At 72.6% G+C, this 461373-nt stretch carries 385 protein-coding genes, 5 tRNA genes, 2 pseudogenes and 1 riboswitch (2 of these 393 cut by a window edge); of the genes and pseudogenes, 130 read left to right on the top strand and 262 right to left on the bottom strand.

Annotated elements, in window-relative coordinates; genetic code table 11:
* A protein-coding gene (locus ABD208_RS03080) for a CpaE/TadZ family protein (RefSeq protein ID WP_344099377.1) crosses the window boundary here: on the bottom strand, positions 1 to 1111 show its 5' portion. 326 nt of this gene lie to the left of the window's left edge; 1111 of the gene's 1437 nt are visible here — the first part of the coding sequence; it begins with the start codon at positions 1109 to 1111; its stop codon lies off the left edge, out of view.
* Positions 1108 to 1794 carry a CpaB family protein gene (locus tag ABD208_RS03075; RefSeq protein ID WP_344099375.1) on the bottom strand — a complete coding sequence of 229 codons (687 nt, stop codon included), beginning with the start codon at positions 1792 to 1794 and terminating at the stop codon, positions 1108 to 1110. The genes ABD208_RS03080 and ABD208_RS03075 overlap by 4 nt, the downstream gene beginning before the upstream one ends.
* A 144-nt stretch (positions 1795 to 1938) precedes the next feature.
* Here ABD208_RS03075 and ABD208_RS03070 point away from each other — a divergent pair, with 144 nt between their 5' ends.
* Positions 1939 to 2148, top strand: coding sequence for a helix-turn-helix transcriptional regulator (locus ABD208_RS03070; protein WP_344099373.1), 210 nt, complete (start codon positions 1939 to 1941; stop codon positions 2146 to 2148).
* A 79-nt stretch (positions 2149 to 2227) separates the two neighbouring features.
* Here ABD208_RS03070 and ABD208_RS03065 read toward each other — a convergent pair whose 3' ends face one another.
* Complete coding sequence (locus ABD208_RS03065) at positions 2228 to 2782, bottom strand: hypothetical protein (RefSeq protein ID WP_344099371.1); 555 nt, start codon at positions 2780 to 2782, stop codon at positions 2228 to 2230.
* 142 nt (positions 2783 to 2924) lie between these two features.
* Here ABD208_RS03065 and ABD208_RS03060 point away from each other — a divergent pair, with 142 nt between their 5' ends.
* Both ABD208_RS03060 and ABD208_RS03055 read left to right on the top strand, forming a co-directional pair.
* Complete coding sequence (locus ABD208_RS03060) at positions 2925 to 3734, top strand: LysM peptidoglycan-binding domain-containing protein (RefSeq protein WP_344099369.1); 810 nt, start codon at positions 2925 to 2927, stop codon at positions 3732 to 3734.
* Entirely contained in the window at positions 3731 to 4267 is a 537-nt protein-coding gene (locus ABD208_RS03055) for an Rv3235 family protein (protein WP_344099367.1), read from the top strand. The genes ABD208_RS03060 and ABD208_RS03055 overlap by 4 nt, the downstream gene beginning before the upstream one ends.
* Before the next feature lie 64 nt (positions 4268 to 4331).
* Here ABD208_RS03055 and ABD208_RS03050 read toward each other — a convergent pair whose 3' ends face one another.
* Positions 4332 to 6038, bottom strand: coding sequence for a nucleoside/nucleotide kinase family protein (locus tag ABD208_RS03050; RefSeq protein WP_344099365.1), 1707 nt, complete (start codon positions 6036 to 6038; stop codon positions 4332 to 4334).
* 124 nt (positions 6039 to 6162) lie between these two features.
* Between ABD208_RS03050 and ABD208_RS03045 the strand changes: the two genes are divergently transcribed.
* Together ABD208_RS03045 and ABD208_RS03040 are read left to right on the top strand one after the other, a co-directional pair.
* On the top strand, positions 6163 to 6606 hold the full coding sequence (locus tag ABD208_RS03045) for a hypothetical protein (protein ID WP_344099363.1): 444 nt from the start codon (positions 6163 to 6165) through the stop codon (positions 6604 to 6606).
* A 420-nt stretch (positions 6607 to 7026) separates the two neighbouring features.
* Entirely contained in the window at positions 7027 to 9072 is a 2046-nt protein-coding gene (locus tag ABD208_RS03040) for a chorismate-binding protein (protein WP_344099361.1), read from the top strand.
* Between the two features lie 123 nt (positions 9073 to 9195).
* Here ABD208_RS03040 and ABD208_RS03035 read toward each other — a convergent pair whose 3' ends face one another.
* The 3 genes from ABD208_RS03035 to ABD208_RS03025 all read right to left on the bottom strand — a co-directional run bounded on the left by ABD208_RS03035 (position 9196) and on the right by ABD208_RS03025 (position 13944).
* A complete protein-coding gene (locus ABD208_RS03035; RefSeq protein ID WP_344099359.1) occupies positions 9196 to 10758 on the bottom strand; it encodes a vWA domain-containing protein in 1563 nt (520 codons plus the stop codon).
* Between the two features lie 151 nt (positions 10759 to 10909).
* Complete coding sequence (locus ABD208_RS03030) at positions 10910 to 11500, bottom strand: hypothetical protein (RefSeq protein ID WP_344099357.1); 591 nt, start codon at positions 11498 to 11500, stop codon at positions 10910 to 10912.
* Between the two features lie 317 nt (positions 11501 to 11817).
* A complete protein-coding gene (locus ABD208_RS03025) occupies positions 11818 to 13944 on the bottom strand; it encodes a HelD family protein (protein WP_344099356.1) in 2127 nt (708 codons plus the stop codon).
* A gap of 452 nt (positions 13945 to 14396) precedes the next feature.
* Between ABD208_RS03025 and ABD208_RS03020 the strand changes: the two genes are divergently transcribed.
* Positions 14397 to 16583 (top strand): acyltransferase family protein, encoded by a 2187-nt coding sequence (locus tag ABD208_RS03020; RefSeq protein WP_344099355.1) that lies wholly within the window; start codon positions 14397 to 14399, stop codon positions 16581 to 16583.
* A gap of 78 nt (positions 16584 to 16661) precedes the next feature.
* Here the strand turns inward: ABD208_RS03020 and ABD208_RS03015 are convergent, their stop codons facing one another.
* Positions 16662 to 17330, bottom strand: coding sequence for a DUF305 domain-containing protein (locus ABD208_RS03015; protein WP_344099353.1), 669 nt, complete (start codon positions 17328 to 17330; stop codon positions 16662 to 16664).
* Positions 17331 to 17645: 315 nt separating this feature from the next.
* On the opposite strand from ABD208_RS03015, the gene ABD208_RS03010 reads away from it, so the two are divergent.
* On the top strand, positions 17646 to 19004 hold the full coding sequence (locus tag ABD208_RS03010) for an LVIVD repeat-containing protein (RefSeq protein WP_344099351.1): 1359 nt from the start codon (positions 17646 to 17648) through the stop codon (positions 19002 to 19004).
* Positions 19005 to 20067: 1063 nt separating this feature from the next.
* Positions 20068 to 20489 (top strand): annotated as a pseudogene (locus tag ABD208_RS03005) (transposase).
* Between the two features lie 35 nt (positions 20490 to 20524).
* Here ABD208_RS03005 and ABD208_RS03000 read toward each other — a convergent pair.
* Positions 20525 to 21175: a hypothetical protein gene (locus ABD208_RS03000; protein ID WP_344099349.1), complete on the bottom strand. Its 651-nt coding sequence runs from the start codon at positions 21173 to 21175 to the stop codon at positions 20525 to 20527.
* Between the two features lie 40 nt (positions 21176 to 21215).
* Between ABD208_RS03000 and ABD208_RS02995 the strand changes: the two genes are divergently transcribed.
* On the top strand, positions 21216 to 21533 hold the full coding sequence (locus tag ABD208_RS02995) for a helix-turn-helix domain-containing protein (protein ID WP_344099347.1): 318 nt from the start codon (positions 21216 to 21218) through the stop codon (positions 21531 to 21533).
* Positions 21534 to 21668: 135 nt separating this feature from the next.
* Here the strand turns inward: ABD208_RS02995 and ABD208_RS02990 are convergent, their stop codons facing one another.
* Both ABD208_RS02990 and eda read right to left on the bottom strand, forming a co-directional pair.
* Positions 21669 to 22775 (bottom strand): sugar kinase, encoded by a 1107-nt coding sequence (locus tag ABD208_RS02990; protein WP_344099345.1) that lies wholly within the window; start codon positions 22773 to 22775, stop codon positions 21669 to 21671.
* Between the two features lie 3 nt (positions 22776 to 22778).
* On the bottom strand, positions 22779 to 23459 hold the full coding sequence (gene eda / locus ABD208_RS02985) for a bifunctional 4-hydroxy-2-oxoglutarate aldolase/2-dehydro-3-deoxy-phosphogluconate aldolase (protein WP_344099343.1): 681 nt from the start codon (positions 23457 to 23459) through the stop codon (positions 22779 to 22781).
* Between the two features lie 333 nt (positions 23460 to 23792).
* On the opposite strand from eda, the gene ABD208_RS02980 reads away from it, so the two are divergent.
* Complete coding sequence (locus ABD208_RS02980; protein ID WP_344099341.1) at positions 23793 to 24176, top strand: universal stress protein; 384 nt, start codon at positions 23793 to 23795, stop codon at positions 24174 to 24176.
* A gap of 80 nt (positions 24177 to 24256) precedes the next feature.
* Positions 24257 to 25360, top strand: coding sequence for a GTP 3',8-cyclase MoaA (gene moaA, locus ABD208_RS02975; RefSeq protein ID WP_344099339.1), 1104 nt, complete (start codon positions 24257 to 24259; stop codon positions 25358 to 25360).
* 194 nt (positions 25361 to 25554) lie between these two features.
* Here moaA and ABD208_RS02970 read toward each other — a convergent pair whose 3' ends face one another.
* The 12 genes from ABD208_RS02970 to ABD208_RS02915 all read right to left on the bottom strand — a co-directional run bounded on the left by ABD208_RS02970 (position 25555) and on the right by ABD208_RS02915 (position 38422).
* Positions 25555 to 26514: a GGDEF domain-containing protein gene (locus ABD208_RS02970; RefSeq protein ID WP_344099337.1), complete on the bottom strand. Its 960-nt coding sequence runs from the start codon at positions 26512 to 26514 to the stop codon at positions 25555 to 25557.
* Positions 26515 to 26649: 135 nt separating this feature from the next.
* Positions 26650 to 27069, bottom strand: a complete 420-nt coding sequence (locus ABD208_RS02965; protein WP_344099335.1) for a molybdenum cofactor biosynthesis protein MoaE — start codon at positions 27067 to 27069, stop codon at positions 26650 to 26652.
* 73 nt (positions 27070 to 27142) lie between these two features.
* On the bottom strand, positions 27143 to 28780 hold the full coding sequence (locus tag ABD208_RS02960; RefSeq protein WP_344099333.1) for a glycosyltransferase: 1638 nt from the start codon (positions 28778 to 28780) through the stop codon (positions 27143 to 27145).
* A gap of 307 nt (positions 28781 to 29087) precedes the next feature.
* Positions 29088 to 30728, bottom strand: coding sequence for a molybdopterin molybdotransferase MoeA (locus tag ABD208_RS02955; RefSeq protein WP_344099330.1), 1641 nt, complete (start codon positions 30726 to 30728; stop codon positions 29088 to 29090).
* 166 nt (positions 30729 to 30894) lie between these two features.
* Entirely contained in the window at positions 30895 to 32172 is a 1278-nt protein-coding gene (locus tag ABD208_RS02950) for a serine hydrolase domain-containing protein (protein WP_344099328.1), read from the bottom strand.
* 53 nt (positions 32173 to 32225) lie between these two features.
* The gene (locus ABD208_RS02945) at positions 32226 to 32972 is read right to left on the bottom strand and encodes an ABC transporter permease (protein WP_344099326.1); all 747 of its coding nucleotides are present in this window, start codon (positions 32970 to 32972) and stop codon (positions 32226 to 32228) included.
* Positions 32972 to 33754: an ABC transporter ATP-binding protein gene (locus ABD208_RS02940; protein ID WP_344099324.1), complete on the bottom strand. Its 783-nt coding sequence runs from the start codon at positions 33752 to 33754 to the stop codon at positions 32972 to 32974. The genes ABD208_RS02945 and ABD208_RS02940 overlap by 1 nt, the downstream gene beginning before the upstream one ends.
* Before the next feature lie 210 nt (positions 33755 to 33964).
* Positions 33965 to 34819, bottom strand: a complete 855-nt coding sequence (locus ABD208_RS02935) for a DUF4097 family beta strand repeat-containing protein (protein WP_344099322.1) — start codon at positions 34817 to 34819, stop codon at positions 33965 to 33967.
* A gap of 93 nt (positions 34820 to 34912) precedes the next feature.
* Positions 34913 to 35467 carry a toxin-antitoxin system HicB family antitoxin gene (locus tag ABD208_RS02930; protein WP_344099320.1) on the bottom strand — a complete coding sequence of 185 codons (555 nt, stop codon included), beginning with the start codon at positions 35465 to 35467 and terminating at the stop codon, positions 34913 to 34915.
* Positions 35468 to 35549: 82 nt separating this feature from the next.
* Complete coding sequence (locus ABD208_RS02925; RefSeq protein WP_344099317.1) at positions 35550 to 36032, bottom strand: dsRBD fold-containing protein; 483 nt, start codon at positions 36030 to 36032, stop codon at positions 35550 to 35552.
* A 144-nt stretch (positions 36033 to 36176) separates the two neighbouring features.
* A complete protein-coding gene (locus ABD208_RS02920) occupies positions 36177 to 37367 on the bottom strand; it encodes a glycosyltransferase (RefSeq protein WP_344100011.1) in 1191 nt (396 codons plus the stop codon).
* A 107-nt stretch (positions 37368 to 37474) separates the two neighbouring features.
* Positions 37475 to 38422, bottom strand: a complete 948-nt coding sequence (locus ABD208_RS02915) for a DMT family protein (protein ID WP_344099315.1) — start codon at positions 38420 to 38422, stop codon at positions 37475 to 37477.
* A gap of 148 nt (positions 38423 to 38570) precedes the next feature.
* Between ABD208_RS02915 and ABD208_RS02910 the strand changes: the two genes are divergently transcribed.
* Positions 38571 to 39518 (top strand): alpha/beta fold hydrolase, encoded by a 948-nt coding sequence (locus tag ABD208_RS02910; RefSeq protein WP_344099314.1) that lies wholly within the window; start codon positions 38571 to 38573, stop codon positions 39516 to 39518.
* Here ABD208_RS02910 and ABD208_RS02905 read toward each other — a convergent pair.
* Genes ABD208_RS02905 through ABD208_RS02895 form a run of 3 tightly spaced genes read right to left on the bottom strand, consistent with a single transcriptional unit; the run spans position 39502 to position 43228 of the window.
* The gene (locus ABD208_RS02905) at positions 39502 to 40941 is read right to left on the bottom strand and encodes a dihydrolipoamide acetyltransferase family protein (RefSeq protein ID WP_344099312.1); all 1440 of its coding nucleotides are present in this window, start codon (positions 40939 to 40941) and stop codon (positions 39502 to 39504) included. The genes ABD208_RS02910 and ABD208_RS02905 overlap by 17 nt on opposite strands.
* The gene (locus ABD208_RS02900; RefSeq protein WP_344099310.1) at positions 40938 to 41912 is read right to left on the bottom strand and encodes an alpha-ketoacid dehydrogenase subunit beta; all 975 of its coding nucleotides are present in this window, start codon (positions 41910 to 41912) and stop codon (positions 40938 to 40940) included. The genes ABD208_RS02905 and ABD208_RS02900 overlap by 4 nt, the downstream gene beginning before the upstream one ends.
* Positions 41913 to 41920: 8 nt before the next feature.
* Complete coding sequence (locus tag ABD208_RS02895) at positions 41921 to 43228, bottom strand: thiamine pyrophosphate-dependent dehydrogenase E1 component subunit alpha (RefSeq protein ID WP_425561055.1); 1308 nt, start codon at positions 43226 to 43228, stop codon at positions 41921 to 41923.
* 132 nt (positions 43229 to 43360) lie between these two features.
* Between ABD208_RS02895 and ABD208_RS02890 the strand changes: the two genes are divergently transcribed.
* Together ABD208_RS02890 and ABD208_RS02885 are read left to right on the top strand one after the other, a co-directional pair.
* Complete coding sequence (locus ABD208_RS02890; RefSeq protein ID WP_344099308.1) at positions 43361 to 43822, top strand: Lrp/AsnC family transcriptional regulator; 462 nt, start codon at positions 43361 to 43363, stop codon at positions 43820 to 43822.
* 247 nt (positions 43823 to 44069) lie between these two features.
* On the top strand, positions 44070 to 45161 hold the full coding sequence (locus ABD208_RS02885; protein WP_344099306.1) for a polysaccharide deacetylase family protein: 1092 nt from the start codon (positions 44070 to 44072) through the stop codon (positions 45159 to 45161).
* Positions 45162 to 45315: 154 nt separating this feature from the next.
* Here ABD208_RS02885 and ABD208_RS02880 read toward each other — a convergent pair whose 3' ends face one another.
* The 11 genes from ABD208_RS02880 to ABD208_RS02830 form a co-directional block, all read right to left on the bottom strand.
* The gene (locus ABD208_RS02880; protein ID WP_344099304.1) at positions 45316 to 48966 is read right to left on the bottom strand and encodes a peptidoglycan-binding LysM; all 3651 of its coding nucleotides are present in this window, start codon (positions 48964 to 48966) and stop codon (positions 45316 to 45318) included.
* 108 nt (positions 48967 to 49074) lie between these two features.
* Positions 49075 to 49518 (bottom strand): TadE/TadG family type IV pilus assembly protein, encoded by a 444-nt coding sequence (locus ABD208_RS02875; RefSeq protein ID WP_344099302.1) that lies wholly within the window; start codon positions 49516 to 49518, stop codon positions 49075 to 49077.
* Complete coding sequence (locus tag ABD208_RS02870) at positions 49515 to 50006, bottom strand: pilus assembly protein TadG-related protein (protein ID WP_344099300.1); 492 nt, start codon at positions 50004 to 50006, stop codon at positions 49515 to 49517. The genes ABD208_RS02875 and ABD208_RS02870 overlap by 4 nt, the downstream gene beginning before the upstream one ends.
* A 73-nt stretch (positions 50007 to 50079) precedes the next feature.
* Positions 50080 to 50448: a TadE/TadG family type IV pilus assembly protein gene (locus tag ABD208_RS02865; RefSeq protein ID WP_344099298.1), complete on the bottom strand. Its 369-nt coding sequence runs from the start codon at positions 50446 to 50448 to the stop codon at positions 50080 to 50082.
* 13 nt (positions 50449 to 50461) lie between these two features.
* On the bottom strand, positions 50462 to 50674 hold the full coding sequence (locus ABD208_RS02860) for a hypothetical protein (protein WP_344099296.1): 213 nt from the start codon (positions 50672 to 50674) through the stop codon (positions 50462 to 50464).
* A gap of 71 nt (positions 50675 to 50745) precedes the next feature.
* The gene (locus ABD208_RS02855) at positions 50746 to 51657 is read right to left on the bottom strand and encodes a hypothetical protein (protein ID WP_344099294.1); all 912 of its coding nucleotides are present in this window, start codon (positions 51655 to 51657) and stop codon (positions 50746 to 50748) included.
* Positions 51654 to 52523 (bottom strand): type II secretion system F family protein, encoded by an 870-nt coding sequence (locus ABD208_RS02850; RefSeq protein WP_344099292.1) that lies wholly within the window; start codon positions 52521 to 52523, stop codon positions 51654 to 51656. Before ABD208_RS02850 ends, ABD208_RS02855 begins: the two co-directional genes overlap by 4 nt.
* Positions 52523 to 55078, bottom strand: a complete 2556-nt coding sequence (locus ABD208_RS02845; protein WP_344099290.1) for an ATPase, T2SS/T4P/T4SS family — start codon at positions 55076 to 55078, stop codon at positions 52523 to 52525. The genes ABD208_RS02850 and ABD208_RS02845 overlap by 1 nt, the downstream gene beginning before the upstream one ends.
* The gene (locus tag ABD208_RS02840; protein WP_344099288.1) at positions 55075 to 55866 is read right to left on the bottom strand and encodes a CpaE/TadZ family protein; all 792 of its coding nucleotides are present in this window, start codon (positions 55864 to 55866) and stop codon (positions 55075 to 55077) included. The genes ABD208_RS02845 and ABD208_RS02840 overlap by 4 nt, the downstream gene beginning before the upstream one ends.
* Before the next feature lie 4 nt (positions 55867 to 55870).
* A complete protein-coding gene (locus ABD208_RS02835) occupies positions 55871 to 56674 on the bottom strand; it encodes an SAF domain-containing protein (protein ID WP_344099286.1) in 804 nt (267 codons plus the stop codon).
* Between the two features lie 258 nt (positions 56675 to 56932).
* On the bottom strand, positions 56933 to 57316 hold the full coding sequence (locus tag ABD208_RS02830; protein WP_344099284.1) for a hypothetical protein: 384 nt from the start codon (positions 57314 to 57316) through the stop codon (positions 56933 to 56935).
* 254 nt (positions 57317 to 57570) lie between these two features.
* On the opposite strand from ABD208_RS02830, the gene ABD208_RS02825 reads away from it, so the two are divergent.
* Positions 57571 to 58965, top strand: a complete 1395-nt coding sequence (locus ABD208_RS02825) for a hypothetical protein (protein ID WP_344099282.1) — start codon at positions 57571 to 57573, stop codon at positions 58963 to 58965.
* Positions 58966 to 58973: 8 nt separating this feature from the next.
* On the opposite strand, the gene ABD208_RS02820 is transcribed toward ABD208_RS02825, so the two are convergent.
* The 4 genes from ABD208_RS02820 to ABD208_RS02805 all read right to left on the bottom strand — a co-directional run bounded on the left by ABD208_RS02820 (position 58974) and on the right by ABD208_RS02805 (position 62092).
* Positions 58974 to 60347, bottom strand: a complete 1374-nt coding sequence (locus ABD208_RS02820; RefSeq protein WP_344099280.1) for an MATE family efflux transporter — start codon at positions 60345 to 60347, stop codon at positions 58974 to 58976.
* Between the two features lie 242 nt (positions 60348 to 60589).
* Entirely contained in the window at positions 60590 to 60919 is a 330-nt protein-coding gene (locus tag ABD208_RS02815; RefSeq protein WP_344099278.1) for a cupin domain-containing protein, read from the bottom strand.
* A gap of 67 nt (positions 60920 to 60986) precedes the next feature.
* A complete protein-coding gene (locus ABD208_RS02810; RefSeq protein WP_344099275.1) occupies positions 60987 to 61874 on the bottom strand; it encodes a CPBP family intramembrane glutamic endopeptidase in 888 nt (295 codons plus the stop codon).
* Between the two features lie 144 nt (positions 61875 to 62018).
* Positions 62019 to 62092 (bottom strand) — tRNA-Met (locus tag ABD208_RS02805).
* 108 nt (positions 62093 to 62200) lie between these two features.
* Here ABD208_RS02805 and ABD208_RS02800 point away from each other — a divergent pair.
* Positions 62201 to 63145: a nicotianamine synthase family protein gene (locus ABD208_RS02800; protein WP_344099273.1), complete on the top strand. Its 945-nt coding sequence runs from the start codon at positions 62201 to 62203 to the stop codon at positions 63143 to 63145.
* Positions 63146 to 63163: 18 nt separating this feature from the next.
* Here the strand turns inward: ABD208_RS02800 and ABD208_RS02795 are convergent, their stop codons facing one another.
* A complete protein-coding gene (locus ABD208_RS02795) occupies positions 63164 to 66175 on the bottom strand; it encodes a UPF0182 family membrane protein (RefSeq protein ID WP_344099271.1) in 3012 nt (1003 codons plus the stop codon).
* A gap of 109 nt (positions 66176 to 66284) precedes the next feature.
* Positions 66285 to 67505 carry a YlbL family protein gene (locus ABD208_RS02790; RefSeq protein ID WP_344099269.1) on the bottom strand — a complete coding sequence of 407 codons (1221 nt, stop codon included), beginning with the start codon at positions 67503 to 67505 and terminating at the stop codon, positions 66285 to 66287.
* Between the two features lie 177 nt (positions 67506 to 67682).
* Here ABD208_RS02790 and ABD208_RS02785 point away from each other — a divergent pair, with 177 nt between their 5' ends.
* Entirely contained in the window at positions 67683 to 69062 is a 1380-nt protein-coding gene (locus ABD208_RS02785; RefSeq protein ID WP_344099267.1) for a zinc-dependent metalloprotease, read from the top strand.
* 18 nt (positions 69063 to 69080) lie between these two features.
* On the opposite strand, the gene ABD208_RS02780 is transcribed toward ABD208_RS02785, so the two are convergent.
* Positions 69081 to 69620: a YgjP-like metallopeptidase domain-containing protein gene (locus tag ABD208_RS02780; RefSeq protein WP_344099265.1), complete on the bottom strand. Its 540-nt coding sequence runs from the start codon at positions 69618 to 69620 to the stop codon at positions 69081 to 69083.
* A 190-nt stretch (positions 69621 to 69810) separates the two neighbouring features.
* On the opposite strand from ABD208_RS02780, the gene ABD208_RS02775 reads away from it, so the two are divergent.
* Entirely contained in the window at positions 69811 to 70830 is a 1020-nt protein-coding gene (locus ABD208_RS02775; RefSeq protein WP_344099263.1) for a ThiF family adenylyltransferase, read from the top strand.
* 6 nt (positions 70831 to 70836) lie between these two features.
* Here the strand turns inward: ABD208_RS02775 and ABD208_RS02770 are convergent, their stop codons facing one another.
* The 3 genes from ABD208_RS02770 to ABD208_RS02760 all read right to left on the bottom strand — a co-directional run bounded on the left by ABD208_RS02770 (position 70837) and on the right by ABD208_RS02760 (position 73839).
* Positions 70837 to 71235, bottom strand: a complete 399-nt coding sequence (locus ABD208_RS02770) for a WhiB family transcriptional regulator (RefSeq protein WP_344099261.1) — start codon at positions 71233 to 71235, stop codon at positions 70837 to 70839.
* A gap of 172 nt (positions 71236 to 71407) precedes the next feature.
* Positions 71408 to 71599, bottom strand: coding sequence for a hypothetical protein (locus ABD208_RS02765; RefSeq protein ID WP_344099259.1), 192 nt, complete (start codon positions 71597 to 71599; stop codon positions 71408 to 71410).
* A 188-nt stretch (positions 71600 to 71787) separates the two neighbouring features.
* Positions 71788 to 73839, bottom strand: a complete 2052-nt coding sequence (locus ABD208_RS02760; RefSeq protein ID WP_344099257.1) for an ATP-dependent helicase — start codon at positions 73837 to 73839, stop codon at positions 71788 to 71790.
* An 83-nt stretch (positions 73840 to 73922) separates the two neighbouring features.
* Here ABD208_RS02760 and ABD208_RS02755 point away from each other — a divergent pair, with 83 nt between their 5' ends.
* Positions 73923 to 74204, top strand: coding sequence for a mycoredoxin (locus ABD208_RS02755; RefSeq protein ID WP_344099255.1), 282 nt, complete (start codon positions 73923 to 73925; stop codon positions 74202 to 74204).
* Between the two features lie 131 nt (positions 74205 to 74335).
* Here the strand turns inward: ABD208_RS02755 and nudC are convergent, their stop codons facing one another.
* Positions 74336 to 75382: an NAD(+) diphosphatase gene (gene nudC / locus ABD208_RS02750; protein WP_344099253.1), complete on the bottom strand. Its 1047-nt coding sequence runs from the start codon at positions 75380 to 75382 to the stop codon at positions 74336 to 74338.
* Positions 75383 to 75543: 161 nt separating this feature from the next.
* On the opposite strand from nudC, the gene ABD208_RS02745 reads away from it, so the two are divergent.
* Positions 75544 to 76461, top strand: coding sequence for a phosphotransferase (locus ABD208_RS02745; protein WP_344099251.1), 918 nt, complete (start codon positions 75544 to 75546; stop codon positions 76459 to 76461).
* A 149-nt stretch (positions 76462 to 76610) separates the two neighbouring features.
* A complete protein-coding gene (locus ABD208_RS02740; protein WP_344099249.1) occupies positions 76611 to 76871 on the top strand; it encodes a hypothetical protein in 261 nt (86 codons plus the stop codon).
* Between the two features lie 164 nt (positions 76872 to 77035).
* Here the strand turns inward: ABD208_RS02740 and ABD208_RS02735 are convergent, their stop codons facing one another.
* From ABD208_RS02735 to ABD208_RS02725, 3 genes are all read right to left on the bottom strand, one after another.
* Positions 77036 to 80743 (bottom strand): ATP-dependent helicase, encoded by a 3708-nt coding sequence (locus tag ABD208_RS02735; RefSeq protein WP_344099246.1) that lies wholly within the window; start codon positions 80741 to 80743, stop codon positions 77036 to 77038.
* Positions 80740 to 84225 carry an ATP-dependent helicase gene (locus tag ABD208_RS02730; protein WP_344100008.1) on the bottom strand — a complete coding sequence of 1162 codons (3486 nt, stop codon included), beginning with the start codon at positions 84223 to 84225 and terminating at the stop codon, positions 80740 to 80742. The genes ABD208_RS02735 and ABD208_RS02730 overlap by 4 nt, the downstream gene beginning before the upstream one ends.
* Before the next feature lie 214 nt (positions 84226 to 84439).
* Positions 84440 to 85336, bottom strand: a complete 897-nt coding sequence (locus ABD208_RS02725; protein ID WP_344099244.1) for a DUF3152 domain-containing protein — start codon at positions 85334 to 85336, stop codon at positions 84440 to 84442.
* 184 nt (positions 85337 to 85520) lie between these two features.
* Here ABD208_RS02725 and ABD208_RS02720 point away from each other — a divergent pair, with 184 nt between their 5' ends.
* Both ABD208_RS02720 and ABD208_RS02715 read left to right on the top strand, forming a co-directional pair.
* Entirely contained in the window at positions 85521 to 85742 is a 222-nt protein-coding gene (locus ABD208_RS02720; protein ID WP_344099242.1) for a DUF3107 domain-containing protein, read from the top strand.
* Positions 85743 to 86115: 373 nt separating this feature from the next.
* A complete protein-coding gene (locus ABD208_RS02715) occupies positions 86116 to 87783 on the top strand; it encodes a DEAD/DEAH box helicase (RefSeq protein ID WP_425561054.1) in 1668 nt (555 codons plus the stop codon).
* 69 nt (positions 87784 to 87852) lie between these two features.
* Here ABD208_RS02715 and ABD208_RS02710 read toward each other — a convergent pair whose 3' ends face one another.
* Complete coding sequence (locus ABD208_RS02710) at positions 87853 to 89472, bottom strand: aminopeptidase P family protein (protein ID WP_344099238.1); 1620 nt, start codon at positions 89470 to 89472, stop codon at positions 87853 to 87855.
* 117 nt (positions 89473 to 89589) lie between these two features.
* On the opposite strand from ABD208_RS02710, the gene ABD208_RS02705 reads away from it, so the two are divergent.
* Positions 89590 to 90450 carry a PHP domain-containing protein gene (locus ABD208_RS02705; RefSeq protein ID WP_344099236.1) on the top strand — a complete coding sequence of 287 codons (861 nt, stop codon included), beginning with the start codon at positions 89590 to 89592 and terminating at the stop codon, positions 90448 to 90450.
* Positions 90447 to 91073: a MarC family protein gene (locus ABD208_RS02700; RefSeq protein ID WP_344099233.1), complete on the top strand. Its 627-nt coding sequence runs from the start codon at positions 90447 to 90449 to the stop codon at positions 91071 to 91073. The genes ABD208_RS02705 and ABD208_RS02700 overlap by 4 nt, the downstream gene beginning before the upstream one ends.
* Positions 91074 to 91100: 27 nt before the next feature.
* Here ABD208_RS02700 and ABD208_RS02695 read toward each other — a convergent pair whose 3' ends face one another.
* Entirely contained in the window at positions 91101 to 91919 is an 819-nt protein-coding gene (locus ABD208_RS02695) for a YflT domain-containing protein (protein ID WP_344099231.1), read from the bottom strand.
* A 67-nt stretch (positions 91920 to 91986) separates the two neighbouring features.
* Here ABD208_RS02695 and ABD208_RS02690 point away from each other — a divergent pair, with 67 nt between their 5' ends.
* From ABD208_RS02690 to ABD208_RS02670, 5 genes are all read left to right on the top strand, one after another.
* Positions 91987 to 93411, top strand: coding sequence for a magnesium transporter MgtE N-terminal domain-containing protein (locus ABD208_RS02690; RefSeq protein ID WP_344099229.1), 1425 nt, complete (start codon positions 91987 to 91989; stop codon positions 93409 to 93411).
* The gene (locus ABD208_RS02685; protein ID WP_344099227.1) at positions 93404 to 93895 is read left to right on the top strand and encodes a DUF1003 domain-containing protein; all 492 of its coding nucleotides are present in this window, start codon (positions 93404 to 93406) and stop codon (positions 93893 to 93895) included. Before ABD208_RS02690 ends, ABD208_RS02685 begins: the two co-directional genes overlap by 8 nt.
* Positions 93896 to 93928: 33 nt before the next feature.
* Positions 93929 to 94363 (top strand): hypothetical protein, encoded by a 435-nt coding sequence (locus ABD208_RS02680; protein ID WP_344099225.1) that lies wholly within the window; start codon positions 93929 to 93931, stop codon positions 94361 to 94363.
* A gap of 43 nt (positions 94364 to 94406) precedes the next feature.
* Complete coding sequence (locus tag ABD208_RS02675; RefSeq protein ID WP_344099223.1) at positions 94407 to 94703, top strand: DUF1905 domain-containing protein; 297 nt, start codon at positions 94407 to 94409, stop codon at positions 94701 to 94703.
* Between the two features lie 128 nt (positions 94704 to 94831).
* The gene (locus ABD208_RS02670; RefSeq protein WP_344099221.1) at positions 94832 to 96004 is read left to right on the top strand and encodes a DUF418 domain-containing protein; all 1173 of its coding nucleotides are present in this window, start codon (positions 94832 to 94834) and stop codon (positions 96002 to 96004) included.
* Positions 96005 to 96087: 83 nt separating this feature from the next.
* Here the strand turns inward: ABD208_RS02670 and ABD208_RS02665 are convergent, their stop codons facing one another.
* Genes ABD208_RS02665 through ABD208_RS02655 form a run of 3 tightly spaced genes read right to left on the bottom strand, consistent with a single transcriptional unit; the run spans position 96088 to position 98911 of the window.
* Positions 96088 to 96858 carry a response regulator gene (locus ABD208_RS02665; protein WP_344099218.1) on the bottom strand — a complete coding sequence of 257 codons (771 nt, stop codon included), beginning with the start codon at positions 96856 to 96858 and terminating at the stop codon, positions 96088 to 96090.
* Positions 96855 to 98150, bottom strand: coding sequence for a sensor histidine kinase (locus ABD208_RS02660; protein ID WP_344099216.1), 1296 nt, complete (start codon positions 98148 to 98150; stop codon positions 96855 to 96857). The genes ABD208_RS02665 and ABD208_RS02660 overlap by 4 nt, the downstream gene beginning before the upstream one ends.
* Positions 98147 to 98911, bottom strand: coding sequence for a GAP family protein (locus tag ABD208_RS02655; protein ID WP_344099214.1), 765 nt, complete (start codon positions 98909 to 98911; stop codon positions 98147 to 98149). The genes ABD208_RS02660 and ABD208_RS02655 overlap by 4 nt, the downstream gene beginning before the upstream one ends.
* 187 nt (positions 98912 to 99098) lie before the next feature.
* Here ABD208_RS02655 and ABD208_RS02650 point away from each other — a divergent pair, with 187 nt between their 5' ends.
* On the top strand, positions 99099 to 99896 hold the full coding sequence (locus tag ABD208_RS02650) for an ABC transporter ATP-binding protein (protein WP_344099212.1): 798 nt from the start codon (positions 99099 to 99101) through the stop codon (positions 99894 to 99896).
* A complete protein-coding gene (locus tag ABD208_RS02645) occupies positions 99893 to 100642 on the top strand; it encodes an ABC transporter permease (RefSeq protein ID WP_344099210.1) in 750 nt (249 codons plus the stop codon). Before ABD208_RS02650 ends, ABD208_RS02645 begins: the two co-directional genes overlap by 4 nt.
* A gap of 8 nt (positions 100643 to 100650) precedes the next feature.
* Here ABD208_RS02645 and ABD208_RS02640 read toward each other — a convergent pair whose 3' ends face one another.
* Entirely contained in the window at positions 100651 to 102723 is a 2073-nt protein-coding gene (locus ABD208_RS02640) for a hypothetical protein (RefSeq protein ID WP_344099208.1), read from the bottom strand.
* A gap of 169 nt (positions 102724 to 102892) precedes the next feature.
* On the opposite strand from ABD208_RS02640, the gene ABD208_RS02635 reads away from it, so the two are divergent.
* Both ABD208_RS02635 and ABD208_RS02630 read left to right on the top strand, forming a co-directional pair.
* Complete coding sequence (locus ABD208_RS02635) at positions 102893 to 104047, top strand: Mrp/NBP35 family ATP-binding protein (protein ID WP_344099206.1); 1155 nt, start codon at positions 102893 to 102895, stop codon at positions 104045 to 104047.
* A gap of 136 nt (positions 104048 to 104183) precedes the next feature.
* On the top strand, positions 104184 to 104693 hold the full coding sequence (locus ABD208_RS02630) for a VOC family protein (RefSeq protein ID WP_344099204.1): 510 nt from the start codon (positions 104184 to 104186) through the stop codon (positions 104691 to 104693).
* Between the two features lie 10 nt (positions 104694 to 104703).
* Here the strand turns inward: ABD208_RS02630 and ABD208_RS02625 are convergent, their stop codons facing one another.
* Positions 104704 to 107748, bottom strand: a complete 3045-nt coding sequence (locus ABD208_RS02625; RefSeq protein ID WP_425561068.1) for a helix-turn-helix transcriptional regulator — start codon at positions 107746 to 107748, stop codon at positions 104704 to 104706.
* Between the two features lie 93 nt (positions 107749 to 107841).
* On the opposite strand from ABD208_RS02625, the gene ABD208_RS02620 reads away from it, so the two are divergent.
* Positions 107842 to 108660, top strand: a complete 819-nt coding sequence (locus tag ABD208_RS02620) for an exodeoxyribonuclease III (RefSeq protein WP_344099200.1) — start codon at positions 107842 to 107844, stop codon at positions 108658 to 108660.
* Between the two features lie 39 nt (positions 108661 to 108699).
* Here the strand turns inward: ABD208_RS02620 and ABD208_RS02615 are convergent, their stop codons facing one another.
* Together ABD208_RS02615 and galK are read right to left on the bottom strand one after the other, a co-directional pair.
* Positions 108700 to 109167 (bottom strand): hypothetical protein, encoded by a 468-nt coding sequence (locus tag ABD208_RS02615; RefSeq protein WP_344099199.1) that lies wholly within the window; start codon positions 109165 to 109167, stop codon positions 108700 to 108702.
* Between the two features lie 113 nt (positions 109168 to 109280).
* On the bottom strand, positions 109281 to 110516 hold the full coding sequence (galK, locus tag ABD208_RS02610; protein WP_344099197.1) for a galactokinase: 1236 nt from the start codon (positions 110514 to 110516) through the stop codon (positions 109281 to 109283).
* A 74-nt stretch (positions 110517 to 110590) separates the two neighbouring features.
* A riboswitch (ZMP/ZTP riboswitch) is annotated at positions 110591 to 110713 on the top strand.
* A gap of 105 nt (positions 110714 to 110818) precedes the next feature.
* On the opposite strand from galK, the gene glyA reads away from it, so the two are divergent.
* Together glyA and ABD208_RS02600 are read left to right on the top strand one after the other, a co-directional pair.
* Complete coding sequence (gene glyA, locus ABD208_RS02605) at positions 110819 to 112111, top strand: serine hydroxymethyltransferase (protein WP_344099195.1); 1293 nt, start codon at positions 110819 to 110821, stop codon at positions 112109 to 112111.
* Positions 112112 to 112192: 81 nt separating this feature from the next.
* The gene (locus tag ABD208_RS02600) at positions 112193 to 113077 is read left to right on the top strand and encodes a bifunctional methylenetetrahydrofolate dehydrogenase/methenyltetrahydrofolate cyclohydrolase (RefSeq protein ID WP_344099193.1); all 885 of its coding nucleotides are present in this window, start codon (positions 112193 to 112195) and stop codon (positions 113075 to 113077) included.
* A 199-nt stretch (positions 113078 to 113276) separates the two neighbouring features.
* Here the strand turns inward: ABD208_RS02600 and ABD208_RS02595 are convergent, their stop codons facing one another.
* The 6 genes from ABD208_RS02595 to ABD208_RS02570 all read right to left on the bottom strand — a co-directional run bounded on the left by ABD208_RS02595 (position 113277) and on the right by ABD208_RS02570 (position 120312).
* A complete protein-coding gene (locus ABD208_RS02595) occupies positions 113277 to 114002 on the bottom strand; it encodes a ferredoxin-NADPH reductase (protein WP_344099191.1) in 726 nt (241 codons plus the stop codon).
* A gap of 5 nt (positions 114003 to 114007) precedes the next feature.
* On the bottom strand, positions 114008 to 114847 hold the full coding sequence (locus ABD208_RS02590) for a carbohydrate ABC transporter permease (protein ID WP_344099189.1): 840 nt from the start codon (positions 114845 to 114847) through the stop codon (positions 114008 to 114010).
* Positions 114847 to 115803, bottom strand: coding sequence for a carbohydrate ABC transporter permease (locus ABD208_RS02585; protein WP_344099187.1), 957 nt, complete (start codon positions 115801 to 115803; stop codon positions 114847 to 114849). Before ABD208_RS02585 ends, ABD208_RS02590 begins: the two co-directional genes overlap by 1 nt.
* A 29-nt stretch (positions 115804 to 115832) precedes the next feature.
* Entirely contained in the window at positions 115833 to 117128 is a 1296-nt protein-coding gene (locus ABD208_RS02580; RefSeq protein WP_344099185.1) for an ABC transporter substrate-binding protein, read from the bottom strand.
* Positions 117129 to 117196: 68 nt separating this feature from the next.
* Positions 117197 to 119308 carry a DUF2264 domain-containing protein gene (locus ABD208_RS02575; RefSeq protein ID WP_344099183.1) on the bottom strand — a complete coding sequence of 704 codons (2112 nt, stop codon included), beginning with the start codon at positions 119306 to 119308 and terminating at the stop codon, positions 117197 to 117199.
* Positions 119305 to 120312, bottom strand: coding sequence for a hydroxyacid dehydrogenase (locus ABD208_RS02570; RefSeq protein WP_344099181.1), 1008 nt, complete (start codon positions 120310 to 120312; stop codon positions 119305 to 119307). Before ABD208_RS02570 ends, ABD208_RS02575 begins: the two co-directional genes overlap by 4 nt.
* A gap of 200 nt (positions 120313 to 120512) precedes the next feature.
* On the opposite strand from ABD208_RS02570, the gene ABD208_RS02565 reads away from it, so the two are divergent.
* Positions 120513 to 121700, top strand: coding sequence for a substrate-binding domain-containing protein (locus ABD208_RS02565; RefSeq protein WP_344099179.1), 1188 nt, complete (start codon positions 120513 to 120515; stop codon positions 121698 to 121700).
* Between the two features lie 268 nt (positions 121701 to 121968).
* Here the strand turns inward: ABD208_RS02565 and ABD208_RS02560 are convergent, their stop codons facing one another.
* On the bottom strand, positions 121969 to 123381 hold the full coding sequence (locus tag ABD208_RS02560) for an RICIN domain-containing protein (protein ID WP_344099177.1): 1413 nt from the start codon (positions 123379 to 123381) through the stop codon (positions 121969 to 121971).
* A 239-nt stretch (positions 123382 to 123620) separates the two neighbouring features.
* Between ABD208_RS02560 and ABD208_RS02555 the strand changes: the two genes are divergently transcribed.
* Entirely contained in the window at positions 123621 to 124193 is a 573-nt protein-coding gene (locus ABD208_RS02555) for a Uma2 family endonuclease (protein WP_344099175.1), read from the top strand.
* A gap of 121 nt (positions 124194 to 124314) precedes the next feature.
* Here the strand turns inward: ABD208_RS02555 and ABD208_RS02550 are convergent, their stop codons facing one another.
* From ABD208_RS02550 to ABD208_RS02535, 4 genes are all read right to left on the bottom strand, one after another.
* Positions 124315 to 126156 (bottom strand): glycoside hydrolase family 35 protein, encoded by a 1842-nt coding sequence (locus tag ABD208_RS02550; RefSeq protein ID WP_344099172.1) that lies wholly within the window; start codon positions 126154 to 126156, stop codon positions 124315 to 124317.
* Positions 126153 to 127499, bottom strand: coding sequence for an ABC transporter substrate-binding protein (locus ABD208_RS02545; RefSeq protein ID WP_344099170.1), 1347 nt, complete (start codon positions 127497 to 127499; stop codon positions 126153 to 126155). The genes ABD208_RS02550 and ABD208_RS02545 overlap by 4 nt, the downstream gene beginning before the upstream one ends.
* A gap of 118 nt (positions 127500 to 127617) precedes the next feature.
* Positions 127618 to 128481: a carbohydrate ABC transporter permease gene (locus ABD208_RS02540; protein WP_344099168.1), complete on the bottom strand. Its 864-nt coding sequence runs from the start codon at positions 128479 to 128481 to the stop codon at positions 127618 to 127620.
* Positions 128481 to 129395: a carbohydrate ABC transporter permease gene (locus ABD208_RS02535; RefSeq protein WP_344099165.1), complete on the bottom strand. Its 915-nt coding sequence runs from the start codon at positions 129393 to 129395 to the stop codon at positions 128481 to 128483. Before ABD208_RS02535 ends, ABD208_RS02540 begins: the two co-directional genes overlap by 1 nt.
* Before the next feature lie 118 nt (positions 129396 to 129513).
* Here ABD208_RS02535 and ABD208_RS02530 point away from each other — a divergent pair, with 118 nt between their 5' ends.
* Complete coding sequence (locus ABD208_RS02530; protein ID WP_344099163.1) at positions 129514 to 130566, top strand: LacI family DNA-binding transcriptional regulator; 1053 nt, start codon at positions 129514 to 129516, stop codon at positions 130564 to 130566.
* A 4-nt stretch (positions 130567 to 130570) separates the two neighbouring features.
* Here the strand turns inward: ABD208_RS02530 and mmsB are convergent, their stop codons facing one another.
* The 3 genes from mmsB to chvE all read right to left on the bottom strand — a co-directional run bounded on the left by mmsB (position 130571) and on the right by chvE (position 134537).
* Entirely contained in the window at positions 130571 to 131737 is a 1167-nt protein-coding gene (mmsB, locus tag ABD208_RS02525; RefSeq protein WP_344099161.1) for a multiple monosaccharide ABC transporter permease, read from the bottom strand.
* Positions 131734 to 133284: a multiple monosaccharide ABC transporter ATP-binding protein gene (gene mmsA / locus ABD208_RS02520; protein ID WP_344099159.1), complete on the bottom strand. Its 1551-nt coding sequence runs from the start codon at positions 133282 to 133284 to the stop codon at positions 131734 to 131736. The genes mmsB and mmsA overlap by 4 nt, the downstream gene beginning before the upstream one ends.
* A gap of 128 nt (positions 133285 to 133412) precedes the next feature.
* Entirely contained in the window at positions 133413 to 134537 is a 1125-nt protein-coding gene (chvE, locus tag ABD208_RS02515) for a multiple monosaccharide ABC transporter substrate-binding protein (protein ID WP_344099157.1), read from the bottom strand.
* Positions 134538 to 134699: 162 nt separating this feature from the next.
* On the opposite strand from chvE, the gene ABD208_RS02510 reads away from it, so the two are divergent.
* Entirely contained in the window at positions 134700 to 135884 is a 1185-nt protein-coding gene (locus ABD208_RS02510) for an ROK family transcriptional regulator (RefSeq protein WP_344099155.1), read from the top strand.
* Positions 135881 to 136633, top strand: coding sequence for an ATP-binding cassette domain-containing protein (locus tag ABD208_RS02505; protein WP_344099153.1), 753 nt, complete (start codon positions 135881 to 135883; stop codon positions 136631 to 136633). The genes ABD208_RS02510 and ABD208_RS02505 overlap by 4 nt, the downstream gene beginning before the upstream one ends.
* Positions 136634 to 136654: 21 nt before the next feature.
* Here the strand turns inward: ABD208_RS02505 and ABD208_RS02500 are convergent, their stop codons facing one another.
* Positions 136655 to 137164, bottom strand: a complete 510-nt coding sequence (locus tag ABD208_RS02500; RefSeq protein WP_344099150.1) for a GNAT family N-acetyltransferase — start codon at positions 137162 to 137164, stop codon at positions 136655 to 136657.
* Between the two features lie 147 nt (positions 137165 to 137311).
* Here ABD208_RS02500 and purU point away from each other — a divergent pair, with 147 nt between their 5' ends.
* On the top strand, positions 137312 to 138184 hold the full coding sequence (gene purU / locus ABD208_RS02495; protein ID WP_344099148.1) for a formyltetrahydrofolate deformylase: 873 nt from the start codon (positions 137312 to 137314) through the stop codon (positions 138182 to 138184).
* 13 nt (positions 138185 to 138197) lie between these two features.
* Here the strand turns inward: purU and ABD208_RS02490 are convergent, their stop codons facing one another.
* The 3 genes from ABD208_RS02490 to pulA all read right to left on the bottom strand — a co-directional run bounded on the left by ABD208_RS02490 (position 138198) and on the right by pulA (position 144975).
* Positions 138198 to 138623, bottom strand: a complete 426-nt coding sequence (locus ABD208_RS02490; protein WP_344099146.1) for a DUF4190 domain-containing protein — start codon at positions 138621 to 138623, stop codon at positions 138198 to 138200.
* Between the two features lie 187 nt (positions 138624 to 138810).
* Positions 138811 to 139155 (bottom strand): hypothetical protein, encoded by a 345-nt coding sequence (locus ABD208_RS02485; RefSeq protein WP_344099144.1) that lies wholly within the window; start codon positions 139153 to 139155, stop codon positions 138811 to 138813.
* Between the two features lie 165 nt (positions 139156 to 139320).
* Positions 139321 to 144975: a pullulanase-type alpha-1,6-glucosidase gene (gene pulA, locus ABD208_RS02480; RefSeq protein WP_344099142.1), complete on the bottom strand. Its 5655-nt coding sequence runs from the start codon at positions 144973 to 144975 to the stop codon at positions 139321 to 139323.
* 180 nt (positions 144976 to 145155) lie between these two features.
* Here pulA and ABD208_RS02475 point away from each other — a divergent pair, with 180 nt between their 5' ends.
* On the top strand, positions 145156 to 147966 hold the full coding sequence (locus tag ABD208_RS02475; protein ID WP_344099140.1) for an AfsR/SARP family transcriptional regulator: 2811 nt from the start codon (positions 145156 to 145158) through the stop codon (positions 147964 to 147966).
* Here ABD208_RS02475 and ABD208_RS02470 read toward each other — a convergent pair.
* The 7 genes from ABD208_RS02470 to ABD208_RS02440 all read right to left on the bottom strand — a co-directional run bounded on the left by ABD208_RS02470 (position 147961) and on the right by ABD208_RS02440 (position 159646).
* Positions 147961 to 148941 (bottom strand): ArsR/SmtB family transcription factor, encoded by a 981-nt coding sequence (locus ABD208_RS02470; RefSeq protein ID WP_344099138.1) that lies wholly within the window; start codon positions 148939 to 148941, stop codon positions 147961 to 147963. The genes ABD208_RS02475 and ABD208_RS02470 overlap by 6 nt on opposite strands.
* Before the next feature lie 164 nt (positions 148942 to 149105).
* A complete protein-coding gene (locus ABD208_RS02465; RefSeq protein ID WP_344099136.1) occupies positions 149106 to 149711 on the bottom strand; it encodes a dihydrofolate reductase family protein in 606 nt (201 codons plus the stop codon).
* 181 nt (positions 149712 to 149892) lie between these two features.
* Positions 149893 to 151767 carry a P-loop NTPase fold protein gene (locus ABD208_RS02460; RefSeq protein WP_344099134.1) on the bottom strand — a complete coding sequence of 625 codons (1875 nt, stop codon included), beginning with the start codon at positions 151765 to 151767 and terminating at the stop codon, positions 149893 to 149895.
* 85 nt (positions 151768 to 151852) lie between these two features.
* Entirely contained in the window at positions 151853 to 152305 is a 453-nt protein-coding gene (locus ABD208_RS02455; RefSeq protein ID WP_344099132.1) for a GNAT family N-acetyltransferase, read from the bottom strand.
* A 101-nt stretch (positions 152306 to 152406) separates the two neighbouring features.
* Positions 152407 to 156081: an ATP-binding cassette domain-containing protein gene (locus tag ABD208_RS02450; RefSeq protein WP_344099130.1), complete on the bottom strand. Its 3675-nt coding sequence runs from the start codon at positions 156079 to 156081 to the stop codon at positions 152407 to 152409.
* 164 nt (positions 156082 to 156245) lie between these two features.
* Entirely contained in the window at positions 156246 to 158465 is a 2220-nt protein-coding gene (locus tag ABD208_RS02445) for an NADP-dependent isocitrate dehydrogenase (RefSeq protein ID WP_344099128.1), read from the bottom strand.
* 194 nt (positions 158466 to 158659) lie between these two features.
* Positions 158660 to 159646 (bottom strand): malate dehydrogenase, encoded by a 987-nt coding sequence (locus ABD208_RS02440; RefSeq protein WP_344099126.1) that lies wholly within the window; start codon positions 159644 to 159646, stop codon positions 158660 to 158662.
* Between the two features lie 183 nt (positions 159647 to 159829).
* Between ABD208_RS02440 and ABD208_RS02435 the strand changes: the two genes are divergently transcribed.
* Positions 159830 to 160816: an aquaporin gene (locus ABD208_RS02435; protein WP_344099124.1), complete on the top strand. Its 987-nt coding sequence runs from the start codon at positions 159830 to 159832 to the stop codon at positions 160814 to 160816.
* An 82-nt stretch (positions 160817 to 160898) separates the two neighbouring features.
* On the opposite strand, the gene ABD208_RS02430 is transcribed toward ABD208_RS02435, so the two are convergent.
* Positions 160899 to 162251 carry an NAD(P)/FAD-dependent oxidoreductase gene (locus ABD208_RS02430; protein ID WP_344099122.1) on the bottom strand — a complete coding sequence of 451 codons (1353 nt, stop codon included), beginning with the start codon at positions 162249 to 162251 and terminating at the stop codon, positions 160899 to 160901.
* 82 nt (positions 162252 to 162333) lie between these two features.
* On the opposite strand from ABD208_RS02430, the gene ABD208_RS02425 reads away from it, so the two are divergent.
* Entirely contained in the window at positions 162334 to 162792 is a 459-nt protein-coding gene (locus tag ABD208_RS02425; RefSeq protein WP_344099120.1) for a DUF3017 domain-containing protein, read from the top strand.
* Between the two features lie 195 nt (positions 162793 to 162987).
* Here the strand turns inward: ABD208_RS02425 and ABD208_RS02420 are convergent, their stop codons facing one another.
* Both ABD208_RS02420 and purH read right to left on the bottom strand, forming a co-directional pair.
* Entirely contained in the window at positions 162988 to 163968 is a 981-nt protein-coding gene (locus ABD208_RS02420) for a septum formation family protein (RefSeq protein WP_344099118.1), read from the bottom strand.
* Positions 163969 to 164173: 205 nt separating this feature from the next.
* Complete coding sequence (purH, locus tag ABD208_RS02415) at positions 164174 to 165796, bottom strand: bifunctional phosphoribosylaminoimidazolecarboxamide formyltransferase/IMP cyclohydrolase (protein WP_344099116.1); 1623 nt, start codon at positions 165794 to 165796, stop codon at positions 164174 to 164176.
* A gap of 356 nt (positions 165797 to 166152) precedes the next feature.
* Between purH and ABD208_RS02410 the strand changes: the two genes are divergently transcribed.
* The 4 genes from ABD208_RS02410 to ABD208_RS02395 are packed head-to-tail and all read left to right on the top strand — an operon-like array spanning position 166153 to position 170946.
* Complete coding sequence (locus ABD208_RS02410) at positions 166153 to 167163, top strand: substrate-binding periplasmic protein (RefSeq protein ID WP_344099114.1); 1011 nt, start codon at positions 166153 to 166155, stop codon at positions 167161 to 167163.
* Positions 167160 to 168578 (top strand): hypothetical protein, encoded by a 1419-nt coding sequence (locus ABD208_RS02405; protein WP_344099112.1) that lies wholly within the window; start codon positions 167160 to 167162, stop codon positions 168576 to 168578. The genes ABD208_RS02410 and ABD208_RS02405 overlap by 4 nt, the downstream gene beginning before the upstream one ends.
* Positions 168575 to 169780, top strand: a complete 1206-nt coding sequence (locus ABD208_RS02400; RefSeq protein WP_344099110.1) for an MFS transporter — start codon at positions 168575 to 168577, stop codon at positions 169778 to 169780. Before ABD208_RS02405 ends, ABD208_RS02400 begins: the two co-directional genes overlap by 4 nt.
* A gap of 32 nt (positions 169781 to 169812) precedes the next feature.
* Positions 169813 to 170946: a Fic family protein gene (locus ABD208_RS02395; protein WP_344099108.1), complete on the top strand. Its 1134-nt coding sequence runs from the start codon at positions 169813 to 169815 to the stop codon at positions 170944 to 170946.
* Between the two features lie 93 nt (positions 170947 to 171039).
* Here ABD208_RS02395 and purN read toward each other — a convergent pair whose 3' ends face one another.
* From purN to ABD208_RS02370, 5 genes are all read right to left on the bottom strand, one after another.
* Entirely contained in the window at positions 171040 to 171684 is a 645-nt protein-coding gene (gene purN, locus ABD208_RS02390; RefSeq protein ID WP_344099106.1) for a phosphoribosylglycinamide formyltransferase, read from the bottom strand.
* Between the two features lie 9 nt (positions 171685 to 171693).
* Complete coding sequence (locus ABD208_RS02385; protein ID WP_344099104.1) at positions 171694 to 173061, bottom strand: cell division protein PerM; 1368 nt, start codon at positions 173059 to 173061, stop codon at positions 171694 to 171696.
* A gap of 100 nt (positions 173062 to 173161) precedes the next feature.
* Positions 173162 to 174067, bottom strand: a complete 906-nt coding sequence (gene sucD, locus ABD208_RS02380; protein WP_344099102.1) for a succinate--CoA ligase subunit alpha — start codon at positions 174065 to 174067, stop codon at positions 173162 to 173164.
* 37 nt (positions 174068 to 174104) lie between these two features.
* Positions 174105 to 175274, bottom strand: a complete 1170-nt coding sequence (sucC, locus tag ABD208_RS02375) for an ADP-forming succinate--CoA ligase subunit beta (protein WP_344099100.1) — start codon at positions 175272 to 175274, stop codon at positions 174105 to 174107.
* Between the two features lie 226 nt (positions 175275 to 175500).
* Positions 175501 to 176847, bottom strand: coding sequence for an AGE family epimerase/isomerase (locus ABD208_RS02370; RefSeq protein ID WP_344099098.1), 1347 nt, complete (start codon positions 176845 to 176847; stop codon positions 175501 to 175503).
* A gap of 147 nt (positions 176848 to 176994) precedes the next feature.
* Here ABD208_RS02370 and ABD208_RS02365 point away from each other — a divergent pair, with 147 nt between their 5' ends.
* The 3 genes from ABD208_RS02365 to ABD208_RS02355 all read left to right on the top strand — a co-directional run bounded on the left by ABD208_RS02365 (position 176995) and on the right by ABD208_RS02355 (position 181746).
* Positions 176995 to 179205, top strand: a complete 2211-nt coding sequence (locus ABD208_RS02365; RefSeq protein WP_344099096.1) for an alpha-galactosidase — start codon at positions 176995 to 176997, stop codon at positions 179203 to 179205.
* Between the two features lie 97 nt (positions 179206 to 179302).
* Positions 179303 to 181273 carry an acyltransferase family protein gene (locus tag ABD208_RS02360; RefSeq protein ID WP_344099094.1) on the top strand — a complete coding sequence of 657 codons (1971 nt, stop codon included), beginning with the start codon at positions 179303 to 179305 and terminating at the stop codon, positions 181271 to 181273.
* Between the two features lie 32 nt (positions 181274 to 181305).
* Entirely contained in the window at positions 181306 to 181746 is a 441-nt protein-coding gene (locus ABD208_RS02355; protein WP_344099092.1) for an NUDIX hydrolase, read from the top strand.
* An 81-nt stretch (positions 181747 to 181827) separates the two neighbouring features.
* On the opposite strand, the gene pcrA is transcribed toward ABD208_RS02355, so the two are convergent.
* Positions 181828 to 184572, bottom strand: coding sequence for a DNA helicase PcrA (gene pcrA / locus ABD208_RS02350; RefSeq protein ID WP_344099090.1), 2745 nt, complete (start codon positions 184570 to 184572; stop codon positions 181828 to 181830).
* Positions 184573 to 184724: 152 nt separating this feature from the next.
* Between pcrA and ABD208_RS02345 the strand changes: the two genes are divergently transcribed.
* The gene (locus tag ABD208_RS02345; RefSeq protein ID WP_344099088.1) at positions 184725 to 184889 is read left to right on the top strand and encodes a hypothetical protein; all 165 of its coding nucleotides are present in this window, start codon (positions 184725 to 184727) and stop codon (positions 184887 to 184889) included.
* Between the two features lies 1 nt (position 184890).
* Here ABD208_RS02345 and ABD208_RS02340 read toward each other — a convergent pair whose 3' ends face one another.
* Entirely contained in the window at positions 184891 to 187305 is a 2415-nt protein-coding gene (locus ABD208_RS02340; RefSeq protein WP_344099086.1) for an acyltransferase family protein, read from the bottom strand.
* Positions 187306 to 187560: 255 nt separating this feature from the next.
* Here ABD208_RS02340 and ABD208_RS02335 point away from each other — a divergent pair, with 255 nt between their 5' ends.
* Positions 187561 to 188145: a SigE family RNA polymerase sigma factor gene (locus ABD208_RS02335; protein WP_344099084.1), complete on the top strand. Its 585-nt coding sequence runs from the start codon at positions 187561 to 187563 to the stop codon at positions 188143 to 188145.
* Positions 188142 to 188951 carry a hypothetical protein gene (locus tag ABD208_RS02330; protein ID WP_344099082.1) on the top strand — a complete coding sequence of 270 codons (810 nt, stop codon included), beginning with the start codon at positions 188142 to 188144 and terminating at the stop codon, positions 188949 to 188951. The genes ABD208_RS02335 and ABD208_RS02330 overlap by 4 nt, the downstream gene beginning before the upstream one ends.
* A 64-nt stretch (positions 188952 to 189015) precedes the next feature.
* On the opposite strand, the gene ABD208_RS02325 is transcribed toward ABD208_RS02330, so the two are convergent.
* From ABD208_RS02325 to ABD208_RS02305, 5 genes are all read right to left on the bottom strand, one after another.
* On the bottom strand, positions 189016 to 190368 hold the full coding sequence (locus ABD208_RS02325; protein ID WP_344099080.1) for a hypothetical protein: 1353 nt from the start codon (positions 190366 to 190368) through the stop codon (positions 189016 to 189018).
* Positions 190365 to 191372: a glycosyltransferase gene (locus ABD208_RS02320; RefSeq protein ID WP_344099078.1), complete on the bottom strand. Its 1008-nt coding sequence runs from the start codon at positions 191370 to 191372 to the stop codon at positions 190365 to 190367. The genes ABD208_RS02325 and ABD208_RS02320 overlap by 4 nt, the downstream gene beginning before the upstream one ends.
* A gap of 32 nt (positions 191373 to 191404) precedes the next feature.
* A complete protein-coding gene (locus tag ABD208_RS02315) occupies positions 191405 to 192343 on the bottom strand; it encodes a glycosyltransferase family 2 protein (RefSeq protein WP_344099076.1) in 939 nt (312 codons plus the stop codon).
* 128 nt (positions 192344 to 192471) lie between these two features.
* Positions 192472 to 194217, bottom strand: a complete 1746-nt coding sequence (locus ABD208_RS02310) for an NHL repeat-containing protein (protein WP_344099074.1) — start codon at positions 194215 to 194217, stop codon at positions 192472 to 192474.
* Positions 194214 to 194951 (bottom strand): hypothetical protein, encoded by a 738-nt coding sequence (locus ABD208_RS02305; RefSeq protein WP_344099072.1) that lies wholly within the window; start codon positions 194949 to 194951, stop codon positions 194214 to 194216. The genes ABD208_RS02310 and ABD208_RS02305 overlap by 4 nt, the downstream gene beginning before the upstream one ends.
* Before the next feature lie 199 nt (positions 194952 to 195150).
* On the opposite strand from ABD208_RS02305, the gene ABD208_RS02300 reads away from it, so the two are divergent.
* From ABD208_RS02300 to ABD208_RS02285, 4 genes are read left to right on the top strand one after another with little or no spacing between them, the layout of a single operon-like run.
* Complete coding sequence (locus ABD208_RS02300; RefSeq protein ID WP_344099070.1) at positions 195151 to 196128, top strand: glycosyltransferase family 2 protein; 978 nt, start codon at positions 195151 to 195153, stop codon at positions 196126 to 196128.
* Positions 196115 to 197494, top strand: a complete 1380-nt coding sequence (locus tag ABD208_RS02295; RefSeq protein WP_344099068.1) for a tyrosine-protein kinase domain-containing protein — start codon at positions 196115 to 196117, stop codon at positions 197492 to 197494. The genes ABD208_RS02300 and ABD208_RS02295 overlap by 14 nt, the downstream gene beginning before the upstream one ends.
* Positions 197491 to 198954 carry a lipopolysaccharide biosynthesis protein gene (locus ABD208_RS02290; protein WP_344099066.1) on the top strand — a complete coding sequence of 488 codons (1464 nt, stop codon included), beginning with the start codon at positions 197491 to 197493 and terminating at the stop codon, positions 198952 to 198954. The genes ABD208_RS02295 and ABD208_RS02290 overlap by 4 nt, the downstream gene beginning before the upstream one ends.
* Positions 198951 to 199874 (top strand): phosphotransferase, encoded by a 924-nt coding sequence (locus ABD208_RS02285; RefSeq protein WP_344099064.1) that lies wholly within the window; start codon positions 198951 to 198953, stop codon positions 199872 to 199874. The genes ABD208_RS02290 and ABD208_RS02285 overlap by 4 nt, the downstream gene beginning before the upstream one ends.
* A 37-nt stretch (positions 199875 to 199911) precedes the next feature.
* Here the strand turns inward: ABD208_RS02285 and ABD208_RS02280 are convergent, their stop codons facing one another.
* Together ABD208_RS02280 and ABD208_RS02275 are read right to left on the bottom strand one after the other, a co-directional pair.
* On the bottom strand, positions 199912 to 200793 hold the full coding sequence (locus tag ABD208_RS02280; RefSeq protein ID WP_344099062.1) for a sulfotransferase domain-containing protein: 882 nt from the start codon (positions 200791 to 200793) through the stop codon (positions 199912 to 199914).
* Entirely contained in the window at positions 200790 to 201965 is a 1176-nt protein-coding gene (locus ABD208_RS02275; RefSeq protein WP_344100005.1) for a DUF1972 domain-containing protein, read from the bottom strand. Before ABD208_RS02275 ends, ABD208_RS02280 begins: the two co-directional genes overlap by 4 nt.
* A 179-nt stretch (positions 201966 to 202144) precedes the next feature.
* Between ABD208_RS02275 and ABD208_RS02270 the strand changes: the two genes are divergently transcribed.
* Together ABD208_RS02270 and ABD208_RS02265 are read left to right on the top strand one after the other, a co-directional pair.
* On the top strand, positions 202145 to 202639 hold the full coding sequence (locus ABD208_RS02270; protein ID WP_344099060.1) for a DUF456 domain-containing protein: 495 nt from the start codon (positions 202145 to 202147) through the stop codon (positions 202637 to 202639).
* 47 nt (positions 202640 to 202686) lie between these two features.
* Positions 202687 to 203178: a GNAT family N-acetyltransferase gene (locus tag ABD208_RS02265; protein ID WP_344099058.1), complete on the top strand. Its 492-nt coding sequence runs from the start codon at positions 202687 to 202689 to the stop codon at positions 203176 to 203178.
* 13 nt (positions 203179 to 203191) lie between these two features.
* Here the strand turns inward: ABD208_RS02265 and ABD208_RS02260 are convergent, their stop codons facing one another.
* Entirely contained in the window at positions 203192 to 204784 is a 1593-nt protein-coding gene (locus tag ABD208_RS02260) for a sugar transferase (protein ID WP_344099056.1), read from the bottom strand.
* Between the two features lie 319 nt (positions 204785 to 205103).
* On the opposite strand from ABD208_RS02260, the gene ABD208_RS02255 reads away from it, so the two are divergent.
* The gene (locus tag ABD208_RS02255; RefSeq protein ID WP_344099054.1) at positions 205104 to 206240 is read left to right on the top strand and encodes a glycosyltransferase family 4 protein; all 1137 of its coding nucleotides are present in this window, start codon (positions 205104 to 205106) and stop codon (positions 206238 to 206240) included.
* A 70-nt stretch (positions 206241 to 206310) separates the two neighbouring features.
* Here the strand turns inward: ABD208_RS02255 and ABD208_RS02250 are convergent, their stop codons facing one another.
* Positions 206311 to 206670, bottom strand: coding sequence for a hypothetical protein (locus ABD208_RS02250; RefSeq protein ID WP_344099052.1), 360 nt, complete (start codon positions 206668 to 206670; stop codon positions 206311 to 206313).
* 331 nt (positions 206671 to 207001) lie between these two features.
* Here ABD208_RS02250 and ABD208_RS02245 point away from each other — a divergent pair, with 331 nt between their 5' ends.
* Genes ABD208_RS02245 through cobA form a run of 3 tightly spaced genes read left to right on the top strand, consistent with a single transcriptional unit; the run spans position 207002 to position 211180 of the window.
* Positions 207002 to 208750 (top strand): nitrite/sulfite reductase, encoded by a 1749-nt coding sequence (locus ABD208_RS02245; RefSeq protein WP_344099050.1) that lies wholly within the window; start codon positions 207002 to 207004, stop codon positions 208748 to 208750.
* Complete coding sequence (locus ABD208_RS02240; RefSeq protein ID WP_344099048.1) at positions 208747 to 209751, top strand: phosphoadenylyl-sulfate reductase; 1005 nt, start codon at positions 208747 to 208749, stop codon at positions 209749 to 209751. Before ABD208_RS02245 ends, ABD208_RS02240 begins: the two co-directional genes overlap by 4 nt.
* A complete protein-coding gene (cobA, locus tag ABD208_RS02235; RefSeq protein WP_344099046.1) occupies positions 209744 to 211180 on the top strand; it encodes a uroporphyrinogen-III C-methyltransferase in 1437 nt (478 codons plus the stop codon). Before ABD208_RS02240 ends, cobA begins: the two co-directional genes overlap by 8 nt.
* A 205-nt stretch (positions 211181 to 211385) precedes the next feature.
* On the opposite strand, the gene ABD208_RS02230 is transcribed toward cobA, so the two are convergent.
* Both ABD208_RS02230 and ABD208_RS02225 read right to left on the bottom strand, forming a co-directional pair.
* A complete protein-coding gene (locus ABD208_RS02230; protein ID WP_344099044.1) occupies positions 211386 to 212078 on the bottom strand; it encodes a LuxR C-terminal-related transcriptional regulator in 693 nt (230 codons plus the stop codon).
* Between the two features lie 108 nt (positions 212079 to 212186).
* Positions 212187 to 213674: an ATP-binding protein gene (locus ABD208_RS02225; RefSeq protein ID WP_344099042.1), complete on the bottom strand. Its 1488-nt coding sequence runs from the start codon at positions 213672 to 213674 to the stop codon at positions 212187 to 212189.
* Positions 213675 to 213809: 135 nt separating this feature from the next.
* Here ABD208_RS02225 and ABD208_RS02220 point away from each other — a divergent pair, with 135 nt between their 5' ends.
* Positions 213810 to 215453 (top strand): PspC domain-containing protein, encoded by a 1644-nt coding sequence (locus tag ABD208_RS02220; RefSeq protein ID WP_344099040.1) that lies wholly within the window; start codon positions 213810 to 213812, stop codon positions 215451 to 215453.
* Positions 215450 to 215944, top strand: coding sequence for a hypothetical protein (locus ABD208_RS02215; RefSeq protein WP_344099038.1), 495 nt, complete (start codon positions 215450 to 215452; stop codon positions 215942 to 215944). Before ABD208_RS02220 ends, ABD208_RS02215 begins: the two co-directional genes overlap by 4 nt.
* 112 nt (positions 215945 to 216056) lie before the next feature.
* Here the strand turns inward: ABD208_RS02215 and ABD208_RS02210 are convergent, their stop codons facing one another.
* The 3 genes from ABD208_RS02210 to ABD208_RS02200 all read right to left on the bottom strand — a co-directional run bounded on the left by ABD208_RS02210 (position 216057) and on the right by ABD208_RS02200 (position 219511).
* Entirely contained in the window at positions 216057 to 216683 is a 627-nt protein-coding gene (locus tag ABD208_RS02210; protein WP_344099036.1) for a prepilin peptidase, read from the bottom strand.
* Between the two features lie 119 nt (positions 216684 to 216802).
* Positions 216803 to 218407, bottom strand: a complete 1605-nt coding sequence (gene guaA, locus ABD208_RS02205) for a glutamine-hydrolyzing GMP synthase (protein ID WP_344099034.1) — start codon at positions 218405 to 218407, stop codon at positions 216803 to 216805.
* A gap of 9 nt (positions 218408 to 218416) precedes the next feature.
* Positions 218417 to 219511 (bottom strand): DMT family transporter, encoded by a 1095-nt coding sequence (locus ABD208_RS02200; RefSeq protein ID WP_344099032.1) that lies wholly within the window; start codon positions 219509 to 219511, stop codon positions 218417 to 218419.
* Between the two features lie 80 nt (positions 219512 to 219591).
* On the opposite strand from ABD208_RS02200, the gene pdxR reads away from it, so the two are divergent.
* The 5 genes from pdxR (at position 219592) to ABD208_RS02175 (ending at position 224792) form a co-directional block, all read left to right on the top strand.
* Positions 219592 to 221121, top strand: coding sequence for a MocR-like pyridoxine biosynthesis transcription factor PdxR (gene pdxR, locus ABD208_RS02195; protein WP_344099030.1), 1530 nt, complete (start codon positions 219592 to 219594; stop codon positions 221119 to 221121).
* Positions 221122 to 221130: 9 nt separating this feature from the next.
* Positions 221131 to 221538, top strand: coding sequence for a DUF3817 domain-containing protein (locus ABD208_RS02190; protein ID WP_344099028.1), 408 nt, complete (start codon positions 221131 to 221133; stop codon positions 221536 to 221538).
* Positions 221539 to 221717: 179 nt separating this feature from the next.
* Complete coding sequence (locus ABD208_RS02185) at positions 221718 to 222833, top strand: hypothetical protein (RefSeq protein WP_344099026.1); 1116 nt, start codon at positions 221718 to 221720, stop codon at positions 222831 to 222833.
* Positions 222791 to 223528 (top strand): YceI family protein, encoded by a 738-nt coding sequence (locus ABD208_RS02180; protein WP_344099024.1) that lies wholly within the window; start codon positions 222791 to 222793, stop codon positions 223526 to 223528. The genes ABD208_RS02185 and ABD208_RS02180 overlap by 43 nt, the downstream gene beginning before the upstream one ends.
* An 82-nt stretch (positions 223529 to 223610) precedes the next feature.
* Entirely contained in the window at positions 223611 to 224792 is a 1182-nt protein-coding gene (locus ABD208_RS02175) for a MalY/PatB family protein (RefSeq protein WP_344099022.1), read from the top strand.
* A 93-nt stretch (positions 224793 to 224885) separates the two neighbouring features.
* Here the strand turns inward: ABD208_RS02175 and ABD208_RS02170 are convergent, their stop codons facing one another.
* The 3 genes from ABD208_RS02170 to ABD208_RS02160 form a co-directional block, all read right to left on the bottom strand.
* A complete protein-coding gene (locus tag ABD208_RS02170) occupies positions 224886 to 225785 on the bottom strand; it encodes a hypothetical protein (RefSeq protein ID WP_344099020.1) in 900 nt (299 codons plus the stop codon).
* Positions 225773 to 226837 carry a DUF8213 domain-containing protein gene (locus ABD208_RS02165; protein WP_344099018.1) on the bottom strand — a complete coding sequence of 355 codons (1065 nt, stop codon included), beginning with the start codon at positions 226835 to 226837 and terminating at the stop codon, positions 225773 to 225775. The genes ABD208_RS02170 and ABD208_RS02165 overlap by 13 nt, the downstream gene beginning before the upstream one ends.
* Before the next feature lie 219 nt (positions 226838 to 227056).
* Positions 227057 to 227902 carry an SURF1 family protein gene (locus ABD208_RS02160; RefSeq protein WP_344099016.1) on the bottom strand — a complete coding sequence of 282 codons (846 nt, stop codon included), beginning with the start codon at positions 227900 to 227902 and terminating at the stop codon, positions 227057 to 227059.
* A gap of 116 nt (positions 227903 to 228018) precedes the next feature.
* On the opposite strand from ABD208_RS02160, the gene ABD208_RS02155 reads away from it, so the two are divergent.
* Positions 228019 to 230502: a phosphoketolase family protein gene (locus ABD208_RS02155; protein WP_344099015.1), complete on the top strand. Its 2484-nt coding sequence runs from the start codon at positions 228019 to 228021 to the stop codon at positions 230500 to 230502.
* Between the two features lie 36 nt (positions 230503 to 230538).
* On the opposite strand, the gene ABD208_RS02150 is transcribed toward ABD208_RS02155, so the two are convergent.
* The 4 genes from ABD208_RS02150 to pta form a co-directional block, all read right to left on the bottom strand.
* The gene (locus ABD208_RS02150; protein WP_344099014.1) at positions 230539 to 231033 is read right to left on the bottom strand and encodes a putative toxin-antitoxin system toxin component, PIN family; all 495 of its coding nucleotides are present in this window, start codon (positions 231031 to 231033) and stop codon (positions 230539 to 230541) included.
* Positions 231030 to 231278 carry a ribbon-helix-helix domain-containing protein gene (locus ABD208_RS02145; RefSeq protein WP_344099013.1) on the bottom strand — a complete coding sequence of 83 codons (249 nt, stop codon included), beginning with the start codon at positions 231276 to 231278 and terminating at the stop codon, positions 231030 to 231032. Before ABD208_RS02145 ends, ABD208_RS02150 begins: the two co-directional genes overlap by 4 nt.
* A 108-nt stretch (positions 231279 to 231386) precedes the next feature.
* Positions 231387 to 232613, bottom strand: a complete 1227-nt coding sequence (locus ABD208_RS02140) for an acetate/propionate family kinase (protein WP_344099012.1) — start codon at positions 232611 to 232613, stop codon at positions 231387 to 231389.
* On the bottom strand, positions 232610 to 234802 hold the full coding sequence (gene pta, locus ABD208_RS02135) for a phosphate acetyltransferase (RefSeq protein WP_344099011.1): 2193 nt from the start codon (positions 234800 to 234802) through the stop codon (positions 232610 to 232612). Before pta ends, ABD208_RS02140 begins: the two co-directional genes overlap by 4 nt.
* A 134-nt stretch (positions 234803 to 234936) precedes the next feature.
* On the opposite strand from pta, the gene ABD208_RS02130 reads away from it, so the two are divergent.
* Positions 234937 to 235920: a DUF4031 domain-containing protein gene (locus ABD208_RS02130; protein WP_344099010.1), complete on the top strand. Its 984-nt coding sequence runs from the start codon at positions 234937 to 234939 to the stop codon at positions 235918 to 235920.
* Positions 235921 to 235995: 75 nt separating this feature from the next.
* The gene (locus ABD208_RS02125; protein ID WP_344099009.1) at positions 235996 to 236640 is read left to right on the top strand and encodes a SanA/YdcF family protein; all 645 of its coding nucleotides are present in this window, start codon (positions 235996 to 235998) and stop codon (positions 236638 to 236640) included.
* Between the two features lie 25 nt (positions 236641 to 236665).
* On the opposite strand, the gene ABD208_RS02120 is transcribed toward ABD208_RS02125, so the two are convergent.
* The 5 genes from ABD208_RS02120 to ABD208_RS02100 all read right to left on the bottom strand — a co-directional run bounded on the left by ABD208_RS02120 (position 236666) and on the right by ABD208_RS02100 (position 242896).
* Positions 236666 to 237304, bottom strand: a complete 639-nt coding sequence (locus tag ABD208_RS02120; RefSeq protein WP_344099008.1) for a response regulator transcription factor — start codon at positions 237302 to 237304, stop codon at positions 236666 to 236668.
* On the bottom strand, positions 237297 to 238685 hold the full coding sequence (locus tag ABD208_RS02115; protein WP_344099007.1) for a sensor histidine kinase: 1389 nt from the start codon (positions 238683 to 238685) through the stop codon (positions 237297 to 237299). The genes ABD208_RS02120 and ABD208_RS02115 overlap by 8 nt, the downstream gene beginning before the upstream one ends.
* Positions 238686 to 238696: 11 nt before the next feature.
* A complete protein-coding gene (locus tag ABD208_RS02110) occupies positions 238697 to 239920 on the bottom strand; it encodes a hypothetical protein (RefSeq protein ID WP_344099006.1) in 1224 nt (407 codons plus the stop codon).
* A gap of 105 nt (positions 239921 to 240025) precedes the next feature.
* Positions 240026 to 241648: a succinic semialdehyde dehydrogenase gene (locus ABD208_RS02105; protein WP_344099005.1), complete on the bottom strand. Its 1623-nt coding sequence runs from the start codon at positions 241646 to 241648 to the stop codon at positions 240026 to 240028.
* A 123-nt stretch (positions 241649 to 241771) separates the two neighbouring features.
* Positions 241772 to 242896 (bottom strand): GuaB3 family IMP dehydrogenase-related protein, encoded by a 1125-nt coding sequence (locus tag ABD208_RS02100; RefSeq protein WP_344099004.1) that lies wholly within the window; start codon positions 242894 to 242896, stop codon positions 241772 to 241774.
* Positions 242897 to 243070: 174 nt separating this feature from the next.
* Here ABD208_RS02100 and ABD208_RS02095 point away from each other — a divergent pair, with 174 nt between their 5' ends.
* Positions 243071 to 243805, top strand: a complete 735-nt coding sequence (locus ABD208_RS02095; protein WP_344099003.1) for an exonuclease domain-containing protein — start codon at positions 243071 to 243073, stop codon at positions 243803 to 243805.
* Between the two features lie 34 nt (positions 243806 to 243839).
* On the opposite strand, the gene guaB is transcribed toward ABD208_RS02095, so the two are convergent.
* On the bottom strand, positions 243840 to 245354 hold the full coding sequence (guaB, locus tag ABD208_RS02090) for an IMP dehydrogenase (protein ID WP_344099002.1): 1515 nt from the start codon (positions 245352 to 245354) through the stop codon (positions 243840 to 243842).
* Between the two features lie 106 nt (positions 245355 to 245460).
* Positions 245461 to 246633, bottom strand: coding sequence for a MerR family transcriptional regulator (locus tag ABD208_RS02085; protein WP_344099001.1), 1173 nt, complete (start codon positions 246631 to 246633; stop codon positions 245461 to 245463).
* A gap of 191 nt (positions 246634 to 246824) precedes the next feature.
* On the opposite strand from ABD208_RS02085, the gene ABD208_RS02080 reads away from it, so the two are divergent.
* Positions 246825 to 247121, top strand: a complete 297-nt coding sequence (locus ABD208_RS02080; RefSeq protein WP_344099000.1) for a WhiB family transcriptional regulator — start codon at positions 246825 to 246827, stop codon at positions 247119 to 247121.
* A 119-nt stretch (positions 247122 to 247240) separates the two neighbouring features.
* Here ABD208_RS02080 and groES read toward each other — a convergent pair whose 3' ends face one another.
* Positions 247241 to 247537 carry a co-chaperone GroES gene (gene groES / locus ABD208_RS02075; protein WP_344098999.1) on the bottom strand — a complete coding sequence of 99 codons (297 nt, stop codon included), beginning with the start codon at positions 247535 to 247537 and terminating at the stop codon, positions 247241 to 247243.
* Positions 247538 to 247827: 290 nt separating this feature from the next.
* On the opposite strand from groES, the gene ABD208_RS02070 reads away from it, so the two are divergent.
* The 6 genes from ABD208_RS02070 to ABD208_RS20440 all read left to right on the top strand — a co-directional run bounded on the left by ABD208_RS02070 (position 247828) and on the right by ABD208_RS20440 (position 254273).
* Positions 247828 to 249111 carry a class I SAM-dependent methyltransferase gene (locus ABD208_RS02070; RefSeq protein WP_344098998.1) on the top strand — a complete coding sequence of 428 codons (1284 nt, stop codon included), beginning with the start codon at positions 247828 to 247830 and terminating at the stop codon, positions 249109 to 249111.
* The gene (locus ABD208_RS02065; protein WP_344098997.1) at positions 249108 to 250262 is read left to right on the top strand and encodes a glutamate--cysteine ligase; all 1155 of its coding nucleotides are present in this window, start codon (positions 249108 to 249110) and stop codon (positions 250260 to 250262) included. Before ABD208_RS02070 ends, ABD208_RS02065 begins: the two co-directional genes overlap by 4 nt.
* Before the next feature lie 64 nt (positions 250263 to 250326).
* A complete protein-coding gene (gene tsaD, locus ABD208_RS02060; protein ID WP_344098995.1) occupies positions 250327 to 251370 on the top strand; it encodes a tRNA (adenosine(37)-N6)-threonylcarbamoyltransferase complex transferase subunit TsaD in 1044 nt (347 codons plus the stop codon).
* Between the two features lie 160 nt (positions 251371 to 251530).
* A complete protein-coding gene (gene tsaB, locus ABD208_RS02055) occupies positions 251531 to 252253 on the top strand; it encodes a tRNA (adenosine(37)-N6)-threonylcarbamoyltransferase complex dimerization subunit type 1 TsaB (RefSeq protein ID WP_344098994.1) in 723 nt (240 codons plus the stop codon).
* A 19-nt stretch (positions 252254 to 252272) separates the two neighbouring features.
* Positions 252273 to 252797, top strand: coding sequence for a ribosomal protein S18-alanine N-acetyltransferase (gene rimI, locus ABD208_RS02050; protein ID WP_344098993.1), 525 nt, complete (start codon positions 252273 to 252275; stop codon positions 252795 to 252797).
* 219 nt (positions 252798 to 253016) lie between these two features.
* Entirely contained in the window at positions 253017 to 254273 is a 1257-nt protein-coding gene (locus ABD208_RS20440) for a sulfurtransferase (RefSeq protein WP_425561053.1), read from the top strand.
* A 279-nt stretch (positions 254274 to 254552) separates the two neighbouring features.
* On the opposite strand, the gene tsaE is transcribed toward ABD208_RS20440, so the two are convergent.
* Both tsaE and alr read right to left on the bottom strand, forming a co-directional pair.
* Positions 254553 to 255080 carry a tRNA (adenosine(37)-N6)-threonylcarbamoyltransferase complex ATPase subunit type 1 TsaE gene (tsaE, locus tag ABD208_RS02035; RefSeq protein WP_344098992.1) on the bottom strand — a complete coding sequence of 176 codons (528 nt, stop codon included), beginning with the start codon at positions 255078 to 255080 and terminating at the stop codon, positions 254553 to 254555.
* Positions 255077 to 256390: an alanine racemase gene (gene alr, locus ABD208_RS02030; protein WP_344098991.1), complete on the bottom strand. Its 1314-nt coding sequence runs from the start codon at positions 256388 to 256390 to the stop codon at positions 255077 to 255079. Before alr ends, tsaE begins: the two co-directional genes overlap by 4 nt.
* Before the next feature lie 32 nt (positions 256391 to 256422).
* Between alr and ABD208_RS02025 the strand changes: the two genes are divergently transcribed.
* On the top strand, positions 256423 to 257457 hold the full coding sequence (locus ABD208_RS02025) for a pseudouridine synthase (protein ID WP_344098990.1): 1035 nt from the start codon (positions 256423 to 256425) through the stop codon (positions 257455 to 257457).
* Between the two features lie 219 nt (positions 257458 to 257676).
* Entirely contained in the window at positions 257677 to 258159 is a 483-nt protein-coding gene (locus tag ABD208_RS02020; protein WP_344098989.1) for a glutathione peroxidase, read from the top strand.
* 75 nt (positions 258160 to 258234) lie between these two features.
* On the opposite strand, the gene ABD208_RS02015 is transcribed toward ABD208_RS02020, so the two are convergent.
* The 5 genes from ABD208_RS02015 to ABD208_RS01995 form a co-directional block, all read right to left on the bottom strand.
* Positions 258235 to 259638, bottom strand: a complete 1404-nt coding sequence (locus ABD208_RS02015; RefSeq protein ID WP_344098988.1) for a copper amine oxidase — start codon at positions 259636 to 259638, stop codon at positions 258235 to 258237.
* 189 nt (positions 259639 to 259827) lie between these two features.
* On the bottom strand, positions 259828 to 264093 hold the full coding sequence (locus tag ABD208_RS02010; protein ID WP_344098987.1) for a choice-of-anchor G family protein: 4266 nt from the start codon (positions 264091 to 264093) through the stop codon (positions 259828 to 259830).
* Positions 264094 to 264476: 383 nt separating this feature from the next.
* On the bottom strand, positions 264477 to 266873 hold the full coding sequence (locus ABD208_RS02005) for a LuxR C-terminal-related transcriptional regulator (protein ID WP_344098986.1): 2397 nt from the start codon (positions 266871 to 266873) through the stop codon (positions 264477 to 264479).
* A 201-nt stretch (positions 266874 to 267074) separates the two neighbouring features.
* A complete protein-coding gene (locus ABD208_RS02000) occupies positions 267075 to 267389 on the bottom strand; it encodes a hypothetical protein (protein WP_344098985.1) in 315 nt (104 codons plus the stop codon).
* A gap of 87 nt (positions 267390 to 267476) precedes the next feature.
* Positions 267477 to 269141 (bottom strand): bifunctional ADP-dependent NAD(P)H-hydrate dehydratase/NAD(P)H-hydrate epimerase, encoded by a 1665-nt coding sequence (locus ABD208_RS01995; protein ID WP_344098984.1) that lies wholly within the window; start codon positions 269139 to 269141, stop codon positions 267477 to 267479.
* Positions 269142 to 269214: 73 nt separating this feature from the next.
* On the opposite strand from ABD208_RS01995, the gene ABD208_RS01990 reads away from it, so the two are divergent.
* Positions 269215 to 270264, top strand: a complete 1050-nt coding sequence (locus ABD208_RS01990) for a TIGR03560 family F420-dependent LLM class oxidoreductase (RefSeq protein ID WP_344098983.1) — start codon at positions 269215 to 269217, stop codon at positions 270262 to 270264.
* Positions 270261 to 270611, top strand: a complete 351-nt coding sequence (locus ABD208_RS01985; protein ID WP_344098982.1) for a holo-ACP synthase — start codon at positions 270261 to 270263, stop codon at positions 270609 to 270611. Before ABD208_RS01990 ends, ABD208_RS01985 begins: the two co-directional genes overlap by 4 nt.
* A 343-nt stretch (positions 270612 to 270954) precedes the next feature.
* On the opposite strand, the gene glmS is transcribed toward ABD208_RS01985, so the two are convergent.
* Positions 270955 to 272856: a glutamine--fructose-6-phosphate transaminase (isomerizing) gene (gene glmS, locus ABD208_RS01980; RefSeq protein ID WP_344098981.1), complete on the bottom strand. Its 1902-nt coding sequence runs from the start codon at positions 272854 to 272856 to the stop codon at positions 270955 to 270957.
* 176 nt (positions 272857 to 273032) lie between these two features.
* On the opposite strand from glmS, the gene coaA reads away from it, so the two are divergent.
* Entirely contained in the window at positions 273033 to 274013 is a 981-nt protein-coding gene (coaA, locus tag ABD208_RS01975; RefSeq protein ID WP_344098980.1) for a type I pantothenate kinase, read from the top strand.
* 82 nt (positions 274014 to 274095) lie between these two features.
* Here coaA and ABD208_RS01970 read toward each other — a convergent pair whose 3' ends face one another.
* The 4 genes from ABD208_RS01970 to rplM form a co-directional block, all read right to left on the bottom strand.
* Positions 274096 to 274848 (bottom strand): DedA family protein, encoded by a 753-nt coding sequence (locus tag ABD208_RS01970; protein WP_344098979.1) that lies wholly within the window; start codon positions 274846 to 274848, stop codon positions 274096 to 274098.
* 147 nt (positions 274849 to 274995) lie between these two features.
* A complete protein-coding gene (glmM, locus tag ABD208_RS01965) occupies positions 274996 to 276360 on the bottom strand; it encodes a phosphoglucosamine mutase (RefSeq protein ID WP_344098978.1) in 1365 nt (454 codons plus the stop codon).
* A gap of 212 nt (positions 276361 to 276572) precedes the next feature.
* A complete protein-coding gene (rpsI, locus tag ABD208_RS01960; RefSeq protein WP_344098977.1) occupies positions 276573 to 277058 on the bottom strand; it encodes a 30S ribosomal protein S9 in 486 nt (161 codons plus the stop codon).
* Positions 277059 to 277101: 43 nt separating this feature from the next.
* Positions 277102 to 277551, bottom strand: coding sequence for a 50S ribosomal protein L13 (gene rplM, locus ABD208_RS01955; protein WP_344098976.1), 450 nt, complete (start codon positions 277549 to 277551; stop codon positions 277102 to 277104).
* Positions 277552 to 277827: 276 nt separating this feature from the next.
* Here rplM and ABD208_RS01950 point away from each other — a divergent pair, with 276 nt between their 5' ends.
* Positions 277828 to 278241, top strand: a complete 414-nt coding sequence (locus ABD208_RS01950; protein ID WP_344098975.1) for a DUF5709 domain-containing protein — start codon at positions 277828 to 277830, stop codon at positions 278239 to 278241.
* A 93-nt stretch (positions 278242 to 278334) separates the two neighbouring features.
* Here the strand turns inward: ABD208_RS01950 and ABD208_RS01945 are convergent, their stop codons facing one another.
* From ABD208_RS01945 to ABD208_RS01700, 50 genes and pseudogenes are all read right to left on the bottom strand, one after another.
* Positions 278335 to 279168, bottom strand: coding sequence for a tRNA pseudouridine synthase A (locus ABD208_RS01945; RefSeq protein WP_344100003.1), 834 nt, complete (start codon positions 279166 to 279168; stop codon positions 278335 to 278337).
* Positions 279169 to 279358: 190 nt separating this feature from the next.
* The gene (rplQ, locus tag ABD208_RS01940; RefSeq protein WP_344098974.1) at positions 279359 to 279898 is read right to left on the bottom strand and encodes a 50S ribosomal protein L17; all 540 of its coding nucleotides are present in this window, start codon (positions 279896 to 279898) and stop codon (positions 279359 to 279361) included.
* 75 nt (positions 279899 to 279973) lie between these two features.
* Positions 279974 to 280996, bottom strand: a complete 1023-nt coding sequence (locus ABD208_RS01935) for a DNA-directed RNA polymerase subunit alpha (protein ID WP_344098973.1) — start codon at positions 280994 to 280996, stop codon at positions 279974 to 279976.
* 182 nt (positions 280997 to 281178) lie between these two features.
* Positions 281179 to 281568 (bottom strand): 30S ribosomal protein S11, encoded by a 390-nt coding sequence (gene rpsK, locus ABD208_RS01930; RefSeq protein ID WP_123815716.1) that lies wholly within the window; start codon positions 281566 to 281568, stop codon positions 281179 to 281181.
* Between the two features lie 88 nt (positions 281569 to 281656).
* Entirely contained in the window at positions 281657 to 282031 is a 375-nt protein-coding gene (gene rpsM, locus ABD208_RS01925) for a 30S ribosomal protein S13 (RefSeq protein WP_344098972.1), read from the bottom strand.
* Positions 282032 to 282206: 175 nt separating this feature from the next.
* Positions 282207 to 282320 (bottom strand): 50S ribosomal protein L36, encoded by a 114-nt coding sequence (gene rpmJ / locus ABD208_RS01920; protein WP_003956441.1) that lies wholly within the window; start codon positions 282318 to 282320, stop codon positions 282207 to 282209.
* A gap of 11 nt (positions 282321 to 282331) precedes the next feature.
* Entirely contained in the window at positions 282332 to 282553 is a 222-nt protein-coding gene (gene infA / locus ABD208_RS01915) for a translation initiation factor IF-1 (protein WP_201845193.1), read from the bottom strand.
* Between the two features lie 297 nt (positions 282554 to 282850).
* Positions 282851 to 283756: a type I methionyl aminopeptidase gene (gene map / locus ABD208_RS01910; protein ID WP_344098971.1), complete on the bottom strand. Its 906-nt coding sequence runs from the start codon at positions 283754 to 283756 to the stop codon at positions 282851 to 282853.
* Positions 283757 to 283770: 14 nt separating this feature from the next.
* Positions 283771 to 284328 (bottom strand): adenylate kinase, encoded by a 558-nt coding sequence (locus ABD208_RS01905; protein WP_344100001.1) that lies wholly within the window; start codon positions 284326 to 284328, stop codon positions 283771 to 283773.
* 77 nt (positions 284329 to 284405) lie between these two features.
* Positions 284406 to 285698, bottom strand: coding sequence for a preprotein translocase subunit SecY (secY, locus tag ABD208_RS01900; RefSeq protein WP_344098970.1), 1293 nt, complete (start codon positions 285696 to 285698; stop codon positions 284406 to 284408).
* A 252-nt stretch (positions 285699 to 285950) separates the two neighbouring features.
* A complete protein-coding gene (gene rplO / locus ABD208_RS01895) occupies positions 285951 to 286412 on the bottom strand; it encodes a 50S ribosomal protein L15 (protein ID WP_344098969.1) in 462 nt (153 codons plus the stop codon).
* 2 nt (positions 286413 to 286414) lie between these two features.
* Entirely contained in the window at positions 286415 to 286597 is a 183-nt protein-coding gene (gene rpmD / locus ABD208_RS01890) for a 50S ribosomal protein L30 (protein ID WP_344098968.1), read from the bottom strand.
* The gene (rpsE, locus tag ABD208_RS01885) at positions 286597 to 287274 is read right to left on the bottom strand and encodes a 30S ribosomal protein S5 (RefSeq protein WP_344098967.1); all 678 of its coding nucleotides are present in this window, start codon (positions 287272 to 287274) and stop codon (positions 286597 to 286599) included. The genes rpmD and rpsE overlap by 1 nt, the downstream gene beginning before the upstream one ends.
* Before the next feature lie 31 nt (positions 287275 to 287305).
* Positions 287306 to 287677 (bottom strand): 50S ribosomal protein L18, encoded by a 372-nt coding sequence (gene rplR, locus ABD208_RS01880; protein ID WP_344098966.1) that lies wholly within the window; start codon positions 287675 to 287677, stop codon positions 287306 to 287308.
* Positions 287678 to 287679: 2 nt separating this feature from the next.
* Positions 287680 to 288216 (bottom strand): 50S ribosomal protein L6, encoded by a 537-nt coding sequence (gene rplF, locus ABD208_RS01875; protein ID WP_344098965.1) that lies wholly within the window; start codon positions 288214 to 288216, stop codon positions 287680 to 287682.
* Positions 288217 to 288236: 20 nt separating this feature from the next.
* A complete protein-coding gene (gene rpsH, locus ABD208_RS01870) occupies positions 288237 to 288635 on the bottom strand; it encodes a 30S ribosomal protein S8 (RefSeq protein ID WP_344098964.1) in 399 nt (132 codons plus the stop codon).
* Between the two features lie 88 nt (positions 288636 to 288723).
* Positions 288724 to 288909 carry a type Z 30S ribosomal protein S14 gene (locus tag ABD208_RS01865; protein WP_013837851.1) on the bottom strand — a complete coding sequence of 62 codons (186 nt, stop codon included), beginning with the start codon at positions 288907 to 288909 and terminating at the stop codon, positions 288724 to 288726.
* A gap of 1 nt (position 288910) precedes the next feature.
* Positions 288911 to 289483, bottom strand: a complete 573-nt coding sequence (gene rplE / locus ABD208_RS01860; RefSeq protein WP_344098963.1) for a 50S ribosomal protein L5 — start codon at positions 289481 to 289483, stop codon at positions 288911 to 288913.
* Positions 289483 to 289827, bottom strand: a complete 345-nt coding sequence (gene rplX, locus ABD208_RS01855; RefSeq protein WP_344098962.1) for a 50S ribosomal protein L24 — start codon at positions 289825 to 289827, stop codon at positions 289483 to 289485. Before rplX ends, rplE begins: the two co-directional genes overlap by 1 nt.
* A gap of 1 nt (position 289828) precedes the next feature.
* Positions 289829 to 290197, bottom strand: coding sequence for a 50S ribosomal protein L14 (gene rplN, locus ABD208_RS01850; protein WP_344098961.1), 369 nt, complete (start codon positions 290195 to 290197; stop codon positions 289829 to 289831).
* Between the two features lie 130 nt (positions 290198 to 290327).
* A complete protein-coding gene (gene rpsQ, locus ABD208_RS01845) occupies positions 290328 to 290615 on the bottom strand; it encodes a 30S ribosomal protein S17 (RefSeq protein ID WP_344098959.1) in 288 nt (95 codons plus the stop codon).
* Between the two features lie 7 nt (positions 290616 to 290622).
* The gene (rpmC, locus tag ABD208_RS01840; protein WP_344098958.1) at positions 290623 to 290862 is read right to left on the bottom strand and encodes a 50S ribosomal protein L29; all 240 of its coding nucleotides are present in this window, start codon (positions 290860 to 290862) and stop codon (positions 290623 to 290625) included.
* On the bottom strand, positions 290862 to 291281 hold the full coding sequence (gene rplP, locus ABD208_RS01835) for a 50S ribosomal protein L16 (RefSeq protein WP_344098957.1): 420 nt from the start codon (positions 291279 to 291281) through the stop codon (positions 290862 to 290864). The genes rpmC and rplP overlap by 1 nt, the downstream gene beginning before the upstream one ends.
* A 2-nt stretch (positions 291282 to 291283) precedes the next feature.
* Positions 291284 to 292135 carry a 30S ribosomal protein S3 gene (rpsC, locus tag ABD208_RS01830; RefSeq protein WP_344098956.1) on the bottom strand — a complete coding sequence of 284 codons (852 nt, stop codon included), beginning with the start codon at positions 292133 to 292135 and terminating at the stop codon, positions 291284 to 291286.
* Positions 292136 to 292137: 2 nt separating this feature from the next.
* Entirely contained in the window at positions 292138 to 292494 is a 357-nt protein-coding gene (gene rplV, locus ABD208_RS01825; RefSeq protein ID WP_344098955.1) for a 50S ribosomal protein L22, read from the bottom strand.
* A 79-nt stretch (positions 292495 to 292573) separates the two neighbouring features.
* Entirely contained in the window at positions 292574 to 292855 is a 282-nt protein-coding gene (rpsS, locus tag ABD208_RS01820; RefSeq protein WP_344098954.1) for a 30S ribosomal protein S19, read from the bottom strand.
* A gap of 14 nt (positions 292856 to 292869) precedes the next feature.
* The gene (gene rplB, locus ABD208_RS01815; RefSeq protein WP_344098953.1) at positions 292870 to 293706 is read right to left on the bottom strand and encodes a 50S ribosomal protein L2; all 837 of its coding nucleotides are present in this window, start codon (positions 293704 to 293706) and stop codon (positions 292870 to 292872) included.
* A 32-nt stretch (positions 293707 to 293738) separates the two neighbouring features.
* The gene (gene rplW / locus ABD208_RS01810) at positions 293739 to 294041 is read right to left on the bottom strand and encodes a 50S ribosomal protein L23 (protein WP_344098952.1); all 303 of its coding nucleotides are present in this window, start codon (positions 294039 to 294041) and stop codon (positions 293739 to 293741) included.
* A complete protein-coding gene (locus tag ABD208_RS01805) occupies positions 294038 to 294409 on the bottom strand; it encodes a hypothetical protein (RefSeq protein ID WP_344099999.1) in 372 nt (123 codons plus the stop codon). Before ABD208_RS01805 ends, rplW begins: the two co-directional genes overlap by 4 nt.
* 42 nt (positions 294410 to 294451) lie before the next feature.
* Positions 294452 to 295129 (bottom strand): annotated as a pseudogene (gene rplD, locus ABD208_RS01800) (50S ribosomal protein L4); the annotation flags it as partial.
* 5 nt (positions 295130 to 295134) lie between these two features.
* Positions 295135 to 295788: a 50S ribosomal protein L3 gene (gene rplC / locus ABD208_RS01795; protein WP_344098951.1), complete on the bottom strand. Its 654-nt coding sequence runs from the start codon at positions 295786 to 295788 to the stop codon at positions 295135 to 295137.
* 17 nt (positions 295789 to 295805) lie between these two features.
* Positions 295806 to 296114, bottom strand: a complete 309-nt coding sequence (gene rpsJ, locus ABD208_RS01790) for a 30S ribosomal protein S10 (RefSeq protein WP_043498203.1) — start codon at positions 296112 to 296114, stop codon at positions 295806 to 295808.
* A gap of 466 nt (positions 296115 to 296580) precedes the next feature.
* Positions 296581 to 297777: an elongation factor Tu gene (tuf, locus tag ABD208_RS01785; protein WP_344098950.1), complete on the bottom strand. Its 1197-nt coding sequence runs from the start codon at positions 297775 to 297777 to the stop codon at positions 296581 to 296583.
* 119 nt (positions 297778 to 297896) lie between these two features.
* Positions 297897 to 299999, bottom strand: a complete 2103-nt coding sequence (gene fusA / locus ABD208_RS01780; protein WP_344098949.1) for an elongation factor G — start codon at positions 299997 to 299999, stop codon at positions 297897 to 297899.
* 85 nt (positions 300000 to 300084) lie between these two features.
* Positions 300085 to 300555, bottom strand: coding sequence for a 30S ribosomal protein S7 (rpsG, locus tag ABD208_RS01775; protein ID WP_344098948.1), 471 nt, complete (start codon positions 300553 to 300555; stop codon positions 300085 to 300087).
* Positions 300555 to 300929 (bottom strand): 30S ribosomal protein S12, encoded by a 375-nt coding sequence (gene rpsL, locus ABD208_RS01770; protein WP_344098947.1) that lies wholly within the window; start codon positions 300927 to 300929, stop codon positions 300555 to 300557. The genes rpsG and rpsL overlap by 1 nt, the downstream gene beginning before the upstream one ends.
* A 422-nt stretch (positions 300930 to 301351) precedes the next feature.
* Positions 301352 to 305233, bottom strand: coding sequence for a DNA-directed RNA polymerase subunit beta' (locus tag ABD208_RS01765; RefSeq protein ID WP_344098946.1), 3882 nt, complete (start codon positions 305231 to 305233; stop codon positions 301352 to 301354).
* A 58-nt stretch (positions 305234 to 305291) separates the two neighbouring features.
* Positions 305292 to 308804, bottom strand: coding sequence for a DNA-directed RNA polymerase subunit beta (rpoB, locus tag ABD208_RS01760; protein ID WP_344098945.1), 3513 nt, complete (start codon positions 308802 to 308804; stop codon positions 305292 to 305294).
* Between the two features lie 508 nt (positions 308805 to 309312).
* Complete coding sequence (gene rplL, locus ABD208_RS01755) at positions 309313 to 309699, bottom strand: 50S ribosomal protein L7/L12 (RefSeq protein WP_344098944.1); 387 nt, start codon at positions 309697 to 309699, stop codon at positions 309313 to 309315.
* A 77-nt stretch (positions 309700 to 309776) separates the two neighbouring features.
* Complete coding sequence (rplJ, locus tag ABD208_RS01750; protein ID WP_344098943.1) at positions 309777 to 310307, bottom strand: 50S ribosomal protein L10; 531 nt, start codon at positions 310305 to 310307, stop codon at positions 309777 to 309779.
* A 297-nt stretch (positions 310308 to 310604) separates the two neighbouring features.
* Positions 310605 to 313190, bottom strand: a complete 2586-nt coding sequence (locus ABD208_RS01745; RefSeq protein WP_344098942.1) for a CHAT domain-containing protein — start codon at positions 313188 to 313190, stop codon at positions 310605 to 310607.
* Positions 313191 to 313195: 5 nt separating this feature from the next.
* Entirely contained in the window at positions 313196 to 314659 is a 1464-nt protein-coding gene (locus ABD208_RS01740; protein WP_344098941.1) for a S8 family peptidase, read from the bottom strand.
* Between the two features lie 117 nt (positions 314660 to 314776).
* The gene (locus ABD208_RS01735) at positions 314777 to 315328 is read right to left on the bottom strand and encodes a hypothetical protein (protein ID WP_344098940.1); all 552 of its coding nucleotides are present in this window, start codon (positions 315326 to 315328) and stop codon (positions 314777 to 314779) included.
* The gene (locus tag ABD208_RS01730) at positions 315319 to 315963 is read right to left on the bottom strand and encodes an RNA polymerase sigma factor (RefSeq protein WP_344098939.1); all 645 of its coding nucleotides are present in this window, start codon (positions 315961 to 315963) and stop codon (positions 315319 to 315321) included. Before ABD208_RS01730 ends, ABD208_RS01735 begins: the two co-directional genes overlap by 10 nt.
* A gap of 279 nt (positions 315964 to 316242) precedes the next feature.
* Positions 316243 to 316959 (bottom strand): 50S ribosomal protein L1, encoded by a 717-nt coding sequence (rplA, locus tag ABD208_RS01725; RefSeq protein WP_344098938.1) that lies wholly within the window; start codon positions 316957 to 316959, stop codon positions 316243 to 316245.
* A 78-nt stretch (positions 316960 to 317037) separates the two neighbouring features.
* Positions 317038 to 317469 carry a 50S ribosomal protein L11 gene (rplK, locus tag ABD208_RS01720; RefSeq protein ID WP_344098937.1) on the bottom strand — a complete coding sequence of 144 codons (432 nt, stop codon included), beginning with the start codon at positions 317467 to 317469 and terminating at the stop codon, positions 317038 to 317040.
* A gap of 93 nt (positions 317470 to 317562) precedes the next feature.
* Positions 317563 to 318420: a transcription termination/antitermination protein NusG gene (gene nusG / locus ABD208_RS01715; RefSeq protein ID WP_344098936.1), complete on the bottom strand. Its 858-nt coding sequence runs from the start codon at positions 318418 to 318420 to the stop codon at positions 317563 to 317565.
* A 208-nt stretch (positions 318421 to 318628) separates the two neighbouring features.
* Positions 318629 to 318880 (bottom strand): preprotein translocase subunit SecE, encoded by a 252-nt coding sequence (secE, locus tag ABD208_RS01710; RefSeq protein ID WP_344098935.1) that lies wholly within the window; start codon positions 318878 to 318880, stop codon positions 318629 to 318631.
* Between the two features lie 105 nt (positions 318881 to 318985).
* Positions 318986 to 319061 (bottom strand) — tRNA-Trp (locus ABD208_RS01705).
* Positions 319062 to 319243: 182 nt separating this feature from the next.
* Positions 319244 to 321409, bottom strand: a complete 2166-nt coding sequence (locus ABD208_RS01700; RefSeq protein WP_344098934.1) for a serine/threonine-protein kinase — start codon at positions 321407 to 321409, stop codon at positions 319244 to 319246.
* A 126-nt stretch (positions 321410 to 321535) separates the two neighbouring features.
* Between ABD208_RS01700 and ABD208_RS01695 the strand changes: the two genes are divergently transcribed.
* Both ABD208_RS01695 and ABD208_RS01690 read left to right on the top strand, forming a co-directional pair.
* Entirely contained in the window at positions 321536 to 322621 is a 1086-nt protein-coding gene (locus tag ABD208_RS01695; RefSeq protein WP_344098933.1) for an adenosine deaminase, read from the top strand.
* Between the two features lie 127 nt (positions 322622 to 322748).
* On the top strand, positions 322749 to 323810 hold the full coding sequence (locus ABD208_RS01690) for a L,D-transpeptidase family protein (RefSeq protein WP_344098932.1): 1062 nt from the start codon (positions 322749 to 322751) through the stop codon (positions 323808 to 323810).
* An 82-nt stretch (positions 323811 to 323892) separates the two neighbouring features.
* Here the strand turns inward: ABD208_RS01690 and ABD208_RS01685 are convergent, their stop codons facing one another.
* Positions 323893 to 324744, bottom strand: coding sequence for a matrixin family metalloprotease (locus ABD208_RS01685; RefSeq protein ID WP_344098931.1), 852 nt, complete (start codon positions 324742 to 324744; stop codon positions 323893 to 323895).
* Positions 324745 to 324893: 149 nt separating this feature from the next.
* Here ABD208_RS01685 and ABD208_RS01680 point away from each other — a divergent pair, with 149 nt between their 5' ends.
* Positions 324894 to 326078: a UDP-N-acetylmuramate dehydrogenase gene (locus ABD208_RS01680; protein ID WP_344098930.1), complete on the top strand. Its 1185-nt coding sequence runs from the start codon at positions 324894 to 324896 to the stop codon at positions 326076 to 326078.
* 67 nt (positions 326079 to 326145) lie between these two features.
* On the opposite strand, the gene ABD208_RS01675 is transcribed toward ABD208_RS01680, so the two are convergent.
* The gene (locus ABD208_RS01675) at positions 326146 to 327270 is read right to left on the bottom strand and encodes a LacI family DNA-binding transcriptional regulator (protein ID WP_344098929.1); all 1125 of its coding nucleotides are present in this window, start codon (positions 327268 to 327270) and stop codon (positions 326146 to 326148) included.
* A 148-nt stretch (positions 327271 to 327418) separates the two neighbouring features.
* On the opposite strand from ABD208_RS01675, the gene ABD208_RS01670 reads away from it, so the two are divergent.
* On the top strand, positions 327419 to 328609 hold the full coding sequence (locus tag ABD208_RS01670) for an MFS transporter (protein WP_425561052.1): 1191 nt from the start codon (positions 327419 to 327421) through the stop codon (positions 328607 to 328609).
* Between the two features lie 22 nt (positions 328610 to 328631).
* Here ABD208_RS01670 and ABD208_RS01665 read toward each other — a convergent pair whose 3' ends face one another.
* From ABD208_RS01665 to ABD208_RS01635, 7 genes are all read right to left on the bottom strand, one after another.
* Complete coding sequence (locus ABD208_RS01665) at positions 328632 to 329114, bottom strand: MaoC family dehydratase (RefSeq protein ID WP_344098927.1); 483 nt, start codon at positions 329112 to 329114, stop codon at positions 328632 to 328634.
* A 1-nt stretch (position 329115) separates the two neighbouring features.
* Positions 329116 to 329592, bottom strand: coding sequence for an FAS1-like dehydratase domain-containing protein (locus ABD208_RS01660; RefSeq protein WP_344098926.1), 477 nt, complete (start codon positions 329590 to 329592; stop codon positions 329116 to 329118).
* Positions 329593 to 329640: 48 nt separating this feature from the next.
* Positions 329641 to 329811, bottom strand: coding sequence for a 50S ribosomal protein L33 (rpmG, locus tag ABD208_RS01655; protein WP_344098925.1), 171 nt, complete (start codon positions 329809 to 329811; stop codon positions 329641 to 329643).
* 86 nt (positions 329812 to 329897) lie between these two features.
* Positions 329898 to 329971, bottom strand: a tRNA-Met gene (locus ABD208_RS01650).
* A gap of 62 nt (positions 329972 to 330033) precedes the next feature.
* A tRNA-Thr gene (locus ABD208_RS01645) sits at positions 330034 to 330106 on the bottom strand.
* A 219-nt stretch (positions 330107 to 330325) separates the two neighbouring features.
* Positions 330326 to 330407, bottom strand: a tRNA-Tyr gene (locus ABD208_RS01640).
* 112 nt (positions 330408 to 330519) lie between these two features.
* A complete protein-coding gene (locus tag ABD208_RS01635) occupies positions 330520 to 331359 on the bottom strand; it encodes an HAD family hydrolase (RefSeq protein WP_344098924.1) in 840 nt (279 codons plus the stop codon).
* A gap of 192 nt (positions 331360 to 331551) precedes the next feature.
* On the opposite strand from ABD208_RS01635, the gene ABD208_RS01630 reads away from it, so the two are divergent.
* Complete coding sequence (locus ABD208_RS01630) at positions 331552 to 332523, top strand: winged helix-turn-helix domain-containing protein (protein ID WP_344098923.1); 972 nt, start codon at positions 331552 to 331554, stop codon at positions 332521 to 332523.
* Between the two features lie 66 nt (positions 332524 to 332589).
* On the opposite strand, the gene ABD208_RS01625 is transcribed toward ABD208_RS01630, so the two are convergent.
* Together ABD208_RS01625 and ABD208_RS01620 are read right to left on the bottom strand one after the other, a co-directional pair.
* A complete protein-coding gene (locus ABD208_RS01625) occupies positions 332590 to 334215 on the bottom strand; it encodes a purple acid phosphatase family protein (protein ID WP_344098922.1) in 1626 nt (541 codons plus the stop codon).
* Between the two features lie 57 nt (positions 334216 to 334272).
* Entirely contained in the window at positions 334273 to 335517 is a 1245-nt protein-coding gene (locus ABD208_RS01620; RefSeq protein WP_344098921.1) for a HupE/UreJ family protein, read from the bottom strand.
* Between the two features lie 70 nt (positions 335518 to 335587).
* Here ABD208_RS01620 and ABD208_RS01615 point away from each other — a divergent pair, with 70 nt between their 5' ends.
* From ABD208_RS01615 to ABD208_RS01605, 3 genes are all read left to right on the top strand, one after another.
* On the top strand, positions 335588 to 336523 hold the full coding sequence (locus tag ABD208_RS01615; RefSeq protein WP_344098920.1) for a type 1 periplasmic-binding domain-containing protein: 936 nt from the start codon (positions 335588 to 335590) through the stop codon (positions 336521 to 336523).
* Positions 336524 to 336667: 144 nt separating this feature from the next.
* Positions 336668 to 338932, top strand: a complete 2265-nt coding sequence (locus ABD208_RS01610) for a carbon starvation CstA family protein (protein WP_344098919.1) — start codon at positions 336668 to 336670, stop codon at positions 338930 to 338932.
* A gap of 1 nt (position 338933) precedes the next feature.
* Positions 338934 to 339137 carry a YbdD/YjiX family protein gene (locus ABD208_RS01605; protein WP_344098918.1) on the top strand — a complete coding sequence of 68 codons (204 nt, stop codon included), beginning with the start codon at positions 338934 to 338936 and terminating at the stop codon, positions 339135 to 339137.
* Between the two features lie 149 nt (positions 339138 to 339286).
* Here ABD208_RS01605 and ABD208_RS01600 read toward each other — a convergent pair whose 3' ends face one another.
* Complete coding sequence (locus tag ABD208_RS01600; RefSeq protein ID WP_344098917.1) at positions 339287 to 339757, bottom strand: hypothetical protein; 471 nt, start codon at positions 339755 to 339757, stop codon at positions 339287 to 339289.
* Positions 339758 to 339974: 217 nt separating this feature from the next.
* On the opposite strand from ABD208_RS01600, the gene ABD208_RS01595 reads away from it, so the two are divergent.
* A complete protein-coding gene (locus tag ABD208_RS01595) occupies positions 339975 to 340469 on the top strand; it encodes a YajQ family cyclic di-GMP-binding protein (RefSeq protein ID WP_344098916.1) in 495 nt (164 codons plus the stop codon).
* A gap of 88 nt (positions 340470 to 340557) precedes the next feature.
* On the opposite strand, the gene ABD208_RS01590 is transcribed toward ABD208_RS01595, so the two are convergent.
* The 4 genes from ABD208_RS01590 to ABD208_RS01575 form a co-directional block, all read right to left on the bottom strand.
* Positions 340558 to 341682, bottom strand: coding sequence for a lytic polysaccharide monooxygenase (locus ABD208_RS01590; RefSeq protein WP_344098915.1), 1125 nt, complete (start codon positions 341680 to 341682; stop codon positions 340558 to 340560).
* A 97-nt stretch (positions 341683 to 341779) separates the two neighbouring features.
* Entirely contained in the window at positions 341780 to 344110 is a 2331-nt protein-coding gene (locus ABD208_RS01585) for a family 49 glycosyl hydrolase (RefSeq protein ID WP_344098914.1), read from the bottom strand.
* A gap of 131 nt (positions 344111 to 344241) precedes the next feature.
* Complete coding sequence (locus ABD208_RS01580) at positions 344242 to 347178, bottom strand: glucodextranase DOMON-like domain-containing protein (RefSeq protein ID WP_344098913.1); 2937 nt, start codon at positions 347176 to 347178, stop codon at positions 344242 to 344244.
* A 95-nt stretch (positions 347179 to 347273) separates the two neighbouring features.
* A complete protein-coding gene (locus ABD208_RS01575) occupies positions 347274 to 348425 on the bottom strand; it encodes an ROK family transcriptional regulator (RefSeq protein WP_344098912.1) in 1152 nt (383 codons plus the stop codon).
* Between the two features lie 255 nt (positions 348426 to 348680).
* Here ABD208_RS01575 and ABD208_RS01570 point away from each other — a divergent pair, with 255 nt between their 5' ends.
* From ABD208_RS01570 to ABD208_RS01555, 4 genes are all read left to right on the top strand, one after another.
* On the top strand, positions 348681 to 349967 hold the full coding sequence (locus tag ABD208_RS01570) for an ABC transporter substrate-binding protein (protein WP_344098911.1): 1287 nt from the start codon (positions 348681 to 348683) through the stop codon (positions 349965 to 349967).
* 68 nt (positions 349968 to 350035) lie between these two features.
* Positions 350036 to 351007 (top strand): carbohydrate ABC transporter permease, encoded by a 972-nt coding sequence (locus tag ABD208_RS01565; protein ID WP_344098910.1) that lies wholly within the window; start codon positions 350036 to 350038, stop codon positions 351005 to 351007.
* Entirely contained in the window at positions 350994 to 351917 is a 924-nt protein-coding gene (locus tag ABD208_RS01560) for a carbohydrate ABC transporter permease (protein ID WP_344098909.1), read from the top strand. The genes ABD208_RS01565 and ABD208_RS01560 overlap by 14 nt, the downstream gene beginning before the upstream one ends.
* 101 nt (positions 351918 to 352018) lie before the next feature.
* Positions 352019 to 353755, top strand: coding sequence for a glycoside hydrolase family 13 protein (locus ABD208_RS01555; RefSeq protein ID WP_344098908.1), 1737 nt, complete (start codon positions 352019 to 352021; stop codon positions 353753 to 353755).
* A 92-nt stretch (positions 353756 to 353847) separates the two neighbouring features.
* Here the strand turns inward: ABD208_RS01555 and ABD208_RS01550 are convergent, their stop codons facing one another.
* The 6 genes from ABD208_RS01550 to ABD208_RS01525 all read right to left on the bottom strand — a co-directional run bounded on the left by ABD208_RS01550 (position 353848) and on the right by ABD208_RS01525 (position 359422).
* Complete coding sequence (locus ABD208_RS01550) at positions 353848 to 355083, bottom strand: AAA family ATPase (protein ID WP_344098907.1); 1236 nt, start codon at positions 355081 to 355083, stop codon at positions 353848 to 353850.
* Between the two features lie 162 nt (positions 355084 to 355245).
* Positions 355246 to 356655 (bottom strand): FAD-dependent oxidoreductase, encoded by a 1410-nt coding sequence (locus ABD208_RS01545; protein ID WP_344098906.1) that lies wholly within the window; start codon positions 356653 to 356655, stop codon positions 355246 to 355248.
* 121 nt (positions 356656 to 356776) lie between these two features.
* Complete coding sequence (locus ABD208_RS01540) at positions 356777 to 357073, bottom strand: hypothetical protein (protein WP_344098905.1); 297 nt, start codon at positions 357071 to 357073, stop codon at positions 356777 to 356779.
* Positions 357070 to 357711 (bottom strand): hypothetical protein, encoded by a 642-nt coding sequence (locus ABD208_RS01535; protein WP_344098904.1) that lies wholly within the window; start codon positions 357709 to 357711, stop codon positions 357070 to 357072. The genes ABD208_RS01540 and ABD208_RS01535 overlap by 4 nt, the downstream gene beginning before the upstream one ends.
* Before the next feature lie 59 nt (positions 357712 to 357770).
* The gene (locus tag ABD208_RS01530; protein ID WP_344098903.1) at positions 357771 to 358427 is read right to left on the bottom strand and encodes a hypothetical protein; all 657 of its coding nucleotides are present in this window, start codon (positions 358425 to 358427) and stop codon (positions 357771 to 357773) included.
* 59 nt (positions 358428 to 358486) lie between these two features.
* Complete coding sequence (locus ABD208_RS01525) at positions 358487 to 359422, bottom strand: WXG100 family type VII secretion target (RefSeq protein ID WP_344098902.1); 936 nt, start codon at positions 359420 to 359422, stop codon at positions 358487 to 358489.
* Positions 359423 to 359648: 226 nt separating this feature from the next.
* Between ABD208_RS01525 and htpX the strand changes: the two genes are divergently transcribed.
* Positions 359649 to 360551, top strand: a complete 903-nt coding sequence (gene htpX, locus ABD208_RS01520) for a zinc metalloprotease HtpX (protein ID WP_344098901.1) — start codon at positions 359649 to 359651, stop codon at positions 360549 to 360551.
* Positions 360552 to 360622: 71 nt separating this feature from the next.
* Here htpX and ABD208_RS01515 read toward each other — a convergent pair whose 3' ends face one another.
* The 18 genes from ABD208_RS01515 to ABD208_RS01430 all read right to left on the bottom strand — a co-directional run bounded on the left by ABD208_RS01515 (position 360623) and on the right by ABD208_RS01430 (position 394363).
* Entirely contained in the window at positions 360623 to 361261 is a 639-nt protein-coding gene (locus tag ABD208_RS01515) for a hypothetical protein (RefSeq protein WP_344098900.1), read from the bottom strand.
* A gap of 97 nt (positions 361262 to 361358) precedes the next feature.
* Positions 361359 to 361637: a hypothetical protein gene (locus ABD208_RS01510; RefSeq protein WP_344098899.1), complete on the bottom strand. Its 279-nt coding sequence runs from the start codon at positions 361635 to 361637 to the stop codon at positions 361359 to 361361.
* 223 nt (positions 361638 to 361860) lie between these two features.
* Positions 361861 to 362601 (bottom strand): hypothetical protein, encoded by a 741-nt coding sequence (locus tag ABD208_RS01505; RefSeq protein WP_344098898.1) that lies wholly within the window; start codon positions 362599 to 362601, stop codon positions 361861 to 361863.
* Positions 362598 to 363392 carry a hypothetical protein gene (locus tag ABD208_RS01500; RefSeq protein ID WP_344098897.1) on the bottom strand — a complete coding sequence of 265 codons (795 nt, stop codon included), beginning with the start codon at positions 363390 to 363392 and terminating at the stop codon, positions 362598 to 362600. The genes ABD208_RS01505 and ABD208_RS01500 overlap by 4 nt, the downstream gene beginning before the upstream one ends.
* The gene (locus tag ABD208_RS01495; protein WP_344098896.1) at positions 363392 to 364420 is read right to left on the bottom strand and encodes a WXG100 family type VII secretion target; all 1029 of its coding nucleotides are present in this window, start codon (positions 364418 to 364420) and stop codon (positions 363392 to 363394) included. Before ABD208_RS01495 ends, ABD208_RS01500 begins: the two co-directional genes overlap by 1 nt.
* 153 nt (positions 364421 to 364573) lie before the next feature.
* Positions 364574 to 364858, bottom strand: coding sequence for a WXG100 family type VII secretion target (locus ABD208_RS01490; RefSeq protein ID WP_344098895.1), 285 nt, complete (start codon positions 364856 to 364858; stop codon positions 364574 to 364576).
* 139 nt (positions 364859 to 364997) lie between these two features.
* Positions 364998 to 369473 (bottom strand): type VII secretion EssC family protein, encoded by a 4476-nt coding sequence (locus ABD208_RS01485; RefSeq protein ID WP_344098894.1) that lies wholly within the window; start codon positions 369471 to 369473, stop codon positions 364998 to 365000.
* Between the two features lies 1 nt (position 369474).
* The gene (locus tag ABD208_RS01480; RefSeq protein WP_344098893.1) at positions 369475 to 370188 is read right to left on the bottom strand and encodes a hypothetical protein; all 714 of its coding nucleotides are present in this window, start codon (positions 370186 to 370188) and stop codon (positions 369475 to 369477) included.
* Complete coding sequence (locus ABD208_RS01475) at positions 370185 to 371912, bottom strand: serine/threonine protein kinase (protein WP_344098892.1); 1728 nt, start codon at positions 371910 to 371912, stop codon at positions 370185 to 370187. The genes ABD208_RS01480 and ABD208_RS01475 overlap by 4 nt, the downstream gene beginning before the upstream one ends.
* 114 nt (positions 371913 to 372026) lie before the next feature.
* Positions 372027 to 373721 carry an FHA domain-containing protein gene (locus ABD208_RS01470; RefSeq protein WP_344098891.1) on the bottom strand — a complete coding sequence of 565 codons (1695 nt, stop codon included), beginning with the start codon at positions 373719 to 373721 and terminating at the stop codon, positions 372027 to 372029.
* A gap of 19 nt (positions 373722 to 373740) precedes the next feature.
* Complete coding sequence (locus ABD208_RS01465) at positions 373741 to 374574, bottom strand: PP2C family protein-serine/threonine phosphatase (protein ID WP_344098890.1); 834 nt, start codon at positions 374572 to 374574, stop codon at positions 373741 to 373743.
* Positions 374571 to 376592 (bottom strand): RDD family protein, encoded by a 2022-nt coding sequence (locus tag ABD208_RS01460; protein ID WP_344098889.1) that lies wholly within the window; start codon positions 376590 to 376592, stop codon positions 374571 to 374573. The genes ABD208_RS01465 and ABD208_RS01460 overlap by 4 nt, the downstream gene beginning before the upstream one ends.
* A complete protein-coding gene (locus tag ABD208_RS01455) occupies positions 376589 to 379048 on the bottom strand; it encodes a transglutaminase TgpA family protein (RefSeq protein ID WP_344098888.1) in 2460 nt (819 codons plus the stop codon). The genes ABD208_RS01460 and ABD208_RS01455 overlap by 4 nt, the downstream gene beginning before the upstream one ends.
* Positions 379045 to 380343, bottom strand: coding sequence for a DUF58 domain-containing protein (locus ABD208_RS01450; protein WP_344098887.1), 1299 nt, complete (start codon positions 380341 to 380343; stop codon positions 379045 to 379047). Before ABD208_RS01450 ends, ABD208_RS01455 begins: the two co-directional genes overlap by 4 nt.
* Positions 380340 to 381317, bottom strand: a complete 978-nt coding sequence (locus ABD208_RS01445) for an AAA family ATPase (RefSeq protein WP_344098886.1) — start codon at positions 381315 to 381317, stop codon at positions 380340 to 380342. Before ABD208_RS01445 ends, ABD208_RS01450 begins: the two co-directional genes overlap by 4 nt.
* A gap of 82 nt (positions 381318 to 381399) precedes the next feature.
* The gene (locus ABD208_RS01440) at positions 381400 to 387477 is read right to left on the bottom strand and encodes an Ig-like domain-containing protein (RefSeq protein ID WP_344098885.1); all 6078 of its coding nucleotides are present in this window, start codon (positions 387475 to 387477) and stop codon (positions 381400 to 381402) included.
* A 169-nt stretch (positions 387478 to 387646) separates the two neighbouring features.
* Positions 387647 to 393763, bottom strand: a complete 6117-nt coding sequence (locus ABD208_RS01435; protein WP_344098884.1) for an Ig-like domain-containing protein — start codon at positions 393761 to 393763, stop codon at positions 387647 to 387649.
* 252 nt (positions 393764 to 394015) lie between these two features.
* Complete coding sequence (locus tag ABD208_RS01430; protein WP_344098883.1) at positions 394016 to 394363, bottom strand: DUF192 domain-containing protein; 348 nt, start codon at positions 394361 to 394363, stop codon at positions 394016 to 394018.
* Between the two features lie 366 nt (positions 394364 to 394729).
* Here ABD208_RS01430 and ABD208_RS01425 point away from each other — a divergent pair, with 366 nt between their 5' ends.
* The 12 genes from ABD208_RS01425 to ABD208_RS01370 all read left to right on the top strand — a co-directional run bounded on the left by ABD208_RS01425 (position 394730) and on the right by ABD208_RS01370 (position 406082).
* A complete protein-coding gene (locus tag ABD208_RS01425; RefSeq protein ID WP_344098882.1) occupies positions 394730 to 395545 on the top strand; it encodes a hypothetical protein in 816 nt (271 codons plus the stop codon).
* Between the two features lie 23 nt (positions 395546 to 395568).
* The gene (gene cpaB / locus ABD208_RS01420) at positions 395569 to 396261 is read left to right on the top strand and encodes a Flp pilus assembly protein CpaB (RefSeq protein WP_344098881.1); all 693 of its coding nucleotides are present in this window, start codon (positions 395569 to 395571) and stop codon (positions 396259 to 396261) included.
* A gap of 1 nt (position 396262) precedes the next feature.
* Positions 396263 to 397879, top strand: coding sequence for a P-loop NTPase family protein (locus ABD208_RS01415; RefSeq protein WP_344098880.1), 1617 nt, complete (start codon positions 396263 to 396265; stop codon positions 397877 to 397879).
* Between the two features lie 13 nt (positions 397880 to 397892).
* A complete protein-coding gene (locus tag ABD208_RS01410; RefSeq protein ID WP_344098879.1) occupies positions 397893 to 398345 on the top strand; it encodes a hypothetical protein in 453 nt (150 codons plus the stop codon).
* Positions 398345 to 399634, top strand: a complete 1290-nt coding sequence (locus ABD208_RS01405) for a TadA family conjugal transfer-associated ATPase (RefSeq protein WP_344098878.1) — start codon at positions 398345 to 398347, stop codon at positions 399632 to 399634. The genes ABD208_RS01410 and ABD208_RS01405 overlap by 1 nt, the downstream gene beginning before the upstream one ends.
* Entirely contained in the window at positions 399631 to 400578 is a 948-nt protein-coding gene (locus ABD208_RS01400) for a type II secretion system F family protein (protein ID WP_344098877.1), read from the top strand. The genes ABD208_RS01405 and ABD208_RS01400 overlap by 4 nt, the downstream gene beginning before the upstream one ends.
* 1 nt (position 400579) lies before the next feature.
* On the top strand, positions 400580 to 401476 hold the full coding sequence (locus ABD208_RS01395; RefSeq protein WP_344098876.1) for a type II secretion system F family protein: 897 nt from the start codon (positions 400580 to 400582) through the stop codon (positions 401474 to 401476).
* Entirely contained in the window at positions 401460 to 402659 is a 1200-nt protein-coding gene (locus ABD208_RS01390; protein WP_344098875.1) for a sensor histidine kinase, read from the top strand. The genes ABD208_RS01395 and ABD208_RS01390 overlap by 17 nt, the downstream gene beginning before the upstream one ends.
* 11 nt (positions 402660 to 402670) lie before the next feature.
* A complete protein-coding gene (locus ABD208_RS01385; protein ID WP_344098874.1) occupies positions 402671 to 403441 on the top strand; it encodes a LuxR C-terminal-related transcriptional regulator in 771 nt (256 codons plus the stop codon).
* On the top strand, positions 403438 to 403668 hold the full coding sequence (locus tag ABD208_RS01380; protein WP_344098873.1) for a hypothetical protein: 231 nt from the start codon (positions 403438 to 403440) through the stop codon (positions 403666 to 403668). Before ABD208_RS01385 ends, ABD208_RS01380 begins: the two co-directional genes overlap by 4 nt.
* 209 nt (positions 403669 to 403877) lie before the next feature.
* Entirely contained in the window at positions 403878 to 405320 is a 1443-nt protein-coding gene (locus ABD208_RS01375) for an OmpA family protein (RefSeq protein ID WP_344098872.1), read from the top strand.
* A gap of 69 nt (positions 405321 to 405389) precedes the next feature.
* Entirely contained in the window at positions 405390 to 406082 is a 693-nt protein-coding gene (locus ABD208_RS01370) for a pilus assembly protein TadG-related protein (protein WP_344098871.1), read from the top strand.
* Positions 406083 to 406221: 139 nt separating this feature from the next.
* Here the strand turns inward: ABD208_RS01370 and ABD208_RS01365 are convergent, their stop codons facing one another.
* Together ABD208_RS01365 and ABD208_RS01360 are read right to left on the bottom strand one after the other, a co-directional pair.
* Complete coding sequence (locus ABD208_RS01365) at positions 406222 to 406758, bottom strand: hypothetical protein (protein WP_344098870.1); 537 nt, start codon at positions 406756 to 406758, stop codon at positions 406222 to 406224.
* Between the two features lie 54 nt (positions 406759 to 406812).
* Entirely contained in the window at positions 406813 to 409254 is a 2442-nt protein-coding gene (locus ABD208_RS01360) for a hypothetical protein (protein ID WP_344098869.1), read from the bottom strand.
* 279 nt (positions 409255 to 409533) lie between these two features.
* Here ABD208_RS01360 and ABD208_RS01355 point away from each other — a divergent pair, with 279 nt between their 5' ends.
* From ABD208_RS01355 to ABD208_RS01335, 5 genes are all read left to right on the top strand, one after another.
* Positions 409534 to 410769, top strand: coding sequence for a hypothetical protein (locus ABD208_RS01355; protein WP_344098868.1), 1236 nt, complete (start codon positions 409534 to 409536; stop codon positions 410767 to 410769).
* A 94-nt stretch (positions 410770 to 410863) separates the two neighbouring features.
* Positions 410864 to 411601 carry a hypothetical protein gene (locus ABD208_RS01350; RefSeq protein WP_344098867.1) on the top strand — a complete coding sequence of 246 codons (738 nt, stop codon included), beginning with the start codon at positions 410864 to 410866 and terminating at the stop codon, positions 411599 to 411601.
* 143 nt (positions 411602 to 411744) lie between these two features.
* Positions 411745 to 412509, top strand: coding sequence for an ABC transporter ATP-binding protein (locus ABD208_RS01345; protein WP_344098866.1), 765 nt, complete (start codon positions 411745 to 411747; stop codon positions 412507 to 412509).
* The gene (locus ABD208_RS01340) at positions 412506 to 413300 is read left to right on the top strand and encodes a hypothetical protein (protein ID WP_344098865.1); all 795 of its coding nucleotides are present in this window, start codon (positions 412506 to 412508) and stop codon (positions 413298 to 413300) included. Before ABD208_RS01345 ends, ABD208_RS01340 begins: the two co-directional genes overlap by 4 nt.
* Before the next feature lie 60 nt (positions 413301 to 413360).
* On the top strand, positions 413361 to 413837 hold the full coding sequence (locus ABD208_RS01335; RefSeq protein WP_344098864.1) for a helix-turn-helix domain-containing protein: 477 nt from the start codon (positions 413361 to 413363) through the stop codon (positions 413835 to 413837).
* Between the two features lie 19 nt (positions 413838 to 413856).
* Here ABD208_RS01335 and ABD208_RS01330 read toward each other — a convergent pair whose 3' ends face one another.
* From ABD208_RS01330 to ABD208_RS01245, 18 genes are all read right to left on the bottom strand, one after another.
* Complete coding sequence (locus ABD208_RS01330) at positions 413857 to 414921, bottom strand: DUF6545 domain-containing protein (RefSeq protein ID WP_344098863.1); 1065 nt, start codon at positions 414919 to 414921, stop codon at positions 413857 to 413859.
* Positions 414918 to 415253, bottom strand: a complete 336-nt coding sequence (locus ABD208_RS01325; protein ID WP_344098862.1) for a hypothetical protein — start codon at positions 415251 to 415253, stop codon at positions 414918 to 414920. Before ABD208_RS01325 ends, ABD208_RS01330 begins: the two co-directional genes overlap by 4 nt.
* 261 nt (positions 415254 to 415514) lie before the next feature.
* The gene (locus ABD208_RS01320) at positions 415515 to 416507 is read right to left on the bottom strand and encodes a polyprenyl synthetase family protein (protein WP_425561067.1); all 993 of its coding nucleotides are present in this window, start codon (positions 416505 to 416507) and stop codon (positions 415515 to 415517) included.
* A gap of 169 nt (positions 416508 to 416676) precedes the next feature.
* Positions 416677 to 418623, bottom strand: a complete 1947-nt coding sequence (gene nuoN, locus ABD208_RS01315; protein ID WP_344098860.1) for an NADH-quinone oxidoreductase subunit NuoN — start codon at positions 418621 to 418623, stop codon at positions 416677 to 416679.
* A 1-nt stretch (position 418624) separates the two neighbouring features.
* Positions 418625 to 420271, bottom strand: coding sequence for an NADH-quinone oxidoreductase subunit M (locus ABD208_RS01310; RefSeq protein ID WP_344098859.1), 1647 nt, complete (start codon positions 420269 to 420271; stop codon positions 418625 to 418627).
* 6 nt (positions 420272 to 420277) lie between these two features.
* Positions 420278 to 422224 carry an NADH-quinone oxidoreductase subunit L gene (gene nuoL, locus ABD208_RS01305; RefSeq protein WP_344099997.1) on the bottom strand — a complete coding sequence of 649 codons (1947 nt, stop codon included), beginning with the start codon at positions 422222 to 422224 and terminating at the stop codon, positions 420278 to 420280.
* A 117-nt stretch (positions 422225 to 422341) separates the two neighbouring features.
* Positions 422342 to 422641 carry an NADH-quinone oxidoreductase subunit NuoK gene (gene nuoK, locus ABD208_RS01300; protein ID WP_344098858.1) on the bottom strand — a complete coding sequence of 100 codons (300 nt, stop codon included), beginning with the start codon at positions 422639 to 422641 and terminating at the stop codon, positions 422342 to 422344.
* 1 nt (position 422642) lies between these two features.
* Positions 422643 to 423512 (bottom strand): NADH-quinone oxidoreductase subunit J, encoded by an 870-nt coding sequence (locus ABD208_RS01295; RefSeq protein ID WP_344098857.1) that lies wholly within the window; start codon positions 423510 to 423512, stop codon positions 422643 to 422645.
* A complete protein-coding gene (gene nuoI, locus ABD208_RS01290; RefSeq protein WP_344098856.1) occupies positions 423509 to 424372 on the bottom strand; it encodes an NADH-quinone oxidoreductase subunit NuoI in 864 nt (287 codons plus the stop codon). The genes ABD208_RS01295 and nuoI overlap by 4 nt, the downstream gene beginning before the upstream one ends.
* The gene (nuoH, locus tag ABD208_RS01285) at positions 424362 to 425657 is read right to left on the bottom strand and encodes an NADH-quinone oxidoreductase subunit NuoH (RefSeq protein WP_344098855.1); all 1296 of its coding nucleotides are present in this window, start codon (positions 425655 to 425657) and stop codon (positions 424362 to 424364) included. The genes nuoI and nuoH overlap by 11 nt, the downstream gene beginning before the upstream one ends.
* On the bottom strand, positions 425654 to 428266 hold the full coding sequence (locus ABD208_RS01280; protein ID WP_344098854.1) for an NADH-quinone oxidoreductase subunit G: 2613 nt from the start codon (positions 428264 to 428266) through the stop codon (positions 425654 to 425656). The genes nuoH and ABD208_RS01280 overlap by 4 nt, the downstream gene beginning before the upstream one ends.
* Positions 428263 to 429615: an NADH-quinone oxidoreductase subunit NuoF gene (gene nuoF / locus ABD208_RS01275; protein ID WP_344098853.1), complete on the bottom strand. Its 1353-nt coding sequence runs from the start codon at positions 429613 to 429615 to the stop codon at positions 428263 to 428265. Before nuoF ends, ABD208_RS01280 begins: the two co-directional genes overlap by 4 nt.
* The gene (nuoE, locus tag ABD208_RS01270) at positions 429612 to 430460 is read right to left on the bottom strand and encodes an NADH-quinone oxidoreductase subunit NuoE (RefSeq protein ID WP_344098851.1); all 849 of its coding nucleotides are present in this window, start codon (positions 430458 to 430460) and stop codon (positions 429612 to 429614) included. Before nuoE ends, nuoF begins: the two co-directional genes overlap by 4 nt.
* Positions 430457 to 431848: an NADH-quinone oxidoreductase subunit D gene (locus ABD208_RS01265; protein WP_344098850.1), complete on the bottom strand. Its 1392-nt coding sequence runs from the start codon at positions 431846 to 431848 to the stop codon at positions 430457 to 430459. Before ABD208_RS01265 ends, nuoE begins: the two co-directional genes overlap by 4 nt.
* A 29-nt stretch (positions 431849 to 431877) precedes the next feature.
* Positions 431878 to 432576, bottom strand: coding sequence for an NADH-quinone oxidoreductase subunit C (locus ABD208_RS01260; protein ID WP_344099995.1), 699 nt, complete (start codon positions 432574 to 432576; stop codon positions 431878 to 431880).
* A 74-nt stretch (positions 432577 to 432650) separates the two neighbouring features.
* Positions 432651 to 433202 (bottom strand): NuoB/complex I 20 kDa subunit family protein, encoded by a 552-nt coding sequence (locus ABD208_RS01255; protein ID WP_344098849.1) that lies wholly within the window; start codon positions 433200 to 433202, stop codon positions 432651 to 432653.
* 106 nt (positions 433203 to 433308) lie between these two features.
* The gene (locus ABD208_RS01250; RefSeq protein WP_344099993.1) at positions 433309 to 433671 is read right to left on the bottom strand and encodes an NADH-quinone oxidoreductase subunit A; all 363 of its coding nucleotides are present in this window, start codon (positions 433669 to 433671) and stop codon (positions 433309 to 433311) included.
* A 63-nt stretch (positions 433672 to 433734) separates the two neighbouring features.
* Positions 433735 to 435039, bottom strand: coding sequence for a geranylgeranyl reductase family protein (locus ABD208_RS01245; RefSeq protein ID WP_344098848.1), 1305 nt, complete (start codon positions 435037 to 435039; stop codon positions 433735 to 433737).
* Positions 435040 to 435269: 230 nt separating this feature from the next.
* On the opposite strand from ABD208_RS01245, the gene ABD208_RS01240 reads away from it, so the two are divergent.
* From ABD208_RS01240 to ABD208_RS01230, 3 genes are all read left to right on the top strand, one after another.
* Positions 435270 to 435965: a demethylmenaquinone methyltransferase gene (locus ABD208_RS01240; RefSeq protein WP_344098847.1), complete on the top strand. Its 696-nt coding sequence runs from the start codon at positions 435270 to 435272 to the stop codon at positions 435963 to 435965.
* Between the two features lie 63 nt (positions 435966 to 436028).
* The gene (locus tag ABD208_RS01235; protein ID WP_344098846.1) at positions 436029 to 437378 is read left to right on the top strand and encodes an isochorismate synthase; all 1350 of its coding nucleotides are present in this window, start codon (positions 436029 to 436031) and stop codon (positions 437376 to 437378) included.
* Positions 437379 to 437482: 104 nt separating this feature from the next.
* Positions 437483 to 438262 (top strand): DUF4190 domain-containing protein, encoded by a 780-nt coding sequence (locus ABD208_RS01230; protein ID WP_344098845.1) that lies wholly within the window; start codon positions 437483 to 437485, stop codon positions 438260 to 438262.
* Between the two features lie 51 nt (positions 438263 to 438313).
* Here ABD208_RS01230 and ABD208_RS01225 read toward each other — a convergent pair whose 3' ends face one another.
* Both ABD208_RS01225 and ABD208_RS01220 read right to left on the bottom strand, forming a co-directional pair.
* Entirely contained in the window at positions 438314 to 439726 is a 1413-nt protein-coding gene (locus tag ABD208_RS01225) for a DUF6114 domain-containing protein (RefSeq protein ID WP_344098844.1), read from the bottom strand.
* Positions 439717 to 440313 carry a DUF6230 family protein gene (locus ABD208_RS01220; RefSeq protein ID WP_344098843.1) on the bottom strand — a complete coding sequence of 199 codons (597 nt, stop codon included), beginning with the start codon at positions 440311 to 440313 and terminating at the stop codon, positions 439717 to 439719. Before ABD208_RS01220 ends, ABD208_RS01225 begins: the two co-directional genes overlap by 10 nt.
* A gap of 232 nt (positions 440314 to 440545) precedes the next feature.
* On the opposite strand from ABD208_RS01220, the gene ABD208_RS01215 reads away from it, so the two are divergent.
* Positions 440546 to 441175: a TetR/AcrR family transcriptional regulator gene (locus ABD208_RS01215; protein WP_344098842.1), complete on the top strand. Its 630-nt coding sequence runs from the start codon at positions 440546 to 440548 to the stop codon at positions 441173 to 441175.
* 18 nt (positions 441176 to 441193) lie between these two features.
* Here the strand turns inward: ABD208_RS01215 and ABD208_RS01210 are convergent, their stop codons facing one another.
* The 4 genes from ABD208_RS01210 to ABD208_RS01195 form a co-directional block, all read right to left on the bottom strand.
* Complete coding sequence (locus ABD208_RS01210; protein ID WP_344098841.1) at positions 441194 to 441700, bottom strand: GNAT family N-acetyltransferase; 507 nt, start codon at positions 441698 to 441700, stop codon at positions 441194 to 441196.
* Between the two features lie 376 nt (positions 441701 to 442076).
* On the bottom strand, positions 442077 to 443750 hold the full coding sequence (locus ABD208_RS01205) for a S1C family serine protease (protein WP_344098840.1): 1674 nt from the start codon (positions 443748 to 443750) through the stop codon (positions 442077 to 442079).
* A 213-nt stretch (positions 443751 to 443963) separates the two neighbouring features.
* Positions 443964 to 445745 (bottom strand): 2-succinyl-5-enolpyruvyl-6-hydroxy-3-cyclohexene-1-carboxylic-acid synthase, encoded by a 1782-nt coding sequence (gene menD, locus ABD208_RS01200; RefSeq protein ID WP_344098839.1) that lies wholly within the window; start codon positions 445743 to 445745, stop codon positions 443964 to 443966.
* Between the two features lie 95 nt (positions 445746 to 445840).
* On the bottom strand, positions 445841 to 446893 hold the full coding sequence (locus ABD208_RS01195) for an o-succinylbenzoate synthase (RefSeq protein WP_344098838.1): 1053 nt from the start codon (positions 446891 to 446893) through the stop codon (positions 445841 to 445843).
* Between the two features lie 131 nt (positions 446894 to 447024).
* On the opposite strand from ABD208_RS01195, the gene ABD208_RS01190 reads away from it, so the two are divergent.
* Positions 447025 to 448008, top strand: a complete 984-nt coding sequence (locus ABD208_RS01190; protein WP_344098837.1) for a 1,4-dihydroxy-2-naphthoyl-CoA synthase — start codon at positions 447025 to 447027, stop codon at positions 448006 to 448008.
* A gap of 36 nt (positions 448009 to 448044) precedes the next feature.
* On the opposite strand, the gene ABD208_RS01185 is transcribed toward ABD208_RS01190, so the two are convergent.
* Together ABD208_RS01185 and ABD208_RS01180 are read right to left on the bottom strand one after the other, a co-directional pair.
* Entirely contained in the window at positions 448045 to 449637 is a 1593-nt protein-coding gene (locus ABD208_RS01185) for a PQQ-dependent sugar dehydrogenase (RefSeq protein ID WP_344098836.1), read from the bottom strand.
* A 138-nt stretch (positions 449638 to 449775) separates the two neighbouring features.
* A complete protein-coding gene (locus ABD208_RS01180; RefSeq protein WP_344098835.1) occupies positions 449776 to 451185 on the bottom strand; it encodes an AMP-binding protein in 1410 nt (469 codons plus the stop codon).
* 259 nt (positions 451186 to 451444) lie between these two features.
* Here ABD208_RS01180 and ABD208_RS01175 point away from each other — a divergent pair, with 259 nt between their 5' ends.
* On the top strand, positions 451445 to 452560 hold the full coding sequence (locus ABD208_RS01175; RefSeq protein ID WP_344098834.1) for a DUF3048 domain-containing protein: 1116 nt from the start codon (positions 451445 to 451447) through the stop codon (positions 452558 to 452560).
* A gap of 64 nt (positions 452561 to 452624) precedes the next feature.
* Here ABD208_RS01175 and ABD208_RS01170 read toward each other — a convergent pair whose 3' ends face one another.
* The gene (locus ABD208_RS01170; RefSeq protein WP_344098833.1) at positions 452625 to 453494 is read right to left on the bottom strand and encodes a 1,4-dihydroxy-2-naphthoate polyprenyltransferase; all 870 of its coding nucleotides are present in this window, start codon (positions 453492 to 453494) and stop codon (positions 452625 to 452627) included.
* Between the two features lie 70 nt (positions 453495 to 453564).
* Entirely contained in the window at positions 453565 to 453843 is a 279-nt protein-coding gene (locus ABD208_RS01165) for a DUF4229 domain-containing protein (RefSeq protein ID WP_344098832.1), read from the bottom strand.
* Positions 453844 to 453966: 123 nt separating this feature from the next.
* Between ABD208_RS01165 and ABD208_RS01160 the strand changes: the two genes are divergently transcribed.
* Positions 453967 to 454353 carry a PLD nuclease N-terminal domain-containing protein gene (locus tag ABD208_RS01160; protein WP_344098831.1) on the top strand — a complete coding sequence of 129 codons (387 nt, stop codon included), beginning with the start codon at positions 453967 to 453969 and terminating at the stop codon, positions 454351 to 454353.
* Positions 454354 to 454388: 35 nt separating this feature from the next.
* On the opposite strand, the gene ccsB is transcribed toward ABD208_RS01160, so the two are convergent.
* The 5 genes from ccsB to ABD208_RS01135 are packed head-to-tail and all read right to left on the bottom strand — an operon-like array spanning position 454389 to position 459048.
* Positions 454389 to 455375: a c-type cytochrome biogenesis protein CcsB gene (gene ccsB / locus ABD208_RS01155; RefSeq protein ID WP_344098830.1), complete on the bottom strand. Its 987-nt coding sequence runs from the start codon at positions 455373 to 455375 to the stop codon at positions 454389 to 454391.
* A 3-nt stretch (positions 455376 to 455378) separates the two neighbouring features.
* On the bottom strand, positions 455379 to 457049 hold the full coding sequence (gene resB / locus ABD208_RS01150) for a cytochrome c biogenesis protein ResB (RefSeq protein WP_344098829.1): 1671 nt from the start codon (positions 457047 to 457049) through the stop codon (positions 455379 to 455381).
* Complete coding sequence (locus tag ABD208_RS01145) at positions 457050 to 457820, bottom strand: cytochrome c biogenesis CcdA family protein (RefSeq protein ID WP_344098828.1); 771 nt, start codon at positions 457818 to 457820, stop codon at positions 457050 to 457052.
* Positions 457820 to 458407, bottom strand: a complete 588-nt coding sequence (locus ABD208_RS01140; protein ID WP_344098827.1) for a TlpA family protein disulfide reductase — start codon at positions 458405 to 458407, stop codon at positions 457820 to 457822. The genes ABD208_RS01145 and ABD208_RS01140 overlap by 1 nt, the downstream gene beginning before the upstream one ends.
* Positions 458404 to 459048, bottom strand: coding sequence for a histidine phosphatase family protein (locus ABD208_RS01135; protein ID WP_344098826.1), 645 nt, complete (start codon positions 459046 to 459048; stop codon positions 458404 to 458406). Before ABD208_RS01135 ends, ABD208_RS01140 begins: the two co-directional genes overlap by 4 nt.
* Positions 459049 to 459263: 215 nt before the next feature.
* On the opposite strand from ABD208_RS01135, the gene aqpZ reads away from it, so the two are divergent.
* Positions 459264 to 460064: an aquaporin Z gene (gene aqpZ / locus ABD208_RS01130; RefSeq protein WP_425561051.1), complete on the top strand. Its 801-nt coding sequence runs from the start codon at positions 459264 to 459266 to the stop codon at positions 460062 to 460064.
* Positions 460065 to 460144: 80 nt separating this feature from the next.
* Here aqpZ and ABD208_RS01125 read toward each other — a convergent pair whose 3' ends face one another.
* Positions 460145 to 460642, bottom strand: a complete 498-nt coding sequence (locus ABD208_RS01125; protein WP_344098825.1) for a MarR family winged helix-turn-helix transcriptional regulator — start codon at positions 460640 to 460642, stop codon at positions 460145 to 460147.
* A gap of 179 nt (positions 460643 to 460821) precedes the next feature.
* Here ABD208_RS01125 and ABD208_RS01120 point away from each other — a divergent pair, with 179 nt between their 5' ends.
* Positions 460822 to 461373 carry the 5' portion of a YceI family protein gene (locus tag ABD208_RS01120; RefSeq protein ID WP_344098824.1) on the top strand. It continues 6 nt past the right edge of the window, so the window shows 552 of its 558 coding nt (coding positions 1-552); it begins with the start codon at positions 460822 to 460824; its stop codon lies off the right edge, out of view.

Below are 461373 nucleotides of genomic sequence, written 5' to 3'. Positions count from 1 at the left end.
CCGAGGCGCGGACCCGGTTCACCACGACGATCCGGTGCGCGGTGACGGCCGCGGGCACGGCGGCCAGCTCGTCCAGGCCGCGCATCAGCCGGTGCAGCCCGATGGGGTCGCCGCTGCCGACGACCACCACCACGTCCGCCGCCGCGAGCGCGCCGAGCGTCGCGGCGTTGCGCTGCGGGGCACGGGTGTCGTAGGAGAGCATCTCGTCGGTCTCCAGCACCGGCCCGGTGTCGACGACGGTCCAGTCCGCGAGGTCCCGGCTGCGTTCCCACACCGCGTCGAGGGCCGCGGCGGGCAGTTCGGCCCAGCGGTTGGCGCGCGCCAGCCCGGTCAGCACGCGTACGCCGGACATGACCTCGGGAGCATGGCGTGCCAGGGTCGCGACGTCGAGCGGCCCGAGGGCGGCCGCGCGCACCGCGCCGCCCAGGCCGGCCGACTCGTCGAGGATCCCCAGGCGGGACGCCACCGAGGGGCCGTAGGTGTCGGCGTCGGCCAGGAGGGCCTGTGCCGCGGCCCCGCCGTGCACGGCCCCCGGCCCGCGGGCGCGCCCCGTTCCCCGGCGTGGTCCGCGTCCGCGGCGGGCAGGCCTCCGGGCGTCCCGCGGCCCGGCGGCCAGTGCGACGGCCAGTTCGATGGCCGTGGTGGTCCGGCCGGGGGCGCCCGTCGGGCCCCAGACGGTCACGATCCGTCCCGCGCCCTTGTCTCCCGGTACCCCGGCGGCAGGCGCGGCCGGCTCGTGCGCGGTGGCGGGCGCGCCGGCCGTCTCGTCCCGCACGAGGCTCACCAGTGCGTCCACCGACCGCGCGACGCCGGTCACGCCGATGGCCCTCAGGCGTTCCGTGCTGGGCTCCGGCGCGTCGTCGAGGGCGACGACGCGGACGCCCGCCTGGTTCAGGCGCGCCACGGCCTCGCGGCCGAGCCCGGGCAGGGTCGCCGAGACGACGGCCACCCGGCCGGCACCCGCCTCGGCCGAGGCGAGCAGCTCGACCAGGTCGGCGCAGCGGCGGGTGACCGTGGTGCCGCTGCCCGGGGCCTCGAGCCTGCGCACGGCGTCGGTCTCCGCGGGCCCCAGCACCGCGCAGAGGATCGTGAGCAGCTCCGGCCCGTTCACCGGGCCTCGCCCCCGACCGGGACGACGGCCAGGGTGCCCGGTTCGGCGAGCGCCGCCAGGACCTCGGGCAGGGCCTCCTGCTCGACGAGCAGGTGCAGCGTCGTCGTCCCCGCCACGACGAGCGCCCCGTCGGGCGCCTCGACCTGTTCGACGACGACGTCGCGCGCGAGCGTCCGTGGCTCTCGCGCGGCCTGCGGTGAGCCCGCCTGGGGGCCGCGCGGCACGGCGCCGGGACCGGCCTCGGGCACGAACCAGAGATCGGCGACCACGCCCGGGCGGATCCGCTCCGACACCCCGCCCGTGATCGGCAGGGTCACGGACCGCATCGTGGTGCCCGCGCCGAGGCCGGAGACGGGGACCAGTTCGCCGTCCGCGACGACACGCTGTGCCACCAGGCCGGACGGCAGGTCCTCATCGGCTCGCAGGTAGCGTTCGGCACCGGCGCTCAGCCGGAGCTCGACGACGCGGAGCGCATCCCGGGTGACGGGATCCCCGGGTGTCAGCGCGCCGTCGGCCACGAACACCGGTACTGTGCGGCCCGCGGAGGCAACGAGCCATGACCCCAGCGCGACCGAGGCGGCGACGAGCACGATGCCGGTGAGCAGCCGCGGGTCCCTCCAGCCGGGCGGGCGGAGCCGGACGGCTCTCCGGGCCTCGCCCGGTGCGGGCGGCGCGTCGATCATGTGGTTCCCTCCCAGGGTGTAACGGCGGTTAACGTCCCCCAGACATGGTGAGCTAAGCTCCGGGATCCGGCATCCGATGAAGGCTTCCTGTGGATAACTGTGAATTTCCCCGCCCTTGCCGTGAACCTGTGCCATAGTGGTGTCATGGATAAGCGGTTTCTCTCTCTGGCTGACGTGGTCGAGACCTTGAACATCTCCATGGCGCAGGGCTACGCCCTGGTGCGCACCGGCGACCTCCCCGCCATCCAGGTGGGCCCGAAGAAGGTCTGGCGCATCGAGGCATCGGAGCTCGAGTCGTACATCGAGCGGCAGTACGCCAAGAGCCGCGAGCGCCTCAAGGCCGGAGAAGGCTGAACAGGACGGCCCATGAACCACCCCGAGGCGGCGCACCCCACCCGGATGCGCCGCCTCTCGCACGCCACGGCGTGCGCCCTCACGGCTCCAGGCCGGCCGGGGCGAGGCTGACGCAGAGCAGTGCCGCGAACGGCACGACGCGCGCCCTGGGCCCTGGGCCGTCGAACACGTCCAGGTCGAGATGGTCCGCGCCGACGCGCGCGATGCGGCCGCGGTGCAGGCGCGCCCGGGTGCGGACCAGGACCGCGCGCCGGTCCCGCTGCAGGGCCCGCAGCTGCTGCGTGAGCGCCGGTTCCCGGCCGCCGGCCGGTGCGGCGCCCGGGCCGAGCCCCGCGACCCCGTCGACCGCCGGCAGCGGAATCAAATGTTCCGCCGATTCCCGCGCGGCTGCGCGCACGAGCAGCCAGGTCGCCGTCGCCTCCACCAGGAGACCCCGGACCGGTTCGCCGTCCGGGAGGTCGACCATCACCTCCGCCCCGATCGCCGCGCGCAGCCGGTCGGCGAGCGCGATGGTCGCGTGCTCGGCGCGGGTCAGGTCCGCGACCGTGGCGTCCGATTCCGCGGCCTCCTGTGCGGCCGCGAGGGCGTCGAGATCCGCGGCCAGCTTCGACCAGCGGCTGTCCCAGGTGTCCACGGGCCTACTCTGCGCTGTCCACAGCCCTCCCGCACATCGGTGGCCGGTACCAGCGACCCGGTGTTCAATAGAAGCATCAACCGACATCGGCTGATCGTTGATGCAGATGTTGATCCGGGCTTCAGGTCACAGGGGGTACTTCATGACAGGGAACGAGGTGGAGCGCCGGCCGGGCACGGGTCCGGTCACGCTCGCCGCCGTGGCGCTCGCCGCGGTCGCGGCCGCGCTCGGGCTGGGCCTGCGGGCCGAGCAGGCCTGGCGGGAGGGCGCCGGCACCGTCGACCAGGTGGTCGAGATCGCGGTCGAGGCCGGAGCCGCGGCCTGCGCGGCGTGGATCGCCGTCGGGGCCGTCGTCGGCCTGGCCTACGCGGCCGCACGGAGCGCCGGGCGTGAGTGGCACACCGGCCGGGCGTTCCTCACGCGCTGCAGCCCGGCGGTCGTGCGCCGGCTGGCCGGGGTGGTCGTGACGGCAGGCGTGGGCATCGGCTTCGCGGCCCCCGGCGCGTTCGCCGCACCGGGACCCGACGGCCGGGACGCCCCGGCGGCGGTCGAGGTCATCGATCTCGGCTGGCTGCCGACGACGGGCGGGCCGCCGGAGAACGAGGCCGGTGAGGCCGGTCCGGCACGAGACCGGGAGGACGAGCGCCAACCGGATCCTCCCGCGCGCGGCGACGGCCGGGGAGACAACGGCTGGGGAGACGACCGCCCGCCGAGCGAGGCGGGCACGGTGGTCGTGGCCGAGGGCGACTCGCTGTGGTCCATCGCCGCCGCCCAGCTGGCAGCGCGGGCCAAGGGCCCGGGCACGGGACCACCCCGGCCCGCCCGCGTCGCCCGTGAGACCGCCGCCTGGTACGCCGCCAACCGCGACGTGATCGGCCCCGATCCTGACCTCGTCCGGCCCGGGACGGTCCTGCACCCACCCGTCGCACGCCTCCAGGGAGCCCGCCCGTGACCACGATCGCCGAACCCCCGCAGCCGATCCGCGCCCGCGGCGTACCGGCGCCGCCGCGCCCCGCCGCACCCGTCGCCCGCGAGCCGCGCCGCACGCTGCGCAAGGTCCAGATCGGCGGGCCCGACCCGGACCTGGCGCGCGCCGAGGAGGTGCTGCACCAGATCGAGGAGCGGCCGGCACCCGAACCGGAACCCGACCTGCCCGATCCGACCTCCCTCGTGTGCCGTGTCGCGCGAGCCGCGATCGAGGTGCTGCGCGGCGAACGCCCCGCGACGCAGCTCGCCCGGTGGACCTCGGCCCAGGTGTACGACCAGCTCGTGGCCCGGGAGCGTCTGATGAGCGCCGCCCGGCCGGGCGGCCGGCGGCCGTCCGCCCACCGGGTCGGGATCCGCCGGGTACGCCTCATGCGCCTCGGGCCGCTCTCCGCCGAGGCGACGGTCGTACTGCACGACGGCGAGCGGGTGCGTGCGGCCGCGGTGCGCCTCGAGGCGAGGCGTGGCACCTGGAAGGTCACCTGCCTGGAACTGGGGTGACGACGTGACCGCACCCCCGCCCCGAGCGCAGGTGCCCGCCCCGGCGGGCCTGGTGCCGGGCCTCCTAGAGCGTCACGTGCCGGTCCGCCCGGTGGCGTGTCCCGGCGATGAGCTCGGCGTTGCGCTGGTCCGATCCGAGCGACCACTCGCGCGCGGCCTCGAGCGTCTTCCCGTGGGCATGATGCCTGGCGACGAGACGTTCCAGCCGGACGTCGTCGTCCAGGTCGACATACCAGACCTCGGTCATGTACGCCCGCGCCCGCGGCCACTGCCCCGATTCCGCGAGCAGGTAGTTGCCCTCGGTGATGACCAGGCGCGCGCCCGGCGCCACGACGACCGCATGGGCGACCGGCTCCTCGATCTCACGGCGGAACTCCGGGGCGAGCACCGGCGGATCACCGGGGCGCGCCTCGGCGATCCGCCGGATCAGATCGCAGTACCCGGCGTCGTCGAACGTGTCGATCGCGCACTTGCGCTCACGGCTCCCGCGGGCCTCCAGCAGCACGTTCGCCAGGTGGAAGCCGTCCATCCCCACCACGACGGCGAGGTCCGGACCCAGCGCCGCCGCCAGCCCCGCGGCGAGGGTCGACTTCCCCGCTCCGGGCGGGCCGGTGATGCCCAGGATCGCCGGTCCCCCCTCGCCCGCCGCCGCGAGGCCGCGGGCGCGGTCCAGGAGTTCCGGCGGCACGGCCCGAGCCGAGGACGAGTCCGGCAGCGCCGATCCGAGGGAGACCGCCGGGACCGACGAAGCGTCCGCCGCGGACCGGACGGAACCTCCGGCCTGCGCCGAGGCCCCGTCCGGCGCAGCCGGCCCAGGGGCCACGGCCCGAGCCGCGCGGGTCGCCGGAAGCGCCCTGGCCACCGGCTCGTCGCCCCCGGCCGCGGGCGGCGCGAGCTCGGTCAGCCAGCCCCGCGGGCCGATGTGCTGCACCCGCAACGAGGCGACCCGCACCGCCTCGGCGCAGGCCGCCGGGAGCTCCGCGCCGCGCGCCACGGCGACCGCGAGCGCGCCGTGGAAGGCGTCACCGGCACCGAGGGTGTCCACGGCCGTCACCGCAGGCACGTCCACGGTCCCGGCGGCATCCCGGTGCCACCATTCCACGGCGCCCGACCCGTGCGTCACGACGGTGGCCCCGGGAAGGCCGGCGTACCAGCCCTCGCGCCCGTCCGGTACCCGAAAGGCGGCGGAGCGGGCGATGACGTCGGCGGCGGGCAGGAGATCCGCGAAGACCGGCCGCCAGCGTCCGGCGTCGAGCACGACGGGTGGTCTGGCGCGCAGCGTGCGTGCGTACGCGAGCACGGCACGGGCGATCGCCGGGTGGTGCCCGTCGAGCAGGACGACGTCGGGCACGGGCAGCGCCGCGAGCTCCTCGGTGCCGGGCGCCGCGACCTGCGTCAGGGCACCGTCGGCGGAGACGACCGACCGCTCACCGGTGGCCTCGTCCACCAGGACGGCGGACACCGCGAGGCTGTGGTCGCGGCGTCCCACGTCGTGCACCTCCACGCCGTGCCGCTCGAGGTCGGCGCGCGCGGCAGCCCCCACGGCGCTCGTCCCGAGAGCGGTGACCAGGACCGCCCGCACACCCATCGCCGCGGCCGTCACCGCCGCGTTGGCCGCGGGGCCGCCGGCCGAGACGTCCTGCCGGGCCGCGGTCACTTTCTGGTCCCGTTCGGGCCGGGTCGCCCGGTGGATCACGTCCAGCGTGGCAAGACCAGCGAACCAGCAGGTCAGCAGATCTCGGCCCGGCTGATACGGGGTCTCTCTCGCCATGCCATGAGGCTACGTCACAGTGCGGCATCCCGGGCGTCGGCGACACGGAGAGCAATCCGGACAGGCCTCGGAGTCTGTGGATAACCACCATCCGGCGGCAGGATCCAGTTGGACAATGGATGACATGACTACTTTCACTCCCATCCAGCCCGGAGACCTCCTTCCCGACGACGAGTCGCTGCTCGCCCTCGCCGAGTTCCTGCACCACGGCGTCCGCCCGCGGATGCGGTCCCTCTGGTTCGCCCTGCTCGGCCCGCGACGCCGGCTGCTTCCCGTCATCGCGCAGTTCGAGGAGCTGCCCGCCGAGCCCGGTGTGCCGTTCGTCGCCCAGCTCGGCAGGATCTGGGCGGACGCCGCGCCCCCGGCCCCGGCCCCGCCCGCGAGCATCGTGCTCATGCTGGAACGTCCGGGCGCCGAGGCCGTCCAGGACTCCGACCGCGTCTGGCGCGCCGCCCTGCACGCCGCGGCCGCCGAGTCGGGCATCGAGGTCGCCGGGTTCTTCCTCGCCACGGCGGACGGCGTCCGCCCCCTCACCCCCGACGACGCCAGGCCACGCCGCGGCCGGTGACCCGCCCGAGCGATGACCCGCGCGGCCGGACCGGCCACCCTCGCCGGCGCGACCCGGCCAGGCCGGTCTCCCTCCCCGGCGCGACCCGGCTAGGCCGGCCACGCCACCCTCACCAGCGGGAGCCCGGACCGCAGGGCCCCGCCCGGGCGCCCGCCCGTTCCCGTCAACCCTTCGCCCGCGCCACTTTCCGGAGGCCCGGCCCCCCGGTTCTCCCGCCCCAGGAGTGGACACCCCGCCCGCGCCCCCGCTAGCGTTCCGGACATGACGTCGCACCTGATCCGCACCGACTGGTGGCCCGCCTCCTAGGCGGGTTCCGCGACGTACACCGACACGTCCGCGACCGCCTCGAACGGGGCGGTCGTTCTCGCGCGCAGCGAGGCTCGGTCCCGCTCGGGGTAGCCCTGACCCGAGAGGCAGCACATGTCCCACATCCCGCACCCGGACCCGGCCCACGACGAACCTGCCCGTAGCCGGCATCCCCTCCTCGATCGCGTCCTGCGCTCCGACGGCACCCTCCCGTTCGCCCTGCTCCGCAGGCACGGCGGCACCGAGATCGAGGTGCTGCTCGGCGACGTCGTCGACGTCGAGCACCTCGCCGACATCCCCCTCGACGGCGCGCCCGTCCTGTCCGTCGTGCCCTTCCGGCAGGCCCGCGAGCGCGGCTTCACCGTGCACGACGACGGCGTCCCGCTGCGCTGCCTCGTCGTGCGCGAGAGCGAGCGGATCCACCTGCCCGACGCCGTCGCCGCGCTCCCGGCCGAGCCGGTGGCCGCCGAACCCCTCGGCTTCGACATCCCCGACGACGACTACGCGGCCACCGTCCGCCGCGTCATCGACGACGAGATCGGGCAGGGCGCCGGCTCCAACTTCGTGGTCATGCGCCGCTTCGAGGCACGCACCGAGGCCCCGCCCGTGCAGGCGCTCACCTCGTGGTTCCGCGCGCTGCTCACCCACGAGGTCGGCTCGTACTGGACCTTCGCCGTCCACGCCCCCGCGCCCGCCGGCACCCCGGAGGGTCCCGCGGCGGCGACCCTCTCGCTCGCCGGCGCCACGCCCGAACGGCACCTGACGATCGACGACAGCCTGGCCCGGATGAACCCGATCAGCGGCACCTACCGCCACCCCGCCGACGGCCCGACCCGGGACGGGATCCTCGAGTTCCTCGCCGACACCAAGGAGAACGAGGAGCTCTTCATGGTGGTCGACGAGGAGATGAAGATGATGAGCGCGGTCTGCCCGGGGGGCGGTCGCATCGTGGGCCCGTACCTCAAGCAGATGGCCCGCCTCAGCCACACCGAGTACCTCCTGGAGGGCCGCACCACCCTCGACCCGCGCGAGGCGCTCCGCCTCACGATGTTCGCGCCGACCGTCACCGGCTCCCCCATGGAGAACGCCTGCACGGTCATCACCCGGCACGAGACCCGCCCGCGCGGCTACTACTCGGGCTTCCTCGCGCTCCTCACCCCGCCGGCCGGCACCCCGGGCTCGCCGGAGCTCCCCGAGGCAAGCGCCCCCGCACACCAGCCCCCCGCGAACGCGTACTCCCTCGACGCCCCGATCCTCATCCGCACGGCCTACCTGGACGACGACGGCCTCGTGACCGTCCCGGCGGGCGCGACCCTCGTGCGCCACTCCGTCCCGGAGCACGAGGTCGCCGAGACGCGGTCCAAGGCGTCCGGGGTGCTGGCCTCGCTCGGCCTGATGCCGCGGGGCGCCGACCCGGCCGCCGTCGTGGACCTCGCCGCGCAGCCCGGCGTCACCGACGCGCTCCTGGCCCGCAACAGCAAGCTCGCCGACTTCTGGGTGCGCCCGCAGGACGGCGCCACGCCCGATCCCGTCGATCCGGCCGGGGGCCCGAGCGTCCTCGTGGTGGACCACGAGGACCAGTTCACGACGATGCTCGCCCACCAGCTGCACCACCTGGGCCTCGACGCCCGGGTGGTCCGCTGGGACGCCGTCGGCGACGTCCTTGAGGACGACCTCGTCGTCTTCGGCCCGGGCCCCGGCGACCCGCGCGACACCTCCGACCCGCGCATCGCCGCCATCACCGAGCGCATCCTGGCCCGCGTGTCGTCGGGCAAGCCGCTGCTCGCCGTCTGCCTGAGCCACCAGGTCCTGGCCACGCTCGCCGGGTTCCCGGTCGACCCGCTGCCGGGCGGGCCGCGCCAGGGTGTCCGGCTGGAGTCGGAGGTCTTCGGCACGACGGCGGCCGTCGGCTACTACAACACCTTCGGCGCCCGCGTCAGCACCCTGGACGCGAACGACGCGGACAACCCGGTGGCCCGCCTCGCCCTGGAACCCACGGTCGACGAGAACGGCGTCCTGACCTCCCTGCGCGGCCCCCGGGTCGCCTCGGTCCAGGGCCACCTGGAGTCGGTCCTCTCCGCGGACGGCTACCGCCTCCTGAAGAGCCTCACCACCCACGCCCTCGACCGCATGCCCGACCCCGCCCCCGCCACGCGCTAGCCCTCACCCGGCGGGCAGGCAGAAATCGCTCGAGAGAGCGCGCTCATGCGCGATTCCAGCCTGATCAGCCGCGGTCGGTCCCGAGGTGGTGCGTCGAGCACCGCCTCGGGACCGAGGGCGACGTCAGAGCAGGCCGTCGAGCTTGGTCACCAGGTCGACGAACTCCGCGCGGAGGCCGTACGGGTCCTCGCCCAGGGACGACGCCGCACGCTCACGTGCCCGCTCCAGCGACGCGTCGCCGCCGTACTCCGAGCCACGCGCGATCAGCCCCGCCTCCACCACGGCGGACGCGAACCGGAAGTCCTCCGACGGCGCGTCCGTGAGCTCCCCGGCGGTCACCGGGTACTCCTGCTCCGTGCTCGCCTTCTCCCCCGGTTCCTTCCACCGCACGTGCACGGTCATGAAGTCGCCGGACCCCGACGCGACCGAGTCCTGGTACCTCAGCTCGTCCCCCGCCGCGGCGCCGCCGGCCGGCACCAGCTCGTAGAACGCCGTCACCGCGTGCCCGGCCCCGACGTCCCCGGCGTCCTTGGTGTCGTCGTCGAAGTCCTCGTCCTCCAGCCGCCGGTTGTCGTACCCGATCAGCCGGTACCGCGACACCACCGCCGGGTTCAGCTCCACCTGCACCTTCAGGTCCTGCGCCACCACGAACATCGTCGAGTCGAACTCGTCCACGAGCACCTTGCGCGCCTCGTCGAGCGTGTCGATGTAGGCGTAGTTGCCGTTCCCGTGGTCGGCGATCGACTCCATGGTGTTGTCCTTGAGGTTGTCCATCCCGAACCCGAGCACCGAGATGTACACCCCGCCCTGACGCGCCGCCTCGATCTGCTCGACGAGCTGCCCGGGGGTCGACGGCCCCACGTTGAAGTCGCCGTCGGTCCCGAGGATCACCCGGTTGTTGCCGCCCTCGACGAAGTTCTTCTCCGCCAGCTCGTAGGCGGTGTGCAGCCCGGCGGACCCGCCGGTCGTCCCGCCCGCCTCGAGCGACTCCAGCGCGCCGGTGATCGTCTCCCGGTCGTCCCCGCGCACCGAGTCCAGCACCACCCGGTTGTCCCCGGCATAGGTCACGATCGAGACCACGTCGTCCGGCCCCAGGTTCTCCGCGAGCAGCGAGAACGACTCCGCGAGCAGCGGCAGCTTGTTCGGCTCGTCCATCGACCCGGACACGTCGAGCAGGAACACGATGTTGTTCCCCGCCGACGTCGGCACCGCCTCGGTCGCCCGCACCCCGACCATCGCCAGCTGATGCCCCGGCGCCCACGGCGCCTCCGCCACCTCGGTGGTCACCGCGAACGGCACCTCGTCGCCGGCCGCGGGCGCGGCGTGCCCGTAGTCGAAGTAGTTGACGAGTTCCTCGATGCGCACGCCCTCGGGCGCGACGCCGTCGTTCACCTGGCGCCGCAGGTTGCTGTACGACGCCGTGTCGACGTCGGCCGCGAACGTCGACAGCGGGCTGGTGGCCACCTTCTGGAACGGCTGCTCGACGGCGTCGTCGTACTCCTCCTGCGGATCCGTGGGCACGTTCCGCCAGGCGGGCCCCTCGCTCGGGGCCACCTCCCCGAGCGGCTCCGGCATCGCCATACCGGCGTCGACGGCCCCACCCTCGGTCCCGGAGCAGGCGGTCAGCGTCAGAACGGCGGTGATCGCCGCCGCGGCGGCGATCCGTTGGCGCATGGTGCGGGTCATGGCGTCTCCCTGTCGTCGGACGATCCGGGTCGCGGGACCCGGATTCCGGACGACGCCGCCCCGCCCGCCGGCACGCGACGGTCACGATGCCGGCCGACGCCGTCCCATGACCATCTGTGTCAGGGCCGACGACGCCGTTGCACCCTCACCGTCACGGTTGCGCAACGGCCGTCGCGCCGACGCCGGGCCGATACCCCGCGGACCGGAAGCCCGCCTCGCCCGCACCCGCCCCGGCCCTACCGGCCCGGACCTGGTGGACCCGGACCTGGTCGACCGCGGTGCGCAGATCCTCCGCCGCCAGCGCCAGCGTCTCCTCCAGCAGCCCGGCCTGCCGCACGAGCATCTCCGCCTGCGCGACCGTCCCCGGCTCCTGGGTGGTGAGCCGCTGACCGGCGATCGCCTCGGCGCTCCGGATCGCCTCACCGAGCTCGGCCCGCTCCGCACGGCCCAGCCCGGCCGCGTCTTCCCTGACGCCCCGCGCGACCTCGATCGCCGCGTCGAGCTGGGCCGACGTCGCCCGGGTCACCTCGACGCGTTCGCCGAGCCGTCCGCGCAGCGCCTGGAGCTGATCCGTGGTCGCGGCCTGCGCCGCCCCCATCCAGCCGGTCAGCGCGGTCCCCGCGACCGCGAGAACCACCCCGATCACGATCCAGCGGTGCACCCGCCGGCCGCCGCGGGCGGCCCCCGCCGCCGGCACGGACGTGGCACCAGGACCGGAGGGCTCCAGCTCGGTCGCATGCATGGTCAACTCGTCTCCCCTGCGAGATCGAATCCTGAATCGGAAACCGCGCTCCCCGGCCGCACCCGCCTGACGCCTGCGATCGAGGCGTGGCCGGCCCGATCTCACAGGAGCTCGATCTGCTGAGAGTAGGGCGACGGCCCAGGCCGCGCACACCCAGGACGTGATCCCCTGAAGATCCTTCATCACAACGGTGAAAAACCCGCCTGACCTCGTGAAACCCGTTTTCACGCAGCCCGTCGGAAGGGCGCGGTTTCACGCACCGGTAAACGTCTCGCGGAACCGTGGTCCGGGGGGTGACCTAGCCCCGCGGGCGTCGTTCAGGCGGCCCCGGCGTCCGGCGTCTCGAGGATCGTGAGGCGGTGGGTCGGGCGGGTGAGGGCGACGTACAGGTCGCGCTCGCCCCCGGGCCGGGCCGCGGCGATCTCGTCGGGGGCAACGACGACGACGGCGTCGAACTCCAGGCCGCGGGCCTGTGACGCCGGGAGGACCTGGGCGGGCGGGACGACGACGCCCGCCAGGTCCGCCGCCCGGTGGTCCGCGCAGATGACGGCGAGCTGGGCGCCCGGGTGGGCGGCGACGTCGTCGGACACGATCCCGCGGATCGCCTCGGCGATCCCCGGACGGCCGACGACGACGCGGCGCGGCTCCTGTCCCTGCCGGACCGCCGTGCTGAGTTCCTGGCCGGGCGCGATGCGGGCGAGCAGGTCGCGCGTCGCGCCGAGGATCTCCGCGGTGGTGCGGTAGGAGACGGTCAGGGTCCAGGTCTGCGTACGCCCGTCTGCGATGTCCGCGAGCGCCTCGTCCCAGTCCCGCACGGTCGAGACCTGACCCGCCTGCGCGAAGTCGCCCACGACCGTCATGGAGCGTGACGGGCAGCGCCGGGCGATCATGCGCCACTGCATCGGGGTGATCTCCTGCGCCTCGTCGACGACGACGTGCCCGAACGTCCGCCCGGGGAGCCCGTCCAGGAGCGCGGCGGCCTCGTCCAGCAACGGCACGTCGGCCTCGGACCAGTCCGCGCCAGGCCGGCCGGGTTCCCCGCCGTCCGAACGCGCACCGGCGTCCGGCCCCGCACCGGGGACGGGCCGGCCGTCGAGGCCACCCGCCCGCAGGATCTCCCGCACCAGTTCCTCCGCGTCCAGCCGCGGCCAGAGCTCCTCCACCGCACGGTCCACCCCGCGGTCGGCCGCGAGCTCTGCCCGCACCGCCTCGGGGTCGAAGTCGTCGTGAGCCGTCCCCACGACGCCGTCGAACCCGAGGTTCGCCAGGTCCGAGGCCACCGCCTTGTCGAGGGACGCGACGTCGCGCCCCATCGCCGCGGCGACCTGCTGGTCGACCTCGTTGAGGGCGTCCTGCCCGGCCAGTTCCAGCGCGTCGGTCAGCGCGTCGATCAGGTGCTCCTTGAACACCGCGCGCGCCGGGTTGTGCGCCAGCCCGATGCCCGTGGCCTGCGCGCGGGCCGCCGCCACGTCGGCGGCGGGCAGGTCCGGCAGGTCGCCCGGCGTGCGGAACGGCCCTGGCGGCGCCTGCCGGTCGGCGACGGCGCGGGCGAGTGCCGCCGCGAGCCACGCCTCGCCCTTGGCGCGGGCCTCGGCGTCGGACGCCGGCCGTACGTCCCGGCCGGTCAGCGTGGCGCACGTGGCCAGCACGACGTCGTTCTCGCCGAGCGACGGCAGCACGTGCGAGATGTACTCCAGGAACCGCGGGTTGGGCCCGAGGACCAGCACGCCGGCGGCGGCGACCCGCTCGTGCGCGTACAGCACGTAGGCGGCGCGGTGCAGCGCGACGACGGTCTTGCCGGTCCCGGGCCCGCCCTGCACCACGGTCACCCCGCGATGCGGCGAGCGCACGATCCTGTCCTGCTCGGACTGCAGCGTGGAGACCGCCGCCTGCATCCGCCCGGTGCGGCGGGCGGTGAGCGCTTCCACGAGCGGCCCGTCACCGACGACGTCGTCCGGGCCGGGTGCGGAGCCGTCCAGGATCTCGTCGCTGACCTCGGTGACCGTGCGCCCGTCGGCCTTGAGGTGCCGGCGCCGGCGCAGCCCGTCCGGAGCGAGGGCGGTCGCGGCGTAGAAGGGCCGCGCCGCCTCGGCGCGCCAGTCGACCAGGCGCGGCTCGCCGTCGTCGGGCCGCAGCCCGATCCGCCCGACATGGACCGACGTCCCGTCGGTGCGGTCGATCCGCCCGAAGCAGAGCGCGTGCGCCGCGCCCTCGAGCGCGCCGGCGCGCGCCCGGAGCCGGGCGGCGGTCACCTCGCGCTCCTGCGCCTCGGCGGGGCCGGACGCACGCTCGCGCAGCACGCGCGTGAGCTCGGCCCGCGCGGCCGCGGCCTGCGCGTCGAGCAGGGCGTACATCTCGTCGACGTGCCGTTGTTCGACGGCGGCCTGGGTGGCCCGGCCGTCCGGGCGGGTTCGGGCGGAGCTGGACAGGGCGGTCTGGGGCACTGGTCTCCCTACTGGTCGGCGGCCTGGTCTCAACGTCCCGGGCCCCGGCATTGTTCCACCCGAACCATCCCACCAGCGATGCCGGGCCCGCACCTCTCAGGAGCGAGGTACGGGCCCGGGCCAGAAGGTCAGCCGAGAGGTCACGAACTGATTTGCTAGCCGGATCCGCCAGAGGTCGTTTGGACACCGCCTGCTCGGCGGTCACGTGGTGGTACCGGCCGCGATCGGGGTCGTGATCTACCTCGACAGATAGTGCTCATTCCGGCGTCGGCATGCTGTCCGGATGGGCGCCGACGCCGGCACGGGTGAAATCCAGGTTCGTCGCACAGCCCCTTTGACCTGCGGCAACACAGTAATAGGGTGAAAAGCAAAATACGCTCGCCCAATCAATCGGCTCGAAGCCTGATGCGACGCGGCTAAGATTCCGTTATGTGCTGACATATCCCCAAGCTATGGTCGAAAACGAGCGCGGCGCAACCCCCGCACGCTCGGAGCGCATCGCGGAGTTACACGGGTTGCGCGGGTTGGCTCTCGTGCTGGTGGTGGTATTCCATCTTTTCGGTGCCGGGCGGGTGTCCGGGGGCGTGGACGTGTTCCTGGTTGTCTCCGGGTTTCTGGCCACCCGTTCCCTGTTGTCGCGGGCCCGGCGGGACGACCTGTCGCTGGCGGCCTACTACGGGAACGTGTTCTCCCGGCTGGTACCGCCCGCACTGATCGTGCTGGTCGCCACGGCAGGGATCGCCGTGGCCTTCATGCACTCCGGCACCTGGGCGACCAGCGCACGAGAGATCGCGGCGGCCGCCGGCTACTGGGTCAACTGGGAGATGATCGGCGGACAGCTCGCCTACGGCGCGGCAGGCCCGCAGACGAGCCTCGTGCAGCACTTCTGGTCGATGTCGGTGCAGGGTCAGTTCTTCTTCGTGTGGCCGCTGGTGGTGTTCGGCGTCATCGCCGCGGGACGACGACGGCCGCGCGTCCTCCCGCCGGTCAGCCGCGTATCGCTCGTCGCGCTGACCGCACTGACGGCGGCGGCCACCGTCGCGTCGTTCGTGTACGCGGCGCAATTGCACCTCGTCGACCAGCCGCGGGCGTACTTCGACTCGTTCGCCAGGTTCTGGGAGCTGGGCGCGGGAGCTCTGCTCGCCCTGTCCTGGCCGCACCTGTCCGTCCCCGGATGGTTGCGCGCTCCGCTGGCCTGGGCCGGTCTGCTGATGGTGGTGGCGTGCGGATTCGTGCTTGACGGCGCCACGGTGTTTCCCGGCCCGTGGACACTGTGGCCCGTGGCGGCGACATTCGCGGTACTGCTCGGGGCGGGGCCGGCGAGCGGCTGGGGTCCCCGCCGCCTGCTGGAGGGTCGGCCGCTGACGCTGCTGGCGGACCTGTCGTACGCCATCTACCTGTGGCACTGGCCGCTGCTGATGGCCTGGACCTACCTGCGCAGGTCCAGCGACCCGGGCGAGAAGGGTGCCCTGCTGATCCTGGTGGTCTCGGTACTGCTCGCTTGGCTGACGGACAGGTTCGTTTCCGGGCCGGTGCAGCGGCTCGGGACCCGTACGGGCGCCCGGGTGATGCTCGGTGCGACGGTGACCTGCGCGCTCGTGTTCTCGGGTGGGCTGACGGCGTCGTCCCTGGCCATGGACGCGCATTCACGCACGCTCGTGGAGCAGGCGGCCGCCGTCGAGAAGCAGGCCACGTGCCTGGGCGCGGCCGCGATGGATCCGAAGCTAGCTCCTTGCGAGGACCCGTCGCTGGAGGGCCTGCGGCTGCCCCCGCTCACCGGGCTACGACAGGACGACGACAACACGTGCGGCTGGGCCACCGGTGACCAGCACCTCAAGTGGTGCACGGTGGGCCCGAAGAAGGGGTACGGACGGCACCTGCTCGCGGTGGGCGACTCGCACAACAACACGCTGCTGGGCGCGTACCGGAAGATCGCGAAGAACCGGAACTGGCGGATCGACGTCGCCGGGCGCGCCGGATGCTTCTGGTCCACCCGCGCCCCGAAGAAGGCCAACCCCGCCGATGCACAGGGCTGCGTCCGCTGGATCAAGGAGCTCAGCGCGGGCATCAAGAAGCGCGCCGGGGCCGGATCCGGCATCGACGCGATCATCGTGACCCACTCCGCCAAGGCGAAGGTGCTGCCGCGGGCCGGCGAAACGCCTGAGGAGGCGCTGGTGAAGGGGAAGGTGGAGGCCTGGGCGAAGCGTCCCGACCGCACCGTTCCCGTGATCGCCATCCGCGACAACCCGATCTTCGACGCAAACGGCGCGGCGTACGCACGTGACGTGATCACCTGTATCGAACGCGCCGGGGACGACGCCGCGACCGCATGCGCGCTACCCCGCGAACGAGTGCTGCTCACCGACAGCCACGTGCCCGCCGTGCAGCGTGATCCCAACGCTCACCTGATCGACCTGAGCTACCTCTACTGCGGCCAGGACGTGTGTGCGCCGGTCATCGGGCACGCCGTGGTCTACCGCGACGGACGACACCTGACCGGGACGTTCGCGCGATCACTCACGCCCTACCTGGGCCATGAGTTCGACAGGATCATGCGAGAGAACCCGAGACCGCAGCGCAAGGCACCCGGCCCCGCGCCCTCCGCGAGCCCCGGGGCCGACGCCGCGGCCACGAAGTAGAGACAGGCTCTGGCGGTCCGGCAGAAGGGGCGCTTCCCGCTGCCGGACCGCCCGGACGAACTTCTCGCGGATCCCGGATCAGAGGGCGTCCAGGAGGTCTTTCATACGATCGATCTCCGCGGCCTGGTCGACGCCGATGTTGGCCGCGAGTTCCTGGATCTTCTGGTCGACGCCCGTCGTCATGATGTCCGTGCACATCGTGATCGCGCCCTCGTGGTGCTTGATCATCCCCTCCAAGAACAGCCGGTCGAACTCCTTGCCCGACGCCGCCTCCAGTTCGGTCATCTCGGCTTCGGTGAGCATGCCCGGCATGAGGTCGTGCTCGTGGGCGTCGTCGGGCACCCGCGGCCCCGTGCCGTCACCGCCGTCGCCGCCGTCGGCGAGGGCCGGGACCGGCTGGTCGCGCTCGGTGAGCCAGTCCGACATCAAGCCGATCTCGGCCTCCTGCATGTTGTTCATACGATCAGCCAGGGCCTTGACCTGCTCGGACGCGGAGCGTTCCGGGACCCATGCCGTCATCGTCACGGCCTGGTCGTGATGGCGGGTCATGCCGGTCACGAACCCGGCGTCGGCCTCGTTCCAGTCGTCCTCGGCCGGCACACCCTCGAAGTCCTCGGGAGCGACGACCTCGGCCTCCTCCCCCGGCTTGCCGGGCTTCAGCACGACGGACGACGGTGTCGACACGGCCTCCGGCTCGTCCTCGGGAGTGCAGCCCGACGCCACCGCGCCCAGTGCGACCACGAGCACGCCGTACCCGACCGCCCGGGCCCGCCACGGCCGCCGTCGGCCCCGAGAGACGGCTGAACTGCGGAAATACTCCATCGATTGCTCCAAGGGAAGTTCGTGATTCCTGGTGCGGCAGAATCCGCCGCACCAATTGAGTCAGTGACGAGTAAAGGTTGGTCGAAGCCGCTGGACTAAAACCCCTCAGCTCGCGAGACTTCCGAGCGACCCTAGCAAGGAGGTGTGGCGCGTATGCGTCCAATTACCCGAAAGAGTTCGCTCAGGGGTGCTGCAGGAGCGGCACTGTCACTCACCCTGGCGGCAGTCGCCCTGACCGCAGTGGCACCGGCTTCGACGGCGACGCCCGGTGACGGTTCCGGAAGGGCATCGACGTCGACGACGCTGTCGGCCGACGCCGAGGCCGCCGTGACGGCGGACGTCCCGCCGGGCGAGGTCGGGCACTACAGGTTGTCGCGCAAGAGCACCGTTGCCAGGAACGGCGCGCTCACGGATGTCGGCTCGGACATCGCGTTCAAGGGCAAATATGCGTTCGTCGGCAACTACGACGGGTTCACGGTCTTCGACCTGTCGACGCCGTCGGCCCCGCGTCAGGTGACGCAGGTCTATTGCCCCGGTTCGCAGAACGACGTGTCGATCTACGGGAACATCCTGGTCACGTCCACGGACTCGCGCCGCACGAACAGCTCGTGCAGCAGCGAGGCCTCGACGTCGGGGACCAGCTACTGGGAGGGCATCCGGGTCTGGAACATCTCCGACCCCACACACCCCAGGTACAGCAAGGCGGTGGCCACGCAGTGCGGCTCGCACACCAACTCCCTCGCGCCGTCCAAGGACGGGCTGAGCGTCTTCGTGTACGTTTCGTCGTACTTCCCGAACGACTCCCTGGCGAACTGCAAGCGGCCGCACGACAAGATCTCCGTCGTGAAGATCCCCAAGAGCGACCTGACCGCGGCCAGGGTCGTGTCGAAGCCGATCCTGTTCCCGAACGGCGGCTACACGTCCCCCGACGGCGTGGACAGCTACAAGTCGACCTCCGGCTGCCACGACATCACCACCTACGCGAAGTTCGACCTGGCCGCCGGCGCCTGCATGGGTGACGGCATCCTCATGGACATCTCGAACCGCGCGAACCCCACCGTCATCAGCCGCGTGCGGGACACGACCAACTTCGCGTTCTGGCACTCCGCGACGTTCAACAACGCCGGCACCAAGGTCGTGTTCACCGACGAACTCGGCGGCGGCCTCGCCGCGACGTGCACCGGCGACTTCCGCCCCGAACAGGGCGGCAACGGCATCTACAACATCGTGGACCGCACGCTCAAGTTCAAGTCGTACTACAAGATCCCGCGGATCAACACGGCCGACGAGAACTGCGTCGCCCACAACGGCTCGCTCGTCCCGATCCCCGGCAAGGACATCATGGTCCAGTCCTGGTACCAGGGCGGCATCTCCGCGTTCAACTTCAGCGACTCGAACAACCCCAAGGAAATCGCCTGGTACGACCGCGGCGCCGGCCTCAGCGACCTCGGCACCTGGTCCTCCTACTACTACAACGGGTACGTCTACTCCAGCGACACGTCACGCGGCTTCGAGACCTTCAGGTTCGACTCCACGATCGACAGCACCGCACGGAAGAACCTGACGGCACTGAACCCGCAGTCACAACAACAGTACTGACCTCCGATCCGTGAACGCGCCGGATCCCACCGGCGGAGGAGTATGTCTCGTGGTGCCCGACGAACTCGCCGGGCACCACGAGACCGGACGAGGTCGAGCAGTTCGCACACGCATGTCCGCGCCTGACCGGCTACGGCCCGTCACGCGTCGTCCAGCGGTCAGCGTTTCAGTCCCGGTCAGGCGGCGGAACGTCGCCGCGGACGGCGTCCGGCGCGTGCACCTGAACCCCGCCAGGACCACCGGTTCCAGATCGGCCGCGACCTCACCGACCTCGACGAACGAGGTCGCCCCGCAGCACGCCGCGAACACCACCAAACCGAGCACGACCGGCAACTCGAACCTCACCCCCACGCGGATCACGCGGATCCGGCACTGCCTCCAGTGCAGCCAGCAGGCACGCGGCATCCTCACGAACCAGCAGCTCAGCCGCCAACGGGTCCCCGAGCGAGGCAACGATAGGGAAGAATGAAGACACCGCAGCGGCTCTCTTGAGGACTGGCCTCGACGCTTCGCGGGCGAGAAAACCTCATGGTCTGAAATCCGCCGGGCTCTCCAACCCTCTTCTTCCGGAAGAAGAGGAGGCCATCCAACAGTAGTAGCCTCGGTCCATATTTCTTCGAAATCGCCCGCGGGGATAACAGCTCGGGCGCCAGGCCTCAGTTGCACCAACTCTTCAATAGTTCGCGCGATTCCTTCGCTCAAGACCCAATCTGATTTGCATTCCTGTCTGCCCATTCCGTTTCCCGACAATTTCCTTCACCCCGGGAATACTCTAACAACCCGCCCCTCGTTCCCGTCAGCAAGTGCCTCGATAAAAACTCCCGAAAAGTTCCATCAGGAAGCCGTCCGGAACCGGATGCGCACCAATATCTATCACCATTCCAGCCCGCCCATTCACTTAGACACCCCCTACTTCCGCCAGTCGATTGCATTCGACTATTGGTCACAGAGATAGCGATCCCATACCGCGGCTCGCGAACCGAGTGACGCTCTAAGACCTCGTTTTAGAATGGCTGCCGTGTCCGCTATGCCGGGCTGGCTGGTTCGGGCAGGCTGTGGGCTCGTGATCGAGGATTTGGTTCCTGACCTGCTGTGGGAACAGGTCGCGCCGTTGGTGCCGGCGCCGAAGCCGCGTCCGTACCGGCATCACGGGCGGCGGCGAGCCGATGACCGGGCGGCGCTGGCCGGGATCATGTTCGTGCTGCGGCACGGTGTCGGCTGGCGGCAGGTCCCGGCCCGGGAACTTGGCGTCTCGGGTGTGACCTGCTGGCGCCGGCTGGCCAAGTGGACCGAGGCGGGCGTGTGGCCGCGACTGCACGAGGCGGTCCTGGCCCCGCTCACGGCTCCGGCCTGGGCAAGAAACGCTGGGTCGTCGAACGCGGCTTCGCCCGGCTCCACCAGTTCAAACGACTACGCACCCGCTACGAGATCCGCGCCGACCTCCACCTCGGCCTCATGCACCTGGCCTGCGCCATCATCTGCTGACGCAAACTCCCCGGACGGTCATTCTGAAACGAGGTCTAAGAAGCTTCAAGACGGGCCCGCATATCCCACAACGCAAGTTCGCCCGCCAAGGCTCGCTCTCTCGCCACCTCGCCAATCCTGTACCTCCCAAGTTCCTTAATACCCGATTTTGTGTGCGCAACAACTCCTCCATGAGTCAACCGCATCATGATTCGCCAGCAGCTATCGACAAATATGCGAAAATCGACCTCAGCTTGCGCGGACCCGAGGCTTGGGAACGTGGACCACCAGCCAACCCGAATCCCATCAGTTGACTTAGGCCTGCAGCCACCCCACAGGATAAGTGAATGCGGATCGTCGGTCCACGAAGATCCATCTTCCCGCGTACGTACCGCTAGCGTTGGGAAAATGTCAGGATTCCAAATACCTGCCACCTTCCCATCAAGCGGAGCATTAATCTCCGGAACAATTTTTCCATAATGCGTCGCTGTGTCGATCAGCCGCACACCCGGCCAGGCATCATAGATAGCAGCTTCGAGCCCCGCTTCGTCTTCGGGCGCCAGGAAGATATGCTTGTGCTTCTTGCGAAAATTCTCGGACGCCATCCCAACTACTTTCGCTTGTGGTACATAATAACCAGGTTCACCGGGGCCAAAGCGGTATTTCGCCCGATGGCCGTCTTTTCTGACACGAGCGACCGCCTCCACGCAGGCGATCCGGGCACGAGACCAGGGGGACAAAACCGTCATGAGCGAGGCCGAAACACTCCTCGTCCAGCTGAGATGCCTCAAAGCACTACACGAGACCCCAGGGTTCCGAGCCGCGGCCGGCCGCATGTTCATCTCGGACCGCAAGCTGCGCCGCGAACTGACGGCACTGGAGGAGGCAACGGGGGTGCATCTCGTCGATCGCACGGACGTCGCCACCGTGACCCCGGACGGCGAACGGATCCTCACGAGCGGGATCATCGAACGCCTGGAAGCTCATCAGGAGTCGATCCACGAGGCCGTCGCGGAGCTCAAGACGCTCCTGACCGCGCAGCCGGACCCGGCCGACGTCACCTGACGACACACCGAACCGCCACCTGTTCCCACATCTTGCGCCGAACCGTCGCCCGGTCGCACCGGGACAGAATGGAACCGAGACAAGCGACGATTCGGCGGGGGTGGCGAGAAAGGTGACGGTTCGGCGGGGGCCAGGTCAGCGGTCCACGCGGGCGCTGCCGCCGCCTGCCAGCTTGGCGACCTCGGCGAGGGTCGCGGTGGTGGTGTCGCCGGGGGTGGTCATGGCCAGGGCGCCGTGGGCGGCGCCGTAGTTGACCGCCTGCTCCAGGGAGCCCAGTTCCATCAGCCCGTAGGCCAGGCCCGAGGCGAAGGAGTCGCCGCCGCCCACGCGGTCGAAGATCTCCAGGTCCGGGCGGTGGGTCGCCTCGGCGAAGCCCTCGGCGCGGGACCAGGCGATAGCGCCCCAGTCGTTGATCGTCGCGGTCTTCACGCCGCGCAGCGTCGTCGCGATGACCTGGAAGTTCTCGTACTCGGCCGACGCGCGCTCGATCATGGCGCGGAACGCGCCGGTGTTCAGGTCCGTCAGGCTCTCGTCCACGCCCTCGACCTCGAAGCCGAGCGACGCGGTGAAGTCCTCCTCGTTGCCGATCATCACGTCCACGTGCTTCGCCAGGCGCCGGTTCACCTCGCGCGCCCGCTCCACCCCGCCGATGCCCTTCCACAGGGAGGGCCGGTAGTTGAGGTCGTAGGACACGATCGTGCCGTGCTCGCGGGCCGTCGCCATCGCGGCCTCCGCGACGTCGGCCGCGGATTCCGACAGGGCCGCGAAGATGCCGCCCGTGTGCAGCCAGCGCACGCCGGAGGAGAACAGCGCCTCCCAGTCGACGTCGTCGGGCTTCATCTGGGAGACCGCGGTGTTGCCGCGGTCGCTCACGCCCAGCGCGCCCCGCACGCCGAAGCCGCGCTCGGTGAAGTTCAGGCCGTTGCGCACCTCGCGGCCGATGCCGTCGTAGTCGCGCCACTGCACCCACGAGGTGTCGAGGCCGCCGGTCAGCATGAGGTCCTCGACGAGGCTGCCGACGTCGTTGCGGGCCAGCGCCGTCACGATCGCGCCGCGCAGCCCGAAGCAGCGGCGCAGGCCGCGGGCGACGTTGTACTCGCCGCCGCCCTCCCACACGGAGAACTGGCGCGCGTTGCGCACGCGGCGGTCGCCCGGGTCGAGGCGCAGCATCACCTCGCCGAGGGCGACGACGTCGTACCGGCACTCGGCGGCGGGGCGGACGGACAGGGACGGGTTGCTCATGGCTCAGGCTCCTTCGGGACGCGCGGCGATGGAAACGGCCTCAGCGGTCCGGCGGGTGATCTCGGCGAAGTCGCCCGCGACGACGAGCTTCTTCTCGACCATCCAGGAACCGCCCACGGCCAGCACGGACGGCAGGCCGAGGTACTCGGGGAGGTTGGCGGCGCTCACGCCGCCGGTGGGGACGAAGCGCACCTGGCCGAACGGCGCCGACAGCGCCTTGATCGCGGCCGGTCCGCCGACGACGCCCGCCGGGAACAGCTTCACGGTCGTCACGCCCAGGTCGAGCGCGGCCATGATGTCCGACGCCGAGGCGACGCCCGGCAGGATCGGGATGCCGGCGGCCTGGGCGGCCCGCACGACGCTCGCGCTGGTGCCCGGCGACACGAGGTACTTCGCGCCCGCGGCGACGGCCTCGTCGACCTGCTGCGGGGTCACGACGGTGCCCGCGCCGAGCAGCAGGTCCGGGTGCTCCGCGGCGATCGCCGCGATGGCGGCCCGGGCGCCGGCCGTGCGGAAGGTGACCTCGGCGACCGGCAGCCCGCCGTCGGACAGGGCCTTCGCGACGCCGAGACCCTGCGTCTCGTCGTCGACGACGACGACGGGCACGACGCGGGCGCGGCCGAGTTCTTCGAGGACATCCAGGTCGTGGCCGGCCTGGGCGGGGGACGATGACTTCGCTGACATCGAGTGTGCTCCGAACGACGTCGTTGGACGGGTACATGCGAAGCCTAGGGGATCCGGGCGAGGTTTCGGAATGCGCTTACCGACGGACGGGAGGTGTCGGGCGGCGGGCCCGCTCCGGTAGGTTCTTCCCAGGCCGGGACGAACCGGCGTCGTCCGAGGTGGCGGCGGCCGGTCCGGGGACGACGACGCCTGCCTCAACGCACACGTCGAGCATACTTTTGCAGCCACCCGGCCGGACGTACGTAGATGTGAGAGAGTTCAGGCGGCGGTAACCTGCCACGCTGTGCACTCGGAGAAACTCGGAAAGATCGGCCCGCGGAGGTGCTCACGGCAATGACCGTCCTTGTTGCGTACAACGCGTCGCCCCAGGGCGAATCCGCCCTCCGAGCGGCCACCGCCGAGGCGGAACGGCGCAGCCAGAACCTGTCGGTGCTCGTCCTCACCCCGCAGCAGGGCCCGGAGGTCCCCTCCGACCTGGCGCACCTGCTGGACAGCGTGCCGGCGGGCGTCACGGTGGCGCCGGTCGCCTACCGGGAGGAGTCCGAGGAGGTCGCCGAGTCCATCATCGACGCGGCGGAGCGCGTGAAGGCGTCGCTGGTGGTGATCGGGGCCCGCAAGCACTCGACGGTCGGGACGTTCCTCGTCGGTTCGACGACGCAGCAGGTGCTGCTGGACTCCCCCGCACCGGTGCTCGTGGTCAAGGCGGGCTACGCCTGAGCCGAGCCGGCTGAGCAGGGCGGACGCCGACAGGCGGGACACCCTTACGGGATGTCCGGCAGCCCGGCTACCCTCGGGGAATGGCTGTGGTCACGCTCGGGATTCCGTCGGTACGGGGTTCGTCGCGGCCGGGGGATCCGACGGCGCAGCTGCCGCCGCGCCCGGAGGACGACCGGCTGATCGACAGGTACGGGCGGGTGGCGCGGGATCTGCGCGTCTCGCTGACCACGGCGTGCAACCTCCGCTGCACCTACTGCATGCCGGCCGAGGGCCTGCCCGTGATCCCCCGCGACCAGCTCCTGACCCCGGCCGAGATCGCACGGTTGATCGGCCTCGGCGTCCGGACGGGCATCCGCGACGTCCGGTTCACGGGCGGCGAGCCGCTGATGCGCCGCGACCTGGAGGACATCCTGCGGGCGGCGAGGGGAGCGGCCGACGCGGCGTCGTCGGACACCGTGAGCTTCGCGATCACGACGAACGCGCTCGGGCTGGAGAAGCGCGCGGCCGGGCTCGTCGCGGCCGGGCTGGACCGGATCAACGTGAGCCTCGACACGGTCGACCGGGCGGCGTTCGCCGCGATGACGCGGCGCGACCGGCTCGACGACGTGCTGACCGGGATCCGCGGGGCGATCGCCGCGGGGCTGGCACCGGTGAAGATCAACGCGGTGCTGCTGCCGGAGGTGCTGGACGGCGCGGCGGATCTGCTCGCCTGGGCGCTGGAGCACGGCTGCCGGCTGCGGTTCATCGAGCAGATGCCGCTGGACGCGGACGGGAACTGGGCGCGGTCCGACGTCGTCTCGGCCGCAGACCTGCTCGGCAGGCTGTCCGAACGGTTCACGCTCACGGAGGCGGGACGCGAGGATCCCGCGGCGCCGGCCGAGGAATGGCTGGTCGACGGCGGCCCGGGGACGGTGGGGATCATCGCCTCGGTGACTCGGTCCTTCTGCGGGGACTGCGACCGCACCCGCCTCACCGCCGAGGGAACGGTGCGCTCCTGCCTGTTCGGCGACGAGGAGACGGACCTGCGGGCGTTGCTGCGCTCGGGCGCGACGGACGAACAGCTCGCCGACGCCTGGCGCGGCGCGATGTGGGCCAAGCCCCGAGCCCACGGCTCGGACGCCCCGGACCTGGCCCGAGACGCCTTCGCGGACACCACCCGCTCGATGGGCGCGATCGGCGGCTGACCAGTTCCGTGACCGCCGGCCGCGGGCTGACGGGCAGCCGCCGGCTGACCGGCAGTGGCGGTTGACCGGCAGCCACGGTTGACCGGCAGCGGCGACCATGTCATCTGAGTCGATGGGACCGTGACCATCGACTCGAATGACATGGTCACCCTCCGGAGCCGGCCGGCCGGGGGGTCGATGCTTCAGGGGGTCGGTCAGGCGAAGGGGTTGCGGCGTTCTCGCATCCGGGTCTCGGCGTCCAGGACGAGGGATTCCGCCGAGGACGGGGTCGTCGCCCACGACACCACGCCGCGGACCCGGGGCCAGGCGCCGTGCGGGAGGGTGCGCGGCGGCTCCGCGAGGGCGTCGGCGAACCGCTGCCGCAGGGACTCCGCGGACATCGCCGCGCCGACGTCGTCGACCGCCGGGAGGCTGATGACGACGGCGAACGTGCCCCCGTCGACCCGGCCGATCTCGCTGCCCGCGGGCAGGGCCCCGACCAGGCGGGACGCCACCTCGATCAGCACCTGGTCGCCCGCCGCGAGACCGTACGCGGCGTTGACGCGGTGCAGGCCCTCGACGTCGAACAGGAGCAGGAACTGAGCGGTCCCCGGGCGCGCCGTGTCGCACCGGCGGGTCAGGTCGTACCAGATGGCGGCGCGGGTCTTGAGGCGGGTCAGCGGGTCGTGCGTCGAGCGCTCGGACAGTGCCCCCACGAGCGCCCGCATGATCGCGGCGGCGCTCGTCACGCCCCAGCGGGTGTCCTGGACCAGGACGTCGTCGTACCGCTGCTTGGCGTCGCGCACCATGACCTGCGCCGCGACGTCGGCGACGTGGGAGGCGGGGTGCGCGACGAGCGGGGACCAGTCGGTCACCATGGAGACGGGTTTCGGGTCGTGCATCGCCCGGCCGTAGCCGAGACGGCCGGTGTAGACCCAGGTGAAATGCTGTCGCATCAGGATGCCCACGCGCGTCGTCGGGCGGGAACGGCGCACCACGACGCAGGAGACCTCGGGGTCGCGGAAGTAGAGGTTGACGTCCCGGATGGGCAGGTCGGCGTCGACGACCTGAACGGGCTGCGCGAGGTCGGCGACGATTCCGGCCAGGCTCGTGCGCGCGGCGCCGCTCTCGGGGTGGGTTGCATGAAGGGCTACGTGGACGAGTTCGTCATGCACAGCTCTTATGATCGACCTGATCAGGGGATATCGGAATGGGGAACGGGAGAAGTTGGTCGACCGTTCGACAAGAATTACCCGACGGGCGAATCCCGCGGCGAATCCAGGCCCGGTCGGCGCCGCGGCGGTGCGGGGCTACAGCCCGACCCACTCCGACTCGCCGTCGGTGAACTGCTGCTTCTTCCAGATGGGGACCTCGGCCTTGATGCGCTCGACCAGCAGGGAGCACGCCTCGAAGGCCTCCTTGCGGTGGCCCGCCGACGCGGAGGCGACCAGGGCGACGTCGCCGATCTCCAGGTGGCCGTACCGGTGCACGGCGGCGACACGAAGCCCGGTCTCCTCGGCCACCGCCTGGCACACTTTTCGCAGGGTGGCGGCGGCATCGGGGTGCGCCTCGTAGTCCAGGCTGGTCACGGCGCGCCCGCCGTCGTCGTCCCGGACGACGCCGCGGAACGTGACGACGGCGCCGCACTCGGGGGCTGCCACGGCCGCCTCGACGTCACGGGTCACGGACTCCCCGAGGACGGCCTCGGTCACGGTGCTGACTTCGCTCACCGCCTCACTGTAATCGGCCGTCCCGCCGCAACCGGTCGCCGGCGGCGCCGGCCCGATCAGGACGGCTGCCCGGTCAGCGCTTCCGGGCGTTCTCGTAGGCGGCGATCATCCGGCGCGCATGGGTCTCCGGGGCGAACTCCTCGCGCGCGTGCCGCGTGGCGCGGGAGGCCGCGAGCACCCGCCCGGGATCGCGGACGACGTCGGCCAGCGCGGTGGCCATCTCCGCCTCGTCGCGCGGGATGCGGATGCCGGGGCCCTGGAGCCCCTCGCTCAGCGCGGGGTCGCAGTACAGGACGCCGCGACCGGCGGTGACGGCCTCCACGATCGTCATCGGCTGGTTGTCGAAGCCGTACGAGGTCAGCGCCGCGAGGTGTGACCCGGCGAGGATCCGCGGGATCCGGCCGTGGTCCTGCCGCCCGAGGAACTCGATCCCGGGAGGCCCGGCCGGGCCGTCGTCCGCGCCCGGCCCGTCGCCCGACGCCGACGCGAGGCGCCGCGCGTCGTCGAGCTGACTGCCGTCGCCGACGACGACGACGTGCAACCTGCCCGGTCCGAGCTCCCGCTGCGCGGCCACGACGGCCCGCACGAACGGCAGGATCCGCTTCTCCGGCTCGCACCGGCCGATCCAGACCACCCGCAGGGGTCGGCCGGGCCGGCCGAGTTCCGGCCTGCTCGCCGGCGTTGCGCCGTCCGGCCTGACGGCCGCCTCGTCGACGGCTGCGGCGTCGGCGGCTGCGGCGTCGGCGGCCTCGGCGGCGGCGGCGGCGGCGGCGGCGGCCTCGTCGGCGGCCTCGTCGGCGTCGGCGGCTGCGGCGTCGGCGGCCTCGTCGGCGGCTGCGGCGTCGGCGGCTGCCTCCGGATCGGCGGCGGCGGCGTACGGGGCGGCGGCCACGGCGGCGGCGACACCCCCATCGGCGATGCCGGCGTCCGCATCGGCACTGGCACTGGCGCCGGCGACGTCTGCGTCAGCATCGGCGCTGGCGCCGGGGGCGTCTACGTCGGCATCGGCATTGGCATCGACATCGGCATCGAGGATCTGGCCGGCCCGGCCCGTCGTGGTCACGGTGTTCGGGACGACGACGACGTCGGCGAGTCCCGCCTCGCGGAGCCGTTCGGCCTGGTGGGCCGAGGGCGAGACCACGACGTCCGCGCGCTGCGCGACGGCGAGGGTCATGTTCCGCAGCGCGCTGTCGGCGGGCCGGGCCGCGAGCGCGGCGCGGGTCGGGGCGATGCCGGTGATCCAGCGGTGGAAGCCGCGCACCGCCGCGGCGATCAGTCCCTGCGGCCGCGCCGTCGTCTGCCAGAAGAAGGTGTGCACGGTGTGGGCCACGGGCAGGCCCCGGCGTCGTGCGACGTCGATCGCCGCGGCGGCCATCCCGAACTCGGAGTGCAGCTGCACCACGTCGACGCGGTGCTCGGCGAAGACCTGCTCCAGGAGCCCGCGCACCCGCCCCGAGTTCCGTACCACCGGCAGGTCCACTCCGGGCAGCACCCAGCGCGCGGGAACCCGCAGGTGCGCGACGTCGCCGGCGAACGGCCCGTCCGCCCCGCCGGACAAGGCACCCTTCCCCCGCACCGGCGACACGACGACCACGCCGCACCCGGCGCCCCTCAGCGCCGCGACCTGTTCGACCAGCGCCGTCTGCGCCCCGCCGACATAGTCCAGCGCGTAGTCGCAGACGACGGCGACGGTCAGCGGATCGGAGCTCACCGGGCCAATCTACTGGCGCCGGAACCTCCCCGGACCCGGATTCCGGCACGAACCCCGTCGACCCCGGCGAGGAAAAGGTCCTCTGCGCGGATCCGCCTCAACCCAGCAGAGGGACCTCCCTGCGAATCTGCCTCACCCCACCGGAAGAAGGGCAACCATTTCGCAGATCAACCTCACCCCAGCGGATGAACGGCGACCACTTCGCAGACCTACCTCACCCCAGCCGAAGGACGGCGACCACTTCGCAGAGCTACCTCACCCCAGCCGAAGGACGGCGACCACTTCGCGGATCTGCCTCATCTCTGCCTCATCCCAGCGGAAGGAGGGTGACCTCGTCCCCGGGATCCAGTGCGCTCCGGTCGGCGGGCACCTCGACCAGCACGTCGGCCGCCCCCATGGACGCCACCAGATGCGACCCGGCCCCGCCGACGACGTCGACCTGGAGGAGCGGTCGGTCGGATGTCCTTGCGGTCGGCCCCTCGGGGAACCGACTTCCCGACTTCGGACCGACCGTCCCCCGCATTCCACCGGCCGGCCGTAGCCGGCCCCGGAGATACTGCCGCCTGCCGAGCGGCGAGGCGATGGATCCGCCGGATTCCCCGGCATGCCCGACGACGGCGCGCAGCTCTCCCACCGTCGGCAGCCCCGCGGCGCGGCGCAGCGGGTCGCGCAGGAAGACGACGAACGACACCTGCGCGCTCACCGGATTCCCGGGGAAGGTCACCACGGGCGTTCCGTCCAGCCTCCCGAACCCCTGGGGCCCGCCGGGCTGCATCGCCACGGACCGGAACACCGCGCCGGACAGCACGTCCTTGACCACCTCGTGCGCCCCCTGGCTCACGCCGCCGGAGGTGATCACCAGGTCCGACGACGCCGCCGCGGTGCGGAGCGCCCTCCGCGCGGCCTCCGGGTCGTCGGTGATCCGGTACGTACCCGCCACCTCGGCCCCCGCCGCCCGGACCGCGGCCGCGAGCGCCACGGCGTTCGCGTCCCAGATCTGTCCCGGACCGGCCGGTTCGCCGGGCGCGACCAGCTCGGTGCCCGTCGACACGACGGCCACCCGGAGCCGCCGTCGTACCGGAAGCTCCGCGACACCACACGCGGCCACCGCGGCCAGATGATGGGGAGCCAGCACGGTCCCGGCGGAGAGCACGAGGTCCCCGGCGCCGACGTCGGACCCCACCTCCCGCACGAACTCCCCGGCCGCCCGGGACCGGATGATCCGCACGGACCCGAACCCGACCCACGCGGACCCGGACCCGACCGGCACGGACCCGGACCCGATCCGGGCGGACCCGGACCCGACCGGAGCGGTCCCGGATCCCCCGGCTTTGCGTTCGCCTGCGTCGGGGTCGTGTGGTGCCTCCAGCCGCGAGGCGGGGTCTGCGGGCGGGTTCGTTTCGCGGCCGGAAGCACTGCCTCGCGCCGCAGCGTGGTCGTGGTTGAAGGTGCCGACGTCGGTGTCCTCGACGGGCACCACCGCGTCCGCCTCCGCCGGGACCGGCGCGCCGGTCATGATGCGGACGGCGGTGCCAGGCGCGAGGGGCGCGGCGGCGGAGCCGGCCGCGATCTCACCGGCGACGGGAAGAATCACCGGAGCACCGACGGTCGCGCCGGCGATGTCGGCGGCCCGTACCGCGAACCCGTCCATCTGCGAGTTCCGGAACCGGGGCAGGGGTTCCGGCGCGAGGACGTCGCCGGCGAGCACCCGGCCGAGGGCATCACCGACCGGAACGAGCTGCGCACCCACCGTCGTCGTCCCGGAACCTTCGGCACCCACCGTCGCCGTCCCGGAAACCTCCGCGCCGCCCGCCGTCGCCCCCGAACTCTCGGCACCCACCGTCGTCGTCCCGGAAACCTCCGCACCCACCGTCGTCGTCCCGGAAACCTCGCCGGAGATTCCGGCGAGGAGACGCGCGACGTCGTCCCGATGCTCCTCAACACTCACCCGAGAACCCACCCCACGACCCTACCCGCGGCTCACCTGACCGCGGGGGCGTCAGTAGCACGTTGGCCCCCGTTCTCGCCGCTTCGAATGGATTCGAGATGCTACTGAGCCAAGAACCACGACCGCTGCCCCGGGCAGGGGCCGGGGCAGCGGGCCGTGTCGGCCGTCAGGCGCAGAAGACCTCGCGGGTCAGGTGTGCCGTCGTGGCGATGAACTCCGGGGCCAGGGAGTTCGTGGCGTCGTCCGTGTAGTTGACCGAGCCCGTCAGGGTCGTGGCGCCGTCGGGGCTCGTGTACATCAGGGTCGCGTAGCCCGGCAGGCCGCCGTTGTGGCTCACGACGACGCCGCAGCCCGGGCCGAGGTCCTGGACGAACAGGCCCAGGCCGTACTCGCCGTAGACCGGGACCCCGCTACCCGCCAGCGGCGTGCGCATCTCCTCCAGCAGCGCCGACGGCAGCAGCTCGCCGGCGGCCAGCGCCGTCGCGAACGTGCCGAGGTCCGCGGTGGTCGAGATCAGGTCGCCCGCGCCGGCGAACCCCGAGGGGTTCATCCGGGTGACGTCCTCGACATGCCCGTCGGCGAACCGGTAGTAGGCGTGGGCGTGCGGGCCGGGGATCGCGGTGCGGTCCCCGGGGGCGAAGGTGTCCCGCAGGCCGAGCGGCCGCACGATGCGCTCGGCCACCTGCTGCCCGTACGACTCCCCGGTCAGCGCCTCGACGAGCAGCACCGCCAGGGTGTAGTTCGTGTTGGAGTACTCCCACGCCGTCCCCGGCTCGAAGCGGGCCGGGCGGTCCAGCGCGTACCGCACCAGTTCCTCCGGCTCGTGGCCGCGCAGCCGGTTCGCCATCAGTTCGTCGAGCGTCCCGGCGATGCCGGGGACGTAGGTCCCGTCCGCGTCGATCGCGCCGCTGTAGCTGAGCAGGCCGCTCGTGTGCTGCAGCAGCATGCGAACGGTGATCCGGGGGTCGAGCCCGTCGAGGGGGACGACGCCGGCGACGGGGTCGTCGAGCCCGATCCGGCCCTCGGCGACGAGCTGGAGGACGATCGTCGCCGTGATCGTCTTGGTCGCGCTGCCGATCCGGAACCGGCCGTCCGCCGGGACGCCGCCGTGGCCGCCCAGCGAACGCCGGCCGGCGGTGCCGGTCCAGGTGCCGTTCTCGTCGGTCACGCGGAGCTGGGCGCCGACCGCTCCGGCGTCGACGAGGCGCTGGAGCGCCCGCCGGAGCTCGGGCCGGTTCTCCGGGCCGGTCTCCCCGGAGCCGACGGCGGCCAACGGACCGGCGGTGGCCGCACCGGCGGCCGCCGCACCGGCACTCGCCACACCGGCGGCCGACGAGACGGCGTCGGCGGCAGCTCCCGGCGCGGCCGTCGCCGGCGCCGCGGCGCCCGCCAGGAGCGCGACCGTGAGGATCGCCGCTCCGGCTCCGGCGGCAAGGCGTGGCATCGTGACGCGGTCAGGCGAGACGGATGCGGCTTCCACAGATCGCCGGGTCATGGTCAGACCGCCTTCCGGTAGGTACGGAGCGCGAGGACGTAGCAGAGGACGCCGATGCCGACGATCCAGGCCAGGGCAATCCAGATGTCGTTGCCCACCGGCTCGTCCTCGAAGAGCGCGCGGAGGGTTTCCACCACCGAGGTGACCGGCTGGTTCTCGGCGAACCAGCGGACCGGACCGGGCATGGACTCCGTCGGGGCGAACGCCGAGCTGAGGAACGGCAGGAAGATCAGCGGGTAGGAGAACGCGCCCGCGCCCTCCATCGACGTGGCCGTCAGGCCCGGGATCACCGACATCCAGGTGAGGGTCAGCGTGAACAGCGTGAGCACCCCGATCGCGGCGAGCCAGCCGAGCAGGTCCGCCTCGGGCCGGAAGCCCATCGCGAACCCCACCCCGACGATCAGCACGGCGGTCACGGCGTTCGAGACCAGCGACGTCAGCACGTGCGACCACAGCACCGCCGACCGCGAGATCGGCATCGTCTGCAGCCTCGCGGTGATCCCGCCGCTGGTGTCGTTGTAGATCCGCAGCGCCGTGTACGCCACGCTCGACCCGACGGTGATCAGCAGGATCCCCGGCAGCAGGTAGTTGGTGTAGTTGGCTCCGCCGGTCGCGATCGCCCCGCCGAACACGTACCGGAACAGCAGGAAGATCGCGATCGGCGTGACGGCGACCGTGATGATCGTGTCGGGGCTGCGCAGGATCTGCTTCATGAGGCGCCCGGTGAGCGCCCAGGTGTCGTGGAACATCAGTTGGCCTCCGTGACGCCGGTCTTGCCGATGATGGCGAGGAAGATCTCCTCGAGGGTGGGCTGCTTCTCGACGTACTCGACCTTGGCGGGCGGGAACATCTTCTTCAGCTCGGCGAGGGTGCCGTTGGCGATGATGGTGCCCTCGTGCAGGATCGCGATGCGGTCCGCGAGCTGCTCGGCCTCCTCCAGGTACTGGGTGGTGAGCAGGATGGTGGTGCCGTCGGCCGCGAGGCCCTTGACCGTGCGCCAGACCTCGAGGCGCGCCTCGGGGTCCAGGCCGGTGGTCGGCTCGTCCAGGAAGATGATCCCCGGCGAGCCCACCAGGCTCATCGCGATGTCGAGCCGGCGCCGCATGCCGCCCGAGTAGGTGCCGGCGCGGCGGTCGGCGGCGTCGGACAGCCCGAACTGCGCGAGCAGCCCGCTCGTGACCGTGCGCGGCCCGGGCACGCGGCGCAGCCGCGCGATCAGCTCGAGGTTCTCCCGGCCGGTCAGGACCTGGTCGACGGCGGCGAACTGGCCGGTCAGCGAGATCGACCGCCGGACCTGCTCGGCCTCGCGGATCACGTCGTGGCCCGCGAGCCGCGCCGTGCCGCCGTCGGGCCGCAGCAGGGTGGTGCAGATGTTCACCGTGGTGGTCTTGCCGGCGCCGTTCGAGCCGAGCAGGGCGAAGATCTCGCCCGGCCGGACGTCGAACGTGACGCCCTTCAGCACCTCGGTCCTGCCGAACGACTTGGTCAGCCCGACGACGTCGATCGCCGGTTCGTGCACGGAAGTGGACATGACTCCTCCAGTCAGATGGGGGCGGTTTCAGGGCGCACCCGGGTAGGGACCGGGGTGCGCTGGTTCTCGGGCGCGCTCAGGCAGGGAGCCGGGTGCGCTGGTTCCGGGGGTCGTTCGGTCGGCGGGTTGTCGCACGACCGGCAGACCGGGCGACCGGTCGTGCGACGGCCGGCCGATCGGGCGCCGCCCGGCGGCCGGGCGGCGGGCCGCCTACGGCCGGCGGATGATGATGTCGCCGTAGCCCGTGGTGGCGTGGATCTCGGCGGAGGCCTCGTCACCGGCCGGACCCTCGGCGGGCGCGAGCTGGTTGCGCAGGGCGCCGTGCTCGGACGAGACGTCGAGGTAGGCCGCGGTCCCCTCCGGGACACCCACCTCGATCGAGCCGTACGACGTCGCCACCCGGGCGCTGCCACGCTCGACGCTGCCGACGCGGATCCCGCCGTGGGCGGACTTCACGGCGAGATCGCCGCGCACCACGTCCACGACGACGTCGCCGTTCGACCCGGTCACCTGCAGGCTCCCGGTGACGCGCCCGAGGGTGATCGTCCCGTTGCTCGCCTTGATCGCGCCGTCGGCCGCCTCGTCGACGCGGACGGATCCTGCGCTCGACCTGACGTTCAGGACGCCGGCCCGGCCGATCACGGCCGACCCGGCGGCGAGCTTCACGAACACGCGCTCGGCCGCCTCGACCCGCACGTCACCGGCGGACAGCGTGAGGTCGACGATGCCGAGCTCGCCCTCGGCGCGGAACGAACCGGTCTTGCCGCTCACACCGGAACCGGTGGGCAGCTCGACCGTGATGTCGGCCGTGCCGGCGGCGAACGGCAGCACCCACTGCTTCCAGGCACCGGGGTAGGTCACCGAGATCGCGTCGCCGTCCTGTTCGACGACGATCTCCTCGGTGGCCTTCATGCTCCCGGACTTCCCGGGGGTCGTGGGCAGCACGGTGACGACGGCCTCGTCCCGCTCGGAGGCGACGACGTACAGATTGGCGAACGGCACGTCCACGTGCAGGGGAACGGGACGGGAGGCGGGAAAGGACCGGGGGGCGGGAGAAGCGGGCATGACGAATCCTCCGAGGTGGTGTCGGCTTGGTGTCAGAGCGGGAGTTGTGGTGTCAGGGATCGCGGCGCCGTGGCGCCGGTGCGGCGGCGGGTGTCAGCGCACCCACCCGGTCTGCCGGTTCCGGCCCCGCGTCGAGCCCTGCGGCTGGGGCGCGGCCGGCACGCCCGGCCGTTCGAGCGCGGCCGCGACCGCCCGCACGAGCCAGGTGTTCACGGAGACGCCCTCCACCGCGGCGGCGACCTCGGCCTGCGCCTTGAGGTGGTCGGGCAGCCGCAGGGTGGTGCGGGTCGTGGCGCCGCCCTCGCCGTCGACGGCCGGAAGGGACGACGACGCCGGGGCCGCCGCGGGCGGCGCGGAAGGCGCGGCGGAAGCTGCGGCGGCCGGCTCGGTGACCGGCGCAGGGACGACGACGAACTCCGGCTCGCCGCCGCGCAGCCGCACGTCCACGGAGCCCGGCGCGAGCTCCGCGGAGATCTCGCCGGCCGCGGAGCTGAGCGCGTCGAGCAGGACCAGGCGCACCGCGGCGTCCATCGGTGCGGTGAGCCGCTGGGCGACCTGCCGCGCGTCCTCCCCCACGGCATCGGCCGCGAGGGCGATGCGGCGGTTGAGGTCGTCGACGTAACGCGTGATGTCCATGTCCAGAATCATGACACCACCGTGGTGTCATGTCAACCCCGTGACACCACCTGATGACATCACTGCCGACACCACCGTCGGCAGCAGCGTGTTCTCAGGCGTGGACGTGGGCGTGATGGCCCACCGCGGCCGAGACGTCACGCTCCGCCACGGCCAGGAGGTGATCCGCCAGGCGGCGCAGGGCCCGGGCCGCGGCGATCTCGTCGCCGATCTCCGGGACCTCGGCGTCGTCGGGGGCCTTGCGCGCGTGGCCGACGGCGCGGATCTCCGGCATGCCGCGCACGGTCGCCTCGGCCGTCGTGCTCCCGGCGGCCTCGTTGAGCGTGATCTCGACCTGCCACGTCACGGTCCGGCTCGCCGCCCCGCGGGCGTCGTCGGGCGCGAACACCGGCTCGGAATGGTCGATGAACGTGTCCGTCCCCGGGTAGACGAGCGTCTCGTCCCCGGTGTCCGACCAGCGCACGCGGTACGGCGGCGACCCGTCGCCGTGCGGGCACGCGACGACGACGCCGTCCCGCGTCGCACCGCCGACCACGCCGGACGCCGTCACGATCCGGTCTCCCACTGCTGCCTTCATGATGATCCCCTCCTCGCCGGGCGAGCAGCGCCGTCGCGGACGGCCGGGCTCAGCCGCTCGTTCCTCGCGTCCTCGCTGCCGTCTCCGGCGGCGCTGCTTCCATCATGCGCCCGACGGCGCGCTGATTCTCGGCGGAGGAAAGGATCAGACGCCCATCGGCACCGCGCCCATGACCTTCTCGTAGAGGGACTCGAAGACGCCGAGGGTGGCACCCATCGTGTGGGCCTGGATCAGCTCGCGGCTCGCGTCGCCGTAGCGCTCGCGCAGGGTCGCGTCGGTGAGCAGCGTGCGCAGGTGGCCCGCCAGCTCCTCGACGTCGCCGGGCTGGAACAGCTCGCCGTTCGCACCGGGCTTGACCAGGTGCGGCAGCGCCATCGCGTCGGCGGCGATCACCGGCAGGCGGGCCGCCATGGCCTCCATCGTCACGATGGACTGCAGCTCGGCCACGCCCGGCATGCAGAACAGGTCGGCCGTGGCGTACGCCTCCAGCAGCTCGTCGTCGGACAGGAAACCGCGGAACCGCACGCGCTCGCTCATGCCGAGCTCGGCGGTCAGCGCCTCCCAGGCACCGGCCCGCTCGCCGTCGCCGACGACGTCGAGGCGGCCCGGCACGTCCGGCGCGATCAGGGCGAACGCCCGGATCAGCTCGTCGACCCGCTTCTCCTGGTTGAGCCGGCCCACGAACAGGACGGTCGGCTCCTTGACTGCCTGCGGCCCGGCGGCGATGCCCCGACGGGCCCCGGCACGCGCGCGCTCGTACGCGTCGGCGTCGATGCCGTTCGACACCGGGAACGCGGCGGTCAGGCCCGCCCGCCTCGCGATGAGCTCGACGGCCCGCGGCGTCGGCGCGGTGACGGCGTCGGCCCGCGAGTACACGCGCCCGAGGTCGCGGTACATCCACTCCGCGAACGCGGAGTGCATGGACTCCGGGATCGGCAGGTAGCCGACGATGTTCTCGGGCATGAGGTGGTTCGTCGCCACGAGCGGCACGCCGGTACGCCGCGCGTTGTTCACGACGGCGCGGCCGAGCGACATGTGCCCGTTGGTGTGCACGACGTCGGGCCGCACGCGGGTGAAGATGTCCCGCACCTCGCGCGCGGCGTCCCAGGGCAGGCAGACGCGCATCGCGTCGAGACCCGGGGCGTGCCGGGAGGTCACGCGGTGCACGACGACGCCGTCGCGCTCCTCGACGCCTCCCCTCCCCTCGGGGGACGGTGCGACGACATGGACCTCATGGCCGCGGGCCGCGAGGCCCGCGGAGAGGCGGTCGGCGAAGCGCGCGGCGCCGTTGACGTCCGGGGCGAACGTCTCGGCACCGACGAGGATCCGAAGCATGTTCACGGTGGGTTCTCCTGGTACTGCCCCGCGCGGGGCGATGAATTACACGCTAGTGCCTGCACCTGTGTCACACGGACAAGGACGGCGATGGGTTGTGGTCGGGATCAGGACCCGGCGGCCTCGACCGGTTCGCGCTGTGCGCGGGCGGCCACGGCCTCCGGGTGGTGGTGGGCGAGGATGAACACGCCGGCCGCGGCGACCGCGGCCGTGAGGCCGAGCAGGCCCCAGTCGGCGAGGGGCGTGTTCGACCCCTCGCCCAGCAGTACGGCGCCGAGGATGACCGCCACGAGCGGGTCCCCGACGGTGAGGCAGGCGATGACGATCTCCGGCGCACCCGCGTGGTACGCGTGCTGGATCAGCCAGGCGCCGACGACGAACGCGACCAGCGCGGCGCCCGCGCAGCCCAGCACGAACGGCGAGAAGATGCCGTCCTCCTTGGCTGCCTGGGCCGCCACCCGGACCAGCGCGGACAGCAGGCCGTAGGCCGCGGCGACGGCGCCCGCGAGCGCCAGGCACCGCAGGATGCCGTTGCGGTGCCGCAGCATCCCGGCGACGCCGAGCAGGGCGACGAGCCCGGCGGTGGCCGCGCCCGCGATGACGGTCCGCGCGGCCGACGGCGTCGTGGTGGTCGCCGAGCCCTCGGACACGAGCACGAACAGCGCGATGCCCGCGACGGTCAGCACCGCCCCGACGATGACGCCCGCCGACGGCGCCCGGCGCGACCGCCAGGCCGACATCAGCACCGCCAGCGGGACCGCGAGGACGCCCACCGGCTGCACCACGCGCAGCGGCGCCAGCAGCAGGCCGATCCCGTTCACGACGGAACCGATCGCGGCGAGGCCCGCTCCCTGGAGCCAGCGCGGACGCCTGATGATGGCCAGCAGGTGGCGGAAGTTCAGGTGGCGTCCGCGTCCGCTCCCGGCCGCGGCGGTGTCGTGACCTGCGCTCTCGTCCGGGTGCTGCGTCGTCGTCACGGCATGGTGCTGGAGCACCGAGGCTGCGGCGAAGCACACGGCGCCGAAGAGCGTCAGGCCGACGGCGAGGTACGTCATGGGGCCATACTGTATGCCGTCGGACGCCCTATCCATGGGGGTCTCCCCCTATTCATCGGGGGTTCACCCCCAACTTGGATTCAGTGGTCCGGAAAGTCTCAAGATCCTCACCTCCCGCACCCCAACGTTTTGGTTAGGCTCGGCGTAGATGGCACTTCTCAACCGCCCGGAGTCCACTGTTCCGGCCCTTTCCCCGTATGCCGCGGCGATCGCCGCGACGCCCGTCGTGCGGTCGTCCGTCCGCGTGTGCGGCGGCACGACGCAGCTGTGGCGGTACGGGTCCGACGACGCCACGCGCGATGTGATCTTCCTGCACGGATTCCGGGGCGACCACCACGGGCTGGAGCCCGTCGTCGCCCGGCTCGTGGCCGCGCGGCCCGACCTGCGGATCACCGTTCCGGACCTGCCGGGATTCGGGGGGTCGAGCCCGCTGAAGGGCACCCGTCACGACCTGGAGGGCTACGCCGCCTGGACGAACGGCCTGCTCGCGGAACTGGCGCAGGAGGGCGAGGTCGTCCTGGCGGGCCACTCCTTCGGCTCGGTCGTCGCGGCGGCGGCCATGGCGAGCGACGACGACGCCGTCGGCCCCGTGGACCAGCTCGTGCTCGTCAACCCGATCCCCCGCCCGCCGCTGTCGGGGAGCGGCGTGGTCTCGGTCGGATCGACGGCCGTGCTGCACCGGCTGGCCGGGATCCTGCCCGACGCCGCGGGCTCCTGGATCCTGCGCCACCCCCTGCTGACCCGCGTCGCGAGCGTCGCGATGGTCCGCACGCCGGACCGCGACCTGCGCCGCTGGATCCACGAGGAGCACGGCCGGTACTTCGCGGGTTTCGCGACCCGCCGGTCGCTGCTCGAGGCGTTCGACGCGTCGATCCGGGAGAGCGTGCTGGACGCCGCCGCGCACATCCACGTGCCGACCCTGCTGATCGGCGGCGCCCGTGACGACCTCGCCCGGGTCCCGCACCAGCGCGCCCTGGCGGCCCGCTTCCCCGACGCGACCCTGAGGCTGATCCCCGGGGTCGGCCACCTGACCCACTACGAGACGCCGGGTCAGGTGGCCGCGGAGATCGCCGGATTCCTCACAGGCTCCCGATAGCCGAGGACGGATCCTCCACCGCGCCGGTCACGGCCCGGAGGAACGCGGCCGCCTCCACGCCGTCGCACACCCGGTGGTCGAAGACGAAGCTCACCTGCGCGATCCTGCGCGGCGTGACCTGGCCGTCCACCACCCACGGCCGGTCGATGACCCGCCCGACGCCGAGCATCGCCACCTGCGGGTGGTTGATGATCGGCGCGCTGCCGTCCACGCCCAGGCCGCCGTAGTTGTTGAGCGTGAACGTGCCGGCGGTCAGCTCCTCCGCCGTCGTCCGGCCCTCGCGGGCACGGGCGACGACGTCGCGGATCGCCGCGTCCAGGCGCGCCGTCGTCATCCGCTCCGCCCCGAGCACGGCCGGGGCGATCAGCCCGCGCTCGCCCTGCACGGCCAGCCCCAGGTTCACGGTGCCGAGCTGCACGATCTCCTGGCGTTCCGTGTCGACGCGCGCGTTGAGCACGGGGTGATCCGCGAGCGCCGCCACCACGAACCGCGCGAGGTAGGCGAGCAGGCCCGGCCCCTCGTGGTGCGTGGCGCGCAGCTCGCACAACGCGGTGAAGTCGACGTCGACCCAGATCGTGGCCTCGGGGATCTCGGCCCGGCTGCGCGACATCGCCGCCGCCGCGGCCCTCTGGAACCCGCTCATCGCGACCCGGGTCTCGGCGGGTGGCGCGGCGGCGGCCTCGGGAGGTACGGCGGCACGTGGCGGATGCGCGAGCTCCTCGGGTTTCCGGGGCCGACGACGCCGCCGCGGCCCGCTCGCCCCGCCGCCCTGCGTGCCGAACCCGACGAGCACGTTCCCGGACCCGGCCCGCTCCTCCTCCCGGTACGCCTCGTCCAGGGACGACGACGCGACCTGCGGCGCACCGGTCAGCTCCGCCCCGCCGGCCGCCGCGGGACCCGGCACCTCGTGCGCGGCATCGCCACCGGCCCCTACGGCGGACACCTCGTCGCCGCCGGCACGCACGGCGGGCCGGGCGTCGTCGGCCCATACGGGCGTCGAGCCGTCGGCGGGATCCGCCGCAGGCGCATCGCCGCCGGTGTGCATGGCGCGCCCGGCGGCGTCGGCCCCCGCAGTAGGCAGGGCGGCGTCGTCGGCCCGTGCCACCGGCGCGCCGTCGCGTTCGCCGACCTCCAGGAGGGGCAGGCCCACCTCCAAGGTGTCGCCCTCCGCGGCGCAGAGGCGGGTCACGACGCCCGCGTACGGCGTCGGCACCTCCACCAGGGACTTGGCGGTCTCGACCTCGGCGACCGCCTGGTCGACGGTGACGTCGTCGCCCTCGGCGACGAGCCACCTGACGACCTCGGCCTCCGTGAGGCCCTCCCCCAGGTCGGGGAGGGTGAAGGTGCGGGTCGTGCCTCGATCTCGCGGGGCGCCCGCGCCCGGCCGGTCGTCCTGACCGGGGGCTCCGCCGTTCCCGGTCATGACGCCTCCTGCCAGCGCAGGTCGTCGACCGCGTCCAGGATCCGGTCCACGTCGGGCAGGTGCAGGTGCTCGAGCTTGGGCGGCGGGTACGGGATGTCGAGGCCGGTCACGCGGGCGACCGGCGCGGCGAGCGCGTCCCAGCAGCGCTCCGTGACGCGCGCGGCGATCTCGGAGGCGACGCTCGCGAAGCCGGGCGCCTCGGCGATCACGACCGCGCGGCCGGTGGAGCGCACCGCCCGGCACACGGTGTCGTCGTCGAACGGCACGATCGAGCGGATGTCGACCACCTGCAGGTGCCTCCCCTCCGCGGACGCCGCCGCGGCGGCGTCGAGCGCCACGGGTACGGACGGGCCGTACGCGATGAGCGTCGCATCGGTCCCGGGCCAGCGCACGACGGCGCGGCCCACGGGCGGCACCGGCATGTCGAGGTCCACCTCGTGCGCGGCGAAGTACAGCTTCTTCGGCTCCAGGAAGATCACCGGGTCGTCCGAGGCGATCGCGGCCCGCAGCAGGCCGTAGGCATCCGCCGGGTCCGCCGGCGTGACCACGTGCAACCCGGGCGTGTGCGCGAAGTACGCCTCCGAGGAGTCGCTGTGGTGCTCCACTCCCCCGATCCCGCCCGCGTACGGCACGCGGATCACCATCGGGAGCGGCACCTGCCCGCGGGTCCGGTTGCGCATCTTGGCGACGTGGCTGGTGATCTGCTCGAACGCCGGGTAGGAGAACGCGTCGAACTGCATCTCCACGACCGGCCGCAGCCCGTTCATCGCCATCCCGATCGCGAGCCCGACGATCCCGGCCTCCGCGAGCGGCGTGTCGAAGCAGCGCTCCTCCCCGAACTGCGCGGCGAGCCCGTCGGTCACCCGGAACACCCCGCCGAGCCGCCCGACATCCTCCCCGAACACATGCACGGTCTCATCGGCACCCATGCCATCCCGCAAAGCCCGGTTCAGCGCTTGCGCCATGCTCATCTTCTCGCTCACCGCGCACCCCCGCGCTGCCCTGCGGCGGGCCTGGTGGCGACCATGTCATCTCGGTCGATGGCAGCGTGACCACCGACCGGGATGACATGGTCGTCGGCCGGAGTGGTGGTGGGTGGGCGGTCTCGGGTCGCCTCGTCGCGGAGCATCGTCAGTTGCTCGCGGAGCTGGGGGGTCGGGGTGGCGTAGACGTGCTCGAAGAGTTCCGACACGTCGTGGGGGCGGTCCTTGCCGAGGCCCTCGCGCATGTGGGCCGCGAGGGCCTCGGCGTCGTCGTCGAACTGCCGCAGGACGACGTCGTCGACGACGCCGCGGCCGGTGAGATAGGTGCGCAGGCGGGCGATCGGGTCGCGGCCCGTCCAGGCGGCGACCTCGGCGTCGTCGCGGTAGCGGGCGGCGTCGTCGGCGTTGGTGTGCGCCTGGATGCGGTACGTGTGCGCCTCGACGAGGCGCGGGCCCTGACCGGCGCGCGCGGCGGAGACGGCGGAGCCGACGACGGCGAGCAGGGCGGCGACGTCGTTGCCGTCGACCCGCTCGCCCGGGATGCCGTAGCCGGCGCCCTTGTGGGCGAACGACGGCGCGGCGGTCTGACGCGCGAGCGGCACCGAGATGGCGAAGCCGTTGTTCTGCACGAGGAACACGACGGGCGCGTGCAGCACGGCCGCGAAGTTCAGGGCCTCGTGGAAGTCGCCCTCGCTGGTGCCGCCGTCGCCGCAGAGCGCGAGGACCACGGTGTCCTCGCCGCGCAGCCGGGCGGCGTGCGCGACGCCGACGGCGTGCGGCAGCTGGGTCGCGAGCGGGGTGGTCAGCGGTGCGATGCGGTGCCGCTTCACGTCCCAGCCGTGGTGCCACTCGCCCGACAGCAGGGTGAGCGTCTCGACCGGGTCGACGCCGCGGGCGACCACCGCGGCGGTGTCGCGGTAGGTGGGGAACAGCCAGTCACCGTCGGCGAGCACGTGGGCGGCGGCGATCTGGCAGGCCTCCTGGCCGTGGGAGGAGGGGTAGACGGCGAGGCGGCCCTGGCGGACCAGGGCGTAGGCCTGGTCGTTGAACCGGCGGGCGACCGTCATCGCGCGGAGGGCTTCGGTCAGCGCGGCGTCGGTTGGCATCGTCCATGACGTCGCGGGTCCGGAGGCGTCGGCGGACGTCATGGGGGCTGTGGCGACACCGGACGATGTGGCGTCGCCAGACCGGTGGGCAGGGTCGGAGGTCACGGCGGAGGGCCCGGGGGTGACCGGCGCTCCGTCGCTGTCGATCAGGGTGACCGGCGTCGTCGCCGGCAGCAGCCCCGTGGTGTCAGGCTTCATCCTCCGATTCTGTGTCCGGTGGCCATCTGGTTGCCATGACCTGGCAAAGGTCGAGAAGATGTGTCGTGGTGGGTGCGATGCCGGGGCCGATCGTCCAGCGGGTCGCCGTGCCGGGAACCGGAGGCAAGACAAGTGGCACTCGATGACACGGACGAGCGCATCCTCGACGCATTACGTCACGACGGACGCCTGTCGATGCGCGCTCTGGCGGAGCAGCTGCACATCTCGCGGGCCAACGCCTACGCGCGCACGCGGCGGCTGCGGAGCGAGGGCGTGATCAGAGGGTTCCACGCCGACATCGACCCGGTCGCGTCGGGAATGGCGACGTCGGCGTACGTGACGCTGAACCTGGTGCAGACCAAGTGGCGCGGGATCCGGGCCAGGCTCCAGGAGATGCCGGGCGTGGCGCACTTCGCGCTGGTGGGCGGGGAGTTCGACGTCGTCATGCTGGTACGGGCGCGGGACAACGCGGACCTGCGGCGCATCGTGCTGGACGAGATCCAGGGGATGGACGGGGTGCTGAGCACACGCACGCTCCTGGTGTTCGAGGAGACGGAGCCGCAGTACGGGGATCCGGGAACCCTGCACGGCTGAGGCACCCCCCGCCGAGCCCCCGGGTCGGCGCGAGCCGTCGGCCGGCTGTCGGGGGAGGTCGGTCCAATGGCGAGAAGTCGGCTCCTTGAGGGGCCGACCGCACTGACAAGGGACCGACCGCTCGACAATGGGCCGTCCGCAGAAACTCTTAACCGGTTGGGTTGGTGCCCGGGTCTTGACGGTGACCCGGCGTCGTCGAACACTGATCGCGTCCCCCGTCATCATCTGCACGAAGGAGTGCACTCCCATGTCGAAAACGTTTACCACGGTGGCACGGCCCCGGACGGGCCGCGTCGCGCGGGTCCTGACCGCCGCCGGCGCGGCAGCCGCCGCCGTCCTGACCGGCCTGGTCGCGGCGCCCGCCGCGACCGCCGCCGACTGCTCGTCCGGCTACGTCGCCCTCACGTTCGACGACGGCCCGAACTCCGGGACCTCGACCCAGATCATCAACACGCTGAAGCAGTACGGCGCGACCGCGGTCATGTTCCCCACCGGGCAGAACGCGCAGAACAACGCCTCGCTCATGCAGGCCTACCAGAACGCCGGACTGCAGATCGGGAACCACTCCTGGGATCACCCGCACCTGACGCAGCTGAGCTCCAGCCAGGTCCAGACCCAGCTGTCCAACACGTCGAACGTGATCCAGCAGACGACGGGCGTCCGGCCGCAGCTGTTCCGGCCGCCCTACGGCGAGTCGAACTCGACGATCCAGCAGATCGCGTCGTCGCTCGGGATGCGCCAGATCATCTGGGACGTGGACTCGACGGACTGGAACAACGCGTCGTCGTCGACCATCCGGCAGCGGGCCGCGCAGTTGACCAACGGGCAGAACATCCTCATGCACGACTGGCCGTCCGCGACGGTCCAGGCGCTGCCCGGGATCCTGCAGGACCTGCAGAACCGCAACCTGTGCACGGGTCACATCTCGCCGAGCACGGGACGCGCCGTCGCGGCGTCGGGCAGCACGCCGACGACGCCGCCGCCCACCACGGCCCCGCCCACCACGCCGCCTCCCACGACGGCCCCGCCGACGTCCCAGCCGCCGGTGACCGGCACGTGCTCGGCGCGCCTGACGGTCGTGAACTCCTGGGGCGGCGGCTACCAGGCCAACGTCACGGTCACGGCCGGTTCGAGCGGCACCAACGGCTGGACGACGACGTTCGCGCTGCCGTCCGGCTCCTCGGTCAGCAGCCTGTGGAACGCGACCCACACGGTGAGCGGCTCCACGGTCACCGCGAAAAACGTTTCCTGGAACGGGACCCTGGGAGCCGGCCAGTCCGCGACCTACGGCTTCACGGCCACGGGCACGGCCCCGTCCTCGACGGTCACCTGCGCCTGACCGCGTGAAGGTCCGTGACCTGCCAGGGCCGGGACACTCCTGGTCCGACAGGTCACGGACGCCCGGCCCCCCAGGCGGAGGCCGCCCCGGAGCCGGCCGGGTGTGTCGCGGCTGATCCCGGCAGCCGCGACACATCCGGCCACGTCTCCGTGGGCTACAGGGCGTTGGCCATGATGCGGTCGAAGTCGTCGCCCGGGTTCTTCAGGCCGGCCAGCAGCCGTTCCGTCTCCGGCTGGAGGGCGCACTCGAGGCGCTCCGTGATCGAGAGCAGTCGCTCGATCGCCGCCTGCTCGCTCGCCTCGTCGTGGCTCTGGTGCGCGGCCAGGATGCGCAGGCGCCACAGGCTCTCCTGCGCCGGTTCGATCCGCAGGCCCACGGCCGCGGCGTCCTCCGCCGAGGCCCAGCGACCGTCGGCCAGGTGCCGCCGCGCCAGCTCGAACGACATGTCCACGACCTCGGCGATCAGCCGCTGGCGCAGCAGCTCCGCCCAGGCGTACCGCCGCCGGTGCACGCCCTCGAACGGCAGCCCGCGCACCAGCCGCAGCGCGCCGATCAGGTTCGGCGTCGGCGCCTGCCGCGGGTCCTCGCCCACGAGCATGTCCCACGTGTCGATGTCCGTGGTGACGGCCGGGGAGAACGCCAGAGAGTCCTGGTGGCGCGGCAGGAAGTGGTCCCCGGCGTCGTCCTGCCCGAACCAGCGGCGCAGCCGCCCCGTCGTCGACGTGAGGACCGGCAGGGATCCCTCGCCGTTCGGCCACATCGCGGTCAGGACCTCCTGGGGCGCGGCGCCGCGGTGCACCGCGAGGTAGGCGGCGAGCTCCAGCAGCCGGTCCCGCACCCGGTCGTCGACCACGCCCCGCGTCCCGGCGACCTCCACGGGCCCGAGCAGCAGGATCCGCGGCGCGACGTGCGCCGCCTCGAACGTCGCCCGGCGGACGCTCGCACCGCCGGGTGCGACGACGGGAGTTTCCGCGGTCCGCGGGCTCCCGGCGGCGTCGCCGCCCGGTTCAGGGACGACGACGCCGTGGCCGGTCACGACGCCTGAGCCGGCAACGCCGCCGGCCTGACGATGCTCGTCGCCGTCCGGGCTCCAGCCGATCCCCGCAGGGGACGCCGGAACTCCGCCCGCCGCCGGGATCCCGTCCGCGGACGCCGCGCCCACCGGCGTCGCGCCGACGACCGGCACCTCCGCCGTCGGCGTCCGCACGCCCTCCTGCGGCCCGAAGCCATTGACCGCTGGTTCGACCCGGGGCCCGGCGGGCGTCTGCGCCTCCGGCGCGTGTATCTCGAACCCCGTCCCCGCCACCGCCGACGCCCCCACCGAGGCCGGGATCGTCGGCCCTGCCACCGGGATTTCCGCCGTGCCGAGCCCTTCGGTGTACGTGTACCCCTCGACGCCCGCCACGACCTGCGTGGCGCGCTCGTCCGCGGACTCCGGCTCGGCAACCGGCCGGATCAAGTCGACCTCCGCGACGGTCGGCTCCGGCCACGGCGCCCCCGCCACGCCGCCCGCGTTCGCGACGGCGCCGAGCGCCAGCATCGCCTCGTACTGCGGCGCGGGCAGGCGCTGCGGCCGCAGCCGCAGCCCGATCGGCGCGAGCGTCGCCGTCTGCCCGCCGGGTTCGATGTGCAGGGCCCAGGGGCCGACGACGTCGCCGCTGGTGATCGTCGCCAGCGCGACGTGCGGCAGCTCCGCGACGAGGGCCGCGAGCGCCGCGCGGTCCGCCTCGGGCACGGGACCGCCGAGCAGGACGATCTCGGGTTCCCAGGCGTCGGGGGCGGCGCCGGTGACGCGGGCCGTGTAGAGGTCGGCCGCCTGCGCGGAGGCGAGCGCGGTGCGGTCCTCCTCGGCGCGGCGGCGCAGGTCGTCGACGACCCGGGCGGCGTCGTGCACGTGCCGCACGCGGCCGGTCCCCACGGCGGGCTCCAGCCCGGCGAGCGCGCCCACGACGGTAACCTGCAGGTCGTCCGCCCAGACCGAGGTGGCGAGCTCGAGGGCAACGGCGGCGAGGATCTCGTCCGTGACCGTGACGTCGCCGGTGATGCCGAGCGCGCCCAGGTGCTCGAGGTTGAGCAGCACGTGGCCCTGCTCGTCGTCGTACCCGATCGTGACCAGCGACGGGTACGGCGCCGGCACCGCCTTCGGGTCGACCGGCCCGAGCCGCGCGAGGTCCGCGGTCGCCAGCGACCACACCGTGGTGTCGCCCGCGTAGCCCCACGGCCGCGGGAGCAGCGCCGGGTCCTGGAGGTACAGCTCGAGCGCGCGCGACGTCAGCCGCGCGGCCCGCACCACGGGCAGCGGCCGCCCGCCGCGCAGGCAGGCGTCCGCGAGCGAACGCAGCGCGTGGTCGATCGCCTCGACGGACGGCCGGTCGGCCCCGGCGCGCGTGGCCTGCTCGAACGTCGCGAGCCGGCCGGCGGGCAGCGGCAGGTCCTGGCCGGGCCTGCGGGTGCGCTGCTGGTCGCGTCGTCGGGCCGCGAGCAGCCCGACGACACCCGCCGCGAGCAGCGTGCCCACGCCCGTCGCCGTCGTGACCTGCCACGGGACCTCGACGGACAGGCCTTCCGCGGCGGCCGCGTCCGCGGTCTCCGTCGCGGCAGCGGCGTCAGCAGCACCAGCGGCCCGACCAGCAGCATCGTGGCCGACGGCGGGCGCGGGCGTCTTCTCCTCGAAGCGCCGCGCGCCCCGGGTCAGCTCGGCGGAACCGCCCGTGGCCTGCTCCTGGCCGTACCCCGCACGTCCATCGCGTTCGACGGCGCCCGCGGCCCCCGCCCCCGCGTGTCCGCCGCCCGTTTCGAGGGCACCGCCGCCGGCACCACCGGGACCTCCCGGACCGTCCTCGTGTGCGACGACGGTCTCCGCCACCGCCGCGGCCCCGGCCGTCTCGGCGGCAGGGGCCTGCTGCTGCCGCTCCGGCGCGTGCTGGTGCCGGACCACGTCGCCCGCGCCCGGGACCTCGATGGTCCAGCCGGGCCGGATCAGGTCCGGGTCGGTGAGGTGGGCGCCGCCGGGCTGGTGCACGTCGCGGCTCGCGTCGAACAGCTCGGGATACTTCGAGCCGTCGCCGAGCTCCGCCTCGGCGATCCCCCAGAGAGTGTCGCCGGACTCGACCACGATCTCCTTGTCGGCGCGCTCGGCGTGCCCGCGGCCGACGTCGTGCCCACGGCCGGCGTCGTGCCCACGGCCGGCGTCGTGCGCGCGCTCGGTCGCGCGCGCCTCGCTCCCGCCGCCGCGCTGGTCGTGCCGGTGATCCAGGTCCGACGACGGCCCGGGTGCGATCGTCCCGCCGTAACCGTGCGTCCCCGGCACCCGCTGATCGACGGTCGCCGACACCGACGACGACGCCTGCGGGCCCTGGGCGGCCGCGGCGTCGTGCGTCAGGGCGACCGCGGTGCCCGCGGGCATCACCGTGAACAGCAGCATCACCGCGCCCACCAGGCCACGGGCCATCCCCTGCGGCATGCCCAGCCCGGGCAGCCGGGGCGCGCGGACACCCCTCAGCTGCGCGGACAGCTCGACGACGATCGACAGCGCGAGCAGCATCCACGCGACCCAGCCGACGATCTGGAACAGCGACAGGAGCAACGTGCCGTCGTCCGGGGCGGTGAGGATACGCGCGAGCCGCCCGGGATCGAGCACCCCGTTGGTGAGCGGGTTCCCGGCGACGAGCAGCAGCACGTAGGGCAGCCCCACCGTGAGCCCCAGGATCACCAGCAGCGCGAACGCCCCCTGGATCCGCTGCCCGGCCGAGACCCGTCGCGGGCCCCGGGCCTGCGGGTGCTGCTGCTGGTACTGGTACGTCATCGCCTCGGCCTCCCACGGCAAACCGTCGTCTCGCACCAGTATGTCGGATCAGTCACAGATTTCGCCCGGACCCGCGAGAGGCTGCGCCCCGGCGAGCGAGCGGGTGCCTCATCGCTGGCGGTAGGCGTCGATCGGGCTCTCCATCGTCCGCTCGATCGTCATGCTGCCCGGGAAGTTCGGGATGGCGACGTCGGACAGGTCCACCCGGCACGTCACCGTCGCCCTCGCGTTGGCGGACACCCCGAGCGGGACGACGGGTACCTCGACGACGACCGTCGGTACCGGCAGGCACGGCACCTCCTGGTTCTCGAGGCTCGCCAGGCCGCGGTCGCGGGCCACGACCGCCGCCGTCCCGGCGTCACGCGAGATCGACGCGGACCGCGCGGCCTCCGCCGCCGCCGCCTCGACCGCCTGCTGCGTGATCGCGATCCGCCCGCCCGCGATGATCATCGACCCGAGCGCCACGAAAGCGGTGATACCGATGACGGCCTCGATCGCGGCCGAGCCCCGCTCGGCGCGCCGTACCGCGGCGCCTCGCCCGCGCCGGTTCACTGCTCCGCCCCGTCCACCACGCGGATGCTCCGCGACTCCCCGTGCCCGCTCACCGGCATCGACGAGATGCCGATCATCGACAGGAACTTGGGCTGATACGTGTCGCGCGTGTCGACGACGACGACGGCACCACCCGGCACGCCGACTGTCCCCGACATGCCGGCTCCCGCGAGGTACGCCTGCGCGGCCTGTGCGGCCATCCCGGCGTCGACCTGCGGCGTCCCGCCCGAGATCGAACCGCCGCCGAGCTGCTGCCCGCCCACCCGGGCCGCCTGAGCCGCCACGTTGTTGGCCCGCACCTGCGTGTGCACCTGACCGGTCAGGTCGACCGCGATCCCGACCCCGAGGATCAGCACGAACGACCCCGTGATGAACCACGAGGAGATCGATCCTCGCTCGCGGGGGTCCGGTGCCGATCCGGCCCTGTTCTTCTGGGGATGCATCGCGCTCGCCCGGCCCTTCGCCTGCTCGGTTGTCGTACGGTTCATCGGTTGCGCCGGACGGCACCCGCCGCGGCGGCCGGACGCCGCCACGGTCGTCACGACCGCGGCGGACACGGGATCATCCCGCCGTCAGCTGCTCGAGGGGCAAGCTCGCCGTCTGGACGACCCTGGGATCCAGCCCCGGGATCACCGAGACGGTATGGGTGGTGACGGTCATCGTGACCGTGTCGCCGGTCGTGCTGCCGACCGCGGAGGTGTCGCTGAGCCCCAGCGTCGTGTTCCCGACGTACACGACGGCGGCCGCTTCCCCGTCCCCGATCGTGCCGTCCTCCCCGGCCGCCACCCGGGCACCTTCCTCCGCCGCGGCGATGGCGATCGTCTTTCCCTGGTAGTACATCGCGCCCTGCACGAAGGTGAACATCAAGGTGAACAGCGCCGGCAGGAGAAAAATGTGCTGGATCGAGGTGGAACCCCGCTCGCCGCTCACTCGCGGACCGGTCTCAGAAGCCCGACGGGGTGAGCTTGCCGGTCTCGGCAGTCACGTAGTTCGTCACGGCCGTGACGACGATGCCGACGATCACGATCACCGCCACGGCCCACAGGACCTGCTCCATCGTGACGTTGCCGCGCTCGGGGTCACGGTCGGCGCGAGCACGCCGGCGATCCATGGCGTCAAGGCCGAGCAGGTGAAGCATGGCGACGAGGTGCTGCATGGGATTGCCCTTCGATTCGGTGAAGTTCGGATCAAGTATGTCGGATGAGTCGGAGGTGTCGGTATAAACCGTCAGAGCGTGCCCAGCATGATCCGCAGCAGGGCCGGGGTGATGAGGATGACCATGAAGACGACGCCGAGCATCGACATCGGCATGTTGATGCGCTCGCTCACCGCGTTGGCATTGGCTCGTTCGGTGTTGAGCATCGCCGACCGCATCGCGGCCGACCGCGCCCGCAGGTTGTCGTACACCTGTGACCCCTCACCGCTCATGCGCATGACATCGGCGAGGTCACCCAGTTCAGGCAGACCGAGATCGTCGGAGAGCTTCTGCAGGGCGTCCCACGGCGCGACGCCGCTCCAGCGGGAGCGCTGCAGTTCCTCTGCGATCCGGACGTACACCCAGCTGTCGCCCACCTCGGCCGCGCTCTCCATCGCCTGCCGAGGGCCGGCGCCGCTGAGCCGCTCCAGGGCCACGAGGTCGATGTAGACCCCCAGTGCCCGCGCGAACTCCGCCCGCGCGGCGCGCGCATCACCCCGGACGTTCATGTCGGGGAACGTGTAGAAGATGCCCGCCGCCACCAGCGAGCCCGCGGCCGGGACGGGCACGGGGATCGGTAGCCCGATCATGATGAAGAAGTACCCCACGAGCGGCGGCAGCGCCAGCCCCACCAGCGCGAACATGACCTTGTTGCCGTAGTACCGGTGCACCGGTATCCGCAGCAGCAGCAGTTCCTGGGTCGGGGCCTTGCCCAGCGCGAACGGCGGCAGCCGCTTCATCGCCCACAGGCCCATCTGCTCGACGGCTCCGAAGGCGTCCGGATCGGCCCGTACCGCGGCCCGCTCCCGCACGGCCTCCGGCGAGTACCGTCGCACGACGTCGACCACGTCCGGCGCGGCAGGAACGAGCCGCCACACCAGCAGCGAGAGGCCGAGCCCGATCAGGGCGCCCGCCACCAGCGCGATCTGCAGTCCCGTCGTCATCCGGCAACCCTCCCCTGACGCGCCTGCTCACCCAGGAAGCGAGGCATCGGCTTGCCCTTCGACATGTTCCGCATCATCACGAGCAGGCCCACGTAGGCCGCCAGGAATCCCGTCAGCAGGACCTGCCCGAGGAACGACCGGTAGGGCTCCACGTAGTCGCCCGTGAAAGCCAGGACACCGAGCACGACCGCGGTGATGATCGTGACCCAGCGCGCCGTGGCCCGCGGTCCGGCGCGCTCCGCCTCGATCTCCCGCCGCGCCCGCACGTCCTCGGCCACCGACTGCGCGGTCGACTCCAGCACGGAGACCAGGCCGGCCCCGCGCCGTCGCGCACCGAGGATCAGGCTGGCCGCGACGACGTCGCCCGTGGCGTCGTTGATGTCGTCCGCGAAGGCACGCAGCGCGTCCTCCGTGCCCCATCTCGCCCGCAGCCGCGACACCAGGGTGGTGACCTCCGGACGGATCTCGGGCGGCACCGACCGCAGCGTGTGCCGGATCGCCTCCTCCAGGCCCGCACCCACCGTGAGCACACCCGACAGGTTGCGGATCCACTCCTCGAGAGCCTCCAGGCGCTTGATCGTGTACCCGGCGCCACTGGTACTGAGCAGGATCGGCAGCCCCACCCCCGCGAGCGGACCCAGGACCACCAGGACGGTCCAGTTCGTGACCAGGTACATGACAAGACCGCCGACGAGTCCCACGACGGCGAAGATCCGCTCCTGGCGGTCCAGCTTCATCAGCCGCGCCACCACCGCCGACCGGCGCCGCACCGGGACGCCGTCGTGCACCGGCACCTTCCGCAGGCCTGCGATCAGCCCGATGGCCCCGCCCACCACGAGCGCCCCGCAGAGCGCGATCAGCAGCATCACGGCAGCCCACCCGCTTCCCGGCCCTCGGCGGCGAGGTAGCCGGTGAGGTCGAAGCCCCAGCGTTCCAGGTCGCGCAGCTCGTCCGGCATGGTGCCCGGCACCGCGGGCCCGCCGTGCGGATCGGCCCGGTACACGTGCGTGGTCGCGTACCCCTTGGCCACCTCGCCCGGCGACACGTGCACGACCTCCGTCACCCGCCGCGTCTTGCGCCAGACCCGCGGGTCGTCCGGATCCTGCGTCGTCCGGACCGACACCTGCACCACCAGGTCGATCGTCTCGGCGAGCTTGGTCGTGGCCAGGTCGCGCGTGACGTGCGACCCCGCCTCCATCGCGCACGTGACCAGCTTGCGCACCGCGGCCTCGCCGTCGGCGGCGTGCGTCGTGGAGATGGAACCGGCGCCGGACTCCATCGCCTTGATCATGGCCCACACCTCCGCGCCGCGGACCTCGCCCACGATCTGCCGCGACAGGTTGAACCGGAACGAGTCGTACAGCGCCTCGTCCAGCCCGAACTCGCCCGCCTGCCGCCCGTCCGGCCCCACCTCGCCGGAGCCCGGCCGCGCCTCCCAGGCGTGCACGATCTCGTGCACGTCCGGCAGCTCGTGCAGGTGCAGCTCGAACTCGGTCTCGAACGTGCCGATGGCCTCGTGCCGCGGGATCTGCGCGCACAGCGCGCGCACCATCGTCGTCTTCCCGGCGCCCTGCGGCCCCGCGACCACCACGGACTTGCGCGCCTTGATCGCCGCGGCCAGGAACGACGCCAGGTTCGCCGACAGCATCTCGCGACCCACCAGGTCGTCCAGCGACACCCGCCGCAGCCGGTGCCGCCGGATCACCACCGAGGGCCGCGCGGTCACCCACGCGGCGGCCGCGAGCCGCGACCCTCCGTCGAGCCGCATGTGCAGCCGCGGATGCGCCGAGGTGAAGTTCCGCGCGTTCGACTCCGACCGCTGCGCCACGAACGCCAGCTCCTCCAGCAGCTCCTTGTCCGAGCCCGCCACCGGGTCCTTCCGGATCAGCTCGCCGTCCGTGGTCTCCACCCAGACGTTCTCGGCGCCGGAGATGATGATGTTCTCCACCGAGTCGTCGTCGATCAGCGGCTGCAGCCGCCCGAGCCCGAACAGCGCGTTGTAGACCGCGGTCTCCAGCGCCTGCTGCTCCTCGTAGCTCCACGCCCTCTCGCCGTCGTGCAGCAGGTCCGCGGCGGCGTCGTCGACGATCGTGCGGATGATCTCCCGCCCCATCTCCTTCTCCGCGGCCGTGTCGCGGCCGCGGTCCTCACCGAGCCGCTCCACGAGCCTCTCGGACGCCTGCGCGCGGAACATCGCCACCGTGTTCCAGTCCACGGGAATGTTCGCCGACGACGACGGGGCTCCCGCGGCCGGTCGCGGATCCGGCGCCGGGGTCGCGGTGTAGGAGGCCGCCGTGCCGATCAGGGACGCCGGGATCGAACCCGCGCCGGTCTCGTGGCCGCCGGGGGCGGGGTAGGCGCCGGGATCCCCGTAGGACTGCTGGTACGAGCCCGGGTCCTGGTAGGAGCCGGGCTGGTGGTACCCGGTCCGTTCGAAGGCGTCCGGCTGCTGGTAGGCATCCGGCTGCCGGTAGACCTCGGGCTGCTGGTACGCCTCGGGCGCCGTCCCGGCGTACGGCCACGAGCCCTGCGCCGGGTCCGGCGGCTGCGACGCCCCCAGGAGCGACGCGAGCACGTGCGGCGGCATCGGCGGCGCGTACTCCGTGGCCGGGGTCAGCTCGACGGACTGCGGGGGCGGCGTGTACTCGCCGTACTCGCCCGTCGGGTACGACGACGGGTCCTGCGCGGGCGGCTGCTCGCGCACCTCGAACCGCGTGCCGGGGTACTGCTCGTGCGGTCCGCTCCGCTGGTCGAACTGCTGGTCGAACTGCTGGCCGCTCTGCTGCTCGAACTGTCCGCCGGGCTGCGGCTCGGGCCGGCGCGTGGTCTCGGGGTGCTGTGGCATGACCTGGTGCTGGGATCGCGGTTCGGGGTGCTGTTGCTGGGGCTGGTGATGCCTGCCGTTCGACGGCGGCGGCGCGGCCTCCGGCGCCGGCGGCCGGTGCGCCGGCTGCTGGTCGGGCCGGTGGAGCGCGGACTGCCGCCGGGGCGGCTGCTGCGCGGACTGGTACGGCTCGGCGGGGAGCTGCCCGGGATCGTGCCGCACGTACTCCGCGGCGGGCGGCGCCCCGGACTCCGCGGGCCCGGGCCGGGACTGCTGCTCGCCGATCCGTCCCGCGAGCGCGTGCGCCCCGGGCCGGGGCTGCTGCGGAGCGGGAACCCGGGTGACGGGCGCCGTCGCGGCCTGCTCGTGGGACGGGCCGGTCCGGCCGCTCCCCGCGCCGTCGTGCGGCAACGCGCCGTCGTGCGGTAGCACGCCGTCGTGCCACGACGCGCCGTCCTGCGCCAACCCGCCGTCGTGCGGCGACCCGCCGTCGTGCCCCGCCGGGTCGCCGGACGCGTCGGCGTACCCGGCGTTCGGGCCGGCGTACCGCCCGTGCGCGTCGGTGCGGTCGGGATGACCGGCTTGCCCGCCGGTCATCGCGGACCCCGCCCTGCGACCTGCAGCGCCGCACGCGACCGGACGATGTTCGACTGGACGCCCTGGATCGCCGCGCGCAGCGACTTGTTCAGCGGCGATCCCGGGAACTTGCGCGGCTGGGCGGCACCCTCGGAGTACACCACGGCCGAGGCCGGGTCCCACGCGACCGACGCCGTGACCGGGCGGCCCAGCACCTTGGCCACCTCGCCGTTCCCGTAGGGGCGCTGCTCGCCCACCACGAGCACGCCGAGGCTGTCCAGGCCGCCCGCCTTGGTGAACGTCTCGCGCAGGGTGGGCGCCCAGGAGCTCGCGGCCACGAGGGCGGGGAGGTTCGTGCGGGTCACCAGGAGCGCCTGGTCGGCCTGCGCGACGAGCTTCAGCCCGAATCCCTCCAGGCCGAGCCGTCCGGCGTCCACGATGACGTCCTGGCCGTTGCGCTCCAGCGACTTGAAGACGGCCGCGAGCGGTTCCCAGAGCCCGTCGAGGGCGCGCGCCTGGTAGTGGTTCAGGGGGCCCGCGAGCAGCTGCACGTTCGACCCGGGCATCCGCATGACCATCTTCGGGAGGTCCTCGGCGAGCGAGCCCTGCCGGTGCGAGACCGCCAGGTCGACGATGGTGTGATCGGTGGGGAGCTGCGCCCCCTTAAGGAATCCGGCCGGGATCGCGCGCGCGCCGGTCGGGTCGGCGTCGACCAGGACGACCGGCCGCGGCCAGGACAGCGCCAGCCCGACGGCCGTGGTCGTGACGCCCGGCGAACCGCTCGCGGACATGAGGGTGATCAGCGCCATGAGGTCACTCCCCCGCGCCGTCGCCGGCCGCCTGGTCGCCCCGCGCGGCCTCGCCCTCCGGCGCGGCGGACGCGCCGCCCTCCGGTGCGGGGGACGCACCACCCTCCGGGGCCGCGTCGCCCGGCACCACCTGGTGCTCCAGCACCAGGGCGACCTTGCCCGCCGCCGCGGCGGACGCGACCCGGACGGCCTCGTCGGCCGCGACCTCCACGCTGGCGAGGGTGTTGCCCGTGACCTCGTCGGACTGGATGCCCCGCACGATCCCCTCGACCGAGCCCGCCGTACCCGACGTCGTCCCGGCCTCCCCGCCGCCCTCCGTCACGACGACGCGGACCCGGTCGCCGTTGTGCACCTGGCCCGCCGGCAGCAGACCCGCGGCCAGGCTCACGCCGACGACGGACCGGTCCGAGGCGGGCACCGGCTCGTCCGTCAGCTGGCCCGGGGTGACGACGCTGCCCGCCGCGATGTCGAGCGCGGCGGTCTTCCCGGCGACCTCCTCGAGGAGTTCCCCCGGCACCGCCTTGATCGCCAGGTCGGCACCGGCCTGCACCACGACCAGGTCGTCCCGCGTGACGACCTCCCCGCGCAGCACGTCCTGGCGCACCGTGAGCACGCTGTTCGTGTTCGACGTCGTCTGCCACGCCCATGCGCTGACGAGACCGCCCACGGCGATGCAGGCCACCGACGCGGCGATCATCGCGGGACGACGGCGCATCTTGGGCGGCGAAGCGATCTGCTGCTCGTGGCCCGGCCCCGGCGGGTTGCCGCGATCCGCGCGCGCGCCGGGGGCAGGAGCTGTCGCTGTCATCTCGGGGGTGCCTTCCTGGGGTCTGACGTCGTCGAACGCCCGCGGACGCGGGGAGCGCTCCGACCGTTGCGCCGCTGCGTCGTCCCCCCGGACCTGTGGGCCCGCGGAAACGCTACGGCAGTTCGCCCGCAACGTCCACGATAGTAGGAAGCATCAGAGATGAGGGAAGTAACACCCGATCAAGGGACAAGAACGGCGGTCCGGCGCCGCCCCGAACCCCCGGGACGGCCAGCCCGGCCCGGGTTGTGGAAGTCCGGGTCATTTCTCGCGGAGGTCACCGACCGTCACCGGCTCCGCCACGTAACCGGTGCCGTCCTGGAACCAGTAGGTGGACGGCGTGTACCAGCCGGGTTCCAGCTCCGGCGCGGCCGCCATCGCCCGCTCGATCCGGTCGGCCGTCGCGAGCGCCTCGTCCTTGTCGTTCGTCGTGAGATAGACGTTCACCTGCGCCCAGCCGCCGTCCAGCCGCGCGGAGCACTCGGCGTCGACCGACTCCACGCCCTCGACGGCCTCGATCACGGGGACGTAGACCTCGGCGCAGGCGGCGCGGTCGCCGGGCGACGCGCACGCGGCGAGCGTGAGCACGACGACGGCGGGTGCGAGGCGAGCGAGAACGCGGCGGCTGCGGGCCCGACCGATCATGTGCTGCGACTCCCCGTGAGATGCTCCGCCACGGCACGCCCGGTGGGAAGGTGCCCTGGTCGACGACGTTGCCGGCCACTGTATCCCCGGCCCCGCGGGATCGGCCGCTCCCGCTCGACCCGCTCAAGCCCGACATTCCACGCCCGTTCCGGGAAAGCTGGGCACACCGCCGCAGGTTTGTGACCATCCGGATTCATGGACAAGCGTCCAACTCCGGTACTGTCACCCCCAGCAGTCTGCGGAGGAGTGAAATCTTGCCGAAGGAAACCCAGGGACCCCCCCTCCCTGCCCAGACCGGCCCCTCGCTCACCGAGCGGCTTGCCGGGGTTCTGTCCGAGCTGTCCGACGACGAGTACTACGTGCTCAGAGGTCGTGCCCTGGCCCGGCGCCCGTCGTCGTACACGACCCTCGCCGACGAACTCGGGATCAGCCATGACGACGTCGTGGAGACCGAGAAGCGCGCCACCAAGCGGATCGCCGGCGCATCGCGCGGGCCCGATCACGACGCGCTGGTGGACGCGATGCGCCAGGAGAACAGCACCGTGGCCCTGGCCACGCTGCTCCCGCAGCATCCGGTCCTGACCGAGACCGTCCCGCGCACGAACCTGCCCGTGTGGGCGTTCCTCGTGCAGACGCTGAGGCTCGACGGCGCCTCGCGCGACACCCAGGCCAAGGAGGCCGCGGCAGGGAGACCGGCCGCCGCGAAGGCACCGGCGAAGGGCACCCGGCTGCCCGCCCGGCGTCCCGCGCCGAGTTTCCGCGTGTCGAAGAGCAACGTGCGCCCGGCCTGGACCGCCTGGTTCCCGTGGCTGATCACGCTCGACCTCGCCGGGCACGGCGTGAAGACGTCGTCGTGGGACTTCGAGCCGCAGGCCCGCGGCCGGCTGCGGCACCAGGTGAACGCTCTCACGTCGCTCATCATCGACCAGCTGCCCGCGGCGCCGGTGAGCGTCATCTTCCCGGCGATCGCCCCGACGGACACGATGTCGGACCTCGAGATCCCGGACAGCCACGCCGAGCGGTTCCGCGAGAAGGGCATCGAGACCTTCGGGGACCTGACCGGCCGCACCATCGCGGAGCTGCGGTTCCTGCCGCACTACGGCTCCAAGACGCTCAACACCCTGGTGCAGCGGCTGGTCTACCGCTCGCTGCGGCACCCCGCCCCCGCCGGCGGCCCGACGCCGCCCGCGCCGGCGGACCTCGAGCGGCCGCTCAACGTGCGCCTCGACTCGACGCTGGGGTACCTCGACGAGCGCGCGCGGACGATCCTGGTCGCACGCCGCTTCGCCGAGCCCCGCGAGGACCTGGCGAAGCTGGCCGAGCGGTTCGAGATCTCGAACATGCACGCCCAGCAGATCGACAGCCGGTCCGCGACGCTGGTCCGCAACACGCTCATGACCCCGTCGCTGCAGGCCAGGATCGACGAGTGCCTGCCGTCGCCGGGCGGCACGATGGCGATCGACGAGCTCGTCACGAAGATCCCCGTGCTCGGCGAGCCCGTCACGGGAGCGGCGGACCAGCCGGCCTGGCGCGTGCTGGAGGGCCTGGGCGGCTTCTTCGAGGTGGCCGACGGCGAGGCCCGCCGCGCCTCGTCGGTGCGCAAGCGGTCGGCCAACCCGCCGGTGCCGGGGAGCAAGCCGGAGGAGTAGGCGGTCCGTCAGCGCGGCGTCGTCGGGCGAGGGGCCGCGGCCCCTCGCCCGACGACGCCGACCAGGTCGCGGCGCGCCGAGAACCAGGCGGCGGCCACCGGGAGCAGTCCGCCGATCCAGGCGAGCGGGGCGGCGAGGCACACCCCGAGGAAGCCGAACTGCTGGATGAGGACGAGACCGGCGACGGACCGCAGCACGAGCTCGGCGATCCCCGACACGGTCGACGACGACGCGTTGCCGAGTCCCTGCATCGTGTTGCGGTAGACGAACAACAGCGCGAGGAAGACGTACAGGCAGGCGTTGATCACCAGGTACTGGTGGGCCATCGCGACCACCCCGGGCACGCCGTCGCCGACGAACAGCCGTACGATCGGCACGCCCAGCGCGATCACCACCAGCCCGAGCGCGACGGCCACGCCGCAGTTGATCCAGGTGGTGCGGAGCACGCCCTGCCGGACGCGCAGCCAGTCCAGCGCCCCGCGGTTCTGCGCGACGTAGGTCGCCAGGGCCGCGCCGAACGAGTTGAGCGGGGCGATCCCGAGCTGCTCGACGCGGACCGCGGCGGTGAACGCGGCGACGGCGTCGGCCCCGAGGCCGTTGACGCCGTACTGCAGGATGACCGTGCCGATGCCGATCACCGACATCTGCAGCCCCATCGAGGTGCCGAGGCGCAGCGGCTCGCCGAAGTCCTCCCGGCGCAGGCGCCAGTCCTCGCGGCGCAGGCGCAGCTGCGGGATACGGCCGCGGATCACCACCAGGCAGAGCAGCACGGCGAGGAACTGCGCGAGCACCGTGGCGAACGCCGCCCCGCCCACCCCCAGCCCGAGCACCCCGACGAAGCCGAGGACCAGGCCCACGTTCAGCACGCAGGCCGCGACGAGGACGACCAGGGGCGTCCGGCTGTCGCCCACGGCCCGGACGACCGACGTCAGGTAGTTGAAGGCGACGGCCACCGGCGCGCCCAGGAACGTCACCACCAGGAACGCGGCGGCGTCGTCGACCAGTTCCGGCGGCGTCCCGAGCAGGTCCAGGAACGGCCGGGCCGTCGCGACGCCCACCACCGTGATGAGGAGCGCGAGGGCGGCCGAGACGGCGCTGCCCGCCGCCAGGGCCCGGCGCAGCGCGGCGTCGTCCCCGGCACCGAAGGCGCGGGCGACGGGGATCGCCAGGCCGGCGGCCGATCCCCAGGACATCCCGATCAGCACGAAGACGATCGACCCGGTGGCGCCGACGGCGGCGAGCGCGTCGACGCCGACGAGGCGGCCGACGACGATCGCATCGGTGAACTGGTAGAGCTGCTGGAAGAGGTTGCCCGCGAGCAGCGGCAACGCGAAGCGCACGATGAGGCGGGCGGGTGGGCCGGCCGTGAGGTTCCTGGTCATCTCAGCGGAGATCGTAGGGCCGTGGATCGGGCGTTGTCGAATCGATTCGCCCGACGTCTCGACGGCTGGATCGTGATGCCGTGGTAGAACGTGTGTTCGATCTGCGTTAGAGTGGATCACGGCCGGTCAGATACCCGAGGGGTTGGGGTCCGCGGCGAGAGAGGGCGGGTGAGAGCCTGCGCGGCAACGGCGTCGGACGTGTGGTACGAAGCCCGGTGAACCCGCCCTCTCACCGGCCCCGGCTACTCCAGCCACTCCGTCTCGAAGCGGTCCCCGGCGTGGATGTGCACCGCGTTGTACGGCTCCGGGCCCACGACCTCGAACTTGTGCGGGACCTCGGCCCGCGCCACGAGGATCTGGCCGCCGACGGCCTCGATCTGCTCGTCGCCGACCGTGAACAACGCGCGGCCCGACCGCAGCACGAACGTCTCGTCGTACGGGTGCCGGTGCAGCCGCGGCCCGAAACCGGGCGGCGCGTCCCGCTCGAAGATCATCGACACGGACGACCCGTGGAGGTAGCCCTCGAGATTCCCGCCCGGCAGCTGGTCCTGCTCGATCAGTTCGATGCTCATGCGGGGTGGACGACGCCGGAGCGGGGAACTCATCGCTCCCCCTCCGGCCGCCGGTCAGAGTCCCGGATCAGCTCGTCCGCGCGGGCGCGGCCGGCTCCGCGGCCGGAGACACGGGTGCCGCCGGCTCCGCGGCCGGAGCCGCGGGCGCGGTGCCGCCGCCCCTCACGGCGGCGGCTCCCGCGACGGCCAGAGCGAGGCCGACGACGACGCCGAGCTCGATCAGCTGGCCCGGCACGCCCGCCTTCGGGACCAGTTCGCCGGCGAGGTTCCACGCCGCGTGGAGCAGGATCGCCGCGGGAACCCCGCCGCGCAGTTGTTCCGAGACGAACAGGATGAGGTAGGTGACCGGGAGGATCTCCAGGAAGTAGATCAGCGCACCCGGGGTGAGCAGGCCCAGCTCGTGCTGCCCGGTCCCGGGAACCAGGAACAGCGGGACATGCCACGCTCCCCACATCGCGCCGAGCGCGAGCACCGTGACGAGTCGGCCGTGGCGCAGCCGGAGCCACGGCTGGACGTACCCCCGCCAGCCGAACTCCTCGGAGACGGGGCCCGCCAGGAGCGTGAACGCCAGCGCGCCCGCGAGCCCGCCGGCCGAGGCGATCGCCGCGCGGGAGTGCGCGTCGATCGCCGCCAGGTCGCCGCCGCTCGAGACGAGGCCCGCCAGGAACGGGGCGGCGGCACCCAGGACGACGGCGGCGACGGGCCAGCCGGGCGACCACCGGACCCGCGGGCCCGGATGCCGTTCGCGGTACCGGACCCACATCACGAACGCCGCCAGGGTGGGCCCGAAGGTCGCGACCGCGAAGGCCGCCCGTCCGGCGCCGGTGCCGATCTCCGCCCCGGAGGCGACGAGCCAGATCAAGGGCGCACAGGTCAGCACCAGGCAGACGACGCCGAACTCGGCGAGCCGCCGGCCGACGGAGCGCACGGGCCGTTTTCCAGGCGAGATGTCCATGCCCCGACCGTAGGCAGCCCGGACGACACGGTCTCTGGGGCCAGCCGCCGTACCGCTCCGGGGGTGCGCCCCCGGATCCGGCACGACACCGGTGCGGCAAAAGTACTCAGGCCCGGAGATCTATGATCTCCGGGCCTGATCTTGTAGCGGGGGCAGGATTTGAACCTGCGACCTCTGGGTTATGAGCCCAGCGAGCTACCGAGCTGCTCCACCCCGCGTCGGTGAAATGAACATTACGCGACCGGGACGGCGAACGCAACTCGATCCGGCCGTGGAGACGCAGGTCACACGTGATCGAACCGTTCCGACGTGCCAGGCTCCTGCTCATGCCCGCCGACGTGACCTCCCCCTCCACCCGCGCCGAGGCCGAGCAGGACCAGGCGGCGACGGCCGAGGCGGACGCCGTCGCCGAACGGCTCGCCCACCTCACGGACCGCCTGGCGGCTCTCGACTCGCTGGCGCCGGGCCCGGCCACGAACCATCTGTTCGGCGCCGTGGTCCGTACCGTGACGACGACGCCGCCCGCCGCCGCCCGCCGGGTCGTCGCCCACCCGGCGGTCCGCGCCCGCGCCGAGCGGCTGCGTTCCCTCGGCGCCCGCGGGGAGTCGGCGCTCGAGGCCCACTGGGCGGAGCGGATCGCCGGCGCGCCGGAGCCGCCGGCCGAGCTCGCCCGGTTCCCGTACCTCGGCAACTACCGCGAGCTGATCGGCCTGGAACTCGCCCTGCTGCGCCGGCACCTGACCGCCGGGGCGCCCGCGTCCGTCGTCGTCCTCGGGTGCGGGCCGCTGCCGCTGACCGCCACGGGTTACGCCGCGGGGCTCGGCGCCAGGACGGTCGCCGTGGACCGGGACGCGTCCGCGGTCGCCGCCGCGCGCGCGTTCCTCGCGACGCTCCCCGCGCCCGCGGATCCGGGCGCGCCCGGCCTCCCGGAGGTCGGCGGGCCCGCCGCCGGCGGCCGGCCGGAGGTCGCACCCGCGCCCGGCGGCGTCGTCGTCCACGACGACGCCGAACGCGTCCCCCTGCACGGCCACGACCTCGTGGTCCTCGCGGCGCTCGTCGGGACGACGACGGCGGCGAAGGCCGGCCTGATCCGTTCGCTCGCCGCGCGGATGCGACCGGGGGCGCTCCTGCTGGCGCGCAGCGCGCACGGGCTGCGCGCGCTGCTGTACCCGGAGATCGATCCGGGCACGATGGACGGCTTCGAGGTGCTGGACGTGGAACACCCGGGGGGCGACGTCATCAACTCGATGATCGTCGCCCGCCGGGTGTGAGCCGAGCCTGCCGGAGCGTTACTCCGCCGCGGCCTCCTCGGCCGCGACCGCGTCCTCGATCGCCTCCTGCAGCTTCTCCTGGGCCTCGCCGTAGGCCGCCCAGTCGCCGTCCTGCTGCGCCTGCTCGGCCTCCTGGATCGCCTCCGAGGCCCGGGTCAGGGCCTCGGCGACATCGCCCGTGGGCGCGTCGGAGGGCTCCGTCGGCTCCTCGGTGGGCTCGTCGGCCGGGTCACCCGTGGGTTCGTCGGTCGGCTCCGCCGTGGGCTCGTCGGTCGGGGCCGGTGCCCCCGCGGTATCGCCGCCGGCGTCACCCGCCTCGGCCCCCGAGTCGCCCTCGAAGACCTGGTCGAGCGCCTCGTCCAGGGTGTCCGCGTAGCCGATCTCGTCGCCGAACGCCACCATCACCTTGTGCAGCAGCGGGATGGTCGTGCCCGAGGCCGACTGGATGTACACCGGCTGGACGTACACCAGGCCGCCGCCCACCGGGAGGGTGAGCTGGTTGCCGAGCAGCACCGTCGAGCGGCCCTGTTCGAGGATGCGCAGCTGTTCACCGGCGTCCGGGTCCGAGTTGAAGTTGTTCTGGACCTGCCCGGGGCCCGGCACCGTGGTGTCCCGGGGCAGTTCCAGCAACCTGAGCGTGCCGTAGCCCTCGGCCTTCTCCCCCTCCGCCGACCCCGCGTCCGCGTCCGCGGCCAGGAAGCCGGTCAGCACCTCGCGCGGGGTGTTACCGCCCGGAATGAACGTCGAGGTCAGCGAGAAGGACGGTTCCTCCTGGCCCGGCATCTGCAGGGTCAGGTAGTACGGGGGCTGCAGCGGCTTGACGGTCGCCTCCGCGGCCGGGTCCTCCGGGTTGGTCCAGAAGTCGTTGCCGGAGAAGAAGTCGCTCGCGTCGGTGACGTGGTACTCGGTCAGCAGCGAGCGCTGCACCTTGAACAGGTCCTGCGGGTACCGCACGTGGCTCATGAGCTCACCGGAGATGTCCGACATCGGCTTGATCGAGCCGGGGAACACGTTCTGCCACGTCTTGAGCACCGGGTCCTCCGGCTCCCAGGCGTACAGGTCCACCGAGCCGTCGTAGGCGTCGACCGTGGCCTTGACCGAGTTACGGATGTAGTTCACCTCGGCCGGCAGGTTCACCGGTGCCGTGGCGTCCTGCTCCAGGGTGAGCGTGTCGGTGGTCGCCTCCTGCATCTGCGTGAAGGCCGAGTACGGGTACTGGTTCGTCGTCGTGTAGGCGTCGACGACCCACTTCACGCGCCCGTCGACCACGGCCGGGTACACCTGCTTGTCCAGGGTGAGCCATGGTGCGACCTTCGCGACGCGCTGCTGCGGGTCGCGGTCGTACAGGATCTGCGACTCCTCGGTCACGCGGTCCGAGAGCAGGAGCTGCTCCTCGCCGAACTTCAGCGCGTACAGCAGCTTGCTGCCGAACGAGCCGACCTCCGGGCCGCCCTCGCCCGTGAACGTGCTCTTGACCTGGTCGCCCTCGTCGGTGTCGTCCGCCGGGTAGTCGAGCTCCCAGGGATCCTTCTCGGGGTCCGGCTTGCCCACCACGGAGTACGTCGTCGTCGACGGCGAGAAGTAGATGCGCGGCTCGTACTGGCCCTCGAGGTCGGTGATCGCGCCCTCGGACGGGATGCCGCCCTCGAAGAACGCGGGCTGACCGTTCTGGCCGAGCTGGTTGCCGTACGCCGCCACGACGCCGTAGCCGTGCGTGTACACGGTGTGGTCGTTGACCCAGTTGCGCTGGTCGGAGCCCAGGCCGTCCTGGTTGAGCTCGCGCACCGCGATCACCGTGTCGCGGCTCTCGCCCTCGATCTCGTAGCGGTCCACGGCGAGCGAGTCGCTGAAGTTGTAGTACTGCTTGTTCTGCTGCAGCTGCCGGAACGACGGCGAGACGATCTCCGGGTCCAGCAGGCGGATCGACGCCGTCGTCTCGGCGTCGTCGCGCAGCGCGCCCTCCACCGCCTCGGTCGTGGCGTTGTAGGTCTGCGTCTCGACGTCGTCGATGTCGAAGGCCTTGAGCGTCGCGTCGATGTTGCGCTGGATGAAGGGCTGCTCCAGCTCCTGCGCGTTCGGGCTGACCTGGAAGCGCTGGACGACGGCCGGGTAGATCCCGCCGATCACGACCGCGGAGACCACCATGAGGGCGACGCCGATCGCCGGCAGCTGCCAGTTGCCGCGCACGGCGGCCAGGACGAACAGGATCGCGACCAGCAGGGCCACGACCGCCAGGATGCCCTTGGCCGGGATCACCGCGTGCACGTCGGAGTAGGTCGCGCCGTCGAACCTGTCGCCGGCCGCGCTGAGGATCGAGTACCTGTCGAGCCAGTAGTTGGCGGCGAACAGCAGCATCAGGACCGCGCCGAGCGACGCGAGATGGATGCGCGCCGCGCTCGTGGTGCGGGGCAGGTTGCCCTGCGCCGGGCCGACCCGCAGGCCGCCGTACAGGTAATGGGTCACGATCGCGGCGATGCCGGAGATGATGACCACCGCCATGAGGAAGCCGGTGAGGCTCCGCAGCGCGGGCAGCAGGAAGACGTAGAACGAGATGTCCATGTGGAACTCGGGGTCCCGCTCGCCGAACGACTCGGCGTTCAGCGCCATCAGGACGTCCTGCCACTGGGCCGACGCCGCGACCCCCGCGAAGAACCCGACCAGCACCGGCGCCGCGAACGTCACGACCCGGCGCAGCGGCTCGATCGCCTCGCGGTACTGCTCGAGCGTCACCTGCTCGGCGCTCGGCACGTACATCGGCCGGGAGCGGTACGCGACGGCGAACGAGGCGAAGACCGCCCCGCCCATCACCACGAAGCCCAGCACGAACAGGAGCCCGCGGGTGAGCCAGTTGGTCCAGATGACGCGGGAGTAGCCGAGCTGGTCGAACCAGAGGATCTCGGTCCAGAACTGGGCCATCAACAGGAGTGCGACCACCACGACGGCGACCACCACGATCGCCACCCCGAGGGGACTGCGTCGGCGAGCAGGGGGAGGGCCCGCTGGGCGGGGTCGCGGTACGGCGAAGGACACGGCGTTGTTACCTCAACTCTCGTCGAACTCACGTCGGCTGACTGTGCTACCCAGGGGCAACGGGCGGGACGGACACAAGGTTCCCACAATGATCGCCGGTGCGACGGCCTCAGGACGCCTGCTGCGAGCAGGTGGGAAGCTCGTCCCCCGTGCCGGCACCGATCGCCGTCATCGCTTCCCGCGCGTCGTGCAAGGTCGCGACGCTGACCACCCGCAGCCCGGCCGGGACGTTCCCCGCCACCTCGGGGCAGTTCCCCTCGGGCGCGAGGAACCAGGTGGCGCCGTCGCGCAGCGCGCCGTGCATCTTCTGCTCGATGCCGCCGATCGGCCCGACGACGCCCTCGGGGCTCATCGTCCCGGTGCCGGCGATCCGCGCGCCGTTCGCCTCGTCCTCGCGGGTCAGCTTGTCGATGACGCCCAGCGCGAACATCGTGCCGGCGCTCGGCCCGCCGATGTCCTCGATCTGGATCTTCACCTCGACCGGGAAGTCGTACTCGGGGTCGATGTACACGCCCATCACGGCGCGGTCCTCGCCCTCGGCCCTGCCGGTCGTGACGGTCAGGTCCTTCGGCTCGCCGTCGCGTTCGACGCCGAGGACGACGTCGTCCCCCGGCGTCGTCGCCGCGAGGCGCTCGATGAGCGCCGCGTACGTCGGCACGCGCTCGCCCTCGAAGGAGACGACGACGTCGCCCTCGCGGACCACGCCGTCGGCCCCGGTCCCGGGCTCGGCGCCGGCGACCTTCAGGACGGCCGGCACCTCCCGCCCGAGCTCGGTGAGCGCGGCGGCGGTCGCGGACTCCTGGGAGGTGAGCATCTCCGCCTGGCTCAGCTGCTTCTGCTCCTTGGCGCTGGTCTCCTCGGGGAAGACCGACTCGACGGGGACCACGGAACGCGTCGGGTCCGCCCACGCCTGCACGGCCTGGCCCGCCGTGACGGGGTAGCCCGGCCCGCCGGAGACCGAGACCGTCGTCAGGCGGAGCTGTCCCGAGGACTCGTACGTGCGAGCGTCCTCGATCTCGATCAGCGGCCTGCCGTCCTGCTCGCCCAGCGTGTCCTGCGTGGGCCCGGGCGCGCGCACCGCGTACGGCACGGGAAGCACGAGGGCCACCGCCGCCAGCGCGGCGGTCACCAGCAGCGAGACGCCCAGCGTGACGGTGCGGCGCGTGACGGGCGGTGCGGGCGGGTGTCCGGCGGACGCCGCGGTCAGGTCCGCGCCCTCGCCGGGTAGCTCGCCGGCCGCGGGCGGTGATCCCGCCCGCGCCCCGGGCCCCGCTCCGGACTGCGCTGCGTTCTCCAGGTCGCTCGACGTCACCGGCTCATCATCCCTCATCCCGCTCGATGATCCCTGTGTGCCGCGTCCGGCGCCCGCGTTGTGCGCCCAGAGCGAAGTCGGGAACCCGCCACGAGGTCCCCGCGGTTCTTCATCCGTGGATACGGTGGCCACGGACCGTCCCCAGCGGTCAGGGACCCCGCACGGCAGGTCCCGCCCGAACGAACGAGGAGCAGCATGACCGAGAATCGCGACCCGGGTGATCAGCCCTGGGAGGAGATGCTGCGTTCCGTGCTCGGCGACGGCGCCGACGAGGTGCTCGCCGAGATGCGGGCGCGCGGCTTCGACCCGTCCACGATGTCCGGCAACCCGGATCCGATAATGATGCAGTACGCCCTGGCCCAGGTGCAGCGGATGCTGTCGGCGCCGGGCGCGGGCCCGGTCAACTCCGACGTCGCGCACGACGTCGCGCGTCAGGTCGCCGTCGCCGAGGGGGACCCGTCCCTGACCGGCGGGCAGGCCAGGACCGTCACCGACGCGTTGTCGGTCGCGGAGCTGTGGCTCGACGCCGTCACCGACCTGCCGCCGTCGGTCGGCACGTCGCGGGCCTGGTCCCGGTCCGAGTGGGTCGAGGCGACCCTGCCCGCCTGGAACAAGCTGGCCGCGCCGGTGGCGACGTCGGTCGCCGACGCGCTCGCCACCGTGCTCGCGGACCAGCTCCCCGAGGGCGTGGACGACGGCGTCGCGATGCCCGGGATGCCGGCCGGCGCCCTGGCCGGCCTGGGCATGGATCCCGCGACGATGATGCGCCGGCTCGGCTCCGCCGTGTTCGGCATGCAGGTGGGCCAGGCCGCCGGAACCCTCTCCCGTGAGGTGTTCGGCGCCACCGACATCGGCCTCCCGCTGCTCGACGAGCCGCACACCGTCCTCCTGCCGACGAACATCGACGGGTTCGCCGAGGGCCTGGACGCCCCGCCCGGCGAGGTGCGCCACTTCCTCGCCCTGCGCGAGGCCGCCCACACCCGCCTCTTCACCCACGTCACGTGGCTGCGCGGCCACCTGCTGGGCATCGTCGAGCAGTACGCGCGCGGCATCACCATCGATCTCGACGTCCTGGAGTCCCAGGTGCGTGACATCGACATGTCCGACCCGGACGCCCTGCGCGGCGCCCTGTCCGGCGGCGTCTTCGGCCTGCAGAACACCGACGAGCAGAAGGCCGTCCTGCTGCGCCTGGAGACCACCCTCGCCCTGGTCGAGGGCTGGGTCGACGAGGTCGCCGCCGCGGCGGCGCTCCCCCACCTGCCCCACTCGGTCCCGCTGCGCGAGATGATCCGGCGGCGCCGCGCCGCCGGCGGCCCCGCCGAGCAGACGTTCGCCACGCTCGTCGGGCTGGAGCTCCGGCCGCGCCGCTCGCGCGACGCCGCCCGCCTCTTCACGGTCCTGATGGACGACGGCGGCCCGGCCGCCCGCGACAGCGTCTGGGACCACCCGGACCTGCTCCCGGTGGCCGCGGACCTGGACGATCCGGCCGGCTACCCGGCGCGCCGGGCGGCGTCAGCCGACGAGCACGCGGACGTGGACGCGGCGCTGAAGGAGATCTTCGGCGAGGAGGGCTGAGCAGGGGCCGGCCCCGTCTCAGTCCTCCTCGTCCGAGGTCGGTGTCCCGGCGTCGTCCTGGACGAAGGACGCGCCCTCCAGGAAACCGCGGGCGCGTTCCGTCCTGGGGTAGGCCTCCAGGATCTTCCAGAAGCTCGGGCCGTGGCCCGCGTGCAGCAGGTGGGCCAGCTCGTGCAGCAGCACGTAGTCGAGCACCCAGCCGGGCATGCCCTGGACCCGCGTCGAGATCCGGATCGAACCGTCCAGCAGCGTGCACGAACCCCAGCGCCGGCCCTGGTTCGAGGCCCAGCGGACGCTGGACGGCTTCGCGCGGCCGCCGAGGTAGCGCTCGGAGAGCGCCTCGGCCCGGCTCATCAGCTCGTCGTCGGACGGCTTGCGGCGGCGCTCCTTGTCGTCGAGGCGGGCGAGCATCTTCGCCACCCATTCCCGCTCCTGGGCCCGCGAGAAGCGCGCGGGAATAGCGACGATGGTTCTGTCACCGTCGCGATACGCGCTGACCGTAGCGGTACGACGGCGGCTCCGGCGCACCTCCACGGACGTCGGAGCGTCGTGGGCCACAGCATGACCGTAGCGGTTATCGGCGGGAAGCAGTCAAGAACACGCCCTGTCCAAGAAAAACTGTGGACAAACATTTCCGCCCTCGGCGAGCCTGCTTGTGGATAAAGAGCAACCTCCCTCCGGTGGTGGCACCGTGGACCCGGCCCGTCACGAGGCCGTCCCGACCTGAGCACGAGCCCGGAGGAGCCACATGGAGGCCGCCACGATGCGTCTGCGCCCCGGGACCCCGGTGCTGATGCGGTCGGACGGATCCGTGCAGTGCGGGACCGACCCCCGCTGGTCGGTCGTCCTGGACGGCCTGACCCCGGTCGAGGGCTCGTGGCTGCGGGATCTCACCGAGCGCCGCCACGTCTCGCCCGGGCAGTCGGCCGCCCGCCGCGGGGTGACACCGCACCGCCGCGATCTCATCCTCGGGGTGCTCGCCCGGGCCGGGATGCTGGTGGCGCCGTCGGCCGAGCACGGCGCCGGGCCCGGTGCGGCGACCGCCGACGCCCGCGCCCTCGGCGTGCTGCGGCCCGACGGCGCCGGGCTCGCGACGCTCGCGGGCCGCGCCGCGGCCACGGTGGCGATCACCGGGCTGGGCCGCATCGGGTCGGTGATCGCGCTGCTCCTCGCCGCGGCCGGCGTCGGGCGCCTGGCCCTGGTGGATCCCCGGCCGGTGCAGACCGCCGACACCGGGCTCGGCGCGCTCACGGAACAGGACGTGGGGCAGGCCCGGGACGAGGCACTCGCCCGCGTCGTCGCCGGGCGGTCCCCGGCCGTCGAGGTGCTGACCGACGGCGACCCCGAGCCGGACCTGGCCGTGGTGGTCGAGTCCCGGGCCACGCTGCCCGCCCGGTTCGCGCGGCTGATGAGCGCGGGCATCCCGCACCTGCCGATCGTGGTGCGGGAGGCGGACGTCGTCGTCGGGCCGCTCGTCCGGCCCGGCCACAGCACCTGCGTGGGGTGCCTCGACGCGGTGCGCGCCGATCAGGACGGCGACTGGCACCTGATCGGCGCGCAGCTGCGGCGCGGCCCCGAGCAACCGCAGGAGGCGGCGCTCAGCGCCCTGGCAGCGGCGACGGCCGCCGGCCAGGTGCTCGCCCAGCTGGACGGGCACCGGCCGACGGCCGTCGGCTCCTGCCTCGAGATCTCGCTACCGGAATGCCTGCCCCGGGTCCGGCGCGTCGATCCGCATCCGCGGTGCGGTTGCATCACCCTCACGCCCTGACGCCGGTCAGGCGGCCACGACCGCCTGCGGGGCGGTCGCGGCCTGCGCCGACTTCCGGGGCCGGCCACGGCCCCGCTTCTGCGCCACGACGGCGCCGTCGACGAAGACCTGGCCGCCCCAGACGCCCCAGGGCTCGTTCCGCTCGAGGGCACCGGCCAGGCAGCCGTCGATCAGGGGGCACTCACGGCAGAGTGCCTTCGCCTGCTCGACCTGGGTGGCGTGCTCGGCGAACCAGAGCTCGGGGTCGTTGGTACGGCACGGCAGCAGCGAGTCCATGATCCGGTCGAACTCGCGGGTGTCGGCGGGACCGCTCGTGACGGGGTGTGTCGAGAGGTTGCCGGTCGAAGGGGTCCAGGGGCCGGATCCGCCCTGGGGAAGGGTGTCAAGGAGCGCAGTGAGGCGCACGGTTGTCTCCTGAGATCCTGTTGCATGAACGTCGTCGGTGAACGTTGGTGATGCAGGATCCAGTGCCGTCCTTCTCCCGTCCGTCCGGCCGGGTCGGGCCGGGACGTTGCGGGAGAAAAAAATCAGGCCGCGGATCCTGGGTGGACTCCGCGGCCTGGGTGCTCCGGCTGGTCTAAGCCGGATGCGCTCCTGGAGCGGAGTCTGGGGTGGGGTTGTGCTTCGGGAAGCCGACGCCGTTGCCGCGCAGTCGCGGCGTGTGGGCGGAGATTTCCGCGCGCGCAGAGACGGGCCGGTTCGCGTAAGACGGCACAGCCGTGCCGCACAGCGAATCCGTCCAGGTCTGGATCTGCTTCATGATCTCCATCGGGCTTCCCACCTCCTCACGCGCTCGGGGCCCCGCCTTCTCGGCGGCACCCTTTCTTCAAGGACACGTGCAGACTATGACGCCGGTCAGGCATCGTCCAACTTTTTTTCCGAAGTTTTTTGCTGACAGTTCTCCCGGATCCGTCAGGCAGGTTCCTGACCTCGTGGAAGCGCTGTCCACGGCCCTGGTCAAGGGCCCGGAGCGCTCCGCACGATCGCCAGCACCGTCGGGCCGAAGCGGTCGATCTTCGCCGGGCCGATGCCGTTGACCCGGGCGAGCTCGGCCGTGGACGACGGCCGCCGCTCCGCGATCTCGGCGAGGCTCGCGTCGGTGAGGATCGTGTAGGCAGGCTTGCTCGTCTCCTGGGCCACCTCGGCCCGCCAGGTGCGCAGGGCGTCGAAGAGCGCGGGATCGTGCCGGCCGGTCAGCTGGGTGCGAGCCGAGTCCCGGGCCCGGGTACGGCGGGCGCGGCCCGGTTCGGCGTCGGGCCACAGCCCGTCGAGGAAGCGCGTGCGCTTACGGGTCGCGCGGCCACCGGGGTTGCGGCTGCGGGCGAACGAGATCTCGAGGTGGACCCGCGCCCGGGTGATCCCGACGTAGAGCAGGCGGCGTTCCTCGTGGACCGCCTCCTCCGTCTCGGCCAGGGAGATCGGCATCAGGCCCTCGCTCGCGCCGGCGAGGAACACGGCGTCCCACTCCAGGCCCTTCGCGGCGTGCAGCGAGGCCAGCGTCACGCCGTCGACCGTCGGCGCGTGCTGCGCCTTGGCCCGCTCCTCGAGCTCGGCCACCAGGGTGGCGATCGTCGCGGGCGAGTCCGGGCCCGCCGCGGCGGCGAGATCGTCCGCCAGCGCCACGAGGGCCTGCATCGAGTCCCACCGCTCGCGGGCGGCGCCCCGGGCCGCGGGGGGTTCCTCGGCCCAGCCGGCGGCGGCGAGGACGTCGCGGATCTGCCCGGGCATGGCCCGGTCCGGATCGGCGGAACGGGCGGCGCCGCGGATCAGCACGATGGCGTCGCGCACCTCCTTGCGCTGGAAGAAGCGCTCGCCGCCGCGCACGAGGTAACCGACGCCGGCATCGGCGAGCGCGGCCTCGAACACCTGGGACTGCGCGTTGGTGCGGTACAGGACGGCGATCTCGCGCGCCGGGACGCCGCGGTCGATGAGCCGGGCGGCGCGGGCGGCGATGCCGGCGGCCTCCGCCTCGTCGTCGTCGTACGCGGTGTACGCGACCGGCGGGCCCGGCTTGCGCTGGGCGACCAGTTCCAGCGCCTGCGCCGCGCCGCGCCCGGCGCGGCGCAGCAGATCGTTGGCGAGGCCCACGACCTGGGGGGTGGACCGGTAGTCGCGGACCAGCCGGATCTCGGCGGCGTCGCGGAAGCGGCGGCGGAAGTCGAGCAGGTAGCGCGGGGTGGCGCCGGTGAACGAGTAGATGGTCTGGGAGGGGTCGCCGACGACGCAGAGCTCCTCGCGGCCGCCGAGCCACTGGTCGAGCAGGAACTGCTGCAGGGGTGAGACGTCCTGGTACTCGTCCACGACGAAGTGGCGGTACTGGCCGCGCACCTCGTCGGCGATCGGCTTGTGGCTGTTCAGCATGTCGCCGAGCATGAGCAGGACGTCCTCGAAGTCGATCGCGTCGCGCTCGGTCTTGACGTCCTCGTACATGGTGATGAGACGGGCCATGGTCTGGTGGTCGTGGCCCGACGGCGCGGCGCGGCCGCGGGCCGGGGCGAGGCGCTCGTAGTCGTCGGCGGTCATGAGGCTGACCTTGGCCCACTCGATCTCCGAGGAGAGGTCGCGGACGGCGACCCGGTCGACGGACAGGCCCAGCCGGCGTGCGGACTCGGCGACGAACTGCGCCTTGTGCTCGACCAGCCGGGGCGGGGCTCCCCCCACGACCCGGGGCCAGAAGTAGGCCAGCTGCCGCAGCGCGGCGGCGTGGAAGGTGCGGGCCTGCACACCCTCGACGCCGAGCTCGCGCAGGCGGGTGCGCATCTCGCCCGCGGCCCGGGCGGTGAAGGTGACGGCCAGGACGCCGTTCGGCTTGTACACGCCCGTGCGCACGCCGTAGGCGATGCGGTGCGTGATGGCACGCGTCTTCCCGGTGCCGGCACCGGCGAGCACGCAGACGGGTCCGCGCAGGGCCAGCGCGACCTCGCGCTGCTCGGGGTCGAGCGCGTCGAGGATCGCATCGGGATGAACCGGGCCCCTTGCGTGGTTCAGGGTGTGCGCGGGCGTCGCCATGCCCGCGATTCTTCCAGGAGACTCTGACACGAACCGGCCGGGGCACCCGCGACCGCCGTCGTGCACGATGAAGGGACAGCGAGATGACCGAGGCCACGACTCCTGTTGCGACGCCCATCCCCGCCGAGGGAACCGTCCTGATGTACTCGACCACCTGGTGCGGCTACTGCCGGCGGCTGCGCACGCAGCTCGACTCGGAGGGCATCGCGTACGAGGTGATCGACATCGAGGAGCGGCCCGAGACGGCCGCCTACGTCGAGCAGGTCAACGGCGGCAACCGCACCGTGCCCACCGTGGTCTACCCCGACGGCAGCGCGGCGACGAACCCGTCGCTGGCGGACGTGAAGGCCGCGCTGGCGAACTGAGGCGGTGGCAGGGAGCAGGTGTCGTCGGTCCTCTGTCGAGCGGTCGGCAGGATGTCTGTACGGTCGGCTTCCCGGGGAACCGACTGCTCGACTTCGGACCGACCTCGATCCGCAATCTCCCGACCGCATGCTCAGGTCGCTTGGGCCATTTCATCGCCCGGCGTCGGCGGTGCCGAGGAGCTCAGCCAGGACTCGATGAGCGCGCGGGCGATCGAGGCGTGGCCGGGGAGGCTCAGGGTGCCGTCGGCGCAGGCCGCCCGGAGTTCCTCGCGGGTGAACCAGCGGGCCTCGGCCAGTTCCTCGGTGTCCGGGGTCAGCCGGGTCGTCTCGGCGCGGGCGTGGAAGCCGAGCATGAGCGAGCAGGGCATCGGCCAGGACTGACTGCCCCGGTACTCCACCTGCCCGACGACGACGCCCGTCTCCTCCGCGGCCTCCCGCACCACGGCCTGCTCGGCGCTCTCGCCCGGCTCCACGAAGCCGGCCAGCACCGACATGCGGCCCGCGGGCCAGGTGGGGGCGCGGCCGAGGAGCAGGCGGCCGGCGTCGTCGACGATCGACATGATGACCGCGGGGTCGGTACGCGGGTAGTGCTCGATGTCCTCGCCCGGGCAGCGGCGCACCCACCCGGCCTGCGCCGGTTCGGTGGGCTTCCCGCAGCGCGGGCAGTGCGTGGTGACCGCGTGCCAGTTCGCGAGCGCGACGGCCTCGACGGCGAGCCCCGTGGTCAGCGGATCGCCGGAGTCGGCGAGGTCCCGCAGCGCGATCCAGCCGAGACCGCCGGGGAGCCCTGCGCCGTCGTCGTCGGACGCCTCCGGCAGCACCCGCGCGACGTACGACACGCCGTCGGCTTCCCCGAGAAAGAGGTACTCGGCGCCGTCCGCCTCCGCTACCCCGCCGGCGGCGCCGCTCGCATCGGCTCCCCTGCCGGCACCACCGTCCGCCTCCGCTCGCCCGGCGGCGACGACCGCCTCCGCGCGTGCGCCGTCTGCGCCGACCGCGTCGGCGGCCTCGCGTACCGACAGGAGCGCGGGCCGGTGCCCGGCGGCGACCACCCGCCCCGCACCCACCAGGAGCACCTTGGTCGTGTCCTGCGCGAGCAGGCCCTCGACCAGTCCGGTCTCGCTCCGACGGTGGGCAGCACGATCGTGCGCGACCTGCGCAAGGGGAAGCTCCAGCATGTCCTGAACGTATCCCGCGAGCGTCCCGCGTCACCACACGCCCATGGCCGCGTCAGGCGAGGCATCGAGGACCGCCGCATTCCCGGACTTCCCGGAACCTGACCGGCGAAGGGCCGGTGTGGCTGGTCCGGCGACGACCTCCGGGGATCTATCCTCGGGGCGTGGCACGTACTCCCCTCGCTCTCGCCGCCCTGTCGACGGCGGCCGTCCCGGGGCTGGAAGCGGCGTCGGTCCGGACCGACAGCATGCCCGGTGACTACGACACTGCCGTCGTGACCAGCCAGGACGATCAGGAGTGGGTGGTGCGTGCGCCGCGCAGCACCGTCGCCGGGGCCGCCCTGGAGGCGGAGATCGAGCTGCTGGAATCGCTCAAGCTGTACGTGGACACGGGGGTGCTGCCGTTCGTCGTGCCGCAGATCGCCGGGTTCGCGCTGCTGCCCGAGGGCGGGCGGGCCGTGGTGCACCGGCGGATCGTCGGGGAATGGCTCGACGTCGAGGCGCTCGCGCCCGGGCCGGGGCTCGCCGCGGATCTCGGGCGGGCGATCGCGGCGATCCACGAGCTGCCGGCCTCCGTGGTCGAGGGGTGCGGGCTGCCGGGCTACACCGCCGCCGAGTACCGCGACCGGCGGATGTCCGAGGTCGACGAGGCGGCGAAGACCGGGCGCATCCCGTCCACGCTGCTGCACCGCTGGGAGGCCGCGCTCGAGGACGTTTCGCTGTGGAAGTTCCAGCCCGTCGTCGTGCACGGTGACCTGGCCGCCGACCAGATGCTGGTGGACCGGGGGCGCGTGGTGGCGATCTCGGGGTGGTCCGAGGCGAAGGTCGCGGATCCGGCCGACGACCTGGCCTGGCTGCTCGTGGCTGCGCCGGTGGAAGCCGCGGACTCGATCATGGAGGCCTACCTGCTGCGCCGCACCGAGCTGAGCGACCCGCGCCTGCAGGACCGCGCGCTGCTGGTGGGCGAGCTGGCGCTGGCGCGCTGGCTGCTGCACGGCGTGCGGCACAAGCTGCCGGAGGTCGTCGAGGACGCGACGGCGATGCTGGCCGACCTGGACGAGGCGACGCGCGAGGAAGGCTGACGCTCCGCTCGCTGAGGGGCGCTTTCATCCTTATCGGATGACGGCCTGGCTGTTAGGTTGTGCGCTGCTGTGCCGGGGAGCCTGGTCGGCGTCCGATCCGTCAAAGCCTGGAGTTCCCGATGTCTCTCGCGCCTGCCCGGCGTCCTGTCGTGGACGCGCGCCTGACGAAGGCAGCGGTCGTCGTCGCCGCTGTCTACGCGGTGATGATGGCGGTCCGCCCGCTCGCGTCGGCGCTCGGCACGACGAGCGGGCCGATCACTTTCGGAGCCACTGGCGCCGCAGGATTCCGGTTCGGCTTCTTCGCGAGCTCGGTGTACGAGGCAGTCGTCATGATCGTCGGCTGCGTCCTGTGGATCAGGATCATCCTGTCGATCGCCGCCGAGCAGCGAGCCTGGGCGGCTGAGGCCTGACAAGCACTCAGGAAGGGCTGGCGATGGATTGAGCAAAATCAAGCATCAAGCCCTTGCAACTAATATAACCTCAAATATACAATACTTGGCGTGACGGGTTTGTCATTTTGTAAATTTGCAGGTCAACGCACTGGTCGATGTGCGGAGCGCGCGATCTGCCGAGGTCACTCGCCGCGGATGAGGGATTCCAGTTCCCGTTCAGTCAGGAGGCGCTCCGGGCGGACCGTGGCGGATGAGCCCAGGTAGCAGAAGGCCGCGCTGACCTTGTCCAGGGGGAGGCCCGTCCAGCGGGACCAGGCCAGGCGGTAGACGGCGAGCTGGACCTCGCGGGCCGCGCGGGCCACCGGGTCGTGGGGTTCGCGGCCGGTCTTCCAGTCGACGACGACGACGCTGCCGGGCTCGCCGTCCGGGTCCGGGAAGACGGCGTCCATGCGGCAGCGGAGCATGACGCCCGCGACGGGGGTCTCGACGTCGGCCTCGATGGCGATCGGGATGCGCGAGGCCCACTCCGAGGCCAGGAACGTCTCGCGGAGCTTGGTCAGATCCGTGTCGGCGGGCACGTCGTCGCCCTCCGCGCCCGGCAGGTCGTCGACGTCGAGGAGGGACGCCGAACGGTAGAACTGCTCGACCCAGGCGTGCAGCTGCGTGCCCCGGCGGGCGTGGATCGTGGGTTCCGTGGGGATCGGCCGGCGCAGCTGGAGGGTGAACGCGTCACGGTCGGCGGCCAGCCGCACCAGCCCGGAGGCCGACACATGGGCCGGGAACTCCACGACGCCCTCGTCGCGGGCCGCGCGTTCGGCGAGCAGCATCGTGGTGAGCTCGACCAGATCGTGCCCGGCGGCGTCGAACAGCACGCCCGTGGGCGCGGCGAGGACGTCGCCGGGCGACGGTTCCCGGCCGGCGGCCAGCTCCGCGCTCACCAGCTCCGCGCGCACCAGCGCCGCCGTCGCACGCAGCACCGTGCGGGCGACGACGACGGGCGCGCGCGGCTCGGGCTCCGCGCGATCCGCCGGCTCGGCGCCCGCTGCCCCGGCGGGCCAGATCCCTGCTTCCGTGACGAGGCCGCGCGGGTTCTCGGCGTCGGGGGCGGGCGGGGCGGCCCAGCCCTCGGTCGAGATCAGGCCCGCCTGGGTCAGTTCCTCCAGGAAGACCGACAGTTCCCGGACCCGGGTCGCGGTGCCCCACCAGGAGCCCGTCAGCAGGAGGTCGCGGCGGGCCCTCGTGAACGCGACGTAGGCGAGGCGGCGTTCCTCGGCCAGGCGGTGGGTGCCGCAGTCCTCCTTGAACTCCTCGCGCAGCGCCACGAGGTCTTTCGTGTCCGACGCCGCCTCCCAGCGGAACGCCGGGAGATCCTCGGCGTCGCCGCGCAGGTGGTACGGGAGCTCGCCCAGGCCGCTCAGCCAGCCGCTGGACTTCTCGCCGGAGCGCGCGCCGCGGTCGAACGCCGGGAAGACGCCGCCGACCAGGCCGGGCACCGCCACGACGTCCCACTCCAGCCCCTTGGCGGCGTGCGCGGTGATGATCTGGACGGCATCCGGGTCCGGTTCCCGGACGGGCATGTCGAGCCCGTTCTCCCGGGTGCCGGCGACACCGAGCCAGGCGAGGAACGCGCCGAGCGTGGCGACGTCGGCCGACTGCGCGAACGACGCCGCCACGTCGCGGAACGCGTCGAGGTGCTCCCGGCCGCGATCGCTCACCGCGCCCAGGGCACCCGCGGCGGTGAGCGTGGCCGCCGTGACCGCCTCGACGTCCAGGCCGAGCGCGCGTTCCGCCTGGACCACCAGCTCCGGGAGCGAGAGGTAGGTGAGCCCGCGCATGCCGCGCAGCACCTCCGCGAGGGCCGTCAGCCGGGTGTGCCCCTCAGGGGTGAGGACGCGGCCGTCGCGAGCCGCGTGCCCGGGTTCGGGCAGGTCGTCGAGCGCGTCGATGATCGACCGGTGGTCGACGACGTCGCCCTCGACCACCGTCACGTCCTCGTCCGCACCGGTCGCGTTCTCCGACGCGGGCTCGCCGGCTCGGCCGGCCAGGGCGCCGGCCGGCGTCCCCTGCCCCGGCCGCGGACCGTCGGACCGCGAGCCCGAGCTCCGGGCCGTCCCCGCATCCGTGCCGGCCGCCGTCGCGGGCCCGTCGGCGGGCGCCGCCCGGCGCGGGTCGTCCTCGCGGGCGATGTCGGCGGCCCAGGAGCCCAGGGCGAGCAGGTCCGCCGCTCCGAGGTGGACGCGCGGTCCCGTCAGGAGGCGCAGGAGCGAGTCCCCGCGCGACGGGTCGTGCGCGGCTTCCAGGAGCGCGACGACGTCGACCACCTCGGGCGTGGTGAGCAGGCCGCCGAGGCCCACGACCTCGACCGGGAGCCCGTGCGACCGGAGCGCGACCTCGACCGCCGTGAACTGCGAGCGCGCGCGGCACAGCACGGCCGCCGTGACGCGGCCGTCCGGGTGGGAGCCGGGGCGCCAGCGCCCGGCGACCCATTCGGCGACGGCCGCGGCCTCCTCCTCCATGGTCGCCGCGACGTGCGCGGAGACCTGTCCGGTGCCGGCGCCCGGACGAAGGTCGAGGGGCGGGACGTGGACCCGCGCGCCCGCGCGCGGCGTCGTCGTGCCTCCTCCGGCGACCGGGCCGTCTCCGCCCGCGGCGCCGCCGCCCGATCCCGGCTCCCGCAGCGGTGCCGACACGATGTTGGCGGCCGTGAGGACCGCGGCGTCGTTGCGCCAGGAGGTGGACAGGTAGTGGACCCCGGCGGCGACGCCGTCGTCCCGGCGGAAGCGCTCGGGGAAGCGCGCGAGGCCGGAGGCCGACGCGCCGCGCCAGCCGTAGATGGACTGGTGCGGGTCGCCGACGGCGATCACCGGGTGCCCGTCGCCGAACAGCCCGCTGAGCAGTTCCACCTGCGCGTACGAGGTGTCCTGGTACTCGTCGAGCAGGACGACGGCGAACCGGGACCGCTCCGCCGTGCCGACCGCCGGGACGGACCGGGCGAGTTCCGCGGCGAACGCGACCTGGTCGCCGAAGTCCAGGGTCTCGGCGACGCGCTTGCGCCGGCGGTACTCCACCACGAGGTCGATCAGCCGGGCGCGTTCGGCGACCGACGCGATGAGCTGGTCCACGTCCTTGGTGCGCTTGCGCTGCCTGTCCCCCAGGGGGATCCCGTCCAGGTGCTCGGCCATGGCGAGCAGGCGCGAGCGGGCGTCGGCGGGGTCGATCAGGTGCTCGCCCAGCGCACCGGACAGCGCGACGACCGCGGCGACGACCGTGCTCACGGCCTTGTCCGTGTCGAGGTCGCCCGCCCAGGACTCCACCACCTGCGACGCGAGCTGCCACTGCTCCGCCTCGCCGAGCAGGCGGGCGCTCGGCTCGACCCCGAGCCGCAGGCCGTGATCGGCGACCAGGGAGGCGGCGTACGCGTTGTAGGTCGCGATGGTGGGCCGGTCGATGGCGAGGTCCGCGGCTCCCGGCAGGGCCTCGCCCGACTCCTCGCCGAGCGCCCGCGCCAGCTGCGCGAGCCGGGTCTGGACGCGCTGGGAGAGTTCCCCGGCGGCCTTGCGGGTGAACGTCAGGCCGAGCACCTGCTCCGGTGACACGAGCCGGTTGGCGATGAGCCACACCACGCGCGCCGCCATCGTCTCGGTCTTGCCGGAACCGGCGCCCGCGACCACCAGCGCGGGTTCCAGCGGCGCCTCGATCACGGCCTCCTGCTCGTGCGTGGGCTCGGGCCGGCCGAGCAGCCGCGCGATGGCGCGCGCCGACAGCCGGGGGCGCCCGGCCTCGGAGAGCGCGCGGTCCTGGGTGCGGCGCAGATCCGAGGCCGCGTCACGGGAGGTGAGGAAATCCTCGTTGATGACGAGGTCGTCACCGAACAGGGCGTCCTGACTCATTCGACCACCTTCCGGCCCTCGGGCTGCAGCGGGCAGGAGCGGCGCACCGCGCACATGTCGCACAGCTTGTTGCGCTGCGCGGCGAAGCTCGCGGAGGCCATGGTGTCCGCGGCGTTCTCGACGACCTCGTGCGCCCAGGACCGGCCGTCCGGCCCGGGCTCCAGCGAGGGCTGCTCACGCACGGTCGCGCCGACGGTCGGCGTCCCCACGTAGACGAGGCTCGCGCCCTTGCTGACCGTGCCCTCCGGGAGGTCCAGCGCGCCCTCGTCCACGGCCAGCTGGTAGGCCCCGAGCTGGGGGTTCTCGGTCGCCTCGGCCTTGGACTGCGCCGACTTGCCCGTCTTGAGGTCTGCGACCCGCACGCCGCCCTCGCCCGCGTCCTCGACCCGGTCGACCTGGCCGCGCAGGCGCGCCCGGCCCACGCGCACGTCGAAGTCCGCCTCGACGAGCAGGGGCTCGCCCGAGCCCGCGAGGTAGGCGGCCAGCCGCTCCACCATCTGCTCGGCCCGCCCGCGCAGCTGCCGGGAGGGCCAGCCCTCGGGCAGGGCGAGTTCCGGCCAGCGCCGGTCGAGCTCGGCCTTGAGCTCGTGCAGCGCGCCGGCCGGATGCTCCTGCGCGATGGAGTGCAGCAGGGTGCCCAGGCTCTGGTGGGTGGCGTCCGGCGCGGTGCCGCCCGCCGCCTCGAACACCCAGCGCAGCGCGCACGTCGAGACCGTCTCCACCTTCGACGGCGACACCGTCACCGACTGCCCCGGCCCCCACAGCGGCGCCTCGCTCGAGGCCCCGGCCACGCCGTACCACGTGGTGGGATCCGCCTCGGCGATCCCGGCCCCGGCCAGCTCGGCCAGCAGCCGCGCGGCAGCCCGCGCGGGCTCGGCGACGTCCGCCCCGTCGACGGGACCCGCGGCCGGCATCGCCGCGGCCGCGGCCGTGATCGCGCGCACGAGTTCCGCGCGGGCAGCGGCGACCACTCCGCGCAGGTCCAGCGGCGGGCCGACCTCCGTGCGCCGGGGATCCGGGCCCTCGCCGTCGTCGTTCCTCGGGGCGACGAGGTCGCAGAACACGCTCGGCGCGTCCTCGGCGTCCTCGACGGCGGTGACCAGCAACCGGCGCCGGGCACGGGAGGTCGCGACCGCGAACGCGCGGAGCTCGTCGGCCAGCACCTGGCGGCGCGCCTCGGCGCCGTGCACGCGGGCGTCGTCGGTCCGGCCCGCGGACAGTTCGACGAGGGCCTGCGAACCGAGCAGCGAGTCGCGCAGGCGCAGATCGGGCCAGACGCCGTCCTGCACGCCCGCGACGACGACGACGTCCCACTCGCGCCCCGCGGCCCCGGCAGGGGTGAGCGCCTCGACGGCCCCCGCCCCCGTGCCCGCCGCCGCCAGCGAGTCCGCGGGCAGGTCCTGTGACTCGAGGTAGTCGACGAACGCCGGAACGGGCGCCCCGGGCATCCGGTCCACGAAGGTCTCCGCGGCGCGGAAGAGCGCGAGCACCGCGTCCAGGTCGCGGTCGGCGCGCAGCGCGCCCGGGCCGCCGCCCAGCGCGTACCTGCGCCAGCGTTCGGCCAGTCCCGTCGCGTCCCACACCGCCCAGAGCACCGTCTGCGCGGTGGCCCCCGGCTCGGCCGCCGCGACCCGGCCCGCCGCGAGCACTCGCGCGACCTGGACCGGCGCCCGCCGCACCGCATCGGGCAGCAGCTCGGCCCGCGCCGGATCCCCGAGGACCTCGACGAGCAGGGTGTCCGAGCTGCGCCCGCCGCCGGCCGCCAGCTCCTCCGAGCGCAGGGCGCGGCGCAGGCGCCGCAGCGCCACGGCGTCGAGCCCGCCCACCGGCGAGGTGAGCAGCAGGGCCGCGGTGACCGGATCGAGCGACCCGGCCCCGGGCCCGTCGATCTCGGCCGCGAGGAGGGCCTCCAGGCTTCCCCTCGGCGCCCCCGCGGCCACCCGGACGGCGGCGAGCAGCGGGGCCACGGCGGGCTCGTCCCGCAGCGGCAGGTCCGACCCCAGGAACGCCACCGGCACCGACGCCGACGCGAGTTCCCGCCGCAGCGCCGCCAGCCGCGTACCGCTGCGCGCGATCACGGCCATGCGCTCCCACGGCGTCCCGTACAGCAGGTGCTCGGCGCGCAGCTCCCGCGCGATCCACGCCGCCTCCTGCGCCGCCCCGGGCAGCACGGCGACCTCGGCACCGGACGGGCCGACGGGCAGCAGCGATCCAGCGGCCGCCCGCCCGGCCCCGGCCTCCGGCGCGCCGTCCTGCCGCGCGCCGTCCTGCCGCGCGCCGTCCTGCGGCACACCGGCTTCCGGGCCGGCGCCGCCTGTCCCACCAGCGCCGCCTGCCCCACTGGCACCGCCTGCCCCGCCGGCGCCCGGCAGATCCTCCGGCCTCGCCGCGGCCCGGCGGTGCAGCGCGCTCGCGAGCACGGGGATGCGCCCGGTCACCGCTCGCGTCACCGCACGCAGCTCCGCGCCCTGCCGCCAGGCCGTGCCCAGCACGACCAGCGCGGCGTCGAACGCTCCCACGACCCCGGAGCCGGAACTCCCCGCGGCTCGCCCCACCAGCCCCGGGGCGGCACCGCGGAATCCCTGCACCGCGCTGTCCGGGTCGCCCAGCAGGACGAGCCGGGCGCCGTCGTCGCGCAGCACGTGCAGGAGCCGGGCGGTCGCGGCGGTGGCCTCCTGGTAGTCGTCCACCACGACGAGGTCCCACCGGGGCCGCGGCAGATCCGGCAGGTCCGCCTCCCAGGACCGCAGGGCCTGGGCCGCCTCGTCCACGACGACCGCCGGGTCGAAGCGCGCCCCCGTGTCGGGCGTCCCCGACCGCAGGGTCATGACGTCCAGGTACTCCTCGTAGAGCTTGGCGGCCATCACCCACTCCGGCCGCTCGTGGGCACGGCCCAGCCGGTGCAGCTCGACGGGCCCCAGCCCGCGCTCCGCCGCACGCATCAGCAGGTCGCGCAGCTCCTGACGCAGGCCGCGCAGTCCGAGGGACTCGGGCGGCAGGCCCGGCGGCAGCTCCAGCGCCGCCCCCTGGTCCGCGGCATGGCCGGCGAGCAGCTCCGCGAGCACCAGGTCCTGCTCGGGCCCCGAGACAAGGGTCGGCGGCGGTCCGTCGAGCGCCAGCTCCCGGGTGCGCAGCACGGCGAACGCCGCCGACGCCACGGTCCGCACCATCGGCGCCCCGACCGTCCGGCCGGCCCGCGCGGCGACGTCGTCCCGCATCCGTGCCGCCGACCGCCGCGACGCGGCGAGCACCAGCACCCGTTCCGGCTGCAGGCCCCCGGCCAGCGCCTCGACCGCCACCTGCGCGGCCACCGTCGTCTTCCCCGTCCCCGGCGCGCCCGCCACGAGCGTGACCGGCCGGGCCGCCGCGACCGCGACCGCCTCGGCCTGCGCCGCGTCGAGCGCGGGCGCACCGGTGCCGCCCGCCTGTCGCGCGGGCGGCACCAACCGGAGTCTCGGGAGAGCCGTCGTCACGCGGAGCATCACATCACGAGCCACTGACATTCGCCCGGACCTGCGCGGTCACCGCAGTACGCGCGGCGTGCCCGCCCAGGACGCCGGACCGGCCCCGGCCTGCCGCCGTGCGGGACGTCCGGACCGTCACAGAAAACCCGCGCCGCGCGAGCGCCGTCGCCCTCAGGAGGCGCGCGTCACGCCGGCCGCGAAGCGCGCCGCCACCGGCCGGATCAGCCCGCGATCAGCGCCGCTCCGCGCGCCCGGCGTCCGGGGCCGGCCACGGTTCCGGGATGCAGCCCCGCGTCGACTTGGTCTGCTGGACCATCACCGTGGCCTTCTCGCCCTTGCCCGCGCAGAGGTCGTGGCCGTGCCCGATGACATGACCGACCTCGTGGCTGACCAGGTACTTCCGGTACTCCGTGATGTCGTCCCAGGCGTGCGACCCGAACGCCCAGCGCCTGAAGTTCAGCACGGCCATCCCGATGACGCCGCAGGACAGCGATCCGCCGGTGTCGAGCGGCGCGCACAGCTCGTCGGTGGTGTCCGGCCCGGCCAGCACCACGCTGAAGTCGTGGTCCGCGCCGTCGGTCCGCGCGAAGGTCACCCCGTCCACGGACGACCACCCGCGCCGGTCGTTCAGCGTCTTCATCACGGCGTCCGCGAACACGTCCCGGTCCACGGGAAGCCCTCGTTCGACCCGCACCCGCACCCGCAGGACCTCGCCGTCCCCCGGCGCGCGCACCCGCCCCTGAGCCGTACCGAGCCTTCCGGACAAGTTCTCGGGCACCTCGATGTCGTCCCCGAGCAGCCCCGACCCCGGCTCGGGAACGGGCTCGCGCACGAGCCGCGGGGCGACCTGGCGCACCAGCAGCCCCGGCGCCGGCGCCGGGCTCACGCCGGCCGCGCCGAGCGCCGCGTGCACGGTGTCCGACGACGCCGTGCCCGAGGACGCGGCGCCGGCCCGATGCGTGCCCGACGACGCGGCGTCCGCGGTCTCGACGCCGAGGATCCCCTGGACCGCCGCGTAGGACTCCCGCGGGCTCTGCCAGGCGGTCACGGCCGTACCGGCGGTCAGCCCGACGACCAGTACGGCGGCAAGCGCCAGTACGGTCCGGCCGGGTCGGCGAGCCTTGGTCACGCCCTCATCGTAGGTCACGACCCGGTCACGTTCCTCCTTCGGTGTGAGCCGCGGGCGGTCCGATACCGTTCATCGGCCCTGGGCGAAAACGCACGGCCCGCCTCCCGGGCCGCGGTTAGGATCGCGACGAGCCGGATTACCCGGCGACCGGCCGCCCCTGAGGGGCGCACGCGAAGGAGAGAACGTGGAAGTCACCATCGGTGTGCAGCACCTGCCGCGCGAGGTCGTCGTCGAGACCGAGGAGGGGGCGGACGCCGTCGTGGCCGCGGTGAAGAAGGCCCTGCCGGACGGTGTGCTGGAGTTCACCGACACGCGCGGGCGCCGCGTCATGATCCCCGCCCAGCACGTGGGCTACGTGGAGATCGGCTCCGAGGAGCAGCGCCGGGTGGGCTTCGGCTCCCTCTGACCCCTTCGGGCCAGGGACCGATCCGTTAATCCGAATTAACGGCCGCGGCCGGACGGACGCCGTACCCGGGCGTCCGCCCGGCCGCGGCCGGGCCAGGAGCCTTGGCCTGACACGCCGGCCCGGCCCCGCGACACGGCGGCGAGCCGCCGGAAAACGCAGACGAAACCTCGACCGCGTACCATGAGCCCGTAATCGGTTGCCCGGTCGTCCTGTTCACGACTTCCGACTCGCCTCCGGCCCTCGCGGCCGCCCGCGGGACGCGCAGCCCGCGGTGCCACGACAGGCACCCGGCGCGCGACGAAATTCACGATCGGCTGCCGCACGAACGGCGCGGGCCGACGGCCCACAGGGGGCACCTCCGCGCCGACGAGAGATGAAGGCGCCAGTGACCACCACCGACAGCCCGGCCACCAGCACGGCCGAGACGCCCACCGATTCCCCCGACTACAGCACGCCGTCGGCGATCCAGGCCCAGGACGTGACGTTCGCGGACTTCGGCGTCCGCCCCGAGATCGTCGAGGCCCTGCGTGACGCGGGCATCACCCACCCCTTCCCCATCCAGGCGATGACCCTGCCGGTCGCGATGAGCGCGCACGACATCATCGGCCAGGCCAAGACCGGTACCGGCAAGACGCTGGGCTTCGGCGTCCCGCTGCTGCACCGGATCATCGCGCCCGGCGAGCCGGGCTACGACCAGCTCGTCGCGCCCGGCAAGCCGCAGGGCGTCGTCGTCGTCCCCACGCGCGAGCTCGCGGTCCAGGTCGCCAACGACCTGGAGACGGCGTCGGCCCGGCGCGACGTGCGCATCGTGCAGGTGTACGGCGGCCGCGCCTACGAGCCGCAGGTCGCGACGCTGAAGAAGGGCGTCGACGTCGTCGTCGGCACGCCCGGACGCATGATCGACCTGATGAACCAGGGCCACCTCACCCTGCTGCGCGCGGGCACCGTCGTCCTCGACGAGGCGGACGAGATGCTCGACCTCGGCTTCCTGCCCGACGTCGAGAAGATCCTCGCCAACACCCCGGCGCAGCGGCACACGATGCTGTTCAGCGCGACCATGCCCGGCGCGGTCGTCAACATGGCCCGCCGCTACATGAAGCAGCCCACGCACATCCGCGCGGCGGATCCGGACGAGGGCGCCACGGTCAAGAACATCAAGCAGGTCGTGTACCGCGCCCACGCGCTGGACAAGGTCGAGGTGCTGGCCCGCCTGCTGCAGGCCGAGGGCCGCGGCCGCACGATCGTGTTCGCGCGCACCAAGCGCACGGCCGCCAAGGTCGCGGACGAGCTGCGCGACCGCGGCTTCGCGGCCGGCGCCATCCACGGCGACCTCGGCCAGGGCGCCCGCGAGCAGGCCCTGCGCGCGTTCCGCAACGAGAAGATCGACGTGCTCGTCGCCACCGACGTCGCCGCCCGCGGGATCGACGTCGACGACGTCACCCACGTCGTGAACTACCAGTGCCCCGAGGACGAGCGCACCTACCTGCACCGCACGGGCCGCACCGGCCGCGCCGGCAACAAGGGCACCGCCGTCACGTTCGTCGACTGGGACGACGTCCCCCGCTGGTCCCTCATCGACAAGGCCCTGGAACTCAACATCCCGGAACCGGTCGAGACCTACTCCACGTCGCCGCACCTCTTCTCCGACCTCGGCATCCCCGAGGGCACCAAGGGCCGCCTCCCCAAGGACAAGCGCACCCTGGAGGGCCTGGACGCGGAGAAGCTCGAGGACCTCGGCGAGACCGGCAAGCGCGCCGGCAAGGGCCGCTCGGAGGGCAACCGCGGCGCTCGTCCCGGTGCGGGTGAGCGCTCCGGCAGCCGCACCGGTCGCTCCGGCAGCGGCCGCACGAGCGACGACGCCGCCCGCACGACGGCCACCCGCTCCGGCGCCCCCCAGGCCGCCGCCGAGACCTCCGCCCCGGCGTCCTCCGCGGAGAACGGCGACGGCACCGACCGTCGTCGTCGGACACGAACCCGCCGCCGCACCCGCGGCAACGGCTCGGCCTCCGCCCCGGACGCTCCGGCGGCCCCCGACGCCTGAGCAGTCACCCGGTCCGACGTCGTCGTCCGACAGGACGACGACGCCGGACCGGGCGAGGTCGCATCCCCCTCAGCCGCGGAGCCCCGCCATCCAGGCCTCCACGTCCTCCGGCCGCCGAGGCAGCCCCGCCGACAGGTTCTCGTTCCCCGACTCCGTCACCAGCACGTCGTCCTCGATGCGCACGCCGATCCCCCGGTACTCCTCGGGCACCGCCAGGTCATCGGCCTTGAAGTACAGCCCCGGCTCGATCGTGAACACCATCCCGGGCGTCAGCACCCCGTCCAGGTACAGGTCGCGCCGCGCCTGCGCGCAGTCGTGCACGTCCATCCCCAGGTGGTGGCTCGTCCCGTGCACCATCCAGCGCCGGTGCTGCTGCCCGTCCGGGGTGAGCGCCACCTGGGCCGTCACGCCGTCCGGCAGCAGCCCCCACTCCTGGAGCCGCTGCGCGATGACCACCATCGCCGCCGCGTGCACGTCCCGGAACCGCGCACCCGGCACGGCCGCCTCGAACGCGGCGTCGGCGGCGTCCAGCACCGCCTGGTAGATCCGCCGCTGCACGTCGCTGAACTCCCCCGACACCGGCAGCGTCCGCGTCACGTCGGCCGTGTAGAGGGCGTCGACCTCGACGCCGCCGTCCAGCAGCACCAGGTCGCCCTCGCGCACCTCGCCGTCGTTGCGGATCCAGTGCAGCGTCGTGGCGTGGTCCCCGGCGGCGGCGATGGTCTCGTAGCCCACCGCGTTGCCCTCGAGCCGCGCGTGGGCGTCGAACGTCGTCTCGATGACGCGCTCGCCGCGCCGGTGCGCGACCGCCTGCGGCAGCGCGCGCACCACGGCCTCGAAGCCCTCGATCGTGCGCGCGACGGCCTCGCGCATGTGCTCGATCTCGAGCGCGTCCTTGACCAGCCGGATCTCGGAGACGGCCTCGACCAGGGACGCGTCGTTCACCGTGTCGTCCGAGCTGTCCGACGACGCCGCGGTGACCTCCGTCTCGGTGGCCTCCGTCACGCCCGCCTCCGCGCGCTCGGCGAGGTCCAGCCCCGCCTCGGCGCGGATCGCGTCGACCAGCGTCTCGACCGCCTCGTCCGCGCCGGTCACGACGAGCAGCAGCACGCCGTCCGCGCCGACGTCCTTGGCCAGGGCGTTCTTCAGCTCCTCGACGTGGCGGGCCTCGATGCCCGTCAGCGTCCCGACGTCGGCCAGGGTCGGCCGGGCGCCGACCCAGAACTCGCCGTACCGGGAGTCGGAGAAGAACTCGTCGTTGTCGCGCGGCGCGAGCGGCCGCACGTAGAGCACCGCGTGGTGGTTCGACGGCGTGCCGTCCGCGTCCGGGTCGCCGGTGCCCTCCTCGACGGGGTGCAGCACCAGGACCGCGTCGGGCTCCTGGTCCGTGCCGAGGCCCGTGAGGTGCGCGAACGCGGTGTGGGGCCGGAAACGGTAGTCGGTGTCGTTGGATCTGGTCCGCAGGGAACCCGCCGGGATCACCAGCCGGGCTCCGGGCAGCCGGGCCGACAGCGCGGCCCGGCGGGACGCGGTGAAGGGCACGGCCCGCGACGGCGCGGCGCCGAGGTCGGCACGCGGCGCCCACCGCGACATGACGAAGTCCTTGAAGGCTCGTGAGAGGGGTCGCTGCGAGCGGTTGGCTCCCCGCTCCTCGATGGACTGGGCGGACGAGGTGGTGTTCTCGCTCATCCCCTCAGTCTCGCACCACGCTGTTGCCCTCACGACCACCGGTCTGGCGGCAGGGTGCGGACCGGCAGCGGGTCAGGCGGGCACCACGGCGCTCTCACGGGGCAATAAACTCGGGGAGTGATCGACCTCCACACCCATTCCACGGCGTCGGACGGAACGGATTCCCCGGCGCAGGTGATGAAGGCCGCAGCCGCCGCCGGGCTCGCCGTCGTCGCGCTCACCGACCACGACACGACCTCCGGCTGGGACGAGGCCGCGCACGCGGCCGCGGAGGCGGGAATCGCGCTGGTCCGCGGCATGGAGATCTCGGCCCGCGCGCTGGTGGGCGAGCGGCACGTGAGCGTCCACATCCTGTCCTACCTGCACGATCCCGCGCACGCGGGGCTCCGGGTGGAGCTCGACAGGACCCGTGAGGCCCGCGAGACCCGCGCGGAGAAGATGGTGGAGCTGCTCGCCGAGGACTACCCGATCACCTGGGACGACGTCCTGGCCCAGACCGAGCCGGGGACGACGATCGGGCGCCCGCACCTCGCGGACGCGCTGGTCGCGGCCGGCGTGGTGACCGATCGCGACGAGGCGTTCGCGACGATGCTGCACCCCGGCACCCGCTACTACGTGCGGCACTATGCTCCCGAGGCGCTCGAGGTGGTCCGTCTCGTGCGGGACGCCGGCGGCGTGCCCGTGTTCGCCCATCCGGGCGCCGACGGCCGGGGCCGGATCGTCCCGGACGCGACGATCGCCGAACTGGCCGGCGCGGGGCTCGCCGGTCTCGAGGTGGACCACCGCGACCACGACGAGGACGCACGACGCCGCCTCGCGGGTCTCGCGGCCGAGCACGGGCTCCTGGTCACGGGATCGAGCGACTACCACGGCCGCGGCAAGGTCAACCTGATCGGCGAGTGCACGACGACGCCGGAGTCGCTCGCCGAGATCGAACGGCAGGGGACGCTGCCGGTGCTGCGGGGGGCCCGCTCGTGAACGAGATCCTGACCCTGTTCGCGACGGTCTTCGTGACGCTGTTCGTCATCATGGACCCGCCGGGGACCGTCCCGGTGTTCCTCGGCCTGACGTCGTCGATGGACCACAAGCGCCGCAACCGCGCGGCACGCCAGGCGATCCTCGTGTCGTTCCTGGTCATCGTGATCTTCGCGGTGTTCGGCAAGTACCTGCTGACCTACATGGGGATCTCCCTGCCGGCGCTGCGCGCCGCGGGCGGCCTGCTGCTGCTCTGGGTCGCGATGGAACTGCTGACCGGGAAGGCCGACGAGCCCGAGGCGTCGTCGAACACGAACGTCGCGATGGTGCCGCTCGGCACGCCCCTGCTGGCCGGGCCCGGCACGATCGTGGCGATCATGGTGTTCGTGGAGGAGCACGCCGACGTCCGGTCGTGGGCCGTGATCGGCGCCGCCGTCGTGGCCGTGCACGTCTGCGTCTGGCTGTCGATGCGCTTCGCGAACATCATCCAGCGCGTGCTCCGGGACGACGGCGTCACCCTGGTGACCCGCATCGCGGGCGTCCTGCTGGCGGCGATCGCCGTCCAGATGGTCGCCACGGCGATCGCCCAGTTCATCGAGCACCCGGACCTGCTCCTCGGCCACTGACAGGCTGCCGGCGTCTGAACGCCCGGATCAGCGGGTCGTGCCGTCCTGGTCGGTGGCCGCCGGGGTCGTCCCGTGGGCACCCGGTCCCGGCTCCGCCGCCGGCCGCGCCTCGGGGTCCGCCGCGGGCTGGGTCTCCGGTTCCGGCGTCGGCTCCGGGGCCGGGGACGGGCGCATCGCGCCGTAGCGGGGCTTGCCCTCCGGGGTGACGAAGCGGGGGTCCGGGGTGGAGGGACGCGGGGCCGGTGCGTCCGGGGAGGCGGGTGCGGGGGTCGCCGGGGCCGGGGCAGGAACGGCCGGGGCAGGCGCACCGCCGTCGTACCTCCCGTTGCCCTGCGGCACCGACGCGCCCGACGGGCGCCCCACCCCGTTCGGGGACTGCAGCAGCATGGACCGGGCGTCGCCGGCGTGCTCCGCGGCACAGAGGATCGCGTACGTCGCGGCCACGATCTGGGACGACGACGTGAAGTCGCGGCGCCCGCCGGTGAAGGCGTACGACAGCACGCTGAACAGCAGCCCGAAACCGGCGCCGAGGCCGATGCCGACGAAGAGCACGCCGCCGCCCGCCTCCCCGGCGAACAGCGTCAGCAGCAGCCCCACGAACAGGCCGAACCACGCGCCGGACAGGGCGCCCGCGAGCGCCACCCGCCCGTACGTGAGGCGTCCGGTGACGCGTTCGACCATGCGCAGGTCGGTCCCGACGATGGTGACGTTCTCGACGGGGAACTTGTTGTCGGACAGGTAGTCGACGGCCTGCTGCGCCTGGAGGTAGGTCGGGAACGCCGCGACCTCGTCTCCGGCGGGCAGGGTGGGGACCTTGGGGATGGCGCCGGGGCGGGACATGGTCATGCGGTCAGTCTTCCCCATCCGCCTGGACATCGCGAGAACCCTTCACCGACGGCGTAGCCTGACGACCATGAGCACGGTCTCACCAGGAGAACTGCCCGGGCGGCGCGGCGGGGTCGCGACCCCGCGCCCGGCGGCCTCCCCGGTGTTCGTGGCGCGTCTGGCGGGCACGGCGGTGTTCGACCCGATCGGGGACCAGGTGGGGCGGGTGCGGGACGTCGTCGTGCTGATGCGGGCGAATCGCCCGCCGCGCGCGGTCGGCCTGGTGGTGGAGGTTCCGGGACGACGGCGGGTGTTCCTGCCGCTGACCCGGGTGACGAGCATCGCGCCCGGCCAGGTGATCAGCACGGGGCTGGTGAACATGCGGCGGTTCGAGCAGCGGGCGATGGAGTCGCTGGCGCTGGGTGAGCTGCTGGACCGGCGGGTGCAGCTGGCGGACGGGTCGGGTGAGGCGACGGTGGAGGACGTGGCGATCACGCGGCAGCGCACGGGCGACTGGCTCGTGGACCAGTTGTTCGTGCGGCGGCGGCCGGAGCGGGTGGCGGCGCTGTCGCTGCGGCGCAAGGGGCCGACGCTGACGGTCGCGGCCGACGCCGTGACCGGGCTGGCGCGCAGGAACGTCGACCAGGGGGCGGCGCGGCTGCTGGAGGCGTACGAGAACATGCGAGCGGCCGACCTCGCGGACGCGCTGCACGACCTCGGGCCGGACCGGCGCGTGGAGGTGGCGCGGGCGCTCGACGACGAGCGGCTCGCGGACGTGCTGGAGGAGATGCCGGAGGACGACCAGGTCGCGATCGTCACGAAGCTGGACGTGGACCGCGCGGCGGACGTGCTGGAGGCGATGGAGCCGGACGACGCCGCCGACCTGCTGCACGCGCTCCCCCAGGCCCAGGCCGACGACCTGCTGGCGCTCATGGAACCCGAGGACGCCGCGGACGTGCGGCGGCTGCTGGAGTACGGCGAGGACACGGCGGGCGGCCTGATGACGACCGAGCCGGTGATCCTGGGCGCGGACGACACGATCGCGATGGCGCTCGCGCAGGTCCGGCGCAAGGAGCTGCCGCCGGCGCTGGCATCGATGGTGTTCGTGGTGCGGCCCCCGACGGAGACGCCGACCGGGCGGTTCCTCGGCGTCGCGCACTTCCAGCGGCTGCTGCGGGAGCCGCCGCACGCGGCGGTGGCGTCGGTGCTCGACGCGGACTCGCGCTGGTGGCTGTCGGCGGACGCGCCGATCGGGCGGGTCACGCGGCTGCTGGCCGCCTACGACTTCCTCGCGCTGCCGGTGCTCGACCCGGAGCAGCGGCTGCTGGGGGTGGTGACGGTCGACGACGTGCTGGACCACATCCTCCCCGACGACTGGCGGGAGTCGCACGACGAGAGGGTGACGACGGCCGACGGCGTCGGGCCGGATCACGGCGGACCGGACGGTGCCGGCGGGGACGGCACCGGCGGGCGCGGCGGCGCTGCCGGCGACGGCGGGGGGTCTCGTGGCTGATCGTCTCGACCGGCCGAAGGTCGCCGGCTTCCGCGCGCCCCGGCTGGACCCGGACCTCGTGGGCAAGGGCGCGGAGGCGTTCGCCCGGTTCATGGGGACCGGTCAGTTCCTGATGTGGATGACGCTGTTCGTCATCGTCTGGGTGACCATCAACGCGGTGGGGCTGTGGGGCCTGCGCTGGGACCCGTTCCCGTTCATCCTGCTCAACCTGTTCTTCTCGGTGCAGGCGTCCTACGCGGCGCCGCTCATCCTCCTGGCGCAGAACCGCCAGGACGACCGCGACCGCGTCCTGGCCGAACAGGACCGCCGCCGCGGCGAACGGAACCTCGCGGACACGGAGTACCTCGCCCGGGAGATGGCCTCGCTCCGCATGCTCCTGAGCGAGGTGGCGACGCGCGACTACGTGCGATCGGAGCTCCGCACCCTCCTGGAAGAACTCGACGACCGCCGCGACCGCCAGGACCCGAGCCGGCCGGACCGCTGAGGGCCGGGCCTGGTGAGGGCCTATGCTCGCGGCGTGAGTCAGTACGAGAATCGTCAGTACGGGCAGATCTCGCCCCGGCCGTCGTTCACCCCGAATGCCACCCTGCGGTTCGTGGTGCAGGGGAACGTGATGACGTCGAGCCTGGTGCCGCCCACCCTCCTGATCGACGGGTTCAAGGCGCCCACGCGCATGGCGGGCGCCGTCGACATCCCCGTCGAGGCCGGGCGTCATCGCCTGGACGTGTTCGCGCAGTGGATGCGCCGGTACGGGCAGGCCGCGACGGAGGTCGACGTCGCGCCGGGCCAGGTGGTGGAGGTGTACTACGCCCCGCCCCTGCACCAGTTCACGACGGGCGAGATCGGCCTGACGCCGCAGCGGCGCAAGGGCGCCTGGGTGCTGTGGGTCATCTTCGGCGTTCCCGCGGTCATCGTGGTCGGATTGGTGGCGCTGGTCCTGGCGACGGTCTGACGGGCCCGCCACGGGCGGCCGTCCTGCACATACGATCGACTCCGTGCGCGCATCGTTCACCGCTCCCCTGTGGCAGTGGGAGGCCCGGACCGAGTCCTGGTGGTTCGTGACGGTCCCCGCTGACGTGTCCGACGACCTGGCCGACCTGCCGCTCCCGCCGCGCGGCTTCGGCTCGGTCCGGGTCCGCGTCACGGTGGGCTCGACCACCTGGCAGACGTCGGTGTTCCCGTCCGACCGTGAGAGCGCCTACGTCCTCCCGATGAAGAAGGCGGTCCGCACGAAGGAGTCCCTGGAAGCCGGCGAACCGGTCGCCGTGACCCTGGAGACCGTGGACCTCTGAGGACGGCGTCGTCCTTTCGGAGGACGACGACGTTCGCCGATCGGACGAGCCGGCATCGGCGGTTCGGACACGGAGCCGCGGGCCATGGACCGATGTGCCGACGGCGCCGGACGCGGGAACGTTGCCGCATGACTGTGACGGACGAGCAGGTCGGGCAGGACGGCGGATCGACGCGGGAACGCGCCGCGCCCGGCAGGATCGCCGCGCTCGACCTGCTGCGAGGCATCGCGATCCTGGGCACGCTCGGCACCAACATCTGGCTGTTCACCAGTCCCGGTGGCGCGGCCGCGTGGCTGGCCGGCTGGGGCGGCGGCCCCACCGACGCCGAGACGTGGCTGACCGCGCTCTCGAACGGGAAGTTCCTGGCGCTGCTGACGCTCTTGTTCGGGATCGGGATGGAGCTGCAGTACCGGTCGGCCGTGCGCCGTGGTCTGCGCTGGCCCGGGCGGTACCTGCTGCGCGCGCTCGTGCTGCTCGCCGAGGGGTTCGTGCACTACGTGCTCGTCTTCGAGTTCGACGTGCTGATGGGATACGCGATCGCCTCGATGATCGTCGCGTTCCTCGTCGGCCGCAGCGAGCTGGTGGTGCGGACGTGGGCCGGCGTCGTCGGCGGGATCTACGTGGCCGCGATCCTCGGCCTGACCGCGCTGATGATCGCGTTCCCGGAGGAAACCGGGAGCACCCCGAGCGGGCCGCCGGCGTACGGCAGCGCGAGCTGGCCGGACCAGGTCCAGGCCCGGCTCACGGAGATGGGGGTCTACCGGATCGAGCTGATCCTGATCGTGCCCTCCGCGGTGGTGCTGTTCCTGGTGGGATCGCGGCTGGTGCGGGCCGGGCTGTTCACCGCGACCGCGTCCGGTGCGCGGCTGCGCAACCGGCTGGCCTGGGTGGGCCTCGGCGCCGGCGTCCCGCTGAACGCGCTGACGACCTGGGCGGGCCCGGACTGGTCGCTCGTGGACCGGTACCTCGTCCCGCCGCTCGTGGCACTGGGGATCCTCGCGCTCGGCACGAGCCTCGTCGCCCGGTCGCAGGCGAACAGGCCGGGCCTCCTGCGCCGCGGTCTCGAGTCCGTCGGCCGGACCGCCCTGACCTGTTACGTCCTGCAGAACGTGCTCGCGTCCTGGCTCTGCTACGACTGGGGACTCGGGCTGGCCGACGGGAGCGTGGTCCGCACCATCGCCCTCTGGACCGGGATCAGCGCGCTGCTGATGGTCCTCGCTCCGCTCTGGCTCAGGTACTGGTCACGCGGCCCGATCGAGATCGTGATGCACCGCCTGACCGGCGGGAACCGGGGAGCCTGATCGACCGTCGCGGTGCGGCGGCCGCACCGCGGCGGCCCGGGCCCGCCGCCGCACCGCAACGGCCCCGGGCCGGCCTCCGCCCCCTACACGAGCCCCGCGTCGTGGATCGTGATGGCCACCTGGACGCGGTTGTCCGCCTCGAGCTTGGTCAGGATGCGGCCCACGTGGGTCTTGACCGTGGACTCGCTCATGTACAGGTCGGTGGCGATCTGGGCGTTGGAGCGGCCCTTGCCGATGGCGATCGCGACGTCGCGCTCCCGGCCCGTCAGGGCCTCGAGACGGGCGGTGGCGCGGTCGACGCGGTCGTCCTTGGGCTGGGCCACCGAGGCGATGAGCTGGGCCGTGACGCTCGGGGAGAGGGTCGGCTCGCCCGCGGCGGCGGCGCGGACCGCCTCGACGAGTTTCTCCGGGGGCGTGTCCTTCAGCAGGAACCCGGCCGCGCCCGCCCGGAGGGCGTCCAGCACCATCTCGTCCGTGTCGAAGGTGGTCAGCACGATGACGCGCGACGCCGTCCCCGCGGCCATCAGTTCGCGCGTCGCGGTGAGCCCGTCGCTGCGCGGCATGCGGATGTCCATGAGGACGACGTCGGGCACCAGCCGGCGCACCAGCTCGACGCCGGCGACGCCGTCGGAGGCCTCCCCCACGACCTCGAGATCCGGCGCTCCCCCGAGGATCAGCTTGAGCCCGACCCGCACGAGCATCTCGTCGTCGACGAGCACGACGGTGATCCGGGACGACGACGGGTCCCGGCCGGGCGCACCGGTCTCACCCGGCACGCCGGCTGTCACGCGGGAGGACGGGCCGGTCCGGCTGCCGTTGCCGTTCGGCGGGCTCAGCGGGTTCATCGAGGTCACGCCGCCCACGGTAGCCAGGCCCGGACCACGAACCGTCCACCTTCCACGCCGTACCGCAGGGTGCCGCCACCGAGCTCGGCGCGTTCGGTGAGCCCCATCAGCCCCAGGCCCGACGCGGGAACCTCCGTGGCCGCCTCGCCGCGCGGCAGCGGGTTCGCCACCGTGATGGCGAGCCCGTCGCCCGGAGCCCCCGCGACGGTCGCGACCACCGGCCGCCCCGCCGCGTGCTTCCGGGCGTTCGTCAGCCCCTCCTGGACGATGCGGAAAGCGGTCCGCGAGGTCGATTCCGGGAGGGTCGCGGGCGTCGCGCGATCGTCGTGGAAGGTGACGTCGAGACCCGCCGCACGGCTCTCGCCGACGAGCGCCGGGAGCGACTCGAGGGTGGGCTGCGGGCGGTGCACGTCGTCGCCCTCGTGCCCGATGACGCCCCCGCCGTCCGGCAGCTCGCGCAGCACGCCGAGGATCTCGCGCAGCTCGGACATCGCCCGGTGCGCCTCGTCGCGGATGGTCTCCGCGGCGCTCTCGACCTGCTCACGCGGCAGATCCTTGCGATAGGCGAGCGCACCCGCGTGCATGGCGACGAGCGAGATCCGGTGGGCGAGCACGTCGTGCATCTCCCGCGCGATCCGGGCCCGCTCGTTCGACCGGGCCTGGGCGACCCGGCTCGCCTGTTCCCGCTCCGCCGTCTCCGCGCGCACCACCAGCGAGCGCAGATGGTCCCGGCGCAGGCCGATGTAGGCGCCGACGGCGACCAGGAGCCCGTAGCTCAGCATGCCCATGCCGGTGTCGACGGCCCGGTTGACCAGCGGATCGGAGAGATAGGGGTTCAGCACGACGTACACCAGGCTGCTCGCGGTGAACACCACGCCGACCGCGGCGACCGAGATCCAGCGCCGGGTCGTCGCCAGCGAGACGGCCACCACGCTGGCCGCCCCGACGGAGAGGTTCGACACGGCGAGGAACGCGGCGAGGGTCACCGCGATCGTCAGGGGCCACCTGCGCCGCAGGTGCATGAGTCCCAGGGCGATCACGCCGAGGAACAGGTCGAGCGCCGCCAGCGCGTCCGATCCGAGGGCGCGCTCGCCGGAGTCGATCTGCCACTGGACGCCGGCGACCGCCACCATCCCGAGGAACACCGCGACCAGCGTCCGCCAGATCGCCCCCCAGGCCCGCCGGCCCCACCCTTGCTCGGGCGGAGCCCCCTGCCTGACCGGACGCCGGGCGGCCCCGCCGGCCGCGCCGGTGTCACGGGCCGCGGGCGCGCGGACTACCCCGACCACCGCCGCGCTCACAGCAGCCCTCCGAAGGCGTCGGCGGCCTGCAGCCGCCCCAGGGCATCCCTCGCCACCAGGAAGCCGACGATCCCGAGGATCCAGCCGAGCATCTCCGCGCTCCGCTTCTCGAACCAGCCGTTGATCCGCACGAGCAACGGCTCGACCCACCGGGCCGCGGCCATCCGCACGACGAGCAGCACCAGCGCGGGCAGCACCATCAGCAGGCAGTACGCGGCCAGCACCACGGCACCCGGCGCGACCCCGATCCCGTTCGCGGTCAGCATCCCGATCGCCCCGAGGTACGGCAGCATCGACGCGGCCTCGATCAGCCCAGCGCCCACCGCCGTCGCGACGGCGGTTCCCGCTGTCGCGTGCGGGCCCGTGAGCCTGTCCTTCCAGCGCTGCACCGGTGACGTCCTGCCGAGACGCTCGCGCCGCTCCTGCCGCTTCCGCGCGTGCTTCTGGTCGAACCAGAAGCTCGCGACGAACAGGCCGACGCCGAGGATCAGCTGGACGACATCCACGACCCGCGAGTTCCCGGCGCCCTCCAGGAATCGCAGGCCGCCACCGGCCGCGGCCAGCAGCACCAGGCCCAGCACCCAGTAGAAGGCGGCGATCGTCCCGAGGAACACGACCACCACCGCGGCCCGGACCCGGGACTGCGCCAGCATGAACACGGGCAGCCCGAGCGTGCCGATGCTCGTGCTGTCCACCAGCGCGAGACCCGCCAGCGTGGCGAGCAGCGCCGGGGCCGCCGCCAACAGGGCCAAGCCCTCCATCACGTCTCCTCGTGTCCGGGTGCCTCGGTAGCCCCTCGAAACTACCCGCCGCGGCCGTCGTCGGGCATCGTCCTTTCGATCGATCCTGACACCCTCCGTTCGGACGACCCGCTGGGGGCCGGCAGGCCCCCGGACCGCAGGCTCACGGCCGATGTGCCGCACGGCGGCGCCGCGAGAGCGTGGGGCCATGATCACCGCAGACCACCTCACCCGCCGCTACGGCGACCTCACCGCCGTCGGCAACGTCTCGTTCGAGGCCCACCCCGGCCTCGTCACGGGCTTCCTCGGCCCCAACGGCGCCGGGAAGTCCACCACCATGCGCATGCTGTGCGGCCTCACCCCCGTCACGTCCGGGATCGCGCACGTGCTCGGCAAGCCGTTCCGGGAGCTCGCCAACCCCGGCCGCCAGGTCGGCGTGCTGCTCGACGCCGCCGCCCAGCACCCCGGCCGCACCGGCCGCGAGGCGCTCGCCGTCTCGGCGATGCTCATGGGCCTGCCCCGGCGCCGGGTCGACGACGTCATCGACCTCGTGGGCCTCACGCCCAAGGAGGCGAACCGCCGCGTCAAGGGCTACTCGCTCGGCATGCGGCAGCGCCTCGGCATCGCGAACGCCCTGCTCGGCGAACCCGAGGTGCTGATCCTCGACGAACCCGCGAACGGCCTGGACCCGGCCGGCATCCGGTGGATGCGCGACCTGCTCCGCGACTTCGCCCGCTCGGGCGGGACCGTGCTGCTCTCCTCGCACCTGCTCCACGAGGTCGAGAAGGTCGCCGACGAGATCGTCGTCATCGGCCACGGCCGCATCGTCGCGCAGGGCACGACGCGCGACCTCGTCTCGCAGTCGGGGATGGACCTCGAGGACCTGTTCCTCCAGCTCACCTCCGGCGTCGCACGCGACCTGCCCCGCCCGGCTCCCGCCGGCCCCGCCGCGGCCGTCCCGGCCGGCCCCTCGTCCGCCCGCCCCACCAGGGAGAACGCCCGATGAACACCATCCCCTTCGCCCGCCTCACCCTCGTCGAGTGGCGCAAGCAGCTCGACACCCGCTCGGGCCGCTGGCTGCTGATCTCGATCGCGCTCCTGATCGCGGCGGTCCTGGCGGTCATGGCCTTCATCGGCGACGTCGCCACGACCTTCCCGGCGCTGTTCTTCGGCACCTCCACGCCGCTGAGCATCCTGCTGCCGGTCGTCGGCATCCTCGCCGCGACCTCCGAGTGGTCGCAGCGGACCGGCCTGATCACGTTCACGCTGGAGCCGCGGCGCACGCGGGTCGGGCTGGCGAAGCTCACGAGCGCGCTCGGCTCGGGAGTGGTGTTCTTCGCTCTCGCGGTCGGGCTGGCGGCCGCGTTCCACGTCGCCGTGGTCGCGTTCACGGACGCCGGTTTCGCCTGGGACCTCCCGGCGGGCGCCCTCTGGGGCGGCCTGCTGCTCACGGTGCTCTGGATGGCCCAGGGCGTCGCCTTCGGCGCGCTGATCCAGAACAGCGCGGGCGCGATCGTCGCGTTCTTCGGCCTGCCCGTCGCCCTCGCCCTGTTCGGGCCGATGGTCCCCGCCTTGCGCGACGCCATGCCGTGGATCGACCTGTCGACTGCCACGGAACCCGTCATGTACGACGCCGCGGCCCTGACCGGTAACCAATGGGCTCACCTGGGCACCGCGATCACGATCTGGGTGCTGCTCCCGCTCGTGCTCGGCCTCGTCCGGGTGGCCCGCTCCGAGATCAAGTCGGCCTGACGCCCGGCTCAGGGCTCCATGTCGTCGTGGAGCACCACCCGGGACAGCTCGTAGCCGCCTCCCGGGAGCCGCCAGTAGTGCATCCGACGGGCCGACGGCGTGTTGACCTGCAGCGAGACCCGCCAGCAGACAGCGCCGTCGTCCCGGATGCGTTGCGGGTCGTCACCACCGAGACCCGTCCGGAGCGGATGCACCTGCAGGCCGTTCATCTCCGGGGCGCGGCCCGTGACCACGTGGACCACGGTGCGCAGCACCTTGTCCCGGGAGACGCCCTCGACGGTCTCCAGCGACTCGAGGAAGCGCGAGCCGAGCGAGTAGTCCTCGAGCGGCCAGCGGGCCTTCTCCCCCGCCGGCACGATCTGCGCCCAGGTCTGCGTCACCTCGAACCGGAACTGCTCGGCGGGATCGGTGAAGTACCGTTCCGTGCCGACCTCGACGTCCCGCCCCAGCTCGCGCCGGTAGGCGGCCGACTTCGACTTCTCCGCCCGCAGCTGGGACCGCGAACGCTCCAGCTGCTGGTCCCGCCGGTCGATCTGGTCGCGCAGCTCGGCGACGTACTGCCGCAGCTCGTCGAGCTCGACCTCGGCGCGGCGCTTCTCGACCTTGACGTCGATGATCTCCTTGTCGAGCCGCTTGACCTGGGCCTTCTCGGCGTCGAGCGCGAGGCTGAGGTCCCGGACGGCGCCCTTGCCGCCCGCGGCGTACGCGCTCCCCGGCGGCGGCCCGGGCAGGCTCTCCGGCGGCGGCGCCGGCAGCGGTGCCGAGTACTCGCCGGCCATCTTCGCGGCGATGTCGCCGGGCGTCGGGCGCCGCCTCGTCGCCGCGACCCCGGCGGGCGCCACCTCCTCCAGGCCCGCCCCGGCGCGGCTCATCGCCTCCGGCGAGACGGCGGGTTCCGCGCCCACCCCGTTGCCGCGGCCGAAGACGTCCGCCGGGGTGGTGACGCCCGTTCCCGGCCCCGGCGGGCCGGTGGCCTCCACCGCGGGGGACGGCACGCCGGCGCCGCGGCCGAGCCCGCCGCCCATCATCTCCGCGGGCGTCGGGATCCGGATCGGCCCCGACGACGACTCCGGCTCCGCGGCCGACGGATCGGGCGGTTCCAGCCAGGCGGGGCCGCCCTCCAGCAGGGACAGCGCCGGGAGCGGCTCCTCGGACTCGTCGACGTCGTCGAGCCGGAGCATGATGGCGTCGCCGGGCGCCTGCATGACGCGGCCGAGCACCACCTCGCCGGGCGTGAAGAGGTCGTCGAGGGCGTCGAGCACGTTCCCCGTCACGCGGTCCCGATGCACGCGGACGTGCACGCCGGGCGCGACGGCGATCGTCACCGCGGCCTCGGCGACCGCCTCGACGCGCCCGAGCACCACCTTGCCCACCCGGTAGGTGTTCCTGACGGCCCGGCGCTGCGCGGCGTCGTCGGGCAGCATGCCGCGGATGTCGAGCGTGCCGCGGCCGGCGTCGTGCCGGCCGCGGACCCGCATGCCCCGGCGGACGATGCCCTGCAGCGGCACGCCGGGGAGCGTCAGCTCCTCCGCGACGGAGGCCTGGCCGCCGTCGTCGAGCTCGATGAGGGCGCGCGAGCCGAGCACGCCCTGCACGGTGCCGTGGGTGTCGGCGGACGCCCCCGGGGCGCCGGGCACGGGCCCGGCCGAGCCGGTGAGCCCGGCGCGCACGGCGGCGGACAGCGCGTCCCCGACCAGCCGTTCGCGCACCTTGGGTCCGTCGGCCAGGGAGTAGGCGAAGTGCAGGGGCGAGCGCCGCAGGTCGTGGATCCAGTCCAGGCCCGTGGGGTACACCCGGGACGCCCCGCCGTACACCTGCGTGTACTCCGGCATCCCGCGCGAGAACGCCCAGGACACGTCGCCGGTGGGGATGACGACGACCTCCGCGAGCCCGGCGACGTCGTCCAGGACGCGCTGCGGGTCGACGTACGGCGTCGTCCGCCCGGCGGGGGTGGAGATGACGACGACGGGCCACGCGCGATTCGGTACCTGGAGAAACCGGGCGAATTCGCGCGCTTCCTCCTCGCTCCCGATCTTGTGCAGGTCGGGGGGCACGGAAACGTTCATCGTCCCGTTCGCCATGCCACACCTCCCTGTCCGCCTGACGTAACCCTATCGGTCGTAACCGAGCAATTGCCTAACGCGCGGGCAATCCGAGGAGTGCCGTTTCCGGCGGTCGCGCACCGCCCGCACCCGCCCTAAAATGCCCGGCCGGACCCCCGGCACTGGTGACGGACCATAGGATCGGGGGGTGACATCCGCCAAATCCCCGACCGTCGAGACCCTTGTCCGGGACGCGCTCAGCCGTGTCCAGGACCCCGAGATCCACAGGCCCATCACGGAACTGGACATGGTGCGGTCCGTCGCCGTCGAGCAGGCCGACGCCGCCGCGGGCGCGCACGTCGTCGTCGGGATCGACCTCACTGTCGCCGGTTGTCCCATGAAATCGACGCTCGTCAAGGACGTCACGGCAGCCGCGAGCGCCGTCGACGGCGTGGCTTCCGTGACCGTCGACCTGGGAGTGATGACGCCGGATCAGCGTACGGCCCTGCGCACGAAACTGCGCGGCGGGACGGGCGAGCCCGTGATCCCGTTCGCCCAGCCGGGTTCGCTGACCAAGGTGTACGCGGTGGCGTCGGGCAAGGGCGGCGTCGGCAAGTCGTCGGTGACGGCGAATCTCGCGGTCGCGCTGGCCGCCGACGGGCTCAGGGTCGGCGTGATCGACGCCGACATCTACGGGTTCTCGATCCCGCGCATGCTGGGGGTGGACCGGCAGCCGACGCGGGTGGACAACATGCTCCTGCCGCCGGTCGCCCACGGGGTCAAGGTGGTCTCGATCGGGATGTTCGTGCCGGCCGGGCAGCCCGTGGTGTGGCGCGGGCCGATGCTGCACCGCGCGCTGGAGCAGTTCCTGGCCGACGTGTACTGGGGCGACCTGGACGTGCTCCTGCTCGACCTGCCGCCCGGGACCGGCGACATCGCGATCTCGGTGGCGCAGCTGCTGCCGCGCTCGGAGGTGCTGGTGGTGACGACGCCGCAGGCGGCGGCCGCCGAGGTGGCGGAGCGGGCGGGTTCGGTCGCGACGCAGACGGCGCAGGGCGTGGTCGGCGTGGTGGAGAACATGTCATGGCTCGAGCAGGCGGACGGGTCGCGGCTGCACCTGTTCGGCGAGGGCGGCGGGGCGTCGGTCTCGCGGCGGCTGACCGCCACGCTCGGTACCGAGGTGCCGCTGCTGGGGCAGGTCCCGCTGGACGTGGCGGTGCGGGAGGGCGGCGACAGCGGGACGCCGGTGGTCCTGACGGCGCCGGAGTCGCCGGGCGCCCGGGTGCTGCGGGAGGTGGCGCGCGGGCTGGCGGCACGCAGGCGCGGGCTGGCCGGGATGCAGCTGGGGGTCACGCCGGCCTGAGCCGCCGCCCCGCACTCCCGCCCCGCGCGGCCGCCCCGGGCCGGCCGCGCGGACCGATGACTCCGCCCGCCGCGCGTCGTCGTACCTCGCAGGGGATCCTCACAGGGAGGGTTCCGGCGCACCTGAGGAGACGACCATGGTCGAAGTACGTTCCCACCTGTGGTTCGGCGGCAACGACGCCCACGAGGCGGCCGAGTTCTACGCGCGGCACATCCCGGGCAGCAGCGTCGACAAGGTCATCGTGTCGCCGCAGCCCGACGGCATCGTCGGCGCGCCCGCCGGGCAGCCGTTCGTCGTGGAGTTCACGGTGGCCGGGCAGAAGTACACCGGCCTGAACGCGGGCGACAACTTCCGCCTCGACGAGGCGTTCTCCTTCCTGCTCGACGTCGACACGCAGGACGAGGTGGACCGGTACTGGGAGATCCTCACGTCCGACGGCGGCGAGCCCGGCCCGTGCGGCTGGTGCAAGGACAGGTTCGGCGTCTCGTGGCAGGTGATCCCCAGGCGGCTCTACGAGCTGTGCGGCGACTACACCACCGCGGCCAACCGCCGTGCGATGGACGCGATGCTGCAGATGGGCAAGATCGACGTCGCGGCCCTCGAGGCCGCGTACGACGGCGAGGAGACTCCCGCCCCGGCGTCGTGACCCGGCCGCCTCACCCGTCCAGCAGCCCGCGGCGGTGCGCGAGGCTGACCGCCTCCGCCCGCCCGGACGCGCCGAGCTTCGCCATGATGTTCGAGACGTGCACGCTCGCCGTCTTGGCGGAGATGTACAGCCGTTCGCCGACCTGCCGGTTCGACAGGCCGTCGGCCACGAGCGCGAGGACCTCGGCCTCCCGGTCCGTGAGTTCGGGCAGGCCGTCCCGGGCGTCACGCCCGCCACCCGACGCGGCCGGCGATCCCGGTGCCCCCTCCGGCATCGGCAGCCCGAGGCGCGCTCGCCTGCCCAGCGCGCGGACCGCCTCCGCCAGGGGCGTGGCGCCGATGGCCTCCGCCTCCGCGAGCGCCTCGGCCGCAGCCGTCGTGGCCTGCTCCTTCTCGCCGGTGCCGAGCAGCGCCTCCGCCCATCGGTACCGTGAGCGGGCCTGCTCGTACCGGTACCCGAAACCGAACGCGTCGACGGTCTCCCGCCAGACGCCGGCGGCCGCGGCCCAGTCGCCGTGGACGACGGCGCGCAGCCTGGCGTGCTCGGCGGCGGCCCGCAGGAGCCAGGCCCGGCCCTCCGGGCCCAGGACCCCGCCGCGCGGCCGGCCGCGGCGCGCGGTCTCCTGCGCCCGGGCAAGGAGCGCGTCCGCCCGTTCCAGCCGTCCGGCCATCCGCTGGTCGCGCGTGCCGCCCGGCTGGTCCGCCCCAGATCCCCTGGCCGCCTGACCCGCGCGGCCGGACGACCGATCGGCCTCGGCGGCGTCCGCCAGGGCCGCCAGGGCAAGGGCCGAGATCCAGATGCCGCCCAGGAAGTGCTCGTCCCAGACCTTGCCGAGATGGTCGATCACGCGCTGCGCGTTGCCGAGCGCGTCGTCGTACCGCCCGGCCCAGGTGCAGGCGTCGGTGAGGCACCCGCCCGCCAGGAGGGCGATCTGCCCGTCCTCCCGCCAGTGCTCGTTGAGGGCCTCGCCGCGGGAGATCGCGTCCTCGTCGCCGCGGGCGACCGCCGCGTACAGCCGGGTCGCCTCGAGGACCCGCCGCCAGGCGGGCGGCACGCTCCCGACCGGGCGGTGGGTGAGGTCGCCGCGGAAGTAGAGCATGACCTCCTGGAGGATCAGCGTGACCACGCCGTAGGTGCTCCAGGTGAGGCCGAGCTCGTCGGCGCGGGCGAGCGTGCGGGCGGCCCGGCATTCCGCGTCGTCGAGGTGGCCGGCGTAGAAGCGGTTCGCGGTCGCGCTGTAGAGGCAGCGCACCTCGGTCAGGACGTCACCGGCTCGTACGGCCGCCTCGGTGGCCTCGGTGAGGTGCCGTGCCGCCGCGTCGGCGTCCGCGACGTCGAGCACGGCGAGGGTGGTGAGGGCCTCGGCCAGCGCGCCGTGCTCGCCCAGCGCGCGTGCCCCGGCGACGGCGCGCCGGGCCTCGGCGCGCGCCTCGTCGTCCCGGTCGAGGGCCATGGCGAGCCGCGCCAGCAGGGCATAGCTCCACACCCGGTCCGGGCTCGGGTCGGGGAGGATCTCCAGCGCCGACCGGAGGGCCCCCACGCTGCTCTCGATGTGGCCGCCGTCCTCGGGCAGATCGAGGTACCGGCGCGCGAGCACGTGCTGCATCGCCGCCTGCCGCGCGGGATCACCGGCGAGCCGGCCGACGGCGTCCTCGGTGTGCCGGACGGCGCGTTCCGGGTCCCCCGCCTTGGCCGCGGCCTCACCGGCGGCGACGGCCGCGTCGGTGAGGTCCGTGCCGAGGATCGCGCCGGCGTCGGGCACGCTGTCCCAGAGCTCCAGGACCTGCTCCCGATGCCCCAGCTCCTCCGCGGGTGCCAGGAGGTTGCGCGCGGCGACGGCGGCCTCGTGCGCGGCCCGGAGGGCCGCCTGCAGGTCGTTCCCCTCGACGGCGTGGTGCGCACGTTCGGCCGGCCCGCCCAGCGGCCGGCCGTCCGCGCCCTGCTGCGTGAGCGCCGCGAGATAGGCGCGGTGCATCCCGATACGCTCCCCGGGCAGCAGATCGGCGTACAGGACCTCGGCCAGCAGCGCGTGCCGGAACTCGAGGTGGTCCCCGGCCACCACGAGCACCTGCTGGGTGACGGCCTCCCGCAGCGCGGCGTCGACGTCGTGACCCACCTGCTGCCGCGCCGCGGCGCGCAGCACCTCCTCCCGCACCCGCCGGCCCGCGACGGACGCGAGGCGCACGGCCTGCTGGACGTCGGGATCGAGCCGTTCGAGCCGGGTGCGCAGCACCTCCGTCAGGGTCCAGGGCAGCGAACCCGCGCCGGGACCGGCCTCCAGCAGTTCCTCGGCGAAGAACGCGTTGCCCTCCGAGCGGTCCCGCACGTCGCAGAACTCGGCGGCGGTCAGGGCCCTGCCCGCCAGCGCCGTCGTGAAGTCGCGCAGCTCGTGCTCGTCGAACGGCCCCAGATCGATCCGGTCCGCGTGCTCCAGCCGGGACAGCTCCGCCAGCACGGGGCGCAGGGGGTGCCGGCGATCGACGTCGTCGGCCCGGTAGGTGGCCACGACCAGGAGGTTCTCCGAACGGGCACGCACGGCGAGGAAGCGCAGGACGTCGCGGGTCGAGGCGTCCGCCCAGTGGATGTCCTCCACCACGAGGACCAGCGGGTGCCCGGGCTCCCCCGCCGCGCCCAGGCTGCGCGCGATGCCCTCGAAGAGCTGCAGGCGCTCGTCGTGCTCCGCCCCGGCGGTCCCGCCGGGCTCGAGCAGGCGCCACAGCGCGGGGCGTTCGGCCGCGAGCCCGGCGACCTCGGCGGCGGCCTCCGGCCCGGCGACCCCGGCCTGGAGCTGCGCGAGGGCCTCGGTGAACGGCAGGTACGGGATCCCGACCTGCCCGAGATCGACGCAGTGCACGACGACGACGCGGGCGCCCGAGGCACCCGCCTCCCGCGCGACATGGCCCACCAGCCGCGTCTTGCCCACCCCGGCATCACCTCCGACGAGCACCAGCCCGGGCCGCCCCGCCGACGCGCGCCCGACCGCTCCCAGAAGCGAGGCGGCCGGCGCCTGCCGGGAGATCAACGGGATCGTCGTGGAACGTCGCACGGGAAACATCGTGCCACCGGACACCGACATCGCGGGGTGGTCGTCCACAGGCTCCGCCCGGCCCCCCGCGTCGGATGCGGCCCGCGTCGTACAGTTGTGCGCATGCCCGAGCTGATCATCGCCACCGCCAACGTCAACGGGATCCGCGCGGCCGTCCGCCGCGGGATGGAGGACTGGATCGCCGCGCGCACGCCGGACGTGCTCCTGCTGCAGGAGGTCCGTGCGCCCGACGCCGTCGTGGAGAAGCACCTCGACGGCTGGCACGTGGCGCACGAGCCGAGCGCGATCAAGGGCAGGGCCGGCGTCCTGGTCGCCTCACGGCTGCCGATCGCCGCCGTGCGCCGCGGGCTGCCGATCCCGGACGGCACCGAGCCGGACGTCGACACCGGCCGCTGGATCGAGGCGGACCTGACGCTGCCCGGCGGCGCGGGCACGCTCACCGTCGTGTCCACCTACCAGCACTCCGGCTCCACGAACCCCGGCCAGGAGGCGACGATGGAGGCGAAGTACGCCTACCTCGACCGCGTCACGCCGCGGCTCGCCGAGCTCGCCGCCGCGCCCGTTCCCGCCGTCGTCGCCGGGGACGTCAACATCGCGCACACCAACGCGGACATCAAGAACTGGAGGGGCAACCTGAAGAGCGCGGGGTTCCTCCCGCGCGAACGCGAGTACCTCGACCGCTGGGCCGGGCTCGGGTGGACCGACCTGGGCCGGGCCCACGGCGGCGACGGCCCGGGGCCGTACACCTGGTGGTCGTGGCGCGGCAAGGCGTTCGACAACGACTCCGGCTGGCGGATCGACTACCAGCTCGCGAACGCGGCGCTGGCGCCGGCGTGCCGCAAGGTCGAGGTCGAGCGGGCCGACAGCTACGAGGCCCGGTGGAGCGACCACGCCGCCGTGGTCGCCACCTACGAGCTCTGAGCCCCGGCGCGCGGCGGGGGGCCGCCGGTGCCGCCGGCCTCAGCCCTGCGACGCGTTCTGCACGGCGCCGTTGAACGCCGGGAGCGAGGCCCGCTGCCACTCGGTGGCGGGCACGCCGGGCTCCTTGTCGGTGATCATGACCGCGCGCTCCTCCTCGAGGGTCGCGGTGACATCGGCCCCGTCCGGGCCGATACCCCGGAACACGGCCGTGCCGTCCTCGTTCGCGGTGCCGGCCAGCTCGGCGGTCTCCTTGCTCACGGCGCCGCCCTCGACCCGGACGACCTGCAGCTCGCCCGCGATCGACCCGTCGGACGAGACGGCGCCCGAGATCAGGCCGAACGTCGTCCCGCCACCGCGCTTGGCCTGGGCCATGTAGGAGAAGTCGTCGCCGGGCGCGAACCCGTTGGACACGACCCGCGCTCCCATGTCGCAACCGGCCAGGGCGACGGCGAGCGCCGCCCCCAGGGCCGCGTGGACGACCCGCAGACCGATCCGTCTCGTCGGCACAATCCGCCGTGGCACCTCGTAGATCCCCTCGTGTAGAGTACCCGGCGCCCCGCGACACCGCGTGCGCCACAAAATAGCGGACCGCCCGGCCAGGGCGGTAACCCGTGGGGAGCCTAACCGTTTCCGGCGCCCGCGGACGGCGGGGCCAGCAGGAAGGCCGGAGGCGTGAGACCGGCGGCGGCGAACGCGCCGTCGACGGCGGCCACGACACGCCCGACATCGCCCTTCGGCACCAGCGCGATCGCGGAACCGCCGAACCCGCCCCCGGTCATCCGGGCACCGACGGCGCCCGCCCGCACGGCCGTGTCGACCACCAGGTCGAGCTCGCGGCAGGAGACCTCGTAGTCGTCACGGAGCGAGGCGTGCGACGCCGTCATCAGCGGGCCGACCTCGGCGACCCGGCCGCCCGCGACGTGCTCCGCGAACGCGGCCGTCCGCTCGGTCTCGGTCACGACGTGCCGCACGCGGCGCGCCAGCACGCCGTCGTCGTCCGACGGCGCAAGCTTGGCCAGCGCGTCGTCGAGCTCCGCGGGCACGATCTCGCGCAGGTTGTCCACGCCGAGGATCTCCGCGGCCCGCTCGCAGGACGCGCGGCGCGCGCCGTACTGCCCGTCGACGAGCGCGTGCGGGGCACGGGTGTCCACGACGAGCAGTTCCAGGCCCCCCGACGCCGGCTCGAACGGCACCGGCTGCCCGGATTCCACGGCGGACAGGCCGGGGCGGAAGTCCAGGAGGAGCGCGGTGCCCTCGCCGCAGCGCATCGCCGCGGACTGGTCGAGGCCGCCGGTGGGCGCGCCCGCGATCTCGTTCTCGGCGCGGCGGCAGGCTTCGACGAGCTGGGTGCGGCCCTCGTCGTCGGCTGCCAGGCCGAGGCCTGACACGTCGTCGATCGCGACGGCGAACGCGCACTCCAGCGACGCCGACGAGCTGAGGCCCGCACCGAACGGCACGCACGAGTCGACGACGGCGTCGAACCCGCGCACCTCGTGCCCCGCCCGGGCGAGCGCCCAGGCGACGCCCGCGACGTAGGCGCCCCAGCCCCGGACGGTCCCGGGCGCGACGTCCGCCAGCTTCGCCTCCCACGGCTCGTCGGGGGTCTGCGCGGACACGAGGCGGACGACGTCGTCCTGGCGGGCCCGGAGCGCGACGTAGGTACGGTGCGGCAGCGCCGTGGGCAGGCAGAGCCCGGCGTTGTAGTCCGTGTGCTCGCCGATCAGGTTGACGCGGCCGGGCGCGAACCAGACGCCGTCGGGCCCGGCGCCCTCGAAGGAACGGGCGAACAGGGTGCGGACGCGCTCGGCGCCGTCGGCAGGCGCCCAGGAATCGAGCCATTGCGGCGAGGAAGGCATGGCTTCAATCCTGGCACGACGACGCGGCGGGGCGGCGACACGTTTCACATGCTGCGCGGCCGCCACTGCTAGGCTTTGCCCGTCGCGACTGGCGCTGTCGCGCCGGGCCTCCCAGCATGCCCGGCGGGACGAGGTGGAGCAACCACCGGGGAGCGACGTACTGTGCCGACGACGGGTCGTTCGCCTGGGCCCGGGGTCACCTCGTAGGAGGTGTGCCCCGCCCGACTCCCGGTCGCGGTGTGGCGGGCCCGATACGAGAACCGTTGTCAGTTTCGATTCGGCCAGCCCATGAGGAGACGCACATGAGCGCTCAGACTCCCGAACTTCCCGCCGACGTGATGAACGCGCCGCTGGCGCAGGTGGACCCCGAGATCGCCGCCGTGCTCGACGGCGAGCTGGCCCGCCAGCGCGACACGCTCGAGATGATCGCGTCGGAGAACTTCGTCCCCACCGCCGTGCTCGAGGCCCAGGGCTCGGTCCTGACCAACAAGTACGCCGAGGGCTACCCCGGCAAGCGCTACTACGGCGGCTGCGAGCAGGTCGACATCGCCGAGAACCTCGCGAAGGACCGCGCCAGGACGCTGTTCGGCGCCGAGCACGTGAACGTCCAGCCGCACTCCGGCGCGCAGGCGAACGCGGCCGTGCTGCACGCGCTGATCAGGCCGGGCGACAAGATCCTCGGCCTGGAGCTGGCCCACGGCGGCCACCTCACGCACGGCATGAAGATCAACTTCTCCGGCCGGCTGTACGACGTCGGCGCGTACGGCGTGGACCCCACGACCTACCGGATCGACATGGACGCGGTGCGCAAGGCCGCGCTCGAGCACCGGCCCGACGTCATCATCGCGGGCTGGTCGGCGTACCCGCGTCAGCTCGACTTCGCGGCGTTCCGCGAGATCGCGGACGAGGTCGGCGCGAAGCTGTGGACCGACATGGCGCACTTCGCCGGCCTCGTGGCCGCCGGGCTGCACCCGTCGCCGGTGCCGCACTCGGACGTGACGTCGTCGACCGTGCACAAGACGATCGGCGGGCCGCGCTCCGGCTTCATCCTGGCGCGCGAGGAGTACGCGAAGAAGATCGACTCCGCCGTGTTCCCGGGCCAGCAGGGTGGCCCGCTCATGCACGTCATCGCGGCGAAGGCGGTGGCGTTCAAGGTGGCGGCGTCCGACGGCTTCAAGGAGCGCCAGCAGCGCACGCTCGACGGCGCGCGGATCATCGCGGACCGCCTGAACCAGGCGGACGTGGCCGGCGCCGGCGTCTCCGTGCTCACCGGCGGCACCGACGTGCACCTCACGCTGGTGGACCTGCGTGACTCCCCGCTCGACGGCCAGCAGGCCGAGGACCTCCTGCACGACGCGGGCATCACGGTGAACCGCAACGCCGTCCCGTTCGACCCGCGCCCGCCGCGCGTCACGTCCGGCCTGCGCATCGGCACGCCCGCGCTGGCCACGCGCGGGTTCGGCGACACGGAGTTCACGGAGGTCGCGGACATCATCGCCACGGCGCTGAAGGCCGGCGCCTCGGCCGACGTGGACGCCCTCTCCGCCCGCGTCGCCAAGCTCACCGCGGAATTCCCCCTCTACCCCAACCTCTGATCCGACGACGCCGGTCCGGTGCCGCCCCGCGAAACGACCTCGCCCGGGGCACCGGACCGGCGCTCATTTCCTGGAGCACTGATGAACGCACGGATTCTTGACGGGAAGGCCACCGCCGCGGCCATCAAGGCGGAGCTCGGCGAGCGGGTGGCGGTGCTGCGCGAGCGTGGCGTGACGCCCGGGCTCGGGACGCTGCTCGTGGGCGAGGACCCCGGGTCGCAGTGGTACGTGAACGGCAAGCACAAGGACTGCGCGGAGGTGGGGATCGCCTCGATCCGCGAGGACCTGCCCGCCGACGCGACGCAGGAGGACATCGAGGCCGCCGTCCGCCGCCTCAACGAGGACCCGGCCTGCACCGGCTACATCGTCCAGTTGCCGCTGCCGAAGGGCATCGACACCAACCGGATCCTGGAGATGATCGATCCGGGCAAGGACGCCGACGGCCTGCACCCCACCAATCTGGGGCGCCTGGTGCTGCGGGTCAACGAGGAGATCACCTCGCCGCTGCCGTGCACGCCGCGCGGCATCATCGACCTGATGCTGCGGCACGACGTCGACCTGGCGGGCAAGGAGGTCGTCGTGCTGGGCCGCGGGGTGACCGTGGGCCGGCCGATCGGGCTGCTGCTCACGCGGCGCTCGGTGAACGCGACGGTCACGCTGACGCACACCGGCACGAAGGACCTGGAGAGCCTGGTGCGCCGGGCGGACGTCGTCGTCGCGGCGGCCGGGGTCAAGGACATCGTGTCGGGCGACATGGTCAAGGACGGCGTCGTGCTGATCGACGTCGGCGTCTCGCGTGAGACGGACCCCGAAACGGGCAGGTCGAAGGTGGTGGGCGACATCTCGGCGGCCGCCCGCGAGAAGGCGTCGTGGTACTCGCCGAACCCGGGCGGCGTCGGGCCGATGACCCGCGCGATGCTGCTGGCCAACGTGGTCGAGATGGCGGAGCGCTCGGCGGGCGCGTGATCCGCCCGCGCCGGGTTCCGGCGTGCTGCGACGGCCCGGGGGCACGGTGGTCCCGGGCGATCGCCGAACGGCTGGCGACGGCGGGCCCGGCGGCCGGTCGGGGCGGCAGCGGGCCCAACGGCGGCCGGTGCGGCAGCGATCGGCACGACGGCGGCCAGCGCGGCGGCGGCCGGTGCGGCGGCCGCCGGTGCGGCGGAGCTCAGCTCGGCGGGCGCAGCGCGAAGCGGGCCGCGCCCCAGACCGCGTAGAGCAGCGGGGACGCCGCGAAGCCGAGGGCGATCGCCGGGCGCGCCGCCGTCAGCGAGACGAGCAGCACGAGGACGACGACGATCGCGGCACCGGCATACCAGCGGCGAGCGCCCAGGAACAGGGCGGCGGCGAGGATCTGCCGCAGCGACGCGTCGGCGCGTTGCGGGAGCGCCGCGAGAGCGAGAACGGCCGTGACGACCGTGCCCGCCAGGAGCACGGCCAGGACGGGGATCGCGACCGCGCCGGCGGTCCGGCCCCAGAAGTAGGCGATGTCCACGGTCAGCACCGCGGTCACGGCGGTACCGAGCGCCCCGAGGAGCAGCCCCCGCCGCAGGTGCCGGCGCCAGGCGCGCGCGAAGGCGCGTACCGGCCGCACCGACCCCTCGGCGCTGAACTCGCCGAACAGGGCGAACACCGCGGCGAGGGCCGGCCCGCACAGCGGCGCCGCCACGACGAGCGCCGGCCAGGTCGCCGTGAGGTCGGTCGCCAGGACCAGGAAGAGCGCCGGGAGGCACGAGACCACGAGCAGCAGATTGGCCGCCAGGCCCGTGTAGACCGTGCCGAACACCAGCTCGTACGTCTCGGGCCGCAGGCGCATGGCCTGGCGGAGGCCGCTGCCCGCCCCGCCGGCGGTCGCGGAAGCCCCGGCCGCCGTCGTCCCCGGAAGGTTCGTCACGGCGCTCACCCCTTGACGCCCGTCGTGGCGATGCCCTGGACGAAGTAGCGCTGGCCGAGCAGGAAGATGATCGCGATCGGGAGCACCGACAGCACGGAACCCGTCATGATCAGCGCGTGCTCGGTGTTGTACTCGCCGATGAACGACTGCAGGCCGAGCTGGATCGTCCACAGCTCCCGGTCCCGCAGGTAGATGAGCGGGCCCAGGTAGTCGTTCCAGGTCTGAACGAACGTGATGATGGTCAGCGAGGCGAGCGCCGGGACGGACAGCGGCATGATGATCCGCCACCAGATGCCGTACTCCGACAGCCCGTCGATGCGGGCCGCCTCCGAGAGCGAGTCGGGGATCGACTCGTAGTACTGCTTCATGAGGAAGACGCCGAAGGCGCCGAAGGCCTGCAGGAGCATGATGGCCCAGAGCGTGTTGCTCAGCCCCCAGCTCGTGAGCATCTGGAACTGCGGGATCATGTACGACTGCCAGGGCACGGCGATCGTCCCGATGTAGAGCAGGAACAGGGCGTCCCGGCCGGGGAAGCGCATCTTGGCGAAGCCGTAGGCCGCGAAGCTCCCGGTGACCACCTGGAGCAACGTCACCACGACCGAGAGCAGCATCGTGTTGCGCACCCAGGTGACCATGTCGGCCTTGACCCAGATGTCGATGTAGTTGCGCCACTGCACCGGGTCCGGGATCCACTCGACCGGGACGGTGAACACCTGGTTGTTCGTCTTCAGCGACGCCACGACCATCCAGGCGAACGGCAGCATGATGCCGGCGGCCGCCACGGTCATCACCACGTAGAGCAGGACCCGCCCGGCCACGCGCACGGTCCTCGAACGAGCCGCCATCACGCGTCCCTCCGCTTGTTGTACAGGAACTGCACGATCGTCACGCTGATGCAGATGAAGAACAGCACGACGGCGACCGCCGAGGCGTAGCCGAACTGGAACTGCTCGAAGCCCTTGCGGTAGATGTACTGGCTCAGCACGAGCGTCGCCTGGCCCGGGCCGCCGTCGGTCATCACGAGGATCAGGTCGAAGACCTTGAAGCTCTGGATCGTCACCATCACGGTCACGAAGAACATCGTCGGCCGCAGGCAGGGCAGCGTGACGTTCCAGAACCGCTGCCACACGCCCGCGCCGTCGATGCGCGCGGCCTCGTGGAGCTCGGCCGGCACCGTCTGCAGGCCGGCGAGGAACAGGAGCATGTAGTAGCCCATGTCCTTCCACGTGCCCACGATGATCACCGCGGGCATCGCCCAGTCCTTCGAGACGGTCCAGCCGGGCGGCGTCGCGACCCCGAGCGCCTGGAGCAGCTGGTTGACCGGCCCGAACTCAGGGCTGAACAGCATGTTCCAGACCACGGCGACCGCGACGATCGACGTGATGTACGGGAAGAACGCGACCGTGCGGAAGAACGCGGCGCCCCGCAGCCTCTGGTTGAGCAGCAGCGCGAGCCCCAGCGACGTCACGATCGTCAGCGGGATGTGCAGCGCGGCGTAGTAGACCGTGTTGCCGAGCGCGGTGTGGAAGCTCTTGTCCCCCGCGAGCTCGACGAAGTTCTCCAGGCCCACCCATTTCGCGGCGCCGAACGCGTTCCAGCTCGTCAGCGAGAGGTAGAACAGCGTGACCACCGGAACGAGGGTGAGCACGGCGAAGCCGATGAAGTTCGGCAGGATGAACGTCCAGCCGATCAGCGCGTTGCGCAGCTGGAGGCGGCCCCGCGGGCCCCGTCGCGCGGGCGGCCGGCCCGCGCGACGGGGCCCACCCGAGGGCGCCGGGATCTCGACGACGGAAGCCGTCATGGTTTTTCCTCGTTTCCTCGGGGCGCCGGTCAGCCGACCTCGTCGGCGGCGCGCTGCTCGGCCTCGTCGATCGCCTGGTCCACCGGCGTGGACTCCGACATCACCGCGGAGTGCAGTTCGCCGAGGATCGTCTGGAGCGCCGCGGTGTTCGGTCCCACCGGGTTCTCGGGCAGCGTCTCGTGCGTCGTGTAGGCGAACCGCGACAGGTCGTCCTGGGGCACGCCGTCGAGCCCGAAGATCGTGTCCGCGACGGTGTCGTCGATCAGGGCGGGCGTGATGCCGATCCCGGCGAGGTCGGCCGCGCCCTCCGGGCCCGCGGCGTAGGCCAGGAACTCCTTGGCGGCCTCGATCTTCTCCTCGTCGATCGCCGCGTTGACGCCCATCGTCGTCGGGTCGCCGAAGGTCACCGGGGTGTTGTCCGTGCCGGTCGTGGACTCGTCGAGCTGCGGGGCGGGGGCGATCCCCCACTCGAACTCGTCGGCGGCGCCCGACGCCTGCTCCGAGACGAGCGTGGCGATGTACCACGAACCCATCGGCAGCATCGCCGCCTTCTGCGTGCCGAACTGCGCCTGGTAGGTGAGCTCGTTCGTGGTCACCGTCGAGTAGGTGGGCTCGGCGCCGCCGGCCTGCGTGGCGAGCTCGCGCTCGTAGAACGGTGCCAGGTAGCCGAAGTCGCCGCCGTCGAGCGACGCGCCCTGGGTCTGGGCGAGCGCGAAGCCCTGCACCGTGGACTGCCAGCCGTGCAGGTAGGTCCCCGTGACGTCCTTCCCGCCGATCTCCTCGGTCAGCGTTTCCGCGGCCTCGGCGTAGTCGTCCCAGGTCCAGGAACCGTCGGGCGTGTCCACGCCCGCCTTCTCGAAGAGCTCCTTGTTGTAGTACAGGAGCCAGGAGTCCTGGCGGTAGGGCACCGCGTAGGTCGCGCCGTCGACCTCCATGGCGGCCAGGCCGCCCGTGGCCGGGTCGAGCTCGGCCGCCACGTCCGAGATGTCGAGCAGCGCACCGCCCGCCTGGAACGTGACGTAGTTCTTCAGGTTCTTGACGATGAACACGTCGGGCCCGGACCCGGCCGACAGGTCCGCGGTCAGGGCCGTGTCGTAGTCGTCGCCGGCCGGGTACTCCTTGAGCTCCACCTTCACGTCGGGGTTCGCCTCGGAGAACCCGTCCGCGAGCGTCTGGAACTCCGGGGTGGAGGCGAAGTCCCAGCCCGCGAGGGTGATCGTGAGGGGCCCGTCGGCGGCCTCGGGCGACGAGGAGCCGCCGCAGCCCGCCAGGACGAGCGACGCCGCTGCAGCGGCGCCGGTGATGACCAGGGTGTTGCGCTTCATTGCCATACTCTCCTTCGAGTGTCTTCCGACATGCGATCCGCCGGCCGGCGAACCGCAAGGACTGCTGTTCACGCCGCGCCGGACGCTCCGCCCGGCGCGGGGAGGACGACCGCGGTCCGCACGCCGTCGTGCCAGTGCACGGCGACGTCAGGACCGGATCCGGGGAAGTCGACCGATGGTTCCGCGGCGATGGCGGCACCGCCGACCCGGCCGAGGCCGATCGCGACCGCGAGCCAGGTCCCGGCCGCAGCCTCGTCCAGCATCCCGTGCGCGAACGGCACCGCCGCCTCCGCCCCCAGGGGCGTCGCACCGGTGGCCGTGCGGACGCCGGGCAGCAGCGGGCCGCTCAGCGGCACGACGCGTGACCGCAGCCCGTTCGCCGTGGCGTCGCCCGTCCCGCTCCGGACGGCGCGGTGGCCGCTCACCGCCCACCCGCTGATCTCCACCGCGCGAGCCGGCGGCACGCCGTCGTCACGCCGGTGCAGGGCGTCGACGCGCACGAGGCGGACCTCCCACGGACCGCGCACGACGGAGACCGTGGTCACGGTTCCGGCGGGGGTCACCGCACCGGACACCCCGGATCCGTGGTCCGGGCCGGCCGGCCCGGCCTCGAGCCAGCGGGCATCCGCGACGGAGGCCAGGACCGCCGCGTCGCCGTGCCGGTGCGACCCGCCGGGTGCGGACGTCGTTGCCGCGTCACCGGCCGGCCGCGGCGACGTCCCGGACGCCGGCCCGGGGCCCGCGGCGGAGACGATGCCGGCCCGCAGGGTCCGGAAGCCGGTGCGATGCGTGGCGCGTCCTGCCTCGTCCAGCAGCACCACCGACTGATCCGCCGGGCGCTCCCACGCGCCGGCGTCGAGCAACGGTGCGGTCGCCGTCGAGTAGCCGAGGCGGGCGTACAGCGGCGAGTCGCCCGAGAGGTCGCCGGGGCGCGCGTGGTCCGTGCCGTGGTTGATCACGCGCACGACGCCGTCGCCGGCGGTCGCCGAGACCGCCCAGCCCGGTGCGGGAAGCACGCCGACGTGGTCCTCGTGGTCGACCGGCAGCGGCTCCGCCTCCGCGGTCCACGCCGGGTGATCCGCCGGGAGCGCCAGCCCCAGCAGACCTTTCGCCGCCCAGTAGGGGGAACCGGTGCCGCTGTAACTCTGGGCGATCGGACGCCACTCGTGGTGCCAGCCCAGGGTGAGCAGGCCATCGGGACCCGGCACCCCGTGGTCGAGGAAGTGCCCGACGATGCGGGTCGCCGCCTGGCGGAGCCGGCCCGGCGAGGTGCCCGGGACCTCCGCCAGGGCACCCGCCCAGAAGGGGCCCGCGGCCGCGAAGCGGTAGGTCAGCGACCGGCCCTGGATCAGCGGGCCGCCGTCGGCCCCGATCAGCCGGACGGCGTCGCGGAGGTACCGGTCGAGGTGCGCAATGTCGCGCCGCCGCCGCGAGATCGGCTCCGGCCCGGGGCCGGGCACGAGCCCGTCCGCCTCGGACGCGCCGGACATCCGCGCCCACAGCACCGGGTAGAGATGCAGCGCCCAGCCCGCGTAGTGGTCGTAGGCGCGCTCCTCCCCGTCGCTGTACCAGCCCTCGGCCCGCAGGAACGAGTCGTGGGCCGCGAGGTCCGCCTCGAGGTCGGCCGCCGACCACGGCCCGCCCACCGACCGGAGGAACGTCTCCACGACGACCCGGAACCACACCCAGTTGATCCGCGGATAGGTGTCGTCCCCCACCACCACGCTCAGGTAGTCGACGACCTGCTCCTGCGCCCTCGGGTCGAGCCGGTCCCAGATCCACGGCCGCGTCATGTCCAGGATCAGCGCGATCGACGCCGCCTCGACCTTGGCCTGGGCGGACTCGACGGGCGTCACCCAGCGCTCGTGGTGCGAGGGGTCCGTCCCGGCCGCGAGCCCGCGCGCGTACCGCTCCGCCAGGTTGCCGGGATCCGAGCCCCGCTCCCCCGCCAGCCGGAACCCGGCGGCGAGGAACGTCCGCGCGAACCCCTCGAGCCCGTCGACCGCCGTGCCGTAGCCGCCGGGCGCGCCCGGCAGGGTGATCAGGCTGCCCGACGGCGAGGCGAACCGCCACGCGGCGTCCAGCAGCGTGTCGGCGTACCCGCCCAGCTCCTCGCGGGTCATGCCCTCGCGGCCGTGGCTGCGGGTGTTCCCGGCCGTTGCCGTACGTGCCGCGCTCATGCGCTCGTCCCCATGCTCTCGCGGGTCACCGGCGCGATCGGGTCCTCGCCGCTCGCGTAGCGCTCCAGTTCGTCCAGCGCGGCGGCCGTCATCCGGCGGGTCTCGCTCCCGAGCGACCCGGCGATGTGCGGGGTGATCATGACGTTCGGCAGGTCGTAGAGCACGGAGTCCGCGTTCAGGGGTTCGGGCTCGGTCACGTCCAGGATCGCGTGGAGGCGCCCGGTCTCGCACTCGGCCTCGAGCGCGGCGGTGTCGACGATCATGCCGCGCGCCGTGTTGATCAGGGTCGCGCCGTCCGGCATGAGGGCCAGCTCGCGCGCGCCGATCATGTGGCGCGTGCTCGGCAGCGCGGGTGCGTGCAGGGACGTGATGCTGCTCGCCGCCAGCAGCTCGTCGAGGCCGGTGAGACGAGCGCCCGCCGCCTTGACCTCGTCGCGGTCGGCGAACGGGTCGAAGACCAGCACCTCGCGCGTCTCCAGCCCGGCGAGCCGCTCCACGACCCGCCGGCCGATGCGCGAGAAGCCGACGATCCCGATCGTCCGGTCCCGGTTGGACAACTCGCCGAACTCGCCGGACGACCAGCCGGCGCGGGCCGCACGGGCACGCGCCGCGAGGAACGGCGCCCTCTTGCCGGCCATGATGACGGCGGCGAACGTGAACTCCGCGACCGGGACCGCGTTCGCGTCCACCGCGTTCGTCACCAGCAGCTCCCGGGCCCACGCGGCCTCGGTCATGATCGACCGCACCGTCCCCGCGCAATGGATCACCGCGCGCAGGCGTGGCGCGGCCGCCAGCACCTCGGGCGTCAGCGCGTGCGCGCCCCACGAGGTCAGGAGCACCTCGACGGCGGGCAGCCGCTCGCGGGCCGCGGGCTCGTCCAGGCTCTCGACCTGCACCGGCTCGCCCAGGGTCGCCAGCTCGCCCAGGCGCGCCCGCTCCACGGGGCCGAACTGGGTGCGGTACGTCTCGCCGGACATGACCAGCAGCACCTCGGGTCGCTTCACCTGGACGCCTCCATCGTTTCTCCATTGATCGCTTGACGCTCAGTTTCGATCAACCATGATCGCCATCACACATTCAAGCGCATGCACGACCGGATGCGCAAGTGCCGATGTGCGCAGTAGGATGCACGAAGCGATCAGTTCCGATCATCACCCGGCCGGAGGAACTCCGCCGGAGCGATCCGACCGAAGGAGACGAGGAGATGACTGCCGAACCCGCGGCACTCCTGCCCGCCGAGCGGCGCGCGCGCCTGGTGCACCGCTTGCGCGAGGACGGCTGGGCGCGCGTCTCCGATCTCTCCGACGCGCTGGGCGTCACGCCCGTGACCGTGCGCCGCGACATCGCCCAGCTCGCGGAGGAGGGCGTCCTGGAACGCGTCCGCGGCGGGGCGCGCCTCGTCCCGGACGCCCAGTACGCCACGCCGCCCGGCCCCGGATCGCCCGCGGCCGTCATCACCCCGGGCGCGGGCCACGACCCGGCGGCGCGCCGTCCCGACGGCGCCGACGGGTCCCGAGGAGCCGGCCGGCGGGCCGCCGGGGAGCCGGGCGCGCGCACCCTGACGGTCGGCATGGTGGTCCCGAGCCTCGACTACTACTACCCCGAGGTGATCCGGGGCGTGCGGACCGGCGCACCGGGCCCGGGCACCCGGATCATCCTGCGCAACGGGACCTACGCCGCGGACGAGGTCCGCCGGCAGGTGACGGCCCTCGTGCCGTCCTGCGACGGCCTGCTCGTCACCCCGCCGGTCGACGCCCCGGAACTCGCCGAGTGGCTCGCCTCGCTGGACGTCCCGGTGGTGCTCGTCGAGCGCACCGGCCACGCGGGGTCGCTGCGCGAGCCCGTCGAGTCGGTGGTGACCGATCACGCGCTGGGCGCGGCCATGGCCGCACGGCACCTCGCGGCCGCGGGCCACACCCGGATCGGGCTGGTCAGCTCCCGTACCAGCCCCACCACCCGGGGTGTCCGCAGCGGCTGGCGGGAGACGATCTCCGAGCTCGGCCTCACCGCCGACGTCCCGGACCTCGACACGGTCCCGCACCGCGACCCGCGCTGGCACGAGGATGCCGCAAGGGTGCTCGACTCCTGCCGCGAGTCGGGGACGACGGCACTCCTGGTGCACTCCGATCCCGAGGCCATCAGTCTCGTCGAACACGCCCGGGACCGTGGCCTGCGAGTCCCGGACGACCTCGCCGTCGTCGCCTACGACGACGAGCTGGCCGGTCTCGCCGATCCCCCGATCACGGGCGTCCGCCCCGCGAAGGCGGCCCTCGGGGCGACCGCCCTCGACCTCCTGGTCCAGCGCGTCGCGGACCCGGATCGCCCCGTGCACCGCGTCCAGCTCAGCCCGCACCTGATCGTGCGCGGCTCCAGCCGCACGCCCGCGCAGTGAACGCACCGCGCGGGACACCGGGCAGGCACAGGCCCGGAAGTCTCCGCGACCCGATCAGATGCGATCGCCCCGCCACAGTCGCCCCGCCACAGTCGCCCCGCCACAGTCGCCCCGCCGCGGGTCGCCCCGCCCCAGGTCGGCCCGCCGCGGGTCGCCCCGCCCCAGGTCGGCCCGCCGCGGGTCGCCCCGCCCCAGGTCACCCGAGCAGCGCGACCGGCACGGAGCCCACGGCCCCGTGCCGGTCACCGGAGGTGCCGGCGCCCGGCGCCTAGCTCCGGGTCCACTGCTGGTTGTGCTGACCGTTGCAGGTGTACGTGATGATCGACGCGCCCGCGGCCGTCGAGCCCCCGTTGACGTCCAGGCACTCGTTCGTGCCGCGCGCCCGGATCGTCAGGTACCCGGCGGAGGACGTGCTCGACCACTGCTGATCGGTCCCGCCGTCGCACGGCTCCTGCGTGATGGTCGACGCGTTCTCCTGGAGGCACATCCCGGAGTGCTGCGTCACGACGGTGACGTACCCGCTGCCTGAGTCGCGGAACCAGAACTTCTGGTTCCCCTGCCCGTTGCAGCCGTACGTCTTGAGCTGCTCACCGGCCCGGGCGTTGTTGTTCGACACGTCCGCGCACGTGCTCGCGTGCCGCGGCCGCAGCGTCAGGAACGGCCCGCCCCGCCCCGTGACGGTCCCTGCCGCCGTGTCGATGCCCAGCTCCGGGAAGTAGTCGATCCGCATGGTCGTGCTGCCGGGGAACTCGACCGGGAGCCAGACGTACCGGGAGTCGTTCACGATCCCGCCGAACGAGTTGCCCCATCGGTCGCCCAGGTACAGGTAGTCGGTCCCCTGCGTGCCCTGGACCGGCAGCACGAAGGCGGTCTGCGACCCGTACATCGTCGAGTCGCCCACGTTCTTCATCGCGGTCCACGGCCCGGCGACGCTCGGCGCCGTCGCGTACTGCTGCTGGTTGGGCGACCAGCCCGTGGCGCCGGAGGTCAGCATGAAGTACGTGGACCCTCGCTTGAACAGGGCGGGCGCCTCACGGTGACCCCCGTGCCACGGATCGGCGACGAGCTGCGCGATCCCCGTGTAGTCAGCCGTGAGCCGATAGATGTGCAGGTCGTAGTTCTCCCGCGCCGCGGAGTACATGTACCCGGTGCCGTCGCCGTCGACGAAGACGCCGATGTCGCGGGACATGTGGCCGAGCGGCCGGAAGCTGCCCCGGTAGTCGTAGCTGCCGCACGGCTGGTTGGTCGTCGAGACGGCGACGGCGGCCCGCGCCTGGCTGTAGTCCGTGGCGAGCTCCTTGTGCGCCCAGATCACGTACCGGTCCGTGGCCTTGTTGTACATGATCTTGGGCCGCTCGATGTTCGACGACTGCAGCTCGGGGTCGCTCGACTGCGTCAGCACGTTGCCGACGAACTCCCAGCGCGCGAGGTCGGCCGAGCGGTAGCAGCTCACGTACCGGAACCCGTTGCCGTCCGGCTGCCGGTTCTCCCCGACCCAGTAGTAGTAGCTCCCCGCCTTCACCACACCGCCGCCGTGCGCGTGCACGGGGCTCCCGTCGACGGCGGTGAACTGGGTCGCGTTGGGCACCGTCACCTCGGACGCCGAGGCGGAGGGCGCGAGCACCAGACTCGACCCGATCGCACAGACCAGCGCCGCGAACACAGCACCGAGACGTCTCATCCGAACCACACTCCTCCATCGCAGCGGGCAAGATTGCCGAGCTCTCGATCGAACTCTCGGCGAGACTATGGCAACGTTAACATCGGGTCAATCCCCCGATTCGATTCACATTGGTACGGATCCGCACCGGTTTCCCAAGCAATCAAGCACCGGATCGTCTAGCGTCTTGGCCTGTGCGATCGACATTGGTTCCGGCGAACGGTCAGGACGCGCCTCCTGCACGTTGCTACCGTGTCACCATGACCGAGCTCCCTGACTGGATGCGCCCTCCGCGCCCGGAGGGCTGGCTCGCCGAGGACCTGGACCACCTGCCGAACGCTCCACGACACACCGAGCTGATCGACGGGAGCCTGATCCTCAGCATGTCCCCGCAACGCTTCTGGCACATGGAAGTCGTCGACTCCCTGCGCGCGGCCCTGCGGCCGCAGGCACCGGCGGGCCATCACGCGTACCGCGAGATGACGATCCTCCTCGACGAGAAGAACCGTCCGGAGCCAGACGTCACCGTGTCGACGACGCCGTACGACGGCTCCAGGACATCCATCCCGGCGGGCGACGTCGAACTCGTGATCGAGGTCGTCTCCCCGGAATCGGAGCAGCGCGACAAGAAGATGAAGCCCGCGAAGTACGCCGAGGCGGGCATCCGCAACATGTGGATCGTCGAGCAGGAGGCCAGCGGCGACGTCGCCGTCTCCGTCTACGAGCTCGACGACGTCACGACGACGTACACCCGCGTCCAGGTCGCGCGCGACAAGCTGACCACCCCGGTCCCGTTCCCGATCGAGATCGACCTCACCGCGCTGACGCCCTGAACGATCCCCGCCGTCTCCCGGAGCCCGACGGCACGCGGACGTCGCACCGCCGGGCTCCGGCGGGCACCCGGGAGCCGTACCTCGCCGTTCCAGCCCCACCCGGAGGCACGACCGCGGGCCGCTACTCCTCGTCGTGACCCAGGTCCGGCTCCGCCACGAACCGCGCGTGAGCCGACGCCGCGCCCTGCAGCTCCAGCACCACGAGCTCGTTCCGCTCCTTGACCACCGGTCCGGGGACGTAGAGCGTCCGCGTGGGGCCGTGGCTCCAGTACCGGCCCAGCGGCCAGCCGTTCACCCAGGCCAGGCCCTTGGTCCAGCCGTCCAGCCGCAGGAAGTGGTCCGCGCCCGCCACGCTCCGGAACTCCCCGCGGCACAGCACCGGCCCGGCGAAGGGCTGCTCCGGCCGCACCGCGGCCGCCTCCGCGAGCGCCGCGCGCACCTCGTCCGAGAGCAGCCCGTCGGGCCCCTCGAGCGCCAGCGGCGTCACCTCCCACCCGGCGACCTCCCGCGTGGCGGTGCGGGCCGGCCCGATCAGCCCTTTCGCCTCGCCGATCCGGGTCCCGTAGTTGACCCGCCCCTGGTCCTCGACCAGCAGCGTCAGCTCCCCGTCCACCGGGGGCAGCGGCAGGGTCCGTTCGCCGAGCGTCCGGCTGAGCGTCCCGATCGGCCGCCCGTCGACGTGCGCGATCGCCCGGTCGCGCACCTCGCCGAAGGTGATCGCGCCGTCGTCGGCCCGGACGCGGGTGGTGTACACGGACAGGCCCGACCAGTGCCCGACGTCGTCGTGCGCCGGCAGCCGGTCGTGCCGCCCGGCGGTCCCGGGCCGGGCCGGGACGCGGCTCAGCGGGACCCGCCCGGAGAGCGGGACGTCGAGCACGGGCGCGGGTGCGGGCGCCTCGGGTACCTCGGCCGGCACCTCGCGGTACCGCGAGATCACCTCGCGCATCGCGAGGTACTTCGCGGTGGGCGCCCCGTGCTCCGCCAGCGGCGCGTCGTAGTCGTACGACGTCGTGATGGGCAGGTACGTGCCCTTGTCGTTGGCGCCGCTGGTGAACCCGAAGTTCGTTCCCCCGTGGAACATGTACAGGTTCACCGACGCCCCGGCCGCCAGCAGGTCGTCCAGGTCCTGGGCGTTCACCGCCGGCGGCGCCACGTGATGGTGCTGCCCCCACGAGTCGAACCAGCCGTTCCAGAACTCCATGCACATCAGCGGCCCGTCGGGCTGGTGCCGCCGCAGCACCTCGAGCCGTTCGGCGGCCCGCGACCCGAACGACGCCATCTTGTGCAGCCCCGGCAACCCGCCCCGGGACTGGTGGTGGTCGTCGGCCTGGTCCACGGTGAACAGCGGCACGTCGAGGTGCTCCCGCATCAGCCCGACCAGCGCCCGCAGGTACTCCGCACGCGCCTGCGGCGGATCGTCCCCGTAGGCGCCGTACTCGTTCTCCACCTGCACCATCAGCACGGGCCCGCCCACGCTGACCTGCCGTTTCGCCACGATCGGCAGCAGCTCGCGGAAGTACTCCCCGATCGCCTCCAGGAACCGCGGCTCCGCCCGCCGCACGCCGACCGCGCCGCCGCCGTCGGCGCCACCGCCACCGTCGCCGTCACCGTCGGCGCCACCGCCACCGGACGCGAACAACCACGCCGGCAGCCCGCCCCCGTCCCACTCGGCGCAGATGTACGGCCCGGGCCGGACCACGGCGTGCAGCCCTTCGGCGGCGACGAGATCGAGGAACCGCCCGACGTCGTACCGTCCCGCGGTCCGGAACTCCCCGCGCGCGGGCGAGTGGAAGTTCCACGGCACGTAGGTCTCCACGGCGTTCAGCCCCATGAGCCGTGCCTTGCGGATCCGGTCGGCCCACTGGTCCGGGTGGACCCGGAAGTAGTGCAGCGCCCCGCTGACGAGCGCGAGGGGTTCCCCGTCCAGGAGGAAGTCCCGTTCCCCGATCTCGAAGGTGCTCATCCGCCGACCGTGAACCCCTGGTCGGCGCCGTAGGCCTCGTTCTCGGCCTGCCAGGCCGCGAGGCTGTCGGCGAGGGTGGTCTCGCCGAGCCACGCCGGGCCCATGGTGTCCGCGAAGATGTCGTTCGCGTACGACTGCCACGGCAGGTACTGCCAGCCCTCGTTCACGTCGGAGGCGCCGGCGGCCAGCACCTCGTTGATCTTCTGCCCGCCGAAGTACTCGGACTCGTAGCCCAGGAACTCCTCGGACCCGAGGTGCTCCACGGTGGCCGGGAACCCGCCCGTCTCCAGGAACGCGGAGATCGACTCGTCGCTGGAGTTCAGCCACTTCAGGAAGCCGACGCCGAGCAGCTTGTTCGGCGCCTGCGCGGGCACGGCCTCGGCGGACCCGCCGTTCTCGGCGTTCGTGGGCGTGCCGTCGTAGGTGAGCATCGGGGCGACCTTCCAGTCACCCTTGCCCTCGGGCACGCCGTCCTCGAGGATGCCGGGCATCCAGGCGCCGAGCGTGACGGCCGCGATCGTGCCGTCGTTCAGCCCCGCGTACCACTCGTCGCTCCAGCCGGGCATGTCGCACAGGATCCCGGCGTCGATGATCTCCTGGTAGGTCTCGGCCCATCGCGCGGTGCCCTCGTCGGCCAGGTCGATCGTGACGGACTCGCCCTCGGTCCGGAACGGCTGCCCGCCCGCCTGCCAGACGAGGCTGGTCGTCAGGCCGGGGTCGCCGGTGTCGTTGCCGATGCAGGCGTCGGGGTCGGCCTTCTTGATCGCCCTGCCCGCCTCGAGGTACTCGTCCCAGGTGGCGGGCACGTCGACGCCGAGCTCGGTGAACACCGACTCGTTGTAGAAGAACGCCATGGGCCCGCTGTCCTGCGGCAGCCCCCAGATGCCGTCGTTCTGCGCGACGGCGCCCCAGGTCGAGGCCGTGTACAGGCTCTCCAGCTCGCCGAACTCGTACGCGCTCAGGTCCGTCAGGTGACCCGGCAGCTGGAACTGCGGCAGGGACTGGTACTCGATCTGCACGACGTCGGGCACGCCGTCGCCCGCGGCCAGCACGTTCTGCAGCTTCTCGTTGGCCTCGCCCGCGCCGACGGTGTCGGTCAGGTTGACCCTGACGTTCGGGTACGCCAGCTCGAAGGCCGCGATCTGCGCCTCGGCCTGCGGCGTCCACGTCCAGTAGTCGATCTCGCCGCCCTCCTCGAGGGCCGCCTCGATCTCCTCGGCGGTGGCGCCCTCGCCACCGCCGCCGCCGGCGGGACCGGCGTCGGGGGTGCAGGCGCTGAGCGCCCCGGCCAGGGCGATCCCGGCGCCCGCGGCCAGGACCCGTCGCATGGTGTGGTTCCTCATGGTGATCTCCCGCATCGTTGTCGGTGAGGTGGTTCGTGGGTAGGAATGGGTTCGTGTCCGACGACGACGCCGCGCCCGCCACCTGCGCCGCGGGCCGGCGGCGACGTCGTCGTACGGCCTACTGCTTGACGGACCCCGCGCTGAGGCCGGACTGCCAGTACCGCTGCAGCACGAGGAACGCGACGACGATCGGCACGATCGTCAGGAACGCCCCCGTGATGACCAGGTGGAACACCGGCGCGGCGCCGATGCCGGAGGCATCGGCGAGCCAGCGGTACAGGCCCAGCGTCAGGGGGAACAAGTTCGGGTCGTTGAGCATGATCAGGGGCAGGAAGTAGTTGTTCCAGGTCGCGACGATCGCGAACAGCAGCACGGTGACGACGCCCGGGGCCAGCAGCCGCAGCGAGATCGTGAAGAACGTGCGCAGCTCGCTCGCGCCGTCCACCCGCGCGGCCTCCAGCAGCTCGGTGGGCACCGCCTCGGCGGCGAACACCCACATCAGGTACAGCCCGAACGGCGAGACCAGCGACGGCAGGATGACCGCCCACATCGTGTTGGTCAGCCCGATCTCGCTGAACATCAGGAACGTCGGGACGGCCAGGGCGGTCCCCGGGACGGCGATCGCGCCGAGCACGACCGCGAACACCGCCTTGCGCCCCCGGAACCGGTACTTGGCCAGGCCGTAGCCGCCGGCGGTGGCCAGCAGCGTCGCGCCGCCCGCGCCCACCACGACGTAGATCACCGTGTTGACGAACCAGCGGGTGAAGATGCCGCCGTCGTACGTGAACACCTCCCGCAGGTTCGAGAACAGCGAGAAGCTGTCGCCGAACCACAGGCCGAACGAGCCGAGCAGGTCCGGCTGGTCCTTGGTGATGCCGAACAGCATCCAGGTCAGCGGCAGGATCGAGTAGACCACGAGGAAACCGAGCAGCACCGTCAGGGTGACGGACTTGCGCGGACGCGAGTAGCTGTAGCCCGCCATCAGTCCTCCCTCCGCATCCCGCGCAGCTGCACGAGGTAGGCGATCAGCGCGGTGATCACGCCCATCACGATCGCGACGGTGGCCGCGTAACTCACCTGGTTGCCCCGGAAGCTCAGGGTGTAGGCGTAGATGTTGGGCGTGTACGAGGTCGCGATGAGGTTCGGCGCGAGCTCGCGCAGGATCTGCGGCTCGTTGAACAGCTGGAAGCTGCCGATGATCGAGAACACGGTCGCGATCACGAGCGCGCCGCGCACGGCGGGCAGCTTGATGTGGCGCACGACGCCGAACTGGCCGGCCCCGTCGATCGCCGCGGCCTCGTAGGTCTCCGTCGGCACCGTCTTCAGCGCCGAGTACAGGATCAGCATGTTGTAGCCGACGAACTCCCACGTCACGATGTTGCCGATGGACGGCAGGATCCAGCCTCTCGTGTAGGGCGCCAGGAGCTCGAACCCCGCCAGGTCGTTGAGCGAGCCGGTCAGGCCCACCCGGTCGGAGTACATGAAGCCCCACATCATCGCTGCCACGACGCCCGGGACCGCGTACGGCAGGAAGAGCGCCACGCGGAAGAACCGCTTGCCGTGCAGCCGTCCCGAGTCGATCGCCAGCGCCGCGAGCAGGGCGAGCGCCAGCATGACCGGCACCTGCACCGCGAGGAACAGCATCACGCGCAGGGCGCCGTCCCAGAACTTCGGGTCCTGGAACACCTCGGCGTAGTTGGCCGGGCCCACGAACCGCGTGCCGCCCATGAGCTGCGTGCGGAACAGGCTCAGGTACAGGGAGTAGACCAGCGGCGCCACGAAGACCAGGGCGAACGCGATCAGGAACGGCGTCACGAAGCCGATGCCCGCGCGGGACACGCGGGCGGTGAGCCGGCCGGCCGGGCGGGGCCGGGCGACGGGTGGTGGTGCGGACATCCTCGTCCTCTCGTCGGCATCGGGTGACGCGATTGTGGCGCACGGCGCACTGTTAACGCAAACATTCCCGGGCGACAGTTACCCCACCGCAACGTCGCCGCACAGTAAGGTCAATTCCATGAGCGAGTCCAGCCGCAGATCAGGTGGCCGACGACGGCCGGCCCTGCCCGGCCCGTCGATGATGGACGTGGCGGCGCTCGCGGGGGTGTCGGCACAGACCGTGTCCCGGGTCGCCCGCGGCGAGGCCACGGTGCGGCCCGGCACCGCCCGGCGCGTGCGTGACGCGATGGAGCAGCTCGGCTACTCCCCCAGCCGCGCCGCGCGCGCCCTGCGGTACGGGCAGTTCGGGACGGTGGGGATGGTGGCGCACCGCCTCGCGCGCACCGGCGAGTCCCGCACGGTGGAGGCCGTGGTCGAGGCCGCGCAGGCGGAGGGGTACACGGTGACGCTGGTCGACGTCGCCTCACCCGAGCCCGACGACGTCTCGGCCGCGGTCGCGCGGCTGTCCCACCAGGACATCGACGGGCTGATCATCGTGCGCGCCGAGACCGCGACGCCCGACACGCTCGCGCTGCCGGCCCACCTGCCGGTGGTGGTGTCCGACTCGCGCTTCGTGGGCCACCACCCCGCCGTCGGCGCCGATCAGACCGGGGGCGCGCGCACCGCCGTCGGACACCTGCTGGGCCTGGGGCACGCATGCGTCCATCACCTGGCCGGGCCCGAGGACTCCACCCCCGCGCGGCAGCGCGAGGAGTCCTGGCGGAAGGCGCTCGCCGAGGCCGGCGCGACCGCGCCGGAGGTGGTGCGCGGGGACTGGTCGGCGGCGTCGGGGTACGACGCCGGACGGGCGCTGGCCGCGGATCCGCGCGTGACCGCCGTGTTCGCGGCCAACGACGAGATGGCGGCCGGGCTGATCCGCGCCCTGCACGAGGCCGGGCGCGCGATCCCCGGCGACGTCTCCGTGGTGGGGTTCGACGACATCGACCTGTCGGCGCAGCTCTGGCCGCCGCTGACGACCATCGAGCAGGACTTCGCGGAGATCGGCCGCCGCCTGGTCAACCTGCTCCTGCGTCAGGTCCGCGACGCGGAGGACCTGGCGGACACCCACGAGGTCGTGCCGGTGCGCCTGGTGGAGCGGAGCAGCACCGCGCCGCCCCGCTCCACCCCGTGACGACTCAGGCGTAGGCGCCGCGGCGCTTGCTGACGATGTCCAGGGCCACCGCCAGGAGCAGCACCAGGCCCTTGATCGTCTGCTGCCAGGCGGCGTCGACCGCGAGGATCGACAGGCCCATGTTCAGCACGCCCATGATGAGCGCGCCGATCATCGCGCCCGAGATCCGGCCGACGCCGCCGCGGACGGCGCAGCCGCCGATGAAGCACGCGGCGATCGCGTCCAGCTCGTAGAGCTGACCGGCCGCCGCGACGCCCGCGCCGGCGCGCGACGTCGTCACGATGGCCGCGACCGCGGACAGCAGGCCCATGTTGACGAAGATCATGAAGTCGGTCAGGCGCGTGCGGACGCCGGACAGCTCGGCCGCGTGCCGGTTGCCGCCGACGGCGTAGATGTGCCGCCCGAACACGGTCCGGCTGAGCACGAACGTGAAGAGCAGCACCAGGCCGCCCACCACGAGCAGCACGATAGGCGTGGCCCGCAGCGCGATCCAGTAGGTCAGGATGCCGATCAGCACGACGACCACGACGTTCTTCGCGAGGAAGATCCCCATGGGCTCCACGGCGAGGTCGTGCTTGATGAGGCCGCGGCGCGCGCGCCACTGCGAGAACACGAACCCGGCCATGCCGAGCACGCCGATGAGCAGCGTCAGGGCGTCCAGCGCGCCCGCGAAGCCGAGCACCGAGGGCAGCTCGCCGCCGGCGATGGCGATGAACTCCTGCGGCAGGCCCGCCTTGGTCTCGCCGACGATCACGATCGCGAGGCCGCGGAAGATCAGCATGCCGGCCAGCGTCACGATGAACGCCGGGATGCCCAGGTACGCGACCCAGAAGCCCTGCCAGGCGCCGATCAGCAGCCCCAGCACCAGGGAGACCAGGATCGCGGCCGGCCAGCCCCAGCCCCAGTCCGCCATCATGATGGCGGCCGCGCCACCGATGAACGCGACCAGCGAGCCGACCGACAGGTCGATGTGCCCCGCCACGATCACCATCACCATGCCGATGGCGAGGATCATGACGTAGGCGTTCTGCTGGATCAGGCTGATGATGTTGTCGGGCAGCAGCAGCCGCCCGCCGGTCATCCACTGGAACAGCAGGACGATGAGCAGCAGCGCACCGACGATCCCGTACTGACGTGCGTTGCGACCCAGATATTCGGTGACGGTGTTCATCGGGTCTTCTCCATGGTCATGTACCGCATGAGTTCTTCCTGTGTCGCCCGCTCCCGCGGGACCTCGCCGGTGATCCGGCCCTGCGACACCGCGTAGACGCGGTCGCAGACGCCGATCAGCTCGGGCAGCTCGGACGAGATGACGATGACGGCCTTGCCGGCCTCGGCGAGGGCGTTCACCAGCGAGTAGATCTCGTACTTGGCGCCGACGTCGATGCCGCGCGTCGGCTCGTCGAGGATGAGCACGTCCGGGTCGCTGAAGACCCACTTGGACAGCACGACCTTCTGCTGGTTCCCGCCGGACAGCTTGCCGACCACCGACTCGACGGTCGGCGCCTTGATGCCGAAGTCACGCCGGTACCGCTCCGCGACGGTCATCTCCTCCTCTCCGCGGATCACGCCCATCCAGTCCATCAGCTTGCCGAGCGCCGACGACGAGATGTTCTCCCGGATCGTCTGGATGAGGTTGAGCCCCAAGCTCTTGCGGTCCTCGGTGGTGTACGCCAGCCCGTGCCGGATCGCCTCGGGCACGTTCCGCAGCTGGATCTCCTTGCCGTGCTTGTACACGCGCCCGGAGATGTTGGTCCCCCAGGACCGCCCGAACAGCGACATCGCCAGCTCGGTCCGCCCGGCCCCCATGAGCCCGGCCAGCCCCACGATCTCCCCGGCCCGCACGTTCAGGTTCGCGTGGTCGACGACGACCCGCTCGGTGTCCACCGGGTGGTGCACGGTCCAGTCCTCGATCCGCAGCACCTCCTGCCCGATGGTGGCGTTCCGCGACGGGAACCGGTTCTCCAGCGACCGCCCGACCATCCCCCGGATGATCCGGTCCTCGGTCACCGGCTCCGCGCCGTGCAGGTCCAGCGTCTCGATCGTCCTCCCGTCACGAATGACGGTGACCCGATCCGCCACCGAGGTGATCTCCCCCAGCTTGTGGCTGATGATGATGCAGGTCATCCCCTGGTCCCGGAACTCCCGCAGGAGCTGCAGCAGGTGCTCGGAGTCGTCGTCGTTCAGCGCGGCGGTCGGCTCGTCGAGGATCAGGACGTCGACCTTCTTCGAGAGCGCCTTGGCGATCTCCACCAGCTGCTGCTTCCCGACCCCGAGCTCCGACGGCGTCGTCCCCGGATTCTCCTTCAGCCCCACCCGGGCCAGCAGATCCGCGGCGGCGCGGTGCGTGGCATTCCAGTCCAGCACCCCGGCCCCGGCCTTCTCGTTCCCGAGAAAGATGTTCTCGGCGATCGAGACCTGCGGGATCAGCGCCAGCTCCTGATGAATGATGACGATGCCGCGGGCCTCGCTGTCCCGGATCCCCCGGAACTCCACCGCCTCGCCGTTCAGCCGGATCTCCCCGGAGTACGACCCGTGCGGGTACACCCCGGACAGCACCTTCATCAGCGTGGACTTCCCCGCGCCGTTCTCCCCGCAGATCGCGTGGATCTCGCCACGCCGGACCTGCAGGTTCACGTCCTGCAAGGCCTTCACGCCAGGAAATTCCTTGGTGATCCCCAGCATCTCGAGGACAAGGTCCCCGCTTACCTCAGTCATGTTCTCTCCCGTGCCCCGAAGTCAGATCCAGGCCGCATGCTTCCGTCGCCTCGGTCGGCCAGGAGGCTGCGCCGGGCGGGGACGTCCCGCCCGGCGCAGCCGGGCAAACTCAAGGCGTCAAGCCCGGATCAGAGACCCAGGTCCGCCGCGTCGTAGAACCCGGATCCCACCAGGACCTCTTCCACGTCGTCCTTCGTCACGACCTGCGGCTGCAGCAGGTAGGAAGGCACGACCTTCACGCCGTTGTCGTACGACTCGGTGTCGTTCACCTCGACCTCTTCACCCTTGACGATCTGGTCCACCATCGTGGCGACCTGCTCGCCCAGCGTGCGCGTGTCCTTCCAGACGGTCATCGACTGCTTGTCCGCCAGCATGTTCTTCGTGTTCGCCTCGTCGGCGTCCTGACCCGTGATGAGCGGCCAGTCCTTGCCCGGCTCGTAGCCGGCGCCCTCGAGCGCCTGCTCGATGCCCAGCGCCAGCGAGTCGTTCGGGGAGAGCACGACGTCGACCTTGTCGCCGCCCGAGTAGAACGAGTTCAGCCGCGTCTCCATCTCGGACTGCGCGCCGGCCGTCTTCCAGCCCTGGATGCCGACCTCGGTCCAGTCGTCCACGGTCTCCGGGGCCTTGCCGGACGGCACCTCGAGCACGCCGTCCTCGATGTACGGGGACAGCACGTCCCAGGCGCCCTTGAAGAAGAACTTCGCGTTGTTGTCGTCGGGCGACCCGGCGAACGGCTCCAGCGTGAAGGGGCCCTCCTCGCCGTCCTCCAGGCCGAGCTGGTCCACGATGTACTCGCCCTGCAGCGTGCCGACGAGCTCGTTGTCGAACGTGGCGTAGTAGTCCACGTTCTCGGTCTCGTTGATGAGGCGGTCGTAGGCGATGATCGTGATGTCCTTGTCGGCCGCCTCCTGCAGCACCGGCGCGAGGGCCGTGCCGTCGATCGAGGCGATGACGAGGATGTCGGCACCGTCGTTGACCATGTTCTGGATCTGCGTGATCTGCTGCTCGACCTTGTCGTCGGCGTACTGCAGGCTGGTGGCGTAGCCGGCGTCCTTGAGCAGCGAGTCCAGGTGGGTGCCGTCGTTGTTCCAGCGCTCGAGCGAGCGGGTCGGCATCGCGATGCCGACCAGCGTCTCGTCGCCGCCCTCTTCCTCGGTGGCGGCACGCTCGGCGCTGCACGCGCCCAGGGTGCCGACGGTCAGTGTGGTGGCAGCCAGTGCCGCGGCGATGCGGCCGAAACGGCGCAGTGACATCGTCGTCTCCTCATTCTTTCGTCGTCGAAAAACCGGTCGCCCGGACGCTAGCACCCTGAGTTCGGGGTTCAACCTCAGTCCGGCGAATCGTGACCTTATTGTGTTCGAGTCCCTAACGCAAAGCCACGGTCACCCCCGACCCGTTCGCGTTAGAGTTCCGGCGTGACCAGGAGCCGAACGCCCGGCTCTGCGACCTCCATGCGGGAGGCGAACCGGGCCCGCATCGTCGATGCGGTCAAGCGGTACGGCGGGCTGACCCAGGTCGAGCTCGCGTCGGCCACGGGCGTCTCCACGGCGACCGTGTCGACGATCGTGCGCGAGCTGCTCGCCGCGGGCGTCGTCGAGACGCACTCGACCTCCCGCTCCGGGCGCCGGGCGACCCGCGTGACGATGGCCCGCCAGCTCGGCCTCGTGGCCGGCGTCCAGGTCGGCCCGCGCACGCTGCGCGTCGCGCTCAGCGACCTCGCGCTCGACGTCGTCGCCGACCAGTCCATGCCGCTCCCCCTGGACCACCGCGTCGACACGACGCTCGACCGCGCCGCGCTGCTCGTGGCGGACCTGCTCGAGCAGGTCGGGGCCGACGACGACGAGCTGCTGGCGCTGGGCCTCGCGCTCCCGGCGCCGGTCGACGGGGCCACCGGCGAGCTCGCCCTGCGCGGCGCGATGCGCGGCTGGGAGGACACCGAGCTCGCGACCATGCTGTCCCGGCGGATCGAACGCCCCGTGCACGGCGACAAGGACGCGAACCTCGGCGCGATCGCCGAGCACGATCTCGGCGCGGCCCGCGGCCGCCGCGACGTCGCCTACGTCCGGATCGGGCACACGACGACGGCGGGCCTGCTGCTGGACGGCAACCTCCACCGCGGCCGGGGCGGCACGGCCGGCGAGATCGGGCACGTGCAGGTCGACCCGTCCGGCCCGGTCTGCCGCTGCGGCAACCGCGGCTGCCTCGACACCGTGGTCAGCGCGCCGGCCCTGCTCGGGCTGCTCCGCGCGAGCCACGGCGACCTCACGCTCAAGGACCTGCTGCTGCGCGCGGCCGACGGCGACCCGGGTTGCCGCCGCGTCCTGTCCGACGCCGGGCGCGCCGTCGGCCGGGTGGTCGGCGACCTGGCCACGACGCTGGGCCCCGAGGCCGTCGTCGTCGGCGGAGAGCTCGCCGGCGCCGGTGACGTGCTGCTCGAGCCCCTGCGGGAGGCCGTCGCCTCCCGCGCCGTGCGGACCACCCACGGCCCGGTACCGGTGCTCGCGGGCGAACTCGGCGAGCGAGCCGAGATACTGGGCGCACTCGCCCTGGCCCGCCGCCAGACCCAGATCGAACTCACCCAGGGAGGCACGACGTCGTGACCCGCTCCCAGCCCGTGCTCTCCGTGCGCGGCCTCCACAAGTCCTTCGGCCCCGTGCGGGCGCTCGACGGCGTCGACCTCGAGGTGCACCGGCACGAGGTGGTCGCGCTGGTCGGCGACAACGCGGCCGGGAAGTCGACCCTCGCCAAGGTGATCGCGGGCGTGCTCACGCCCGACGCCGGGACCGTCGTCGTGGACGGGAAGGCCGTGCCGCCGGGGTCGCCGGCCACGGCCCGCTCGCTCGGCGTGGCCACGGTGTTCCAGGACCTCGCGCTGGCCGAGAACCTCGACGTCGTGCAGAACCTGTTCCTCGGGCAGGAGCTCGCCGGGAAGGGCGGCCTCGGCCTCGACGAGGCCACGATGGAGAACCGCGCGCGGGAGATCCTCGCGTCGCTGACCTCACGGATCCCGTCGGTGCGCACGCCCCTGTCGGCGTTGTCGGCCGGGCAGCGGCAGACGGTGGCCATCGCGCGGACGCAGCTCGGCGACCCGAAGGTCGTGGTGCTCGACGAGCCGACCGCGTCGCTGTCCGTCGCGCAGACCGCGGAGGTGCTGACCCACGTCCAGTCGCTGCGCGACCTCGGTCACGGCGTGATCCTCATCAGCCACAACCTGTCGGACGTGCTCGCCGTCGCCGACCGCGTCGAGGTGCTCCGCCACGGGCACAACAACGGCTCGTTCACCGCGGCGGAGGTCACCCACGAGGCGGTCGTGGCGGCGATCACGGGGGCCACCCGGCTGCGGAGGTAGCGGCGGCCCCGCTGCGCGGCCCTACTGCGCCGGGGTCTCGTCCTTGACCTCGACCGAGCCCAGCACCCGCCGCAGGTAGGTGTAGGTGAGGTCGCCGGCCGCCTGGTCGAACTGCTCCTCGTAGCCGTTCCTGGTGTACAGCGACAGGTTCTGCTTCGAGTCCTTGCCCGTGAACACCCACACCTCGGTGATGTCCGGCGGCAGGTACGGCGCCACCGCCATCAGCATCTGCGTACCGATGCCCAGGCCCTGCTTGTCGGGCGCGACGGCGAGCCGGCCGAGCGTGGCCTTGGAGCCCTCCAGCTCCACGCGGATCGAGCCGATGAGGCGGTGGCCCTCCCACGCGCCGACGGTCACGACGTCGTCGCGCGCCATGTCCTCGCGCAGCTCGTGCAGCGTCTGCGTCAGCGGCGGGATCCTGGGGTCGTCGTAGAGCTGCGCCTCCGTCACGAACGCGGCTCGGCGGAGGGTGAGAAGTTCGCCCGCGTGGTCGTCCTCGACCAACGCGATCTTCGTGGGTGCGTCGCTCATGCGGACATCGTCGCAGAGTCCGGGCCGCGACAGGGCCCTGTTCGCGCTCCGTGGACAGGTGTCCCGAGGCATCCCGCGCCGGGGGCCGCCGCGATCCGGCGATGGGACGTGCGCGCGCGGCGGCGTCGTCCGCCATACGCTTCCCTCGTGACCGCGCAGAACCTCCCGGACGACCGGCCCCGGCACTGGATCCTCACGCTCTCCTGCCCCGACGGGCCGGGCATCGTGCACGCCGTGGCGGGCGTGCTCGCCGAGCACGGCGGAAACATCACGGAGTCGCAGCAGTTCGGCGATCCCTACTCGGGACGGTTCTTCATGCGGGTGCAGGTGGAGGCCGCGGCGTCGCGCGAGGAGCTGACGACGGCGCTCGGCGGCGTCGCCGAGCGCTTCGACATGACCTGGGACCTCGACGTCGCCGGGCGCCCGATCCCGACGCTGCTGCTCGTCTCCAAGGCGGCGCACTGCCTGGTGGACCTGCTGTACCGGGAACGGTCGCAGCACCTGCCGATCGACGTCGTCGGCGTGGTGGGAAACCACCGCGACCTCGAGGACATCGCCGAGTTCTACCGCAAGCCGTTCCACCACGTGCCGGTCACCAGGGACACCAAGGCGGAGTCGGAGGCGGCGATCCGGGAGCTGATCACGGGGACCGGTGCGGAACTCGTGGTGCTCGCGCGCTACATGCAGATCCTGTCGGACGAGATGTGCCGCGACCACGCCGGGCGGATCATCAACATCCACCACTCGTTCCTGCCGTCGTTCAAGGGCGCCGGCCCGTACCGGCAGGCGCACGACCGCGGCGTCAAGATCATCGGCGCCACCAGCCACTACGTCACGGGCGACCTCGACGAGGGCCCCATCATCGAGCAGGACGTGGAGCGCGTCGACCACGCCGCGACCATCGACGAGCTGGTCCGCATCGGCGAGGACACCGAGCGCCGCACCCTGGCCCGCGCGGTGCGCTGGCACGCCGAGCACCGGGTCCTCCTGGACGGCCACCGCACGGTGGTCTTCCGCTGACCCGGGCGGCGGCTCAGGGGCAGGTGTAGGTGACGCCGTCGACCTGGTGCGTGCCCGGACCCAGCTCGGAGCACTTGTCCATCAGCCCGCCGACGCCGGTCGCCAGGCCGATGCCCCCGATGACCAGCCAGAGCACGCCGATGATGATGCCGGCCCAGGCCAGGCCGTTGCCCAGGCCCGCCTTGCGCGACTTCACCAGGCCGATGACCGACACGACGATGCCGATGAGAGCCGTGCAGCCGAGGATCGACAGGACGAGCCCGACGATGCCGAGCGTCTTGCCGGGGTTCTGGCTGCCGGGGCCGCCGGCCGGCTGTTCGTAGGGCTGGTGCCCGGAAGGGCCCTGCGTGTACGGCTGCCCGCCGTAGGGCTCCTGCCCGGACGGCTGCTGCCCGTAGGGATCGGGCGACTGCGGCTGCCCCGGTCCGGGAATCGTCATGGTGGCCCTCCCTCGAGTCCGGGCGCCGGACGAGCACCCGTCCCAGCAGGCTGCCACAGAATCTTCACATCCGCCCTCCGGCGCCGTCGCGGGCCCGGAAACGCCGGGTGGCCGTGACCACCACGGTTCGGAACTGCCGAACCGCGGCCGGTCACGGCCACCCGGGATCACGCCGGTGGCGTCGCCGTCACTCGCAGGTGATGGACTGGCCCTGGACCTCGTGCACGCCCGGGCCGTAGGCGTCGCAGACCTGCTGCATCGCGTCGGTGCCGACCTGCGCGGCGAGAACGACCATGATGATGGTCGCGACGATCGCGAGGACCATCACGATGATGCTGACGATGATGCCGCCCTTGGCCAGGCCGTTCTGGAAGCCTGCCGCCTTGGACTTGTTCTGCGCGATGATCGACACGATGAGGCCGATCAGCGGAGCGATGAAGGCCAGGATCAGGCCGACGACGCCCATCGTCTTGCCGGGGTCCTCGGCACCGGCCACGGGCTGCTGCTGCTGACCGGCGTCGGAGTACGTCATGATTTCCTCACATTTTTCGACAGATAGGTGCGACCGGAGACTCCCACAAGACACCCTCCGCCGCCACCACAAACCCCCACCTGAGACCGGATCGAGACGGGGACTTCTCCCCATCCCGATCCGGCCGGCTCGGGCCGGCGCCCGGACCCGTCCTCCCGGTGCCCGTCAGTTCTGCGGGCTGACCAGCACCGCGACCGTCCGCGCGGGTACGGTCGCCGTCCCCGCGCCCGCGTCCCAGGTGGTGCGCCGGACGACGGCGTCGCCGCCGCCCGCCTGGACCGGCGAGAGCTCGTAGTCACGGCCCGCCAGCTCCGGGAGCCCGATCTCGGCGTCGTCGGGCGACGCGTTGAACACCACCAGGACACCGTCCAGCGCCGGGTCCGCGTCCGTGGATCCCGCCAGGTCGTCGACCGACATCGCGATCACGCCCGGCAGGTCCTCGTGACCGGCGCCCGCCGCCGTCCCGGGGAAGGTGACCTTCTCCTGGATCAGCCCGGCGGAGCCGAGCCGCAGCAGGCTCGTCGAGCCCCGGAGCTCCAGCAGTTCCGTGGCCCGCCCGGACGCCGTCGCGATGTGGGACGACGACGGCGCGAGCGCCGGATCGGCGAGGAGCGGGCCCAGGTACTGCCACTTGTCCTCGTTGTCGGCCGCCATCGGCAGGCCGCGCCCGAAGCCGTTGCTCGCACCGCTCCAGTCGATCTCGTTGAACCAGTCCCCCGAGTCGTACGAGTTCCGGTCCAGCGACTTCGACCGCAGCAGGTCCGTCCCGGCGTGCCAGAACGACGGCGTCTGCGCGAGCGCGGTCGTCGCGAGCGACACGGTGTTCATCCGGACGCGCTCCGCCATCGGCGTGTCCGCCGGGAGCTTCAGCGCGAGCAGGTCGAACAGCGTCTCGTTGTCGTGCGCGTCGACGTAGGTGACGACCTCCTCCGGCGAGTCCGCGTAGCCCGCGGGCGCGCCCCGGTAGTCGATCTCGTCGCCGCGCCGGGTCGCGCCGTCGGACGTCGTGAACTCGTACGCCCGCAGGTTGCCCGCCAGGCCCAGCTTCACCAGGTCCGTCTGGTGCGCGAGCTCCGCGGACTCCGCCGCGTCGCCGTCGTTCACGGAGCCGGCGTCGCCGAGCGATCCCTCGCGGCCGTTCGGGTCGGTGAACAGCCCCGTCCCGAAGCCCTGCCGGAAGATCGAGGACCCGTCCACGGGCGAGCCGCCGTGCACCGCGTCGCGCAGCCGGTCGCTGAACGTGCCGATGCCGGTGCCGCCCAGGTTGCCCTGCGTGGCCTGCTCGAACCGGGCGCCGTTCGCGACCTCGCCGAAGTTCCAGCCCTCGCCGTACAGGTACACGCTCCTGCCGTCGACGCCGTCGTCCTCGAGGGTCAGCTCGTCGAGGGCCGCCCGCACCGCGAGCAGGTTCTCCTTCGAGTGGTGCCCCATGAGGTCGAACCGGAACCCGTCCACCCGGTAGTCCCGCGCCCACGTGACCACGGAGTCCACCATGAGCTTCTGGCCCATCGCGTGCTCGGTGGCGAGGTTCTGGCAGCACGTCGAGGTCTCGACGGCGCCCGACACCGCGTTCTGCCGGTGGTAGTACCCCGGCACGACCTTGTCGAGCACGGACCGGTCCGCCTGGCCCGACGCCGTCGTGTGGTTGAACACCTGGTCGAGGATGACCTGCAGCCCGGCGCCGTGCAGCGCACCGACCATCCCGCGGAACTCCGCCACGCGCGCCCCGCCGTCGGCCCGCCGCGCGTACGAGCCCTCCGGCACCGAGAAGTGCCACGGGTCGTAGCCCCAGTTGAAGCCGTCGTCGGCCTGGATCTCCGCGACCGCGGCCTGCTGCTCCTCGCCGTCCGGCGCGAGGCCGGTCAGGTCGCCGGTGGTGGCCTGGGCGTCGCGGTCCTCGGTGATGGTCGCGATGTCGAACGTCGGCAGCAGGTGCACGCCGGTCATCCCGGCGTCGGCCAGCTCGCGCAGGTGCGTCATGCCGTCGGAGCCGCGCACGCCGAAGGCGCCGTAGGTCCCGCGCAGGGCCTCGGGCACGGTCTCGTCGGAGATCGAGAAGTCCCGCACGTGCAACTCGTACAGCGTCTGGTCGACCGGCCGCTCGACGACCGGCGCCGGCGTCGTCCGCCACGCCTTCGGCGCGTGGCGCCGGTCGTCGAGGGAGACGACGACGGAGTGCGTCGAGTCGAGCGTCAGCCCCACGGAGTACGGGTCGGTGACCACGTTGGTCTCGACCTGCCCCGTGGCCGGGACGTACACCTCGACGGCGTACCGGTACCGCGCGCCGTACCAGGGGTAGTCCTTGCCGTGCTTGCCACCGATGACGACGCGCTTCCCGTCGACGGTCCACGTCCCGTCGGCCTGCCGCTCGGCGGCGACGGCATCCGGCGCCGCCCCGAGGTCCCGGCCCGCGGGCCAGACCTGCAGCGCGACCTTCCGGGCCGTCGGCGCCCACAGCGCGAACGACGCCGTCCTGAGGTTCGACGCCACCGTGACGCCCAGCGTCCGGTCCGCCGCGTCCTGCGCGAACAGGTCGTCCAGCACGCCCGGGAGCTGCACGCCGGTGGTGGCCGTCGGTTCATCGGGCGTCTCGCTCGCGGCGTCGAAGCGGTCCACGCGCAGGGCGCCCTGGAGCGCGGCCGTCGCGGCCGCCCGGTCCATGCCCTCGATCCGCAGCGCGCGGTAGGCGGCCAGGTGCGGGAAGTCCGCGGCGACGTCGTCGGGCAGCTCGCCCGGCGTCATCGTGTACGACGACGCCGCGTCGCCTGCCGCGTCGTCCTCACCGGCGGCTCCCCCGTTCGCGGGTTCCGCGCCGGCTTCCGCTGCCACGGGCTCGCCCGCGACCAGGCGCCAGTCGTCGCCCGTCCCGAACCTCTCGGCGGGCACCAGCACGAGGTTCTCGCGCACCCAGTGCGCGGCCTGCCCGCCCTCGCCGGGCGTGCCCGGCGTGCCCGTCTCGACCGCCGGGACCTTGGTCCCCGGGTCCCAGGTGAACGTGACCGGACCGCCGCCCGTGGAGTAGGCGAGGTTGGCGCCGTCCCGGGCGCCGTCGGCCCCGTAGTTCTCGGCCCACGAGCCGCCGACGGCGACCTTGAACTCGTAGCTGCCCGCCGGGACCTCGAACGTCCCGGCATAGGTGCCGTCCTCCCGGACGGTGAGGCGCGCGGCCTCGCAGTCCGGGGTCCAGTCGCCGGCGCAGCCCATCTCGGAGTTGTGGCTGCCGGGGACCGTGACAAACAGGTCGCCGGGGTCCTCGCCCCCGTCGGGCGCGACGCCGCTCACGTCCACGCCCACCGAACCGAACGAGCTCGCGGCGGCGCGGTCGCCGTCGGCGTCCTGCGTGACGGCGCGGTACTCGATCAGGCTGCCCTCGGGCAGGCCCTCGAGGTCGTGGAAGACGCGCGGCGTGGTGTCCTCGGCGGTGCCGAGGGCGTGCCATTCCTGCGTGCCGACGGCGCGCCAGGCGAAGGACGTCTCGGCCCAGGCGTCGTCGATCCCGGCGGCGACCGGGGCGGTGCCGCTGACGGCGGCGCCGGGCCGCATGGCCTCGCCGGGGACGACGGCGACCGAGCCGTCGGCGTCCGCGGCGACCTTGCGGTCGGCGACCAGGACGACGGCGGAGCGGGCCGGGACCGTGAGGGTGACCTCGCCGTTCGCGTCCGCCGAGACCGGCTGGGCCCCGGCGCCGTCGTCGTACAGCACGCGGTACGACGCGCCCGGCGTCAGCGTCGTGAACGACGCCGTGGACGGCTCGGCCGCGTTGTTCAGCGCGACCAGGTGCTCCACCTGCTCCGTGCGGTCCACGCGGCTGAAGGCGTAGACGCCCGGGCCGTCGGCGGCGAAGCGCTCGATCTGGGCGCCGGTCGCCAGGGCCGGGTGCTGCTCGCGGAGGTCCGCGAGCGCCTTGATGTGCTCGTAGAGGGGCGCGCTCGTGTCGTAGCGGTCCGTGCTGCCGGCCTGCTCGCCGGTGACGAGCTGCTGGTTCGCGTACGCCTCGACCTGCGTGGCGAAGAGGGTCTGGCGGGCGTCCTTGTCGCCGCCCGGGCCCGCGAAGCCCTGCTCGTCGCCGTAGTAGACGACCGGCTGGCCGCGCGTCAGGTACATGAGCTCGTGGGCGAGCTCGTCGCGCTGCAGCGGGTCGTCCGAGTTGGCGAGCAGGTAGCCGACGCGGCCCATGTCGTGGTTGCCGAGGAAGGTCGGCAGGGCGGTCGACGACGAGTGCGGGGTGGTGTAGCGGTCGTCGCTCGCGAACAGGTCGGCGAGGCGCTGCGCGCTGTTGCCGCTCGCGTAGCTGGTGGCCGAGGCCTGGAACGCGAAGTCCAGCACCGAGGACATGTCGGTGCCGCGCACGTACGGCGAGGTCTTGGCGGCGTCGGCCTCGTAGACCTCGCCGAACGTGAAGAACTCGTCCTTGCCCCGGGCGCGGGCGTGGTCCTGGATGGTGGTGCTCCACTCCTGCCAGAACTCGAGGTTGACGTGCTTGACCGTGTCGATGCGGAAGCCGTCGATGCCGAGGTCGACCCAGGACCTGTAGATCTCCTCCATGCCGTTCACGACCGTCGGGTGCTCGGTCATGAGGTCGTCGAGGCCCACGAAGTCGCCGTAGGTGTTCGACTCGCCCGCCCAGGTCGAGTCGCCGCGGTTGTGGTAGAGCGTGGGGTCGTTGAGCCAGGCCGGGGCCTTGACCTCCCTGTCCTGCTCGGCGATCACCGGGGTGTAGGGGAAGCTCGTGGCGGGGTCCAGCTCCGGGAAGGTGCCGGTGCCGGCGTGGTCGGCGGGGTCGAACGCGGTGCCCGCGGCGTCGCGGTAGGGCTCGGTGGCCTTGTCGACGTAGGTGTACTCGCCCTCGGCGTAGTCGATGACGTCGGCCGTGTGGTTGGTGATGATGTCGAAGTAGACCTTCATGCCGCGCGCGTGGGCGTCGTCGATGAGGGCCTTCAGCTCCGCGTTCGTGCCGAGGTGCGGGTCGATCCGCGTGAAGTCGGTGATCCAGTAGCCGTGGTAGCCGGCGCTGGCGTCGGCACCCTCGCCCTGCACGGGGCGGTTGAGGAAGCTGGGGGTGAGCCAGATCGCCGTCGTGCCCATTCCCTCGATGTAGTCGAGCTTGCCGCGCAGGCCGGCGATGTCGCCGCCCTGGTAAAAGCCCTTGTCGGTGGGGTCGAAGCCGGTGGTGAGGCGGTCGCCGGCCAGGCCGCCCTCGTCGTTCGACGGGTCCGCGTTGGCGAAGCGGTCCGTCATGACGAAGTAGAAGCGCTCGTCGGAGCCGGGCTGGCGGACGGGCTCGGCGACGAGGGCACCGTCGGCCTCGGTGTACTCGCCGGCCAGGTCCAGGGGGACCAGGGCCGTGAGGTGGGTGGCGTCGTCGTACGTGAACCGGACCGTGGCCGGGGCCTCGAGGTGGAGCGGCGCGTTGTCCGCGCCGCCCTCGCGGCCGTAGGAATCGTCCCAGGTGCCGTCGAGGGCGACCTTGTACTCGTAGGTGCCGGCCGGGAGCTCGAACTCGGCGGTGAAGGTGCCGTCGCCCGCGGGCGTGAGGCTGCTGGCCGCGCAGGAGGGGTCCCAGTTCTGGGCGCAGCCGACGGCGGTCTGCAGGTTGCCGACGAGGGTGGCGGACCCCGCGGCGGCGTCGGCCGCGACTGCGGTGGCGGCCGTCCCCGCGCTGATCCCGGCCAGGCCGGTGACGGCGATCAGGGAGCCGACGGCGGCCGTCGCCACCGGGCGTCGCAACGCGTTGCGGCCGGGCGTACCGGTCCGGAGCGCCCGGGCCCGGAGCGCGGCCGGGCGGCGGCCGGGCGCGCGAGGTGGGGGTGCGGCTGGCATGGAGACTCCTTCGTCGTCCTGGGTGGGAGTCCACGCGTGACGGCGGTGGACCACGGCGACTGTAACGCTTGCAAAATTTTGCAGCAAGCCCCGATCGTCGCACCGGAGGCCCCTGGTGGATTTTAGTTAATCACCTTCACGTTCCTGGCTGTCAGCGGCCGAAACGCTCATGCTGGACATATGACGGATGTGCGGATCCAGCTTCTCGGACCACTGGTGGTCGACGTGGATGGGCGCAGGATCGACGTCGTCGGACGGCGGCCCCTGGCCGTGCTGGCGGTCCTGGCGCTGTCGGCGGGCGAGACGGTTCCGACCGAGGTGCTCGCCGAACGGGTCTGGGACCCCGACGGACTGCCGGCCAGGCCGCGGTCGGCACTCCAGACGTACGTGGCCCGGCTGCGGGCGGCGCTCGGTGGCGGGGTGATCGAGTCCAGGGCCGGCGGGTACCGCCTGTCGCCGGAGCGGGCCGATGTCGACGCGGTGCGGTTCGGCACGCTCGCGGCCCGCGAGACGGATGCGAGCGCCGCCGATCGGCGCGCCGCGCTCGCCGGGGCGATCGCCCTGTGGCGCGGGGAGCCGTTCCCCGACGGCCGGTCGGAGTGGCTGGCCGGCCCCGCACGGGATCGCCTGACCGGGCAGTACCTCGACGTGCTGGAGGAGGCGGCGGATCTCGATCACGTCGCCGGGCGGCCGGGTGAGCTGCTCGACCGGTTGCGCGAGCAGGGCGAGCGGCATCCGTTCCGCGAGTCCCTGTGGCTGCGGCTCGTGCGGGCGTTGGCCGGCAACGGGCGCCAGGCCGAGGCCGTCGCCGAGTACGAGCGGTTCCGGCGGCGCCTGTCCGAGGATCTGGGCGTCGACCCGGCGCCCGAGCTCCGGGAGCTGCACGCCTCCCTGCTCCGCGGCGACCGGGTGCTCCGGGCGGCCCGCACCGGCCGCGCCCGGGTGATCCCGCGGGAGCTGCCCGCGGACTCCACAGGATTCACCGGCCGCGCGGACCTGCTGCGCACCCTCGACGCGGGGCTGGCCGCCGACGACCGCACGCATCCCGTCGTCACCGTGCTCCACGGGCCGGGCGCCGTGGGCAAGACGGCCGTGGCCGTGCACTGGTCGCACGGTGTCGAGAACGAGTTCCCGGACGGGACCCTCTACGTCAACCTGCGGGGATTCGACCCCGCCGCACGGGTCCGCCCCACCGACGCCCTGGCGCGGCTGCTGGGCTCGCTCGGGGTGCCCGCCCGGGAGATCCCCGGCGATCTCGACGGCGCGGCGGCCCTGTTCCGCAGCGTCCTGCAGGACCGGCGGATCCTGATCCTGCTCGACAACGCGTACGAGGCCGAGCAGGTGCGGCCGCTGCTGCCCGCGAGCGGCGCGCACGTCCTGGTCACGAGCCGGAACCGGATGCGGAGCCTGACCGCGCGGGGCGAGGCGCGGGACCTGGCGGTCCGGCCGCTGGAGGCGTCCGACGGCGTGGCCCTGCTCCGCGCGTGCCTGGACGAGGAGTTCGCCGCGCCCGGGCACGGACCCGCCCTCGCCGCGCTCGCCGGGATCGCCGACGGGTACCCGCTCGCCGTCCGGCTGATCGCCGAGCACGTGCGGGACCAGCGCGACGAGGGCGCGGACTGCGCCACCGCCCTCGCGGCGACCCTGCGGGACCTCGGCGGCGAGGTGCAGCGCCTGGCCCGTCTCGACCTGGACGGCGACCCGCGCACCGACCTGCGGGCCGTCTTCTCCTGGTCGTACGGGTCCCTCGACGCGGACGCGGCGCGGGCGTTCCGGCTGTCCGCGCTGAGTCCCACCTGCTCGTTCGGGGTGCCCGCCGCCGCGTCGCTGGCGGGGACGAGCGAGCGGCAGACCGCGCGCCGGATCGCCCGGCTCACGGACCTGAGCCTCCTCGAGTCCTCGGCGCCGGGCCGCCACGAGATGCACGACCTGGTGCGTGGCTACGGTCGCGAGGCCGTGCGGTCCGGCGACGAGCGAACGGCCGCGCTGCGCCGGCTGACGAGCTGGGCATCGCACGGCGCGCATGCGGCGTCGGTCGCGACGGACCCGACGCTCGTGCTCGACGAGGTCACGACGTCCCCCGAGCCGGGCGTCGTCGTCGAGCGGTTCACCGGCACGGAACCCGCCCGCGAGTGGGTGCTCCTGGAGGGACCCGGGCTGATCCAGGTGGCCGAGTTCGGCCTGGGGCAGGCCGAGCTCCGCGCCGCCGCGGCCGTGCTGGTCGCCCGTCTCTTCCCGTACCTGCTCGACTTCGAGCCGCCGATGACCGGGGCGCGCCTGCAGGCCCGCGCCCTCGACGCGGCCCGGGAGCACGGCCACGACGTCCTGGAGGCCGCGCTCCTGAACGAGCTCGGCAACAGCAGCCTCAGGCTGCAGGCGGTCCGGCAGGCCGAGGCGCACTTCGTCCGCGCGCGGAGCATCTACCTGCGCCTGGGCGTCGACAGCGGCGTCGTCGCGGCGACGCAGAACCTCTCGCACGCGTACCGGCGAGCCGGGCGGAACGACCTCGCCCTGCCCGCCGCCCTCGAGAGCGTCGAGGTGGCGCGAAGGATCGGGTCGGTCCGCGAGGCGCGGTCCTGGTACCACCTGGCGCACGTCCACCTCGGCGTCCGGGACCTCGCCGCGGCCCTGGAGGCGATCGACGCGGCCATCGCCCGCTTCGACGAGCTGGGAGCGGAGAGGGCATCCGGCTTCGCGCGCATCGTCCGGGCGGAGATCCTGACCGGTCTCGGCAGGCTCCACGAGGCCCGGCCGGTCCTCGAGCACGCGCGGGAGCTGGCCGGATCCATCCGGTGGCCGTGGGTCACCGTCGAGATCCTGCGCAGGCTGGGCGACCTGGAACTCGCGGAGGGCCGCACCGAGCAGGCGATCACGACCTGGCGGGAGACCCTGGAGCTGGTCGACAGCGGCGCCGCCATCGACGCCAGGTCGCTCCACCGCCAGGACCTCCTCGACCGCCTCCTGAGAGCCGGTGCCGGCACGATGTCATGAGCCGCAGGCGACGGGCACCACGGAGCGGCCGTCCCGGGGCAGGCTCCCGGTCCGGGCCGGGGTCTCGTCCCGGGGCACGCCTCCGGCCGTCCGGGCCTCCGGGAGCAGGCTCGAGCCGAGCGCCGTGACGCGGTGGATCACGCGCCGCCCGTCCCGGTCCGACGTGATGAGCCCCGCGGCCCGCAGCACCGAGGCGTGCTCCGACGCGGAGGCGGGCGTGATCGCCAGCATCCGCGCCAGGGCGGACGTCGTCGGTGCCGCGGACTGGATCGCGCGGAGCACGGCCGCGCGGGTGCGGCCGAGCAGCGCGCCGAGCGCCTCGCCACGATCCTGCCCCGCGGCGACGTCGTACGCCGCCGGGATGACGAGCGTGCCCCCGTCCGGGCGTCCCGCGCGGAACACGGGACCGCCGGGCAAGAAGTACGCCGGCCGGATCACCAGGCCGCTGCCGCACAGGTCCAGCTGCCGGTCGCCCGGGCAGCCGTGGACGGCCAGGACCGACCTCCCGAGCTCGATCCCGGGATGCAGCGTCGACAGGGTCCGCTCGATCCCGCCCGTCGCCATCTCCCGGGCCCGGAGCGTGAGGTCGCCGGCGACGGCCCGGCACACCCTGTCCCAGAGGGGCGCCACGACGTGCCGGTGGTACGCCACCATGCTGCGCCGCAACAGCTCCGACGCCTGGGGCGATCCGCCCGCGAGGTCCTCCACCCAGCGCGCGATGCCGGGCGGCACGGTCAGTTCGCCCAGGTCCGCCTTCAGGCGGTGGGTCGGGGTGGCGAGCACCTCGTCGACACCGTCGTCGAACGACGCCGAGCCGGCGTCCGGCGTCAGGAACTCGGGGCCGACGCCGTTGCGCGGCGTGAGCAGCAGGTACGGCAGCGCCTCACGTGGCATCGTGCGCACGACGTCGGAGCGCCACCGCAGGAACCGGTGCGGGGTGCCGGTGCGCATCAGGAGCTGGGCACTGAGCCGCATCTCCCACAGAGGATCGGGAGCCTGCGCCAACCGGACTCGCCCGAGATCATCCGCGGAGAAGCGGATCCGCAACATCGATGCCTCCTCGTCTCGTGGACACGCCGCAGCACTCCGCGGGCTGGGACCAGTCCAGCGGACAACGGTTTCAGAATCCCTTCAGCCCTTCACCCGGCGATGTGCTGCCTCGCCTCCTCGTAGCCGCCGGTGCGCTGCTCGGTGTCCGGGACGTAGGTGAGGTGGAGCATGCCCGTGGGGAACGCCTCGTGGTGCGTGAGCCGGAGGGGCGTCCGCGGGCCGTCCTCGGGGAACAGCCTGGCCAGGCCGTTGCCGGCGAGGATCGGGTGCACGAAGAGGTGGAGCTCGTCGAGCAGGCCGTGCTCGACGAGCTGGCGCACCACGGACGGCGAGCCCGAGAGGAAGATGTCGCCCGGCTCGTCCTTGATCCGGGTCACGGCCTCGACGAAGTCCCCCTCGAGCTGCTCGGAGTTGCGCCACGTGAGGTCGAGCTTCTGGCTCGACAGCACGTACTTGCGCTTGTCGCCCAGATCCTTGGCCATCTGGGCGTCCTCCTCGCCGGCCAGCTCCCGCTCGGGCCAGGCCCCGGCGAAGCTGTCGTAGGTGACCCGGCCGAACAGCATGCGGGGCGCGGCGTGCGTCCTGGTGACGGCCTCACCGAGCTTCTCGTCGAAGTACGGGAAGTGCCATTCGCCCTCGCCCACCTCGACGACGCCGTCGAGCGAGATGAACATGCTGGAAGAGATCTTGGCCATGGGACGAGTCCTCCTGGATCCGGGCCCCGGCCGCTCCGGGGTCGCTGCTGCCGGTACCGACGATGCCGGTCCGGCGAACTCATCGCACGCCGAGGGGCCGGGGCCGGGCCGCCCGGTTGCCGGGCTCCTTTCGCCGGAGGCGCGGGGGTGGAGCCGGGCGGCCCGCCCGGCTCCCGCGGCCTCAGGCGAGGTGGTCGGTGCGGAAGGAGAAGCGGGACACCTCGTCCGCCCAGCCGCGGTACGGGCCCACCGTGAGCGGGGCGCCCGCCTCGGCGGCCTGTGCGACGACGGCGCGGGTGCGGCGCCAGGCGAGGCACTCCCCGCAGGGCTCGTGGCCCGCGACGGCGTGCTGGCCGGACAGCGAGGCGACGACGTCGGCGAGGGCGGCGTCGTCGGCGACGTCGTCCAGCTGACGGAGGACCTGCGCGGCCTGCGCCGGGACGCCGACGAGGAGCGCGAGCAGCACCGCCACCGGGCGGTGCTCGCCGGTGCGGTCGGTGAACCGGGCGTGGCCCGGCAGGTGGGTGCCCATCCGGACCAGCCGGTAGAGCACCAGGAACTTCTTCACGGCGCGGGGGTGCGGGAGCACGCCGGAGACGGCGGCCAGGGTCCGGATCTCGTGCGGGGTGAACGGGGCGGTCTCGCCCAGGAACCGCTGCGGTTCGCCCAGGACGGCCGCCGGGCCCGGGTCGGCGACCGGGACCCGGGAGAGCCCTGCGGCGGTGAGCTCGATGCGCGGGGGCAGGAGGTCCTGGTCGGCCGCCGTGGCGAGCAGGTAGCGCCCGCCGTCGGACCGGACGGTCTGCGGGAGGGCGAACGGGATCTGGAAGGCCGCGTCGAGGTAGGCGACGGCGTCGTCGACGTATCCCTCGAGGTGGGAGCCCTCGGTGCCGGTCCTGTCGCCCGCGACCTCCACCGACCGGCGGAGCCAGCGCGGGTCCGCCGCGATCACCACCACGAACAGGCTCGTGTACTGGAGCATCGCCAGGGCGTGCAGCACCTCGACGACGCGTTCCGGGGGGCAGCGGTCCAGGTCGTCGACGAGCAGGACGACGCGGTCCGTGCCGCCGCCGTCCGCCTGGGCCCGGCGCCGCCAGTAGTCCTCCGCCGCGGCCACCTGCTCGGCGAAGTCGCCCAGCTCGTTGCCCAGGTGCCCGACGAACCCGCGGGCGGCCTCCAGGCGGGCGCGGCGGTCGCCGTCGTGCACCAGGTCGGCGATGCCGCGGGTGGCGTCCTCCGCGTCGATCTCGGCGATGCGCGCCTCGGCCTTGTCCCGCTCCTGGTCGATCGTCGCGGCGATGAGCCCGGCGAGCGATCCGGCGCCGTCCTCGTCCGTGCCGGCGGCCCTCCTGACCCGCATCCGGTACACCGCGACCAGGGCCGCGACCAGGGCCGCCACACCGGACGACGCCAGCGCGCCGTTGACCCAGGCCTCGGCGCCCGACAGCCATCCGTTCAGCTCCTTGTCGATCAGCGGCAGCACGAACGGGCCGAGGACCAGCGCGAGCGCCACCACGAGCAGGACCGTCAGCACGGCCGCCGTGCGCCAGCTGCCCTGCACGAGCGCCCACGGGACGAGGGCGACCAGCTTGAGCCGGCGCCACAGCGCCGACCACGGCCCGGGGGCGGGCCGGGCGGCCTCGTGCTCGAGCCGTTCCTCGCGTTCGTCGAGGCGCTCGATCCAGCCGACGGCGGCCGCCCGGCGCCGCGCGGCACGGCGCCGGGCACCGTCCCGGCGGACGTCCCGCGCGTCGTGGTCGTGCTCCCCGAAGGCCTCGACCACGCGGCCGAAGATCCCCACCAGGACGGACCGGTCGCTGCGGTGCCAGGCGTTGAACCGGACCACCGAGAGCCGGTCGACGACCTGCGCGTCCCCGCTCGTGGTGAGGCCCTCGATCGCGTCGCCGAGCAGCCGCAGGAAGGCCGACTTCCCGCCGCCCCATTCGGCCAGCAGCGCGACGGCGAGCGGCGGGGCCGTCGCCCGGGCCGCGATCAGCCGGGCGAGCGCGTTCGCATGCGATCGAAAGGCCAGGTGGTCGCGCTCTTCGGTGTTCACTTGATCCCCCGGGTCGGATGGTCGTGGGGATGCTACCGCGACCGGGACGTACCGGGAGCGAAACGGCTGCCGGGACCCGGGCGCGTCACGGGGTGAGCGGCAGCTTGAAGCCCTCGTGGGACCGGGCGTACCCGAGCGACAGGTAGAAGCGGTGGGCGTCCGGGCGCTGCTTGTCGCTGGTGAGCTGGGCGAGCGTGCAGCCGCGGGCACGGCCGCGTGCGTGCGCGTGTTCCATCAGGGCACGGCCGACGCCCGCCCCTCGGAGCTCCCTGTCGACGCGGACCGCCTCCACGAGGAGCCGGCTCGCCCCGTTGCGCGAGATCCCGGGGAGGTAGGTCAGCTGCATGCAGCCGATCACCGCACCGTCCCGTTCGGCGACCACGAGGTCGTTGTCCGGGCTCGCCTGGATGGCCTCGAACCCGCGCAGGTGCGCCTCGCCGAAGGCCCCGGTCCGCGCTGCCGCCACGGCGTCGTCGGCGATGAGCTCGACGATCCGTGGCAGGTCGTCACGAACGGCGTCCCGGAAGGTGATGTCCATGGCGCCACGGTATCCGGGCGCGCACGTGCGAGGCGTCGCCGGGCGGGATGCCGGTCGTGCGCAACCCCGGTCGCACGAACGACATCCCGCCCGGCGGCGCGTCAGCCCGCCAGGTGGCTCCAGCGGGGGGCCAGGTCCCGCCAGGGGCCCGTCGCCGCGATCCGGCCCTCGTCGAGGACGACGACGCGGTCGGCGCGGGCCAGGGCGGCTCGCTTCGACGTGGCGCCGATGACCGTGGTGCCGCGCTCGCGCAGGGCCTCCCAGAGCTCGATCTCGGTGGCGGCGTCCAGGGCCGACGAGACGTCGTCGGCCAGGAGCAGCTCGGCGTCGGCCGCGAGGGCCCGGGCCAGGGCCAGGCGCTGGACCTGGCCGCCGGACAGGCGGACGCCGCGATGGCCGACCAGCGAGTGCGGGCCGCCGGCGTCGGCGATGTCCGGGGCGAGGCGGGCCGCCTCGACCGGGCCGTCGAGCTCGCGGTCGTGGTCCAGGCGCACGTTGTCCGCGAAGGTCCCGGACAGCACGCGCGGGATCTGGGCGACGTACGCGACCTGGCCCGGGCGCAGGAAGAGCTGCGCGTCGGTGACCTCGGTCTCGTTCCACCGGATCTCGCCCGTGTGCTCCATGAGCCCGGCCAGCGAGGACAGGAGGCTCGACTTGCCCGAGCCCACCTGGCCGAGGAGCAGCACGAGCTCGCCGCGCCGCACCGTGAGGTCCACGTCCGAGACGCCGATCGTGCCGTCGTCGTGCACGGCGGTGAGGCCGCGCAGCTCGAGGTGGTCGAGCGGTTCCCGGGGGCCGGGCTCCGGCGCCGGCGCCGCGCCGGTGTGCAGGTCGACGCCGTCGGTCCGGTTCACGAGGTCGACGCCGCCGGCGAACCGGCTGGTCGCCTTCTGCCAGTTCCGGGTGCCCGGTGCCTCGGTGACGACCATGCCCGCGACCATGCCGAACCAGCCGAACCCGGCGACCGCCCCGGCCACCATCAGGGTGGTCGCCAGGTCCCACGTGCCCTGCAGCAGCAGGATCCAGGCCACCACGACCCCGGCCTGCAGCACCACGCCCGGCACGCCCTCCAGCACGGTGTAGACCCGGTGCTCGAAGATCGCCGCCCGCACCCGTCCGCCGTCCACCTGGCGCAGGTGCTCGTGCACCTCCGACGTGCGCGCGGCGAGCTTGACGGTCCGCGCGGAGTCCAGCGCCGAGACGAGCGCCCGCCCGAACCGGGCGCGCGCGGCCGACGACTTCGTCGCCGACCGCCCCGCGATGGGCCGGCCGATCGTGGCGGCCAGCGCCGAGATCGCCATGACGCTGAACAGCACCCCGCCCACCAGCCACGACCGGGAGACCAGCGCGGCGACGGCGGTCACGATCAGGCTGTTGCCGAAGTCGATCCAGCGGTCGGTGTAGTTCACGAACCGGTCCGCGTCCATCGCGCGCGCCACGATCTCGCCGGGCGGCGTCGCGGGCAGCCGACGCTGGGCGGTCTGCCCCGCCATCACCGACATGCGGATCCGCAGCAGGAGCTCGATCCACCACTTCGGGTAGATGTAGATCGCGTGCGCGAGCAGGATCGGCGAGGCGACCAGCAGGATCGGCAACCCGATGAACTCGGCGACCGGGATGCCGGCGCCCGAGCTGACGTCGCCCACGATGCGGCCCCACAGGAACGTGGTGAGCACACCCGCGGCGTTGACCATGCTGAACAGCAGGAAGAGGATCACCCCGAAGAAGCCCCACTGCGGCCGCACGAAGACGGCGTGCAGCACGCTGCGCGCCAGGCTCGGCCCGTGGCCCGGGTCCTCGATCTCGGGCGGCGTCCCGCGCCGCCGTCTGGTTCCCACGCTGTCGGCCGGCGACGGTGCGCCGGCCTCCGGCTCGGCGCCCGGCGCCCGGGACGCGATGCTGCCGGCTGGCGAGACCGCGCCCCGGTGCGGGGTGCCGATCTCAGCCGCGGCGGACCGAGCCGTGGCACCCGGTGCGGCGGCGTCGTCCGGCCCCTCGCCCTCGGGGCCTTCCTCGAGCAGCCCGTCGTCGGCGGCGTGCGAGGCGCTGGCGGCGAGCAGGTCCCGGAACGGACCGGGAGCGGTCGCCAGCTCGGCCCGCGGGCCGTTCTGCACCACCCGGCCGTGATCCAGCACGGCCACGTGCCCGGCCCGCTCGATCGTGCTGAGGCGGTGCGCGATGAGCACGCCCGTGCGGCCGGTGAGCAGCCTGTCCGACGCCGCGACGACCCGCGCCTCGGTCAGCGGGTCCATGCGCGCCGTCGCCTCGTCGAGCACCACGACCTGCACGTGCCGCACCAGCAGCCGCGCGAACGCGACGAGCTGCTCCTCGCCCGCCGACAGCCGGGTCCCGCCCGGGCCCAGCAGCGTGTCCAGCCCGTCCGGGAGCCCGTCGGCCCAGTCGGTGAGCCCCAGCTCGGCGACGGCGGCCTCGATCTGGTCCCGGGGGACGTCGGCGAACAGCGTGATGTTCTCCGCGAGCGTCCCCGCCAGGATCTCGGTGCGCTGGGTCACGACGCCGACGGCGCCGCGCAGCTCCTGGAGGTCGAGGTCCCGCACGTCGGCGCCGCCGAGGAACACCGATCCCCGCGGCGGCTCGACGGCCCGCGACAGCAGCGACGCCAGCGTCGACTTCCCCGACCCCGTCCGCCCGACCAGCGCCACGGTCTCGCCCGCGGGGACGGTCAGGCTCACGCCCCGCAGCGCGAACGTGCCCTCGGCGTACGCGAAGTCCAGGTCCCTCAGCTCCAGGTCGAGCGGCGGCTCCGGCACGGGCTCGCCGCCCGCCGGCTCGGGCTCGACGGACAGCATCCCCCGGATCCGCTGCAGCGCGCCGAGGCCCTCCTGGATGTCCGGCAGGTGGTGGATCAGCTGGTCGGTCTGCCCGACGAAGCCGGCCGTGACCAGGAACAGCGTGACGAGCTGGGCCACGGGCAGGTCCCCGTTCGCGGCCATGGCCACGCCGACCATCGCGACGCCGGCGAGCAGGGCGTGCAGCAGGATCCCGGCCCGCCGCAGCATCGTCGACTCGACCCGCACGACGTCGCCCAGCCGCTTGTGCACCTCGGCCGACAACCCGGCCAGCCGCCGGATCGCGAAGGCCCGTCCCAGGCTCGTCCGCAGGTCGTCGCGCGCCGCGACGGCCTCCTCGAAGGCGGCGGCGTGATCCGTCCACGCCGCCTCCTCCACGACCTTGAGCCGGACGATCTGCCCCAGCAGCCCGCGGATCAGCAGCACGGTCGTGGCGATGATCACCGGGAAGAGGAGCCAGGCGAGCCACCACTGGAGCCCGGCGATGACCCACATCGGCACGCATCCCACGACGGACCGCGCCGCGCCCCACAGCTGCCGGCGCACCAGCTCGCCCGCGGCGTGGGTGTCGTCGTCGACGCGGTCCAGGATCTCCCCGACCGCCTGCTCGTTGAGCACGCCCAGCGGCTGGTACATCGCGGCGCGGAGCAGGTCGTGCCGGAGCTTCCCGCCGGCCCGGTCGCTCACCCCTGCCCACGCCACCTGCCCGGCGCTGTCGAGGATCGCCCCGCCCACCAGGCACAGCGCGAGCGCCACGACCCCGGTCACGGTCGCGTTCTCCGCGAGCCGCCCCGCGATCACGGACCCGAACGCCTGCGCGGTCACCGCCACGACCAGCGCGGTCAGCGCGGCGGCGGTCACCGGCCCGCGCAGCCGCCGCCAGTCCAGCCGCCGCGAGGGGTCGTCGGCGACGCGCGCGGCTCGCGTCGAGGTCGCGCGTTGCGGGGGTGAAAGTGTCTCGACCATCACCCCTCACGCTACGTGGCCCCACTGACATTCCTCGCCTCTTTTTCCGCGCCGGACCGCGCACCCCAGTCGCGGCGGGGGCCGGCGGCGGGAACGACGACGACGGTCGTGGTGACGTTCCGTGCCGAGCGCCACCACGACCGCCGTCGTGCGGGAGGAAACCGTCAGAGCGAGGCGAGCGCCTCGTTGAACGTCGCGCTCGGGCGCATCACCGCGGACGCCTTGGCCTCGTCCGGCCGGTAGTAGCCGCCGATGTCGGCCGGCTTGCCCTGGACCGCGAGCAGCTCCGCCACGATCGTCTCCTCGGCCGCCGCCAGCTTCCCGGCCAGCGGCGCGAAGGCTGCCGCCAGCTCGGCGTCGCCGGTCTGCGCGGCCAGCTCCTGCGCCCAGTACAGCGCCAGGTAGAAGTGCGACCCGCGGTTGTCGATCGTGCCGAGCTTGCGGCCCGGGGAGCGGTCCTCGTCGAGGAACGTCCCGGTCGCCCGGTCGAGCGTGTCCGCGAGCACCTGCGCGCGCGCGTTGCCCGTGAACTTCGACAGGTGCTCGAACGACGCCGCCAGCGCGAAGAACTCGCCCAGCGAGTCCCACCGCAGGTAGTCCTCCTCGACGAGCTGCTGCACGTGCTTCGGCGCCGAACCGCCCGCACCGGTCTCGAAGAGGCCGCCGCCGTTCATGAGCGGCACGACCGACAGCATCTTCGCCGACGTCCCGACCTCCAGGATCGGGAACAGGTCGGTGTTGTAGTCGCGCAGCACGTTGCCGGTCACCGAGATGGTGTCCTCACCCTTGCGGATGCGCTCCAGCGAGTACTTCGTCGCGTCGGCGGGCGCCATGATCTCGATCGTCAGGCCGCCGGTCTCCCCCGCGGACCCGTCCTCGAGGTACTCGCGCACCTTCTCGACGAGCCGCGCGTCGTGGGCGCGGGTCTCGTCAAGCCAGAAGACGGCGGGGACGCCGGTCGCCCGGGCCCGCGTCACGGCGAGCTTCACCCAGTCGCGGATCGCGACGTCCTTGGCCTGGCAGGCGCGCCAGATGTCGCCCGCCTCGACCGTGTGCTCCAGGACCGTCTCGCCGGCGGAGCTCACCACGCGGATGACGCCGTCGGCCGGGGCCTCGAACGTCTTGTCGTGCGAGCCGTACTCCTCGGCCTTCTTGGCCATGAGGCCGACGTTCGGCACCGAGCCCATCGTGGCCGGGTCGAGCGCGCCGTTGGCGCGGCAGTCGTCGATGACGGCCTGGTACACCCCGGCGTACGAGGAGTCCGGGATGACGGCGAGCGTGTCCGCCTCCTCGCCGTCGGGCCCCCACATGTGGCCGCCGATGCGGATCATCGCGGGCATCGAGGCGTCCACGATGACGTCGGACGGGACGTGCAGGTTCGTGATCCCCTTGTCGGAGTTCACCATCGCGAGCGCCGGGCCCTCGGCCAGCGCGGCGTCGAACGCGGCGCGGATCTCGGCCCCCTCCGGCAGCTTCTCCAGGCCCGCGTAGACGGACCCGAGGCCGTCGTTGGCCGACAGGCCGGCGTCGTCCAGCACCTTGCCGTACCGCTCGAAGACGGGCTTGAAGAACGCCTTGAGGACGTGGCCGAAGATGATCGGGTCGGAGACCTTCATCATCGTGGCCTTGAGGTGCACGGAGAACAGGACGCCGTCGCCCTTGGCCTTCGCGATCGCGTCCGTGAGGAACGTCCGCAGCGCCGAGACCGACATGAACGTGCCGTCGAAGACCTCGCCCGCGTCGACCGGCACGGCGTCCTTGAGGACGGTGACGGCGCCGTCGGCGGCGACGTGCTCGATGCGCAGGGTGTCGTCGGCCGGGATGACCACGGACTTCTCGTTGGACCGGAAGTCGTCGTGGCCCATCGTCGCGACGGCCGTCCTCGACTCCGGGCTCCACGCGCCCATGCGGTGCGGGTGCGCCTTCGCGTAGTTCTTCACCGACGCCGGCGCGCGGCGGTCCGAGTTGCCCTCACGCAGCACCGGGTTCACGGCCGAGCCCTTGACCTTGTCGTACCGGGCGCGGATATCGCGCTCCTCGTCCGACCGCGGGTCCTCCGGGTAGTCCGGCAGCACGTAGCCCTTGCCCTGCAGCTCGGCGATCGCCGCCTTGAGCTGCGGCACCGACGCGGAGACGTTCGGCAGCTTGATGATGTTCGCGTCCGGCTGGGTGGCCAGCTCGCCGAGCTCCGCGAGCGCGTCCGGCTGCGCCTGCTCGGGCGTCAGGCGGTCCGGGAACAGCGCGATGATGCGGCCGGCCAGCGAGATGTCGCGGGTCTCGACCTCCACGCCCGCCGTGGCCGCGTAGGCCGACACGATCGGGAGGAAGGAGTAGGTCGCCAGCAGCGGCGCCTCGTCCGTGTGGGTGTAGATGATCTTGGCCATGGGCAGCACAGGCTCCTGGATCAGTTAGGCAGACGATTTCTTGATATCAAGATACCGCGCCGAAACCCAGGACGAGGCCCCGCGTGCGCAGATTCACACCACGCCGCGAGTTCACGCGGCGCCGCGCGCCGGGCGCCGTCGTCGTCCGCAGGATGTCCGACGACGACGGCGCCGCGCGCCGCCCGCCCCGCGGCTCAGACGAGGCCGAGCCCCTGCACCGCCTCACGCTCCGAGGCGAGCTCCGCGACGGACGCGTCGATGCGCTCGCGCGAGAACTCGTCGATCTCCAGGCCCTCGACGATCTGCCAGTCGCCGCCGGCCGACGTCACCGGGAACGAGGACACGAGGCCCTCGGGCACGCCGTACTCCCCGCGGCTGACGACGCCCGCGCTGGTCCAGTCGCCCTCGCGGGTGCCGAGCGCCCAGTCGCGCACGTGCTCGATCGCGGCGTTCGCCGCCGAGGCGGCCGACGACGCCCCGCGGGCCTCGATGATCGCCGCGCCGCGCTTGGCGACCGTCGGGATGAACGTGCCGGTCAGCCACTCCGTGTCCGCCGCGACCTCCGCGCCCGGGACGTCCCCCACCGTCGCGTGGAACAGGTCCGGGTACTGCGTCGAGGAGTGGTTGCCCCAGATCGTCAGGCCGCTGATCCGGCTCACGGGCGTGCCCGTCCGGGCCGAAACCTGCGCGAGCGCCCGGTTGTGGTCCAGCCGCATCATCGCGGTGAACCGTTCCGGCGGCACGTCGGGCGCGTGGGCCGAGGCGATGAGCGCGTTGGTGTTGGCGGGGTTGCCGACCACCAGCACCCGCACGTCCGACGCCGCGCCGTCGTTGATCGCACGGCCCTGCGGGCCGAAGATCCCGCCGTTCGCCTCCAGCAGATCCGCCCGCTCCATGCCCGGGCCCCGCGGACGCGCGCCGACGAGCAGCGCGACGTTCGTGCCCTCGAACGCCTTGACCGGGTCGTCGAAGATGTCGACGCCGGCGAGCGTGCCGAAGGCGCAGTCGTCCAGTTCCATCGCCGTGCCCTCGGCGGCCTTGACGGCGGCGGGGATCTCCAGCAGGCGAAGCCGCACCGGCACGTCCGGGCCCAGCATCTCGCCGGCGGCGATGCGGAAGAGCAGGGCGTACCCGATCTGCCCGGCGGCTCCGGTGACGGTGACGTTCACGGGTTCAGTCATGGCCCTCACTCTTCCATCCCGGCCCGCGGCCTGCCCAGTACCCACGCGAGAATCTTCGCGAACTCGTGATCCGGGCAAGGAGCCGGACCGTTTCGTTCAGGATTCGTTCAGGCGTTTACTGGCAGGATGCTCCCGTGAACGGCACGCATCCTCGCGTGCGCCACCCCGAAAGGATCACTTCTCATGGCCAACGCGTACGCCGTGCCCGACGGCGCGCTCGACGCCCCCGCCGAGTCCACGGGCTCCGGCACGCTCAACCGCGTGCTCGCGGAAGCGTTCGGAACCTTCGTCCTCGTCCTCGGCGTGCTGAGCGTCGGCGTCTACAGCTTCCTCAACCAGTCGGGCGCCGTCGGCGTCGCCCTGACCGCCGGTCTCGCCTACGCCGCGGCGCTGGTCGCCGTCGGCCACGTGTCCGGCGGCTGGTTCAACCCGGTGATCACGCTCGCCCAGGCCATCGCCGGCCGCGTGCGCTGGACCGAGGTGCCGCTGTACTTCGCGGGGCAGCTCGTCGGTGGTTTCGCGGCGGGCGCCGTCGTCCGCTCCACCATCCCGGGCGACCTGCCGAAGCTCCTGAGCAAGGCGGACGGCCAGGCGCTGTTCGTCGACGCCTCGAACGGCTGGGGCGACCACTCCCCGCTGTACACCCTCTCGCAGGGTGGTGCCTCCTTCTCCTGGTGGCAGGCGGGCATCGTCGAGGTCGTCGCGACGGCCGCGCTGGCGGGCCTCGCGCTCGCCGCGTCGGCCACGCGGAACCGCGGCATCATGGCCGCGGCGGGCGGCCTCGGCCTCGCGGGCCTGACCGTCGTCACGTACGCGGCCACGGGCACCGGGCTCAACCCGGTCCGCTCGACGGTCGCGGCCCTCTTCGCCAACAACTGGTCGCAGACCGAGACCGCGGGCGCCGACGGCGCCCCGCAGCTGCTCGACCCGGTCAGCCCGCAGCTCTGGCTCTTCTGGGTCGCCCCGCTGATCGGTGCCGCCATCGCCGCCCTCTTCGCGGTCGCCTTCGGCTCCGCCACCGCGGAGCCGGTCGCCGACGCCACCGTTGACGTCGACGACGACGATGACGATGACGACGAGCTCGTGACCGACAAGCCGTCCGACGACGCCGCCGAGGACGACAAGACCGACGCCGACCCGGCCGCCGCCACGGTCAAGGCAGCCGACTGACAGGGCCCGGTCACACCTGAGCGCCGCGAGCGCCCGAGGGTGGATATCCCGCTCTCGGGCGCTCGCCACGCCCGGGCTCGTCTCAGTCCGTCAGAACGGCGTCCCGCAACCGCACCGCCGGATCGACGATCTTCTCCAGGTCGACCAGCAAGGGCTCCGGCCGGTTCATCAGCTTGCGGATCTGCCCGACCTCGCGCGGGGAGTCCGCCAGCAGCACCGCCCGCACCCGGGCCACGTGGTGGCCCTCCCCCGTCACCCGCGGGTTCCGTTCCAGGGAGTGCTCGACGTAGTAGGCCGACCAGCGCTCGGCGGTCGCCGGATCGCCCCGGAAGGCGACCTCCTCGAACGGGGACGGCATCCCGAACAGCGCCAGGTCGTGCCCCAGCTGCCGGCTGAACACGTACGGCGCCGTCGAGGGCAGCGGCGCCAGCCCGAGCCGCGCCCGTACCTCCTCGGAGTCCGCCGGCCGGTCGTCGACGCCCAGCATCGCGCGGGCCGTCAGCTCCGGGTCGTGCAGCGCGGCGGACCAGTGCCCGCCCGGCACCGTCCCGAAGACCGGGTGCTCGCGCGTCGCGATGTCGCCCACCGCCCACACCCGCTCCATCGCGTCCGTGTGCAGCCGCCCCGCGGGATCCCCCGGCCCCGGCAGGCCCACGAACCGCCCGGCCCGGTTCACCCGCAGCCGCCCCGCCGGATCCAGCGGCAGCGACCCCCGCAGCCAGGCGGACGCCGGCCGCGCGCCGACGGCGGCCAGCACCAGGTCCGCGGGCAGGAACTCCCCCGAGGCGGTCGCCACGCCGTCACCGGACACCTTCTCGACGGGCGTACCCGTGATCAGCCGCACGCCCGCGGCCTCGAACCACGGCGCGAGCCGCGCCCCGACCGCCCCGCCGAGCTGCCGCTCGAACGGCGTGCCGCCGGCCTCGACGACGGTCACGTCGGCGCCCGCCCCGGCCGCGACGCCCGCGACCTCCGCGCCGATCCAGCCCGCGCCCACGATCACGATCCGCAGTCCCGGCCGCAGCGCGGCGCGCAGCGCCGCGGCGTCCTGATGCGTGTGCAGCACGGCGGCCGCGTTCCAGTCCGGCGGCAGGACCGGCACGGCACCGCAGGCCAGCACGACGGCGTCGGACGTGATCGTGCCCGACGCCGTGTGGGTGACCACGTCCTGCCGCCCGGCGACGAGGCGCGTGGCGGGCTCGCCGAGGCGGACGTCGTCGGCGAGCACGCTCAGGTCCACGCCGAGATCGTCCGCGATCCAGAGGGGCTCGGTGCGGCTGAGCAGCTCCTTGGACAACGGCGGCCGGTCGTAGGGCGGGACTCCTTCCGCGCCGAGGACGGTCAGGTGTCCGGTGTACCCGTGCGACCGGAGGGCAGCGGCCATCTGTGCCCCTGCCAGCCCGGCGCCGACGATCGTCACACTCCCGAGCCGCATGTCTCAACCGTAACCGCAAAATCTTCGGCAAGGTTGCGTAGGGGCGTCCCGGGGCAACCGGCCCGGAGGTAGGCTCTGCCGCGTGGATCTCAGCAGGACCTCTGACGACAACGCAGTGCGCTCCGGCGAATCGCTGGGGGGAACCGACACGCTCGTCGCGCCTGACTGGCGCGGCCCCGTGGGCGAGGCAGGCTGGAACGAGACCCCGTCGTCGTCCGGCGACGACGCCGTCCTGTCCGTTCTGCCCGTGCCCGAGGAGGATCCATTGGACGCCGAGCACCCGTCGCGCCGCAGCCTGCGCGCGGTCTGGTGGCTGTGCGGCGGCGTCGGGATCTCGCTGCTGCTGGGCCTCCTGATCGGCGGGCGGGCGGGAACGCTGGGCATCGCCGCGACCCTCGCCGTGGCGGGGACGTTCCGCGCCGTGCTGCGCGGGCCGGCGCCGGCGGGCCTGGCGGTCCGCACGCGCGGCCTCGACGTCGTGATGTACATGGCCCTCGCCGTGATGATCGGCGTGCTGGCCGTCGTCGCCCCGATCGGCTGACAGTGTTTCCCGAGCCGCCGGGCTCAGCCGTCCTCGCAACGTCTGCCGCCGCCGGGCTCAGCCGTCCTCGGCCTCGTTCCTCGGCCCGCGGGCGGCTTCGCTACCGTTTCCGGCGGCGGCGGTTTCTCGCCTGCGGGCGGCTTCGCTACGCTTCGCATCCGGCGGCCGGGGACCGGTGACGTCCTCCGGCGACGCTCAACGCTCCGCGCTCTTCAACGTTCCCGTGACCGCCTCGTCCTTGGACTCGACGATGCAGGCGACCTTGCGGTCGCCCTCCCGCCAGCTCTCCTCGGACGGCGCGACCGGCCAGTAGACCAGCTCCGACGACGCCCACGGCGTGCCCACGAAGTCCTCGAACGCCGGGTAGCAGTACGAGTCCGCGGCCTTCCACAGCTCGGCCTGCGTCGGGGTGTCGCCGGCCCCGATCGAGTCCGCCAGCCGTGTCGTCCCGAAGACCTCGCCGCCGTGCGGGTCGCCGCAGGGCACCACGGGAATCCAGAAGAGCGTCGCGACCCCCTCGACCTGCTCGGTGTCGAGGCAGTCGCCCACGTCGAGGTTGACCGGCTTGGTCCTGGCCGGGTCGTCGGTGAACTCCTGGCCCTCCGTGGCCCACCACTCCGCGACGTCGCTTCCCGTCGGCCCCGGGGAGGGCACCGCCCCCGCGGATCCGCCCGGGAGCGGCAGCGGCGACCCGGTCCCGCCGGGCAGTGCGCCCGGGGTCCCGGACGGGCCGATGACGCCGGCGGTCGCGCCCGCGCCCGCCGAGACCTCCGGCGGCGCCGTCTCGACCCCCGCCGCCTCGGCGAGCACCGGCAGCACGGCGGACCCCAGGTCCTGCCGGACGCCGTCCGGCAGCCAGGCCGGGGCCATCGCCACGGCGGTGGCGGAACCCGCCAGGAGCAGCGTCCCGGTGCAGATCGCCGCCACCGCGAACCCGAGGGCGCGCCGGGACGCGCGCCGGGCGGCGTCCAGGTCCGCCGACGCCGCGTTCCGCGCGGCCCGGACCGCCTGGACCAGCGCGGGAACGGCCAGGGGCCAGAACAGCAGGAACGCGGCCACCACCCAGCCGGTCCGCGCGGAGACGTGCGGGACGGGCCGGTCGATCGCGTCGCTCGCCGCACCCCGCGCCGCGGAGCCGCCGACGCCGGCGGCCCCGTCGCCGGGGCCGGTGCTCACGGAGCCTGCGCCTGCAGTGCCTGCGCTTGCGAGGCCTGCGCCTGCGGGGCCCGCGCCTACGGGGTCGGCGCCGACCGACTCGGTGCCTGCCGGCTCGCCGTTCGCAGGACTGGTCTGGTTCTCCGCCACGATGGCGCATGCTAACGCGCCAGTCTGACAATCCCCGTAACGCCGCCTATGTCCGACGGCGCCACGGGGTGCGGGTTCAGTGCGCGAAGTGGCGCGTTCCCGTGAAGTACATCGTGACGCCGGCGGCCGTCGCGGCGGCCACCACCTCCTCGTCACGGATCGAGCCGCCCGGCTGCACCACGGCGCGCACGCCCGCGTCGAGCAGCACCTGCAGGCCGTCCGCGAACGGGAAGAACGCGTCCGACGCCGCGACGGAGCCCCGGGCGCGCTCCGCGCCCTCGGCGAGCGTGTTGGCGCGCTCCACGGCGAGGCGGCAGGAGTCCACCCGGTTCACCTGGCCCATGCCGATCCCGACCGCCGCGCCGTCGGCCGCGAGCAGGATCGCGTTCGACTTCGCGGCGCGGACCGCGCGCCAGGCGAAGGCGAGGTCGGCCAGGGTCGCGTCGTCGGCCGGCTTGCCCGCGGCGAGGGTCCAGGCGGCCGGGTCGTCGCCGCCGGCCTGGAACGTGTCGCGCGCCTGGACCAGGATGCCGCCGCTGATCTGACGGGTCTCGGCCGGGAGCTCACGCCCCGGGGCGTCCGCCACGAGAACCCGCAGGTTCTTCTTGCGCGCCAGCACCTCCACGGCGCCGTCCTCGTAACCCGGGGCCACGATGACCTCGGTGAAGATGCCGGCGACCTGCTCGGCCATCGCGACCGAGACCGGGCGGTTCGCGGCGATCACGCCGCCGTACGCGGAGACCGGGTCCGTGGCGTGCGCGCGGGCGTGGGCCTGCGCGATGTCGTCGCCGACCGCGAGCCCGCACGGGTTGGCGTGCTTGATGATCGCGACGGCGGGCCCGTCGAGGTCGAACGCGGCGCGGCGGGCGGCGTCGGCGTCGACGTAGTTGTTGTACGACATCTCCTTGCCCTGCAGCTGCACGGCCGCGGTGAGGCCCACGCCCCGGCCGTCGCCGTACAGCGCCGCCTCCTGGTGCGGGTTCTCGCCGTACCGCAGCACCGCCTTCTTCTGCCAGGCGCCCCCGGTGAACTCCGGCCAGCCGTCCTCGGCGCCGGCGTAGCTGCCCGCGAACCAGTTCGCGACGGCGACGTCGTACTCCGCCGTGTGCGCGAACGCGGCCGCGGCGAGCCGCTTGCGCTGCGCGAACGTGAACCCGCCCGCGCGGACCGCGGCCACGACGTCGTCGTACCGCGACGGGTCGACGACGACGGCGACGCTCGGGTGGTTCTTCGCGGCCGCGCGCACCATGGACGGCCCGCCGATGTCGATCTGCTCGACGACGGCGTCCGGCTCCGCGCCCGACGCGACCGTCTCCACGAACGGGTACAGGTTCACGACGACGAGCTCGAAGGGCGCGATCTCCAGCTGCTCGAGCTGGGCGAGGTGGTCCTGCTTGCGCGAGTCGGCCAGGATGCCGGCGTGCACGCGCGGGTGCAGCGTCTTGACGCGGCCCTCAAGGCACTCGGGGAAGCCGGTGAGCTCCTCGACGCGCGTGACCGGGACGCCGGCGTCGGCGATGCGCTGGGCCGTGGAACCGGTGGAGACCAGCTCGACCCCCTCGGCGTGGAGGGCGGCGGCGAGCTCGGTCAGGCCCGTCTTGTCGTAGACGCTCAGGAGCGCGCGGCGCACGGGGCGCTGCGACTCGTCGTCGTACTGCGTGTCGGGGCTGCTGAAGTGGTGCGCAGGGGCGCCGGACATCGAGTTCTCCTCATCCGAGCTGGATCTGGGACAACCCTGGCACCCAGGCGGGCGGCGCGCATTCTTGGGCGGTGAGCCGCCGTGACCACCGATGCGGAAACGACGGGACGGCCGCTCCCCGGTGGTACCCCACCCTCGCCAGTCACGACCGAGGGCAGTCTACCGGGGCACGAGCCAGGACCGCCGCGCCCGCCCGGGCCGGCCCGGTCAAGGTGTGGCGTCCCGCGTCCGCCGAGTCGTACCGATAGCATCGCGCCTGCCCGGGACGTCGATGAAGGGGATTCGCCTTGCCCTCGCAGGCACAACGTCGAGCAGTTGTCGGTCATCTACGCGCATGGGGGCCGACGGCGCTGCTGGTGGCAGTGGTGGTCGTCGCCGCAGCGATCGTCATGGTGGGGTTGCGGACGACGCCGCCCGCGCCGGCTCGCCCGGTACTGATCTCCAGCGGCGAATGGGCACCGTACGTGGACCCGGAGGACCCTGACGGCGGGCCTGTCACCGAACTCGTGACGGAGGTGCTCCAGCGCGCGGGCTACCAGCCCGAGGTCCAGTACAAGTCGTGGTCCCTGGTGGAGGAGAGCGTCACCGACGGCACCTCGGCTGCCGCGTTTCCCCTCGTCGTCAGCCAGGAGCGATCCGAGAAGTTCGTCAGCTCCGAATCCCTGGTGGACTTCGAGTACGTGCTCTTCTACGACACGGCGAAGGGAGCGCCCGAGATCTCGTCGGCGGACGACCTCGCCAAACTCCGCGTAGGGGGAATCGCAGGCTACGACTACTGGTCCGAGATCGACGCCGCCGTCGACAACTGGATCGAGTTCGACACCTCCCTCGAAGGATTCAACGCCTTGAAGGACGGCAGGATCGATCTCCTCGCCGAAGGTCTCATTCCTGGTCAGGCGCTCGTCGCGGGCAGCGAGTTCCATGGCGACGCCGCCGGGATCGACTACATCCGCGACGTCAGTCCGCTCGTCCGGTCGAAGCAGGGTGTCCACCTCATGGTGTCCCGGACGAATGAGTCCGAAACGCTGATCGCGGCTTTCAACAAGGCTCTCGCCGATTTCCGCCGCACCGAGGAGTACAACGCGGTCCTGGATGGTCTGGCGGCCCCGTCGCAGTCCCCGGTGCGCCTCGAGCCGTACACGGAATCCGGACTGGTCGAGTTGCTGGACGCGACGGGCCGGCAAGTCCTTCTGGCGCCACGTGGCACTGAGGCCGAAGTTCTCACCTGGCCCGACGAACTGACGACGACAGCGGAGCAAGGCAGCAAGCCACCGTTGGTCGAGATCAAGGTGACCGCCGGCCCGGCCGCCGGCCGGGTCGTCTTCGTCGACGCCCGATCCATCGTCGTCGGAAGCGAGGCGGAATGACTCACCTGCGGATCCTCACGCCGGTCGTCGTCGATCACTACGTCGTTCCCGGCGCACCGCTGCGGGACCCTGCCGCGTACGCCGCGTTCTGGGCGGAGGCGCAGGGGCACGTCGACGCACTTCTCGGAGCACGGGCGCTGAACGTGGACTCGCCCGGTCCGGCGGTCACCCTGCTCCACTCGACCGAGACGAGTGCGTTGAACCGCTACCGGTCGATCGGCGACGGCGCGGTCGACCGTCCCCTGCACGTGATCAGCGGCGTCCTACAGCCACACCACGTCCAGCATCACCTCGACGAGCCGGAGAACCCGGTGCTGGTGGGTCTCCGCAACGTCTCGTTCCGGCTGCACGACCACGGGCTCATGATCCTCGAGGCCGTTTGTGACGTCAGCGAGTACCTGACGGCTCACCCGGACGACGTCGAGGCCCGGCTCGACGAACTCCAGGAGCAAGCCGTGGAAACCGGGGACGCCCTGGCGTCCGTCGTCGTCGCTCACTACGTCGATCCAGTGCTCACGCTGCTGCGCGACCTCGACCGCGGCGGCGACTACCTGGAACCCGCGACACCGTCGGACGACCCGCAGTTCTCGGACTTCGGGCACTCCCTCTGGGTGACGAGGAGCCTCGTGGTGGACCCGTCCGAGGCTACGGCGGAGCGCACTGTGCGGCACTGGATCAAGGATGTCGCGCTGACCGAGACATCGCGGCCGCCTGCCGACGAGATCCTCGACGGCGAGCGGGACCATCTCGTGCGCTGGCTCAACTACCTCTTCTACGACCGGAACGGCGACGGCCCGGACATGCAGCCGGGGAGCATGTTCCACGACCAGTGGGACGCGCTGCGGTACGCCCAGGTCTTCTACGGTTCGGTCGACCGGATCGACAGCCGCCTGTCCCGCATCCTCGCCGACTCGGCCTCGGCCGACTCACGCGTGGAACTCCAGCGGCTCAAGGACGATCTGACCAGGCTGAGCAGGCGGGCGGAACTGATCATCCTCGAACGCCAGGACCTCGCGAAGTACCTGAAACGCTCGGTGCGCCTCGAACTCGACGCCCTGATGGGCTACTGGGACTACGAACAACTTCTCGAGGAACCCGTGCGGTTCAAGATCGACCTCGCGAACCAGCGGCTCGCCGAGCTGGGTGCCCAACGCACCGCGCGCTCCGCGATGTTCACCGACGTCATACTCCTCAGCATCGCGATGACCTCCGTACTCGCGACGGCCCTCGCGCTCACCGAGTTCGGCCGGTCGGTCGCCAGCGACCCGAACATGGCCGTCTACGACTTCGGGCGCTCGTCCATCGTCGCGTGGGTCGCGAGCCAGCCGGCCGACGCGATCCTGATCAGCTCCGGTGCCGTCTCTGCCCTCATCGTTCTCGTGTACCTGTTCTTTCGCCGCAACAACAACTCATGAGACGCGCCATCCGCTCCCGGTCGGTCCGTACGTTCGCCGCGACGCAATTCCTGCTCGAGGTCCAGTTCTGGTTTCCCATCTGGCTCATCTACCTGCTCGACCTGGGTTTCTCGCTCGCGACCGCCGTCCTCGCCGACGCGGTCTTCCGGATCGTCTCCGTCGCGTGCGAACTCCCGATGGGCGTTCTGGCGGACCGCATCGGCCGCAAGCGGGCCTACCTGCTCATGTGCGGTCTGACAACGGTCACCTTTGCGGCCATCACGTTCATCACCTCGACGCCGGTCTTGTTCGCGGCGTGGATCGTCTGGGGCATCCTGTGGGCCCTGACATCCGGGGCGTCCGCTCCCTATCTCTACGAGATCTGCGAGCGTGAGGGCACGGGAATCGATCCGGCCCGCGCGTTCGGTTTCGTCCGCGCCACAGGGAACTTCGCGGTCGTGTGCTCGTTGCTCGCGGCCGGATATCTCTACGAGGCCGACCACCGGCTTCCGTTCGCCGTGACCGCCGGCCTGGGTGCGCTGGCGCTCCTCCTCGCGTTCACCCTGCCCGGCGTGCCGGTCCACGCCGGCACGCGTCTCAGTTCCGTGCTGGGCGGCATCCGCGGTGAGATCGGCGTGCCCGCGGTACGACGCGCGATCTGGCTAGGAGCACTCCTGCTCCTGATCGGGTGGAGCGCACGCATCCTGTTCCAGCCGCTGGCACTCGACGCCGGCCTCTCGGCTCAGATGACGGGCTGGATGTACGCGGCCTTCGCGGTAGCGACCGTACTCGGCAGCGCGGTATCCGGTCTCGTGTCACACCGTCATCGGAGGTTCGCCGTCGTCGTCGCGTTCGCCTCCCTGCCGCTCACCCTTCTCGGTACCGCGCTCGCCCCGGAACTGGCACCGTTCGGCTTCCTTCCGGTGATGGGATTCGGCTACGCACTGGGAACGACCGCGATCGAGATCCTCACGAACGAGGTGACCTCACGTCCGGTCCGAGGCGCGATCTTCGGCGCGACGGCGGCCTTCGCCGGCATCGGGATCGCCTTCGCACGGCCTGGGCTGGGACTGATCTGGGAGGGCCACTCGGCAGCCTACGCCGCCGGGTGGTGGGCCCTGGCGGGCCTCGTCGGGCTTGCCGTCGCCCTGCCGATCGCACTGCGCGACGGACCCTCGGCCCGGAAGCGATCGTCGTCCACACCCGACCGGCCGACGCATTGACGCAATCACTGCATCATGTACACCCTCGCGCCATGCTCTTCCCCACCCCGCAGCTGATGTCGGACGACGATCGGGTGCTCGCCGAGATCGATGCCGCCCGGGAAGAACTTCGGCGGACCGTTCGAACGGCTCCACCCAAGCTTGTCGACGGCCTGCGACGCTTTCTCACGGCCGACGCCGTCGCGACATCGAACTCGATCGAGGGCTTCCGGGTCTCGACGGTCGACGTCGCCGACCTCGCCGACGGCGAGTACGACGTCGACGTCTCCGCCGAGAACCGCGAGGAGACCCTCGCCTACCAGCGCATGATGACCTACATCCAGTCCCTCCACGACGCGCCGGACTTCGAGTTCGGCAAGGGATTCCTGAACGCGCTGCACTGGATGCTGCAGGGCCACCGGCACTCGCCCCGGCGTCCCGCCGGCCAATGGCGGCGCGGACCCGTGCATGTCACCGACGCCCGCGACCCGTCGATCGCCGCGTACACCGCGCCGTCGGCCGACGACGTCCCCGGCCTCATGGCGGAACTCGTCGACTGGCTGCGCGACGACGACGGCGCGCACCCCGTCGTGCGAGCGGCGATGGCGCACCTCCACCTCGTGGCGATCCATCCCTGGGCCGACGGGAACGGCCGGATGTCCCGGTCCCTGCAGACCCTGATCAACGCCCGGTCCGGCGTGCTCGCCCCGGAGTTCTCCTCGATCGAGGCCTGGCTCGGCCGCCCCGGGAACACCTGGGAGTACTACCGCGTGCTCAATGCCCGCGGCGCGACCTACCAGCCCGACCAGGACGTGCACGACTGGGTCCGCTTCAACCTCGTCGCCTCGCACCAGCAGGTCCAGTCGGTCAGACGCCGCATGGAACGCTCGGCCCGCACCCTGGAACTCCTGGAAACGGCAGCCGCCCGTGACGGATGGGCCGAGCGCACCGTCACCGCGCTGCACGACGTCGCCCTCACCGGCCGGATCCGCAGGGCACGCTACGAACGAGCCGAGAACCTCAGCCGCCAGCAGGCACAGCACGACCTGCGCGACCTCGTGGACCGCGACGTACTGGTCCCGACCGGCCGGACCCGGGCGCGCTACTACGAACCGGGCCCGGCCTTTCCCGAGGACGCGCTGGAGGCCGCCCGGACGCCGTTCACGCTGGACGACCCGTACGCATGAGGTCCGGCGACCGCCGGCCTCGCACGCACGGCGCGCGGCCGGATCGGTCCGGGCGCGAGGTTCGTACCGCGGGCGCGGAGCGCTCCGGGCCGGTCAGGCCCCGATCGTCGCGCGCCGTCCGGTGACGTAGACGCCCTCGCGGGCCAGCCGGCCCACCGTGTCCACCAGGAGGTCGCGCTCGGCGGACTTGATGCGCTCGTGGAGGGTGGGCTCGTCGTCGTCCGGCAGGACCGGGACGGCTGCCTGCGCGAGGATCGGGCCCGTGTCGACGCCGTCGTCCACGAGGTGGACCGTGCAGCCCGTCACCCTGACGCCGTGGGCGAGGGCGTCGCGGACGCCCTGGGCGCCGGGGAAGCTCGGGAGCAGGGCCGGGTGCGTGTTGACGATGCGGCCCTCGAAGCGGCGCAGGAACTCCGGCGCGAGGATCTTCATGAAGCCCGCGAGCACCACCCAGTCGGGCCGGAAGACGCGGACGGCCTCGGCGACGCCGTCGTTCCACGCGGCGCGGTCGTCGAAGTCCTTCAGGGAGACGACGGCGGACGGCACGCCCGCGTCCCGCGCCAGATCGAGCGCCCCGATCCCGGGCCGGTCCGTCACCACGCCCACGACGCGGGCCCCGTAGGCCGGGTCGTCGTGCGCCTTGAGCAGCGCGGCGAGGTTCGACCCCCCGCCCGACGCGAGGACGACGAGCCGCTTCGCGGAACTGGATTCGACGGGATGCCCGGACGGAGTCTGCACACGGCGATCCTACGACTCGCGCGCCCACCCGGACCGTAGCCGCCCCCCGGCCAGGACCACGGCCGCGCCGACCACTGTCTCCGCGGCGACCAGGCCCGCCGTCAGCCAGGGGTTCGCGCCCAGGTGGGAGAGGCGGGCGGTGCCCGCCGCGCCCGAGGCCGCCGTCTGCAGCAGGGCCATGACGAGGGCCGACGACGTCGCCAGGCCGGCCAGCACCAGCGCGATATCCACCCAGCGCAGGACGGCCGGATCGAGCCTGCGCCAGGCGAACCAGCCCGCCGCCGCGCCGCAGGCGACCACCACCAGCGGGACCGCCCAGCCGGACGGGCCCGTCCAGGTCTCCGCGGGCAGGGCGGACAGGAGCGGGACGGCGGGCAGCGGCCCGGCCTCGACCCCCGTCGGCGTGAAGCTCGTGCCCTCGCCCACGGCGAAGCCCGCGCCGCTCAGCCACGCCGCCGCCCACAGCACGAGATCGGGCACGAGCGCGAGCTGCGCGACGCCGAGCACGATCCCGCCCGCCCATCCCGGGTCGAGCGCGGCGATGATGTCCCACGACGTCGCCCGGCCGGCCACCGCCCAGGCCCCCACGAGGAGAGCTGCCGCGCCGATCAGGAGAAGCGTCGCGACCGTCCCGGCGCGGGCGCCGAGCAGCAGCGTCGCCCGGGCCGCCGCGCCCGGAGCCCCGAGCAGGCGGGTCCACCAGGCGTGCCCGCCGGGGCTGTCGCGGCGCGGCAGGGCCGACGCGACCCGCGCCACCAGGGCCCGGACCGCCTGAGCAAGGGCCCCGCCGCCCTCGCGCGCGGACCCGTTCCCTCGCGCTTCCGTCGCGAGCGTGCTGCCGAACCCCAGCCACGCCCCCAGCCCGCCGATCACGGCGCCCCCGAGCGCCGCGGGCAGCAGCGCCCACCCGGCGACCGTGGGCACGGCCAGCGCGACCGCCGTCGTCCCCACCGTGTACGACGCCGTCGCGGACGCCCACGGCCGCAGCCCCGCGCGGGCCGCGTTGCGGGCCGTCACGTAGCAGGAGAAGAGCGCCAGGGCGGTGAGCCCGAGCGGGACGAGCGACACCCTCGCGCCCGACGCCGTCACGGGCACGCCGTGCGCCAGCAGCCAGATCCCGGAGGCGATCTCGACCGGAGCGCGCCAGCGCCCTCCGTCGTCGGCCGCGGTGCCGGACGACGCCGCCATGAGATAGGCGACGAGCGCGGGCAACGCGACCACCGCGAGCGAGAGCGCGAGCGCCTGCACCGCGGCCAGGGCCCCGGAGATCACGTCCGCGACGGCCGCGCCGAGCGGGGAGACGGAGTCCCCGGGGTCGTCGACGACCGCGCGGGGCCGAGAACGGCCCACCTTCCGTTCCCGGGTTGGTGCACTCACCGCTCCATCCTCACCCCGCAGGCCGACACGCCGGGCAGAACACGCCGGGCCGGGCGGTCATCATCTGACCGCCCGGCCCGGCGTGGGGTCCCGCCTCAGCTCACAGGGACTGCAGGATCTCGCGCATGAGGGACGCGGTCTCGGACGGCGTCTTGCCGACCTTGACGCCGACGGCCTCCAGGGCCTCCTTCTTGGCGGCCGCGGTGCCGGCGGAGCCGGACACGATCGCGCCCGCGTGGCCCATGGTCTTGCCCTCGGGCGCGGTGAAGCCCGCGACGTAGCCGACGACGGGCTTGGTGACGTGCTCCTTGATGTACGCGGCGGCACGCTCCTCGGCGTCGCCGCCGATCTCGCCGATCATCACGATCGCCTTGGTCTCCGGGTCGTTCTCGAAGGCCTCGAGCGCGTCGATGTGCGTGGTGCCGATGACCGGGTCGCCGCCGATGCCGATGGCGGTCGAGAACCCGAAGTCCTTCAGCTCGTACATCATCTGGTAGGTCAGCGTGCCGGACTTCGACACCAGACCGATCGGGCCCTTGCCCGTGATCGTGTGCGGCGTGATGCCGGCGAGCGACTCGCCCGGCGTGATGATGCCCGGGCAGTTCGGGCCGATCATCCGGGTGCCGGTGTTCTCCGGGCGCTGCAGGTAGGCGAAGATCTCCGCCGAGTCCTGCACGGGCACGCCCTCGGTGATGACCACGATCAGCGGCATGCCGGCGTCGATCGCCTCGACCGCGGCGTCCTTCGTGAACGCCGGCGGCACGAACAGCACCGACACGTCGGCGCCGGTCTCGGCCATGGCCTCCTTGACCGTGCCGAACACGGGGAGCGTCACGTCGGCGCCGGAGGCGTCCTTGTGCGACACCGTCGTGCCGGCCTTGCGGGCGTTCACGCCGCCCACGATCCGCGCGCCCGAGTCGAGCATCAGGGCGGTGTGCTTGGCACCCATGCCGCCGGTGATGCCCTGGACGATGATCTTCGAGTCCTTGTTCAGGTAGATCGACATGTCTCTTCAGTCTCTGCTTTCGAAGTCAGCGGGGCGGTCAGGCGTTGGCCAGCTCGGCGGCCTTATCGGCGCCGCCGTCCATGGTCTCGGCGAGCGTGACGAGCGGGTGGTTGCGCTCGGTGAGGATCTGGCGGCCCAGGTCCACGTTGTTGCCGTCGAGGCGCACCACGAGCGGCTTCGTCGCGGCGTCGCCCAGCAGGTCCAGCGCGCCGACGATGCCGTTGGCGACCTCGTCGCACGCGGTGATGCCGCCGAACACGTTCACGAACACGGCCTTGACCTGCTCGTCGCCCAGGATGACGTCGAGACCGTTGGCCATGACCTGCGCGTTCGCGCCGCCGCCGATGTCCAGGAAGTTCGCCGGCTTCACGCCGCCGTGCTTCTCGCCCGCGTAGGCGACGACGTCGAGCGTCGACATGACCAGGCCCGCGCCGTTGCCGATGATGCCGACCTCGCCGTCGAGCTTGACGTAGTTGAGGTTGTTCGCCTTGGCCTTGGCCTCGAGCGGGTCCGTGGCGTCCTTGTCCTCGAGCGCCTCGTGGTCCGGGTGGCGCACCTCCGACGCGTTCTCGTCGAGCGAGACCTTGCCGTCGAGGGCGACGATCTCGCCGTCCTCCGTCTTGACCAGCGGGTTCACCTCGACCAGCGTGGCGTCTTCCTTCTTGAAGACGGTCCACAGGGTCTGCAGCACCTCGGCGACCTTGCCCTTGACGTCGTCGGCGAAACCGGCGGCGTCGACGATCTCGGCGGCCTTGGCCGCGTCGATGCCCGTCAGCGGGTCGACGGCGATCTTGGCCAGCGCCTCGGGACGCTCGACGGCGAGCTGCTCGATGTCCATGCCGCCCTCGACGGAGCACATGGCCAGGTAGTTGCGGTTGGCTCGGTCCAGCAGGATCGAGAAGTAGTACTCCTCGGCGATCTTCGCGCCGGCCGCGATCATCACGCGGTGCACCGTGTGGCCCTTGATGTCCATGCCGAGGATCTCGGTGGCCTTCGCCTCGGCCTCGTCGGGCGAGTGCGCCAGCTTCACGCCGCCCGCCTTGCCGCGACCGCCGGTCTTGACCTGGGCCTTGACGACAACGGTTCCGCCACCCAGCTTCTCGGCGCCTTCGCGAGCCTCCTGCGGCGTCGTCGCGACGACTCCGCCCAGCACGGGCACGCCGTGCTTCTCGAAGATGTCGCGCGCCTGGTATTCGAACAGGTCCACCCTGCTGCGTCCTTCCATCGGTCTGCACCCCCGGAGCGCGGCACGATCGCAGGGGCCTGCTTGTGCAGATGCCCTGAGACGCGGAAACGCAGCGGACGGCCGACGGCGGCGCCTTGCAGAATCAAGGACCGCGGCCGGGATCCGGCCTGTGTCTCGACGTCAAGACATCCCGTCACAGGGTAGCCCCGTTGGGCCCCTCGCATCACTCCACGAGCAGCGGAACGCGTCACACCCGCCGCAGCGAGGCCGCCAGCGACGGCGCGAGCGGCAGCCGCGGGAGGAGCGTGATCTGGAAGGCGTGGTAGAGGTCGGGCTTCCCGGGCCAGACGGCCGACGACGGCGCGTTGGCCGGGTCCAGCTCGTGGCGCCACGAGCCGCGTTCGCGGTCGATGAGATACCGCTCCGCGTAGTCCCACCAGCGGGCGTACCACCCGGCGAACCGCACCTCGCCGGTCCGGGTGTACAGGGCTGCGGCCGCGCCGATCGCCTCGGCCAGCACCCAGTGCATGCGGGTACGGACCACCGGGGCGCCGTCCCAGCCGGTCGTGTAGACGAAGCCCTCGGCGCCGTCGGCGGCCCAGGCGTCGGCGACGGCGCGGTCGAACAGCGCGGTCGCGGTCGCGAGCAGCCCGGGATCCTCGCCCGTGGACGCCTCCAGCTGCAGGATCAGCCGGGACCACTCCAGGCCGTGCCCGGGGGTGGCCCCGTACGGCTTGAACTGGTCGCCGGGCCGGTCGCGGTTGAGGTCGAGCTCCGGCGTCCAGTCCGGCCCGAAGTGCTCGGGCAACCGCCCGTCATGCTCCGCGGCGAGCCGCGCCACGAACCCGACGGCCCGCGCGGCGCGTTCCCTCCAGACGGCGCCGTCGCCACGAGGTTTGCTGGTTGACCACGAGGTTTCCGTTGCCGGCACTCGGCCGATGCCCGGAAAGCTCGTGGTCGCCCCCTGTACCTCGTCGTCCGCCAGAGTGGCGCCCGGGAACTCCGGGGTCAGCGCGTCTGCCGCGTCCGCTACCGCAAGCATCGCCTCGACCGAGTGCATCGTCGCGTTCAGCCCGCGGTAGTCGTCGCAGGTGCCGAACTCGACGTCCCAGGTGTCGACGGGCCGCCCGGCGTCGTCGTCCCAGAACCTCTCGAGGTAGACACGGGTCGCCTCGGCGAGGAGCTCCGCCCCGCCGGGGCGGCCCGCGAGCGCCGCCGACGACGCCGCGAGCATGACGAAGGCGTGGTCGTAGCAGGATTTCCCGGCCGCCGTGTCGGGCGTGCCGTCGGTGCCGACCGCGTGGAACCAGCCGCCGTGCTCCGCGTCGCGGAGCGGGCCGGTGAGCCCGGCGAGGGCGGCGTCGGCGACCGGGCCGCAGCCGGGGATGCCGAGCAGCGCGCCGAGGGAGTAGACGTGCGCCGTCCGGCACGTGATCCATGTCTGGACGCCGTGCGCCGGGTCGGGGCGGCCGTCGTCGTCGAGGTAGGCGGCACCGCCGCCGGGCAGGCCGGCCCGGAGGCCGAAGGTCAGCAGGCGGCGGGCTTCGTCGTCGAGCCACGCGCGGTGCGCGGGAAGGTCGGTCCACGGTGTCACGCCCCCGAACCTACTACGATCCGACTCCGGGATGACACCGCTGTCAACGAGATGAAATGCTCGTGCGGCGGCGTAACGTGGCGCGGACGGCGCCAGCCGCCGCACCGGTACGCGGCACGACCCGGCACGAGACGAGAAGGAGATGCGATGACGCACCCGACCACCCCGGCCCCGGCCGGCCCCGCCCGGACGTGGACCGCGCTGCGCCGTGACGGCGTCGCGCTGGTCCTGGCCCTGCCCGACCCCGGCGTACCGGGCTCCGGCCTGCCGGCCGTGGTGCACTGGGGCGCCGACCTCGGGCCGTTGTCCGACGCCGATCTGGCGGCGCTCGACGCCGCGACCGGCCCGCAGTCCGACACGGGCGTGCTCGACGCGGGGCGGCGCATCTCGCTGCTCCCCCAGGACGCGGACGGCTGGTCCGGACGCCCGGGGGTCGTCCTGACCCGGGACGGGCTGCCGGAGTTCCCGCGCTGGACGGTGACCGGCCTGGTGGTGGAGAACGCGACCGCGACCGTCACCGCGACCAGCGGCAGCACCGCCGGCGCCGCGCTCGAGCTGCGCACCAGCATCGCCGTCGGCCCCGGCGGGCTCGTGACGGTGGCGCACGCGGTGACGAACACGGGCGACGGCGTCGTCGGCGTCGAACAGCTCGAGACGACGCTGCCGCTGCCGCGGCAGGCGGACCACCTGACGTCCTTCACCGGCCGCTGGGCGCGGGAGAAGGTGCCGGTCACGGCGCCGATGGCGCCGGGCGCCGCGACCCGCGTCAGCCGCCGCGGGCGCGGCGGGCACGACGCGCCCTGGGTGAGCGTCGCGTCCGGCGGCGTGCCGCGCAACGGGTCCGGGGAGGTGTGGGCAGTGCACCTGGGCTGGTCGGCCGACGTCGTGCACCGCACGGACCGGATGACCGAGCACGGGGTGCTGTTCGGCGCCGGGGAGCTGGTGCGGCCGGGCGAGATCCGCCTGGCGCACGGGGAGACCTACAAGGCGCCCGTGGCGTACTTCGCCTGGTCGGACGAAGGGCTGGACGGCGTCGGCGCGCGGTTCCACGACTGGCTGCGGGCGCGGGACCGGCACCCGGTGAGCGCCCGGCCGCTCGTGCTGAACACGTGGGAGGCCGTGTACTTCGACCACGACCCGGAGCGGGTCGCGGCGCTGGCCCGCGCGGCGGCCGCGGCGGGCGTCGAGCGGTTCGTGCTCGACGACGGCTGGTTCCACGACCGGCGCGACGACACGCGCGGGCTCGGCGACTGGGTGGTGGACCCCGCGGTGTGGCCCGAGGGGCTGGAGCCGCTCGCGGAACTGGTGCACGGGCTGGGCATGCAGTTCGGGCTGTGGTTCGAGCCGGAGATGGTGAACCTGGACTCGGACCTGGCGCGCGAGCATCCCGAGTGGCTGCTGGGGAACCCGGCGTCGATCCCGTCGCCGCCCGGGCTGTCGTTCCGGACGCAGTACGTGCTGGACCTGGCGCACCCCGACGCGTTCGAGCACGTGCGCGGGCAGATGTCCGCGCTGATCGGGGCGCTGGGGATCGACTTCGTCAAGTGGGACCACAACCGGGACCTGGTCGAGGCGGTGCACCTGCCCGGCGACGGCGCGGCGCGGCCCGGCACCCGCACCCAGACGCTCGCGGCCTACCGGCTGATCGACCGGCTCAAGGCCGATCACCCGGGGCTGGAGATCGAGTCCTGCTCGTCGGGCGGGGCGCGCACCGACCTGGGGATCCTGGCGCGGACGGACCGGGTGTGGGCGTCGGACTCGAACGACCCCCTGGAACGGCTCGACATCCAGCGCTGGACGGAGCTCGTGCTCCCGCCCGAGCTGATCGGGGCGCACGTGGGGCCGTCGCCGGCGCACTCGACCGGGCGCACGACCGACCTGAGCTACCGCGTCGCGGCCGCGCTGCAGGGGCACGCCGGGTTCGAGTGGAACATCCTGGAGTGCACGCCGGAGGAGACCGAGGCGATCACCGCCTACGGCGAGCTCTACAAGGAGCTGCGCGGGCTGCTGCACACCGGGCGGGTGGTGCACGGCGACCCGGTGGACCCGGCGCTGCGGGTGCGGGGCGTCGTGGCGCGGGACCGGTCCGAGGCCGTGTTCACGGTGGCGACGGTCGCCGGGCTGGCGGAGCACCGGGCCGAACGGGTGACCCTGCCCGGGCTGGACCCGGGGCGCCGGTACACGGTCCGGCTGCGCGACGAGGCCGGGGCCCCGAGGTGGAACCAGTGGCTCGGGGTGCCGCCGTGGCTGAGCAAGGAGCCGTACGAGATCCCGGGAACGGTGCTGACCCGGGCCGGGCTGCAGCTGCCGCACCTGTGGCCGATGCAGGCGCTGATCCTGCACGTGGAGCCTGCCTGACCTGGGCACCGCGCAGGCGGGCGCAAGCAGGCGCAGGCCGTCGCCGCACCACGCACCAGTGATCCGATTCAGACGCTGATGCCGGTACCGTTCGGATGTGTCGTACTCGACCCCTGTCCCCGAGGCCGCCGCACAGAGGCCGCCGGTTCCCGGTGCGCCCGCGGCGGGCCCGGGGTCCGGGCCCCGGATCCGCGGGCTGGACGGGTTGCGCGCGCTCGCCGTGACCGCGGTGGTCGCGTTCCACCTCGAACCCTGGCTGGTGCCCGGCGGATTCCTCGGCGTGGACGTGTTCTTCGTGGTCAGCGGGTTCCTCATCACCACGCTCCTGCTCCGGGAGATCAGCCGCACCGACTGGGTCGACCTGCCCCGGTTCTGGGTGCGCCGCGCGCGGCGGCTCGTGCCGGCGCTGCTGCTGGTCCTGCTCGTGTCGATCCCGGTGGCGAGGCTCGTCGAGACCGACCTCACCGTCGGGATCGGCCGCCAGGTGCTCGGCGCGCTCACCTTCGGCACCAACTGGCTGGAGATCGCGGCCGGCACCGACTACTTCGACGAGACCGCGCCCGAGCTGCTGCGGCCCCTGTGGTCGCTCGCGATCGAGGAGCAGTTCTACCTGTGCTGGCCGGTGGTGCTCGTGGCGCTGCTGCTCGTGGTGCCGTCCGGGCGGGCGCGGCCCTGGATCATGCTGGCCGTGGCCGTCGCGTCCGCCGCCGGCATGGCGCTGCTGTACGACGGCGGCGACCCGACCCGCGTCTACTACGGCACCGACACGCATGCGTTCGGGCTGGCGCTCGGGGCCGCGGTCACGCTCCGCTGGACGGGTTCCCGGTCGCTGCTGCGCGGGCCGGCCGGGCACGTGCTGCCCCCGCTGGCGCTGCTGGGCCTGATCGCGCTGTTCGCGCTGCTGCCCAGCAGCAGCGCGCTGACCTACCAGGGCGGGATCGCGCTCGCCTCGGTGCTCGCGCTGGTACTGGTGCTCGCGTGCGCGTCGGGGACCGGCTGGTTCACCGACGCCATGGAACGCGCGCCGCTGCGCTGGATCGGCGAGCGGTCGTACGGGATCTACCTGTGGCACTGGCCGGTGCTGCTGGTGACGGAGGCCGCGCTGTCCGGCGCGGGCCTGGCCCGGGTACCGGGGTCGTGGCAGTCGTGGGCCGCCGACGGCGTCGTCGTCCTCGTCACGCTCGGGGTGTCCGCGCTCTCCTACCGCTACGTCGAGATGCCGGTACGGCGGCTCGGGTTCCGCGGGGCGGTGCGCGGGCTGGTCGCGCAGGTGGCGGCCCGCGTGCCGGACGCCAGGCCGTGGGCGGACCGGGCCGCCGTCGCGGCCGTGGTGGTCGCGGTCGCGAGGACGACGACGGCGTTCGCGACGGCGCCCCGCGTCTCCGGCGCCCAGCAGGCGGTCGAGGCCGGGCTCGCGGCGCAGGCACGGGCGCAGGCCGCCGGCGCCGGGGATGCCGCCGGCGGGGCGGACGGCGGCGGATCGCCGGCCGCTTCCGGCGGGACCAGCGACGGGACACGCGACGGCCAGGCCGCGCGAGCGGGCGGACGCGAGCCCGGGGCGGGGTCGGCACCCGGGGCCGCGAAGGGCGCGCACATCTCGGCGTTCGGCGACTCCGTGCTGTCGGCCGCCGCCCCGGCGCTGCTGGAGCGCTGGCCCCGGGCCGACCTCGACGCCGAGCCCATCCGGCAGTGGACGACCGCCCCCGGCCTGGTGCGGGCGGCGAAGGAACAGGGCGACCTGCGCGACGTCGTCGTCCTCAACTTCGGCACCAACGGCGGCTTCCAGTACGACGGCAACTACGACGCCGCACGGAAGACGCTGGAGCTCATCGGGCCGGAGCGCCGCGTCGTCCTGATCAACACCGTGGGCATCTCCCACTGGGTCCCGGAGGCGAACGCCCGCCTCGCGGAGCTCGCCGAGGGCCGCGACAACGTGGTCGTGATGGACTGGCACGCGGTCTGCGAGAAGCACCCGGAACTCCTGCACGCCGATGACACCCACCCCAACATGGAGGGCATCGTGGTCTACACGAAGGAACTCCAGAAGGCCTTCGACACGTTCTCCTGACCGCACGCGAGACACCAGGCAGGATGGCCCGCATGGAACTACGCCTCGGGGCCTATGCCGTGATCACCGACGACGACGGCAGGATGCTGCTGCCCCACTGGAACGAGGACGGCCACTCCGGCTGGAGCATGCCGGGCGGCGGCGTGGAGCCCGGCGAGCACCCCGCCGACGCGGCGGTCCGGGAGGTCTTCGAGGAGACCGGGTACCACGTCGAACTCGCCGAGATCCTGGGCGTGGACCAGGTCATCATCCCGGTCGAGGACCGGATCGCGGGCGACGGCACGCGCCCGGACGTCCCGATGCAGAGCGTCCGGATCGTGTGGCGCGCCCACGTCATCGGCGGCGGCCTGGTGGTCGAGCGCGACGGCTCGACCGACGACGTCGCCTGGCACACCCCGGATCGGATCGACGCCCTCCCGCGCGTCGAGCTCGTCGACATCAGCCGCCGCTGGGCGGGCCTGCTCCCGGAGTAGGGACCGGAACATGACGTCACCGCCCGAGACCACCCCGGTGGTGCGGTGCGGGCGGCGCGTTCCTCCTCCGGGATCCCGGCGTCAGAGCTTGATGAGCTTGGTGTAGCGCAGGGCGATGCGCTTGGTGCCGCTCGAGCCGAAGTCGATCTTGACGACGTCGTTCTTCTCGACCTCGACGACCGTGCCCAGGCCGTAGCTGTCGTGGGTGACCTTGTCTGCGATGTCCAGGGACGGGATGTCCTTCTGGACGTTGATCCCGCCGAACTTGCCGGCCGACGACGAGGCCGCCGCGGAGCGGCCGCCCCCCGCGGTTCCGGTGCGTGACGAGCCCCGGCCGCTCCAGGACGTGTCGACACGGGAGGTCGAACCGGATCCGCTGCCCCGGCCGGAACCGTAGGCGCTCGATCCGGTACCGTTCCCGCCGCGGCGCTCCCTGCCCTCGCCGTAGGCGCCCGAACCCCAGCCGCCGTAGCCGCCGCGGATCGACTGGGTCGAGGACTCGCGGCGCTTCCAGTCCCAGAGCTCCTCCGGGATCTCGTCCAGGAACCGGCTCGGGGGGAACTCGTTGGACATGCCGAACGCCGCGCGGACCGCCGAGCGGGTGATGTAGAGGCGCTCCCGCGCGCGCGTGATCCCCACGTAGGCGAGCCGCCGCTCCTCCGCCAGCTCCGTGGCGTCGTTCATCGAGCGCATGTGGGGGAACGTGCCGTCCTCCATGCCCGTGAGGAACACGACCGGGAACTCCAGGCCCTTGGCGGTGTGCAGGGTCATCAGGGTGATGACGCCCTGGTCCACCTTGGGGGCCTCCTCGGCCGCGCCATCGGCGACGTCCTCGTCCGGGATCTGGTCCGCGTCGGCCACGAGCGAGACGCGCTCCAGGAAGTCCGCGAGGCTCCCCTCCGGCTCCTGCTCCTCGAACTCCGCGGCCACGGCGTGCAGCTCGGCGAGGTTCTCCACGCGGGACGCGTCCTGCGGGTCCTCGGACTCGCGCAGCTCGGCCAGGTAGCCCGTCCGGTCCAGCACGGCCGCGAGGATCACGGCCGGCCCCTCCCCGGCGTCGGCCAGTTCGCGCAGGCCGGTCATCAGCTCGGCGAAGGCCCGCAGCGGCTTCAGGGAGCGCGTCGTCATCCCCGGGATCTCGTCGAGGCGCTCGAGCGCGGCCCCGAAGGAGATCCGCTCCCGCTCCGCGAAGTCCACGACGAAGGACTCCGCCCGGTCGCCCAGCCCGCGCTTGGGCACGTTGACGATGCGGCGCAGGTTGACGTCGTCGTCCGCGTTGGCGAGCGCGCGCAGGTACGCGACGGCGTCCTTGACCTCCTTGCGCTCGTAGAAGCGCGTGCCGCCCACCACCTTGTACGGCAGCCCGACGCGGATCAGCACCTCCTCCAGCGCGCGGGACTGCGCGTTGGTGCGGTAGAAGATCGCGACGTCGCCGGGGCGCACGCCCTCGTCGTCGCCCAGGCGGTCGATCTCCTGGGCGACGTAGCGGGCCTCCGCGTGCTCGTCGTCGGCCACGTAGCCGGTGATCTTCGCGCCCGCGCCCGCGTCCGTCCACAGGCGCTTCGGCTTGCGGCCCGCGTTGCGGGCGATGACGGCGTTGGCTGCGCTGAGGATGTTCTGCGTCGAGCGGTAGTTCTGCTCCAGGAGCAGGGTCGTGGCGTCCGGGTAGTCGGCCTCGAACTCGTCGATGTTGCGGATGGTCGCGCCGCGGAAGGCGTAGATGGACTGATCGGCGTCGCCCACGACGGTCAGTTCCGCCGGATCGAGGCCGACGGCGCCCGGCTCCCCCGCGCCGTCGCCCGCCGCGCCGCCGCCCGCCGCGCCGTCGCCCGCCGTGCCCTCCGGCACCCCCGCCAGCTCGCGCACCAGCACGTACTGCGCGTGGTTGGTGTCCTGGTACTCGTCCACCAGGATGTGCCGGAACCTGCGGCGGTAGTGCTCGGCGACGTCGGGGAACGCCTGGAGCAGGTTCACCGTGGTCATGATGATGTCGTCGAAGTCGAGGGCGTGCGCCTGGGAGAGCCGCTGCTGGTAGCGGGTGTAGACCCCGGCGAGCGCCTGGTCGAACTGCTGCTTCTCGCGGGCGGCGGCCCAGCCCACGCCGGCCGGGATCGCCTCCTCGTCCTGGCCCGCCCGGCGCGCGTAGGCGTCCGGGTCGATGAGCTCGTTCTTCAGGTCGCTGATCCGGTTCGCGAGCGAGCGCGGCGGGTACTTCTTCAGGTCGAGGTTCTGCTCCTTGGCCACGAGCTCGATGAGTCGGCGGCTGTCGGCGGCGTCGTAGATGGAGAACGACGACTTCAGCCCCAGGGTCTTCGCCTCGCGGCGCAGGATGCGCACGCACGCGCTGTGGAACGTGGACACCCACATGCGGTTCGCCGCCGGGCCCACCAGCCCTTCCACGCGCTCGCGCATCTCGGCGGCCGCCTTGTTGGTGAAGGTGATCGCGAGGATCTCCCCCGGCCGCGCCCGGCCCGTGGCCAGCAGGAACGCGATGCGGTGGGTCAGCACCCGCGTCTTTCCCGAGCCTGCACCGGCCACGATGAGCAGCTGCCCGCCCTCGTGCACGACGGCGGACCGCTGCTGCGGGTTCAGCCCGTCGAGCAGCTCGTCCGGGTCGAGATGCTCGTACGGGCGCCGGGCGGGCGGCAGCTCCGCCTCGTGCGGCAGCCCGGCGAGCCACTCGGGCTCCTCCGGGACCGCGGAGTCACCCGCGCCGTCGTCGTCCCACGACGGCGCCACGCTCGGCAGGCGCGACGTGTCCCCCGGCTCGGCGCCGGAGCCGCCGGGAAAGCCGGGCAGGTGCAAGGAGTCGAAGAGGGAAGTCATCGCGCCCAAGCCTATGCGCCACCACTGACATCGACGAAGGGTTCGACGCAGGGTGAGGGCCGAGGGACGAGGCACTCGCCCGGAGGTCCATCATCTTCCCGGGGCTGCCGGTCGCGGCGGACGGTGCCACGCTCGACGAAGCCGTCGAGGAAATGATCGACGCGCTACGTGATTATGCCGAGGAATGGATGGATGACCTCTGTCTCGCGCCGGACCATGCCGAGTATCGAGACCTCGTGATTCTGGTCTCGCACGCCTCCGATGCTGAGCTCTGGGACTGGCTGCTCGGCCGGGGCCGCCCGACGAACGGATCCTGAATCATGAGAAGAGCCAGGGGGCCTCTCTGCGGAGTGCCGATTCGAGGTCGGGTCCGAGGGTCGTGACGTAGGTTCCGGTGAAGTGGTCCTCGTCGCGGTAGACCAGGACGTTGCCGACCACCGGGGCGCAGGTCTCCGGGCCGCAGATCGCGTCCGTGAGGTCGAGGTGGACGACGCCGGCCCCGGCCGCGCCGGGCGTTCCCGCGTTGGCGGGTGACGCCTCGGCGAACACCTCCGACCGGGGGACCGAGCAGGCCGCGACGGCCTCGGGCCGGGGCAGGCCCGCGTTCGCCGCCAGGCAGTCCGGCGGCGGCCGGTCGAATCGCGGGGTGTCGCGGACGGCGATCACGGGGATCCCGGCGTCGGTCAGTTTCGCCCAGACGGCGGCCTGCTCGGGCAGGAGGACGTCGGTGCCGTCCGTCGTCGTCTCCGTGCCCTCGACGACGACGACGTCGGGGCGCTCCGCGATCACGTGGTCGAGCGCGTTCGCCGCCCACCCCGGGCAGCCCGGCTGCGTGCCGGCCTTGCCCACGGCGAGGCGGCAGCCGTGCTTGATGATCGCGGTGACCTCCCAGCCGGCGCCCTCGGCGACCTGGACCCAGGCGTCCTCCCAGTGCTGCGTGTGGGAGCCGCCGACCAGGTGGACGCGCTTGGCCGGCTCACCGTCCGGCGCGGCGATCACGCAGCTGACGACCTCGGTGGCGGCGCGGTCGCCGTTGGCGCAGTCGGTCACGTGGCGGCCGTCGCGGGCGGCGATGCCGGCGGACGGGCGGAACGGGACGTCCGGCGACGCCGGTTCCTGCCCGGCCCGGAGCGCGGCCGCACCGGGATGAGCCGCGGACGGCTGCCGCAGCTGGGCGAGCTCGGCGACGTCGCCTTGGGCGATCCGGTCGGCAGCTACCCAGGAGCCGCCCGCCACGAGCGCCGACACCACCGCCAGCACGACTCCCGCGATATGTGCCCGCGAGACCTTCCGCTCGACGGGCCGGGCGCCCGGCCGCCCGGCCGACCCGGCCACCCACCGCCCGAACACCCGCCGCCCGGCCGACCTGGCCACCCACCGCCCGAACACCCGCCACCCGGCCGGCCCGGCCACCAGCTGCCCGGCCGGCGACCGCTCGGCCACCCGCCGCCCGGAAGGCCCGGCCACCCGTTGCCCGGTCACCCGCTCCCCGGCCGCCCACCGCTCGACCGGCCGGGCGACCCAGCGCACGGTCGCCCAGGCCAGCAGCACCGAGACGCCGACGATCCCCGCGCCGTCGGCGATCCCCGCCCGCTCCCGCCCCGTCGCGGCGAGCCACCCGATGAGCACGGGCCAGTGCCACACGTACAGCGCGTAGGAGATCGTCGCGAGCCATCGCGGCGCGGAACTCCCGAGCACCCGCCGGAGCGTCCCGAGAGCCGCACCGTCCCGGCGCGGCGCGACCTCCGCCGGGACGCCGGACCCGGCCCGCGCCCCGCGAGCCGGCGCCTCCGGTGCCGTGGGAGCACCGGCCGTCGCGACGAGCACGAGCAGCGCGCCCGTCACCGGGAAGAGGGTCGCGGGCCCGGGGAACAACGCACCGCCGTCGAACAGGAACCCGCACGAGACGACCGCGACCAGGCCGGTCCAGCCCGCGACGGCGCGAAGGCTCCCGGCCATCCGCAACCGCGGCGCGACCAGGGCGAGCAGCGCCCCGGCCCCGATCTCCCAGACGCGGGCGAAGCCGTGGAAGTAGGCGACCGGCTGGTCGGCGGAGGTCTGCCAGACCGCGAAGGCGAACGACGCGGCGGTGAGCGTCCCGACGACGACGGCGAACACCCGCGTCGCCGTCATCGCTCGGGCCGAGACCCGGCCGGCGTACCCGGCCAGCATCGCGCAGCCGAGGGCCAGGACCGGCAGCGCCGCCAGGTACTGCACCTGGACCGCGAGCGACCAGAAGTGCTGCAGCGGGCTCGCCGCGGGCCCCGCCGCGCCGTAGGCCAGCTCCGCGTCGATGAGCCGCCAGTTCTCCCAGCTCGTGGCCGACGCCGCGGCCTCGCGCAGCACCGCCTCCCAGCGCGGGGCGGGAAGCAGCGCGAACATGCCGCCCACGACGGCGAGCAGCACGACGAGAGCCGTCGGCGCGAGCCGCACCAGGTCCTTCGCCCAGGCGCCCGGGACGGTCAGCCGCCCGGTCGAGGCCCTCCGCAGCACCGAACCCGCGGTCAGGTACCCGGAGATGACGAGGAACACGTCCACCCCGCCCGACACCCGCCCGCCCCCGAACACGTGGAACAGCACGACGAGCGTCAGCGCGACCCCGCGCAGCCCGTCGATCTCCCCCACCCGGCGCGACGCTCCCGCCGCCGGCCGGTCCGCCGTGCCCTGCCGGGACCGCCGGGGAGGCATCGTGCGACGACGACCGGCTACCTCGGCAGCGGCTTCAGGGGGCATCGGTGGATCATAGGGTGCCGGACGCACGGCCGGGTGACATCGCGGCGCGAACAGGACCGCCGCCCGAACCCCAGGAGGCACGACGGCGCCGGCTCGCCCGGCGCCCCCGGCGCCCCCGGCGCTCACGGCCGACCCACGGCCGGCGCCCTCGTTCGCCGCGGGAGCCAACCCCGCCGGCGGGTGCTGCGTTTGAGGCAGTATGAATCCATCACGGACCGGCCCCCCGCCGGCCCGGCGGCGCGGGGAGGTGCCCGGATGTCAGCCTCAGCGGCGGACGCCGTGACCGGCAGCATGCCCGTCGTCGTCGGACGTGACCTCACGCGCGAGGCGCAGTTCACCGCCTTCGCGCAGGCCAGGACCGCGGATCTGGTGCGCATCGCCTACTTCCTGTGCGGCGACCCGCATCGCGCCCACGACCTCGCGCAGACCGCGCTGGAGCGCACGTTCCGGCACTGGCACAAGGTGGCCGACGGCGATCCGTTCGCGTACGCCCGCCGCGTGCTCGCCACGGCGCGCATCGACACCTGGCGCCGGACCCGCAAGGAGGTCCTCACCGACGACGACGCGCTCGTGTGGCGCTCCGCCGACACGGCCCCGGCGTCGGACGACGAGATCGCCGAACGCGACCGCCTCGTGCGGGCGCTGGCGAAGCTGACGGCGAAGCAGCGCCGCGTCGTCGTGCTGCGGTACCTGCTGGACCGGTCGGAGGCGGAGACCGCGGCGACGCTGCGGGTCTCGGCCGGGACGGTGAAGTCGACGGCGTCGCGCGCCCTGGCGATCCTCCGCGAGGAACTGGGCGCCGACGGACTGGGTGGCAGCGGAAGGGAGGGCCGGTCATGAACGCACCGGAGCACGACGACCCGTTCGGGCGGGATCTGGCCCGGATGGCCGGTGACCTGACGCCGGTGGTCGACGGCGCCGCGATGGCGGGGCAGGCGATCCGGCGGGAGAAGCGGCGTCACATGGCGGTGACGGTGGCCGCGTGCGTGGCGGGGATGGTCGCGATCAGCGCGGCGATCGGGGCAGGTGGCATCGTCTACGCGGACCGGCAGGAGCCGCTGCCGGCGTCGACCGTGACGGCGACGCCGTCGCCCGACGGCGCGGAGCGCCACGACGAGCCCGTGCGCCACGAGCTGACGTACACCCACCCGGAGATCGGCGAGATCCGGCACGGCGTGCCCGCCGGCTGGACCGAGGCGACGACGGAGGGATTCCGGTACGCGTATCCCCCGCGGTGGACCGAGCGCCCGAACGACCAGAGGACGTTCGGGGAGATGGTGGAGATCCGGTCGGACGAGGTCGTCGTCCGCGTACCGGGGTACGAGGATCCCGAGGTGCGGTGGAACGGGTACGTCGAGTCCGGCGACCCTGGGCCCAACTTCTGGCCGGGCTGGGTGAACACGGGCCTGGACGGCACGCACGAGATCGAGGTGCCGGGAGCCGACTACGCCGTGGCCCAGGTGACGGAGGGCCCGTTCTACGCCGACGGGCGCAGGCGCTCGCTGAGCGTCAACGTCCACGTGCACCAGGAGGGCGAGGGGAACCACGCGAAGGTCGTCCTCAACTGGCCCGGCGGCGAGGACGGGAAGCGCCTGCTCCGTGAGTTCCTCGGCACCCTGAGCTACGAGGCCGGCCCGCGCAGGTAGGCCCTCGCGAGGCACAGCCCGCTCGCGAGGCCCCGACGCCGGTAGCCGGCCGCGCGCCGGGCACCTACCCCGCGCCGGCCGGGACCGGGACGGGCTCCCAGGCGTCCGTGTGGCGGGGCAGGAGCAGGACCACCGTGAGGATCAGCATCGGGACCGAGGCGTAGATGGGGCTGAAGAAGAGGTTCCAGGCCGTCAGGATCGCCACGTAGACCAGGAGGGCGTCGGCCATGGCGCGGGTGGTGCGGCGGACCAGCGACGAGATCACCAGGAGCAGGACGAAGAGCCAGAGGGCCACGCCGGGCAGGCCGTACGCCGCCCAGAAGTCGCCGAACAGGGAGTGCAGCTCGATGCCCTGCCCGAACATGTACTTGTACACGTAGTCGTTCTCCGGGTCGTAGCCCAGCTGCGACATCCCGTGCCTGGCGACCGCCAGGTCCGCGCCGTTCGCCGGGACGCCCGGCCCGAAGCCGAGCGGCCGGTGGCCCACCAGCGCCGTCGTCGCGCCCATCTCGGGGCGGCCGGACGCCAGGAGGTTGCCGCTCACCTCGATCTGCTCGGCGGTGCGCTGCGCCATCGCGGTACCGAACGCGCCGTCGAGGATCAGCGCCCGCGCGCCGGAGTACACGGACACCCCGGCCGCGACGACGACGCCGGCGGTCATCCACGCCGACCGCCGCAGCGACCGTTCCCCCATCCGCACCTGCCACAGCACCACGGCCGCGGTGAGCAGCAGCATCGCGAAGGCGGAGCGCCCGTCGTCGAGCGCGAAGCCGACGCCGATCCACACGCACGCGAGCGCCTGCACCACCCGCGGCACCCGGCGCCAGGTGCCGCGGCCCGGCCGCAGGCCGGGGGTCAGCCAGCCGAGCACGATCACCGCGACGGCGAGGCCGATGCCGAACTTGAAGCTGACCTCGGCGCGCTGCAGGGCGTCGACCAGCATGCCCAGCCCGTACGCGACCGCGAGCCAGCGCGTCCCGAGCTGCAGGCGGGCCCACAGCAGCGCACCCACGCCGATCACCAGCTCCGCGAGCCGGACGTAGGCCTCGCGTTCGAGCAGCGGATCGATGACGTGGTCGAACCGCGCGGCCTCGGTGAGCACCGGCCCGGTCACCGCGCAGAGCGCCCCGAGGCCGAGGAACAGCCACGCCCACCGGTACCGGGCCGCCGCCGTGAGCCACACGGGCGTGAGCGGCACGGCGCACAGGATCCCGAGGGTGATGTCGGCGCCGACGACGAGGCGCGACCCGACGGCGACGGCGAGCAGCAGCGCCACGATCGCCGCCGCCCCGCGCCACCCCGGGGCGACCCGCCCGGACACCACGGCGCGGGCGGCCGCGCCACCCTGTTCCGCCGGGCGCTCGTCCGGGGCGGCCGGTTCCGGCGGGGGCCCGGGCCGCGTCTCGTTCTCGGTCAAGCTGCCGCCCGCTCGCGGACCGCCGCGGCCCGCCCGTCCGGCGACGCCACGCGCCGGTACACCCGGGCGTGCGCGGCACCGATCCCGGGCCAGCTCCGCCCGCGGAACCGCACCGGCTCCGCCGGCACGGGCTCGTCCAGGGCCGCCGCGAGCGCCGCGGCCCCCAGCTCACCCTCGTACGTCCGCACCCAGCCGGGCCCGGTCTCCTCGGCCAGGTCGCGGTTCACCGCGTTGTCCGGCACGAGCACGGGCCGCCCGAGCGACAGCGCGAGCAGTGCCGCGCCGGAGTTGTGCATGCGCCGGTAGGGCAGCACCACGAGCCGCGATTCCCCGATCTCGCGCACCAGGGCGGCGTCGGGCACGAAACCGCCGCGGATCTCGATCCGCTCGTCCCCGCCGGCCAGTTCGCGCACCTCGCCGAGCACGCCGTCGTCCTTCACGGGACCGACGATACGCAACCGGGCGTCGGCGGCGGGCACGGCCCGGAACGCCCGCACGAGCGCGTCGATCCCCTTGTAGGGCCGGACGAGCCCGAAGTACAGTGCGCGGCGCCCGGCCGCGGCAGGGGGAACGGGCAGGTCCGCGTAGGTGGACGCGTGCTCGCCGAGCGGGATCACGGTGGCGGGCAGGTCGCGCGGGAAACGGGTGTGCCGGTTGAGCAGGATGAGCTCGTCGGTCCACCGGTCCATCAGCCGCAGCAGCCGGCCCTCCGGCCCGCGCGCGGCCTCGTGCGGCGACTCGTTGTGCACGGTGCGCACGACGCGGACGCCGCGCGCCCGCATCGCGCAGAGGCAGGCCACGAGCAGCACGGACGCGGCCAGCGTGCGCACCCGGTCCCGCCGCCGGAAGAGCGTCTCGGGCCAGTGCAGGTGCAGCACGTCGACCCGCCCGGCCAGCGCGCGCCACCGGGAGAACGTCACGGCCTCGACGTCGTCGGGCAGCGACCGCATGAGCTCGACGAGGTACGGGTTGGTGGTGGGGCGGATCGCCTCCGCGGAGAACATCACGACGGTACGACGGCGTGCTCCCGCGCCGGTCACGGCGACGCCCCGACCAGGGGGCGCGGCCGCGCGGCCCGCGCGTACTCCGTGTACACGAGCCCGGCCGAGCCGGCGATCATCCCGGCGCCGCGCGCCGCCGTGCGGATGCCGCGCGCGGATCCGCTCCCGAGGACGAGGCCGAGCCCGGCCCGCGCGAGCCCGCCGGCCACGCGGACGACGCCGGCGCCGAACCCGCGCAGCCGCGCGACGAGGCGCCGCCGTGCCGACCCGGCGAGCTGGACCCCGGCGCGGACCGTGCAGTTCCCGACCCGGTAGGCGCGGCGCAGCACCCAGCGGCGGGTGAACCGCCCGGCCGGGACCGGGTCGTCCACGAAGGCCTCGTCGCACCAGTACAGGGCGCCGCCGGCGGCCGTGATCTGCAGCGTGAGCATCGTGTCGGAGCCGCCGGTGAGGCCGAACTCCTCGTCGAAGCGGATGCCCTGGGCGGCGAGCCAGCGCACGTCGAGCAGCAGGTTGTTGCTGGCCGCGACCTTGATGCGCGACCCGGACGGGTGGCGCTGCCGGGCGAAGAAGCCGCCGGCCTCGATCCAGGGGTCCCGGGCGGGCAGCTGCGGCACGGCCGGGCCCGCCACGCCCGTCCCGCCGTAGGCCTCGTGCGCGGCGAGCAGGGTCACCAGCCAGCCCTCGCCGGGCGTCTCGTCGTCGTCGACGAAGACGATCAACCGGCCGCCCGCGGCCGTGACCTCGTCGAGCGCGCGGTTGCGCGCGGCGGCGATGCCGGGCCGGGGTTCGTGCACGTAGCGGACGTCCGCCCGGCCGGAGGTGACGCGGTCGACGACCGGCCGCGCGGAGTCGGTCGTGTCGTTGTCGACGACCAGGAGCCCGGCGCCGGCCGCCGAGACATGCGGGAGCAGCGCCTTGAGCGCGGCGGCGAGCCGGTCCGGCCGCCGGTAGGTGAGCACTGCGACGGTCACGCTCGATCCAGTCAATCCACTGCCTCCGTCATGAGGGACACCCACGCGTCGTCGGGTGTGTGCGGCGACGCGGGCGAGCGGCAGGCCGCTCGCCCGCGCACCGGGCCGGTGCGCCCGCCGCGGGCCGCCTAGCGCGCGACGTCGACGTTCACCCAGGCGGACCAGGCCGTGTTCCCCCACCGGTCCCGCGCGGCCACGATGTACCGCTGCGTGGTCCCGGCAGGAGCCGTCCGGTCGGCGTACGTCATGGTGCCGGTCTCCCAGAACCGGGCCGTGCGTTCCTTGACGACGACCGGGGTGCCCGACGTCGTGCCGCGGTACACCGAGTAGGCCAGGGTCTCGTCGTCCCGGTCGTACAGGGACGGCCAGGAGAGGTTCACGGTGCCGCTGCCCGGCGAGCTCGCCGTCAGCGCGAACCCCTGGGAGCCGCGGCGCGGGCCGTCGTCGTTGGGCGCCTTGTCGCGGACCGCGAACCGGACCAGGCCCTGCTGCTTCCTGCCGTTGACGGCGGGGAACTCGCCGCCGTAGAGCACGTACCCGCCGCCGGCGACCACGTCCCACGGGCCCTGCTGCTGGCCCGTGAAGGTGCCGGCCTCGAACTCGGGGTACCAGTTGAGGATGCGGGGGCGGGGCGTCCCGGGATGGTCCGGGTAGCCCTCGGTGGCGGTGGCGAGGTTGGTGCCCTCGACCGTGCGCGTCGTGGCCGTGGCGCGCTTGAAGACGCGAGGCCGCGCGTTGGGGTGGCCCCCGCTGGTGGTGCAGTCGTGCTTGTGGCTCGCGGAGTAGAGCGCGCCGCCGTACGGCGCGATCGAGTAGCTGTCGCCGTGGCAGTCCTCGAGCCACACCAGCTTGCCGTCGTCCCAGCGCGCGGCGAAGGTGCCCTCCAGGTTGCCGCTCGTGGCCCAGTGGTAGCCGACCCCGTAGAAGTACGTGTCGTCCGAGGCCAGGGAGAGGATCGCCGAGTTGTCGCCCGCGTCGCGGATCTCCGTGTTCACCGGGAGGGGAAGCATCGCGCCGGTCGTCGCGTCGAGCCGGGCCATGCCGTAGCCGGGGTTCGACGACCCGTTCACCGAGGTGAAGTTGCCGCTGATGACCACCTTGGTCCCGTCGGGCGAGACCACGAGATCCTGCACCGAGCGGTTGCCCACGTTCGCGCGGAACGCGCGCGTCGTCCGCCCCGTGGCGGTGTCGACCGCCGCGACGCGCGGGCGCGTCGCGCTGTTCACGGACGAGAAGACCCCGCCCAGGTACACCGTCGAGCCCCGCACGCCCACGGCGTGCACGGTCGCGTTGACCGCCGGGCGGAACGACGTCAGCGCGCCGGTCGACGTGCTGAACGACGCCGCACGGTAGCGCGTCGTCCCGCCGATCGCCGTGAACTGGCCGGCCACGTACAGCCGCGTGCCGTCCGGCGAGACCGCGAGGTCACGCACCTCGCCGTTGGCCGCCGGCGCCCAGTCCTGGATCAGCCGGCCGGTGTGCAGGTCGTAGGCCAGCAGGTTGCGCCGCGCGACCTCCTGGGTGCCCGGCGCCGCGCCCGCGGGGCGCGCCGTGGTGAACTTCCCGCCCACGTAGACCTTGTCGCCGACGACGGCCTGGGCCCAGACCACCCCGTTGATCTGCACCGTGGGCAGCGGGTCGGAGCTGACCGGCGACGAGAACACGGCGTCCGCCGCCGTGGCGGACGTCGTGGCCGCCTGGGACTCCTCCCCCGCCTGCTCCCCTGCCGGCTCGGTCCCGTCCCCGGTCCTGGCCAGGCCCACCTCGGCGGCGCCGCCCGCCGAGACGAGGCCCCCCGCCGTGGCCGGTGCCGGCGCCCCCGCGCCCGCCGCGGCCAGCGCGACGGCGGCGAGCGCCGCGTATGCGATCCTCATCGTCCGACTTCCCCCTTGAAAAGCGCTACATGAAGTTCCGGGTCGACGTCGATCTCGACGATCACCCGGCCGATCCGGCCCTCGGGCACGGAGAACACGTAGGTTCCGTTCACGCGTTCGCCCGCCGCCACGGAATCCGGCAGGTCCTTCTCCCCCGAGCCCGAGAGCAGGCTCGCGGGGTCACGGTCCGGACCGTAGTACAGGTTGACGACGCTCGCCCCGAGATCGTGGTTTGCGTCACCGGCGTTGTTCACCGTCACCTCGACGCGGATCGCCGGGCCGCCGATCTCCCCGGGCATCGACGGGGTCGCCTCCGTCCGCCCGATGGACGCGAGCTCGACGGTCAGGCCGTCCCCCTCCGGCTCGTCGTCGACGGCCACGGGCCCGGCGTCCAGGCCGGCGTCGGTGGTGGTGCGGCCCGCGGCGGCGGGCTCCGCCGGTTCGGCGGCGCCGTCGCCGGTCTCGCCCGCGCCGTCGCCGCCGTCACCGTCCGCCGAGCCCGCCGCGGCGTCGTCCCGGGCCTCGCCGTCGCCCCGGCTCGCGTCGCCGTCGCGCGTGCCCGCGCCGTCGCCGGCGGCGGGACGGCCCGTGGCCGTGGCCGCCGGAGCGGACGACGACGACGCCGCGGACGCGCCCACCACCCCGGCCTCGTCCCCCGGGGCACCCGTGGAGCAGCCCGGCAGCGCGAGCGAACCGGCGCAAGAAATCAAGAGAACTGTCGCGAGCTTTCGCATCGGCGACCCGGAATGTCCTTTCCCCGGGATTCCGCGCCCCCGGCCGGCGGCCGTTCTCCCGCGCGAGGGCCCCCCTGCGCGACCGATAGGTGTCATACGACAAACCCTATGGGCCTTTCTGGAGATCTTCTCGGAGAGTCACGCAATTCACCCCGTGTCCGGGTCGCTTTCGGGAAAGGCGTCCGGCAGGATTCTCGGCGTGCCCACCACCCCCGGACCTGCCGTCGTCGTGGTCAGCTACGGTTCGGCGGAACTCGCCGCACAGGCGCTGCGGCCCTTCGCCGGTACCGGCTGGACCCGCGTCCTGGTCGACTGCTGGAGTTCCGCCGCCGAGCGGCAGCGCGTGCTCGACCTCGGCGCCGCCGAGGGCTGGCGGCTCGTGCTCCCGGACGCGAACCTCGGCTTCGGGGCCGGGGCCGACGCCGGGATCGCGGCGGCGCGCGACGCCGGGTGCGACGTCTGCCTGGTCCTCAACCCGGACGCGACGATCACGGCCGGCGACGCCGGGGCCCTGGTGGCCGACGTCGCCGCCGATCCGGCCCTGCTGGTGGCACCGGTCGTCCGCACGCCGCGCGGCACCGGCTGGTTCACGGGCGCCGTCCTCGACCTGCGCACCGGCCGCACCCGCGCCGGCGAACCCGCCGGCCCCGACGACGTCCCCTGGATCTCCGGCGCCTGCTTCGCCGTCTCCGCGCAGCGGATGCTGGACCTCGGCGGGTTCGGCGGGCATTACTTCTTGTACTGGGAGGACGTCGACCTGAGCGTACGCTGGACCCGCGCGGGCGGGCGTCTCGCCCTGAGGCGGGACCTGACCTGCGTGCACGACGCCGGCGGGACCCAGGAGGGCAACGCGCGCGCCGCCGGTCACGGCACCGCGACGCGCGGCAAGTCGGCCCTCTACCACTACTACAACACCCGCAACCGGCTGCTCTTCGCCTCCCGCAACGTTCCCGCCGGGCACCGGGGCGGATGGCTCCGCGCCACTCCCGCCTACACGCGGGAGGTGCTGCTACGGGGCGGCCGGCGCGCCGTCGTGCGCCATCCGCTCCGGACGGTGTGGCCCGCGCTCAGGGGCACCGCGGCCGGGCTACGGTTCCTCGCGGCGGCGCGCTCCGGCACCGCGGCCACGAACGACCGCACCACCGACACGAAGGGCGTGACGCATGGAGCTCGCTGACTACATCGCGGCGCTGCGCAAGCGCTGGCCGGTGATCGTCGTGGCCGTGCTGGCCGGGTGCCTGGCCGGCCTGGGGTACGCCCAGACCGTCACGCCCAGCTACCGCGCCACCGCGAAGGTGTTCGTCAGCACCGAGCAGGGCGCGACCGTCCAGGACCTGATGCAGGGCTCCACGTTCACGCAGAACCTGGTCACCTCCTACGCGGAGCTGGCCACGATGCCCGCGGTGCTCGGCCCGGTGATCTCCCAGCTGGGCCTCGACACGACGCCCGCCGACCTGTCGGAGCAGATCACGTCGATGGTGCCGCTGGACACCGCGATCATCGAGATCGCCGCCGAGGCCGACAGCGCCGATCTCGCGTCGCGGATCGCCAACGCGACCGCCGAGCACCTCTCGCAGACGGTCACCGAGGTGTCGCCGACGACGGCGAGCGGGGCCAGCGCGGTCAAGCTGACCGTCGTCGCGCAGGCCGAGCCGCCGCCGGAGGCGTTCGCCCCCAACACCCGCCTGCTCGCCGCCGGGGGGGCCGCCGCCGGGCTCGCCGCCGGCGTGCTGATCGCCGTCGGCCTGGCGCTGTTCGACACCCGGATCCGCACGGCGAAGGACCTCCCGCACGGCGCGGACCTGGCGATCCTCGGCTCGGTGCCGGCGCCGTCGCGCAGCGCCGACGACGCCCTGCAGACCCTCGCCGAGGCCTACCGGCGCATCCGCGCCAACCTGCAGTTCCTCGACGTCGGCTCGCCCGTGCGGTCGTTCGTGGTCACGTCCTCGGTCGCGAACGAGGGCAAGACCGCCACGGCGATCGGGCTGGCCCAGGCCCTGGCCGAGCGCGGCGCGCGGGTGCTGCTGGTCGACGCCGACCTGCGCCGGCCCAGCCTGGCCGACCGGCTGGGCCTGGAGGGCGCCGCCGGGCTCACCACGGTGCTGATCGGCCGCGCGACGCTGGAGGAGGTGGTCCAGCAGGTCGGTCCGCCGCGTTTCGCGGTGCTGACCTCGGGCGACGTACCGCCGAACCCCGGCCGGCTGATCGAGTCCGAGGGCATGGACAAGCTCGTGCGGAAGGCGCGCACCGACTACGACATCGTGATCTTCGACGTCCCGCCGCTGCTGCCCGTGACCGACGGCGCGCTGCTGGCCCGCCGCACCCAGGGCGCCGTCGTCGTGGCGCGGGCCAAGCGGGTCAGCCGCGACCAGCTGACCGACGCCCTCGACTCGCTCAAGGCGATCGGCGCGACCTGCCTCGGCCTGATCGCCAACGGCGTCTCCCGGGCCGACGCCGAGTTCGACGGCTACGGCGACAGCTACACGACCTGGCGCGACGGACGGGACAACGGACGGAAACAGAGCCGGTGGCAGCGGAGGTGACGCCACTGGCACGGCGTGCCGCCCGGGGCGCCACGGTCACCGCCGCCTCGCAGGCCGCGCGGATCGTGCTCCAGGTGCTCGCCGTGGCGGTCCTGGCGCGGCTCGTGCCACCCGCGGAGTACGGCCTGGTCGCGATGGTCGCCGCCGTCGTCGGCATCGGGGAGATCCTGCGCGACGCCGGGCTGTCGTCCGCCGCGATGCGCGCGCCCGAGCTGACCGTGCGCCAGCGCGACAACCTGTTCTGGGTCAACACCGGGATCGGGGCGCTGCTGACCGCCGTGACGATCGCGGCCGCGCCGCTCGTCGCGGGGTTCTTCGGCGAGCCGGACCTGACGGGGATCTGCCAGGGCCTGGCGTGGATGTTCCTGGTCAACGGGCTGGCCACGCAGCACCGGGCCGGGCTCGTGCGGGACATGCGGTTCCGCGCGCTGGCGGTCGTGGAGGTCGCCGCGCCCGTGGCCGCGCTGGCGGCGGCCGTCGTCGTCGGACTGCACACGCACGATCACCGGGCCGTCGTCGTGCAGCAGGTCGCCACGACGGCGGCCGTTCTGGCGGGCGTCTGGATCGCCGGGCGCTGGGTGCCCGGGCGGCCCCGGCGGGAGCCGGGGATGCGCGGGTTCTTCACGTTCGGCGGCGGGCTGCTGGGCTCGCAGCTCGTGGGGTACGGGGCGGACAACCTCGCGACGTTCGTCATCGGGGTCACCCTCGGGCCCGGGCCGCTCGGCCTGTACAACAGGGCGTACCAGCTGCTCATGCGGCCGCTCGGCCAGCTGCGACAGCCGTCCACGACGGTCGCGCTGCCCGTGCTCGCGCGGCTGTCCGAGGACCCGGAGCGGTTCGACCGCATGCTGCTGCGCGGCCAGCAGGTGCTGGCGCTGCCGGTGGTGCTGGTGCTCGCCGTCGTCGTCGGCGCTTCCGAGGCCGTGGTCGGGGTCTTCCTCGGGCCCGGCTGGCACGACGCCGCCCCCCTGCTCGCGCTCTGCGCGGTGGCGGGCGGCTGCCAGACCCTCGCGTACGTCGGGTACTGGACGTACCTCGCGCGCGGGCTGAGCGGCGCGCTGCTGGCCTACTCGACGGTGACCGCGGTGCTGAAGATCGCCGGGGTGCTGATCGGGAGCTTCTGGGGGGTGAACGGGATCGCGGCCGGGTTCGCGGCGTCGGCGGTGCTGGAGTGGCCGCTGTCGTTCTGGTGGCTGTCCCGGGTCACCCGGTACCCGGGCGGGCGCCTCGCGCTCGGGGGCCTGCGGATCCTCGCCCAGGCCGTGCCCGCGGGGAGCGCCGCCTGGCTCGTCACGTGGGCGGCCGCCGGGACCCCGGCGGGATCGCCCGGGGTCTCGCTGCTGCTCGCCCTGGCGGCCGCGGCCGCCGTGTGGGGGCTGTGCCTGACCGTCCCGCCGCTGCGGCGCGACGCCGCGCTGCTGGCCGACGTGCTGCGGGCCGTGCGGGGAGGACGCCGATGAGCGCCCGCACGATGCTGCTCCGGCCCGCCACGGGCACGCGGAACGTCCTGGTGCCCCTGACGTCCCGCAGCGGCGCCGCCGCGGGGATCTCGCTGATCACCCGCTCCCGCTGGTACGCCGTCGCGAGCCAGTGGGCGCTGTGGGGCCTGGCCTCGACGATCGGGCCGCGCGCGGTGCCCGGCGAGCACGTCGCCTGGGACCCGCCCGGCGGGGCCGAGCGCTGGACGGCGCTGCGCGCGGACCTCCCGGAGTTCCACGACCTGGCCGTCTACCAGCGCCCGCAGGCCTCGCGCGGCGGGCTCGCGGCGCTGCTGCTGCGCAGCGGCCACCCGGTCGGGTTCCTCAAGCTGCGTGACGACGTCTCGGAGCTGGACCGCGAGCAGGCGGCGCTCGGCGCGTTCCCCGGCGGCGCCACCTCGACGTTCCGCGTCCCGATGGTGCTGGGCCGGGGCACAGTCGGCGGCCTGCACTGGATGCTGCTGTCCGCGATGCCGCCCCGGCCGGCGGCACCGGCGTCGACGACGGCGATCCGGCCGGTCCTGGCGGACCTGCGGCGGCACCTGGCGGGGGCGCTGCCCCGGCCGGACGGGACCCCCGCGCACTGGGAGCCGATGCACGGGGACCTCACGGCCTGGAACCTGCGCCGGTCCGGGCGCGGGCTGCCGTGGCTCATCGACTGGGAGGACGCGGCGTGGGCGCCGCCCGGGGCCGACCTCGTCTACTACCGCGCGACGACGATCGCCGCGTTCGGCAGGCCCCCCGGGTGGTGGTCGCTGCGCGGCGCGGAGGCCCGCCCGGCCGGGCAGGACGAGGCGGCCGAGTTCTGGCTCGCCCGGTGCGCGGCCCGGCCGGACACCGACCACGACGCGGCGTTCACCGCCCGGCTCATCGAGGTCCTGGGGACCTTCCTGGACCGGTAGCGGCGGGTCGCCCGGGCGGTTCACCCGGGCGCGCGGTTCACCAGGGCAGGTCGCGGCGCAGGATCTCGCTCAGGTCCTGGTTGAACGGGGCGTAGTGCTGCCGCAGCGCCTCGCGGGTGGCCGGCAGCAGGCTGCGGCTCGGCGACGCGTTCCACGGGTCGCTCGCGGCCGCGGGGAGCGGAGCCGGGGGCAGGCCGAGGAACCCGGCGACATCGTCGCAGGCCCGCTGCGGGGCGGCGTAGAACTCCTCGGCCACCAGGACGTGCACCTGCTCGGGCGGGAAGTACTTGAGCCAGCGGCGCAGGTGCGGCGCGTACTCGCCCTGGGCGCGGTAGGACTGCTGCTCGTGGGCGTAGCTGGTGTAGCCGGGTTCCGCCAGGATCCGCTCCTCCTCGCCCGCGAGGCGGGTCTCCTCGGCCGCGAGCGCCTCCTCGAAGGTCGCCAGGGGCTCGGCGTGCTCGCGGCGCCGTTCGCGGTAGTGGGAGAAGGCGCGCTCCACCGGGTCGCGCACGACCAGGAGGATGCGGGCGCCGGGGACCTCGCGGGCCGCCCGCTCGGCGGCCAGGGGGTGGAAGAGGTAGTAGGGGGACCCCTCGCCCACGAGCTTGCCGCGGCGCAGCGGGGTGAGGGGGAAGTGCGAGCGGTACCAGGCGTTGCCCCGGCCGTGGTGGGTGTCGAAGTAGTGCACGCCCTTGGTGTGGTTGTCCTTGGGCAGGAACCTGGCGCTGGGGAACAGGGGCAGGATCCGGGGGTGCTCGAGCAGCGCGAAGTAGAGGGAGGTGGAGCCGCCGCGCTTGGCGCCGATGAGCAGGAAGTCCGGGCCGCGGCGCAGCCAGGAGGTCGCCGTGCCGTATCCGCGGATCGCCGCCCGCCCCGCCGCCACGACGGGCGCCGGCAGGGACGAGCTCGTGAGCCTCATCGCCGGGCCGCCGGTGAGCGGCGCCCGGCGAACGGGCGGGGGCCTGGCGTGCTGCGTGCCGCGAGGTCGCGGGCGAGCCGTTCGTAGCCGTCGGTGACGACGTCCCAGTCGTAGTCCTTGGCGCGCAGCGCGAGGGCGGTGCCGCGCCTGGCGCAGTCCCCCGGGTCGGCCTCGGCCGTGAGGATGCGCTGCGCGACCTGCGTCGTCGTGCGGAAGTACGTGCCGGCGTCGCGCAGCACCTCGCGGTTGAAGGGCACGTCGTAGGCGATGGTGGCGGTGCCCCCGCCGATCGCGCGCAGGAGCGACGGGTTGGTACCGCCCACGGAGTGGCCGTGCAGGTAGGTGAAGGCGTTGGCGTAGAGCTGGTCCAGGAGCTCCTGGTCCCAGACGCCGCCGAGCATCCGCACGCGCGGATCGCGGTCCGCGCTCCTCCGGATCTTCTGGGTGTACGCCTCGCTGTAGGGCGCGGAGCCGACGACGACGAGCGGCCGGTCGGCGGGGCTCCCCACGTAGCCGTCCACGATCAGGTCGACGTGGTTCTCCGGCTCGAAGCGGGCCACCACGAGGTGGTAGCCGCCGGCCGTCAGGCCGAGTTCGGCGAGCCGGTCGCTGCCGGTGGCGGACAGGTCCGGGGCGCCGTAGCTGATGAGGCGGCTGCGGGCGCCGTACTCCTCGCGGTAGTAGTCGGCGATGCCCTGCGCGTCGGCGATGAGCGCGTCGGACAGCCGGACCGACGCCGTCTCCGCGGCGCGGTAGTAGCGGCGCCCGACGGGGCCCCACTTGGCGCGGCGCCACTCGAGCCCGTCCACGTGGGTGGCGACGGGGATCCGGGCGGCGCGCAGCACGGGCAGCAGCGGCGCGTTGGCGGAGTTGAACACCAGGGCCACGTCGGTGCGGTCCCGCAGGAGGTGCCCGACCGACAGCGCGGTGTGGCTGAGGGTCTCCAGCGCACGGCGGCGCGCGGCGGGCAGCACGACCCGCTCCATCCCGAGGTACACGTCAGGATCGACGGTGTCGCCGGAACCGGCCTGGTCCGCCGGACGGCGGCAGTACACCCGCACCCGGTGGCCGCGCTCGGCGAGCCGCCTCCCGATCTCCTCGACGGCGGTCTCGAAGCCGCCGTAACGCGCGGGCACCCCGCGGGTTCCGACCATCGCGATGCTAGGTTTCATCGACACGTTCTCCAGGGTAAAGCGGACTGTGAACCGCGCACATCACATATGCGGGGGAATCCGGCGTGGTCTTGTGGATGGCCGGGGTCCGTGGACCCACCCGGCTTCTTTCCTGGTCGCGGCGCCGCGCCGGTACGCTCGGCCCATCACTCTGACCGCCGGACAGGAAGCACCGAACCGTGGACGTCAACTTTGAATATCTGCCCGAGACCCTCGTGGGCCTCGCGATCCTCGTGGGCCTCGTCGGGATCGTCGTGCCGGTGCTGCCCGGCTCGATCCTGATCGGCGGATCGATCCTCGTGTGGGCCTTCCTCACCGGCAGCGCGACCGGCTGGTGGGTCTTCGGGATCGCGGCGGCGCTGCTGGTGGCCGCCGAGGTGCTGCAGTACGTCGTGGCGGGCAGGCACATGAAGAAGTCCGAGGTACCGAACTCGACGATCATCCTCGGCGGGATCGCGGGCGTGGTCGGGTTCTTCCTGGTCCCGGTGGTCGGCCTGTTCCTGTTCTTCGCGGTGGCCGTGTTCCTGGTGGAGTGGAACCGGCTCCGGGAGAGGCCGGCCGCATGGCGCTCGACGATCGCCGCGATCCAGGCCAGCGCCCTCACGATCGGCATCCAGCTGCTCGGCGCGCTGGGGGCGGCCACGACGTGGATCATCGGCCTGTTCCAGGTCTGACGGCCGCGGGTGGCCGCGGGCCGGCGAACTGCCGTGACAATGGCGTCATGGAGATCGTGATCACTCCCTTCGAGAAGCTGGATCCGGCCGTCGCGTACGGCGTCTGGCGGTTGCGCCAGGACGTGTTCGTCGTCGAGCAGGACTGCCCGTACCCCGACCTGGACGGCCGCGACCTGGAGCCGGCGACCCGGCACGTGGTGCTGCTCGAGCCGCCGGACGGCGCCGCCGGTCCGGGCGGCGCGGGCGACCCCGGCACGAGCGGCCGCGTCCTGGGCACCGCACGGATCCTGGACGACGGCGACCGCCTGCGCGTCGGCCGGGTCTGCCTGGCCCGCGAGGCCCGCGGGCGGGGCCTGGCCGACGACCTGATGCGGGCCGCGCTGGCCCACGTCGAGGCCGCGGGGGACGGCCGCGACGTCGTGCTGGACGCGCAGTCGCCGCTCGCGGGCTGGTACGGCTCGTTCGGATTCGCGCCCGACGGCGAGGAGTTCCTGGAGGACGGCATCCCCCACACCCCCATGCGCCTGAGCCGCCCCTGAGCGCACGCCGCCCTCAGTACGCCCCCCGCGCCGACACCACGGCACGGGCGGTCTGCGCGAGGATCAGCAGGTCGAGCTGCGGGGTCCAGTTCTCGGCGTAGTACACGTCGCACCGCACCGACTCGTCCCAGGACAGGTCGGAGCGCCCGCGCACCTGCCAGAGCCCCGTCATGCCGGGCTTGACGAGCAGCCGGCGGCGCATCCGCTCCTCGTACCCGGCGGCCTCGCGCGGCAGCCCCGGACGCGGTCCCACCAGGCTCATCTGGCCGGCCAGCACGTTGAAGAGCTGCGGCAGCTCGTCGAGCGAGTAGCGGCGCAGCACCCTCCCGACCGGGGTGATCCGCGGGTCCTGGCGCAGCTTGAACAGCAGGCCCGCGCCCTCGTCCGCGGTGCCCAGCGCGGGCATCAGCCGGTCGGCGTCCTTCTGCATCGTGCGGAGCTTGATCATGGGGAACGTGCTGCCGTTCCGGCCGACCCGCTCCGACAGGTAGAACGCCGGCCCGCGGCTCGTGGCGACCACGACGAGCGCCAGCACCAGGATCAGCGGCGTCGCCAGCACCGCCAGCACGAACGCCAGGGACCGGTCCATCACCTGCTTCACGACGTACTTGGGGCCGGTGAACCTCGGCAGGTCGACGTGCAGCAGGGACATCCCCGGCGCGGGCGAGACGCTGATCCGGGGGGCGGCGACGTCGGCCAGGTCAGCCGCGAGCATGAGCTCGATCCCGCGCTCCTCGAGGTTCCAGCCCAGCCTGCTCACGTCGTCGGACGTGATCTCGTGCGAACCGCTGACGGCCACGGCCCCCGCGCCCGCCTGCTGCGCGAGCTCGCCCGCGCGGTCCGGCGAGCCGAGCACCGGGACTCCCGCCACGGAACCGCCCAGGGCGCCCTCGGCGCCGGGCAGGCACGCGCCCACGACGACGAACCCGTGGTCCGGGGCGTCGTTCATCGTGCGGATCAGCCGTTCCACCTGGACGCGGTGCCCCACGGCCACCACCGCCGTCAGGCACTCCGAGCGACGGCGCCGGTGGTTGATCCGGCGGCGCCACGCGAACCGGCCCGCGAGCAACCCGCCGGCGCCCGCCGCGAAGACCAGCAGGATCGCGTCCCGCGCCTCGGTCCAGGTCGACAGCCAGGCGACGATCGCCACGACGGCGAACGCCTTCCAGGTCGCGCCGAGCACCCGCTGGTACTCGGCCATCCCGGCCCCGAACAGGTGCCAGTCGTAGGCCTTCGACATGCCGAGCGACAGCAGCCAGACACCCGTGGCCCCGGCGATCGCACCCGCCGTACCGACGTCGAACCCGCCGGCGCCCGCCGCGCCCGATCCCCCCGCGTGCACGGCGCAGGAGGCGACGCCCGCCCCGGTCAGCACGACGGCGTCGGTCGCCCTGACCACCATCCGGTGCCGCGCCTGCCAGCGGCCCGCGGGAAGGCCCCCGCCGCCGTGGTCGTGGTCGTGGTCGTGGTCGTGGTCGTCGTCATGATCCTCGCCACGCTCCGGACCCGCCCCGGGGCGCTCCACCGGCCTCCGGGTCTCGTCCCCGGCTCTGGATCTCGTTCTGGAACGGGCCGGGGCCTTTTCCATCACGGCCTGCTTCGTCACGCGCGATCCTCTCAGACTCGTGTGTGCGAGTGCCTGTTTTCTACTGTTTCCGGCATCGTTTCCGAGCCCGTGTTCCCGGCCGTCCGGGTCCGGGGCGAGAACAGATGAGGGCCCTGACCGAGCCGGGGTTCGGGCCCGTGAACCCGGGCCACCCGGATCACGGTAAATCGGATAGGACAGCCGTGCCTCTTGATCACATGAACTTCACCCCGTTTTTCATCCGAAGTCCGGCGTTTCATGACCGGCGCGGCGCAGCCACCCGGGCAATTCACCCGTATGTCGATGAGCGCCCATCAACGGCGGATGGCACAGTTCACATATGACGACGGTCCTGCTCGCCCACCCCTCCGCCGAGCTGTACGGTTCCGACCTGCAGCTCGTCGAGACCGTCACCGGACTCGTCGAGGCCGGGGCCACGGTGGTCACGGCGCTCCCGCACGACGGCCCCCTGGCCGCCGGGCTGCGCGCGGCGGGATCGCGCGTCGAGATCGTCGGCATGCCGGTGCTCCGCAAGGCGCACCTGCGCCCGGGCGGCATCGCGCGGCTCGCGTGGCTCTCGCTGCGGACCGCCGGGCCGATCCTGCGCCTGATCCGCCGGCACCGCCCCCGCGCGCTCCTGGTCAACACCGTGACGATCCCGTCGTGGCTGGCGCTCTCCCGGCTCGCCGGCATCGCGCCGGTGTGCCACGTGCACGAGGCCGAGGCCGACGCCGCGCTCCCCGTGCGGATCGCCCTGAACGCGCCCCTGCTGCTCGCCCGCGACGTCGTCGTCAACTCCGCGACCGCGCGCGACGTCGTCGTCGGCGCCGTCCCGGCGCTGCGCCGCCGCACCCGGGTCGTCTACAACGGCGTCCCCGGCCCCGCGACGGTGACGCCGGGCAGGTCGCCGGACGACGACGCCGCGCCGGGCTCGTCGCTCGTCGTCCTCGTCGGGCGCCTGTCCCCGCGCAAGGGCACCGACGTGGCGCTCGAGGCGATCGGCAGGCTCCGCCGCGACGGGCACGACGTGCGTCTCGCGCTGTGCGGCTCGGTGTTCGCCGGGTACGAGTGGTTCGAGGAGCAGCTGCGCGCGCGGGCGGCGCGGGCCGACCTCGCGGGCGCCGTCGAGTTCGCGGGGTACGCCGACGTCTGGGAGTGGTTCGGGCGCGCCGACGTCGTCGTCGTCCCGTCGCGCGTCGAGCCCTTCGGCAACGTCGCCGTGCAGGCGCTGCTCGCCGAGCGCCCGCTCGTCGCGAGCCGCACCCAGGGGCTGGCCGAGATCGTGCGCGACGGCGAGACCGGGCTGAGCGTCACGCCGGGCGACCCCGCCGCCCTCGCGGACGGGATCGCCACGCTGCTCGGCGACCCCCGGCTCGCGGCCGCCCTCGCCGCCGCGGGGCGCAAGGACGCCGAGGCCCGCTTCGGCGCCGGCCGCTACCGGCGCGACCTGGCCGGCATCGTCCTCGGCACGGCCTGACCGGCGGCACGCCGGCGGCGCCCGCCGGCCCGGCCGATCCCGTCCGGGAGCCGGCCGGCCCGCGAGCCGGTCAGTTCCAGAAGACCGCGACGAGGATGTTCACCAGGGTCAGGCCCAGCACCGCGCCCTTGAGACCCTGCGACACGTTCTCGCCCTTGCGCACCGCGATCTGCGCGACGACGGCGACCGCGAGCGAGATCACGAGCTTCACGCCGATCTTCGCCATCGACGGGCCGTCGCCCTCGAACGCGCCGACGTGCGCCATCTCACCGACGCCGACCATGAGCACGCCCGCCACCAGCGCGCCCCAGGCCCCGTGCGACACGGCCTTGTACAGCTCCGGGCGGCGCATCGAGGCGATCGTCCCGCCGAACACGAGCGCCCAGCTCGCGAAGTGCGCGAACACGAACAGGTTGTAAAGGAACTCCATGCCGGTCAGCTTATCCCGGCGTGACGACTTCCCTACCTAAATGATGGGGATTTCCCCGGACGAGCCCGCGAAGTGTGACCTGCGAGACATTGATGCCGTCGATCGGTCGTATCGGTATCCACGATGTGAGAAAGGGATTACGAGCGCCTCGCCCGATGGTTACTGTCGGTGACGTGATCCGGTCGATGCGCCCCCGAATGCGTGCCACGCGAATGTGCACGTGTCCGCAGGCGTGCGCCGGCGATCGACGCCCTCACCGGGACGGCTGATCCAGCGCCGTCGCACGCCGCCCCGACAGACCCCAGCGAACGACGGACGAGGATCACACTCCATGACTCAGGCACCCGAGCACGCCATCGCGCGCCCCGCGAACCCCGCGCCGGCCGCCCAGCCCGCTACCGCCACCGCAGCTCCCGTGCGTAAAGCACGTCCCAACGGCCAGTGGAAGATCGACGGCCTGGACCCGCTGAACCACAACGAGGAGTTCAAGCAGGAGTCCGCGCCCCTGCTGGTCCGCGAGCGCATCGAGAACATCTACTCCCGCGAGGGCTTCGACTCCATCCCCGGTGACGACCTGCACGGCCGGTTCCGCTGGTGGGGGCTCTACACGCAGCGCAAGCCCGGCATCGACGGCGGCCGCACCGCCACCCTGGAGCCGCACGAGCTCGAGGACCCGTACTTCATGCTCCGCGTGCGGGTCGACGGCGGCGCGCTGACCACGGACCAGCTGCGCACGATCGCGGGCATCAGCAACGACTTCGGCCGCGGCACCGCCGACATCACCGACCGCCAGAACATCCAGATGCACTGGATCGAGGTGGAGAGCGTCCCCGAGATCTGGCGCCGGCTGGAGGCGGTGGGCCTGTCCACCACCGAGGCGTGCGGCGACTGCCCCCGCGTCATCCTGGGCAGCCCCGTGGCGGGCATCGCCCGGGACGAGATCCTCGACCCGACGCCGGTCATCGAGGAGATCCAGGAGCGGTTCATCGGCGACCCGTCACTGGCCAACCTGCCGCGCAAGTTCAAGTCCGCCATCACCGGTCACCCGAGCCAGGACGTCGTGCACGAGATCAACGACATCTCGTTCGTCGGCGTCGAGCACCCCGAGCTCGGCAAGGGCTACGACCTGTGGGTGGGCGGCGGCCTGTCGACCAGCGCGCACCTCGCGGAGCGCCTGGGCGTGTTCGTCGCGCCCGAGGAGGCCGCGGACGTGTGGCACGGCGTCGTCCAGATCTTCCGCGACTACGGCTACCGCCGCGTGCGCAACAAGGCGCGCCTGAAGTTCCTGGTCAAGGACTGGGGCGCGGCCAAGTTCCGCCAGGTGCTGCAGGACGAGTACCTCGGCCGCGCGCTGCCGGACGGCATCGCGCCGCCCCCGCCGTCGGCGGAGAACGACCACGTCGGCGTGCACCCGCAGAAGGACGGCAGGTTCTACGTGGGCGTCGCGCCGACGGTCGGCCGCGTGTCGGGCGACATCCTGGCCCGGCTCGCGGACGTCGTCGAGCAGCACGGCAGCGGGCGGATCCGCCTCACCCCGCACCAGAAGGTCGTCGTGCTGGACGTGGCGGGCGAGGAGGTCAAGTCGCTCTCGATCGCGCTGCGCGAGATCGGCCTGGAGGCCCGGCCGAGCGAGTTCCGGCGCCGCACCATCGCGTGCACCGGCATCGAGTTCTGCAAGCTCGCGATCGTCGAGACGAAGGAGGCCGCGGCCACGGCCATCGACGAGCTGGAGAAGCGGCTCGGCGACACGTCGCGGCTCAAGCCCATCACGCTGAACGTCAACGGCTGCGCGAACTCGTGCGGCCGCATCCAGACCGCCGACATCGGCCTCAAGGGCCAGCTCGTGCTCGGCGACGACGGCGAGCAGGTGCCCGGCTTCCAGGTGCACCTGGGCGGCGGGCTCGCCTCGAAGGACCGCGACACCGCGGGCCTGGGGCGCACGGTGCGCGGCCTGAAGGTGACCGCCGACGGCGTCGCCGACTACGTGGAGCGCGTCACGCGGCGCTTCGAGAAGGAACGCAGCGGCGACGAGACGTTCGCCGACTGGGCGCACCGTGCGGACGAGGAGGCACTGCGATGAGCGAGCCCCATTCCGGTTCGACGGCGGTCGTGGCCGCGGACAGCGGCGATCAGGAGCCTTCCTCCCCGGTGCCGACGGGAGTGCCGGCGGCCGACGACGCCAACCCGGCGGTGCACGCCGCCGGCAACGGGTTCGCGAGCGGCATCGCGCACAGCCTCAGCGACCGCACCTCGCGCCTCGACGAGATCCGGGCCCGGGCGCGCGCCCGTGACGAGGCACGCGAGCAGGCCCGCGAGGCGCACGCCTACGTCCGGGCGGGCGGCATCCGCCGCCGCCGGACGCCCGAGGAGCTGAAGAACGTCGTCGAGCGCGGGCAGGCGCTGCTGCACGGGACGTCGCTCCCGGGCGGTCCGGGCACGCAGCGCGAGGCGTCCGCGGAGGCCGTGATCGCCTGGGCGGTGCGGGAGTTCGGGCCGTGGCTGGCGGTCGCGTCCTCGATGCAGGACACCGTGCTGGCGCACCTGGTCTCGCGGCAGCTGCCCTGGGTGGACGTGCTGTTCGGCGACACCGGCTACCACTTCGCCGAGACCATCGGCACGCGCGACGCGGCCGAGCTGTCGCTGGACGTCAACATCGTGGACGTGCGGCCGGAGCTGACCGTCGCGGAGCAGGACGCGCGGTACGGCGCCAGGCTCCACGACCGCGACCCCGAGAAGTGCTGCGCGATGCGCAAGGTCGCTCCCATGAAGCAGGCGCTGCGCAACTACGAGGCGTGGGCCACGGGCCTGCGCCGCGGCGAGGCGTCCACCCGCCGCAACGCGCCGCTGATCACCTGGGACGAGCGCAACCAGGTCGTGAAGATCAACCCGCTCGCCGGCTGGACCGACGAGGAGGTCGAGGAGTACGCGGCGCGCAACGGCCTGGTCGTGAACCCGCTGCACGACGACGGCTACCCGTCGATCGGCTGCGCGCCCTGCACGCAGCGGGTCGAGAACGGCGCCGACAAGCGCTCCGGCCGCTGGGCCGGCCTCGACAAGGTGGAGTGCGGCCTGCATGCGTGAGACCCCGCTCTATCCCCTGGGCCTGCGCGTGGCGGGCCGGCTCGTCGCCGTGATCGGCGGCGGGCCGGTCGCCGCGCGCCGCGCGCGCGGTCTCGCGGCCGCGGGCGCGTCCGTGCGGCTGATCGCGCCGGAGCTCTGCGAGGACCTGCGCGCTCTCGTGGACGACGACGGCGCGGACGTCGCGTGGACCCGGCGCGGCTACCAGCCGGGTGACCTGGACGGCGCGTGGCTCGTGCACACCGCGACCGGCGACGCCGTCGTCGACTCCGCGGTGGCCGCCGACGCCGAGGCCCTGCGGCTGTTCTGCGTGGTCGCGAGCGACGCCGGGGCCGGGTCGGCGTGGACGCCTGCGGTGGCACGGGTCCCGGCCGACGGCGCCCGGCCCGGGGCGGGCGAGGGCACGTCCGCCGGCCCCGGCCGGAGCACGGCGAACGCCGGCACGAGCGACGGCGCGGCCGGCGACGAGATCACCGTCGCGGTGCACGCGGCCCGTGACCCGCGGCGCGCCAGGGCGATCCGGTCGGAGATCCAGGCACAGCTGGAGTCCGGCGCGCTTCCGGTGCGCCGGGTACGTGCCGACGGCGCTGCGGCCGCCGGGCGCGTGGCGCTGGTCGGCGGTGGCCCCGGCGACCCGGGCCTGATCACCACGCGGGGCCGCACCCTGCTCGCGCAGGCCGACGTCGTCGTCGCGGACCGGCTCGGCCCACGGTCGCTGCTGGCCGAGCTCGCGCCCGACGTGCAGGTGATCGAGGTCGGCAAGACCTCGGGCAACCACCCCGTGCCGCAGGAGGAGATCAACCGCATCCTCGTGCAGCACGCCGCGGCCGGGAAGAACGTCGTCCGGCTCAAGGGCGGCGACCCGTACGTGCTCGGCCGCGGCGGCGAGGAACTGGCCGCGTGCCGCGAGGCCGGGATCGAGGCCGAGGTCGTGCCGGGCGTGACGAGCGCCGTCTCGGTCCCGGCCGCCGTCGGCATCCCGGTCACGCACCGCGGCGTCTCCCGCGGCTTCAGCGTCCTGACCGGCCACGACGCCCTGCAGCCGGCTCATGCCTCCGGTGACGGCGCCGAGCACCGCCCCGTCGTCGTGACGGGCGGCCCGGACCACACCCTGATCCTCCTCATGGGCGTCTCCCGCCTGAGCGAGACCACGGCGGCGCTGACCACCGGCGCCCGCCCGGCCGGCACCCCGGTCGCGATCATCGAGGACGGCTACGGCCCGCGCCGGCGCGTCACGGTCGGCACGCTGGCCACCGTCGCCGCCCGCGCCGAGGAGGCAGGAGTCCGGCCCCCGGCGGTCGTCGTCGTCGGCGACGTCGTCCGCCTCTCCCCTGCCTGGCACTCCCAGGCGGAAACGCCCGAGCCCGCAACGGCCGAGCCTCCAACGACGGGGCCCGCCGCAACCGGATCGGCCACCACCCCGGCCGGCTGACCCCCCTCCTCCTCATCCCCCCGCCGGCACCCCCGGCCCACGAACAGCTGAACGCCGGCTCCCCGCACCGAAGGCCCATCGGCGAGGGAGCCGGCGTTCAGTGCTCCGGTGTCGTCGAGCGGTCGGCCCTCTGTCCGTGCGGTCGGCCGCTCGAGGGGCCGATTTCTCGACATCGAACCGACCGCATCGCCCCGCCCCGCGATCCCTACAGCAGCCGGCGCGCCGCCGCCCAGCGGGTCAGCTCGTAGCGGGAGCTGAGCTGCAGCTTGCGCAGCACCGCCGACACGTGCGTCTCCACCGTCTTGATCGAGATGAACAGCTCGCTCGCCACCTCGCGGTAGGAGTACCCGCGCGCGATCAGCCGCATCACCTCCTGCTCGCGCTTGGACAGCCGGTCCAGCTCGTCGTCGGCGACGGCGATGTCGCCCGCGCCCGTCCCGAACGCGTCCAGCACGAACCCCGCCAGCCGCGGCGAGAACACCGCGTCCCCGCCCGCGACCCGCACCACCGCGCCCGACAGCTCCGGCCCCGAGATGTTCTTGGTGACGTACCCGCGGGCGCCCGCCCGGATCACGGCCACGACGTCCTCCGAGGCGTCGGACACGGACAGCGCCAGGAACCGCACCGGCACCTCGCCGTCGCTGTTCGGCCGGGTCACGTCGGCGCACCGCTGCACCACCTCGGCGCCCCCGCCGCCGTTCCCGCCGGGCAGGTGCACGTCGAGCAGCACCACGGGCGGCCGCTTCTCGTGGACGACGGCGACGGCGGAGTCGACGTCGTCGGCCTCCCCCACCACGACGACGCGCTCGTCGAGCGACGCCCGCACCCCGGTGCGGAACAGGTGGTGGTCGTCGACGAGCACGACGGGGACGCGCGGTCGGATCGGTTCGGCGGTCATGCGTTCTCCTCGTTCGTGCGGGACGTCCGCGCCCCGTCGGCCGCCGGGATCGCGGCTTCGCCGTGGTCGGTCACGCGGCCTCCTTGATCGTGGTCGTGCTGGTCCTCATCATGCCCTCGTGGTGTCCGACAACGCGCCGGGTGCGTCCGCGGCGCTCCCCGCGCCCGGCGCGCCGCCGTTCGCCCGCGCGTGCCGGGCCGGCGCCACGCCCTCGCGCGGCACGCTCATGCGCACCTCCGTACCCCAGCCGGGCCGGCTCTGCACCTCCGCGACGCCGCCGCGGCGGCGGACCCGCCCGAGGATCGACTCGCGCACGCCGAACCGGTCCGAGGCGATCTCGTCCATGTCGAAGCCGTCGCCGCGGTCGCGGACGAACGCCTCCACGGACTCGTCGCCGATCTCCAGGTAGACGGACACGGGCGCGCGCCCGTGCGTGGCGGCGTTGACCAGCGCCTCGCGGGTGGCCTGCAGCAGCGCGCCCGTGCTGGCGCAGGGCACGCAGTCGCCCACCACGACGGTCTCGACCGTCAGCGGCGCGTAGGCGTCCTCCACCTGGCCCACGAGGTCCCGCAGCTCGGCGGCCAGCGACTCGCCGGGCGCGGGGCGGTCGTCGTAGAGCCATTCGCGCAGCTCGCGCTCCTGGGCGCGGGCCATGCGGGAGACGGACTCGGAGTCGTCGGCGCGGGCGCGGATGAGCGCGAGGGTCTGCAGCACGGAGTCGTGCAGATGGGCGGCGATGTCGGCGCGCTCGGCCTCGCGGGCGCGGGCGGCGCGCTCGTCGCCGAGCTCGCGCACCAGCTTCAGCCACCACGGCGCGAGCACGAGGATCACGCCCGCCACGACGGCGACCGACGCGACCGTGGCGCGCGCCATCGTGCCGATCGACGCCTCCTGCCCCACGAGCAGCAGCACGCCCACGATGGTCAGCAGGATCCCGCCGATCAGCCGCAGCATCCCGGCCCGGGTGCGCGTGCTGTCGCCGAACCAGCGCCCGCGCGACGTGCCGTCCACCTGGCTCCACGCGAGCGCGATCCCGCCGAGCACGATGAGGGCGGGCAGCAGCCACGACGCCCAGGGATCCCACCCGGCCTGCACCGCGAGCAGCAGCGCGGCGCCGCTGAGCAGCACGACGCCGACGGTGATGTCGCGGGTGTTCAGCCGGGTGACCGGCCCGGACAGCCGCAGCCGGTCGGTGAGGGAGGGCGGCTTCCGGCCCTGCCCGTCGCCCGCCTCGCCCGGGGCCGCCAGCCGCGGCGCGAGACGGCGCCGGCCGGGGCTGGCGTCGTCCGGTTCCGGCGTTCCGGGGGGAACGGTGAGCCACCAGAACAGGTAGAGCACGATCCCCGCCCCGTTCAGGAACGTGGTGAGCACGAAGAGCACGCGAACCAGCCAGAGCGGGAGGTCCAGGTGCACCGCCAGGCCCGCGGACACGCCCGCGACGAGGCGGTGCTCACGCGGGCGGCGCAGGGTCAGGCGGGACGACGACGCCGGGCGCGGGCCGCCGGGGGTCCCGCCCGCGGCGGCGTCCGGGATGCCGGAGCCGCCGGGGGTCTCGCCCGGAGTCCCGCCCGGCGGCGGCGCTGCTGGATTCGTCACCCTCCGATCGTGGCACGTCGCACGGCCCCTGAGGACCCGCGGCCGCGCATCTCAGGGTCCCTGCGACGGCTAACCAGGGTCCCTTCAGGGCAGCACCCGATCCGCATCCGCCCGCCGGGAGGCGAGCATGGAGCCATGACCACAGACCCGACTCCCGGCGAGAGTCAGCCTCCGACGCCGCGCCCCTCGGCGCCGCCGGACGCCGGCCCGCAGCCGCCGTCGTCCCGGGACGACGCGACCGCTCGCCAGGCACCCCCCGAGCACACCCAGCCGGCGCTGCCGCGCTACACGGGCCAGAACCCGCCCGACTACCCGCCGCCCGGGGAGCAGGGCCCCCGGCGCCCCGCGGGCTCCGGCTTCTTCGACTCGATCCGCCGCACCGGCCTCTACCGCGCCGACAAGCGCTGGGTCGGCGGCGTGGCCGGCGGGTTCGCCGACCGCATCGGCTGGGACCCGCTCCTGGTCCGGGGCCTGCTGGTGCTCAGCCTGTTCATCGGCGGCATCGGCCTCGTCGCCTACGCCATCGCCTGGGCGCTCGTGCCCGAGCAGTCCGACGGCCGCATCCATCTCGAGGAGGCGATCCGCGGCAGCTTCGACGTGGCCGTCCTCGGCGCCGCGGTCGTGCTGCTGATCGGCTTCGCCTGGGGCGGGCCGTGGCAGTGGGGCTTCTACGGCGACTCCGAGTGGGTCGCGGCGATCTTCTGGCTGGCGGTGATCGGCGGCGTCGTCTGGCTGCTCGTGAAGGCCGCCACGAAGCGGCCCTCGCTCGAGGGCGAGCCGCACGCGCTGCCCTACCCGCCGGCGCCGGGTCAGCCGCCCCGGACGCCGCACGCGGCGCAGCCCTACCCGGCGACGACGGCGCCCGCCGCCCAGCCGCGCCCCACGGCCACCGGTGCCGCGTACCACGGACCGCACTACCCGGTCCCGCCGCCCCTGCCGCTGCCCGCGGCGCCCGGCCTGCCGGGCGTGCCGGGCGGCCAGGCGCCCTATCCGGGTGCGCCCCATCCGGGCCCGCGTCCCCCGCGACCGCCGAAAGGTGGGGGCGGCGGGATCGTCCTCGGGCTGATCCTGCTGGCCGGCGCGGGCCTGCTGTTCCACCGGTTCGTCCTGGGCGGTGACCTCTGGTTCCTGCCGTCGGGCGACGGGCAGATCTTCGGCACCTGGATCGGCATCTCCCTGGCCGTCATCGGCGTGGCGATCGTCGTGGCGGGGCTGCGCGGCCGCTCCAGCGGCGGGCTCGGGGCGCTGGCGATCCTGGGGCTGATCGTGGCCGTACCCGCGGGCCTCGTGTACGCGAGCGACTCCTACATCGACGAGACCGTGTCGATCGGCGGCGACGTCGTCGACAGCATCGGGGACTCGCTCGACCCCCGCGTCGACGGTTACGGCCCCGGCCTGCCGATCACCGAGGGCACCACCTCGCCCGACACGATCACGCAGGCGGAACGCGGCTACGCGGTCCAGTGGGGCGATCCCACGATCGACCTGACGGACCTCGAGCTGCCCGGCGGGCCGAGCCCCGACCCGGTCGAGATCCCGGTCGCCGTCGGCGCCGGCACGGCCCGGATCGTCGTCCCCGCGGACGCCGCGGTCACCGTCGATGGCACGATCTCCGCGGGTGTGCTGCAGTGGAACGTCGACGGAGAACACCAGAGCTACAGCGGCTTCGACGGCAGGCCGTTCGAGCTCTCCAGCGACGAGGCCGACGACGACGACGCCCAGCTCCACCTGGTCATCGACGTCTCCGCCGGCGAGGCCATCATCGAGGAGGAACGATGAGCGACAGCAAGCACGAGCCCGACGCGACTCCTGACCCCACCACGCCGCCCGCGATCCCGCCGGCCATCCCGCCCCGGACGGCCGCGGCGCAGGAACCTCCGGCCGAGGCACGGCCGGAACCTCTCCGGCCGGCCGAGGTGACCCCGGCGGACCTCGGCGAGCAGCGGGAGGCCCGGCAGGACGCGCAGCCGGACGCCCGACCGGGCGCCGCCCCGGCCGGGCCCCCGGCCGGCCCCTCGGCCGGCGCCACCCGGCAACCGGCCGCACAGCCGGCGCCGGCGGCGTCCCGCCCCCGGAACCCGCAGGGCCCGCGCGTCGGGACGATCGTCTGGGGCCTGGTCGTCCTGGCGATCGGCCTGGGCGTCATGGCCGCCGCCGCGGGCGCGAGCATCGACCTCGTCCTGGCCGCGATCCTCCTCCTGGGCGGCGCCGGCGCGGCCCTGGTGGCAGGCTCGATCGTCTCGAGCTTCCGCCGCCGCACGGAGAACTGACCTCACGCAGGGCGCGGTGGCGGGTGAGGGCTGCGGCCCTCGCCCGCCACCGCGCATGAGAGGCGCCGGGGATCCCCGAACCCTGGCACCGGCAGCACCTGACCCGGCCCGCTCAGGAGCCCAGCCGCGCCCAGGTGAGGGCCACCACCACGCCCAGGAGCATGAACGGGCCGAACGGGATGTAGCTCTTGCGGCCCACGACCCGCAGGAGCAGCAGGATGACGACGACCACGCCCGCGACCAGGTAGGGCGCCGTCATCCCCAGCAGGAAGACGTCCCAGCCGAACCAGGCGGTCACCGCGCCGAGGATCCCCGCGAGCTTCACGTCGCCCAGGCCGACCCCGGTGCCCCGGAAGATCAGGTACGTCACGGCGTAGAAGCCGCCGTGGGCCGCGAAGCCCAGCTCGGCGCGCCACAGCGCCTCCCAGGACGGCCCGCCCGTCAGGGCTCCGGCGGCCGCGGCGAGCACGAGCAGCACGCCCGCGACCGCCGTCGCCGGGTACACGATCGCGTTCGGGAGCCGGTGCGTGCGCGCGTCGATCACGGCGAGCGCGGACCCGGCGAGCGCCAGGACGACGACGGCGGGCGTCGCCCACGACGGGCCGCTCGCCCACACCGCCCAGCTCACCGCGGGCACCGCCACCAGCGCCGACATCCGCGCGAACGGGCGGATCTCGCCGGCGAGCCGGGCCAGGAGGCCCGCGGTCGGGCGGTGCGGGGCGGGAGCGACGTCGGTCACGTACCGAGCCTAGACGCAGCACGAGACCCGGGCAGCAGGCAGGAATCGCGGGAAAGAGCGCTCACACTCGCGATTTCCGCCTACGAGACGCAGAAGAACGCCCTGGGCGTTCGCTGCGGTCACTCCCACTCGATGGTGCCCGGCGGCTTGCTCGTCACGTCGAGGGTGACCCGGTTGATCTCGCGGACCTCGTTGGTGATGCGCGTCGAGATCACCGCGAGCACGTCGTACGGCAGCCGCGACCAGTCCGCGGTCATCGCGTCCTCGGAGGACACGGGCCGCAGCACGACCGGGTGGCCGTACGTGCGCCCGTCGCCCTGCACGCCCACCGAGCGCACGTCCGCGAGCAGCACCACCGGGCACTGCCAGATCTCCTTGTCCAGCCCGGCCTTGGTCAGCTCCTCGCGCGCGATCGCGTCCGCGCGCCGCAGGATCTCCAGGCGCTCCTCGGTGACCTCGCCCACGATCCGGATCCCGAGGCCCGGCCCGGGGAACGGCTGCCGCGCCACGATCTCCTCGGGGATCCCCAGCTCGCGGCCCACCGCCCGGACCTCGTCCTTGAACAGCGCCCGCAGCGGCTCCACCAGCTCGAACGTCAGGTCGTCCGGCAGGCCGCCCACGTTGTGGTGCGACTTGATGTTCGCGGCGCCCTCGCCGCCGCCGGACTCCACCACGTCCGGGTACAGGGTGCCCTGCACCAGGAACTTCACTTCCTCGCCGTGCGCCCCCGCGTCGGCGACGATCGCGCGCTGCGCGTCCTCGAACACGCGGATGAACTCGCGCCCGATGATCTTGCGCTTCTGCTCCGGGTCGCTCACGCCCGCGAGCGCCGCCAGGAACCGCTCCTTCTCGTGCCGGATCACCAGGTTCACCCCGGTGGACGCCACGAAGTCGCGCTCGATCTGCTCGACCTCGCCGGCCCGCATCAGCCCGTGGTCCACGTGCACGCAGGTGAGCTGGTCCCCCACGGCCTTCTGCACGAGCGCGGCCGCGACGGCGGAGTCCACCCCGCCGGACAGCGCGCAGATCACGCGCGCGTCGCCGACCTGCGCCCGGATCGCCGCGACCTGCTCGGCCACGACGTTCCCGGCCGTCCAGTCCGGGGCGAGCCCGGCGCCGTCGTACAGGAACCGCTCGAGCACGGCCTGGCCGTGCTCGCTGTGCCGCACCTCGGGGTGCCACTGCACGCCGAACAACCGCCGCTCGCGGTCCTCGAACGCCGCGACGGGCGCCCCGGCGCTGGTGGCGAGCACCTCGAAGCCGGGCGGCGCGGCGCGCACGGCGTCGCCGTGGCTCATCCACGCGGTCTGGTGCTCCGGCACGCCGTCGAGCAGGATGCCCGCCGCGCAGACGTCGACGCCGGTCCCGCCGAACTCGCTCAGCCCGGTCCGCGCGACCTCGCCGCCGAGCGCCTGCGCCATCGCCTGGAAGCCGTAGCAGATGCCCATGACGGGCACGCCGGCGTCGAACAGCTTGGGGTCGACGGCGGGCGCGCCCTCGGCGTACACGGACGACGGCCCGCCCGACAGGATGATCGCCGCGGGGTCCTTCGCGAGCAGGTCCTCGACGCTCGCGGTGTGCGGCACGATCTCCGAGTACACGTTCGCCTCGCGCACGCGGCGCGCGATCAGCTGGGCGTACTGGGCGCCGAAGTCCACGACGAGCACCGGCCGGTGCGGTCGCGGGGCGGCATGGGGCTGGGAAACGGTGGCGGGGGTCGTCACCCCAAGATTCTATGTGTCCGACGGCGCGGCGGCCGACCCGGGCCGCGGTCGCAGGCCGACGACGACGCCCGCGACCACCACCGCGACGCCGGCCCAGACGACCGGGCCGGGCGGCGGGCCGCCGAGCAGCACGCCGCCGGCGGTCGCGACCAGGGGAACCACGCCCGTGAACAGCCCGGCCCGGCCGGCGCCCAGCCGCCCGACGGCGGTGTACCAGGACAGGAACCCGATCACCGTCACCACGACCGCGATGTACCCGATCGCCAGGAGCTCGCCGGGCCCCAGGGTCAGGATCGCCCCCGGCCCCTCGGTCACCAGCCCGAGGACTCCGAGGCCCGCCGCCGCCATCCAGATCGCGTGCACCGAGACGCCCAGGGCGCCGAGCCGGGCCAGCACGGGCACCGCCAGCAGCGTGAACCCGCACTCGCACGCCAGGACGAGCAGCGCCCAGCCGATCCCGGCGGCGTCGGTGCGCCCGCCGCCCTGGACGAGCACGGCCCCCAGGGTGACCAGCACGGCCCCCGCGACGACCAGGCCCGCGGGCCGGCGCCGTGCCGCCAGCGGGCCGGCGAGGGCCAGCACCACGGGAACCGCGGCGACCGCCACGCCGACGACCGCGGGCTCGGCATGGGCGACGCCGCGCACGACCCCCACGTTGAACAGCACGAGCCCGCTCAGCGCGACCCCGGCGAGCCAGGCCCACTCCGCGCCGCGCGGCCGCGGGACCCGCAGCCCGGCCACGCGGACGACGACGAGGACCAGCGCGCTCGCGATCACGTACCGCAGCGCCTGGCTGGTGAACAGGGGCGCGTCGGTGAGCCAGGCGGACACCGCGACCTGGCTGCCCACGCAGGACATGGCGACCACGGCGAGCACCGCCCCGGGCGCCGTGCGCGGGCGGGGCGTACGGAGACGGGTCGCGCGGAGGCGAGCCGCGCGCGGGTGGGCCGCGTGGAGGCCGGGCGCACGCGGCACGGCCGCGGTGGGGTGCGCCACGCGCGGATGGGTCGCGGCCGGATGCGCCGCGCGCCGGGGGCTCGCGGGAATCGGGGACGACGGCGTGGCGGGCGCGGCCGCGGCGGGTTCGGTGACGGGGGTGGTCATGTGCTCCAGGCTGCGCCACTCTTGGACCACGACACAGAGCCAAATCGTGGCCGTGGAACTGGTCCAAGTTCGGAGGGCGCATGCCGGGAGCCGATTTCCTCCAGCTCGACCCCGCCCAGGCGCCGCCGGGCGGCCTGACCACCTGGCTGACCGACACGCTGCGCGCCGCCGTCGCGGACGGCCGGCTGGCGGTCGGGGACCGGCTCCCCGCCACGCGCGTCCTGGCCGGGCAGCTCGCGGTGTCCCGCGGCGTCGTCGTCGAGGCGTACCAGCGGCTCACGGACGAGGGCCTGCTCGGCGGGCGCCATGGCGGCGGCACCGTCGTGCGGGCGGGGCCGCTGACCGCGGCGCCCCGTGCGCCCGGCGCGGGTGGATCCGGCGGGCGAACCCCAGCGCCAGGCACCAGGGAATCCGGCGGGCGGAACGGAGCGCCCGGCGGGACCGCGGGGCACCCGAGGAATCCGGCCGCGCCCGGCGCCGTCGTCGTCCCCGGCGGCTGGACCGGCCCCGCCGGGCCGGGGCCGTACCGTGCGACGGACGTGGAGTTCGACCTCACGCCCGGGCGTCCCGACCTGTCCGCGTTCCCCCGCGCGGCATGGGGCCGCGCGGAGCGTGCGGCCCTCGCCTCCGCGCCCGACGCCGATCTCGGGTACGGCGACCCGCGCGGCGTCCCCGCCCTGCGGGAGGCCCTGGCCGGCTGGCTGGCGCGGAACCGTGGCCTCCGGGCACACCCGGACGAGATCCTGGTGGTCAACGGGGTCGCGCAGGGACTGGTGCTGCTGGCCCGGGTGCTCGCGGCCCGCGGCCGCACGAGGGTGGCGTTCGAGGATCCCGGCTCCCGCGGCATGCGCGAGCACCTGGAGCGGTGGGACCTGCGGATCGTCCCGGTCCCCGTGGACGACGCCGGGCTCGACACCGGCGAGCTCGCCCGCACCGGCGCCGACGTCGTGGTCACCACCCCGGCGCACCAGTTCCCGACCGGCGTCGTGCTCGCCGCCGGGCGGCGGCGCGAGCTGATCGACTGGGCGCGCGAGCGCGACGGCCTGATCGTCGAGGACGACTACGACGCCGAGCACCGCTACGACCGCCCGCCCGTCGCGGCGCTGCACTCGCTCGCCCCGGAGCACGTGCTGCACGTGGGCAGCGTGTCCAAGACGCTGGCCCCGGCGATCCGGCTGGGCTGGATGGTCGCGCCACCCGGCTGGCGCGAGGAGCTCACCGAGGCCAAGTACTGGCTCGACCTGGCCTGCCCGGCCCTCCCCCAGCACGCCCTGGCGGGCCTCGTCACCTCCGGCGCCTTCGAGCGCCACCTGCGGCTGGTCCGCAGGCGCCACCGCGCGCGCCGCGACGCGCTGCTCGCCGCCCTGGCCGCCCACCTCCCCGGCGCCGCGGTGCACGGGGTGGCCGCGGGCCTGCACCTGCTGGTCACGCTCCCGGACGGCGTCCGGGACGACGACGTCGCCGCGCGCGCCCTGGCCGAGGGCGTCCTGGTCCAGCCGCTGTCGGCCCACCGCCTCGCCCCGGGCCCGCCCGGGCTCGTGATCGGCTACGCCACCACACCCCCGGACCGGCTCCGCGAGGCGGTCCGCCGGCTCGCCCGCGCCCGTTAGGCTCGTCCCGTGAGCACCGCCGGGTCCCAGTCGCCGTCCGCGCCGTCGGCCGAGGCCGCCGCCATCCGGAAGGCCCGCGGCGCGCTGCGGCGCTATCGTGTCGCGGCGCTCGTGACCGGCGTGATGCTGCTGATCCTGTGCGTGGAGCTGGGGATCAAGTACGGGCTCGGGATGATGACGGACGTGGAGCCGGTCATGCCGTTCATCGCCTGGGTGCCGTTCGCGCACGGCTGGATCTACGTGATCTACCTGATCACGGTCGCGGACCTGTGGTCGAAGATGCGGTGGGGTTTCGGGCGGCTCGCCACGATGACCCTCGCCGGCGTGGTGCCGGTGATGTCGTTCCTGCTGGAACGCAAGATCCATGTCGAGGCGGAGGCCAAGCTCATGGCGCTCGAGGAGCGGTTCGCCGCCTAGGATCGGGATCGGACACGGGGCCCATCAGGGGGCACCAAGGTCATGTCCGGTACTTCCCGAGATTTTCCATCTCAAGACCATAACAAGGATTGACCTTCACCGGTTCACCTTGGAAAGATCGTTCCACGGAACTTCACCCGGAGCAGGGGCGGTTTATGGGCGGGACGTCTTTCCTCTATATGGCAGTCGGTGCCGCCGTGCTGGCGATCCCGGCGGTCATCCTCATCTCGATCGCGATGGTCGCCTCCGGCTTCTCGGGCCTGCTGCGGCTCGCCTTCGGGGCCCTGCGGGCTGGCGTGATCCCCGAGCGCCGGTACCTCCACGACCGCGAGATCGACCTGTTCTCCGCGTTCCGCGGCATCGCGGGAGTCCTGCTCCTGACCACCGCCGAGCTCATGCGGTCCCGGAGCCTGCCGACCCGGCTCCCAGCCCCGATCCCCGGGGAGGGCCTGCCCTCCTGGATCGGCATCCTCGCGCACGGCACCCTCTGGGCGGTGAGCACGCTCGCCGCCGTCGCCCTGCTGATCGGCGTCGGCTCGCTCGTCACCTACTCCAGGCAGGTGCGGTACCCGCCGCCCGTCACGCCCGAGGACGGCCGCGCCCGGTCAGTGATCTCGCCCTTCCTCCCGCTGCGCGCCCCCGCGACGCTGGCGGTCGTCAGCCTGCTCACGGTCGCGTACGCCGTCGTCCTGCCGCCGCTGATCCCGGAGAGCGGCGGCGAGCTGGCCGTGGCCGAGCCGCCCGGGATCGGGTCGCTCGTCCTGCTGACCGCGCTCCTGATCCTCGGGGTGATCGGGGCGATGCTGCTGGTCGGCGTCGTCGTCGTCGGCCTGCCCCTGGCCGTCACGTTCCACTCCCGCGGGGCCGACGGCCATCCGGCGCTCCCCGCGCTGTGGTCGCTCGCGCTCGCCGGGCTGTACCTCTGGCAGCGCGGCCCGGAGTGGTACGACGCCGGCGCCGCCTGGTTCGGGGCCGGCGCCGCCGGGGCGGACTCGCATCTCGTGTCGGCCGCGATGCCGGGCCTGACCGGGACCGGGATCGTGATCGCGATCTCGGTGCGGGAGCTCGTGCGGCTGCACGTGGTGCACGGCATCGACCCGTGGACGCCGACGGCCGTGCTGACCGCGAACGCCCGCCGCAGCGACAACACCCTGGTCGTCGCCGAGCCGCAGGCGCTCGTCGCGGACCTGCTTCCAGACAATCCCCAGAAATTCGGTGCAGCATGGTTCTCCGACTACCTCAGGAGGAAGCTGTGGCAGGCACGCCGGACGGTGCAGGAAGCGGTGCGGGGGTAGCGGGACCCCGCCAGGGCAAGGGGCTGCGGATCGCCCTGATCGCGGGGATCGCCGTCGTGGCGGCGGTCCTGGTCGTGCTGGGCGTCACGCAGCTCTACGCGTCGATGCAGACCGGCGACGACGTCCCCGCGCCCGCCGTCGGCTCCGGCGACGACGCCCCGGCCGTCACCCGCGACCTCGCCGAGCTGGACGGCGACTGGTCCGTCGCCGACGGCTCGGAGGCCGGCTACCGCGTCGACGAGGTGCTGAACGGGACGGACGTGACCGTCGTCGGCCGCACCTCGCAGGTGACCGGCACGGTCACGGTGTCCGGCGGCGAGCTGACCGCCGCCGACGTCGAGGTGGACACGGCGAGCATCGAGACCGACGAGGCCGCCCGCGACAGCCAGTTCCAGGGCATCCTTTCCACGACCGAGTACCCCGCCGCGACGTTCTCCGCGACCGAGGCCGTGGACATCTCGGCGGTGGCCGACGGCGAGACGGTGGCCGTCGAGGTCCCGGGCACCATGACGATCACGGGGACGTCCCAGGACGTCACCGCCGAGATCGAGGTGCGCCTGACGGACGCGGGCGCCGAGCTGGCGGCGAGCATCCCGGTCACGTTCGCGGACTACGGCATCGAGGCCCCGGACCTGGGCTTCGTCACGGTCGAGGACGACGGGTTCGTGGAGGCGCAGCTCAGCCTGGCGCAGTGAGGTCGCGCGGCGATCTCGCGCGGCGATTTCGGCGAGGGCCGACGCCGGACCACCCCGCCCGCCGTTCTGGTTGAATGCCGGTGTGAGCAGCCACCCGTTCGACGACATCACCGCCGACCAGCTCCGGGCCGCCGGCAGCATGAAGTGGTCCGCCTACCCGGACACGATCGGGGCCTGGGTCGCCGAGATGGACTTCGGCACGTCGCCGGAGGTCACCACGGCCCTGCACGACGCCGTCGACCGCGCGCTGTTCGGGTACCTCCCCCAGTCGCTCGTGACCCAGATGTCGGAGTCCTACGCGCGCTTCGCGGCCGAGCGGTACTCCTGGGGCGTGGATCCGGCACGCGTGCGGCCGGTGACGGACGTGCTGACCGCGCTCGAGCTGGTCATCACGCACTACTCGCGCCCGGGTTCGCCGATCATCCTGCCCACCCCGGCCTACATGCCGTTCCTCACCGTGCCGGGCCTGCTCGGGCGCGAGATCATCCAGGTCCCGATGGCGGTGACCCGGCCCGCCGGGTCGTCGGACGGCCCGCGCTACACGTATGACCTCGACGCGATCGACGCGGCGTTCCGCGCCGGCGGGCACCTGCTCGTGCTGTGCAACCCGCACAACCCGATCGGCCGCGTCCTGCTGCCCGCGGAGATGCAGGCGATCGCCGAGGTCGTGGACCGGCACGGCGGGCGCGTCTTCTCCGACGAGATCCACGCGCCGCTGGTGTACGAGGGCCACCGGCACGTCCCCTACGCCTCGCTCTCCGAGACGGCGGCGTCGCACACGATCACCGCCACCTCGGCGTCGAAGGCCTGGAACCTGCCGGGCATGAAGTGCGCCCAGCTGGTGCTGTCGAACGACGCCGACGCCAAGGTGTGGACCTCGATCGGGCGCCCCGCCGAGATGCAGACCGCCACGCTCGGCCTCGTCGCGTCGTCGGCCGCCTACGCCGAATCCGGCGCGTGGCTCGACGACACCCTCGGCTACCTGCGGGGCAACTACCGCGTGCTCACGGACCTCCTCGCCGCCGAGCTCCCGCAGGTCGAGGTCGCCCCGCTGGAGGGCACGTACCTCGCCTGGCTGGACTTCCGCGCGCTGGACCTCGGCGGGCTGCCCCCGGCCGCCTTCCTCCGCACCCGCGCCGGCGTCACCCTGACCGACGGCGCCCTGTGCGGCATGGCGGGCGAGGGCTTCGCCCGGCTGAACCTGGCGACCCCGCGCCCGATCCTGACCGAAGCCCTCACCCGCATCGCCGCGTCGCTCGCCTGACCGGCGCGGCCCGCGCGGGCGCGGTCCCCGCGGGCCCGGTCGCCCGCGGGCCCGGTCGCCCGCGGGGCGGTGCCCCGCGGGCGCCGTGCCGGCTCAGGCCTCGCTCCCCGCGGTGCGCGCGTCCCGCGCGAAGTAGTCCCGCTCGCGCTGCGCGACGAACGCGTCGACGTTCTCCTCGTGCAGCTCCCCGCACGGCCCGCCGCAGGCCTCCTGCGCGAGCCCGGCCAGATGCGCGGTCTCGCGCTCGTGCGCCATCGCCGTGCGGACGCGCCCCGCGAGCACCTCGTCCCACTCCGGCTCAGCCAGCGCGGCCGAGTCCACCCGGACCAGCCACCAGAGCCCGGTGTCCGCGTCCAGGTCGAGCCCGATCTCGCCCTCCGTGCGCACGGCGTTGACCAGGCGCTCGACCATCACGTGGATCTCGGAGTCGTGCCCGACGGCGGCGTCGCCCCAGGTGTCCTCGTCACCGAGGGCCAGGTCCGCCGGGCCGAGCCGGGGATCGGCCGTCCACGCCGCGTGGGCGGCGCGCGCCGTGTCCGGGTCGTCGACGGCGACCCAGGTCACCTCGGCGTGATGCACCTGCGCGAAGTCGTCGCCGTTCGACTCGAACCACTCCCGTGCCTCGTCGTCGGAGACGGACGCGGCGTCGAGCTCGGGGTGTGCCGCCCGCTCGGCGACCAGCAGGCCGCTGAGCAGCTCGCTCTGCGACGAGCCCGTGGCGCCGTCGTCCCGCGCGGCGGCGGCCAGGGCGGCGTCGCGCACCGCCACGTCGAGGGCGCGACGCGCGCGCTCGCCCGGCGCGGCGTCGCCGGTCCAGATGTACTCCTCGACGGTGCTGTCCATCCGGGACGCGACCGCCCCGGCGGTGATCTCGGCGCCGTCCACCGTGGCCAGCACCGACGGGTCGGTCCTCGGGGCGCACCCGCCCAGGAGCAGGGCGGCGGCGACGGCCGCCGCCCCGCTCCGGACGGTGCGACGGGTCAGCCCGAGCACCGGTTGATCTGCGCGTTGAGGAAGTCGTCGTCGGCTTCCCAGTACTCGTCACCGCACTCGGCGTCCCACGGGTTGAGGGACCCGCCGTGCATGCGGCCGCAGCGGTCGTGGTCGCCGCAGTCGTAGGTGTAGGCGTTGATGCCGTTGCAGCCGGGGCCGCACTCGCCCATGCACTCCGAGGAGCCGGGGCCGGTGTGGATCGACTCGGTCCGGAAGCAGTGCGCGTCGGAGTCGTGCTGCAGGCTGCGGTACGCCGTGGTGCAGGCCATGTAGTAGATGCCGTCCTCGTCGGACTGCTGGCAGGCAGCGAGCTGGATCTGGGCCTCGCCGTCCGCCGCAACGGCGGTCTCGGCCCGGAGCGCGGCGGCGCGGTACTCGGCGAGCGTGCACCGGTCACCGCCCTGCGCGGCGTGGGCCGTCGCGTCGTGCGATGTCGTCGCGGAGGTCCGGACGACGGCGGCCGTGGCGCCCTTGGCCTTCTTCTCCGTGCGCACCTCGCCGGCGCCCGCGTCGTAGGACCCGAGCTCCACGCCGACCGGCGCCTCGGAGACCAGCGTGACGAAGCGCATCAGGATGTCGAGGTGCTCGGGCACTCGCCGCTCGCTCGCGACCAGCGGGTCGATGAGCTGCTCCTGCGTCTCGAGCAGCAGCGCCGTCAGCGCCTCGCGCTCGGTCGGGTCGATCGTGGTGCCCGCGCCGTTCCAGGACGCCTCGCCCGTGGCCGCGTCGCGCTCGGCGGTCAGGGTGACGCCGTCGAGCGTGATCGACGCCGTCGCCCGCGCGCCGCCGGCGGTGGCCCGCGCCGAGCCGTCCGGCGTGGCCCGCACCGGGGCTCCCGCCGAGGCCGCCTCGACGACGATGTGGTGCGTGGAGTGACCGAACTTCGCGGTGAGGCGCTCGGCCGCCCGGTCCGTGACCTCGAGGCCGGCGGCGCCGTCGCCCGCCGGGACGACGTCGGCGTTCGACGCCGTCGTGCCGCCGAACGTGACGAGCGACATGACGGCGAGAACACCGCCGATCCGCCTGATGCCGCGTGCGTGTGGGACTCGCATGGATTCCTCCCCTTGCCTGGGAAACCGCGGGAGCCCGCGGCCCCAGGAAAGCTACTGAACCCCTCGCAGTTGGTAAACACCCAGGTGGGAACGATGGCATGACGATTCGGGGAATTGCCGGTAACCCGGTTTCCGGGGCAACGACCTCAATTCGGCGGGGCGAATTCGGCGTGCTGAATTCGGCGGGGAAGATGGTCTTGCATCTCGACGGCGCCTGGCCTAGGCCGCCGGCAGGCCCGCGATCCCCGTGTCCGGGTCCGTCGCCCTGCCGCCGCGGCGGCCGCCCGACATCTCGTCGCGGACGAGGCGGATCCACAGGGCGACGGCGAAGCCGCCGAAGACCCACCACTGCAGGGCGTAGAAGGCGTTCTGCAGGTTAACGCCGGTGCCGCCCTCGATCATGGGTCGCGGCAGCTGCTCGAGCGGAGCGCCCGACGCGGAGTCGACGACGTAACCCGAGTAGATCGGGCCGCCCCATTCCTGGACGAGAGCGCCGAGCGCGATGTCACCGACCCGCGGCCAGGCGCCGGTCTCGCCGCCGGCGCTCCCGCCCGCGACGCCGGCGGCGCCCACGGACTCGCCGGCCTGCAGCCAGCCGGTCAGCGTCACGGCCCCGGGCGGCGGTGCGTCCGCGTCGTGCGGCTCGGCGACCCAGCCGCGGACGACGGCGAGCACCGGCACACCGGACAGCGCGGCCCACGACTCGCCCGCCGTGCCGTCGTCGGACACCCGCAGCGGCGCGAGCACAAGGTACCCGACGTCGCCGCCGGGCCCGGCCCGGCCCTCGACCAGCACCTGCTGGCCGGCCTCGAACGTCCCGGTGACCTCCACCTGCCGCCCGACGAGCTCGCCCGGGAACGGCTCCTGCGGGGCGAGCACCTCGCCCAGCCCGGCGGGCCCGGCGGCGGCAGCCTCGCGCGCCTCCTGCTCGGCGGCGAGCTCGGCCCGCTCGAACGCGCGGTCGAGCTGCCACTTGCCGAGCCACCCGCACCCCCCGGCGGCCAGCAGGAACACGAGCAGCAACGCGATCATCCGCGGCTGACGCGCCACGGCCCAGAAACTCACCCCCTGACGATACCCGCCGGGCGCCGGCGCCCGAGCCACCGGCCCAGAACGTGCGAGCCCCGCGGGCGTGGCGTCGAATGGGAGGTGCCCCGGCACCCGTCAGCAAGGAGCGCGTGATGACGACGATCCCCGGCTCGACCCCCTGGACCGCGACGGGCGTGGCCCGGCTCGGCGACGGGGAACTGGCCCGAGTCGACGCCTGGTGGCGCGCCGCGAACTACCTGTCCGTCGGCCAGATCTACCTGCTCGGCAACCCCTTGCTGCGCGAGCCGCTGCGCCGCGAGCACGTCAAGCCCCGCCTGCTCGGCCACTGGGGCACGACGCCCGGCCTCACGTTCCTCTACGCGCACCTGAACCGGGCGATCAGGGCCCGCAGCCAGCCCACGCTGTACGTCACGGGCCCGGGACACGGCGGCCCGGGCCTCGTCGCCTCGGCGTACCTGGACGGGACGTACTCGGAGATCTACTCCGACATCACGCGCGACGCCGAGGGCGTCCGCCGGCTGTTCCGCCAGTTCAGCTTCCCGGGCGGGGTGCCGAGTCACGTCGCCCCGGAGACGCCCGGCTCGATCCACGAGGGCGGCGAGCTCGGGTACGCCCTCTCCCACGCCTACGGCGCCGCGTTCGACAACCCGGGACTGCTGGTCGCCGCGGTGGTGGGCGACGGCGAGGCCGAGACCGGCCCCCTGGCGACGTCCTGGCACTCGAACAAGCTGCTCAACCCGCACCAGGACGGCGTCGTCCTGCCGATCCTGCACCTGAACGGCTACAAGATCGCGAACCCGGCGATCCTCGCCCGCATCCCGCAGGCGGAACTGGGCGCGCTGCTGGCCGGCTACGGCCACAAGCCCTACTTCTTCGAGGTGCCGGACGACTCCGACGAGCCGCCCCTGGTCACGCACCGCCGGTTCGCGGGCCTGCTCGACGAGGTGCTGGACGACATCGCGGAGATCAAGGCGCGCGCCGCCCGCACCCCGAGCGCCGCCGTCGACCGCCCCGTCTGGCCCATGATCGTCTTCCGCACCCCCAAGGGCTGGACGGGTCCCGCCGTCGTCGACGGCAAGAAGACCACCGGCTCCTGGCGCGCCCACCAGGTCCCGCTCGCCAGCGCCCGCGACACCCCCGAGCACCTCCGGGTGCTGGAGGAGTGGCTGCGCTCGTACCGCCCGCAGGAGCTGTTCGACGACGACGGCGCGGTGCGCGCCGAGATCACCGGCCTCGCCCCCGCGGGCGACCTGCGCATGAGCGCCACCCCGTACGCGAACGGCGGCCTGCTGCTGCGCGACCTGCGGCTGCCGGACTTCCGGGAGTTCGCGGCCGACGTCCCGGCGCCGGGCGGCTCGACGTCGGAGGCGCCGCGCGTCCTGGGGCAGTGGCTCACGGACGTGATCCGGCAGAACCCCGGCAACTTCCGGATCTTCGGGCCGGACGAGACGGCGTCGAACCGCCTGCAGGCCGTCTACGACGCCACCGGCAAGCAGTGGAACGCCGAGCTGTACGGCCCCGACGTGGACGAGCACCTGGTGCGCACCGGCAGGGTCATGGAGATGCTCAGCGAGCACCAGTGCCAGGGCTGGCTCGAGGGCTACCTGCTGACGGGGCGGCACGGCCTGTTCACCAGCTACGAGGCGTTCGTGCACATCATCGACTCGATGTTCAACCAGCACGCCAAGTGGCTCAAGGTCACCAACGACATCCCGTGGCGGCGGCCGATCGCCAGCCTGAACTACCTGCTGTCGAGCCACGTCTGGCGCCAGGACCACAACGGGTTCAGCCACCAGGACCCCGGGTTCATCGACCACGTCGTGAACAAGAAGGCCGAGATCGTGCGGGTCTACCTCCCGCCGGACGCCAACACGCTGCTGTCCACCTACGACCACTGCCTGCGCTCACGGCAGTACGTGAACGTGGTGGTGGCGGGCAAGCAGCCGGCACCGAACTGGCTCGCGATGCCGGAGGCGATCGAGCACTGCACGCGCGGCCTGGGCATCTGGGAGTGGGCCGGGACCGAGGTGCCGGGCGAGAAGCCCGACGTCGTCCTCGCCGCCGCGGGCGACGTGCCGACCCTGGAGGTGCTGGCCGCCGCCGACATCCTGCGCCGCGAGCTGCCGGACCTCAAGGTACGCGTGATCAACGTCGTCGACCTCATGCGGCTGCAGGACGCCGGCGAGCACCCGCACGGCCTCACCGACCCCGAGTTCGACGGCCTCTTCACCGCCGACCGGCCGATCATCTTCGCCTACCACGGCTACCCGTGGCTCATCCACCGCCTCACCTACCGCCGCGCGGGCCACCCCAACCTGCACGCGCGCGGCTACAAGGAGGAGGGCACGACGACGACGCCGTTCGACATGGTGATGCTCAACGACCTGGACCGCTACCACCTGGTGATCGACGTCGTCGACCGCGTCCCGGGCCTCGGCCCGGCCCAGGCGGGCCTGCGCCAGCGCATGCAGGACGCCCGCCTCCGCGCCCGCGCCTGGACGCGCGAGCACGGCGAGGACATCCCGGAGGTCCGGGACTGGGTGTGGCCGGCGAGCGACTCCCCCGGCCGGCCCGCCGCCCCGACCCTCCCGGACACGAGCGCCGACAACGAGTGACCGCGCCCCGAGAGCAGTGCTCAGCCGCAACGCGCCTCAGCGACCGCGTCGCTGCTGCACGATACGACGAATGAAGTCCCGGGGCCGCAGAATCGCGATCCGCTGATTCCATGGGCTCATCGACGTGAGATCGGTGTCATCCGAGACCACGATCAGCGCATCGCTCGCCACGGCGACGTCAAGAATGAGGTTGTCCTCGAAGTCAGGCACGTCGAACACCCGCCGGTCCGGATCCAGCACCTTGCCGCCGCTGGTCTCGACCAGTTCCGCCAGGGCGTCGACGTACTCCTCCACGGACCGGTGAGACCACCCGAAGCTGCGGAGCACACGCGCCACGTTCTCCAGGATGTGCAGTGACGTGCAGAGGGAGAACTCCTCGGCATCGAACGCGACGGACAGGCAGTCGGCATCGGCGTTGCCCGTCGCGGGCGGCAAACGAGCCAGGTAGGGCCACTCCGAGTCGGCACCGACGACGGCGTTGACGAAGACGTTGACGTCGTAGACGACGGCCGGGGCCAGCGATTCGCTCATGGCGTCTCGAGCACCTCGGCCACTCTCGCGGCGACCTCCTCGCGGGACACCACACGCCCGCCCATCTCGGCACGACCCCGGGCCTGGATGCCGCGCATCCGCTCGGCCCACATCTCATGCCGCATCCGCTTCATCGCCACGCGAAGAAACTCCGAGCGGTTGCCGTGCCCGAAGTACTCGACGAGCGCGTCGAGCTGCTCGCGGTCCTCATCGGCGACCGCAAAGCCGATCGTCTGTGCTGTCATCACAGTCCCCTATGTTAGGCGCATCCATATGCAACGCAACTGCAATCGTAGCGCGGTCCACAGGGAGACCCTCCTCCTTTCCTTCTTCCCGACTCCTTGGACCGACGTCTACCGCGCGGCCAGGACGGCGAGGGACTGGCGGGCGATGGCGAGTTCCTCGTTGGTGGGGACGACCATGACCAGGGGCCGCGCGGGGGCCTCGGGTTCCGTGGGGGAGATCACGCGGGACTCGCGGGCGCGCGCCGCGTTGAGGTCCGGGACGACGCCCAGGCCCAGGAAGCCCAGGCCCTCGACCACGCCCGCGCGGACGTGGGCCGCGTTCTCGCCGACGCCCGCCGTGAAGGCCAGGACGTCGATGCCGCCGAGGACCGCCGCGTAGGCGCCGACGTATTTGCGCAGGCGGTGCAGGTAGACGTCGAGCGCCAGGCGGGCGTCGTCGTCGCCCGACTCGATCAGGCGCGTCAGCTCGCGCATGTCGTTGACGCCGCCCAGGCCGAGGAGGCCGGAGCGCTTGTTGAGCAGGGTGTCCACCTCGTCGGGCGACAGGCCCGAGCGGATCAGGTGGAAGACGATCCCCGCGTCGACGTCGCCCGAGCGGGTGCCCATCACCAGGCCCTCCAGCGGCGTCAGGCCCATGGACGTCTCCACCGCGCGCCCGCCCAGCACCGCCGACGCCGACGCGCCGTTGCCCAGATGCAGCACCACCTGCCGCAGCGTCTCCGGGCCGCGGCCCTCGGCGGCGAGCTTCGCGGTGACGGCGGGATGCTCCGCCACCGCCCGCGACACGTACTCGTGCGAGGTCCCGTGGAAGCCGTACCGCCGGATGCCGTGCTCGGCGGCCGTCCCCCGGTCGATCGCGTAGGTCGCGGCCGGGGCCGGGAGGTCCGCGAAGAACGCCGTGTCGAACACGGCCACGTGCGGCACGTCCAGCAGCTCGCGCGCCACCTCGATCCCCGTGACGTTGGCCGGGTTGTGCAGCGGGGCGAGCGGGATCAGGTCGCGGACGGCGGCGACGACGTCGTCGTCCACCACCACCGGCGCGGAGAACGACGTGCCGCCGTGCACGACGCGATGCCCGACGGCGACGACGCCCGCCTCCCCCAGCGACGGCCCGGTCTCCTCGAACAGCTCGAGGACCAGGCGCAGGGCGGCGCCGTGGTCGGCCACGGCCCCCTCCCGGACCGTCCGGGCGCCGCGCACCTCGTGCGACGCGCGGCCCGAGGCCTCGCCGATCCGCTCGACGATCCCCGCCGCGAGCGCGTCGCCCGGCGCCGGGTCGACGAGCTGGTACTTGAGCGACGACGACCCGGAGTTCAGGACGAGGACGGTGCTCACATCTGCTCCAGTTCGGTGGCGGCCTGCTGCTCCTGACCGGCCCGGAGTTCCCCCGCGGCCTCCGGCCGAACCGCCTCCTGCGCCTGGATGGCGGTGATCGCGATGGTGTTGACGATGTCCTGCACGAGGGCACCGCGCGAGAGGTCGTTGACCGGCTTGTTCAGGCCCTGCAGCACCGGGCCGACGGCGACGGCGCCCGCCGACCGCTGCACCGCCTTGTACGTGTTGTTGCCGGTGTTCAGGTCGGGGAACACGAACACCGTGGCCCGCCCGGCGACGTCGGACCCGGGGAGCTTGGACGCCGCGACCGAGGCGTCCACGGCGGCGTCGTACTGGATGGGGCCCTCGACGACGAGGCCGGGCGCGCGCTCGCGGACGGCCGCGGTGGCGGCGCGCACCTTGTCGACGTCGGCGCCGGAGCCGGAGGTCCCGGTGGAGTAGGAAAGCATCGCGATCCGCGGTTCGACGCCGAACTGCGCGGCCGTGGCCGCCGACGACACGGCGATGTCCGCGAGCTCGTCCGAGGTCGGGTCCGGGATGACCGCGCAGTCCCCGTAGACGAGCACCCGGTCGGTGAGGCACATGAAGAACACCGACGACACGGACGACGTACCGGGCCGCGTCCTGATGATCTCGAACGACGGCCGGATCGTGTGGGCGGTGGAGTGGGCGGCGCCGGAGACCATGCCGTCCGCGAGGCCGAGGTGCACCATGAGCGTGCCGAAGTAGGAGACGTCGGTGACGATCTCGCGGGCGCGCTCCTCCGTCATGCCCTTGTGCGCGCGCAGCCGGGTGTACTCGGCGGCGAAGCGGTCCAGGATCTCCTTGCTCTCCGGGGTGGCGCCCGTGGGCGACAGCACGCGGGCGCCGTCGAGGTCCAGGCCGAGCTCGGCGGCCCGGCCGCGGATCGCGGCCTCGTCGCCGAGGATCGTGAGGTCCGCGATGCCGCGCGCCAGGACCGTGCCGGCGGCACGCAGGATGCGGTCGTCGTCGCCCTCCGGGAGGACGACGTGCCGCCGCCCGCCGCGGGCCCGCTCGATGAGCTGGTGCTCGAACATCAGCGGGGTGACGACCTCGGGCCGCGGCAGGTCGAGGCGGGAGGCGAGCGCACCGCCGTCGACGCAGCGCTCGAACAGCGCGCGGGCGACGTCGATCTTGCGCTGCGAGTCCCGCGTGACGCGGCCCCGCACGGCCGACGCCCGCTGCGTGGCCCGGTAGGTGTCCATGTCCGTGCGGATCACGGGGACGCGCGGCTGCAGCGCCTCCAGCAGCTCCCGCGCCCGTCCCTCCGGGTAGAAGCCGCCGTTCAGCACGATGCCCGCCAGCGACGGGAACGACGGCGCGGTGTGCGCGGCGAGCAGGCCGGTCAGCACGTCCGTGCGGTCCCCGGGCGTGATGACGACGGCGCCGTCGGACAGATGACCGAGCAGGTGCTCGAAGCTCATCGCGCCGACCAGCACGCCCAGGGCCTCGCGGCCCAGGAGCTCCGGGTCGCCGAGCGCGAGCTCACCCTCGACCGCCTCCACGAGCTGGCCGACCGTGGGCGCGGACAGGAACGGCTCCTCGGGGATCGTCCACACGGGGACCTCGGGCTGGGCGGCCGCGACCGCGGCCCGCACGTCCCTCGCGTTCAGCGTGTCGCACCGGTTCACCACGAGCCCCACGGCGTGCGCGTAGTACGTGCCCAGCTCCGCCAGCGACGCCTCCGCGAGCGCCGTCACGTCCTGCGGCGTGCGCCCCTTGCCGGACACGACGAGCAGCACGGGCGCGCCCAGGTTGGCGGCGATCCTCGCGTTGAACGCGAGCTCGTTCACCCCGGCGACGTCGGTGTAGTCGGTGCCGAGCACGACCACGGAGTCGCACCGCTCGGCCATCGCGTGGAACCGGGCGACGATGCGCGCCATGGCGTCGTCGGGGTCCTCGTGCAGGTCGGAGTAGGTGACGCCGACGGCGTCGTCGTACTCCAGCTCGACGCCGTCGTGGTCGAGCAACATCTCCAGCACGTAGTCCCGTTCGGGGACGACGGCGCCGCCGTCCGCGCCGGTCCCGGTGACCCGTGAGACGGGCCGGTACACCCCGACCCGCCGCCCCTGCCGCACCAGCAGGTCGAGGACCCCCAGCGCCACGGTGGACTTCCCGCTCTCACCCTCGGGTGACGCGATGACGATGCTGCGGGCTGCGCCGCTCATAGCTGCTCCTTGCGAACATGCCTCGGTACGGTCTCAACCTACCTGCGCCGTCCGGCACCGGTGACCGGCGCCGGCCCTCGCACCCCGGCGGAACAGGCCCGGGACCGCCCGGGGCGGCGCCGTAGGCTCGGGAGGTGACCGTTCTCATCGATCCGCCCGTCTGGCCCGCGCACGGCACCCACTTCTCGCATCTCGTGTCCGACGTCTCGCTGCTGGAGCTGCGGGCGTTCGCGCGGGCGGCCGGTGTCCCGGACCGGGCGTTCGACCTCGATCACTACGACGTGGCGGCGGCCCGGCACGACGAGCTGGTCGCCGCCGGCGCCGTCCCGGTCGCGGGGATGGAGCTGGCGCGCCGTCTCGTCGCCTCCGGCCTGCGGATCTCGGGGGCGGAGCGCGCGGGCAGCAAGCGCGCGCCGATGCTCGCCCGGTGGGACGCGTCGTGCCCGACGACGCCGGGCAGGACCGCCGGCGAGGGGGCGGGCGAGGCGGCTCGTGAGGCGGCCGGCGAGGTCGCCTGGCACGCCGTCGGCGAGGCGCTCGACGAGCGCTGGCGGGAGCCGCACCGCACCTACCACACCGCGTTCCACCTGTTCACGGCCCTGGAGGCGCTCGACACCCTGCTGTCGGACGCCGCGGCGTCGGGCGCTCCGGTTCCCGGCGACGTCGCCTGGCATGCCCGGGTCGCCCTGTGGTTCCACGACGCCGTGCACGACGGCAGCACCCCCGCCGACGAGGAGGCCTCGGCCGCCCTGGCCCGCGAGCTCCTGGCCCCGCTCACCGGCGTCGCGCCACGATCCGCCGCGGAGATCGCGCGGCTGGTGCTGGTCACGGCCGCCCACGACCCGGACCCCGGGGACCTGGCCGGGAGCCTCGTGAGCGACGCCGACCTCGCGGTCCTCGGCGGTACCCCGGCCGCCTACGCCCGCTACACGCACCAGGTCCGCGCGGAGTACGCCCACGTCCCGGACCCCCTCTTCCGCCGGGGCCGCGCCCAGGTGCTGGGCGGCCTGCTGGCGGCGGGCGACCTCTTCCGCACCCCGTGGGGCAAGGCCCGCTGGCACGACGACGCGACGTCGAACCTGGGGGCCGAGCTCCGCGACCTCGCCGGCCCCGCCTGACGTCGCCCCACAACCTCCTGCCGCGCGCCGGAAATTTCCACAGGATCGCCCCGGCCTGCCAGGTAGGTTGCTCACGTGGCCATCCCCGTGAACCCGCGCCTGCGGCGCCTGCGCCGGGTGTTCGACGTCGTCGCGATCGCGATCGGCGTGCTCAGCCTGCCCGTCGCGATCCCGGTGTTCTGGGTGCAGGGCGTCGGGCAGTCGCGCGTCGTGGCGCCGGAGGACGTCCCCGAGGTCGACGCCGTCATCGTGCTCGGCGCCGGGCTGCGCCCGGACGGCACGCCGTCGACCTACCTGCGACGCCGCGTCGAGATGGGCGCGCAGCTCTACGGCGCCGGCCGCGCGCGGCAGGTCATCCTCTCGGGCGACGCCCACACGAAGGCCGACGGCACCCGGTACGACGAGCCCGCCTCGATGCGCGACCACATCCGCGGCCTCGGCGTCCCGGACGACGCCCTCGTGCTCGACCGCGAGGGCTTCGACACGGACGCCACCTGCCGCCGCGCCCGCGACGAGTACGGCGTGCGGACGGCCGTCGTCGTCACCCAGGACTTCCACGTCCGCAGGACCCTCTTCACCTGCGGGTACTCGGGGATCGACGCGGTCGGCGTCGGCGTCAGCAGCGAGAGCGTCACCCCGGTCAAGGCCCTGTTCGCCTGGAAGCTCCGCGAGATCCCGGCCAGCTGGAAGGCCGCCGCGGAGTCCGTCCTGCACCGCTGACCGGACGGCGTCCCGGCGGCGCCGGCTACAGCTCGATCAGGCCCGACTGGTACGCCTTGACGACGGCCTGGGTCCGGTCCCGCGCCCCCAGCTTCGCCAGGCACGAGGACACATGGCTCCGGATCGTCTCCACGCCGAGGAACAGCCTTGCGGCGATCTCCGCGTTGGTCAGCCCCTCGGCGACCAGCCCCAGCACCTCGCGCTCGCGCCCGCTGAGCCGCACCACCCCGTCCGCCGCCCGCGGCCGCGTCCGCACCAGCCGCCGCACGGCGTCGGGGAACAGCAGGCTCTGCCCGCCCGCGACCGTGCGCACCGCCTGCACCATCTCGTCCGCGCCCGCCCGCTTCAGCAGGAACCCCGCCGCACCCGCCTGGAGCGCGTCGAGGACGTGGTCGTCGTGCTCGAACGTCGTCACCACCAGCACGCGCGGCGGGTCCGGCTGCCGGAGCACCAGCTCGGTCGCCCGGATCCCGTCGACCCCGGGCATCCGCACGTCCATGCAGACGACGTCCGGCCGCAGCTCCCGCGCCAGCGCCACGGCCCCGGCCCCGTCGCCCGCCTCGCCCACGACCTCCAGATCCGGCTCCCCGTCGAGGATCAGCCGCATCCCGCCGCGCACCAGCGGCTCGTCGTCGGCCAGCAGCACCCGCACCAGCTCACTCATCGCGTTCCTTCCCCGCCGTGATCCGCGGCAGCCGGACCGAGAGCAGCCAGCGCCCGTCGTCGTCCGCGAACCCGGCACCATCCTGCCCGGCACGGGCCTGGTCCCGGGCGGGCGGCCCGCCGGTCCTGCTCGGCCCGGCGCCCTCGTCCTTCCCGGCGGCACCCGCCGCGTGACGCCTCACGCCGTCGTCGTGCCCGACGACGCCGGCTGCCGCGCTCCCGCCGAACAGCGCGGCCCGTTCGCGGATCCCGGCGAGGCCGCGTCCGCCGTCGCGGCCGGACGGCCGCGCCGCCGCGCCCGCCGGGCCCGGACCGGCGACCCGGGCCTGATCGCTCACGGCATTGCTCACCTGCACGAACACCTCGTGATCCGTGTGACCGACCCGCAGCCGCACCTCCCCCGGCGCGCCGTGCCGCCGCGCGTTCGTCAGCCCCTCGGTCACGATCCGCGCCACCGTGCGCCGCAGGATCGGCGGCAGGTCGGCGGGGAGCGCGACGTCGGCCGCGACCTCCAGCCCGGCGCGCCGGTGCTGCTCGACGACGTCCGCCACCCCGCCCGCCGGCGCCGCCGCCCGGTCGTCCCGCAGGATCCCGAGCAGCGCGTCGAGCTCCGCCAGCGCCCCGCGCGACACCTCCTCGATGGCGACGAACGCCTCGGCCGCCCGCTCGGGCCGCGTGGCCGCGACGCGGCGGCCCGCGGCGGCCTGGACGGACACGATGGTCAGGGCGTGGCCGATCCCGTCGTGGAGCTCGCGGGCGAGCAGCGTGTGCTCGGCCTCGCGCCGCTGCCGGGCGAGCGCGACCTCGAGGCGGTCGGCCGTCGTCGGCCCGAGCAGCCATGCCGCGGCACGGCGCGCGAGCGCGCCGGCCGGCCACGCGCCGAGGGCGGCGGCAACGCCGCCGGCCACGCACGCGAGCACGACGGCGACGCGGGCCGCCGCCACGTCCGGGACGGGCACCCGGGTGCCGAGCGTGTGGCCGAGCACGGACTCGGTGCCGATCACGATCGTCGCGGGGATCAGCCCGAACAGGCAGAACGCCACCAGCAGCCCGGTCACGAGATGGAACGCGATCCACACCGCCGTGCGCAGCCGGTGCCCCCAGGTCTCGCGCGCCGGGACCACCAGCTCGGCGTCGGCCCCCAGCAGGCTGCGCGCGGCCGTCACCTCCAGCTCGCGCGTCCCGGGCACCAGGCCGAGCGCGAGCGCGCAGGCCAGGCTCACCCCGGCGACGGCCGCGCCGGGCGGGTCCTCGCCGACGGGCGCGGTGAGCCGCCCGCTGAGGATCCAGGCGAGGCCGAAGTACACGACCAGCGCGACGGCCAGCCCGATCGCGGCGCCGAGCATCGCCCAGGCGAACCGTCGCACGAAGGTCCGGATCATGTGCCCATCCTCTACCGCGCGGCGCCGGACCCGCGGCGGTGGGCGACGTACCCCCACACGGCGAGCGCCAGCGCGGGCCCCCAGTACCAGCAGGGGAACGTGAACACCCCGGCCCAGAACTCGCCCTGCTCCGCGAAGGCGACGAGCATCGGCACGGCGGAGAAGCACAGGGTCGCCGCCACGAAGCCGCCCGGTACGGCGGCGGCCGCGACCGGCACCGGCCTGCCCGCGAGGACGGGGACCCAGCGCGGGAACACCTCGCCCCAGCGCTGGATCAGGCCGAGGGTGAGCGCGAATCCCGCCCAGGCCACGCCGGACAGCAGCAGGCCCCAGACGCGCGTCTCCGTCGCCATGTCGTCCGGCGCGACGAGCGGCCAGGGCGTGAGCCAGCTCAGCCGCACCAGCGCGTACGGGAGCGGACCGGTCGCGGCGACGATCGTGACGGCCGTGCGGTGCCGCAGCACCCAGGCGGTGAGGCGGCCGGCGGCGCCGCCGGCCGCGGAGGCCCGGATCGCGACGGCGCCCCACGTCGTGGCGACCGCGAGCAGCACCAGCACGAGGCCGACCGCCCAGAGGTCCGCGCCGACGGCGGCGCCGGACGTCGCCAGGGCGCCGGGGATGGCCGGGCCCGCCACGACCACGGCGGCGACCACCGCGGCGAGCGCGGGCAGGCCCACGAACCACCGGGCCCGGGGGTACTTCCGGATGGCCTGGACGACCAGCACGACGATCACCACCGGCATGGCGAACGCCAGCAGGTAGCCGACGACGGACAGGGTGCCCAGGCTGCCCATGGCGAGCCCGAACACCGCGACCTGGAGCGCACCCGCGGCCGCGAGCGCACGGCCGCGCAACGCACCGGCGAGCGCGCCGATCCCCGCCGCGACGCCGAGCAGCGCGGCGACCGTGTGCACGAGCGTGGCGGCCTGGGCCCCGGCGAGGCCGGCCAGGAAGGCGTTGGCGGGGTCGGTGTAGAAGCCGGGCAGCCGCCCGGCGAGCCAGCCGGCGCCGAGCAGGGCGGCGACGCCGCTCGCGACGGTCGCGCCGAGCAGGGCGGCGCGGGAGGCGGACGGACGGTCCGCGCGGGAGGCCGCCGGGCGGTCAGCGGGGGAAGCCGCTGGACGGCCCGCGGGGGTGGCGGCCGGGCGGGCGGTGTGCTGCCCGGCGGCACCCGCGGTGGTCGGGACGGTGGGTCGTACGGCTGCGCGGCGTGGGCCGGGCGTCTGGCGTGACATGGCGTTCCTCCGGTCGGGAAGGGGTACGCGTCCACGCTCTCGCCTCGCGCCCGCCGGGCCGTCCCCCGATCAGGGGAGACCGGGCCCCGGCCCGGGGGAACGTCGTCAGGGGATCCGCAGCCTGCGCATGCCTTCCAGCGCGGTGGTGAGGATCTTGGCCGGTGCCGCGCCCTCCAGGCCCAGCACGGCCTCCAGGCCGAGCCCGCGCGAGGCGCCGCGCGCGGTGACGACGGTGCGCAGCTGCGTCATCGCCTCGATCGACGCCGCGCCGTGCCGCCGGCCCATGCCGGAGGCCTTCCAGCCGCCGGTGGGCGCGCCCACCGAACCCCAGGTCAGGAGGTAGCCGTCGTTGATCGAGACGGATCCGGCCTCGATCCGGTCCGCGATCCGCTGCGCGCGGGCGGTGTTCCCGGACCACACCGACATGTGCAGGCCGTACTCGGAGTCGTTCATCGCGGCGACGGCCTCGTCGTCGGACCGCACCCGCACGATGGACACGACCGGCCCGAAGGTCTCCTCGCGCGCGACCAGCGCGTCGGACGGCACCTCGTCGAGCACGGTGGGCGCGTAGAAGTAGGGGCCGAGGTCGGAGCGGTGCACGCCGCCCGCGAGCACGACGGCGCCGCGCGCGAGCGCGTCGTCGACGTGCTGCGTGATCTTGGCGAGCTGCGCGTCGGACGTGAGGGAGCCGACGTCGGCGGTGTAGTCGAGGCCGGCGCCGAGCCGCAGGCCGCGCACGTCCCGCACGAACTTGGCGACGAACTCCTCGGCGACCGCCTCGTGGACCACGATCCGCTCGGCCGAGATGCACAGCTGCCCGGTGTTCGCGAAGCACGCACGGACGACGCCGGGCAGCGCGGCGGCGACGTCGACGTCGTCGGCGATGTAGACGGCGTTCTTGCCGCCGAGCTCCATCGTGGTGCCCACCAGCCGCTCGCCGGCGCGGGCGGCGACCTGCCGCCCGGCGGCGGTGGAGCCGGTGAACGCGACGTGGTCGACGTTGTCGACGAGCGCCTCGCCCGTCTCGCGCCCGCCCGCGACCACCTGGAACAGCCCGGCGGGCAGGCCCGCCTCCTCGAGCACGTCGGCGGCCCACAGGGCGGTCAGCGTGGTCTGCGGATCCGGCTTGACGACGACGGCGTTGCCCGCCACCAGCGCCGGCAGCGCCTCGGACAGCACCAGGGTGAGCGGGTAGTTCCACGGCGCGATCGCGCCGACCACCCCGACCGGCCGGCGCTGCACGCGCACGCCCGTGAGCAGGGGCACCATGCCGAGCGGGCGGGTCGTGGCGAGGTACCGGCGGGCGCGCAGCGAGTAGTGCCGCGCGACCTGCGCGACGTCGGCGACCTCCTCGAACGCGGACCGGCGCGCCTTGCCGGTCTCGAGCTGGATGAGGTCGAGCACCTCGGACTGCCGCGCAAGAACGATTCGAGCGAGGTTGTCCAGGACGCCGGTCCGCGCGCCCAGGTCGCGGGCCGCCCACGCGCGCTGCGCGCGCCGGCCCCGCTCGACGGCGGCGACGACGTCGGCCGCGCCGGAGACCGGGATCGACACCAGCGGCGCGCCGGTGAACGGGCAGGTGGACCGGTGCGTCCCGGCCCCCTGCGACGACACGATCCGGGCCACGAGCGGCGCCACGAGCCCGGGTTCGAGCGCGTAGGTGGACTCGGGCCGTTCCGGGTCCACGACGGATCCGACGGCGGCGTTTCCCGGTGACTCGTCCATCATGCGGGCCACCCTACGCGTAAAATGGCGGCTCACCCAGACCGGTGGCGATGAAACTTCTTTTCAGAGATTCACCCGCTCGCCATCGGTCGCCGGGCGCCCGATCCATCGGAAAATTTCTTGCAGCTAGCGCGGGGTGTACGGCGAGACGACGACCTCGACGCGCTGGAACTCCTTGAGATCGCTGTAACCCGTGGTCGCCATCGCCCGGCGGAGGGCGCCGACGAGGTTCAGCGTGCCGTCCGCCTGCCGGCCCGGACCGAACAGGATCTCCTCCAGCGTGCCGACCGAGCCGACCTCGACGCGCTCGCCGCGCGGCAGCTGCGCGTGGTGCGCCTCGGGGCCCCAGTGGAACCCGCGGCCGGGCGCGCCGCTGGAGCGCGCGAGCGCCGCGCCCAGCATCACGGCGTCGGCCCCGCAGGCCACGGCCTTGACGATGTCGCCGGAGTGCCCCACGCCGCCGTCGGCGATGACGTGCACGTAGCGGCCGCCCGACTCGTCGAGGTAGTCGCGGCGGGCCGCGGCGACGTCGGACACCGCGGTGGCCATGGGGGCGTGGATGCCGAGCGTGACGCGCGTGGTGTGCGCGGCGCCGCCGCCGAAGCCGACCAGGACGCCGGCGGCCCCGGTACGCATGAGGTGCAGGGCCGCGGTGTAGGTCGAGGCGCCGCCGACGATGACCGGGACGTCGAGCTCGTAGATGAAGCGCTTGAGGTTGAGCGGCTCGGCGTTGCCCGAGACGTGCTCGGCCGAGACCGTGGTGCCGCGGATGACGAACAGGTCGACGCCCGCGTCCACCACGGTCTTGTAGTGCTCCTGCGTGCGCTGCGGCGTCAGGGCGCCCGCGACGGTCACGCCCGCGGTGCGGATCTCGCGCAGGCGCTCGGTGATGAGGTCGGGCTTGATCGGCTCCTCGTAGATCTCCTGCATGCGGGCGGTCGCCCGCTCCTCCGGGAGCTCCGCGATCTCGCGCAGCAGCGGCTCGGGCGACTCGTACCGCGTCCACAGGCCCTCGAGGTCCAGCACGCCGAGCCCGCCCGCCTCGCCGAGGGCGACGGCGGTGGCCGGGCTCATGACCGAGTCCATCGGCGCGGCGACGATCGGCAGGTCGAAGTGGTAGGCGTCGATCTGCCAGCCGACCGACACGTCCTCCGGGTCGCGCGTGCGGCGCGAGGGCACCACGGCGATGTCGTCGAAGGAGAATGCGCGGCGCCCGCGCTTGCCACGTCCGATCTCGGTCTCGTTACTCACCGGGACAGCCTACTCAGGGCGACCGGGACGCGCCGTCGGGTCCGCGATGCGACCGGGGCCGGGCGCCTTCCCGAGGCCGTCTTCCGGGGACATCGGCCCTGCTTGAGACCGAATGTCAGTGTCGGGTGGCATGGTTCGTGCTAGTTGGCACGGCGCGAGTGGAGGGAGCCCACCATGGACAACGGACCGGACATCGGACCCGGCTGGATCCGCAGGCCACTGCTCGGCTTCGACACGGAGACGACAGGGGTGGACGTGACGGGGGACCGCGTGGTCACGGCCGCGCTCGTGCACCGCGTCCCGGGCGTGAGCACGGAGGTCACCACCTGGCTGATCGACCCGGGGGTGGAGATCCCGCAGGAGGCCGCGGCGATCCACGGCATCACGACGGAGCACGCGCGCGCCCACGGGCGGCAGCCCGCGGAGGCCCTGGAGGAGATCGCCGCCGAGCTGGCGCGGCACCTCGCGCTGGGCACCCCCGTGGTCGCCTACAACGCGGCGTTCGACCTCTCCCTCATGGACCACGAGCTGGTGCGGCACGGCCTGCCCACCCTCCCGGACCGCCTGGGCCACTCGGTGGGCCCCGTCCTCGACCCGCTGGTCATCGACCGCTGGAAGGACCGCTACCGCTCCGGCAAACGCCGCCTGGGCGACCTCTCCGAGCTCTACGGCATCATCTCCGACGGCGAGCTCCACACCGCCGAGGTCGATGTCCTGGCCACCCTGGACCTCCTCGAGGCCCTGGTCCGCCGCTACCCGGAACTGGACGAGAGCCACCTCGTCGACCTCCACCACCGCCAGGCCGGAGCCCACGCCGCCTGGGCCAACGGCTTCAACGACTGGCGCACGGAGCAAGGCCTGGAAGGCCCCGGCGCCTCCCCCCTCTGGCCGGTCCAGTCAGCGAGCTGAGCGGAGCCCGGGGCGTTCGGCCCCGGGCTCGGCCTCAGCGCCCCGAGTAGTTGGGCGCCTCCACCGTCATCTGCACGTCGTGCGGGTGGCTCTCCTGCAGCGACGCCGAGGTGATCCGCACGAACCTCCCCTTGGCCTGCAGCTCGGGAACCGTCCGCGCCCCGGTGTAGAACATCGTCTGGTGCAGCCCGCCCACGAGCTGGTGCGCCACGGTCGCCAGGGTCCCCTTGTAGGGAACCCGCCCCTCGATGCCCTCCGGCACGATCATGTCGTCGCTGGACACCTCGGCCTGGAAGTAGCGGTCCTTCGAGTAGGACTTCTTCCCGCGCGACGACATCGCGCCCATCGACCCCATGCCGCGGTAGGACTTGTACTGCTTCCCGCTGACCAGGATCGTGTCGCCCGGCGCCTCCTCGGTGCCGGCCAGCATGGACCCGAGCATCACGGCCTCGGCCCCCGCCACGATCGCCTTGCCGATCTCGCCCGAGTGCCGCATGCCGCCGTCGGCGATGACCGGCACGCCCGCGGGCCGCGCGGCGAGCGACGCCTCGTACACGGCCGTCACCTGCGGCACGCCCACGCCGGTCACGATGCGGGTGGTGCAGATCGAGCCGGGCCCCACGCCCACCTTGACGGCGTCGGCCCCGGCGTCCACGAACGCCTGCGCGCCCTCGCGCGTGGCGACGTTCCCGCCGATCACCTGCACGTCCCTGGTGGCCGGGTCGGTCTTGAGGCGCTTGACCATGTCCAGCAGCATCCGCACGTTGCCGTGGGCGGTGTCGGCCACGAGCACGTCCACGCCCGCCTCGATCAGGGTCGTCGCTCGCGTCCACGCGTCGCCGAAGTACCCGATCGCCGCGCCCACCATGAGGCGGCCCTGGCCGTCGTTCGACGCCTTCGGGAACTGCTCGCCCTTGACGAAGTCCTTCACCGTGATGAGCCCGGTGAGCCTGCCGTCGGCGTCGACCAGCGGCAGCCGCTCCACCTTGTGCTGCCGCAGCAGGCGCGTCGCGTCCTCGCGTGACATCCCCTCGGTTCCCGTGACCAGGTTCCGGGACGTCATGACCTCGTCGACCTTCGTCGAGGCCCATTCCGCCACGGGCGTGAACCGCAGGTCGCGGTTCGTGACGATGCCGATGAGCCGGTTCCCGGCGTCCACCACGGGGAACCCGGAGATGCGGTACTCGCCCGCGAGCCGGTCGAGCTGCTCGAGGGTGGCCTCCGGCCCGATCGTGACCGGATTCGAGATGATGCCCGTCTGCGTCCGCTTCACGAGGTCCACCTGCATCGCCTGGTCCTCGATGGACAGGTTGCGGTGCAGCACCCCGATGCCGCCCTGGCGCGCCATCGCGATCGCCATCCGCGACTCGGTCACGGTGTCCATCGCGGCCGAGATCAGCGGCACGCGGATCGAGATCTCGCGCGTCAGGCGCGTCGTCGTGTCGATGTCCGACGGCGCGAGGTCCGAGTGGCCGGGCAGCAGCAGGACGTCGTCGTACGTGAGGCCGAGAAACCCGAACGGGTCGCGCGAGGAAGTGGTGGGCTCCATGCACCGAGTCTACGTCCGGGGCCCCGCGGATATTCCGCGGCCGCCGTGATGCGGGCCACCCGCACGGGTGGTCCGGCAGGCGGGGCTGCCGCACGGGCCCGCCGGGCTACCGGAGGACGGCCAGGACCTCGTGGAGCAGGCCGTTGAAGCTGCGGATGCGCTGGACCGTCGGGCCGAACGGGACGTCGCCGGCGGCGGCGTCCGCGCGCATCCCGACCAGCAGCGGCAGGTCCGGGTAGGCCTCGTGGACGGCGTGCACGACGTCGAGCGACGGCCGGGTCTGCGTCGTGGCGAGGACGACGGCGGCCGGGCGCACCATCGTGACCAGCTCCACCGAGCGGTGCACGCTCGCCGGGCCGGTCACGATCCGCGCCATCGTCCCCTTCGCGGCGAGCGACGCCGCCAGGGCGTGCGCCGACAGCGGGACCAGCTCGTCCGGGGCGGCGAACACGAGCACGATCTTGCGCATCCGGCTCGGGTGGTTCGCGGGCGGGCCGCCCGCCTCGACCATCTCGCGCTCGAACTCCTCGGTGTAGTTGCGCAGCGAGGCCAGCGCGGCGGCGGCCAGCACCATCTCCGGCACCTCGCCCGGCCCCGCCAGCACGGTCCGGACGGCGACCTGGTCGAACGCGGGCTCGACCAGGTCGGTCCACCACGCCGAGGGGTCGTCGTCGGGGCCGAGGCGCAGCAGCGCGTCGCAGGCCGTCCGGCTGTACTTGATCGCCGCGTCCACGAGCGCCGAGACCCGGCCCGACCACGCCGCGCCGTGCATCTGGCGGGGCCGCCCCTGCTCGCGCGGCGCCGGCTCCCCGCCGCCGGGCAGCGCACGCAGGTGCCCGCGACGCGAACCGGGCTCGGGCTGCGCACCGGCCGCGGTCTCGCCGTCCGCCGCGCGAGCGCCGTCGGCGCCCTCCCGGTCGTCGTTCCCGGGCCCGCCGGACGACGCCGGCCCGCCGTCGCGCCCGGCTTCCGCCGCCTCGTCGGACTGGACCATGGCCAGCTCTTCCTCGCTCGCCTCGATGGCCGCGCGCGCCGCCTCGCCCGGGGCGTGGCCCTCGAGGGTGAGGCGCCGCATGACCAGGAGTCGTGCCACGTCATCCGGGGTGTACCGGCGGTGGGAGCCCGCGGTGCGACCGGACGGGCCCAGCCCGTAACGGCGATCCCAGGTGCGCAGCGTCGCGGGCGCGACACCCAGCCGCTTGGCCACCGCGGCCACGGCCAGTCCGGGACTCGACGGGCGGGACCCGCCCTGACTCTGGGCAGGCCGCGTCGATGTCATGAACCTGATTCTGCCGAGCCGGGCAAACCTTCGCCACCGATCCGCCCGGTGCGTCGTTTATCTCCGCATGTTTCAGGGCGAACTTCTGGGAACCTCGTCACAGGTGGCGCGGTTCTGCCTCACCTGAACGCATGCGGCTGGCGCAGATTCGCCCCTTGAACAACTTCTGCACAACTTGTAGGTTGTTCGGCATGACGGAGATCTCGAGACTCCCCGGCCCGGTCATGGAGCTGTGGGAGTGGCAGTACCAGGGGGCATGCCGCGACGCGGACGACACGCTGTTCTTCCACCCGGAAGGCGAGCGCGGGTCCACGCGTCGACGTCGAGCCGAAGCAGCCAAGGCCATCTGCCGGTCGTGTCCGGTGATGATGCAGTGCCGCGAGCAGTCACTCCGCGTGCGCGAGCCGTACGGGGTGTGGGGCGGTCTGAGCGAGGACGAGCGGTCCGCGATCCTCGCCGGCAAGTCCGCCACGGCGGTGACCGCCTGACACGATCGCAGGGCCCTGAACACGTTCGCGCCAGGGGGTGGCGGACGACCGCGGGGTGAAGGACGCGAGGGGCCCCGCACCATGACGGTGCGGGGCCCCTCGTCGTCCGGCCGAACAGGTCAGCCGGCCACCACTGCGAGGATGTCGCGCGCGGAGAGCACGAGGTACTCCTCACCCGCGTACTTGACCTCGGTGCCGCCGTACTTCGAGTACAGGACCTTCTCACCCACGGCGACGTCCATGGGAACACGGTTGCCCGCGTCGTTCACGCGGCCCGGACCCACGGCCAGGACCTCGCCCTCCTGGGGCTTCTCCTTGGCGGTGTCCGGGATGACCAGGCCGGAAGCGGTCGTGGTCTCGGCCTCGAGGGCCTTGACGACGATCCGGTCCTCGAGCGGCTTGATGGGGACCGACACGTCGGACCTCCTCTTTCTGTGACGGGTTGTCTTCAGCTCGAGCGTTCGGCTGCGCGCCGTCGTCGCGGGTGCCGGCGGGCACGAAACATCTCGCGGCACCGTCGCAGGACCCGCGGGACCGTGCGACGATGACATCCCAAATCTAGGTGGCGATTAGCACTCGGTCAAGGCGAGTGCCAACCCGGTCCAGCCGGTCCCGACCCGGCCCGAGCGCAGCTCAAACACCACAACGGAGAAAAATTCTCCCCAGCCTCTCGCCATGACCAGGACCCACATGGAAAGATCTGCCCATGGATGCGGCGATTCTGAGCAAACTTCTCAGCCCTGAAGGACGGGCGCTGCTTGGTGCACTCCCGCCCTACGACGAGCGATCCGCGATGCGGACCGCCACCAAGCTCCGCGAGGACGGCATCGCCGCCGATCTCGCGGCGGCCGCCCTCACCCAGTCCCGCCTGCGCGCCAGGGCGCGGACCAAGTTCGGCGAGCTCGCCGAGCGGATGTTGTTCACCGCCGACGGCCTCGAGCAGGCGACCCGCCTGCGCGTGGCCGGCCTCCACGCCGACCGCTTCACCGCGGCCGGTGTCACCCATGTCGCCGACCTCACCAGCGGCATCGGCGCCGATGCCATGGCGTTCGCCGGGGCGGGCCTGCGGGTCCTGGCCACGGACCTCGACGAGGTCACCGCACGCATCGCGGCCTGGAACCTGCGCCAGTTCCCGGACGCCGACGCACGTCACGCCGACGGCCTCGCCGTCGACCTGCGCGCCGAGGGGGTCGACGGCGTCTTCGCCGACCCGGCCCGCCGGACCCGCGGTCGCGACGGCGGCAGCCGCCGCATCTTCGACCCGCGCAGCTACGAACCCGCCCTCGACCGCGTGTTCGCCCTGCGCGAGATCGTCCCCGCCCTGGGCGTCAAGGTCGGCCCGGGCATCCCGCACGAGGGCCTCCCGGACGAGGCCGAGACGCAGTGGGTCTCCGTCGACAACGATGTCGTCGAGGCCGGTCTGTGGTTCGGTCCGCTCGCGCCCCGTGGGCCCGGCCGCAGTGCTCTCGTGGTGCGCACCCGCGTCGACGGCGACGGCAAGGAGCACACCAGCACGCGCGTGCTGCGCGCCTCGGACCACCCGGACGGCGCGGGGCTCGAGGCGCCCGTCGGCGTCGTCGGGCAGTACCTGTACGAACCCGACGGCGCCGTCATCCGCGCCGGCCTCGTCGCGCACGCGGCCGCCGAGCTCGGCGGCCGCCTCGTCGACCCCACCATCGCCTACATCACCACCGACGACGCCGCGGCGCCGCGCGACGACGCGGGCGACGGCGTCACCGGCCCCGCGCCGATCGCGACCGGCTACCGGGTCCTGGACACGATGCCGTTCGGGCTCAAGCGGCTCAAGTCCTACCTGCGCGAGCGCGACGTCGGGCGGGTGACGATCAAGAAGCGGGGCACCGCCGTCGTCCCCGAGCAACTGCGCAAGCAGCTCGTCCTGACCGGCACCGAGGAGGCGACGATCATTCTCACGCGCGTGGCAGGGTCCCAGACCATCCTGTTCGTCGAACCGATGCGAGGTGCGGCATGAAGGGGACCACGCCCCTGCCGTTCGGCATGTCACGGCGCTCCAGCATCGGTCTCGAGTGGGAGATCGGGCTGGTCGACGCCGCATCCGGTGCGCTGTCGCAGATCGCGTCGCAGGTGGTCGAGGAGCTCTCGCCGCACGGCGCGGACCCGCGCATCAAGGTCGAGCTGCTGCGCAACACCGTGGAGATCGCCACGGGGGTGTGCGACGACGTCGGCGGCGCGGGCGCGGAGCTGCGCGAGCTCCTCGGCCGGGTCGCGACGGCGGCGGGCAACCGCGGCGCCGTCGTCATCGGCGGGGCCATGCACCCGCTCGCCCACTGGGACGACCAGCTCGTCACCCCCAAGACGCGGTACGAGCGCCTGGTGGACAGGGTCCAGTTGTTCGTGCGGCAGATGGTGACCTGGGGGCTGCACGTGCACGTCGGTGTCGAGGACCGCGACAAGGTGCTGCCGCTGGTCCAGGGGATGCTGATGTACTACCCGCACCTCCAGGCGCTGTCGGCGTCGTCCCCCTACTGGGCGGGGGCGGACACGGGCTACGCGTCGACGCGCGCGATGCTGTTCCAGCAGGTGCCGACCGCGGGTCTGCCCTATCCGATCACGGAGTGGGAGGAGCTGGAGGCCTACGCCGACGACATGCGGCGGGTCGGCGTCGCCCAGGAGTTCAACGAGCTGCACTGGGACGTCCGGCCCTCGCCGCAGTACGGGACGATCGAGGTGCGCGTGTGCGACGGCCCGACGAACGTCACCGAGACGCTGGCCCTGGCCGCGCTGACCCACTGCCTGGTGGAGCACCTGTCCACCGAGCTGGACCACGGGCGGGAGCTGCCCGGGCTGCCGCCCTGGTACGTCAAGGAGAACAAGTGGCGGGCGGCCCGGTACGGCATGGACGCCACGATCATCACCAACCGCAAGGGCGACCAGCTCCCGGTCGCGGAGGCGATCGGCAAGATCCTGGTCGAGCTGGAGCCGGCGGCCGAGCGCCTGGGCTGCGGCGACCAGCTCGCCCTGATCGCCGACATCACCCGCCACGGCCCGAGCTACCTGCGCCAGCGCGCGGTGGCGGAGGCCTCCGGCAGTGACCTGACCGCGGTCGTCGAGTCCATGCTCGAGGAGATGCGGGCGGGACGTCCCCTCCCGCCGGCGAGGTAGCTCGGGCCCGGCGCCCACCCCGCGCGTGACGTGCCTCGCGGGGTGGGCGTCTTAGGCTGGGGACATGACAGAACCGCTTGTCCTCGGGATCGAGTCGTCGTGCGACGAGACCGGCGTCGCACTCGTCCGCGGGAACGAGCTGTTGTTCGACGCCGTCGCCTCGTCCCAGGACGAGCACGCGCGGTACGGCGGGATCATCCCCGAGGTCGCGAGCCGCGCCCACCTCGAAGCGATGGTCCCGACGATCCGCCGGGCGCTCGGCGAGGCCGACGTCGACCTGTCCGAGGTGGACGCGATCGCCGTCACGGCCGGGCCGGGCCTGGTGGGCCCGCTCACCATCGGCGCCTCCGCGGCCAAGGCCCTCTCGATCGGCCTGAACAAGCCGCTGTACGGGGTGAACCACGTCATCGGGCACGCGTGCGTCGACCAGCTGGTCGACGGGGAGTTCCCCGACCGCGTCATGGCGCTCGTCGTGTCCGGCGGGCACTCCTCGCTGCTGCTGGTCGACGACGTCGCCACGGACGTCACGGAGCTCGGCTCCACGCTGGACGACGCCGCCGGCGAGGCCTTCGACAAGGTGGGCCGCCTGCTCGGCCTCCCCTACCCGGGCGGGCCCCACGTCGACCGCCTGGCGCGCGAGGGCGACCCGACGGCGATCCGCTTCCCGCGCGGCCTCACCGCGCCGAAGGACCAGGAGCGCCACGCCTACAACTTCAGCTTCTCCGGCCTGAAGACCGCGGTGGCCCGCTGGGTCGAGGCCCGGACCGACGCCGGGCAGGCGATCCCGGTCGAGGACGTCTGCGCGTCGTTCGCCGAGGCCGTGGCCGACGTCCTCACCGCCAAGACCATCGCGGCCTGCCGCCTGCACGACGTGGACACGCTGGTCATCGGCGGCGGCTTCTCCGCCAACTCCCAGCTCCGCGAGATGGCGGCGAAGCGCTGCGCGGAGGCGGGCATCGACCTCCGCATCCCCCCGATCCGCTACTGCACGGACAACGGCGCCATGATCGCGGCGCTCGGCTCCGCGGTGGTCCGTGCGGGCGTAGCCCCGAGCTCCCTGGACATCCCGGTCGACTCGTCGATGCCCCTGACGACGATCACGGCCTAACCCACGATCCAGGAAACCCCAGAAACCACTCCCTGAGGTGCCGTCAGCAGCACATCGAATCCCTTCGAGGCCCGGTTTCGCGGCACCGAGGTGCTACTGACGCCAGTTCTGCAGCCTGTTGGTCCCCGGGGGTTTTCAGGGAGCGCTTAGGCTGGTGGGCGTGCCAGTTCTTGCCATCGATACCTCAGCCGCGGTGTCCGTCGCGCTCGTCGGGGACGACGGGCGGCGGCTCGCCGCGGCGTCGGCCGACGAGCGGCGGCGGCACGCCGAGTCGCTCGCGCCGCTGATCACCAGGGTCCTGAACGACGCCGGGACGGACCGCACCGAGCTGACCGCCGTCGTCGGCGGGACCGGGCCCGCGCCGTTCACCGGGCTGCGGGTGGGACTCGTCACCGCCCGGACGCTGGCGCTGGCGCTCGGGATCCCGGTCCGGGGCGTGCCGAGCATCGACGCGCTGGCCGCCCAGGCGGTGAGCGACCTCGGGCTCGCCCCCGACGACGAGGTGCTGGTCGCCTCGGACGCCCGCCGCAAGGAGGTCTACTGGGCGCGGTACCGCGTCGTCGCGCACGAGGGCCCGCACGGCGTGCCCGTCGTGGAGACCGTCGCCGGTCCCGATGTCGGTCGCGCCGCCGACGTCGCCCGGGCGCAGCTCGGCGAGTCCGCGAGCGCCACCCGGCTCGCCGTCGTCGGCGAAGGTGCTGCCCTGTACGCGGACGTGCTGCCCGCGGACGACGACGCCCCGCTCGTCCCCGACGCCACCGTGCTCGCGCGGCTGGCGCTGGCGCGGCACGCCGCGGGCGAGGACCTGCCGACCGAGCCGTTGTACCTGCGCCGCCCCGACATCCACGAATCGGCACCGCGAAAGTCTCCCGCGCTCGGCTGAGCGCATCTACCCTGGAGATATGCCCGAGTTCCACATCCGGCCGCTGCGCAGCTCCGACTTCGACCGCGTGCTCCACCTCGAGCGCGAGCTCTTCGGCCGCGGCGCCTGGACCTACGGCATGCTCGCGGACGAGCTGGCCGGGCTCGGTCGCTGGTACGTCGTCGCCACGGTCGACGAGCCGGGGTCGATCGGCCCGGAGCCGGTGGTCGGGTACGCCGGCCTGTGGTTCGACGGCGACGTCGCGCAGGTCATGACGATCGGCGTCACGCGCGAGTACCAGCGGTGCGGCGTCGGCCGGAGGCTGCTGCGGGCGCTGATCGAGCGATCCCGGGCGCTGAGGGCGGATGCCCTGCTGCTGGAGGTGCGGGTCGACAACGAGCCGGCGCTGGCGATGTACCGCGACCACGGCTTCGAGATCCTCACCACCCGCAAGCGCTACTACCAGCCGGAGAACAAGGACGCCTACACGATGCGGCTGGACCTGCGCACGGACCACGAGGACCGGCCCGATGCGGCGACCCCCGGCGAGGACGACGCCGCCTGAGACCGCGCCGCGCCGCGCCGTCGCGCCGGGTTTCGCACATCTGCCCGGCAGGTTGTTCTCGCGGTGCAGGCAGGAATCGCGCGTGTGAGCGCTGACACGCGCGATTGCGGCCTGCACCGCGAGAGGCATACCGCAAAATCAGGCGCGGCCGTGGTCGGACGTCACATCGGCACATAGGCTGACCGCACCAAGGCCGTCGCGACGAGAGGAAGACCCCGCATGAGGCAGCACGTTCTGATCGACGCCGCAGAACTGGCCGCTGATCTGCAGGTCGCGCCCGGGTCGGCCGATCCGGCGCAGGCCGCGCCCGGGTCGGCCGATCCGGCGCAGGTCGCGGCCGGGTCAGCAGATCCGGCGCAGGCCGCGCCCGAGTCAGCAGATCCGGCACAGGCCGCGGCCGGGTCAGCAGATCCGGCGGAGGGCGCGCCCGTGCTGCTCGACGTGCGGTGGGCGCTCGGGATGACCGACGGTGCCGCGCAGTATCAGGCCGGTCACATCCCCGGCGCGGTGTACGTCGACCTGGAGACCGAGCTGGCGGCGGCGGCCTCGCCCGCGGCCGGGCGGCACCCGCTGCCGTCCGCGGCCGCGTTCCAGGAGGCCGCACGGCGCTGGGGCATCCGCGAGGGGTCGCGGGTCGTCGTGTACGACGGCGTCGGCGGGACCTCCGCGGCTCGCGCCTGGTGGCTCCTGCGGTACTTCGGGGCCGACGACGTCCGTGTCCTCGACGGCGGGCTCGCCGCCTGGACCGGGGCCGGCCTCGCGCTGGAGACCGGCGAGGTGACCGCCGAGCCCGGCGACGTCGTCGTCCGCCCCGGCGGCATGCCGGTCCTCGACGCGGACGACGCCGCCGCGCTCGCCGCCGGCGACGGCGTGCTGCTCGACGCCCGGGCAGCGGAGCGGTACCGGGGCGAGGTGGAACCGGTGGACCCGCAGGCCGGGCACATCCCAGGCGCGGTGTCGGCGCCGACCACCGGCAACCTCGACGAGACCGGGCGGTTCCTCGACGACGCGCGCCTGCGCGAGCGGTTCGCGGAACTTGGCATCGGCCGGGCACCAACGGCCGCGCCCGAGACACGTGAGACCACACCAGCGGGCGCACCCGAGACGGCACCTGACGCCACACCCGAGACGACACCTGGGGCCGCACCAGCGGGCGCGCCCGAGACGGCACCCGAGGCCACACCAGCAGCAGCCCCCGGGACGGCACCCGCGGGCGCGCCCGAGACGGCACCCGAGGCCACACCAGCAGCACCCGAGACGGCACCCGAGGCGTCCTCGCCCCGCACCGGCTCCGCCGCCGAGTCGCCCGGGAACCAGGCCGGCACTCCGGCCGTCGGCGTCTACTGCGGCTCCGGCGTCACGGCCTCCCACGAGGTCGCCGCCCTCGCCGCGATCGGCATCGAGGCGGCCCTCTACCCCGGCTCCTGGTCCCAATGGTCCAACGACCCGACCCGCGAGACAGCGACCGCCCCCTGACCGGCCCGACACCCCCCGGGCCCCACACCCACCCACGCCCCTCGGTCCACCACGAACTGCGGTGGCGTCAGCAGCACTTCGAATCCATTCGAAGAGCCGAATTGCGGCACTGACATGCTACTGACCCACTCACAGTACGTCTGAGGCTCCGGCGGGAGCGGGTTCGTGGATCCGGGATCGCTGATCGTAGGTCCCGGCTCCAGGGCCGGCCCGGAGTGAAGGCTTCCGCGCTTCCGGGTCCAGCCCCCGGGGTGAAGGCTTCCGCGCTTCCGGGTTCGGTCAGTCCTGGAGCGTGGTCAGGTCGATTCCCGACCAGCGGGGGCCGATCGCTCGTAGGGTCGCGATCCGGGTACCCAGTTCCGGGTTGTCCGGGTCCGGGTCGCCGCCGCGGGGGCGGGCCAGGTCGATCTCCAGGCGGTCCTCCGTCAGGGCCTCCGCCAGGCCACGGCCCCACTCAACCACCGTCACCGACTCCTCCAGGGACGAGTCCAGGTCCAGCGCGTCCAGCTCGTCGAGCCCACCCAGCCGGTAGGCGTCGACATGCACCAGCGCGGGCCCGCGTGAGCCGTCCTCGCGCACCAGCGGCGGGTGCTCGCGGGCGATGATGAAGGTCGGCGACGCGACCTGGCCCCGCACGTGCAGCGCCGCCCCGAGCCCCTGCGTCAGCGTCGTCTTCCCCGCCCCGAGGTCCCCGGTCAGGATCACCAGGTCCCCCGCCCGCAGGACGCTCGCGAGCGCCGCGCCCAGGGCGCGGGTGGCGTCGGCGTCGTGCAGCTCGAGCGTGACGCCCGTCGTCGTCCCGTTCACGAAAACGCTCCTCTCCCGGCGAGCGCGCCCAGCTCCGGGTCCGCGCCCACCTCCTGCGCACCCGTGTACACGCGCGGGACGCGCGCGGCCAGGCGGGTGACGATCTCGTAGCTGATGGTTCCGGCGGCCTGCGCCCAGTCCTCGGCGTTGGGCGCGCCGGCGTGCTCGACGCCGTCGGACCTCCCGAACAGCGTGACGACGTCGCCTGCCTGCTCGGTCGCGTACGGGCCGAGGTCCAGCATGATCTGGTCCATGCACACCCGGCCCGCCACGCGGACCACCCGGGCGGATCCGGGCCCGGCCTCGCGCGACGCGACGTCGTCCACGCCGCCACCCACCAGGACCGGCCCGCCGGGGCCGAACGACCCGCCGCTGGCGTGGCGGGGGATGCCGTCGGCGTAGCCGAGGGGGACGACGCCGAGCGTGGTGTCCTGCGGCGTGGAGTACGTCAGGCCGTAGGAGACGCCGCTGCCCGCGGGCACGCGCTTGACCGTGGCGAGGCGCGCCTCGAGGGTCATCGCGGGGCGCAGGCCGTAGGCGCCGGGGACCCCCGCCTGCGGGACGGGCGACAGCCCGTACATCGCGATGCCCGTGCGGACCAGGTCCCAGGCCAGGTCGGGGCGGGTGAGGGTGGCGGCGGAGTTGGACAGGTGGCGCACCTCGGGGGTGAAGCCGGCCTGTTCGACGGCGCTCACGGTGTCCTCGAACAGCTTGGCCTGGGCGTCGATGCTGGGGTGGCCGGGTTCGTCGGCGCAGGCGAAGTGCGACATGACGCCGGTGATCTCGACGAGGCCGCGGAGTTCCGCTGCCCGCCGCAGGACGGCCGGCAGCGCGGCCGGGGTGAGCCCGTTGCGGCCGAGCCCCGTGTCCACCTTGAGGTGGACGCGCGCGGGCCGCCCGGCGGAGCGGGCGGCGTCGGCCGCGGCGTCGATCCCCCAGGTGTCCGCGACGCCGACGTCGATCTCCGCGAGGATCGCCTCCTCCAGCGGGGCGCCGGGCGCGTACAACCAGGTCAGCACCCGCGCCTCGGCGGGCGTGATCCCGGCCTGCCGCAGCCGCAGCGCCTCCCCCATCTGAGCGGCCCCGAGCCACGTGGCCCCGCCGGCGAGCGCGGCCCGGGCCACGGGCAGCAACCCGTGCCCGTACGCGTCCCCCTTGACCACGGCCATCAGCGCGGTCTCCCGCTCCCCGCCGGCAGCCCGCCGCAACGCGACGACGTTGTCACGGATCGCGATCAGATCGACGACGGCGCGCGCCGGGTACTCGGGCAGGAACCCGGGCAGCAGACCAAGGGACGGGGCAGTGCTCACGAGGGTGATTCTCCCACCGGTTACCGTGGGGCGTGCGTTCACCTCTGCCCGTGCGGGACGGGCTCAATCCCACGCGGCTCGTGCTGCCGCACGACGGGGAGACCGTCGCGCGGTACGCGACCGCGTACGCGTGGCTGCTCGGGCGGTTTCCCGACGACGGCGCGCGGCTGCGGGACAAGGTGGCCGCCGGGGAGGTCGTGACCGGGCGGGGCGAGCCGATCACCGCCGACACCCCGTACGAGCCGCGCGGGTTCCTCTTCCTGTACCGCGACCCGCCGCCGGACGAGCCCGGGATCCCGTTCGATCCGGAGATCCTGCATCGCGACGACGACCTGCTCGTCGTGGACAAGCCGCACTTCCTCTCGACGATGCCGCGGGGCCGCTGGATCCGGAACACCGCGCTGGTGCGGCTCCGCGCCGCGCTGGACCTGCCCGAGCTCAGCCCGGCCCACCGCCTCGACCGGCCCACGGCCGGGGTGCTCGTCCTCACTGTCCGCCGGGAGGTCCGCGGCGCGTACCAGATGCTCTTCCAGGACAGGCGGGTCCGAAAGGTCTACGAGGCGGTCGCCCCGCTTCCGGGTCTCGTGCCGAGCCCCGCGGACGACGGCGGTCGAGCCGCGACGGGCGGCGAAGCGTCCGGCGACCCGGCCGGCGGTTCGTCGTCGGACACCGGCCTGATCCGCCGGCTGGCGGGCGGACAGGCCGTCACGATCCGCTCGCGGATCGTGAAGCTGCGCGGGACCGCGCCCGCCCAGGAGGTGCCCGGCGAGCCGAACGCCGAGTCGCGGATCACGCTGGTGGATCGCGACGACGCCCGCGGGCTCGGCCTCTACCGCCTCGAACCGCACACCGGCAAGACGCACCAGCTCCGCCTGCACATGGCGGGCCTCGGCCTCCCGATCCTGAACGACCCCTTCTGGCCGGTGCTCCGCGACGACGCCGACGACGACTTCTCCCGCCCCCTCCAGCTCCTGGCCAGATCGATCGAGTTCGAGGACCCGCTCACCGGCGAGCCGCGCCGCTTCGAGTCCCGCCTCGACCTCCGCGAGTTCCCGGCCACCCCCTGAGCCGCCCGTCGGCAGCCGCCCCCGGGCCGGATCTCACCCTCGCATCGTGGTGGGCCACGAGGTTGGGTGGGTGACCCCGAGGTTTCCGTGCATCGCCCGAGAGACTTCGACGGGAAGCTCGTGGTGGCTCGCCAAAGCTCGTGGCGGACGGGGACGACGGCGCGCGGCGCGCGTGGCAGCGTTGCCAGCCGTTCACGCAGGGATGTCAGGATGGGGCGTATGAGCCTCTATGACATTCCCTTCCGGCGGATGGACGGGAGCGAGACCACGCTCGCCGGTCACGCCGGCGACGTCGTCCTCGTCGTGAACGTCGCCTCCAGGTGCGGGCTGACGCCGCAGTACGCGGCGCTCGAGCAGCTGCAGAAGGACTACTCCAGCCGCGGGTTCACCGTGATCGGGTTCCCCAGCAACCAGTTCTTCCAGGAACTCGGCAGCAACGACAAGATCGCGGAGTTCTGCTCCGCGACGTACGGCGTGACGTTCCCGGTCGTGGACAAGGTCAAGCTGAACGGCCGCAACACGCACCCCCTGTTCGAGGAGCTCAAGAAGTCCGCCGACGCCGAGGGCCACACCGGCCGGATCCGCTGGAACTTCGAGAAGTTCCTGGTCCTGCCCGGCGGCGAGGTGCGCCGCTTCGACCCGCGCACGGTCCCGGACGACCCGGCGATCGTCAAGGAGATCGAGGCCCACCTCCCCCGCTGAGCGGCACGCCGGGCGGGAGGTAGCACCGACCCTGTCCCGCGGGCGGCGGAGCCACCCGGCCGCCGGGCAGCGAAGCTACCCCGCCGGCGGCGGGCTGCCGTTGATCCCTTCCCGCTCCGGCGGGACGTCCGGACGGGTCGCCGTGACGTCGCGGGGCACCATCGTGAAGCCCTGCCAGTGCGACTCCATCGGGCTCTGGTCCTCGTCGCGCGGGACGTGGTGGAAGCCCACCGCCACCCAGGACACGACGTCGTCCAGCCGCTCGCGGTCCTCGACGTAGTCCGGCACGCCGCGCCCGCAGTGCGCGTCGCGGTTCGCCGTCGCGAACTCCTGGCAGCCCTCCGCCTCGGTGAACGCGATGTCGTAGCCGCCGTGCTCGTGGTCGTCGTCGTGCGTGAACGTGAACGACGACGTCGCCCCGAGCCCGATCTCGTAGCTGACCGGATGGCCGTCGTCGTTCAGCAGGGCGGGGTTCACCACCCGCCACCAGCGCCGGTTCTCCCGGTCCCGGGTGTCCTCGCGCGGGATCGGCAGGAGACGGCCGGCCACGACCCGCGAGCGCGGCCCCATCTCGGGCGTGTCCTCGGCGTCGTACTGCTCCACGACCTGGCCGCCGCGCCCGCCGAGCGCCCAGTGCACCTTCCACACCACGTTGTGGGAATGGCTCGTGGCGTGATCGTGCTCGCCCTCGCCGACCGCCCAGCCGTGCGAGCGATCCGAGTAGTCCGCGGGCGACAGGTCCCCCGTCGCCCCGAGCTCCGGCGTGATCGAGCCGTCCGCGCCGAACGTGTACTGCGTGACGTACTCGTACCAGCCCACCTTCGAGATCGTCGACAGCCGCAGATCCGTGCGGCGCTCCACCAGCGGGACGGCGTCGGCCCGCTCGTCCTTCGCGTGGTAGGCGATCCCGCCGTCGACGGTCTCGCGGCACAGCACCTCGCGCGTCCCGACGGTCCCCGTCTCGCCGTCACCCAGCGTCGGGATCGGCGCGGAGAGCCGTTCGCCGCGGCACGACTCCTGGCCCAGCGCCAGCATCGACCGCCCGCCGAACCCCTCGGCGGTGATGTCCTCCGTGCTGCGCACGCCGGAGTCGTACGGCACCTCGAGCTGCCCGATGGTCAGCGACGCCAGCACCCGCACCTGCTCGTGCCCCGCCGGCACGAACGTGACGTCCTCCAGCACCAGGCCCGTGTCCGGGTCGATCCGCCAGCACATCGTCCACGCCGAGCCGCTGCTGAGCGTCTCGGTCAGCGGTTCGCCCGCGCCGCAGCCCGGTTCCCGCACGGTGTCCGACGACGCCGCGGGGGCGCCCGCGCCCTCCTGCTCACCCCCCGTCGTCGGCCCCGCCGTCCACACGACCGACACGAGCACCACGACGGCCACCACCGCGACGACCGGCAGTCCCCCCGGGATCACCGCCACGCGGCGGATCCAGCCCGGCCACGACCGCCGTCGTCGGCCCATCTCCTGGTCCGGCACCACTACCCCCTGAAAGCCTGTGCCGGGATCCCCCGGCCACCACGATCTTCGGGCACGGACCACCGCGCCGCGACCGGGAACGACGGCAGGGCCTCCCGTCACGGGGTTGCCGTGACGAGAGGCCCTGCCGGGTGACGCGAGGGACTACTCAGCGCCCGGGGGCACTACCTCGCGTGTGCTCCGCACCGCTCAGGCCTGCGAGCGGCGCGCGAGGATCTGACGGCGGCGGATCAGCGTCGCGCCCGCTGCGAGCAGCAGGAGGGACATGGCCACCAGGACCGCGGTGTCGGAACCGGTCGCGGCGAGATCGCCGTCCACGTCACCGTCGTGACCCGGGCCGTTGCCGTCGCCGTCGCCGTGACCGTTGCCGTCGCCGTCGCCGTCGTGGCCACCGCAGGCACCGTCGTGGTCGCAGTCGTCGCCGTGACCGTTGCCGTCACCATCGCCGTCACCGCCGTCGCACTTCGGGCACGGCACGTCGAACGTGGCCATCGCGCTGTCGCCCTGCTCGACGCTGGTCGCGATGCCGACGTGCGTGCCCGGGTCGAAGCCCTCCGGAACGGTGAAGGTCCACCAGACCTCGCCGTTCTCGTCGGCGGTCTTCTCGCCCAGGTCGAGCATCGACGAGTGGAGCATGGCCGTGACCGCCTCACCGGGCTCGAAGCCGTCGGCGCGGAACGTCTGCTCCTGACCCGGCGTGCGGACGTCGTGGTCGAACCACGCCGTCAGCTCGCGGGCCTCGCCGTCGCCGCCACCGACGACGACGGGCACCGAAGCACCCTCGCTGCCGTCCTCCGGCGTCGCGACGATCTCCCAGACGCCCGGCTCGGCGTCCTCGGGGATCGTGAGCGTGAGCTCGAAGGCACAGGTCTCGTCCGGCGTGACCATGACGGGCTCGCCGACCGGGTTGCCCTCCGGGTCGTGCAGCTGGACCGCGGTCGGGACACCGGCCGGGAAGCCGGTACCGGTGACGTCGATCTCGTCACCCGGCATCACGACCTCGGTCGTGGTGGAGAGCACCGGCGGGCTCGTGGAGCAGTCCGCGCCACCGTCGGTGACGGTGATCGGGGCTTCCGCCGGGATACCGGACGTGTCGTCCGTACCCACGATGGTCCAGTCGCCCGGCTCGGCGTCGGCCGGCACGCACACCTCGGTGGTGAAGCCGCCCTCGGCGTCGGTGTCGACCACGATCGGGTCACCCACCGGGTTCCCCTCGGCGTCGAAGAGCTGGACGGTGGCCGTCGAGTCCGGGGTGTAACCCGTACCCGTCACCATCGTGCAGTCACCCGGGGGCAGCTCGTCCGGGTCGGCCACGAGGACCGGCTCCGGCGTACCCGGGCCGCCACCGTCCAGGACCTCGAGCGGGGCCTCGGTCTGGACGCCGGTGGTGTCGTCCGTGACGATCGTGGCGTAGCCGTCGCCCGGCTCGGTGCCCTCCGGAACCGTGAGCGGCGTCGTGAAGCTGCCGTCCGCGTCCGTGTCGGCCACGATCGGGTCGCCGACGGGGTTGCCCTCGGCGTCGACCAGCTGGACCGTGACCGTCGAGTCGGGCGTGTAGCCCTCACCGATCACCGTGGTGACGTCCCCGGCGGCAACCTCCGCGGGGTCGTTGACGTGCGACGGGTCGATGCCGGCCGGCGGCAGGACCGTCAGCGGAGCCTCCGCCTCCAGGCCCGTCGTGTCGTCCGTACCGACGATCGTGTACTCGCCCGGGACCGTGTCCTCCTGGACGACGGCGGGGAAGCTGAACTCCCCGTTCTCGTCCGTGTCGACCACGATCGGGTCACCGACCGGGTTGCCCTCCGGGTCGTACAGCTGCACCGTCGCGGTGCTGTCCGGCGTGTAGCCGGTACCGGAGATCACCGTCTCGTCGCCGGGGAAGACCGTGTCGGGGTCGGCCATGATCTCCGGGTCGACGCCGTCCGGCGGGATGATCGTCAGCGGAGCCTCCGCCTCCAGGCCCGTCGTGTCGTCCGTGCCGATGATCGTGTGGTCACCGGGCTCGGCGTCCTCCGGGACGCACAGATCCGTGACGAACTCGCCGTTCGCGTCCGTCTCGACCACGATCGGGTCACCCACCGGGTTCCCCTCGGCGTCGAAGAGCTGCACCGTGGCCGTCGAGTTCGGCGTGTAGCCCGTACCCGTGACCACCGTGCACTCACCCGGAACGACCTCACCGGGATCGGCCGACAGAGCCGGGTCGATCCCGGTCGGCGGCAGGACCGTCAGCGGAGCCTCGCCCTCCAGGCCCGTCGTGTCGTCCGTGCCGATGATCGTGTAGTCACCGGGCTCGGCGTCCTCCGGGACGCACAGATCCGTGACGAACTCGCCGTTCGCGTCCGTCTCGACCACGATCGGGTCACCCACCGGGTTCCCCTCGGCGTCGAAGAGCTGCACCGTGGCCGTCGAGTTCGGCGTGTAGCCCGTACCGGTGACCACCGTGCACTCACCCGGAACGACCTCGCCCGGGTCGGCCGACAGAGCCGGGTCGACGCCCGGGTCGGCCGGGACGAGACCGGCGTCGACCGTGAGGTTCTCGGGGGCGTCCGCCGTGAGCGTCACCGTGCCGGTCAGCCCGGTGGCCGGGTCCGGGTCGGAGTCGGTGGCGTCGTCGCCGGCGTCCTGCGTCGTGAACGTGGTGCCGTCCGGCGCCACGAACTCGACCGTGTAGTCGCCGGGCGGCAGCTCCGTGAACAGGTAGGCCCCGTCCGCGTCCGTCGTCGTGGTGCCGACCTGCATCTCCGCGGCGTCCAGCAGGTTCACCGTCACGTCCGGGACACCCGGCTCGCCGGCGTCCTGGATGCCGTCACCGTTGGCGTCGTCCCAGACGAGGTCACCGATCGTGCCGGCGGCCACCAGGTTGCAGGCGTCGACCCGCACGCCGGAGTTGCCCAGGCCGACGCGGCCCAGGTCGGTGCCGCCGGCCATCACGCCCAGGCTCAGGGCCGAGACCTCGAGCGAGCCGATCGTCTCCGTGCCGTCGGGCAGGGCGCAGGTGGTGGTCTCCTGGTGGTTGATCTGGAGCGACACGAACTGCTGGACCACGTCGAAGACCGGCGCCAGCGCGGCGCCGATGGTCGAGGTGACCAGACCCGTCTTGATGTCGTTGATCAGCAGCTCGTAGACCTGGGCGGCCTCGTCACTGATGAGGAAGTCGTAGACCGAGGCGAAGACCGGGGACAGCACCGGGCCGGCCGTGTTGATCGCCGTGACGAGCGCCAGGCACAGGGCCGGGGCCGTCGGGCCCGCGCAGTTGGTCACGGGCGCCGGGAAGGTCCCCGCCACGGCGTCCTCCAGGGTGAACGGGCCCCAGGTGACGTCGATGACGTCACCGGGCAGCGGGCCCGTGCCCTGGAAGGTGCAGGTGAAGGTGATCGACTGCAGCGACTCCTGGACGGCGGTCGCCATGATCTGCGCGGCTTCCTCCATCAGCTCGTGAACCGTCTCGGCGATCTGCGGGTAGGTGCCCTCGTTGATCACCTCGGTGTTCGGCGGCAGGCCGTTGAGGCCCGCGTCGTCGCCGCCGCCCCACGGGTCGGTGCCGCCCTCCACCAGGTGCTCCAGGTGGATCTCCAGCTCGCCGGTGGACAGGTCCAGCGTGATGAGCTGGTTCGCCGAGGTGAGCGGCTCGCCGACCACCGCGTTGACGATGTTCTCCTGCATGTTCGAGTCGATGGTGCAGTCGGGCTCGGGCATGCCCGGGACACCCAGCGCGGCGGCCAGCGCGGCCGCGTCGAACACCTGGTTCGCCAGGTCCTCGACGGTGGTGTCGACCTGACCGCCGAGGTCGTGGATCTGCGCCGCGGCGTCCTCGATGGCGGGCGAGTGCAGCCACAGCGACGCGTCACCGGCGATGTACTGACCGGGGCCGGTCACGCCGCCGTCGGGGTCGAGGAAGACGCCGTCCTCGGCGATGACCTCGGAGCCGAAGGCGCCGAGCTCGAGGTCGAGCCGGTCCACGAGCTGATCGGTGATGCCGCCCACGCCCACCGCGTCCGCGACGGAGAGCAGGTCGATCGTCGTGGTGCCCCAGTCGGCCTCCTCGCTGTCGAGCGAGAGGCCGCCGTCGGGGCCGATCAGGCCGGAGGCAGCGTGCCCGTCGAGCGGCGAGGACGCCTCGCTGACACTCGACAGCGCGCCCAGCTGGCCGAAGTCGATGAACTGCGCGACCGGGATCTCGATGTCGCCCAGGGCCAGCAGCTGGCCGCCCAGGAGGTCGACGTCGAGCCCGCCCTCGTTCGGGCCGGGGTTGGTCGGGAACCCGGCGTCCGACGTCGCCGCGCCGAGGAGCTCCTGCTCCATCACCGAGGACATCAGGACGCTCGCCCCGGCCTCGGCCGGGTCGTCGGGGTAGTTGTCGAGCACCGCCATGGCCGGGGTGCTCAGGCCGGCGACGCCCAGTGCGGCACCGGCCCCGATCGCGACGGCGCGGCGCCAGGCAACCCGCCGTCGCATCCGGGTTCGTGAAGTGGAACGTGTTCGCCTCAAAGAACTCACTCCTCAAAGATTGCGCCGTGTGCACGGCGAGGGAATGACGACAGGCCGTAAACAACCCGCACGCGGCCCAGGTTCAGCGAACACAACATCCAAGCGACACGCACGCCCTGTCAGGAGAAATGCCCTGGCGCAGCAAGAGGCAAGACAACGCACCCATAGCATCTGGTGCGACGACAGCGGAGGCTGTTCCGAAATTTCGATATTTCGCCGGGGAGAACAGCCGGAAAAGATCGCTCGAATTCACCCGCACAATAGCCGCACCCGCAATGTCAATGGGTGCGGCACGCCGACGACATGACCCGACCCCGGGAGAACGCGCCTCCCGGGGTCGTCCCACGGCGTCAGACCTCCGCGGCCGCCCACTGCGGCGGGCACTCCTCCGCCAGCCGGATCAGGTCACGGCGGTCGCGGATCCCGAGCCGGTGGTAGACCTGACGCAGCCGGTTCACCACGGTGCGCTCCGAGACGAACACCGATTCCGCGATCTTCGAGTTCGTCGCGCCCTTGAGGGCGAGCCGCACCATCGTGCGCTCGTCGCGCCGCAGCCCGTCCCACCGGTTGCTCGCCACGGCCCCGCCGGACGCCGTCTGCGCCGCGTCGATGCCGCGCGTCCAGCCCGCCAGCCCGGCCAGCTGCGCGAGGGTGCGGGCGCGGTCGAACGCCGCCACCGCGATCCCGGAGTCGCCGCGCGCCGCCCGGAAGCGGCCGTAGGCCACCAGGGTGCGCACGTGCTGGCGGATCGAGGCCGGCGGCGTCGACCGGCGCACCGCCTCGTCGAAGGCGGCCAGCGCGTCGTCGCCGTCGGCCAGCAGGGCGCTGCCCCGGGACGCGGCGGCCCGCAGGTCCGGCGACGTCGTGCCGCACACGCGCACCGCGTCGTCGCCCGGGACCGTCGGCAGGGCCTGGATCTCCCCGGCGGAGACCGCCGCGTCGACCAGATCGGCGCGGACCATGACCGGGCACTGGTACGGCCACGTGCACTGCTCGGTCGAGACCGCGAGCAGCGACACCGCCTCCCGCGCGCGCCCGAGCAGCAGGTGCGCGCCGCCGACGTCGGCCGCGAACTCCGCCGCGGCCCGCGACGACCAGTTGCCCGGCGCGTCCGGCACGCCGACGTCGGGCACGCGGCCGTCGATCGCGGCGTCGGACAGCGCGGCCAGACCGCGCAGCACGAGCCAGGCGTCGCAGCCCGGCCGCAGCAGCCGGACGGCCTGGAGCTGCCGCCGCACGTCCTGGAACTGCCCTTCGACCGCGCCGACGAGCGCCGCGCTGACGCTCCGCGCCACCTGCTCGGCCGCGCCCAGCACGGCGTCGTCGGCGTGCGCGGCGACGAGGGCGCGCGCGGCGGAGACGTCGCCGAGCATGAGGCGCATCCGCGTCTGCAGGTGCAGGCCGAGCCAGTGCTGACCCGGCGTCACGGCGACCTCGTCGAGGTCGGCGCGCAGCCGCACGGGATCGCGTACGACGCCGTCGGCCTCCACGGCGAGCGCCGCCGCCAGGAGCCGGGCCCCGGCGGACCGCGCCTGCGCACCGGGACCGGCCGGCCCCCCGGCGCCACGCCACCAGACGTGATCGGCCCAGTCGGCGCAGCCGGACGCGTCCGTCGCCCGCGGGATGCCCCATGTCTGACCGATGAGGGCCGAGACCCCGAAGGCCAGCGCCCGGACCTTCGGGCACGCCGCCGACAGCGGCCCGGACCGCAGCACCGTGCTCAGCTCCTGCATGTGCAGCCCGCGGAGCATGGCCTCGCTCGCCCCCGCGGCGGCCCGGGCCGCGGGCTGGTCGAGCCCGCTCCGCTCGGCGCACAGCAGCGCCACCAGCGGATGGCGGACGAACCACAGCCCGTCCCGCGCCGCCGTCAGACCCTGCCGCGCGAGCTCGCGCAGCGACGGGTCCTCGCCGAGCCCGGCCACGCCGTCCCACGGCTCCTCCCCGAGGCTCGAACCCGGGACCCCGCGCAGCACGAACGAGGCGAGCAGCTCGCCCGCGGGCTCGTCGACCTGCTCGAGGACGTGCCGGTAGGCACGCCGTGCGGCGGGGCCGACGACGCCGGGCCCGTGCCAGATCGCCCCGCCGCGCAGCTGCGCGACCGAGAGCTCCTGGGCCAGCTCGTGGGCGAGCCGCGGGTTGCCCGCGCTCCACCAGGTGATCCGCTCCACGACGTCGGCCGCGATCGCCAGGCCGAGCGCGTCGACGAGGAACTGGCTCAGCGCCGGCCCGGCGAGCGGGCCGAGGCGCAGGATGTCGAGGTCCTCGTGCAGCGCCCCGGCCGGGAGATCCTCGGCCGCGACGACGAGCCGGCAGTCGAGCGCGAACGCCTCGTCCGCCAGGCGCTGCAGCCAGGCGAGCTTCTCCTCGGTCAGCACCCCGGCGTCGTCCACGAAGACGACGTGCGGCACCTTCCCGCCGAAGGTCGCCGTGACGCTCTGGAAGAATCCCGTCGCGGCGCTGCGGCCGGCGTCGTCGCCGTCCGTGAGCAGCCCGGAGAGATCTGCCCGCTCCGCGGCCCCGAGAAAGCGCGCGTGCGGGCGGCGGGACCAGATCCGCGCGACGCGGAGCACCGGGACCCCGGGTCCCAGGCTCCGCAGCGCGTGCATGACCGTCGAGGTCTTTCCCGCGCCGCTCGGGCCGACCACCAGCAACGTCCTGGGGTCGAACTCGGCGGCCATCCCCGCGATCGTCCGGATCTCACGATCTCGGCCGTGCAGCGCGTAGTCGCGCACGTTCTCGGCTGTCATCGCGACAGGCTGACGCATCTCGGCGTCGGGCACCCGCCGCGATTCCGTCGACGTCCTCACGCGCACCCACCCCCTTTGTGGCACCTGGGATATTTTTTCACAGGGTGCACTGCAAGTGTATGACGAAATCATCATCTTGCTTGGTTCACACAAGTGTGGTGAGGGACATTAATGTTACCTTGCCGGAATAGTCCTCCGCATTCACCCGCCGGTGACAAGGGTGAGTCTGACGGATACCGGCAGCAGGTGCGACGCGTCGGGCAGCCAGGCGCACCACGTCCTGCTCAGTGCCAGCGCCGACTGCTGCCCCGGCACCATCCGGTGCCGCGTGACCAGCCGCTGCGCCGCCCGCGCGTCGCTCATCGTCACGTAGACCGTCAACCCGTCGATCCGCGTCGGGTCGCCCTGGCCGGTGCGGATCTCGAGCACGTCCTGCTCCACCCGCAGGGCGATGCTGTCCAGGCGGGCGAAACTGTCGATGACCTCGTGGAACTCGAATCCCGTCTCTGTGTTCATGCCCCCCAGACGCGCCACCGGAGAACATGTCACACGGAATCGGCGACCAATTTCAGACGAGTTCAGCGCGCCGTCGGCGCGGCGGCCTCACGCGTGGTCGCCGCCCAGGATCCGGGCGATCACGCGCGGCACCGCATCGGCGACGTCGGACGCCGTCACCGGCCCCCCGCCGCTCGCGAGCGCCGCGGCCCGGCCGTGCACGACGACGGCCGCCGCCGCGACCCGGCTCGTCAGCGCGTGGTCCGCGAGCACGTCGGCGGCCCGGGACGCCAGCAGCGTCCCGAGGATCCCGGCCAGCACGTCCCCGGCGCCGGCCGTGGCGAGCCAGGCGGGCGCGTCGGCCTGGGCATAGGTGGCACCGGAGCCGACGACGACGGTCACCGCCCCCTTGAGCAGCACGGTCGCCCCGGTCGCCCGGTGCGCCGCGCGCGCCCACCGCACCGGCTCGGCCTCGACGTCGGCCCGCGTGACCTCGTGCCCGAGCCCGCTCATCAGGGTCGCCAGCTCGCCCGCGTGCGGCGTGAGCACGGCGATCTCCGGGAGCCGGTGCTCCAGCATCGCCATGGCCCCGGCGTCGATCACCGCGGGGACGACGCCTCCGGTCACCTCCGCGTCCAGCACCCCGGTGACCGCGGCGAGCGCCCCGTAGACGCGGCGGTCCTGACCGGCGTCGGACCCGTCGGACGGGATGCCCGGCCCGAGCACCCAGGACTGCACGCGCCCGCCGACGGTCACGGCCTCGGGGTGCCGCGACAGGATCTGGCTCGTGACGGGCACCGGGCCGAGCGCGCGGACCAGGCCCGCGCCCGCGCGGACGGCCCCGGCGGCCGCGAGGACGCCCGCGCCGGGGAACTTCTCCGTCCCGGCGACGACGCCGACCACGCCACGCGTGTACTTGTGGTCCCGCGGGCCGGGTGCCCGCAGCACCGCGGCGACGTCGTCGTCCTCCAGGCGCAGGGTGCCGGCGAACTGCGGGCCCTGGAGGCTGCCGAGGCCGACGTCGGTCACCGTCACGCTGCCGGCGAGCGGCGCGGCGGGCGGGAGCAGGAGCCCGGGCTTGTACGCGCCGAACGCCACGGTGCGGTCGGCGGGCAGGACTGGGCCGGGCACGGCGCCGTCGTCGACGCCGATGCCGCTGGGCACGTCGACGGCGACCACCCACGGCCACGGTGTCCCGGCGGCCTCCGCGGCGGCCCGCACGTCGGCGAGCGCGCGCACGATGCCGCCCGCGGGCGGCCGCAGCGCGCCGCGCGACCCGGCGCCGGTCAGCCCGTCGACGACGGCGTCGGCCGCCTCGGCGCGCGCGACGACGGCGGGCACCCGCAGCTCGGAACGCTCGATGACCTCGGCGCGGGCGGCGCGCAGCGCGGCCAGGCCCGCGGCGTGCACCTCGGAGGCGACGAGGACCGCCGTGACGCGCACCCCCTCGCGTGCCAGGTGAGCACCGGCGAAGAGCGCGTCGCCGCCGTTGTTGCCCGCCCCGACGAGCAGCAGCGCCGCCGCGCCCCGCGCCGGGGCCCGCGTGCCGGCGCGCCGCGCCGGCCGGACCCGGCCCTCACCGGGAAGCCCGTCCGAACCCAGCGACCCCGCGACGCGGCGCCGTGGCATGCCGGCCGCCGGCCGTCGCCGGGCGATGTCGCCGAGCACCGTCCGGGCCAGCGCCCGTGCCGCCCGGTCCATCAGCGGTACTCCCGCGTCGAGCAGCGGTTTCTCCGCCGCCCGCATCTCGTCTGCCGTCCACGCCTCGATCACGAGCCCAATAATGCCCGTTCTTTGTCACAAGCGGGTAAGGCACCGCACTTGGGTCCCCATTAGGCTCGGGGACATGCGATTCGGACTCTTCATTCCGCAAGGCTGGCGACTCGATCTGGTGGGCATCGCCCCGGAGAAGCACTGGGAGACGATGCTCTCCCTGCTGCACCGCGCGGACAACCAGGCCGCCGGCGAGGCGATCCCCGGCGGCGACTTCGCGTGGACGTCGGCCTGGGTGTTCGATCACTTCCACACGGTGCCGGAGCCGACGGTCGAGGCGACGCACGAGGCGTGGACGCTGATGGCGGCGTTCGCGGCGGCGTCGCAGCGCGTGCGGCTGGGCCAGATGTGCACGTGCATGGCCTACCGCAACCCGGCCTACCTGGCGAAGGTCGCGTCCACGGCCGACATCGTCTCGGGCGGGCGCATCGAGATGGGCATCGGCGCGGGCTGGTACGAACACGAGTGGCGCGCGTACGGCTACGGCTTCCCGACCGCGGGCGAGCGGCTGCGCGCGCTCGACGAGGGCGTGCAGATCATGAGCAGCATGTGGCGCACCGGCAGCTCCGGGAAGTTCGAGGGGAAGAAGTTCCAGGTCGACGGCGCGCTCTGCTACCCGCAGCCGCTGCAGCAGCTGCCGGTGGGGGACGACGGCGCCGAGGTGCCGAGCATCCCCCTGTGGATCGCCGGCGGCGGCGAGAAGAAGACGCTGCGCATCGCGGCGCGGTCGGCGCAGTACACGAACTTCTCGGCCGACCCGGAGGGCTTCGCGCACAAGTCGTCGGTGCTGGAGGCCCACTGCAAGGACCTGGGCCGGGACTTCGGCGAGATCACCCGCTCGGCCGACTACAACGTGGTGATCGGCGAGACCGAGAAGGACGTCGCGGACCGCCTCGCCTGGATCGAGGACCACCTGCGCCGCTGGGCGCCCGAGCGCGCCGACCACGAGATCGGCGTCTGGCGCGACGCCTACCTGACCGGCACGCCCGAGCAGATCGTGGAGAAGCTCCGCGGCCTGGAGAAGCTGGGGATGACGTACGCCATCACGTACTTCCAGGAGGCGGCCTACGACCAGTCCGGGATCGAGCTGTTCGAGAAGCAGGTCATCCCGGAGCTGCAGTGATCATCGGGGTCGGGATCGACGTCGTCGACGTCGAGCGGTTCATGGCCACCCTCTCCCGGACGCCCCGGCTCCGGGAGAAGCTGTTCACGCCGCCCGAGCGGGACCTCCCGCCGTCGTCCCTGGCGGCGCGGTTCGCCGCGAAGGAGGCGATCGCCAAGGCGCTCGGGGCTCCCGGAGACCTGCGCTGGCACGACGCGACGGTGCACCGGGTGCCCGGCGGGCCGCCGCAGGTGGAGCTCACGGGCACGGTCGCGGCGCGGGCCGCCGAACTCGGCGTGCGGCAGTGGCACCTGAGCATCTCGCACGACGCGGGGATCTCCTCGGCGATGGTGGTCGCCGAGGGTTGATCGGGCTGGTCACGGGAGCCGGCCGGGGGGATGGATCGCCTCCGCCCCTTGCGCGAGATGTCCGACGTGTTGCATCCTGTCCCAACGTAATGCGGTGGTAAAGACGGCGCCAGCGTGGCGTCGTCTTTGCTGTACAGGCGTAGGAGGAGACCATGAGCGACGACGAACCCACGCTTCCCATCGGCCTGATCGCCCTGTTCGGCGTCGCCCTCGCGGGGATCCTGGCGGCGATCGTCTGGGGCCTGTTCCGCTGACGGCCCGCCCGGCCCGTGGCCGCCGTCGTCCGCTCCGCGAGGCACGACGACGGCTGGTCCCGCCCGGGCGGGACCAGCCGTCGTCGTGCCTACTCCACCGTGACGGACTTCGCGAGGTTCCGCGGCTGGTCGACGTCGAGGCCCTTGGCCGTCGCGAGCGCCATCGCGAAGATCTGCAGCGGCACGACCGCGAGCAGCGGCTGCAGCAGCGTGGGCGCCTTCGGGATCCAGAAGATCTCGTCGGCGTACCCGCGCACCGCGTCGTCGCCGTCCTCCGCGATGACCAGGGTGCGCGCACCGCGCGCCCGGATCTCCTGGATGTTGGAGATGATCTTCGAGTGCAGGGAGTCCCGCCCGCGCGGTGACGGCACGACGACGAACACCGGCTGGCCCTCGTCGATCAGCGCGATCGGCCCGTGCTTGAGCTCGCCGGCCGCGAACCCCTCGGCGTGGATGTAGGCGAGCTCCTTGAGCTTGAGCGCGCCCTCGAGGGCGACGGGGAACCCGACGTGCCGCCCGAGGAACAGCACCTTGTCGCTGTCCTCCATCGAGCGGGCCGTGGCGCGCACGTACTCGCCGCGCTCGATGACCGTCTGGATCTTGCGCGGCATGTCGCGCAGGTCGTCCAGCAGGGTGCTGATCTCGTCCGGGAACTTGTTCCCGCGCAGCTGCGCGAGGTACAGCCCCAGCAGGTACGCGGCGGTGATCTGGGCGAGGAAGGCCTTCGTCGAGGCGACGGCGATCTCCGGGCCCGCGTGGGTGTACAGCACCGCGTCGGACTCGCGCGGGATCGTCGAGCCGTGGGTGTTCACGATCGAGATCACCTTGGCGCCCTGCTCGCGCGCGTGCCGCACGGCCATCAGCGTGTCCATCGTCTCGCCGGACTGCGTCACGGCCACGACGAGCGTCTTCTCGTCCACGATCGGGTCGCGGTAGCGGAACTCGTGCGCCAGCTCGACCTCGACCGGGATGCGGCACCAGTGCTCGATGGCGTACTTCGCCACGTGGCCGGAGTACGCGGCGGTACCGCACGCGACGACGATGATCTTGTTCACGGCGCGCAGCACCGACTCGTCGATCCGCAGGTCGTCGAGGACCAGGGCGCCCGAGGCGTCCGTGCGCCCGCGCAGCGTGTCCGCGACCGCCTGCGGCTGGTCGTGGATCTCCTTGTCCATGAACGAGTCGAAGCCGCCCTTCTCGGCGGCGGCCGCGTCCCAGTCCACCGTGTAGCGCTTGGCGTCGGCGGGGTTCCCGTCGAAGTCCGTCACCTCGACCGACGTCGGCGTGATCGTCACGACCTGGTCCTGGCCGAGCTCCATGGCCTCCTTGGTGTGCGCGATGAACGCCGCCACGTCGGAACCCAGGAAGTTCTCGCCCTCGCCCAGCCCGACCACCAGCGGCGAGTCGTGCCGCGCGCCCACGACCTTCTCCGGGTCGTCCGCATGCACCGCGAGCAGCGTGAAGGTGCCCTCCAGGCGGCGCGCCGCGCGCGTCATCGCACCGGTGAGGTCCTTGGTGGCCCGGTATTCCCTCGCGATGAGCTGCGCCGCGACCTCGGTGTCCGTCTCGGACAGGTACTCCACGCCCTCGGCCGCGAGCTCGGCCCGCAGCTCGGCGAAGTTCTCGATGATGCCGTTGTGGATGACGGCGAGGCGGCCGCCGTCGGCAAGATGCGGGTGCGCGTTCTGGTCCGTCGGCCCGCCGTGCGTCGCCCAGCGGGTGTGCCCGATGGCCGACGACGCCGCGGGGAGCGGACGCAGGTCCAGCTCCTCCACGAGATTGGCGAGCTTGCCGGCCTTCTTCGCGTGGGCGACGCCGTCGATCCCGGGGCCGACGAGCGCCACGCCCGCCGAGTCGTACCCCCGGTACTCCAGCCGCCGCAGGCCCTCCAGCGCCACGGCCAGCGGCGTCGTCCCGGGAGCCCCTTCCGCGCCGCTGTGCTCACCCGCGCCTGCGGCGCTCAGGCCTGTGTATCCCACGATTCCGCACATGGCCGCGAGTCTAACTCTGTTCTCCCGAGCCGCCGGGCTCCGTCGTCCTCGGCTCGTACCTCGCCTGCGGGCGCGGTCGCGAGGCTTCGCATCCGGCGGCCGGGGAGTGGTTGCGTTTGAGCGGGTGCGTTGCCTGTCGGGGCGGAGCATGCGGTGAAGTGGTGCAGAATCGTGCGGTGGCAGATATCCCGGCCTCGGTCCACGAGCACCTGAAGTCCCTCGCACCGGCGTCGCCCTACGTCGACCTCGACCGCGCGGCCTGGAGCCGCCTCTCGGCGTCGACCCCCCTCCCGCTGACCGACGACGACGTGGAGCGCCTGGCCGGGCTCGGCGACCCGATCGACCTCGACGAGGTCGACGCGGTCTACCGCCCCCTGTCCCGCCTGCTGAACCTCTACGTGAACGCGGTGACCGGGCTGCACGGCGCGACCGCGGCGTTCCTCCAGGAGAAGCCCCCGCGCACCCCGTACGTGATCGGCGTGGCGGGCTCGGTCGCCGTCGGGAAATCCACCACCGCCCGCATCCTGCGCGAGATGCTGGCCCGCTGGCCGTCCACGCCGCGCGTGGAACTGATCACCACCGACGGCTTCCTCTACCCCAACGCCGAGCTCGGGCGGCGGGGGCTGATGGACCGCAAGGGCTTCCCCGAGTCGTACGACCGGCGCGCGCTGATCCGCTTCCTGTCCCGTATCAAGGGCGGCCAGGAGGAGGTCCGCGCGCCCGTCTACTCGCACACGATCTACGACATCGTGCCCGGGCAGGAGGTCGTGATCCGCAAGCCCGACGTGCTGATCGTGGAGGGCCTGAACGTGCTCCAGCCGGCCCGGCCGTCCTCGGCCGACGAGACGACCGTCGCCGTGAGCGACTTCTTCGACTTCTCGATCTACGTCGACGCCCGCACCCGGAACATCCGCCAGTGGTACGTGGACCGCTTCCTGCAGCTGCGCCGCACCGCCTTCCAGCGCCCGGAGTCGTACTTCCGCAAGTACGCGGACCTGTCCGACGACGACGCCGTCCGCCGCGCGCTGGAGATCTGGGAGGCGATCAACGCCCCCAACCTGGAGCACAACATCCTGCCCACCCGCGGCCGGGCCACGCTGGTCCTGACCAAGGGCGCCGATCACAAGGTGCAGCGGGTGCGGCTCCGGAAGCTCTGACCGCGGGCGGGAGCGTGGCGGCCGGAGCCGCCGCGGGCCGGGACGGCGGGACGGACCCCCGGCACCGGCGCCCGCCGGACGGCTACGACCCGACGACGCTGCGCGGCGAGGCGCCGTTGTGCTCGCCGCCGTCGCCGGCGTCCTCGTCGTCGTCCTCGCCGTCGTCCTCGCCGCCGGCGTCCTGGTCGTCCTCCCGCGCGGCGTCGTGCTCGGCCTCGTGCCGCCCGTGGAACCACTGCACCACCTTGTCGACCACGAACCCGGCCGCGACGCCGAGGACCAGGCCCACCCCGATCGCCAGCAGGGGCTCGTGCCCCAGCCACGCCGCCGCGAGGATCCCGATCCCCGCCGAGTAGAGCGCCCACAGCACCCCGGCCACCCCCGCGATGGCCATGAACCGCTTGCGCGGGTAGCCCACGGCTCCGGCGGTCATGTTCACGGCGATCCGCCCGATCGGCACGTACCGCGCCGCCAGGATCAGCGACGCCCCGCGCTTCTCCAGCAGCTTCTCGGCGCGGTCGACCATCCGGCGCCCCCGCTCGGACCGCAGGAAGGGGATCCGCCGCACACCGATGGCCCGGCCGATCTGGTACGCGATCTGGTCCCCGGTCCACGCCCCGACCGCGCCCGCCACGAGCACCAGGGGCAGCAGCGGCACGCCGGAGCTGTGCGCGGAGACCGCCAGCGTGATGAGCACCGACTCGCTCGGCAGCGGCGGGAAGAAGCCGTCCAGGGTGGCGAACCCGAACATGGCGAGGTAGACCCAGGGAGAAGAGGCCAGGTCAAGCACCCAGATCTCGAGGGCGTCGAGGATTGCGAGGAGTGGTTCGAGCACGGCCCAAGAGTAAGCAGCCGGGGACCCTGACTGTCATCAGTCCTCCCCCTGATTCATCCCCAGGTGTTCACCCTGGATACGCCGCCTGCACACTTCCTGCCGGATGCCGTCACAGGGCCGGTCCGAGGGGTCGGCCACAGGGGTCGGTCAGAGAGCCAGGCGCTCCCGCACCACCGACGCGAGGAGGCCCGCCTCCGTCTCCGCCTGCTCCTGGCTGGCGGCCTCGACCATGACCCGGACCACCGGCTCCGTGCCGCTCGGGCGCAGCAGGACGCGGCCCGTGTCGCCCAGGCGCTCCTCCGCGGCGACGACCGCGGCCTTGACGTCGTCGTCCGTCGCGGCGCGCGCCTTGTCCACGCCGCGCACGTTCACGAGCGTCTGCGGGAGCCGCTGGATCCCGGCCGCCAGATCGGCCAGCCGCTGCCCGGCCGCCTTGACCCGCGCCGCGAGGTGCAGCGCGGCCAGCACGCCGTCGCCGGTCGTGGCGTGGTCGGCGAGAATAATGTGGCCGGACTGCTCGCCGCCCAGGCCGTAGCCCCTGGCGCGCATCTCCTCCAGGACGTAGCGGTCGCCCACGGCGGTCTGCACCGTGCTGATCCCGGCCTCGCGCATCGCGAGGAGGAGCCCGAGGTTCGACATCACCGTGACGACCAGGGTGTCGCTCGGCAGCCGCCCCTCCGCCTTGAGCGCGCCGGCCAGGATGCCGAGGATCTGGTCGCCGTCGACGATCCGGCCGTCGTGGTCGACGGCGATGCAGCGGTCGGCGTCGCCGTCGAACGCGACGCCGAAGTCCGCCTCGGACGCCACGACGACGGCCTGCAGCTGCTCCGGGTGCGTGGACCCGCACTTCTCGTTGATGTTCCGCCCGTCGGGGCTGGCGTTCATGACGACGACGTCGGCGCCGGCCTCCCGCAGCGCCTGCGGGCCCACCTCGCTGGCCGCGCCGTTCGCGCAGTCCAGCGCGATCCGCAGGCCCTCCAGCGGGCGGTGGTCCAGCGTGGTCCCGATCGACTCGGTGAGGTGCTTGACGTACTGCGCGGCCGCGAGGCCGGGGTCGAGCCGGACGCGGCCGACGGCGGCGCCGACCGGGCGCTCCCAGTCCTCGTGGAGCACGGCGGCGACGGCGTCCTCGACGGCGTCGTCCAGCTTGAGGCCGCCCCGCTGGAAGAACTTGATGCCGTTGTCCGGCATGGCGTTGTGCGACGCGGAGATCATCACGCCGAGGTCCGCGCCCATCTCGCTGACCAGGTAGGCCAGCGCGGGCGTGGGCAGCACGCCGAGGTCGACGACGTCGACGCCCGCCGAGGCCAGCCCCGCGGCGACCGCGCCCGTGAGCAGCTCGCCGGAGGCCCGCGGGTCCCGCCCGACGACGGCGCGCGGGCGCGGCCCGAGAACCTCCCCCTGGGCCGTCAGCACGCGTGCGGCGGCGCTTCCCAGCGAGAGCGCGAGCTCCGCCGTGATGTCGCGGTTGGCGAGCCCGCGAACGCCGTCGGTGCCGAACAACCTGCCCATGTGTCGTGTCCTCTCAGGGGGCTTGGGGGTGTGCCGCCCAGGTTAATGGGCGCGCGCGGAAGGGGGAAACGCTGGCGCCGCCGGGACCAAGTGCAGGCCGTCCGTATACCCGGACAACGCGGTGGCCCCGCTCCGCGACGCGGAACGGGGCCACCATCGGCAACGACGCCGGACGGCGTCGGCCGGGCCAGCGTTGTGCTGCAGAAAGCGCGTCAGCGCTTCGAGTACTGCGGCGCCTTGCGGGCCTTCTTCAGACCGGCCTTCTTGCGCTCGACCGCACGGTCGTCGCGGCGCAGGAAGCCGGCCTTCTTCAGGGCCGGGCGGTTCGACTCGGTGTCGATCGCGTTCAGCGCACGGGCGATGCCCAGGCGCAGCGCGCCGGCCTGGCCGGAGCTGCCGCCGCCGTTGATGCGGGCGATCACGTCGAAGCGGCCCTCGACCTCGACCAGCTTCAGCGGGTCGTTGACCAGCTGCTGGTGCACCTTGTTCGGGAAGTACTCCTCGAGGGTGCGCCCGTTGATCTTCCACAGGCCGGTGCCGGGGACGAGGCGAACTCGCGCCACGGCCTCCTTACGGCGTCCGACGGCCTGGCCGGGAGCGGTGAGAGACGATCCGCCCGTCGCGGGTGCGACCGTCTCGGTGGTGTAAGTGCTGGGCGTCGTCTCGTCCAGCTCGGTGTCGACGGTGGTCTCGGCCACTGTGTAGTCCTCGCGTCCTTCGCGTTGCGATCCGGCAGCGGCCTCAGGCCTGCTGCGAAACCTGGTTGATCTCGAACGGCTTCGGCTGCTGCGCCGCGTGCGGGTGCTCGGCACCTGCGTAGACCTTGAGCTTCTTGAGCTGCTCACGGCCGAGCGTCGTCTTGGGGAGCATGCCGCGGACGGCCTTCTCGACGGCCTTACGGGGGCTCTTCTCGATCAGCTCGCCGAAGGGCGTGGCGGTCAGACCACCCGGGTAACCCGAGTGGCGGTACGCCATCTTGTCCGCCCGCTTGTTACCGCTGAGAGCGACCTTCTCCGCGTTGATGATGATGACGAAGTCACCACCGTCGACGTTCGGCGCGAAGGTGGGCTTGTGCTTCCCGCGCAGCAGCGTGGCGACCTGGGACGCCAGGCGGCCCAGGACGACGTCGGTCGCGTCGACGACGAGCCAGTCCCGCTGGACGTCGCCGGGCTTGGGGGTGTACGTACGCACGGTTCGTAACCTTCTGTTCGGTGTCGTCGGGCGAGAAGCGGCGCCCGATGAGTTCAGGGGTTGTTGTGCGCGGGAGGTCACGGTGACATCCGGGCCAGACATCGGCATGTGAGTGGGTCACTACCGGTGCAGGACGTCGATGACATAGCACAACGACGACCCAGGATACCTGTGCGCACGGAGCACGGTCAAAGTGAACGCCAGACGGCGGGCGTGGTGTCCGCCACCCTCCCGCAACCCCTCGCCAGGCCGCCGCGATTGTGGCACCGTGGAGGCATGAGTGGCGACACCAGCGCCACGTCGCCGGATCCAGAACTCGGCGCCGAGGGCGACACGGATCAGTTGCAGCAGGCCGACACCCTGGTCGACCGGGGAACCTCGGACGTGCTCGACGAGGGATACTCCCCGCCCGATTTCCCGCGCAAGAACCACTGGGGCGAGACGCCGTGGGAGGAGTCCCACGGCGAGTCCCTCGACCAGCGCCTCGCGGAGGAGGAGCCGGAGAGCTGGGACGGCGAGGCCCGGCCCGCCCCCGACGTCCACCGCGCCGGCCGGCTCGTCGAGGACGACGACGCCGACCCGGGCGAGGACGGCAGCCGCCAGAACGACCTCTACGGCAACGACGCGGGCATCGACGGAGCCGGGGCCAGCGCTGAGGAGGCCGCGATCCACTGGGTGACGGAGCCGTGAGCGGTGCTCCGCGGAGGGTAGGGGCCGAGGAACGAGGCACCTGCCCGCAGCGGAGCACCGCTCACGGCGACCAGAAGAAATCGCGCCGATTCCTCAGCCCAGCACCTCTTCGTCCATCCGCTTCGCGCGGATGCGCTCCGCACGGGCCGCGAGCTCGCCGTCCGGCGGGTAGGTGATCTCCTCCAGGGTCAGGCCCTGCGGCGGGACGACGGCGGCGCCGGCCTCGCGCGTGCGGCTCGCGAGCAGGGCCGCCGGCCACCCGGCCGGGCGCCGGTGCTCGCCGACGGCGATCGACGCGCCGACGATCGCGCGCACCATGTTGTGGCAGAAGGCGTCCGCGACGACGCGCGCCACCACGAGCCCCGCGTCCGCCCCCGAGCCGGGCCGTTCCCAGCCCACGTCGAGGAGCTCGCGGATCGTCGTCGCCCCGGGGCGCGGCTTGCAGTAGGCGGCGAAGTCGTGCAGGCCCGTCAGGGGGCGGACGGCGTCGTCCATCGCGGCGACGTCGAGCGGCTTGCGGCCGAACAGCACGTGCGCGCGGCGCAGGGGGTCGCGGAACGCGACGTCGTCGGCGATGCGGTACGCGTACCGCCGGTGCAGCGCGGAGAACCGCGCGTCGAAGCCGTCCGGCGCGACCGCGGCACGCCGGACGACGACGTCGCCGGGCAGCACTCCCCCGAGGCGCGCCACCATGGCGTCGCCGGGGTCGCGGTCCGAGCGGCCCGGCATCTCGTCCCAGCGGCTGACCGGGACGTCGACGTGGGCGACCTGGCCCCGCGCGTGGACGCCGGCGTCGGTCCGCCCGGCGACGGTCAGGCGGGGCGCGGGCAGGCCGAGCGGACCGGTGCGCAGGATCGTCGCGAGGCCGTCCTCCAGCACGCCCTGGACGGTGCGCAGGGCCGGCTGCCGCGCCCAGCCGGCGAACATCGTGCCGTCGTAGGAGAGGTCCAGCCGGATCCGGATCAGGTCGGTCACTCGGTCATTCTCCCTGGGGACGGGCGGGGGCGCCGGGACGGGGTGGCCGGCGGGCGGCGGGACCGGCGCGGGAGGCACCGGCGACGACGGAGCCCCGTCGCATCCAGGATGCGGCGGGGCTCCGTACGGCGGGAGACGGGACTCAGGCGTCCTTCTTCTCCGTGTCCGCGGCGGGGGTCTCCACCGCGTCCGCGGTGGTCTCCTCGGCCGGGGCCGTCGTGTCGGCCGGGGTCTCCTCGACGGTCTCGGCGGCGGCCGGTGCGGCCTTCGCCGAGTTCTCGGCGGCCTTCTCCGCTTCCTTCACCACGGCCTGCTTCGGGCTCACGGGCTCGGTCACGAGCTCGATGACGGCCATCGGCGCGTTGTCACCCTTGCGGGGACCGACCTTCGTGATGCGCGTGTAGCCACCGTTGCGCTCGGCCATGGTCGGCGCGATCTCGGTGAAGAGCGTGTGCACCACACCCTTGTCGCGCACGACGCGGAGGACCCGGCGGCGAGCGTGCAGATCACCCTTCTTCGCGAAGGTGATCAGCTTCTCCGCCAGCGGGCGCAGGCGCCGCGCCTTGGTCTCGGTGGTCGTGATGCGGCCGTGCTCGAAGAGCGCGGTGGACAGGTTCGCGAGGATCAGGCGCTCGTGAGCCGGGCTTCCGCCGAGGCGCGCACCCTTGGTGGGGGTAGGCATTGCATGTGCTCCTTAGGGATGTACCGCGCCCGCGGCGCGTTCCGGAAGGGCCGGGACGCGCCTGCGGTGCGGGTGTCAGTACGACTGCTCGTCGCTGCCGCTGTAGCTCGGCGCCGCGTCGTCGTCACCGCTGAAGTAGTTCGCCCCGGAGTCGAAGTCCAGCGGCGAGTCCTTCAGGCTCAGGTTCAGCTCCTGGAGCTTCTCCTTGACCTCGTTGATCGACTTGGCACCGAAGTTGCGGATGTCGAGCAGATCCGCCTCGCTGCGCGCGACGAGCTCACCGACCTGGTGGATCCCCTCGCGCTTGAGGCAGTTGTACGACCGGATGGTGAGGTTGAGCTCCTCGATCGGCAGCGCCAGGTCCGCGGCCAGCGCGGTGTCCGTCGGCGACGGGCCGATCTCGATGCCCTCGGCCTCGACGTTCAGCTCACGGGCAAGGCCGAACAGCTCGACGAGCGTCTTGCCGGCCGAGGCGAGCGCGTCACGCGGCGCGATGGCCTGCTTGGTCTCGACGTCGACGATGAGCTTGTCGAAGTCGGTGCGCTGCTCGACTCGGGTGGCCTCGACCTTGTACGTGACCTTGAGAACGGGCGAGTAGATCGAGTCGACCGGGATGCGGCCGATCTCCGTGTCGAAGGACTTGTTCTGCGCGGCGGACACGTACCCGCGGCCACGCTCGACGGTCAGCTCGATCTCGAGCTTCCCCTTGTCGTTGAGCGTGGCGATGTGCAGGTCGGAGTTGTGCACCTCGACACCCGCCGGCGGAACGATGTCCGCGGCGGTGACCACACCGGCGCCCTGCTTGCGCAGGTACATCACGACGGGCTCGTCGTTCTCCGAGGAGACGACGAGGTTCTTGATGTTGAGGATGATCTCGGTGACGTCCTCCTTCACACCGGTCACGGTGCTGAACTCGTGCAGCACGTTGTCGATGCGGATGGAGGTCACGGCCGCGCCCGGGATGGACGACAGCAGCGTGCGGCGCAACGAGTTGCCGAGCGTGTAGCCGAAGCCGGGCTCGAGCGGCTCGATGGAGAACCGGGAACGGTACTCGGAGATGACCTCTTCGGTCAGCGTGGGTCGCTGTGCGATGAGCACTTCAGGTGTCCTTTCAGCGTGCGTCCGCTATATGACGCATCACGGAATCGCGATCTCTCGCGGCCCGGCGAGACTCTGTCCGCTCGCCGGGGCAATAACTCGGCCCGCGAGGGCCGAGCCGGTCGTCGCGCCGCGGTGCGCCCCGGCCGGAGGGCGGAGGCGCACCGCGCGCGACGAGAACATCAGACGCGGCGACGCTTCGGGGGGCGGCAGCCGTTGTGGGCCTGGGGCGTCACGTCCTGGATCGAGCCGACCTCGAGGCCGGTCGCCTGCAGCGAGCGGATCGCGGTCTCACGGCCGGAACCCGGGCCCTTGACGAAGACGTCGACCTTCTTGACGCCGTGCTCCTGGGCGCGACGCGCGGCCGACTCGGCGGCGAGCTGCGCGGCGTACGGCGTCGACTTGCGGGAGCCCTTGAAACCGACGTGGCCGGCGGAAGCCCACGAGACGACGGCACCCGAGGGGTCCGTGATCGAGATGATCGTGTTGTTGAACGTGCTCTTGATGTGCGCCTGGCCGAGCGGGACGTTCTTCTTGTCCTTGCGGCGCGGCTTGCGGGTCTTGGGAGGCATAGGTGCTCTGAATCTCCTGGTCTGGTCGGACCGAGGCGGGCGCTGCCGGTGTCACCGGCGCGGCCCGCTCATCGGACTGCTGATGGCGTCAGCGGGCCTTCTTCTTGCCGGCGACGGTGCGCTTCGGACCCTTGCGGGTACGCGCGTTGGTCTTGGTGCGCTGACCACGCACCGGCAGGCCGCGACGGTGACGCAGACCCTGGTAGGTGCCGATCTCGACCTTGCGGCGGATGTCGGCGGCGACCTCACGGCGGAGGTCACCCTCGAGCTGGTAGTTGCCCTCGAGGTGGTCACGGAGCGCGACGAGCTGCGTGTCGTCGAGGTCCTTGACGCGGGTGTCGGGGTTGATCCCGGTCGCGGCAAGGGTCTCCTTGGCGCGGGTCCGGCCGACCCCGAAGATGTAGGTGAGCGCGATCTCGGCCCGCTTCTCGCGAGGGAGGTCGACGCCGATAAGACGTGCCATGTGCCTGACGGCTCCTGTACTTCTCGTCCGGAGGTCTCCCGCACCGCCATCCCGCGTGTCCCGCGGGCCCCGGCCTCCGGGCCGAGGGTTCCCCCGCCACGACGGGCGGGTTCGAGGTGGTGCGCTGGTGGTGACCCGGGGGTCACCGGCCCGGGACGTCAGTCCCCGGGGGTGATCAGCCCTGGCGCTGCTTGTGGCGCAGGTTGTCGCAGATCACCATGACGCGACCGTGCCGGCGAATCACCTTGCACTTGTCGCAGATCTTCTTGACGCTCGGCTTGACCTTCATGGTTTCCTTGCCTACTTGTAGCGGTAGACGATCCGGCCGCGGGACAGGTCGTACGGGCTGAGCTCGACCACGACCCGGTCCTCGGGGAGGATTCGGATGTAGTTCTGGCGCATCTTCCCCGAGATGTGGGCCAGCACCCTGTGACCGTTCTCCAGCTCCACGCGGAACGTCGCGTTCGGCAGAGCCTCGACCACGCTGCCCTCGATCTCGATGACACCGTCCTTCTTTGCCATATCCTCCGCTAACTCTCGTCGGACTTGTACCTTCGCCTGACCGCCAGCCTTGTACCATCGCCTGACCGTCAGCCTGTACCTTCGCCGGGCGAGGGCGCACGTGGAGGCGCACCGCCGTCAGGACGAAGATGTTGGTGTGCAGCCGCAGACGCCGGACCGATGTCGGAACGGTGCCCGGCCAGGACAGGGCCGCCGGTGGACGGCCTGCCGAACACACCAGGCGGCCGTACCAGTGCGGACCGAGTCCAGGAGCGCGGGAAGCGCGGACTACACCCAACGGCCTATCTTATCAGAGGTTCACAGACCCGGGGCTGACCCGAGATCAACGACGTCGACGCCGAGCTCTCCCAGCCGCGCCGCCCCGCCGTCGTGCGCGGTCAGGACGCTGATCCCGCCGTCCACGACGGCGACGCTGTGCTCCCAGTGCGCGGCCCGCGAGCCGTCGGTCGTCACGACCGTCCACTCGTCGCCGAGCACGTGCGTCTCCGAGGTACCGAGCGTCACCATCGGCTCGATCGCCAGGCACATCCCGGCGCGCAGCCGGGGCCCGCTCTCCCGCACGCGGAAGTTGTGCACGTCCGGCGGCTGGTGCATCGCCGTCCCGATGCCGTGGCCGACGTACTCCTCGACGATGCCGTACTCGGCCCCGACCAGCTCGCCCGCGAGCTCCACGCTCGCCTCGACGGCCCGGCCGACGTCGTTCAGCCGCCGCCCGGACGCCAGCGTGGCGATCCCGGCCCACATCGCCGCCTCGGTGGCCCGCACCAGCCGTGCGTCGGCCACGGACGCGCCCGCCGCGGCGACGTCGTCGTCGGACAGGGTGAGCGGGAGGGCGCCGTCGGCGCCGAGCAGGAACGTCACGGCGGAATCGCCGTGCCAGCCGTCCACGATCGCGCCGCAGTCGACGGAGACGACGTCGCCGGCGGCGAGCACGCGCTCACCCGGGATGCCGTGGATGACCTCGTCGTTCACGGACACGCAGATCGTGGCCGGGAAGCCCTGGTACCCCAGGAAAGACGGCGTCGCGCCGGCGCCACGGATGGCGTCCGACGCGACGTCGTCGAGACCGGCGGTGGTCAGGCCCGGGCGGGCCGCCGCGCGGACGCCCGCGAGGGCGTCGGCGACGACGACGCCGGCCCGGCGCATGACCTTCACCTGATCGAGCGTCTTGTACTCGATGCGGGGCCTGCCGAGACCGAACATGCTGCTGTTCGGCCTCAGCCGAGCTGGGCGCCGAGCGAGCTGACGATGCGGTCCGTGACCTCGGAGATCTCCCCGACGCCGTCGACCTTCACCAGCAGCCCGCGCTCCGCGTACGCCGCCGTCAGCGGCGCCGTCTCGGTGTCGTAGATGTCGAGGCGCTTCTTGATCGCCTCGGGGGTGTCGTCGGTGCGCCCCTCCTCCTGCGCGCGCTTCTCGAGGCGCGTCAGGAGCTCCTCGCGCTGCGCCGTCAGCTCGATGACACCGTCCAGCTCCCAGCCGAGATCGGTCAGGATCCCGTCCAGCTCGGCCACCTGGGCCGCGTTGCGGGGGTAGCCGTCGAGCAGGAAGCCGTCGGTGACGTCCGGCTGGGCCAGACGATCCCGCACCATGGCGTTCGTGACCTCGTCGGGGACGAGCTCACCGTTGTCGATGAAGCTCTTCGCCGTCCGGCCGAGCTCGGTGTCACCCGAGATGTTGGCGCGGAAGATGTCGCCGGTGGAGATCGCCACGATGCCGAAGGTCTCGGCGAGCCGGGCGGCCTGAGTTCCCTTTCCGACGCCCTGCGGGCCCATGATGACGAGGCGCGTGATGCGCCCCTCGGGACCCGGCCGGACGTGCAGGTCGCTGCGAGAGGTGGTGGGAGTCTGACTCAACGGAGAAATCCTTCGTAGTGACGCTGCTGGAGCTGGGAGTCGATCTGCTTGACCGTCTCGAGCCCGACGCCGACCACGATGAGGATCGAGCTGCCGCCGAACGGCAGGCTGGTGGTCACACCCAGCCAGACGAGCACCAGGGTCGGGATCAGCGCGACCAGCGCGAGGTACAGGGAACCGGCGGAGGTGATCCGGGTGATCACGAAGTCGAGGTACTCCGCGGTGGGACGGCCGGCCCGGATGCCCGGGATGAAGCCGCCGTACTTCTTCATGTTGTCCGCGACCTCGTCCGGGTTGAACGTGATCGACGTGTAGAAGAAGCAGAAGAAGATGATCATGACCGTGTAGAGCGCGATGTACAGCGGCTCCGACGGCTGGACCAGGTTGTTCGAGATCCAGGCGACCCAGTCGGAGTCCTGGTCGCCGAACTGGGCGATGAGGCCCGGCAGGGCGAGGATCGACGCCGCGAAGATCACCGGGATGACACCCGACATGTTGATCTTGATCGGGATGTACGTGCTCGTGCCGCCGTACATGCGGCGTCCGACCATCCGCTTGGCGTACTGCACCGGGATCCGGCGCTGCGACTGCTCGACGAACACGACCAGCCCGACCACCAGCACGATCACGATGATCATGATGATGAAGTTCAGGACGCCGTTGGCGCCGCCCGCGATCGACCAGAGCGACGTCGGGAAGCTCGCCGCGATGGACGTGAAGATCAGCAGCGACATGCCGTTGCCGACGCCGCGCTCGGTGATGAGCTCGCCGAGCCACATGACCAGGCCCGTACCGGCGGTCATGGTGATGACCATGAGGATCGCGGTCATCACGGTGTCGTCCGCGATGATCGGCAGGTCGCACTGGAGCAGCAGGCCCTGACGCGCCGTCGTGATGACGGTGGTGGACTGCAGGATCGCCAGCGCGATGGTCAGGTAGCGCGTGTACTGGGTCAGCTTGGCCTGGCCGGACTGACCCTCCTTCTGCAGGGCCTCGAACCGCGGGATGACCACCCGCAGCAGCTGCACGATGATGCTCGCCGTGATGTACGGCATGATCCCGAGCGCGAACACCGACAGCTGCAGGAGCGCGCCGCCGCTGAACACGTTGATCAGGCCGAGCAGCGAGTTGTCCTCGTTCTGGGCGATGCACTCACGTACGTTCGTGTAGTCCACGCCCGGCGTCGGGATGAACGACCCGACACGGAAGAGCGCCATGATGGCGATCGTGAACAGCAGCTTGCGCCGCAGGTCTGGCGTCCGGAAAGCCCGGCCGAATGCGCTGAGCACCCTGTCCTCCTGGCCCGCGTGCGCGGGGTCTCGTGTCGCCGGAGATCTCCCCGGCGAGATGTGGTCGTCACCCGCAACCGCTGCACAGCGACGCGCGGGACGTGTCGGATTCTACGTTGCCTGCGCAGTCATCCCGACCACGCATCGCCCAGTCTGCCCGACAACTGCGCTCGGACGGGCATCCCACGCGCCTGAAACGGTACGGGACCGGCCACGCGTGCGCGCGACCGGTCCCGTGGACGAACCCTGTTCTCAGTCCTCGGCAGGCTCGGCCACCGAGCCGCCGGCCGCGAGGATCTTCTCGCGGGCCGACGCCGAGACGCGGTCGACCGCGATCTCGAGCTTCACGGTGACATCGCCGTTCCCGAGCACCTTGACGGGCTGGTTCTTGCGAACCGCGCCCTTGGCGACGAGATCCTCGACGGTGACGGAGCCACCGGCGGGGTACAGCTCGGAGAGCTTGTCCAGGTTCACGACCTGGTACTCGACCCGGAACGGGTTCTTGAAGCCACGCAGCTTCGGGAGGCGCATCTGCAGGGGAACCTGCCCGCCCTCGAAGCCCGCGGGGACCTGGTAACGGGCCTTCGTGCCCTTGGTGCCACGACCAGCCGTCTTACCCTTGGAACCCTCACCGCGACCGACACGGGTCTTCGCGGTCTTGGCGCCGGGGGCCGGACGGAGGTGGTGGAGCTTCAGCGGCTTGCTGTCCGCCATGATCACTCGACCTCCTCGACGGTGACGAGGTGCGCCACCGTCTTGACCATGCCGCGAACCTCGGGACGGTCCTCACGCACGACGGTGTCGCCGATCTTCCGGAGGCCGAGGGTCCGCAGCGTCTCACGCTGCTTGAACCGTCCACCGATGGTGGACCTCACCTGGGTGACCTTGAGCTGGGCCATCACGCACCCACCTTCTCTTCGGCCTTCTTGGCGAGGCCGGCGGCCTGCGCGCGCAGGAGCGCGGCCGGGGCCACGTCCTCCAGCGGCAGACCACGACGCGCGGCGACGGCAGCCGGCTCCTCGAGGCCCTTGAGGGCCGCGACGGTCGCGTGCACGATGTTGATCGCGTTCGACGACCCGAGCGACTTGGTCAGCACGTCGTGGATACCGGCGCACTCCAGCACGGCGCGCACCGGACCACCGGCGATCACACCGGTACCCGGCGAGGCCGGACGGAGGAACACGACGCCCGCGGCCCGCTCGCCCTGGATCGGGTGCGGGATGGTGCCCTGGATGCGCGGGACGCGGAAGAAGTTCTTCTTCGCCTCCTCGACACCCTTGGCGATCGCCGCGGGCACCTCCTTGGCCTTGCCGTAGCCGACGCCGACGGTACCATCGCCGTCACCCACGACGACGAGCGCGGTGAAGCTGAAGCGACGACCGCCCTTGACGACCTTGGCGACACGGTTGATCGTCACCACGCGCTCCAAGAACGCGCTCTTCTCCTCGGCCCCGCGGCCACCGCCGCGGCGGTCGTCGCGCTTGCCGGAGCGACGGCCGTCGTTGCGGCCCTCGCCCTTCTTGTCGTTCCCGTTGGCGGCACCCTGGGGGGCGCCGCTGCGCTGCCCTGCAGCCATCAGAGAGTCCTTTTCTTCCGTGCGTCGGTCGTCACAGGCTCAGACCGCCCTCGCGAGCACCGTCGGCGACCGCAGCCACCCGACCGTGGTACTTGTTGCCGCCGCGGTCGAACACCACGGTGTCGATGCCGGCGGCCTTGGCGCGCTCGGCGACCAGCTCACCGACCTTCTTGGCCTTGGCGGACTTGTCGCCGTCGAACGCGCGCAGGTCCGCCTCCAGCGTGGAGGCCGACGCGACGGTCCGGCCGACGGTGTCGTCCACGATCTGGGCGACCATGTGCCGCGACGAGCGGGTGACGACCAGGCGAGGCCGGACGGCGGTGCCGGCGACCTTCTTGCGGCCACGCGCCTGGCGGCGCTTGCGGGCGACGATCTTGCCCTTGCCGAAAATCTTGATGGCCATCGTCACTTACCAGCCTTTCCGACCTTGCGGCGGACGTTCTCGCCGGCGTAACGCACGCCCTTGCCCTTGTACGGCTCGGGCTTGCGGATCTTGCGGATGTTGGCCGCGACCTCACCGACCTGCTGCTTGTCGATGCCGGAGACCGTAAACTTGTTCGGGGTCTCCACCTGGAACGTGATCCCCTGCGCGGGTTCGACGACCACGGGGTGCGAGAAGCCGAGGGCGAACTCCAGGTTGGAGCCCTTCGCGACGACACGGTAACCCGTGCCCACGATCTCCATCTTCTTCTCGTAGCCCTGCGTGACGCCGACGATCATGTTCGACAGCAGCGTGCGGGTAAGGCCGTGCAGCGACTTGGACAGCCGCTCGTCGTTCGGGCGGTTCACCTTGACGGTGCCGTCCTCGAGCACGACCGTGATGGGTGCGGCGACCGTGTGCTCAAGAGTCCCCTTGGGGCCCTTGACGGTCACGAGCGCACCGCTGATGGTGACGTCCACGCCGGCCGGGACCGGAACGGGGATCTTGCCGATTCGAGACATGGCGTTATCTCCTTTCCGGACTACCAGACGTAGGCGAGGACTTCCCCGCCCACACCCTTGGACTCGGCCTGCTTGTCGGTCAGGAGGCCGGAGGACGTGGACAGGATCGCCACGCCGAGGCCGCCGAGAACCTTGGGCAGGTTGGTGGACTTTGCGTACACACGCAGGCCGGGCTTCGACACGCGGCGCACGCCCGCCAGGGCACGCTCGCGGTTCTGGCCGTACTTCAGCGTGAGGGTGAGGGCCTTGCCCACCTGGGCGTCCTCCACCTTCCACTCGCTGATGTACCCCTCGGCCTGCAGGATCTTCGCGATGTTCGACTTCAGCTTCGACGACGGCATGGTGACCGTGTCGTGGTGAGCCGAGTTCGCGTTACGCAGACGGGTCAGCATGTCTGCGATCGGGTCGGTCATAGTCATATCGGGCTCTTGCCCTTCCTCGCCGGGGTATCCGCCGTGTTTTTCCGAACCGGTGGACGGAACGCCTTGCGGACCTTCGGCGTAGTCGTTACCAGCTGCTCTTGGTGACGCCGGGGAGCTCGCCGCGGTGGGCCATCTCCCGCAAGCAGATCCGGCACAAGCCGAACTTGCGGTACACGGAGTGCGGGCGACCGCACCGCTGGCACCGGGTGTAGGCGCGCACGGCGAACTTGGGCTTGGCGTTCGCCTTGTTGATCAGGGCCTTCTTCGCCATGTCAGTTCTCCTTGAAGGGGAAGCCGAGACGGCGGAGCAGGGAGCGGCCCTCGTCGTCGGTCGTCGCCGTGGTCACGATCGTGATGTCCATACCGCGGACACGGTCGATCTTGTCCTGGTCGATCTCGTGGAACATCGACTGCTCCGTGAGACCGAACGTGTAGTTCCCGTTGCCGTCGAACTGCTTCGGCGACAGACCGCGGAAGTCGCGGATGCGCGGCAGCGCGATCGCCAGCAGGCGGTCGAGGAACTCCCACATGCGGTCGCCGCGGAGCGTGGTGTGCGCCCCGATCGGCATGCCCTCGCGCAGCTTGAACTGGGCGATCGACTTCCGGGCCCGGGACACCTGCGGCTTCTGACCGGTGATCGCGGTCAGGTCGCGGATGGCGCCCTCGATGAGCTTGGAGTCCTTCGCGGCGTCGCCGACACCCATGTTGACGACGATCTTGGTGAGACCGCCGGCCTGGTGGATGTTCCCGTGGCCGAACTCCTCGACCAGCGCCGGGAGGATCTCCTCGCGGTACTTCTGCTTGAGGCGCGGCTGGGCCGGGGCCTCGATCATGGTCTCGCTCATCAGTCGATGTCCTTCCCGGAGCGCTTCGCGTAGCGGACGCGCACGGTCTTGGTACGACCGTCACGCTCCACGGTCTCCTCGCGGAAACCGACGCGGGTGCCCTTCTTGGTCTCCGGGTCGACGATCATCACGTTGCTCACGTGGATCGGCGCCTCGACCGTCTCGATGCCACCGGTGCGAGTGCCACGCGGCGACTGGCTCGCCTTCGTGTGCTTGGTGACGCGCTGGACACCCTCGACGACGATGCGGTCGCGCTCCTTGAGCACCTCGAGCACGCGACCGGTCTTGCCCTTGTCCTTGCCCGAGATGACGACGACCTGGTCGCCCTTCTTGATCTTCGCCATGTCAGAGCACCTCCGGGGCCAGCGAGATGATCTTCATGAACTTCTTGTCACGCAGCTCGCGGCCCACGGGGCCGAAGATGCGGGTGCCGCGAGGCTCGCCGTCGTTCTTGAGGATGACGGCGGCGTTCTCGTCGAACTTGATGTAGGAACCGTCCGGACGACGGCGCTCCTTGGCGGTGCGGACGACGACGGCCTTGACCACCTCGCCCTTCTTGACGTTACCGCCCGGGATGGCGTCCTTGACGGTGGCGACGAACGTGTCGCCGATACCGGCGTAGCGACGGCCGGAGCCACCGAGAACGCGGATGCACAGGATTTCCTTGGCACCCGTGTTGTCGGCGACGCGGAGTCGCGACTCCTGCTGGATCATTCGAGTGATCTCCTTGCGTCGTGCTGGTTCTCACCCGGAGGGGCGAGCCTTGCCGAACGGATAAGTACTGTGTGTCTCTTCCGGGCCGGCGGCGGGGTTCAGCACCCCGCCGCGCGGCCGCGAGAAGGTCTTACTTGGCCTTCTCCAGGACGGACACCAGACGCCACCGCTTGGTGGCGGACAGGGGCCGCGTCTCCATGATCTCGACCAGGTCGCCGATGCCGGCGGTGTTCTCCTCGTCGTGCGCCTTCACCTTGCTGGTGGTGCGCATGACCTTGCCGTACAGCGGGTGCTTCTTGCGGTCCTCGACCTCGACGACGATGGTCTTGGCCATCTTGTCGCTGACGACGTACCCGCGGCGCACCTTGCGCGTGTTACGCACTTCGGCCGTCGTGGCCGTTCCGGTGTTCTCGCTCATCCTTGCCTCACTCACTCACGCTCGGAGCCGTACGGATGCCGAGCTCACGCTCGCGCAGGATCGTGTAGATCCGAGCGATGTCGCGGCGCACGGCCTTGAGACGTCCGTGGCTCTCCAGCTGGCCGGTGGCCGACTGGAAGCGGAGGTTGAACAGCTCCTCCTTGGCCTCCTTCGCCTTGGCGACGAGAGTCTCGTCGTCCATGCCGTCGAGGTCGACGGGCAGCAGGCCCTTCGTACCGACAGTCATCAGATCGCACCCCCTTCGCGCACCACGAAACGGCACTTCATCGGAAGCTTGTGCATCGCGCGGCTCATCGCCTCGCGAGCCAGCCCCTCATCGACGCCGGCCAGCTCGAAGACGATCCGGCCGGGCTTGACGTTGGCGACCCACCACTCGGGCGAGCCCTTACCGGAACCCATACGGACCTCGGCGGGCTTCTTGGTCAGCGGGCGGTCCGGGTAGATGTTGATCCACACCTTTCCACCACGCTTGATGTGGCGGGTCATCGCGATACGCGCCGCCTCGATCTGGCGGTTGGTGACGTAGGCGGGCTCGATGGCCTGGATGCCGAAGTCACCGAACGCGATCTGCGTGCCACCCTTGGCGTTACCGCTGCGCTTGGGGTGGTGCTGCTTGCGGTGCTTGACCTTGCGCGGGATCAGCATGGTCAGGCCTCCGTTCCGGACTCTGCGGCCGGCGCGGCCGGGGACTCGGCCGCGGGAGCGGCACCCTCCGGCTTGCGGTCGGCCGGACGCTCGTTGCGACGCCCACCACGACGGTCGCCGCGGTCTGCGCCACGGCCACCCTCGCGCTCGCCACGCTCACCGCGGCCACGACCCTGACGGGGCGCGGAAGCGGCCTGCTGCGCGAGGAATTCCTTCTCGGTGGTGTCGCCCTTGTAGATCCACACCTTCACGCCGATGCGGCCGAAGGTGGTACGCGCCTCGAAGAAGCCGTAGTCGATGTACGCGCGGAGCGTGTGCAGGGGCACCCGGCCCTCGCGGTAGAACTCCGAACGGCTCATCTCGGCGCCGCCGAGGCGGCCCGCGACCTGCACGCGGATGCCCTTGGCACCGGCGCGCTGCGCGGACTGGATGCCCTTGCGCATGGCACGACGGAACGACACGCGGCTCGCGAGCTGCTCGGCGATGCCCTGCGCGACGAGCTGGGCATCGATCTCGGCGTTCTTGACCTCGAGGATGTTCAGCTGGACCTGCTTGCCCGTGAGCTTCTCGAGCTCGCCGCGGATGCGGTCGGCCTCGGCGCCGCGGCGGCCGATCACGATACCCGGACGCGCCGTGTGGATGTCCACGCGGACACGGTCGCGGGTGCGCTCGATCTCGACCTTCGCGATGCCGGCCCGCTCGAGGCCGGTGCTCATGAGCTTGCGGATCGCCACGTCCTCACGGACGTAGTCGCGGTACCGCTGACCGGGCTTCGTGCTGTCCGCGAACCACCGCGACTTGTGTTCGGTGGTGATGCCCAGGCGGTACCCGTGCGGGTGTACCTTCTGACCCACTGTCAGGCCCCTTCCTTGTCGGCGAGCACCACGGTGATGTGGCTCGTGCGCTTGAGGATGCGGTTGGCACGACCCTGCGCCCGCGGCCGGAACCGCTTGAGCGTCGGACCCTCGTCCACGTACGCCTCCTTGACGACCAGCTCGTCCTCGACGAACCGGACGCTGTCCCGGTCGGCCTTCACGCGCGCATTGGCGATGGCGCTCTCGACGACCTTCCGGATCGGCTCCGCGGGCGACTGCGGTGCGAACTTCAGCACCGCAACGGCCTCGGAGGCCTGCTTGCCACGGATGAGGTCGATGACGCGCCGGGCCTTCTGGGGCGTGACACGGACGAACCGCGCCTTCGCCATGGCTTCCATTGCTGTCCTGCTTCCTTTTCTCAGACAGTCGGGCTGTCGCTGCGCTTCTTGACGAGATGAGCCGTGGGCTCGTCTCGTCTCAGCGGCGACGGCCCTTCTTGTCGTCTTTCACGTGGCCGCGGAAGGTCCGCGTGGGGGCGAACTCGCCGAGCTTGTGGCCGACCATCGCCTCGGTGACGAACACCGGGGTGTGCTTGCGGCCGTCGTGCACGGCAAAGGTGTGACCGAGGAACTCCGGCGTGATGACCGACCGGCGGGACCAGGTCTTGATGACGTTCTTGGTCCCCTTCTCGTTCTGTACGTCCACCTTCTTCTGCAGGTGGTCGTCGACGAAGGGGCCCTTCTTCAGGCTACGAGGCATGTTTCAGGCTCCTATCAGCGCTTCTTGCCGGTACGACGGCGGCGGACGATCAGCTTGTCGCTCGCCTTCTTCGGGCGGCGGGTACGTCCCTCGGGCTTGCCCCACGGGCTCACCGGGTGGCGGCCACCGGAGGTACGACCCTCACCACCACCGTGCGGGTGGTCGATCGGGTTCATGACCACACCGCGGACGGTCGGGCGCTTGCCCTTCCAGCGGTTACGGCCGGCCTTGCCCCAGTTGATGTTCGACTGCTCGGCGTTGCCGACCTCGCCGACCGTCGCGCGGCAGCGCAGGTCGACGTTGCGGATCTCGCCGGACGGCATGCGCAGCTGCGCGTACGGGCCGTCCTTGGCGACGAGCTGCACGGAGGCACCCGCCGAACGGGCGATCTTCGCACCGCCACCGGGCCGGAGCTCGACGGCGTGGATGACCGTACCGGTCGGGATGTTGCGCATCGGCAGGTTGTTGCCGGGCTTGATGTCCGCGCCGGCCCCCGCCTCGACGACGTCGCCCTGGTTCAGCTTGTTCGGGGCGATGATGTAGCGCTTCTCGCCGTCCGCGTAGTGCAGCAGCGCGATGCGGGCCGTGCGGTTCGGGTCGTACTCGATGTGAGCGACCTTCGCCGGCACGCCGTCCTTGTCGTGACGGCGGAAGTCGATGACGCGGTACGCGCGCTTGTGACCGCCACCCTTGTGGCGCGTCGTGATGCGGCCGGAGTTGTTGCGACCGCCCGTCTTGGACAGCGGGCGGAGCAGGGACTTCTCCGGCTGCGAGCGCGTGATCTCGGTGAAGTCGGCAACGCTACCGCCGCGGCGGCCTGGCGTCGTCGGCTTGTACTTACGGATTCCCATGGGGATCTGTCCTCAATCTGCTCTCGTCCGGCTCAGCCGACCGGCCCGCCGAAGATGTCGATCGACCCCTCGCGGAGGGTGACGACCGCACGCTTGGTGTCCTTGCGCTTGCCCAGGCCGTAACGCGTACGCCGCGTCTTGCCCTTGCGGTTGATCGTGTTGACCGAGTCGACCTTGACGTCGAAGACCTTCTCGATCGCGATCTTGATCTCGGTCTTGTTCGCGTCCGGGTCCACGATGAAGGTGTACTTGCCCTCGTCGAGGAGGTTGTAGCTCTTCTCGGAGACGACCGGCGCGATCAGGATGTCGCGGGGGTCCTTCTGCACGGTGGTCACTTGGACTCCTCCTCGGCTTCGGCACCTTCAGCCTCAGCGACCTTCACCGCATCGGCTGCAATGGCGTCCGCCTTGCCGGCCTCCGACTCGATCTCGTCGACGTCGGTGAAGTCGACCTTCTCGGTGAACTGGTAGTCACGCGACTGCCCGCCGACGAGGTACTCCTGGAACTCGGCCAGGCCCTTCTCGTCGCCGTCGGCCAGGAACTGCGCCTGCTTCGCGAACGAGCTGGCGGCCGGCGAGAACTTCACGCCACCGTCCGTGAGGGCGGCGCGGACGTCGTCCTCCGTGGCAGCGGCGAGCTTCTCCCAGGTGGTGTAGCCGGCGGCGGTCAGCACACCGGCGATCTTCGGGCCGATGCCCTCGATCTTCTTCAGGTCGACCGCGGCGGCGGGCGCCTCGGCGGAGAGCTCGGCGGCCTCCGACTCCGTGGCGACGGCCTTCGCGCCCTTGCCGGCCGGGGCGTCCGCGAGGAACGCGTCCAGGGCGGCCTGGGTGAAGATGACGTCGTCGGCCAGGAGCACGTCGTAGGTGTTCAGCTGGTCGGAGACCAGCAGGTGCACCTCGGGGACGTTGCGGAGCGACTTGATCGTGATCTCGTCGGTCCGCTCCGTCACGACGAGCACGTGCGCGCGCTCGGTGAAGGTCTTGATGACGGCCAGCGCGGCCTTCGTCGACGGCGTGCCGTCGATGCCGAAGCCCGACACCACGTGGACGCGGCCCGCGCGGGCGCGGTCCGACAGGGCACCGCGCAGGGCGGCGGCCTTCATCTTCTTCGGGGTGCGCTGCGAGTAGTCACGCGGCTGCGGGCCGTGGACGACGCCACCGCCGGCGAACTGCGGGGCGCGCGTCGAACCCTGACGGGCGCGGCCGGTGCCCTTCTGCTTGTACGGCTTGCGGCCACCACCGCGGACCTCGCCGCGGGTCTTGGTGGCGTGCGTGCCCTGACGAGCCGCCGCGCGCTGGGCGACGACGACCTGGTGGATCAGCGGGACGTTCACGGCGACGTCGAAGATCTCGGAGGGAAGCTCCGCGGTCCCAGACTTCTTGCCGGACGCGTCGAGCACGTCGACGGACTTCGCTGCCATTGTTGTCACGCTCCCTTCGCGGCGGTACGGACGAGGACGACGCCGCCCTTGTTACCGGGAACCGCGCCCTTGACGAGCAGCAGGCCCTTCTCGGCGTCGACCGCGTGGACGGTCAGGTTCTGGACGGTCTTACGGGCGTTGCCCATCCGGCCGGCCATCTTCAGGCCCTTGAAGACTCGCGACGGCGTCGAGGCGCCACCGATCGAGCCGGGCTTGCGGTGGTTGCGGTGCGCACCGTGCGAGGCGCCGACGCCGGAGAACCCGTGGCGCTTCATGACGCCCGCGGTGCCCTTGCCCTTGGTCGTGCCGGTCACGTCGACCACGACGCCGGCCTCGAAGGCCTCCGCCGTGATCTCCTGGCCCAGCGTGAACTCGCTCGAGTTCTCGGTGCGGATCTCGGCCAGGTGACGGCGCGGCGTCACGCCGGCCTTGTCGAAGTGGCCCTTCAACGGCTTCGTGACCTTGCGCGGGTCGATCTGGCCGTAGGCGAGCTGCACGGCCGCGTAGCCGTCCGCCTCCTGGGTCCGGATCTGGGTCACGACGTTCGTGCCCACCGCCACGACCGTCACCGGCACGAGGCGACCGGCCTCGTCCCAGGTCTGGGTCATGCCGAGCTTGGTCCCGAGCACCGCGGTCACGTTCTTCTGCTGGTTGGTCATGTTGATGTCCTCCAGCCTCAGAGCTTGATCTCGATGTTCACGTCCGCCGGCAGGTCGAGACGCATGAGCGAATCGACGGCCTTCGGCGTCGGGTCGACGATGTCGATGAGCCGCTTGTGCGTACGCATCTCGAAGTGCTCGCGGCTGTCCTTGTACTTGTGAGGCGACCGGATGACGGTGAAGACATTCTTCTCCGTCGGCAGCGGCACCGGGCCCACGACCGTCGCACCAGCGCGAGTGACCGTGTCGACGATCTTGCGCGCCGAGCTGTCGATCACCTCGTGGTCGTAGGACTTGAGCCGGATGCGGATCTTCTGTCCCGCCATGGCGTCGTCTGACTCTCTCTCTCGAACCGCTACTGTCCGACCCACGCGCTCGGGCGTGTCGCGCTGTGCGACGCACCTGGGCGCATGCACCGAAGCGGTACTTGGGCCGTTGGGAAGTGATCTCACGCGAGAACTCGCGCGGACCACGACGTTTGCCGAGCCTGCTCGGAACAGTGACAGCGGTGATACCGCCGGCCGTGTGCTCCGCGGGGCGCATTCAAGCGTCGAAACTCAGACACAAAACCCCGCAGTCTCCCCTCGGGGGGAGGACCGCCCGGCCATCTTCGTGGCCGCGGCTTCGCACACTGTTCGACACTAGAAAGAGCGCACCCTTGACAGGCAACTGCTCGATTCTGCCACAGGGTTCCGCAGAACTCCAAGCGGAACGGATGTGACGTGTGCCCGGGAACCACTCAGGGCCCGGACGCCGAAGCGTCCGGGCCCTGAACGGACCGTCAGGCCAAGATCACTTCAGGATCTTGGTGACACGGCCGGAACCGACCGTGCGGCCACCCTCGCGGATGGCGAAGCCGAGGCCCTCTTCCATGGCGATCGGCTGGATGAGCTCGACCGTCATCTCGGTGTTGTCACCCGGCATGACCATCTCGGTGCCCTCGGGCAGCGTGATGACGCCGGTGACGTCCGTGGTGCGGAAGTAGAACTGCGGGCGGTAGTTCGAGAAGAACGGGTTGTGACGGCCACCCTCGTCCTTGCCCAGGATGTAGACCTGGGCCTCGAAGTTGGTGTGCGGCGTGATCGAACCCGGCTTCACGACGACCTGGCCGCGCTCGACGTCCTCGCGCTTGGTGCCGCGCAGCAGCAGACCCGTGTTGTCACCGGCCTGCGCCTGGTCCATCTGCTTGTGGAACGTCTCGATACCGGTGACCGTGGTCTTCTGCGGCTCACGGATACCGACGATCTCGACCTCGGAGTTGATGTCGAGCACGCCGCGCTCCACCTTGCCGGTGACGACGGTGCCACGACCCGTGATCGTGAAGACGTCCTCGATCGGCATCAGGAACGGCTTGTCGAGGTCGCGCTCCGGCTCCGGGACGTTCTCGTCCACGGCCTCCATGAGCTCGACGACCTTCTCGACCCACTCGGGGTCGCCCTCGAGCGCCTTGAGGCCCGAGACGCGGACCACGGGGACGTCGTCGCCGTCGAACTCCTGCGACGACAGCAGCTCGCGGACCTCCATCTCGACGAGCTCGAGGAGCTCCTCGTCCTCGACCATGTCAGCCTTGTTCAGCGCCACGAGCAGGTAGGGCACGCCCACCTGGCGGGCGAGCAGGACGTGCTCACGCGTCTGGGCCATCGGACCGTCGGTCGCGGCGACCACCAGGATCGCGCCGTCCATCTGGGCGGCACCGGTGATCATGTTCTTGATGTAGTCGGCGTGACCGGGAGCGTCGACGTGCGCGTAGTGCCGCTTCGGCGTCTCGTACTCGATGTGCGCGATGTTGATCGTGATACCGCGCTGCTTCTCCTCCGGCGCGGCGTCGATCTCGTCGAAGTTGCGCTGGACGTTCGCCGGCAGGCCCGGGTACTTGTCGGCCAGCGTCTTCGAGATCGCGGCGGTCAGCGTCGTCTTGCCGTGGTCGACGTGACCGATCGTGCCGATGTTGACGTGCGGCTTGGTCCGCTCGAACTTGGCCTTAGCCACTTGGGTCCTCCTGGGACTTGGGTAGATGTTCCGAACGTTGCGGGTGTCGGCGAGCGAGCCTACAACCGCGGGGCGTCGGGCTTCCTACAGGTTGGTTTTTCGGTTCGACCTGTGGGGACTCACTCGCCCCGGGTCTTCTTGATGATCTCCTCGGCAACCGCCTTGGGAACCTCGGCGTAGCTGTCGAACTGCATCGAGTACACGGCGCGGCCCTGGGTCTTCGACCGAAGGTCACCGATGTACCCGAACATCTCGCTCAACGGTACGGTGGCGCGCACGACCTTGACACCCGTCGCGTCCTCCATGGACGAGATCATCCCACGACGCGAGTTCAGGTCGCCGATCACCTCACCCATGTACTCCTCGGGCGTACGGACCTCGACGGCCATGACGGGCTCGAGGAGGACCGGGTCGGCCCGCCTGACGCCCTCCTTGAAGACCATCGAACCGGCGATCTTGAACGCCATCTCCGAGGAGTCGACGTCGTGGTACGCACCGTCGAGCAGCGTCGCCTTCACGCCGACCACGGGGAACCCGGCGAGGACACCCTGGTCCATGGCCGACTGGATACCCGCGTCCACCGACGGGATGTACTCGCGCGGGATGCGGCCACCGGTGACCTCGTTGGAGAACTCGTAGAGCGCCCCCTCGGAGGTCTCCAGCGGCTCGAAGGTCACCTGGACCTTCGCGAACTGGCCCGAGCCACCCGTCTGCTTCTTGTGCGTGTAGTCGATCTTCTCCGCCTTGCGGCGGATCGTCTCGCGGTAAGCCACCTGGGGCTTGCCGACGTTCGCCTCGACCTTGAACTCCCGCCGCATGCGGTCGACCATGATGTCGAGGTGGAGCTCGCCCATGCCGCCGATGACGGTCTGGCCGGTCTCCTCGTCCAGCGAGATGCGATACGTCGGGTCCTCTTCGAGGAGCTTCTGGATCGCCGTGGACATCTTCTCCTGGTCGGCCTTCGTCTTCGGCTCGATCGCCACGTCGATGACGGGCTCCGGGAAGGACATCGACTCCAGGATGACCTGGTTGTTCGGGTCGCTCAGGGTGTCACCCGTGGTGACGTCCTTGAGGCCGATGAACGCGTAGATGTGGCCGGCGCTGGCCTCGTCGACCGGGTTCTCCTTGTTGGAGTGCATCTGGAACATCTTCCCGATGCGCTCCTTCTTGCCCTTGGTCGTGTTCTGCACCTGGGCACCCGACGACGCCTTGCCGGAGTAGACCCGGACGTACGTCAGCTTGCCGAAGAACGGGTGCGTCGCGACCTTGAACGCCAGGCCGGAGAAGGGCTCGGTCGCGTCGGCGTGACGCTCGACGACCTTCTCGGTGTCCTTGGCGTCCGTGCCCTCGATCGAGGGCACGTCGAGCGGGGACGGGAGGTAGTCGATCACCGCGTCGAGCATGGGCTGCACGCCCTTGTTCTTGTACGCGGAACCGCAGAGCACGGGGAACGCCGCGGAGGTGACGACCAGCTTGCGGATGCCCGCCTTGATCTCCTCCTTGGTCAGCGCCTCGCCGACCAGGTACTTCTCCATGAGGTCGTCGTCCGCCTCGGAGACGGCCTCGACGAGCTCCTCGCGGTACTGCGCGGCCTTCTCCGCCATGTCGGCGGGGATCTCCTCGACCTCGTACTCCTCGCCCATCTTCGTGTCGCCACGCCAGGTGAGCGCCTTCATCTCGACGAGGTCGACGACGCCCTCGAAGTCGTTCTCCGCGCCGATCGGCAGCTGGATCACGAGCGGCTTCGCCTTCAGGCGGTTCACGATGGTGTCGACCGTGAAGTAGAAGTCCGCGCCGAGCTTGTCCATCTTGTTGACGAAGCAGATCCGCGGCACGTCGTACTTGTCGGCCTGGCGCCACACCGTCTCGGACTGGGGCTCGACGCCCTCCTTGCCGTCGAACACCGCGACGGCGCCGTCCAGCACGCGGAGCGAGCGCTCCACCTCGACCGTGAAGTCGACGTGGCCAGGCGTGTCGATGATGTTGATCTGGTTGTTCTTCCAGTAGCAGGTCGTCGCGGCGGACGTGATCGTGATGCCGCGCTCCTGCTCCTGCTCCATCCAGTCCATCGTCGACGCGCCGTCGTGCGTCTCACCGATCTTGTAGTTCACACCCGTGTAGAACAGGATGCGTTCGGTCGTAGTGGTCTTGCCTGCATCGATGTGGGCCATGATGCCGATGTTGCGGACCTTGCTCAGGTCGGTCAGCACGTCGAGTGCCACGGTCTCTTACCCCTTACGTGGGTCTGGTCCGCCGAGGCGGATCCACCGAAGGCCCCGGTGTTCACCGGGGCCGTCGGAGCAATTATTACCAGCGGTAGTGTGCGAACGCCTTGTTCGAGTCGGCCATCTTGTGCATGTCCTCGCGGCGCTTGACCGCCGCACCGAGACCGTTCGACGCGTCGAGGATCTCGTTCATCAGACGCTCGGTCATGGTCTTCTCGCGGCGGGCGCGCGAGAAGTCGGTCAGCCAGCGCAGCGCCAGCGTCGTCGCACGCACGGGGCGCACCTCGACCGGAACCTGGTACGTGGCACCACCGACGCGGCGCGAGCGCACCTCGAGAGCGGGGCGGACGTTGTCCAGCGCGCGCTTGAGCACGACGACCGGGTCCTGGTCCGTCTTGGTCCGGACACCCTCGAGGGCGCCGTACACGATCGCCTCGGCGGTGGACTTCTTGCCGTCCAGCAGCACCTTGTTGATCAGCTGGGTGACGACCGGGGACCCGTACACCGGGTCGACGATGAGCGGCCGCTTCGGGGCCGGTCCCTTGCGGGGCATCAGCTCTTCTCCTTCTTGGCGCCGTAGCGGGAGCGCGCCTGCTGGCGACCCTTCACGCCCTGCGTGTCGAGCGCACCGCGGATGATCTTGTAACGGACACCCGGGAGGTCCTTCACACGACCGCCGCGCACGAGCACGATCGAGTGCTCCTGCAGGTTGTGGCCGACACCGGGGATGTACGCGGTCACCTCGACCTGGGAGGAGAGCTTCACACGCGCGACCTTGCGGAGCGCCGAGTTCGGCTTCTTGGGGGTGGTGGTGTACACACGGGTGCACACGCCGCGCCGCTGGGGAGAACCCTTCAGAGCCGGGGTCTTCGACTTCCCGGTCTTCGAGGTCCGGCCCTTGCGGACGAGCTGCTGGATCGTAGGCACTACGTCTCCGTCGTCTCTCGAGCTGGTGGTGCCGGCGGGTGCCGCCGACGCCTCGTTGGTCTGTGGCTGGTGCGTGCCGATCGCACGCGGCACCCGCGGCCCTCACAGGTCCGCAACGCCACCTACCACCGGCTCGATGGCCCGGTCGGTCCGCCGGTAGGACACAGAGGAACCCACGGGAGACGTCTCCGGGATGCCGGCGCACTCACATCGGCCGCTTCCGCGTGGATCTCCGTTGGGGGGATCCGCGGAACAGTGCGGCCAGACGGCGCTGGCACGTTGCCCTAGCCTACCCGCGCCCAATACCACGGTCAAAACGAAAACTGTGAGGTCCGTCGCCGTGTGAGAGCAGGCAGAAGAAGGGACAGGGCCCGGGGTCTCGCGACCCCGGGCCCTGCCTCGTGTTCGTGCTGGTCAACCGGTCAGCGGAAGTCTCCGAAGTCCAGGTCCTCCAGCGGGATCGCCTCGCCCGAGCCCATGCCGAGGGTCGGGAAGTCGATGTCGTCGTAGCCGAAGCTCGGGTACAGCTCCGCCTTGGCCTGCTCGGTGGGCTCGACGTCCACGTTCCGGTAGCGGGCGAGACCCGTTCCGGAGGGGATGAGCTTACCGATGATGACGTTCTCCTTGAGGCCGAGCAGCGGGTCGCGCCGGCCGCTCATCGACGCCTCCGTGAGCACCCGGGTGGTCTCCTGGAAGGAGGCCGCCGAGAGCCACGAGTCGGTCGCGAGCGACGCCTTCGTGATACCCATCAGCTCCGGACGGCCGGCGGCCGGCTGGCCACCCTCCGCCACGGCCTTGCGGTTCGCGTCCTCGAAGCGGAAGCGCTCGGCGAGCTCGCCCGGCAGGAGGATGGAGTCACCCGAGTCGAGCACGGTCACGCGGCGCAGCATCTGCCGCACGATGACCTCGATGTGCTTGTCGTGGATGTCCACGCCCTGCGAGCGGTAGGTCTCCTGGACCTGCTCGACGAGGTGGCTCTGCGTGGCCCGCGGGCCGAGGATGCGCAGCACCTTCTTCGGGTCGACGGCGCCCTTGACGAGCTGCGTGCCGACCTGGACGTGGTCGCCGTCGTGCACGAGCAGCGTCGCGCGCTTGGTGACCGGGTACTTGATCTCCTCGGCGCCGTCGTCCGGGTTGAGGACGATGTGCCGCGTGCGCTCCGTGTCCTCGATGGTCACGGTGCCGGTGAACTCCGCGATGGGCGCCTCACCCTTGGGGGTGCGGGCCTCGAAGAGCTCGGTGACACGCGGGAGACCCTGCGTGATGTCCTCGGCCGCGGCCACACCACCGGTGTGGAACGTACGCATCGTCAGCTGGGTACCCGGCTCACCGATCGACTGCGCCGCGATGATGCCGACGGCCTCGCCGATGTCCACGAGCTTGCCCGTGGCCAGCGAGCGGCCGTAGCAGCGCGCGCACGCGCCGACGCGGGACTCGCAGGTGAGCACGGAGCGCACCTTGACGTCGACGACGCCCGCCGCGACCACCGCCGCGATGACCACGTCGCCGCAGTCCTCGCCGGCGCTCGCCACCACGTTGCCCTCGGCGTCGACGACGTCGGTCGCGAACGTCCGCCCGTACACGCTGGTCTCCACCAGCGGGTGCGGGACCAGCGAGCCGTCGTCGAGCTTCTCGGCGACCGGGTGGGTCAGGCCGCGCTGCGTGCCGCAGTCGTCCTCGCGGATGATGACGTCCTGCGAGACGTCCACGAGACGACGGGTCAGGTAACCCGAGTCCGCGGTACGCAGGGCCGTGTCCGCCAGGCCCTTGCGGGCGCCGTGCGTGGCGATGAAGTACTCGAGGACGGACAGGCCCTCGCGGTAGTTGGACTTGATCGGGCGGGGGATGATCTCGCCCTTCGGGTTCGCCACGAGGCCGCGCATACCGGCGATCTGACGGACCTGCATCCAGTTACCGCGGGCACCCGAGCCCACCATGCGCAGCACGGTGTTGCGCTGGTTGCTCTCGAGGTTCTCCCGCATGACCGCCGCGACCTTGTCGGTCGCCTGGGTCCAGAGCTCGATGAGCTCCTGACGGCGCTCGTCGTCGGTGATCAGACCACGCTCGAACTGCTGCTGCACCTTCAGCGCGCGGGCCTCGTGCTCGTCGAGGATCGCGCCCTTCGCCTCCGGCGCCGCCACGTCGCTGATCGCGATCGTGACGCCCGAACGCGTCGCCCAGTGGTAGCCGGCGTCCTTCAGCGCGTCCAGCGCCGCGGCCACCTCCACCTTCGGGTAGCGCTCGGCGAGGTCGTTGACGATCGCGGAGAGGCGCTTCTTGTCGGCCACGCCGTTCTCGTACGGGTAGTCGACGGGCAGCGTCTCGTTGAAGTGGTAGCGGCCCAGCGTCGTCTCGAACAGGATCGGCTGACCCGGCTCCCAGCCCTCGGGGCCCTCGAAGCCCTTCGGCGGCACGAGGTCGTCGACGCGCAGCTTGATCTTCGCGTTGACGTCCAGCTCGCCGCGGTCGAAGGCCATGATGGCCTCGGCCACCGACGCGAACGCGCGGCCCTCGCCGACAGCGCCCGGCCGGTCGCTCGTCAGGTGGTGCAGGCCGATGATCATGTCCTGCGAGGGCATGGTCACCGGACGCCCGTCCGACGGCTTGAGGATGTTGTTGCTGGACAGCATGAGGATGCGGGCCTCGGCCTGCGCCTCGGCGCTCAGCGGCAGGTGGACCGCCATCTGGTCGCCGTCGAAGTCCGCGTTGAACGCGGCGCACACGAGCGGGTGCAGGTGGATGGCCTTGCCCTCGACGAGCTGCGGCTCGAACGCCTGGATGCCCAGGCGGTGCAGCGTCGGCGCGCGGTTCAGCAGCACCGGGTGCTCCTGGATGACCTCCTCGAGCACGTCCCACACGACCGGGCGGGTGCGCTCGACCATGCGCTTGGCGCTCTTGATGTTCTGCGCGTGGTTCAGCTCCACCAGGCGCTTCATCACGAACGGCTTGAACAGCTCGAGCGCCATCTGCTTGGGCAGACCGCACTGGTGCAGCTTGAGCTGCGGGCCGACCACGATGACCGAACGGCCCGAGTAGTCGACGCGCTTGCCGAGCAGGTTCTGACGGAACCGGCCCTGCTTGCCCTTGAGCATGTCGGAGATCGACTTCAGCGGGCGGTTGCCCGGACCCGTGACCGGACGGCCGCGGCGGCCGTTGTCGAACAGCGAGTCCACGGCCTCCTGGAGCATCCGCTTCTCGTTGTTCACGATGATCTCGGGCGCACCGAGGTCGAGCAGCCGCTTGAGGCGGTTGTTCCGGTTGATGACGCGGCGGTACAGGTCGTTCAGGTCCGACGTCGCGAAGCGGCCGCCGTCGAGCTGCACCATCGGGCGCAGGTCCGGCGGGATGACCGGGACGGCGTCGAGCACCATCGCCGTGGGCGAGTTGGTCGTCGTGAGGAACGCGTTGACGACCTTGAGGCGCTTCAGGGCACGGGTCTTGCGCTGGCCCTTGCCGGAGCGGATGGTCTCCTTGAGCGACTCGGACTCGGCCTCCAGGTCGAAGGTCTCCAGTCGCTTCTGGATCGCCGAGGCGCCCATGGCGCCCTCGAAGTAGGTGCCGTAGCGGTCCTGGAGGGCGCGGTACAGCAGCTCGTCGCCCTCGAGGTCGGCGACCTTGAGGTTCTTGAAGCGGTCCCAGACCTGCTCCAGGCGGTCCAGCTCCTGGTCGGCCCGCTTGCGCAGCTGGGACATCTCGCGCTCGGCGGCGTCGCGCACCTTGCGGCGCGCGTCCGCCTTGGCGCCCTCGGCCTCGAGCTCGGCGAGATCCTGCTCGAGCTTGGTGGCCCGGACGTTGATCTCGTTGTCGCGGCGGTCCGCGATCTCCTTCTTCTCGAGGTCGATCTCGTTCTGCAGGTTCGGCAGGTCCTCCTGGCGCGCCTCCTCGTCGACCGAGGTGATCATGTAGGCCGCGAAGTAGATGACCTTCTCGAGGTCCTTCGGGGCCAGGTCCAGCAGGTAACCGAGGCGCGAGGGCACGCCCTTGAAGAACCAGATGTGCGTGACCGGCGCGGCCAGCTCGATGTGCGCCATGCGCTCACGGCGCACCTTCGAACGCGTGACCTCGACGCCGCAACGCTCGCAGATGATGCCCTTGAAGCGCACGCGCTTGTACTTGCCGCAGTAGCACTCCCAGTCCCGGGTGGGGCCGAAGATCTTCTCGCAGAAGAGCCCGTCCTTCTCCGGCTTCAGGGTGCGGTAGTTGATGGTCTCGGGCTTCTTGACCTCGCCGTGCGACCACGCGCGGATGTTGTCGGCCGTGGCGAGGCCGATCCGCAGCTCGTCGAAGATGTTGACGTCGAGCAAGGTGTCCTACTTCCTCAGAGAGTTCTCGAAAGTCCTGATGTCGGGGCGTGGCCCGGAATTAGATCTCGTCGACGGTCGACGCCGAGTTCGGGCGGCGGGACAAGTCGATCCCGAGCTCCTCCGCGGCGCGGTACACCTCGTCGTCGGACTCCTTCATCTCGATGGCGGAGCCGTCGCTGGACAGCACCTCCACGTTCAGGCAGAGCGACTGCATCTCCTTCAGGAGTACCTTGAAGGACTCCGGGATACCCGAGTCGGGGATGTTCTCGCCCTTGACGATGGCCTCGTAGACCTTGACGCGGCCGGGGACGTCGTCGGACTTGATGGTCAGGAGCTCCTGCAGGGTGTAGGCCGCGCCGTACGCCTCGAGGGCCCACACCTCCATCTCGCCGAAACGCTGTCCGCCGAACTGCGCCTTACCACCCAGCGGCTGCTGCGTGATCATGGAGTAGGGGCCGGTGGAACGGGCGTGGATCTTGTCGTCCACCAGGTGGTGGAGCTTCAGGATGTACATGTAGCCCGTGGAGATCGGCTCCGGGAACGGCTCGCCGGAGCGGCCGTCGAACAGGCGGGCCTTGCCCTCCTCGTTGACCATGCGCGAACCGTCGCGGTTCGGCAGCGTGGTCGAGATGAGGCCGCGCAGGGCGTCCTCCTGCAGGCCGTCGAACACCGGCGTGGCGACCGGGGCACCGGGCTCGCTCTTCCGAGCGATCTCCGGGACGTTCTTCAGCCAGTCGGCGTTCTGGTCCTCCGCCTGGGAGACGTCCCAGCCGCGCTTGGCGACCCACCCGAGGTGGGTCTCCAGCACCTGGCCGACGTTCATGCGGCCGGGCACGCCCAGCGGGTTGAGGATGACGTCCACCGCGGTGCCGTCCTCGAGGAACGGCATGTCCTCGACGGGCAGGATCTTCGAGATGACGCCCTTGTTGCCGTGCCGGCCGGCGAGCTTGTCACCCACGGTGATCTTGCGGCGGTTGGCGATGTACACGCGGACCAGCTGGTTCACGCCGGCGGGCAGCTCGTCGCCGTCCTCGCGGTTGAACTCGCGGACCGCGATGACGGTGCCGGACTCGCCGTGCGGCACCTTGAGGGAGGTGTCGCGCACCTCGCGCGCCTTCTCGCCGAAGATCGCGCGGAGCAGGCGCTCCTCCGGGGTCAGCTCGGTCTCGCCCTTCGGGGTGACCTTGCCGACCAGGATGTCGCCGGCGCCGACCTCGGCACCGATGCGCACGATGCCGCGCTCGTCGAGGTCGCCCAGGACCTCCTCGGAGACGTTCGGGATGTCCCGCGTGATCTCCTCGGGGCCGAGCTTCGTGTCGCGGGCGTCGACCTCGTGCTCCTCGATGTGGATCGAGGAGAGGACGTCGTCCTCCACGAGACGCTGGCTCAGGATGATCGCGTCCTCGTAGTTGTGGCCCTCCCACGACATGAACGCCACGAGCAGGTTCTTGCCGAGCGCGAGCTCTCCCTCGTCCGTGGCGGGGCCGTCGGCCATGACCGAGCCGACCTCGACGCGGTCGCCCTCGTCCACGAGCACCCGCTGGTTGTAGCTGGTGCCCTGGTTCGAGCGGATGAACTTGTGCACGCGGTAGGAGCCCGTGGTGCCGTCGTCGTTCGCGACGAGGATCAGGTCCGCGGAGACCTCGGTGACGACACCGGGCTTCGTGGCCACGATGACGTCGCCGGCGTCGATCGCCGCGCGGCGCTCCATGCCCGTGCCGACCACCGGCATCTCCGAGCGGACCAGCGGCACCGCCTGGCGCTGCATGTTCGCGCCCATGAGCGCGCGGTTCGCGTCGTCGTGCTCGAGGAACGGGATCAGGGCCGTCGCGACCGACACCATCTGGCGCGGCGAGACGTCCATGTAGTCGACCTCGGTGGCCGGGACGTCGTTCGTCTCGCCGCCCTTGGTGCGGACCAGGACGCGGTCGAGCTGGAAGACGCCGTCCTCGCTCAGCGGGGTGTTCGCCTGCGCGATGACGTGGCGGTCCTCGTCGTCGGACGTGAGGTACTCGACCTCGTCCGTGACGCGACCGTCCGTGACCTTGCGGTACGGCGTCTCGATGAAGCCGAACGGGTTGATGCGGCCGAACGACGCGAGCGAGCCGATCAGGCCGATGTTCGGGCCTTCCGGCGTCTCGATCGGGCACATGCGGCCGTAGTGCGACGGGTGGACGTCACGGACCTCCATGCCGGCGCGGTCGCGGGACAGACCGCCCGGGCCGAGCGCGGACAGGCGGCGCTTGTGCGTCAGGCCGGCCAGCGGGTTGTTCTGGTCCATGAACTGCGACAGCTGGGACGTGCCGAAGAACTCGCGGATCGAGGCCACCACGGGGCGGATGTTGATCAGCGTCTGCGGGGTGATCGCCTCGACGTCCTGCGTCGTCATGCGCTCGCGCACGACGCGCTCCATGCGGGACAGACCCGTGCGGACCTGGTTCTGGATCAGCTCGCCCACGGCGCGGATGCGGCGGTTGCCGAAGTGGTCGATGTCGTCCGTCTCGACGCGCACCTCGACCGGCTCGCCGTTGCGGCGGCCCGGGATGGTGGCGACGTCGGCGTGCAGGGCGGCGAGGTACTTGATCGTCGCGACGATGTCGTCGACCGCGAGCGTCGACTCGGTCAGCGGGGCGTCCGTGCCCACCTTCTTGCCGAGCTTGTACCGGCCCACCTTCGCCAGGTCGTATCGCTTCGGGTTGAAGTAGAAGTTCTCCAGCAGGGTGCGGCCCGCCTCCACCGTGGGCGGCTCACCCGGGCGGATCTTGCGGTACAGGTCCACGAGCGCCTCGTCCTCGGTGTGGACGTGGTCCTTCTCCAGCGTGTCCAGCACCGACGGGAAGTCGGCGAACTCCTCGCGGATCTGCGCCTCCGTGAGGCCCAGGGCCTTGAGCAGCACCGTCACCGGCTGCTTGCGCTTGCGGTCGACGCGCACGCCGACGGCGTCGCGCTTGTCGATCTCGAACTCCAGCCAGGCGCCCCGCGACGGGATCATCTTGGCCGAGAAGATGTCCTTGTCGCTCGTCTTGTCCGGCGTGCGCTCGAAGTACACGCCCGGGCTACGGACCAGCTGCGAGACGACGACGCGCTCGGTGCCGTTGATGATGAACGTGCCGCGCGCGGTCATGAGCGGGAAATCGCCCATGAAGACGGTCTGGCTCTTGATCTCACCGGTGGTGTAGTTCACGAACTCCGCGGTGACGAACAGCGGGGCGGCAAACGTGAAGTCCTTCTCCTTGCACTCGTCGGCCGAGTACTTCGGCGGCTCGAAACGGTGGTTGGAGAATGACAGGGACATCGACTGTCCGAAATCCTCGATCGGAGAGATCTCCTCGAAGATCTCTTCCAGGCCGGAGGCTTCCGGCACGTCGTTCCGGCCGGACGCCTTGGCCGCATCGACCCTGGCCTGCCACGCCGGGTTCCCGAGCAGCCAGTCGAAGCTCTCGGTCTGCAGACCGAGCAGGTCCGGAACTTCGAGGGGCTCGTGGATCTTGGCGAAGGAGACGCGGCGGGAGGCGGTACGGTTCGCGATGGCGTCGGCGGACGGTGCTGAAGGGGTGCGCGAGGCAGCCAAGAGGGGTCCTTCCCTGCAGTACGGGGTGAACGCTGTACGCTCGGGTGCTGCAGGAGGCACGGCCAGGGCTTCACCGATGGTCAGAGGCGTTCCTTCACAGGAACGAGACCGGGTTGTTCGGGAAGCGATGTGGCGGCATCGAGGGCACACGCGGGCGCAAAGCGCAAGCATACCTATTCACTTCAAGTATGTCTACTCGCTGCCTGTCGTGCACGCTGAGCAGCCAGTTGCGGGCCAGTTGCGGATCGGTTATCGAGCTTCACCCGGAAAAAGGTGCCGATCCGAAATGCACGACAAGACGCCACGAGGCCCGCACACCGCATTTCGCGGGTGTGCGGGCCTCGTGTGGTGTCACTGTCCGACGACGGCGCGCGGCCGCCGCCGTCGTCGTCGGACAAGCCTGCCGCTCCTCGTGCTCGGCTTCGGGCGAGTGCCTCGTTCCTCGGCCCTCACCCTCCACCGAGCCCTTCGTCGCGTCAGACGCTCACCTGCCCGAGGAGGGCATGGATCACTTGAGCTCGACGGTGGCGCCGGCGCCCTCGAGCTGAGCCTTGGCCTTCTCGGCGTCGTCCTTGTTCGCGCCCTCGAGGACCGGCTTGGGGGCACCGTCGACCAGGTCCTTGGCCTCCTTCAGGCCGAGGGACGTGAGCGCGCGCACCTCCTTGATGACACCGATCTTCTTGTCGCCGGCAGCGACGAGGATGACGTCGAACTCCGTCTTCTCCTCCTCGGCCTCGGCGGCGGCCGGGCCAGCCGGGCCGGCAACGGCCACGGCGGCCGGAGCGGCGGCGGTGACGTCGAACTTGTCCTCGAAAGCCTTCACGAACTCCGAGAGCTCGAGGAGGGTGAGCTCCTCGAACGCGGACAGGAGCTCTTCGGTGCTGAGCTTCGCCATGGTGGCGTTCCTTTCACTTCAGCGCTTCACGGGCGCTTGCCCGCCAGAAGCAGGGGTTGATAGCCAGGGCCACCGCGTCACGCGGCGGCACCCTCCGATTCCTGCTTCTGACGCAGGGCATCGACGATACGAGCGACCTGGGCGGGCTTGGCGGTGAAGGCGTACGCGGCACGCGTCAGCGTCGCCTTCAGGCCGCCGGCCACCTTGGCCAGCAGGACCTCGCGGGACTCGAGGTCCGCGAGCTTGGTGATCTCCGCGGCGGTCAGGGCGTTCCCGTCAAGGACACCGCCCTTGATGACCAGCGCGGGGTTCGCCTTGGCGAAGTCACGCAGACCCTTCGCGGCTTCGACCGGGTCCCCGGTCACGAAGGCGATGGCGGACGGGCCCTTCAGGTCGGCGTCGAGACCCTCGACACCGGCCTGGGTGGCCGCGATCCCCGTCAGCGTGTTCTTCACCACGGCGTAGGTTGCGTTGCCGCTGAGCGACCGGCGCAGCTCACGGAGCTGCGCGACGGAGAGCCCGCGGTACTCGGTCAGCACGGCCGCGTTGGACTCACGGAACTTGTCCGCGATCTCCGCGACGGCGGCTGCCTTGTCCGGCCTCGCCATGGCAATCCTTCCGGTGGTGGTACCACCGGCTGTCCTGTCCGCGGAAAAGAGAAGAGCCCCGGCGCAGGCGCACGGGGCTCGGAACACGTACGGGGACTTACCCGGAAGCGATCGACCTTCGTTCACCTGCGCAGGCCTCCGCACGATGCGGGACTTCGGTCTTCACCCACCCGAGGGCAGGGTCTGACGACCGGCGGTCTTTGGTTACCGGGCCAGCCTACACGCTCCCCGGCGAAGGCCGCGCACCCAGCGGGGTGCCGCTCGCCACACCCCGGTCAGGCGACGCATCGAACGGGGTCAGAGGCCCGGGAGCGAGGCGAAGCAGACCAGCGGCACCGGCTGGTCGACCTCCGCGCAGGCCGCCGCGAGCGCCGCCTCCGGGTCGTCCGTGGCGCGCAGGTGGGCGTGGAACCGGGGCATGACCTGCGCGGCGAGCGCGTCGGGGAGCGGCGCGACGGCGGCGACGACCGCGCGTGCGCCCAGGCGCAGCAGCACCGACGTGAGGCCGAGCACCTCTCCCCCGACCACCTCGGACGAGCCGCCGACCTCGCACGCCGCGAGCACCACGACGGACGCCGGGAGCCGCATCCCGTCCAGCTCGTGCGCGAACAGCGGCCCGTCGGCCAGCTCGATGGACGCGAACAACGGGTTGTCGGCGTCGTGCCGCCCGTGGGCGGCGAGGTGGACGACGTCGTGCGTCGCCAGGGCCTCCCGCACCGCCGCGGTGTTCGACGCCGCCCCGGTGAGCACGCTCGCACCGGGCCATTCGGCGCCGACGGCGTCCGCCTCGTCCGCGCCGTGGGCCACGCCTGGCCCGGCGGCCGCGAGCAGCCGGTGCCCGCCACCCGGACGCGCGTCCCTGCGCCCGCGCGCGACATGCGAGTTGACCGAGGTCCGGCGGCCCTGCCGCGACGGCAGGGCGGTCCACGGGATCCCGAGCAGCGGCTCCCGGGCCACCACGTGCAGATCCCCGTCGGCCCGGAGCGGCGCGACGACGGCGTCGTCCAGCTTCTTCAGCGAGCGGTCGAGCGACGCGCGCACGGCGGCGCGCAGCGGGGGCGGGATGTGCTCGTTCGCGGCCATGGCGATGTCCGTACGGACCCGGCGGATGAGCTCGGTGATCTCGTCGGGCGGGCCGAGGTCCAGGCGCTTCGCGCCCGTGCCGTCGACCGGGACGACGACGATCCGGCCGCCGAACACGGTGAAGTTCGCGACGACGGCGCCGCCGCCGAGCACCTGGACCACCTCGCGGGCCGTGACGGGACGGGCGACGTCGGCGTCCCCGGTGCGCAGCCACGCGCGTTCCCGGACCTGGTTCTGGATCGCGCCGGCCCGGCTGATGAGGCCCTCGCGTTCGGCCATGTGCTCCACGTCGGCGGGCAGCTCGCGGGCCGCGGCGAGCAGGCCGCGGGCCTCGGTGAGCAGCTCGGCCGCCACCGGGTCGTCGGGGGGCGTGATCCGGCCCGCGCCGGCGAAGGTGGAACGCCCGCGTTCCAGCGCGTCGAACAACGGCTGTGCGCGGCCGGTCCGCAGCGCGGCGCCGACGTCGACGTAGGCGAGATCGACGCCGTGCACGGCGGCGGCGGTCACGGACTCCACCGCTCCCAGCTTCGCCCGGTGCTCGGCCAGGAGCCGGAACCCCTGCCGGACCGCGCGCAGGCCGCGCGGGCGGTTGCCCTCGGAGAACGCGAGCTGCGCGGCGACGACCAGGCGTTGCAGCCTGGACGTCAGCGGCGTGTGCGGCGTGTCCCTCCGCACGTCGTCGAAGATCCTCCGCGCCCGTCCCGCCTCACCCGCGAGCAGGAGCCAGCGGGCCGCGACGAACCGCGCGGCGTCCCCGGGGTGGTACCCCAGGAAGGAGCCGGTGGCATCACCGTCGTCGGCGACCCGCAGCGCCTCCTGCGCCCGATCGGCAAGATCCGCACGTCGCTCCGGGTGCCGGCCGGCCTGCGCCAGTTCTGCCTCGAGCTCGAGCACGCGGGCGAAGGCCACCATCGGCTCGACGCCCACCTCGGCGAACCTCCGTCCCGCACGGACCGCCGCCTCGCGGGCGGGGCCGTACTGCTCCAGGCCCAGCAGGCACCGGGCGTGGAACCATTCGGCCTCCGCGCAGTCGGCTCGGAGCTGAGCCCGTTCGAGCTGCGGGATCGCCGCCCGGAGCAGAGCCTCGGCGTCCTCGAGCAGGCCGCTCCCGAACAGGACCTCGGCCCGGCCCAGGAAGGCCAGCCCGTCCTCCTGCCCGGGCAGCACCCGCTCGGCCTCCTCCATCGAGGCCAGGGCTGACGGGAGGTCCCCGAGGGTGTACTGCGCGTAGCCGATGTTCTGCAGCGCGAAGGAGATGGCCAGCGGGTCGCCGAGCTCGCGCGCGTGGTCGAACGACGCCTGGTAGTCCTGCAGCGCGGCCTCGAAGAGACCCAGCTCCGAGTGCGCGTTGCCCCGGTTCAGGTGCTGGATCGAGAGGTTGTAGTGATCGGCGCCGTCGACCATCGGCAAGGAGTCGTTGAGGATGTCGAGGGCACGCCGCGGGTTGCCCGAACGCAGGTGGAGCATCGCCCGCTGGGCGAGGACGACCGCGCGCAGCGACTCGTCGGCGGATCGCCCGGCGATGGCCTCCGCCCCGTCGCAGAGGTTCATCGGTTCGACCAGCGAGTTCGTGATCATCTGGACGGACCAGGCCAGCCCCAGTCGCGCCCGCACGGCGAGGTCGTCCCAGCGCAGGCGCCCGTCCGGGTCGAGGTGCGTCTCGTCGATCAGGTCGAGATCGGCCAGGAGCTCGCGGTAGCTCGATTCCGCGGTCGTCCAGCGTGTCCACTGGTTGTGGTCACGGGCCGCCTGCAGCCGTGCCGCGAGATCCTCCAGCTGACCCTCCCGTGTCGGCGCCATCGCCGCTACCGGGCAGGGACAGGCTCGGGTAGCCCCGTGACGGCATGCACGGCGGACCACGCCGCGGCGACCCGGGCGTCGTCCCGGCCCGCACGACGCCGCTCGAGAAGAACCTGCGCGAGCTCACCGGCCAGCACGGGCGCGGCGAAGGAGGTCCCGCTCCACTGCCCGAACCCGCCGGTGTAGTCGTCGGGGTCCACGGTCGAACGCACCGGGTTGCCGACCACGATCTGCGGCTCCTCCGGGCCGTTGAAGGTCGTCGGCATGGCGCTGAGGATCTCCCGGCCGTTGCGCACGCAGGTCACCCAGGGGCCGTCGTTGCTGAAGTCCGCGAGCGTGCCGTTCGGGTTCGCGGCCCCGACGGTCAGGATCGGCGGGTAGTCGGCCTGCAGGTCCGCCGGGTTCAGCGGCTCGGCCCGGCCGTCGACGCGCCGGACGTGCGGCGCCCATCCGGCCGGATAGATCTCGCGGTCGTCACCGTCGTTGCCCGCGGAGACCACCACCAGGACGCCCGCCCGGCGCAGGTCCCGCAGGACGCCGCGCAGCATGCCCTCGTAGTCGTCGTCGTCGGAGGACTCGGGCTGGAAGCCCATGGCGAGCACCACGATGTCGACGGCGGCGCTCCTCGCCCGCCCGGCCAGGCCGCGCAGGTGGTACTCCAGCAGCCGCTCCAGCGTCCGGATGAGGTCCCACTCGCGGACCATCCCGTCCCCGGACATGGCCCGTACCGGCAGGATCGCCGCGTCGGGGCAGATCTGGTGGACCACTCCCGCGATGAACGTCCCGTGGCCCGCGAACGGGTTGAGCGCGTCGGGCGTCGAGTCGGGCTCGTCCTCGGTGAAGGTCCCGATCGGGCCGCCGTCGACCGATGCGTCGCGGATCACGACGCGGTCCCCGTCGAGCCAGGGGTGTTCACCGATACCCGTGTCGACGATCGCGACGACAGGACGCCGGAGGCTCTGCGCGGTGAGCCAGGGCCGCGTCCCGTCGGCGTGGGTCCGGCGGGGAGCCGGCCCAGGGCGGTGAGCCGGTTCCCGGTCGCCCGGAACAGGCGAACCCGTGCCCCTCCGGTGGCCCACCAGCACGTGGTCCAGGCCGATCCGCTTGCGCTCGTCCGCGTCGGTGTCGGCGGCGACCTCGTCCAGGAGGTCCCAGACGTCGCCGTCGTCGTCCATCGCGAGCTTGAGGGCGAGGCCCGGGCGGACGGAGCCGTCGCGGGAGGAGGCCGCGTCCAGCGGCTCCTCCTCCAGGGTGAGGTCGCGCGCCGCCGCGCGCTCGCGGAGCCTGTCCAGCAGCGGGTCCGGGTCGTCGCCCGGGGTCGTGCGGATGATGAGCCGGTCGGCGACGTATCGCGTCGGTGCGAGCGTCACGTCCCGGCGGCAGTTCGTCTCGTCCGGGTTCAGCTGGCGCATGGGGCGCCAGCCGCCGGTGTGGTCTCGGACCTGGGGTGTCTCGGGGTTCAGGATCACTGGGGTTCACCTCTCGCTTCTGCTACGTCTGTCCTCGCTCCGCCGCCGCGCTTCCCCTCGGGACCACTGTGCGGCACGACCTCCCCCGATGGCCATGAAAGTAGGCGCTCCCGCGGGCTACAGTTCGATCACGGGCGTGCTGACGGGCCCGCCGTCCGCCGCCGGCCGCCGCACGATCAGGCTCGCGGGGCCGTGCGGAACCGCCGGGAACGAGAAACGCCCGTCCTCGTCCGCGTCCGTCCGGGTCGGCTCGGTGCCCGGCCGGTGCAGTTCCACCGTGTACGACGGCGTGGGCACGGCGATCCACCCGTCCACCCGCACCTGACCCGCCCGCTCGCGCGAGAGCTGGATCATCAGGGTGAGGTCGCCGTGGGTGAACGAGATGGTGCGGGCCTCGGCCGGGGCGTCCTCCGCGGCGGCCGACGCCGACGAGCGCACACCCGCCAGGGCGCCCGGCAGCTGGACCACCTCCATCACCTCCGCCTCCAGGCCCGCCAGCGTCGCGGCGAACAGGGAGCGCTCGATCAGGTCCGCGGGCATCGGATCCATCCGGCCGGTCACCCGGGCCAGGCCCGCGAGCAGGGCCCGGTCCGTCTCGTCGAGCGGTTCCGCCGGGGAGACGTCGAGTTCGTCGTCACCGATCTCCGGCACGCGCGGGTTCAGGTCCATGCGCCACCACCCGACCGCACGAACTCGGTGCGCAGCTTCGCCAGGCACCGTCCGCGCGTGGCCCCGATGCTGCCCACGGGCATGCCGATCGCCTCGGAGATCATCCGGTAGTCCGGCCGGTCCGCGAGCGACACCAGGTGCAGGAGCTGCTGGCAGCGCTCGGGCAGCGTGCCGAACGCCTGCCAGAGGAGGCGGTCGCGCTCGTCGGCGAGCACCTCCGCGTCCGGCTGCGGTGCCGGGTCCGGAACGGCCGAGGCGCGGCCCGCGACGTCGTCGTCGGACATCACCGTGCGGACCCGCGCCTCGGCGCGGTCCTTCCGGACCGCGTCCCACGCGGCGCGGCGGACGGTCGTGAGCAGCCACTTCAGGACGGCGCGCGGCTCGTCGATGCGGTCGGCGTTGCGCACGAGCTGCATCCACGTGTTCTGCACGATGTCGGCGGCGTCGTCGTAGGACGCGCCCTGGCTGCGGGCCGTGGCCCACAGCAAACGGGACGCCTCACGGATCAGCGCGTCGAGGGCCGCGGGACGCCCGGCGCGGTATTCCAGCAGCGCATGGGCGGCACGCTCGCCGAGCGTGGCGCCGGGAGCCGGGCAGGACTCGGGGCCGGATGGAACATCACTGGATGGAGTCATCGCCTCGATGCGGGGTCTCGGCACCCGTCTTCCGGGGTGCCTCCGTGTGGACGGACGCAAATATACGGCGACACACTGACACGTACGACGTGTCGGTCCCCGTTTCACCGGTACGTGCACCCGGAACACCCTTCTGGACGAAGCAACGATCGACTTCCATCCGACAAGAGTGCGGCACCGGCGGTCTGATACATCGGAACGAGAACGCCGCCGGCCCGCGCTCCCAGGGGAACGCGGGCCGGCGGCGTCGGACCGAGCCGGGTCAGCTGCTGACGCTCGTCAGACCGGCGTCGGCTCCAGCAAGTTCGTCACGCGGGACTGGTCGAGCGGGATGCCCGGGCCCATCGTCGTGGTGACGGTCGCCTTCGTGATGTAGCGGCCCTTCGAGGAGGACGGCTTGAGACGCAGCACCTCGTCGAGCGCGGCGCCGTAGTTCTCCACGAGCTTCTCGGTGGGGAACGACACCTTGCCGATGATGAAGTGCAGGTTCGAGTGCTTGTCCACGCGGAACTCGATCTTGCCGCCCTTGATCTCGGTCACGGCCTTGGCCACGTCCATGGTCACGGTGCCGGTCTTCGGGTTCGGCATGAGGCCGCGGGGGCCCAGCACCTTACCGAGGCGACCGACCTTGCCCATGAGGTCCGGCGTCGCGACCGCGGCGTCGAAGTCCGTGTACCCGCCGGCCACCTTGTCGATCAGCTCGTCGCCGCCGACCTCGTCGGCGCCGGCCGCGCGGGCCTCCTCCGCCTTGGCGGCGTTCGCGAACACGATGACCTTGGCGGTCTTACCCGTGCCGTGCGGCAGGTTGACCGTGCCGCGGACCATCTGGTCCGCCTGGCGCGGGTCCACGCCGAGCCGGAACACGACCTCGACGGTCGAGTCGTACTTGGTGGTGGCGGTCTCCTGCGCGAGGGTCACGGCCTCCAGCGGCGCGTAGAGCGCGTCGCGGTCGATCTTCGCGAACGCGTCGCGGTACTTCTTGCCCTGCTTGGCCATCTCTGTTTCCTTCTCTCGTGGTCGTAGCGGGCCGTGTCGCCCTGCCACTGGATGTCATCCGGGGAGAACCCCGGAGGATCACTCGGGAACGGTGATCCCCATCGAACGGGCGGTGCCCGCGATGATCTTGGCGGCCGCGTCGATGTCGTTCGCGTTGAGGTCCGGCATCTTCGTCTCGGCGATCTGGCGGATCTGGTCCGTCGTCAGGCTCGCGACCTTCGCCGTGTGCGGCGTGGCGGAACCCTTCTTCACGCCCGCGGCCTTCTTGATCAGCTCGGCGGCCGGCGGCGTCTTCGTGATGAAGGTGAACGAGCGGTCCTCGTAGACCGTGATCTCGACCGGGATGACGTTGCCGCGCTGCGACTCGGTCGCCGCGTTGTAGGCCTTGCAGAACTCCATGATGTTCACGCCGTGCTGACCGAGCGCGGGGCCGATCGGCGGGGCGGGGTTCGCCGCACCGGCCTGGATCTGGAGCTTGATGAGGCCGGAGACCTTCTTCTTGGGGGGCATGCGAGTGCGCTCTCTGTTCATGGGCCGACGCCGTGGGCGATGACCCGGTTGCAGGGCCGGCCGCGGTCGCGGCCGGCGGGTTCGCCGGGAGGACTAGATCTTGGCGACCTGGTCGAAGCCCAGCTCGACCGGGGTCTCCCGGCCGAAGATGGAGACGAGGACGTGGAGCTTCTGGCCCTCGGCGTTGATCTCGGAGATGGTGGCCGGCAGCGTGTCGAACGGACCGTCCGTGACGGTGACCGACTCGCCGACCTCGAAGTCGACGTGGATGGCGGACCTCGCCTGCCCACCGGACGAAGCGTCCGAGGCGGCCCGGCCGGCGGCCGGCGTCTCGGCCTCGACGGCGGGCGCGAGCATCGAGTAGACCTCGTCGAACGTCAGCGGCACCGGCTGGTGGGTGTGACCCACGAAGCCCGTCACACCGGGCGTGTGACGCACGGCGCCCCACGACTCGTCGGTGAGGTCCATGCGCACGAGGACGTAGCCGGGGATCCGCACGCGGCTGACGATCTTCTTCTGCGCGTTCTTGATCTCGGCCACCTCTTCCATGGGGACCTCGATCTGGAAGATGTAGTCCTCCATGTTCAGGCTCTGGATGCGGTTCTCCAGGTTCGCCTTCACGCGCTTCTCGTAGCCCGCGTAGGAGTGGATCACGTACCAGTCGCCCGGCTGCGAGCGCAGCATGCTCTTGAACTCGGCGATCTCGTCGACGATCTCGTCGTCGACGCTGCCCTCGTCCTCCGCGTCGGCATCCTCGGCGGCGGCGTCCTCGTCGGCGTCCGATTCCTCGTCCGCGTCATCCTCGGCGAACTCGTCCGCCGGCTCGGCGTCGTCGTCGACGTCCGCAGGCACTTCGGTGTCCTCGGTGTCCACGGTCACGTCATCGCCCTCGGCGTTCCCGGCTTCGGGCAGCTCGACGTTCTCCGTCTGGTCCAGAGAATCCTGGGACACGAACGAACCTGCTTTCTTCTCCTGGCCGGGACGGACCCGGCACGACGTTGCGGACGCGCTGATGCGGATGTGGTTTCGGAACACCACACCACACCTGACTCCTATTGTCGCGCAGTGTGCGCGTCGAGGAGCGCTGAATCATGCCCGACGACGTGTGGGATCGGTCTCGGCGGGCCTCAGCCGGCCCTGCCGGAGCAGCCGCCCCGCGTCACTCCCCGCCGAAGACGAGGAACGCGAGCTTGCCGATGCCGAAGTCGAGTGCGGTCACGAACAGCATGACCACCACGAGGAAGACCAGGACGACCCACGTGTAGTTGAGCAGTTCCGAGCGCGTCGGCGTGACGACCTTCTTGAGCTCGCCGATCACCTGGCGCACGAAGAGCGCGATCCGCGCGAAGATGTTGCGGCGGCCCGCACTCGGGCGCTCCGCGGTGCTCTTCACAACCTCGGTGTCGCTCACTTGCTACCCCACTTCTGTGGCATCAGCCCCGCCATCGGGCGGGACGGTCCGGCCTGGCGCCACTCGCGTGGCCCCGGGCGTGCGTGACCCCGGCGGGACCAACGCTGGCAGGGTAGACAGGACTCGAACCTGCAACCTGCGGTTTTGGAGACCGCTGCGCTACCAATTGCGCCACTACCCTTCGGATCCAGCTCCTCGCCGCACGAGCTGGAGACCGCCGTGAGGCGCGCTCCAACGGCGATGAGCCGATCACCGATGCCCAACTGTACGGCACGGGACGCGGTGGGTCGAACTCGATCTCCCCGGCGCGTCGCCGGGGCCCGTCCGGGCCCGCGCCGGTCAGCACACGTCCCGGCCCGCGCGTCAGTCCTCGACGTTGATCTTCGGCGAACCGTCGCCGTCGTCACCCGATCCGCCGCCACCGCCCCCGCTGGGCTCGCTGCTCGGCTCCCCGGCCGGTTCGCTGGCTCCGTCGGTCGGCTCCGCCGAGGGCTCGCCCGTCACCCCGTCGGTCGGCTCCGAGCTCGGCGTCGCCTCGTCGCTCGGCCCCACGCTCGGCGTCGCCTCGTCCGTCGGCTCCATGCTCAGGCTCGGGCTGGACGACGGCGACGGCGACACCGACGGCGTCGCGCTCACGGACGGCTCGGAAACCTCGGGCACGACCGGCGGCTCGTACACGTCGCCGGACTCGTCCGGCGAGGGCGAGGACGACGGCGACGGCTTCGGCTGCGTCGAGGCCATCTTCGTGATGCTCACCGACGGCTGCGGCGTCCCGCCGAGGCCGTCCAGCAGGCTCGCGAGGGCCACGCCCCCGGCGCCGAGCACCAGCACCCCCGCCACGGCCAGCGCGACGACCCGGCCGCGCCGGGGCTTCTCCTCGCCGGGCGGTCCGGGCACGGGCCCGGGAAGGACCGGCGGCCGCTCCCCCGGGCTCACGGCGCGGATCGCCCCGGTGCGCGCGGCCTCGCCCGGCGCCGGCGGAACCGGCGCCAGGGTCTCGGTCGCCCCCGCCTCGTCGCTCGGCACGTAGGCGCCGACCACCGTCGTCCGCCCGTGGCCCGCGGCGTCGTCGGCGATCTGCCCGACGCGGAGCGTGCCGCCGCCGACCTGGTCGAGCCGCTCGGTGGGCTCGCCGGGCCGGGCGATGTCCTCGGTGGGCCCGGGCGGCAGCGGGAGACCCGCCGTGCGGTCCCGGGGCACGATCAGCGAACGGATCGTCGCCGCCATCCCGGCGGCGTCCGGGTAGCGCCGCACCGGGTTCTTCGCCATCGCCCGCGCGACGATCCGGTCCACCGAGCCCGGCACCAGCGGCTTGCGCGCGGACGGCGCCGGCACGGGCGCCTCCACGTGCGCCCGCAGTACGTCCTGCGCCGCCGCGCGCTCGTACGGGGCGTGCCCGGTGATCGTGTAGTAGAGCAGGGCGCCGACGGCGTACAGGTCGCTGCGCAGGTCGAGCGGCTGCCCCTTGGCCTGCTCGGGTGACATGCCGATGATCGACCCGGAGACGGTCTCCCCGTCGCCGTCGCCGCCGCCGGGCGCGGTGAGGCCGAGGTCCAGCAGGCCGACGCCGTACGTGCCGTCCTCGCGCTCCAGCACCATGACGTTGCGCGGCGCGATGTCGCGGTGCACCAGCCCGGCGTCGTGCACGGCGCCGACGCCGTCCAGCAGGTCGGCGACGATCTCGAGCGCGGTCTGCCACGGCAGGCCGCCGCCGGCGGCCGCCTCGGACAGCAGGCGGCCGGGGAAACGCCGCATGACGGTCCACGGGACGACGGCGCCCGCGACGTCGTCCTCGCCGGTGGCCAGGACCTTGACCACCCCGGGGTGGTCGAACCGCTCGGAGGCCTCGACCTCGCGCTGCAGGGAGGCCCGGGAGAACTCGTCGTGGACCAGATGGGGGTGCAGCACCTTGACCACGAGCGGCCACTCGCCGTCGTCGCCGTCCTCGATGGGACGCGCCTCGTAGACGGTGAACGTCGCGCCCGTGCCGAGGACGTCGCCCAGCTCGTAGCGGCCGCCGAGCGTCACATGGCCCCCGTGCCGCTCGGGCTCGGCGGTCGCACCGCTCAGGTCGAGCTGCGTGCGGTCGCCGTCCGCGCCGGGGCCGTCGGCGTCGTCCGCGTCGGCGCCGTCCGCGCCGGGGCCGTCGGCCTCGGGGGCGCCGTCCGCGCCAGGGTTGCCGTCGCCGTCCGCGCCGGAGTCGTCGTCCGCGCCGAGGTCGCCGGCCCGTTCGGCAGGGGTGGCGTCGGCGGCGGAGGCTGCTTCATCGGCAGCGGAGTCATCGGCAGCGCCGGCGGCGTCGTCATCGGCGTCCGACGGCGTCGGGCCGGCGTCCGCGTTCCCCGGGTCACCGGCCGTGCCGGCCGCCGGCTCGTCCGTGCTCCCGGCCGGTTCCGGCGCCGCGGCGTCCTCGCCCTCGCCGGCCGGCTGGTCCTGATCAGCGGCTGCCGGTTCGTTCGACGACCGGGCCGCCCCGGGCTCGTGGTCGTCGGCCTCGCCCTCGCCGGGCGTCTTCGGTGTGATCGTCATTTCTCCCGCAGTGCCTCGCCGGGCTACCGCTCAGTCCGCTCGTTCGCTGGTCAGATCAGCTGAATAGGTACATCCTCATCACGGATCGCGCGTGCCACGCTCGCTCCAGTTTGCCAGACTACGCAGATGCGAGACCTGGCGCTGCTTCCCAAGGCCCACTTACACCTCCATTTCACGGGATCCATGCGAGTCGGCACGCTCGTCGACCTGGCGAGCAAGTACCAGGTCCGGCTCCCGCAGGCCCTGACGGACGGCGATCCGCTCCAGCTCCCGCCCACGGAGCGCGGCTGGTTCCGATTCCAGCGCCTCTACGACGCCGCCCGCAAGTGCGTCCGTTCCGCGGACGACATGCGCCGGATCGTCGACGAGGCCGCGGCCGACGACGCCGCCGAGGGCTCGGGCCGCCTCGAGATCCAGGTGGACCCGACGTCGTACGCGCCGTTCACGGGCGGCATCACGCCCGCCGTCGAGATCGTGCTCGACGCCGCCCGCACCGCGAGCGCCACGCACGGCATCGAGGTGGGCGTGATCATCGCGGCCTCGCGGATGCGGCACCCGCTCGACGCCCGCACGCTGGCCCGGCTGGCGGCGCGGTACGCGGGCGACGGCGTCGGCGACGTCGTCGGCTTCGGGCTGTCGAACGACGAGCGGCGCGGGAACACGGGCGCCTTCGCGCGCGCCTTCGAGATCGCCCGGCGTGCCGGGCTGGCGTCCGTGCCGCACGGCGGGGAGCTGCTGGGGCCGCGGCACGTCGGGGTGGTGCTGCGCGATCTCGCGCCGGACCGGCTGGGGCACGGCGTGCGGGCCGCCGAGGACGAGCGGCTGCTCGCCGAGATCGTCGAGCGCGAGGTCGCGCTGGAGGTGTGCCCGGCGTCGAACGTGAGCCTCGGCGTCTACCACTCCGCGGCCGACGTCCCGCTGCGGGAGCTGGCCGACGCGGGCGCGCGGATCGCGCTGGGCGCGGACGACCCGCTGCTGTTCGGGTCCCGGCTGGTCGCGCAGTACGAGACGGCGCGGCGGGCGCACGGGTTCTCCGACCAGGAGCTGGCGGGGCTGGCGAGGTCGTCGATCCGGGCGAGCCGGGCGTCGTCGTCGACCCGGCAACGGCTGCTGCGCGGGGTGGACGAGTGGCTGGCAGCTCCGGACGGAAATGTCACCGCAGGTCAGGGGGATATTGTGCGGAAAGGGACGGAGTCCGTCACGGTTGTGTAAATATCCGTCGGAACAACTGATCTCCGTGTTGGCGCGTTGACCGTAAGTGACGGACACTCGCAGGAAGCGTCCGCGCGAGGACTTCCACGCACGCGCGTCTCGACAGTGACGCCCAGAGGAGATCGACATGGCCAGGACCCAGCCCCGTATCCCCGCCCTCCGTGCCACCGCTCTGCTCACGGCAGCGGTGCTGAGCGGTTCGGTGCTGGCGGGCTGCTCCGCCGAGGGAGACCCGGAGGCCGGGGCCGCGACGCCCGGTGCGTCGCCGACGCGATCGGCGGCGACCGAGGAGGCGTCGCCGACGCCTACCGCCGCGGCCGAGCCTTCCGCCGAGGCGCCGGACGACGCGACCGGGAAGCCTGACGACGCCGGCGAGCCCGGTGCGGGCGGCGAGGCCGGCGACGACGGCGAGGTCGCCGGCGCCTCCGAGGACGACGAGGCCCACGCCGACCGCGACGGGCAGCGCGACGACGCGGACGAGAACGCCGGCTCCGGCAAGGACGCCGCGGACGGCGAGCGCGAGGACGAGAACGGCGACGGGTCCGGCAAGGACGGCGACGAGGACGAGGCGCAGGAACCGGAGCTCCCCGAGTTCGTGGCCTACGGCGAGACCAGCGAGCGCGTCGGCGAGCTGCAGGCCCGTCTCCAGGATCTGGGCTACCACGTCACGAGCGTCGACGGCTCGTACGGCGGCGAGACGCAGCAGGCGCTGTGGGCGTTCCAGAAGGCGGCCGGGCTGTACCGGGACGGCGTCGTCGGGCCCGCCACCCAGCAGGCGCTGGACAACGGGGTCGTGCCGCAGCCGCGGTCGTCGTCGGGCAAGGTCATCGAGATCGACATCGACCGGCAGCTCATGCTCGCCGTCGAGAACGGCGTCGTCGTCAAGACGCTGAACGCGGCGTCCGGCAACGGCGAGCGGTACACGGCCAAGGGCAGCACCTACTGGGCGACGACGCCGCGGGGTGACTTCGCGATCTACAACGAGATCAACGGCGTGCACGCCTCGACGCTGGAACTCGGCGACATGAACCGGCCGAAGTACTTCAACGGCGGGATCGCGCTGCACGGCTCGGACTCGGTGCCGCCGTTCCCGGCGTCGCACGGCTGCGTGCGGGTGTCGCACTCCGCGATCAACTGGATCTGGGACACCTGGGGCGCGCCCCGGGGCACGCGCGTGCTCGTGTACTGAGCTGCTCTCCCGCCCGGGCCCGGATCCCGTGGCGCCCCGGTTCGTCCCCGGAGATCACCCCTCGCGCCCCGCGGGGTCCCGCTCAGGTGTCCGTGTGGCAGTCGCCGCGGCCCGCGCGCGCGAACCCCGCCCGGTCGCCGTCGCCGAGCTCGTGCACGTCGAGCGAGCTCTCGGGGTACATGATCTGCCGCGCGTCGTCGACGTGCTCGAGGCCGAGCGCGTGGCCGAGCTCGTGCACGGTGACGGTCTCGATGTACTCCCGCCCGCGCGGCAGGTACAGCCAGTTGTCGAGCACGCCCGCGTTCAGCGTCACCGCCCCGGTGACCAGACGGGGCGCGCCGCCCAGCGTCACCATCGTCGCCCCGCCGACCCCGGCGGTGTCACCGTTCAGCGCCCCCATCTCGTCCTGGCGGGCCCAGGAGATCAGCAGCGGCGCCCAGCGGTCCCCGTACCGCTCGGGCTGGACGGGAGGCCGGTCCTGGCGCGGACGCTCCTTCGTGGCGCCGTCCTCGACGAAGTCCAGGCCGGTGGCCTGCTCGACGCGGTCGACGGCGTCGCGGATCTCCCGCAGCGCGGCCGCCGGCATCCCCTGGGTCCGCACCACGTAGTGCAGGGGGCGGCAGGGGTCGTGACGGACGGGCTCGCCGTCGTCGGCCACGTGCTCGAACGCGTACGCGGTTCCCGGGCCCGGGTCGACCGCGGGCCGGATCCTGTCCGGGGCGGCGTCGTGCGGGACGGGCGGGATCGGGACGCCGTCGATACGCGGCCGGAGCCCGGGCGCGCCCGCGTCCGGGCGCAGCACGAACGGCTCCATCGTGGCCTGCTCGTCGAGCTCCAGGACCTGCCGCAGCTGCGGCAGGCCGATCGTGATCACCAGCGCGGCGATGACCGCGAAGACGGTGAGGGTGAAAAACGTGCGCGCAACCTGACGCATCGTGCAGCTCCTCGTCCGACGTCGTTGCAGATGGCCCTGAGGTTCACACGTACGGGAGCGCCGTTTGGTTCCACGATGTTGACGGAGTTCACCCCGGCCATGTCGAAGATGTGCACATCCTTCCACGGCCGTGTAGATAGGCTTGCAGGGTGACAGCAGACCAGGACGTGCTCCCACACAGCGCCGTCGTCCCGAGTCTCGCCGACCTCACCACGCTGAGGGTCGGCGGACCTGTCTCCGCGTACGTGGAGGCGCGAACCGAGCACGAGTTGCTCGACGCCGTCCGCGAGGCGGACGAGTCGGGCACGCCGCTGCTCGTCGTCGGCGGCGGCTCCAACCTGCTGGTCGCGGACGAGGGCTTCGACGGCGTCGTGGTCCGCGACATGCGCTCGGGCCTGGAGGTCGCCTCCCAGGACGCGTGCGGCGGCGCCGTCGCGACCGCCCCCGCGGGGCACCGCTGGGACGACCTGGTGCGCGAGGCCGTGGAGTCCGAGTGGTTCGGCATCGAGGCCCTGGCCGGGATCCCCGGCACCGTGGGCGCCGCGCCCGTGCAGAACATCGGCGCCTACGGCCAGGAGGTCTCGTCGTCGCTGGCGAGCATCCGGGTGTGGGACCGGGCGCGGTCCCGGGTGCGCACCCTGGTGAACGCGGAGCTCGGGTTCGGGTACCGTACGTCGGTCCTCAAGCGCTCCATGCACGTCTCCGGCCGCCAGGCGGGCGACGGCGACCCGCGGGCGCCCTGGTACCCGTCGCCGCGGTACGTCGTGCTCGACGTCACGCTGCAGCTGCGGCTCGGGTCGCTGTCCGCGCCGATCGCCTACGGTCAGCTCGCGGCGCAGCTCGGCGCCGAGCAGGGCGACCGGGTGCCGTCGAAGGACCTGCGCGAGGCCGTGCTGGCCCTGCGCGGCGGCAAGGGCATGGTGCTCGACGATCCCGCCGGCCCCACGGGCCCCGATCACGACAGGTGGAGCGCCGGCTCGTTCTTCACGAACCCGATCGTGTCCGCCGCCCACGCGCAGCGGCTGCCGGAGGGCGCCCCGCGGTTCACCGTCCGGAGCGCCGAGCAGGAGGGCGGCGACGACGCCGAGCAGGCGGGGGTCAAGGTGTCGGCCGCCTGGCTGATCCAGCACGCTGGCTTCGAGCCCGGCTTCGGGCTGACGGGCGAGAACAGCCCGGCCCGGCTCTCCACCAAGCACACGCTGGCGCTGACCAACCGCGGCACCGCGCGCGCGGAGGACCTGATCGCCCTGGCCCGGGCCGTCCGGGACGGCGTCCGCGACCGCTTCGGCGTGACGCTGGTCCCCGAGCCGGTGCTCGTCGGCGTGACGCTCTGACGGAGCCGCGCGTACGGCGCCGGGGCCTCCGGTCACCGGGGTCCCCGGCGCCGCACGAGGATCCGCGTCAGAGTTCCGGCACCGGGCCCGTCGTCGTGCCCTCCTGGAAGATCGTGGGCAGGACGACGTCCTGGGGCGTCTCGCCCGCCAGGACCGACGCCACCGCCGCGCCCAGCGCCCGGCCCTTCTCGACCAGGGGCTGGCTGACGGACGTCAGCACGTCCGGGGAGAGCCACGGCAGGTCCAGGCCGTCGAAGCCGACCACCGAGACGTCCTCCGGGACGCGCAGGCCCAGTTCGCGCGCGGCGATGACGGCGCCCGCGGCAAGCAGGTCGGAGTGCGCCACGATCGCCGTCGGACGCTCGCTGGCCGGGGCCCACTCCCCCAGGATCTCCGTGGCCGCGTCGCGGCCGTGCTCCACGAGCGACGCCGGGGTCTCCCACGACATGACCGGCTCGATGACGTCCCGCACGCCGGCCAGGCGATTCCGCGTGGGCGTCTTGTCGACCTGCTTGAGGCGCTCGGCGTCGACCGGGCCGGAGCGCTCGCCCCGGCCGAACGGCATCGCGATCTCCGCGATCCGGGTGTGGCCCAGATCCACCAGGTGCCGGACGGCCTCGGCCGTGCCGGTGCGGTCGTCGATGGCCACCAGCGGGACGTCGTCGAGCTTCGGGCCCTCGCCGATGACGATCGGCAGGCCGCGGCGCTCGAGCGCCCGGACGGTCGGGTCGTTGGTGTAGGCACCCCAGACCAGGACGGCGACGTCCATCGCGGCGGTCTCCACGAGCGGGTCGACGGCGGCGGTGCTCTCGGGCGCGTCGCCGAGGCCGCCCACCGCCGGCGCCTTGGCGCCCTGCGGCTTGCCGGGGATCAGCAGCACGCCCAGGCCCTGCTCGCCGATCGCCGAGACGAGACCGTGCATCACCTGCACCGCGACCGGATCGCGGAAGGAACGTCCGAGCTGGTCGCCGATGACCACGCCCACGATCCCGGAGCGCCCCTGGCGCAGCTGACGGCCCAGCGGGTTGGGGCCCGAGTAGTCGAGCTCCTTGGCCGCGGCCAGCACGCGGTCGCGGGTCTGCGGCGTGATCGGGCCGGAACCCGAGAAGGCGAGCGACGCGGTGGACACGGAGACTCCGGCCCTCTCGGCGACCTTCGCCAAGGTGGGCTTGCTGCCGGGCTGCCGGCTCATCTACTGCTCCTCATGTGGCGGGTGCCGATTAGTTGGATGACACCATGTCGCGGGAGAATATCCTGTGCCCTCCGTGAACGCAGCGTCCCGCGCCGTCTTTGCCGTTTTTGCCGCCAGTGGATTCGGATTCGCGAGCTGGGCGGCCCGATTGCCCTCGGTTCGCGACCTGCTCGAGATGTCCGAGTACCAGATGGGGTTCCTCCTGCTGACCGCGTCGATCGGCTCGGTCGCCGCGCTTCCGCTGTCGGGTCTCATCGTCCAGCGGATCGGCACGGCGCGCACGGTACTGGGCTTCGCGGTCGTGATGACGACCGGGATCGCCGTGGCGGGCTTCGGCGCCCTGTGGGGGCAGGAGTGGGTGGTGCGGGGCGGGATGATCCTGATGGGCATCGGCGCCGGCGTATGGGACGCCGCGATGAACCTGGAGGGCGCGGCCGTCGAGAAGCAGCTCGGCCGCTCGATCATGCCGACCTACCACGCCGGGTTCTCCTTCGGCACGGTGCTGGGCGCGGGGGCCGGCGCCGGGGCCGCGTTCCTGCACGTCCCGCTCGAGTGGCACCTCGTCGCCGCGGGGGCCGTGGCCCTCGTGACCGTCGTCGTCAGCGTGCGGGCGTTCCTTCCGGAGGTCCAGGTCAGCGGCGCCGGCCAGGCCCCGGCGGGCACGGCCGCGCGGGCCGACGACGCGTACGCCGACCCCGCCCTCCCCGCGGCCGAGCTGACGCGCCCCGCGCCGGCGTCGTCGGGGGACGGCGCGGGACTGCGCGGGATGCTCGGGGCCTGGCGGGAGCCGCGCACGCTGGCGATCGGGCTGGTCGTGCTGGCCGCCGCGCTCACCGAGGGGGTCGCGAACGACTGGGTGAGCCTCGCCGTCGTGGACGGGTTCGACGTGCCGAACGGGACCGGCGCCGTGGGGCTGGCCGTGTTCCTGACGTTCATGACCGTGATGCGGCTGGCCGGGACGAAGGCGATCGACCGGTTCGGGCGGGTGCCGATGCTGCGGGCCACGCTGCTGATGGCGATCGTGGGCGTCGCGATCTTCGCGCTGGTGCCGTGGCTCTGGCTGGCGCTGGTAGGCGTGGCGCTGTGGGGGATGGGAGCGGCGCTCGGGTTCCCGATGGGGATGTCGGCGTCGTCGGACGACCCGGAGCGGGCGCCGATGCGGCTCGCCGCGGCGTCGACGATCGGCTACGGCGCGTTCTTCATCGGCCCGCCGCTGATCGGCTTCCTCGCCGACCACACGGGCTACCGCCTGGCGGTCCTGGTGCTCGCCGTCCCCACGATCCTGGGCCTGGCGGCGGCGAACGCCGTCCGCGAGCCCCGGCCGGAACCCGCGAGGTAGGGCGCAGGGCCTGCGAGACGGGCTACAGGCGGACGACCGCCTGGGCGCGCGTGAGGACCTTCGTGGTGCCGAAGGTCGCCGTGAGGTCGACGCGGACCGTGCCGGCCTCGGCGTCGATCTCGCCGATCTTGCCCGTGACCTCGACGGTCGCGGTGCCGTCGGCGGGGACGGGCACGGGGCGCGAGAAGCGCGTGCCGTAGTCGACGACGGCGGCCGGGTCGCCCGCCCAGTCCGTGACCAGGTTGATGACGCTGCCCATGGTGAGCATGCCGTGCGCGATCACGCCGGGCAGGCCGACGCCCTCGGCGAACGCCTGGTCCCAGTGGATGCGGTTGAAGTCGCCGCTCGCGCCGGCGTAGCGCACCAGGCGCGGCCGGTCGAACTCGATGGTGCGGGTGCCGATCTCGTCGCCGACGGCGAGGCCGGCGAGCCGGGGCCGCTCCGTGGCGCCGGACGACGCCGTCGCGGTGCCGGCGGTCTCGGCGGCCGGGTGTGCGGTGGTCATCTCAGTCCTCACCTCGGACCGCAAGCGTCGAGGTCACCGTCGCGACGTGCTCGCCGATCCCGGGGGCGGCGGCGTCGGAGATGCCCTCACCGGCGGCGTAGATCTCGCAGCGGGTGGTCACCGTCGACATCGGGCCGCGGCTCAGGATGCGATCGACGTGCAGCACCGTGACGAGCTCGTCGCCGGCGACGATCGGGCGGTGGTACACGAAGCGCTCGTCGCCGTGCACCACGCGGGAGAAGTCGATCCGGGCCTCCGGGTCGGCGACGTACTGCTGCTCGGCCCGCTGCGCGACGATGACCGCGAAGGTGGGCGGCGCGATCAGGCCCGGATAGCCCAGACCCCGCGCTGCCACGGGATCGTGGTGCGCGGGGTGGGTGGCGCCGACGGCATCGGCGAACTCGCGGATCTTCTCGGCCCCTACGGAGTAGGGGGCGTTGACCGGGTACTCACGGCCCTCGAAATCGGTGTTCACCACTGGACTGCTCCGTCGGCGTGGGCTGCTGTACTCCGTGGACGTCCGGGCTCAGCGGGTCTCGCGGTGCGAGGTGTGCTTGCCGCAGCGCGGGCAGAACTTCGCCAGCTCCAGGCGGTCCGGGTCGTTCCGGCGGTTCTTCTTGGTGATGTAGTTCCGCTCCTTGCAGTCCACGCAGGCCATCGTGATCTTGGGGCGGACGTCAGCGCTCTTGCTGGCCATGGCTCTCAACCTCTCGCGCCTCGAGGAGGCGCCATGTGTGCGGATCTTCGTGGAACCGCCCGGCGACGAGCGCCGGGCGGAGGCGGTAGCGAGGGCGGGGATCGAACCCGCGACCTCACGATTATGAGTCGTGCGCTCTAACCATCTGAGCTACCCCGCCTCGTGACCGACCGCGGGGCCGCCCGCCCGTCACCGGGTGGACGGCCCCGCGTCGAATCACAGAGCCCCGAAAGGGAATCGAACCCTTGACCTTCTCCTTACCATGGAGACGCTCTGCCGACTGAGCTATCGGGGCAGCGAGGAAGACTCTACATGCCCCACGGCCAGGTGTGAAATCCAAATCCGTGTGACCTACACCGCCCACCCCGCAACCCCGCGACCGAAGCCGCAAGCCACCCACCTCAGGGGGCCTGGGGGACGAAGTCCCCCGGACGGGGCGTGGGGCGAAGCCCCACAAGAAACGACGAAGGCGACGCGGCCCTCCGAAGGAGGGCACACGTCGCCTGTCGACGAGTGGCGGGTGAGGGATTCGAACCCCCGTAGGCTGTGCCAGCTGATTTACAGTCAGCCCCCTTTGGCCGCTCGGGTAACCCGCCGTGGTGCGGGAGCAACACTAACCTGCCGGGAGCGGGATCGGGAAATCGAAATCGCGCCCGGCCCGGTGATCAGCCTCACACGCCCGGACCAGGGCTTCGGGCCGCCGCCGCGTCAGCGGGTCAGGAGCTTCTCGAGGGCCGTGGCGACGCCGTCGTCGTCGTTGGAGCCGACGACGTCGTCGGCCCCCGCGAGGACGTCCGGATGAGCGTTGGCGACCGCGACGCCCCGGCCCGCCCAGCGGAGCATCGGGAGGTCGACCGGCATGTCGCCGAAGGCCCAGACGTCGGCGGCGCCGACGCCGAGCCGGGCGCACCAGCGTTCCAGCGCGGCGGACTTCGTCACCTCCGGCGGGACGAGCTCGACCAGCGAGGTGGCGCCCGAGTTCGCCAGGTTCGCCAGCCCCGCGGCCACCGGGCCGACGGCCTCGTACAGCGCCGGCGCGGCCACGCCGGGCGCCTGCGCGAGCAGCTTGAGCACGGGGTCCCGGCCGAGCGTGTGCTCCACGAGGTACGCACGGTGCTCGGCCGTGAGCCCGGGCTCGTCGAACTGCGGCGACGAGACCCAGGACGGGTCGTAGGCGGGGCCGCTCACCCGTTCGGCCACCAGGGCGGCGCCGGGGAGCGCGGCCCGCAGGCCCGCGACGAGGGCGCCGACGACGTCGTCGGTGAAGCCCCAGGACTCGACCGCGCGGTCCGCGGCGAGGTCCCACACCGCTCCCCCGCCGAAGCAGATGACGTGCCCGTGTCCGCCGACCAGGTCCGCCAGGTGCCGCAGGGCGCGCGCCGGGCGCGCCGTGACGAAGACCACGTGGACGCCGCCGGCCTCCACGGCCGCGAGCGCCTCGCGCGCCCGCCGGGACACGGTGCCGTCGGACCGCAGGAGCGTGCCGTCGAGGTCGGTGGCGATGACGCGCGGCGGGGTCACGAGGTCGCGGGAGGTGGGGGTGATCACGACGCCACCGTACTGCGGCAGGCCGTCGCCCCGGCCGTTCACGTACCCACTGATCTCAGTCGAACCTCAGGAACGGCCCGAATCTCGCGACGGACGTCCCGATTGTGATTGCCAACCGGAGAACGGGCGTTTTCACTGGTCACATGGGCCACGCAAGCAGTCCGGCCCGCGCATCTGCTGGAGGGACCCGCAATGCTGCGATTCATCTTCACCCCCGAGGATCTGGCTCGCGTGCGCCTCGCGCCCGGGCCCGATCCGCTGTGGGAGACGCGCCTCGCCGCCCACCTCGTCCACCGGCTGGACGGGGCGCAGTTCTTCGCCAGGTGGCGCCAGAAGGTCCGGGCGGGCCTGCCGCCCGAGGCGCTCGCCTACCTGGCGCTCGTGCCGCCGGCGGGGGACCCGCCCGACTTCCTGACGCCCGGGCCGCCCGGCACGGACTTCGCGGCCGGCGCCGAGGAGGTCCTGCACACGCCGCCCGGCCGGGTGCGGGCCGAGGTGGCCGCGATGACGGGGGGCCGGCGCGTCCCGGACCGGGTGCTCGACCTGGGCAACGGTTCGGTGCCTGCGATGCACGGCCTGTGGTCGTCGATGAGGGCGTTCCACGAGCACGCCGTCCTGCCCGTCTGGCCGCGCGTGCGGCGCGCGGTCGACGCGGATCGGTCGGCGCGGACGCAGGTCATCGCGGCGGCGGGCGTGCAGGCGATGCTGTCGTCGATCCACCCGTCGGCGAGGTGGTCCGACGGCATCCTGACCGTCGAGTCGCGGGGCGTGGACCGGGCCGTGCACCTCGGCGGGCGGGGGCTGACGGTCGTGCCGTCGTTCTTCGGCTGCCGGCGGCCGGTCACGCGCGCCGACCCGGCGCTGGACCCGGTGCTGGTCGTCCCGGTGGCGCGCGAGCTGCTGCGCCTGGACCCGTCGCCGGACCAGGAGGGCGCCCTCGTGGCCCTGCTCGGGCGGACCCGGGCGGGCGCGCTGCGCGAGCTCGCGCGGTCCCGGACGACGACGGCGCTGGCCCAGCGCATGGACATCTCGCCGGCGTCCGCGTCGGAGCACGCCTCCGTGCTGCGCAAGGCGGGGCTGGTCGCGTCGCAGCGTGAGGGCCGGCACGTGGTTCACGTGCTGACCGACCTGGGCCGGGGGCTCCTGGAGCGGAGTATGCCGTAGACGCCCGGATCCGCGGCGATCTCCCCGCACCGCGCGCTCCGGTGCGGGGAGATCGCCGGGGGCGGGTCAGCGGGTGATCGTGACGGACGACGACGTCGCGTCGGTGGTGGTGTAGCCGGTCAGGGTGCCGGTGACGCGGACGGAGACCTGGTCGCCGCGCTGGTTGCGGGGCAGGGTCCAGGTCCGGCCGGTGGCACCGGAGACCGGGCTGCCGTTCGACAGCCACTGGTAGGTGAACGCCGGGGCCGGGTTCCAGGTGCCGGGGTCCGCGGTGAGGGTGTGGCCCACGCGGGGCGTGCCGCTGACGGTGGGCGTGCCGACGGTCGTGAAGGTCTGCCCGGCGGGCGGCGGCGTCGTCCCCTCACGGGTCAGCACCACCTGGTCGACGACGCTGTTGACGGGGTTGGCGCCGAACGCCTGGCTGCGCAGCGTCTTGACGGAGACCTGCGTGCCGGTGAACTCGACGGCCGTGTAGTTCCGCACGTTCTCCTGGTTCATGACCGAGGCATAGCCGGGCTTCGTGGACTTCAGGGCGTAGTACTTCGAGCCCGAGGCGGAGTTCGCGGTCAGGTAGAGCACGCCACCGGGGCCGGCGGTGACGCTCGAGGCGCCCGCCGGCTCCGACGCGTCGGCCTTGGCGCCGTTGCGCATCAGGTAGCTGCGGGCGTAGGAGTGGTCGTGGCCCTGGACGACGAGGTCGACGCCGAGCTCGGAGAACAGCGACGCCCAGGTGTTGCGGCGGGTGACGATGCTGGTGTCGGTCGAGTGCGGGCCCGCCGAGTAGATCGAGTGGTGGAACGCCACGACGGTCCAGGCCGTCGAGGCGCCCTGCGCGGCCAGCACGTCGCGCAGGAAGCGCTCGTGCGACGTGAGGTCGAGGCTGTTCGAGTTGAGGTTGACGAACAGCACGTCCTTGTAGGTGAACCAGTAGTCGCCGCCGGACGTGGTGCTGGTGCCGGGGCCGGCCGTCGGGTCGAGGTTCGGCACGTTGAAGTGCTGCGAGTAGGCCTTGGAGCCGACGTCGTGGTTGCCGTTGGTCGCCACGAAGGGCACCCGGCGCAGCGCGTCCGGGGTGAGGAAGGCGTTGTACTGCGTCTCGCTCGTGGCGGTCTCGACCTGGTCGCCGCCGGAGAAGATCATCTCTGCGTCCGGGTAGGCGGCCAGGCTGACGTCCAGGGTGCTGCTCCACCCGGCGGCGTCGGACGTGACGTTGCCGGACGAGCCGATCTGCGGGTCGCCGTAGAACAGCAGGTCGAGGTCGCCGGTGAAGGCCTGGGTGCGGAAGGTGTGGATCGCGGACCAGGCGGTCTCCGAGCCGACCCGGTACGCGTAGGACGTGTTCGGCTGGAGGCCGGACAGGGTCGCGAAGCGGTTGTACTCGCCGCTGGTGGTGGGGCCGCCGGTCGCGGGGACCGTGGTGGCGCCGGACGGGAAGACGCCGTTCACGACCTGGGCGGCCGGGGCGAGCTGGGCGACCTGGGTCGTGTCGAGGCTGGTGTACCAGGCGAGCTTGCGCTGGGTCTCGTCGGAGCCGACGCCGAGCACGAGGTCGGTCGGTTCGCCCGCGGCGGCGCGCGCCTCGGTCGTCAGCAGGCTCGTGCCGAGGACGCCGGCGACCAGGCCGGCGCCGACGATGCCGGCGACGATCCGGAGGCCGCGGCCGCGGCCGCGGGTTGTGGACAGGGAATTCATGCGGTTCACCCTTCGTCATTCGTGCGGGTTCTTGCGGTCGGGAGGGGAGGGCGGCGTTCAGGCAGGAAGCGTGCGCTGGACGAACCAGACGAGGGCGACGGCGGTCACCAGGGCCATCGCCACGGCGGTGGTCCACCCGCGGGCCACGGGCGAGCGCCGCGCGAGCAGCGCCAGCAGGGGGAAGACGACGACGATGACGACCACCTGGACGACCTCGATCCCGAGGTTGAAGACCAGCAGCGACCCGAGCAGGGGCCACGAGAACGGCTCGTCGATCCCGAGCGCCCCGGCGAACCCGAGCCCGTGCACGAGGCCGAAGGCGAACACCAGGGCGATCCGCCACCAGCCGGCCCGGGGGGCCCTGGCCCGGGGCTCGGGTTCCGGGGCGGGCACCACGCGGCGTCGTCGTGCGGCGAAGCGCCAGACCTGCCGGCCGGACAGGACCGCGATCGAGGCCGCGATGACGGGCTCGACGAGCGCCGCGGGCGCGCTGACCGCGCCGACCGCCGCGAGCAGGAACGTCACCGAATGGGCGGCGGTGAACGCCGTCGCGGTCAGGACCAGGGTACGCAGGCGCCGTTCGCCCGTGATCAGGGCCAGGAGGAACAGGAGGTGGTCCGGGCCGAGCAGCAGGTGCTCGGCGCCGAGCACGAAGAACTCCCAGGCCTCGGCGAGCGGGCTCCGGCCGGTCGAGAACTCGGCCGTGCCGGCGTCGAGGGCGGCGCTGACCGCGCGCCCGTCGAGCTCGCCCTCGACCAGCGTCGTCGTGCCCTCGGGGACGTAGCCCTCCGCGGCCCCGAACAGCTCGCTGCGGAGGGTGTGCCCGGGTTCGGCGTCGCCCGGCGGCGGGCAGGCGTGGTCGACGACGACGCGGGCGTACGGCACGGACTCGCGGACCGTCATCCGTGGCTCCCCGGCGAGGGACGGCACGCACGGGCCCGCGGGGGTGGTGACCGTGAAGCGCTCCGTGACGTAGCGCAGGACGGCGTCCTCGTGGCGGGTCAGGGCGGCGAGGGCGACGTCGTCCTCGGGCGGGGCTCCGTCGAGCAGCAGGCCGTCCTCGAAGAACCCGGGCGCGTCGGCGTGCTCCGCCGTGGAGACGACCAGGAGGTCGTACTCGAGGTCGAGCCGGGTGCGGACGACGTCGGGGTGCGCGGGGACCTGGCTCGCCTCGGCGTAGACGGTCGACGAGAAGCCGTGCGCGGCCGCCGGGCCGGACGGGAGGAGGCCGGCCAGGGCGAGCACGGCCGGGACGATCAGGGCGACACGGCTGACCCGGGACCACGTCGTCTGGCTGCGCACCCGAGCACTGTCGTCCCGCGGGGTGAACATCAGGACAGCGGCCCGCGGCCGGTCCCTGAACTGTCCGGGAATGGTCCGCGAGAAGCGGGCGGAACGGTCCGCGAGCACCCGCCGACCGGCCACGATGGGGGACGACGGCGTCCTCGCCCGGGAGGTCGCCGACTCCGGGGAGGATGCTGCCGTGACCACGAACCGTCGCCTGAGCCGTCACGTGCCCGGTCGCGCGGCCGGTCGTGCGTTCGGCGGTGCGGTGGCCGCCGGGCGCGCCGCGTACGCCCGCCGGGTCGTGCCGCTGCCCGTGCTCACGACGCCGCTCGCGGGTGCGCTGGCGATGGCGCTCGTCACGACGCTGTCGGCCTGTTCGGTCCCGGCCCCGTCCGGACGCGCCCCCGGCGCGGACGGTGCGGCGAACCCGGCAGGGACGACGCCGCCCGCCGCCTCGCGGGTGCACGCCACCGTGGGCCCGGACTTCGCGGACCCGGCCGACCGGCCCGCGCCGGAGAGCACGATCACGCCCGCGCCGGGTTCCTGGTCCGGCGTCCGCCCGCCGGCGGGCTACCGCGTGGTCCTGCTGACCGGCGAGGACGGTCCGACGGTCCGCGCCGTCCGGGACGCCGTCGCCGCCTGGGCCCGGGCCGAGGACGTCGACGTCGAGCGGATGCGCGTCACGGACCCGGCGGACGAGCTCGACGTCGTCGTCGGCGCCCTGGAGAGCGCGCCCGACGTCGTCGTGGCCGCGGGCGACGACCTGACCGACGCCCTCGCCCTGGCGACGGCCAGCTACCTCGACCAGCAGGTCCTCGTGGTGGGGTCCCAGCTCCCCGAACCGACGGGCAACGTCACCGCGGTGGTGTGGCCGGGCGCCGCCTCCGGCAGGGGCGACGTCCCGGGGGGCGCGGCCGGCGGGTCCGCCTTCACCCCGGAGCGCACGGACGCCGCCGTCCGCGCCGGGACCACCGCGGTCCTGACCGGCTGGACGGGCCTGGTGGTGGAGCTCCCGGGCTGACGGTCGTGGCCGCGACGTGTCGCGGCGGCGGCCACGTGCGGCGCGCCGGATCGGGGACACTCGGCGGGTTGCTTCTTGCCGTGCAGGAATGTGTCCGGTATTAGCTTGGTTCACCGGAGCATCACATTCAGCAAGGAGGCTGCAATGCGCGCACCCGAGCAAGTGGATCTCGTCCGGAACGACCCGGGCCTGCCACCCGTCGCCGTCGTGGACCGGCGGCCGATGACGGCCGCCAAGAAGGTGGTCTTCGCCGTCATCGGCGTCGTCACCGCCGTGGCCTGGGCCCTGATCGCGTTCGTCCGCGGGGAGGACGTGAACGCGGCGTACTTCGTGCTGGCGGCGGTCGGCACGTACGTCGTCGCCTACCGGTTCTACGCCCGGCTGATCGAGTACAAGGTGGTGCGGCCGAAGGACGAGCGGGCCACGCCCGCGGAGCAGTACGAGAACGGGCGGGACTTCGCGCCGATGGACCGGCGGGTGCTGTTCGGGCACCACTTCGCGGCCATCGCGGGGGCCGGGCCGCTGGTGGGTCCCGTGCTCGCCGCCCAGATGGGCTACCTGCCGGGGACGATCTGGATCATCGTCGGCGCGGTCCTGGCCGGGTGCGTGCAGGACTACCTGGTGCTCTGGCTCTCGACGCGCCGCCGCGGGCGGTCGCTCGGGCAGATGATCCGCGACGAGACGGGCACGATCGGCGGCGTCGCCGGGATGATCGGCGTGCTGGTCATCATGATCATCCTGCTGGCCGTGCTGGCGCTCGTGGTCGTCAACGCGCTGGCCGAGTCGCCCTGGGGCGTGTTCTCGATCGGGATGACCGTCCCGATCGCCCTGTTCATGGGCTGCTACCTGCGATTCTGGCGGCCCGGGAAGATCGGCGAGGTGTCGCTGATCGGCGTCGCGCTGCTGATCCTCGCGATCGTCGCGGGCGGCTGGATCGCCGGCACGGAGTGGGGCGCGGCGGCCTTCACGCTCGACAAGGTGACGGTGTCCTGGCTGCTCATCGGGTACGGGTTCCTCGCCTCGGTGCTGCCGGTGTGGCTGCTGCTCGCCCCGCGCGACTACCTGTCCACGTACATGAAGGTCGGCACGATCGCGCTGCTCGCCGTCGGCGTCGTCATCGCGGCGCCCGCCGTGCAGGCGCCGGCCGTCTCGCGGTTCGCGATCGACGGCACCGGCCCCGCGTTCGCCGGGCAGCTGTTCCCGTTCCTGTTCATCACCATCGCGTGCGGCGCCCTGTCGGGCTTCCACGCGCTGGTGTCGTCGGGGACGACGCCGAAGCTGGTCGAGAAGGAGAGCCAGCTGCGGATCATCGGCTACGGCGGCATGATCGTCGAGTCGTTCGTCGCGATCATGGCACTGGTGACGGCGATCTCGATCGACCAGCACCTGTACTTCACGATGAACGCCGCCGCCGGGCTCACCGGCGGCACGCCCGAGACCGCCGCGGAGTACGTCAACGGCCTCGGGCTGGCCGGGACGCCCGTGACCGCCGCCGAGATCCAGGGGGCGGCGGACGCCGTCGGCGAGGAGTCGATCGTGTCGCGCACCGGCGGCGCGCCGACCCTCGCGTTCGGGATGGCGCAGATCCTCGGGTCGTTCCTCGGCGGGTCCGCGATGACCGCGTTCTGGTACCACTTCGCGATCATGTTCGAGGCGCTGTTCATCCTCACGACGCTCGACGCCGGGACGCGCGTGGCGCGGTTCATGCTCACCGACACCGTGGGGAACCTGGGCGGGCCGCTGGCGCGGTTCCGGGACCCGTCGTGGCACGTCGGGTCGTGGATCGCGTCCGTGGTGGTGTGCGGGGCGTGGGGGTCGATCCTGCTCATGGGCGTGACCGACCCGCTCGGCGGGATCAACACGCTGTTCCCGCTGTTCGGGATCGCGAACCAGCTGCTGGCGGCGATGGCGCTGGCGGTCGTCACCGTCGTCGTCGTGAAGAAGGGCCTGCTGAGGTGGGCCTGGATTCCCGCGGTGCCGCTGGTCTGGGACCTCGTGGTGACGATGGCGGCGTCGTACGAGAAGATCTTCTCCCCCGACCCGAAGATCGGGTACTGGGCGAACCACCGGGCCTTCGCCGACGCGCGGGCGGCGGGCGAGACCTCGTTCGGCACCGCCACCGACCCGGCCGCGATGGACGATGTCATCCGCAACACGTTCGTGCAGGGCACGCTGTCGATCGTGTTCGCGGTGCTGGTGCTGGTCGTGGCGGTGGTGGCGCTGGTCGTGTGCGTGCGGTCGATCCGGGCCGGCGGGCTGCCGACGACGGAGGAACCCGACACGCCGTCGGCCCTCTTCGCGCCCTCCGGGCTGATCGCGACGGACGCGGAGCGGGAGGTCGCCGCGCAGTGGAAGGCGTACTACGACGAGAACCCGGAAGCCGCGCGGACCTCGACGGGAGCGCACTGACATGACGGGACCGAGCGAGCGGGTGCGACGGGCCTGGCGGGCGCTGGTCTGGTACGTCCAGGGCGTCACCGGCGAGGGCGACTACGAGCGGTACGTGGCGCACCTGCGCCGGGTGCACCCGGACCGCCCGGTTCCGTCGGCGCGGGAGTTCTGGCGGCACAGGTACGCCGAGCAGGGGGCGCGGCCGAACGCACGGTGCTGCTGAGGTGACGCGGGCGGCGTCGGGCCGTACGGCTGGCGCCGCCCGTCGTCGCGCATGCCGTACCTGGTGCTCTGACGCCGGTGTGCGGCCGGAGCCCGGGCCCCTGGGGGTCCGGACTCCGGCCGAGGTCATCGGGTCAGGTGCTCAACCGCTCAGGGAACGAGCTTGATCGAGTTGTACGGCGTGAGATCGAGGTAGTAGGTCCCCACGTCACGCGGCGTACCGCCGCAGTCGGTCCCGAAGGAACCCTGGCACAGGGTGAACCCGGCCCCGCCGGTCTGGTTGTTGTAGATGTAGTGGTAGCCGTACTCGTCGTAGAGCTGGTGGCTGCCGTACGCGGAGTACCAGTGCTCGACGATCCCGTTGTCCAGGTCGTACTGGCTCGAGTAGATGCACACGTACCCCGACGGGCAGCCGTGGGCGGAAGCCGCGAACGTGTCCGTCTCCGCGAACGTGGTGTCCACGCCGGCGGTCCCGATCTGCGCGTCGGTGGTGACCACCTCCGCGCGGATCATGTCGCGGTTCTCCTGGACGGCCTGCGCGGCCTGAGCGCCGCCGACGGCGAACAGGAGCGCCAGCGCTCCGCCCGCGAGCGCCGCGAACGCACGCTTGGTCGTGTTCATGGTTTCTCCCCTTCTGGCCCGCGACCTGCGGGCACATCACGAAGGTAAGGAACGGACACCTGCCGCAGGCGCCACTTCGAGCTGCACCGAAGCCTTCGGCCACCACCGAACGACGTCCCATGCGCCGTACCTCGTGGTCCGAGCCGTGTGCCGGCTCTCGCGGGCGACTACGGTGGTCCCAGGTTCTGCACACCCTGAGGAAAGAAGGAGCACGGTCGTGGCCGACTCGTCGTTCGACATCGTCAGCAAGGTGGACCGCCAGGAGGTCGACAACGCCCTCAACCAGGCGTCCAAGGAGGTGGAGCAGCGGTACGACTTCCGTGGCGTGGGCGCCGAGATCAAGTGGACCGGGGACAGCATCCTGATGTCCGCCAACTCCGCCGACCGCGTGCTCGCGATCCTGGACGTCTTCGAGTCCAAGCTGATCAAGCGCGGCATCTCGCTCAAGGCGATCGACGCGGGCGAGAAGGAGCCGCAGCCGTCCGGCAAGGAGTACCGCCTGGCCGCCTCCCTCAAGGAGGGCCTGTCCGGCGAGCCCGCGAAGAAGGTCACGAAGATCATCCGCGAGGAGGGCCCGAAGGGCGTCAAGACCCAGATCACGGGCGACGAGGTCCGCGTGACGTCCAAGTCCCGCGACGACCTCCAGGCGGTCCAGGCCCTCCTGAAGGGCTCGGACCTGGACGTGGCCCTGCAGTTCACGAACTACCGGTAGGGCCACGGGTCGACGGCCGTGCTTCGGCCGCAGGCCGCACGGGGCACCACCGTTGCGGTGGTGCCCCGTGCGTTGTCGCGTGGTCAGGTCAGCCGGTGATGCTCCACTTCTGGCTGTCCCAGGTGCCGCAGTCCCACAGGTGCAGGCGCGCCCCGTCGGCGGTGCTGCCGGCCTCCACGTCCAGGCAGCGTCCTGAGGCCGGGTTCTTCAGGGTGCCGTTGCCCTGGTGCACCCACTGCTGGGAGGGGTAGCCCCCGCAGTCCCACAGGTGCGCCGTGGTCCCGTTGGCCGTGCCGGCACCGGCCAGGTCGAGGCACTTGCCGCCCGACCTCAGCGCCGCACCGTCCAGCGTCCAGTTCATCGCCGCGGCCGTAGGACTGCAGGTCCACTGCTGGACCGGCGTGCCGTTCGCCGTGCCGCCGCCCGAACGATCCATGCACTTGCCCGACCTGCCGTTCACGACCAGGCCGTCCGCCACCGGCGTCGCCGTCGGGGTGGGCGTGGGGGTCGGGGTGGGCGTCGGGGTCGGGGTGGTTCCGCCGCCCCCGCCGAACGTCACGTCGCTGCACAGGAAGTACTTCTGGTCCATGTGCGACGCCTTCCAGACGGTGACGACGACGTGACGGCCGCTGTAGCCCGACGTGGTCACGTCGGTGACGTAGTGCGCCCCGTAGCCGTGACGACCCGTCCTCTTGACCAGGTCGAGGTCGTCCCAGCCGATCTCGTCGTACACCGGGTCGAAGCCCTGCCTCGTGACGTAGACCTCGAGCCAGTCCGCGCCGTGCTGCGCCTCGTCGTAGACGTCGACGGTGAAGTCGGCACCGAGGCTCGTGGTCACCCACGGGCCCGGACGGTCGAGCGGCGCGTAGTTGGTCTCACCCTGGCCGCCGGCGCTGCAGATGCGGCCGTTCGGGATGACCTGCCGGTAGTCGTCCCCGGTGTTGTTGGCGTAGACGGCCTTCCAGGCGGTGATGGCGTTCGGGTTCTCGTGGAAGGTCCGGTAGCACATGGGGTCCTGGGCCTCGCTCGGCTCGCTGCTCCCCCAGCGCTGCAGGCAGCCGTAGTTACGGGTCTGCGGCGCGATGACGGTACCGTGCGCGGATGCCTCCGGGGCCTGCTGGGTGACGGCGAGCGCCAGGCCCATCAGGCAGATCATCAGGGCTCCGATGCCCATCGCGATGGCGCGAGAGGCGCCTGCTGACAAGTGGTTCATGAGTTGTGCTCCTCCAGGTGCTGGCTGCCGGTGGTCGCACCGGCAGGTCGTACGTGCGGATGACGAGCAGGTGGATGCACTCGGGCACCCGGTGGGGTCAGCCGGCGAAGGTCCACTTCTGGCTGTCCCAGGTGCCGCAGTCCCACAGGTGCAGGCGCGCCCCGTCGGCGGTGCTGCTGGCTTCGACGTCCAGGCAACGCCCCGACGCGGGGTTCCTGAGGGTCCCGTCGCTCTGGTGCACCCACTCCTGGGACGGGTAGCCCCCGCAGTCCCACAGATGCGCCTTGGTCCCGTTCGCCGTCCCGCCACCGACCAGGTCAAGGCACTTGCCGCCCGACCTCAGCGCCGCTCCGTCCAGCGTCCAGAGCATGGCCGCGGCCGTAGGACTGCAGGTCCACTGCTGGACCGGCGTGCCGTTCGCCGTGCCGCCGCCCGAACGATCCATGCACTTGCCCGACCTGCCGTTGACGACCAGGCCACCGGTCGTCGGGGTGGGCGTCGGTGTCGGGGTGGGCGTCGGGGTAGGCGTCGGAGTGGTGCCGCCGGAGCCCCAGGCGTTCCAGCTGTCCCACGTGTCGGCGTCGAACCCGAGGCGGCCGAGCTGTCCGGCCGACCAGTTGGTACCGGCCTTGTCGATCGTGGTGCCGCCGACCGTGTAGTTCTCGAGCTTGATGCCCCGGGAGTCCCGGGTCTCGTTGCCGATGGTGACCTGCTGCCCGGCGGCGTTGGTGTATCGCTTGAGGTGGCTGACCTGCGAGGCCGGGTCGAGCCCGTTCCAGCCGTCGATCCTGAGGTTCTTGACGTGGATGTTCTCCGTGTTCGACAGGGCGTAGACGCGGATGGCGCAGTTGGTCGTGCCCTCGACGGTGATGTTCTCGAACCGCATGTTGCGCACCGTGGTCCCGGGGTTCGCCGTCTTCGTCGAGCCCATGTCCTCCCAGTGCGAGGAGGAGTTCAGGATGCAGGTGTTGTACTTGACGTCCTTCCAGAACATCCGGTTGTGGATCACGTGGGTGTCGGTGACGCTGACGCCGTCGATGTTGCGCGGCGTCCAGCCCCACTGGATGACGGGTCCGTTCTCGTTCTTCCAGATGACGGTGTCGTCGATGTGCACGTCGGAGTGGTACATCTTCAGGACGTCGTCGTTGGCGTGGAAGAACGTGTTCTTCATCGTGCTGCCGCGGTACAGCTCGATCCCGTCGGTCTGCCAGTACCAGGACCCGACCTGCTTGTAGTTGTTCACGCGCATCGAGAACCTGGACTCGTTGCCGTAGACGACGAACGAGTGATACGGCGGCTCGTTGATCGTCACGCCCTGCAGGTCGAGGTGCTGCTGCGCGTCGGAGGACTGGAACTGCAGCATCTTGACGCAGCTGGAGTGGCAGTTGCTGTTGACGTTGTGCTGGTACCCGTTCGAGGTGTCCGCCTCGTAGACGTACTGCTCGCCGGACAGCACGCCGTATCCGGTGACCTTGTACAGCCCCTGGTTGTCGTGGAAGAACCGGAAGGCGCCCTTCACGTACGCACCGGGCGCGAGGTAGACCCACTTCACGTTGGGTGGCAGGACGGCGTGGTAGTTCGAGCCCATGGAGTAGGTGCCGGGACGGAAGTAGATGATCTCCTGGGACACGTCGTTGAGGTTGGTGACCTGGCCCTGGCTCGGGTAATAGGTGCTGCCCGAGGCCTCGGTGGGCACGAGCCGGTCCTTCTCGGCACCCGTGAGCAGGGGCTCGGCGAACACGAGCATCGAGTTGCGGGGCTCGGTGTGGATGGCGCGGTTCCCGGACGAGTTCGTGGTGAGGTTGCCGCTCGCACCGGCCATGTCGTTATAGGCGGTGAACTGCTGCGGCTCGAACTCCACCGAGAAGCGGTGGCCCGCCGGCGTGTAGGGCACCTTGATGCGCACCGTCGAGCCGTTGACGAGCTGCTTCTCGAAGTTCAGGTGCCGCGGCCGGAGGGTGACCTGGTCCGCGGACGTGATGGTCTGGCCGGTGCGCAGCGTGACGTCGACCCACACGTCGGCCGCGTACTGGAAGCTCGACCAGCTCATGGTGAGGTTGGCACCCGCGGCGAACTCGGCGCCGTCCTCCTCGGTGTACCCGACCTTGCCCTTGCCGCTGCGCGGCAGGGACATGTACGCGAACGAGTCGTACCGCGTGCCGGGGGCGGTGGTCGTGGCGACCTGGACGTCGTAGAACGACGAACGGCGGACCTTGTCGGCGGCGACCGGACCGCTGGTGTCGAACTCGTGGTTGTCGTGCCACCAGGTCCGCAGCTGGGCGGTGTCGGCCGTCGACGTCGTCGTGGCGGCCGGCAGTGCCTGGACCGGCTGCGCCGACGCCGGTGCGACCAGGGCCGTCCCGGTGACCAGGACCGCCGCGGCGAGTACCGCGAGTCGTCGTCGACGTCGCAGGGGTGGAGCGTGCATGATGGTTCCTCTCTCTTGGTGGTCGGGTGGTGTCTCCGTTCAGCTCCCGGAGGGAGCCGTGCCCGCGACTGCGGGCGGCCGGCGGCACGGGCACGGCAATGCCCGTCCCGCCGGTGGCAGGTGGACGCGGTCTACGACCGCGCGGGGTCGAGCGTCACGTAGGGCACGACGACGGGACCCCGGGTCCAGTCCATGACGGCGGACTGGTCGGCCGTGCCGGTGATGACGTCGAAGGCGTTGCTGTCGGAGGTGTCGGTGTCGTGGGACTGCGTCGACTCGGTCCAGTTACCGGCGCCGCCGCCACCGCGATAGGGGCCGACGAACCAGGGGCAGCCGATCCCTTCCCAGCACTCCGTGCCGTAGACCGGACGCACGTTGCCGATCCCCTCGCCGTCCTCGGCGGCGCCGAACATCGAGACCTGGTACCCGGCGGAGCGCAGGCCCGCCTCAGGGATGGCGTCGGCCGGGACCGAGGCGACGATCTTGCCGCTCGGGATGACGGTCAGCCGGACGTTCCCGCTCCTCGCCAGGCCGGCGTCGTAGACACCACCGCCGAGGCGTGAGGCGTCGTTCCGGCCGTCGGCGACGACGGCGTACGTCCACGCGCCGGCCGCGGACGTGTTCGTTCCCGGCAGGAGGGGCGTCGTCGTCGTCGAGCCGCCGTTCCTCAGGTAGATGTTGACCCGCTGGGTGCTCATGCCGTTGCCGCCCCAGGGGTTGCGGATCTCACCGGCGGTGGAGACGACGAACCTGACGGTGTCACCGTCGCGGTACACGTCGAGGCCGGTCAGGTCGAAGCTGCCGGGGTTGAACGCTCCGGCGGAGGGGTAGCGGTAGGTTCCGGGGCCGGCGTCGTCCCCGCTTGGATCGGTGACGGAGCCGACCTTCTTGCCGAACGCGTGCACGGTGAACCGCTGGACGTTCAGCACGCCGCCCGCGCCGCGCGCGGTGACGCGGACGCGGTGGGAGATCTCTCCCAGGCGCGCCTTGGCCGAGAATCGTCCGTCCCTCAGCCTCGCGGCCGTCTCGACGCCGTTGACGGTGACGGTGACCGCCGCCGCGTCCGTGGATCCGGTGACGTCCAGCGTCCTCGATGGTGCGGTCGCACCGTCCGTCAGGCCGTCGACGGTCAGGGTGGGGGCCGGCCCCGTCGGCCGGCCGTCGGCGGTCGCGTTCCAGCCGTCCCAGGTGTCGGCGTCGAAGTTCAGCCGGCCGAGCTCGTCCGCGGCCCAGTTGTCGCCCGCCTTGAGGATCGGGACGCCGCCCACGGTGAAGTCGTGGAGCAGCAGCCCGTTGCCCTCGCCGGCCTCGTCGCCGATCGTCACCTTGGTGCCGGCCGGGTCGGTGTACCGCTTGAAGAGGCTGGCCTGCGCCTCGGGGTCGAGCTCGTTCCAGCCGTCGAGGTGCAGCCCGTCGATCTCCACGTTCTGGGTGTCCGACAGCGCGAAGACCCGCAGGGCGCAGTTCACCGGCCCTTCGACCCGGGTGTCCGCGAACCGCAGGTTCCGGACCGTGGTCGCGGTGTCGGCGCGGTCGGTGGCGCCCATGTCCTGCCAGTGGGAGGACGAGTTGAAGACGCAGGTGTTGTACTTGACGTCCTTCCAGTACATGCGGTTGTGGATGACGTCGGTGTTGGTGACGGTGACGCCGTCGATGTCGCGCGGGGTCCAGCCCCACTGGACCACGGGCCCGTTCTCGTTCTTCCAGATGACCGTGTTCTCGACGGCGACATCGGAGTGGTACATCTTCAGGACGTCGTCGTTGGCGTGGAAGAAGGTGTTCCTCATCCGGCCGCCGTCGTACAGCTCGATGCCGTCGGTCTGCCAGTACCAGGATCCGACCTGCTTGTAGTTCTCCACGTTCATCCGGAAGTTCTCGACGCCGACCTCCGTGTCGCCCTCGTGGGCGTACACGACGAACGAGTGGTACGGGGGCTCGTTGATCGTCACGCCCTGCAGGTCGAGCGTCTGCTGGGTGTTGGAGGACTCGAACTGCAGCATCTTCACGCAGGTCACGTGGCAGTTGTCGGTGACGTTGTGCTGGTACCCGTGCGAGGTGTCCGCCTCGTAGACGTACTGCTCGCCGGAGAGCACCCCGAGACCGGTGACCTTGAGCTCAGGCTGTGTCTCGTGCGGGAACCGGAACGCACCCTTCACGTAGGCCCCGGGCGCCAGGTACACCCACCTGACGTTCTCGGGCAGGACGGCGTGGTGGTCCGCCCCCATGTAGTACGTGCCGGGGCCGAAGTAGACGATCTCCTCGGTGACGTCGTCCAGATCGTCCACCAGACCCGGCTGGGGCCGGTGGAGGGAGCCTGACTGCTCGGTGGGGATGGTCCGCTCGGCCTCGGCCACCGAAGGTGCGGGGTTGGCGAAGACGAGCACGGAGTTCCGCGGCTCCGTGCCGATCGCCCGGTTGCCCTCGGCGCTGGTGGTGAGCCGGCCGCTCGCACCGGTCAGGTCGTTGTAGGCGGTGACCAGCTGCGGGTCGAACTCGACGGAGAACCGGTGGCCGTCCTCGCTGTAGGGCACCTTCACGCGGCTCGTGGTCGAGTCGACGAGCCGGGTCTCCAGGCCGAGGTCGGTGGGGCGGATCGTGACCTGGTCGGCCGAGGCGATCTGCTGCCCTGACTTGAGCGTGATGTCGACCCACACGTCGGCCGAGTACTCGAAGCTCGACCAGCTCATGGTCAGGTCCGCGGAGGAGGAGAACTCGGCGCCGTCCTCCTCGGTGTAGCCGAGCTTGTCGTTCCCGCCGCGCGGGACGCTCATGTACACGAACGAGTCGTACGGCGTGTCCGGGTCCGAAGCCGTGGCGACCGTCGCGTCGTAGAACGTCGACCGGCGGACCTGGTCGCCGGCGATCGGTGCCGTGGTGGCGGCGGCGTTGTCGTGCCACCAGGTGCGCAGCTGGGCGGAGTTCGCGGTGCGGGTCTCGGCCGCTCCCGCCGGGAACGGGCCGGTCGTCGCCACCGAAGGCGTGGCGATCAGGAGGCCGGCGACAAGGGCAAGTGCTCCTGTCGTCGCGGTCGCGGCCGTCGTGGGCCGGCGTGTTCGGGCAGAACGCATGGGGGTGCTCCTCCTTGAGCAGGGTCATCGACGGTGATGAGGTGTGACGGATCGCCGCGCGGCTCCCGGAGCGCGCGGTGGTGCGAGGGGTCGGGTCAGTGCCGGGGCAGGCTGGCCAGGACGGTGCGCTGGATGGCGACGGCCGCGGCGCCGCGCGCCCACAGGGTGGGGTCGTCGTCGAGGATGCGCAGGTCCAGGGGTGACGCCTCGGGCTGACGCGCCTGGTCGATGCCTGCCTGCAGGCGTTTCCGGGCGACGTGGGCGAGGCGGATGCCCTCGCCCGTGAGCAGGATGCGCTCGGGCTGGGCGATGTTCGCCACGGCGGCGATCAGGGTGCCGAAGGCGTAGGCGGAGCGCGCGACGATCTGGTCGGCCAGCGGGTCGCCGCCGGCCGCGAGGTCGAGCACCTCGTCGTAGGTGACGGCCCGTCCGAGCACCATGGCGGCCTGGGTGTGGATCGCCTTGGTCGACAGCAGCGCGTCGGCGCAGCCGCGGTGCCCCTCGGGACAGGACGGGCCGAGCGGGTCGATCGGGAAGTGGCCGAGGAGGCCGATCCCGGAGTCCGGGCCGGTGACCAGGCGGTCGTGGATGACCAGGCCTCCGCCCACCCCCGCTCCGATGGTCAGGGCCGCGAAGCTGTGCACATCGCGCCCGTCCCCGAACCAGTGCTCCGCCTCCATCAGGGCGTCCAGGTCGTTCGCGACCGCCACCGGCCTGCCGGTGCGCTCGGCCAGGAGCAGTCCGAGGTCGACGTCGTGCCAGTGCAGGAAGGGTGCGCGCCGGACGAGGGTGAAGTCGCGTATCGCTCCGCCGAGCCCGACCCCGACGGCCGCCGGGGTGTGCTCCGCGGACAGCTCGGCGACGACCTGGGCGAGCACGTCGACGACCGATCCGGGATCCAGGGCGGTGATCTCGTGCGAGCAGGTCGCGAGGATGTCCGCACGCAGGTTCGTCAGCACGCCGTACGCACGGAAGCCCGTGAGCTTGATGCCGGCGAACTGCTGCAGCCCCGGGTCGACGTCGAGCGGCTGCAGGGGCCGGCCCCCGCCGCTGGTGGCCGGCTCCCGCACCTCGTGCAGCACGCCCGCGTCGAGCAGCGGCTTGGTGATCCGGGTCAGGCTCGGGGTGGAGAGATCCAGCCGCCGGGCGAGTTCGGTCCGCGCGAGCGGACCGTGCAGCAGCACCTCGAGCGCCACGCGGCGCGAGGTGGCCGACAGCGGCGTCCAGGGTGATGCGGTGTCCAGCATCTGCGCTCCTCACTGAGCTCTTCGTCGCTGAGCTTGTCGTCGATCTGGACTAGATAATACCGACACGAAACTCTGAGTCAACCCCTCCCACGTGACGCAACCGTGACTTCAAGCGGCTTGACGCCGATCGCCTCCTTGGAGTTAATGTTGTAACGAAGAAATCTCCGCCTCGAACCCCAGAGGGTCCCGGCTGTCGTCGAGGACACCGCCGGGCCTGCCCGCGAGGCACGGAGACAACGATCAGGAGGAACTGGAATGCGCAAGCACACTGCGGTGCTGGCTGCCGGCTCGCTCGTTCTCGCGCTGGGCCTCGCGGCCTGCGCGAACGGCGGTGACGACGGCGGCGCCGAGGACGGCAGGACCCTGAAGGTCTGGTGGTGGGAAGCTGACGACTCCGCGCTGTCGGCGGCCTGGAACACGGCGGTCGACATCTTCGAGGAGGAGCACCCGGGCGTCGAGGTGCAGTTCGAGCTCAAGACGTACGAGCAGATGCAGCAGTCCGGTCAGCTCATCCTGGACTCGAACGACGCCCCGGACGTGCTCGAGTACCTCAAGGGCAACGCGACCGCGGGCGTGGTGTCCAAGGCGGGCCTGCTCACGGACCTGACGGACGTCGCGGCCGAGCGCGGGTGGGACCTGGACAACACCGCGCAGGACGTGGGCCTCTACGAGAACGGGATCATGGGCTCCGGTCAGCGGTACGGGGTGACGAACTACGGCGAGCACGTCGGGCTGTTCTACAACCAGGACATGCTCGCCGAGCACGGCCTCGAGGCCCCGGAGACGCTCGAGGACCTCGAGTCCGTGATGCAGTCGTTCGTGGACCACGGCATCACCCCGCTCGCCCTGGGATCTGCCGACTACCCCGGCCCGCACCTGCTCTACGCGCTCGCCCTGGCGCACATGGACGACGACTCCCTGGCCGCGTACCAGCAGTTCACCGGCGAGCCCGACTGGGCGGCCTGGGAGCAGGCCGCGACGACGTTCTCGGAGTGGGTGGACAAGGGCTACATCACCACGGACTCCACGGGCATCCCGGCCCAGGACGCGGGCAACGCGTTCGTCGCCGGCAAGTACCCGCTGTTCTACTCCGGCACCTGGTGGGCGGGCAGCTTCACGACCGAGATCACCAGCTTCGAGTGGGACCAGATCCTCTTCCCGGGCAACGAGCTGCACCCGGGTTCGGGCGGCAACCTGTGGGTCGTCCCGGCCAAGGCGAGGAACAAGGAGCTCGCCTACGACTTCATCGAGATCACCCAGCGTCCCGAGGTGCAGAACGAGCTCGGCAACCTGGGCGGCGTCCCGGTGGCGGCCGAGGAGGGCGGGGTGACCGAGCCGGTCGGCAAGCTCGTCACGCAGCGTTTCGACGAGCTGCTGTCCGGTGAGGGCGGCCGGCTCGCCTGGTACCCCGACTGGCCCGTGGCGGGTCTCAACGACGTCCTGATCGCCCAGACCTCGGACCTCGTCCAGGGCAACGTCGACCCCGCCCAGGCGGCGTCGAACATCCAGGCCGCCTACGACGCCGGCAAGCCGCAGGGCTGAGCCGGTCCACATCCGGGTGCGGTGGCGCGAGCACGGCTCGCGCCACCGCACGTACGAAGGAATCGACCATGACATTTCTGACCGGCGCGCCTGCGCGTTCGACCGGTGCACCCGCGCGACGACGACGCCTGCCGGGCACGGAACGACCTGCCGGGTACTGGCTGTACATCGTCCCGGGAGCGCTCGGCTTCCTGGCGGTGGTGCTCGTCCCGTTCGGGATGAACCTCTTCTACAGCCTCACGACCTGGAGCGGGGTGGGCGACCCGGAGTTCGTCGGGCTCGACAACTACGCACAGCTCCTGGGGGACGCGACATTCTGGACCTCGTTCCGCAACAGCGCCTTCTTCGTCGTCGCGATCGCCGTGATCCCGACCGGGATCGGCGTCCTGGTGGCCGCCGTGCTGTTCGACTTCATCGCCCCGCGGTTCGGCACCCGCACGTCGAGCTTCCTGCGCGCGATGTTCTACCTGCCGCAGATCCTGCCGATCGCGGTCGCCGGGGTGCTGTGGAAGTGGATGTACCAGCCCGAGTACGGGATCATCAACTCCCTGCTCGGCTCCGTCGGCCTGGAGCACCTGCGGCAGAACTGGCTCGGCGACTCCGACCTGGCCGTCTACTCGGTGATGAACGTCCTGATCTGGCTCCAGATCGGTTACACGGTCGTGGTGTTCATGGCGGGGCTCTCGCGCGTGGACCCGGCCCTGCACGAGGCCGCCGAGCTCGACGGCGCCGGATGGTGGCAGCGGTTCCGCATGATCACGCTCGTCCAGCTGCGGCCCGAGATCGCCGTCGTGCTCATCACGACCTCCGTCGCCGCGCTCAAGGTCTTCGCGCCCATCTTCGTGCTCACCAAGGGCGGGCCGGGCACGAGCACGATCGTGCCCGCCTACTTCTCGTTCTCCAGCTTCTTCACCACCACGCGCGTCGGCTACGGCGCCGCGGTCGCCACGGTTCTCGCGATCCTCGTGACGATCATCGCGATCGCGCTGCTGCGCTACCAGACGCGCACCACGGAAGGGTTCGACGATGACGGTCGATGACCTCACCCACGGCGCTCACGCGCCCGCCACCAAGGACGTCAGGCCCGCACCCGGCGTGTCGCTGCGCACCCGGGGCGGTGCCCGGAGCCGGCGCCGGGTCAGCGGCTGGGTCGTGCTCGTCGTCGTCGGCGCCGCGGCACTGCTGATGATCTTCCCGTTCTGGATCGCGGTCATCAACGGGTTCAAGCCCTCGGCCGAGTACATCCAGGACGGCCCGATGTCGCTGCCCAGCAGGCTGGACCTCAGCACGCTCGTCACCTTCTGGCGCGGTGTCGACTTCAACGGCAAGCTCCTGAACAGCGTCATCATCTCCGGCAGCGTGGCACTCATCGCGGCACTGCTCTCGCTGCTCAGCGCGTTCGCCATCGGCATCGGGCGGATCAAGGGCAGGGTGTGGATCCTGGCGGTCTTCATGGTGGCGTTCACCATCCCCCAGGAGGCGCTCGTCTACCCCCTGTTCGTGCTGACCCGCGACCTCGGGCTGTACGACACGCTCCCCGGCGTCATCATCATCCTCGCCGTCCTGCAGAGCGCGTTCGGGACCTACATGCTCTCGTCCGTCCTGGGGGCGTTTCCCAGGGAGGTGCTCGAGGCGGCGCGGATCGACGGCGCCAGCCGGCGGCAGATCCTCGGGCGCATCGTGTTCCCCCTGACCCGGCCCACCCTGTCGGTGCTCGTCACGTTCTTCTTCATCTGGACGTGGAACGACTTCTTCCTGCCCCTGATCCTGCTCCCGTCCGCGGCGAACCAGACCGTGTCGGTGTCCCTCGGCGCGCTCTCCGGCCAGTACACCTCCGACCCGACCGCCCTGGCGGCGGCGTCGCTGGCCGGCTTCCTGCCCGCCCTGGTCTTCTTCCTCGTCTTCCAGCGGACCCTCATGCGCGGCGTGAACCTCGGCGCCGTGAAGTGACCCCGCCCCTTCCTGGCCCGGTGACCACTTCGGCACCGGGCCAGGGCGTCGCGCCTGGACGACCCCAGGCTCGCCGGACCCGATAACCCCAAGGAAAACCCATGTCGCTCACGCAGACCGACCACGTCACGACCGGAACCGATCCGCACTGGTGGAGGAGCGCCGTCGTCTACCAGATCTACCCCCGCTCGTTCGCCGACTCGAACGGTGACGGGATCGGCGACCTGCCGGGGATCCGCTCCCGGCTGGACCACCTGCAACGGCTCGGCGTCGACGTGATCTGGCTGTCGCCGATCTACCGCTCGCCCCACGCCGACAACGGTTACGACATCAGCGACTACCACGACATCGACCCGGTCTTCGGGACCCTGGCCGACTTCGACGACCTCCTGGCCGAGATCCACCGGCGCGGCATGAAACTCGTCATGGACCTCGTCGTCAACCACACCAGCGACGAGCACCCGTGGTTCCGCGAGTCGCGGTCGAGCAAGGACAACCCCAAGCGCGACTGGTACTGGTGGCGCCCCGCCCGCGACGGCCTCGCACCGGGTGACCCCGGGGCAGAACCCACCAACTGGGAGTCCTTCTTCTCCGGCCCCGCCTGGACCCTCGACCCGGCCACCGGGGAGTACTACCTCCACCTGTTCGACCGCAGGCAGCCCGACCTCAACTGGGAGAACCCCGACGTCCGCCACGCCGTGTACGCCATGATGCGCTGGTGGCTCGACCGGGGGGTCGACGGTTTCCGGATGGACGTCATCAACCTCATCTCGAAGGACACCGCGCTGCCCGACGGCGTTCCGGGCGCCTCAGGGCTCGGGAACGGGTTCCCCCACTACGCGAACGGCCCGCGCATCCACGAGTTCATGCAGGAGATGCACCGCGAGGTCTTCGCCGGGCGGGAGGGGCAGTACCTCACCGTCGGCGAGATGCCCGGTGTCACCTGGGAGGACGCCGTCCTGTTCACCGACCCCGCGCGGCACGAGCTCGACATGGTGTTCCAGTTCGAGCACGTGAACCTCGACCACGGCCCCGGCGGCAAGTTCGACCCGCTCCCGCTCCGGGTGTCCGACCTCAAGGCCTCCCTCGGGCGCTGGCAGCGCGAGCTGGGCTCGACCGGCTGGAACAGCCTCTACCTCGGGAACCACGACCAGCCACGCAGCGTCTCCCGGTTCGGCGACGACGGCGCGCACTGGCGCGAGTCGGCCACCGCCCTGGCCACCGTGCTGCACCTGCACCGCGGCACCCCCTACGTCTACCAGGGCGAGGAGATCGGCATGACCAACGCGCCCTTCGCGGCCGTGGAGGACCTCCGGGACGTCGAATCCCTCAACCACTACCGCGGCGCCGTCGCGGCCGGACAGGACCCCGAGCAGGTCATGGCGGCCGTCCGGCACATCGGGCGCGACAACGCCCGCACCCCCGTGCAGTGGGACGACGGACCGCAGGCAGGCTTCACCACCGGAGACCCCTGGATCGCCGTCAACCCGAACCATGCCTGGCTCAACGCCGCCGCCCAGTACGACTCCCCCGGCTCGATCTTCAGCCACTACCGGCGCCTCATCGAGCTACGGCACACGCTTCCCGTGGTCGCGCACGGCGACTTCGAGATGCTCCTGCCGGACCACCCGGCCGTCTACGCCTACAGGCGCCGGCACGAGGACACCACCCTCCTCGTCGTGGCGAACCTCGCCGGCGAGCGGACGGAGATCGATCTCGACGTCGGGCGGTACGACCTCCTGCTGAGCAACGGCGGACCGGACGCCCCCACCACGGCCGGCCGGCTCGCGCTCGCTCCGTGGGAAGCCAGGGTCTACGTCGCGACGACGCCCGGGTAGGCCCGGCGGCTCCGTCCTGGACGGACGGCGTCGGGCATCGACGGCGACGGCCGGGGTCGCCTTCCGTGCGGAAGGCCCCCGGCAGTCGTCGTTCACAGCTGTTCCGCGGCGCCCTTGCGGCCGCGCGGCCGGACCTCGGGGACCCTCAGATCGGGGACGGCTCTGAGCATGAACTGGTCGAAGTGCGGCACCGTGAACTGGGTGGAGCCGTACTCGGGCGTGTACAGCAGGCCCTTTTGGATCAGCGTCGCTCGTACCGTGGCGACCTGGGCGGACGTCCGGCTCAGGAGCCGGGCCACCTCCCCCGTCCCGTGCGGCTCCGGGCCCAGTTCGGCCATGGCCCGCATGTAGGCCCGCTCGAGGTTCGTGGTCCGGTCCAGGCGTACCCGGAAGAAACTGCCGTCGAGCTTGGCCGTGTAGTCGACCTCGGCGAGTTCGACGTCGCGTCGTGTGATCCGCGAACCATGGGCGATCGGCCAGATCGCGTACCCCAGTTCCTGCAGGAAGTACGGGTAGCCGTCCGTGATCGACGCGCACAGGTCCAGGGCGTCGTCGTCGTACTCCACGCCGTGACGACGGGCGGGCGCGGTGAGCGCCTTGCGTGCGTCCTCAGCTCCGAAGTTGCCGATCTCGGGGAACTTGAACAGCCGCTCCGCGTAGGACTTCGCCTGCCCGGCCAGTTCGGCGATCTGCGGAAGCCCTGCGGCGACCATCGTGACGGGCAGGGCCCGCTGCACGGTCTTGTGGAGGGCCATGATGACGCCCTCGAGCTGGTCGGTGGTCAGGAACTGGACCTCGTCGACCAGGAGGACCACCCCGGTCTCCTCCTCCTGCGCCGCCTCGCCGAGTGCTACCAGCATGTCGGTGAGGTCGAGGGCCAGATCGCCGGTGTCGGCCTGGCCGAGAGCTTGTTCCACGCCGAGCCCTGCGGTGAGGTTCCCCTCGGGGTCGACGCTCAGCGTGAAGCTCCGGAGCACGCCGACCGCCTTGCGCATCAGGTCCCGCCAGCGATCCGGCGTGCTCATGGTCAGGAGCGCCTTGCGGACGCCCTGGCTGATCTGCCGACGGAAGTGCAGGTCCGTGTCACGCTTCGGGACCTCGATCTCGATGACCTTCCAGCCGGCGGACTCCGCCTTGCGCGCGAAGGCGCCCAGCAGCACGGTCTTGCCCACGCCTCGAAGGCCCGTGACGATCATCGACTGCTCCGGGTAACCGTTGCGCAGCCGTCCGAGGAGGATGTCGAACGACGCCAGCTGGTCATCACGGCCGACCAGAGCGATCGGCGTCGCGCCGGCGTTGGGCGTGTACGGGTTCGTCACCGGATCCATGGACCGATAGTAGGTTTAGGAAGGTTTACGGTCCAGTAGTAAACCTCTGTAAACCATCTGCGACCGGCTCGGTGCGGCGGCGGCCATCGACGACGGCGACGGCCGGGGTCGCCTTCCGTGCGGAAGGGACCCCGGCCGTCGTCGTGCGGCCCGCGGAGCGGGTCAGGCCCGGTGCTCGCCCTTGGCGACGGCGATCATCTCGTCGCGGGGGACGACCTTGATGCGCTCGCGCTGCTCGGCCTCGCCGAGGGAGCGCTCGTGGGCGTCGAGGAGTTCCCAGCCGGACCACTCGATGACGTCCACGCCCTTGTCCGCGAGGAACGCGGTGATCGCCTCCGGGTCGCCCTGCGGGGCCGTGCGGCCGCCGAACAGGTCGCCCTCGGCCGGGGCGACGCCGTCGGCCACGCCCGCCACGTCCTCGACCAGGTGCTTGACGGTCTCCGAGGCGTCGGACTTGGTGTGGCCGATGAGGCCCACCGGGCCGCGCTTGATCCAGCCGGTCGCGTACACGCCGGGCACCTGCTCGCCGTCCAGGTCGACGACGCGGCCCTCGCGGTTGGAGATGACGCCCTTGTGCTCGTCGTAGGGGATCTCCGACAGCGGGGAGCCGAAGTAGCCCACCGCGCGGTAGACGGCCTGCACCGGGAAGTCGTGGAACTCGCCCGTGCCCTTGACCGTGCCGTCGCCCTGCAGGGCGGTGCGCTCGGTGCGGAAGCCCGTGACCTTGCCGTCCTCGCCCAGCACCTCGTGCGGCTGGTGCAGGAAGTGCAGGTGCAGGCGGCGCGACGCCGTCTTGGTCTCCGGGTCGTCCAGGGCCCAGTCCGTGAGGGTCTTGACGACCTGCTTGGTCTGGTTCGACGAGTTGATCGCGGCCTCGGAGCCCTCGTCGAAGTCGTAGTCCTCGGGGTAGACGATGATGTCGACGTCCGGGACGTGGCCCAGCTCGCGCAGCTCCAGCGGCGAGAACTTCACCTGGGCCGGGCCGCGGCGGGCGAACACGTGCACGTCCGTGACCGGCGAGGCCGACAGGCCCTCGTACACGTTGGCCGGGATCTCGGTGACCAGCAGGTCCTTGGGGTGCTTGGCCAGGATCCGGGCGACGTCGAGCGCGACGTTCCCGGCGCCGATGACGGCGATCTCGCGCGCCTCCAGCGGCCAGGTGCGCGGCACGTCGGGGTGGCCGTCGAACCAGGACACGAAGTCCGCGGCGCCGTAGGAGCCGTCCAGGTCGATGCCCGGGATGTTCAGGTCGGCGTCCTTGATGGCGCCGGTGGAGAAGATCACGGCGTCGTAGAACTGCCGCAGGTCCTCCAGCTTGACGTCCGTGCCGAAGTCCACGTTCGCCAGCAGGCGGATGTCACCGCGGGACAGGACCTTGTGGAGCGCCACGATGATCTGCTTGATGCGCGGGTGGTCCGGCGCGACACCGTAGCGGACGAGCCCGAACGGCGCCGGGAGGCGCTCGAACAGGTCGATCGAGACGTCGAGGTCGGTCTTGGACAGGATGTCGCTCGCGTAGATGCCGGCGGGTCCGGCACCGACGACGGCGACGCGCAAGGGTCGGGTGCTCACGAAGAGGCGCCTTCCGGGTCGGTGGAGGGATGACAATCGAAGGCCAGGCGTGATTCTACCGACCACGGGTAAGCAGCACCTAACTGCTTGTCCACGGAGTGACCACGCGCCCCCGCCGAAATCAGCCTCGCGGGCCCTTCAGGCGCGAGGACGCGGCCCGTTCGCGGATCGCCGTGACCGTGAACCAGAGACCGACGCCGATCATCGGGTAGACGAGGAACCACGGGAACGGGTCGCCCTCGTGGAAGCCCCGGCGCGGGCCGGTGACGTGCTCGACCTGCGCCCGCCACCAGGCGAGCCACACCACCGCGGCCAGGACGAACGAGCCCGCCGCCACGATCGCGGAGTTGCGGGCCTCCTTCTTCGCCCGGGCCGGCTCGTCCGATGCGGGGCCGGGCCCGGACACCATCCCGCTCATCCGGCGATCGCCTCCGCGAGCACGGCGAACGTCGGATCGGCGGCGATCTGCCGCGGCGGCTCCGGCCTGTCGAGCTCGCCGGCCTGCAGGCGCCACGTGCCGGCGTCGTCGACCTTCACCGCGGCGGTCCGGACCGGACCCTCCAGGCGGGTGGCCTCCACGCTGCCGCCGAACGGCGCGCCGGCGGCCTTCTCGAAGGCCGCGCCCACGTACCCGGCGGCGGCCCGTTCGGCGCTGACGCCCGGCTTGACCGGCCAGACCAGCCACAGGCCGAAGGGGGCCGGCTCCAGGAAGACCGTCCCCTCGGGCGCGGAGACGAAGACCGCGACGGACTTCCGGTCGCCCGTGATCGTCACGGTCTCGATCCAGGTCGTGGCCGTGCCGCCGAGGCCGGCCAGCCGTGCGGCGTCGCCGACGGGCATCAGGCCGCCCGTGGTGGTGATCTTGCCCCGGGCGATCAGCGTGCTCAGCCCGATGCCGACGGCCGGAGAGTCCTTCTCCACCGCGGGCAGGTGCAGCAGCTCGAGGGTGCGTGCGGCGGACTCCGTGTCGATCACCGACAGCAGCGCGGTGATCTCGAAGGCGGTGAACTCCGACACGATCGTCCGCAGGTCGGGTGCGGCGGTCTGGTTGGTCATGGTCTCCCTCTCGTCGTGGGGTGCTCGCGACGTGCGCGGCGCATCCGTGGCGGCCGTCGTCACGCCAGGGTCGTGGCGAGCACCTGGAAGGTCGGGTCGGGTGTGATCGGGGCGGGTTCGGAGATGTCGCCGCCGGGGCCGCTCGCGAGGGTCCACGCCTCGTCGTCGGACACCGTCACGACGGCCGAACGCGTCGTGGCGTCCGCGGCGACGACGCGGACGCTGCCGGAGAACGGCCTCGACCGCGGCAGGTTGCCGAACGCCGAGGCGACGAAGCGCGCGCCGATGACGGGCAGCGGGTCGCCCTGTGACAGCGGCCAGGCGTTCCAGACGTCGTACGGGCGCGGCTCGAGCAGGACCGTCCCCTCCGGGGAACGGATCACCGCCGCGACGTTCGACGCGTCGTCGGTGGTGCCGATCGCCTCGATCCACTCGACGGCGTTCATCAGGATCGACGCGATCTCGTTCACGGGGCCCAGCGGCGCCAGCCGGCCCTCGGCGACCGTGGCGAGGCGCCGCGCGAGCAGCGAGCCGACGCCCGCCGTGGTGACCGGCGAGTCGATCCCGTCCTCGGGCAGGCCGAGCAGCGCGCGGGCGCGGTCCGTCGCGGTGTTCCGGCGCATCGAGACGAGCGCCAGCAGCTCGACCGCCGCGAGATCGATCCGGGCGCCGTCCGTACGGCCGCCTCCCGGCGCTTCCACAGTGGTCTCCGCCATCGTCATGCCTTTCGTCCGGTGCGACATGTCATCGCCCATGATGCCTTGTGCGCCCACGATCAGAACCCGAGCAGGTCGCCGGCGCCCTCGATGAGGTCACCGCCGGCGTCGACGACGTCGCCCACGACCTCGCCCGCCTTGTCGACCGCCGAATCGGCGATCCCCGCGATGTCGTCGGACAGGTTCGTGTCCGAGAAGGCGTTGTAGATCAGGCCCACCGGGCTCACGTAGTCGATGAGGTTCTGGGTGAGCGGGCGGTCGGAGACGAGGCCGTTGATCAGGCTCGCGCCCGCCCAGACGCCGCCCGCGATGGCGAAGGCCGGGGCCGCCGGCCCGCCGAAGAGGGTGCCCGCGGCGAGCGCCGCCGCGACATAACCGTCGCCCGCCGAGTACAGGTTGTCGGCGCCGCCCTCGCGGAGGAAGTCGAGGCCCGAGTCGATGTACTGGTACGAACCGGTGACCAGACCGGCGACGCTGAAGACGCCGCCCATGCCCTTGGCGAACTCGGGGAACTTGAGCCCGAGGAGGCTCGCGAACAAGCCGCCGGCGTCCCCCGTCGTCCCCTCGACGTCGATGATGTCGCGGATGCTGTCCGGCAGATCCGGGACGGAGTCGCGCCAGTCGGACTCGCCGGAGCCCTCGCCCGAGGTCCCGCCCCAGGAGCCGCCACCGCCGCCCCCGCCACCGCCGCCCGAGCCGCCGCCGCTGCCCAGGCCGCCCGTGTCCTCGGACGTCGACTCCTGCGCGTCCGCGTTCTCGCGGACCTTCATGGCCACCTCGGCCAGCGCCTGGGCGGTCGTCGTGATCGCGGGCGCGTGCGTCCCGCTCCACTCCTCGCGGAACCCCTCGGCGTCGAAGCCGTTCCACTGCTCCGGGGTCGGCATCGCCGATTCCACGATCCCGACCACGCCCTCCAGGGCCTCGCCGCCCCGGGCGATCTGGTCCGCGAGCTGCCGCAGCGCCTCGATGTCGGCGCCGTACATGTTGCCGCTCACAGGGCCTCCTCTCACGTCTGGATGCATCATGCCTGCTGGACCGCGTCGCGAGCCACAAGCCTCCGGGCGTAGCCAACCAGACCGCCCGGCGGACGGCCATGGGGAGGAGTCCCCTCGGACGCGGGGAGTGTCGGTGACGTCGTGCATGATGCTGCCAGGCGCCCCGGTGGCGCGGGAACCGTTCGTCCTGACGAGCCGTTCAGCGTGTGGGTGAAAGGAAGTAGCGATGCATCGGCACTACAACGGTCTGAAGACCGCCGCGATGTTCGGCGTGATGTGGGCTGTCCTCATCGGGATCTGGTTCCTGATGGGAGCCAGGTCGGGCTACATGTGGATCTTCGTCCTCATCGGCCTCGGGACGACGGCCTACAGCTACTGGAACTCCGATAAGCTCGCCATCCGGGCCATGCACGCCTACCCGGTCACGGAGCTGCAGGCCCCGGAGATGCACCGGATCGTGCGCGAGCTGTCGACGGCCGCGCGCAAGCCCATGCCGCGCCTGTACATCTCGCCCACCAAGGCGCCCAACGCGTTCGCCACCGGGCGCAACCCGCAGAACGCCGCCGTGTGCTGCACGGAGGGCATCCTGCAGCTGCTCGACGAGCGCGAGCTGCGCGGCGTGCTCGGCCACGAGCTGATGCACGTGTACAACCGCGACATCCTCACCTCGTCGATCGCGTCGGCGATGGCGGGCGTCATCACGTCGGTGGCGACGGCGCTCATGTGGTTCGGCGGCGGCAACCGGGAGGGCGGCAACCCCGTCGCGGCGCTGGCGATGGCGCTGCTCGCGCCGATCGCGGCGACGCTGATCCAGCTCTCGATCTCGCGCACGCGGGAGTACGACGCCGACGAGGACGGCGCCAAGCTCACGGGCGACCCGCTCGCCCTCGCCTCCGCGCTGGCCAAGCTGGAACGGGGTACGCAGCTCGCGCCGCTGCCGCAGGACCGGGAGCTGACGAACGTCTCCCACGTGATGATCGCGAACCCGTTCCGGGGCGCCGGGCTGGCGCGGCTGTTCGCGACGCACCCGCCGATGAAGGATCGCATCGCCCGCCTCGAGCGGATGGCCGGCGGCCCGGGCGGCAGCTACGGGAGCCGGTACGGGCCGAACGGCTTCGGCGGGTACTGAGGGCGCCGGCGGTGCGGCCGGGCCGGAATCACCTGGCCGGGGGTCACCGGCCCGACGTCACCGGCCCGGCGTCACCGGGCCGGTGCCGGCAGGTCGCCCGTGAGGTCCAGCGACCGGTCCACCCGGGCCACCAGGTCCGGCGTGACGACGGTCTGCTGGCCCGAGACCTGGACCAGGGACGGCGCGCCGTTGCCGTCGCTGAGGCCCCAGACCACGGCCACGTAGTTCCGGCCCCCTGAGGTGTAGGTGTACGACGTGTTCGCGCGGTTCGCCTCCTGACGCAGGGCGGTGACCGGGGCGAAGTCGTCGCGGGTCTCGCCGGTGCCCTCGATCTGCCCGACGAACCAGTCCACGGCCTCCTGCGGGCCCATCGCCGTGCCGGGGTACAGGAAACGGATCTGGCCCGCCACGCCGCCGGCGTCGTTCGGGAGCTGGTAGATGTACCGCCACGGGTCCTGGTCGGGCACGGGGACCCAGTTGCCCGGGATCCGGGCGGTGACGTTCGAGGCCTGGATCGTCTGCGGACCCGCCGGCGCTCCGCCGGCCGTGGCGCCGCCGGCCGGCACCTCAGCGGACGCCACGCCCGCGGACGGCGTCCGGGCCGCACCGCCCTCCCCGCCGGGCTCGCCCGCCAGGAGCGAGCAGGCGCTCAGCGTCGTGGCGAGCAGGCCGGCCGCCACGGCAGCCTGCAGGGAACGTCGGGTTCGCATCGGATCGGCTCATCTCCTGGTGGGGGTCGCACTGCCTGCGCGAGTGAAAGCTATCGCGTCGCGCGTCGCCGCGGCCCCGGCCCCCTCCGCGGCCGCCTCAGTAATCGTTTGAAGTGGCCTCCTGGGCATCGGCGTTCTCGCGCACCTTGCCGGCCAGCTCGGCCAGCGCGCTCGCCGTCTCCCGCAGCCGCACCATGTGCTCGTCGGTCCACTCCGCGCGGAACCCCTCCGCGTCCGGCCCGCTCCAGCCGTCCTCGGGCACCATCGCCGCGCCGACCGCCGCGACGACGCCGTCGAGGCGGGCGCTGCCCTCGGCGATCGTGTCCGCGAGCACGCGGAGCGCCTCGATGTCGGCGCCGTACATCCCTCCGGCCACGTCTCCTCCTCACCCTCGGCGGTGTCACGGCCGGGTCCGCTCCGGCCGGCCCCTGCTACCGCGCCGCCGATGCGCGAGAGGCGCGGCACCGCAGTGGTGCCGCGCCTCTCGCCGCACCGTGGCCGGTGGCAGGCCACCACGCCGGGCGGCCCGGTCGTTCGACAGCCCCTACTCAACCAGAACCCGCGAGCCGGCGGAATGGGGAGTACTCCCCCCGGAACCCTCAGGCCCCGCCCGCGCCGGCCCCGCCGGCCGCGAGCAGCCCGGGCAGCTGCGCCCCGGCGTCCGCCGGATTCCCCGAGAGCATGACCTGCGGCAGTGCCCGGCCGGCGAGCCCGCGGGCGCCCGGCGCGCCGGCGTCGGCCAGCGCCGCCTCCAGCGCCCGGACCAGGCCGTCGGTGCGCCGCCAGGTGCCGAACCACCACACGCCCGGCCGCAGCGACTCACCGGCGAGAGCGCCGGGCCCGAGGATCCCCGAGGAGTCCACCGCCGCACGCGTCGCCCGCACCCCCGAGGCGACGAACGCCACGCCGTTCCAGCCCCACACCGTGCTCCGTCCCTGCCGCAGCGGGACGCCTCCGGCCACCATCTGCGGCAGCTTCCACACCGGCCGGTACGCCGTGACGCTCGCCGCGTCCAGCCGGTGGAACGGGACCACGAACGGGGTCAGGAACGGGGCCACCGACCCGATCAGCAGGCCGCGCTCCAGGACGACGACCTTCTCCGAGCCGAGGAACCACAGGATGACCGCGGCGATCAGGACCCACCAGGGCGCCACGAGCGCCGCGTCGGCCGGCTCGCCGTTGCCGAGCACGATCCCGGCCGAGAACGTCAGCACCACCAGCACCGCGATGACGACCGCCGCGGGTGACGGCGGGTTCCCCTCCACGTACCGCACCGCCCCCAGCTCGGGGAACCGTGCCGCGAGAGCGCGCACCTTCCGGCCGGGACGCTCCCCCGTCACGGCGCGGCCACCAGGCTGCCCGGCAGCGCGCGCAGATCCGCGGCACCCGCCTCGGTCAGGGTGAGCGTCTCGTTCCCCGAGCCGTCCCGGTCGCTGCCGCGCAGCACGAAGACGCCCTGGGGCCCGGCGAACACCGAGACGTTGACGATCTCCTCGGCCTCCGCGCGGACCACGGCGAGCGTGGTGACGACCTGAGCCTCGGCCACCTCGGGGATCGAGGCGGCCTCCGCCTCGAACTGCCCCACCCCGAACGTCCGCGTGCGGCCCGACAGCACCGCGGCCGACGTCGGGTCGAGAAAGCCCTGGAGCCGCTCCCCGAGATGGTCCTGGGAGTACACCGAGAAGCGGTGGTGACCGCTGTCGGCCACGTCCTCCTCGAGGATCCCCAGCCCGTCGTGCACGTAGCAGAACACCCAGCTCTTGCCCAGCGACGTCGTCCGCTCGACGGACATGATCGCCTGCGCCGTCCGGCGCAGCACGAGCGGGCCGGTGATCTCCGGGATCGCCTCGAGCGTCACGTCCGAGCCGTCGGCGGTCGGCAGCGTCTTGACCAGGCCCTGCGACAGCATCGACCGGAGCGCCACGCGCCCCACGAGGGAACGGTCGGCGTCCCCCTGCTCGTCCAGCCACGGCAAGGGCACGACCTGCTCGGTCTCGACGCCGTCGAGGATGAGCACCTGCTCGTCCGTGAGCGCCACGACACGGGTCGACTTCCCCGGCACGATCCTGCCCATGACGCCCTGCGCGGCGTCGACGTCGGCGGAGTCGAACCGCATTTCCTGCTGGTCCATCAGAAGAGGCCTCCTATGAAGTCACCGGCGTCGCCCAGTGCGTCGCCCACGGCATCGACCGCATCACCTGCCGCGTCACCCACGGCCTCGGCTGCGTCACCCACCGTATCGCCCACCCACTCCGTGGCGTCGCTCGCGAAGGCCGAGATCTCGTCGCCGTAGGCGTCCCACACCATGTTGCCCAGCGCCCAGGCACCGGCCGCCAGGCCCGCGCCGACGACGACGCCGACACCCACCGGGCCGAGCAACGCGGCGCCGCCCAGGGCGATGGCGATGCTGCCGGCACCGCCGACGACGCCGACGCCGCCCATCACGCGGTCCATGACGCCACGGGCGCCGTCGTACTGCGTGTTGAACATCCGGTTGACGCCGTCGTAGATCGCCAGGGCACCACCGGCACCACCGATGAAGCGCGAGGCCTGGCCGGCGAACTGCACCGCGCCGGAGCCGAAGATCGGCGAGAGCGCCCCGCCGCCGAGCCGGCCCAGCAACCCATAGGAATTCGCGGCGCCGAACCCCCTGGCCGTGGCTCCGACCAGACCGTCGGCAGCCAGGTAGACGGACCGCGCCCCCGCGGCCAGGCCGCCCGCCCGCACCGCGCTGACCAGGGCGCTGCCTGTCTTGATCGCCTTCACCGCGGCCAGCACCGGCCCGATCGACTTGAGCCCGATCATGCCGAGCTCGCCCCAGTCGAAGCCGTCGCCACCACCCGGGGTGCCGTTCTCGCTGCCGCCCCCTCCGGGAACGCCCGAGTAGTCGTTCGAGGTCGACTCCTGCGCGTCCGCGTTGTCCCGGACCTTCCCGGCGACCTCGGTCAGCGCGCTCGCCGTCTCGCGGAGGCGGACCAGATGGGTGTCGCCCCACTCCGCGCGGAATCCCTCCGCGTCGGGCCCGCCCCAGCTCTCCGGGCCCGGGATCGCGGTCTCCACCGCCGCGACGACGCCGTCGAGCGTCTGACTGCCCTCGGCGATCCTGTCGGCCAGCGTACGCAGCGCCTCGATGTCGGCGCCGTACATCCCTCCGGCCACTATCCCTCCTCAACGATGGCGGGTGCCCGGAACTCGTCGAGCTCCCGGCGCACCCTCTCGGGTAACGGGCGAAGGGGTGCGGCACCGTGGCGCCGCACCCCTTGCGATGACTCCCTGCAGGCCTGCCTCGGCGGCAGTACCGATCGGTGAGGATCAGTACTGGTTCGAGGTGTCCTCCTGCATCGAGGCGTTGTTGTCGGCCGTCGTGGCGTACTCGTCGAGCGCGGAGGCGATCTCGTTCAGCTTGACGGTGTGGGTGCCGTCCCACTCCTCCTGGAACTGCACGGCGTCCGGGCCGTTCCACTCGGTCTGGCCCATCTGCGACGTGACCGTCTGGACCGTCGTGCGGACCTGCTCGGCCTGCTCACGCAGGACGTTCGCCAGCTGCCGGACTGCCTCGACATCGAGACCGAAGACGTTGCCGCCCTCTGCGACCATGTTCACTCCTTCATCCACGGCCCCGCATGCGTCTCATGCGGCGGCCTCGTTGTTCGACGCCACGTACTCAACCAGAACCCGTGACGCCCGCGGAATGGGCAGTGCTACCCATCCCCCTTCCTCAGCGATGGCGCGCCCGTCACTCGGGCAGCGCCACGTGAATCTTCGCCGGCCTCCCCGCGGTGATCAGGAACCCGCGCCCCGGCGGGAAGTCCCGCCGGCGGATCTTGCCGAGCGGCGTGTTCATCAGCAGGTCGCCGTCGGTGTCGCCCGGGGTCAGCAGGATGCCGTTACGGCCCGACTTGAACGGCCCCGCCAGCGCGAACGCCTTCGACCAGGTCGAGGACTCCGACTCGCCGACGACGAGGTGCTCCTTGCGCACCGCCAGCTTCACGAAGGCCTCGAGCGGCTTCTCCGCCGGGGTCCCCGCCAGCTCGGTGTAGTTCTCGATCATCAGGGTCAGGCCGCCCGGCGCGAACTTGTCGGCCTGCACGAGCTCGGTGAGCTCCTTGACCGCCTCCACGACGTCCTCGGGGTTCTGCACCACCTGGTCCCACAGGTCCAGCGCCCCGAGGCTGGTGCGCCGCGACGAGAAGTACAGCAGGCGCGTGCGCGAGGCACGGCGCAGCGTCGTGGCGATCGTGACGAACGCCGTCGTGCGGCCGGACCCCGGAGGGCCGGCGAGCATGAGCGGCGAGCGCTGCGGCAGCCCGATCGGCGTGATGTCCAGGTCCCGCAGGCCGATCGTCGGCAGGTTCGCCGCCGTGGGCGGCAGCTGCGCGAGCTGGAAGTTGTCCGGCAGCCGGTCCACCCCGGGCGCCTGCGGCGTCCCGGCGCGCAGCATCGCCTGCTCGAGCTTGTTCAGCTCACGCGACTGGACGACGCCGTTCGAGTCGCCGCCGAGCACGGCGATCTGCGCCTCCTGGCCGAACATGACCGCCCGGCCCGGCGCCGACGTCGCGTCGAGCACGTCCTTCGGCGTGTTCAGCATCATGTAGTCGTCCTCGCGGGCCATGCGGTGCACGACGCGCTTCTGCACGGTCGAGGCCAGCGACGGCGGCACGGAGACGGCCCGGTCGCCCGACATCACCAGGTGGATCCCGACGGGCCGCCCGTCCGTGGCGAGCTGGGTGAAGGCGCCGAAGATCGAGAACCCGCGCCCGGCGGCCAGTTCGTACGAGTCCCGGAACGAGCCGATGCCGTCCACCATCACGATGATCCGCGGCTCGTCCGGCCGGTTCGCGATCTTCCGGTACTCGGTGATCGTGCCCGCGCGGACCTCGGCGTAACGCGCCGCCCGGTCCTCCAGCGTCTCGGTGAGGCGGCGCATGAGGCGCATGACGCGCTCCTCGTCCTCCCCGTCGATGATCGCGCCGACGTGCGGCAGGCTCTCGAGCATCGACAGACCGCCCGAACCGCAGTCGATCCCGTACACCTGCACGGGCCCGCCGCGGACGGTGAGGCCCGCGGAGATCGCGATCGAGCGCATCGTGGTGCTCTTGCCGACGCCACCGGTGCCGTAGATGGCCAGGTTGCCGTCCGCGTCCGGCTCGTAGTGCACGGTGGGCTGCCGCTGGCCGTGCGGGTCGTCCATGACGCCCAGCAGGAGGTGGGTGTCCGTGCGCGGGTTCGGCAGCAGCGCCAGGTCGTAGGTCGCCGCGAGCTCGGGCAGCCACGGCTTGCGCGGTTCGGGCACGCCGGCCGACGACGCCGCCACGCTGATGGTGCGCACCATGCGGGCGATGTCGTTGGGACCCGGGTCCCCGCCGTCGTCCACGGACTCCCGCGCCGGCATCTCCCACTTCCGGGAGATGCCGAAGTCGAGCTCCTCGACGTCGATCTGCGCGAGCTCGGGCTCGTCCTTGGTCCAGCCGCCGGCGTAGCCGGTCTGGAACGTCGTGATGCGGCCGGGGCCGGTCTTCGCGGCGCCGCGGCCGGGGATCGAGGCGGAGAAGTGCGCGGCCATCTCGTCGCCGAGCACGTCCTTGGAGTCGGACTCGTCCGCCATCCGCAGCGCGATGCGCAGGTTGGTGTTGGCGCGCAGGTTGTCCTTGATGACGCCGGCGGGGCGCTGGGTCGCGAGGATCAGGTGCAGCCCGAGCGACCGGCCGCGCTGCGCGACGTCGACGACGCCGTCCACGAACTCCGGCACCTCGCCCACCAGCGCGGCGAACTCGTCCACCACGATGATGAGCGACGGCGGCGCCTCGGGGTCGCCGGTCTTCTCCAGCGAGGCCAGGTCCTTGGCCTTCTTCCGGTTCAGCAGGTGCTCGCGGTAGTGCAGCTCGGCGCGCAGCGAGGACAGCGCCCGCCGCACCAGGTGCGGCGACAGGTCCGTCACCAGGCCGACGGTGTGCGGCAGGTGCACGCAGTCGGCGAACGCCGCGCCGCCCTTGTAGTCCACGAACAGGAACGTCACGCGGTCGGGGCTGTGCGCCGCGGCCATGCCCATCACCCAGGACTGCAGGAACTCGGACTTACCGGCACCGGTCGTGCCGCCCACCAGCGCGTGCGGGCCCTGCGTGCGCAGGTCGAGGTAGAACGGCTCGATGCCGTTGTGCCCCACGAGGCCGCGCAGGTTGGTCGGGTTCTTGCGGCGCACGGGCGGCGAGCCGTCCCGCGGCGTGAGCGACAGGTTCTCCCGCCACCGGTCGACGATGCTGTTCGCATCCGAGGCGACCTCGGTCCCGGCGAGCGCCAGGTAGGACACCGACCGCGGCAGGTCCGTCTCGTCCGAGACGGGGGCGCCGACGTCGACCACCGGCGACAGGATGCGGGCGATCTCGTGGGCCGTGGCGAGGTCGGCGGTCTCGCAGCGCACGGGGAAGGACAGCAGGCCGTAGTGCACCTGGCCCGTGGTGGCGCCGTCCGGCCCGGCCGTTTCCTGGAGGACGACGAAGGTACGGCACGCCGCGGGCAGCTGCTCGACGGTGGGCGCGACCCAGATGACGTGCACGTTCGCCGACGGGCCGCGCTCGGCCAGGCGCACGAGGCGGGACCGTTCGAGGGGGACGTCGTCCTCGACGAGGACGACGACGCTGGGCAGCACCGGCTTGGGCATCCGCTCGGTGCGGTCCTTCTCGGGGTCGCGCTCGCCCTCGAACGGCGGCGGGCCGTCCAGCCGCACGCCGCGCGACTCCACGAGCTCCTCCAGCCGGGTGAGCAGGGCGATGCCCTGACCCGGGTCGGCGGCGAGGTGGTCGGTCGAGCCCAGCGGGCTGTGCGGCGAGCCGGTGTGCGGCACCCACTGCAGCCACTCCCAGTCCTGCCGGGAGCGGTTCGAGGTGAGCGCGGTGACCACCACCTCGGCCGGCGAGTGCAGCGTGACCATCTGCAGCAGGACCGACCGCGCCACGCCCTCGACGATGCCGGACGGACCGGCCAGGCCCACGTTGCCGCCGAACCGCAGCGCGGCGACCGCGGGCACGTCGTCGATCACGACGCACTGCTCCTGGAGGTCGATCACCTTCTGCCAGTGCTCGGCGAGCCCCTCGTTCTCGCGGGGCTTGTCGAACTCGGTGCGCGACGGCGCGCGGCCCATCCCGAGCCGCACGGTCAGGAACCAGCGGTGCTCCGGCCGGTGGGTCCACATCAGCCCGCCGAGACGCCGGGTGGCGGCGAGCGCGTCGGCCAGCGACGGCGACTCGGCGACCCGCACGGCCCGTTCGACCGCGTGCGTGCGCCGGATCCGCTCGGCCGTCGCCTCGCAGTTCTGCAGGAAGATCTCGGTGGCCTGCTCGAACTGCTTCTTCGCGTTCAACCGCCGGTCGATGAAGACCGCGCCCATGATCAGCGGGCTCATGAACATGAACACGAGCATCCGCGGGTTCTGGAAGATGGCGAACATCGCCAGGCCCATGAACATGGGCGCGAGCATCGGGATCCAGGGCAGCCGCCCGGGCGGGATGGGCCGCGGCGGCTTGGGGGGCGTGATCTTGTCCTCGCCGAACCGCGTCACGACGCGCGGCGAGCGGTTGAACTCCACCGCGGGACTCGTCGGGACCAGGCCCGCGTGCCGGTGCAGCGCGATGACGGAGACGACGTCGTTGCCGATGGTGACGATGTCGGAGCTGGTGACCGTCGCCCGGGTGACCGCCTGCCCGCCCATCACGAGGCCGTTGGCCGAGTCGAGGTCGTGGATCTCGATCGACTCGCCCACCACGATGCGGGCGTGCCGCTTGGACACCTGCTTGTCGGCGAGCCGGATGTCCATGTCGCGGTTGCGCCCGATGTAGGAGGTCCCGACGGGCAGCGGGAACTCACGGCCGGCGTCGGGCCCCTCGATGACGCGCAGCGTCGCGACCGCGGCGCCGCGGTCCGCGCCGGGCACCATGAACTGGTCGGAGACCCGCACGATCTCGACCGTGGAACCGGAGCGCAGGCCCGCCTGCGTGAGGTCGCTCTCGGGCCGCAGCACGCGGCTGTCGGCGCCCGCGCCGCCGGACTCGCCGCGCACCTGCAGCGTCAGGTTCGACGGCGCCGCGGCGCCGTTGCGGGTCGGGTCGGCCGAGAACAGGGTCTCGGCCACGTCCCGGACGGTGGCCGTCGCGTCGGCGGTGACGGCGACGTTGGCACTGGTCTGGTCCGGGCGGTTGAGTGTCAGCTTGATCCGCACGTCAGGCGTCGTCCTTCAGGTCGAGGAGGGGGAGGTCTTCGGCGGTCACCAGCCGGGAGGCGACCGCGTACTCGACGAGGCGGGCCCGGCGGTTGGTCGCCTGCGCACCGGAGTCGCCGCGCAGGCCCTTCACGCCGATCCGGTCGAGCTTCTCGCACACGTTGTCGAGCTTGCGGTTGAAGCGGGTGGTGGCCCAGCCGAGCCGGCGCGCCGCGGCCGCCGAGCTCGGGATCTCGCTCAGCCCGCTGCCCTCGCGGCGCAGCATCGGCTCCGACAGCGCCACGATGAGCTGCCGCTGGCTGGTGGTGAAGCGGATCGCGCCGATCGTCGTCGCGCCCGACCCGGCGTCGTCGTCGGACTGGATCTCGTGGTACGGCGCGTCCTCGAGCTGCAGCGTGAGCTCGTAGGTCGTGGGACCGGCGGTGAACACGACCGACGTGCTGGGGAAGACGATCGGCAGGCGGTTGCCGGGCGGCAGCCACGACTGCACGCCGCCCCCGGAGTCGCACACCGTGGCGGAGATCAGGGAGCCGACGTTCGACAGCCACCAGATGCCGTTCTCGCGCGAGACCCGCAGGAAGCGGCGGTGCAGGTACGGGTTGTCGTCGACGGCGAGGTCCCCCTCGCGGCCGATGTCGAAGACGGCGCCGCCGGCCTGGTCGTCACCTTCGGGGCGGAACCACTCGCCGCAGAACTCGATGGCAAGCGAACTCATCCGCCGGCTCCCTGCGCCGGATGGCACGCGCGCACGGGCTCGGACTGGTTGGAACCCCGCTGCGTCACGACGTCGATACAGGTCTGACCGGGCATCGCGGGCACGGTGGCGGTCGTCTTCTGGTCCACGGGCTGGTAGATCACCGCGGCCTCCTCCAGGCTGACCACCCGGTAGCCGAACTTGTCGTCCTTGCCGAAGCCCTCGGGCTTCTTCCAGGTCACGACGACCTGCTCGCCCTGCTTCGCGGCCTTGACCTGCTGCGGCGGCGGCACGTAGCCGGTGACGACGTCCTGGTCGACACCCGGCGCGGAGATCGCGGCCGTGGGGTCGTCCGCCGGCTCGTCGCCCTTCCAGGGCTGCAGGACGACGACGGTGATGATCACCGCCACGAGCGCGACCGCCCCCGCGATCGGCGCCACGAGACGCCACGGGCTGGGCTTCTCCTCGTGCTCGGCCTGACCCGGCGCCAGGTACTCCTGCGCGCCGCGCTGGCTCTCGGGCAGGGACGTCCGGGCGACGGTCTCCTCGATGCCGGCACCGGCACTCACGGTGTCGGTCGCGTAGGGCAGGTCCGTCGCGACGGGACGGTCGAACGACGACGGCGCGCCCGCAGCGGGCACGAAACCCGGCGACGGCTGGGCTGCGGCAGGAACGAAGCCGGGCGACGGCTGAGCCGCGGGCTGATATCCGGGCCGGGCTTCCGGGACCGTCGGCGACTGGAGTGCGAACGATCCGTGGGCGGGCCCGGGTGCGGGCGAGGAGCCCCGCGGCTGCTGGCCGGGGTCGATGGAGACGACGTTGCGGAACCGGGTGCCGTCCTGCTCGTCCTCCTCCTCCTGGTGCATGTGGCCGGACTCGTCGAGGATGTCGATGGGCGTCATGTCGCGCGACATCTCGACCTGGACCTGCTGCAGCGCGCGGGCGAAGGCCAGCGCCGTCGGGTACCGCGACGTGGCGCGCTTGCTCATGGCCGTGGCCAGCACGCGCTCCAGCGACGGCGGCACGTCCGTGCGGCCGAGCGGCGGCAGCGGCGCCGTCTCGATGCGCGCCATGAGGTCGGCCGACCGGTTCGACCCGCCCGGCACCTCGAACGGGGTGCGCCCGGCCAGCAGGGTGTAGCAGGTGGCGGCCAGGCCCCACACGTCGGTCGCGATCCCGCTGACCGGCGGGTCCTGGAACGACTCCGGCGGCGACCACGGGATCGACATGCCCTCGGCGGCCGCGGCCTGGTCCACCGTGGACGCGATGCCGAAGTCGGTGAGCACCGGGTGGCCGAACTGCGTCACCAGGATGTTGGCCGGCTTGATGTCGCGGTGCAGGATGCCCAGCCGGTGCGCGGTCTCGACCGCGCCGGCGATCTGGATCGTGGTGCGCATGGCCTCGGCGACCGAGAACCGCTCGCTGCGGTACCGCGCGCCGAGGTTCGGCCGGGAGCAGTACTCCATCGCCAGGTAGGGACGCCCGTCCCCCGCCGCCGACGCCTCGTACATCGTGACGATCGACGGGTGGTTGCCGAGCGTGGCCATGAGGTCGGCCTCGGAGTCGAACGTCTCCCGCTGCGTGGCGCTCGACCACTCCTTGAGCAGCACCTTGATCGCGACCTGCCGCCGCGGACGGCGCTGCTCGTACAGGAACACGTCCGCGAAGCCGCCCGACCCGATGACCCGCATGAAGTCGTAGCCATCGATGTGGGGCGGCGCGGAGGGCGCTCGCTTGCTGCTCACTCGGCTCCTTCTACGTTCGTGTGTCGTTCCTGGCGGATGGTGTGCACGCCGGACGTCCAGCTACCTCTCAGACCCGCCGAATCCTCGCAGAGTCCGGGTGAATCTCGATCAGTTTCACCAGATCCCCTCAAACTTCAGGGTCACACCGTCCCCGAGGTCGACGACGTCGCCGTCGGCGATGATCTCCTTCTCGTTCGGGTGGAGGCGCCGGGGCGGCTGGCCCGGGCGCATCAGCGTGGTGCCGTTGGTCGTCGCGAGGTCCGAGACCAGCACCTGCCACTCCTCCAGCGAGACCTCGAGGTGCGACCGGGAGATGTCCTGGTTGGGGCTGGACACCGTGACCAGCCGCGGCATCCCGGAGGCCGACGTCGTCGACGTGCGCGGGCGGCGGCCCACGATGACCGCCCGGTCGAGCTCGACCACCTGCTCGCCGCGCGGCCCCGCGGCGCCCGCCTGCGCGGAGCCGGTGCTCACCACGAGCCGCCCGAGGGCGGGGCGCGGCGCGGGCGCCGGCTCCCCCGACAGGTCGTCGCCGCAGGTGCGGCAGGTCGGCCGCGAGGGCGGGTTCGCGTGTCCGTTGGGGCAGGTGACGGCCAGGATCTCCGGGCCCGTTCCGGCGGCCGACGCCGTCGGCGCGGGCGTGCCGCCCGTACCCGGCGCCGGTGTGCCGCCCGCGCCCGGCGCCGCCTGGCCGAGGCCCCCGGCGCGCCGCAGGTCCGCGAGGTCGGACTGCATGACGGTGTGGCCGTCGTGGTCGTCCGGCTCGTCGCCCGTGGGCGCGATGGTCTCCTGCGCGGACGCCTCGGCGCCGATCGAGGCCGCGCGGTGCGCCGCCGCGGGCGTGCCGCCCGGAGCGGCCGGGGACGGGCCTGGGAAGCCGCCGGGCACGGCTGAGATCAGGCCGGGGGCCTCGTCGGCGGCGGGCGGTGCGGGCGGTCCGGGAGCCGGGGGCGGCGGCACCGCGGCGGCGGGCTTGCCGGGCTCCTTGGCCGCGGGCTCGTCCTCCTCGTCCTCCTCCGGGGCGCGCACCGCGGCGTCCTCGACGCTGCGCATGATCGTCTCGCCGAACAGGTGCTCGTACTCGTCGTCGCCGCCGCCGATCTGGGTGGTTTCCGGCACGGGGCTGCCGGACGACGCCGGGCCCGGCAAGGCCGTGGCGCCCGCCGCGCCGAAGGCCGGGCCGGCCGGTTCCGGCGCCGCGGCGCCGGACGGGGCGTCCGTGTGCCGTCCGGCCACGGGCGGAGCGGGGACGGGCGGGACGTCCTCGGCGGCCGGGGTTGACCCGAACGTCGCGAACTCGCCGAGCGTTCCGCCGGGGGCCGCCGCCGGCCCGGCGTCGTCGGCTCCCTCGACCAGGACCCGGCGGACCGAGCCCGCCGCCACCACCGCGGACTCGACCGGGAACCCGTCACCGGACCCGGACGCGGGCGCGGTGCCGTCCGCGACCGAGACCACGAACGACGTCGGCTCCTCGATCACGCGCTCGGACCACGACACGACGTCCTGACCGGACACCGGGACGGGGCCGCCCGCCGTGGCCACGGTCACGTCCAGGCCCGCGCCGCGCACCGCCACGTGCGCGCTGCCCGACCTCTGGACGGAGACCACGGCGAACGGCGGCACGGCGCGCAGCCCGCCCTCGCGGGAGGTCAGCACCCCGAGGGCCGCGGCGACGCCGTCGGACGCGTCGCCGAGCTCCGTCCACAGGGCCCGGAGCAGGGTGTCGTCGACCTTGGCCCCGGGCAGGACCACGACGGTCTCGCCACGGATCACGGCGCGGGCGGATCCCTCGGTGTAGTGCACAGTCATCTCGGTCCCTCCGGCGGGCTCAGCCGCCGTTCCGTGGTTGCGTGTCTTCCAGCTGTCGTAGTCCGCCCGGCACGATGTCCGTGGCGCGGTCGGCCGTGTCGCCGTGGTTGTCGCTCGGCACTCCGGTCACATCCACGACGAGCACCGTCACATTGTCCCGGCCGCCCGCCTCGAGGGCGGCGTCGACCAGTTCCTGGGCGGCGTTCCCGGGATCGGGACAGGCGAGCAGGATCTCGCGGATCCTGTCGTCGTCGACCTCGGCGGTCAGCCCGTCGGAGCAGACGAGGATGCGCTCGTGCGCCTCGACGGGAATGTACCGGAAGTCGGCGTCGAGTTCGTCGGGCCCCCCGAGCGCCCTGGTGATGACGTTGCGCCGGGGGTGGTGCCGCGCCTCCTCCGCGGTGAGCATGCCGGCGTCGATCAGCTCCTGGACCTCGGAGTGGTCGACGCTCATCTGCTCGAGCTCGCCGTTGGACAGCAGGTAGGTGCGCGAGTCGCCGACGTTGATGATCAGCCAGTAGGGCACGCCGTCGACGTAGGCGAGCACCGCGCCCGTGAGCGTGGTGCCCGCGCCCCGCCCCTTGGGGCCGGTCTCGATCGCGCGGACCTCCTTCTGGGCCACGTCCACGAGGACGTCGACCAGCTCGGGCTCGATCGTCTCGGCCTCGAGCAGGAAGCTCAGCGCGCCGAGCGCCGTGGCCGAGGCGATGTCCCCGGCGTCGTGCCCGCCCATGCCGTCGGCGACGAGGAACACGCCGTTCTCGGCGAGGTAGGCGTCCTCGTTGACCTTTCGCCGGCGGCCGCGGTCGGAGGCGGCCCCCCACATCAGCGAAGGGCGGTCGGGAGAGTTCACGCCGTCGTCCCCGATCCGGGCCGGACCACGACCTTGCGGTCGCCGAAGTGGATCGTCGACCCCACCGGGACGCGCACGCGCGCGCCCGCCTCCGCGACGCGCGGGGGCAGGCCCGGGACCGAGACCACGGTGCCGTTGGTCGACCCGCGGTCCGTGAGCCACAGGCCCGCCGAGTCCACGCCGAGCTCGGCGTGGTTCTTGGACACCGAGCGCATCGGATCCGGGATCTGGACGAGGTTCACGCCCGTGCTGCCCGGCGCCGAGGGGTTCCGGCCCACGAGCGTGGGCCCGTCCACCCGCACCTGCTCGCCGGACTCCAGCGCCAGGACGACGCCGGCGACCGGCGGCGGGTCCATCGCGCCGCTGCCGACAGCCGCCTGCATGCGCGTGGCGCCCGACGCGGGCTCGATCCGCGTCTCGTCCGGGTCCGGGCCGGACGGCGTCCCCGCCGGCATCGCGGCGTGGCGGCCGGACGGGGTCTGGTCCTGGACGGGCGGGGCCGGGTACGGCTGGTGGGCCTGCTGCGCCGGGGTCAGCTCGTCGAAGCTCACGGCCCGGGTGGGCTGGGATTCCCGCTGCCGCGGCTGGGAGACCGGCGGGTACGGCGACGTCTCCAGGACGGGGTGTTCGGGGATCGTGTTCGCGGCCGTCAGCGGCGGCGGGGTGTTCGGCGTCGCGGGCGGCGAGGGCGTGGCCGACGACGTCGGGGGGAAGGGGGACGGCGCCGCGGACGACACGGGCGGGAACGGGTTCGGGGCCGACGGCGCGACGCCGCCCGCCTGCTGGGCGGGCGGCTGGACGGGCGGGAACTGCCCGCTCTGCGGGAACTGCCCCGGCTGCTGCCCGGGCTGCGGGCCGCCGGGCGTCCCGGCCCCGCCGCCGGCCGGGCCCCCCGGCGACGAGCCGGGCACGTCGGTGATCAGGCCCGCACCGGCCGCCGGCTCCCCCAACCTCGGGAACGACCACGGATCGGGGGCGGCGGCCGAACCGTCGGGCGTGAACGACGCGGGCGCCTGCGCGGCGGGCTGCTGGTACGGCGCCGGCTCGCCGGGCTGCTGCCCGGACGCGGCCGGGTACTGGCCGGACCCGGCCGGGTACTGGCCGGACGCCGCCGCCGCGTTGCTGTACGCCTGCCCGGCGGCACGCAGGGCGCCCGGGCTGGCGGTGCCGCTCGCGGCCGCGAGCTGCCCCTGGACCGGGGCGGGCGCGGGCAGGCCCGTGGCGGAGGTGACCTGGCGCGCCTCCGGGTGGAAGCCGGCCACCTCGGGCGCGGGCTTCCTCGTCGCGTCGACGACGACGGCGTTCGCCGCCTTGTCGTGCCAGCCCTGCTTGCGCCCGCTGTTGTCGAACAAGGGGCTGAGGAGCATCAGGATCGGCCCCACGCCCGGCACGATGTTGCTCACGCCGATCAGGAACGGGCGCAGGAACGCCCGCCCGAAGCCGATCGGGCCGAGGCCGCGGGCCGCGACCGTGCGGATCCCGAGGGCGAGGTTGCCCAGGGTCTTGCCGGACTTCCCCTCCCAGACCCACATCGAGATGCTCCAGGCGAGCATCAGGACGAGCCCGATGCCCAGCCCCACCATCCAGGTGGTGACCATCGCCTGGGCCTCGGTCGCGCTGACGGAGGTCTCGCCCGCGGGCGGCTGCGCCATCGCGAGCGCGATCCCGTAGGGGATCCCGAACAGGAGGCCGCTCACCGCGCCGTCGATCAGGTACGCGACGATCCGCTTGCCGACGTGCGCGTACACGGCCTCGGGCGCGGCGGCAGGGGCAGCCGGACGCACCGGGACGAGGGTCCCGGTGTGGAAGTCCTCCTCGATCCGGCTGGGCTGGTGGTACGGGATGTCAGCACCCTGGCTCCCGTAGCTCCCGGCCTGCTGCTGGACAGCACTCTGCGGCCCTTGCTCCTGCGCGACCACGGGCCTGCCCGTGCGCGGGAACTCGCGTCCGCACACGCCGCAGTACTGCGTCCCCGCAGGCTGCCGCGACATGCACCCGCCGCACACCACGTCCGTCATCGTTTCTCCTTCGGGCCTCGCCTCACCAGGTCAGCGCACGCGGCGAGGAACCCGCGTCCGCCCGCCATCCGCGCGCGGACGCTCCGCAGCGACAACGCCGCGGCGATCCTCTGCCGGGTGTTCACGGACGAGCGTAGGCCCCCGATGACCGTGTCCACCTCCTTCCAGAAGGAGTCGACCTCGGCCTGGGACGGCTGCCGCCCGCTGAACACCGTGGCGTCCGCCTGGTGCGCGAGCATCAGTGTGCCTGGCGTCTCGTGCTTTGTCGCTATAAGGCCAGCACCTTCACGGCGTGTCGCCGATCGGGGCACGGACGTCCCCAGATCGGTCACGACATCGACCACCTCGTGCCAGCCGCCGCTGAACCGGTCGGAGAGCTCCTCGGCGTTGCGCCGCCGGGTCCGGCGGCGCGCCTTGTAGGCGAGGATGACCAGGATCGGCAGCAGGACCAGGATCAGCGGGATCGCCACCGCGAGCAGGATCACCAGCAGCTTGCCCCAGTCGAAACCGTCGTTGTCGGCCTCGTCCTGCTCGTCGTCCTCGACGCTCCCGGCCTTGTTCTGCTCGGGTTCCTCCGGCGGCTCCGGCTCCTCGAGGACCGGGGGCTTGGGGACGTCCTTGGTCTGCGGCTGCGGCTGGACCTTGGTGTCCTCGTCGGGGTTGACGTCGACCGGCACCCAGCCGTACTCCTCGAACGGCACCTCGATCCACGCGTGCACGTCCGAGCCGAGGACGGTCCACTCCTCGCCGGCGGGACGCTCCTCGCTCTCGTCGTCCTCGCGGAAGCCCATGACCACGCGGGCCGGGATGCCGGCCTGGCGGGCCATCAGCGCGAACGCGGTGGCGAACTGCTCCTCCTCGCCGATCATGTCCTCGTCGTCGAGCATCGAGTCCAGGCGTTCGGCGGCGTGTCCCGGGCGCGCCGGGGCGGCGCCCTCGGAGCCCGTCGCCAGGATCCCGGCGGCCTCGAGCGCGTCACGGATGAGGAACAGCTTCTCGGCCTGGTCGGTCTTGTCGCCGATGAACTGGGCCGTCTTCGGCGCGATCTGCCCCGGCAGCGCCGTCTTCTCGGTGGCCGGGAGATCGACCTCGGCGATCGTGGCGTCCTTCAGGTCCTCCTCCGAGGGAGGCGCGGTGAGCAATGTCTCGAGCGTGTAGGTGTCGCCCGGCTCGAGCCCCGACAGCGCGACCGCGGTCTCGGTCTCCTTGTTGTAGTACGTACCGAGCGACTGCTCCGACCCGCGCGGGCCCGTCCAGTGCACGCCCGTCAGATCGCCGACCGCCGGCACCCAGACGTCGTCGTACCCGACCGAGGTGACCTCGATGGTGGCCGGGGTGCCCTCGGCCTGGGTGACGATCTGCTCGCCGACCCGGGAGAAGGTACCGGTGGCGCCGCCCTTGCCGGTGGCGTCGTAGACCACGCCGTCGTACTGGTCGAGCGTGGCGAGGCGGACCCGGGCCATCTCCGGCAGGCCGGTGATCCGCAGGATCTCCGCCTCCTTGGCGTCCTCGCTGTAGTACCGGAACGAGGAGAGCGGTGTCGCGAACTCGTGCATGTCGAGCGGCGGCACGATCTCCTCGCGCAGCACCACGCGCTCGCCGCCGGGCAGCAGCGCGGGACCGGCGAAGCCGGCCGCGAGGGCGGCGACGCCGAGGATGACCGCGCCCGTGCGCACCCGGTACCAGGTGAGGCGGCGGGTGGCCTCGCGGCTCTGCTCCGTGCTGATCGAGTGCGTGCCGACGCGGGCGCCCATCGCGCGCACGCCGCCCCACAGCAGGCCGATGATCGCGATGGCCAGACCCTGCACGACCGGCAGGGCGACGTCGAGCGTGCCCATCAGGATGACGCCGGCGAACCCGAGGACGATCGGCACGAGCGCCCACGACGCGTACCGCGCGCGCAGCGCGATGCTCCCCGCCACGAGCGCGATCAGCAACATCATGAGGTAGGGGACGACGGCGAGCTCCGGGAACGAGGCCAGCGGGGGAACCGTCGTCACGAACGACTTCCAGCCCTGCACCGCCCCGAGCAGCAGCTCACGCAGCGTCGTCAGGCTCGGGATCACCCCGGCGATCGCGTCGCGCGGCAGCGCCAGCGCGGCGCCGAACAGCAGGTAGCCGACGACGGCGAGGGCGGCCACCGTCACGGCGGGCCAGCGGCGCCAGGCGCACAGCCAGGCGATGGCCAGACCGAGCACCGTGCCGCCCACGGTGGGGATCAGGTAGCCGGGCGTGCCCCACACCGGGGCGAAGCCGATGACGATCGCACCGCACATGAGCGCGACGGCGCCCAGGTCGAACCAGGCGCCCCTGGTCAGGGCGCGCGGACGGCTGGCGGCGTAGTTCCGCGTCGTGCCGCCGTCGCGGGTGCTCGAACCGGTGAGGCCGCTCGGCCGGCTGCCGTCCGGGCTGATCCCGCGGCGCGCACCGCCGCGAGTGGTCTCCTCGTAACTCATCCGTCACTCATCTTTCGCAGTGCGAGCGGGAGGTCGCCGAGCTTGCCGAGCGTGAGCACGCCCAGTTCGGCGATCGCGTGCCGCGACAGGGACGCCCCGGGCACGCACTGGATGGCCATCACCTGCACGCCCGCGGGCAGGCGCGCCGACGCCGAACGCAGCTCGGTCGGCGTGACCAGGCTGCCCGTGATGAACGACATCACGGAGGCGTCGTTGACCGTGGTGCCCGCGATCCGGGCGAGGTCCGCGAGCGTCGACCTCGTGGAGCTCAGCTCGATGCGGGACAGGTCGTCCAGGAGGCGCGTGCGGTGGTCGCCGCGGAGGTTCCCGGTGTCGTTCACCATGACGGTGACGCCGCGGTCCTCGCGGATCGCCTGGAGACCGAGCGAGCCGCAGACGCTGACGGCGAGCTCGAACTCCTCCTCGCTCGCGTAGTCCTCGGCGCGCGTGCTGAGCAGTACTGCCAGGTGGGACCGCCGGGTCTCCTCGAACTGGCGCACCATGAGCTGGCCCGTGCGGGCGGTCGTCTTCCAGTGGATGTGGCGCCGGTCGTCGCCGGGCACGTAGTTGCGCAGCGCGTGGAACGACACGTCCGAGTTGGAGATGTCGGTCGTGACGCGGCCCTCGAGGTCCTTGAAGAAGCCGGTGTTGGAGCCCATCAGGTTCTTCACCTGCGGGTGCACGAACAGCTCCTCGGGCTCCGTCCAGACGACCTCGCGGCGCAGCAGGCCGAGCGGGTCGGCGCGCACGGACTTCACCGGGCCCACCGAGATGACGGAGCGGCGCCGGGTCGGGATCGTGAAGATCTCCTCGTGCGCCCCGCCCGCCTTGAGGCGCGGCACCGGGAAGGCGGCGGTACCCGTGCCCACCGGCAGCTCCATCACCGACGGCAGCACCGCGCGGCCGGAGTCGTTGCGCACGTCGAGGCGCCCCACGGCGCGGTCGCCGACGGTGACGCGGCGCTGGGCGAGGTCGAGCACCACGGTGTAGCGGAACCTGCCCAGCACGAACACGGTCGCCGCGACGAGGGTCACGGTCAGCAGCACCGCCACGATCAGCACCTCGACCCAGCTGAAGGTCAGGCCCGCGATCCAGGCGGCCACGGCCACGACCAGCACCGCGACGCCGAAGCCGCTGAAGGCCGCGGCCGCGAGCCAGCCGCGGCGCACGGCACGCCGGGCCTCCAGGCCGCGGTCCCGCGCCGGCCCCCGGCCCGCGGTGGTCCGTGCCTTGCCCTTGCCCGGCGGCGACGTCGTGGGAGTGGTGACGGGCGGCCGGGTCGCCGTCGTCGTCATGCGGAGACACGCTCCTGCGGCGCGGCGACGTCGGACAGGATGCGGGCGAGGATGATGTCGGGCTGCGCGCCGGCGAACTCGGCCTCGGGGTCGAGCACGAAGCGGTGCGCCCAGACCGGCTGCGCGAGGTCCTTGACGTCGTCGGGCAGCACGTAGTTGCGGCCGTGCGCGGCCGCCCACACCTTGCAGCAGCGCACGAGCGCGAGGGCGCCACGGACGGAGACGCCGACGCGCACCTCGGCCGCGTTGCGGGTCTCCTCGGCGAGGCGCGACACGTACTCCAGCACCGCGGTGTCGGAGTAGACCGTGTGGGCCAGCGCGGACATCTCCGTGACGGCCTTGGTGGTGATGAGGGGCTGCAGGGACTTGCTGCGGTCACGGACCGAGGCGCCGCCGAGGATCTCGACCGTGGAGGCGTGGTCCGGGTACCCGACCGACGTCTTCATCAGGAAGCGGTCCAGCTGCGCCTCCGGCAGGCGGTAGGTGCCCGCCTGCTCGATCGGGTTCTGCGTCGCGATGACCATGAACGGGGCGCCCACGCTGTGCTGGATGCCGTCGACGGTGACCTGGCCCTCCTCCATGACCTCCAGGAGCGCGGACTGGGTCTTGGGCGAGGCGCGGTTGATCTCGTCGGCCAGCACGATCGACGCGAAGATCGGGCCCTTGTGGAAGTCGAACTTCCCGGTCTTCTGGTCGTAGATCGTCACGCCGGTGACGTCGGAGGGCAGCAGGTCCGGGGTGAACTGGACGCGGCTGTTCGAGCCCTGTACCGAGGCCGCGATCGCACGCGCCATCGCCGTCTTGCCGGTGCCCGGGGCGTCCTCCAGCAGCAGGTGCCCTTCGGCGAGCATGCAGGTCAGCGCCAGGCGGATGACCTGGGACTTGCCGAGCACGGCCAGTCCGACGTTGCCGACCAGACGGTCGAACGTCTGCGCGAACCAGGCCGCCTGCTCGGGGGTCATCGTGCTGCTCATGTGTTCTTACCTTCTCTTCAGCCTTCTCGTTGCCAATGAAACTTTCGGGTGCGCTTGCCGCGCTGTTGTCACGGATGACCGGCTACCACGTTGTCCCGTCGTACAACTCACCGTCGATCCGCGCTGCGACCTGGGTGCCCGGGTAGCCGTAGAAGCAGTACAGCTGGATCGAGCCGTTGCCGCCGAAGTTCAGCGTCTGTCCCTCACCAGGGCCGACGATGTTGTGCCAGCCGCTCGTGTCCGGATTGGTGCCGGACCAGCATTCCACCCGGTGGCTTCCGCCGGGGAAGTCGCTGTAGTTGAGCTTGAAGTAGGCGCACGACGAGTGCGAGCAGTCGCCGTTGTTCACGGAGGACCCGTGTGACACCGTGGCCTTCGGGTCGGGCGGCGCGATCGTCGAGCCCGATGCGGCCACGTAGCTGCCGCACCCGGCCGCGTTGCACGCGCGCGCCTCCAGCGTGTAGCTCTTGCTGTAGCCGCCCCGCACGCCGACGTCGAACGGCCAGGCCGTGCGCGTCCCGGAGTTGCTCTCCGAGCCGGACAGCCGCCACTCGATGCGCTGCACCGGGCGCCCGCCGTCGGAGCCGGGCCCGCGCACCGTGAAGTGCCCGCCCTGCCCGTCGGCCGACCGGTGCCAGGTCGCACCCGGGGTGCCCGGGACGGTGTACGGCACGACGGCGTTGGACTCGCCCGACCACTCGGAGCAGGCGTTCTTGTCGTTGCACGCCCGGATGCTGAACGTGTACGACTGCCCGTTCGTCAGCCCGCCGTAGGTGTACGACAGGGCCGCACCCGCGTTCACGGCGACGCCCTGGTTCGCCCTGACCTCGTACCGGCCGCCGGTGCCGCGGAAGTCGCCGATCCCGGTCCAGCTCACGTCCGCCTGGCCGCTGGTGTTGCTGCCGAGAGCGGCCACCGGCGCCGCGGGGCGGTCCGGCGTCCCGAACGGCTGCACGGGGGCCGACTCGGCGCCCGCCGGCGACTTCCCGGCCTTGTTCTCCGCCGTGACCCGGAAGGTGTACGACTTCGCCGTGTCCAGGTTCTCCACGACCTGCGAGAGCCCGGCCACCTCCATCGTCCGGACCGTCGCCCCGCCCTCGAGCACCTCGAGGTAGTAGAGCTTCACCGCGTCGCCGTTGTCCTCCGGCGCCGTCCAGCGCACGTCGACCTGGCCGCCCAGCGCGGTCTCCACGCGGGTCGCGGTCGGCGCCGCCGGCGCGTCCGGGGGCCCGGCGGGGACCTCGGGCGCGGACGGCTCGGACCACTCCGACGGGTCCGGCGCCTTGTTCAGCGCCTGCACCCGCACCGTGTACGCGGTGCCGTTCGCGAGCCCCTCCCAGACCACGGACGTGCCCGGCTGGCACTCCTTCTGGAAGGACCCGTCCGGCGCGGCCGGGGAGAGCTCCAGGTTGACGCAGTCGATCGGCGACCGGTCCGTGTAGGTCCGGTTCGTCCACGTGACCGTGAGCTGCTGGTCACCGAACTTGAGCGTCGGCGGGGCCGGCTGCTCGGGCTTCTGGTCCGGGCGCGCCTCCTGCGAGGCCGGGGACGCCTCGGACAGCCCGACCTCGTTCTCCGCCTGCACCGTGAACGTGTAGGTCACGTTGTTGGTCAGGCCGTCGACGGTGCACGTCGTGCTCGCGCACGCGTGCTCGGTCCCCTTCGACGACGTCACGGTGTACCCGGTGATCGGCGCGCCGTTGTTGTTCGGCTCGTCCCAGGTCAGGACCACCGTCTCGGACCGCACCTCCTCGACGCGCGGGGCGCGCGGCGGCTCCGGCTTGCCGAGCACCGTCAGCTTGATCATGCCGTCGACGTGCCGGTCCGGATCCTCGGTGGCGTCCTGGACCGTGTACTTGACGCGCATCACGCCGTGGAAGTCCGGGCTCGGCGTCACCACCACCTGGTCGCCGCTGTAGACCGCCTCGCCGTTGCCGGTCTCGACCACGGCGGTCCCTACCAGCTCCAGCGGTTCCCCGTCGAACGGGGAGACGTCGTTCTGCAGCACGGAGACCGTCTCGGCGACGCCCTGGTGGGCGCCGTCCACGACGTCCTCGCCCACGGCCGCCAGGGGCCTGGTGGAGGCCACGACCCGGACCGTCAGCTCGCCCGCGACCGGGTCGGACGTGTCGTCCTGCACCGTGAACGCGATCTCCTGCGAGGTGCCCTTGGTGACCGACGGCTCGGCCTGCGCCGTGACCGTGCTGCCCCGCACCGTGGCCGCGATCCCCTCCCCGCCGCTCTTGGTGGCGAAGGTGAGCGGGTCGTTCTCCGGGTCCCGGACGTAGGCCGCCAGGTCCACGGCGCCCTCCTCGCCCTGCGGGATCTCCAGCACCGGCGACCCGACGATCCTCGGCTTCTGGTTCGTCGACGCCTCGACGTTGATCGGCAGCGTCAGCGTCGCCTTGCGGCCCTCCGGGTCGTCCGGTCCCGCGCCGTCGGTGACCTCGAAGCTCACCGACGCCGGGCCCACGTAGGCCTTCTCCGAGGTGTACTCCAGCCCGGTGCGCCCGGTGACCAGCACGGAACCCTCGACCGCGCTCACGGTGGACTCCTCGGTGATCCGCGGCTCCCTGCCCTCCTCGACGACCACGTACTTGGTCAGGTCGATCGCGAGCGGCTCGCCGGAGATCGCCTTGAGCGGGTCCAGCCCCGGCTTGAGGTGCGGCGTGAGCAGGTCCCCGGGGACCCGCACGAACGCGCTCGACTCCTGGCCGTCGAGGTCGGTCACGGTGTACGTGATGACCTGCAGCTTGCCGGTCACGGCGATCTCGATCCGGCCGTCCTCGGTGAGGGTGGCGCCGGCGGCGCGGCCCGGCAGGCTCACCTCGAGCTCCGAGGCCACGCCGTCCGGGTCCGAGTCGTTGGCCAGCACGTCGACGACCACCGAGTCCTGGCCGACGACGTCCGGGACCGCCAGCACGTCGTCGTTCGCCACGGGCGGCACCAGCGGCGCGTTGTCCGACACCTTGACGGTGATCGTGCCCTGCGCACGGGACTTGAAGGAGTCCTGGATCCCGTAGAAGAAGGGGTGCTCACCCTGATCGGACGGGGCCTTGACCACCACCTCGTCCTCGACGACCTTCGGGCTCATGTCGCGGGCCCCGCTGAACAGGGACTCCACCAGGCCGATCTCGTCGCCGTCCGGGTCGGAGTCGTTCGCCAGGGCGTCGATCCCGACCGTGCGCCCGGGGCGGACGAACGTGTGGTCGTCCTGGGCGACGGGCTTCTGGTTCGTCGCGGGCAGCGGCGCGATGCCCACCCGGACGGTGCCCTCGCCGACGGCGCCGCGGCTGTCGGTGGCGTTGTAGGTGAACGTGTCCGTGCCGACCGAGTCCTGGGAGGCCTCGAAGTCGATGAACCCGTCGGTCACGCGCGCCCGGCCGAGCGTGGGAGCGCCCGAGATGTCGGACAGCATGACGTAGTCGCCGTCCGGGTCCACGGCGTCGAGCGGCACGTCGATCCGCACCGTCCCGCCGGACAGGACGCGCGCGGTGACGTCGGGCAGCTGCGGCGCGTTGTTCTCGTCGTCCGCGCGGATGTTGATCGTGATCTGCGCCGAGTCACGCTGGCCGTTCGGATCGGTCACCTCGTAGACCGCGTGGGCCACGCCCTCGCGGGTGCCCGCCTTGAAGCGGACCACCTCCTCGGAGACGAACGCCTCCCCGAGCGCGGCCTCCGGCCGCTCCACGAGCTCCTTGTTCAGCTCCACCGGCAGGCCGTCCGGGTGCGAGTCGTTCTTCAGCACCGGGATCGTGACGGTGTCGCCCACGTGCACGTCGACCTCGTCCGCGCCCGCCTCCGGCGGCCGCAGCCGGTCCGACGCCGGGATCGGCACCACGTGCACCTGCCCGTTGGCCGTCTCCGAGCCGTTCGACACGGTGTACCCGATCACCACGGGGCCCTCGAGCCGCTGGTTCTCGGTGATCTTCAGGACGTGGTGGTCGAGCGTCGCGACCGTGAGCCCGGAGTCCTCGGGGACGTCGATCGACTGCACGACCAGCACGCCGCCCGCGGGGTCGGTGTCGTTGGCGAGCACGTCCACCAGGCCCTCGCCGCCCTTCGGCAGCAGCACCTGGTCCGAGACGGCCACCGGCCGGCCCGCGTCGCTCGGCGGTTCGACGACGTCGACCCGCACCAGGCCGGTCGCGGCCGCGGAGCCGCCCGCCACCCTGTAGGTGATGTCGTACGAGCCGGGCTTCTCGCTCTCGAACCGGTAGGTGCCCGCCGTGTAGTTGGGCGTGATCTCGGCGGGGGAGGCCGGGCCGACGTCGACCAGGCGCAGCCGGTCGCCGTTCGGGTCGGAGTCGTTCCGCAGCGGGCGCACCGTGACCGGCTCGCCCGCCAGGGTCGTCACGTGATCCTGTACCGCCACGGGCGGCTGGTCGTCGGCGACGACGTCGACCTTGAGCGTCCCCTCGACGAGTTCCTTGCCGTCCGACACCGTCACGTCCACGATCTTGTGGCCCGTGGCCCCGCCGCCGTCGAGGAACTCGATGGTGCCGTCCGGGCGCGAGCGCACCTCGTCGCTGCTGTCCGCCGTGGTCGCCGTCGACAGCAGCAGGTTGTCGCCGTCCGGGTCCTTGAAGAAGGGCAGCAGCCGTATCTTCGCCGTGCCGCCCTGGGCGACCTTGAGCACCGGCATGCTGTTCTCGGACACCGGGACCGGGGCCTCGTTCTCCGCCGGCGGCCGCACCTTGAGGACCACGTTCGCCTGCGCGGTACCGCCCTCGCGACCGTCGTCCACCTCGTAGCGGAAGGTGACCGTCCCCGAGGCGCCGGCGGGGATGTCCGCCTGCAGCGCCTTGCCGTTGAGCACCCGGTCCACCCGGATGCCCGAGGACTCGTCCGGCGCCTGGGCCACCGAGACCGTCATGACGTCGCCGTCCGGGTCGATGTCGTTGCCGAGCACGTCGAGCACCGTCGTGCGGCCCGGCCGCACGCCCAGCGCGTCGTCGTTGGGCTCCGGCGCCTTGTTCGGCTGGTCACGGTCGGCGACCACCTGGTCGACCTGCTCGTAGACGGTCTGCTCGGACTCGGTCTTCTCGCCCTTGTCCTCGTCCTTCCACTTCAGCTCCCAGTCATCCACCTTGCGGAAGTCCTCGGTGGGGAGCCAGAGGGTCCCGCCGAACACGTCGTTGAGGATGATCCGGTCCCGGTTGACGCGGTACTGCAGCACGGCGTTGTCGGACAGCCCGGGCAGGGTCTGCCGGTCGTCCGCGTCCGTTCCCGGGCAGTCCCGGACCACCTCACCGGTGCCCGACCACGCCCCGTAGACGCACCCGGCGAGCTGCGCCGGGGCGGCCGCGTCGCCGGACGCGCGCTGCGTGAGCGCCTCGCCGCCGGCGAGCGGCTGCACGACCAGCGACTCGCGGGTGGCCACCGCCACGTCCTCGGCGGGTCCGGACGGGAGCTGCAGCTGCGCCTCGGCGAGCCCGTCGAGCTGCACCCGCTCACCGCCCGGGAGGACGAGGTTCTCCGTGCTGCGGTCCAGGATCACGGGCTGGTCCCCCACCGCGGTGAGCTGGAAGTCCGCGTCCTCCTGGAGCGTCAGCCGCTCGGTGGTCAGCTCCCCGGGTGCGCCGTGGCCGGAGGTCGGCACGCGGTGCAGTTCGCCCGTCACCGGCGTCGCGACCCAGACCGTGCCGTCGGTGCCGACCACCATCCGGCCGTCCTTGCCGAGCTCCGCGGTGGGCTTGAGCTTCTCCTCGTCGAACGAGCGCGCGCCGTCGAACGGCAGCACCCAGAGCTTCCCGGTGTCGTGGTCGTACACGGCCGTGGCGGCACCGCCCGACGCGACCTGCGCCCCGGCCGGCAGCGCCAGGGCCCCGTCGGCCTGCAGATGCGCCGGATCGACGGGGCTGGCCTCGCTGTTGGCCGTGTTCTCCAGCAGCACCCGGCCGCCGTCCTGCGACACGTCGAACGCGGTCGAGTTCGCGTTCATGATGCCGTCGAGGGTCCCGGCCTCGAAGTTGAACCGGCCCAGCTCGCCGCTGCTCGTCTTGGTGACCCAGACCCCCGAGTCGTGCAGGACGACGTCGGCCGTGGCCTCGCCGTCGTACCAGAGCGCGAGCCCCGCCACGGCACCCGCGAAGACGGTGACAACGGTGCCGGACGCGATGGCGCGCCGGTTGTCCTTGAGCCATGACGCCAGGGCCACGGGGCTCCTCCTCGGGGGGTCGGGACTGCGGGATTCAGGTCTTGGGTCTTGTACTGATGGTTAGCTCAGTCGCGGGCCAACGGTACAAGGAGCCACTGACACGCGGACAGCGCCGCAGGTGGGGAGATCTCCCCGCCCGCGGCGGTCCGGGCCCGCGGCGGTCCGGGCATCAGATGTTCCAGGTCCCCTTGCCGATGAGGACCGGGTCGCCGCCGGACGGTTTCATGTACACCGCCACCGCGGTTCCGTTGTAGCTCTTGCCCATGTAGCACTTCTCGACCATGTCGACGGTGCCGCTGTTGCCGCTGACCGTGAACTTCCGGCTGTCCTCCCACCGCTTGGAATGCGTGTGGATGTCGTGCCAGCCGGAGACCTCCGGGGTGTCGCCGGCCCAGCAGGCGATCTGATGGGTGCCCGAACCTGCGTTGTTCCACGAGATCTCCCACCAGCGGCAGGTCTCGACGCACCCGCCGTAGTAGCTGCCGCCCGAGACGGAGGCCGTCGGCGTCGGCCTCGGGTTGGCCGCCGCCGAGTCGCACACCGGTCCGGTCACCTGGCCCTCGCTGTCCCGTACCGTCACGCACGCCTCTTTCGTCTGGCTGTACCCGGCCGCGACCGTCCTGGTGCCGCTCTTCGCGTTGTCGCTGAACGCACCCGTCACGCTGACCGTCGTGTCCCGCCCGTTCGTGCTTCGCGCGTCCCAGGTGAACGTGACGCTCTGGTTCCCGCCGGTGGCCGTGATCGTCGGCGCCGGCGGCGGCCCGTACGGAACGACCGCGTTGGACTGCTCGGACGGCGGCGAGCACGCCTCGGTGCCGTCGATCGTGTTCGTGTTGCACGCCAGGACCGTGAACGTGTACTGGCTGCCGTTCGTCAGCCCGCCGAACACGAGAGACGTCTCGGTTCCCGGCGTGTCCTGGTGGGTCCCGTCGCTCGCGACGACCCGGAAGAAGGCTCCGGTGCCGTTGAACTTGCCGGACCATCCCCAGCTCACGCGTGCCTGGTTGCTCATGTTGTTGCCGACCGAGGCGGTCGGGGTACCGGGCCTGGTCGGGGTGCCCGACGGCTGCACCCGGTTCGACTCCGGGCTCACCGGGGACAGCCCCGCCTTGTTCTCCGCGGTGACCTGGAAGGTGTAGGTCCTGGCCGGATCGAGGCCGGCCACCGGATAGCTCGTACCGGTGATGTCCGAGTGGGTCCGGACCTTCGTCCCGTCCTCCAGCACGTCCAGGTGGTACCGCCGGGGGGCGTCACCGTTCCCGTCCGGTTCCACCCACGAGACGTCGACGCGGCCGCCCAGCGCACCGCCGTCGCGGCGCGTCGCCGTCGGCGCCGCGGGCGCCGCCGGCTTGCCCGCCGGCACCTCCGGGGCGGACTGCTCGGACCACTCCGACGGGTCCGGCGCCTCGTTCCGCGCCCGCGCCTCCACCGTGTAGGACGTCCCGTTCTCCAGGCCCTCCCACACCACCGACTCGCCCTGCTGGCACTCCTTCAGGAACGACCCGTCGGCAGCCGCGGGGGAGATCCGCAGGTCCACGCAGTCGATCGCCGAACGATCCGAGTAGGCCCGGTTGGTCCAGCTGACCGTGAGCTTCTTGTCGCCGAACTTCAGGACGGGCGGGGCCGGCTGCTCGGGCTTCTGGTCCGGCCGCGCCTCCTGCGACGCGGGGGACGCCTCCGACAGCCCCACCTCGTTCTCCGCCCGCACCGTGAACGTGTAGGTCACGTCGTTCGTCAGCCCGGTGAACGAGCAGGTGGTGCTCTCGCACTGCTGCTCGTCCCCCCTCGAGGACGTGACCGTGTACCCGGCGATCGGGGCTCCGTTGTTGTTCGGCTCGTCCCAGCTGAGCACCACCGTCTCGGAGCGCACCTCCCCGATCCGCGGGGCGCGGGGCGCGCCGGGCTTGCCGAGCACCTTGAGGGTGATCAGCCCGTCCACGTTCCGGTCCGGGTCCTTCGTGGCGTCCTGGACCGTGTACTTCACGCGCATCACGCCCTGGAAGCTCTCGGCGGGCGTCACCACCACGCGATCGCCGTCGTACGCCACCTTGCCGTCGCCGGTCTCGACGACCGCCGTCCCCGTCAGTTCCAGCGGCGTCTCGGGGAACGGGTTGGTGTCGTTGTCCAGCACGGCCACGCTCTCGGCCACGCCCTGGTGGGCACCCTCGACCGGGTCCTCGCCCGTGGCCGCCAGCGGCCTGGTCGACGCGACGACGTTCACGGTGAGCTCGCCCTGCACCGGGTCGCTCCGGCCGTCGCTGACGGTGAAGGAGAGCGACTGCGACGTACCCTTGCCCACCCCCGCCTCGGCGGTCGCCGTGACGGTGCCGCCCCGCACCTCGGCGCCGATCCCCTCCGCCTTGCCCTTCATCGCGAAGGTCAGCGCGTCGTTCTCCGGGTCCTTCACGTAGGCGGTCAGGTCGACGGCGCCCTCCTCGCCCTGGGGCACGTCCAGCGCCGGCGAGCCGATGATCTTCGGCTGCTGGTTGGTCGAGGCCTGCACGTTGATCGGCAGCGTCAGCGTCGCCTTGCGGCCGTCCGGGTCGTTCGGGCCGTCGCCGTCGGTGACCTCGAAGCTCACCGACGCCGGGCCCACGTAGTCGTCCTCGGAGGTGTAGGTGATCCCGGTGGGACCGGTCGCCCGGGCGCTGCCCTCCACGGCGCTCACCGTCGACTCCTCGGTGATCTGGGGCGCCAGCCCCGCCTCGACCACGACGTACTCGGTCAGGTCGATCTCGAGCGGCTCGCCGCTGATCGCCTTCAGCGGGTCCAGGCCCGGCAACAGGTGCGGCGTCAGCGAGTCGGCGGGAACCCGCACGAAGGCGCTGGACTCCTGCCCGTCCATGTCGGTCACGGTGTACGTGATGACCTGCAGCCGGTCCGTCACCGCGACGGTCATCCGCCCGTCGCCGGACAGCTTCACCCCCGGCGTCTCGCGCGGCAGGCTCACCTCGAGCTCCGCGGCCACGCCGTCCGGGTCGCCGTCGTTGGCCAGCACGTCGACCGCCACGGAGTCCTTCCCGACGACGTCGGGGATGGCCAGCACGTCGTCGTTGGCCACCGGTGGCACCAGCGGCGCGTCCTGGGACACCCTCACCGTGATCGTGCCCTGCGCGCGCGACTTGTAGCGGTCCTGGATGCCGTAGTAGAAGGGGTGCTCGCCCTCCTCGCCGGGGGCGGTCACCACGACCTCCTCCTCGACGACCTGCGGGTCCAGTTCCTCGGCGCTGCCGAACAGGGACTCCACCAGGCCGATCTCGTCCCCGTCCGGGTCCGAGTCGTTCGCCAGCGCGTCGATCCCCACCGTCCGGCCGGGCCGCACCAGCGTGCGGTCGTCCTGGGCCACGGGCTTCTGGTTCGACGTCGGCAGCGGGGCGACGCCCACCCGGATCGTGCCCTCGCCGACCGCGCCCCGGCTGTCGGTCGCGTTGTACGTGAACGTGTCGGTCCCGACCGAGTCCTCGGAGGCCTCGAAGTCGATGAACCCGTCGGTCACCCGCGCCCGGCCCAGGGTCGGGGCGCGTGAGATGTCGGACAGCATGACGTGGTCGCCGTCGGGGTCGACGCCGTCGAGCGGCACCTCGACCCGCACCGTGCCGCCCGAGAGCACCCGCGCCTCGACGTCCGGCAACGCCGGCGCGTTGTTCTTCTCCCCGTCGCGGACGTTGATCTTGACCTGCGCGGAGTCGCGCTGGTCGTTCAGGTCCGTCACCTCGTAGACGGCGTGCGCGACGCCCGCCTCGGACCCCGCCTTGAACCGGATCACGTCCTGAGAGACGAAGGCCTCGCCCAGCTCCTGCTCCGGCTCCTCGACCAGCTTCCTGTTGAGCTCCAGCGGGACGCCGTCCGGGTGCGAGTCGTTCCGCAGCACCGGGATGGTGACGGTGTCGCCCACGTGCACGTCGACCTCGTCCGCGCCGGCCTCCGGGGGCCGCAGGCTGTCGGAGGCCGGGATCGGCTGGACGTTCACCTGTCCCGTGGCCGTCTCGGTGCCGTTCGACACGGTGTAGCCGATGATCACCGGCTCCTCGAGCCGCTGGTTCTCGGTGATCTTGAGGACATGATGGTCCAGGACGGCCACCGTCAGGCCGGAGTCCTCCGGCACGTCGATGGACTGCGCCACCAGCACGCCGCCCGCGGGGTCGGTGTCGTTCGCCAGCACGTCCACCAGGCCCTCGCCGCCCTTGGGCAGCAGCACCTTGTCGGACACCGCGACCGGCCGGCCCCCGTCGTCCGGGGGCTCGACGACGTCGACCCGCACCAGCCCCGTCACCGCCTGTGAACCGTCGCTGACCTCGTAGGTCATGTCGTACGAACCGGCCTGGTCGCTCACGAACCGGTAGGTGCCCGCCGTCCAGTTCGGCAGGACCTGCGCGGGAGAAGCGGGCCCGACGTTGGACAGCCGGACCTCCTCGCCGTTCGGGTCGGAGTCGTTCCGCAGCGGGCGCACCGTGACCGGCTCGCCCACCAGCGTCACGACGTGGTCCTGGACCGGGATCGGCGGCACGTCGTCGGCGACCACGTCGATGTTGAGCGTGCCCTTCACGAGCCCGCCCATGCCGTCCGACACGGTGACGTCCACGATCTTGCGGCCCGTGGCCCCGCCGCCGTCGAGGAACTCGATGGTGCCGTCGGGGCGCGAGCGCACCTCGTCGCTGCTGTCCGACGTCGTCGCCGTCGACAGGACGAGGTTGTCGCCGTCCGGGTCCTTGAAGTACGGCAGCAGCTTCATCCTCGCGGTGCCGCCCTGGGCGACCTTGAGCACGGGCACGCTGTTCTCGGAGGCCGGGACGGGGGGCTCGTTCTCCGTCAGCGGCCGCACGCGCAGCGTGACCTGCTGGGTGGCCGTGCCGTCCTCGCGCCCGTCGTTCACCTCGTACGTGAACGTGACCTCATCGGTCGCGTCGGCCGGGACGTCGGCCTGCAGCGCCTTGCCGTCGAGCACCCGGTCCACGCGGATCGCCGACGCCGCCGGCGGCTCCGCGACCTTGACCGTCATGACGTCGCCGTCCTTGTCGACGTCGTTGCTCAGCACGTCCAGCACCATGGTGCGGCCGGGCCGCACCCCGTAGGAGTCCGCCTTGGGCTCCGGCGGGTTGTTCGGCTGGTCCCGGTCCGCGACGGTGTGGTCCACCTGCTCGTAGACGGTCTCCTCGGACTCGCTCTCCTCGCCCTTGTCCTCGTCCTTCCACTTCAGGTCCCAGTCGTCGACCTTCAGGAAGTCCTCGGTGGGGATCCACAACGTCCCGCCGAACACGTCGTTGAGGATGATCCGGTCCCGGTTGGTGCGGTACCGCAGCTCGGCGCTCTCCGAGAGCCCTTCCAGCGTCTGGCTGTCGTCCGAGTCACTGCCCGGGCAGTCGCGCATGACCTCGCCGGTGCCGGACCACGCGCCGTACACGCACCCGCCGAGCTGCGCCGGGGGCGCGGGATCGCCGGACGCGCGCTGGGTCAGCGATTCGCCCCCGCCGAGCGGCTGCTTGACGAGCGACTCCCGGGTCGCGAGCACGACGTCGGCCGAGGCCTCCGAGGGAATCTGCAGCTGCGCCTCGGCGAGCCCGTCGAGCTCCACCCGCTCGCCGCCGGGCAGCAGGAGGGTCTCCCCGGTGCGGTCGAGCACGACGGGCTGGTCGCCCACCGCCGTCACCTGGAGGTCCGCGTCCTCCTGGAAGCCCAGCCGCTCCGACGTCCGCCCGCCGGCCGTACCGTTCTCGGACGTCGGGATCTTGTGGAGCTCCCCCGTGGCGGGCGACGCGACCCATACGGTCCCGTCGGTGCCGACCGTCATGACGCCGCGCTGGTCCTTGCCGAGCTCCGCCGTCGGCTTCTTCTTCTCGTCGAAGGAGCGCGCGCCGTCGAAGGGCAGCACCCAGAGCTTCCCGGTGTCGTGGTCGTAGACGGCCGTGGCCGCCTCGCCGGACGCGACCTGCGCCCCGGCCGGCAGCGCCAGGCCGCCCGCGGTCTTCAGGTGCGCCGGATCGATCGGGCTGGCCTCGCTGCCGGCCGTGTTCTCCAGCAGCACCCGGCCGCCGTCCTGCGAGACGTCGAAGTCCGTGGCGTTGGTCGGCATGATGCCGTCGAGGGTCCCGGCCTCGAAGTTGAACCGGCCCAGCTCGGCGCTGCTCTCGTTCGTGACCCAGATCCCGGAGTCGTGGAGGGCGACGTCGGCCGTGGCCTCGCCGTCGTACCAGAGCGCGAGCCCGACGAGCCCGCCGGCGAAGAGCGTGACGACGCTCCCCGACGCGATCGCGCGCTTGTTCCCCATGAGTCGTGACGCCAGGGACACGAAGCTCCTCCTCGGCAGCAGTGATGTGGGCCAGTTCCGCGCGGGCCCGCATGCACCGTGCGACCCGCCACCGCTTGTCCAGATCATCCGGGTTGGTCCGGGCCGCGGCAACGGAGATCACACTACAAGGGACCTCTGACACCCGAACAGGAAAATGGGATGGGGAGAAGGCCCCGTACGCAAGATCTCCACAGATTCACCCGCTTCCCGGAATTCGCGGAAACGGCGGGATCCCAGCGATTTCAGCCGGAGTCAATAGCTAGGTCGGTCGTCCAACTCGACACGGCTCCCCGCCACCAGACCCCACCGCCGGAAACTACCCGCCGGCGCCTCGAGCACCGCCTTCACCCCGCGCCGCGCCGCCGAGAACGCCCACGGCCGCAGCACCTGGGTGTGCAGCACCTCGCCGTCGGCGCCGAGCAGCGCGACGTCCAGCGGGACCGCCATCCACGCCCCGTGCACCGACGAGCACGGCCGCAGCACCATCGCCTCGGGCAGGTCGCGCCGGAAGAGCAGCCCGCGGGCGCGCGTCAGCACGGTGTCCGCCACCTCGGCCTCGGCCACCGGACGGCGGTCCACCACGAGCGTGCTGCGCCTCATGGTCGCGAACCCTACCCGGCCACCGGGCGAGCATCCGAGCCCGCCCTTGAAACCCTCTTTGCCACTGACCGATCGGTCAGCTTTCCCGTGCGGTTCATGACCGGTTCGGCACCGCCGCCTCGCCCGTGCGGCCGCCGGACGCCCCGCCACGCACCGCGATCCGCCGTTCTCACGCCGATCCTCGTGCCACGACCCCGGCCGGACCGCCCCCGGTGCCGCGCGTTCGATGACCGATTCGCACCGGACATGCTTGACGTACCGGACCGGCCGGGCCAGCATCCGTCCAGGAGCGGCCGGAGCGCGGCAACGCGCGCCCAGGTTTCGTCAGTCCCTGAGATCAGTCAAGGAAGAGTCCGAGGGAGAACCGTGCTCGTCGTCGCTGTCGGTGCGCCCGCGGGCGTGCACTCCGGGGTACATCGCGCGGACCGCACGCTGGATTCCGTCGTGGCGGCGGTCCGCAGGCTTCCCGCCGACGACGTCGTCCTGGTCACGCGGGACGACGAGGCCCGGCTCGTCGCCCGTTCCGCGCGCCTCGTCCTCGGGTCCGAGCGGCTCGCGCACCTGCACCTCGCCGGCGCCCGCCTCACCGCGTGGGCGCTGGTCCTGGCGGGCCTGAGCACGCCCGCCCTCCCGGCGTCGTCGGCCTCGGCCGTGGCCGACGACGTGCTGGCGAACGTGCACACGCGCGCGATCCTGTCGACCGTCGCCTCGCTGGGCGATCCCGTGCCCACCTTCCGGCAGCACGCCGGCAGCCTCCTGCCGAACTCGGCGTTCCTCGTCGACACGCGACGCGGCACGGTGGGCCGGTTCCAGGGGCGGCTCGGGCTCCCGGAGGGGGAACTGCTCGCCGTCGCGCGCTCGCCCCGCCCGGTGGTCCCCGAGGCGACGATCCCGGGTCTCCTGCCCCGGACGGCCGACGCCGATCTCGGCCCGCAGCCCGCGCGGCCCGCCTCCTGGCCCGCGCCCCGCTGGTTCGAGGCCTCCGTCCTGCTGACCCCGCTGACCGCGACGATCACGGGCGTGGCCACGGGCTTCCTCCGCTGGCCGTCCTGCGAGGTCTGCGGCCGCGCCACCCCGGCCGCCTGCCTCTTCTGCGGCGTCGGCGGCCCGGACACCGTCGCCGCGCCCGCGGCAGCCACCACCCCGTCCCCCGCCTCCGACCCCCAGGAGCAGGTCCGTTGAACCCTCGCCAGCGACGTGGAGTCGTGCTCCTCGTCGTCACCTCCTTTCTCGCGGCCGCCGTGTTCGGCGGCGTCCTGTACTACGTGCGCACGGTGAGCTCGCAGGTCGGCCCGATGACCACGGTCCTGAGGCTGACCCGCGCCGTGGAGCCCCAGGAGCCCGTCGGCCCCGCGCTGCTGGAGGAGGTCGAGATCCCCGAGCGCTGGGTCCCCGACTCCGCCGTCCGCGACCTCGACGACGTGCGGGACCTGGTCGCCGCGACCGCGTACCAGCGCGGCGCGCTGCTGCAGGAGGGCATGCTCGTCGAGCGGCCCATCGTGCAGCCCGGCTTCCGCGAGGTCGCGGTGCTGGTCGACGCCGAGACCGGGGTGGCGGGCAAGATCATGCCCGGCGACCGCGTCGACGTCATCGCCACCACCGAGGACAAGGAGGGCAACCAGATCGCGCGCGTGTGGGTCGCGAACGCCCTGGTGGTGGAGGTGGGCATCCCGCAGGACGTGGAGGACTCCGAGACGCTGGAGACCTCCACCGGCCTGCCGGTCACGTTCGCGCTGCACGCCGACGACGCCCTCACGCTCGCCTACGTGGAGTCGTTCTCCGTGAAGATGCGCCTGTCCCTGCGCGGCGCGGGCGACGACAAGGTGCTCCCGGCGGACCAGCAGATCTTCGACGGCAAGCTCCGCGAGCCGGCGGCCGAGCCCGGTCAGGGGAACTGACATGGTCACCAGGGTCCTGCTCGCCACGAGCTCGCACGAGGTGCGTGACCACCTCGGCCACATCCTGTCCGAGGCCGGCGGGTTCGAGCTGGCCGCCGCCGTGCCGGACGCCGCCGGCGTCCTGACCGCGCTGGACCGTTTCGGTGACGTCGGCCTCGTCGTCGTCGACGAGGCCGCCGACGGCGGGCGCGGGCACGCGCTCGTGCGCACGGTCGGGATGGCGCGGCCGCTCGTCGGCATCGTCATGGTCGTGGACGCCCGCGGCCCGAACGGCCTGACCGCGGCGATGTCCGCCGCGATGGACGTCGGCGCCCGCTCGGTGATCGCGCGCAACGCCGGCCTGGAGGAGGTGCTCACCCGGTTCGAGGCGGTGGCGTCGTGGTCGGCGGTGGCGCAGGCGGCGGTGTCCGCGGAGCGCACCGGCGGGCGCGCGGGCCGGGTGGTCGCCCTCGCGGGCGCGAAGGGCGGCGTCGGCACGTCCGTGCTCGCGCTCCTGCTGGCCCGCGCGGCGCGCTCGAGCGCGACGACGCTCGTCGACCTCGACCTCGGCTCCGGGGACCAGACCGCCTACACCGGCGTGCGGACGCGCCGGTCGGTGGTCGACCTGGCCGGGGTCGACGGCGACGTGACCGGGCGCATGATCCGCGAGACCACCTACGAGGTGCCGGGCGGCATCCGGCTGCTGCCCGCCCCGGCGGACGGCGAGCGCGGCGAGGAGATGTCCGCCGCCGCGGTGCGGTCGGTGATCGGCGCGCTGCGGTTCGAGTCCGACCTCGCGGTGCTCGACGTCGGCTCGCACCTGGACGAGCCGCGCGCCACGGCCCTGGAGTTCGCCGACCGCGTGCTGCTGGTCTGCACCCCGGACCTGCCCGCGCTGCGCTCGGCGCGCCGCTCCCTGGCCCAGTGGGAGCGCCTGGCGATCCGGAACCCGGACTCCGTGGAGCTCATCCTCAACCGCCGCACACCGAAGGACGAGGTGACGCCCCAGCTCGCCGAGCGGATCGTGGAACGGCCGATCGCGTTCACGGTGCCCGACGGCGGGCCCGCGTTCGCCGGCGCCGTGAACACCGCGACCCTCCTGGAGACGCCCACGCCCGTGCACAAGGCGGTCGCCGAGGTGGGCGCGGCCGCCCTGCGCGAGAGCGGCCCGGACGGCGCCGCGGTCCCGGCCCCCGGCGATGCCGCCGACACGACGGAGATCGACGATCTGGTCCATGCGGGCACCCGCCGCCCGCGGCGCCGTGGCGAGGCCGGTCAGGCGACCGCCGAGCTGCCCGTCGTCATCCTGATCGCACTACTGGCGATCCTGCTGTGCGTGCAGGGCCTCGGCTGGGCGTCCGGCCTGCTCGCCGCGCGCGCGGCCGCGCAGGAGGGGGCGCGGACGGTCGGCGTCGCCGGCTGGGAGCCGTCCGACGACGACGGCGACGGCGTCCCCGACATCGTCCGGCAGGTGCGCGACGACGTCCGCGGCCGGCTGCCCGCGTCGCTGGCGGCGGACCTGGCCGACGACGAGATCGCGGTCTCCCGGGACGAGGTCAGCGTGACCGTCACCGTCGAGACGCTGCTCGGCCTGGAGCTGTCGGCGTCGTCGTCCGCACGCGTCCACGAGGAGGGCTGAGGTGAGGACCGGAATGAGTGCCGGACCGAACGCCGGGACGTCCCGGGGACCCGCCGCGCCCGGCCGGCGCGAACGCGGCCAGGCCGCCGTCGAGCTCGTCGGCGTCGTCTTCACCGTCGTGCTGGTGGCGGTCCTCGCGATCCAGGGCATCACCGTCGCGCAGGCCGCGTCGATCGCGCAGGAGGCCGCGCGCCACGGCGCCCGCGCTCTGAGCCTCGGCCAGGACTGCCGCGGCGTCCTCGCCGACCACGTCCCGGACGGCATCACGATCGTCGACGGCGACACGACCTGCACGGTGGACGACGACGGCGCCGTGGTCGCCCTGACCGTGTCCGTGCCGCTCGGCCTGGGGGACGTCACGATGACCGAGGTCGTGCTGACCCGGTCGGCGGAGTTCCCCGTGCAGGGCGACCCGCCGCCCGCGGACGAGCCGGCGCCGTCGGCCACCCCTGAGGAGGAGGCCTGATGGCGCTGCGCGACCGGCTGGCCGCCGACGAACGGGGCGGCCAGGACAACGACCTCGCCGCCGTCTACCGCGAGCGCCTGCTCGAGGAGATCGACGTCGACGAGCTCGCGCGGCTCTCGCCCGCGCAGCGGCGGGTGCGGATGGAGCGCGTGCTGTCGCGGATGCTGTCGCTGGACGGGCCGGTGCTGTCGGCCCGCGAGCGCAGCGTGCTGGTGCAGCGGATCGTGGACGAGGCCCTCGGGCTGGGCGTGCTGGAGCCGCTGCTGGCGGACGAGTCGGTCACGGAGATCATGGTGAACGGCCCGCACGACGTGTTCGTGGAGCGGTACGGGAAGATCGAGCGGGTGCCGACGCGGTTCACGTCGGTGGCGCAGCTGCACCAGACGATCGACCGGATCGTGTCGCAGGTGAACCGGCGCGTGGACGAGTCCTCGCCGATGGTGGACGCGCGGCTGCCCACGGGTGAGCGCGTGAACGTGATCATCCCGCCGCTGGCGCTGGACGGCCCGACGATGACGATCCGGCGGTTCCCGACGCCGTTCCGCATGGCGGAGCTGGTCGAGCGGGGCACGCTGGACACGAGCACGGCGGCGCTGCTGGGCGCGTGCGTGCGGGGGCGGCTGAACGTGATCGTCTCGGGTGGCACGGGTTCCGGGAAGACGACGTTCCTGAACGCGCTGAGCGGGATGATCCCGCAGCACGAGCGGATCGTGACGATCGAGGACGCCGCCGAGCTGTCGCTGCAGCAGGGGCACGTGGTGCGGCTGGAGTCGCGCCCGGCGAACGTGGAGGGCCGCGGCGCGGTGATCATCCGGGACCTGGTGCGCAACGCGCTGCGCATGCGGCCGGACCGGATCATCGTGGGCGAGGTCCGCGGCGGGGAGACGCTGGACATGCTGCAGGCGATGAACACGGGCCACGACGGCTCGATCGCGACGGTGCACGCGAACACGGCCCGCGACGCGCTGGGCCGTCTGGAGACGCTGGCCTCGATGAGCGAGGTGGACCTGCCGGTGGCGACGCTGCGCGACCAGATCAACTCGGCGATCGACGTCGTCGTCCACCTGGAGCGGGCGCTGGACGGGTCACGGCGGGTCGTGGAGGTGGGGGCGGTGACGTCGCATCGGCGCGAGGAGTACGAGCTGGTGCTGCTGGTGCGGTTCGTCGCGGATCCGGTGGGGGCCGAGCGGGTGGTCTCCGGCACCTTCGTCCCCGCGGCCGTGCCGCCCGAGCTGGCCGAGCGGCTGCACCGCGCCGGCGAGACCGTTCCGGTGGTGCACGCCCCATGACCGCGACCCTGGACCTGAGCACGCTGTTCCTGCTGATCACCGGCGGCCTCATGGTCACGCTGGTGCTCGCCGCCGCGACGGTGGCCGTCTGGGCGGGCAACGCCGAGACCGAACGGCGCATGGTGGAATCCGCGGATCTCGGCGACGGCGGCCGCTCCTGGGTGTTCGCCCGCCTGGACACGCGCCTGCAGCGCACCCGGTGGGGGCGGAGCCTGGTGGCGCTGCTCGCCGGATCGGGCCTGACCGGCTGGTCGCCGTCGATGTTCCTGGCGGGGTCCGCGGCCGCCGCGGTCGCGGCCGGGCTGGTGACGCTCCCGCTGCTGGGCCAGGCGACCTCGCTGCTCGCCGCCCTCATCGTGCTCGTCGGCGTGCGCGCCTGGCTGGAACGCCGCCGCAGGCAGCGCGTGGACCGGTTCGTGGCGCAGCTGCCCGAGCTGGCCCGGCTCCTGTCGAACGGCACGTCCGCGGGCCTCGCGGTACGCCGCTCCCTGGAGATGGCCGCCGACGAGATGACCGAGCCCGCCCGCTCCGAGGTCGCCCAGGTGTGCGCCGAGCTGGCGCTCGGCCAGACCCTCGAGCAGTCGCTCGCCAACCTCTCGGCCCGGCTCCCGTCCCGCGAGCTCACCGTGCTCACCCAGACCCTGACCATCCAGGGCCGCGCGGGCGGCGCTCTCATCACGGCGCTGACCGGCATCGGCGAGACGCTCGAGGAACGACGCCGCCTGCGGCGCGAGATCGTCACCTCCACGCTCGGCGCGCAGTTCTCCGGGTACACCGTCATCTTCCTCGGCTTCGGCGCCGTGGCGATGATGAACGCCTTCAGCCCCGGCGTGATCGACGAGATGATCACCAACCTCGCGGGCCAGGCCGTCCTGCTCGTGGCCACGGGCCTGTTCGTCGTCGGCTACCTCGTGGTACGGCGGCTGTCGAAGGTGGAGGTCTGAGATGACCGACCAGGTGCTCACCCTGCTGCTGGCGGCCGGCGCCGCCGCGGTCGCCGCGCTCGCCGTGGCCGGGTTCCGGCTCGTGTCCAGCACCGGCCTGGAGGACGTCGAGGCCGAGTACGCCCCCGAGGCCCTGCCCCGCCCGCGCGGCTTCGTCGTCGTCCTCGACGCGCTCGGCGCGCCCCTCGTGCCCGCCGCCGTCCGCCTGCACGGCCGCGCCCGCCTGCACCGGCTCGACACCAGGATCCGCCGCGCCGGACGCCCCGAGGGCGTCACCCTGACCATGTTCGTCCGGCGCGAGGCCGCGCTCGTGCTGCTCGGCGGGCTCGCCGGGCTCCTCTTCGCCACCCAGGGGCGCTGGCAGTTCGGCCTGCTCCTGCTCGTGCTGCTCGGCACGTGGATGCGGCTCTGGCTGCTCCTCGAGTCACGCGCCCGGCAACGCCAGATCGACGAGGAACTCCCCGACTTCCTCGACGTGCTCGCCGTCACCGTCACCGCCGGGCTCGGGTTCCGGCAGGCCCTCGAACGCGTCTGCGAGTTCCACGGCGGGGCGCTCGCGGCGGAGATGCGGACGGCGCTCGCGGAGATGAACGTCGGCGCGCCCCGGCGGCAGGTGTTCGAGGCCCTGCGGGACCGCAACCGCTCCGGCGCGCTCGGCGCGTTCATCACCGCGATGCTGCAGGCGGAGGAGCTCGGCGTGCCCCTGTCGGACGCGCTCACGTCGATCGCGGCGGACGTGCGCCGGGAGCACGCGGAGCGCGTGCGCCAGCGGGCCGCGCGCGCCGCGCCGCTGGTATCGCTCGCGATCACGGTCACGATCCTGCCCGGCGCGCTGATCCTCATCGTCGCCGCGGTCCTCGTCGCGAACGCGGAGGTCCTCGGTGGACTCTTCTCCTGAGGCACCCGCGGCGCGCGGCATGGACTCCGCGACGCAGCGGGCCGTGGGCCCGATGGTACGGCTGCTGTGCCAGGTCCGGCTTGTCGTCCTCGCGTTCGCCCTGGTGACCGCGGTCCTCGACGGAGCCGCCCTGCTCGGCGTCCTGCTCGTCATGCTCGCCGCGCCGTTCTCGTTCGTCCCCGCGCTCAACTGGGACCTGCGCGGCAACGCGTACGCCCGCAACGGCCTGCTGCTCGCGGCCGACGTGGTCGTCGCCGTGATCGCCCTGATCCCGCTCGCGGGATCCCCGCTGATGACCGTCTACTCCGCCGCGACCGCGGCGCTCTGGGGCCTGTTCGCCGGGCCCCGGCTCGGCCTGGTCATGGCCGTCCCCCTCGCGCTGTTCCAGGTCAGCGCCTACGAGCCCACCTGGCGCGGGGTCCTCGCAGGAGCCACGGGGGCGGTGCTGACGGCGCTGATGACCTGGACCGGCTCGGTCCTCGGGCGCCGCCTGCGCCAGCAGGCCGAGACCGCGGCCGAGCTGGCCCGGGTCCGCGAGCGCCAGGCCGTCCTGGCCGAGCGCCTGCGCCTCGCGCGCGACCTGCACGACACGGTCGCCGGCGACCTCGCGGGCCTCGCCATGACCACGGGCGGCCTGGCCGGCCGCCTCGCCCGGGAGGGCTCCCCGCCGCCGACCGTCGATCTCGCCCGCCGCCTGCACGAGGCGGTCGAGGCCACCCACCGGCAGACCCGGACGGCGCTCGGCGAGCTCCGCGAGGAACGGCACGCCGTCACGGGCGCGGTCACCGAGCTCGCCGGACGCTGGGCGGAACGCACGGGCATCCCGGTCGACGTCTCGATCGTCGCGGAGGCCGACGACGTCGTCGGCCCCGGACGGGCCCGGCACGTCCGCGCCGTCGTCGGCGAGCTCCTGGAGAACGTGCGCAGGCACGCGGCCGCGGGCCGCGCCAGCGTCACCGTCGCGACGCACGGGAGCAGCGTCGAGGTGCTCGTGTCCGACGACGGCCGCGGCCTCCCGGGCACGGCCCACCCGTCGGGCCACTACGGCCTGCGCGGCATCCAGGAGCGCGCCGCGCTGTGCGGCGGCGAGGCCACCTGGACCCCCGCGCCGGGCGGCGGCACGGCGGTCCGGGTCTCGCTCCCCGCCGAGCCCGCCGGGTCGCCGATCGGAGGTACCCCGTGAGGATTCTCGCCGTGGACGACAACCCCGTGATCCGGATGGGGTTGCGGGCGCTGCTGGAGGGGGCCGACGGCGTCACGTCCGTCATCGACACGGGGGACCCGCGGGCGGCCGTGGCGCACGTGGCGGCCGGGCGCGTCGATGTCGTGCTGCTCGACGTGCGGATGCCGCAGGTCAGCGGGCTGGAGCTGCTTCCCCGGCTGACCGGCGGGGCGACCGTCGTGATGCTGACGCACACCGATGACCCGGCCGCCGTCTCGGAGGCGATCGCGGCCGGGGCCGCCGGGTACCTCGTGCACGGCACGCTCGACGCGCGCGGGATGGTGGACGCGATCCGGCTGTGCCGGGGCGGCAGCCAGGTGCTCGCGGGCGTGCGGCCCGCCGCCGTGCCGCCGGCCGCCGAGCGGCTCGCCGGCCCGGACCCGTCGGTGCGCGCGCTGCTCACCCGGCGTGAGGCGGCCGTGGCCGACCTGATGGCCGAGGGCCTGGCCAACAAGGAGATCGCCGCGCGGCTGTCCGTCTCCGAGAAGACCGTGAAGAACCACGTCAACAGCCTGTTCGCGAAGCTCGGCGTGACCAGCCGCAGCCGGGCCATCGTGCTGTGGCTGCGCGGCGGCCTGCCGCACGACGGCGAAGGGGCCCCAGGGCCCAGGAATCCCCGGGAATCCGGGCCCGGAAAGGGGTCCACGCGCCCTGTGACCAGCACCGGGGCCTCCGTAGATTCGAACCGTGCCGCGGTGGACGCCGGGGCCACGAGACGAACCACCCCGTGGAGGAGATCATGAGCATGTTCACCGAGAAGTTCGTGGCCGCGAAGGCCGCGCTGGACGCCCTCCGTGAGCGGGCCGCGCAGGACGAGCGCGGTCAGGGCTCCGTCGAGTACGTGGGCATCATCCTGGTCGTCGTGGCGATCGTCGGCGCCGTGGTCGCCGGCGCCACGCCCGTCGGCGAGGCGATCGTCACCCAGCTCACCAACGCCGTCAACGAGATCGGTGGCGGCGGCGAGGGCTGATCCGACCCGAGAGGTAGCCGATGCGCAAGGCAGTGTGGCAAGTACTCGTTGTGGTGCCCGTCGTGGCGGGCCTGTCCGCGGGCTGCGGATTTCTGGGATCCGGCAGCCCCGGGCCGGAACCGGCGAGACCGGGCGCATCGGCTGCCCCGGCTCCTGACACGGGACCGACCCCGTCCCCGGGCTCCGCGCCCGGCGACGGGGTCGTTCCCGTGTCCGTGCCCTGGAACGACACCACGGTCGACATCGGCGTCCACCCGATCGAGACCGACGGCGAGCACGCCGTGCTCCGCTACGACCTGACCGTGACGCCGGACGGTTCCGCGGCTCCCCCGCCCTGGTCGTCCTTCACCCTCAACCTCGGCGGCCCGGTCACGTCGGCCGCCGACGGGCGCGGCATCCGCCTGTTCGACGCCGGGGCGGGCCTGGCGTACCCCGTCGCGCAGGCCGGCGACGGCGCTCCCGCCGCGCGCATCGAGCAGCTCCCGGCGGACGACGCCGGGCGGGCCGGCGCCGCGGCTACCGGCGAGGCGGGCGCGGAGACCGCCGCCGGCGCCGCCCCGGACGCCTCCGCCGCGATGCGCGGCCAGGGCCTCGCCGTCTTCGCCGCGCCCGAGGGCGACACCGTCGACGTGCTGCTCCCCCGGTTCGGCGCGGTGCTCGACGTGCCCGTCGTCCCGCCGGGCGACGCGTTCGCCGCGGCGGTCGAGTCCGCGGGCGGCGCGGGTGAGGCCGGGACCAAGCGCCTGCGCGCGTTCACGAGCGCGTACGACGCCGGGTCGGCGACGTCGGCCGAGGACGACGAGGTGACGGTCACCCTCGCGTCGGACGTCCTGTTCGACCCCGACGAGCACACGCTGTCGCGGGACGCCCGCGGCGTCGTCGACCAGGCCGTGGGCAAGATCCGCGAGCAGGCGGACGGCGGCCGCGTCGACGTCGTCGGGCACACCGACGACGTCGACACCGACGCGTACAACCTTCAGCTGTCCGAGCGGCGGGCCGCGTCCGTGGCGGACCGCCTGCAGGCCGCGCTCGGCGACGGGTACGACGTGACCGAGGAGGGGCGCGGGGAGACCGAGCCCGTCGCCCCCGGGACGAGCGATCCGGCGCGCGCGGCGAACCGGCGCGTCGAGATCAGCTTCCAGGGGCGGCTCGTCGTCAGCGGTGACGACGCCGGGGACGTCCCCGGGACCGACGCGCCCACCGTGGAGAACGGCCCGGTCACGCTGAGGTCGCCCGACGGCGAGTACGTCGTCGAGGTGGCCTCCATGGTGCGGCGGCCGGGGGCGATCGTCGGGACGCTCACGGCGGAGCGGACCGGCGGGGACGGGATCGACGTGGACTGGTTCCTGCCGTCGTACCTGAACGTGGTGGGCGACCGGAACTTCGGCGTCGTGGCCGAGCTGACCGGGCCGCACAACCTGTCGCTGCTGACGCCCGACGGGCATGTCTTCCCCTACGACTACAGGTCGGGGACGACCGAGCAGGGATTCACGATGCGGCGGCTGCTCGGCGACGAGCAGACGCCCCCGCTGCAGCGGGGCGACACCACGGTGATCACGGTCGTGTGGCCGGACACCGGCCAGGACACCGTGACCGTGGACGGCCGGGACCGGTTCCGGGTCACGGACGTCCCCGTGACGGACGCGCCGTGACGACCCTGCCCGCGCACCACTGCCGACCCGCACCCTGACCGCCGCACGCGACGAACGACGGAGACCGACATGCTGCCCAGAGACGACCGCCGGCCCCGGCACGACGACGCCGCCGAGCGCGGGTCCCTGCACGTCCTGACGATCCCGGTGACGGTCGCCTTCGTGAGCGTGGCCGTGCTGGTGATCGCGATGGTCGGCACGGCGACGAACGACCGGCGCCAGAGCGGCGCGGCCGCGGACGCCGCGGCGCTGGCCGCCGCCCAGGAGTGGGACGACCAGCTGCACGTGCTCACGTCGCTGCACCTCGGGGCCGGCGACGCCGCGGGCTTCTGGGGCCTGCTCGACGCCCCGCTCGCCCCCTTCGACGCCGAGGACGAGATGCGCGCGGCCGCCCAGGAGTACGCCGAGGCCAACGGCGCGGAACTGACCGGCCTCGACATCGACCCGGAAACGCTCGAGGTGACCGCGACCGTGCGGCACGACGAGGTGGTCCCGGACACCGGCGTGCACGCGGAGGCCTCGGCGACGGCGAGGATCCGCCTGGCCGGCGGCCTCTGCGTCGAGTCCGGCAGCCTGGGCTGGCTCCTGGAGGACGGCTGCGTCATCGAGCCCCCGGAAGAGGACGAGGAGAACGAGGAGGACGACGCCGCCGGCGAGGACCCGGACCCCGAGACCCCGGAGGACACCGAGGAGGAACCGGAGCCGGAGTGGACCGCCCCCGCCGTCGTCGCCTACCGGAGCGACGTCGTCCTCTCCGAATAAGGCAGCAGCCCTCCTGTCAGGCCTTCTTGCCAGAGCCGGAGCACATGGCGGAGCCGCTCCCGCTCGTCTGGTGCGGGGCCACCTTGCCATCGACCACTCCGACGATCTGCTTGCAGGTCGAGCACTTGACCGTTGCCATTCAGACTGCCTCCTTGATCCGGTACTCCGTGTCCTTGGACCGTCGCTCGCCGCGGGCAAGCGTGTACTGGAAGAAACCGATCACGCTGTCCCCGTCATGCCACTTCAGCGAGAACCCGAACGGGTGGGAGAAGCCGGACCTCGGGTCCTGCTCGCGTTCTGAGAACAGCTCCACGGAGCGGACTTCGGGGTGCTGGGCGTTCAGGATCAGGGATGTGATCCAGGCTTCGAGGTCGGCCATGCGCAGCCGGTCCCCGGACAGCGCCAGCTCCACGGGCGCGACGGGCGCGGGCGGCTCGCCGGTCACGGGTTCCCGCTCGGGCTCGTCGGGGTTGTCGCCGAGAGGGCCACCGCCGTACACGAAGCGCAGGTACGCGGAGCCGCCATCGGGGGACTCGAAGACGAGCCCGACACACTGATCTCCCATCCCCGCATCCTTGTTGACGCCCGTGGCCTCCCATTCGATGCGCTTGATCTGCGGTGGGAGGCTGGCGTCGACGAGCTCGGTGATCCAGCTCTGGAAACGGAGTTTGCGCATGGCCCGAGGTTATCCGAGGAGCGCCGTCGGCAGCGGGCCGACGGCGCTCCGTGGTTACTTGAACTTGACGGTCTTGGTGTCCGGGTTGTAGTCGTAGCTGCCCTGGAAGCCCCAGTTGATCCAGCCGCCGTCGCCGTTGTTCTTCACCGTGCCCGAGTCGATCGCGATGACGTCGAAGCCGTCCACGGTCGCCAGGTGCTCGTAGCCGGAGACCGTGCGGAACGAGAAGTTCCCGAAGTCCTTGACCACCAGGATGTTCTTGTCCGGGAAGGTGCGGGAGTACTCGTCCAGGAGGGAGTGGGTGCGTTCCGCGCGGTCCTTGGGGACGTCGCCCGAGTAGTCCGTGCCCGGGTAGGTGCCCTCGGTGTACTTGGGCTTGTCGTTCGGGAAGTGCTCGGAGCCGGTGGGGTGGCCCGAGTCCGCCAGGTGCGTCGGCGGGTCGGAGAAGTCCGTCTCGTAGTAGTCGTCCGGCGCCTCGAAGTCCTTGGCCCGGCACTGCGGCGCCGGTGAGGTGGTCTGCTTGTTGCCGTCGACGTCGGTCACCTCGAACGACGACTCCGAGAGCGTCCGTTCCTCGTCCACCGAGACCCACTCGGTCTTGAACAGGTTCAGGCCCTCCCAGCCGATCTTGAAGTCGCCGCCCTCGGTGACCTTCTCGGCGTCGTACTTCAGCTCGCGGACGTTGCCGTACTCGTCGGCGGCGTCGTACAGCTCGCCGCCCTGCTCGTCGTTGCCGTCGATGACGACGTCGTCCTTGATGAGCCGGCCCTCGGCGTCCCGCGGGAAGACCTCGTCGATCTCCGGGCCGAGCACCTCGCGCAGCTCGGGGTACTGGTTGAAGTCGAGGATCATCTGGCGGGTCGAGATCGTGCCCGCCTGCTCCTCCTTCTTGTACCCGCCGCCGATCGTGAAGCCGTACGGCAGGGCCACCGACACGTCGATGCCCGCCTGGTAGAGCGTCCGCATCACCTGGTCGTCCATCGTGATGATGAGCTTGGAGAGCTGCCCGTCCTTGTCCCAGACGACCGTCGAGCTCGTGGTGCCCTTCCACTCCATGCCGACCTTGCCGCCGGCCCCGCCGCCCCCGCTGCTGGTCGGCTTGCCGTTCTTGTCCTTCGTGAACGGCTGCTTGCCGCCGAGCTTCGCCCCGATGAGGAAACCGCCGATGTCCGACGACGTGTAAGTCGCCACCTGGCTCCCGTCGGAGAACAGCCGCTCCTCGACCTGGACCTCACCCTCGTAGCCGCCCTCGATGCTCCCCTTCAGCTCGAACTGCCCCGCGCTGCCGCCCATGCTGAGGCCGCCCTTGAGCGAGACCTTGGTGATCTTGCTGTCGGACTCGGACAGCTCGTGGTGCTCCGGCTCCTCGTCGCGCAGGTTGTCGGCCATCTCGGGGTACGGGTCCGGCACGTAGCACGGCCCGCGGGTGCAGCCGTAGGGCGTGGCGTGCTTGCCGTTCACGGCGTCGTACTTCTTGTACCAGTCGATCCACTCCTGGGCCTTGGTCATGTCCGTGAACTCGTAGGTCTTGTCGGACTCGTAACCGGTGATGCCGGCGACGTCGAAGCTGATCGGCGAGCCGCCGACGTTGTCGCCGCTGATGCCCGCGCCGAGCTCGACGCCCTTGAGGATGTGGATGCGGATGCGGCCGTCGCCGAGCTTCTCGATGAGCGTGCCGTTGGTCTCGCCCCAGCGGAAGAACAGGAACGAGCCCTTGGTCTGGTCCACGTGGCCGGTGGTCTCGACGACGCACGGCGGCTCCATCGACTGGTACTTGTCCGCGACGCAGTTGGCCAGCCAGCCCGACGCCGCCGCACGGTCCTTGCCCGGTTCCGCGTTCTCGTAGTTCGCCCACTCGTCCTCGCAGCCCTTGGGCACGGGGAGTTCCTTGCAGCCCACCTGGACCACGGGGGGCGCGTCCTCGTCGAACTCGCCGCTGGTCGGCACGGCGTTGGCGCAGTTCGGGTCGTTCGGGTCCTCGCTCGGGCCGCCCCTGCCCTCGGTGACGCACGTGACGAAGTCCGGGACGGCGTCCTGGTTGTAGACCCGATCGGCCGGCTCCCGGTCCAGGTAGCCCTCGGGCATGTGCTCCGCGAAGCACTTGGTCGGCACGGGGTACCACTCGCAGCCGATCTGCACCACGGAGGTGGCCCACTGCTGGATGACGTTGACGGCATCGAAGGTCACGTCGGTCTCGCAGTCGCCGGTGGGTGGGGCGGACGGGTCGCCGCTCGGGGCGTCCGTCGGGGACCCCGTCCCGCCGCCGCCCGGCTCGCCGGTCCCGCCCACGCAGTCCTCGGCCTCGCCGTCCACGGACTCGACGGCGCAGAGCAACTGCTCGCTGATGCTGGCCCCGACCGGCGTCGCGCCCAGCACGATCGCCAGCACCACGAGCATCACGACGGCGACGACGCCGACGTACTCGATGACCGCTTGCCCTCCGTCCGGACGAAGCCTGCGACGGAGCGGAAGGCGGGTGCTCTGGGAGGCGGCCATACACCGAAACTACTGATCAGAGGGCTGGAGCAGAACGGTCCGTCGGCCCACTACCCGGTAGGTCCGGAGGCCCAGTGACGACGGCGGCGATCCGAATCGACTCGGGTACCAGGACGATAACGCCCAAGTGACTGTAGACAAACTTCCGACAGGAGGTTGCACTGTCAGCACAACTCTCGCTAGGCTCAAGGACATCGAGGTACGAATCGACACACTTCAGGATCGTTCATGAACTAGACGGATAGTCCGATCCAATGTGACCACGAGAGGATCCCGTAGATGAACCGGGTCAGAAGTGACGCCCACGCAACGACACATCGCCTACGAGTGACTGCGGCGGCCGCGCTCATCGCCTCCGTGGCACTCGCCGGGTGCTCGCAGGGGGCGAACTCGATCAACATCACTGCCCACGACGACGTCGAGCTCGGCGATGCCGTCATGGCCGCATACCTGAGCCCTCAGACGTTCGAGTGGAGCGAGTTCAACGACACAGGCTATGTCGTCCTGATCGATTCGGACGGCGAAGCGCGATCCATCGAGACCTCTGGGATGGATACCAACCAGATGGTTTGGGATGAGAACGGGCTGCATTTTTCGGACACCGAGCACGACTACTTGCTTGACAAATCCGGTCTGCATGCAACAAAGAGCCCCAAGACTAATCTTCAAATGTCCATGCACACGATCGGGACCAGTGCCGTCTCGGTGTACAACGAGGGCAAGTACGCGAAGGATTCGTACCGGATGACGGTTGTAGAACATGACGGCAAACGATCGTCGTCCGAGCCCGCCGAAGGGATGCTGACCGGCTTCGCACAGTGCGGCGAGGCAATCTACGCAACAGGCATGGCGACCGGACCCCAGCTCAAGGATTACCGGAGCAGCATCGACAGGAGCCAGGGACAGAAGGTACTGGCGCGGCTCTGGCCCGGACCGCAAGAAATTATCGCCGGCGCAGATACGAATCCCGAGGATTTTGAATACTTCGATGACGCCCCCTGCGTGGACGACACGATCTACTACCTCACCACGGCCCAGTTCGGGAAACGGGACGCCGACGGCGTGCGCCCGACCCGAGCGGTCCTCGTCAAGTGGTCGGTCTCGACAGGGAAGCGTACCGAGCGGATCCTGCGCGACACAAATGGCGATCTGTTTCCGAGCGACAAACTTGAGTTCGCTTCCTACGACGCGCGGGCCATCAGGAGTGGCGCCATTGTCTGGACCGATGGGAGCGGAAAGGTATTCGAGACGGAACTTGCAAATGGCACAACTCGAGGCCACAGCACGGTGGCGAACGTCCCCGACAACTCAGACGCGATCTACACCCTCCAAACTGAATCAAGTCTTTACGCCGTCGAAGTCCCCTACGGGCCTCAGGACCAGATCATCATCACGCGACACTCCCTGGAAGGTGGAACCACAGAGGAGCTGTTGCGCACCAATGACAAGTTCACGACGGACACTGGCGCCGTGCTGCGCGACGTAGCACTCAGTCCCGCATTGCTGGGCCAATAAGAAGTTCGCCATATCGGCAAAAATCTTCTCACATGCAAGAAGCGTGTGGGTCGGTGGTGGGAAGGTCCCGCCACCGAGGAAGGGAGGATGAAAGATGCGCACAACATTCAGTGCGCTGGTCGCGGCTCTCGCGATGGTCATGTCGATCATCGTGGTGCCGAGTGCTGGCGCGAGCACACTCGATTCGCAGCTTGAACGTCTGGTCGAGCTCCAGATGATCCCTGCGGACGTCAACAGGACCGAGCTGGGCAAGCAGCTCGCACGGGCCGCAGCCAAGGAGGGCGTGTCCGAAACGGCCCTGCTCGCCACGATGATTCGCGACGGTGAGAAGTCGCTGGCCGCGAGTGGAATCCGGCCGACAGCGGCCTGCGAGAACGATGACCGAATCATCCTCGGGTACGCCGACAGGAAGGGTGACCTCTTCATTTCCCCGGCGTGGACCTCGATCGCGAACCACGGGCACACGGGCATCTACTACTCCACGACCGTTGTCGTTGAGGCGCCCGGATCGAGCAGCAACAGTCGAAGCATCAGCGGGCAACGCGTCAAGGTCTGCCCTGGTGCCGAGAGGATGAAGGTCGAAACCAGCGCCTACAAGCGCCGGTCTGCCGCAAACTTCGCCTACAACCGCTACCGCGGAAAGCCCTACGACATCTGGTGGGGCGTCAACAAGACGAACGGATCCGGTGAACTCAACTGTTCGGAGTTGGTGTGGCGTGCATACAAGCACAGCCGCGCGAACATCGACCTTGACGACAACGACGGCGGCACGTCGATCATTCCGTACATGATCAAGTGGGATAGGGCAACGACCGTCTACGAAAGCGTCTGAGCCGTCCCACGTTCGACCCCCGGTTTGACATGGTCTAGATGCCAAACCGGAGGCATCCGCAAGGCTAGCACCCACTGATTGCCGCCCCACGGACCTCATGCCATGGGGCGGCAATCACTTGCCGCCCTGAAGGGATCCCCACCGTGCTTCCATCCGATGAGCCTCACCACCACGACCCGGTGGTCGTCACTGCTCTCCGCAAGACCTACTCGAGCGTCGATGCAGTCAGGGACATCACCTTCACGGTCCGGCGCGGCCAGATCACGGGTCTGCTCGGACCCAACGGTGCCGGCAAGACCACCACGCTGCGGTCAATGCTTGGCCTCTCCAAACCGACGGCAGGCACCGCGTTGATCGAAGGACGGCCATTTACCACACACCGGCACCCAGTCAGAGTTGTCGGCGCAGTACTCGACGCATCAGGAGCAGCACCCGGTCACAGTGCGATCGAGCACCTGCGCACCTACGCACCTCTTGCCGGAGCCGACGACGCCCGGATCCAGACTCTACTTGCCGAGGTCGACCTGACCAAGGCAGCACGGCTCCGGGTCGGCAAGTTCTCCCTCGGCATGAAACAGCGCCTCGCCATTGCGACGGCGTTGCTCGGCGATCCTAAGATCCTCATCCTGGACGAGCCCGGCAACGGACTCGACCCGCAAGGCATGGCCTGGCTCAGACGATTCCTGCGATCGTATGCCGACGGCGGAGGCACCGTTCTGGTGTCAAGCCACCTCCTGACCGAGTTGGAACAAGTGGTGGACCACGTCGTTCTGATCGCCTCAGGAGTCGTGATCCACGAAGGCACACTCGCCGCGCTCCTCGACAGCGCCCCCGCAGGCTCTGCAGGTCGCGCCACGCTTGAATCCGCGTTCCTGAACCTCATCGAGCAGACGGAGACACACCGATGAAGCCGTCGCTGTCGGCACAACTGGTCTCGGAGTACCGGAAGATCATGACATGGCGGGTGTGGTGGTATCTCGTTGGAGTTCTACTCGTCGTCCTGGCTGGGCTCACTGCCCTGATCTCGCAGATCGCCCTGAGCTCTTCGCCCTTCGGCAACGGTGCCGACGACGCCGGCAATGCAAGCGTGCTCTTCTCGGCGCCCACTCTGGTCGCGCCCATGGTGGCAATCACTGTCGGCATCCTTGTTGCGACGCGCGACTACAGGAACGGGACCGCCACGCTCACGTTCCTCGGCGAGCCTCGAAGGAATCGAGTTCTGGCATCCAAGATTGTCGTGGCTGCCGCCGCGAACATCTTGCTGGCTGCACTCAGCGTGATCGTGTCGGCAGGAGTCGCTGTGGCATTCCTCGTCGCAGCTGGCGAACAGCTCTGGTTGTGGTCGTCTCCGGTGCAGGCGAAACTCGGTTGGACTGTCATCGCCTTCATGCTCTGGTCCCTCATCGGTCTGGGGATCGGCGAACTCGTCCGGAACCAATTCGGTGCGCTTCTGTCTGCATTCGGATATCTGCTCGCGATCGAGCCGGCACTGCGCATGATGCTCGGAATGGGAAACATTCGGCTCGTCGATTTCTTTCCGGGGTCCGCTGGAGATTCTCTGGTCGGAGGAACCCCGATGTCCGGGATGTACCCCCGTGATCTGCAAGATCCTGTTCAAGGTGGACTGGTTCTCGCGGCATTTGCGGCGATCGCCCTCGCTCTCGGATGGGTGCGAATCACGAGGAGCGATGTCCCCTGAGAGAGTTCAAATGAGCACAATATGTCACGTCTTCGTGACGGCAAACGATAGGATATTCACATGGGAGTACATCATATCGACGACGGCGCTGGAGCGGACGGTACAGAAAACGAGGCACTGACGCCACCTGGTGAACGAATCAGCCAGGTCTTTCGTACCCGGCTGAACGATCTCTTCGCCACAGCCGAGCGGCGGGGCGAGCGCATCACGAATCGCGAGATCGTCCGCTGGATGTCCGAGCATGGGTACCCGATCAAGGACGCATACCTGAGCCAGCTCCGATCGGGACGTGCGGGGTCCCCGTCCTTGAAGGTCATCGAAGGCCTCAGCGCGTACTTCGGCGTCGATTCGTCAACCTTCCTCACCAGCGAGGTAACAGAACCTGAGATCAACAGCCTCCTGGAGAAGCACGGCGTCCGCTCCCTGGCAACCAGAGCGGCCGGTCTGTCAGAGGAAAACCTCGACGCGATCTCACGCCTCCTAGACAGGTTCCGGGAAGCAGAAGGGCTGCCTCCCATCCCTGACGACGACGCGTAAGAAACCGGGCAGGGGAACCTCACACGATCTGCCTCAGCGCGGCCCCGAGCCGCCGCAGAGCCGAATCGTCCGCCAGAAAGTCGCTCCAGATGGCAGGGCTCTCACTCCGGCTTTCGCCGGCGGATAGCCGGTCCAACGCCATCTGCATCTGGTGCGCCACAACCGTCTCCTGAGAGGCCTCCGGATAATCCCGTGCAATTGCCGCACGGTCAGCGGGCGTAGAGTAATGCGACAAAGTTCCCATCCCGTCGAGGATCTGTATCCGGCGATGGTAGCTTGCCACTGCCCCAGTGGTCGCCGGCGAAGACACGATCGCAGGCACCTTCTCCGTGATGCACTCGTGAAGATACCTCAGCGAGGCTCTCTCCCTTTTTGAGACGGAATTGGCTGCGGCCAGGTGCCCGATGATTCCCACGGACAACAGAATTCCTGTGGCCGCGAGCAGAACTCGAGGCTCAAGCCCGAGCACATTGAATCGTTCGTCACTCGGAAGCCCTCTGGTCCTGGCGATCAACTCGGAGATGGCGAGGACCGCCCAGAGGACACCAATGGCGGCGCCTGTGGCAACGCACACCATTCCCCAGCTCCGCGGCATCTGTTCCGATGACCGGGAGCGAAGAGCCGCGTACGCGAACAATCCACTCGCCCAAAGGAAGCATCCGTAGAACACTCCCCAGTACAGCACCATCATCGGGCGGCCGGCAGTCTGGGCGTTAATGTTCTCCACCGACCACGGGCCGCTCGCCGAGAAGGTGAACACCATGAGTGCAGCCGTACCAACACATCCGCCGAAGATCTGGCGTCGGCGTACGGCCCTGCCATCCAGAGCCTGAGCCAGCCATGCAGAGATCAGCAGACAACCAACAACCAGCGCAATGTGCTTCACTACCTCATCGACCGGTGACCCTGCGGCTCGCCGGATCGCCTCAGTAAAGACTGCCGTGCGCAGCGCGGCCGACACCGTCACCAGCGTCAGGCCGATTGGAAGGTGCACGTCCGTGACACCCCGGGTTCGCATAGCGGTGAAAATGGCCACCGCGAGAAAGAACGGAACAGGGAGCCAGACGAGGATCTCGCCATTCATCGGTACATTTCCATGGCCGTGAGGCGGGCACCCACCCCTCCCACCGACGCCAGGCCGATCATCAGCTCACACGCCAAGGCTTCCACCCGCTGTTCGGTCGCAGCATCCCCGCACGAAGTAATACCCGGTGATCGTGGCGGATCCTCAAATGCGCTGACAACGTGCATCAACTCATGGGCGATGATGTGGCGCCGATGGAGCTCCGTAATGGCGTGAACATTATTGACAACGATGTAGTCATTCCTCTCCAGACGCATCCATATGCCGGACAGCCCGGGTGCGAGGTCCGCCTCGACGATCTTTAATGTTCGCCGAGTCAACCGCTCCACCATCCTGCGTGCCTCGCCAATGTCCCGCGCTCGGTGCAAACCATAACTCCGCAACGTTTGCAAGACTCACCTCTCACGAAATTATGAGGATCTGGCTTGTTCCGATCCCACCAGAAGCCCGGGGTGGGTGCAAGGAAAATAGTGTAGGAAACTTCGCGAACATACATGCGACACGGTATGCCCGGGTCGCGGCAGCCGATGCGAACAGAACGGGCTCCACCATGTGCCCTGGCTCCGAACGAGGATGTCCGGCAGGCGAGACGGTCAGACCGTGCGGCTGGCCACCGCGGTGGCGAATTCCATGAGGGCCGTCTTGACCGGGCCCTCCGGGAGAGGGGCGAGCTCGTCCGCGGCTTCCTGGGCCCACTTCTGGGCCAGGGCGCGAGTCTCCGCCAGGACCTCGTGGGCGCGGAGGCGCGCCACCACGCCGGACAGGGCCTCGTCGGAGGTGAGGTCGCCGTCCAGGGCGGCCAGGAGGGCGGCGTCCTCGGCGGTGCCGTCGGACCCGACGCGGCGGCGCAGCAGGAGGGCCGGCATGGTGGGGACGTGCTCGCGCAGGTCCGTGCCCGGGGTCTTGCCCGAGACCTCGCCGTCGGAGGCGATGTCGAGGACGTCGTCGGCGAGCTGGAAGGCGACACCCACCTTCTCGCCGTAGGCGGCCACGGCCTCGACCTGATCGGCGGGCGCGCCGCCGAACATCGCGCCCAGGCGGGCCGACGTCGCCAGCAGGCTCGCCGTCTTGTCGCTCAGCACCTGCAGGTAGTGGGTGACGGCGTCCTCGCCCTCGCGCGGGCCCGTCGTCTCGTGCAGCTGGCCGAGGCACATCCGCTCGAACGTCCTGGACTGGATCTTCACGGCCTCCGGGCCCAGCTCCGCGACGCACTGCGAGGCGCGCGCGAACAGCATGTCGCCCACGAGGATCGCCACCGAGTTGCCCCACACGGAGTGCACCGAGGGCGCGCCCCGGCGCACCGGCGCGGAGTCCATCACGTCGTCGTGGTAGAGCGAGGCGACCTGGGTCAGCTCGACGACGATCGCGGCGTCGATCAGCTCGCGCCGCGAGCCGTCGCCGAGTTCCCCGCACAGCAGCGTGAGCAGCGGGCGGAAGCGCTTCCCGCCCGCGGCGACGAGGTGCCGCGCGACGTCGTCGGCGAGCGCGTCCGCCTGGGCGACGGCCGCTTCGAGCGCCAGGTCCACCTCCCCGAGGCGGTGGGCGAGCGTCGCGGCCAGTTCGGCGTCGGGAACGGGGAAGCCCAGCGCGGCGGCGGCCGAGGCGGCGTCGGTCTCGTGGGGCGCGGAGGTCACGGAACGAACTTACTTCCTACCGGGCCCGTTCGGTGAACCGCCTGGCCTGACGGACAGGGTGGGTTAGCCCACACCAACGCCCGGGACCTCCCGGACGTTGGCGTGGGCCGGCCTCCGCTCGTCACGGCACGTACCGCGTGGCCTGCTCGGCGAGTTCGAGCAGCGGCGCCGGGAACAGCCCGAGCAGCAGGGTCGCGAGAGCGCAGACGGCGATCGCGACGGCGGCGGGCCCGCGCGACCCGACGACGACGCCGTCCGTGGCGGAGTCGGCCTGCCCGGCGCGCTCGGTCGCCCGCTCGACGGCCGTCTCCTGCACGACGACGGTCGCCGTCGCGACACCACCGCCGGAGGCCGCGGCGCCGGCAGCCACGGCGGCGTCGTCCGCCCCGCCGGCCGCCAGGTGCCGCCCGTGCGGTTCCTCGCCGGCGGCCGGGTCGCCGCCCGTCGAGCCGGCACCGTCCGCGTCACCGCGGGCCGCGCCCGCGGCGCCGTCCGCCGTGCCGTCGTTCCCCGGCGTCATGACCATGATCACGATCACGCGCACGTAGAACGCGACCGCCACGATCGACGCGAGCACGCCCACCACGGCGAGCCACCAGAAGCCCGCCGACACCGCCGCCGAGAACGCGCCGAACTTCGCGACGAACCCGGCCGTCAGCGGGATGCCCGCCATCGACAGCAGGAACAGCGAGAACGCGGCCGTCAGCCACGGCGCCCGCCGGCCCAGCCCGCGCCAGGCGGCGAGGTCGGTCGCCTCGCCCAGGATGACGCCGTCGGCCGACCGCTCGCGCACCAGCGTCACCACGCCGAACGCGCCGATCGTCGCCACGCCGTAGGCGAGCAGGTAGAAGAGGATCGCCGGGACGACGTCGCCCGCGTAGACGACGGTGCCGTCCGCGTTCGGCGTGGCCGCGACGGCGGCGCCGCCGTCGGTCAGCGTCGCGAACCCGACGGCGCCCGTCACGAGGAACCCGGCGTGCGCGATCGACGAGTACGCCAGCAGGCGCTTGACGTCGGTCTGCACCGCGCCCACCACCGTGCCGACCGCCATGGTCAGCACCGCGATGACGACCACGGCGACCTGCAGCTGCTCCAGCACCTCGGGCGGCATGCCGAAGCCCGCCCGCCACAGCACCTGCACCAGCGCCACCGTGGCGGCGGCCTTGGTGGCCGCGGCCATGAAGCCGGTGATCGGCGTGGGCGCGCCGGTGTAGACGTCGGGCGTCCAGGCGTGGAACGGGACGGCGCCCACCTTGAACAGCAGGCCGACGACGACGAGCACCACGCCCGCGAGGTACAGCTGCGGCATGCCCTCGCCGAGCCCGCCCTGCTCCAGCGCCTGCCGCGCCTGGCTCGACACCTGCGCGAGGTTCACCGACCCGCCGAAGCCGTAGATCAGGGCCGCGCCGAAGATGAACAGCGCCGACGCGAACGCGCCCAGCAGGAAGTACTTGGCCGCGGCCTCCTGCGACAGGATGCGGCGGCGGCGCGCCGTCGCGCACAGCACGTACAGCGGAAGCGACAGCACCTCCAGGGCGATGAACATGACGATGAGGTCGTTCGTGGAGGCGAACAGCATCATGCCGCCGGCCGCGAAGAGCAGCAGCGGGTAGATCTCGGTCTGCCGCAGGCCCGCGGTGCGGGCCAGGTCCTCGTAGCGCGTGCCCGGCACGGCCGCGGCGGTGGGCGCGAAGGCGTCCTCGCCGGTCGACGTGCGGTCGGCGACGACGAGCACGCCCAGGATCGCCATGACGACGACGATCGCCTGCGCGCCGATCGCGAACGGCGTCAGGAACATCGACCCGCCGAGCACCTCGGGATCGAGGAGCACCTCGGCCTCGCTCGTGGCGCCGAGGGTCCGCTGCATCAGGTCCCACAGCACGCCGACGGCGACCAGGGCGCCGGCCAGGGCGGCCAGCGTCAGGACGATCTGGGTGACGCGCCGGGCGCGGTCGGGCACGAAGGCCTCGATCAGCACGCCGACGACGCCGGTGCCGAGCACGATGAGCAACGGCGTCAGCGCCACCCAGGGGATCTCGGGTGCGACGAACTCGCTGGGAGATGGCATCTCAGTCGTTCCCTTCCGCGGTGGCGCCCTCGGCGCCGGTCTCGTCCGCCGCGCCGTCGCCGGCCGCGTCGTCGGCCGACGCCGCCGCGTCCGGCCCGCCCGTGGCCGTCTCCAGCGTGGCGACCGCCTGCGTCGCGGGCGCGTCCACGTAGTCGAGCGCGAGCTGCGGCACGAACCCCAGCACGAGCAGCCCGGCCACGAGCGGCGCGGCGACGAGCCGCTCGCGCGGCCCGATGTCCCGCAGCTCGTCCAGCCCGTCGGCGACGTCGCCGGTGAAGATCTTCTGGTAGGTGAGCAGGATGTAGATCGCGGCGAGGACGACGCCGGGGATCGCGGCGATCGCCCATCCCGGCGAGTCGCCGTACGCCCCGACGAGCACCATGATCTCGGAGACGAACGTCGCCAGGCCCGGCAGCGACAGCGTCGCGAGCCCGGCCACCAGGAACGTCCCGGCAAGCACCGGGGTGACCGTCCGCAGCCCGCTGTAGTCCAGGATGACCTGCGACCTCGAGGGGTGCCGCGCGATGAGGAACCCGGCGCTGAGGAACAGCGCCCCCGTCGCCAGCCCGTGGTTGAGCATCATGAACGCCGACCCGGCCGTGCCGAGCTCGGTGAACGTGAAGATGCCCAGGATGATGAACCCGAAGTGGCTCACCGAGGTCCAGCCGATCATCCGCAGCAGGTCGGTCTGCCCGATCGCCGCGAACGCCCCGTACAGCACCGACACCACGGCGAGCCCGATCACCAGCGGCGCGGCCCAGCGGGACGCCTCCGGGAAGAGCGGCAGGCACAGGGTCAGCATCCCGAAGGTGCCGATCTTGTCCAGCACGCAGATCAGCAGCGTGGACGTGCCGGGCGTGGCGTTCCCGGCGACGTCGGGCAGCCACGTGTGGACCGGCACCATCGGTGCCTTGATCGCGAACGCGACGAAGAACCCGACGAACAGCAGGCGCCCGACGACCGGGTCCAGCTCCAGCCCGGTGAGGTTCGCGGTGAGGAACGCGTCCTCGGGCCGCAGGCCCGTCGCGGGATCGGCCGGCACCTGGAAGTACAGCGCGATCACCGCGGCCAGCATGACGAGCCCGCCCGCGAGCGAGTACATCAGGAACTTCACGGCGGCGCGGCGGCGTTCCGGGCCCTGCCCGAACCCGCCGATGAGGAAGTACGCCGGGATGAGCACCGCCTCGAACAGCACGTAGAAGAGGAACACGTCGCGCGCGGCGAACACCGCGACCATCAGCGACTCGAGGATCAGCACGAGCACCGTGAAGCGCCGCAGCGCCACGCCGTTGTCGCCCTGCTCCCGCCAGGCGGCGAGCAGCACGAGCGGCACGAGCACCACGGCCAGCGCCACGAGCAGCAGGCTCACGCCGTCGACCGCGAGCGCGTAGGACGCGCCGATCTGCGGGATCCAGGGCACGGTCTCGGCGAGCTGGAACTCGGCGGCGGCGCCGGCGTCGAACGCCGTGAACACGCCGGCCAGCAGCACCACCTCGACGAGCGCGGCGCCGAGCGCCGTCGCCTTGGCGAGGCCCGCGCCGACGGCGGAACCGCGCCGCCCGCGCACGAGCCCGGGCAGCGCCACGGCCGCGGCGCCGACGAGCGGCCACACCACGAGCGCGGTCAGCCAGGGAAACGTCATCTCCATGTCTCCTTAAGCTCCGGCCGTCTGGCCGACGGTCGCCACGAGCACGACCACCGCGCCGATGATGAGCACGCCCGCGGCCATCGATGCCGCGTACGCGCGCACGTACCCAGTCTGCGCCTTGCGCAGCAGGGCGCCGATCGAGGCCACGGCCTGCGCGAGGGCGTTCCAGCCCTGGTCGATCACGTTGCGGTCGCCCGTGACGAGCACGGCGGTGAGGCCCTCGCCGGGCCTGACCACCAGCGCCTCGTTGGCGGCGTCCTGGTAGAGGTCGTTGCGCGCGGCCCGCGTCAGGAAGGACCCGCGCGGTGCCACGGCGGGCACGTTCCTGCGGTACATCGCGTAGCCGACGAAGGCGCCGACGAGGACGACGGCGATGGTCGCCGCCATCAGGACGGGCACCGGCAGCACGGGCGCGTGGTGCTCGGCGTGGCCCACGCTCGGCTCCAGCCACGTCGTGAAGATGTCGCCGAACGCCAGCACCCCGCCCAGCGCGATCGACCCGACGGCCAGGATGACCTGCGGCCACACCATCAGCGCGGGCGACTCGTGCGGGTGGTACTCGGGCTCGGTCCAGCGCGGGCGGCCCCAGAACGTCATCGTCATGAGGCGCGTCATGTAGAACGCGGTGATGCCCGCGCCGAGCAGCGCCGCCCCGCCGAACACCCAGGGCTGCCAGCCCTCGCCGGTGAACGCCGCCTCGATGATCTTGTCCTTGCTCCAGAACCCGGAGAAGGGCGGGATCCCGAGGATCGCGAGCCAGCCGAACATCATCGACCAGGCGGTCAGCGGCATGACCCGGCTCAGCGCGCCGAAGCCGCGCATGTCGACCTCGTCCTTCATCCCGTGCATCACGGAGCCGGCGCCGAGGAACAGCCCCGCCTTGAAGAAGCCGTGCGTCAGCAGGTGGAAGATCGCGAACGCGTACCCGACCGTGCCGAGCCCGGCGGCCAGCATCATGTAGCCGATCTGGGACATCGTGGAGGCGGCGAGCGCCTTCTTGATGTCGTCCTTGGCCGTGCCGACGATCGCCCCGAAGAGCAGCGTGATCGACCCGATGATCACCACGACGAGCTGCGCGGTGGGCGCGGCGTCGAGGACCGGGCCGGAGCGCACCAGCAGGTAGACGCCGGCGGTGACCATCGTGGCGGCGTGGATGAGCGCGGACACCGGCGTCGGGCCGGCCATCGCGTCGCCGAGCCAGGCCTGCAGCGGGAACTGCGCGGACTTGCCGCAGGCGCCGAGCAGCAGGCACAGGCCGACGGCGGTCGCCGTGGCCTCGTTCAGCGAGCCGATCGCGGCCTCGCCGCCGTGCCCGGACCCGAACAGCGTCCCGAAGTCCAGCGCCCCGGTGTTCGCGAACAGCAGCGCCATGGCGGCGATGAGCCCCATGTCGCCCACGCGGTTCATCACGAACGCCTTCTTGGCGGCGACGGCATTTTCTCGAGCGTTCGCCCGTTGCGTGTCCCAGAACCCGATCAGCAGGTACGAGGCCAGGCCCACGCCCTCCCAGCCCACGAACAGCAGCAGGTAGGAGTCCGCGAGCACGAGCAGCAGCATCGCCGCGACGAACAGGTTGAGGTAGGCGAAGAACCGACGCCGGTGCGGGTCGTGCGCCATGTACTCCACGGAGTAGAAGTGGATGAGCGTGCCCACGAAGGTCACGAGCCCCACGAAGGTCATGGACAGCGGGTCGAGGCGCAGCCCGAGATCCACCTCGAGCCCGCCCGCGGACAGCCACGTCCACAGGTGGTGGTCCACCACGCGCTCGTCGGCGGGCGTGCCGATCATCCGGAACAGCAGCCAGCCGCCCAGCACGGCCGAGGTGCTGGAGGCGAGCACGCCGATCCAGTGTCCCCACCGATCCAGCCACTTCAGTCCCAGCACGGGCCCCAGCAGGAGGATCGCCGCCCCCAGCAGGGGCGCGCCCACCAGCCAGGGCGCGTATCCGATCACGTCGTTCACAGTTCCCTGGTCCCCTCAGCCGCAATATCCGATTCATGGGTGAGGCGCCGGTTCCGCTCCGGGCGAGTGCCTCGTTCCTCGGCCCTCACCCTCCGCTGCACCGTCGCCTCACCCATGGAGCAGGTTGACGTCGTCGACCGAGGCCGAGCGGCGGGTACGGAAGATCGTCACGATGATCGCGAGCCCCACGACGACCTCGGCGGCGGCCACGACCATCACGAAGAAGGCGAGCACCTGCCCGGTGAGGTCGCCGTGGATCCTGGCGAACGTCACGAAGGCGAGGTTGGTCGCGTTGAGCATGAGCTCCACGCCCATGAAGACCACGATCGCGTTACGGCGCAGCAGCACCGTCGTCGCGCCGATCGCGAAGAGCAGGCACGCCAGGACGGCGTAGTTGGTCACGTCCATGTCAGCCTTCCCCGTTCCCGTTGGTGATGCGAGGCCCGACGGCGGCGCCGCTCGGGGCGGCCTCCGCGGCGCGGCCCGGCGTCGTCGGCCCGGACACGCTGCCCGAGGACCGCACCGTCACCGGCGCGGCCTTCTGCTGGCCGCGGATCCGCAGCACGCGCGGCACGGAGTGCTCGAGCGGCCTGCCGTCCGGCCCGAGGGCCGGCGCGTCCATCGCGTTGGACCGCGCGTACACGCCCGGCGCCGGGAGCGGCGCGACGGTGCGGCCCTCGGCGAGCGCCCTGACGCGCAGCTCGGCGACGTAGCGCTGGGTCTTCTTCGGTTCGAGCCGGCGGCGGTGGGTCAGCATCAGCGCGCCCACCGCGGCGGTGACCAGCAGCACGCCGACCGTCTCCATCGCCAGCACGTAGTCGCCGAACAGGATCCGGGCCAGCCCCACCGGGTTGGCGACCTCGTCCTCCGTGATCGGCGGCCCGCCGGTCAGCGCGGCCTGCGTGACGACGCCGGTCAGCACGACGGCGAGCCCGGCACCGAGCAGCAGCCCGATCCAGCGCTGCCCGCGGATGGTCTCGGTCAGCGAGTCCGACGCGTCGACGCCGACCAGCATCAGCACGAACAGGAACAGCATCATCACCGCGCCGGTGTACACGACCACCTGGACGACGCCGAGGAAGGGCGCGTTCGAGGCGATGTACATGATCGCGAGGCTGACCATGACGAACACCAGGCACAGCGCCGCGTGCACGGCCCGCTTGACGAACAGCAGGCCGAGCGCGGCGAGCACCATGAGCGGCGCGAGCGCCCAGAACAGGAACGCCTCGCCCCCCGAGGTCGTCAGTGCGGTGGTCAGACCGCCCACGTCGGGAGTCATCGGATCGCTCCTTCGGGAGCGGCGTCGAGCGCCGGTTCCTGGGCCGACGGCGCCTGCACCGATCCGGCCGCCGCCTCGCCGGCCGCCTTCTCGGCCGCGCCGGGACCGGCGTCGGGCCGCAGCTCGTGCTGCCGCGGCGCCGGGCCGGGCCGGCTGCCCGAGGCCACGGCCGCGGCGGCGTCCAGGGTCTCGTCGTCCGGACGGCGCTCCGTGACCCAGTCGACCTGGGCCTGCGTCGCGCCGAGGACGTCGCCCCGGTAGTAGTCGGTGTCGGTGGTGCCCTCGGCCATCGGGTGCGGCGCGGCGAGCATGCCCTCGGTCAGCGGGGCCAGGAGGTCCTGCTTCTCGAAGATCATGCCCGCGCGGGAGTTCCCCGCCAGCTCGTAGTCGTTCGTCATGGTCAGGGCCCGGGTGGGGCACGCCTCGACGCACAGGCCGCAGAAGATGCAGCGCAGGTAGTTGATCTGGTAGACGCGGCCGTAGCGCTCGCCGGGGCTCATGTGGGCGCCGTCGGGCGAGTCCGCCGCCAGCGCACCCGGCTCCGCGCCCGCGTTCTCGGGCAGATCCGCGTTGGACGCGCCCTCGACGTAGATCGCGTCCGCCGGGCAGGCCCAGGCGCACAGCTCGCAGCCGATGCACTTCTCCAGGCCGTCCGCGTACCGGTTGAGCTGATGGCGCCCGTGGTACCGGCTCTGCGGCGCCTCCTTCTTGCGCGGGTAGTCCTCGGTCACGACCGGCTTGAACATCGCCGCGAACGTGACCCCGAACCCCGCGACGGGCGCGAGGAACTCGCCCAGGCCCGTGGCCTGGGGGCGTAGCGGCTGATAGCCGGCCGATTCGTGCTTGGGATCACGAGTCATGACCAGCCACCTCCTTTCCGAACCGCGGGGATGCGGGAAGCTTCTGGCCGGGCAGCGGGGGCACGGGGTAGCCGTCGGCGAACGCGTCGATCGGCTCGGGCTCCGCCTCTTGTTGCGCCCGGCGTCGTTTCTCGGGCCAGAACATCAGCGGGAGCAGGACGAGTACGACCACGCCGCCCGCCAGGTAGAAGAAGGTCGAGCGCGGCAGCTCAGCGACGTTGAGCGCCCACTGCACGCCGCCCAGCACCACGACCCAGCCGAGCGCGACCGGGATGAGCACCTTCCAGCCGAACACCATGAACTGGTCGTAGCGCAGGCGCAGCAGCGTGCCGCGCACCCACACGAAGAAGAACATGACGGCCCAGACCTTGACGAGGAACCAGACGATCGGCAGCCAGCCCGTGTTCAGGAAGTCGCCGAGGAACCCGTCGGGCACCGGCGCGCGCCAGCCGCCCAGGAAGAGCGTCACGCACACGGCCGAGACGTTGAGCATGTTGATGTACTCCGCCAGGAAGAACCAGGCGAACTTCATCGACGAGTACTCGGTCATGTAGCCGGACACGAGCTCGCCCTCGGCCTCGGGCAGGTCGAAGGGCAGGCGGTTGGTCTCGCCCACCATCGAGATGACGTAGACCACGAACGCCGGGGCCAGCGGGATGAACCACCAGATGCTCGTCTGGCTCGACACGATCTGCGAGGTCGACATCGACCCCGCCATGACGAACACGCTGACCAGGCTCAGCCCCATGGCGAGCTCGTAGCTGATCACCTGGGCCGTGGACCGCACCGCCCCGAGCAGGGGGTAGGTCGACCCGGAGGACCAGCCGCCCAGCACGATGCCGTACACGCCCACGCTCGCGCAGGCCAGGATGTAGAGCACCGCCACCGGGAAGTCGGTGAGCTGGGCGGGCGTGGTGAAGTCCGTGAACGGGATCGTCACCGCGGGCCCGAACGGGATCACCGCGAACACGAGCAGGGAGGCCGCCACGGAGATCATCGGCGCCAGCAGGTAGACCACCCGGTCCGCCCGCGTGACGTTGATGTCCTCCTTGAGCAGCAGCTTCATCGCGTCGGCGAGGGACTGCAGCAGGCCCTTGGGCCCGTGCCAGTTGGGGCCGGGCCGCAGCTGCATGGCGGCCACGACCTTGCGCTCGAACCAGATCGCGAACAGCACCGACGTCAGCAGGAAGACGACGATCAGCACCGCCTTGACGACCGACGCGAGGATCGGCTCGTTGCTGAAATCGGCGGCCACTCCCGCGGCGGCCCAGGTAACGCCATTCATCGTTCCTCGTTCCCGTCCTCGTCGGGCGTCACGGTGCCTGCGCGCCGCACCCGGACGACGTCGCCCGGCGTGGCGCCGAGCGTGTCGTGCACCCGGCTGCCGAAGCTCGCCAGCGGCAGCCAGACGACGCCGTCGGTCATGCCGAACGTGATCGCGACCGGCAGGGTGATCGCCCCGCGGTCGGTGCCGACCTGGCAGGACTCGCCGTCGGACAGGCCACGGGCCGCCGCCGTCGCGGGCGACATCCGCGCCACCGGCTGCTTGGCCGTGGCCGCCAGGTGGCGTTCGCCGTCCTGGCCGCGCGCGTCGTCGAGCAGCATGCGCCACGACGCGAGGACCGCGGTCCCCTGCCCGCCGCCCTGCGCGGCCTCGGTGCGTCCGGCGACCGTCCGCGTGCCGGAGGCCGCGACGGGTGCCGCGCTCCGTGCCCCGGACCAGGCGCCGAGCGCCGCCACGGCGAGGTGCGCCTCGGCGGGCGTGCCCGCCCCGAGGTCGCTGCCGAGCAGCTGCGCCAGGGCGTGCAGCGCGCGGTGGTCCGGCAGCGCGGCCGATTCCAGCGCCGCGCCGAACGACCGCACGCGGCCCTCCCAGTTCCAGTACGAGCCGGCCCGCTCGACGGGCGGCGCGACCGGCAGCACGACGTCGGCCAGCGCGGTGACCTCCGAGGCCCGCACCTCGAGCGAGACGACGAACCCCGCGGCGGCCAGGGCCGTGCGCGCGTGCGCCGGGTCGGGCAGGTCCGCGAGCTCGACGCCGCCGACGACGACGCCGGACAGGTGCCCGACGCTGAGCGCGTCGATGATCCCGGTGGTGTCGAGGCCGGCCGTGGCGGGCAGGTCGGCCCCCCAGATCCGGGCGACCTCCGCCCGGGCGGCGCCGTCGGTCACGGGACGGCCGCCCGGCAGGAGGTTGGGCAGCAGGCCCGCCTCGACGCCGCCGCGCTCGCCGGCGCGGCGGGGGATCCAGGCGAGCCGGGCGCCCGTGGCCTCCGCGAGCGCGAGCGCCGCGGAGTAGGCACCGGGCGAGGCCGCGAGGCGCTCCCCCACCAGGATGATCGCGCCGCCGGCCCGCAGGGCGCCCGCGGCGTCGGCGGTGGCGTCGTCGAGCAGATCCGCCGCGGCGGTGTCCGACGGCGAGTCCTGGATCGCGGCGAGCGTCTCGGCCTCGGCCCCGGGGACGGTCGGCAGCAGCGTGCCGGAGAGCTTCGCCAGGCCCCGCGAGGCGAACGGCGCGACGCCGAACACGCGCGTGCCGTTCCGGGCGACGCCCTTGCGCAGCCGCAGGAAGGTGACCCCGGCCTCGTCCTCGGCCTCCAGGCCCGCGAGCAGCACGGCGGGCGCGTTCTCGAGGTCCGCGAACGTGACGCCGATCCCGGTCCCGGCCACCGCGTGGGCGAGGAAGGTCGCCTCCTCGGCCGAGTGGGCGCGGGCGCGCTGGTCGATGTTGTTGGTGCCGAGCACCTGGCGGGCGAACCGCGACCAGGCGTAGGCGTCCTCGACGGTCAGGCGGCCGCCGGGCAGCAGGCCGACGCCGCTCGCGTCGCGCGCGGCGGCGAGCCCGCGGGCCGCGATCTCCAGCGCCTCGGCCCAGGAGGCGGGCCGCAGCTCGCCGTCCTCGCGGACCAGCGGCGTCGTCAGGCGATCCGGCGCGGACTGCCAGGTGAACGCGAAGCGGTCCTTGTCGGTGATCCACTCCTCGTTGACCACCGGGTCCTCGCCGGACAGCCGGCGCAGCACCTGGCCGCGGCGGTGGTCGATGCGGATCGCGGAGCCGCACGAGTCGTGCTCCGCGATGGAGGGCACGCTGACCAGGTCGAACGGCCGCGACCGGAAGCGGTAGCTCGCACCCGTGAGCGCGCCGACCGGGCAGATCTGCACCGTGTTGCCGGAGTAGTAGGAGGAGAAGCCCTGGCCGGCCACGTCCCGCTCGCGGACCTCGGCGTCACCCTGACCGCCCTCGAACCCGAGCACGTCCTCGTCGTACCGGCCGATCTGCTGCTTCGCCCCGCGCATCTGCAGCGCGATGAACGCGTCCCCGGCGATCTCGTCCTGGAACCGCGTGCAGCGCTGGCACAGCACGCAGCGCTCCCGGTCCAGGAGGATCTGGCTGCTGACCGGGATCGGCTTGGGGAACGTCCGCTTGACGTCCTCGAACCGCGTGTCGGCCCGTCCGTTGCTCATCGCCTGGTTCTGCAGGGGGCACTCGCCGCCCTTGTCGCACACGGGGCAGTCCAGCGGGTGGTTCATGAGCAGCAGCTCCATGACCCCCTGCTGCGCCTTGTCCGCGACCTCGGACGTGGCCTGCGTCCTGACCACCATGCCCGGCGTGACCGTCATGGTGCAGGACGCCTGCGGCTTCGGCATGGGCTTGACGTTGCCCTCGCGGTCCGGCATCGCGACGTCGACGAGGCACTGGCGGCACGCGCCCGCGGGCGCGAGCAGCGGGTGGTCGCAGAACCGCGGGATCTCGATGCCGAGCTGCTCGGCGGCGCGGATGATCAGCGTGCCCTCGGGCACGTCGGTCTGGATCCCGTCGATGGTGACGCTGACGAGCCTGGGACCCGTCACGGCCTCCCCGGCGCCGTCCGGCTTCGGTGTGGTGACGGTCATCGGTGACCTCCCGCGCCGGCGCCGACGAGTGCGGTGCCTGGCGTCCTTGTTCTGGGGGTGTACGGGAAGAGGGCCGACGCCGCCGGGTCGAACGGGCAGCCGTGCCCGTCGAGGTGCGCCTGGTACTCGTCCCGGAAGAACTGGATGCTCGACGTGATGGGTGCCGTGGCGCCGTCGCCGAGCGCGCAGAACGACCGGCCGAGGATGTTGTCGCACAGGTCGAGCAGCAGGTCGATGTCACCGGAACCCGCCGCTCCGTCTTCTATGCGCCGCAGGATCTGCTTGAGCCAGTAGGTGCCCTCGCGGCACGGCGTGCACTTGCCGCACGACTCGTGCGCGTAGAACTCGGTCCACCGGCTCACCGAGCGCACCACGCACACCGTGTCGTCGAAGATCTGCAGCGCGCGCGTGCCGAGCATCGACCCCGCCGCGCCCACGGACTCGTAGTCCAGCGGCGTGTCGAGGTGCTCGGCGGTGAACAGCGGCGTCGATGAGCCGCCGGGCGTCCAGAACTTCAGCGGGCGCCCGCCGCGCATGCCGCCGCCCAGGTCGAGCAGCTCGCGCAGCGTGATGCCGAGCGGCGCCTCGTACTGGCCGGGTGTGGTGACGTGCCCGGACAGGGAGAACAGGCCGTGGCCCGTCGACCGCTCCGTGCCCATGCCCTTGAACCAGTCGGCGCCCTGGGCGATGATCCCGGGGACGCTCGCGATGGTCTCCACGTTGTTGACCACGGTGGGCCGCGCGTACAGGCCCGCCACCGCGGGGAACGGCGGCTTGAGCCGCGGCTGCCCGCGCAGTCCCTCCAGGGAGTCCAGGAGCGCGGTCTCCTCGCCGCAGATGTAGGCGCCGGCCCCGGCGTGCACCGTGATCTCCAGGTCGAACCCGGAGCCCAGGATGTCCGTGCCGAGGTAGCCCACGCGCCGCGCCTCGGCGACGGCCTCCAGGAGCCGCCGGTACACGTGCAGCACCTCGCCGCGCACGTAGATGAAGGCGTGCTTGGAGCCGATCGCGTACGACGTGATGATCACGCCCTCGATCAGGTGCTGCGGGCTGGCCAGCATGAGCGGGATGTCCTTGCAGGTGCCCGGCTCGGACTCGTCCGCGTTGACCACGAGGTAGCGCGGCTTGCCGTCGTCGGGCGGCAGGAAGCCCCACTTCATGCCGCTGGGGAACCCGGCGCCGCCGCGGCCGCGCAGGCCGGAGTCCTTGACGGCCTGCACCACGTCACCCGGCGGCATCTTGAGGGCGGCCTTCAGCCCGTCGTACCCGCCGTGCTTCTCGTACGTCGACAGCCGCCACGAACGCGGCGCGTCCCACGTGTCCGTGAGGACAGGAAGGAGGTCGGTCATCTCGCGTCCTCTCCGGGCTTCTTGTCCTTGCCCGTCTCCAGGTCCGACGACGTCGCCGGCGTGCGCTCGGCGCTGGAGCCCGGCTCACCGGTGATCGTCCCGGGGACCTCGCCGGCCGCCTGGTCCGTCCCGGTCCCGTCGCCGGGGGCGTCGTCCGCCCCGGTGCGGTCCGGCGCCGTCGCGCCCCGCTCGCGGGCGAACCGGAGCCCGGCGAGCGACGCCTCGCCCGCGCCCACGCCCTCGTGGGCGCGGCCGTCGGGGAAGCCGGCCAGGACCCGGCTCATCTGCTTGAACGAGCAGACGCTGTCCGCGCCGCGGGTCGGCGCGACGGCCTCGCCCGCGCGCAGCCGGTCCGCGACAACCGTGGCCGACTCCGGCGTCTGGTTGTCGAAGAACTCCCAGTTCACCATCATGACCGGCGCGTAGTCGCAGGCCGCGTTGCACTCGACGCGCTCCAGCGTGATCGCGCCGTCGTCGGTCGTCTCGTCGTGCCCGACGCCGAGGTGCTCGCTGAGCTCGTCGAAGATCGCGTCGCCGCCCATCACCGCGCACAGCGTGTTGGTGCACACGCCGACGGTGTACTTCCCGTTGGGCTTGCGCTTGTACTGCGTGTAGAACGTGGCCACGGCGCTCACCTCGGCCGAGGTGATGCCGAGCTGCTCGGCGCAGAACATGATGCCGTCGCGGCTGACGTACCCGTCCACGGACTGCACCAGGTGCAGCATCGGCAGCAGGCCGGACCGCGGGTCGGGGTAGCGCGCGGTGATCGCCGCGGCGTCGTGCTGCAGGGCCGCCAGCGTCTCGCCGTCGTACCCCGAACGCGTCTGAACAGGTTCCGCCGTCATCGGTCCACCCCTCCCAGCACGGGGTCGAGCGAGGCGACCGCGACGACGACGTCGGCCAGCTGGCCGCCCTCGCACATCAGCGACGTCGCCTGCAGGTTGTTGAACGAGGGGTCCCGGAAGTGGGCCCGGTAGGGACGCGTGCCGCCGTCGGACACGACGTGCACGCCGAGCTCGCCGCGCGGGTGCTCGACCGTCTGCCACGCCTGGCCGGCCGGGACGGGGAAGCCCTCCGTGACCAGCTTGAAGTGGTGGATCAGGGCCTCCATCGAGGTGCCCATGATCTTGCGGATGTGCTCGAGGGAGTTGCCCTGGCCGTCGGCGCCGACGGCGAGCTGGGCGGGCCAGGCGATCTTCTTGTCGGCCACGATCACCGGCTCACCGACGCTCGCGTCGAGCCGCTCCAGGGCCTGGTCGATGATGCGCATGGACTGGTAGCACTCCTCCATCCGGAGCACCACGCGGTCGTAGCAGTCCGCGTTGTCCGAGACGGGGACGTCGAAGTCGTACGTCTCGTAGCCGCAGTACGGCGCGGACTTGCGCACGTCGTACGGCAGGCCCGTGGACCGCAGCACCGGGCCCGTCACGCCGAGCGCCATGCAGCCGGCGAGGTTGAGCGTGCCGACCTCCACGAGCCGCGACCTGAAGATCGGGTTGGCGAGCATCAGGTCGCCGAGGTCCTTGAGGTAGCCGCGCACCTTCTTCAGGGCCTCGCGGGCCTGGTCGGTGAAGCCCTCGCCCACGTCCTGCGCGACGCCGCCGGGGCGGATGTACGCGTGGTTCATGCGCAGGCCGGTGGCCGCCTCGAACAGCCGGAGGATCTCCTCGCGGGCGGTGAACGCGATGGTCATCACCGTGGTGGCGCCCATCTCGTTGCCGCCCGTGCCGATGCAGATCAGGTGCGACGTGATCCGGTTGAGCTCCATCATCAGCACGCGGATCACCGAGGCCCGCTCGGGGACGTCGTCGGTCACGCCGAGCAGCCGCTCCGTGGCCAGGCAGAACGCGGCCTCCTGGAAGAACGGCGCCACGTAGTCCATGCGCGTGCAGAACGTGGGGCCCTGCGACCAGGTGCGGAACTCCATGTTCTTCTCGATGCCGGTGTGCAGGTAGCCGATGCCCGCGCGGGCCTCGGTCACCGTCTCGCCGTCGACCTCGATCATGAGCCGGAGCACGCCGTGCGTGGACGGGTGCTGCGGGCCCATGTTGACGAGGATGCGCTCCTCGCCGATCGCCTCGCGGGCGATCTCGTCCCAGTCGCCGTCGCCGTACGCCTCGAAGCCGCGGACGGTGCGGGCGACGTCGTCGTCGATCGGGCGCGTGGCGTGCGCCGGTCCCGCGTGGCGCGGGCCGTGCGGCCGCGGTCCTGAGCCGTGCGAGCTGCTGTCCATGACCTCTGCGTGGGGTTGCGCTGTCGCGGTCACGAGTAAGCCCTCCTCGTGTCGGGCGGGGGCACGGTGGCCCCCTTGTACTCGACCGGGATGCCGCCCAGCGGGTAGTCCTTCCGCTGCGGGTGGCCCTCCCAGTCGTCCGGCATCTGGATGCGCGCCAGGCCGGGATGGCCGGTGAACACGATGCCGAAGAAGTCGTACGTCTCGCGCTCGTGCCAGTCGTTGGCCGGGTACACGGACGTGGTGGACGGGATCCGGGGATCCGCGTCGGGCGCCGTCGTCTCCACGCGGAGGCGGCGGTTGTGGGTCACGGAGACCAGGTGGTACACGGCGTGCAGCTCGCGGCCGGTCTCGTGCGGGTAGTGCACGCCGGAGACGCCGAGCGACAGCTCGAACCGCAGGTCCTGGTCGTCGCGCAGCGCCTGGCACACGGCCAGGAGGTGCTCGCGCGCGATATGCAGGGTCAGCTCGGCCTGCGGCGCGTCCGGCGACTCCGCGCCGTGCCGGTCCACGACGACCTTCTCGATCGCGGCCGCGGGGTCGGTGCCGCCGTCCCGCAGTACCTCCGCGAGCACCTCCACGACGCGGTCGAACCAGCTGCCGTACGGGCGCGGCGTCGCGCCCGGCATCGCGACGGGCTTGACCAGCCCGCCGTACCCGGACGTGTCGCCCGAGCCGCGCGCGCCGAACATGCCCGTGCGCACCTCGACGATCTCCAGGTGGTTCACGGGGCGTTCGAGCTCCGCGCGCCCGCCGTCGCCGGCCCCGCCGTCGGCCCCCGAAGGGACCGCCTTGTCATCAGTCACCGCAACAGACCCTTCTGGAGAGAGGTCGGGGTCGCCTCCATGGCGGCGGCCTCGGCCGCGCGGGCGATCTCGGCCCGGTTGCCGCCGAGCGGCTCGTTCCTGACCTGCTCGTGCAGGGCGAGGATCGCGTTGATCAGCATCTCGGGGCGCGGCGGGCAGCCGGGCAGGTAGATGTCGACCGGCAGGATGTGGTCGACGCCCTGCACGATCGCGTAGTTGTTGAACATGCCGCCCGACGACGCGCACACGCCCATGGACAGCACCCACTTGGGCTCGCTCATCTGGTCGTAGACCTGGCGCACCACCGGCGCCATCTTCTGGCTGACGCGCCCGGCCACGATCATCAGGTCCGCCTGGCGCGGCGACGCGCGGAAGACCTCCATGCCGAACCGCGACAGGTCGAAGCGCGATGTGCCCGCGGCCATCATCTCGATGGCGCAGCAGGCCAGGCCGAAGGTGACCGGCCACATCGACGCCTTGCGCATGTACCCGGCGAAGTCCTCGATCGTCGTCAGGAGAAATCCGGACGGCGCTTCCTCGACACCCATGTCTCTATCCTTCCGATGCCCTCGTGACGCTTCCTCGTGCTTGCTGCGGGCGGCTGCCTCGTTCCTCGGCAGTCGCCCTCGCTGCGCCCTTCGTCAGCGTCATGACTCAGACCCAGTCGAACCCGCCGCGGCGCCACTCGTAGACGAACGGGACCGTGATGAGCGCCAGGAAGGCGAACATCGCGACCAGTCCGAACGTGGCGAGGGCCGTGAAATCGACCGCCCACGGGTAGAGGAAGACCACCTCGATGTCGAAGACGATGAACGTCATCGCCACGAGGTAGTACTTGATCGGCAGGCGCCCGCCGCCGGTCGCGTGCGGCGTCGGCTCGATGCCGCACTCGTACGCGTCGAGCTTGGCGCGGTTGTAGCGCTTCGGGCCGATGATCGCGCTGGCGCCCACGCCGCCCAGGGCGAGCACGGCGCCGATCCCCATGAGGATGAGGATGGGAACGTAAGGATTCATGATGCGACCTTCGATGTACTGACCTTCATGAGATGACCTTCGGTGAGATGACCTTGAGGTGTCGCTTCACGAGCGTGGCACCACCTTCGTCAGGAGAGCGATCGTGCGGTCGATCCAGTCGCCGCCGTTCGGCTCGTAGCAGTCGGACAGGAACTTGAGCACGAACTGCATCACGACCTTGCGGGGCAGCCCGTACTTCACGCAGGCACGCATGACCTGCGGTTGCTCGATGAGCCGCACGAAGTAGCGGCCGAGGGTGTAGTAACCGCCCAGGTCCCCGCGCATGCGCTCGGTGTACTGCTCAAGGGCCGCCTCGCGCGCGTCGTCGGACCGCTTCTGGCGGGAGGTCACGATCGCGTCGGCGGCCACGCGCCCGGCCTGGAGGCCGTAGGCGATGCCCTCGCCGTTGAACGGGGAGACCATCCCGGCGGCGTCGCCTGCGAGCAGCAGGCCGGCGTCGTACAGCGGCCCGCGGTTGAAGCCCATCGGGAGGGCCGCGCCGCGCACCCTGCCGACGGCGGCCTCCGGGGAGAGCTCCGACCCGGCCGGGGCGGAGTTGCTCAGCCAGGTGTCCTGCAGCGACCGGTAGTCGATCCCGGCCGCGGACTGGCGGGCGGGCGTGCTGTGCACGCTGCCGAGGCCCACGTTCGCGGTGCCGTCCCCGAGCGGGAAGACCCAGCCGTAGCCGGGCAGCAGCGCCGACCTCCCGGGCTCGCCCGCCCACAGCTCCAGGTGCGACTCCATGAACGGGTCGGCGTGCAGGGGCGTCCGGTAGTAGCCGCGCACCGCCGTGCCCATGGGGCGGTCGTCGCGCCGCAGCCGGCCGACGCCGGTCGCCAGGCGCGAGCTCACGCCGTCGGAGGCGACGACGACGGGCGCGCGGAACGTGCGCTGCGGGCCGTCCGGGCGCCCGGCGCCGTCGAGCGGCTGCGCCGTGACGCCCGCGACGCGGCCGGTGCGCTCGTCGGTGACCGCGCCCGTGACCTTGGTCCGGGTGTGCAGCTTGGCGCCGCTCGCCTGGGCGTGCTGCGCGAGTTTGTGGTCCAGCGTCTTGCGGGCGTGCGCCATGCCGTACGCCGGGAAGGACGCCAGGTCGGGCCAGTCGAGCTCCCACGACCGGCCCGAGGCGTGCACGCGCAGGCCGCGGTTGCGGATCCAGCCGTCCCGCTCGTCGGTGGCGACGCCCATCCGGGCGAGTTCCGCCACGGCGCGGGGCGTCAGGCCGTCGCCGCAGATCTTGTCGCGCGGGAACTCCGCCTTCTCCAGGAGCAGGACGTCAAGCCCTGCGGACGCGCACCAGTGCGCGGTGGACGAACCGGCCGGGCCGGCGCCCACCACGATGACGTCAGCGTCGTCGCTGCGGTGTTGCACGTGCTCACCCCCGTTTGTGAACTCGATGCCGCGTCCTGACAGGTCCTTGTGAACCCTGTCACAACACCGCCACACTAGCCATACGAGACGGACATTGGGTAGCAAGGTGAACCTAACTTGGGACCGTGATCTACATCACCCCCGCTGATGAGGGGCCGCGAGGCGGCCCCCGGGATCGGGCGGCGGGGCCGGCGCCGGAAGGCGGGCGCGGCGCGTGGGAGCATTGCCTCATGTCACGTGCCGGGCTGGAGAAGAACCCCGAAGAAGTCGCGTCCATGTTCGACGGCATCGCCAGGCGTTACGACCTCACGAACAACGTGATCTCGCTGGGCCAGGACCGCCGCTGGCGACGCCTGGTGCGCGAGACGGTCGCGGCGCGGCCCGGGGACGTGATCCTGGATCTCGCGGCCGGGACCGGCACGTCGAGCGACCCGTTCGTGGAGGACGGCGCCCGCGTGGTGCCCAGCGACTTCAGCCTCGGCATGCTCGAGGTCGGCAAGGAGCGGCGCCCGGACCTGCCGTTCGTCGCGGGCGACGCGACGAAGCTGCCGTTCGCCGACGGCGCGTTCGACGTCGTCACGATCAGCTTCGGCCTGCGCAACGTCGTGGACACCTCCGCCGCCCTGCGCGAGATGCTGCGCGTGACCCGCCCCGGCGGCCGCGTGGTGATCGCCGAGTTCTCCACGCCCACGTGGATGCCGTTCCGGGTGGCCTACCGGGAGTACCTGATGCGCGCGCTCCCCGTGATGGCGGGCGCCGCCGGGCAGGACAAGGGCTCGTACGAGTACCTCACGGAGTCGATCCGCAGCTGGCCGGACCAGGTCGCCCTGGCGAAGCTCATGCTGGAGGCCGGCTGGAAGCCGGTCCAGTACCGCAACGTCTCGGGCGGCATCGTCGCCCTGCACCGCGGCACCCGCCCGGCCTGAGGCCGTACGTCACAGCCCGCGGCCCTACCTCGGCGGGAGCGCGGCGGCCTATTCTGGGGAGCGATGAGTGTTATCGCGCCCCCGCTCGCGCCGCCCCGGCTCGTGGTCCGGACCTCCCGCACCGCGGATCTGCCCCAGTCGCTGACGGCGCTCGTCGATCTTCTCCCGGACACCCGCCCGCTGAGCTGGGTGCGGCACGGCGACGGCGTCGTCGGCTGGGGTGAGGCCCTGCGGTTCGAGACGTTCGGCCCCGGCCGGTTCGCCGACGCCGAGCACGCCTGGCACCAGGTCCTGATCGGCGCGGAGGTGCACGACGACGTCGGCGTCCCCGGCACCGGCCCGATCGCCTTCGGCTCGTTCGCGTTCGACGACGTCGTCCCCGGCGACGAGTCCGAGGACCCGACACGCGCGTGCGGCGCCCTGATCGTGCCGCGCGTCGTCGCCGGCCGCCGCGACGGCGAGTGCTGGACGACGACGATCGAGCTGGTCGGCGACCGCGCGGCCCCGGCCCCGGACGCGTTCCGGCACGCCTACCCGCACGTCGCGGTCACCGCGCCCGGCCGCGTGACCTGCGCCGACGGCTCCGTGGCTGCGGAGGACTGGAAGTCCGTCGTGGCCGAGGGCGTCGCCCGGATCAGGACGCACGAGCTGGACAAGGTCGTGCTCGCGCGCGACGTCGTCGCCACGGCCGAGCGCCCCGTGGACCCGCGCCACCTGCTGCGGCGGCTCGCCCAGGGGTACGAGTCCTGCTGGACGTTCAGCGTCGACGGCCTGGTGGGCGCGACGCCGGAGCTGCTGGTGCGCAGCGAGAAGGGACTCGTCACCTCCCGGGTGCTGGCCGGCACGATCCGCCGCACCCGCGGCCCCGGCCACGACGAGGCGGACCTGCTCAACGCGGCCCGGCTCGCGAGCTCGCCGAAGGACCGCGAGGAACATACCTACGCGGCGCGCTCCGTCGCGGCCGCGCTGGAGCCGTACTGCTCGTCGATGAACGTGCCCGAGGCGCCGTTCGTGCTGCACCTGCCCAACGTGATGCACCTGGCCACGGACGTCACCGCCGTGCTCGACGGGTCCCGGGGAGGCACCCGGCCGCCGTCGTCCCTCTCCCTGGCGGCGGCCCTGCACCCGAGCGCCGCCGTGTGCGGCACGCCGACCGTGGCGGCGCGGGGCCTGATCCGCGAGATCGAGGGCCTGGACCGGGCACGCTACGCGGGCCCGGTCGGGTGGGTCGGGGCCGACGGCGACGGCGAGTGGGGCATCGCGCTGCGCTCGGCGGAGCTGTCGGAGCGCGACCCGCGGCGCGTGCGGCTGTTCGCGGGGTGCGGCATCGTCGCGGCGTCGGACCCGGTCGCGGAACTCGCGGAGTCCGAGGCGAAGCTCGAGCCGATGCGGTACGCCCTCGGCATGGACTGAGCGGCACCCGGACCGCCGTCCGCCTGTCACGATCCGGATACGAACACGGCCGATGGGGCCGGTTCGGGGTGGACGGCCCCGATACGTCATTACGGTCTGTTCCCGTGACCTTCGACCCAGGCGTTCCCCAGCCCGGCGCGCAGTATCCCGCTGCCGGCTCCAACCCGTACGCGCCGTCCCAGGGCGGCCAGCCGTCCCTGGCCGCGGCCGGCCCCTACCAGACCACCCCGGGCGGCTACCCCGATCCGGCGGGCCGGCCCCAGCCCTCGGGCACGGACGGCTTCTCCCTCGCCGCGCTCATCACGGCGATCCTCGGCCTCGGCCTCGTCCCGGTCATCCTCGGCATCGTCTCCCTGACGCGGATCAAGAAGTCGGGCCAGGGCGGCCGCGGGCTCGCGATCGCCGGCATCGTGCTCGGCGTGCTCGAGATCGTCGCGGGGATCGCCGTCCTCGTGTCCCTCGTGTCGATCGCCGGCAACGAGGACTTCCAGGAAGGCCTCCGGTCGGGATACGAGCAGGGTCTGTCGGAGAGCATCACGATGGAGGAGGGAACCTGTTTCCTGTCCGACGCCGGGATCCCCACCCTCGACACCATGACCCGCACCGGGTGCGACGGGCCGCACAGGGGCGAGGTGATCGGGGCGTACACCTTCCCGGACGGGGACTACCCCGGCCAGAAGCGCGTCGACGCCGCCGCCGGCAAGGAGTGCAACAAGCTCTTCGAGAGCTACGTCGGAACGGACTTCCAGACCTCGGTGCTGGACATGGGCTACCTCTACCCGACCAACGCGTCGTGGACGCTCGGTGACCGCTGGATCACCTGCTACGCGATGACCATGGACGGGTCGCCGCTGAAGAAGTCCGTCCAGGGCACCGCCAAGTAGGGCGGTCCCTGCCGGCCCGGCGGGTGCGGGTACCGCCGAGCCGGCGGGCGGCTACGGCATGCCCGCCTCGGGGCCCTCGCCGATGGGGCGCTCCGGGTCGCCCCAGACCTGTTCGCGGAAGCCGGACCAGGTCTGCACGTCGCTCGTGGCGCCCACCAGGTCGATCTGGGCGTCCGACAGCGCCAGCAGCCACGCGACGATCGTCGCCGGGGGCTCCTCGGCGATCTTCCCGAAGTCCGGGCAGCCCAGGTTGACCCCGGAGATGTACATCGTCGCGCTGCCGTCCATCGAGACGTACCCGGCGGACGTGTCCGTGCCGGCCGTCGTGGGCTTGCCGTCGGCGGTGTCGTACGCGTACGTCTTGAGCCAGAACCCCGGCGTCTTGACGTGGTCCGCGACGATCTTCAGCACGTCACGGCGCTCGGCCTCGTGCGTGACCGGGACGGAGACGAGCTCGATCGACCGGATCCCGCTGATCTCCAGGTCGGACGTCCTCAGGTCGGCCGGGAGCGAGAAGGTGTGGGTGTTGTCCTCGCCCGCCGGGAGCATCGGCAGGGTGACGCTCTTCTTCTCGCCGTCGCACACGTAGCCGACGGACAGCCCCTCGGCCGACGGGTCGTCGCTGAAGATCTCGGCGGCCTTCTCGCCGGACGCCTTGTCCGTGCCGTCGTCCTTCGCGCCGCCGTCCGTCCCGTCGCCTGCTCCCCCGGCGGCGTCCCCGCCGCCGGTCACGCCGTCGACGACGTCGCCCACGCCGTCCGTGACGTCGTCGACGACGTCACCGGCGGGGTCGTCCGTCGCCCCGCCCCGCGACGGGGAGGGGGACGACGACGCCGGGCCCGACCCGGACGGCGACGGTGACGGCGATGCCTCGTCGCAGTCGACCCAGTCGATCCATTCGATCGGGTCCCAGCAGTCCGCCTCCGCGGCGGCGACCGACATCGGCTGCAGGCCGCCGAGCGCCAGCACCACCCCGAGCACGACCGCGGCGGACTTGGCGGGCACCGTGGGGTCGCGGTCGCCGGGCACGTCGTCGTCGGACGGCACGGGGGCCGCGGCGGCCTGCTCCCGCGGCGCCCACGAGACGATGACGACGCCGCCGATGACGCCGAGCAGGAACCCGACGAACCAGCCGCCGAGGTTCACGCCCGACAGCGTGTACACGGAGATCACCAGGATGATGACGCCGTAGAAGATCCGGTGCACGGGCTGCCACATCGACAGCAGGCCCAGCAGGATCAGCGCGAGGGGCAGGACGATCGCCTGGACGCCCTCGATGCCGATGGCGAGCTGCATGTCGGGGATGCCCTCGACGCCGAACGTGTCGGCGAACGCCCCGAGGTCGATCGGGCCGGAGAGCAGGAGTTCCAGGCCGGCCAGGACGACCAGCACGGCGCCGACGAACGGGCGCCCCGCGTGCCACTCCCGGAAGGCGCGCCGCCGGGAGCCGCCGCTCAGAAGCACTCCTCGCCCTTCGTCAGCTCGAGGTGCAGGTCGGTCAGCTTGAACACCGCCGCCTGCGTGCTCCACGAGACCTGCTTCAGGCCGTCGATGTCGATGGAGTCGGAGTCCATGGCGAAGTCGCCCCGGTGGCCCTTCGCCGCGGTGTTGACCGTGGAGGCGTCCACGCCGATGCGGATGTTGCGGAAGACCGCCGTCCCGGAGAGGTCGGTCATGCCGATCTGCAGGTCGGTCGCCTCGGCCGGGCGGCCCTTGCCCGTGCCGGCCGAGATCTTCAGGCCGACCTTGCCGAGGCTGGTGTCCTGCACGACCGTCTGGCAGAGGTTGTAGAGCTTGGCGTCCTTGATGTTCGCGATCGCCGCCGGGTGGTGCTTGCCGTTCGTGTCCGTGGCCACGCCCGCGTACTGCGAGAAGCCGGTGCCGTCGAGCTGGGTCGCGGCGATCTTGAACGGCTGGCCGGAGATGGCGAACGAGACCGGGACGGCGCCCTGCGCCACACCGCCGAGGAGCACGGATGACGCCACGGCGACCGGGAGGGCGGCGAGCGCCACACGCCCCGCGCGCGACTTCGTGAGGTTGCTGAGCTTCATATGTTTCCCCTTTGACACAAGTCGAGGCGACGCCTTCGTCGTCAGAGCGCGACCGTATCGGACTACTGAGTTGTCGTCAATTGTCGTCCCGTGATTCTCGCCGGGCAAGGACCGGCACAGGCCGGCGCGGGGTTCGCGCACCGCGCTGACGTCGTCGGACACCCACCGGGCACCTGCTCACGGAACGGGACTTCACCCGCGCTCCGGACAGGTTGGTAGATATGCTCAGCTCATGGCAAGCAGCCGCAGAACTCGTCTTCGCCCGGAGGAGCGCCGGGACCAGCTCGTCGCCCTCGGTGTGGCCACCCTGGCCAACCGCCCGCTCTCGGAGGTGACTGTCGAGGAGATCGCCGCGGAAGCCGATGTCTCCACGGGCCTCGTCTACTACTACTTCGGCTCGAAGAACGGGCTGCACCACGAGATCGTGCTGCGCGCCCGCGACTCGATGCTGCACGCGAGCGAGCCCCGCGACGAGCTCCCCCCGCTGGAACGGCTGCACGACACGCTGGTGCGCCTGGTGGCCTACGTGCGGGAGCACGGGCCGACCTTCTACTCGCTGGTGCGCGGCGCCGCGAGCGGCGACGAGGAGGTGCGCGAGCTCATCGAGAGCGCGCGGCGGGAGCAGACGGAGCGCGCCGTGGCGGCGGCCATGGGAATGGGCGTGCCGGACTCCGAGATGCTGCGGATCGCGCTGCGGAGCTGGGTCGCGCTGGCGGAGCAGGCGCTGGTCGACGGCGGCCTGAACACCGACATCCCGGCCGAGGAGCTGGTCGCCTACCTGGAGAAGAGCATGCTGGGCGTCGTGAACGCGATGGGGGCAGAGCTGCCGGCCGGCGTGCTGACGGCCGCGGGCGCGCGGTGAGGCGCGCGGGGCGAGGCGTCAGAGCACCTTGACCATGAGCAGGCAGGGGTTCTCGGCCCACAGGTCCGGGAACTCCTCGACCGGCAGGAAGCCGACCGCCTCGTAGAAGGCGCGGGTCCGGTCGTACCCGGGGTCCGGGCTGGACGGCCCGAACGTCTTCACCGTCAGGAGCCGCACGCCCTGCGCGCGCATGTCGTCCTCCACCCGCCGCAGGAGCGCCCGGCCGATCCCGGTGCGGTGGTGCTCGCGCCGGACGGCGAGCAGGTGCACCTCGGCCGTGCTGTCGTAGCGCGGGTCGAGCAGCAGGATCCCCGTGATGTCCTCGACGGGGACGTCCGCCCCGTCGGGGGTGCCGTCGAGCACGGACGGCCCGTCGACCGCCAGATAGTTGGGGAACTTACCCGCGGCCTCGACGTACTCGTCCGTGAACTCCCCGAGCCCGAACCATTCAGGGAGTTCACGCAGGATGTCGTGCGCCGCGTCGGAGCGGCCACGCGTTCTCACCAAGTCATAGGTCCCGATCACGGGCCTCAAGGTAGCGCTCGAAGAGGCAATGCACTATCCCCGGTAGTCATAATTCCTTAAAGATATCTTCGCCCCTTTGCGACCCTTTGAGGTTCGTTCGCGGCATCTTTATTATCGTTCTTTGTACGCCATGGGGTTCTTTCCACCCAGAGGAGAGATGGAAAGAACCCCATGGTTTGTGGTGCGAAACGAGCCGCCTGAGGCCCGGTTCGCCCCTGATGGGACGGCGCCGCGGTGACGGGTGAGGCGATGCCCACACCGCGGCGTGTCCCGACGTGAGGGCGTGTCGTCAGTTCGACGTTGACGCTCCTCGTGCTCGGCTACGGGCGAGTGCCTCGTTCCTCGGCCCTCACCCTTCGCCGAACCCTTCGTCGCGTCAGTTCCCGAACAGCTCCCGGAGCCAGTCCGGGATGTTCCCCGGATCGGTCTGGTCGCTGCCGGAACCCTCCTGCCCCTCCTGCCCGGACATGTCGTCCTGCCCGGGAAGCTGTGGTTCCTGCTGTCCCTGCCCGGAGGTCTGCTCCTCGTCCAGCACGGCGAGCGTCACGTCGACCTGCCGGGTCTCGCCGTCGCCGTCGTCGCCGACGACGGTGACCGTGGTCTCGTCACCCGCCCCGTACTCCCGCACGAAGGCGGTCAGGGACTCCGGGCCGTCCACCGCGTCCTCGCCGATGGCGACGACGACGTCCCCGACCTCGAGGCCGGCCTCCTGCGCCGGCGAGCCCGCGACGACGTCCTCGATCCGTGCACCGCGGCGCGTGACGCCGTCGGCGGTGGCGGTGGCGTCCGAGAGCGAGACGCCGAGGAACGCGTGCTCCGCCGTGCCGTCGTCGATCAGCTGCCGCCCGACGTCGGTGGCGAGGTTCGACGGGATGGCGAAACCGAGCCCGATCGACCCGGACTGCCCGCCCATGCCGCCCGACAGCGTGAGGATCGAGGAGTTGATGCCAATCACCTCGCCGTTCGCGGTGAACAGCGGGCCACCGGAGTTACCGGGGTTGACGGCGGCGTCGGTCTGGATGGCGTTGGTCACCGACACGGCGCTGCCGTCCTCGGCCGACGCCGTCACCGGGCGGTTCAGGGCCGAGATGATGCCGGTGGTCGCCGTGCCGTCGAGGCCGAGCGGGTTGCCGATCGCCATGACGGGATCGCCGGTGGTGACGGCGTCGGAGTCGCCGATGGTGGCGGCCTTCAGGTCGTCCGGGACGTCCTGGAGCCGCACGACGGCGAGGTCGGTCGTGGCGTCCGTGCCCACGACCTCGGCCTCGAGCAAACGCCCGTCCGAGAGCGCCACCTGCACCTGCTCGGCGCCCGCCACCACGTGGTTGTTGGTCAGGATGTGCCCGTCGGCGTCGATGACCACGCCCGAGCCCTCGCCCCCGCCGGACTGCGTGGCGACCTGGATCGAGACCACCGAATCCTGCACCGCGGCGGTGACCGCCTGCCAGTCCGGGGCGTCGCCGCTGGAGGAGACGGGGACGGCGTTCTGCTGCCGGGCCTCGCCGACCTCCGCGAGGGACGCCGCGCGGCTGTCGCCGTCGAACAGCGAGATCGCACCGGCGGTGCCCGCGCTGGCAAGCAGCGCGGCGATCGCCGCGGCACCCACGACAGGCCCCCAGCGGCTGTCCCGCCGCGGCTTCGGGGCCGTGCCCGCGGCGCCCGGGGCCGCGTACGGATTCCCGGCGTACGCGGCCGGCGGGGCGGGCGGGGCCGGCTGGGTCCCCGGTGCGGGCTCCGTGCGGTGCGAGGCCGGCGGGTACTCCGGGGCGGGCTCCGCGCCGCGCGGGGCCGGCGGGAACTCCGGCGCGCCGTGCTGGGCGGGAAGTGGCCGGGTCGGGTACGAGGTCTGCGCCGGCGGAGCCTGTTCGGCGGGCCGCGCGGCCGGGGCCGGCGTCGCGCCGGTTCCGACCTGCGCCGCCCGGGCCTCCGCGGCCGGGGTCGGCGTGCCGGGGTCGGCCGGTGCCGGTTCCGCCGGGGGCGGCGGCGGAGCCGGGTGCGCCGCCTCGGGGTCCTGTCCCTGCTGGCCGGTGGGGTTCTGCTGGCTGTTCACGGGTGGCCTCCTTCATCCGTGAACCACTACACGCCCCCACCCTGGCGCAACCCTTGACCGACGCTGTGAGTTCCCTGCAAATGCGGGCCGGAATTTCTCCGTCACGCCGCACATTCTTTCCCACGTCGAAAACCCTGGTGAGGGCCCGGCCCGAAGGCGAAATGCCCCCGCGGCGAAAAACGGGAAAGGCATCGGGCCCGCGCCCGGCGTCCGTCAGACGACGCCGCGCACCGCCTCGGCGACCCGGCGGGCCAGGTCACGGGACTCCTGGAAACGGTTCGCCCGGGGAACCTGGACCTCGATGACCTGGACGCCGTGGCTCGGGGCCTGGAGGGCGTGGCGGAGGCTCGGGATGTCCTTCACCAGCTGGTGGTCAACGCCGTAGCCGGCGCACAGCTGGGCCAGGTTCGCGCCGTGCGGTGTGCCGAAGACGCGCTCGAACCGCGCCGCCGCCGCGTCCGACGCCGCCGCCAGGGCGCCGTGCTCGAGCGTCGCGAAGATCGACCCGCCGTCGTCGTTCACCACCACGATCTCCAGGTCGACGGCGGGTTCCCCGGGGCCGCGCAGCAGGCCGCCGACGTCGTGCAGCAGCGTGAGATCGCCCATCAGGGCGCGCGTGCGCCGGCCGGCGCGCGCGGCCGCGAGCGCCACCCCCGTGGCGGTGGAGACCGTGCCGTCGATCCCGGCCAGACCCCGGTTGGCCAGGACGGACGGGAGGCCGTCGTCGAGGCCGAGGACGAGGTCGAGGTCCCGCACGGGGTTCGACGAGCCGACCACCAGGACGTCGTCGCCGGTGAGGACCGTGGCGACGGCGCGCGCGACGGAGAGCGCGGTGGGCGGGTCCGCGACGGCGTCGTCGGCCGTGATGCCCTCGATGACCTCCGCGGCCGCGCGGCCGGCCGCCTGCCAGCGGCCGAGCCAGTCGGGCCGGGGTTCGTCGCGGTGCTCGTACCACTCGGGGGCGAAGCCCTGGACGACCTGCGCGGCGTTGCGTGCGGCGTCGGGCCAGGGCAGCCCGCCGGGAGCGACGACGGTGACCGTGACGTCGGGCCGCGCGAGCAGGCGCTGCACCGGCCGGGACAGGGTGGGCCTGCCGTAGACGACGGCGTGCTGGATCTCGCCGGCCGGCCCGTCCTCCCCGAGCAGGAGCCGGTAGACGGGGACGGCGCTGGGTCCGCCGCAGGCGCCGGAGGACGGTTCGGCGAACAGCGGCCAGCCCTGCGCCTCGGCGATCCGCCGGGCGTCGGGTCCGGCTCCGTCCCCCGCGACGACGACGGTGCGGTCGGGATGCCCGGGCAGCGCGGGTGACGTCAGGTGCCGGACGTCCGAGGGGGCGACGACGGTGACGGGCCCGGGGATCTCGCCGTCCGCCCGGACCTCGCCCGGTTCCTGGAATTCCGCGGGCTGCAGCGGGTCGCGGTAGGAGAGGTTGAGGTGCACCGGTCCGGGGGCGCCGTCGCGGAGGCCGAGGGCCGCGGAGACGGCGCGGGCGGCGACGGCGGCGAGGTCGCGCGTCTCGGAGGTGCGGGCCGCCAGGTCGGTGGCCGACGGCGCCGGGACGTCCACCTCGTAACGGAGCGCCCCGGCGAAGATGCCGGGCTGGTGGGTGGTCTGGGAGGCGCCGGTGCCGCGGAGCTCGTGCGGGCGGTCGGCGGTGAGGAGCACGAGCGGGACGCCGGAGTGGTGCGCCTCCAGGACCGCGGGATGCAGGTTGGCGACGGCCGTGCCGGAGGTCGTGATCACGGCGACGGGGAGGTACGACGCCGCCGCGGTGTACGCGCTCCCGCGCGACAGGCCGAGCGCGAGGAACCCGGCCGTGCGCTCGTCGATGCGGACGTGGAGGGTGATCCGGCCGGCCTCGGCGGCCTCGGCCACCGCGTAGGCGAGCGGTGCCGACCGCGATCCGGGGGCGAGCACGACGTCGTGCACACCGTGGGCGATCAGCTCGGCGATCAGGGCACGCGCGGCCGCGACCGAGGCGGGACTCTCTGGCATAGCCCCAGGCTAGCCGCCGGGGTCGCGGCGCGACCGGCCGAGGTGCCGCCTCGGCGGCCCAGGTCCGCCGGGACGGTCGCCGGCCGAGGATCCGGTCAGGTCGCGGCCCGGCCGGCCGGCTGTCCTGCCGCGACGGGCACGAGCCGTTCGAGGCGTTCGAGACGGGCGTTCCAGCGGGACCCCAGCTCCGGAGAGGCCTGGGTTCTGCCCAGCGCGTTCGCGTCGGGGACGGGGCGGCGGACGGGCAGTGCGCCGTCGACCGGGAGCAGCGGATCGGCGACCACGTCGTGCTCGAGGAGCTGCGCCGTCGCGAGGCCGCAGGCGTACGGCAGCTCCGGGAGGGCTGCCGCGAGCGCCACCCCGGCCGCCAGCCCGACCGAGGACTCCAGGGCGGAGGACACGACGACGGGCAGCCCCACCTGCTCGGCCAGCTCGAGGCAGGCCCGCACGCCGCCGAGGGGCTGCACCTTGAGGACGACGACGTCGGCCGCCTCCAGGCGCACCACGCGGAGGGGGTCCTCGGCGCGGCGGATGGACTCGTCGGCGGCGACGGGGACGTGCTGGGCGCGGCGGACCGCGGCGAGATCCTCGACGGACATGCAGGGCTGCTCGACGTACTCCAGCCCCGCCACGCTCCCGGCCCGGCCGTCGCCCCCCGCGGCCCGATCCAGCACCGGCAGGCGCCGCAGCGCCTCGTCCCGGCTCCAGCCTCCGTTGGCGTCGACCCGGATGCGGGCGGGGGCGCCCCCGGCGGCGTCGGACAACTCGTCGAACGCCGCGCGGACCGCCTCGATGCGTTCCTGCTCGGCGGCGAGCGGTTCGATCGATCCGCCGGGCAGCCGCTGGGCGACCTTGATCTTCGCGGTGCGGCAGCCGCCCGAGGCGAGGACGATCTCGCGCGCTTTCTCCGGCCCGACGGCGGGGACGGTGACGTTGACGGGAACGGTGTCGCGGACCGGATCGGGCCAGCCGATCTCCGCGGCTTCCCGGGCTGCCCGCAGCCAGGTGGCCGACTCGGCGTCGTCGTACTCCCAGAACGGCGAGAGCTCGCCCCAGCCGGCGTCGCCCCGGATCAGCACCCCGTCACGGGAATCCAGACCCCGGAAGCGGGTGCGCAACGGCGTGGACCAGACGATGTTCTGCCGCATCCGGCCAGGCTAGCCGACGGCTCCCGTACCTCGTGCGCGGGCGGTACGGCCGCCGGGTCTGCCGTGGGCCGCCGCGCGGCAGCGTCCACGAACGCCGCCCGCTGCCCTCGCCGGCAATTTAGGCTGTGCACGTGAGCACCTCCGCAGATCAGTCCACCGTGCCGCTCCCCCGTCAGGTCTCCGAGACCTTCGACCCGCAGGTGTGGCGGGAGGTCACCGGGTTCGCGGACCTCACGGACCTCACGTACCACCGGGGGCACGACCGCGCGTCCGGGCGTGACCTGCCCGTGGTGCGCGTCGCGTTCGACCGGCCGGACGTGCGCAACGCGTTCCGCCCGCACACCGTGGACGAGCTGTACCGGGTGCTGGACCACGCGCGCATGACGTCCGACGTCGGCACCGTGCTCCTGACGGGCAACGGCCCCTCCCCGAAGGACGGCGGCTGGGCGTTCTGCTCCGGGGGCGACCAGCGCATCCGCGGCCGCTCGGGCTACCAGTACACGACCGCGCCCGACGGCGGCGGCGACGTCGCCACGGCCGACGCCGTCGACCCGGCCCGCGCCGGGCGCCTGCACATCCTCGAGGTGCAGCGGCTGATCCGCACCATGCCGAAGGTGGTCGTCGCCGTCGTCGACGGCTGGGCCGCCGGCGGCGGGCACTCGCTGCACGTCGTGTGCGACCTGACCATCGCGTGCCGCGCGCACGGCAGGTTCAAGCAGACGGACGCGAACGTCGGCTCGTTCGACGCCGGGTACGGTTCCGCCTACCTGGCCCGGCAGATCGGCCAGAAGCGCGCCCGCGAGATCTTCTTCCTGGCCCGGGAGTACTCCGCCGACGACGCCGAGCGCTGGGGCGCGATCAACGAGGTCGCGGAACACGACTCGCTCGAGGCCCTGGCCTGCGAGTACGCCCGCGTCATCGCGACGAAGTCCCCGCAGGCGATCCGGATGCTCAAGTTCGCCTTCAACCTCCCCGACGACGGCATCAACGGCCAGCAGGTCTTCGCCGGCGAGGCCACCCGCCTCGCCTACATGACCGACGAGGCCGTCGAGGGCCGCGACGCCTTCCTGGAGCGCCGCGACCCGGACTGGAGCCAGTTCCCGTACTACTTCTGACCCCGGCGGACGCCTCGACCGGCGCCTACGGGATGCTCACGGCGCGGGCGCCAGCGGAACGCTCAGGAGGCGGTCGTCGTCGGAGGCCGGGGTGCCCCGGCCGTCCGTGTTGGACGTGAGGAACCAGAGGTCTCCGTCCGGGGAGACGGTGACCGCGCGGAGGCGGCCGAAACGGCCGGCGTAGTACTCGGTGGACTCCGTGGGCCGCGCGACCGGGACCGCGCGCAGCACCTGGCCCCGCAGGTTCGCGATGAAGATCGTGTCCCCGGCGATCGCCAGGCCGCTCGGGCTGGCCTCCGACGTCGCCCACTGCTGCACCGGGTCGACGTACCGGCTGTCCCCGCCGATCCCCTCGACCTCGGGCCAGCCGTAGTTGCCCCCCGGCTCGATCACGTTGAGCTCGTCCCAGGTGTTCTCACCGAACTCCGAGGCGAAGAGCGTGCCGTCGTCGGCCCAGTCCAGGCCCTGCACGTTGCGGTGGCCGTAGCTGTACACGAGGGACCCCGGGAAGGGGTTGCCGCCGGGCACGTCGCCCTCCGGCGTCATCCGCAGGATCTTGCCGCCGAGGCTGTTCACGTCCTGCGCGGAGCCGGCGTTCCCCGCGTCACCGGTGGTGACGTAGAGCATGCCGTCCGGGCCGAACGCGATGCGACCGCCGTCGTGGAACCGGGCCTTGGGGATGCCGTCGAGGATCGTGTCGTGGTATGCCAGGTTGACCGGCGCTCCCGGCTGCGGGTTGCTGACGAACATGTAGCGCTGGATGCGGTTGCCGTTCGGCCCGGTCGAGTAGGCGTACAGGTACGACCCGTTCGCCGCGATCCCGAGCAGGCCGGCCTCGCCGACGGCGTCGATGCCCTGGACGGTTCCCGCGACCCGCGTCGTGCCGTCGTCGCCCACCTCGAGGATGTTGCCGCTGTTCCGTTCGCTGACGTACGACGTGCCGGTGCCGGCGTGCGTGATGGACCACGGCACGTCCAGGCCGGACGCGATGACCTGCGGTTCGCCCGTGGGGACGAGACCGCCGGAGCCGACGGTCGGGGACGGGGTGGGGGACGTGCTCGGCGTCGGTGAGGTGCTGGGGGACGTGATGCTCGACGACGGGCTCGGCAAGGCCGGGCAGCCGAAGCCGGGTCCCGACGGTGCCGGGTACGGGGTGGGGCAGTTGTCGGGGTCCTGGGTGCTGCCGCAGAGGCGGCCGTTGACCCAGAACCCGGTGACCGTGACAGGACCGCCGCCGGTGGCGATCGCACCGAACATCACCCGGGTCGTGCCCGCGGGGATCGAGGCGTTCCAGCCGACGTCCCTGGCTGTGACCACCCCGCCGTTCTGCGTGATCTGCGCGTTCCACGCCTGCTGGATCCGCACGCCGGCGGGCAGCTCGAACCGGAGGTACCACCCGTCGATCGCGTGGGAGCCGGCCGTGATCGACACCTCGGCCTGATGCCCGCTGTCCCAGCTGCTGACCACGCGGTACGACGCCGAGGCGCACTCCGCGGCCTGCACCGGCACGGCCCCGGTCACGGTGGCCACGACCATCCCGGTCATCGCCACCAGGCCCGCGGTCACGCCGGCCAGCAGCCGCCGTCGTGTCCGACGGCGCTGTGGTCCCTGAACACCTGTCGCACGCATACGAGCCTCCTCGCCCGAGCCGCCGAACCAGCTTGGTCCCGCGACCAGGCTAAACACCCGGCCCCCTCCCCGGAACCCTCCCGAACCGATTACGCGAACGACGACCGCGACGTTCCGGACGCGAACGCAACGGGACAGTTAGGCCGGCAGGTTCTTCAGGGAGGTGGTCAGGGCCTGACGGTCCGGTTTGCCTGGGCCTAGGAGGGGGAGGGAGCCGATGACGTAGAGCATGCGCGGGGCCGAGGTCCGGCCCAGGGTGTCCGCCGCCAGGGTGCGGGCACGGTCCAGCAGACCTGGTGGCGCGGGGGTCGGCTGCGCGCCCGCGTCCGGGCTGACCAGGACCGCGACCACCGCCTGACCCCATTCGTCGTCCGGGAGACCGACGACGCACACCTCACCCAGTTCCGCGAGCGCCGCCTCGACCGCGGCCGGGGCCACGTTCACTCCCCCGGTGACGATGACGTCGTCGGCCCGGCCGAGGATCTCCAGCCGCCCGCCGGCGTCGAACCGCCCGAGGTCGGAGGTGCGGAACCAGCGTGTGCCGTCGCCATCGACGCGGAAGGAGGCGGCGGTGGCGCCGTCGTCCCCGACGTACCCGGACGCCAGCACGGACCCGGAGATCTCCACGACGCCCGCGCCACCGCCGGCGCCTTGCGCGCGGGCAGCAGCTGGCAGGCGGTTTTCGCGCGAGTGAACGCTCTCATCCGCGATTTCCGCCTGCGCCACGGGACCGGAGTCGCTACCTCGCGAGGGAAAGGGGTCTGTCAGGCGGAGGCGGACGCCCGGGAGCGGGACGCCGTCGTAGACGCAGCCGCCGCTGGTCTCGGACATGCCGTAGGTCGTGACGGCACGGACCCCCGCCTCGCGGAGGCGGGTCAGGAGCCGGAGCGGCGTGGCGGCGCCACCCAGCAGGACGGCGTCGAACCTCGCGAGGGTGCGCAGACCCGCCGGCGCGCCCGCGGCCGCCGCCTCGACGAGGCGGTGCGCCTGCGTGGGCACGAGCGAGACGTAGGCGGGGAGGTCACGGGCCGACGACGACGCGGCGCTCGCCGGCGACGCCGACCCGGCCGATGACCTGGCCGCCGGCCCGGCCACCGGGCCAGCCCACGGCGCGGCCACCAGCTCAGCCGACGACCCGGCCGATCGACTGGCCGCCGGCCCGGCCGATAGCCCGGCCGAGAGGAACGCCCCCGCTTCCGCGGCGAAGCCCTCTGGCGTGAACGGACCGGCGGCCCCGCCCCCGACGTCGGCTCCCGCGAGGATCGCCCGGCTCACGACCTGCAGGCCCGCCACGTGGGTCGCGGGGAGGGCGAGGAACCAGCGGCCCGGACCGCCGAGGCGTTCGTGGGTGGCGGCGGCCGACGCCCGCAGCGCCGCGGCGGACAGGGCGACCTCGCGGGGGGAAGCGGTCGAACCGGAAGTGCGGACCACCAGCGCCGTGCCGTCCGGCAGCGGGGCCTCCGACGTGCGGCCGGCGGGGACGTACGGCTCCCCGCCGTCCAGGGCCGTCCGCACCGCGTTCCTGACCCAGGCGAGATCACCGTCCACTCCCCCAGCGTACGGGCCCGGCCCCCGCGCCTGGTCGGTTCGCCGCGCGCAGGCCCGTCCGAGGGCGGGCGCGCCCGGCAAGCGGCGCCGCCGGCCGTATCGGCGCAGGTGGCGCCGTATCGAGGCCACCTCGTGAGCGCGAACCGGATGGCAGGTGAACCGCCGTCACGAGGCGGACCGGGAAGGCAGTAGGGTGGGCGGCCAGTCCGGAGGGCGGCCGGGCCGACGTCGAGCTGGGCGAGCCGGAGGAATGATGGACGTGACGCTGCGCACGCGGCGAGGAGCAGGACTGGTCGCGCTGGTCACCGCCCTGGCGATCGGCCTGACCGGATGCACCGGGGACCTGGCGTGGCCGTGGGACGAGCCGGAGCCGCTGCCCACCCCCACCGAGACGCTCGCCGCCGACACCAAGGAGCGCAAGGACTCCCCGCCCGAGCCGAAGGCCCCGCCCCGGGAGCGCCACTACTGGCCCCTGACCGGCCACGAGGGCAAGCCGCGGCAGATGAACCGCCCGGCGGTGTCGGTGAAGATCGAGAACGCCCCGGAGGCGCGCCCCACCCGCGGCCTGGAGGCCGCGGACATCGTCTGGGAGGAGGTCGTCGAGGGCGGCATCACGCGCTTCGTCGCCGTCTACCACTCCAGGCTGCCCGACGCCGTCGAGCCCGTGCGGTCCGTGCGGCCGATGGACGCGGCGATCGTGGCGCCGATGAAGGGCATGCTCGCCTACTCGGGCGGCCAGCTCCCGTTCATCGACCGGGTCAACCGGGTCTCCACGCAGTCGCTCGTCATGGACGACGGCCACGACGGGTTCTACCGCGACCCCGCCCGCGCCGCCCCGCACAACGTGATCGGCAAGCCGCGGGAGTTCCTGGCCCAGGAGCGCGGCGACATGCGCCTCTTCAGCCCGCCGCCGGCGCAGTTCATCTACGCGCCCCACGCGGGCAAGGGCTCGGCCGCGCAGAAGGGCACCAGGGCGCGCAGCCTGAGCGTCCGCCTGTCGAACTTCCAGACGTCGAACTGGTACTGGGACGTCAGGTCCCGCACGTACCAGCGCAGCGAGGGCAGCTCGCCGTCGATGGCGATGTCCGGCGCGCGGCACGGCGCCAGGAACGTGGTCGTCCTCGGCGTCGACATGGTCAACACCGCCTACACCGACCCGAGCGGCGCCCCGGTGCCCGAGACGCGGCTCGTGAACTCCTCCGGCGAGGGCTTCGTCGCCGCCCACGGCAAGGTCAAGAAGATCCGCTGGAAGAAGGGCCGCATCCACGCGCCCATCGTGCTGAAGCTCGCGAACGGCAAGCAGGCCCAGCTCGAACCGGGCAACACCTGGGTCGAGCTGGTCCCGCGGTCGTCCGGCAGCTGGTCGGTGCGGTAGCCCGCCGCGGGCCGCGCCAGGCCGTAGCCCGGCCGCGGGCCGTGTCAGGCGGCAGCCCGCCGCGTCAGATCGACAGGCCGAACCAGAGCAGCAGGCCGTAGCCCAGCTCGTACAGCCCCGTGCCCGCCAGGACCGGGATGAGGAGCTTGCCGCGGGCTCCCGCGAGGATCGGGAGCGAGAGGAACGCCGCCGGGCCCGCCAGGAGGACCACCAGCAGGGACCACGGGGCCCAGAAGGCGCACAGCATGCCGAGGGCGAGCGGGATCCACAGCAGCGCCAGGTAGGCGCGGCGCGCCCGGTAGTCGCCGATGCGCACGGCCAGGGTCTTCTTCCCGGCCAGGACGTCGCCGGGGATGTCGCGCAGGTTGTTCACCATCAGCAGCGCGCAGGCGATGAGACCGACGCCGACGGCGCCCAGCAGCGCGGGCCAGGTGACGACGCCGGCCTGCGTGTAGGTGGTGCCCAGCACCGCGACCAGCCCGAAGAACACGAACACCGCGACCTCGCCGAACCCGAGGTAGCCGTACGGCTTGCGCCCGCCGGTGTAGTACCAGGCCGCCAGCACGCACAGCACGCCCACCGCCAGCAGCCACCACTGCCCGCTGACCGCGCAGAGCGCCAGCCCGAACAGGGCCGCCACCCCGAACGACCCGAACGCGGCGTACTTCACGGCCTGCGGCACCGCGGCGCCCGAGGCGGTGAGCCGCATCGGCCCCACCCTGTCGACGTCGGTCCCCCGCACGCCGTCCGAGTAGTCGTTCGCGAAGTTCACGCCCACCTGCAGCGCCAGCGCCACCCCGAGCGCCAGCAGCGCGGGCAGCCAGGCGGCGGAGCCCGCCTCGGCCGCCGCGCCCGTCCCCACCATCACCGGTGCGGCGGCTGCGGGCAGCGTGCGGGGCCGTGCCCCGGAAATCCACTCGGCGGCTGTCGCCATGCTGCACTCCTGAAAGAGATGGATGGTCCGGCCGGAAGAACGACCGCCCGGTTCCCGGAGTTCCGTCCGGTCAGCTCTCGCCGTCGGTCGCGCGGTCCACGGCGGCGTCCTCGTGCGCGGCGTCGGCGGCCGCCGTCGTGGACGCCGAGGTCCGACGACGGTCGCGGCGCTCCGCCAGCCATCGGGCGGCGGCGTCCCGCGGGCGGGCCAGCAGCACGTACGACAGCGCGAACGCGACGAGGGCGCCGACGCCGACGAGCAGCCAGCTCCGCAGTCCGGCGACGTACAGCAGCCCGACCGCGCCGGCGAAGAGGGCCAGGCGCAGCACGGTGTAGATCACGAGGGGCACGCCACCATCGTAGGCGGCCCGGCGCACGACACCCGCCGCCACGGGGCCTCACGGGGCGTCGCGTTCACCACCGGCCGGGGCCGATGTGCGAGCGGGCCCGCCCGGACGTATTAGTCTCTCGACGTGCAGAAGGTCATTCTCGGGGTCTTGTACGTCGCTCTCGTCGTCTACACGCTCGTCGACGTCGTCCAGTCCGACGACGAGGAGCGCCACGGCCTGCCCAAGTTCCTGTGGGTCGTGGCCATCATCCTGCTGCCGCTGATCGGCTCGATCGCCTGGATCCTGACGGTCTACATCGCCCGCCGGAAGAAGGGCCGGGCGATCGCCGCGGACTGGGAGCGCGCCGCGAGCCCGAGCCCGGCCCCCCAGCAGCCGCGCCGCGACGACAAGCCCCCGGCCGGCCCGGAGGACGACCCGGAGTACCTCTGGCTCCTGGAGCAGGCCAAGATCAAGCGCGAACGCGAGGAACGCGAGCGCAGGCAGCAGGAGGGCGACGAGCCCGGCGCCTAGCGGGCGCCGGCACCCGCCGGATCACTCCGGCCGGATCACTCCAGGCCCGAGTACGAGTGCAGCCCCTCGAAGACCATGTTGACGCCCGTGAAGTTGAACAGCACGCACGCGTAGCCGACCACCACGAACCAGGCCGCCCGGCGTCCCGCCCAGCCGCGCGTCGTGCGCGCGTGCAGGTAGGCGGCGTACACCACCCAGATCACGAAGGACCAGACCTCCTTGGGGTCCCAGCCCCAGTAGCGGCCCCAGGCGTCCTCGGCCCAGATCGCGCCGCCGATGATCGTGAAGGTCCACAGCACGAACCCGACCGCGTTCAGCCGGAACGACAGCGCCTCCAGCGCCGCGGGCACGGGCGTGTGGTCCAGCCAGCCCCACCGGCCGAGCAGCGGCGCGCCCTCGTCCCGTGAGTCCCGCAGCAGCTGCAGCACCGAGGTGACGAACGACACGGTGAACACGCCCGTCGCGGTGATCGCGACGCCGACATGGATCACCAGCCAGTACTTCTGGAGCGCGGGCTGCACGCCGGTCGCCGCGACGTAGAACGCGTTCTGCCCGAGCACCAGGAACACCGCGCCCAGCCCCGTGACGAACGCCCCGAGGAACCGCGCCTCGCGCACCAGGCACACCACGAGGAACACCGCCACGGCCACGAACGTGCCCACCAGCGTGAACTCGTACATGTTGGCCCACGGCGTGCGCCCCGCGGCGATCCCCCGCAGCACGATCGCCACGAGCAGCAGCGCGGCCGCCAGCCAGGACAGCGACATCCCGATCCCGGCCCCGCGGCGCGCACCGCCGGCGGGCCCGTCCCCGGGCAGCGCGACCCCGCGCGGCTCCCGCGCGGCGGCCCCGCCGGCCGACGACGCGCCCACCCCGGCCGCGACCTTCTCCCGCGCGGCGTCGCGCTCCGCCACCTTCACGCCCGACAGCCGCGCCAGGTCCGCCGCGAACGCGATCATCGCGATCGCGAGCGCCGTCGCGGCAGCCCACACGAGCAGCACGCTCAGGTTCGCCAGCTCCATGTCTCAGTCCTTCGTCTCGTCGTCGTCCGCGACCACCGGCACCACCGACAGCGCTCGTTCCACCTCGCCCTGCAGCCCGGCGTCGTCCCCGCGCGCCAGCCCCGCGGCCTCCACCACCGTAGCCCCGCCCTGCGACACGACCGCCCGCACCCAGACCCGCCGCCGCGGCGTGAACAGGCTCAGCGTCAGGCCGCCGAGCGCCAGCAGCGCGAACGTCAGCACGAACCCGAGCGACGGGTCGTGCCGCAGGTCCAGCGCCACGTACCGCGGCACGTCCTTGCCCAGCGACACCGTCCCGAGCCCGTCCGGCAGCTCGGCCGTCTCGCCGGGCTCGACCAGCACCTTGACCCGCTCCCCGGCGTCGTCCAGCGACGGCGTCAGGGTGGCGGTGTCGAGCTGGTACACGTTCTGCGGCACGCCGTCGTCCAGCCCCAGGTCGCCCCGGTAGACCTCGAGCACGAGCAGCGGATCGAGCGGCTGCGGGAACGTCGACCGCGCCGAGCCGTCCTGCTCCACGACGGCCGTCGGCAGGAAGTACCCCACCAGCCCGATCTGGTCGCCGCTGGCGACGTCCGGCACCTTCACCACGCCGCGCGAGGTGTACATGGTGTCCTCGGGCAGGAACGGCACCCGCTGGGAGAACGCGACCTCGCCGTCGGCGTCGGTCACGGTGATCTCCGGCGCGAACCCGTTGCCCTGCAGGTAGATCTTGGCGCCCTCGGTCTGCAGCGGATGGTTCACCTTGATCTGCTCGCCGTGGTCGCCCCCGTCCGGTTCCGTCACGGTGACGTGCGCGGTGAAGTCCCGCGCCTGCGCGAACGCGACGGTCTCGCTGGAGAACTCCGAGTCGAACGAGTCCAGCGTCATGGAGAACGGCACGAGCGACGCCGGGTCGAACCACGCCCCGTTCTCGAACGTGTCGTAGTCGACGACGGCGTTCGCGAACCCGCGCCCCTCGGTCACGATCGCCTGCCCGCGGTAGTGCAGCATCTGCCCGAGCGCGACCGCCACGAGCAGCCCCAGCAGCGCCAGGTGGAACAGCAGGTTCCCGCTCTCGCGCAGGTAGCCGCGTTCGGCGCTCACCGTGGCCGACGCCGCCCTGCCGGCGCGAGCGGGTTCCGTGCCCCGCTCCACGCGGAAGGTGGGCAGCCAGCGCGGCCCGCGCAGCTTCGCCGCGATCAGCGCGACGGCGTCGTCGGGCGACAGCGCGGTCGTCACGGCCGCCTGCGCGGGGAACCGCGCGAACCGCGAGGGCACCTTCGGCGGCCGCGCGCGCAGCGCGCGCCAGTGCGCGCCCGTGCGCGGCACGATGCACCCGACCAGCGACACGAACAGCAGCAGGTAGATCGCCGAGAACCACACCGAGCCGTAGACGTCGAAGAACCCGAGCCGGTCCAGCCACTCGCCGAGCTCCGGGTTCTCGCCGAGGTACTCGGTGACCTTCCCGGCGTCCTGGCTGCGCTGCGGCAGCACGGATCCGGGCACGGCGGCGACGGCGAGCAGCATCAGCAGCATCAGCGCGACCCGCATGCTGGTCAGCTGCCGCCACATCCACCGCAGCATCCCGGCGGCGCCGATCGCGGGCGCGGAGGGCTTCCGGTCCGGCGACGCCGGGTCCCCGCCCTGCGCGAACTCGTCCTGGATCCCCTCGGGGACGTACCGCTGGTCCGCCATCTACAGCACCGTCCAGAATCCGCCGATCCAGGACTGCAGCCCGGACGTCATTATCCCCCACAGCCCCGTGACCAGGGCCAGCCCGATCGCGACCAGGAGGCCGCCGCCCGCGCGCATCACGGCGAGCCGGTGCGTGCGCAGGAAGCCCATCATCTTGTCCGACGCCGTCGCGCCGAGCGCGACCAGCAGGAACGGGACGCCCAGCCCCAGGCAGTACGCGATCCCGAGGAGCACGCCCCGCCCGGCGGACGCCTCGTCGAGCGCGAGCGCCTGCACGGCCACCAGCGTCGGCCCCATGCACGGCGTCCAGCCCAGCCCGAACACCACGCCGAGCAGCGGCGCGCCCCACAGCCCGGTGCGCGGCGCGAGGTGGAACCGCGCCTCCCGCTGCAGCCAGGGCACGAACCCCATGAACGAGAACCCCATGAGGATCACGACGACGCCGAGGACGCGCAGCAGCACGTCCTCCCACCGCACCAGGTACACGCCGGCCGCCCCGGCCGCCGCCATCAGGGTCACGAACACGGCGGTGAACCCGGCCACGAACAACGCGACCCCGGCGAGCACGCGCCCCCGCCCGGACCGGGCGGCCCGCGCGGCGCCCGCCGTCGTCCCCGGGGCCGCCGCCGCGGACATGCCGCTGACGTACCCGACGTACCCCGGGACCAGGGGCAGCACGCACGGGGACGCGAACGAGACCAGCCCCGCGAGCACCGCGACCGGGATCGCGGCGAGCAGCGAGCCGCTGAAGGCGAGCGAGCCTGCGTCCATCAGCTCTCCTCCGCGAGCGCCTCGTCGACGAGGGACTCCAGCGTGGACGCCTCCACCTGGCCGATCACGCGCGCGGCAACCATGCCCTGGCGGTCCAGCACCACGGTGGTGGGGACGGCCTGCAGCGGCACGACGCCGGACAGGTCCGCGACCACGCGGCCGCTCGCGTCCTCCAGGCTGGGGTAGGGCGTGTCGAAGGTGCGCTCGAAGGCCAGGGCGGTGGCGGCGTCGTCCTCGGTGTTGATCCCGAGGAAGCGGACGCCGTCGGGCTCGTAGCGCCCGGCGAGGCCGGCGAGGTCGGGCGCCTCGGCGCGGCAGGGCGGGCAGCCCGCGTACCAGGTGTTCAGGACGACGACGTCGCCCGCCCAGTCGGCGACGGCGACCCGTTCGCCCTCGAAGTCGGTGCCGGCGATCTCGACCGGCCCGCGGCGGTCGCCGGCGTCCCAGCTCTGCACGGAGCCGTCCCCGGAGACGTAGCCCTGACCGGCGACGTCGCCCGCGCCGGACTCGGCGGCGACGGTGCAGGCGGCCAGGGTCGCGGCGGCCGCGGCCGCGAGGACGGCGGCACGGAGGCGTCGATCCCTCATGCGCCGGGGAGCTGCTTGGCGCCCGCGTACAGGTCCGCGACCGGCTCGCTGTAGTGCAGGCCGGTGAAGCGGCCGTCCTCGAAGCGCAGGCTGGTCAGCGACGCGAGGTTGCACCGGCGGTTGCGCGGGTCGTGCCAGAGGCGCCGGCCCTCGTAGGAGCAGCGGGTGAGCCAGACGGGGAGCTGGTGGCTGACCAGCACGGCCTCGTGCCCCTCGGCCGCCCGGCGGGCCGCGTCGACCGCCGCGCGCATCCGGGCGACCTGCTCGGTGTACGCCTCGCCCCACGACGGGCGAAACGGGTTCCACAGGTGGCGCCAGTGCGCGGGCTGCCGCAGGGCGCCGTCGCCGACGCCGAACCGCATGCCCTCGAAGTGGTTCTCGGCCTCGATCAGGCGGTCGTCCGTGCCGAGCGTCAGGCCGAACGCCTCGGCGATCGGCGTGGCGGTCTCCTGCGCGCGCTGCATCGGGGAGGCGATCACCGCGCCGACGTCCGCCCCTCGCTCCACGAGGTGCTTGGCGACACGTTCGGCCATCTCCTGGCCGCGGTCCGAGAGCCGGTAGCCGGGCAGGCGGCCGTAGAGGATGCCCTCGGGGTTGTGGACCTCGCCGTGGCGCAGCAGGTGGACGGTGGTGGAGACCATGACCCTCAGTCTCCCACCCCACCCTGGGTGATTCAGCACACGCGGGAGTGGCATGAACCACTGCCACGACCGGCCGGCGGACCCGGCCCGGCGCAATTCCCGTCTCGCCGGGTATGCCGATACTCCCCGCGCGCGGGGGGAACTTCCGCCGTAGCGTCCCAAGTCATCCGAACGCATCCTTTCGGGGATGCGCCCGATCGATCTGGAGGATCCCCGTGAGCAGCTCCTCGGCGCCCGGCACGGTCACCCGTCTCGCGGCGGAGTTCCTGGGCACGTTCGTTCTCGTCCTCGGCGGCGTGGGCACAGCGCTCCTCGCCGCCGCCTTCCCCGACCCGGAGGCCAACACCCTCGGGGTGGGCTTCCTCGGCGTCGCGCTCGCGTTCGGGCTCACCGTCGTGGCCGGCGCCTACGCCCTGGGCCCGATCTCCGGCGGCCACTTCAACCCCGCCGTGACCCTGGGCGTCGCGGCCGCGGGCCGCTTCGCCTGGAAGGACGCCCCCGGCTACATCGTGGCCCAGCTGCTGGGCGGCATGGTGGCGGCCGGCACGCTCGCCACGATCCTCTCGGGGGCCGACGGCGCCCTGGCCGCGGCCCGCGAGGGCGGCTTCGCCTCCAACGGCTACGGGGAGCTCTCGCCCGGCGGGTTCGGCATCGGCTCGGCGATGCTCACCGAGGCGGTGCTGACCGCGGTCTTCCTGTTCGTGATCCTCGGCGCCACCGCCAGGATCGCGAGCCCCGCGACGGGCGGCCTCGCGATCGGCCTGACGCTCACGCTGATCCACCTCGTCTCGATCCCGGTCACGAACACGTCGGTGAACCCCGCGCGCTCGCTCGCGACCGCGGTGTACGGCGGGTCGGACTGGCTCGCCCAGGTGTGGCTGTTCCTCGTCTTCCCGGTCCTGGGCGCGGTCGTCGCGGGCCTCCTGTACCGGCTGCTCTTCGCCCCCACGGCGGACCGGGACGTCACGGCGGCGGATCCGGCGGCCGTCCGGGTGGACACCCGCGCGGCGAACTGACCCCTGGTGCCCCCGATCCGCCGCCGCCCCGGCCACGGGGATGCGGCGGGTCACGGACACGATCCCCGCGCGCCCGGGCGTCAGCTCGCGCAGCGGTCGGTGCCCTCGAGCTCCTCGAGGGACGCGCCGCTGATCTTGTCCATGATGCGGCCGAGCGACGCCAGTTCCTCCGGCTCCAGCACGTCCACCAGCAGCCGCCGCACCGCGCGCACGTGCCCGGGAGCCGCGGCCTCCAGCACCTGGAGGCCGACGTCGGTCAGCCGGCAGTTCACGCCCCGCCGGTCGCCGTCGGCGCTGCACCGCTCGACCAGGCCGCGCGCCTCCATCCGCGTCACGGTGTGGGTGAGGCGGCTGCGCGACAGCACCAGGCCCTCCGCGAGCACCGACATCCGCAGGGTGTGACCGGGCGCCTCGGAGAGCCGCACGAGGAGGCTGTACTCGCCGGTGGTCAGGTCGAGCTCGGCGTCGTGCGCCGCGCCGAGCGCGTCGAAGAACCGGGCGCTGCCCTCCAGGAACGCGCGCCAGTCGCGCTGCTGCCCGGCGTCGAGCCAGGGCACGTCCGACGTCGTGGACGCCATGCCGCATCCGCCTCCCTCGTGGCTTGTCACGGTACCTGCCCCAACGCACGCCGCCCCGACGGTCATCCGTCCGGATGGTTGTCACGGGCTCCCGGGAATACCTTACGAAGCGCAGCAGTTGGGAGTTCCCGAGGTAGTTGAGATCTCAACTACCCACCGACGAACGAGGAGAGAACACCATGGCCACCGCGCTCCCCGCCGGCATCACCGCAGGCACCTACGACATCGACCCGTCCCACTCGACCGCTGCCTTCTCCGTGCGCCACGCGGGCATCGCGAAGGTGCGCGGCACGATCGACCTGACCGCCGGCACCATCACGGTCGGCGAGGACGTCGAGTCGTCGGGCGTGACCGCCGAGCTGGACGCGAAGTCCGTCAACACCGGCGACTCGGGCCGCGACCAGCACCTCACCAGCGCGGACTTCTGGGGCGCGGAGGAGAACCCGGCCTGGTCGTTCCGGTCCACCGGCGTCGCGCTCGCGGGCGACGACATCACGGTCACCGGCGACCTCACGATCAACGGCATCAGCAAGGCCGTCGAGCTCAAGGGCGAGTTCACGGGCACGGCGAAGGACCCGTTCGGCAACCAGCGCGCGGGCTTCGAGGCCGCCACGGAGATCAACCGCAAGGACTTCGGCATCACCTGGAACGCGCCCCTGGAGGCCGGCGGCTTCCTGGTCGGCGAGACCGTCAAGATCACCCTCGACGTCTCGGCCATCGCCAAGACCGAG

Source organism: Myceligenerans crystallogenes, from assembly GCF_039529775.1.
In the GTDB taxonomy this organism is placed as follows: Bacteria; Actinomycetota; Actinomycetes; order Actinomycetales; family Cellulomonadaceae; genus Myceligenerans; species Myceligenerans crystallogenes.
The sequence above is the reverse complement of the archived record's forward strand: the minus strand, read 5'-3'. Positions and strand labels throughout refer to the sequence as shown.

Excerpts from the sequence above, each read along its gene's own strand:
- ABD208_RS01535 (WP_344098904.1), bottom strand. The coding sequence starts at position 357,711 with ATGACCAACCAGACCGCCGCACCCGACCTGCGGACGATCGTGTCGGAG.
- ABD208_RS01905 (WP_344100001.1), bottom strand. The coding sequence starts at position 284,328 with ATGGGCCCGCAGGGCGTCGGAAAGGGAACTCAGGCCGCCCGGCTCGCC.
- rpsH (WP_344098964.1), bottom strand. The coding sequence starts at position 288,635 with ATGACTATGACCGACCCGATCGCAGACATGCTGACCCGTCTGCGTAAC.
- ABD208_RS02085 (WP_344099001.1), bottom strand. The coding sequence starts at position 246,633 with ATGACATCGACGCGGCCTGCCCAGAGTCAGGGCGGGTCCCGCCCGTCG.
- ABD208_RS02990 (WP_344099345.1), bottom strand. The coding sequence starts at position 22,775 with ATGAGCAACCCGTCCCTGTCCGTCCGCCCCGCCGCCGAGTGCCGGTAC.
- infA (WP_201845193.1), bottom strand. The coding sequence starts at position 282,553 with ATGGCAAAGAAGGACGGTGTCATCGAGATCGAGGGCAGCGTGGTCGAG.
- ABD208_RS02365 (WP_344099096.1), top strand. The coding sequence starts at position 176,995 with ATGACGCACCCGACCACCCCGGCCCCGGCCGGCCCCGCCCGGACGTGG.
- guaB (WP_344099002.1), bottom strand. The coding sequence starts at position 245,354 with ATGGAGCCCACCACTTCCTCGCGCGACCCGTTCGGGTTTCTCGGCCTC.
- ABD208_RS02265 (WP_344099058.1), top strand. The coding sequence starts at position 202,687 with ATGGAGATCGTGATCACTCCCTTCGAGAAGCTGGATCCGGCCGTCGCG.
- ABD208_RS01255 (WP_344098849.1), bottom strand. The coding sequence starts at position 433,202 with ATGGGTGTCGAGGAAGCGCCGTCCGGATTTCTCCTGACGACGATCGAG.
- ABD208_RS02255 (WP_344099054.1), top strand. The coding sequence starts at position 205,104 with ATGACGACGGTCCTGCTCGCCCACCCCTCCGCCGAGCTGTACGGTTCC.
- rplF (WP_344098965.1), bottom strand. The coding sequence starts at position 288,216 with ATGTCTCGAATCGGCAAGATCCCCGTTCCGGTCCCGGCCGGCGTGGAC.
- rplP (WP_344098957.1), bottom strand. The coding sequence starts at position 291,281 with ATGCTGATCCCGCGCAAGGTCAAGCACCGCAAGCAGCACCACCCCAAG.
- ABD208_RS01450 (WP_344098887.1), bottom strand. The coding sequence starts at position 380,343 with ATGACGACGACGGCGACCCGGCCGCCCGTCACCACTCCCACGACGTCG.
- ABD208_RS01330 (WP_344098863.1), bottom strand. The coding sequence starts at position 414,921 with ATGAATGGCGAGATCCTCGTCTGGCTCCCTGTTCCGTTCTTTCTCGCG.
- eda (WP_344099343.1), bottom strand. The coding sequence starts at position 23,459 with ATGTCAGCGAAGTCATCGTCCCCCGCCCAGGCCGGCCACGACCTGGAT.
- ABD208_RS01540 (WP_344098905.1), bottom strand. The coding sequence starts at position 357,073 with ATGAGCGGGATGGTGTCCGGGCCCGGCCCCGCATCGGACGAGCCGGCC.
- ABD208_RS02455 (WP_344099132.1), bottom strand. The coding sequence starts at position 152,305 with ATGGACATCACCTTCCGGGACGCCGTTCGTGACGACCTGCCACGGATC.
- ABD208_RS02500 (WP_344099150.1), bottom strand. The coding sequence starts at position 137,164 with ATGAGCGACGCACCCACGAAGATCGCGTTGGTCGAGGACGACCACGCG.
- rpmD (WP_344098968.1), bottom strand. The coding sequence starts at position 286,597 with ATGGCCCAGCTCAAGGTCACCCAGGTGAGGTCCACCATCGGTGGACGG.
- ABD208_RS02835 (WP_344099286.1), bottom strand. The coding sequence starts at position 56,674 with ATGACAGCGACAGCTCCTGCCCCCGGCGCGCGCGCGGATCGCGGCAAC.
- ABD208_RS02340 (WP_344099086.1), bottom strand. The coding sequence starts at position 187,305 with ATGCCCCCTGAAGCCGCTGCCGAGGTAGCCGGTCGTCGTCGCACGATG.
- ABD208_RS02310 (WP_344099074.1), bottom strand. The coding sequence starts at position 194,217 with ATGAGGATCGCATACGCGGCGCTCGCCGCCGTCGCGCTGGCCGCGGCG.
- ABD208_RS01430 (WP_344098883.1), bottom strand. The coding sequence starts at position 394,363 with ATGAGGCGCAGCACGCTCGTGGTGGACCGCCGTCCGGTGGCCGAGGCC.
- ABD208_RS03045 (WP_344099363.1), top strand. The coding sequence starts at position 6,163 with ATGACTACTTTCACTCCCATCCAGCCCGGAGACCTCCTTCCCGACGAC.
- ABD208_RS02555 (WP_344099175.1), top strand. The coding sequence starts at position 123,621 with ATGACCGAGCTCCCTGACTGGATGCGCCCTCCGCGCCCGGAGGGCTGG.
- ABD208_RS02080 (WP_344099000.1), top strand. The coding sequence starts at position 246,825 with ATGACGGAGATCTCGAGACTCCCCGGCCCGGTCATGGAGCTGTGGGAG.
- ABD208_RS02575 (WP_344099183.1), bottom strand. The coding sequence starts at position 119,308 with ATGAGCGCGGCACGTACGGCAACGGCCGGGAACACCCGCAGCCACGGC.
- ABD208_RS02005 (WP_344098986.1), bottom strand. The coding sequence starts at position 266,873 with ATGACAGCCGAGAACGTGCGCGACTACGCGCTGCACGGCCGAGATCGT.
- ABD208_RS02320 (WP_344099078.1), bottom strand. The coding sequence starts at position 191,372 with ATGTTCTCCGCGGAGGCGATCCGCCCCACCACCAACCCGTACCTCGTC.
- htpX (WP_344098901.1), top strand. The coding sequence starts at position 359,649 with ATGCATCGGCACTACAACGGTCTGAAGACCGCCGCGATGTTCGGCGTG.
- ABD208_RS01585 (WP_344098914.1), bottom strand. The coding sequence starts at position 344,110 with ATGCACGCTCCACCCCTGCGACGTCGACGACGACTCGCGGTACTCGCC.
- ABD208_RS02535 (WP_344099165.1), bottom strand. The coding sequence starts at position 129,395 with ATGTCCGCACCACCACCCGTCGCCCGGCCCCGCCCGGCCGGCCGGCTC.
- ABD208_RS01625 (WP_344098922.1), bottom strand. The coding sequence starts at position 334,215 with ATGAATTCCCTGTCCACAACCCGCGGCCGCGGCCGCGGCCTCCGGATC.
- ABD208_RS02920 (WP_344100011.1), bottom strand. The coding sequence starts at position 37,367 with ATGCTTCGGATCCTCGTCGGTGCCGAGACGTTCGCCCCGGACGTCAAC.
- ABD208_RS01135 (WP_344098826.1), bottom strand. The coding sequence starts at position 459,048 with ATGGTCTCCACCACCGTCCACCTGCTGCGCCACGGCGAGGTCCACAAC.
- ABD208_RS01140 (WP_344098827.1), bottom strand. The coding sequence starts at position 458,407 with ATGAGGGATCGACGCCTCCGTGCCGCCGTCCTCGCGGCCGCGGCCGCC.
- ABD208_RS02580 (WP_344099185.1), bottom strand. The coding sequence starts at position 117,128 with ATGAAGCGCAACACCCTGGTCATCACCGGCGCCGCTGCAGCGGCGTCG.
- ABD208_RS02435 (WP_344099124.1), top strand. The coding sequence starts at position 159,830 with ATGGCCAACGCGTACGCCGTGCCCGACGGCGCGCTCGACGCCCCCGCC.
- rpsM (WP_344098972.1), bottom strand. The coding sequence starts at position 282,031 with ATGGCACGTCTTATCGGCGTCGACCTCCCTCGCGAGAAGCGGGCCGAG.
- ABD208_RS01675 (WP_344098929.1), bottom strand. The coding sequence starts at position 327,270 with ATGAGCCGGCAGCCCGGCAGCAAGCCCACCTTGGCGAAGGTCGCCGAG.
- glmM (WP_344098978.1), bottom strand. The coding sequence starts at position 276,360 with ATGGGCAGGTTGTTCGGCACCGACGGCGTTCGCGGGCTCGCCAACCGC.
- ABD208_RS01235 (WP_344098846.1), top strand. The coding sequence starts at position 436,029 with ATGAGTGTTATCGCGCCCCCGCTCGCGCCGCCCCGGCTCGTGGTCCGG.
- ABD208_RS01325 (WP_344098862.1), bottom strand. The coding sequence starts at position 415,253 with ATGGTGGAGCGGTTGACTCGGCGAACATTAAAGATCGTCGAGGCGGAC.
- ABD208_RS02020 (WP_344098989.1), top strand. The coding sequence starts at position 257,677 with ATGAGCCTCTATGACATTCCCTTCCGGCGGATGGACGGGAGCGAGACC.
- rpsG (WP_344098948.1), bottom strand. The coding sequence starts at position 300,555 with ATGCCCCGCAAGGGACCGGCCCCGAAGCGGCCGCTCATCGTCGACCCG.
- rpsS (WP_344098954.1), bottom strand. The coding sequence starts at position 292,855 with ATGCCTCGTAGCCTGAAGAAGGGCCCCTTCGTCGACGACCACCTGCAG.
- ABD208_RS02855 (WP_344099294.1), bottom strand. The coding sequence starts at position 51,657 with ATGACGACGGGACTGCAGATCGCGCTGGTGGCGGGCGCCCTGATCGGG.
- ABD208_RS02775 (WP_344099263.1), top strand. The coding sequence starts at position 69,811 with ATGGAGGCCGCCACGATGCGTCTGCGCCCCGGGACCCCGGTGCTGATG.
- ABD208_RS02730 (WP_344100008.1), bottom strand. The coding sequence starts at position 84,225 with ATGCTCCGCGTGACGACGGCTCTCCCGAGACTCCGGTTGGTGCCGCCC.
- ABD208_RS02830 (WP_344099284.1), bottom strand. The coding sequence starts at position 57,316 with ATGATCGGTCGGGCCCGCAGCCGCCGCGTTCTCGCTCGCCTCGCACCC.
- nuoN (WP_344098860.1), bottom strand. The coding sequence starts at position 418,623 with ATGCCATCTCCCAGCGAGTTCGTCGCACCCGAGATCCCCTGGGTGGCG.
- ABD208_RS01145 (WP_344098828.1), bottom strand. The coding sequence starts at position 457,820 with ATGGACGCAGGCTCGCTCGCCTTCAGCGGCTCGCTGCTCGCCGCGATC.
- ABD208_RS02545 (WP_344099170.1), bottom strand. The coding sequence starts at position 127,499 with ATGAGGAACCACACCATGCGACGGGTCCTGGCCGCGGGCGCCGGGATC.
- ABD208_RS02945 (WP_344099326.1), bottom strand. The coding sequence starts at position 32,972 with ATGTTCCACGACACCTGGGCGCTCACCGGGCGCCTCATGAAGCAGATC.
- ABD208_RS01700 (WP_344098934.1), bottom strand. The coding sequence starts at position 321,409 with ATGACGATCACACCGAAGACGCCCGGCGAGGGCGAGGCCGACGACCAC.
- mmsA (WP_344099159.1), bottom strand. The coding sequence starts at position 133,284 with ATGACTGAGGTAAGCGGGGACCTTGTCCTCGAGATGCTGGGGATCACC.
- ABD208_RS01615 (WP_344098920.1), top strand. The coding sequence starts at position 335,588 with ATGGTCCGCGAGAAGCGGGCGGAACGGTCCGCGAGCACCCGCCGACCG.
- ABD208_RS02650 (WP_344099212.1), top strand. The coding sequence starts at position 99,099 with ATGATCACCGCAGACCACCTCACCCGCCGCTACGGCGACCTCACCGCC.
- rplB (WP_344098953.1), bottom strand. The coding sequence starts at position 293,706 with ATGGGAATCCGTAAGTACAAGCCGACGACGCCAGGCCGCCGCGGCGGT.
- ABD208_RS02105 (WP_344099005.1), bottom strand. The coding sequence starts at position 241,648 with ATGATGGACGAGTCACCGGGAAACGCCGCCGTCGGATCCGTCGTGGAC.
- ABD208_RS01405 (WP_344098878.1), top strand. The coding sequence starts at position 398,345 with ATGGCGCTGCGCGACCGGCTGGCCGCCGACGAACGGGGCGGCCAGGAC.
- ABD208_RS01370 (WP_344098871.1), top strand. The coding sequence starts at position 405,390 with ATGCTGCCCAGAGACGACCGCCGGCCCCGGCACGACGACGCCGCCGAG.
- ABD208_RS02785 (WP_344099267.1), top strand. The coding sequence starts at position 67,683 with ATGACCGAGAATCGCGACCCGGGTGATCAGCCCTGGGAGGAGATGCTG.
- ABD208_RS02715 (WP_425561054.1), top strand. The coding sequence starts at position 86,116 with ATGAAGGCGCCAGTGACCACCACCGACAGCCCGGCCACCAGCACGGCC.
- cobA (WP_344099046.1), top strand. The coding sequence starts at position 209,744 with ATGCGTGAGACCCCGCTCTATCCCCTGGGCCTGCGCGTGGCGGGCCGG.
- ABD208_RS01340 (WP_344098865.1), top strand. The coding sequence starts at position 412,506 with ATGAAGCCGTCGCTGTCGGCACAACTGGTCTCGGAGTACCGGAAGATC.
- ABD208_RS01380 (WP_344098873.1), top strand. The coding sequence starts at position 403,438 with ATGAGCATGTTCACCGAGAAGTTCGTGGCCGCGAAGGCCGCGCTGGAC.
- rpmG (WP_344098925.1), bottom strand. The coding sequence starts at position 329,811 with ATGGCCAGCAAGAGCGCTGACGTCCGCCCCAAGATCACGATGGCCTGC.
- ABD208_RS03040 (WP_344099361.1), top strand. The coding sequence starts at position 7,027 with ATGTCCCACATCCCGCACCCGGACCCGGCCCACGACGAACCTGCCCGT.
- ABD208_RS02000 (WP_344098985.1), bottom strand. The coding sequence starts at position 267,389 with ATGAACACAGAGACGGGATTCGAGTTCCACGAGGTCATCGACAGTTTC.
- tsaD (WP_344098995.1), top strand. The coding sequence starts at position 250,327 with ATGACAGAACCGCTTGTCCTCGGGATCGAGTCGTCGTGCGACGAGACC.
- ABD208_RS02860 (WP_344099296.1), bottom strand. The coding sequence starts at position 50,674 with ATGCAGCACCTCGTCGCCATGCTTCACCTGCTCGGCCTTGACGCCATG.
- nuoH (WP_344098855.1), bottom strand. The coding sequence starts at position 425,657 with ATGAATGGCGTTACCTGGGCCGCCGCGGGAGTGGCCGCCGATTTCAGC.
- ABD208_RS01745 (WP_344098942.1), bottom strand. The coding sequence starts at position 313,190 with ATGGCGCCGACACGGGAGGGTCAGCTGGAGGATCTCGCGGCACGGCTG.
- ABD208_RS01605 (WP_344098918.1), top strand. The coding sequence starts at position 338,934 with ATGACGGGACCGAGCGAGCGGGTGCGACGGGCCTGGCGGGCGCTGGTC.
- ABD208_RS01945 (WP_344100003.1), bottom strand. The coding sequence starts at position 279,168 with ATGTTCGCCGGCTGGGCGCGGCAGCCGGCCCTGCGCACCGTCCAGGGC.
- rplA (WP_344098938.1), bottom strand. The coding sequence starts at position 316,959 with ATGGCCAAGCAGGGCAAGAAGTACCGCGACGCGTTCGCGAAGATCGAC.
- ABD208_RS02440 (WP_344099126.1), bottom strand. The coding sequence starts at position 159,646 with ATGACTGAACCCGTGAACGTCACCGTCACCGGAGCCGCCGGGCAGATC.
- rplV (WP_344098955.1), bottom strand. The coding sequence starts at position 292,494 with ATGGAAGCCATGGCGAAGGCGCGGTTCGTCCGTGTCACGCCCCAGAAG.
- ABD208_RS02215 (WP_344099038.1), top strand. The coding sequence starts at position 215,450 with ATGAGCGACAGCAAGCACGAGCCCGACGCGACTCCTGACCCCACCACG.
- ABD208_RS03030 (WP_344099357.1), bottom strand. The coding sequence starts at position 11,500 with ATGCATGCGACCGAGCTGGAGCCCTCCGGTCCTGGTGCCACGTCCGTG.
- ABD208_RS01530 (WP_344098903.1), bottom strand. The coding sequence starts at position 358,427 with ATGGCGGAGACCACTGTGGAAGCGCCGGGAGGCGGCCGTACGGACGGC.
- ABD208_RS01575 (WP_344098912.1), bottom strand. The coding sequence starts at position 348,425 with ATGCTGGACACCGCATCACCCTGGACGCCGCTGTCGGCCACCTCGCGC.
- ABD208_RS02185 (WP_344099026.1), top strand. The coding sequence starts at position 221,718 with ATGGCAGTCGGTGCCGCCGTGCTGGCGATCCCGGCGGTCATCCTCATC.
- ABD208_RS02760 (WP_344099257.1), bottom strand. The coding sequence starts at position 73,839 with ATGGCGACGCCCGCGCACACCCTGAACCACGCAAGGGGCCCGGTTCAT.
- rplN (WP_344098961.1), bottom strand. The coding sequence starts at position 290,197 with ATGATCCAGCAGGAGTCGCGACTCCGCGTCGCCGACAACACGGGTGCC.
- rimI (WP_344098993.1), top strand. The coding sequence starts at position 252,273 with ATGCCCGAGTTCCACATCCGGCCGCTGCGCAGCTCCGACTTCGACCGC.
- ABD208_RS02110 (WP_344099006.1), bottom strand. The coding sequence starts at position 239,920 with ATGTCACGCCAGACGCCCGGCCCACGCCGCGCAGCCGTACGACCCACC.
- ABD208_RS02940 (WP_344099324.1), bottom strand. The coding sequence starts at position 33,754 with ATGTCCACTTCCGTGCACGAACCGGCGATCGACGTCGTCGGGCTGACC.
- ABD208_RS02895 (WP_425561055.1), bottom strand. The coding sequence starts at position 43,228 with ATGAAGCCTGACACCACGGGGCTGCTGCCGGCGACGACGCCGGTCACC.
- ABD208_RS02355 (WP_344099092.1), top strand. The coding sequence starts at position 181,306 with ATGGAACTACGCCTCGGGGCCTATGCCGTGATCACCGACGACGACGGC.
- pta (WP_344099011.1), bottom strand. The coding sequence starts at position 234,802 with ATGAGCGGCGCAGCCCGCAGCATCGTCATCGCGTCACCCGAGGGTGAG.
- ABD208_RS02155 (WP_344099015.1), top strand. The coding sequence starts at position 228,019 with ATGACGACGATCCCCGGCTCGACCCCCTGGACCGCGACGGGCGTGGCC.
- nuoK (WP_344098858.1), bottom strand. The coding sequence starts at position 422,641 with ATGGACGTGACCAACTACGCCGTCCTGGCGTGCCTGCTCTTCGCGATC.
- ABD208_RS01295 (WP_344098857.1), bottom strand. The coding sequence starts at position 423,512 with ATGACTCCCGACGTGGGCGGTCTGACCACCGCACTGACGACCTCGGGG.
- ABD208_RS01240 (WP_344098847.1), top strand. The coding sequence starts at position 435,270 with ATGTCACGTGCCGGGCTGGAGAAGAACCCCGAAGAAGTCGCGTCCATG.
- ABD208_RS01215 (WP_344098842.1), top strand. The coding sequence starts at position 440,546 with ATGGCAAGCAGCCGCAGAACTCGTCTTCGCCCGGAGGAGCGCCGGGAC.
- ABD208_RS02845 (WP_344099290.1), bottom strand. The coding sequence starts at position 55,078 with ATGACCGGCGGGCAAGCCGGTCATCCCGACCGCACCGACGCGCACGGG.
- rpmC (WP_344098958.1), bottom strand. The coding sequence starts at position 290,862 with ATGACTGTCGGTACGAAGGGCCTGCTGCCCGTCGACCTCGACGGCATG.
- nuoF (WP_344098853.1), bottom strand. The coding sequence starts at position 429,615 with ATGACCGACCTCCTTCCTGTCCTCACGGACACGTGGGACGCGCCGCGT.
- ABD208_RS02710 (WP_344099238.1), bottom strand. The coding sequence starts at position 89,472 with ATGAGCGAGAACACCACCTCGTCCGCCCAGTCCATCGAGGAGCGGGGA.
- map (WP_344098971.1), bottom strand. The coding sequence starts at position 283,756 with ATGTTCGGTCTCGGCAGGCCCCGCATCGAGTACAAGACGCTCGATCAG.
- ABD208_RS02900 (WP_344099310.1), bottom strand. The coding sequence starts at position 41,912 with ATGAGCATGGCGCAAGCGCTGAACCGGGCTTTGCGGGATGGCATGGGT.
- ABD208_RS01630 (WP_344098923.1), top strand. The coding sequence starts at position 331,552 with ATGCTGCGATTCATCTTCACCCCCGAGGATCTGGCTCGCGTGCGCCTC.
- ABD208_RS02590 (WP_344099189.1), bottom strand. The coding sequence starts at position 114,847 with ATGGCGGCTCGTTCGAGGACCGTGCGCGTGGCCGGGCGGGTCCTGCTC.
- ABD208_RS01490 (WP_344098895.1), bottom strand. The coding sequence starts at position 364,858 with ATGGTCGCAGAGGGCGGCAACGTCTTCGGTCTCGATGTCGAGGCAGTC.
- ABD208_RS02670 (WP_344099221.1), top strand. The coding sequence starts at position 94,832 with ATGACTGTGACGGACGAGCAGGTCGGGCAGGACGGCGGATCGACGCGG.
- ABD208_RS02095 (WP_344099003.1), top strand. The coding sequence starts at position 243,071 with ATGGACAACGGACCGGACATCGGACCCGGCTGGATCCGCAGGCCACTG.
- ABD208_RS02925 (WP_344099317.1), bottom strand. The coding sequence starts at position 36,032 with ATGAAGGCAGCAGTGGGAGACCGGATCGTGACGGCGTCCGGCGTGGTC.
- ABD208_RS02640 (WP_344099208.1), bottom strand. The coding sequence starts at position 102,723 with ATGGCGAACGGGACGATGAACGTTTCCGTGCCCCCCGACCTGCACAAG.
- ABD208_RS02560 (WP_344099177.1), bottom strand. The coding sequence starts at position 123,381 with ATGAGACGTCTCGGTGCTGTGTTCGCGGCGCTGGTCTGTGCGATCGGG.
- ccsB (WP_344098830.1), bottom strand. The coding sequence starts at position 455,375 with ATGGAGCTGGCGAACCTGAGCGTGCTGCTCGTGTGGGCTGCCGCGACG.
- ABD208_RS01690 (WP_344098932.1), top strand. The coding sequence starts at position 322,749 with ATGGCCAGGACCCAGCCCCGTATCCCCGCCCTCCGTGCCACCGCTCTG.
- ABD208_RS01555 (WP_344098908.1), top strand. The coding sequence starts at position 352,019 with ATGTCGCTCACGCAGACCGACCACGTCACGACCGGAACCGATCCGCAC.
- ABD208_RS02200 (WP_344099032.1), bottom strand. The coding sequence starts at position 219,511 with ATGACCACCCCCGTCACCGAACCCGCCGCGGCCGCGCCCGCCACGCCG.
- ABD208_RS02245 (WP_344099050.1), top strand. The coding sequence starts at position 207,002 with ATGACTCAGGCACCCGAGCACGCCATCGCGCGCCCCGCGAACCCCGCG.
- ABD208_RS02430 (WP_344099122.1), bottom strand. The coding sequence starts at position 162,251 with ATGCGGCTCGGGAGTGTGACGATCGTCGGCGCCGGGCTGGCAGGGGCA.
- ABD208_RS03050 (WP_344099365.1), bottom strand. The coding sequence starts at position 6,038 with ATGGCGAGAGAGACCCCGTATCAGCCGGGCCGAGATCTGCTGACCTGC.
- ABD208_RS02820 (WP_344099280.1), bottom strand. The coding sequence starts at position 60,347 with ATGACCAGGAACCTCACGGCCGGCCCACCCGCCCGCCTCATCGTGCGC.
- rplR (WP_344098966.1), bottom strand. The coding sequence starts at position 287,677 with ATGGCCATCAAGATTTTCGGCAAGGGCAAGATCGTCGCCCGCAAGCGC.
- ABD208_RS02150 (WP_344099014.1), bottom strand. The coding sequence starts at position 231,033 with ATGAGCGAATCGCTGGCCCCGGCCGTCGTCTACGACGTCAACGTCTTC.
- ABD208_RS02910 (WP_344099314.1), top strand. The coding sequence starts at position 38,571 with ATGGCACTTCTCAACCGCCCGGAGTCCACTGTTCCGGCCCTTTCCCCG.
- pdxR (WP_344099030.1), top strand. The coding sequence starts at position 219,592 with ATGCCGGGAGCCGATTTCCTCCAGCTCGACCCCGCCCAGGCGCCGCCG.
- ABD208_RS01515 (WP_344098900.1), bottom strand. The coding sequence starts at position 361,261 with ATGCGAACCCGACGTTCCCTGCAGGCTGCCGTGGCGGCCGGCCTGCTC.
- rpsK (WP_123815716.1), bottom strand. The coding sequence starts at position 281,568 with ATGCCTCCCAAGACCCGCAAGCCGCGCCGCAAGGACAAGAAGAACGTC.
- ABD208_RS02470 (WP_344099138.1), bottom strand. The coding sequence starts at position 148,941 with ATGCGGCTCAGTGCCCAGCTCCTGATGCGCACCGGCACCCCGCACCGG.
- ABD208_RS02010 (WP_344098987.1), bottom strand. The coding sequence starts at position 264,093 with ATGCGACGGCGGGTTGCCTGGCGCCGCGCCGTCGCGATCGGGGCCGGT.
- ABD208_RS01445 (WP_344098886.1), bottom strand. The coding sequence starts at position 381,317 with ATGAGCAGCACGATGACCCCCGAGCAGGCGGCCTGGTTCGCGCAGACG.
- ABD208_RS01565 (WP_344098910.1), top strand. The coding sequence starts at position 350,036 with ATGACATTTCTGACCGGCGCGCCTGCGCGTTCGACCGGTGCACCCGCG.
- ABD208_RS01335 (WP_344098864.1), top strand. The coding sequence starts at position 413,361 with ATGGGAGTACATCATATCGACGACGGCGCTGGAGCGGACGGTACAGAA.
- ABD208_RS02655 (WP_344099214.1), bottom strand. The coding sequence starts at position 98,911 with ATGGAGGGCTTGGCCCTGTTGGCGGCGGCCCCGGCGCTGCTCGCCACG.
- ABD208_RS02250 (WP_344099052.1), bottom strand. The coding sequence starts at position 206,670 with ATGGAGTTCCTTTACAACCTGTTCGTGTTCGCGCACTTCGCGAGCTGG.
- ABD208_RS02790 (WP_344099269.1), bottom strand. The coding sequence starts at position 67,505 with ATGAGGGATGATGAGCCGGTGACGTCGAGCGACCTGGAGAACGCAGCG.
- ABD208_RS02810 (WP_344099275.1), bottom strand. The coding sequence starts at position 61,874 with ATGGACATCTCGCCTGGAAAACGGCCCGTGCGCTCCGTCGGCCGGCGG.
- ABD208_RS02850 (WP_344099292.1), bottom strand. The coding sequence starts at position 52,523 with ATGCTGCTGATCGCGCTCTGCGGGGCGCTCGTGGTGGGCGGGGCCATC.
- ABD208_RS02565 (WP_344099179.1), top strand. The coding sequence starts at position 120,513 with ATGACTGCCGAACCCGCGGCACTCCTGCCCGCCGAGCGGCGCGCGCGC.
- ABD208_RS01360 (WP_344098869.1), bottom strand. The coding sequence starts at position 409,254 with ATGGCCGCCTCCCAGAGCACCCGCCTTCCGCTCCGTCGCAGGCTTCGT.
- glmS (WP_344098981.1), bottom strand. The coding sequence starts at position 272,856 with ATGTGCGGAATCGTGGGATACACAGGCCTGAGCGCCGCAGGCGCGGGT.
- ABD208_RS20440 (WP_425561053.1), top strand. The coding sequence starts at position 253,017 with ATGAGGCAGCACGTTCTGATCGACGCCGCAGAACTGGCCGCTGATCTG.
- ABD208_RS02230 (WP_344099044.1), bottom strand. The coding sequence starts at position 212,078 with ATGACCGCCGAACCGATCCGACCGCGCGTCCCCGTCGTGCTCGTCGAC.
- rplE (WP_344098963.1), bottom strand. The coding sequence starts at position 289,483 with ATGAGCGAGACCATGATCGAGGCCCCGGCCCAGCCGCGCCTCAAGCAG.
- ABD208_RS02915 (WP_344099315.1), bottom strand. The coding sequence starts at position 38,422 with ATGACGTACCTCGCCGTCGGCCTGACGCTCTTCGGCGCCGTGTGCTTC.
- ABD208_RS02995 (WP_344099347.1), top strand. The coding sequence starts at position 21,216 with ATGAGCGAGGCCGAAACACTCCTCGTCCAGCTGAGATGCCTCAAAGCA.
- ABD208_RS02395 (WP_344099108.1), top strand. The coding sequence starts at position 169,813 with ATGCTCTTCCCCACCCCGCAGCTGATGTCGGACGACGATCGGGTGCTC.
- ABD208_RS02620 (WP_344099200.1), top strand. The coding sequence starts at position 107,842 with ATGCCCGAGCTGATCATCGCCACCGCCAACGTCAACGGGATCCGCGCG.
- rplJ (WP_344098943.1), bottom strand. The coding sequence starts at position 310,307 with ATGGCGAGGCCGGACAAGGCAGCCGCCGTCGCGGAGATCGCGGACAAG.
- nudC (WP_344099253.1), bottom strand. The coding sequence starts at position 75,382 with ATGCTGGAGCTTCCCCTTGCGCAGGTCGCGCACGATCGTGCTGCCCAC.
- ABD208_RS01730 (WP_344098939.1), bottom strand. The coding sequence starts at position 315,963 with ATGACTCCATCCAGTGATGTTCCATCCGGCCCCGAGTCCTGCCCGGCT.
- ABD208_RS01170 (WP_344098833.1), bottom strand. The coding sequence starts at position 453,494 with ATGGCGACAGCCGCCGAGTGGATTTCCGGGGCACGGCCCCGCACGCTG.
- ABD208_RS01400 (WP_344098877.1), top strand. The coding sequence starts at position 399,631 with ATGACCGCGACCCTGGACCTGAGCACGCTGTTCCTGCTGATCACCGGC.
- menD (WP_344098839.1), bottom strand. The coding sequence starts at position 445,745 with ATGCCAGAGAGTCCCGCCTCGGTCGCGGCCGCGCGTGCCCTGATCGCC.
- nuoI (WP_344098856.1), bottom strand. The coding sequence starts at position 424,372 with ATGACTCGTGATCCCAAGCACGAATCGGCCGGCTATCAGCCGCTACGC.
- ABD208_RS02445 (WP_344099128.1), bottom strand. The coding sequence starts at position 158,465 with ATGGCCAAGATCATCTACACCCACACGGACGAGGCGCCGCTGCTGGCG.
- pcrA (WP_344099090.1), bottom strand. The coding sequence starts at position 184,572 with ATGACTTCCCTCTTCGACTCCTTGCACCTGCCCGGCTTTCCCGGCGGC.
- ABD208_RS02275 (WP_344100005.1), bottom strand. The coding sequence starts at position 201,965 with ATGAAACCTAGCATCGCGATGGTCGGAACCCGCGGGGTGCCCGCGCGT.
- ABD208_RS01950 (WP_344098975.1), top strand. The coding sequence starts at position 277,828 with ATGAGTGGCGACACCAGCGCCACGTCGCCGGATCCAGAACTCGGCGCC.
- ABD208_RS02530 (WP_344099163.1), top strand. The coding sequence starts at position 129,514 with ATGAGCGAGTCCAGCCGCAGATCAGGTGGCCGACGACGGCCGGCCCTG.
- ABD208_RS01665 (WP_344098927.1), bottom strand. The coding sequence starts at position 329,114 with ATGACCACCGCACACCCGGCCGCCGAGACCGCCGGCACCGCGACGGCG.
- ABD208_RS02905 (WP_344099312.1), bottom strand. The coding sequence starts at position 40,941 with ATGACCGGGAACGGCGGAGCCCCCGGTCAGGACGACCGGCCGGGCGCG.
- ABD208_RS02165 (WP_344099018.1), bottom strand. The coding sequence starts at position 226,837 with ATGCGAGTCCCACACGCACGCGGCATCAGGCGGATCGGCGGTGTTCTC.
- ABD208_RS02330 (WP_344099082.1), top strand. The coding sequence starts at position 188,142 with ATGAACGCACCGGAGCACGACGACCCGTTCGGGCGGGATCTGGCCCGG.
- ABD208_RS02540 (WP_344099168.1), bottom strand. The coding sequence starts at position 128,481 with ATGGCGGGCTACAGCTACTCGCGTCCGCGCAAGTCCGTCACCCTGACG.
- ABD208_RS01590 (WP_344098915.1), bottom strand. The coding sequence starts at position 341,682 with ATGAACCACTTGTCAGCAGGCGCCTCTCGCGCCATCGCGATGGGCATC.
- ABD208_RS01990 (WP_344098983.1), top strand. The coding sequence starts at position 269,215 with ATGCGATTCGGACTCTTCATTCCGCAAGGCTGGCGACTCGATCTGGTG.
- ABD208_RS03060 (WP_344099369.1), top strand. The coding sequence starts at position 2,925 with ATGACAGGGAACGAGGTGGAGCGCCGGCCGGGCACGGGTCCGGTCACG.
- ABD208_RS02115 (WP_344099007.1), bottom strand. The coding sequence starts at position 238,685 with ATGATCCGGACCTTCGTGCGACGGTTCGCCTGGGCGATGCTCGGCGCC.
- ABD208_RS01560 (WP_344098909.1), top strand. The coding sequence starts at position 350,994 with ATGACGGTCGATGACCTCACCCACGGCGCTCACGCGCCCGCCACCAAG.
- ABD208_RS03020 (WP_344099355.1), top strand. The coding sequence starts at position 14,397 with ATGGTCGAAAACGAGCGCGGCGCAACCCCCGCACGCTCGGAGCGCATC.
- ABD208_RS02490 (WP_344099146.1), bottom strand. The coding sequence starts at position 138,623 with ATGACGATTCCCGGACCGGGGCAGCCGCAGTCGCCCGATCCCTACGGG.
- ABD208_RS01500 (WP_344098897.1), bottom strand. The coding sequence starts at position 363,392 with ATGGACCAGCAGGAAATGCGGTTCGACTCCGCCGACGTCGACGCCGCG.
- ABD208_RS01310 (WP_344098859.1), bottom strand. The coding sequence starts at position 420,271 with ATGGAGATGACGTTTCCCTGGCTGACCGCGCTCGTGGTGTGGCCGCTC.
- ABD208_RS02600 (WP_344099193.1), top strand. The coding sequence starts at position 112,193 with ATGAACGCACGGATTCTTGACGGGAAGGCCACCGCCGCGGCCATCAAG.
- ABD208_RS02585 (WP_344099187.1), bottom strand. The coding sequence starts at position 115,803 with ATGACGGCTTCCGTCGTCGAGATCCCGGCGCCCTCGGGTGGGCCCCGT.
- ABD208_RS02295 (WP_344099068.1), top strand. The coding sequence starts at position 196,115 with ATGGAGCTCGCTGACTACATCGCGGCGCTGCGCAAGCGCTGGCCGGTG.
- rpsQ (WP_344098959.1), bottom strand. The coding sequence starts at position 290,615 with ATGAGCGAGAACACCGGAACGGCCACGACGGCCGAAGTGCGTAACACG.
- rpsJ (WP_043498203.1), bottom strand. The coding sequence starts at position 296,114 with ATGGCGGGACAGAAGATCCGCATCCGGCTCAAGTCCTACGACCACGAG.
- ABD208_RS02935 (WP_344099322.1), bottom strand. The coding sequence starts at position 34,819 with ATGCCCGCTTCTCCCGCCCCCCGGTCCTTTCCCGCCTCCCGTCCCGTT.
- ABD208_RS02220 (WP_344099040.1), top strand. The coding sequence starts at position 213,810 with ATGACCACAGACCCGACTCCCGGCGAGAGTCAGCCTCCGACGCCGCGC.
- ABD208_RS01355 (WP_344098868.1), top strand. The coding sequence starts at position 409,534 with ATGAACCGGGTCAGAAGTGACGCCCACGCAACGACACATCGCCTACGA.
- rpmJ (WP_003956441.1), bottom strand. The coding sequence starts at position 282,320 with ATGAAGGTCAAGCCGAGCGTCAAGAAGATCTGCGACAAGTGCAAGGTG.
- ABD208_RS02930 (WP_344099320.1), bottom strand. The coding sequence starts at position 35,467 with ATGATTCTGGACATGGACATCACGCGTTACGTCGACGACCTCAACCGC.
- ABD208_RS01580 (WP_344098913.1), bottom strand. The coding sequence starts at position 347,178 with ATGCGTTCTGCCCGAACACGCCGGCCCACGACGGCCGCGACCGCGACG.
- ABD208_RS02735 (WP_344099246.1), bottom strand. The coding sequence starts at position 80,743 with ATGAGTCAGGACGCCCTGTTCGGTGACGACCTCGTCATCAACGAGGAT.
- ABD208_RS02120 (WP_344099008.1), bottom strand. The coding sequence starts at position 237,304 with ATGAGTGAGCTGGTGCGGGTGCTGCTGGCCGACGACGAGCCGCTGGTG.
- ABD208_RS03035 (WP_344099359.1), bottom strand. The coding sequence starts at position 10,758 with ATGACCCGCACCATGCGCCAACGGATCGCCGCCGCGGCGGCGATCACC.
- ABD208_RS02305 (WP_344099072.1), bottom strand. The coding sequence starts at position 194,951 with ATGCGAAAGCTCGCGACAGTTCTCTTGATTTCTTGCGCCGGTTCGCTC.
- ABD208_RS01185 (WP_344098836.1), bottom strand. The coding sequence starts at position 449,637 with ATGCGTGCGACAGGTGTTCAGGGACCACAGCGCCGTCGGACACGACGG.
- sucD (WP_344099102.1), bottom strand. The coding sequence starts at position 174,067 with ATGTCGATCTACCTGAACAAGGACTCGAAGATCATCGTCCAGGGCATC.
- ABD208_RS01470 (WP_344098891.1), bottom strand. The coding sequence starts at position 373,721 with ATGACTGTGCACTACACCGAGGGATCCGCCCGCGCCGTGATCCGTGGC.
- ABD208_RS02465 (WP_344099136.1), bottom strand. The coding sequence starts at position 149,711 with ATGGCCAAGATCTCTTCCAGCATGTTCATCTCGCTCGACGGCGTCGTC.
- ABD208_RS02840 (WP_344099288.1), bottom strand. The coding sequence starts at position 55,866 with ATGGCGCTGATCACCCTCATGTCCGCGAGCGGTTCGCCGGGCGTCACG.
- ABD208_RS02885 (WP_344099306.1), top strand. The coding sequence starts at position 44,070 with ATGTCGAAAACGTTTACCACGGTGGCACGGCCCCGGACGGGCCGCGTC.
- ABD208_RS01455 (WP_344098888.1), bottom strand. The coding sequence starts at position 379,048 with ATGAGTTACGAGGAGACCACTCGCGGCGGTGCGCGCCGCGGGATCAGC.
- ABD208_RS02450 (WP_344099130.1), bottom strand. The coding sequence starts at position 156,081 with ATGGTCGAGACACTTTCACCCCCGCAACGCGCGACCTCGACGCGAGCC.
- ABD208_RS02630 (WP_344099204.1), top strand. The coding sequence starts at position 104,184 with ATGGTCGAAGTACGTTCCCACCTGTGGTTCGGCGGCAACGACGCCCAC.
- nuoE (WP_344098851.1), bottom strand. The coding sequence starts at position 430,460 with ATGACGGCGGAACCTGTTCAGACGCGTTCGGGGTACGACGGCGAGACG.
- ABD208_RS01550 (WP_344098907.1), bottom strand. The coding sequence starts at position 355,083 with ATGGATCCGGTGACGAACCCGTACACGCCCAACGCCGGCGCGACGCCG.
- rplK (WP_344098937.1), bottom strand. The coding sequence starts at position 317,469 with ATGCCCCCCAAGAAGAAGGTCTCCGGCCTCATCAAGCTCCAGATCCAG.
- rplX (WP_344098962.1), bottom strand. The coding sequence starts at position 289,827 with ATGGCGAAGATCAAGAAGGGCGACCAGGTCGTCGTCATCTCGGGCAAG.
- ABD208_RS02800 (WP_344099273.1), top strand. The coding sequence starts at position 62,201 with ATGCCCGCCGACGTGACCTCCCCCTCCACCCGCGCCGAGGCCGAGCAG.
- ABD208_RS02485 (WP_344099144.1), bottom strand. The coding sequence starts at position 139,155 with ATGACGTACTCCGACGCCGGTCAGCAGCAGCAGCCCGTGGCCGGTGCC.
- ABD208_RS01195 (WP_344098838.1), bottom strand. The coding sequence starts at position 446,893 with ATGCGGCAGAACATCGTCTGGTCCACGCCGTTGCGCACCCGCTTCCGG.
- ABD208_RS02065 (WP_344098997.1), top strand. The coding sequence starts at position 249,108 with ATGAAGGGGACCACGCCCCTGCCGTTCGGCATGTCACGGCGCTCCAGC.
- ABD208_RS01280 (WP_344098854.1), bottom strand. The coding sequence starts at position 428,266 with ATGACCGTCACCACACCGAAGCCGGACGGCGCCGGGGAGGCCGTGACG.
- chvE (WP_344099157.1), bottom strand. The coding sequence starts at position 134,537 with ATGTCACTGCGCCGTTTCGGCCGCATCGCCGCGGCACTGGCTGCCACC.
- ABD208_RS02345 (WP_344099088.1), top strand. The coding sequence starts at position 184,725 with ATGATCGACGCGCTACGTGATTATGCCGAGGAATGGATGGATGACCTC.
- ABD208_RS02645 (WP_344099210.1), top strand. The coding sequence starts at position 99,893 with ATGAACACCATCCCCTTCGCCCGCCTCACCCTCGTCGAGTGGCGCAAG.
- ABD208_RS03070 (WP_344099373.1), top strand. The coding sequence starts at position 1,939 with ATGGATAAGCGGTTTCTCTCTCTGGCTGACGTGGTCGAGACCTTGAAC.
- ABD208_RS01395 (WP_344098876.1), top strand. The coding sequence starts at position 400,580 with ATGACCGACCAGGTGCTCACCCTGCTGCTGGCGGCCGGCGCCGCCGCG.
- ABD208_RS02070 (WP_344098998.1), top strand. The coding sequence starts at position 247,828 with ATGGATGCGGCGATTCTGAGCAAACTTCTCAGCCCTGAAGGACGGGCG.
- rplL (WP_344098944.1), bottom strand. The coding sequence starts at position 309,699 with ATGGCGAAGCTCAGCACCGAAGAGCTCCTGTCCGCGTTCGAGGAGCTC.
- ABD208_RS02335 (WP_344099084.1), top strand. The coding sequence starts at position 187,561 with ATGTCAGCCTCAGCGGCGGACGCCGTGACCGGCAGCATGCCCGTCGTC.
- rplO (WP_344098969.1), bottom strand. The coding sequence starts at position 286,412 with ATGGCGGACAGCAAGCCGCTGAAGCTCCACCACCTCCGTCCGGCCCCC.
- ABD208_RS02950 (WP_344099328.1), bottom strand. The coding sequence starts at position 32,172 with ATGCCACGCCTTGCCGCCGGAGCCGGAGCGGCGATCCTCACGGTCGCG.
- ABD208_RS02625 (WP_425561068.1), bottom strand. The coding sequence starts at position 107,748 with ATGTTTCCCGTGCGACGTTCCACGACGATCCCGTTGATCTCCCGGCAG.
- purH (WP_344099116.1), bottom strand. The coding sequence starts at position 165,796 with ATGTCCGGCGCCCCTGCGCACCACTTCAGCAGCCCCGACACGCAGTAC.
- ABD208_RS02690 (WP_344099229.1), top strand. The coding sequence starts at position 91,987 with ATGAGCACGGTCTCACCAGGAGAACTGCCCGGGCGGCGCGGCGGGGTC.
- ABD208_RS01125 (WP_344098825.1), bottom strand. The coding sequence starts at position 460,642 with ATGGCGTCCACGACGTCGGACGTGCCCTGGCTCGACGCCGGGCAGCAG.
- ABD208_RS01415 (WP_344098880.1), top strand. The coding sequence starts at position 396,263 with ATGGTCACCAGGGTCCTGCTCGCCACGAGCTCGCACGAGGTGCGTGAC.
- rpsE (WP_344098967.1), bottom strand. The coding sequence starts at position 287,274 with ATGGCTGCAGGGCAGCGCAGCGGCGCCCCCCAGGGTGCCGCCAACGGG.
- ABD208_RS01365 (WP_344098870.1), bottom strand. The coding sequence starts at position 406,758 with ATGCGCAAACTCCGTTTCCAGAGCTGGATCACCGAGCTCGTCGACGCC.
- ABD208_RS02980 (WP_344099341.1), top strand. The coding sequence starts at position 23,793 with ATGACCGTCCTTGTTGCGTACAACGCGTCGCCCCAGGGCGAATCCGCC.
- ABD208_RS02280 (WP_344099062.1), bottom strand. The coding sequence starts at position 200,793 with ATGAGGCTCACGAGCTCGTCCCTGCCGGCGCCCGTCGTGGCGGCGGGG.
- ABD208_RS02870 (WP_344099300.1), bottom strand. The coding sequence starts at position 50,006 with ATGAACCGTACGACAACCGAGCAGGCGAAGGGCCGGGCGAGCGCGATG.
- glyA (WP_344099195.1), top strand. The coding sequence starts at position 110,819 with ATGAGCGCTCAGACTCCCGAACTTCCCGCCGACGTGATGAACGCGCCG.
- ABD208_RS02240 (WP_344099048.1), top strand. The coding sequence starts at position 208,747 with ATGAGCGAGCCCCATTCCGGTTCGACGGCGGTCGTGGCCGCGGACAGC.
- mmsB (WP_344099161.1), bottom strand. The coding sequence starts at position 131,737 with ATGAACACCGTCACCGAATATCTGGGTCGCAACGCACGTCAGTACGGG.
- ABD208_RS01410 (WP_344098879.1), top strand. The coding sequence starts at position 397,893 with ATGAGTGCCGGACCGAACGCCGGGACGTCCCGGGGACCCGCCGCGCCC.
- ABD208_RS01570 (WP_344098911.1), top strand. The coding sequence starts at position 348,681 with ATGCGCAAGCACACTGCGGTGCTGGCTGCCGGCTCGCTCGTTCTCGCG.
- ABD208_RS02285 (WP_344099064.1), top strand. The coding sequence starts at position 198,951 with ATGAGCGCCCGCACGATGCTGCTCCGGCCCGCCACGGGCACGCGGAAC.
- rplC (WP_344098951.1), bottom strand. The coding sequence starts at position 295,788 with ATGACCAACCAGCAGAAGAACGTGACCGCGGTGCTCGGGACCAAGCTC.
- ABD208_RS02765 (WP_344099259.1), bottom strand. The coding sequence starts at position 71,599 with ATGGAGATCATGAAGCAGATCCAGACCTGGACGGATTCGCTGTGCGGC.
- rplQ (WP_344098974.1), bottom strand. The coding sequence starts at position 279,898 with ATGCCTACCCCCACCAAGGGTGCGCGCCTCGGCGGAAGCCCGGCTCAC.
- ABD208_RS01265 (WP_344098850.1), bottom strand. The coding sequence starts at position 431,848 with ATGGACAGCAGCTCGCACGGCTCAGGACCGCGGCCGCACGGCCCGCGC.
- resB (WP_344098829.1), bottom strand. The coding sequence starts at position 457,049 with ATGGCGGACCAGCGGTACGTCCCCGAGGGGATCCAGGACGAGTTCGCG.
- ABD208_RS02145 (WP_344099013.1), bottom strand. The coding sequence starts at position 231,278 with ATGACAGCACAGACGATCGGCTTTGCGGTCGCCGATGAGGACCGCGAG.
- moaA (WP_344099339.1), top strand. The coding sequence starts at position 24,257 with ATGGCTGTGGTCACGCTCGGGATTCCGTCGGTACGGGGTTCGTCGCGG.
- ABD208_RS01350 (WP_344098867.1), top strand. The coding sequence starts at position 410,864 with ATGCGCACAACATTCAGTGCGCTGGTCGCGGCTCTCGCGATGGTCATG.
- ABD208_RS01735 (WP_344098940.1), bottom strand. The coding sequence starts at position 315,328 with ATGGACCTGAACCCGCGCGTGCCGGAGATCGGTGACGACGAACTCGAC.
- ABD208_RS02405 (WP_344099112.1), top strand. The coding sequence starts at position 167,160 with ATGACTCACCTGCGGATCCTCACGCCGGTCGTCGTCGATCACTACGTC.
- ABD208_RS02880 (WP_344099304.1), bottom strand. The coding sequence starts at position 48,966 with ATGACGTACCAGTACCAGCAGCAGCACCCGCAGGCCCGGGGCCCGCGA.
- ABD208_RS02400 (WP_344099110.1), top strand. The coding sequence starts at position 168,575 with ATGAGACGCGCCATCCGCTCCCGGTCGGTCCGTACGTTCGCCGCGACG.
- ABD208_RS02475 (WP_344099140.1), top strand. The coding sequence starts at position 145,156 with ATGACGGATGTGCGGATCCAGCTTCTCGGACCACTGGTGGTCGACGTG.
- ABD208_RS02815 (WP_344099278.1), bottom strand. The coding sequence starts at position 60,919 with ATGAGCATCGAACTGATCGAGCAGGACCAGCTGCCGGGCGGGAATCTC.
- ABD208_RS03075 (WP_344099375.1), bottom strand. The coding sequence starts at position 1,794 with ATGATCGACGCGCCGCCCGCACCGGGCGAGGCCCGGAGAGCCGTCCGG.
- ABD208_RS01460 (WP_344098889.1), bottom strand. The coding sequence starts at position 376,592 with ATGACGGACGTGGTGTGCGGCGGGTGCATGTCGCGGCAGCCTGCGGGG.
- ABD208_RS01695 (WP_344098933.1), top strand. The coding sequence starts at position 321,536 with ATGCGAGACCTGGCGCTGCTTCCCAAGGCCCACTTACACCTCCATTTC.
- ABD208_RS02695 (WP_344099231.1), bottom strand. The coding sequence starts at position 91,919 with ATGACCATGTCCCGCCCCGGCGCCATCCCCAAGGTCCCCACCCTGCCC.
- ABD208_RS02550 (WP_344099172.1), bottom strand. The coding sequence starts at position 126,156 with ATGAGCACCTTCGAGATCGGGGAACGGGACTTCCTCCTGGACGGGGAA.
- ABD208_RS01610 (WP_344098919.1), top strand. The coding sequence starts at position 336,668 with ATGCGCGCACCCGAGCAAGTGGATCTCGTCCGGAACGACCCGGGCCTG.
- ABD208_RS02755 (WP_344099255.1), top strand. The coding sequence starts at position 73,923 with ATGACCGAGGCCACGACTCCTGTTGCGACGCCCATCCCCGCCGAGGGA.
- ABD208_RS01220 (WP_344098843.1), bottom strand. The coding sequence starts at position 440,313 with ATGAAGCTCAGCAACCTCACGAAGTCGCGCGCGGGGCGTGTGGCGCTC.
- ABD208_RS01480 (WP_344098893.1), bottom strand. The coding sequence starts at position 370,188 with ATGAGTTCGCTTGCCATCGAGTTCTGCGGCGAGTGGTTCCGCCCCGAA.
- ABD208_RS01685 (WP_344098931.1), bottom strand. The coding sequence starts at position 324,744 with ATGCGTCAGGTTGCGCGCACGTTTTTCACCCTCACCGTCTTCGCGGTC.
- pulA (WP_344099142.1), bottom strand. The coding sequence starts at position 144,975 with ATGCCAGCCGCACCCCCACCTCGCGCGCCCGGCCGCCGCCCGGCCGCG.
- galK (WP_344099197.1), bottom strand. The coding sequence starts at position 110,516 with ATGCCTTCCTCGCCGCAATGGCTCGATTCCTGGGCGCCTGCCGACGGC.
- ABD208_RS01865 (WP_013837851.1), bottom strand. The coding sequence starts at position 288,909 with ATGGCGAAGAAGGCCCTGATCAACAAGGCGAACGCCAAGCCCAAGTTC.
- ABD208_RS01600 (WP_344098917.1), bottom strand. The coding sequence starts at position 339,757 with ATGAACACGACCAAGCGTGCGTTCGCGGCGCTCGCGGGCGGAGCGCTG.